Annotated in this window: 400 protein-coding genes and 5 tRNA genes (2 of these 405 running past the window's edge); 177 read left to right on the plus strand and 228 right to left on the minus strand. The window is 38.5% G+C overall.

The features are described from left to right. The 3 genes in view from RGQ13_RS16745 to RGQ13_RS16755 are tightly spaced (at most 56 nt apart) and all read left to right on the plus strand, a layout consistent with a single transcriptional unit that may run on beyond the window. Positions 1 to 147: the end of a pirin family protein gene (locus RGQ13_RS16745; protein ID WP_348390880.1), read on the plus strand. The gene continues 543 nt to the left of window position 1, outside the view; only the last 147 of its 690 coding nucleotides appear in the window; its start codon lies off the left edge, out of view; it ends in the stop codon at positions 145 to 147. A gap of 28 nt (positions 148 to 175) precedes the next feature. Further along, a complete protein-coding gene (locus RGQ13_RS16750; protein ID WP_348390881.1) occupies positions 176 to 802 on the plus strand; it encodes an isochorismatase family protein in 627 nt (208 codons plus the stop codon). Between the two features lie 56 nt (positions 803 to 858). Next, the gene (locus tag RGQ13_RS16755; RefSeq protein ID WP_348390882.1) at positions 859 to 1,068 is read left to right on the plus strand and encodes a hypothetical protein; all 210 of its coding nucleotides are present in this window, start codon (positions 859 to 861) and stop codon (positions 1,066 to 1,068) included. A 95-nt stretch (positions 1,069 to 1,163) separates the two neighbouring features. Here the strand turns inward: RGQ13_RS16755 and RGQ13_RS16760 are convergent, their stop codons facing one another. After that, positions 1,164 to 2,663 carry an MFS transporter gene (locus RGQ13_RS16760; protein WP_348390883.1) on the minus strand — a complete coding sequence of 500 codons (1,500 nt, stop codon included), beginning with the start codon at positions 2,661 to 2,663 and terminating at the stop codon, positions 1,164 to 1,166. A gap of 402 nt (positions 2,664 to 3,065) precedes the next feature. Between RGQ13_RS16760 and bglX the strand changes: the two genes are divergently transcribed. Genes bglX through RGQ13_RS16775 form a run of 3 tightly spaced genes read left to right on the plus strand, consistent with a single transcriptional unit; the run spans position 3,066 to position 8,809 of the window. Continuing rightward, on the plus strand, positions 3,066 to 5,300 hold the full coding sequence (gene bglX / locus RGQ13_RS16765) for a beta-glucosidase BglX (protein WP_348390884.1): 2,235 nt from the start codon (positions 3,066 to 3,068) through the stop codon (positions 5,298 to 5,300). Continuing rightward, complete coding sequence (locus RGQ13_RS16770; RefSeq protein WP_348390885.1) at positions 5,293 to 7,119, plus strand: glycoside hydrolase family 3 protein; 1,827 nt, start codon at positions 5,293 to 5,295, stop codon at positions 7,117 to 7,119. The genes bglX and RGQ13_RS16770 overlap by 8 nt, the downstream gene beginning before the upstream one ends. Before the next feature lie 19 nt (positions 7,120 to 7,138). Next, positions 7,139 to 8,809 (plus strand): glycoside hydrolase family 16 protein, encoded by a 1,671-nt coding sequence (locus RGQ13_RS16775; RefSeq protein ID WP_348390886.1) that lies wholly within the window; start codon positions 7,139 to 7,141, stop codon positions 8,807 to 8,809. A gap of 27 nt (positions 8,810 to 8,836) precedes the next feature. Here RGQ13_RS16775 and RGQ13_RS16780 read toward each other — a convergent pair whose 3' ends face one another. Continuing rightward, the gene (locus RGQ13_RS16780; RefSeq protein ID WP_348390887.1) at positions 8,837 to 10,006 is read right to left on the minus strand and encodes a pyroglutamyl-peptidase I family protein; all 1,170 of its coding nucleotides are present in this window, start codon (positions 10,004 to 10,006) and stop codon (positions 8,837 to 8,839) included. 181 nt (positions 10,007 to 10,187) lie between these two features. Here RGQ13_RS16780 and RGQ13_RS16785 point away from each other — a divergent pair, with 181 nt between their 5' ends. The 5 genes from RGQ13_RS16785 (at position 10,188) to RGQ13_RS16805 (ending at position 16,651) form a co-directional block, all read left to right on the plus strand. Beyond that, positions 10,188 to 10,424 carry an RNA recognition motif domain-containing protein gene (locus tag RGQ13_RS16785; protein WP_348390888.1) on the plus strand — a complete coding sequence of 79 codons (237 nt, stop codon included), beginning with the start codon at positions 10,188 to 10,190 and terminating at the stop codon, positions 10,422 to 10,424. A gap of 374 nt (positions 10,425 to 10,798) precedes the next feature. Then, complete coding sequence (locus RGQ13_RS16790; protein ID WP_348390889.1) at positions 10,799 to 12,175, plus strand: LTA synthase family protein; 1,377 nt, start codon at positions 10,799 to 10,801, stop codon at positions 12,173 to 12,175. Between the two features lie 220 nt (positions 12,176 to 12,395). Beyond that, the gene (gene hutC, locus RGQ13_RS16795; protein ID WP_348390890.1) at positions 12,396 to 13,097 is read left to right on the plus strand and encodes a histidine utilization repressor; all 702 of its coding nucleotides are present in this window, start codon (positions 12,396 to 12,398) and stop codon (positions 13,095 to 13,097) included. Between the two features lie 21 nt (positions 13,098 to 13,118). Then, positions 13,119 to 14,621, plus strand: a complete 1,503-nt coding sequence (hutH, locus tag RGQ13_RS16800; RefSeq protein ID WP_348390891.1) for a histidine ammonia-lyase — start codon at positions 13,119 to 13,121, stop codon at positions 14,619 to 14,621. 17 nt (positions 14,622 to 14,638) lie between these two features. Beyond that, on the plus strand, positions 14,639 to 16,651 hold the full coding sequence (locus RGQ13_RS16805) for a urocanate hydratase (protein ID WP_348390892.1): 2,013 nt from the start codon (positions 14,639 to 14,641) through the stop codon (positions 16,649 to 16,651). 415 nt (positions 16,652 to 17,066) lie between these two features. Here the strand turns inward: RGQ13_RS16805 and RGQ13_RS16810 are convergent, their stop codons facing one another. From RGQ13_RS16810 to RGQ13_RS16820, 3 genes are all read right to left on the minus strand, one after another. After that, entirely contained in the window at positions 17,067 to 18,020 is a 954-nt protein-coding gene (locus RGQ13_RS16810) for a hypothetical protein (RefSeq protein ID WP_348390893.1), read from the minus strand. Next, entirely contained in the window at positions 18,010 to 19,680 is a 1,671-nt protein-coding gene (locus tag RGQ13_RS16815; RefSeq protein WP_348393428.1) for a non-ribosomal peptide synthetase, read from the minus strand. The genes RGQ13_RS16810 and RGQ13_RS16815 overlap by 11 nt, the downstream gene beginning before the upstream one ends. A 107-nt stretch (positions 19,681 to 19,787) precedes the next feature. Beyond that, entirely contained in the window at positions 19,788 to 20,504 is a 717-nt protein-coding gene (locus tag RGQ13_RS16820; RefSeq protein WP_348390894.1) for a CPBP family intramembrane glutamic endopeptidase, read from the minus strand. Positions 20,505 to 20,741: 237 nt separating this feature from the next. Here RGQ13_RS16820 and RGQ13_RS16825 point away from each other — a divergent pair, with 237 nt between their 5' ends. The 4 genes from RGQ13_RS16825 to RGQ13_RS16840 all read left to right on the plus strand — a co-directional run bounded on the left by RGQ13_RS16825 (position 20,742) and on the right by RGQ13_RS16840 (position 23,612). After that, positions 20,742 to 21,194: an NfeD family protein gene (locus RGQ13_RS16825; RefSeq protein ID WP_348390895.1), complete on the plus strand. Its 453-nt coding sequence runs from the start codon at positions 20,742 to 20,744 to the stop codon at positions 21,192 to 21,194. A gap of 89 nt (positions 21,195 to 21,283) precedes the next feature. After that, positions 21,284 to 22,201: an SPFH domain-containing protein gene (locus RGQ13_RS16830; protein WP_348390896.1), complete on the plus strand. Its 918-nt coding sequence runs from the start codon at positions 21,284 to 21,286 to the stop codon at positions 22,199 to 22,201. Further along, entirely contained in the window at positions 22,201 to 23,154 is a 954-nt protein-coding gene (locus tag RGQ13_RS16835) for an SPFH domain-containing protein (protein WP_348390897.1), read from the plus strand. The genes RGQ13_RS16830 and RGQ13_RS16835 overlap by 1 nt, the downstream gene beginning before the upstream one ends. 173 nt (positions 23,155 to 23,327) lie before the next feature. Continuing rightward, a complete protein-coding gene (locus RGQ13_RS16840; RefSeq protein WP_348390898.1) occupies positions 23,328 to 23,612 on the plus strand; it encodes a hypothetical protein in 285 nt (94 codons plus the stop codon). Between the two features lie 40 nt (positions 23,613 to 23,652). Here the strand turns inward: RGQ13_RS16840 and RGQ13_RS16845 are convergent, their stop codons facing one another. The 6 genes from RGQ13_RS16845 to RGQ13_RS16870 form a co-directional block, all read right to left on the minus strand. Next, positions 23,653 to 24,135: a YcxB family protein gene (locus RGQ13_RS16845; protein WP_348390899.1), complete on the minus strand. Its 483-nt coding sequence runs from the start codon at positions 24,133 to 24,135 to the stop codon at positions 23,653 to 23,655. Positions 24,136 to 24,398: 263 nt separating this feature from the next. Beyond that, positions 24,399 to 25,256: a Rossmann-fold NAD(P)-binding domain-containing protein gene (locus tag RGQ13_RS16850; protein ID WP_348390900.1), complete on the minus strand. Its 858-nt coding sequence runs from the start codon at positions 25,254 to 25,256 to the stop codon at positions 24,399 to 24,401. Then, positions 25,257 to 26,189 (minus strand): bifunctional GNAT family N-acetyltransferase/hotdog fold thioesterase, encoded by a 933-nt coding sequence (locus RGQ13_RS16855; RefSeq protein ID WP_348390901.1) that lies wholly within the window; start codon positions 26,187 to 26,189, stop codon positions 25,257 to 25,259. An 18-nt stretch (positions 26,190 to 26,207) separates the two neighbouring features. Beyond that, entirely contained in the window at positions 26,208 to 26,645 is a 438-nt protein-coding gene (dtd, locus tag RGQ13_RS16860) for a D-aminoacyl-tRNA deacylase (protein WP_348390902.1), read from the minus strand. A 59-nt stretch (positions 26,646 to 26,704) separates the two neighbouring features. Beyond that, positions 26,705 to 27,661 (minus strand): prolyl aminopeptidase, encoded by a 957-nt coding sequence (gene pip / locus RGQ13_RS16865; RefSeq protein WP_348390903.1) that lies wholly within the window; start codon positions 27,659 to 27,661, stop codon positions 26,705 to 26,707. Between the two features lie 27 nt (positions 27,662 to 27,688). Then, positions 27,689 to 28,555, minus strand: a complete 867-nt coding sequence (locus RGQ13_RS16870; RefSeq protein ID WP_348390904.1) for a virulence factor BrkB family protein — start codon at positions 28,553 to 28,555, stop codon at positions 27,689 to 27,691. A gap of 91 nt (positions 28,556 to 28,646) precedes the next feature. Between RGQ13_RS16870 and RGQ13_RS16875 the strand changes: the two genes are divergently transcribed. Continuing rightward, positions 28,647 to 28,874 (plus strand): hypothetical protein, encoded by a 228-nt coding sequence (locus RGQ13_RS16875; protein ID WP_348390905.1) that lies wholly within the window; start codon positions 28,647 to 28,649, stop codon positions 28,872 to 28,874. Between the two features lie 32 nt (positions 28,875 to 28,906). Here RGQ13_RS16875 and RGQ13_RS16880 read toward each other — a convergent pair whose 3' ends face one another. The 9 genes from RGQ13_RS16880 to RGQ13_RS16920 all read right to left on the minus strand — a co-directional run bounded on the left by RGQ13_RS16880 (position 28,907) and on the right by RGQ13_RS16920 (position 40,615). After that, on the minus strand, positions 28,907 to 29,722 hold the full coding sequence (locus RGQ13_RS16880) for a hypothetical protein (RefSeq protein WP_348390906.1): 816 nt from the start codon (positions 29,720 to 29,722) through the stop codon (positions 28,907 to 28,909). 96 nt (positions 29,723 to 29,818) lie between these two features. Continuing rightward, positions 29,819 to 30,451 carry a urate hydroxylase PuuD gene (locus RGQ13_RS16885; protein ID WP_348390907.1) on the minus strand — a complete coding sequence of 211 codons (633 nt, stop codon included), beginning with the start codon at positions 30,449 to 30,451 and terminating at the stop codon, positions 29,819 to 29,821. Between the two features lie 560 nt (positions 30,452 to 31,011). Next, positions 31,012 to 32,832 carry a translational GTPase TypA gene (gene typA, locus RGQ13_RS16890; protein ID WP_348393429.1) on the minus strand — a complete coding sequence of 607 codons (1,821 nt, stop codon included), beginning with the start codon at positions 32,830 to 32,832 and terminating at the stop codon, positions 31,012 to 31,014. Positions 32,833 to 33,071: 239 nt separating this feature from the next. Then, on the minus strand, positions 33,072 to 34,526 hold the full coding sequence (locus tag RGQ13_RS16895) for a tetratricopeptide repeat protein (protein ID WP_348390908.1): 1,455 nt from the start codon (positions 34,524 to 34,526) through the stop codon (positions 33,072 to 33,074). Between the two features lie 164 nt (positions 34,527 to 34,690). Next, a complete protein-coding gene (locus tag RGQ13_RS16900; RefSeq protein ID WP_348390909.1) occupies positions 34,691 to 35,671 on the minus strand; it encodes an aldose epimerase family protein in 981 nt (326 codons plus the stop codon). Position 35,672: 1 nt separating this feature from the next. Beyond that, positions 35,673 to 36,695 (minus strand): UDP-glucose 4-epimerase GalE, encoded by a 1,023-nt coding sequence (gene galE / locus RGQ13_RS16905; protein WP_348390910.1) that lies wholly within the window; start codon positions 36,693 to 36,695, stop codon positions 35,673 to 35,675. A 103-nt stretch (positions 36,696 to 36,798) separates the two neighbouring features. Continuing rightward, positions 36,799 to 38,373, minus strand: coding sequence for a sodium/sugar symporter (locus RGQ13_RS16910; protein WP_348390911.1), 1,575 nt, complete (start codon positions 38,371 to 38,373; stop codon positions 36,799 to 36,801). Between the two features lie 56 nt (positions 38,374 to 38,429). After that, positions 38,430 to 39,572, minus strand: coding sequence for a galactokinase (gene galK / locus RGQ13_RS16915; RefSeq protein WP_348390912.1), 1,143 nt, complete (start codon positions 39,570 to 39,572; stop codon positions 38,430 to 38,432). Continuing rightward, positions 39,572 to 40,615, minus strand: coding sequence for a UDP-glucose--hexose-1-phosphate uridylyltransferase (locus RGQ13_RS16920; protein WP_348390913.1), 1,044 nt, complete (start codon positions 40,613 to 40,615; stop codon positions 39,572 to 39,574). Before RGQ13_RS16920 ends, galK begins: the two co-directional genes overlap by 1 nt. Positions 40,616 to 40,776: 161 nt before the next feature. Between RGQ13_RS16920 and RGQ13_RS16925 the strand changes: the two genes are divergently transcribed. From RGQ13_RS16925 to glnG, 5 genes are all read left to right on the plus strand, one after another. Next, positions 40,777 to 41,784, plus strand: coding sequence for a LacI family DNA-binding transcriptional regulator (locus tag RGQ13_RS16925; protein ID WP_348390914.1), 1,008 nt, complete (start codon positions 40,777 to 40,779; stop codon positions 41,782 to 41,784). 244 nt (positions 41,785 to 42,028) lie between these two features. Next, positions 42,029 to 43,435, plus strand: a complete 1,407-nt coding sequence (gene glnA, locus RGQ13_RS16930) for a glutamate--ammonia ligase (RefSeq protein WP_348390915.1) — start codon at positions 42,029 to 42,031, stop codon at positions 43,433 to 43,435. 226 nt (positions 43,436 to 43,661) lie between these two features. After that, positions 43,662 to 44,180 carry a DUF4124 domain-containing protein gene (locus tag RGQ13_RS16935; protein WP_348390916.1) on the plus strand — a complete coding sequence of 173 codons (519 nt, stop codon included), beginning with the start codon at positions 43,662 to 43,664 and terminating at the stop codon, positions 44,178 to 44,180. A gap of 89 nt (positions 44,181 to 44,269) precedes the next feature. Continuing rightward, positions 44,270 to 45,349: a nitrogen regulation protein NR(II) gene (glnL, locus tag RGQ13_RS16940; RefSeq protein WP_348390917.1), complete on the plus strand. Its 1,080-nt coding sequence runs from the start codon at positions 44,270 to 44,272 to the stop codon at positions 45,347 to 45,349. Positions 45,350 to 45,351: 2 nt separating this feature from the next. Next, positions 45,352 to 46,758: a nitrogen regulation protein NR(I) gene (gene glnG, locus RGQ13_RS16945; RefSeq protein WP_348390918.1), complete on the plus strand. Its 1,407-nt coding sequence runs from the start codon at positions 45,352 to 45,354 to the stop codon at positions 46,756 to 46,758. 74 nt (positions 46,759 to 46,832) lie between these two features. On the opposite strand, the gene RGQ13_RS16950 is transcribed toward glnG, so the two are convergent. The 3 genes from RGQ13_RS16950 to efp form a co-directional block, all read right to left on the minus strand. After that, the gene (locus tag RGQ13_RS16950) at positions 46,833 to 47,222 is read right to left on the minus strand and encodes a MerC domain-containing protein (RefSeq protein WP_348390919.1); all 390 of its coding nucleotides are present in this window, start codon (positions 47,220 to 47,222) and stop codon (positions 46,833 to 46,835) included. 76 nt (positions 47,223 to 47,298) lie between these two features. Beyond that, positions 47,299 to 48,273, minus strand: a complete 975-nt coding sequence (gene epmA, locus RGQ13_RS16955) for an elongation factor P--(R)-beta-lysine ligase (protein ID WP_348390920.1) — start codon at positions 48,271 to 48,273, stop codon at positions 47,299 to 47,301. Between the two features lie 223 nt (positions 48,274 to 48,496). Continuing rightward, positions 48,497 to 49,066: an elongation factor P gene (efp, locus tag RGQ13_RS16960; RefSeq protein WP_348390921.1), complete on the minus strand. Its 570-nt coding sequence runs from the start codon at positions 49,064 to 49,066 to the stop codon at positions 48,497 to 48,499. Between the two features lie 90 nt (positions 49,067 to 49,156). On the opposite strand from efp, the gene epmB reads away from it, so the two are divergent. The 3 genes from epmB to RGQ13_RS16975 are packed head-to-tail and all read left to right on the plus strand — an operon-like array spanning position 49,157 to position 51,456. After that, positions 49,157 to 50,173 carry an EF-P beta-lysylation protein EpmB gene (gene epmB / locus RGQ13_RS16965; protein WP_348390922.1) on the plus strand — a complete coding sequence of 339 codons (1,017 nt, stop codon included), beginning with the start codon at positions 49,157 to 49,159 and terminating at the stop codon, positions 50,171 to 50,173. A gap of 52 nt (positions 50,174 to 50,225) precedes the next feature. Continuing rightward, on the plus strand, positions 50,226 to 50,531 hold the full coding sequence (locus tag RGQ13_RS16970) for a hypothetical protein (protein WP_348390923.1): 306 nt from the start codon (positions 50,226 to 50,228) through the stop codon (positions 50,529 to 50,531). A gap of 22 nt (positions 50,532 to 50,553) precedes the next feature. Next, positions 50,554 to 51,456: a transporter gene (locus RGQ13_RS16975; RefSeq protein ID WP_348390924.1), complete on the plus strand. Its 903-nt coding sequence runs from the start codon at positions 50,554 to 50,556 to the stop codon at positions 51,454 to 51,456. 76 nt (positions 51,457 to 51,532) lie between these two features. Here RGQ13_RS16975 and RGQ13_RS16980 read toward each other — a convergent pair whose 3' ends face one another. Continuing rightward, positions 51,533 to 52,042: a DUF3016 domain-containing protein gene (locus RGQ13_RS16980; RefSeq protein ID WP_348390925.1), complete on the minus strand. Its 510-nt coding sequence runs from the start codon at positions 52,040 to 52,042 to the stop codon at positions 51,533 to 51,535. A gap of 458 nt (positions 52,043 to 52,500) precedes the next feature. On the opposite strand from RGQ13_RS16980, the gene RGQ13_RS16985 reads away from it, so the two are divergent. The 3 genes from RGQ13_RS16985 to RGQ13_RS16995 all read left to right on the plus strand — a co-directional run bounded on the left by RGQ13_RS16985 (position 52,501) and on the right by RGQ13_RS16995 (position 54,164). Continuing rightward, positions 52,501 to 52,917, plus strand: a complete 417-nt coding sequence (locus RGQ13_RS16985) for a hypothetical protein (protein WP_348390926.1) — start codon at positions 52,501 to 52,503, stop codon at positions 52,915 to 52,917. 50 nt (positions 52,918 to 52,967) lie between these two features. Then, a complete protein-coding gene (locus RGQ13_RS16990) occupies positions 52,968 to 53,420 on the plus strand; it encodes a hypothetical protein (RefSeq protein ID WP_348390927.1) in 453 nt (150 codons plus the stop codon). A 117-nt stretch (positions 53,421 to 53,537) separates the two neighbouring features. Then, positions 53,538 to 54,164, plus strand: coding sequence for a hypothetical protein (locus tag RGQ13_RS16995; protein ID WP_348390928.1), 627 nt, complete (start codon positions 53,538 to 53,540; stop codon positions 54,162 to 54,164). A 53-nt stretch (positions 54,165 to 54,217) separates the two neighbouring features. On the opposite strand, the gene RGQ13_RS17000 is transcribed toward RGQ13_RS16995, so the two are convergent. Continuing rightward, positions 54,218 to 55,150, minus strand: coding sequence for a LysR substrate-binding domain-containing protein (locus RGQ13_RS17000; RefSeq protein ID WP_348390929.1), 933 nt, complete (start codon positions 55,148 to 55,150; stop codon positions 54,218 to 54,220). A gap of 340 nt (positions 55,151 to 55,490) precedes the next feature. Beyond that, on the minus strand, positions 55,491 to 56,021 hold the full coding sequence (locus RGQ13_RS17005; RefSeq protein WP_348390930.1) for a DUF4136 domain-containing protein: 531 nt from the start codon (positions 56,019 to 56,021) through the stop codon (positions 55,491 to 55,493). 293 nt (positions 56,022 to 56,314) lie between these two features. Between RGQ13_RS17005 and nosR the strand changes: the two genes are divergently transcribed. The 6 genes from nosR to RGQ13_RS17035 all read left to right on the plus strand — a co-directional run bounded on the left by nosR (position 56,315) and on the right by RGQ13_RS17035 (position 64,089). Further along, positions 56,315 to 58,441 (plus strand): transcriptional regulator NosR, encoded by a 2,127-nt coding sequence (gene nosR / locus RGQ13_RS17010; protein ID WP_348390931.1) that lies wholly within the window; start codon positions 56,315 to 56,317, stop codon positions 58,439 to 58,441. Between the two features lie 91 nt (positions 58,442 to 58,532). Then, positions 58,533 to 60,425: a TAT-dependent nitrous-oxide reductase gene (gene nosZ, locus RGQ13_RS17015; RefSeq protein WP_348390932.1), complete on the plus strand. Its 1,893-nt coding sequence runs from the start codon at positions 58,533 to 58,535 to the stop codon at positions 60,423 to 60,425. 82 nt (positions 60,426 to 60,507) lie between these two features. Continuing rightward, positions 60,508 to 61,839: a nitrous oxide reductase family maturation protein NosD gene (locus RGQ13_RS17020; protein WP_348390933.1), complete on the plus strand. Its 1,332-nt coding sequence runs from the start codon at positions 60,508 to 60,510 to the stop codon at positions 61,837 to 61,839. A gap of 14 nt (positions 61,840 to 61,853) precedes the next feature. Beyond that, a complete protein-coding gene (locus RGQ13_RS17025) occupies positions 61,854 to 62,777 on the plus strand; it encodes an ABC transporter ATP-binding protein (protein WP_348390934.1) in 924 nt (307 codons plus the stop codon). Further along, positions 62,777 to 63,595 (plus strand): ABC transporter permease, encoded by an 819-nt coding sequence (locus RGQ13_RS17030; RefSeq protein ID WP_348390935.1) that lies wholly within the window; start codon positions 62,777 to 62,779, stop codon positions 63,593 to 63,595. The genes RGQ13_RS17025 and RGQ13_RS17030 overlap by 1 nt, the downstream gene beginning before the upstream one ends. Continuing rightward, positions 63,595 to 64,089, plus strand: coding sequence for a nitrous oxide reductase accessory protein NosL (locus tag RGQ13_RS17035; RefSeq protein ID WP_348390936.1), 495 nt, complete (start codon positions 63,595 to 63,597; stop codon positions 64,087 to 64,089). Before RGQ13_RS17030 ends, RGQ13_RS17035 begins: the two co-directional genes overlap by 1 nt. A gap of 45 nt (positions 64,090 to 64,134) precedes the next feature. Here the strand turns inward: RGQ13_RS17035 and RGQ13_RS17040 are convergent, their stop codons facing one another. The 4 genes from RGQ13_RS17040 to RGQ13_RS17055 form a co-directional block, all read right to left on the minus strand. Continuing rightward, positions 64,135 to 64,719, minus strand: a complete 585-nt coding sequence (locus RGQ13_RS17040; protein WP_348390937.1) for a DUF4202 domain-containing protein — start codon at positions 64,717 to 64,719, stop codon at positions 64,135 to 64,137. 576 nt (positions 64,720 to 65,295) lie between these two features. Continuing rightward, the gene (gene groL / locus RGQ13_RS17045; protein WP_348390938.1) at positions 65,296 to 66,945 is read right to left on the minus strand and encodes a chaperonin GroEL; all 1,650 of its coding nucleotides are present in this window, start codon (positions 66,943 to 66,945) and stop codon (positions 65,296 to 65,298) included. A 42-nt stretch (positions 66,946 to 66,987) separates the two neighbouring features. Next, the gene (locus RGQ13_RS17050) at positions 66,988 to 67,278 is read right to left on the minus strand and encodes a co-chaperone GroES (RefSeq protein ID WP_348390939.1); all 291 of its coding nucleotides are present in this window, start codon (positions 67,276 to 67,278) and stop codon (positions 66,988 to 66,990) included. 166 nt (positions 67,279 to 67,444) lie between these two features. Further along, positions 67,445 to 67,966 carry an FxsA family protein gene (locus RGQ13_RS17055; RefSeq protein ID WP_348390940.1) on the minus strand — a complete coding sequence of 174 codons (522 nt, stop codon included), beginning with the start codon at positions 67,964 to 67,966 and terminating at the stop codon, positions 67,445 to 67,447. Between the two features lie 138 nt (positions 67,967 to 68,104). Here RGQ13_RS17055 and cutA (RGQ13_RS17060) point away from each other — a divergent pair, with 138 nt between their 5' ends. The 10 genes from cutA (RGQ13_RS17060) to RGQ13_RS17105 all read left to right on the plus strand — a co-directional run bounded on the left by cutA (RGQ13_RS17060) (position 68,105) and on the right by RGQ13_RS17105 (position 75,063). Next, positions 68,105 to 68,239: a divalent cation tolerance protein CutA gene (cutA, locus tag RGQ13_RS17060; RefSeq protein ID WP_348390941.1), complete on the plus strand. Its 135-nt coding sequence runs from the start codon at positions 68,105 to 68,107 to the stop codon at positions 68,237 to 68,239. A 17-nt stretch (positions 68,240 to 68,256) separates the two neighbouring features. Further along, positions 68,257 to 68,415 carry a divalent cation tolerance protein CutA gene (cutA, locus tag RGQ13_RS17065; protein WP_348390942.1) on the plus strand — a complete coding sequence of 53 codons (159 nt, stop codon included), beginning with the start codon at positions 68,257 to 68,259 and terminating at the stop codon, positions 68,413 to 68,415. Positions 68,416 to 68,418: 3 nt separating this feature from the next. After that, positions 68,419 to 70,251 (plus strand): protein-disulfide reductase DsbD, encoded by a 1,833-nt coding sequence (locus RGQ13_RS17070; RefSeq protein WP_348390943.1) that lies wholly within the window; start codon positions 68,419 to 68,421, stop codon positions 70,249 to 70,251. 260 nt (positions 70,252 to 70,511) lie between these two features. Then, positions 70,512 to 70,958, plus strand: coding sequence for a type II 3-dehydroquinate dehydratase (aroQ, locus tag RGQ13_RS17075; protein ID WP_348390944.1), 447 nt, complete (start codon positions 70,512 to 70,514; stop codon positions 70,956 to 70,958). A 29-nt stretch (positions 70,959 to 70,987) separates the two neighbouring features. Further along, positions 70,988 to 71,440, plus strand: a complete 453-nt coding sequence (gene accB / locus RGQ13_RS17080) for an acetyl-CoA carboxylase biotin carboxyl carrier protein (RefSeq protein ID WP_348390945.1) — start codon at positions 70,988 to 70,990, stop codon at positions 71,438 to 71,440. Between the two features lie 23 nt (positions 71,441 to 71,463). Further along, positions 71,464 to 72,810 carry an acetyl-CoA carboxylase biotin carboxylase subunit gene (gene accC / locus RGQ13_RS17085; protein ID WP_348390946.1) on the plus strand — a complete coding sequence of 449 codons (1,347 nt, stop codon included), beginning with the start codon at positions 71,464 to 71,466 and terminating at the stop codon, positions 72,808 to 72,810. A gap of 194 nt (positions 72,811 to 73,004) precedes the next feature. Continuing rightward, positions 73,005 to 73,157: an oxidoreductase-like domain-containing protein gene (locus tag RGQ13_RS17090; protein WP_348390947.1), complete on the plus strand. Its 153-nt coding sequence runs from the start codon at positions 73,005 to 73,007 to the stop codon at positions 73,155 to 73,157. Between the two features lie 4 nt (positions 73,158 to 73,161). Further along, complete coding sequence (locus RGQ13_RS17095; protein ID WP_348390948.1) at positions 73,162 to 73,326, plus strand: oxidoreductase-like domain-containing protein; 165 nt, start codon at positions 73,162 to 73,164, stop codon at positions 73,324 to 73,326. Between the two features lie 311 nt (positions 73,327 to 73,637). After that, positions 73,638 to 74,252 carry a PEP-CTERM sorting domain-containing protein gene (locus tag RGQ13_RS17100; RefSeq protein WP_348390949.1) on the plus strand — a complete coding sequence of 205 codons (615 nt, stop codon included), beginning with the start codon at positions 73,638 to 73,640 and terminating at the stop codon, positions 74,250 to 74,252. A 172-nt stretch (positions 74,253 to 74,424) separates the two neighbouring features. Then, complete coding sequence (locus tag RGQ13_RS17105) at positions 74,425 to 75,063, plus strand: PEP-CTERM sorting domain-containing protein (protein ID WP_348390950.1); 639 nt, start codon at positions 74,425 to 74,427, stop codon at positions 75,061 to 75,063. A 63-nt stretch (positions 75,064 to 75,126) separates the two neighbouring features. Here the strand turns inward: RGQ13_RS17105 and RGQ13_RS17110 are convergent, their stop codons facing one another. From RGQ13_RS17110 to RGQ13_RS17120, 3 genes are all read right to left on the minus strand, one after another. Continuing rightward, on the minus strand, positions 75,127 to 76,977 hold the full coding sequence (locus tag RGQ13_RS17110) for a S8 family serine peptidase (RefSeq protein WP_348390951.1): 1,851 nt from the start codon (positions 76,975 to 76,977) through the stop codon (positions 75,127 to 75,129). Then, entirely contained in the window at positions 76,947 to 79,361 is a 2,415-nt protein-coding gene (locus RGQ13_RS17115) for a S8 family serine peptidase (protein ID WP_348390952.1), read from the minus strand. The genes RGQ13_RS17110 and RGQ13_RS17115 overlap by 31 nt, the downstream gene beginning before the upstream one ends. Positions 79,362 to 79,903: 542 nt before the next feature. Then, complete coding sequence (locus RGQ13_RS17120) at positions 79,904 to 81,097, minus strand: Bcr/CflA family efflux MFS transporter (RefSeq protein ID WP_348390953.1); 1,194 nt, start codon at positions 81,095 to 81,097, stop codon at positions 79,904 to 79,906. Positions 81,098 to 81,225: 128 nt separating this feature from the next. On the opposite strand from RGQ13_RS17120, the gene RGQ13_RS17125 reads away from it, so the two are divergent. From RGQ13_RS17125 to RGQ13_RS17155, 7 genes are all read left to right on the plus strand, one after another. Next, positions 81,226 to 82,059 carry an MOSC domain-containing protein gene (locus RGQ13_RS17125; protein WP_348390954.1) on the plus strand — a complete coding sequence of 278 codons (834 nt, stop codon included), beginning with the start codon at positions 81,226 to 81,228 and terminating at the stop codon, positions 82,057 to 82,059. Positions 82,060 to 82,106: 47 nt separating this feature from the next. Beyond that, complete coding sequence (locus RGQ13_RS17130; RefSeq protein WP_348390955.1) at positions 82,107 to 82,694, plus strand: anthranilate synthase component II; 588 nt, start codon at positions 82,107 to 82,109, stop codon at positions 82,692 to 82,694. A gap of 66 nt (positions 82,695 to 82,760) precedes the next feature. Continuing rightward, positions 82,761 to 83,099 carry a PilZ domain-containing protein gene (locus RGQ13_RS17135; protein WP_348390956.1) on the plus strand — a complete coding sequence of 113 codons (339 nt, stop codon included), beginning with the start codon at positions 82,761 to 82,763 and terminating at the stop codon, positions 83,097 to 83,099. 272 nt (positions 83,100 to 83,371) lie between these two features. Next, a complete protein-coding gene (locus tag RGQ13_RS17140; RefSeq protein WP_348390957.1) occupies positions 83,372 to 84,589 on the plus strand; it encodes an aspartate aminotransferase family protein in 1,218 nt (405 codons plus the stop codon). A 44-nt stretch (positions 84,590 to 84,633) separates the two neighbouring features. Further along, positions 84,634 to 85,650: an arginine N-succinyltransferase gene (gene astA, locus RGQ13_RS17145; RefSeq protein ID WP_348390958.1), complete on the plus strand. Its 1,017-nt coding sequence runs from the start codon at positions 84,634 to 84,636 to the stop codon at positions 85,648 to 85,650. Between the two features lie 28 nt (positions 85,651 to 85,678). Next, positions 85,679 to 87,148, plus strand: a complete 1,470-nt coding sequence (astD, locus tag RGQ13_RS17150) for a succinylglutamate-semialdehyde dehydrogenase (protein WP_348390959.1) — start codon at positions 85,679 to 85,681, stop codon at positions 87,146 to 87,148. A gap of 217 nt (positions 87,149 to 87,365) precedes the next feature. Next, positions 87,366 to 88,172: a DUF1338 domain-containing protein gene (locus RGQ13_RS17155; protein WP_348390960.1), complete on the plus strand. Its 807-nt coding sequence runs from the start codon at positions 87,366 to 87,368 to the stop codon at positions 88,170 to 88,172. A gap of 78 nt (positions 88,173 to 88,250) precedes the next feature. Here RGQ13_RS17155 and RGQ13_RS17160 read toward each other — a convergent pair whose 3' ends face one another. Next, positions 88,251 to 89,681, minus strand: a complete 1,431-nt coding sequence (locus RGQ13_RS17160) for a carbon starvation CstA family protein (RefSeq protein WP_348390961.1) — start codon at positions 89,679 to 89,681, stop codon at positions 88,251 to 88,253. 222 nt (positions 89,682 to 89,903) lie between these two features. Between RGQ13_RS17160 and RGQ13_RS17165 the strand changes: the two genes are divergently transcribed. Then, positions 89,904 to 90,308 (plus strand): OsmC family protein, encoded by a 405-nt coding sequence (locus RGQ13_RS17165; RefSeq protein WP_348390962.1) that lies wholly within the window; start codon positions 89,904 to 89,906, stop codon positions 90,306 to 90,308. Positions 90,309 to 90,406: 98 nt separating this feature from the next. Here the strand turns inward: RGQ13_RS17165 and RGQ13_RS17170 are convergent, their stop codons facing one another. The 30 genes from RGQ13_RS17170 to rpsJ form a co-directional block, all read right to left on the minus strand. Next, complete coding sequence (locus tag RGQ13_RS17170; protein WP_348390963.1) at positions 90,407 to 91,309, minus strand: phosphoribulokinase; 903 nt, start codon at positions 91,307 to 91,309, stop codon at positions 90,407 to 90,409. Positions 91,310 to 91,635: 326 nt separating this feature from the next. Then, complete coding sequence (gene rplQ / locus RGQ13_RS17175; RefSeq protein WP_348390964.1) at positions 91,636 to 92,043, minus strand: 50S ribosomal protein L17; 408 nt, start codon at positions 92,041 to 92,043, stop codon at positions 91,636 to 91,638. Between the two features lie 39 nt (positions 92,044 to 92,082). Beyond that, positions 92,083 to 93,072, minus strand: a complete 990-nt coding sequence (locus tag RGQ13_RS17180; protein ID WP_348390965.1) for a DNA-directed RNA polymerase subunit alpha — start codon at positions 93,070 to 93,072, stop codon at positions 92,083 to 92,085. Between the two features lie 25 nt (positions 93,073 to 93,097). Continuing rightward, positions 93,098 to 93,718 (minus strand): 30S ribosomal protein S4, encoded by a 621-nt coding sequence (gene rpsD, locus RGQ13_RS17185; RefSeq protein ID WP_348390966.1) that lies wholly within the window; start codon positions 93,716 to 93,718, stop codon positions 93,098 to 93,100. Between the two features lie 21 nt (positions 93,719 to 93,739). Further along, complete coding sequence (gene rpsK / locus RGQ13_RS17190) at positions 93,740 to 94,129, minus strand: 30S ribosomal protein S11 (RefSeq protein ID WP_068544990.1); 390 nt, start codon at positions 94,127 to 94,129, stop codon at positions 93,740 to 93,742. Between the two features lie 15 nt (positions 94,130 to 94,144). Beyond that, positions 94,145 to 94,501 carry a 30S ribosomal protein S13 gene (gene rpsM, locus RGQ13_RS17195; protein WP_348390967.1) on the minus strand — a complete coding sequence of 119 codons (357 nt, stop codon included), beginning with the start codon at positions 94,499 to 94,501 and terminating at the stop codon, positions 94,145 to 94,147. Positions 94,502 to 94,637: 136 nt separating this feature from the next. After that, positions 94,638 to 94,751 carry a 50S ribosomal protein L36 gene (gene rpmJ, locus RGQ13_RS17200; protein WP_348390968.1) on the minus strand — a complete coding sequence of 38 codons (114 nt, stop codon included), beginning with the start codon at positions 94,749 to 94,751 and terminating at the stop codon, positions 94,638 to 94,640. A gap of 16 nt (positions 94,752 to 94,767) precedes the next feature. Continuing rightward, complete coding sequence (secY, locus tag RGQ13_RS17205; RefSeq protein ID WP_348390969.1) at positions 94,768 to 96,093, minus strand: preprotein translocase subunit SecY; 1,326 nt, start codon at positions 96,091 to 96,093, stop codon at positions 94,768 to 94,770. 6 nt (positions 96,094 to 96,099) lie between these two features. Continuing rightward, complete coding sequence (gene rplO, locus RGQ13_RS17210; RefSeq protein ID WP_348388197.1) at positions 96,100 to 96,534, minus strand: 50S ribosomal protein L15; 435 nt, start codon at positions 96,532 to 96,534, stop codon at positions 96,100 to 96,102. A gap of 3 nt (positions 96,535 to 96,537) precedes the next feature. After that, complete coding sequence (gene rpmD, locus RGQ13_RS17215) at positions 96,538 to 96,717, minus strand: 50S ribosomal protein L30 (RefSeq protein ID WP_348388196.1); 180 nt, start codon at positions 96,715 to 96,717, stop codon at positions 96,538 to 96,540. A gap of 6 nt (positions 96,718 to 96,723) precedes the next feature. Beyond that, positions 96,724 to 97,227 carry a 30S ribosomal protein S5 gene (gene rpsE / locus RGQ13_RS17220; RefSeq protein WP_348390970.1) on the minus strand — a complete coding sequence of 168 codons (504 nt, stop codon included), beginning with the start codon at positions 97,225 to 97,227 and terminating at the stop codon, positions 96,724 to 96,726. A 10-nt stretch (positions 97,228 to 97,237) separates the two neighbouring features. Beyond that, the gene (rplR, locus tag RGQ13_RS17225) at positions 97,238 to 97,591 is read right to left on the minus strand and encodes a 50S ribosomal protein L18 (protein ID WP_348388195.1); all 354 of its coding nucleotides are present in this window, start codon (positions 97,589 to 97,591) and stop codon (positions 97,238 to 97,240) included. 9 nt (positions 97,592 to 97,600) lie between these two features. After that, a complete protein-coding gene (gene rplF, locus RGQ13_RS17230) occupies positions 97,601 to 98,134 on the minus strand; it encodes a 50S ribosomal protein L6 (RefSeq protein ID WP_348390971.1) in 534 nt (177 codons plus the stop codon). Between the two features lie 11 nt (positions 98,135 to 98,145). Continuing rightward, positions 98,146 to 98,538: a 30S ribosomal protein S8 gene (rpsH, locus tag RGQ13_RS17235; RefSeq protein ID WP_348393430.1), complete on the minus strand. Its 393-nt coding sequence runs from the start codon at positions 98,536 to 98,538 to the stop codon at positions 98,146 to 98,148. Between the two features lie 11 nt (positions 98,539 to 98,549). After that, positions 98,550 to 98,855, minus strand: coding sequence for a 30S ribosomal protein S14 (rpsN, locus tag RGQ13_RS17240; RefSeq protein WP_348390972.1), 306 nt, complete (start codon positions 98,853 to 98,855; stop codon positions 98,550 to 98,552). 10 nt (positions 98,856 to 98,865) lie between these two features. After that, on the minus strand, positions 98,866 to 99,405 hold the full coding sequence (gene rplE, locus RGQ13_RS17245; RefSeq protein ID WP_348390973.1) for a 50S ribosomal protein L5: 540 nt from the start codon (positions 99,403 to 99,405) through the stop codon (positions 98,866 to 98,868). 17 nt (positions 99,406 to 99,422) lie between these two features. Beyond that, positions 99,423 to 99,737 carry a 50S ribosomal protein L24 gene (gene rplX, locus RGQ13_RS17250; protein WP_348390974.1) on the minus strand — a complete coding sequence of 105 codons (315 nt, stop codon included), beginning with the start codon at positions 99,735 to 99,737 and terminating at the stop codon, positions 99,423 to 99,425. A gap of 12 nt (positions 99,738 to 99,749) precedes the next feature. After that, a complete protein-coding gene (rplN, locus tag RGQ13_RS17255; protein ID WP_033079354.1) occupies positions 99,750 to 100,118 on the minus strand; it encodes a 50S ribosomal protein L14 in 369 nt (122 codons plus the stop codon). Positions 100,119 to 100,527: 409 nt separating this feature from the next. Then, a complete protein-coding gene (locus tag RGQ13_RS17260) occupies positions 100,528 to 102,423 on the minus strand; it encodes a putative bifunctional diguanylate cyclase/phosphodiesterase (protein ID WP_348390975.1) in 1,896 nt (631 codons plus the stop codon). A 259-nt stretch (positions 102,424 to 102,682) separates the two neighbouring features. Beyond that, positions 102,683 to 102,931, minus strand: coding sequence for a 30S ribosomal protein S17 (gene rpsQ / locus RGQ13_RS17265; RefSeq protein WP_348390976.1), 249 nt, complete (start codon positions 102,929 to 102,931; stop codon positions 102,683 to 102,685). After that, positions 102,931 to 103,122, minus strand: a complete 192-nt coding sequence (rpmC, locus tag RGQ13_RS17270; RefSeq protein ID WP_033078134.1) for a 50S ribosomal protein L29 — start codon at positions 103,120 to 103,122, stop codon at positions 102,931 to 102,933. Before rpmC ends, rpsQ begins: the two co-directional genes overlap by 1 nt. After that, complete coding sequence (gene rplP / locus RGQ13_RS17275; protein WP_348390977.1) at positions 103,122 to 103,535, minus strand: 50S ribosomal protein L16; 414 nt, start codon at positions 103,533 to 103,535, stop codon at positions 103,122 to 103,124. The genes rpmC and rplP overlap by 1 nt, the downstream gene beginning before the upstream one ends. Positions 103,536 to 103,546: 11 nt before the next feature. Further along, the gene (gene rpsC, locus RGQ13_RS17280; protein WP_348390978.1) at positions 103,547 to 104,245 is read right to left on the minus strand and encodes a 30S ribosomal protein S3; all 699 of its coding nucleotides are present in this window, start codon (positions 104,243 to 104,245) and stop codon (positions 103,547 to 103,549) included. Between the two features lie 11 nt (positions 104,246 to 104,256). Continuing rightward, entirely contained in the window at positions 104,257 to 104,589 is a 333-nt protein-coding gene (rplV, locus tag RGQ13_RS17285) for a 50S ribosomal protein L22 (protein ID WP_348388185.1), read from the minus strand. An 11-nt stretch (positions 104,590 to 104,600) separates the two neighbouring features. Continuing rightward, entirely contained in the window at positions 104,601 to 104,879 is a 279-nt protein-coding gene (gene rpsS / locus RGQ13_RS17290; RefSeq protein ID WP_033078130.1) for a 30S ribosomal protein S19, read from the minus strand. 30 nt (positions 104,880 to 104,909) lie between these two features. Beyond that, on the minus strand, positions 104,910 to 105,734 hold the full coding sequence (gene rplB, locus RGQ13_RS17295; RefSeq protein WP_348390979.1) for a 50S ribosomal protein L2: 825 nt from the start codon (positions 105,732 to 105,734) through the stop codon (positions 104,910 to 104,912). A gap of 9 nt (positions 105,735 to 105,743) precedes the next feature. Then, positions 105,744 to 106,046 (minus strand): 50S ribosomal protein L23, encoded by a 303-nt coding sequence (gene rplW, locus RGQ13_RS17300; protein WP_348390980.1) that lies wholly within the window; start codon positions 106,044 to 106,046, stop codon positions 105,744 to 105,746. Beyond that, entirely contained in the window at positions 106,043 to 106,648 is a 606-nt protein-coding gene (gene rplD, locus RGQ13_RS17305) for a 50S ribosomal protein L4 (protein ID WP_348390981.1), read from the minus strand. Before rplD ends, rplW begins: the two co-directional genes overlap by 4 nt. Positions 106,649 to 106,665: 17 nt before the next feature. Next, entirely contained in the window at positions 106,666 to 107,304 is a 639-nt protein-coding gene (rplC, locus tag RGQ13_RS17310) for a 50S ribosomal protein L3 (RefSeq protein ID WP_348390982.1), read from the minus strand. Between the two features lie 15 nt (positions 107,305 to 107,319). After that, complete coding sequence (gene rpsJ / locus RGQ13_RS17315; RefSeq protein WP_033078125.1) at positions 107,320 to 107,631, minus strand: 30S ribosomal protein S10; 312 nt, start codon at positions 107,629 to 107,631, stop codon at positions 107,320 to 107,322. Between the two features lie 584 nt (positions 107,632 to 108,215). Here rpsJ and uvrA point away from each other — a divergent pair. Then, positions 108,216 to 111,041 (plus strand): excinuclease ABC subunit UvrA, encoded by a 2,826-nt coding sequence (gene uvrA, locus RGQ13_RS17320; RefSeq protein ID WP_348390983.1) that lies wholly within the window; start codon positions 108,216 to 108,218, stop codon positions 111,039 to 111,041. 196 nt (positions 111,042 to 111,237) lie between these two features. Here the strand turns inward: uvrA and RGQ13_RS17325 are convergent, their stop codons facing one another. The 4 genes from RGQ13_RS17325 to RGQ13_RS17340 all read right to left on the minus strand — a co-directional run bounded on the left by RGQ13_RS17325 (position 111,238) and on the right by RGQ13_RS17340 (position 119,301). Further along, positions 111,238 to 114,387: an efflux RND transporter permease subunit gene (locus RGQ13_RS17325; RefSeq protein ID WP_348390984.1), complete on the minus strand. Its 3,150-nt coding sequence runs from the start codon at positions 114,385 to 114,387 to the stop codon at positions 111,238 to 111,240. 11 nt (positions 114,388 to 114,398) lie between these two features. After that, positions 114,399 to 115,499, minus strand: coding sequence for an efflux RND transporter periplasmic adaptor subunit (locus RGQ13_RS17330; RefSeq protein WP_348390985.1), 1,101 nt, complete (start codon positions 115,497 to 115,499; stop codon positions 114,399 to 114,401). 303 nt (positions 115,500 to 115,802) lie between these two features. Beyond that, complete coding sequence (locus RGQ13_RS17335) at positions 115,803 to 117,848, minus strand: NADPH-dependent 2,4-dienoyl-CoA reductase (protein ID WP_348390986.1); 2,046 nt, start codon at positions 117,846 to 117,848, stop codon at positions 115,803 to 115,805. Positions 117,849 to 117,948: 100 nt separating this feature from the next. Then, positions 117,949 to 119,301: a YjiH family protein gene (locus RGQ13_RS17340; protein WP_348390987.1), complete on the minus strand. Its 1,353-nt coding sequence runs from the start codon at positions 119,299 to 119,301 to the stop codon at positions 117,949 to 117,951. Positions 119,302 to 119,483: 182 nt separating this feature from the next. On the opposite strand from RGQ13_RS17340, the gene trmA reads away from it, so the two are divergent. Further along, positions 119,484 to 120,578 carry a tRNA (uridine(54)-C5)-methyltransferase TrmA gene (gene trmA / locus RGQ13_RS17345; RefSeq protein ID WP_348390988.1) on the plus strand — a complete coding sequence of 365 codons (1,095 nt, stop codon included), beginning with the start codon at positions 119,484 to 119,486 and terminating at the stop codon, positions 120,576 to 120,578. A gap of 21 nt (positions 120,579 to 120,599) precedes the next feature. Here trmA and fabR read toward each other — a convergent pair whose 3' ends face one another. Beyond that, a complete protein-coding gene (gene fabR / locus RGQ13_RS17350; protein WP_348390989.1) occupies positions 120,600 to 121,223 on the minus strand; it encodes an HTH-type transcriptional repressor FabR in 624 nt (207 codons plus the stop codon). A gap of 141 nt (positions 121,224 to 121,364) precedes the next feature. On the opposite strand from fabR, the gene RGQ13_RS17355 reads away from it, so the two are divergent. Next, positions 121,365 to 122,483 (plus strand): fatty acid desaturase, encoded by a 1,119-nt coding sequence (locus tag RGQ13_RS17355; RefSeq protein ID WP_348390990.1) that lies wholly within the window; start codon positions 121,365 to 121,367, stop codon positions 122,481 to 122,483. Further along, positions 122,476 to 123,006: a phosphoglycerate mutase family protein gene (locus RGQ13_RS17360; RefSeq protein WP_348390991.1), complete on the plus strand. Its 531-nt coding sequence runs from the start codon at positions 122,476 to 122,478 to the stop codon at positions 123,004 to 123,006. The genes RGQ13_RS17355 and RGQ13_RS17360 overlap by 8 nt, the downstream gene beginning before the upstream one ends. 233 nt (positions 123,007 to 123,239) lie before the next feature. Here the strand turns inward: RGQ13_RS17360 and RGQ13_RS17365 are convergent, their stop codons facing one another. The 3 genes from RGQ13_RS17365 to tuf (RGQ13_RS17375) form a co-directional block, all read right to left on the minus strand. Beyond that, positions 123,240 to 123,662, minus strand: a complete 423-nt coding sequence (locus RGQ13_RS17365) for a hypothetical protein (protein ID WP_348390992.1) — start codon at positions 123,660 to 123,662, stop codon at positions 123,240 to 123,242. Positions 123,663 to 123,811: 149 nt separating this feature from the next. Then, on the minus strand, positions 123,812 to 124,627 hold the full coding sequence (locus RGQ13_RS17370; RefSeq protein WP_348390993.1) for a mechanosensitive ion channel family protein: 816 nt from the start codon (positions 124,625 to 124,627) through the stop codon (positions 123,812 to 123,814). Between the two features lie 641 nt (positions 124,628 to 125,268). Continuing rightward, positions 125,269 to 126,453, minus strand: coding sequence for an elongation factor Tu (gene tuf / locus RGQ13_RS17375; RefSeq protein ID WP_348390994.1), 1,185 nt, complete (start codon positions 126,451 to 126,453; stop codon positions 125,269 to 125,271). A gap of 375 nt (positions 126,454 to 126,828) precedes the next feature. Here tuf (RGQ13_RS17375) and fusA (RGQ13_RS17380) point away from each other — a divergent pair, with 375 nt between their 5' ends. Next, entirely contained in the window at positions 126,829 to 128,925 is a 2,097-nt protein-coding gene (fusA, locus tag RGQ13_RS17380; RefSeq protein ID WP_348390995.1) for an elongation factor G, read from the plus strand. A gap of 258 nt (positions 128,926 to 129,183) precedes the next feature. Here the strand turns inward: fusA (RGQ13_RS17380) and RGQ13_RS17385 are convergent, their stop codons facing one another. The 7 genes from RGQ13_RS17385 to RGQ13_RS17415 are packed head-to-tail and all read right to left on the minus strand — an operon-like array spanning position 129,184 to position 143,188. Next, a complete protein-coding gene (locus RGQ13_RS17385; RefSeq protein WP_348390996.1) occupies positions 129,184 to 131,427 on the minus strand; it encodes an OmcA/MtrC family decaheme c-type cytochrome in 2,244 nt (747 codons plus the stop codon). 14 nt (positions 131,428 to 131,441) lie between these two features. Beyond that, on the minus strand, positions 131,442 to 133,793 hold the full coding sequence (locus RGQ13_RS17390; RefSeq protein ID WP_348390997.1) for an OmcA/MtrC family decaheme c-type cytochrome: 2,352 nt from the start codon (positions 133,791 to 133,793) through the stop codon (positions 131,442 to 131,444). Positions 133,794 to 133,810: 17 nt separating this feature from the next. After that, a complete protein-coding gene (locus RGQ13_RS17395; protein WP_348390998.1) occupies positions 133,811 to 136,309 on the minus strand; it encodes an MtrB/PioB family decaheme-associated outer membrane protein in 2,499 nt (832 codons plus the stop codon). Between the two features lie 6 nt (positions 136,310 to 136,315). Further along, on the minus strand, positions 136,316 to 137,254 hold the full coding sequence (locus RGQ13_RS17400) for a DmsE family decaheme c-type cytochrome (protein WP_348390999.1): 939 nt from the start codon (positions 137,252 to 137,254) through the stop codon (positions 136,316 to 136,318). Between the two features lie 24 nt (positions 137,255 to 137,278). Further along, positions 137,279 to 138,847, minus strand: a complete 1,569-nt coding sequence (locus RGQ13_RS17405) for a cytochrome c3 family protein (RefSeq protein ID WP_348391000.1) — start codon at positions 138,845 to 138,847, stop codon at positions 137,279 to 137,281. A gap of 23 nt (positions 138,848 to 138,870) precedes the next feature. Then, a complete protein-coding gene (locus RGQ13_RS17410) occupies positions 138,871 to 139,542 on the minus strand; it encodes a NapC/NirT family cytochrome c (protein ID WP_348391001.1) in 672 nt (223 codons plus the stop codon). Positions 139,543 to 139,573: 31 nt separating this feature from the next. Next, positions 139,574 to 143,188 carry a PKD domain-containing protein gene (locus RGQ13_RS17415; protein ID WP_348391002.1) on the minus strand — a complete coding sequence of 1,205 codons (3,615 nt, stop codon included), beginning with the start codon at positions 143,186 to 143,188 and terminating at the stop codon, positions 139,574 to 139,576. 416 nt (positions 143,189 to 143,604) lie between these two features. Between RGQ13_RS17415 and RGQ13_RS17420 the strand changes: the two genes are divergently transcribed. From RGQ13_RS17420 to feoB, 5 genes are all read left to right on the plus strand, one after another. Continuing rightward, complete coding sequence (locus RGQ13_RS17420; protein WP_348393431.1) at positions 143,605 to 144,786, plus strand: porin; 1,182 nt, start codon at positions 143,605 to 143,607, stop codon at positions 144,784 to 144,786. Positions 144,787 to 144,980: 194 nt separating this feature from the next. Next, positions 144,981 to 145,499 carry an FMN-binding protein gene (locus RGQ13_RS17425; RefSeq protein ID WP_348391003.1) on the plus strand — a complete coding sequence of 173 codons (519 nt, stop codon included), beginning with the start codon at positions 144,981 to 144,983 and terminating at the stop codon, positions 145,497 to 145,499. A gap of 5 nt (positions 145,500 to 145,504) precedes the next feature. Further along, complete coding sequence (locus tag RGQ13_RS17430) at positions 145,505 to 146,278, plus strand: PepSY domain-containing protein (protein ID WP_348391004.1); 774 nt, start codon at positions 145,505 to 145,507, stop codon at positions 146,276 to 146,278. 128 nt (positions 146,279 to 146,406) lie between these two features. Next, complete coding sequence (locus tag RGQ13_RS17435; protein ID WP_348391005.1) at positions 146,407 to 146,631, plus strand: FeoA family protein; 225 nt, start codon at positions 146,407 to 146,409, stop codon at positions 146,629 to 146,631. Further along, the gene (gene feoB / locus RGQ13_RS17440) at positions 146,631 to 148,817 is read left to right on the plus strand and encodes a ferrous iron transport protein B (protein ID WP_348391006.1); all 2,187 of its coding nucleotides are present in this window, start codon (positions 146,631 to 146,633) and stop codon (positions 148,815 to 148,817) included. The genes RGQ13_RS17435 and feoB overlap by 1 nt, the downstream gene beginning before the upstream one ends. A 771-nt stretch (positions 148,818 to 149,588) precedes the next feature. On the opposite strand, the gene tuf (RGQ13_RS17445) is transcribed toward feoB, so the two are convergent. The 23 genes from tuf (RGQ13_RS17445) to hemE form a co-directional block, all read right to left on the minus strand. Beyond that, positions 149,589 to 150,773, minus strand: a complete 1,185-nt coding sequence (gene tuf, locus RGQ13_RS17445) for an elongation factor Tu (RefSeq protein ID WP_348391007.1) — start codon at positions 150,771 to 150,773, stop codon at positions 149,589 to 149,591. A 106-nt stretch (positions 150,774 to 150,879) separates the two neighbouring features. Further along, entirely contained in the window at positions 150,880 to 152,985 is a 2,106-nt protein-coding gene (fusA, locus tag RGQ13_RS17450) for an elongation factor G (protein ID WP_348391008.1), read from the minus strand. Positions 152,986 to 153,062: 77 nt separating this feature from the next. Continuing rightward, positions 153,063 to 153,536, minus strand: a complete 474-nt coding sequence (gene rpsG, locus RGQ13_RS17455; protein ID WP_348391009.1) for a 30S ribosomal protein S7 — start codon at positions 153,534 to 153,536, stop codon at positions 153,063 to 153,065. A gap of 83 nt (positions 153,537 to 153,619) precedes the next feature. Further along, positions 153,620 to 153,994 (minus strand): 30S ribosomal protein S12, encoded by a 375-nt coding sequence (gene rpsL / locus RGQ13_RS17460; protein ID WP_011045492.1) that lies wholly within the window; start codon positions 153,992 to 153,994, stop codon positions 153,620 to 153,622. Between the two features lie 225 nt (positions 153,995 to 154,219). Then, positions 154,220 to 158,434 (minus strand): DNA-directed RNA polymerase subunit beta', encoded by a 4,215-nt coding sequence (gene rpoC, locus RGQ13_RS17465; protein ID WP_348391010.1) that lies wholly within the window; start codon positions 158,432 to 158,434, stop codon positions 154,220 to 154,222. An 86-nt stretch (positions 158,435 to 158,520) separates the two neighbouring features. After that, on the minus strand, positions 158,521 to 162,549 hold the full coding sequence (rpoB, locus tag RGQ13_RS17470) for a DNA-directed RNA polymerase subunit beta (RefSeq protein ID WP_348391011.1): 4,029 nt from the start codon (positions 162,547 to 162,549) through the stop codon (positions 158,521 to 158,523). Between the two features lie 243 nt (positions 162,550 to 162,792). Further along, on the minus strand, positions 162,793 to 163,158 hold the full coding sequence (gene rplL, locus RGQ13_RS17475; protein WP_348391012.1) for a 50S ribosomal protein L7/L12: 366 nt from the start codon (positions 163,156 to 163,158) through the stop codon (positions 162,793 to 162,795). Positions 163,159 to 163,230: 72 nt separating this feature from the next. Next, positions 163,231 to 163,725 carry a 50S ribosomal protein L10 gene (rplJ, locus tag RGQ13_RS17480; RefSeq protein ID WP_348391013.1) on the minus strand — a complete coding sequence of 165 codons (495 nt, stop codon included), beginning with the start codon at positions 163,723 to 163,725 and terminating at the stop codon, positions 163,231 to 163,233. Between the two features lie 285 nt (positions 163,726 to 164,010). Further along, a complete protein-coding gene (rplA, locus tag RGQ13_RS17485; RefSeq protein ID WP_348391014.1) occupies positions 164,011 to 164,709 on the minus strand; it encodes a 50S ribosomal protein L1 in 699 nt (232 codons plus the stop codon). Positions 164,710 to 164,712: 3 nt separating this feature from the next. After that, positions 164,713 to 165,141 carry a 50S ribosomal protein L11 gene (gene rplK / locus RGQ13_RS17490; protein WP_033078701.1) on the minus strand — a complete coding sequence of 143 codons (429 nt, stop codon included), beginning with the start codon at positions 165,139 to 165,141 and terminating at the stop codon, positions 164,713 to 164,715. A 212-nt stretch (positions 165,142 to 165,353) separates the two neighbouring features. Next, a complete protein-coding gene (locus tag RGQ13_RS17495; protein WP_348391015.1) occupies positions 165,354 to 166,256 on the minus strand; it encodes a sulfite exporter TauE/SafE family protein in 903 nt (300 codons plus the stop codon). Positions 166,257 to 166,734: 478 nt separating this feature from the next. Further along, on the minus strand, positions 166,735 to 167,283 hold the full coding sequence (nusG, locus tag RGQ13_RS17500) for a transcription termination/antitermination protein NusG (RefSeq protein WP_348391016.1): 549 nt from the start codon (positions 167,281 to 167,283) through the stop codon (positions 166,735 to 166,737). 3 nt (positions 167,284 to 167,286) lie between these two features. Next, positions 167,287 to 167,667 carry a preprotein translocase subunit SecE gene (gene secE / locus RGQ13_RS17505; protein ID WP_348391017.1) on the minus strand — a complete coding sequence of 127 codons (381 nt, stop codon included), beginning with the start codon at positions 167,665 to 167,667 and terminating at the stop codon, positions 167,287 to 167,289. A gap of 65 nt (positions 167,668 to 167,732) precedes the next feature. Then, positions 167,733 to 167,808 (minus strand) — tRNA-Trp (locus RGQ13_RS17510). 775 nt (positions 167,809 to 168,583) lie between these two features. Continuing rightward, the gene (tuf, locus tag RGQ13_RS17515; RefSeq protein WP_348390994.1) at positions 168,584 to 169,768 is read right to left on the minus strand and encodes an elongation factor Tu; all 1,185 of its coding nucleotides are present in this window, start codon (positions 169,766 to 169,768) and stop codon (positions 168,584 to 168,586) included. Between the two features lie 98 nt (positions 169,769 to 169,866). Continuing rightward, positions 169,867 to 169,942: transfer RNA gene (locus RGQ13_RS17520), tRNA-Thr, on the minus strand. A gap of 13 nt (positions 169,943 to 169,955) precedes the next feature. Next, positions 169,956 to 170,029 (minus strand) — tRNA-Gly (locus RGQ13_RS17525). Between the two features lie 31 nt (positions 170,030 to 170,060). Then, positions 170,061 to 170,145, minus strand: a tRNA-Tyr gene (locus RGQ13_RS17530). 32 nt (positions 170,146 to 170,177) lie between these two features. Further along, a tRNA-Thr gene (locus tag RGQ13_RS17535) sits at positions 170,178 to 170,253 on the minus strand. A gap of 163 nt (positions 170,254 to 170,416) precedes the next feature. Then, on the minus strand, positions 170,417 to 171,133 hold the full coding sequence (locus RGQ13_RS17540; protein ID WP_348391018.1) for a type III pantothenate kinase: 717 nt from the start codon (positions 171,131 to 171,133) through the stop codon (positions 170,417 to 170,419). Next, complete coding sequence (gene birA, locus RGQ13_RS17545) at positions 171,133 to 172,107, minus strand: bifunctional biotin--[acetyl-CoA-carboxylase] ligase/biotin operon repressor BirA (RefSeq protein WP_348391019.1); 975 nt, start codon at positions 172,105 to 172,107, stop codon at positions 171,133 to 171,135. Before birA ends, RGQ13_RS17540 begins: the two co-directional genes overlap by 1 nt. Beyond that, entirely contained in the window at positions 172,107 to 173,129 is a 1,023-nt protein-coding gene (gene murB, locus RGQ13_RS17550) for a UDP-N-acetylmuramate dehydrogenase (protein ID WP_348391020.1), read from the minus strand. The genes birA and murB overlap by 1 nt, the downstream gene beginning before the upstream one ends. Positions 173,130 to 173,310: 181 nt before the next feature. Then, positions 173,311 to 174,378, minus strand: coding sequence for a uroporphyrinogen decarboxylase (gene hemE, locus RGQ13_RS17555; RefSeq protein WP_348391021.1), 1,068 nt, complete (start codon positions 174,376 to 174,378; stop codon positions 173,311 to 173,313). A 355-nt stretch (positions 174,379 to 174,733) separates the two neighbouring features. Here hemE and RGQ13_RS17560 point away from each other — a divergent pair, with 355 nt between their 5' ends. Continuing rightward, positions 174,734 to 175,603, plus strand: a complete 870-nt coding sequence (locus tag RGQ13_RS17560; protein ID WP_348391022.1) for a S1/P1 nuclease — start codon at positions 174,734 to 174,736, stop codon at positions 175,601 to 175,603. Positions 175,604 to 175,765: 162 nt separating this feature from the next. Then, positions 175,766 to 176,233 (plus strand): sigma D regulator, encoded by a 468-nt coding sequence (gene rsd / locus RGQ13_RS17565; protein WP_348391023.1) that lies wholly within the window; start codon positions 175,766 to 175,768, stop codon positions 176,231 to 176,233. A gap of 170 nt (positions 176,234 to 176,403) precedes the next feature. On the opposite strand, the gene fkpA is transcribed toward rsd, so the two are convergent. Beyond that, positions 176,404 to 177,162, minus strand: coding sequence for an FKBP-type peptidyl-prolyl cis-trans isomerase (gene fkpA, locus RGQ13_RS17570; protein ID WP_348391024.1), 759 nt, complete (start codon positions 177,160 to 177,162; stop codon positions 176,404 to 176,406). 267 nt (positions 177,163 to 177,429) lie between these two features. On the opposite strand from fkpA, the gene RGQ13_RS17575 reads away from it, so the two are divergent. Continuing rightward, entirely contained in the window at positions 177,430 to 177,663 is a 234-nt protein-coding gene (locus tag RGQ13_RS17575; protein WP_348391025.1) for a SlyX family protein, read from the plus strand. Between the two features lie 11 nt (positions 177,664 to 177,674). Here RGQ13_RS17575 and RGQ13_RS17580 read toward each other — a convergent pair whose 3' ends face one another. Next, the gene (locus RGQ13_RS17580) at positions 177,675 to 177,866 is read right to left on the minus strand and encodes a YheV family putative zinc ribbon protein (RefSeq protein WP_348391026.1); all 192 of its coding nucleotides are present in this window, start codon (positions 177,864 to 177,866) and stop codon (positions 177,675 to 177,677) included. A 75-nt stretch (positions 177,867 to 177,941) separates the two neighbouring features. Here RGQ13_RS17580 and RGQ13_RS17585 point away from each other — a divergent pair, with 75 nt between their 5' ends. Continuing rightward, complete coding sequence (locus RGQ13_RS17585; protein WP_348391027.1) at positions 177,942 to 179,843, plus strand: ATP-binding cassette domain-containing protein; 1,902 nt, start codon at positions 177,942 to 177,944, stop codon at positions 179,841 to 179,843. A 57-nt stretch (positions 179,844 to 179,900) separates the two neighbouring features. Here RGQ13_RS17585 and RGQ13_RS17590 read toward each other — a convergent pair whose 3' ends face one another. The 3 genes from RGQ13_RS17590 to RGQ13_RS17600 form a co-directional block, all read right to left on the minus strand. Next, on the minus strand, positions 179,901 to 180,284 hold the full coding sequence (locus RGQ13_RS17590) for a hypothetical protein (RefSeq protein ID WP_348391028.1): 384 nt from the start codon (positions 180,282 to 180,284) through the stop codon (positions 179,901 to 179,903). Between the two features lie 59 nt (positions 180,285 to 180,343). Continuing rightward, on the minus strand, positions 180,344 to 195,097 hold the full coding sequence (locus RGQ13_RS17595) for a thrombospondin type 3 repeat-containing protein (RefSeq protein ID WP_348391029.1): 14,754 nt from the start codon (positions 195,095 to 195,097) through the stop codon (positions 180,344 to 180,346). A gap of 367 nt (positions 195,098 to 195,464) precedes the next feature. Further along, positions 195,465 to 196,040 (minus strand): PhnA domain-containing protein, encoded by a 576-nt coding sequence (locus tag RGQ13_RS17600; RefSeq protein ID WP_348391030.1) that lies wholly within the window; start codon positions 196,038 to 196,040, stop codon positions 195,465 to 195,467. Between the two features lie 195 nt (positions 196,041 to 196,235). On the opposite strand from RGQ13_RS17600, the gene RGQ13_RS17605 reads away from it, so the two are divergent. From RGQ13_RS17605 to RGQ13_RS17615, 3 genes are all read left to right on the plus strand, one after another. Further along, complete coding sequence (locus RGQ13_RS17605) at positions 196,236 to 196,679, plus strand: META domain-containing protein (RefSeq protein WP_348391031.1); 444 nt, start codon at positions 196,236 to 196,238, stop codon at positions 196,677 to 196,679. Positions 196,680 to 196,745: 66 nt separating this feature from the next. Further along, positions 196,746 to 197,720, plus strand: a complete 975-nt coding sequence (locus RGQ13_RS17610; protein ID WP_348391032.1) for a hydrolase — start codon at positions 196,746 to 196,748, stop codon at positions 197,718 to 197,720. After that, positions 197,717 to 197,941, plus strand: coding sequence for a YheU family protein (locus RGQ13_RS17615; RefSeq protein ID WP_348391033.1), 225 nt, complete (start codon positions 197,717 to 197,719; stop codon positions 197,939 to 197,941). The genes RGQ13_RS17610 and RGQ13_RS17615 overlap by 4 nt, the downstream gene beginning before the upstream one ends. Here RGQ13_RS17615 and RGQ13_RS17620 read toward each other — a convergent pair. Genes RGQ13_RS17620 through nudE form a run of 3 tightly spaced genes read right to left on the minus strand, consistent with a single transcriptional unit; the run spans position 197,925 to position 199,914 of the window. Beyond that, positions 197,925 to 198,509: a YceI family protein gene (locus RGQ13_RS17620; RefSeq protein WP_348391034.1), complete on the minus strand. Its 585-nt coding sequence runs from the start codon at positions 198,507 to 198,509 to the stop codon at positions 197,925 to 197,927. The two genes, RGQ13_RS17615 and RGQ13_RS17620, sit on opposite strands and share 17 nt — an antisense overlap. 17 nt (positions 198,510 to 198,526) lie before the next feature. Further along, a complete protein-coding gene (cysQ, locus tag RGQ13_RS17625) occupies positions 198,527 to 199,354 on the minus strand; it encodes a 3'(2'),5'-bisphosphate nucleotidase CysQ (RefSeq protein ID WP_348391035.1) in 828 nt (275 codons plus the stop codon). Continuing rightward, entirely contained in the window at positions 199,351 to 199,914 is a 564-nt protein-coding gene (gene nudE, locus RGQ13_RS17630; protein WP_348391036.1) for an ADP compounds hydrolase NudE, read from the minus strand. The genes cysQ and nudE overlap by 4 nt, the downstream gene beginning before the upstream one ends. A 179-nt stretch (positions 199,915 to 200,093) precedes the next feature. On the opposite strand from nudE, the gene yrfG reads away from it, so the two are divergent. Both yrfG and RGQ13_RS17640 read left to right on the plus strand, forming a co-directional pair. Next, the gene (gene yrfG, locus RGQ13_RS17635) at positions 200,094 to 200,768 is read left to right on the plus strand and encodes a GMP/IMP nucleotidase (protein ID WP_348391037.1); all 675 of its coding nucleotides are present in this window, start codon (positions 200,094 to 200,096) and stop codon (positions 200,766 to 200,768) included. Positions 200,769 to 200,774: 6 nt separating this feature from the next. Then, positions 200,775 to 201,668 (plus strand): patatin-like phospholipase family protein, encoded by an 894-nt coding sequence (locus RGQ13_RS17640; protein WP_348391038.1) that lies wholly within the window; start codon positions 200,775 to 200,777, stop codon positions 201,666 to 201,668. A 28-nt stretch (positions 201,669 to 201,696) separates the two neighbouring features. Here RGQ13_RS17640 and RGQ13_RS17645 read toward each other — a convergent pair whose 3' ends face one another. The 5 genes from RGQ13_RS17645 to coaBC form a co-directional block, all read right to left on the minus strand. Then, positions 201,697 to 202,482: a hypothetical protein gene (locus RGQ13_RS17645; RefSeq protein ID WP_348391039.1), complete on the minus strand. Its 786-nt coding sequence runs from the start codon at positions 202,480 to 202,482 to the stop codon at positions 201,697 to 201,699. A 176-nt stretch (positions 202,483 to 202,658) separates the two neighbouring features. After that, on the minus strand, positions 202,659 to 204,119 hold the full coding sequence (locus tag RGQ13_RS17650) for an aminoacyl-histidine dipeptidase (protein ID WP_348391040.1): 1,461 nt from the start codon (positions 204,117 to 204,119) through the stop codon (positions 202,659 to 202,661). Between the two features lie 287 nt (positions 204,120 to 204,406). Next, the gene (gene slmA / locus RGQ13_RS17655; RefSeq protein ID WP_348391041.1) at positions 204,407 to 204,991 is read right to left on the minus strand and encodes a nucleoid occlusion factor SlmA; all 585 of its coding nucleotides are present in this window, start codon (positions 204,989 to 204,991) and stop codon (positions 204,407 to 204,409) included. A 35-nt stretch (positions 204,992 to 205,026) separates the two neighbouring features. Continuing rightward, positions 205,027 to 205,500, minus strand: coding sequence for a dUTP diphosphatase (gene dut, locus RGQ13_RS17660; protein WP_348391042.1), 474 nt, complete (start codon positions 205,498 to 205,500; stop codon positions 205,027 to 205,029). Beyond that, on the minus strand, positions 205,493 to 206,698 hold the full coding sequence (gene coaBC / locus RGQ13_RS17665; RefSeq protein WP_348391043.1) for a bifunctional phosphopantothenoylcysteine decarboxylase/phosphopantothenate--cysteine ligase CoaBC: 1,206 nt from the start codon (positions 206,696 to 206,698) through the stop codon (positions 205,493 to 205,495). Before coaBC ends, dut begins: the two co-directional genes overlap by 8 nt. Positions 206,699 to 206,892: 194 nt before the next feature. On the opposite strand from coaBC, the gene radC reads away from it, so the two are divergent. The 3 genes from radC (at position 206,893) to rpmG (ending at position 208,234) form a co-directional block, all read left to right on the plus strand. Continuing rightward, a complete protein-coding gene (gene radC, locus RGQ13_RS17670; RefSeq protein ID WP_348391044.1) occupies positions 206,893 to 207,564 on the plus strand; it encodes a RadC family protein in 672 nt (223 codons plus the stop codon). A 266-nt stretch (positions 207,565 to 207,830) separates the two neighbouring features. Beyond that, a complete protein-coding gene (rpmB, locus tag RGQ13_RS17675; protein ID WP_348388116.1) occupies positions 207,831 to 208,067 on the plus strand; it encodes a 50S ribosomal protein L28 in 237 nt (78 codons plus the stop codon). 11 nt (positions 208,068 to 208,078) lie between these two features. Continuing rightward, a complete protein-coding gene (rpmG, locus tag RGQ13_RS17680; RefSeq protein ID WP_348391045.1) occupies positions 208,079 to 208,234 on the plus strand; it encodes a 50S ribosomal protein L33 in 156 nt (51 codons plus the stop codon). Between the two features lie 79 nt (positions 208,235 to 208,313). On the opposite strand, the gene RGQ13_RS17685 is transcribed toward rpmG, so the two are convergent. After that, a complete protein-coding gene (locus RGQ13_RS17685) occupies positions 208,314 to 208,907 on the minus strand; it encodes a LysE family translocator (RefSeq protein WP_348391046.1) in 594 nt (197 codons plus the stop codon). A 142-nt stretch (positions 208,908 to 209,049) separates the two neighbouring features. Between RGQ13_RS17685 and RGQ13_RS17690 the strand changes: the two genes are divergently transcribed. After that, positions 209,050 to 209,502 carry an Lrp/AsnC family transcriptional regulator gene (locus RGQ13_RS17690; protein ID WP_348393432.1) on the plus strand — a complete coding sequence of 151 codons (453 nt, stop codon included), beginning with the start codon at positions 209,050 to 209,052 and terminating at the stop codon, positions 209,500 to 209,502. Between the two features lie 126 nt (positions 209,503 to 209,628). On the opposite strand, the gene RGQ13_RS17695 is transcribed toward RGQ13_RS17690, so the two are convergent. Further along, positions 209,629 to 210,045 carry an ester cyclase gene (locus tag RGQ13_RS17695; protein WP_348391047.1) on the minus strand — a complete coding sequence of 139 codons (417 nt, stop codon included), beginning with the start codon at positions 210,043 to 210,045 and terminating at the stop codon, positions 209,629 to 209,631. A gap of 170 nt (positions 210,046 to 210,215) precedes the next feature. Then, complete coding sequence (locus tag RGQ13_RS17700) at positions 210,216 to 210,737, minus strand: GNAT family N-acetyltransferase (protein ID WP_348391048.1); 522 nt, start codon at positions 210,735 to 210,737, stop codon at positions 210,216 to 210,218. 144 nt (positions 210,738 to 210,881) lie between these two features. Here RGQ13_RS17700 and mutM point away from each other — a divergent pair, with 144 nt between their 5' ends. Continuing rightward, positions 210,882 to 211,697 (plus strand): bifunctional DNA-formamidopyrimidine glycosylase/DNA-(apurinic or apyrimidinic site) lyase, encoded by an 816-nt coding sequence (mutM, locus tag RGQ13_RS17705; RefSeq protein WP_348391049.1) that lies wholly within the window; start codon positions 210,882 to 210,884, stop codon positions 211,695 to 211,697. A gap of 9 nt (positions 211,698 to 211,706) precedes the next feature. On the opposite strand, the gene RGQ13_RS17710 is transcribed toward mutM, so the two are convergent. Both RGQ13_RS17710 and coaD read right to left on the minus strand, forming a co-directional pair. Continuing rightward, on the minus strand, positions 211,707 to 212,123 hold the full coding sequence (locus RGQ13_RS17710; RefSeq protein ID WP_348391050.1) for a MaoC family dehydratase: 417 nt from the start codon (positions 212,121 to 212,123) through the stop codon (positions 211,707 to 211,709). A 79-nt stretch (positions 212,124 to 212,202) separates the two neighbouring features. Continuing rightward, a complete protein-coding gene (gene coaD / locus RGQ13_RS17715; protein WP_348391051.1) occupies positions 212,203 to 212,676 on the minus strand; it encodes a pantetheine-phosphate adenylyltransferase in 474 nt (157 codons plus the stop codon). A 240-nt stretch (positions 212,677 to 212,916) separates the two neighbouring features. Between coaD and RGQ13_RS17720 the strand changes: the two genes are divergently transcribed. Then, positions 212,917 to 213,582, plus strand: coding sequence for a TetR/AcrR family transcriptional regulator (locus RGQ13_RS17720; protein WP_348391052.1), 666 nt, complete (start codon positions 212,917 to 212,919; stop codon positions 213,580 to 213,582). Positions 213,583 to 213,602: 20 nt separating this feature from the next. Here the strand turns inward: RGQ13_RS17720 and RGQ13_RS17725 are convergent, their stop codons facing one another. After that, positions 213,603 to 214,343 (minus strand): 3-deoxy-D-manno-octulosonic acid kinase, encoded by a 741-nt coding sequence (locus RGQ13_RS17725; protein ID WP_348391053.1) that lies wholly within the window; start codon positions 214,341 to 214,343, stop codon positions 213,603 to 213,605. Positions 214,344 to 214,399: 56 nt separating this feature from the next. On the opposite strand from RGQ13_RS17725, the gene RGQ13_RS17730 reads away from it, so the two are divergent. From RGQ13_RS17730 to RGQ13_RS17740, 3 genes are all read left to right on the plus strand, one after another. Next, positions 214,400 to 215,437: a glycosyltransferase family 9 protein gene (locus RGQ13_RS17730; protein WP_348391054.1), complete on the plus strand. Its 1,038-nt coding sequence runs from the start codon at positions 214,400 to 214,402 to the stop codon at positions 215,435 to 215,437. 112 nt (positions 215,438 to 215,549) lie between these two features. Then, positions 215,550 to 216,110, plus strand: coding sequence for a hypothetical protein (locus RGQ13_RS17735; RefSeq protein ID WP_348391055.1), 561 nt, complete (start codon positions 215,550 to 215,552; stop codon positions 216,108 to 216,110). Then, the gene (locus tag RGQ13_RS17740; protein ID WP_348391056.1) at positions 216,110 to 218,254 is read left to right on the plus strand and encodes a prolyl oligopeptidase family serine peptidase; all 2,145 of its coding nucleotides are present in this window, start codon (positions 216,110 to 216,112) and stop codon (positions 218,252 to 218,254) included. The genes RGQ13_RS17735 and RGQ13_RS17740 overlap by 1 nt, the downstream gene beginning before the upstream one ends. Positions 218,255 to 218,314: 60 nt before the next feature. On the opposite strand, the gene waaA is transcribed toward RGQ13_RS17740, so the two are convergent. Further along, a complete protein-coding gene (gene waaA / locus RGQ13_RS17745) occupies positions 218,315 to 219,595 on the minus strand; it encodes a lipid IV(A) 3-deoxy-D-manno-octulosonic acid transferase (RefSeq protein ID WP_348391057.1) in 1,281 nt (426 codons plus the stop codon). 102 nt (positions 219,596 to 219,697) lie between these two features. Then, entirely contained in the window at positions 219,698 to 220,126 is a 429-nt protein-coding gene (locus RGQ13_RS17750; protein ID WP_348391058.1) for an Lrp/AsnC family transcriptional regulator, read from the minus strand. A gap of 207 nt (positions 220,127 to 220,333) precedes the next feature. Between RGQ13_RS17750 and RGQ13_RS17755 the strand changes: the two genes are divergently transcribed. The 9 genes from RGQ13_RS17755 to RGQ13_RS17795 all read left to right on the plus strand — a co-directional run bounded on the left by RGQ13_RS17755 (position 220,334) and on the right by RGQ13_RS17795 (position 227,941). After that, the gene (locus RGQ13_RS17755) at positions 220,334 to 221,527 is read left to right on the plus strand and encodes a glycine C-acetyltransferase (RefSeq protein WP_348391059.1); all 1,194 of its coding nucleotides are present in this window, start codon (positions 220,334 to 220,336) and stop codon (positions 221,525 to 221,527) included. 24 nt (positions 221,528 to 221,551) lie between these two features. Further along, a complete protein-coding gene (gene tdh, locus RGQ13_RS17760) occupies positions 221,552 to 222,577 on the plus strand; it encodes an L-threonine 3-dehydrogenase (protein WP_348391060.1) in 1,026 nt (341 codons plus the stop codon). Between the two features lie 120 nt (positions 222,578 to 222,697). After that, the gene (gene glpE, locus RGQ13_RS17765; protein ID WP_348391061.1) at positions 222,698 to 223,033 is read left to right on the plus strand and encodes a thiosulfate sulfurtransferase GlpE; all 336 of its coding nucleotides are present in this window, start codon (positions 222,698 to 222,700) and stop codon (positions 223,031 to 223,033) included. Positions 223,034 to 223,050: 17 nt separating this feature from the next. Then, positions 223,051 to 223,920, plus strand: a complete 870-nt coding sequence (gene glpG / locus RGQ13_RS17770; protein ID WP_348391062.1) for a rhomboid family intramembrane serine protease GlpG — start codon at positions 223,051 to 223,053, stop codon at positions 223,918 to 223,920. Positions 223,921 to 223,922: 2 nt separating this feature from the next. Next, positions 223,923 to 224,483 carry a chorismate--pyruvate lyase family protein gene (locus RGQ13_RS17775; RefSeq protein WP_348391063.1) on the plus strand — a complete coding sequence of 187 codons (561 nt, stop codon included), beginning with the start codon at positions 223,923 to 223,925 and terminating at the stop codon, positions 224,481 to 224,483. A gap of 178 nt (positions 224,484 to 224,661) precedes the next feature. After that, positions 224,662 to 225,084 carry a hypothetical protein gene (locus RGQ13_RS17780; protein ID WP_348391064.1) on the plus strand — a complete coding sequence of 141 codons (423 nt, stop codon included), beginning with the start codon at positions 224,662 to 224,664 and terminating at the stop codon, positions 225,082 to 225,084. A gap of 501 nt (positions 225,085 to 225,585) precedes the next feature. After that, entirely contained in the window at positions 225,586 to 225,990 is a 405-nt protein-coding gene (locus RGQ13_RS17785) for a hypothetical protein (protein WP_348391065.1), read from the plus strand. Between the two features lie 223 nt (positions 225,991 to 226,213). Next, on the plus strand, positions 226,214 to 227,071 hold the full coding sequence (ubiA, locus tag RGQ13_RS17790; RefSeq protein WP_348391066.1) for a 4-hydroxybenzoate octaprenyltransferase: 858 nt from the start codon (positions 226,214 to 226,216) through the stop codon (positions 227,069 to 227,071). 33 nt (positions 227,072 to 227,104) lie between these two features. Continuing rightward, the gene (locus RGQ13_RS17795) at positions 227,105 to 227,941 is read left to right on the plus strand and encodes a 23S rRNA (adenine(2030)-N(6))-methyltransferase RlmJ (RefSeq protein WP_348391067.1); all 837 of its coding nucleotides are present in this window, start codon (positions 227,105 to 227,107) and stop codon (positions 227,939 to 227,941) included. 32 nt (positions 227,942 to 227,973) lie between these two features. Here RGQ13_RS17795 and recQ read toward each other — a convergent pair whose 3' ends face one another. Then, a complete protein-coding gene (gene recQ / locus RGQ13_RS17800) occupies positions 227,974 to 229,785 on the minus strand; it encodes a DNA helicase RecQ (RefSeq protein ID WP_348391068.1) in 1,812 nt (603 codons plus the stop codon). Between the two features lie 119 nt (positions 229,786 to 229,904). Here recQ and RGQ13_RS17805 point away from each other — a divergent pair, with 119 nt between their 5' ends. Together RGQ13_RS17805 and rarD are read left to right on the plus strand one after the other, a co-directional pair. Further along, on the plus strand, positions 229,905 to 230,357 hold the full coding sequence (locus tag RGQ13_RS17805) for a thioesterase family protein (RefSeq protein WP_348391069.1): 453 nt from the start codon (positions 229,905 to 229,907) through the stop codon (positions 230,355 to 230,357). A gap of 108 nt (positions 230,358 to 230,465) precedes the next feature. Continuing rightward, positions 230,466 to 231,368, plus strand: a complete 903-nt coding sequence (gene rarD, locus RGQ13_RS17810) for an EamA family transporter RarD (RefSeq protein WP_348391070.1) — start codon at positions 230,466 to 230,468, stop codon at positions 231,366 to 231,368. A gap of 57 nt (positions 231,369 to 231,425) precedes the next feature. Here rarD and uvrD read toward each other — a convergent pair whose 3' ends face one another. Continuing rightward, positions 231,426 to 233,597: a DNA helicase II gene (gene uvrD / locus RGQ13_RS17815; protein ID WP_348391071.1), complete on the minus strand. Its 2,172-nt coding sequence runs from the start codon at positions 233,595 to 233,597 to the stop codon at positions 231,426 to 231,428. Positions 233,598 to 233,849: 252 nt separating this feature from the next. Between uvrD and RGQ13_RS17820 the strand changes: the two genes are divergently transcribed. After that, complete coding sequence (locus tag RGQ13_RS17820; RefSeq protein WP_348391072.1) at positions 233,850 to 234,296, plus strand: CBS domain-containing protein; 447 nt, start codon at positions 233,850 to 233,852, stop codon at positions 234,294 to 234,296. A gap of 222 nt (positions 234,297 to 234,518) precedes the next feature. On the opposite strand, the gene RGQ13_RS17825 is transcribed toward RGQ13_RS17820, so the two are convergent. The 6 genes from RGQ13_RS17825 to lptM all read right to left on the minus strand — a co-directional run bounded on the left by RGQ13_RS17825 (position 234,519) and on the right by lptM (position 240,082). Next, a complete protein-coding gene (locus tag RGQ13_RS17825) occupies positions 234,519 to 236,033 on the minus strand; it encodes a S10 family peptidase (protein ID WP_348391073.1) in 1,515 nt (504 codons plus the stop codon). Between the two features lie 276 nt (positions 236,034 to 236,309). Next, a complete protein-coding gene (locus RGQ13_RS17830; RefSeq protein ID WP_348391074.1) occupies positions 236,310 to 237,023 on the minus strand; it encodes an HAD-IA family hydrolase in 714 nt (237 codons plus the stop codon). Between the two features lies 1 nt (position 237,024). Continuing rightward, positions 237,025 to 237,753 (minus strand): DUF484 family protein, encoded by a 729-nt coding sequence (locus RGQ13_RS17835; RefSeq protein WP_348391075.1) that lies wholly within the window; start codon positions 237,751 to 237,753, stop codon positions 237,025 to 237,027. Beyond that, positions 237,750 to 238,580, minus strand: a complete 831-nt coding sequence (gene dapF / locus RGQ13_RS17840; RefSeq protein WP_348391076.1) for a diaminopimelate epimerase — start codon at positions 238,578 to 238,580, stop codon at positions 237,750 to 237,752. Before dapF ends, RGQ13_RS17835 begins: the two co-directional genes overlap by 4 nt. Positions 238,581 to 238,614: 34 nt before the next feature. Continuing rightward, positions 238,615 to 239,862, minus strand: a complete 1,248-nt coding sequence (lysA, locus tag RGQ13_RS17845) for a diaminopimelate decarboxylase (protein WP_348391077.1) — start codon at positions 239,860 to 239,862, stop codon at positions 238,615 to 238,617. A gap of 58 nt (positions 239,863 to 239,920) precedes the next feature. Next, positions 239,921 to 240,082, minus strand: a complete 162-nt coding sequence (gene lptM, locus RGQ13_RS20180) for an LPS translocon maturation chaperone LptM (RefSeq protein WP_405054142.1) — start codon at positions 240,080 to 240,082, stop codon at positions 239,921 to 239,923. A 139-nt stretch (positions 240,083 to 240,221) separates the two neighbouring features. On the opposite strand from lptM, the gene cyaY reads away from it, so the two are divergent. From cyaY to RGQ13_RS17875, 6 genes are all read left to right on the plus strand, one after another. Next, positions 240,222 to 240,542: an iron donor protein CyaY gene (gene cyaY, locus RGQ13_RS17850; RefSeq protein WP_348391078.1), complete on the plus strand. Its 321-nt coding sequence runs from the start codon at positions 240,222 to 240,224 to the stop codon at positions 240,540 to 240,542. 32 nt (positions 240,543 to 240,574) lie between these two features. Continuing rightward, positions 240,575 to 241,507, plus strand: coding sequence for a hydroxymethylbilane synthase (hemC, locus tag RGQ13_RS17855; RefSeq protein WP_348391079.1), 933 nt, complete (start codon positions 240,575 to 240,577; stop codon positions 241,505 to 241,507). Next, a complete protein-coding gene (locus RGQ13_RS17860; protein ID WP_348391080.1) occupies positions 241,494 to 242,237 on the plus strand; it encodes a uroporphyrinogen-III synthase in 744 nt (247 codons plus the stop codon). Before hemC ends, RGQ13_RS17860 begins: the two co-directional genes overlap by 14 nt. Positions 242,238 to 242,271: 34 nt before the next feature. Further along, positions 242,272 to 243,609 (plus strand): uroporphyrinogen-III C-methyltransferase, encoded by a 1,338-nt coding sequence (locus tag RGQ13_RS17865; RefSeq protein ID WP_348391081.1) that lies wholly within the window; start codon positions 242,272 to 242,274, stop codon positions 243,607 to 243,609. Next, positions 243,606 to 244,790 carry a heme biosynthesis HemY N-terminal domain-containing protein gene (locus tag RGQ13_RS17870; protein WP_348391082.1) on the plus strand — a complete coding sequence of 395 codons (1,185 nt, stop codon included), beginning with the start codon at positions 243,606 to 243,608 and terminating at the stop codon, positions 244,788 to 244,790. The genes RGQ13_RS17865 and RGQ13_RS17870 overlap by 4 nt, the downstream gene beginning before the upstream one ends. Before the next feature lie 61 nt (positions 244,791 to 244,851). Next, positions 244,852 to 245,982 (plus strand): MltA domain-containing protein, encoded by a 1,131-nt coding sequence (locus tag RGQ13_RS17875; protein WP_348391083.1) that lies wholly within the window; start codon positions 244,852 to 244,854, stop codon positions 245,980 to 245,982. A 276-nt stretch (positions 245,983 to 246,258) separates the two neighbouring features. Here RGQ13_RS17875 and RGQ13_RS17880 read toward each other — a convergent pair whose 3' ends face one another. The 4 genes from RGQ13_RS17880 to plsB form a co-directional block, all read right to left on the minus strand. Next, positions 246,259 to 248,217, minus strand: coding sequence for an alpha/beta hydrolase domain-containing protein (locus RGQ13_RS17880; protein WP_348391084.1), 1,959 nt, complete (start codon positions 248,215 to 248,217; stop codon positions 246,259 to 246,261). A gap of 270 nt (positions 248,218 to 248,487) precedes the next feature. Next, complete coding sequence (locus RGQ13_RS17885; protein ID WP_348391085.1) at positions 248,488 to 248,616, minus strand: hypothetical protein; 129 nt, start codon at positions 248,614 to 248,616, stop codon at positions 248,488 to 248,490. A gap of 119 nt (positions 248,617 to 248,735) precedes the next feature. Next, positions 248,736 to 249,794: a Kelch repeat-containing protein gene (locus tag RGQ13_RS17890; RefSeq protein ID WP_348391086.1), complete on the minus strand. Its 1,059-nt coding sequence runs from the start codon at positions 249,792 to 249,794 to the stop codon at positions 248,736 to 248,738. A 47-nt stretch (positions 249,795 to 249,841) separates the two neighbouring features. Further along, positions 249,842 to 252,268, minus strand: coding sequence for a glycerol-3-phosphate 1-O-acyltransferase PlsB (gene plsB, locus RGQ13_RS17895; RefSeq protein WP_348391087.1), 2,427 nt, complete (start codon positions 252,266 to 252,268; stop codon positions 249,842 to 249,844). A gap of 339 nt (positions 252,269 to 252,607) precedes the next feature. On the opposite strand from plsB, the gene RGQ13_RS17900 reads away from it, so the two are divergent. Beyond that, a complete protein-coding gene (locus RGQ13_RS17900; protein ID WP_348391088.1) occupies positions 252,608 to 260,344 on the plus strand; it encodes an outer membrane protein assembly factor BamB family protein in 7,737 nt (2,578 codons plus the stop codon). Positions 260,345 to 260,415: 71 nt separating this feature from the next. Here RGQ13_RS17900 and RGQ13_RS17905 read toward each other — a convergent pair whose 3' ends face one another. Next, positions 260,416 to 261,771, minus strand: a complete 1,356-nt coding sequence (locus RGQ13_RS17905; RefSeq protein WP_348391089.1) for a serine hydrolase domain-containing protein — start codon at positions 261,769 to 261,771, stop codon at positions 260,416 to 260,418. A gap of 499 nt (positions 261,772 to 262,270) precedes the next feature. Between RGQ13_RS17905 and RGQ13_RS17910 the strand changes: the two genes are divergently transcribed. Both RGQ13_RS17910 and RGQ13_RS17915 read left to right on the plus strand, forming a co-directional pair. Then, complete coding sequence (locus RGQ13_RS17910) at positions 262,271 to 262,840, plus strand: RNA polymerase sigma factor (RefSeq protein ID WP_348391090.1); 570 nt, start codon at positions 262,271 to 262,273, stop codon at positions 262,838 to 262,840. After that, positions 262,840 to 263,490, plus strand: a complete 651-nt coding sequence (locus RGQ13_RS17915; protein ID WP_348391091.1) for an NrsF family protein — start codon at positions 262,840 to 262,842, stop codon at positions 263,488 to 263,490. Before RGQ13_RS17910 ends, RGQ13_RS17915 begins: the two co-directional genes overlap by 1 nt. Before the next feature lie 104 nt (positions 263,491 to 263,594). On the opposite strand, the gene RGQ13_RS17920 is transcribed toward RGQ13_RS17915, so the two are convergent. The 6 genes from RGQ13_RS17920 to RGQ13_RS17945 all read right to left on the minus strand — a co-directional run bounded on the left by RGQ13_RS17920 (position 263,595) and on the right by RGQ13_RS17945 (position 270,469). Then, a complete protein-coding gene (locus RGQ13_RS17920) occupies positions 263,595 to 263,960 on the minus strand; it encodes a hypothetical protein (RefSeq protein WP_348391092.1) in 366 nt (121 codons plus the stop codon). A 465-nt stretch (positions 263,961 to 264,425) separates the two neighbouring features. Next, positions 264,426 to 266,486, minus strand: coding sequence for an oxidoreductase (locus tag RGQ13_RS17925; protein ID WP_348391093.1), 2,061 nt, complete (start codon positions 266,484 to 266,486; stop codon positions 264,426 to 264,428). 171 nt (positions 266,487 to 266,657) lie between these two features. After that, positions 266,658 to 266,966 (minus strand): 2Fe-2S iron-sulfur cluster-binding protein, encoded by a 309-nt coding sequence (locus RGQ13_RS17930; RefSeq protein WP_348391094.1) that lies wholly within the window; start codon positions 266,964 to 266,966, stop codon positions 266,658 to 266,660. Positions 266,967 to 266,973: 7 nt separating this feature from the next. Next, entirely contained in the window at positions 266,974 to 267,507 is a 534-nt protein-coding gene (locus tag RGQ13_RS17935) for a cupin domain-containing protein (protein ID WP_348391095.1), read from the minus strand. Positions 267,508 to 267,549: 42 nt separating this feature from the next. Continuing rightward, the gene (locus RGQ13_RS17940) at positions 267,550 to 267,954 is read right to left on the minus strand and encodes a GFA family protein (protein WP_348391096.1); all 405 of its coding nucleotides are present in this window, start codon (positions 267,952 to 267,954) and stop codon (positions 267,550 to 267,552) included. Between the two features lie 49 nt (positions 267,955 to 268,003). Further along, positions 268,004 to 270,469 carry a GcvT family protein gene (locus RGQ13_RS17945; RefSeq protein ID WP_348391097.1) on the minus strand — a complete coding sequence of 822 codons (2,466 nt, stop codon included), beginning with the start codon at positions 270,467 to 270,469 and terminating at the stop codon, positions 268,004 to 268,006. Between the two features lie 143 nt (positions 270,470 to 270,612). Here RGQ13_RS17945 and RGQ13_RS17950 point away from each other — a divergent pair, with 143 nt between their 5' ends. After that, entirely contained in the window at positions 270,613 to 271,068 is a 456-nt protein-coding gene (locus RGQ13_RS17950) for a GNAT family N-acetyltransferase (RefSeq protein WP_348391098.1), read from the plus strand. Here RGQ13_RS17950 and RGQ13_RS17955 read toward each other — a convergent pair. Next, positions 271,063 to 271,770: a type 1 glutamine amidotransferase gene (locus tag RGQ13_RS17955; protein WP_348391099.1), complete on the minus strand. Its 708-nt coding sequence runs from the start codon at positions 271,768 to 271,770 to the stop codon at positions 271,063 to 271,065. The two genes, RGQ13_RS17950 and RGQ13_RS17955, sit on opposite strands and share 6 nt — an antisense overlap. Before the next feature lie 27 nt (positions 271,771 to 271,797). Beyond that, on the minus strand, positions 271,798 to 272,997 hold the full coding sequence (locus tag RGQ13_RS17960; protein ID WP_348391100.1) for an MFS transporter: 1,200 nt from the start codon (positions 272,995 to 272,997) through the stop codon (positions 271,798 to 271,800). Between the two features lie 217 nt (positions 272,998 to 273,214). Between RGQ13_RS17960 and RGQ13_RS17965 the strand changes: the two genes are divergently transcribed. The 11 genes from RGQ13_RS17965 to RGQ13_RS18015 all read left to right on the plus strand — a co-directional run bounded on the left by RGQ13_RS17965 (position 273,215) and on the right by RGQ13_RS18015 (position 288,894). Beyond that, a complete protein-coding gene (locus RGQ13_RS17965; protein ID WP_348391101.1) occupies positions 273,215 to 273,991 on the plus strand; it encodes a helix-turn-helix domain-containing protein in 777 nt (258 codons plus the stop codon). 153 nt (positions 273,992 to 274,144) lie between these two features. Further along, positions 274,145 to 275,770, plus strand: coding sequence for a phytoene desaturase family protein (locus RGQ13_RS17970; RefSeq protein ID WP_348391102.1), 1,626 nt, complete (start codon positions 274,145 to 274,147; stop codon positions 275,768 to 275,770). A gap of 41 nt (positions 275,771 to 275,811) precedes the next feature. Next, entirely contained in the window at positions 275,812 to 277,008 is a 1,197-nt protein-coding gene (locus RGQ13_RS17975; RefSeq protein WP_348391103.1) for an aminomethyltransferase family protein, read from the plus strand. Positions 277,009 to 277,142: 134 nt separating this feature from the next. Then, positions 277,143 to 278,921, plus strand: a complete 1,779-nt coding sequence (locus RGQ13_RS17980; RefSeq protein WP_348391104.1) for a sodium:solute symporter family protein — start codon at positions 277,143 to 277,145, stop codon at positions 278,919 to 278,921. Between the two features lie 114 nt (positions 278,922 to 279,035). Beyond that, the gene (locus RGQ13_RS17985; protein WP_348391105.1) at positions 279,036 to 280,628 is read left to right on the plus strand and encodes a phytoene desaturase family protein; all 1,593 of its coding nucleotides are present in this window, start codon (positions 279,036 to 279,038) and stop codon (positions 280,626 to 280,628) included. A gap of 59 nt (positions 280,629 to 280,687) precedes the next feature. Next, the gene (locus RGQ13_RS17990; protein WP_348391106.1) at positions 280,688 to 281,047 is read left to right on the plus strand and encodes a cupin domain-containing protein; all 360 of its coding nucleotides are present in this window, start codon (positions 280,688 to 280,690) and stop codon (positions 281,045 to 281,047) included. Positions 281,048 to 281,090: 43 nt separating this feature from the next. Further along, positions 281,091 to 283,076 carry an NAD(P)-binding protein gene (locus RGQ13_RS17995; protein ID WP_348391107.1) on the plus strand — a complete coding sequence of 662 codons (1,986 nt, stop codon included), beginning with the start codon at positions 281,091 to 281,093 and terminating at the stop codon, positions 283,074 to 283,076. A gap of 14 nt (positions 283,077 to 283,090) precedes the next feature. After that, positions 283,091 to 283,957, plus strand: a complete 867-nt coding sequence (gene purU, locus RGQ13_RS18000; protein ID WP_348391108.1) for a formyltetrahydrofolate deformylase — start codon at positions 283,091 to 283,093, stop codon at positions 283,955 to 283,957. Positions 283,958 to 283,996: 39 nt separating this feature from the next. Further along, entirely contained in the window at positions 283,997 to 284,341 is a 345-nt protein-coding gene (locus RGQ13_RS18005) for a cupin domain-containing protein (RefSeq protein ID WP_348391109.1), read from the plus strand. A 227-nt stretch (positions 284,342 to 284,568) separates the two neighbouring features. Then, a complete protein-coding gene (locus tag RGQ13_RS18010) occupies positions 284,569 to 286,167 on the plus strand; it encodes a tetratricopeptide repeat-containing sulfotransferase family protein (protein WP_348391110.1) in 1,599 nt (532 codons plus the stop codon). Between the two features lie 177 nt (positions 286,168 to 286,344). Further along, positions 286,345 to 288,894: a TonB-dependent receptor gene (locus tag RGQ13_RS18015; RefSeq protein WP_348391111.1), complete on the plus strand. Its 2,550-nt coding sequence runs from the start codon at positions 286,345 to 286,347 to the stop codon at positions 288,892 to 288,894. Positions 288,895 to 289,205: 311 nt separating this feature from the next. On the opposite strand, the gene RGQ13_RS18020 is transcribed toward RGQ13_RS18015, so the two are convergent. The 7 genes from RGQ13_RS18020 to RGQ13_RS18050 form a co-directional block, all read right to left on the minus strand. Then, complete coding sequence (locus tag RGQ13_RS18020; RefSeq protein WP_348391112.1) at positions 289,206 to 291,071, minus strand: hypothetical protein; 1,866 nt, start codon at positions 291,069 to 291,071, stop codon at positions 289,206 to 289,208. A gap of 261 nt (positions 291,072 to 291,332) precedes the next feature. Continuing rightward, on the minus strand, positions 291,333 to 291,929 hold the full coding sequence (locus RGQ13_RS18025; RefSeq protein WP_348391113.1) for an MOSC domain-containing protein: 597 nt from the start codon (positions 291,927 to 291,929) through the stop codon (positions 291,333 to 291,335). A 38-nt stretch (positions 291,930 to 291,967) separates the two neighbouring features. Further along, positions 291,968 to 293,185 (minus strand): aminomethyltransferase family protein, encoded by a 1,218-nt coding sequence (locus RGQ13_RS18030; protein ID WP_348391114.1) that lies wholly within the window; start codon positions 293,183 to 293,185, stop codon positions 291,968 to 291,970. An 18-nt stretch (positions 293,186 to 293,203) separates the two neighbouring features. After that, on the minus strand, positions 293,204 to 294,826 hold the full coding sequence (locus RGQ13_RS18035) for a phytoene desaturase family protein (protein ID WP_348391115.1): 1,623 nt from the start codon (positions 294,824 to 294,826) through the stop codon (positions 293,204 to 293,206). A gap of 1 nt (position 294,827) precedes the next feature. Beyond that, positions 294,828 to 296,384 (minus strand): phytoene desaturase family protein, encoded by a 1,557-nt coding sequence (locus RGQ13_RS18040; protein ID WP_348391116.1) that lies wholly within the window; start codon positions 296,382 to 296,384, stop codon positions 294,828 to 294,830. Positions 296,385 to 296,449: 65 nt separating this feature from the next. Further along, positions 296,450 to 297,325 (minus strand): hypothetical protein, encoded by an 876-nt coding sequence (locus RGQ13_RS18045; RefSeq protein ID WP_348391117.1) that lies wholly within the window; start codon positions 297,323 to 297,325, stop codon positions 296,450 to 296,452. 365 nt (positions 297,326 to 297,690) lie between these two features. After that, positions 297,691 to 298,554: a helix-turn-helix transcriptional regulator gene (locus tag RGQ13_RS18050; protein ID WP_348391118.1), complete on the minus strand. Its 864-nt coding sequence runs from the start codon at positions 298,552 to 298,554 to the stop codon at positions 297,691 to 297,693. Between the two features lie 187 nt (positions 298,555 to 298,741). Between RGQ13_RS18050 and RGQ13_RS18055 the strand changes: the two genes are divergently transcribed. Next, positions 298,742 to 300,163, plus strand: a complete 1,422-nt coding sequence (locus RGQ13_RS18055) for an aldehyde dehydrogenase family protein (RefSeq protein WP_348391119.1) — start codon at positions 298,742 to 298,744, stop codon at positions 300,161 to 300,163. 26 nt (positions 300,164 to 300,189) lie between these two features. Next, positions 300,190 to 301,539, plus strand: a complete 1,350-nt coding sequence (locus RGQ13_RS18060) for an MATE family efflux transporter (RefSeq protein WP_348391120.1) — start codon at positions 300,190 to 300,192, stop codon at positions 301,537 to 301,539. A 222-nt stretch (positions 301,540 to 301,761) separates the two neighbouring features. Here the strand turns inward: RGQ13_RS18060 and RGQ13_RS18065 are convergent, their stop codons facing one another. Further along, on the minus strand, positions 301,762 to 302,310 hold the full coding sequence (locus RGQ13_RS18065; protein ID WP_348391121.1) for a nuclear transport factor 2 family protein: 549 nt from the start codon (positions 302,308 to 302,310) through the stop codon (positions 301,762 to 301,764). 610 nt (positions 302,311 to 302,920) lie between these two features. On the opposite strand from RGQ13_RS18065, the gene RGQ13_RS18070 reads away from it, so the two are divergent. The 3 genes from RGQ13_RS18070 to RGQ13_RS18080 all read left to right on the plus strand — a co-directional run bounded on the left by RGQ13_RS18070 (position 302,921) and on the right by RGQ13_RS18080 (position 307,981). Then, positions 302,921 to 304,300 (plus strand): aspartate aminotransferase family protein, encoded by a 1,380-nt coding sequence (locus RGQ13_RS18070; RefSeq protein WP_348391122.1) that lies wholly within the window; start codon positions 302,921 to 302,923, stop codon positions 304,298 to 304,300. 170 nt (positions 304,301 to 304,470) lie between these two features. Further along, complete coding sequence (locus RGQ13_RS18075; protein ID WP_348391123.1) at positions 304,471 to 305,889, plus strand: aldehyde dehydrogenase family protein; 1,419 nt, start codon at positions 304,471 to 304,473, stop codon at positions 305,887 to 305,889. A 178-nt stretch (positions 305,890 to 306,067) separates the two neighbouring features. Next, positions 306,068 to 307,981, plus strand: coding sequence for an FAD-dependent oxidoreductase (locus RGQ13_RS18080; protein ID WP_348391124.1), 1,914 nt, complete (start codon positions 306,068 to 306,070; stop codon positions 307,979 to 307,981). Positions 307,982 to 308,581: 600 nt separating this feature from the next. On the opposite strand, the gene RGQ13_RS18085 is transcribed toward RGQ13_RS18080, so the two are convergent. The 5 genes from RGQ13_RS18085 to RGQ13_RS18105 form a co-directional block, all read right to left on the minus strand. Continuing rightward, positions 308,582 to 311,029, minus strand: coding sequence for a GcvT family protein (locus RGQ13_RS18085; RefSeq protein WP_348391125.1), 2,448 nt, complete (start codon positions 311,027 to 311,029; stop codon positions 308,582 to 308,584). A 97-nt stretch (positions 311,030 to 311,126) separates the two neighbouring features. Beyond that, a complete protein-coding gene (locus RGQ13_RS18090) occupies positions 311,127 to 312,536 on the minus strand; it encodes an NAD(P)/FAD-dependent oxidoreductase (protein WP_348391126.1) in 1,410 nt (469 codons plus the stop codon). A 68-nt stretch (positions 312,537 to 312,604) separates the two neighbouring features. Continuing rightward, positions 312,605 to 313,300 (minus strand): cupin domain-containing protein, encoded by a 696-nt coding sequence (locus RGQ13_RS18095; RefSeq protein WP_348391127.1) that lies wholly within the window; start codon positions 313,298 to 313,300, stop codon positions 312,605 to 312,607. A 9-nt stretch (positions 313,301 to 313,309) separates the two neighbouring features. Next, positions 313,310 to 314,800 (minus strand): CoA-acylating methylmalonate-semialdehyde dehydrogenase, encoded by a 1,491-nt coding sequence (locus tag RGQ13_RS18100; RefSeq protein WP_348391128.1) that lies wholly within the window; start codon positions 314,798 to 314,800, stop codon positions 313,310 to 313,312. Between the two features lie 76 nt (positions 314,801 to 314,876). Continuing rightward, complete coding sequence (locus RGQ13_RS18105; protein WP_348391129.1) at positions 314,877 to 316,223, minus strand: aspartate aminotransferase family protein; 1,347 nt, start codon at positions 316,221 to 316,223, stop codon at positions 314,877 to 314,879. 106 nt (positions 316,224 to 316,329) lie between these two features. Between RGQ13_RS18105 and RGQ13_RS18110 the strand changes: the two genes are divergently transcribed. Both RGQ13_RS18110 and RGQ13_RS18115 read left to right on the plus strand, forming a co-directional pair. Continuing rightward, positions 316,330 to 317,247 (plus strand): LysR family transcriptional regulator, encoded by a 918-nt coding sequence (locus RGQ13_RS18110; protein WP_348391130.1) that lies wholly within the window; start codon positions 316,330 to 316,332, stop codon positions 317,245 to 317,247. Between the two features lie 146 nt (positions 317,248 to 317,393). Continuing rightward, positions 317,394 to 317,807, plus strand: a complete 414-nt coding sequence (locus tag RGQ13_RS18115) for an acyl-CoA thioesterase (protein WP_348391131.1) — start codon at positions 317,394 to 317,396, stop codon at positions 317,805 to 317,807. 26 nt (positions 317,808 to 317,833) lie between these two features. On the opposite strand, the gene RGQ13_RS18120 is transcribed toward RGQ13_RS18115, so the two are convergent. From RGQ13_RS18120 to RGQ13_RS18155, 8 genes are all read right to left on the minus strand, one after another. Further along, positions 317,834 to 318,622 (minus strand): phytanoyl-CoA dioxygenase family protein, encoded by a 789-nt coding sequence (locus RGQ13_RS18120; RefSeq protein ID WP_348391132.1) that lies wholly within the window; start codon positions 318,620 to 318,622, stop codon positions 317,834 to 317,836. A gap of 387 nt (positions 318,623 to 319,009) precedes the next feature. Continuing rightward, entirely contained in the window at positions 319,010 to 319,633 is a 624-nt protein-coding gene (locus RGQ13_RS18125) for a TetR/AcrR family transcriptional regulator (RefSeq protein WP_348391133.1), read from the minus strand. Between the two features lie 184 nt (positions 319,634 to 319,817). Continuing rightward, positions 319,818 to 321,611 (minus strand): acyl-CoA dehydrogenase C-terminal domain-containing protein, encoded by a 1,794-nt coding sequence (locus RGQ13_RS18130; protein WP_348391134.1) that lies wholly within the window; start codon positions 321,609 to 321,611, stop codon positions 319,818 to 319,820. Positions 321,612 to 321,650: 39 nt separating this feature from the next. Further along, positions 321,651 to 323,675: an NADPH-dependent 2,4-dienoyl-CoA reductase gene (locus RGQ13_RS18135; RefSeq protein WP_348391135.1), complete on the minus strand. Its 2,025-nt coding sequence runs from the start codon at positions 323,673 to 323,675 to the stop codon at positions 321,651 to 321,653. A 561-nt stretch (positions 323,676 to 324,236) separates the two neighbouring features. Beyond that, positions 324,237 to 326,024 carry a hypothetical protein gene (locus tag RGQ13_RS18140; protein WP_348391136.1) on the minus strand — a complete coding sequence of 596 codons (1,788 nt, stop codon included), beginning with the start codon at positions 326,022 to 326,024 and terminating at the stop codon, positions 324,237 to 324,239. Then, positions 326,017 to 326,976 (minus strand): TniB family NTP-binding protein, encoded by a 960-nt coding sequence (locus RGQ13_RS18145; RefSeq protein WP_348391137.1) that lies wholly within the window; start codon positions 326,974 to 326,976, stop codon positions 326,017 to 326,019. Before RGQ13_RS18145 ends, RGQ13_RS18140 begins: the two co-directional genes overlap by 8 nt. 14 nt (positions 326,977 to 326,990) lie before the next feature. Next, positions 326,991 to 328,970 carry a hypothetical protein gene (locus tag RGQ13_RS18150; protein ID WP_348391138.1) on the minus strand — a complete coding sequence of 660 codons (1,980 nt, stop codon included), beginning with the start codon at positions 328,968 to 328,970 and terminating at the stop codon, positions 326,991 to 326,993. Between the two features lies 1 nt (position 328,971). Beyond that, the gene (locus tag RGQ13_RS18155; protein ID WP_348391139.1) at positions 328,972 to 329,607 is read right to left on the minus strand and encodes a TnsA endonuclease N-terminal domain-containing protein; all 636 of its coding nucleotides are present in this window, start codon (positions 329,605 to 329,607) and stop codon (positions 328,972 to 328,974) included. Positions 329,608 to 329,964: 357 nt separating this feature from the next. Between RGQ13_RS18155 and RGQ13_RS18160 the strand changes: the two genes are divergently transcribed. From RGQ13_RS18160 to RGQ13_RS18175, 4 genes are all read left to right on the plus strand, one after another. Next, positions 329,965 to 330,345 carry a transposase gene (locus tag RGQ13_RS18160; RefSeq protein WP_348391140.1) on the plus strand — a complete coding sequence of 127 codons (381 nt, stop codon included), beginning with the start codon at positions 329,965 to 329,967 and terminating at the stop codon, positions 330,343 to 330,345. 491 nt (positions 330,346 to 330,836) lie between these two features. Further along, positions 330,837 to 332,342 carry a reverse transcriptase domain-containing protein gene (locus tag RGQ13_RS18165; protein ID WP_348391141.1) on the plus strand — a complete coding sequence of 502 codons (1,506 nt, stop codon included), beginning with the start codon at positions 330,837 to 330,839 and terminating at the stop codon, positions 332,340 to 332,342. Between the two features lie 151 nt (positions 332,343 to 332,493). Then, positions 332,494 to 334,701 (plus strand): hypothetical protein, encoded by a 2,208-nt coding sequence (locus RGQ13_RS18170; RefSeq protein ID WP_348391142.1) that lies wholly within the window; start codon positions 332,494 to 332,496, stop codon positions 334,699 to 334,701. A gap of 102 nt (positions 334,702 to 334,803) precedes the next feature. Continuing rightward, positions 334,804 to 335,448 (plus strand): hypothetical protein, encoded by a 645-nt coding sequence (locus RGQ13_RS18175; RefSeq protein ID WP_348391143.1) that lies wholly within the window; start codon positions 334,804 to 334,806, stop codon positions 335,446 to 335,448. An 816-nt stretch (positions 335,449 to 336,264) separates the two neighbouring features. Here RGQ13_RS18175 and RGQ13_RS18180 read toward each other — a convergent pair. Continuing rightward, positions 336,265 to 337,173, minus strand: a complete 909-nt coding sequence (locus RGQ13_RS18180) for a hypothetical protein (RefSeq protein ID WP_348391144.1) — start codon at positions 337,171 to 337,173, stop codon at positions 336,265 to 336,267. A gap of 740 nt (positions 337,174 to 337,913) precedes the next feature. On the opposite strand from RGQ13_RS18180, the gene RGQ13_RS18185 reads away from it, so the two are divergent. The 9 genes from RGQ13_RS18185 to RGQ13_RS18225 all read left to right on the plus strand — a co-directional run bounded on the left by RGQ13_RS18185 (position 337,914) and on the right by RGQ13_RS18225 (position 348,277). Beyond that, entirely contained in the window at positions 337,914 to 338,369 is a 456-nt protein-coding gene (locus tag RGQ13_RS18185; RefSeq protein ID WP_348391145.1) for a nuclear transport factor 2 family protein, read from the plus strand. Between the two features lie 42 nt (positions 338,370 to 338,411). Then, positions 338,412 to 338,792, plus strand: a complete 381-nt coding sequence (locus RGQ13_RS18190) for a hypothetical protein (RefSeq protein WP_348391146.1) — start codon at positions 338,412 to 338,414, stop codon at positions 338,790 to 338,792. Positions 338,793 to 338,983: 191 nt separating this feature from the next. Further along, a complete protein-coding gene (locus RGQ13_RS18195) occupies positions 338,984 to 339,487 on the plus strand; it encodes a hypothetical protein (protein ID WP_348391147.1) in 504 nt (167 codons plus the stop codon). 324 nt (positions 339,488 to 339,811) lie between these two features. Next, positions 339,812 to 341,335 (plus strand): serine hydrolase domain-containing protein, encoded by a 1,524-nt coding sequence (locus RGQ13_RS18200; protein WP_348391148.1) that lies wholly within the window; start codon positions 339,812 to 339,814, stop codon positions 341,333 to 341,335. A 1,326-nt stretch (positions 341,336 to 342,661) separates the two neighbouring features. Beyond that, entirely contained in the window at positions 342,662 to 343,276 is a 615-nt protein-coding gene (gene lexA / locus RGQ13_RS18205; RefSeq protein WP_348391149.1) for a transcriptional repressor LexA, read from the plus strand. A 382-nt stretch (positions 343,277 to 343,658) separates the two neighbouring features. Continuing rightward, positions 343,659 to 345,191, plus strand: coding sequence for a cytochrome c oxidase subunit II (gene coxB / locus RGQ13_RS18210; protein ID WP_405054143.1), 1,533 nt, complete (start codon positions 343,659 to 343,661; stop codon positions 345,189 to 345,191). A gap of 33 nt (positions 345,192 to 345,224) precedes the next feature. Further along, positions 345,225 to 346,796 (plus strand): cytochrome c oxidase subunit I, encoded by a 1,572-nt coding sequence (ctaD, locus tag RGQ13_RS18215; protein ID WP_348393434.1) that lies wholly within the window; start codon positions 345,225 to 345,227, stop codon positions 346,794 to 346,796. Positions 346,797 to 346,808: 12 nt separating this feature from the next. Continuing rightward, complete coding sequence (locus RGQ13_RS18220; protein ID WP_348391150.1) at positions 346,809 to 347,396, plus strand: cytochrome c oxidase assembly protein; 588 nt, start codon at positions 346,809 to 346,811, stop codon at positions 347,394 to 347,396. Then, the gene (locus RGQ13_RS18225; RefSeq protein ID WP_348391151.1) at positions 347,396 to 348,277 is read left to right on the plus strand and encodes a cytochrome c oxidase subunit 3; all 882 of its coding nucleotides are present in this window, start codon (positions 347,396 to 347,398) and stop codon (positions 348,275 to 348,277) included. The genes RGQ13_RS18220 and RGQ13_RS18225 overlap by 1 nt, the downstream gene beginning before the upstream one ends. A gap of 120 nt (positions 348,278 to 348,397) precedes the next feature. On the opposite strand, the gene RGQ13_RS18230 is transcribed toward RGQ13_RS18225, so the two are convergent. Continuing rightward, positions 348,398 to 348,607, minus strand: a complete 210-nt coding sequence (locus RGQ13_RS18230) for a DUF2909 domain-containing protein (protein WP_348391152.1) — start codon at positions 348,605 to 348,607, stop codon at positions 348,398 to 348,400. Positions 348,608 to 348,648: 41 nt separating this feature from the next. Between RGQ13_RS18230 and RGQ13_RS18235 the strand changes: the two genes are divergently transcribed. The 7 genes from RGQ13_RS18235 to RGQ13_RS18265 all read left to right on the plus strand — a co-directional run bounded on the left by RGQ13_RS18235 (position 348,649) and on the right by RGQ13_RS18265 (position 354,998). Beyond that, positions 348,649 to 349,413 carry an SURF1 family protein gene (locus RGQ13_RS18235; RefSeq protein ID WP_348391153.1) on the plus strand — a complete coding sequence of 255 codons (765 nt, stop codon included), beginning with the start codon at positions 348,649 to 348,651 and terminating at the stop codon, positions 349,411 to 349,413. 61 nt (positions 349,414 to 349,474) lie between these two features. Then, positions 349,475 to 350,038 carry a hypothetical protein gene (locus RGQ13_RS18240; RefSeq protein ID WP_348391154.1) on the plus strand — a complete coding sequence of 188 codons (564 nt, stop codon included), beginning with the start codon at positions 349,475 to 349,477 and terminating at the stop codon, positions 350,036 to 350,038. Further along, a complete protein-coding gene (locus RGQ13_RS18245) occupies positions 350,038 to 351,060 on the plus strand; it encodes a COX15/CtaA family protein (RefSeq protein ID WP_348391155.1) in 1,023 nt (340 codons plus the stop codon). The genes RGQ13_RS18240 and RGQ13_RS18245 overlap by 1 nt, the downstream gene beginning before the upstream one ends. Before the next feature lie 8 nt (positions 351,061 to 351,068). Beyond that, entirely contained in the window at positions 351,069 to 351,995 is a 927-nt protein-coding gene (gene cyoE, locus RGQ13_RS18250; RefSeq protein ID WP_348391156.1) for a heme o synthase, read from the plus strand. Between the two features lie 5 nt (positions 351,996 to 352,000). Next, positions 352,001 to 352,639, plus strand: coding sequence for an SCO family protein (locus RGQ13_RS18255; protein WP_348391157.1), 639 nt, complete (start codon positions 352,001 to 352,003; stop codon positions 352,637 to 352,639). A gap of 28 nt (positions 352,640 to 352,667) precedes the next feature. Beyond that, on the plus strand, positions 352,668 to 354,077 hold the full coding sequence (locus RGQ13_RS18260; RefSeq protein ID WP_348391158.1) for a M20/M25/M40 family metallo-hydrolase: 1,410 nt from the start codon (positions 352,668 to 352,670) through the stop codon (positions 354,075 to 354,077). Between the two features lie 195 nt (positions 354,078 to 354,272). Further along, positions 354,273 to 354,998, plus strand: coding sequence for a YebC/PmpR family DNA-binding transcriptional regulator (locus tag RGQ13_RS18265; RefSeq protein WP_348391159.1), 726 nt, complete (start codon positions 354,273 to 354,275; stop codon positions 354,996 to 354,998). A gap of 104 nt (positions 354,999 to 355,102) precedes the next feature. Here RGQ13_RS18265 and RGQ13_RS18270 read toward each other — a convergent pair whose 3' ends face one another. From RGQ13_RS18270 to RGQ13_RS18290, 5 genes are all read right to left on the minus strand, one after another. Beyond that, complete coding sequence (locus tag RGQ13_RS18270) at positions 355,103 to 355,771, minus strand: glutathione S-transferase family protein (protein WP_348391160.1); 669 nt, start codon at positions 355,769 to 355,771, stop codon at positions 355,103 to 355,105. Positions 355,772 to 355,792: 21 nt separating this feature from the next. Next, positions 355,793 to 356,842 carry a polysaccharide deacetylase family protein gene (locus RGQ13_RS18275; RefSeq protein WP_348391161.1) on the minus strand — a complete coding sequence of 350 codons (1,050 nt, stop codon included), beginning with the start codon at positions 356,840 to 356,842 and terminating at the stop codon, positions 355,793 to 355,795. A gap of 98 nt (positions 356,843 to 356,940) precedes the next feature. Beyond that, the gene (locus RGQ13_RS18280; protein ID WP_348391162.1) at positions 356,941 to 358,224 is read right to left on the minus strand and encodes a hypothetical protein; all 1,284 of its coding nucleotides are present in this window, start codon (positions 358,222 to 358,224) and stop codon (positions 356,941 to 356,943) included. Continuing rightward, on the minus strand, positions 358,221 to 358,505 hold the full coding sequence (locus tag RGQ13_RS18285; RefSeq protein WP_348391163.1) for a DUF2249 domain-containing protein: 285 nt from the start codon (positions 358,503 to 358,505) through the stop codon (positions 358,221 to 358,223). Before RGQ13_RS18285 ends, RGQ13_RS18280 begins: the two co-directional genes overlap by 4 nt. A gap of 19 nt (positions 358,506 to 358,524) precedes the next feature. After that, positions 358,525 to 358,962 (minus strand): hemerythrin domain-containing protein, encoded by a 438-nt coding sequence (locus RGQ13_RS18290; RefSeq protein WP_348391164.1) that lies wholly within the window; start codon positions 358,960 to 358,962, stop codon positions 358,525 to 358,527. A gap of 237 nt (positions 358,963 to 359,199) precedes the next feature. On the opposite strand from RGQ13_RS18290, the gene RGQ13_RS18295 reads away from it, so the two are divergent. Both RGQ13_RS18295 and RGQ13_RS18300 read left to right on the plus strand, forming a co-directional pair. Then, positions 359,200 to 360,543, plus strand: coding sequence for an MATE family efflux transporter (locus RGQ13_RS18295; RefSeq protein WP_348391165.1), 1,344 nt, complete (start codon positions 359,200 to 359,202; stop codon positions 360,541 to 360,543). Between the two features lie 17 nt (positions 360,544 to 360,560). Then, positions 360,561 to 361,808: an MFS transporter gene (locus tag RGQ13_RS18300; protein WP_348391166.1), complete on the plus strand. Its 1,248-nt coding sequence runs from the start codon at positions 360,561 to 360,563 to the stop codon at positions 361,806 to 361,808. Positions 361,809 to 361,822: 14 nt separating this feature from the next. Here RGQ13_RS18300 and RGQ13_RS18305 read toward each other — a convergent pair whose 3' ends face one another. After that, a complete protein-coding gene (locus tag RGQ13_RS18305; RefSeq protein WP_348391167.1) occupies positions 361,823 to 362,638 on the minus strand; it encodes a hypothetical protein in 816 nt (271 codons plus the stop codon). Between the two features lie 555 nt (positions 362,639 to 363,193). Continuing rightward, positions 363,194 to 363,772, minus strand: coding sequence for a Fe-S biogenesis protein NfuA (nfuA, locus tag RGQ13_RS18310; protein WP_348391168.1), 579 nt, complete (start codon positions 363,770 to 363,772; stop codon positions 363,194 to 363,196). A 266-nt stretch (positions 363,773 to 364,038) separates the two neighbouring features. On the opposite strand from nfuA, the gene RGQ13_RS18315 reads away from it, so the two are divergent. After that, positions 364,039 to 366,594, plus strand: a complete 2,556-nt coding sequence (locus tag RGQ13_RS18315; RefSeq protein WP_348391169.1) for a M14 family zinc carboxypeptidase — start codon at positions 364,039 to 364,041, stop codon at positions 366,592 to 366,594. A 16-nt stretch (positions 366,595 to 366,610) separates the two neighbouring features. On the opposite strand, the gene RGQ13_RS18320 is transcribed toward RGQ13_RS18315, so the two are convergent. Further along, positions 366,611 to 367,357 (minus strand): ComF family protein, encoded by a 747-nt coding sequence (locus tag RGQ13_RS18320; RefSeq protein ID WP_348391170.1) that lies wholly within the window; start codon positions 367,355 to 367,357, stop codon positions 366,611 to 366,613. A 92-nt stretch (positions 367,358 to 367,449) separates the two neighbouring features. On the opposite strand from RGQ13_RS18320, the gene bioH reads away from it, so the two are divergent. The 5 genes from bioH to RGQ13_RS18345 all read left to right on the plus strand — a co-directional run bounded on the left by bioH (position 367,450) and on the right by RGQ13_RS18345 (position 371,537). Further along, positions 367,450 to 368,226, plus strand: coding sequence for a pimeloyl-ACP methyl ester esterase BioH (gene bioH, locus RGQ13_RS18325; protein ID WP_348391171.1), 777 nt, complete (start codon positions 367,450 to 367,452; stop codon positions 368,224 to 368,226). Positions 368,227 to 368,247: 21 nt separating this feature from the next. Beyond that, the gene (locus tag RGQ13_RS18330; RefSeq protein WP_348391172.1) at positions 368,248 to 369,528 is read left to right on the plus strand and encodes an NADH:flavin oxidoreductase/NADH oxidase family protein; all 1,281 of its coding nucleotides are present in this window, start codon (positions 368,248 to 368,250) and stop codon (positions 369,526 to 369,528) included. A 29-nt stretch (positions 369,529 to 369,557) separates the two neighbouring features. Further along, positions 369,558 to 370,700 carry a mechanosensitive ion channel family protein gene (locus tag RGQ13_RS18335; protein WP_348391173.1) on the plus strand — a complete coding sequence of 381 codons (1,143 nt, stop codon included), beginning with the start codon at positions 369,558 to 369,560 and terminating at the stop codon, positions 370,698 to 370,700. A 2-nt stretch (positions 370,701 to 370,702) separates the two neighbouring features. After that, the gene (locus RGQ13_RS18340) at positions 370,703 to 371,032 is read left to right on the plus strand and encodes a DUF4144 family protein (protein ID WP_348391174.1); all 330 of its coding nucleotides are present in this window, start codon (positions 370,703 to 370,705) and stop codon (positions 371,030 to 371,032) included. 109 nt (positions 371,033 to 371,141) lie between these two features. Further along, on the plus strand, positions 371,142 to 371,537 hold the full coding sequence (locus RGQ13_RS18345; RefSeq protein WP_348391175.1) for a VanZ family protein: 396 nt from the start codon (positions 371,142 to 371,144) through the stop codon (positions 371,535 to 371,537). A gap of 94 nt (positions 371,538 to 371,631) precedes the next feature. Here RGQ13_RS18345 and trpS read toward each other — a convergent pair whose 3' ends face one another. After that, the gene (gene trpS, locus RGQ13_RS18350) at positions 371,632 to 372,636 is read right to left on the minus strand and encodes a tryptophan--tRNA ligase (protein ID WP_348391176.1); all 1,005 of its coding nucleotides are present in this window, start codon (positions 372,634 to 372,636) and stop codon (positions 371,632 to 371,634) included. Positions 372,637 to 372,659: 23 nt separating this feature from the next. Then, complete coding sequence (gene rpe / locus RGQ13_RS18355; RefSeq protein WP_348391177.1) at positions 372,660 to 373,331, minus strand: ribulose-phosphate 3-epimerase; 672 nt, start codon at positions 373,329 to 373,331, stop codon at positions 372,660 to 372,662. A gap of 352 nt (positions 373,332 to 373,683) precedes the next feature. Here rpe and RGQ13_RS18360 point away from each other — a divergent pair, with 352 nt between their 5' ends. Further along, positions 373,684 to 374,343, plus strand: coding sequence for a TorF family putative porin (locus tag RGQ13_RS18360; RefSeq protein ID WP_348391178.1), 660 nt, complete (start codon positions 373,684 to 373,686; stop codon positions 374,341 to 374,343). A gap of 81 nt (positions 374,344 to 374,424) precedes the next feature. Here RGQ13_RS18360 and gabT read toward each other — a convergent pair whose 3' ends face one another. Together gabT and RGQ13_RS18370 are read right to left on the minus strand one after the other, a co-directional pair. Beyond that, entirely contained in the window at positions 374,425 to 375,705 is a 1,281-nt protein-coding gene (gabT, locus tag RGQ13_RS18365) for a 4-aminobutyrate--2-oxoglutarate transaminase (protein WP_348391179.1), read from the minus strand. Positions 375,706 to 375,795: 90 nt separating this feature from the next. Further along, on the minus strand, positions 375,796 to 377,253 hold the full coding sequence (locus RGQ13_RS18370; RefSeq protein WP_348391180.1) for an NAD-dependent succinate-semialdehyde dehydrogenase: 1,458 nt from the start codon (positions 377,251 to 377,253) through the stop codon (positions 375,796 to 375,798). A 98-nt stretch (positions 377,254 to 377,351) separates the two neighbouring features. Here RGQ13_RS18370 and RGQ13_RS18375 point away from each other — a divergent pair, with 98 nt between their 5' ends. Then, on the plus strand, positions 377,352 to 378,272 hold the full coding sequence (locus RGQ13_RS18375; protein ID WP_348391181.1) for a LysR family transcriptional regulator: 921 nt from the start codon (positions 377,352 to 377,354) through the stop codon (positions 378,270 to 378,272). Here RGQ13_RS18375 and RGQ13_RS18380 read toward each other — a convergent pair. Continuing rightward, positions 378,269 to 378,409, minus strand: a complete 141-nt coding sequence (locus RGQ13_RS18380) for a hypothetical protein (protein WP_348391182.1) — start codon at positions 378,407 to 378,409, stop codon at positions 378,269 to 378,271. The genes RGQ13_RS18375 and RGQ13_RS18380 overlap by 4 nt on opposite strands. 503 nt (positions 378,410 to 378,912) lie before the next feature. On the opposite strand from RGQ13_RS18380, the gene RGQ13_RS18385 reads away from it, so the two are divergent. Then, the gene (locus tag RGQ13_RS18385; protein ID WP_348391183.1) at positions 378,913 to 379,803 is read left to right on the plus strand and encodes a hypothetical protein; all 891 of its coding nucleotides are present in this window, start codon (positions 378,913 to 378,915) and stop codon (positions 379,801 to 379,803) included. 24 nt (positions 379,804 to 379,827) lie between these two features. On the opposite strand, the gene RGQ13_RS18390 is transcribed toward RGQ13_RS18385, so the two are convergent. After that, positions 379,828 to 380,661 (minus strand): LytTR family DNA-binding domain-containing protein, encoded by an 834-nt coding sequence (locus RGQ13_RS18390; RefSeq protein WP_348391184.1) that lies wholly within the window; start codon positions 380,659 to 380,661, stop codon positions 379,828 to 379,830. Between the two features lie 176 nt (positions 380,662 to 380,837). Between RGQ13_RS18390 and RGQ13_RS18395 the strand changes: the two genes are divergently transcribed. The 3 genes from RGQ13_RS18395 to RGQ13_RS18405 all read left to right on the plus strand — a co-directional run bounded on the left by RGQ13_RS18395 (position 380,838) and on the right by RGQ13_RS18405 (position 384,441). After that, positions 380,838 to 381,278 carry a DUF2141 domain-containing protein gene (locus RGQ13_RS18395; RefSeq protein ID WP_348391185.1) on the plus strand — a complete coding sequence of 147 codons (441 nt, stop codon included), beginning with the start codon at positions 380,838 to 380,840 and terminating at the stop codon, positions 381,276 to 381,278. 31 nt (positions 381,279 to 381,309) lie between these two features. Then, entirely contained in the window at positions 381,310 to 382,869 is a 1,560-nt protein-coding gene (locus RGQ13_RS18400) for a carotenoid oxygenase family protein (RefSeq protein ID WP_348391186.1), read from the plus strand. 153 nt (positions 382,870 to 383,022) lie between these two features. Then, the gene (locus RGQ13_RS18405; RefSeq protein ID WP_348391187.1) at positions 383,023 to 384,441 is read left to right on the plus strand and encodes a sulfatase-like hydrolase/transferase; all 1,419 of its coding nucleotides are present in this window, start codon (positions 383,023 to 383,025) and stop codon (positions 384,439 to 384,441) included. Between the two features lie 6 nt (positions 384,442 to 384,447). Here RGQ13_RS18405 and RGQ13_RS18410 read toward each other — a convergent pair whose 3' ends face one another. The 4 genes from RGQ13_RS18410 to RGQ13_RS18425 all read right to left on the minus strand — a co-directional run bounded on the left by RGQ13_RS18410 (position 384,448) and on the right by RGQ13_RS18425 (position 389,750). Further along, entirely contained in the window at positions 384,448 to 385,677 is a 1,230-nt protein-coding gene (locus RGQ13_RS18410; protein WP_348391188.1) for a serine hydrolase domain-containing protein, read from the minus strand. Next, complete coding sequence (locus tag RGQ13_RS18415) at positions 385,674 to 386,516, minus strand: hypothetical protein (RefSeq protein WP_348391189.1); 843 nt, start codon at positions 386,514 to 386,516, stop codon at positions 385,674 to 385,676. Before RGQ13_RS18415 ends, RGQ13_RS18410 begins: the two co-directional genes overlap by 4 nt. Positions 386,517 to 386,706: 190 nt before the next feature. Then, positions 386,707 to 387,765 (minus strand): cysteine synthase A, encoded by a 1,059-nt coding sequence (locus RGQ13_RS18420; RefSeq protein ID WP_348391190.1) that lies wholly within the window; start codon positions 387,763 to 387,765, stop codon positions 386,707 to 386,709. 164 nt (positions 387,766 to 387,929) lie between these two features. Continuing rightward, a complete protein-coding gene (locus RGQ13_RS18425) occupies positions 387,930 to 389,750 on the minus strand; it encodes an acyl-CoA dehydrogenase C-terminal domain-containing protein (RefSeq protein WP_348391191.1) in 1,821 nt (606 codons plus the stop codon). A gap of 150 nt (positions 389,751 to 389,900) precedes the next feature. Between RGQ13_RS18425 and RGQ13_RS18430 the strand changes: the two genes are divergently transcribed. Then, positions 389,901 to 390,140, plus strand: coding sequence for a DUF2970 domain-containing protein (locus tag RGQ13_RS18430; protein ID WP_348391192.1), 240 nt, complete (start codon positions 389,901 to 389,903; stop codon positions 390,138 to 390,140). An 82-nt stretch (positions 390,141 to 390,222) separates the two neighbouring features. On the opposite strand, the gene speB (RGQ13_RS18435) is transcribed toward RGQ13_RS18430, so the two are convergent. The 5 genes from speB (RGQ13_RS18435) to RGQ13_RS18455 all read right to left on the minus strand — a co-directional run bounded on the left by speB (RGQ13_RS18435) (position 390,223) and on the right by RGQ13_RS18455 (position 397,482). Then, on the minus strand, positions 390,223 to 391,176 hold the full coding sequence (gene speB / locus RGQ13_RS18435) for an agmatinase (RefSeq protein WP_348391193.1): 954 nt from the start codon (positions 391,174 to 391,176) through the stop codon (positions 390,223 to 390,225). Positions 391,177 to 391,209: 33 nt separating this feature from the next. Beyond that, complete coding sequence (gene speB / locus RGQ13_RS18440; RefSeq protein WP_348391194.1) at positions 391,210 to 392,166, minus strand: agmatinase; 957 nt, start codon at positions 392,164 to 392,166, stop codon at positions 391,210 to 391,212. Positions 392,167 to 392,176: 10 nt separating this feature from the next. Next, the gene (locus RGQ13_RS18445; RefSeq protein ID WP_348391195.1) at positions 392,177 to 393,595 is read right to left on the minus strand and encodes an aldehyde dehydrogenase family protein; all 1,419 of its coding nucleotides are present in this window, start codon (positions 393,593 to 393,595) and stop codon (positions 392,177 to 392,179) included. Positions 393,596 to 393,643: 48 nt separating this feature from the next. Then, positions 393,644 to 395,032, minus strand: a complete 1,389-nt coding sequence (locus tag RGQ13_RS18450; protein ID WP_348391196.1) for an aminotransferase — start codon at positions 395,030 to 395,032, stop codon at positions 393,644 to 393,646. 155 nt (positions 395,033 to 395,187) lie between these two features. Then, positions 395,188 to 397,482, minus strand: coding sequence for a TonB-dependent receptor (locus RGQ13_RS18455; protein ID WP_348391197.1), 2,295 nt, complete (start codon positions 397,480 to 397,482; stop codon positions 395,188 to 395,190). Positions 397,483 to 397,682: 200 nt separating this feature from the next. Here RGQ13_RS18455 and RGQ13_RS18460 point away from each other — a divergent pair, with 200 nt between their 5' ends. Both RGQ13_RS18460 and RGQ13_RS18465 read left to right on the plus strand, forming a co-directional pair. After that, a complete protein-coding gene (locus RGQ13_RS18460) occupies positions 397,683 to 398,510 on the plus strand; it encodes a helix-turn-helix transcriptional regulator (protein WP_348391198.1) in 828 nt (275 codons plus the stop codon). 138 nt (positions 398,511 to 398,648) lie between these two features. Beyond that, the gene (locus tag RGQ13_RS18465; protein WP_348391199.1) at positions 398,649 to 399,872 is read left to right on the plus strand and encodes an MFS transporter; all 1,224 of its coding nucleotides are present in this window, start codon (positions 398,649 to 398,651) and stop codon (positions 399,870 to 399,872) included. 497 nt (positions 399,873 to 400,369) lie between these two features. On the opposite strand, the gene RGQ13_RS18470 is transcribed toward RGQ13_RS18465, so the two are convergent. Beyond that, on the minus strand, positions 400,370 to 400,903 hold the full coding sequence (locus RGQ13_RS18470; protein WP_348391200.1) for a hypothetical protein: 534 nt from the start codon (positions 400,901 to 400,903) through the stop codon (positions 400,370 to 400,372). 237 nt (positions 400,904 to 401,140) lie between these two features. On the opposite strand from RGQ13_RS18470, the gene RGQ13_RS18475 reads away from it, so the two are divergent. Further along, complete coding sequence (locus RGQ13_RS18475) at positions 401,141 to 401,416, plus strand: hypothetical protein (protein ID WP_348391201.1); 276 nt, start codon at positions 401,141 to 401,143, stop codon at positions 401,414 to 401,416. A gap of 346 nt (positions 401,417 to 401,762) precedes the next feature. Further along, the gene (locus tag RGQ13_RS18480) at positions 401,763 to 402,977 is read left to right on the plus strand and encodes a DEAD/DEAH box helicase (RefSeq protein ID WP_348391202.1); all 1,215 of its coding nucleotides are present in this window, start codon (positions 401,763 to 401,765) and stop codon (positions 402,975 to 402,977) included. Between the two features lie 196 nt (positions 402,978 to 403,173). On the opposite strand, the gene RGQ13_RS18485 is transcribed toward RGQ13_RS18480, so the two are convergent. After that, positions 403,174 to 404,673 (minus strand): NAD(P)/FAD-dependent oxidoreductase, encoded by a 1,500-nt coding sequence (locus tag RGQ13_RS18485; RefSeq protein ID WP_348391203.1) that lies wholly within the window; start codon positions 404,671 to 404,673, stop codon positions 403,174 to 403,176. A 191-nt stretch (positions 404,674 to 404,864) separates the two neighbouring features. On the opposite strand from RGQ13_RS18485, the gene RGQ13_RS18490 reads away from it, so the two are divergent. Beyond that, entirely contained in the window at positions 404,865 to 405,014 is a 150-nt protein-coding gene (locus tag RGQ13_RS18490; RefSeq protein ID WP_348391204.1) for a hypothetical protein, read from the plus strand. Between the two features lie 44 nt (positions 405,015 to 405,058). After that, positions 405,059 to 405,481 (plus strand): PACE efflux transporter, encoded by a 423-nt coding sequence (locus RGQ13_RS18495; RefSeq protein ID WP_348391205.1) that lies wholly within the window; start codon positions 405,059 to 405,061, stop codon positions 405,479 to 405,481. Between the two features lie 47 nt (positions 405,482 to 405,528). Here RGQ13_RS18495 and RGQ13_RS18500 read toward each other — a convergent pair whose 3' ends face one another. The 8 genes from RGQ13_RS18500 to RGQ13_RS18535 all read right to left on the minus strand — a co-directional run bounded on the left by RGQ13_RS18500 (position 405,529) and on the right by RGQ13_RS18535 (position 413,076). Continuing rightward, complete coding sequence (locus RGQ13_RS18500; RefSeq protein ID WP_348391206.1) at positions 405,529 to 406,356, minus strand: Dam family site-specific DNA-(adenine-N6)-methyltransferase; 828 nt, start codon at positions 406,354 to 406,356, stop codon at positions 405,529 to 405,531. A 70-nt stretch (positions 406,357 to 406,426) separates the two neighbouring features. Then, positions 406,427 to 407,491 carry a 3-dehydroquinate synthase gene (gene aroB, locus RGQ13_RS18505; protein ID WP_348391207.1) on the minus strand — a complete coding sequence of 355 codons (1,065 nt, stop codon included), beginning with the start codon at positions 407,489 to 407,491 and terminating at the stop codon, positions 406,427 to 406,429. Between the two features lie 6 nt (positions 407,492 to 407,497). After that, positions 407,498 to 408,016, minus strand: coding sequence for a shikimate kinase AroK (gene aroK, locus RGQ13_RS18510; RefSeq protein ID WP_348391208.1), 519 nt, complete (start codon positions 408,014 to 408,016; stop codon positions 407,498 to 407,500). A gap of 219 nt (positions 408,017 to 408,235) precedes the next feature. Further along, positions 408,236 to 410,305, minus strand: coding sequence for a type IV pilus secretin PilQ (locus tag RGQ13_RS18515; RefSeq protein WP_405054144.1), 2,070 nt, complete (start codon positions 410,303 to 410,305; stop codon positions 408,236 to 408,238). Positions 410,306 to 410,313: 8 nt separating this feature from the next. Beyond that, positions 410,314 to 410,838: a pilus assembly protein PilP gene (locus RGQ13_RS18520; protein WP_348391209.1), complete on the minus strand. Its 525-nt coding sequence runs from the start codon at positions 410,836 to 410,838 to the stop codon at positions 410,314 to 410,316. Continuing rightward, positions 410,838 to 411,431, minus strand: coding sequence for a type IV pilus inner membrane component PilO (pilO, locus tag RGQ13_RS18525; protein WP_348391210.1), 594 nt, complete (start codon positions 411,429 to 411,431; stop codon positions 410,838 to 410,840). The genes RGQ13_RS18520 and pilO overlap by 1 nt, the downstream gene beginning before the upstream one ends. Continuing rightward, positions 411,431 to 412,009 carry a PilN domain-containing protein gene (locus RGQ13_RS18530; protein ID WP_348391211.1) on the minus strand — a complete coding sequence of 193 codons (579 nt, stop codon included), beginning with the start codon at positions 412,007 to 412,009 and terminating at the stop codon, positions 411,431 to 411,433. Before RGQ13_RS18530 ends, pilO begins: the two co-directional genes overlap by 1 nt. Continuing rightward, entirely contained in the window at positions 411,997 to 413,076 is a 1,080-nt protein-coding gene (locus RGQ13_RS18535; protein ID WP_348391212.1) for a pilus assembly protein PilM, read from the minus strand. The genes RGQ13_RS18530 and RGQ13_RS18535 overlap by 13 nt, the downstream gene beginning before the upstream one ends. Before the next feature lie 131 nt (positions 413,077 to 413,207). Here RGQ13_RS18535 and RGQ13_RS18540 point away from each other — a divergent pair, with 131 nt between their 5' ends. Next, complete coding sequence (locus RGQ13_RS18540; RefSeq protein ID WP_348391213.1) at positions 413,208 to 415,805, plus strand: penicillin-binding protein 1A; 2,598 nt, start codon at positions 413,208 to 413,210, stop codon at positions 415,803 to 415,805. Positions 415,806 to 415,849: 44 nt separating this feature from the next. Continuing rightward, positions 415,850 to 416,566: a DUF481 domain-containing protein gene (locus RGQ13_RS18545; protein ID WP_348391214.1), complete on the plus strand. Its 717-nt coding sequence runs from the start codon at positions 415,850 to 415,852 to the stop codon at positions 416,564 to 416,566. A 192-nt stretch (positions 416,567 to 416,758) separates the two neighbouring features. On the opposite strand, the gene argH is transcribed toward RGQ13_RS18545, so the two are convergent. The 5 genes from argH to argC form a co-directional block, all read right to left on the minus strand. Continuing rightward, on the minus strand, positions 416,759 to 418,645 hold the full coding sequence (gene argH, locus RGQ13_RS18550; protein WP_348391215.1) for an argininosuccinate lyase: 1,887 nt from the start codon (positions 418,643 to 418,645) through the stop codon (positions 416,759 to 416,761). Position 418,646: 1 nt separating this feature from the next. Next, positions 418,647 to 419,861 carry an argininosuccinate synthase gene (locus RGQ13_RS18555; RefSeq protein ID WP_348391216.1) on the minus strand — a complete coding sequence of 405 codons (1,215 nt, stop codon included), beginning with the start codon at positions 419,859 to 419,861 and terminating at the stop codon, positions 418,647 to 418,649. Positions 419,862 to 419,926: 65 nt separating this feature from the next. Then, complete coding sequence (locus RGQ13_RS18560; protein ID WP_348391217.1) at positions 419,927 to 420,838, minus strand: ornithine carbamoyltransferase; 912 nt, start codon at positions 420,836 to 420,838, stop codon at positions 419,927 to 419,929. A gap of 46 nt (positions 420,839 to 420,884) precedes the next feature. After that, positions 420,885 to 421,664 (minus strand): acetylglutamate kinase, encoded by a 780-nt coding sequence (argB, locus tag RGQ13_RS18565; protein WP_348391218.1) that lies wholly within the window; start codon positions 421,662 to 421,664, stop codon positions 420,885 to 420,887. Further along, a complete protein-coding gene (gene argC, locus RGQ13_RS18570) occupies positions 421,665 to 422,699 on the minus strand; it encodes an N-acetyl-gamma-glutamyl-phosphate reductase (protein WP_348391219.1) in 1,035 nt (344 codons plus the stop codon). It abuts the gene before it with no gap. 239 nt (positions 422,700 to 422,938) lie between these two features. Here argC and argE point away from each other — a divergent pair, with 239 nt between their 5' ends. Further along, positions 422,939 to 424,084, plus strand: coding sequence for an acetylornithine deacetylase (gene argE, locus RGQ13_RS18575; RefSeq protein WP_348391220.1), 1,146 nt, complete (start codon positions 422,939 to 422,941; stop codon positions 424,082 to 424,084). A 56-nt stretch (positions 424,085 to 424,140) separates the two neighbouring features. Here argE and RGQ13_RS18580 read toward each other — a convergent pair whose 3' ends face one another. The 6 genes from RGQ13_RS18580 to RGQ13_RS18605 all read right to left on the minus strand — a co-directional run bounded on the left by RGQ13_RS18580 (position 424,141) and on the right by RGQ13_RS18605 (position 426,796). Continuing rightward, on the minus strand, positions 424,141 to 424,620 hold the full coding sequence (locus RGQ13_RS18580) for an AAA family ATPase (protein WP_348391221.1): 480 nt from the start codon (positions 424,618 to 424,620) through the stop codon (positions 424,141 to 424,143). A gap of 164 nt (positions 424,621 to 424,784) precedes the next feature. Further along, entirely contained in the window at positions 424,785 to 425,081 is a 297-nt protein-coding gene (locus RGQ13_RS18585; RefSeq protein ID WP_348391222.1) for a YkgJ family cysteine cluster protein, read from the minus strand. A gap of 110 nt (positions 425,082 to 425,191) precedes the next feature. Continuing rightward, positions 425,192 to 425,473, minus strand: coding sequence for a hypothetical protein (locus tag RGQ13_RS18590; protein WP_348391223.1), 282 nt, complete (start codon positions 425,471 to 425,473; stop codon positions 425,192 to 425,194). A gap of 59 nt (positions 425,474 to 425,532) precedes the next feature. Further along, on the minus strand, positions 425,533 to 425,856 hold the full coding sequence (locus RGQ13_RS18595; RefSeq protein WP_348391224.1) for a hypothetical protein: 324 nt from the start codon (positions 425,854 to 425,856) through the stop codon (positions 425,533 to 425,535). 48 nt (positions 425,857 to 425,904) lie between these two features. Continuing rightward, positions 425,905 to 426,354, minus strand: coding sequence for an SMI1/KNR4 family protein (locus RGQ13_RS18600; RefSeq protein ID WP_348391225.1), 450 nt, complete (start codon positions 426,352 to 426,354; stop codon positions 425,905 to 425,907). A gap of 109 nt (positions 426,355 to 426,463) precedes the next feature. After that, positions 426,464 to 426,796, minus strand: a complete 333-nt coding sequence (locus tag RGQ13_RS18605) for a hypothetical protein (protein WP_348391226.1) — start codon at positions 426,794 to 426,796, stop codon at positions 426,464 to 426,466. A gap of 195 nt (positions 426,797 to 426,991) precedes the next feature. Between RGQ13_RS18605 and RGQ13_RS18610 the strand changes: the two genes are divergently transcribed. Continuing rightward, positions 426,992 to 427,381 carry a YkgJ family cysteine cluster protein gene (locus RGQ13_RS18610; RefSeq protein WP_348391227.1) on the plus strand — a complete coding sequence of 130 codons (390 nt, stop codon included), beginning with the start codon at positions 426,992 to 426,994 and terminating at the stop codon, positions 427,379 to 427,381. 29 nt (positions 427,382 to 427,410) lie between these two features. On the opposite strand, the gene RGQ13_RS18615 is transcribed toward RGQ13_RS18610, so the two are convergent. From RGQ13_RS18615 to RGQ13_RS18625, 3 genes are all read right to left on the minus strand, one after another. Continuing rightward, positions 427,411 to 427,953 (minus strand): TrmH family RNA methyltransferase, encoded by a 543-nt coding sequence (locus RGQ13_RS18615; protein ID WP_348391228.1) that lies wholly within the window; start codon positions 427,951 to 427,953, stop codon positions 427,411 to 427,413. Positions 427,954 to 428,127: 174 nt separating this feature from the next. Continuing rightward, on the minus strand, positions 428,128 to 428,460 hold the full coding sequence (locus RGQ13_RS18620; protein ID WP_348391229.1) for a PBPRA1643 family SWIM/SEC-C metal-binding motif protein: 333 nt from the start codon (positions 428,458 to 428,460) through the stop codon (positions 428,128 to 428,130). A 102-nt stretch (positions 428,461 to 428,562) separates the two neighbouring features. Beyond that, complete coding sequence (locus RGQ13_RS18625) at positions 428,563 to 429,864, minus strand: DEAD/DEAH box helicase (protein WP_348391230.1); 1,302 nt, start codon at positions 429,862 to 429,864, stop codon at positions 428,563 to 428,565. A gap of 261 nt (positions 429,865 to 430,125) precedes the next feature. Between RGQ13_RS18625 and RGQ13_RS18630 the strand changes: the two genes are divergently transcribed. Further along, positions 430,126 to 432,345: a DUF5011 domain-containing protein gene (locus RGQ13_RS18630; protein ID WP_348391231.1), complete on the plus strand. Its 2,220-nt coding sequence runs from the start codon at positions 430,126 to 430,128 to the stop codon at positions 432,343 to 432,345. 199 nt (positions 432,346 to 432,544) lie between these two features. Here RGQ13_RS18630 and metF read toward each other — a convergent pair whose 3' ends face one another. From metF to metB, 3 genes are read right to left on the minus strand one after another with little or no spacing between them, the layout of a single operon-like run. Continuing rightward, the gene (gene metF, locus RGQ13_RS18635) at positions 432,545 to 433,426 is read right to left on the minus strand and encodes a methylenetetrahydrofolate reductase (protein ID WP_348391232.1); all 882 of its coding nucleotides are present in this window, start codon (positions 433,424 to 433,426) and stop codon (positions 432,545 to 432,547) included. Continuing rightward, positions 433,426 to 435,876, minus strand: a complete 2,451-nt coding sequence (gene metL, locus RGQ13_RS18640) for a bifunctional aspartate kinase/homoserine dehydrogenase II (protein WP_348391233.1) — start codon at positions 435,874 to 435,876, stop codon at positions 433,426 to 433,428. Before metL ends, metF begins: the two co-directional genes overlap by 1 nt. Continuing rightward, entirely contained in the window at positions 435,876 to 437,042 is a 1,167-nt protein-coding gene (metB, locus tag RGQ13_RS18645) for a cystathionine gamma-synthase (protein WP_348391234.1), read from the minus strand. Before metB ends, metL begins: the two co-directional genes overlap by 1 nt. A 240-nt stretch (positions 437,043 to 437,282) precedes the next feature. On the opposite strand from metB, the gene metJ reads away from it, so the two are divergent. Continuing rightward, positions 437,283 to 437,609 carry a met regulon transcriptional regulator MetJ gene (metJ, locus tag RGQ13_RS18650; RefSeq protein WP_348391235.1) on the plus strand — a complete coding sequence of 109 codons (327 nt, stop codon included), beginning with the start codon at positions 437,283 to 437,285 and terminating at the stop codon, positions 437,607 to 437,609. Between the two features lie 101 nt (positions 437,610 to 437,710). Here the strand turns inward: metJ and RGQ13_RS18655 are convergent, their stop codons facing one another. Then, the gene (locus RGQ13_RS18655; RefSeq protein ID WP_348391236.1) at positions 437,711 to 438,751 is read right to left on the minus strand and encodes a zinc-binding dehydrogenase; all 1,041 of its coding nucleotides are present in this window, start codon (positions 438,749 to 438,751) and stop codon (positions 437,711 to 437,713) included. Between the two features lie 229 nt (positions 438,752 to 438,980). Then, a complete protein-coding gene (locus RGQ13_RS18660; RefSeq protein WP_348391237.1) occupies positions 438,981 to 439,970 on the minus strand; it encodes an HpcH/HpaI aldolase/citrate lyase family protein in 990 nt (329 codons plus the stop codon). 391 nt (positions 439,971 to 440,361) lie between these two features. Here RGQ13_RS18660 and RGQ13_RS18665 point away from each other — a divergent pair, with 391 nt between their 5' ends. Genes RGQ13_RS18665 through RGQ13_RS18680 form a run of 4 tightly spaced genes read left to right on the plus strand, consistent with a single transcriptional unit; the run spans position 440,362 to position 445,185 of the window. Further along, positions 440,362 to 441,483 carry an HpcH/HpaI aldolase/citrate lyase family protein gene (locus tag RGQ13_RS18665; RefSeq protein WP_348391238.1) on the plus strand — a complete coding sequence of 374 codons (1,122 nt, stop codon included), beginning with the start codon at positions 440,362 to 440,364 and terminating at the stop codon, positions 441,481 to 441,483. A gap of 23 nt (positions 441,484 to 441,506) precedes the next feature. Further along, complete coding sequence (locus RGQ13_RS18670; protein ID WP_348391239.1) at positions 441,507 to 443,168, plus strand: acyl-CoA synthetase; 1,662 nt, start codon at positions 441,507 to 441,509, stop codon at positions 443,166 to 443,168. 2 nt (positions 443,169 to 443,170) lie between these two features. Further along, positions 443,171 to 444,073: an HpcH/HpaI aldolase/citrate lyase family protein gene (locus RGQ13_RS18675; protein WP_348391240.1), complete on the plus strand. Its 903-nt coding sequence runs from the start codon at positions 443,171 to 443,173 to the stop codon at positions 444,071 to 444,073. A 32-nt stretch (positions 444,074 to 444,105) separates the two neighbouring features. Beyond that, complete coding sequence (locus RGQ13_RS18680; protein ID WP_348391241.1) at positions 444,106 to 445,185, plus strand: MaoC family dehydratase; 1,080 nt, start codon at positions 444,106 to 444,108, stop codon at positions 445,183 to 445,185. Between the two features lie 139 nt (positions 445,186 to 445,324). Here RGQ13_RS18680 and RGQ13_RS18685 read toward each other — a convergent pair whose 3' ends face one another. Then, a complete protein-coding gene (locus RGQ13_RS18685) occupies positions 445,325 to 445,681 on the minus strand; it encodes a DUF3718 domain-containing protein (RefSeq protein ID WP_348391242.1) in 357 nt (118 codons plus the stop codon). A 507-nt stretch (positions 445,682 to 446,188) separates the two neighbouring features. Between RGQ13_RS18685 and RGQ13_RS18690 the strand changes: the two genes are divergently transcribed. Both RGQ13_RS18690 and RGQ13_RS18695 read left to right on the plus strand, forming a co-directional pair. Next, positions 446,189 to 446,896, plus strand: a complete 708-nt coding sequence (locus RGQ13_RS18690) for a Crp/Fnr family transcriptional regulator (RefSeq protein WP_348391243.1) — start codon at positions 446,189 to 446,191, stop codon at positions 446,894 to 446,896. 148 nt (positions 446,897 to 447,044) lie between these two features. Further along, entirely contained in the window at positions 447,045 to 447,332 is a 288-nt protein-coding gene (locus RGQ13_RS18695; RefSeq protein WP_348391244.1) for a GIY-YIG nuclease family protein, read from the plus strand. 109 nt (positions 447,333 to 447,441) lie between these two features. On the opposite strand, the gene RGQ13_RS18700 is transcribed toward RGQ13_RS18695, so the two are convergent. Genes RGQ13_RS18700 through RGQ13_RS18735 form a run of 8 tightly spaced genes read right to left on the minus strand, consistent with a single transcriptional unit; the run spans position 447,442 to position 454,488 of the window. After that, positions 447,442 to 448,602, minus strand: coding sequence for a CaiB/BaiF CoA transferase family protein (locus tag RGQ13_RS18700; protein ID WP_348391245.1), 1,161 nt, complete (start codon positions 448,600 to 448,602; stop codon positions 447,442 to 447,444). A gap of 34 nt (positions 448,603 to 448,636) precedes the next feature. Further along, positions 448,637 to 449,827 (minus strand): CaiB/BaiF CoA transferase family protein, encoded by a 1,191-nt coding sequence (locus RGQ13_RS18705; protein WP_348391246.1) that lies wholly within the window; start codon positions 449,825 to 449,827, stop codon positions 448,637 to 448,639. A 15-nt stretch (positions 449,828 to 449,842) separates the two neighbouring features. Beyond that, positions 449,843 to 451,018, minus strand: a complete 1,176-nt coding sequence (locus RGQ13_RS18710; protein WP_348391247.1) for an acyl-CoA dehydrogenase family protein — start codon at positions 451,016 to 451,018, stop codon at positions 449,843 to 449,845. An 11-nt stretch (positions 451,019 to 451,029) separates the two neighbouring features. After that, positions 451,030 to 451,548, minus strand: coding sequence for a MaoC family dehydratase (locus RGQ13_RS18715; protein ID WP_348391248.1), 519 nt, complete (start codon positions 451,546 to 451,548; stop codon positions 451,030 to 451,032). A gap of 20 nt (positions 451,549 to 451,568) precedes the next feature. Further along, positions 451,569 to 452,399 (minus strand): HpcH/HpaI aldolase/citrate lyase family protein, encoded by an 831-nt coding sequence (locus RGQ13_RS18720; protein ID WP_348391249.1) that lies wholly within the window; start codon positions 452,397 to 452,399, stop codon positions 451,569 to 451,571. Positions 452,400 to 452,401: 2 nt separating this feature from the next. Continuing rightward, positions 452,402 to 453,274, minus strand: coding sequence for a polysaccharide deacetylase family protein (locus RGQ13_RS18725; protein WP_348391250.1), 873 nt, complete (start codon positions 453,272 to 453,274; stop codon positions 452,402 to 452,404). A 34-nt stretch (positions 453,275 to 453,308) separates the two neighbouring features. Next, positions 453,309 to 454,151, minus strand: coding sequence for an SDR family NAD(P)-dependent oxidoreductase (locus tag RGQ13_RS18730; RefSeq protein WP_348391251.1), 843 nt, complete (start codon positions 454,149 to 454,151; stop codon positions 453,309 to 453,311). A gap of 28 nt (positions 454,152 to 454,179) precedes the next feature. Next, the gene (locus tag RGQ13_RS18735; protein ID WP_348391252.1) at positions 454,180 to 454,488 is read right to left on the minus strand and encodes an REDY-like protein HapK; all 309 of its coding nucleotides are present in this window, start codon (positions 454,486 to 454,488) and stop codon (positions 454,180 to 454,182) included. Between the two features lie 305 nt (positions 454,489 to 454,793). Here RGQ13_RS18735 and RGQ13_RS18740 point away from each other — a divergent pair, with 305 nt between their 5' ends. The 5 genes in view from RGQ13_RS18740 to RGQ13_RS18760 are tightly spaced (at most 2 nt apart) and all read left to right on the plus strand, a layout consistent with a single transcriptional unit that may run on beyond the window. Beyond that, complete coding sequence (locus tag RGQ13_RS18740) at positions 454,794 to 456,158, plus strand: MmgE/PrpD family protein (protein WP_348391253.1); 1,365 nt, start codon at positions 454,794 to 454,796, stop codon at positions 456,156 to 456,158. Next, complete coding sequence (locus RGQ13_RS18745; RefSeq protein WP_348391254.1) at positions 456,151 to 457,572, plus strand: MmgE/PrpD family protein; 1,422 nt, start codon at positions 456,151 to 456,153, stop codon at positions 457,570 to 457,572. The genes RGQ13_RS18740 and RGQ13_RS18745 overlap by 8 nt, the downstream gene beginning before the upstream one ends. After that, positions 457,569 to 458,960 (plus strand): phenylacetate--CoA ligase family protein, encoded by a 1,392-nt coding sequence (locus RGQ13_RS18750; protein WP_348391255.1) that lies wholly within the window; start codon positions 457,569 to 457,571, stop codon positions 458,958 to 458,960. The genes RGQ13_RS18745 and RGQ13_RS18750 overlap by 4 nt, the downstream gene beginning before the upstream one ends. A gap of 2 nt (positions 458,961 to 458,962) precedes the next feature. After that, positions 458,963 to 460,324 (plus strand): amidase, encoded by a 1,362-nt coding sequence (locus RGQ13_RS18755; protein WP_348391256.1) that lies wholly within the window; start codon positions 458,963 to 458,965, stop codon positions 460,322 to 460,324. Then, on the plus strand, positions 460,324 to 461,373 hold the 5' portion of the coding sequence (locus RGQ13_RS18760; RefSeq protein WP_348391257.1) for a CaiB/BaiF CoA transferase family protein. The gene runs 171 nt beyond the window's last position; 1,050 of the gene's 1,221 nt are visible here — the first part of the coding sequence; the start codon lies at positions 460,324 to 460,326; its stop codon lies off the right edge, out of view. Before RGQ13_RS18755 ends, RGQ13_RS18760 begins: the two co-directional genes overlap by 1 nt.

The raw sequence follows: 461,373 nt of genomic DNA on the forward strand, positions 1-461,373 counted from the left end.
CTTGCATATGTAAGCCATGGTAAAGCTGAATTTTCAGATGAAAACAGTACCTTTAGTGCAGAAGATGGTGACTTAATACGCAGCTATAAAACTGACATCTCTACAGAAAGTGGTGTTGAAATTGTTGTTATAAGTAAACAATCATAAATTAACAAAGTATACGAGGATATATAACATGAATAAATTCACCGAAACATTAACAACGGACAATGCAATATTAGCAATGATTGATCATCAAACAGGACTATTAGTAAGTTGCCGTGATCAAGACCCACATTTAATGACAGAAAATATCAAAGGCTTATGCTCAATGGCAAAAACTGTTGGTATGCCAACAATAACTACCGCTAGTATGCCTGATGGCCCTAATGGACCAATCATGCCTGAAATCACTGATATCTTAGGTGATGAAGTTATTGAACGAGCTGGTGAAATAAATGCGTGGAAAAGCCCTGAATTTAAAAAAGCAGTTGAAGCCACTGGTCGTAAAAAAATAATTATGGCAGGTATAGTAACGGATGTTTGTTTGATGTTCCCTGCAATTTCAGCAGTGGCCGAAGGGTATGATGTTTATGCTGTTGTCGATGCTTCAGGTACTTGGAATAAGGCCGTTGCTGAAGCTTCTATTCATCGAATGACACAGGCAGGTGTAAAAGTAGCTACTTGGGCATCGGTATTGGCAGAAGTAATGGACGACTGGCGTAGTGAAAAAGGCATGGAATTGGGGGGAGTTTTAGGACAGCATACCTCTTATCGCTGGGTATATGATAGTTTTTTGCAAGCCAACCAGGCACATAAATAGATGATATTTACCATGTAAAGCATTAGCTTTGCGTGGTACTTTGTAAGGAGCAATGAATGAAACCACCGAACAGGCACCTACTAGCGCTTATCAATTATTTAGCGTTAGTACCGTTAGTATATTTTATTCCAGCATGGCTTCAGCCATACTTACCGACTAACAAATTTCTAGAAGTATGCATCGTAGTGGCTATTATCGTGCCTATTATTTCCTATATTGTCATGCCATTAACAATGAGGCTGCTTAATAAAAAAATAGAGTCTTAGTAATCTTTCAACAAATTTTGTTATTAACCAGCCTTAAATAAAGCTCAACAGCTAACGCTATTAGAGCAATTTTTTGGGATAGAGATATTACTATTCTAGATAGTTGATAAATTCACCTCAGCATCAACAAAATCGTCATCCTCGGCTACAGACTTACCTCGTCTTAATTCCAGTTTTTCACGAACCTCTTGTGCTAAGGTTTCAGTGATTGGATATTTTGCTATCAACCAAATCGCAATGATTGAACAAAGCACGGGCACAAGTACATCAGCTAAACGCATGTAGAATAGTGTATCCGCTGATTGAGCACCGCCTAGTGCTACATCAAAACCAGTTGCATTAAGTAAGAAACCGCCCGCTGCCATCGCCGCTGCTAAACCTAATTTAACTACCCACCAAAAGATCGAGCCAAACATACCTTCACGGCGTTCACCGGTCTCTAACTCATCCATGTCACATACATCAGCAACCATAGAACCCATCAGCGTAAATAATCCGCCCAAACCAAAAGCAAAAAATATCGGAGGAATTAGCACTAATTGTGGATTATCTGGAGTAAAACAAACCCATTTCAACGCATAACCAAAGATAGAAATAGCGATGGTAATGAAAAAAGCACTTCGTTTACCGAACAAGGTAGACAACTTAGCGACAATAAATATAGAACAGGACGTGGCAATAAATGACACCGTACCGGCCCAACCGACATACTCTGCACCTAACACTTGATCACCACCAAAAACATAATAAATAATGACATAACTTTGGAACGCAGAAACCATCATAAAACCGTTAAATACAAGAAAAGTTGCACCACATAATTTAAGGAATGGTTTAAATTTAACGGTAATAGCGAAACCTTTAAAGAAATCAGCAATAGAGGCCATCACACTTTTAGGCTGTGTTTCGCTATCAGGAACTTTTTGCGACGTTGGTATTGGAGTAAAGCGTTCAGCAAGGAATATCGCCGGTAATATACCAATGCAAACCGTAAAGATGCCGATAATAACAGCTAACCAACCAGCGCCTTCTATCATATCGCTAAACAATGTTTCATTTTGCATAAATAATAAGAACCATGGAGCAAGTAACCAGGCAAATTGCCCCATAAAATTCTGCACTGCCATAATGCGCGTACGCTCATGGTAATCTGGAGTCAACTCGTAACCTAATGCAACCCAAGGCGTTGCAAAAATAGTATAAGCAAGATAAAAAATTATAGAGCCTATCAAAAAGAACCAAAAGTAAAAGTTTTCACTTTGGTCTCGGGGTAATTGCCATAATAAAACAAAAACAATACCTGCAAGGATCGCACCTATGAATATATAAGGCCTACGTCTGCCCCACCTTGATTTAGTATGATCTGAAATATAGCCCATTAGGGGGTCAGTAAACGCATCGATAAAACGAGGCAAAGCACCTAATAATCCTACTAGTGCAGGATTCATCCCTAACCCCAAGTTGAGCACGATTGCCATGGTGGCCATTGCCGCACCAAGCAAGTTATTAACAAATGCCCCTAGTCCGTAGATAACTTTTTTTGCCATCGAAACTTTATCAGCATCGACCGTTTGAGTGTGGCTAGGTGTACTCATTTCACTTTTCCTTGGCGGGTTTTATGCGATGAATTTTTCTAAATGTGACTTAATCAATTTGGTATTTTTAGAAAACATCAATTTATTGGATACTCTGACCTTATATATAACTGCCTGTAAAACAATACTAAAACGATGAGTTGGGGATGTAGTAACGGTGAAGTGGATTTTAGTTATATTTAAAGCGTAAATGTCTCTTTTTTGATACCAACCCCCTGTGAATGGCCACGTTATCTCAGCCCAAGTCCGCTTTATCTTATTTAGATTGTTTCTGGCGAACGACCTTATATTCTTCAAATATACGAATTTTCTAATTAATAACATAAGACAATGAAATTTTATTAGGTCTTTATCATTTTCCAAATGACCTTTTTCTCATTCAGAGTCTTTTGAAGGTTTTTGATGTCTGCTAATAGTTGTTTAAAAATAATGAGTGAACTTAATCCAAATTTTGATTTACCGGTATCGCAACTATTATCACGCATGAATATTAGCGAAAAAATCGGCCAAATGAGTCAACTTGCCGGCGCCGAAGGCTGGATCCCTGAACATATAGCTGCTGCTCTTCGTCAAGGAAAGTTAGGTTCAGTGATAAATGAAGTTGACTTAAATACTGTAAACGAACTGCAGCGCATTGCCGTTGAAGAAAGTCGATTAGGCATTCCCCTATTAATTGGCCGAGATGTGATCCATGGTTTTAAAACTATATTTCCTATCCCATTAGGACAAGCAGCAAGTTGGTCAACAGAGATTGTAGAACAGGGCGCTCGTATCAGTGCTTTAGAGTCATCTACCTGCGGGGTAAACTGGACTTTTGCACCAATGATAGATATTAGCCGCGATCCTCGCTGGGGCAGAATTGCCGAAAGTTTAGGTGAAGACCCCTATTTATGCTCAGCCCTTGGTGTTGCAATGGTAAAAGGCTTCCAAGGAAAAAATTTAAATGATCCGGGAGCAATTGCAGCATGTGCTAAACATTTTGCCGGTTACGGAGCCTCAGAAAGCGGTAGAGATTACAACACCGCTAATATTCCAGAGAATGAACTAAGAAACGTTTATTTGCCTCCTTTTAAAGCTGCGGCTGATGCCGGTGTAGCTACTTTTATGGCTTCATTTAGCGATCTAAACGGTGTTCCTGCTTCTGGTAATGAATGGTTAATGAAACAAGTACTACGTGAGGAATGGGACTTTTCCGGTTTCGTCGTTAGTGATTGGGACTCTATCAGGCAGTTAACCGTGCACGGTTTTACTGATAACGACAAAGATGCAGCGTTTGAAGCAGCTAATGCCGGTATTGATATGGAAATGGTCAGCCGTACTTATCATGATCATTTAGAAGCATTAGTCACTGAAGGTAAAATAGATATAGAGCAAATAGACCTGATGGTTGGCCGTATATTAACCTTAAAATATGACCTTGGTTTATTCGATAATCCATATACAGAGCTTACGTCTTTACCAAAAGTACTGACTGAAGAAAACTTAGCAGCAGCCAAACAAGCTGCTCTTAAAAGCTGTGTATTATTAAAAAATTCAAACAACCTGTTACCTATTTCTAGCCAAGAAACAAATTCAATAGCTGTTATTGGCCCAATGGCCGATGACGGTTATGAACAACTTGGCACCTGGGTTTTTGATGGTGAAACACAGCATAGCCATACCTGCTTACAAGCGATAAAAAACTTAGTTGGTGAATCAGTAGAGGTTAAATATGCGAAAGCGATAGAAAATACTCGTAGTTATAATCAAGAAGATTTTGCCCAAGCTGTCAATATTGCCACAGCAGCAGATGTTGCCGTACTGTTTTTGGGAGAAGAGTCTATCTTATCTGGCGAGGCGCATTGTCGTTCGAGTATCGACTTACCCGGGTGCCAAGAACAATTAATTGACGCCATTAAAGCAACAGGTACACCTATAGCATTAGTAATAATGGCAGGTAGACCATTAACCCTAAGCAATATTATTGATAAGGTTGATAGCATCCTTTATGCATGGCATCCCGGCACCATGGGTGGCCCAGCTATTGCTGATTTGATTTTTGGTGTGCAATCACCATCAGGAAAGTTACCAGTAACATTTCCACGCAACGTTGGTCAAATACCACTTTATTACGCGCAAAAGCATACTGGAAAACCGGCAACCAATGAATCTTTCGTGCATATGAATGATATCCCAGAACGAGCTGCACAAACCTCACTAGGTATGGCGGCTACTCATCTAGATACTCATTTTTCAGCACTATTTCACTTTGGTTTTGGTCTTTCCTATAGCCAATTTGAATACAGCAACGTTGAGCTTAGCCAAGAAAATCTTGCAATTGGTGACAGCTTACAAATATCCGCGCAGCTTAGTAACACCGGTAGCGTTGATGGCGAAGAAGTTGCCCAACTTTATATAAGAGACCTAGTTGGCAGTGTTACTCGCCCGGTAAAAGAGCTAAAAGGGTTTCAGCGTGTATTTTTAAGAGCCGGTGAAACAAAAATAATTAATTTTGAGCTTTCTACTGATGCGTTAGCATTTTATGACAGAAAAATGCAATTAAACGCCGAAGCCGGCCGGTTTCAGTTATGGATAGGAGGATGCTCAGAAGCTCCTTTACAAACGGAATTCAACATTGTCGAAAAACACCATGAATAAACTTAAATACGACAAAGTCATTAAAGATAAAGTAGAAAAGCTTATTTCTTCGATGACCATAGAACAAAAAATTGGCCAAATGGTACAAGTGGAACGACTTACCTGCTCGCCTGCTGATGTAAAAAAATATCATTTAGGTTCAATATTAAGTGGCGCTGGATCTTCCCCTGATAATAACTCTCCGCAAGACTGGGTAAACATGGTTGATGCATATTGGAATGCATCAATGGAAGCCGATGAAGACCATTTAGCAATTCCAATCATATACGGCGCTGACGCGGTACATGGTAATAATAACGTTAAAGGGGCAACAATATTTCCTCATAATATTGGCTTAGGTGCTGCCAACGATGCTGATTTGATTGAACGTGTCGCTCACATAACGGCAAAAGAGGTTCTTGCCAGTGGTTTAGATTGGGTATTTGCGCCAAACCTAGCCGTTGCCCGTAATAATAATTGGGGTAGAACTTACGAAAGCTTCGCCGAAATTCCTGATATTAACGTTGAATACGCACCAAGAATAATAAAAGGCATGCAGGACAACATTAATGATGACGGCATTATTTGCTGTTTAAAACACTGGGTTGGCGATGGTGCTACATCTCACGGTGTTGATCAAGGTGATTCGGTTTTAAGTTGGGCCGAATTAGAAAAAACTCATATACCACCATTTAAATCAGCATTAGCCGCTGGTGCTCGTACAGTAATGGCATCGTTTAGTAGCTGGAATGGCGACAAGTGTCACGGCCATAAATATCTTCTTACTGACGTTCTGAAAAAAAACATGGAATTTCAAGGGTTTATCCTCTCCGATATGGATGCTATTGATTACTTATCCAGTGATTTCTATCAATCAATCGGTCTAGGGGTGAATGCCGGCATCGATATGTTTATGTTGCCACGCAACTGGCAGGAGTTTATCGAACATCTGCTTAGCCATGTTGAGTTAGGTACTGTACCTATGGGAAGAATTAATGACGCTGTACGCAGAATCCTTTCGGTAAAATTTGCGAGCGGGCTTTTCGAGGCTCCGCAACCTAAAGACAGAGAATGGGCAAATCATAAAAGCTTTGGCAGCTTAGCTCACCGAGAAGTTGCCAGAGAAGCGGTTAGAAAATCGTTAGTATTATTAAAAAATCAAGCAGGATTGCTACCTTTAGACAAAGAGAAACGTTATTTGGTTACTGGTAAAAACGCGCATAATTTAGGTCATCAATGTGGCGGTTTTACCATAGATTGGCAGGGCGTTACGGGTAACAACTTGATTGAAGGCGGCACATCAATTTGGCAAGGCATAAAAAGCATAGCTCCTAACGCCCTATTAAATTGTGAGGTCAATTCTGATACTAGCGGATTAGCTGATTTTGACGCTGCCATTGTTGTTATTGGTGAACATTCTTATGCCGAAGGCATGGGAGATATTCGTCATGGTGACAATATTATTGTTGAAACTGGCTCACTAATTAACGGCGAAATGAACCTTATAAAACCTTATGGAAAGTCTTTAGAACTCAACAAATTACACCCTGAAGATTACGACCTAATTAGCACGCTTAGCGCTAAAAACATCCCTGTTGTTTGTGTGTTAGTTTCTGGCAGACCACTTGTTATTAATAAAGAATTAGCAGCATCTAGTGCTTTTGTCGCTGCTTGGTTACCTGGCTCGGAAGGCCAGGGAATTAGCGATGTTCTTTTTGGTGATTATAATTTTCATGGACAGTTATCTTTCAGCTGGCCAAAAGAATCCCTCTCTAGAGTGAACATTGACAATACTCCTCAAAAGCCATTATTTAACTATGGCTTTGGCTTAACGTATTAACTATTTTTTGGAACATTTTATGAATAACTTTTTATCTATTGAGCAAGCATTGAGAACATTCAAGTTCATTACCGCTAGCTTATTTATTTTTATGTTAAGTACAACCGTGCAGGCCGGCTGGCAAGTTGAATGGATTGACAAGTTCGATGGTGACGGTGTTAACTGGGATAACTGGACTGCGCAAACAAATGCGAATTATAACAACGAAGTACAATGTTATACCGATGATGAAAGCTCAGCGAATCAAAACTACCAGGTATCTGATGGCACTCTTCAAATCATCGCCAGAAAGCAAGCAATAAGCTGCCCAGGATTAGGTGGAGCACAAAAAAGTTGGACTTCAGGCAGACTAAACAGCAAAGACAAGGCCGAGTTTTTATACGGCCGAATTGAAGCTAGAATAAAATTTCACAATTTAGAAGGTGGTACTTGGCCGGCATTTTGGATGTTGGAAAACCGTATCAACCAGCAGCCAATTAAAAATGATGATGACTTTAGTTTTTGGCCAAATCCTGGCGCTGGAGAAATAGACGTATGGGAATGGTTTTCCAATCAGCCAAACACCTTTATTACCAATTTTTTCAACACTAACGGTTGCGCTAATGAAGTGAGATATAGTTACCCAAACGGTGGTAACGACGTTTTACAATGGCATAAATATGCAATGGAATGGGATGAAAACAACATCAGCTTCTTCATTGATGACACACTCGTTACTTCCCATAATATAAGCGCTTGTGCTCAATATAAGGAGCCAATGTTTATTTTACTCAATGTTGCTATGGGTGGAAGTTTAGGTGGCAGTATCGACTCAAGCCTAAATAAAGCAACCATGGAAGTAGATTATGTAGCGCATTGTACTCCAGATCCATCTAACTCATCTGCATATTGTGACGAAGCTACACCTAATAATACGGTGATACTCGATGATGATCAGGATGGTGTTAATAATGACCTCGATTTATGCCCAAACACTCCATTAAACAGTGTTGTAGATAGTGACGGCTGTATTGTCACTGTGCCACCAGTAGTCGGTGATGATGATCAAGATGGTGTAAATAATGACCTCGACTTATGCCCTGACACACCTTTAAATAGTGCTGTTGATAGTGACGGCTGTATTGTCACTGTGCCACCAGTAGTTGCTGATGATGACCAAGATGGCGTAAACAATGATCTCGACTTATGCCCTAATACACCATTAAATAGTGATGTTGATAACGACGGCTGTATTGTCATTGAAGAACCTGAACAACCAGAGCAACCTGTTCAACCAAATCAGGCTCCGGTAGCGCTAGCTATTGGCCCAACAGAACAAATATTTGCTGGTGATTATGTGCAATTATCAGCAGCAAGTTCTACTGATGCTGACAATGATACGCTTCAGTATCTATGGAGCCAAACGGCTGGACCACAAATTGAGCTATTAAACATCACCAGTAGTTCGGCAACGTTTAAAGCACCGACAGTTACAGAGCAAACAAGCTTTTCTTTTAAGGTTGAAGTGACCGATGGTAAGTTAACAGATACCGCTGTTGTAACACAGGATATTTACCCTGAAGCTGAAGTTGCTACCGAAACACAAACTAATAACGAAGCAGTAGATGACGACAATAGCAGCGGCGGAAGTATAGGAACTCTAACTATCCTGATGCTGCTTTTATTGAGAAGAAATTCGTTTACTAATTAAACTAAGTTATTCTTAGTAGCGGTATGGTTATATCGCTACTAATGCTTGAATAAACATTTGCTCAATTTGGTCAACAATACCTTGCACTTCTACTTTTTGCCAATCTTTAATTCGTGGCGTATGAATATGCCCTACCGGCAATTTTGGATTAAATTGATTACGAATTAAAATACTACGATAAGAAATTTCATTAGATAAGTATCCACCACCAGATCCCTGTACAGCAGTTTGATTGGCTAAATCAGCTAAACTACTTGCTGTAAACTTTCCCTTCTGCAAAGTTTCAATAGCGGCGTTATCAATAACTTGGTATTTGCCCTTAGCTTTTTGCATTGCCGCAATAGGTAAACTAAATTCAACAAATTCAGGGCCATCTAAAGGCTTTCCTTGGTAAAAAGGGATTAGTGGATTTTTACTGTTTGCACCGGTGTAAACACCTAAATTGCCTGGCGCGACAGAACTACGACGCAGTCCAGGGAAACGCTCTAAATCAAACTCTTTGCGACCCATGCTTATTGTTGTCACCATATCAACATCACCAGATTTAATATGAGGCGTTAGCATAGTTTCAATCATGCCTTGGTCAAAATCAGCAAAGCGCACTGGCACGATTAATGTTTGAATTTCAGCTGTTACGCCATCTTGTTCAATTACCACACCATCTAAATTGATTGCCGCGATACCTGAAGGATTACTTTGCGCAATATTTCGATGTAAATAGAATGGGTCAAAACCGGTAACTAATATTTTTTTATCAGTATTTTTTGTAAATTTAACATCATTAAGACCACGACTGGCTAACTCAAAATCACTCATTAGCTTAGACTGGCTAACCAAAGGTAGTTGATAAAATACGCTTGAAACTCTTAAATGTTTAGCCATTTGTAAACGGCCCCAATAAAGCGCCCTGTCATCAAAGGTTTTATGGGTTTGCATATAACTGGTTGCTTCTAGCCATAAGCTATTGGCAAATTGAGTTGCTAGTGTGTGCAAGCTTTTTTCGCCATCAACCTTAACTAATTCTGCGCTGAATTTATTAATTAATATATCAAACTGACTTGCAACTTTTGGTAGTTCTGCTTTTGCTTTACCTATTTTTACTTCTTCAACAGTGATGTATGTATTTACGTTTGCCAGCAAATTACTGCTAAACATAAATGTATAAATTAACGCTAAGCCATAAGTGATTTTAAGCATGAGGTACAAAATTCCTAAACGATTATTTTTTCGCGATAAAGATATTACATCAATTTTATTAAATAATATTATTTTTTATAAGGGTTAATAAAACTAAATCTGTCCAATTTAAACTATAACTTGGTAAATTCAGATTTAATTGCGATAATTCAGGTTATATTTATTTATCACATGGATCATTATGAAACTTTTAGTTCGTAACCTCTCACGCGAAACCACAGAACAAGAAATTCGTCAGCTATTTACTGCTCACGGTTATGTAACTGAATGCACTTTGGTTCTTGACCAAGCTACAGGAAAATCAAAAGGTTTTGCTTTTGTTGAAATGCCAGATGAAAAAGAAGCCGCGATTGCATTAAAAAGTTTGCATGAAAAAAGAATTGCTAAGAATAAAATCCGAGTTAAAATCGCTCAATAAAATGAGAATTGGCTATGGTTTTACAAGTCGTAGCCAATTATCCCCTCCATTTTTGCATCAACTTTATAACCTTGTTTTTTAATTCCTGTTTATGCTTATAGGTCGCAATTTTGATACACAAAAATAGCAATGTTAGAGTTTTTAGCTCACTAGCCATATTTTTAGTTTTAGCCTACTCTACAGTCGTTTTTTACATGGACTATTCTTACCTGTGGGCGAATCTAGGTAGCTCGGGACGTTTTTTCACTGAGCAATTTTATTGGATAGAAGTACCTTTTATTCTAATGTGTTCGTTGACATTGTTTTTTCCAAAAATTAAGAACTACTTTGTCCGCTACTTCTTTCCTTTAGTGCCGTTCTTAGTTTTGTATTTAATGTTTGATCTTTTTTACAACTATTTAATTCGAATGCCTTTGCCTTCTGATTTTCAGAACATTGCTTCGATATTTGAATTTGAAATAGCAATGGCATTAGGCACAACATTGATGTTTTTACTGATCCCTATTTCCATACTGGTATTATTTTACCTAGCATCAAAAGATTTAAATAAAAAGACGCGTAACATCTCGATTATTGTGCGTTTATTAGTAATAACGTCAGCCTTCTTCATATTAACTTCTAACTCTTTTATTAATTATCATAAGCAAATATTTAATTACTCTACATGGTCGCAAGAAGATACCATCAGAGAGAATGGCAAATTTTCCAGTTTTATCTATTACGCCAATAACGAAAGCAGTAATAATAAACGACTTAATCAATTTAACGAGAGCGACAGCCAAATTGATATTCATAAGACTCTATTTCCAAATAAAATTAAACAAAATAAAAACGTTCATATAATTGCGCTTGAAAGTTTTTTTGATCCTCGTCTAATACAAGATATTGCATTTAGCCAACCAATATTGGCCAAGGAGCTTACTCAATACCTCAATAATCAAATGAATTTCTCCCTGGTAACCTCACCAATTTATGGCGGAGGCACAGCACAAGCGGAGTTTGAGCTGCTAACAGGAATTAAAGCATTATCAAAAGTAAATCAAATAGAATTTAATGTTATGCAGGGCAATACAACCAGCAGCTTTGTTAACCACCTTAATCAGAATAACTACCATACGTTCGCAACGATTGCTGCCAGTGCATCATTTTTCAACTCAAAACAAGCTTACAAAAGCCTAGATTTTAACAATATAATTTATCTTGAAGAGCAATCCGGTTTTGAGCGAAAAAGTGGAGAAGACCCGGTTTTTGATGGTGACCTGCTTGATTATAATTTGCAAAATATCAGAACGATACTAAGCAAGACCGACAAACCTATTTTCAATTATGTATTAGGCATGTATGGCCATATGCCATTTTCACGAGACTTAGAGAAAAGACCTGACATTGCAGTAGTTGAGCACTCAAACGAAAAAATTAAAAGGATCTCAAATCAGTTTTATTATAGAACTAAAGCAATCGCTCAATATATTTCTGCACTGATAGAACTTGACCCTAATTCGATTATTTTTATTACTGGCGATCATTTACCTTCAATACTTGGAAAAGATATTGAATATTCATTGAACAATAAAACCAACATTTCATTATTTATTGAAAATGGCAACACAATCGATGTATCCGGCAAACATTTTTATGAGATGCCTTGGTATATTTGGGATAGGTTGAGTGGGGTTAAATCTGATAGAACAATATCCACTAACAAAATGGAAGCTTTATACTTCAACTTATTGTCTCAGAGTCAATTATAAGCCCTTCAACTTTCGAAACTTTTATTCAAAGCAGACCTTAGCTTGGACTATCTAAAGCCCTCATCCGTAAATAAAACACCAAACTAGAACCTACAATTATTTAAATTTATTCACCATATAAAATCCACACACAACTTGTATATACAGATTTTTTATGCGATATTACCCGTCGCTTTTAATTGTATATACAAGTTAAGCCTATTTAAATTCAAGGAATGTGATGACAACGCCAAAATTTACACAAATTAAACAGTTTATTTTTGAACAGATTGAGTCTGGTAAGTGGGCTGAGCATCAACGTGTTCCATCTGAAAATGAGTTAGCTGAACAGTTTGATGTATCTCGAATGACAGCACGCAGAGCATTGCAAGAGTTAACCGATGAAGGGGTTCTAAACCGCTCAAAAGGCTCAGGCACTTTTGTTTCTAGCTTTAAGTCACAGTCATCATTATTAGAGATTCGCAATATTGCCGATGAAGTGACAGCTGCTGGCCATACATACTCAGCTAAACTAGTAAGCATTGAAAAGTTAGCGGCTGATGCTGCAACAGCTATCGAATTAGATATAGCCATTGGCAATAGCGTTTATTTTTCAAAAATATTACATATGCAAGATGAGCAACCGATTCAGTTAGAGCAGCGCTTTGTTAATGCAGCTTTAGTGCCTGAATATATTAATCAAGACTTCTCAGCAATTACTCCACATGAGTATTTAAGTAAAGAAGCACCGCTTACCGAAGCCACTCATCAAATTGAAGCAGTGCTAAGCGAAGCAAAAATTTCTGCGTTGTTGACCATAGATAGTCAACAACCATGTTTACAAGTAAAACGCCGCACCTGGTCATCTCATGGTGTGGTCAGTTTGGCTATTTTGACCTCACCGGGTAATAAGTATCGCCTTGGTGGGCATTTAAAATTTTAAAAGAATATTTAGGAGAATAATGTGACGTTTAATTATGGTGTTGACCATTTAGATCTCGATATTGTCTGTGGCATTGCCGACGGTAGTATCAAAGCAGAACTTTGCCAAGAAGCATTAGATCAAATCAATAAAAGTCGACAAAATGTCGAAATAATGGCGAGTTCAGACGAACCTATATATGGCATAAATACTGGCTTTGGTCCTCTATGTGATACACAAATTTCACCTGAGCAAACCCATTTATTACAAAAAAACCTACTCATTACCCACGCCGTAGGTGTTGGTGAGCCGATTGATAAAGCGATTTCAAAGCTAATGTTGATCACCAAAGTTCATGCGTTAAGTCGTGGTTTTTCTGGTATCCGTCTTGACGTTGTTGAGCGTATGTTAGCCTTTATCGATCTAGACTTAATCCCTGTTGTTCCAGAGCAAGGCTCTGTTGGTGCTTCAGGTGATTTAGCGCCACTTTCTCATTTATTCTTACCATTAATTGGCGAAGGTGAATTTTGGCAAAACGGAAATATTGTTCCTGCAAGAGAAATTCTAAAACAACACGGTCTAGAAATAATGGATTTGCACGCCAAAGAAGGCTTGGCTCTTATCAATGGTACCCAGTTTATTTTATCCCATGCCATTACTGCATTATCTAAAATGCGTTATTTATTAGACTTAGCTGACTTAACAGGTGCCATGAGTATTGAAGGCATGCAAGGCAGTGAATCGCCATTTAGAGACGAGCTTCATCAAACTCGTGCGTTTACCGGTAACTTGCAAGTTGCAGCGCGTATGAGAGCCTTTTTTAAGGATTCACAAAATATGGCTGACCATGAAGAGTGCGATCGCGTACAAGACCCATATTCATTAAGATGTATTCCACAAGTACATGGCGCATCACGAAATGCTTATATCCATTTAAAAGAAATGGCTGAAATTGAGATGAACTCGGTTACTGATAACCCAATTGTTATCAGTAGTGAAGAAGCCATTTCAGGTGGTAGCTTCCACGGTCAACCACTTGCTATGGTGTTAGATTATGCATCAATAGCAGCATCAGAGCTGGGTAACATTGCCGACAGACGTTGTTATTTACTATTGGAAGGTTTACACGGTTTACCACGACTATTAACCAAAGCAGGTGGTTTAAACTCAGGCATGATGATCCCACAATATGCAACGGCTGCCTTAGTAACGGAAAACAAATCTTTGTGTTTCCCACCATCGGCTGACAGTGTACCAACGTCTATGGGACAAGAAGATCACGTATCTATGGGTAGTATTTCAGGCAGACAGCTTAATCAAATATTAGGCAATGTTGATAAAATCTTTGCCATTGAATTAATGTATGCAGCACAAGCAATTGAGTTTAGACGACCAAACAAATGCTCTGACATCATAGAGAAAAACTTTGCACTAATCAGAAGCAAAGTCGACAAACTTGAAGAAGATCGATTATTAAAACCTGATATCGATGCCATGATAAAGCTGGTTAAATCGCGTGCGTTTGACGTAAGCGTTGAACATTAATTATAGGGCCATTGATAATGACAAATTTAATCGATTTTCAACAACAAATTAAGCAAGGTATTCCAACAGAATTACCTGCAACTAAACCTTATCCGCAGGACGCTAACCGTGCACCTAAACGTAAAGATATTTTAAATGCTGACGAAAAACAGTTAGCACTTAGAAATGCCCTGCGTTACTTCCCAAAAGAGTGGCACCAGGAATTAGCACAAGAGTTTGCTCAGGAATTAAAAGACTTCGGCCGCATCTATATGTACCGTTTCAAGCCGAGCTATGAATTAAAAGCACGTTCAGTTGCTGATTACCCGGCAAAATGTGAGCAAGCGGCGGCTATTATGCTGATGGTCGAAAACAATTTAGATCCAGCCGTGGCTCAGCACCCAGAAGAACTTATTACTTATGGCGGCAATGGCGCAGTTTTCCAAAACTGGGCGCAATACCTGTTAGCGATGAAGTATTTGAGTGAAATGGAAAGTGATCAAACGTTACATCTATACTCAGGCCACCCAATGGGACTGTTTCCGTCATCTAAAGACGCGCCCCGTGTAGTTGTTACCAATGGCATGATGATCCCGAACTACTCACAACCAGACGACTGGGAAAAGTTTAACGCCTTAGGTGTTACCCAGTACGGACAGATGACTGCGGGTTCATTTATGTATATTGGTCCGCAAGGTATTGTTCACGGCACCACAATTACCGTGATGAATGCGTTCCGTAAGGTCCTAAATAAAGATGAAACATCTCTAGGTAAAGTTTTTCTTACCGCAGGTTTAGGTGGCATGAGTGGTGCTCAACCAAAAGCTGGCAACATCGCTAAGTGCGTTACTGTATGTGCTGAGGTAAATCCGAAAGCGGCTATTAAGCGTCATCAGCAAGGATGGGTTGATGAACTTATCGATAACATTGATGAGTTGATTAAACGAGTTAAAGAAGCCCAAGCGAATGAAGAAGTCGTATCGATTGCTTACATAGGCAATATTGTCGATGTATGGGAAGCTTTTGATGAGCAAGACGTATTTATTCACTTAGGCTCAGATCAAACGTCACTGCATAACCCTTGGTCGGGCGGTTATTACCCGGTAGACATCAGTTATGAAGAATCGAATCGTTTAATTCGTGAAGAGCCAGAAGTGTTCAAAGTTAAAGTTCAACAAACTTTGAAGCGTCATGCTGACGCGGTTAATAAACATACCGCTAAAGGCACTTATTTCTTTGACTACGGCAACGCCTTTTTGCTGGAAGCATCCCGCGCTGGTGGCGATGTAATGGCTGAAAATGGCATAGACTTTAAGTACCCTTCATACGTTCAGGATATTCTTGGACCTATGTGTTTCGACTATGGATTTGGACCATTTCGCTGGGTATGTGCTTCTGGTAAGTCTGAAGATTTGGATAAAACCGATGCGATTGCAGCACAAGTGTTAACCAAAATCATGGCAGAGTCGCCTGCTGAAATTCAGCAACAAATGCAAGACAATATCACTTGGATTAAAGACGCCAAGCAAAACAAATTAGTGGTTGGCTCGCAAGCACGAATTCTTTATGCCGATGCACAAGGTCGAATTGAAATTGCCAAAGCATTCAACGATGCCATAAATAGCGGCGAGATTGGCCCTGTAGTTTTAGGTCGTGATCATCATGACGTAAGTGGTACAGATTCACCGTATCGCGAAACTTCTAATATTTATGATGGCAGTCGCTTTACTGCAGATATGGCTATCCACAATGTAATTGGTGACAGTTTCCGTGGTGCTACATGGGTTTCTATCCATAATGGTGGCGGTGTCGGTTGGGGTGAAGTGACAAATGGTGGTTTTGGCATGCTACTTGATGGTACTGAAGATGCAGAGCGCAAACTCAAGTCTATGCTGTTATTTGATGTGAACAACGGTATTGCTAGACGCAGTTGGGCACGAAATGAAGAAGCTAACTTTGCCATTAAACGAGAAATGGCAAGAACACCTAAACTAAAAGTTACCTTGGCTAACTTAGTTGATGACGATATTTTAAATAACTTATCGCTGTAAGCTAAAAGTAGGGATTATAAAACCGCAGATGTGAATAGCAACTGCGGTTTTTTGTTCATGGAAGAACTTATATAGAATGGCCATGGACCATTCCTTCACATCCTGTGACCATGGAATATACAACTTCCATGTTGAAAACGGCGTACATTCTTATTTGTTCATGGAAGAGCTTATATAGAATGGCCATGGACCATTCCTTCACATCCTGTGACCATGGCATATACAACTTCCATGTTGAAAACGGCGTACATTCTTATTTGATCATGGAAGAGCTTATATAGAATGGCCATGGACCATTCCTTCACATCCTGTGACCATGGCATATACAACTTCCATGTTGAAAACGGCGTACATTCTTATTTGATCATGGGAGAGCTTATATAGTATGGCCACGAATGGTTCAAATCATTAAAACTCAGTTCGATTTTCTTGCTTGCTGCACGCTATAAAAACCTTTTCGTCCCGCGCTCACGGTTGCCCAAAGCAGAACACTGATCACCACCGCAAAAATGCATTTTAATGGTAAATCAAGATTAAAAGTTGCATTATCAAGCTCTGTTAAGTAATAAAACAGCTCAAACAATATCATATGAAATAGAAATATATAAAATGTCGCGCTTGAAATTAAATACACCAAAATTGCCAACATGTAGGGTAATTTTATCACTTGAAACCAAATAAAAAATAACGAAATACTAATAAAGATAATAAACCTGAGTATAGGGTCATAACTTCCATTCGTATTCAGCAAAAGAACCAAGTAGGCGGTGATTAATACAATTGCAGTTGCTGCCAGGCAATTTTTGAAATTTTTTACCTTCAACACCGCCCATAATGCCCACCCTAAAGTAAAATTCCATAAATACAGGTGTGCTTCCCTACCCCATGGATATTGTTTTTCACTGAGAATATTAATAGTTAAAGAAACAATTAAACAAAGTAAGCATACCAAAACAGGATATTTAGCCACATGTTTGGAAAAGTTAAAAATCAATATAAGCGGAGTGATTATTAACGCCATTTGCATTAACACTTGTGGATACCAGATAGGAAAGTTAGATACTGCTTTTACCTTGAATGCGTAACTCACCATAAAAAATTCTTGCCACTGGAATGTGTTAAAGTAGATAAAATTTAATACTACTAACCCCATACAAGGTATAACTATTTTAGCAACGGTAATAAAAAACGACTTGACGATCTGAACACTGCTTTTATCGAAAAGAAAGTACGCAAGATTATATCCTGACAGTAGCAACAAAAAATTCATTCCTCCGGCAAGCTTCAATCCACTTGCATGATTTGCTACAACAAAACATATCGCTGTTGCTCTTACAAAGGCATTTATATTTACTTGTTTAAATACCATGATATGCCTTAATACTTTCTAGTTCAGAAATACTTAATAACGACCAGTTATTTGGTAAAGAAGCTAAATATTGCTCAACCTCGGTCGATATTGTTATGTATTGTAGGGAGTCACCACCTAATGAAATAAAGCTAGAAGATAAACTCACATCTTGATTGGGAAAGAAGTGCACAAAAATTTCTAAAATGCCCGACCAATTTTCATGACTTAGCTTTAATGATCTTAAAAATTCTTGTTTGAAGACTTGCCAAAATGATGTGTCATCAGCTAATTTTTTACAGATAAGGGAACTTTGTGTATTTAACATTTGATAATTGATTTTGCCATTACCAAGGCGAGGTATCTCTATAATGAAATTAATTATGAAAGTTGCTTTAGGTAAATGAAACTCCGCAGCAAGATGGTTATTTAAAAAGGTTCTTTGATCAGCGGCCGCTCTATCTTCAACAATAAATACTAGAATATTTTCGGATAAACAGGTAACGGTCGAAATCACCCCTTCAGCTTTGAGGTATGCTTCAATGTCATCTAGGTTAACTCTAAGACCATAAGGTTTTGCAAAACGAGATTTTCTGCCGACTATCTTATATAAGCCTTGCTCATTGAAAAAGGCAATGTCTCCAGTTTTTAATCTTGTTATCTGCTCATCATCTGCCAATTCGTCAGGTGTAGAAGCATAGCCCAACATTATATTGTCCCCCTGATATACCAGCTCACCTTCAACCAAGGGTTGGTTTATAACATGTTCATTATCGTCATACAGCAACAGTTCTCCGCCTGGTATAGCAATTCCAATAAAGTCAGGGAATGTAAGCGTTTTATCAGGCGGTAAATAACTGATCCTTGGTGAAGCTTCTGTTTGACCATACATGATAAAAAACTTGAAGTTACCCTGCTTCGCCTGTTTGGCAAATTGTAAAACCAAATTATTTGATAGCTTACCACCCGCCTGGGTTACAAATCTAAGTGATGGAAAATTTGCAAAGTTCAGATTCTGCTTACTTAACAATTCAAAGTTATATGGGACACCAGAAAAGTTGCTAATGCTGAATTTATCAAATAATGAGAAAAAACTATGATCTGTAATATTCATATTGGTCAATAATAAACTGGCGCCAATAAAAAGATGAGTGTTTATTACCGACATACCATAAGAGTAATTACCTTTTAGTGAGGTAATGGCTCGATCTTTATCAGTCAATTGTAAATACTCACATATTGATTGAGTATTGGAAGTGATATTTTTTTTAGATAATTTAACTAATTTAGGAGAACCTGTTGAACCAGAAGTGGTGAGTAAAATTGCCAACTCTGAGTGGAGTTTAATCAATTTTTTATTTTTGACAGTGATCTCAGGTGACCCGCTTTGAGTATGAATAATAATATTAGGCTGATAACTATCAATTATCTTTTGATTTTGCTGCTTATTATCGGCATCAAGTAATAAGACGGGATGATCTTTAAGTAAGCATGCTAAATAACACACAATTGTTGTGACGTTATTTGCCATTTCAAGAACCACAAAATTACGTTCATTGTCATTTTCTAATTTCCTAGAAAACTCTAATGCATCTCTATATAACTGTTTGTATGTAACTTTTGTTGAGTCATCCGTGATTAATGCAATGGATTCATCATACTTCCTGATATGATTAAAGATATTACTAACCTTAAGTTAATAAATAGATAAGAGAAAGTATATGAAAAATCCATCATTTTGCGAGTTTCAACATGTTCCTGCTGCAATATTATCTATGGCCAATGGTACTATCCAAAGAGAAATAATGCCGACACCATATTGTTTAACATGTGTATGGCAATACAATATTTTAGGTTATTAGTTTTCAAACGAACAAAGGATAGTAATAGGGACAGTACAAATAAATCAGCTAATATGATGTTTTCATACTGGGTGTGGATCATAGTAAATATTACGGCTGTAACAACAACGGCTCCTGATTTTCTCAAACGAGTTCGCTCTATTTTACTAAAAATAAAACCACGAAATACCAACTCTTCAAAAATAGGAGCGATAATGCAAACTGACAATAAACTTAACCAACCATAGTCTATGGTATCGCGCATTTCTAGCATCCACTCAGGCATGCGTACATCAAGTAAAATATTAATCAAATAACTCAACACTATGTATACAAGTGTAAGCATTAGCCAAGGTTTAAATTCATTAAAACTAAATCGTTTTTGCAAAGCAAAAAACTTAAATCGTTGCTTTCCTGATAAATTGCTAGTGCCATAAGCCAATAACGGCAGAGTAAAAAATGCCATTAAAATTGAAAACACCGTTGTCACATCACCATCTGTTAACCATTTAGCGGTATCAATGATTTGCGGGTTGGACTCAGCGTACATCACCATGATAATGCTTAAGAATATGGTTGGAACATACAAAGCCATGATCCATAACACCGCATGCGAAAGTGGCTCATAAGAATTTGGTGATGAAAGCTCTTGTGAATTAGACAAACGACATCCCTTTTAACAATACGATAAAATTTTAGTTTAATTATATAGTTAATCTAGCATGACTTTGATTGATGTTACGACATACTTTTTTACAGTTGAAACATCACCACATGACATAATATGTCGCAATTAAATAAAAATATTGCTATATTGTTTAACGACTTATTAACAAACTAATTGCGTTTATGCTTAGATTCAAGCTTAATTAAAGTAATTAACAATATTAAGAGGTACCTAATGAATTTTAGTAATGATGTATTTGCCTGGGGCTGTGTTGGTATTGTTTTAATGCTAGCTGAATTGGTTATTCCAGGTGGTATTGTGGTGTTTCTTGGCACTTCAGCCTTAGCTGTTGCACTAACTCTGCAATTTGGCATTATTACTAGTTGGATACACGCTTTTACCCTGTGGTTCATCCTTTCAATGGTACTACTTATTATATTTAGAAACGTTGGCCAAAAGATGGTTGGCGGTGATAGTCGAGTTGAAAATACCGATGAGAATCTAGATGTGTTTGGCCAAAGAGTCGATGTTATCGAAACAATCGGTCCTGGTAATAAAAAAGGAAGAATAGAGTTTCAAGGCACAAATTGGAGTGCTCTTGGCGATGGCAGTGAAATTCAGTCTGGTGAAAAAGTAAAAATTGTTTGCCGGGAAAACATCTCATATGTGGTTGAGAAAATTAACTAATTAAAATAATTCAACCAAAATTTAATGTAAGAAGCTAAATAAACGTAGAAGTTGATGTTAAATATCAACTTCTAACTAAGGAGAGTCATGTGTTTGCAGTATTAACTTTTGCCTTATTAGGCATACTATTTATTTTATTCAAACTGATACTCATTGTTGAAATGCGCGAAGTTTGTGTAATTGAACGATTAGGGAAATTCAGAGCGGTAATGCACCCAGGTATACACTTTTTAATTCCGTTTTTTGACCGAGTAGCCTACAGGCACGAAACCCGGGAGCAAGTATTAGATATACCAGCGCAAAGCTGTATTTCTAAGGACAACATTCAAATTGATGTTGATGGTTTGGTTTACATAAAAGTAATGGATGGCGCTAAAGCCAGTTACGGTATTGAAGATTACCGCCGAGCAAGTGTTAACTTAGCTCAAACAACAATGCGGAGTGAGATTGGTAAATTAAATTTGAGCCAAACGTTTTCAGAACGTGACACCTTAAATGAAACCATCGTTAGAGAAATTGATAAAGCCTCTGATCCTTGGGGTATAAAGGTACTGCGCTATGAAGTGCGCAATATCACCCCGTCAATAAATGTAATTCACACGCTTGAAAAGCAAATGGAAGCTGAACGTAATAAACGCGCTGAAATAACGCTTGCCAATGCTGCTCGTGATTCAATGATTAACTTATCAGAAGGTGATCGCCAAGAAGCAATTAACTTGTCTGAAGGTGATAAACAAAAACAAATCAATGAAGCCGAAGGCCGCGCTAAAGAAATTGAAATTATTGCTGATGCAACAGCGCAAGGTATTAGTTTAATTGCCGATGCTGCTAATCAGCCTTGTGGCGATGATGCGATTAAAATGCGCTTGATGGAAGAGTATATCCAACAAGTTGGTAATGTTTTAAATACTGCCGATGTTTCTATTTTACCAAGTGAGATTGCTAAACTTGAAGGATTCTTCGAAGGCATGGATAAAGTAACAGCAACAGCACAAGGAGCTAAATAATGGAATTTTTAAATAGTTATGCACCAGCCGATTTAATTGTATTAATCGTTTGGGGCGCGATATTTTTAACCTTTATTGTGAAGTTATTTCAATCAATTTGCTTAGTCCCTACTAAGTCCGCTTACGTAGTGGAGCGCTTGGGTAAATACCACAAAACCCTCGATGCAGGTTTTCATGCTTTGTTGCCATTTATTGACCGTGTTGCATACATCCAAGATTTAAAAGAAGAAACCATAGATGTGCCACCGCAAGAGTGTTTCTCAAAAGATGAGGTTAATGTTGAAGTTGACGGGGTTATCTATATTTCGGTTACTGAGCCAATTAAATCAAGCTACGGTATAGTTGATTATCGTTTTGCGGCGATGCAACTAGCACAAACAACAACTCGCTCTGTTATTGGTACGTTAGATTTAGACCGAACGTTTGAAGAGCGCGATGTGATCAGTGCAAAGGTAGTTGATGTATTAGACAAAGCCGGTGAAGCTTGGGGTATTAGAGTACATCGTTATGAAATAAAAAATATAACGCCGCCACAAACCGTACGATTAGCAATGGAAATGCAGGTAAATGCTGAACGAGAGCGCCGGGCAATAATGGCAAAAAGTGAAGGTGATAAACAAAGTGTTATTAATCGCTCTGAAGGTATAAAACGTGAAACAATAAATATTTCAGAAGGTGAAAAACAGCGCCGTATTAATGCTGCTGAGGGTAAAGCTTCGGAGATTTTATCTTTGGCGAAAGCAACGGCTGAATCGATAAAAAAAGTAGCCAATGTTATTAACCAAGAAGGTGGTCAAAAAGCCTTAGAAATGCAACTAAGTGAACAATACTTAAAACAGATGAAAGGACTAAGCAAAGAAAGCCGTAAAGTGATATTGCCTGCTAATTTGCTCGACTACCAACAATGGATGAATACAATGGGTCTTGCAAAGGTTAATAAAAACAAGGTATAAAGGTTATACAAGGCGAGCACAAATTGTAATTATTAATTACATTTCGGTTACAACTTTATAGTTAAGTAGTTGTTAACATAGCGTTATTAACTGATTAGTTAAGTCTCGCCCTGAGATTCTAAGCACCTAAGTTTAGGTGCTTTTTTTTATAGACAGTTAATTAAAGGTGCTTCATGGATAGAATAAAAGACACTCAAAAGCTAATCACTGAGTTATACGACGAGTACGTAGCCTCATTGAAAATAACGCCTAAGCCTATAGACTTTAATGATATAAAATCTATAGAAAAGGTATTTGAGTCTATTTATATTGGAAATTCAAAGGCGACTTTAAACCGCACACCTTACCCGCAAAAACTATCATCTAAATTAAGGGAAGCATTTGCTGACTTATTATTGCTGATGGATGGTGTAGATTTAAACATTCCTAAAGAAACTCCTGAAGACGCAGCTACTTAATATCTATTAAGGAAAGTCAGCCTACTCTGAATGTTTGCTATTACTTAGCAGAGAGTTTTTCTAACAAAAATAGCCAAGCATCATCACTAAAACAGCTTTTTGAGATATAGCTGTTACCACCTTGCGCCGCAGTTAAAACAATGCCTTTTTCGGTTTCTTGATAAGCTTGAATTTGTGACCAAGTTAATAATTGTTTGGCAAAGTCTGATTCAATATTAATACCTTCGTCGTTTAGAGTTATTGTTACATCATTTCCCGCAGCTTTACTGAACATTTGCCGAGTAACCCACCAACCTTTAGCAAATTTTACGCTTAGGACATCAACAAAAGCCAAAATAAAAAAGAACATACCAAGATGGGCGCTTAAACCCTCAATTTGACTCCAGTAAAAAAACAATCCTAAAGCAAACAAAGCCAATGCTTTGAAGTAACGCTTATTAGTTTTTGGTTGTAATGAACTTGATTGTTCAAAACATTCACTAAAGTGGCGCTTACTTAGGGTAAATTTACTTTCAAAATTCATAGTGTCTCTGTTTATTTAATGCTTATTTAGCTAGTTTATTGTTAACAATATTTAATACCCATAGCAAAATGCAACTGCACAATACCAGGCTTATGTGTACCGCAACAGTGGTAATTTTAAAATTTTCTTGCCAGAGAAAAACTGGTCCATTCCTCGACACAATAAAAAGGTCTAATAGAGTTATATGAATAAATAAAATAATGAAAAACTTCATCAGTTTGTTAAATGTTAATTTGTTATTTTTTGACAAAATGTTCAACCACTTAACTACTACTCTCTAGACAAGCCATTATATCAGCGTATTTAAATTGATACTGTAAATAACCAATAAATTTACTGTTAACCAATTTACCATCACTTTCTTCTTGATCACTAAAACTTGCCATAGGCATTCCTAAACTGCTCAGTGCCTTTTGATAAAAGTTACGCCGAGTTGGATGATGAGGAGCAACGCAATTAAATATATTTGTTGGGTTTTTCAATGAGACATTATTTTGAAAGCTGACCAATAACTGACAAATAATGCCGATAACATCATCACGATGAATAAAATTAATTACGGATTCTGGATTAGGAATAACCTTGCCATTATTAAAAAAACGACCGGGTTGGCGATCATAGCCCATTAAACCGCCTAATCTTAAAACTGCTTTATTGGTGCACTTACTGGTTAATATGGCTTGTTCAGCCTGATGCATTATATCAACCTTTGCACCTTGTAAATTTAACACAGAATCTTCTGTTACCTCGCCAAACAATCCATTATAAACCGCGGTAGAGCTTAATAGGGTAATACTTTGTACAGCGCATTGTTCTAGTTCAACTTGATCTACAATAGCTGAAATTTTTGCCACATAATCACTTTTCCCATATCGGATCCCTGGAGGAATACAAATAACTAAGTGCTGGCATTGTAGTAAAGAGCAAGTATTGTCTATATCAGGCAAGTTTAAACGGCAAGTGTTAAGCCCTCTTTGCTTGAGCTTGTCTTCACTATCTAAGTTTGTAGCGCTTGCGACTACCTTCACTCCTTTTTCTTGCAAAGTTAATGAAAGCGGAAGACCAAGCCAACCGGCACCTATGATGCCAACACTACCTATATAATCAAGATGATCTGACAACTAAATTTCCTCATTCTGTTGTTCTGCTTTAATCATCGGTAACACTACATATTTTCCATTAAATGTTGCAACAACTCTATCACCATCATAAACATCAACCTGTACCTTTATTCGAGCTCTGCGTCCTTTACTTAACACTTCAATATTACCCGAAGTAAGACTTTGCTGAATTTTGGCAAGTGGCTGACCATGTAGAGGATGTTTATAGCGTATGTCAGCATCGGCTAACACGATATCGCCCTGCAGCTGCTGTTGCTTTACTAGTAAGTGCACCCATCCCCAACCAGTTAACGTTGCCAAGGTATAAATGCTCCCGGCAAACATAGTGTTATGCAGATTAATATTGGCTTCTCGGTTAGCGCAAACAGTAAATTGCTGTTCAACTAAAGAAGCCGGATGAATAATCATATGTTTAGAAACGGGGATAGTGCGATGCCAAACGGCTTCAAGCTCTTCTAACCATGGAGTGTAGCTATTCTTTATTGGTTTAACGGCTTTGCTCATAGCAAAGTGTTTTACTTCACCATATAAAGTATGCGTTTCATTGTGCAACTGATAATCACAAGCTTGATAAAAATTTATTGCCACCTCTCTGGCATTAAGCTCTATGGTTGTAACACCTTGAATTGCCGCTTCACGCTCAAGCGCATTGAGTATAGTTTTACCTAGCCCTTGCCCTTGATACTTATCGCTTACTGCCATAAATCGAATTTGTGCGACAAAGCAGGTAGTTTTATGAAAGCGCCCTACAGCAACAACATTGTCAAATTGATCTACCACCATACGATGTACAGATTGATTTTCAAGTTCATCAACCTCAGAGCCCTTAGGCTGTGCCCAAGGCTGTCTTAATTGTTCAAATCGAAGTTGATGATAGTCTTGAAAGTCATCTTTACTGATAGGTTGTTTAACCGTAAATATTGGTTTTGGCATGATTATACTTCTGCTGATTTAACTGGTTAGGGTGAATGTAACAGGACCATCGTTAGTTAAGGTCACTTGCATATCAGCGCCAAAAATTCCGGTTGGTACTTTAAAACCGCTCTCTCTTAATTGCAGACAAAAGTAATCATACAACTCTTCGCCTAAACCTGGCTCTGCTGAGCCTGAAAAGCTTGGTCTTTTTCCGCGTTTTGTATCTGCGGCCAGGGTAAATTGTGAAATGACCAATAAATCGCCTCCCACTTGACCAACGTCGAGGTTCATCTTTCCTTGCTCATCCTCAAACATTCGGTATGTTGCAACTTTTTGCGCAAGGCGCTTTGCTTTTGCTTGATCATCGCCTTTCTCAACACCTAATAAAACCATTAAGCCTTTATCTATTTGCCCATTGATATTGCCATCAATAGACACATGAGCATGGCTTACTCTTTGTACTAACGCGATCATATATTTTTCTTATATTTGTAATAGGGTCTGTTGACCTTTGCTGTGCATTTTTGCAATGTTTATTGGGATTCAATAAAGGCGGCCATTTTATCAGATGCTTGGCAAATGGCATCAATTATTGCTACTTCGAAGCCACTATGACCAGATTTTGGAATAATTTGCAGTTGTGCATTGGACCAGTGCTGAGCAAGAATGTGGGCTTGTTTAAGTTGGCAAACCATATCGTAACGACCATGAATGATAAAGCCTGGGAGGTGTTCAATTTTAGCTATATTTTTAATAATAAAATCGGGTTCAAAAAAGCATTGATTTATAAAGTAATGATTTTCTAAACAAGCCATTGCGATAGCACCATGAGTTTCTTCTGGGCTGGTTAAATCGCTCTTATCAATTTGTAATGCCGAAATTCGAGTTTCCCATAATGTCCATGCTTTGGCGGCTGCAATCCTGGCAATTTCATTGTCAGAGGTTAATAGTTTATGAAAGGTTTTTACCGGCTCACTAAAGTGCTGATGCTTGATTGGAGCAATAAAGTCTAGGTAGTGGTCGGGATAAATTGCGCCTGCACCATCTTTACCATATAACCATGCGGTTTCTTCATCGGTACCTAAAAATATACCACGTAAAATAAATCCGGTTACTCTGTCGCTGTGTTTAATACCATAAGCAAGACCTAACGTTGTACCCCATGAACCACCAGCAACCAGCCATTTGGTAATTGAAAAATACTCCCGAATCTCTTCAATATCGTCAATTAAGTCCCAAGTAGTATTATTGCTAGTGCTTGCGTGTGGAGTGGATTTACCACAACCACGCTGATCGAAAATTATAATTCTATATTTTTCAGGATTAAAATAACGACGATGGTCACTACTACTGCCTCCTCCAGGTCCACCATGAAGGTAGATCACAGGAATGCCGTCTGGATTTCCACTTTCCTCAACATAAATTTTATGTTCACCAATACTTAAGTATTCAGTTTGATTAGGTTTAATTTTTGGATATAGGCTATGCAAAGAGATAATCCCAATAATAATTTTACGCTAATTAATTTTAGCTGATTTATGCTTGCCAGCACTAATTTCTTGCAAACAAACGGTGACTTCGGCGCCAATAAATACAATTAACCACGATAAGTACACCCAAATAAACAAAATAGGAATAATAGCTAACGCACCATATATAGCTTCATAAGTGGGTAGTTTAGTAACAAATATAGCAAAACCTTTTTTGGCTAGTTCAAATAATATTGTAGCTAACACCGCGCCACTTAATGCATGCTTAAATTTAACAGCAGTGTTTGGCACCAACATATACAGAACTAAAAATCCGGCTAGCGATGCCACAAACGGCAATGCCCGGAGTAATAGATTATTTAAACTTGTGGCATCTACCCCACTACCAGAAACAAGTGAAATGATATAAGACGTAGCGATAATGCTGATACCGATAAGTACCGGACCAAGTGTTAGTATCATCCAGTAAACCGCGAATGATGTTATACGTTTACGGCGTGTATGGATTCGCCAAATTCTATTTAAAGACTTATCAACTGTCGATATAAGCAACATAGCAAGGATAAATAGGAAGAATATTTCAGTACCCGGCATTTGTGATGCATTGGAAACAAAACCATCTATTTGAGCTTGTATTTGCTCAGAGGCGGTAGGCACAAAATGACTAAAGATAAATCGTTCAATGTCATTATGTATTTCACCAAAAATAGGGAATGCGGTGACAATTGAAAACATCACTAATATTAATGGCACCAATGACATCAGCGTAACATAAGATAAATAGCCTGCGGATACCTGAATTTGATCATGCTTGCAGCGCTTAACATAATGCTGTCCAAACCGTAAAATCGGGATCATTTTCGGATAACGTGCAATAATTTGTGACAATTTCATTAATTAATCTATGGTTTTCTTAGTGTTATATTAACTATACTAGATATATAAGTTTTAAATCCAATTTGATTAAATTAATTAGGAGTACAGAATGGCACGACCGGGATCAGGTGGTAATGTTTTAGCGGCAATTTGTTGTATTTTTCTTCCAGGTTTAGGGCAATTAGTGCAAGGCCGAATTTTCGCAGCATTATTGTTTTTTGTTGTCAGTGGCGTTTTATATTTTAGTTTTATTCTGTGGATTGCAGGTGCCTTTGTACACCTTTGGTCAATTATAGATGCGGCAAGATATAGAAGTTTGTCAGGATTATTAGAGTAAGCGGTTGACCGCTTACTCATTATTAAAGTCGATCAAAATAGACGTTTATAGCCTATGGTTAAAACGAAGTCATCGTTATCTGGTCCGCTGATATTAAATTTAGACCCAACGGAGTAAACGTCTTTGTTAGCCATAACTTTACCAAAACTTAAAAAGCCATTCATAACTTCATCCTCAGACTCATATCGATAACTAAAAGGTAAACCTAAAGAAACATAGCTTAGGTATTTGCCCATGGGTTGATAAGCAATAAGAGGTACTAAGCTGAACGAGTTTAAATCTTTAGCGTGATCTTCATGAAATTTTATTGATGTGATATTGGCGATCATCCAAGTACCATGGCGCCAAGCAGTAAACACTCCTGCACTTACGTTATGACTGCCATCACCGAGCTGATCATCACTGGCAGTATCCAAAGTAATACCACCACCCGCCATAACTGAAAAAGATGGACTAACATAAACAGATCGGCGAATGTTGAAACCAACATCACCAATACCATTTTGACTGCTACCATCGGATAATTTTGCTGATGACAATGGGACTTCCATGCCGGCGATAGTTTTGCTATCTAAATCGGTGTCTAACTTTAAAACCCCACTATGTCGTTCTGTGCCATTTTTTTGCTCTAAATATGTATAGTTAAATTCAATTCGACCAATAACTTCTGTTGGATCTAAACCGGTGCCCTTAGCGGCGAGCTGTTGAGCTTCAAGTTTTTCTTTATGTTGTTGTTCAGCAAGCTTTTGCCCTGCTTGCGAACCAACATCAACAGTTTTGTCAGTTGCTTGGCAATTAAAACTAGCTACAACAAAAATTGTGAATAGAGCATTTAAAACTGATTTCATAGAATGATTTATAAATATAATTTTCAATTAGTATAACGCACAAATGAAAAAGCCGAGTATAAAACTCGGCTTTTCTAAGATTTAATCAGTTGAAAATTAAACTAATTTTAATACCGCAACTAATACTGCAGTTAATACTAAGCTAGAAGTAATAACACCTTTAACAGTAGTCATAGTTCCTTGCTTACCAACAATAGCATTTACTTGAAGAGCAGCAATGATAGCTAAGGCAACCCACATCGCTGTAGAACCCCAACCTAAACCGTAACCACCAAAGTGTGGACCAGCCATCATGAAGAATGCCATAGGGCCTGAGAATAATGTATTAGTACGAGAAGCTAAAAGTGCTTTACCGCCAGCAGCAGGACCGTCACCTTCAACCATACCTAAGGCAATTTTTTGGTTTGGCCAGATAATTAACCAAACGTTTAAAAACATCAATGTACCCATAGTAGCGCCAACAACGATGTAATCATTTAATACATTCATTTTGGTAACGCCCATTAGTAACACTAAACCGGTTAGGAAAGTGAACATTGCGCCCCAACGGAACCACCAAAGAGCAGAAGGTGCTAAGTGTTTTTTAGCGTCTGCTAATGCTTCAGGAGTAGCTGTTTTAAAGTAGCCACCTTGAATAAAGTTAAAGTAATATAAAAGTCCTATCCAAGTCATACCGAATAGTAAGTGGCTCCAACGAGCCAAGAAATTAATAATTTCCATGATGTCCATAATTCACCCTTAATAATGATTTAATGAATAAGTTCGCTTTCACATTATTAAGTTGAAATGCGTCTTATTCTTATTCTTTTTTACCATCGTCAAAAATACTCTTAATACAGTAAATAAGCAACTTTTTACCGTTAAATTCGGTTTGATTGCATTAATATTCAGCAATTAATCCTTAAACTTTACAAGGGTATAGCTATTATTAGTATTACAGTACAAACCTATTGCAGCTTTCTACATGAAAGTTGTACATGCCTTGGATACATTACGACATGGATGTCGTGTATTAGGGTAACGCAGGAGCAGTTACCGAGGATATATGGAAAGGCGTTGCATTCATTCTTCCTTGAAGTAACAGAATTCAAACCATTTTCAACATGGATGTTGTATATGCCATGATCACAGGATGTGAAGGAATGGTCCCTGGCAATTCTAAGTTATTTCATCCCTGAAGTACAAATCTACTGCCATCCCTGGCGATTTGCATTCCTTCTTCCTTGAAGTAAAAAAAATGCCAGCATAAGCTGGCATTTTAAAACATCTAAACGGTGTGTTAAGTATAATTACTTAGCAGAACGGCCTTCACGTTTACGTTCATTTTCTTTTAAGAACTTTTTACGAATACGGATGCTATCAGGTGTTACTTCAACTAACTCGTCGTTATCGATGAACTCAAGAGCTTGCTCTAAAGACATGATAATTGGCGGCGTTAATGTTTGTGCTTCATCAGTACCTGATGAACGAACGTTAGTTAACTGCTTACCTTTAAGAGCATTTACGGTTAAATCGTTATCACGTGAGTGAATACCAATTATTTGACCTTCGTAAATATCTAAACCATGACCAATTAACATGCGGCCACGAGATTGTAAGTTAAAGATTGCGTTAGTAAGAGCCTTACCAGTTGCGTTCGCGATCATAACACCGTTTAAGCGTTGACCAATATCGCCACCTTTATGAGGTCCGTATTCTAAGAATGTATGGTAAATCAAACCTGAGCCTGAAGTAAGCGTCATGAATTCAGTTTGGAAACCAATTAAACCACGGCTTGGCATAATAAAGTCCATACGAATACGACCTTTACCATCTGGTGCCATATCAGTAAGTTCTGCTTTACGAATACCCATTTTTTCCATGATCGGACCTTGATGCTGTTCTTCAACATCAATTGTCACTGATTCATATGGTTCTTCTTTTTGGCCATTAACTTCACGCATGATAACTTCTGGACGAGAAACAGCTAACTCGTAACCTTCACGACGCATGTTTTCAATTAATATACCTAAGTGAAGTTCACCACGACCAGATACTTTGAATTTATCAGGATCGTCTAGTTGCTCAACGCGTAGTGCAACGTTGTGAACTAGCTCTTTATCTAAACGCTCTTTGATGTTACGAGAAGTAACATATTTACCTTCTTGTCCTGAGAACGGAGAAGTATTTACTTGGAACGTCATATTGATTGTTGGTTCATCAACCGATAATGGCGGTAATGCATCAACTTCATTTGGACAACAGATAGTATCTGAAATCTTAAGTTCGCCTAAACCAGTAATTGCGATGATGTCACCAGCATGGGCAATGTCAGTTTCGTTACGGTCAAGACCTAAGTAACCAAATACTTTACCTACTTTACCGTTGTGTAATTTACCGTTTGAGCCTTCAACAGTTACTTGTTGATTAGGCTTAACTGAACCACGGGTAATACGTCCAACACCAATTACGCCTAAGTAAGAGCTGTAATCAAGTTGAGAGATTTGCATTTGGAATGAACCATCTTGATCAGCATCTGGAGCTGGAACTTGATCTATGATAGTTTGGAATAGAGGTGTCATATCTTCACCTTCCACGCCTTCTTCCAGTGATGCCCAACCGTTGATCGCTGAAGCGTAAACAACTTTAAAGTCTAACTGTTCATCAGTAGCACCTAAGTTGTCGAATAAATCGAAAACTTGATCCATAACCCAATCAGGACGAGAGCCTGGCTTATCAATTTTGTTGATAACAACAATTGGTTTTAAACCTTGAGCAAACGCTTTCTTAGTAACAAAGCGTGTTTGTGGCATAGGACCTTCTTGTGCGTCAACAATAAGAAGTACAGAGTCAACCATTGACATAACACGCTCAACTTCACCGCCAAAATCGGCGTGACCAGGAGTATCTACGATGTTTACACGGTACTCGTTCCAGTTAATTGCAGTGTTTTTTGCAAGGATTGTGATACCACGTTCTTTCTCGATATCGTTTGAATCCATTACTCGTTCGTCATGACCTGTACGAGCATCTAATGTGCCTGATTGGTCGAGTAATTTATCAACCAAGGTTGTTTTACCATGGTCAACGTGCGCAATGATTGCGATGTTACGTAAGTTTTCTAACACTATCTTTAGCCTTTAGGTTTAGTAGATCTACTGTGCACATGCATTTATGCACAGCACCACTTTGGGCGCGTATTGTACAGGAGTAATACCAATAAAGAAAATAAATAGTGTAGTTATCGTGTTTTTAAATAGTAACCGATAAAGAAATCGTTAAAACAGTTATGGATTAACGATTTTTGCCGGTTATTTATGGGAAGTCGCCTGGGCTCAAAAATTTTTAACCTAAACATTCTGTGTATATATCAATCGTCAGTTGCCATTTCAACAATTGTTACAGAGCCACCAGAAGTCCATCCTTTTAAAGTATTTTCCCAAAGGGATATATCCCAGCCTCGATCATCACCAAGCTCGATTGCCTCTCTTATATAGGTAACTGCCACGGACAACTTTCGTGGTCGCATATTGTTATGTGCTAATGCCTGTAGGTAAAGGTATTCAGGGTTTTCTGCTTCTTCTTCAGTTAATTTATCTAACAATTCAATTGCGCCTGATACATCAAGTAATTGTTTATTTTTTGATAAAAGCTTAACTTCACTGGCTTTTAAAGCAGCACCTACGTGAGCTTCTTCGGCAGCTAACTCTAACCAAAACAAAGCCCTTTTCTCATCGTTCATAATCCATGGGCTATCCAATATAAGTCTTCCCAAACGATATTGGGCTTGGGTAAAGCCTTGTTGAGCAGCTTTTGAAATTAACTCAACTGCTAATTTTATATCTTTTTGCTCTCGATAAAGCAGCAAGCCGTATTCAAATTGTGCTGGAATATAGCCACCATTAGATGAGCTTTTTAGTAATGCTTCAACTTGCCCTTCTTCTCGTTTCAACCAAGTAAAGTACATTAATGCCGCAGCATGCTGATACTGTTCCTCTGGAATTTCACTATCAGCTAGTTTGCGAACATACCGTGTTACCCGTGAATATAAAAAACTGAGCTCTCGACGAATTTCAGATGAGCCATAATTAGCTACACCTAAATATGAACGATGCACAAAGTTCACACTTTTGCCTTTAAATGTCGGCTTTAAAGAGTTGCTATAAGAAAGATCTAAAATACCTTTATTCGGGTTACCAATGACTTGTACCGGGTTAAAGTTTCTCCGAGAGCCATCAGGGGCTATGTCGTAGTCAACAACCAACATATAAGGTCTGTTTTTAAAGTTTTCTAATACCGATGACTTTTTAAATGTCTCTGTTTCAGAAAACCCTTCTGAATCGTATATTTCATCATCAAACGCAACTTCACTGTCATCATCTTCAATAAAGCCTTCATCAGTTGTTATATAGAAAGCGTCTAACTGTTTGCCATTAGAATAGACAATTTTTTCGGAAAGGTTTGCTTCATTAATTTGCGGAAAATATTTATCTTGGATACCTTGTTTACCGTAAGCCTTTTTAAATTGAGCAATTATAGCTAGGAGTTTTTCTTTATCTGTTGCTGGTACTCCAGAAAGTAAGTCATTTACGATTTCGACCGAGTTTTCAAAGTCATGTTCTGCAGCTAAAGCAAACCACACTAATGCTTTTGTTTCACTTTGGTCTACACCAAAGCCATTATAATAAATTGCGCCAAGTTGATAAAAAGCTCGAGCATTACCACCATCGGCCAGAGTTATATATTCGCCTAAAGCTAGTTTATATTGCTGCTGCTGAAAATAAATATCAGCTTGTTCAATATTGCCTGCAAAAGATTTTTGCATACCAAAACAGCATAGTATTGTTAGAAGGGCTGTATACTTTTTTAACGTTTTCAATTATGTACCAATATGCGGCTAAGTTTAATTTTAGCCATATATTAAACTTTAAAGTGAATAATTAAACCATACTTACTTTTCTTTACGTTTAATTAACATCCATATAAGTTTTATACGTTGCTGAATTTAAATCGTATTTCGCGTTTATATAGCTCGTTGGGTGGCAGTATACTGCTTGGGAAATGATTAAAGTTTACGGCGTCAGGATAATTCTGCGCCTCTAAACAAAGCCCTTGATAACGCTTAAATTCACCGCTTAAATAAGAACCTGTATATAGCTGCATGGCAGGTTGGTCAGTATACATCGTCATTTTAACGTTATTTTGCAATGATAAAATTACCGCCTTTTCAGATGCTATTGCTGAATCATCTAATACAAAACAATGATCATAACCTTGCATCAAGGCTAACTCTTGATCGTTTGTATTGGCCTGCCTAACTCCTATACTTACTTGCTGACGAAAATCATAATCGTTGTTAGTAACTGAAATTATATTGCCTGTAGGTGTATTAAGCTGGTTTCGCTCCAAATAATGTGAAGCATTAATTTGTACCATCAGTGCTTCACAAGTAGCTTCACCTAAATTGAAGTAAGTATGGTTTGTTAAATTAATTGGCGTCGCGGCATCACTTTTAGCCAAATAATTAACGATTAGTTCGTTTTCTTCAGTTAACTGATATTGTACCGATATCTGCAAAGTACCAGGGAAACCTTGGTCACCATCAATAGATGTTAACGATAAAGTTACTTGCTTTGTAGATACAGGATCCGAATCAATAGACCAATATTTTCTAGCAAAATTTTCGACACCACCATGCAAACAATTTTCTGCATCGTTTTTTGTTAACTGGTATGTTTTTCCATTTAAATCAAACTGAGCATTGCTAATACGGTTACACACTCTCCCACAGGTCGCACCTAAATAGAAACTATCATCAAGATAATCTTCAGCATTTTGATAAGCAACGGTCATCTCAGTAGCTTCGCCATTAATTGGAAATTTGATCGATGTTATTCGCGCGCCAAAATTGCAAACTTCAACCGACATACCACTATTGTTCCGCAATAAAATTGTTTTAACATTATTCATGTTACTCATACCCATTTGGATTGTTTGATTGCCAGCGCCAAGTATCAATCATCATATGTTCTAAGCTGCGTGTTGCCTGCCAGTTTAGTTGGCTATTTGCTTTATCAGCATCGGCCCAAAATGCGGGTAAATCTCCAGCCCTTCTCGGTGCAACATCAAATGCGATAGGCTTTTGGGTTGCTTGTTCAAATGCTTTAACGATGGCAAAAACCGAAACACCGTTACCTGTACCTAAATTGAAGGCTTCAACACCTTTAAATTGATCATTCGCATTTAACCAATTCAATGCTGCGACATGGCCTTCAGCCAAATCCATAACATGTAAATAATCTCGTTCACAACTACCGTCAGTTGTCGGGTAGTCATCACCAAAGATATTAAGCTTTTCACGCTTACCAACCGCGACTTGAGCAACATAAGGCAGTAAGTTATTTGGAATACCCTTTGGATCTTCGCCAATTTCACCGCTTTCATGAGCGCCAATAGGGTTAAAATAGCGCAGTGATATACCTCTAAAACTCGAGCTAGAAATAGCAAAGTCGGCCATTACTCGTTCTACCATGACTTTACTTGCGCCATAAGGGCTTGATGGAGTACCCAATTTCATCGTTTCAACATACGGAACATCATTCTCTTCGCCATAAACGGTAGCGGACGAGCTAAAAATAAAATTTTGCACATTATGTTTTTGCATTACCTCAAGTAAGCAAACTGTTCCATGAACGTTATTATGATAATAACGCAACGGGATTTCAGTGGATTCACCCACAGCTTTCAAAGCGGCAAAGTGAATTACAGCTTTAATTTCAAACTGTTCAAAAACAGTATTTAATTGAGTGGCATTACAAATGTCACCTTTAACAAACTCAATTGTTTTACCGGTTAGTTTATTAACTCTTTTTAAAGATTCTTCACTTGAATTACAAAGGTTGTCAAAAACAACAACGTCATATCCGCTGTTCAGTAAAGTTAAAACTGTATGCGAGCCAATATAGCCAGCACCACCGGTTACGAGTACTTTCATGTTTTATCCTTGAATTTTTAGTCGTTCATGTGAGATTTTGAATTGTTAAAAAACCCACTCGAAAGGTTCGAGTGGGTGACTAGTATTTACTTAGTGCCGTGTATTACCACCACGTTGCATATAAAGCGATCAGTATCAGTACAACACCTACAGCGGCAATATTAAATGATTTTTCAGTAACAAAACTTACTTCATCTAAGCTAACGCTGCTGTCTTGCTCTGGTGCTTTGCCCATCATAGAAACTACATAACATAACCCTAAACATAGTAAGAACACTAAGCCAACGCGATCCATAAACGGTAGTTCTGGCCAGAACTGCATGAACAAGAATGATAATGCTGCTGAGCCAAGTGCTGCCGCTAATGCGCCATTTGATGTTGCACGTTTCCAGAACATACCCATCATGAAAATTACCACAATACCTGGAGTAAAGAAGCCAGTGAATTCTTGGATGTACTGGAATGCTTGGTCAAACTTACCTAATAAAGGCTCCGAGACTACCAATGCAATACATAGTGATGCTAATGCTGCTATACGACCCACGACCACATAATGATGCTGAGATTTATTCGGCTTCATTTTGCTATAAATGTCCATAGTAAAGATGGTTGAGATACTATTGGTCATTGATGCTAAAGATGAAACAATCGCAGCAACTAAAGCGGCAAATACTAGGCCTTTAATACCAACAGGCATAAGTGCCATCATTGATGGATAAGCTAGATCTGGAGTTGCTAATCTTGGATAAAGAACTACGGCTGCAATACCCGGTAATACAACGATTAATGGCATTAAAAGTTTTAAATAAGCTGCAAAGGCAATACCTTTTTGTGCTTCTTTAAGATCTTTAGCAGCTAAAGCGCGCTGAATAATATATTGGTTGAAACCCCAGTAACTTAGGTTCATAACCCACATACCACCAATTAATACAGAAATACCTGGTAGGCTCATATAGTGTTCGTTTTCAGGGCTTAGTACCATATCAAAATGGCTAGACATATCAGTAGTTAATACACCAAAGCCAGCAAGGAAACCTTCGCCGCCTGACACAGCATCTAGTGCTAGGTAGCTTAAGAATAAGCCGCCAAAAACCAGTAATACCACTTGGATTATATCGGTATAAGCAACTGCTTTTAGGCCACCATATAAAGAATAAGCAACAGAGAATATTGCTAAGAAGATCATGCCGTACATCCAATCAACACCGGCAACGCTTTCAATTGCTAAGCCACCTAACCAAAGTACCGCCGTTAAATTAACAAAGATGTAAACCGCTAACCAAAACAAAGCAAGGGTCGTTTTAACTTTATTGTCAAAGCGTTGCTCAAGATACTGTGGCATGGTGAAAATTTCATTTTTCAAGAAGATAGGCAACATGTATTTACCTACTAATATCAAGGTGATCGCCGCCATCCATTCATAAGAAGCAATAGCTAAGCCTATGGCATAACCAGAGCCTGACATACCGATGATCTGCTCAGCGGATATGTTGGAAGCAATAAGCGAAGCACCAATAGCCCACCAAGGCAATGACTTACTTGCTAAGAAATAATCTTCTGTATTTGCACCTTCTTTCTTTTCGCTGCGAGAAATCCACAAAGCAACGAACAAAAGACAAATTACATAAGTAATAAAAATGCCGGTATCTAAAGTACCGAGCTTGTTTGTAAAATCCATAGGTTTTCTACCCTTTCGTTATTTATATTTTTTATAATTATTAATGGTGATTGTTATTATCTAAATGCGCCTTGGCTGGCAACACAAATATATATACTTGGCTGTAAACTAAATTTTTTCGAATAGTTATTATTAACAGTTTCAGTTAACTTTTCCAACATTGATGTTGGTGTTAAGGCAACGATACAGCCACCAAAACCTCCGCCAGTCATACGCACACCGCCCTTTGCGCCTAGCTCAGCTGCAACCATTTCGACCAAACCATCCATTTCTTTGGTAGTCACCTCAAAATCATCACGTAGTGAATTGTGAGAAGCTAGCATTAGCTTACTCATTAATGCCATATCTTGGTTTTTTAATGCGATTAATGCGTCAGTTGTGCGAGCATTTTCACTGACAACATGGTGAGCACGTTTATACAATACGGGGGCAATTTCAGATTTTTTAGCCTTTAATTCAGCAATCGAAACATCTCTCAATGCTGGTTTATTAAAAAATGCTGCCACTTGTTCACATTGCTCTCGACGTAAGTTGTACTCACTATCGACTAAGCCACGTTTAACGTTAGAGTTCACTATAAATAATGACAGACCGTTTGGAATAGGTGCATCTTCAAAAGACAAATCACGACAATCTAGCAACATCGCATGGTCTTTTTTACCCATAGCCGAAATTAGTTGATCCATAATGCCACAATTACAGCCGACAAATTCGTTTTCAGCTTGTTGCCCCATTTGTGCAGCTTTTATGCCATCTAAATCTAGTTGATAAAGGCTTGCAAAGGTTTTTAAGATAACAATTTCAAAACTAGCAGAGGAGCTTAAGCCAGCACCCTGCGGTACATTGCCCGCAACAACGATGTCTGCACCAAGAATATGTGGATATGTTTTTAATAAAACCTGTAATGTGCCGCGAACGTAGTTACTCCACATTTTATCTTGATCAAAACTAATATCATCTAAACGAAACTCGCTCATTTCTTGATTACAATCATAAGCAAATACTCTAACAACATTATCTGTACGTTTAGATGCAGCAATTGTAGTACCAAAATTAATCGCGGCAGGCAGCACAAAACCATCATTATAATCGGTATGGTCGCCGATAATATTTACTCGCCCTGGTGCATGACAAATTAATTGTGGGGCTTGTTTAAACTTTTGCTGAAACAAGTCTTTTACCATTTCATTTTGACTCATTATTGATTGTCCTTGTAATGCACATTAGGTAAGTCTCGTAGCCTTTGTGCCGCTTGTTCGGCAGTAAGGTCACGTTGCGCTTCTGCCATCATTTCATAACCAACCATAAATTTGCGAACAGTAGCTGAGCGCAGTAAAGGTGGAAAAAAGCTAGCGTGTAACGTCCACTGAGGATGGCCTTCACCATCAAAAGGAGCGCCGTGCCATCCCATTGAATATGGGAATGAGCTATTAAATAAATTGTCGTATTTAATCGTAATTTTTTTAATGATATCAGCCAGAGATGCCTTTTGAGATTCGCTCAGATCTGTCATTCGAGTTACAGAAAAACGAGGTAATAACAATGTTTCAAATGGCCATGCCGCCCAATAAGGTACAACAACTACCCAGTCGGCATTTTGTACAACTACTCTTTCTTGCTTAGCGACTTCTTTTATCGCGTAATCTTGCAATAAATTAGTGCCGTATTTGTTGTAGTAATCTTTTTGAGCCTGATGCTTTTTATTTACCAAAGTAGGTAATTGTTGCTGTGCCCATATTTGACCATGAGGGTGAGGGTTTGAACAGCCCATCATGCTGCCCTTATTTTCAAAAACTTGCACCCAATTGTATGTTTTGCCTAGCTCTTCACATTGAGTTTGCCAAGTATTTACAATATTAATTATTGCTTGCTGAGAAAGTTGTGGCAGAGTTTTACTGTGATCTGGAGAAAAACATATCACTCGGCTTTCACCTTGCTCAGTTGCCATTTTAAATAATGGGTCATCACTTGAGGCTAGCGGTGTATCTTGCTTTAATGCGGCGAAGTCATTAGTGAAAACATAAGTGTCACTATAATTTTCATTAATCTCTCCATTTATACGAGTGTTACCTGCACATAAAAAACAGCTTTCATCATGACTTGGCCTAACATCTTCATCTAATGTTTCAACTTGTCCTTGCCAAGGGCGTTTGGCTCGATGCGGTGAAACTAACACCCATTCATTAATTAATGGATTATACCGACGATGTGGGTGTTCAGTAGGATCAAATTTAGTATCCATATACACAATTCTCTAATTTTCATTTACACTGGATTAACCATAAGGTAAACGTTTACACTTTATCTGGCAAGTGCATTTTACATAAATATCAAAAGTTCCCTTTTATTCCTTTATTAAATAGGGTTATTATTAAGCCATGTTAATTATAAAAACGTTTACCTATGTCTACTATTAAAGATGTTGCTCGAGTAGCAGGCGTTTCAATAGCGACCGTTTCTAGGGTTGCTAATAACGGCCCGAAAGTTGGTGATAAGACTCGAACGAGGGTTTTAAAGGTTATGGCTGATATAGGCTATACACCTAATGCGAATGCACGGGCATTGGTAACACAGAAAAGCTCCACTATAGGTGTTGTTATACCTGATCTTACTGATCCATTTTTCGCATCTTTAGCTAATGGTGTTGATCAAATTGCCCGCCAACATAATATGCAATTATTACTTAGTACGGGTTTAATCTCTGCCGAGTCGGAATTACAAGCGATTAATGTACTCATTGAAAGGCGATGTGACGTGATTGTTTTACACAGTAAAAAAATTGCTAATGACGACTTATTAAAGTTAGCTGATAAAGTACCCGGATTAGTGTTAATTGATCGTTATATTGAGCAAATTTCTCATCGCTGCATCTGGTTAGATAATGAAGAAGGTGGCCGTATAGCTGCACGGCATTTGATGTCTTTAGAACATCGTGATGTTGCATGTATTAGTAGTAAATATCAGATTGATGATCCCCTAATGCGTTTACAAGGTTTTTCTGATGAACTAAATTCTGCCAACTTAACTATAGATGATGAGCTTATTGAGTACGGCGAGCCTAATTTGCAAGGTGGAGAAATTGCCACCCAAAAAATTCTTGCTAAAGGTAAACCATTTTCAGCGATTTTTGTTTACAACGATGCTATGGCTATTGGTGCAATTTCTACATTAGAAGATAATGGCTTTAAAGTACCGTCAGATATTTCTGTGATTGGTTTTGATGATGTATTGTTATCTCGATACTCAAGACCTAAATTAACTACCCTGCATTATCCTATTGAGAAAATGGCAAAGAAAGCAGCTTTTCTAGCATTGCAGTTATCTAATAAAAATGTAGATATTGATTCTAGTAGCGAATATAAATATATTCCTCAGTTAGTAAAGCGTGAATCAACAGTCTTTAAAAGTTAAATCAAAAGACCGAAAGTGATTTATCACAAAGAATGCCTGATTTATATTCGTTATAGTTATAAATCAATAAATAAAGAAGGCACGCACCATAAAGATCACTTTTTGCACCACCGCGGTGCAAAGCGATTAATATGCATTAGAAAAAACCTTATAATTCAGCGTATGTAAAGTTGGCACAATTCTGGCTTATAGATTACCAAGTAAAATTTTAATATTAACCTGCAGAATAATTACGGAGACGTTCATGTCACAAGCAGTATTAGATCTAATCAAAGATAACGACGTAAAGTTCGTTGATTTACGTTTTACCGATTCAAAAGGTAAAGAACAACATGTTTCAATTCCTCATCACCAAGTTGATGAAGATTTTTTTGAAGACGGAAAAATGTTCGATGGCTCTTCAATCCAGGGTTGGAAAGGCATTAACGAATCAGACATGGTAATGATGCCTGATGCATCAACAGCTGTTATGGACCCTTTCACTGAAGAAGCAACACTGAACCTACGTTGTGACATCGTTGAGCCTGCAACTATGCAAGGTTACAGCCGTGATCCTCGTTCAGTTGCTAACCGCGCTGAAGAGTACATGCGTTCAACGGGTATTGCTGACACTGTATTAATTGGTCCAGAGCCAGAGTTCTTCGTTTTTGATGACGTTAGATTCCACACTGATATGTCAGGTTCTTTCTACAAGATTGATGATAAAGAAGCTTCTTGGAATTCAGGTACTGAATATGAAGAAGGTAACATGGGACATCGTCCTGGTGTTAAAGGCGGTTACTTCCCAACGTCTCCTGTTGATTCATCACAAGATTTACGTTCAGCAATGTGTTTAGTAATGGAAGAAATGGGCTTAGTTGTTGAAGCACATCACCATGAAGTAGCAACTGCTGGTCAAAACGAAATCGCTTGTCGTTTTAACACTATGGTTAAAAAGGCCGATGAAGTTCAAATTTATAAGTACGTTGTTCATAACGTTGCGCACGCATACGGTAAAACAGCGACATTTATGCCTAAGCCACTAGTTGGTGATAATGGTACTGGTATGCACGTTCACCAATCACTTGCGAAAGATGGTGTTAACTTGTTCTCTGGTGATCAATACGGCGGTTTATCGCAAGATGCTATTTACTACATTGGTGGTATCATCAAGCATGCTAAAGCTCTTAATGCTTTCACTAACGCATCAACTAACTCATACAAACGTCTTGTTCCTGGTTTTGAAGCACCTGTAATGCTTGCATACTCTGCACGTAACCGTTCAGCGTCTATTCGTATTCCAATTGTGCCAAGCCCGAAAGCAATGCGTATCGAAGTTCGTTTCCCTGATCCTACAATGAACCCTTACTTAGGCTTCACTGCTATGTTAATGGCTGGCCTTGACGGTATCAAAAACAAAATCCATCCTGGCGATGCTATGGATAAAGATTTATACGACCTTCCAGCGGAAGAAGCAGCAGCAATTCCACAAGTATGTTCTTCTTTTGAAGAAGCACTTGATTCACTAGAAGCTGATAATGACTTCTTAACTGCTGGTGGTGTAATGGATATCGATATGATCAATGCTTACATTGGTCTTAAACGTGAAGAAGTGGAATTATTAAACTCTACAACTCACCCAGTAGAATTTGATATGTACTACAGCGTTTAATCGCAACTTAAAACATAAATAAGAAAGAAGCCCGCTAATGCGGGCTTCTTTGTTTTAGGTGACGTTCTGTAATTATTGCAAAGAGCACAGAATAACAAAACTGCTATAATAAAGTTTTATAGCAATTTACTAGCACTATGGTAAATATTTAGTTAAATTAGATACTAATAACTAACTGATGAATCTATCATTTAGTGTGACGATTTAAAAAGGAACATTTTAATCGATGGCAAAGTATACAGTTTTTGTAATACTGTTTTTAACACTACTGGCACCTGCAACTGCTTCAAAGATATATGTATGGCGCAATGCAAGTGGTGACTTGGTGTATTCTGATAGCCCTAAACCGGGTGCTGAAGAGATTGCCGAAGAAATTGAAATAAAGAATAAACAAACGGTTATTTCTTCTGTTAATACTACTGTGCTCGATATTAGTCCAAGAGTCGTACAGGAAGAATACCAAGTCCAAATATCTCAACCTGAAGATCATGCCACCATACGCGATAATTCAGGTTCCATTTACATCTCAGGTAGAGTTGCCCCTGTTTTCAAGCGTGGATACAAAGTGCGTTTGTTAATGAATGGCAAAGTACATGGAGAGCCTCAAACCCGTTCAGTATTTATCTTACGAGATGTTGATCGCGGCGAACATAAAATAAAATTAGAGCTTCTTAACAATCAAGGCAAGGTTATTGCATCTTCTAAAGAAAGAACTGTTTACTTGCATCGAGCTAGGGTTAATTAATCTAATTTTCTCTATTTAGGTGCAAAACACCTGACTATTTATTAAACTGCTATAAATGGTCGCACCAACTTGGTGCATTGGAGATTACCTTGTACACCAACGCTAGTTTAAAAGAGATCCGAGCTACTTATGCTCAACATCTAGTACCACAGCTTGTTACTGCTGTTGTAATAATTGATGACAACTTAAATATTCAATATTTAAACTCTTCCGCTGAAGCATTATTTTCAAAAAGCTTGAATCGTTTATATCTGAAAGGATTTCTCGATGTTTTCACTCACTGTTCAATAACATCCCAGCGCTTAGAACAAGTTCTGGTTACCGGCCAAGACTTTACCGATTCAGACGTTGTATTAGAGTTTATTGAAAACTATCACATTACCATTGAAGTAACAGCTTCGGCAGCTCTGTTTGATGGTAAAGAGCATATCCTTTTAGAATGCAAACAAATCGATAAACAAAAACAGATCAGTGCAGAAGTTTTTCAAGAACAACAATGGGAAGCTGCAAGAGATTTGATCAGAGGATTAGCTCACGAAATTAAAAATCCGCTTGGTGGTTTACGTGGTGCAGCTCAATTGCTCGACAAAGAACTTAACCCTGACCAACAAGAGTTTACTTCAATGATAATTGAGCAAGCCGACCGGTTAACCAATTTAGTCGATCGTCTGTTAGGGCCTAACCAATTACCTAAACTTGAAGTGCACAATATTCATGAAATTCTAGAAAAGGTCCGTCAGTTAGTCAGTTTAGATAATGCCAAACATATTGAAATAGAACGAGATTATGACCCTTCAATTCCCGATATAGAAATTGACACTGAGAAACTACAACAAAGCTTGCTCAACATTATTAGAAATGCGACGCAGATCCTTGATGAGAGCGGTATTATTAAGCTAAAAACTAGGATTGCCACCAACCAAACCATTAATGGAAAAAAAGTTAAGTTAGCCATTAAAATATCAATTATTGATAACGGGCCAGGTATTCCTGCTGACATACAAGATACCATTTTTTACCCTATGGTTTCTGGCAGAGCTGATGGCACGGGATTGGGACTATCAATTGCGCAAACATTAGTACACCAACATAAAGGGAAATTATCCTGTCATAGTTACCCTGGTCGCACTGAATTTACCATTTTATTGCCTTTACCGAAGAGAGTATAACCATGAACTCAGAACAAGTTTGGATTGTTGACGATGATAGCTCAATACGTTGGGTATTAGAGCGCGCTATGAAAGGAGAAAACATTAGCTGTGCCTCGTTTAGTAATGCCGATGATTTATTAGCTGCAATTGACTATAACCAGCCAGAAGTGATTATTTCTGATATCCGCATGCCGAAAATGGATGGCATGACTTTACTCGGTATTATTAACGATAAATTTCCAGATTTACCGGTAATTATCATGACTGCCCATTCCGATTTAGACAGTGCCGTAAATGCTTATCAAGGCGGTGCATTTGAATATTTACCTAAACCTTTTGATATTGATGATGCTTTAAATTTAACTAAGCGAGCGTTAATCCACGCGCAAGAGCAAAACGCCAAAAAAGCCATTGTTACCAAAACAGAAAATGGAGTTGGAATCATTGGCGAAGCGCCAGCAATGCAAGAAGTGTTTCGGGCTATTGGCCGTCTTTCACGTTCAAGTATTAGCGTGTTAATTAATGGTGAGTCTGGTACAGGTAAAGAATTGGTCGCACATGCTTTACATCTCCATAGCCCAAGAAAGAAAAATCCATTTATTCCATTGAACATGGCAGCCATTCCTAAAGACTTAATTGAGTCAGAACTATTTGGCCATGAAAAAGGAGCATTTACTGGTGCAAACTCAATTCGTCAAGGTCGCTTTGAACAAGCTCATGGCGGTACATTGTTTTTGGATGAAATAGGCGATATGCCAATTGATGTGCAAACACGTTTATTGCGAGTTCTTGCCGATGGTCAATTTTATCGCGTCGGTGGACACAATCCAATCAAGGTTGATGTAAGGATCATAGCTGCAACGCATCAAAACCTTGAAGACAGAGTAAATAAAGGAGAGTTTCGTGAAGATCTCTTTCACCGATTAAATGTGATCCGTATACATATTCCAAGCTTAAAAGAACGAAAAGAAGATATCGAACAATTGGCTAAACACTTTTTAAACCTAGCGGCTAATGAACTAGGAGTTGAGTGTAAATCTATTTCACGCGATGCAATTAAATTTATGCAACGTTGTGATTGGCCTGGCAATGTCCGCCAGCTGGAAAACACCTGTCGCTATTTAACTGTAATGGCTAGTGGCCAAGAAATATTAGAAGATGATTTACCAGAAGAGCTATCAAAGAACCCTGTTACTGCTATTTCGGAACAAACAAGTGGTGGATGGCAAGAACAATTATCATCTTGGGTAGATGAAAAGCTAAACCAAGGTTCCACTGATATATTGTCAACCGCTATTCCTGAGTTTGAAAAAATATGTCTAGATAGAGCACTAAACTTTACTCATGGTCATAAACAAGAAGCAGCTAAAAAACTTGGCTGGGGACGCAATACCCTAACTAGGAAGTTAAAAGAGTTACAAGATTAACGTTTCTAACTCATATAAATGAAAGGGGGAGCTATTTAGCTCCCCCTTTCATTTATTAATACAAAACATTAAGTTTATTCTAACTCGCCACCACACTCGTGATCGCTACAAGTTCTACAGTTATTACAAAGCTTTAAATTTACAACGTGGGCCGCAATTAAAAAACATGCACCAACGATAATCATAACTGGCTGCAAACTTTCATCAACACTGTGCTTATGCCAATAGATAAAGCCGCCTAAAAATAATAGGTAGAACGGATAGATTTTACGATGGTAGCGTTTAAAACCAGAGAAAAGTGCTATTGAACCAAGAATTAAGGTTACAAATAAAAAGATATGCTCTGATTCATGATCTCCCAGAAACTCTAAGCCAAACAAAGATAATATCGGTACTAAAACAGGCAGCAAAATACAATGCAATGCGCATATTGATGTTGCTGTAATACCAAGTCTATCTAGCATGAGTGAGTCACTGTCCTATAAAATATTTAGAACAGTGATAATATCACATATGATATATTATAACATTTATTTTTTGTTACGACCTGTTAACAGGAAAGGCTATCACTTCGTCAATACTTTTTGCTGCACATGCTAGCATTAACAACCTATCAATCCCTAAGGCCACACCTGCACAACCTGGCAAAGAATTCTGTAAAGCTGACAATAGGTTTTCATCAACAGGTTTAGGGGCTAAATTATACTCAACTCTAAGGTCGTTATCAGCTTCAAAGCGTCTACGTTGCTCATTTACATCAGTGAGTTCATGAAAACCATTCGCAAGTTCCATTCCCTTAAAATAAAGCTCAAAGCGTTCAGCAACTCGACTATCGGTATTACTTACTTTAGCAAGTGATGCCTGACTAGCAGGAAAGTTATAAACTAAACATGGAATTGTTTTACCAATATTTGGTTCAACTAATTCAACAAATAGATATTGTAATAATGTATCTAAATTATTTTCTTTTAGAACCCAATCGGCATTTAATTTATGATCTATAACGGCTTGTTTCAAATCATCTAAACTACACTGTAATGGATCAATGCCAACGAAGTTAATAAACACTTGTTGATAAGTCACTTGCTCGGCGGGTTTACACTTTAGGACTAATTCTGCTAACTCGGATACTTCAGCCATTAAATCAAAATGATCAAAGCCAATTCGATACCATTCCAGCATAGTAAATTCAGGGTTATGATTGCGCCCGGATTCTTCGTTACGAAAGGCTTTACAAATCTGATATATACAACCACTTCCTGAAGCTAATAACCGTTTCATCGCGAACTCTGGCGATGTTTGTAAATAAAGCGTTTTACCTGACTCTGCATTTGCACCAGTATCAATAAATTGAGTTTCAAAACTAACTAAATGTAAATCTGTTACTGTCGCATGTGAAAGTGCTTGAGTATCTACTTCTAAGACTTGCCTATGAGTAAAAAATTGACGAATTAATGCCAAGATCTCAGCACGTTTTTTAAGGTTAACTAATGAAGCCGTAGGTTGCCAGTTCATTGGAATATTCCCAGAATTTGATAACGTACAGAGTCATACGCCAAATCAGAAAAAGAGCGCCGTCATCCCATCATGCTTTTGGATGGGACCTCATCCAGTTATAGCGTGCTTATAAAAAGTTTGATATATTTTTTTATATCCACAGCATACGTCAGGAGGTCCCGTGTCTCGCTTTGGCTCGCACAGGATGACGGTGTATTTTTTCGACGAAAGTGTAGTTCCTCTATTTACCCGCGCGTGATACGTATTCGCCAGTTCGGGTGTCTACTTTAACTATTTCGCCAATTTGAATAAATAGTGGTACTCGTACAACGGCACCAGTGTTTAATGTAGCTGGTTTGCCGCCAGTACCAGCAGTGTCACCTTTAAGACCTGGGTCAGTTTCAGTAACTTCTAACTCAACAAAATTTGGAGGTGACACAGTAATTGGACTGCCATTCCAAAGAGTAATAGTACAAAGATCGCCTTCTTTTAACCATTTAACATTTTCACCAACAGCTTTTTCGTCCGCAGGAATTTGTTCAAATGTGTCGTTATTCATGAAATGCCAAAACTCACCATCTGCGTAAAGATAAGCTAAGTCAGTCTCCATAACATCAGCACCTTCAACAGACTCACCAGATTTGTAGGTTTTCTCAATTACTTTACCTGAGATAAGTTTACGTATTTTGATACGGTTAAATGCTTGGCCTTTACCCGGCTTTACAGTTTCATTATCTAGAATGTTACATGGTTCGCCATCGATCATTAATTTAAGACCGTTTTTGAATTCGTTGGTACTAAAGTTAGCCATAGAGTTCTCTTACTATATTTGCACTCACTAATAGATTAATATTCGTATATTAATATTCGCATTTAACGAAAAGTAAGCAGAGATTAATTAATGCTGCAAATAATACCGCAGATTGATGGCAATTTGCACTGTTCTTGGCAAAAAGAATTAGCAAATGTTGTTACCGACCCAAAAGAGCTGTTATCGCTATTAGAAATAGACGATAAAAACTACTGTGCTCATTTTTCTGCCCGTGAACTTTTCCCTGTTCGGGTACCAAGACCATTTATTGATAAAATGGAAAAAGGCAATTTTAGCGATCCTTTACTGCAGCAGGTTATGCCCCATTCAGCTGAACATAAACATGTTGATGGCTATGTTACTGACCCTTTAGAAGAGCACGACACAGTAGCCGAAGGATTATTGCATAAGTACAAGCACCGCGTATTAATGATTGTTAAATCAGGTTGTGCGGTTAATTGTCGGTATTGCTTTCGTCGACACTTTCCTTATGAAGATAACAGTCCCAATAAGCAACGCTGGCAGCAAGCATTAGAGTATATAAAAACTCATGATGAAATTAATGAAGTAATTTTTAGTGGTGGCGATCCCTTAATGGCAAAGGATAACCACTTAGCATGGTTAATTGAGCAATTAGATCAAATTAAGCACTTAAAGCGATTACGAATTCATACCCGATTACCTGTTGTGATCCCACAAAGAATCACAACTGAATTCGTGACAATGTTGACGAAGAGTCGATTAAAACCGGTGATGGTATTTCATATAAATCATAGCAATGAAATAGATGAAACTTTCAATCGTGCTATAGAGCCTCTACGAAAAAAACGTATAACACTGTTAAATCAAAGTGTTTTATTAAAAAATATTAATGATGACAGCAACACACTTTGTGAGCTATCTGAACAATTATTTTCTGTAGGTATACTGCCCTACTACTTGCATTTGCTCGATCCGGTAGCCGGCGCAGCTCACTTTGATGTACCTACTGAAAAAGCTATACAGATAGCAAAGCAGATGATGGCGACTCTTCCAGGCTTTTTAATGCCTAAATTAGTGCAAGAAATTGCTGGCGAAGCTAACAAGACTGCAATTAATTTGTCATAATAATGACAATTAAATTCAATATTTATATATATAAACAAGAAAACTACTCATTATGATGCTTAAAATTGAACAACAACTGATTGATAATATTTCACAACTGCTGAAACGTTCTATTATTGCCGATAGTGCTCTGGCACAACTTAAAGAAGACAAGCAAGGTAATTTCAGCGCCATTTTTCCAAAAGGATCAGTATTTAAATGTGCCGCAATGACTTTTCAGCCATATATTGAAGAAGTCGCCGATGAACTAATGCAATGGCAGCAAAATAAAGACCAGCAATTGCTAGTTTCATTGGTTAAGAAAATTGAGCAGTTATTTAAAGTAATGAGCGAGTTTGAAACGCTATATCAAAAATAAAAATTGTCTGTAAGGGAATACCTTGAGTAATAACATAAAAAGAATAATAGTTGCTTGTTTACTATTGCAATGCACATCCTCCTTTTCCCAAGAACTTGATCCTCGTTCTTATATTGATTTGCCTATTGGTCAGAATTTTTTTGGGGCCTTATACATTTATACTGAGGGAGATGTGTATACATCTCCAGATGTTCCTGTTGAAGATCTCACTTTAGAAATTGATGGGCCGGCAATCGCCTATGCTCGTACGTTTGAGTTATTTGGTAATGCATCAAAATTTGATATTAATGTCGGGCAAGCGTGTTCACATGGTGAAGCAATTTACTTAGGAGAAGACGCTACAAGGGATTATTGCGGTATTACAGATACTCGAGTACGGCTTAACTACAATTTTTATGGTGCAAAAGCAAAAACCATGAAGGAATTTGTTAAGCAGCCAAAAGGAATAGTAATTGGCGGAAGTTTGCAAGTGAGTGCACCTACTGGTCAGTATGATGACAAATACATATTGAATATTGGTGCCAACCGATGGTTTTTCAAACCAGAAATAGGTACATCAATACCTTTTGGCTCGTGGGAATTAGACTTATCTGTTTCAGCAAAAATATCCACTGATAACAATGACTTACAAGGAAGTAAAAAATTTGAACAGGATCCTATCTATAATGTTCAATCGCACCTAATTTACGATATAGGACCAGGGCAATGGATATCGTTGAATGGTAATTATTTTTGGGGTGGTGACACATTTGTAGATGGTAGGCAAACAGCGAATAAAGCTGAGAATTATCGAGCAGGTATAACCTACAGTAAAGCGTTAAACAGTCAACATAGTATCAAATTTCTTGCTAATAAAGGCGTGACAACAAACCGAGGTAACGATTCTGTTGTGTATGCTGTTGCTTGGGCCTATCGCTGGGATTAATACCAAGTCAATTAGTTATCTATAAGCAAAGAAGCCCGTAATAACCGGGCTTTTTTTATTGATAAAATCTAACTATCTACTTTTCTTTCGTTTCCGGGAAGGTTTTATAAAACCAATCATCGATCATATTCTTCTCATAATAAAACGCTTCAGAGCTCATTGAGCGACGTACGCCGGTATTAAACGACATATCCTTTATATCGGCTTTTGCCGTACTGATTATCGACTTGTCACTACTGACTAGTTGATAATCAAATTTCATTTTTGGGAAATATAAATCTTCAACAACTCTGATTGTTGAGTTATTTGGGCCAACCATATAACGAATATCGCCGGCAAGATCTAAGTTTGTAACAGAAATTTTTAATGTTTGCTCTGCAGGCAATTTTTCTGCTAATTCAGAAAAATGCTGCTCTAACTCTTTAAATACCCGTTTTTGCATATTACTGCGTGATTCATTTCCAGGTCTAATATCAGTAAACTTATCTGGTTCTACCCAATCGATCTCAGCTTGTCCTGCAAAAGCAGGCACAGTAAACATCGAAAGTGACATTATAGCCGCAATGACTTTTATCATTTTATTCATACCTACTACCTCATAAATTTATAATTATTCAATTATATAGACCGACACTTATCGAAGAAAGTTTCAATTAGAGTGTAGCATTTTAGTGTCAACTTGTTGTTGTTTGTTAACAAACTGGTGCAACATTGAATTTCCCAATTTCTGTACCTTTAAATGGCGCTCTTCATCTGAAATACCTTCTTCATGTTCAAGATTGTAACAACTAACAGTGGTAACGCATCTGTTGTTTACGCTATCGCTTGGGCCTATCGTTGGGAATAGCCTTAGTAATATCCTTGGAGAAACAATAAAGATGAGTCTAAGACTCACTTTTTTATTTATCAAAAAACTGAAATCCACCCAAGTAATCATCAATACAATTGATGATTAGGCTCTATTTAATTGATTTTTATTCGTTAACTTATTTCCATAAACTCCCGGCAAGTTTATTAATTAAAGAATTATTTAAAGGAAATAGAATGAAAACATATCTTTTGCCACTACTAGCGGTTTGCATATTCTCTGGGAATATATCTGCAAAAACCAACAACAACTTCGCTACAACGGAGGTTATTGAAGAAACAACTAGCCAACAGTCATCAAATGACCAATTAAGCGATGAAGAATTAGCTAATATTCAAAAGAAGTTGAATAACCCGCTAGCTGATCTTTGGCTATTATTTTTACAAAATGACTATACATCTTTTCAAGATGCTAATGACAATAACTACCAAATCAATAGCTTGAAATTTCAACCTGTAATGTCGTTTGATATATCTAAAGACTATAACTTGATCATTCGGCCGACTATTCAACATATGTCTATTGAAGCACCTGGCTTAGAGCGAGAAAGTGGCTTAGGTGATACTGGGCTACTGGGCTACTGGCAGCATTAGGACCTAAGTCAACGGTTAATGGCTGGGTTATCGGTGGCGGATTTACGTCAATGTTTCCAACAGCAGAGGAGGATTCACTGACTACCTTAGGAGCTGATCAAACAGCTGTAGGACCAGCTATTGTTGCTTTGAAAATTGGCGAACAAAATACTTATGGTGCAGTTGTTCAGCATTTTCAGGGGGTAGGCAGCTCAAATCTTAGAGATGCTAATGGTAAAGAAGAAGATATTTCTTTAACCGATATTCAGTATGTTTTTCGTCATAAAATATCGCCAAGTGTTCAAGTTGGCTTTGCTCCGAACATCCAAGTTGATTGGAATAAAGAAGGCGGTGATCGCTTTTCGATTCCGATTGGCCTAGGTATCGATAAAACAACTACAATAGGAAAAATGCCGATTAGACTAGGCATAGAAACTTACTATTACGTCAAGAAAAACGATATGTTCGGACCTGACTATGGACTTCGCTTCTTCGCTATCCCTGTTATGCCAAAACTCTTCTAGATTAATACTTTTATTAATCCTCATTTACCAACTTTAAATTAGCCGTTTTATTAACGCCCAGAGACTGGGCGCTAACTTAAAAACATGGCATATAAACATTATTATTAAAGGCTCCCCATGAAAAATTTTACTAAAAGTGCATTATACCTAGCGATGTTAAGTGTACCGTTTATCTCACTTTCAAGCACTGCAGAAACCGTTGACGGACATGACTTTTCTTACCAATATATTGAAGCGGCCAGTATTAACTCCAAAGCTGACAAACTTGACGACGAATCCTTAACAGGATTTGGTTTGCAAGCATCCTTTGAAATGACCAATAACGTCTATTTAAAGGTTCTTTATGCGAAATCTGATGCTGATATTTCTGCTCAACAAAACTTCAATGTTGACTCTAAAAGCTATTACCTAGGAGTGGGATATTTTGAGTCATTAAATACTGATACAGACTGGTATACAGAACTTGCTGTAGACAAATTAAAAGCAACTTTTATTGGTGATGAAGGAAATGACTTTGACGATACTATCTATAGCTATAGTGCAACTATTGGCCTAAGGCATCAGTTATTTACTGATGCTGAAATAGAAGGTTCGCTTAAGCATTTATATAACCAGAATGGCTCTGAATTCAGCGCTAGAGTAGGTGCATATTATAGCGTATTCGATTATGTTGATGTAGGTGTTAACTACGAGTTTGGTGCTGAAATTGACACACTAGCGGCAAGTATTCGGGTGGAGTTTTAGTGTCTATTACTTAAAAACCTATAGGTTATAGCTCTATGGGTTTTAGCTCCTTTTTACTCGCGATAATCTTGAGTGCTTTCAATCAAAAACTGTTTGAACCATTGATGGCTAGGCTCATATTGAATGCCAACATACCAACTCATATAGGTAATAAATGGTTTACACTGAAATGGCGGGCTAAACTGTAAAATTTCGCTATATTGATTAATCGCTTTTATCAAATGCTTAGGGATTAAAGTGATCATGTCAGACTTAGTTACCATTGATAAAACACCTAAGGTTGACGAGCCATGGTAACCAACTTTTCGGCTGGATTTTATATCATCAAAATTTACTATTGAATTTTCAGGCAAAAGCTCAGTGCCATCGGAACTTAATACGATGGCATGTTTTTCATGTAAATATTCTGCCATTGAAATGGCTTTATTGTCTTTTAACCTCGGATGGTCAACCCTAGCAATTATAACCAATTCATCACGGCTTATTTCTTGTGAATTGAAGTCTGAATGGATAATCGGGCTGTAATCAATGTGAATGTCAGTTTGACGATCTCGAAGCAATTTTTTGGGATCAACCATGTATTCTGATGAAATAAATAAAGAAGACCTTGGTGATACAAGTTGAAGTTTTTCAACTATCTCGGCAGCAAATAATTGTTCTGCATAATTAAAAATGTTCATTCTAAAATGAGCATTTGCAGTAGTAGGATCGAAACTATTGTTAGTTGGTAGAGTCTGTTTCATTAAGGCAAGAGCTTTATCAATATCAGGAGATATTTCTAATGCTCGTGCTGTAGGCTTCATTTTTTTGCCTTCACGGATAAACAATGAATCACCGTATAAAGAACGTAAACGTTGTAATGCCATAGATACAGCTGGTTGCGTCATATTTAATCGTTTAGCTGTATTAGTAAGGTGAGGATCCTTGATCAGCTCTGAAAATATATTGAGCAAATTTAAATCTACTTTTCTTAAACTAACGCTCATTTATCATTACTCACTAAAAGATAAGGGTATTAAATCAATTAATATTGTCCATGAAAGCCCGAGTTAATGAGCATATTTTATGCCGCTGTTAAAGTGGCAGTATTATATCAACAAGCTCAAATCTCTTGTCCTAACTATTATTGTCTACTTTTTAGAGAACGCTTCATTAAACCAGTCAGTGAACATCGTTTTCTCATACTAAAAAGAATCGCGATTCATAGTTTTTATAGATGAAGAGTTGAATAGTTTGGTCCCACCATCTGACGAAAGTCGCCCGCTAAATATAAATTAGTTACAGACACTTTTAAAGAAAGTGTAGTATTTTAGCGTTGACTTGTTGTTATTTGTTAACAAACTGGTGCAACATTGAATTTACTAGTTGCTGAACCTTTAAGTGACGTTCTTCCGGAGATATATCTTCGATTATAAACCCCTGAGCTGCCGCGCGCCACGCGAATTGTTTTGACTCGCCATCAAGTGCAAACATTAACATAGTGCCCTTATCTAGATTAGGTAAATCAGGTAAGCCTGGGTTTAAACCAAACGTTTCTGATAACTGTTCATCTGATAAATCTTCTTCACGTTCGAGAATATAGCCAATATAAAATGTTGGATTTTGCTCTGGAGTGACTTGCTTAAAACCTTTAACGGCCAAATACTTTTCAATTTCAGCAGTAACTAAAGGAAAGGTCGCCCCTTGCTCACCTTCTTGTAAAGGTGTGAATGCATAGGTCGAGTTTTCGTCAAGAGCAATATCATGATCATGAATACTTGAGATTGCGAGTTGTGAACTAGCGTTTTCTACTTCAGTATTAACCTGTACACAGGCTGATAAAGTTAACGCGAATAAAGCTATTATTAACTTATGCATTTATATTTTCTCCAACATTATTTTTATTAATAATAACAATAACTTTACAATTTGAATAATAATAAACTGTTATTAAATGTAGCCTAAGAAACACCCCCTCAAACAATATACTAACCTACGTTAAAATAGACACAAATAAAATCACGATCACGGCAATACATTTGATTAACATTTACTTGATCTAGATCAGCCAGGCAAAAATACTTAAGCGTAGACTTATTTAAAAATGGTTACAGTGGAAATATATAGGATCTGTTGTAAGCTCATATTTAAGGTTTCACAACGATATGCTGATGAACATACTAAAAAAAATAAAATCAATCCAATTTTTGGTCTGTATAGCATTTCTATTTATTTTTATCTCTCCAACTCAAGCTTTATTTGTTAGTCCGCCTAAAGACCCAATACCATTAATAAAGCAAATATTTCCGACCGCAACTCACATAGGTGAAAAATCGGGAAATGTACCGATTTGGTCAATTGAAAAAAATGAACAAATTATCGGTTATGCTTTTGAAACTAATGACTTAGCTAAAATTCCAGCCTATTCAGGCGAACCAGTAAATATGTTAGTAGCTATTAGCCCTGAAGGAGTTTACCTTGGCGCAAAAGTGCTTGAACATCATGAACCTATTATTCTTGCCGGGATCCCTGAAAGTAAACTTTATGCATTTGCAGATCAATATGACGGTTTAAACGTTAGTGACCGTTTAAAAGTTGGCGGTAACAACAAAGAAGGCGTGATTCATATTGATGGGCTTTCAGGGGCAACCGTTACTGTTATGGTGATGAATGTTGCCATTACTAAAGCAGCAACCCAAGTTGCGCGCTCTTTAGGTATAATTAAAGCTAGCCAAGAAATTATCCAACCTATGTCTACCATTCATCCTGGTGTTTATCAAAAAGCAGACTGGCAAACGCTGGTGGGTGATGGTTCAATTCGCAAATTAACGTTAAACAGAAACACTGTCGATGAGGCTTTTGTTGGTACTGAAGTAGAACATATTGATGAAGCAACACCAGAGCAGAAACAAGATATGTTTGCTGAAATATACTTTGCCCAAGCTGATATTCCATCGGTAGGCCGCAATTTATTAGGGGAAAGTGAATATCGATGGTTAATGAGTACCCTTAAAGAGGGTGAGCACGCCATTGCTCTGCTAGGGAATGGTTATTCATATAAAGGCTCGGGTTATGTACGCGGTGGGATTTTCGATCGCATTCAAATTTTGCAGAATGGTGAAGCATTCGCTTTTCGAGATTTAGATCATAATCGCGTTTCAGACATTCTTATTAATGGCGCTCCTCGATTTCAAGAAATGTCTCTATTTATTGTGCGTGCACAACATGAATTTAACCCCGGTGTTGATTGGCAATTAGAATTACTTGTACGTCGTCAATTAGGTGCTGTTGATAGTTTATTTACTTCTTTTAAGGGTGATTATCATACCTTAGATAAATACGTTGAACGTCCACCTTTGATTTACCCTGAACCAGAATTAACACTGACTCAAGAAGTTTGGCAAGAAAAAAATACTGAAGTAATTATTTTAGCTGTCCTGCTGTTAACTCTTTTGGCCACTCTATTTTTCCAGGATGTTTTAGTTCGCCACCCTACTTTCTTACATAATTTCCGCCATAGTTTTCTAGTTGTCACTGTCGTATTTATTGGCTGGTCTTGGGGTGGGCAATTATCAATAGTAAATGTTTTCACCTTTTTACAAGCGTTCATGTCAGATTTTTCCTGGGATTTGTTTTTGCTAGATCCGGTAATTTTCATTCTGTGGGGTGCAGCTGCAGCAACTATTTTACTCTGGGGACGAGCAGTATATTGTGGTTGGTTATGCCCATTTGGTGCATTACAAGAATTAATTAATGTTGTAGCTAGACACGTTAAAATTCCTCAGGTTGAACTTCCTTGGGCCGTGCATGAACGTTTGTGGGCAATTAAATACCTTATTTTGCTCGCGTTATTCGGTTTATCTTTAGATTCACTGGCACTGGCAGAGCAATTTGCTGAAATAGAACCCTTTAAAACCACATTTTTATTAAAATTTGATCGCGAATGGCCGTTCATCATTTATGCATTACTGTTGCTACTTATCAACGTATTCTCGCGTAAGTTTTTCTGTCGCTATTTGTGCCCGTTAGGCGCGGCATTATCTACCGGCAACAGCATTAGATTATTTGACTGGCTAAAGCGTCGCCCTGAATGTGGCCAGCCCTGTAAAACCTGTGCAAAAGAATGTGAGATTCAAGCCATACACCCCGATGGCACAATCAACATGCGTGAATGTCATTACTGTTTAGATTGCCAAATCACTTACTTTAATGATGAAAAATGCCCTCCTTTGAAAAAAATGGCACGTAAAAAACAAAAATTTAAAGAACAACAAATTCAAACAGTTGAAGTTACTTAGGTAGCTCAGTATTAAAGCCATAGTAAAATTTTTTAAACAACCCAAGTAATTAAAATTAATAAATTACAATTAAGCAAGATGGAGAATGAGAATGAGTAACGATGATAAACGCTCTAATGAATTGGAGCTGGAAAATAAAGAAAGACGTAAGTTTTTTGGTAAAACCGCCCTATTAGGTGCTGGCGCAATTGCTGCACCAATGACGGCGGCTATGTTTGCAAGCACGGCAAGAGCTAATGCTGCAGAATATGCGAAAAACGAAGCTTTTGTTCACCCTGGTGATCTTGATGAATACTACGGCTTTTGGTCAGGCGGCCATTCAGGTGAAGTACGTATTATGGGCTTACCATCAATGCGTGAATTAATGCGTATTCCTGTTTTTAACACTGACAGTGCTACGGGTTGGGGTTTAACCGATGAAAGTAAACGCATAAAAGGCGACAGTGCTCATTTAATGGCAGGTGATTCACATCATCCGCACATGAGTATGCAAGATGGTCATTACGATGGTAAATACGTTTTTATTAACGATAAAGCAAACTCTCGTGTTGCTCGTATTCGTTGTGACGTGATGAAGTGTGACAAAATGCTTACCGTTCCTAACGTACAAGCTGTGCATGGTTTACGAGTACAAAAGGTACCACATACAAAATACGTTGTGTGTAACGGCGAATTTGAAATCCCAATGAATAACGACGGTAAAGACGGCATGGAAGATGTCAGTACATACCGTTCACTTTATAATGTTATTAATGCTGAAACCATGGAAATGGCTTTCCAAGTTATGGTTGACGGTAATTTAGATAATACCGATGCCGATTATGATGGTAAATACTTCGCATCAACTTGTTATAACTCAGAAATGGGGATGAACTTAGGCGAAATGATCACCGCAGAACGCGATCATGTTGTTATTTTCAGTTTAGCAGCTTGTGAAGCTGCGTTAAAAGCCGGTAAGTTTAAAACTTATAATGGTAATGATGTACCCGTATTAGACGGTCGTAAAGGCTCTGAGTTAACTCGTTACATTCCAGTGCCTAAATCACCACACGGTTTAAACACTTCTCCAAACGGTGAGTACTTTGTTGCTAACGGTAAGTTGTCTCCAACAGTTTCAATCATCTCAATCAAGAAACTAGATGCATTATTTGCAAATAAAATCAAACCTCGTGAAACTATTGTAGCCGAGCCTGAACTAGGCTTAGGTCCATTGCACACAGCGTTTGATAACAAAGGGAATGCTTATACAACTTTATTCCTTGATAGCCAAATTGCTAAATGGAATGTTGAAGATGCAATCAAAGCGCACAATGGTGAAAAAGTTAATTATATCCGTCAAAAATTAGACGTTCATTATCAACCGGGTCATAACCATACTTCACAAGGTGAAACACGTGATGCTGATGGCAAATGGTTAATATCTTTATGTAAGTTCTCTAAAGATAGGTTCTTACCAGTAGGCCCTCTACGTCCAGAAAATGATCAATTAATTGATATTTCTGGTGATGAGATGAAACTTATACATGATGGTCCTACATTTGCTGAACCGCATGATTGTATGATTGTTCATCGCAGTAAAATGAAACCTAATAAACTGTGGACTCGTGATGATCCTATCTTTGCTCCTACTGTAGCGATGGCGAAAAAAGATGGTGTTACTTTAGAAACTGATAACAAAGTTATTCGCGATGGTAAAAAAGTTCGTGTTTACATGACTTCTGTTGCGCCTACATTTGGTATGAGTGATTTTAAAGTGAAACTAGGTGATGAAGTTACCGTTGTTGTAACTAACTTAGACCAAGTTGAAGATGTAACTCATGGTTTCTGTATGACAAACCATGGTGTACAAATGGAAATTGGTCCACAAGCAACATCATCAATAACATTCACCGCTAACCAACCTGGTGTACAATGGTACTACTGTAACTGGTTCTGCCATGCTCTACATATGGAAATGCGCGGTCGCATGTTTGTAGAGACCTAACGGTTGCGTTTAACATAAAGCCAAAGCGTGATCCTAATTGGATCACGCTTTATCTCTTAATTTTTAAACAATGTTAATCTTAATGATCAAAAAATTACTACTTTTTTTATTCTTAACAATGGTTGTCAGCAGTACAGCCATAGCAAAAGAGTGGCAAGTTTCACCGCAAGATAATTTACAACAAATACTTGATAGCACTCTTAGTGGTGACGTAGTCATTTTGAGCAATGGTACCTATTTCGGCAATTTTTCCATAAACCAAGCAATTACTGTACGTGGTAAACAGGGAGCAACAATTGATTCCCAAGGGCTTGGTAATGGTCTGCATTTACACAACTCTAATATAACCATTGAAGATTTAACTATTATCAACTGGGGTGATGATTTAACGGAACAAAACTCAGCTATTTATTCCGATAAAAAAGCTAGCAACATACTCATTCAAAATAATCAATTACAAGGCAGTGGCTTCGGTATTTGGTTACAAAAAGCCGAGCATATTAAGGTGTTAAATAACACCATTATTGGTAACTCGAATTTACGATCTGCCGATAGAGGTAATGGCATACAATTGTCTATAGTTAAGCATGTTTTGGTGCGTGGTAACAACGTATCAAACACCAGAGATGGTCTTTATATTATCTCTAGCCAAGAAAATGTACTGCAAAATAATACCATGCATGATTTGCGCTATGGTATTCACTACATGTATTCACATAACAATAAAGTGTTGAATAACCTCGCATATAACACTCGTGCCGGTTACGCATTAATGAGCTCAAAGCATTTAACTGTGTCAGGAAACACTAGCAAAAACAGCGAAGACTACGGTTTTCTGATGAACTTTATCACCTCCTCAACAATTACCGACAATGTCATTAAAAATGTGTGGACTAAGCCTGAAAACAAAGTGCTAGGTCGTGATGGCAAAGGGCTTTTTGTTTATAACTCAGCCTATAACACCATTAGTAATAATTTAATTAATACCGCTGAAATTGGTATTCATTTAACCGCAGGGTCTGAAAACACCAAAGTGTTTGGTAATAGCTTTATCAACAATCCGACACAAGTGAAATACGTTTCCAATAAAAAACAAGAATGGAGTCAGGACGGTAAAGGCAATTATTGGAGTAATTATCTCGGTTGGGATATGAACAATGACAATGTTGGTGACGTGATTTTTGAGCCAAATGATGGCATTGATAAGTTAGTGTGGCAGTATCCAGAAATGAAGATGTTAATGGATAGCCCGGCAATAGTAATTTTACGTTGGGTACAAAAGCAATTTCCGATATTAAAACCACCGGGGGTAAAAGACAGCTTTCCATTAATGCAGTCACCGCACCAGTCATCTAAGCAAAACAACACTACATCTGTAGCAGCCTATAATAAGCTGTCAGATACTAAACATTAAAGGTCGAATTTAAGATGAATGTCCCACTTATATCTTTACAAAATGTTGGTAAGAAATATCAACAATTAGCGGCCCTAGAATCGGTTAGCATGAACCTTAATCAAGGAGAAGTACTTGGTTTATTTGGTCATAATGGCGCCGGCAAAACAACAATGATGAAACTAATTTTGGGAGTTGTTTCCCCAACGTCTGGCAGTGTTGAGGTTATGGGCATGGCTCCCGACTCTAAAGAAGCATGGCATAGCCGAGCGAAAATAGGCTATCTACCAGAGAATGTTAGTTTTTATGAACAACTCACTGGTTTGGAAGTATTGACTTATTTTGCAAAACTCAAAGGCTACAATAAGAAAGCCGCCATTGACTTACTTGAGCAAGTAGGAATTTCTCACGCAATGAAACGCCAGGTTAAGACCTACTCAAAAGGGATGAGACAACGCCTAGGCTTAGCACAAGCATTTATTGGTGAGCCAAAATTATTATTATTAGACGAACCTACCGTAGGTTTAGATCCAATAGCAACAGCTGATTTTTATAGAACCGTAGATCAATTAAAAACCAATGGCTCTAGTATAATATTATGCTCACACGTACTACCAGGCGTTGAGCAACATATCGACCGAGCGATGATTTTATCTGCAGGTCGGGTTTTAGCCGCAGGAACTCTATCTGAACTACGAAAAAACGCTGATTTACCGGTTAGGATAAAACCCAAAGGGCTAAATGGAGCAGTAAGTAGTGACCCTAAATTAAATCAGTTTTTAACCTCTGAGCTAGAGCAACAAACGTTATTTGTTCCAGAACAAGACAAGTTAACCATTTTAAAGCAGCTACTGTCTTATGACGCAATGGATGATATTCAAATAGAGCCGGCTAATTTAGAACAACTTTATCAGCATTACCTCACTCAACAAACCAGCGAGTTTAGAGGAGAACAATAATGAAACAAATTTTTAATGTCGCTGCAAAAGAATTTCAAGACGGTTTAAGAAATCGCTGGCTAGTTTCTATCACGGTTATTTTTACTATTTTGTCTTTGGGTTTAACCTATTTTGGCGGAGCAGCATCAGGCACTATCGGTATTGCATCGCTATCTACTACCATTGCCAGCTTGGCAAGCTTAGCGGTTTTTCTTATCCCGTTAATTGCCTTATTAATAAGTTACGACAGCTTCGTTGGTGAACAAGAAAGTGGCACACTATTATTGTTATTGACCTACCCTTTGAGTAAAACACAATTATTACTCGGTAAGTTTTTTGGCCAAGGAGCTATTATTGCCTTAGCCATATTACTGGGTTTTGGCACTTCGGCTGCTTTATTGTATTTTCAATTAGACGATAGCCAAGTTCTTAGTAGTTTCGCTTTGTTCATTTGCAGTGCCATTCTACTTGGTTTGAGTTTTACTGCTATTGCCTATTTGATCAGTTTGTCGGTAAGTGAAAAGTCAAAGGCAGCAGGCTTTGCTTTAATAACCTGGTTTCTATTTGCCCTTGTATTTGATTTAGCACTATTGGCGTTATTAGTAGGTATTGATAACGGCTTAAGCCAACAAGGGTTAACGCAAGTAATGTTATTAAACCCAGCAGACATATTCCGTTTGGTGAACCTTGCAGGGTTAGACAGCAGCGATGTAAATGGCGCGGTAGCTATTGCCATAAACTCTAGCTTGTCACAAAACACATTAATAAGTTCCATGTTTGCCTGGGTTGTGATGCCATTAAGCCTAGCAATTTTTATCCTTAAGAAGAAAACTCTGTAATGAAATATTTATTAAAAAGCATTTTAATTGCTAGCTCACTGTCTTTTTTAATTGCCTGTGGAGAGCAAGATCAACAACAAATAATCTACCAAGCACAAGCAATTGAAAGCGCAGATGAGTGTCATTTATGTGGCATGTTAATCACAAACTTTTCCGGTCCTAAAGGCGAATTATATCGTGAAGATAGAGGCGATAAAGTTCATAAATTTTGCTCAACCAGAGATATGTTTAGCTTTTATTTAGATCCAGAAAACAAGCGTAACGTTACTACAATTTATGTTCATGATATGAGTAAAATGCCTTGGGATGAGCCAGATGATGGCTATTTTATCGATGCGAAAACAGCTTGGTTTGTTGTCGGCTCTGAAAAAACCGGTGCTATGGGCAAAACCTTAGCCAGTTTTAGTCAACAAAGTGATGCCTTAGCTTTTGCGCAAGAATTTGGTGGTGAGGTCCTCGATTTTAATCAAGTAGATCAAGCGAGTTTAATGTAAATCAGCGTGCTACATAATGCCCTGACCTTTCAGGGCATTTACTTATTAAGACAACGCTTTAACAATCAATTCTTTATCATTTTCAGGCAATGACAGTGTTAGTGCTTTCTGGTGGCCTTGCTCTGACATTTTCGCCCAAGTTTTTTGCAATACAGAAATAATTTTCTCTTCGCTATGAGCTGCGGCAAAATCAGTAAAATAATATTGTAAGAATACCAAGCACACTACATCTTCCAATGCTTGCGTTTGTAGATCTTTTTTCAATTGTTTTTTCAACAATAAAAACTGTACTTTTTCGATAGTCTCAGCATCAAAATCAATTGATGCTAATATTTCGCCTGTCTTTTTTGCATGAAATTTATTCTGCTCTTTGCGCCACAATAAATAACCGGAACGATTCATTTCATAATCTTTGCGAGGATGTTCCCAGCGACAGATATGCTGGCTACGCGCGGCTAACTTTAATGCAGTTGATGGTGAAGGCATAAAATTAGTTAGCATGTCGCTCATCCGCAGCGAGTACAGAACTTCTTTCGGGTATTCCTTACCTTGCCAAGTTTCAATATTTGGATCTTCACTATTGGCTTGATCAATTAATTGGATAGCGCGATTAAATTTTTCAGTGTTCATATGGGGAAATAAATACCTTATGGTGAGTATTAGAAAACTGTAGCGAATGACAGCATGACTTTCAAGGCAGTATTAGGAATACATTTCTCTAAGGTATAAATAAATGGATATAGAGCAGACTCAACAGTTGCTACGCAATAACGCACGAATGAATTCACGCCAACCAAACGTCTAGGTCTGGTTGGTCCGAATTTATTCGGACGTTATAAAAAAACCACTCATTCTCATGAATGACTTATTATAAAAACGAAAAAAGCCCGAAAACCTAGGCTTTCGAGCTTTTTAAATGGATATCTGAGCAGTTTTTTTTTGCGCAGGATAAATTGTTTAGTATAAGGCGTTTTATAGCGACGTTTAGTATTTCTTAAACGAGCAATAAAGCAACGCTGCTATATTTGGGTTTACTATTACCGAGCTAATAAAAAACCTGCCGAAGCAGGTCTTTTTAGCAAAACAGATTAAACGTTTTTGCGCAGGGTAAATCATGTTAGAGCAAGGCACTTTACAACGAAGTTTAGTTTTTTCTTAAACGAGTTGTAAAGTAACGCTGCTATCACTGATTTAGACAAGCAAAAATTACATCATGCCGCCCATTCCGCCCATACCACCCATGCCACCCATATCAGGCATTGCAGGAGCTGCAGCTTCTTGAGGAGCATCGGTGATCATAGCTTCGGTAGTAAGCATTAAACCAGCAACTGATGCTGCAAATTGTAACGCACTACGAGTTACTTTAGTTGGATCTAAAATACCCATAGCTAACATATCACCATAAACGCTAGTACCAGCATTGTAACCATAGTTACCTTCACCGTTGCGCACTTCATTTAATACAACTGAAGATTCATCGCCACAATTAGAAACGATTTGACGAAGTGGAGCTTCCATTGCACGAAGTGCTACGTTGATACCGTGAGTTTGGTCTTCGTTAGCGCCTTCTAAATCTTTGATTTTGTCAGCAACACGAACAAGAGCTGTACCACCGCCGGCTACAACACCTTCCTCAACAGCTGCGCGAGTTGCATGTAATGCATCTTCTACACGAGCTTTCTTCTCTTTCATTTCAACTTCTGTCGCTGCACCAATTTTGATAACTGCAACACCGCCAGCTAATTTAGCTAATCGTTCTTGTAACTTTTCTTTATCGTAATCTGAAGATGAATCTTCAATTTGGCCACGAATTTGAGCAACGCGAGCTTTAATTTCAGCTTCTTCGCCAATACCATCGATAATTGTTGTATTGTCTTTAGAGATAACAACGCGCTTAGCTTGACCCAGGTCTTCTAACGTTGCTTTCTCAAGTTCCATACCGATTTCTTCAGAAATAACAGTACCAGCTGTTAATGTCGCGATGTCTTGTAACATTGCTTTGCGACGGTCACCAAAACCAGGTGCTTTAACAGCCGCAACTTTAACGATGCCGCGCATGTTGTTAACAACTAATGTTGCTAAGGCTTCGCCTTCAACATCTTCAGCAATAATAAGTAGTGGCTTGCTTGCTTTAGCAACACCTTCAAGTGTTGTTAGTAATTCACGAATGTTAGATACTTTTTTATCAACTAATAAGATGAAAGGGTTTTCTAATTCAACACTGCCGCTTTCTTGATTATTGATAAAGTAAGGAGATAAGTAACCACGATCGAACTGCATACCTTCAACAACGTCTAGCTCGTTTGTTAGAGCTTGACCTTCTTCAACAGTAATTACGCCTTCAGTACCAACACGATCCATTGCTGTAGCAATAATTTCGCCAACAGTAGTATCAGAGTTAGCTGAAATAGTACCAACTTGTTCTATTGCTTTAGTATCTGTACAGTCTTGAGAAAGCTCTTTAAGCTCAGCAACCGCTGCGATAACCGCTTGGTCAATACCACGTTTAAGATCCATTGGATTCATGCCCGCAGCGATTGACTTTAAACCTTCATTTACAATAGCTTGTGCTAAAACTGTAGCAGTAGTTGTTCCGTCACCAGCTTCATCGTTGGCTTTAGAAGCAACTTCTTTAACCATTTGTGCGCCCATGTTTTCAAACTTATCGCTAAGTTCAATTTCTTTAGCAACACTTACACCATCTTTAGTGATAGTTGGACCACCGAAGCTTTTGTCTAAAACAACATTACGTCCTTTTGGACCTAATGTTACTTTTACAGCGTCAGCTAATACATTTACACCACGTAGCATTTTAGCTCGTGCGTCATTACCGAATAATATGTCTTTTGCAGCCATTATCTTTTCCTATAAATTCTTTTGTTATGAGATTTGTTGAAATTATTCAACAATCGCTAAAATGTCAGCTTCGCTAAGAATTAAAACTTCTTCGCCATCAATTTTTTCAACTTTCGCGCCGTAACCTTCACTAAAGATAACTTGGTCGCCAACTTTAACGTCTAATGCACGAACTTCACCGTTTTCCATAATACGGCCATTGCCTACAGCAACAACTTCACCACGAGTTGATTTTTCGGCAGCACTGCCAGTTAAAACGATACCACCAGCTGATTTTGATTCTACAGCTTTGCGTTTAATAATTACGCGGTCATGTAAAGGACGAATGCTCATTACTGTCTCCAATTTAGGTAAATTAAATAATTAAAATTTTTTATTAATAAACAGATGGGGATGTTTTTTTTACTCTTCAAGGGGACTGCTGAAAATTAGCTAAAAAAATAGCGCTTATTTACGATAAAAGCGCTAATTAGTAATAATTAAAGGTTTTCTTCAATGATCAATCTTTTCGCTCAAATTCACCATCAATCGTTTGGTTACTTTTATTATCATTTATATGATGAGTGGATGAGTTTTCATCTATATCACGAAACGGAGATTGCTGTTGATCTGATTGCTGAAAGTTACTGTAAAAGAAAGTACTGCCATTATTAGGGTTGGCTTTACTTTTTGCCATTTGCGTTTGCACTGCTTTTACTATCACTGCTCGAGATACTGGCCATAACAGTAGTAAGCCAAAACCATCAGTTATAAAACCAGGGGTTAATAATAATACACCAGCAACCAGTAATAACATTGCCGCAATAATTTCATCTGAAGGAATTTGCCCTTGAGCAAGTTTATTTTGCACTGATTGATAAGTTGCCATACCCTGTTGACGAACCATAGCAGCACCAATCCAGGCGGTAAGAATAACGATACCAATAGTGGGTAAAGCGCCAATTAAACTACCCACATTCATCAACACCATAATTTCAACAATTGGCATAACAATAAATAATAAAAATAAAACTTTAAACATTAATGGTCCAAATATTTATAATGATGAAACTAATATGGGGGTTATCAGGTCTATTTCAACCGTTAGCAATTGATTATACTTTACTCTATCAATATCATTAATGTTTATTGTATTAATGGTTAAGGTATAAAATTTATCATGTATCTCGTTGTTGCATGTAATTACCCGGATAATGACATAGTTAAAACAATTGCTAACCACTTAGTATCTGAAAAACTAGCGGCTTGTGTTAATATGCTTCATAAAAATCGCTATATTAGTGGCAAGGCTTAATTCATTGCGATGAAAAAGTGGCGCTCTTGATAAAAACGAAAACTGCGGCATTTAGCGAAGTTGAAAATAATATAATAAAACTACACTCATCAGATGTAGTTAAAATTATTACCTTGAATATCCAGCAAGGTAATGAGCTGTATTTAAACTGGATAAATAATACTGTGAAAAATTAATTTATGCGCTCAATAATAAATGCATTGCTAATAACAATTACCTTGTTAGGTAATATTGCCTATGCTCAAGATTCAATTTTCGATACCTCGATGGATTCTCTGTTTAGTAACGACAAAGAGTTCTTACCCGTTGACCAAGCATTCCAGTTTGATTTTAGCCAACAAGGCAATCAACTAGAAGTGTATTTTTCCATTGCTGATGGCTACTATTTATATAAAGATAAGTTAAAGTTTCAAGCAGAACGTACTGAATTCTCTTTACCTAATTTACCACAAGGCGAAGATCATGAAGATGAGTATTTTGGTATACAACAGGTATATTACAATCAAGTAAAATTTACTATACCCATTGCACAGTCTGGACCAGATGGTGAGTTAACGCTTACTTTTCAAGGTTGTGCTGAAAAAGGATTATGTTACCCGCCAACGAAGCATGTTATTCCGCTAAATGATTACAGTGCTGACAATGCAAAAGAAAGTACTGCTAGTTCAGTACTTGGCGCCATTAATAATGAGTCGGCTTCAGCTGCAAAAATAGATGATAATGAAATTACATCCGTTAGCCAACAAGATGAACTTGCTTCAATGCTTGGCGGCAGTAGTTTATTTTGGACATTATTAACATTCTTTGGTTTAGGTGTACTACTATCTTTTACTCCTTGTGTCTTTCCTATGTATCCTATTTTAACGGGCATTATTGTTGGCCAAGGCGAAAGTCTTACAACCAGAAAGGCATTTACTTTATCTATGGCATACGTTCAAGGTATGGCCATTACCTATACTGCTTTAGGCATTGTAGTTGCATTAGCTGGCGCGCAATTTCAAGCCGCATTTCAACACCCTGCGATTCTAATTGGCTTAAGTATTTTATTTGTATTTTTAGCTCTATCGATGTTTGGCGTATTCAACTTAGCTTTACCGGCAAGTTTACAAAACAAACTTAACAATTTAAGTAATAGCCAAAAAGGTGGTTCTATTACATCTGTTTTTGTAATGGGTGCTATTTCAGGTTTAGTGGCTTCACCTTGTACTACAGCGCCCCTTACTGGTGCATTAATTTATATCGCGCAAACGGGGGACCTATTTTTAGGAGCTTCGGCATTATATGTGTTGAGTTTAGGAATGGGCTTACCGTTACTAGCATTAGGTAGCTCAGGTGGTAAATTACTCCCGAAAGCGGGTAATTGGATGACCGTAATTAAAAACATCTTCGGCTTTTTATTACTCGCTGTTCCAGTGTTTTTACTTGAACGTTTCTTATCAGAAACAATTGCGAACCTATTGTGGGCAGCATTATTATTAGTCACCGCAACTTACTTCTATATGGTCAATAACGATAATCGTAAATCGCCAGCAGGCATTTGGTATGGGTTACGTTCATTGTTAATTTTTCTTATGATGTTTTTAGGTGCTAATTTAGCTTATAACACGGTATTCGATAAGCCCGGATTGCAGCAGCAAGTTCATCAAGAATTTATCAAAGTAACAACTTTAGAGCAGTTAACTAGCGAAGTTGCAGTGGCTAACGCTAATGGAAAAACAGTGATGGTAGATCTATATGCCGACTGGTGTATTGCCTGTAAAGAATTTGAAAAATACACTTTTCCAAAACCAGAAGTAAAACAAGCATTGCAAAATACGGTACTAATTCAAATTGACTTAACCGAGACTGCTTCAGAGCAAAATATTGAAATAATGTCGCACTTTGAAGTGTTTGGGTTGCCTTCGATTTTGTTTTTTGATTTAAATGGTAAAGAATTAAGTCAACAACGAGTTACCGGTTTTATGGGAGCAAACGACTTTGCCAGCCATATAAACACTTTGTTTAACCAGTAAACATCAGGGCTTTGCCCTGTTAGTTAAAATTATTTACTAAAGGGGCCTGTGCCCCTTTTTTGACTTTAAGTGTAAAGAAAATGTTAATTAATACCAAGTTCAGTGATTAGACCAGTATTTTGCTGCTAATTTCTGCGAAAATGACTATAATGTGCAGATATTTGGGAAACATCATATTTTCTGCACAAAATTTAAACAATGAATGTGTTTATAGCAGATAGTATTTTCAATAATAATAATTACCATGGATTTAGCTGCAAATGACGACAAAGTTTAATGTTTTAGTGATGAATGGTCCTAATTTAAATATGTTAGGCAAACGAGAACCTGAAATTTATGGCTCGCAATCGCTAGCTGACATTATTACAAAGTTAGAAGTTAAAGCTGAATCTTTAAACATAAATTTACAGCATCTGCAAAGTAATGCAGAGCATGAATTAATAGATGCCCTTCATCAGGCACATAATAAAGTGGATTTTATTATCATCAATCCAGCGGCATTTACTCATACCAGTGTGGCACTTCGTGATGCACTATTGACAGTAAATATTCCGTTTATTGAGGTTCACTTGTCTAATGTGCACAAGCGTGAAGAGTTTCGCCAACATTCTTACCTTTCAGATATAGCTGAAGGGGTAATATGTGGTTTGGGTGCTAAGGGTTATGAATATGCCCTAGATTCAGCAAACCAAATCCTAAACAAATAAATTACAAAAAACATTTAAAAGGTGTACTAATGGATATTCGTAAAATTAAAAAACTAATCGAACTTGTTGAAGAGTCTGGGATCAATGAATTAGAGATCTCTGAAGGTGAAGAATCAGTTCGAATCAGTCGTGGCGCTCCTATGGTAGCTGCAGCTCCTGTAGCAATGGCTGCTCCTGCTCCTGTAGCAGCTCCAGTTGCTGCTCCTGCAGCAGCACCTGCTGAAGCACCTGCTGGCGCTGTTTTATCAGGTCATGTTGTTCGCTCTCCAATGGTTGGTACGTTCTACGCATCGGCTTCTCCAGAAGCTCCTGCATTTGCAGAAGTTGGTCAACACGTAAATGCTGGCGATACTTTATGTATTGTTGAAGCGATGAAAATGATGAACCAAATTGAAGCTGACAAATCTGGTGTTATTAAACAAATTCTTGCTGAAAATGAAGACACAATTGAATTTGACCAACCACTATTCGTAATTGAATAAGCCCGATAAGGAAGGTTAATTCCATGTTAAAGAAAGTAGTTATTGCCAACCGAGGCGAAATTGCATTACGTATATTACGTGCATGTAAAGAGCTAGGTATTAAAACCGTAGCTGTTCATTCTACTGCTGACAAAAATCTTAAACACGTTTTATTAGCAGACGAAACTATTTGTATTGGTAAAGCATCTGCCTTAGACAGTTACTTAAACATTCCTCGTTTAATTACTGCAGCAGAAGTAACTAACGCCGATGCAATTCATCCGGGTTACGGCTTTTTAGCTGAAAACGCCGACTTTGCTGAGCAAGTTGAAGATTCTGGTTTTGCATTTATTGGACCATTAGCTGATAGCATCCGTTTAATGGGTGATAAAGTTTCTGCTATTGCCGCGATGAAATCTGCCGGCGTACCTTGTGTACCAGGTTCAGATGGTCCGCTTACAGACGATGAAGCAGCAAGCATTGCCCATGGTCGCCGTATAGGTTACCCAGTAATCATCAAAGCCTCTGGTGGCGGTGGTGGTCGTGGTATGCGAGTTGTACGCAGCGAAGCCGACTTATTAGAGTCAATCCAGTTAACTAAAACTGAAGCTAGAAACACCTTCAACAATGATATGGTTTACATGGAAAAATTCCTTGAAAACCCTCGTCACGTTGAAATTCAAATTCTTGCCGATGGCCAAGGTAGTGCAATTCATTTAGCCGAGCGTGACTGTTCAATGCAACGTCGTCACCAAAAAGTTGTTGAAGAAGCGCCAGCACCAGGTATTTCTGAAGAACTTCGTGCTGAAATTGGTGCTCGTTGTTGTAACGCTTGTAATGAGATTAATTACCGCGGTGCTGGTACGTTTGAATTCTTATTTGAAAATGGTGAGTTCTACTTCATTGAAATGAACACTCGTATTCAAGTTGAGCATCCAGTAACTGAAATGATCACTGGTGTTGATTTGATCAAAGAGCAACTTCGTGTTGCTGCCGGTCAAAAATTAACAATCAAACAAGAAGATATTAAAGTTAACGGTCATGCAATTGAATGCCGTATTAATGCTGAAGATCCACGCACATTTATCCCTTCACCGGGTAAAATCACTCGTTTCCACCCTGCAGGTGGCATGGGCGTACGTTGGGATTCTCACATTTATACTGATTATTCAGTACCACCACATTATGATTCTATGATTGGTAAACTAATCACTTACGGTGAAACTCGTGAAGTGGCAATTGCTCGCATGAAAAACGCCTTGGATGAATTAGTTATCGACGGTATTAAAACTAATATCGCCTTACAAGAAGACATCATGAATGATGCCGGTTTTGCTCGCGGTGGTGCTAACATTCACTACCTAGAGAAAAAACTAGCTGAGATAGAGTAATAAAGACTAGAAACTAGAAACTAGAAACTAGAAACTAGAAACTAGAAACTAGAAACTATCAAAGTTTACTTTTAAAACCCTGCAATGCAGGGTTTTTTATTATCTAAATTTCAATATCTTCCCACTTCTCTTTTACCTCAATAAACATTCAGGTAAAATAGCGTACATAAAACACTCTGTAACATTAAAAAAATATGACTAAATTATTAGAAAAACCTTATCCTCCTGCTGATGATGACTGTTGTGGTGGTGGCTCTTGTTGCCCTTGTGTGTGGGATAATTACTATGCAGAATTGCAAAAATGGCGCATTCAGCAAGCAGATATAAAACAACAGGCTGAATCATAAGCCGATGTCTGATTTACTTGAAAAACCTACCCCTCCTAACAGTAACGAATGTTGTGAAAGTGGCGCATGTGATCCCTGCATTTGGGACCGTTACTACGTTGAATTACAAAAGTGGCGTATTCAACAAAGCGAAATAAAAGAAAAAGAAAAAAAAGAGAATAATCAATAGTTTAATTTTTATGTCAGTTTTTTTTACAATCTATATATTTCCTCAAACAATCTCCTAAGCAACTGAAAGTATGGAACAAAATTCTATAATCCACTAATTTTCGTACGAAATGAGTCGTACGAAGAGTGTTACAGTTAACTTTATCGTCAAAATATTAAACATCCCTGTTCTTAATGAGTGAAGAACATGTGTAAATAAACGAGTAACTATATGTATTTATTACCCTTAATTTTACTGGAATGAATAATGCATTAACTGAATAACAATTTTACGATTTTGCATTACGTACCACTAAAGTTGAGGTATTAAATATGAAACAGATCTCCAATTTAAGAAAAATATTCTCTTTGTCTGTACTACTTATATTGGCTAGTTTGAGCTTTAATTCACAAGCTGATCACATAACATGTGCGGAGGTAGCGCATGATGATATTACAAATTATGTTACGAACACGACAGGTTGTGAACTTGGTGAGGACGATCAAGATTTTCTTAATCCATTAATGGTTAATACTGATGATGGTATGTTTGGTCATACTGACTGGGAATTTGTCACGAAGTACGAAGGTGGACAGGCTGGAATATTTACTTTAGATGAAGTGGTGCCAGTTGATATTCTTATTATGTTAGTGTTCAAAGGTCCTAATGCAAATTCAGGGACAGCTCCGGATGAGTTTGTAGGTTATACATTAGCAGAAGGTGAAGATACTTTCGAATGGCAAACTATGTTTGCTAAATACAATGACAAAAAAGACAGTTGGAATTATCAAGGCGTGTCACATATCTCTGTTTATTGGGTACCTGATGATGGTGGAGTAGACCCTCAATGTCATACTTGTACAGAAATCCCTGAGCCACAGTCTTTATTAATATTATCAGCCGGATTGTTAGGAATATTTATTAATAGGAGAAAGCTATTTAAATAGAATCAGTCCAATAGAATAGAACTGTAGCAAAAATTTACAACTAGCTTTTTGGCACTCGAATTTATATTTGAGTGCCTTGAGCTAAGCTTTTGTTTTTATTTTAAAATAAAAACTTGGAATAGAATATGCATTTAGCTTCGGCTACATGCATATTTTTTATTTCGAGATACTTATGACTAAATTAATAAAAATATTTAAGTACACATCATCACTAGTGATGGCTTCTTTATTCATGATGAGCTTTAACGCTAATTCTTCTCATATAAAGTGTGTTGATGATTATGCTTATTTGACCGAAGCATTTATTAACGAGGCTGATTGTGAGTTAGGATTAACAGGCAATGACACTGGTCATGGAAACAGTGTAAATAATGGGGATGGAATGTTTGATATTACAAACTGGGTTCTCCTTGAAGAGCATGTTGATATTGACTCCGGAATTTCTCCTAATAACTTCACCATTGATCCAACTTACTTTGATACATACAACACATTTATGCTCACCTTTAAATCCGCTACAGGAGCTGATCCTGATAAGTATATAGGGTATTTATTAAATTTAGATTTTTTAAGTTTTAACTGGTTTGATGTAATGTTTAAAAAAACGGTTGGTAATGAAAATGATGACGATGAAAGTGGAGATTTCCACGAAATTTCTCACATAAACCTTTACGGTTTTTTTGATGATGAGGTTGTCATAGCTTCATGTACAACTAGCGAACCTTGTACTGACATCCCTGAGCCTAATGTTATATTTATCTTTGGGTTAGGCTTAGTTGGATTATTTATTAGAAAGCGAATATTTAAATAACACATTTAATGCTTGAAATAAAAAGCCCTGAATAATATCAGGGCTTTTGGGTATTTAAAAAGACTACTTTTTCTTACGACCTTTTGAGCCTTTGGTAGATTCTGCTTTATTAACCGTTACTGTTTGTTGGTCTTGATTTCCTGAAACATCATATGCAATTGCAGTAATAATGTGACTTCCGCTAGAGATTTTGCGAGTATTCCAACCATAACTTAACGAAGCACCGCTTACACTTTGTTTTAATACGTTATCAATATACAAGTCAATATAATCTACGGCGTCGTTATCTTGAGCCGTTACTTGAATTGTCTCTGTACCACTTACAGCGTCATTGGTGATAGGGTTATTTATTGATACTGTCGGTTCAGTTGTATCCTCTGGCTCTGGCTCTGGCTCTGGCTCTGGCTCTGGCTCTGGCTCTGGCTCTGGCTCTGCAGCATTTAGTAACGATATTAATACTTCGCTACTATTAGCAATATTATTTGATGAATCATATGCCATTGCGTTTAAGTAAATATCACCATCACTAAATGCTGTAGTATCTACATTGAATTCATACGGCAATGAAACATCTGTTGCTACTAAATTACCAGCTATATATAGTTCAACTTTATTAACTTCTACATCATCTTGAGCATTAACAGTTACAACTATTTGACCGCTATTAGTTGAGTTATCACTTGGAGATGTGATCACAACTGTCGGAGGAGTCTGATCTACAACCGGTTCAGGAGCATTTGCAGATAAAGCTGCGTATGCATCAACACGGCCATGACCATAATATTTATTGAAACTTCCACCATTTTTGCTTTTATCTGCAGAAGACTCTAATAGATTTTCAAGCTCAATATTTGAAAAATGTGGATATTTAGATTTCATCAAAGCCAATACAGCAGCTGTAGCAGGCGCTGAAAAAGAAGTACCACTCGCAGTAGAGTAACCGCCACTAGATGAAGTGGTATATATTCCTGCCCCCGGCGCTGCAACGTCGATACAATTACCATAGTCAGACCAACTAGTCCTGTTATCACTAGTGTCAGTTGCCGATACATGGATAATTTTACTATTATCACTACAATTTAAATCAGTACCATCATTGCCTGCAGAATTAACTACTAACCCACCATTATTATAAAAATACTGGGATGCGGTACTAAAGGTGGTACTGTTAGGGATTTTGTAACTTACATTAGCAATATCTGCACCATGATCTGATGCCCAGAGTAAACCTTGAGCTATATCACTTATTGTAGCTGAACCTGATGTTTGATTTGTCACTCGAATAGGTAATATTTTACTATCCCAAGCTATAGATGTTACCCCTGTGCCATTATCACTCAATGCCGCAATGACACCAGCAACTAGCGTACCATGTTTGTTTATTGGCGTAGTGTCGGTATTATCACTTGCGGTATTGTAACCTGATAAAATTTGCCCATTTAAATCAACATGATCACTTTTCACGCCAGAATCTAGAACTGCAACAACTACACTGCTCCCTTTTGACTCTTCCCAAGCTAACGGTAATTTCATCTTCGCCAAATGCCATGCGTTAGAATAATACTGATCATTAGCTGTGATCTCAGTCAATTCTACAATATGGTTTAATTCAACAAAATCTATTAAAGGGTTATGTTTTAAAGCGGTAATTATGCCTTTTTCATTTTTTTCAGGTACCGATACTAATTTAACGTTACCGTGCTTCATCTTTAATGTTTTTTTAAATTTTCCCTGATACTTTGAAAGCAACTTCTCTAATTTAGCTTCACTTACACCTGGTTTTGCTGATATAAGTATTTCTCCAGGAGCCCACTTATTTTCCGCACTTACGGTTAAAGACATTGATGCTGTAATTACACCTAGCGTTAATACGGATTTGTTTATTATTGTTTTAATTGATTTTTTAAAGAACACTTTCTAGTTCCTCCTAATAATATAAATAAAATTAAAAAATATAGAGAACCACCGCTACTTTCAGATGAATCTGATATTTCATCATTAGTAGGTGAGGTATTATTGTTATTAGAATTTGTTTCATCCTGATTATCATCAGAGCCGCTTGCTGTACCCTCGTCAGCGCCATTAGTTGAATCTTCTTGATTTTGATCTGGTAACTCGCTTCCAGAGTTATCTTTCCCCTCTTCTTCAGGCTCTGGTTGAGTTGGAGTTTCAGGCTCTGGTTGAACCGGAGGCTCTGGCTCAGGTTCTGGTTCAGTTGGAGTTTCTGGTTCAGGCTCTGGTTGAACCGGCGGCTCTGGTTCAGGATCCGGTTCAGTCGGAGTTTCTGGTTCAGTGCCTAATACTGTTTTAGTGGGATCATTTGGGTAGGCGTCGGCGTTATCACCTACACCATCATTATCTGAATCTTTTGTTTCACTAGCATCATTTGGAAATGCGTCGGCGTTATCACCTACACTGTCGTTATCTGAATCTTGCGTTTCAGTTGCATCGTTTGGGAAGACGTCGGCGTTATCACCTACGCCATCATTATCTGAATCTTTAGTTTCAGTTGCATCGTTTGGAAAGGCGTCGGCGTTATCACCTACACTGTCGTTATCTGAATCTTTCGTTTCAGTTGCATCGTTAGGAAAGGCGTCGGCGTTATCACCTACGCCATCATTATCTGAATCTTTAGTTTCAGTTGCATCGTTAGGAAAGGCGTCGGCGTTATCACCTACGCCATCATTATCTGAATCTTTAGTTTCAGTTGCATCATTTGGAAAGGCGTCTTCACTATCAATAACCCCATCATCATCTGAATCTAAAGGCACAATAGCTACGTCGACATTGATAGAATCTGAACTCGCTAAATTACCGGCTAGATCAGCAGCTACAGCATGAATACTTATATTAGATCCGGAGTAAGATTGCTGTTCAATAAAAAATTCATAAGGAAGTTGATTATCTGTACCTAAAGAGATGCCATCGACAAATAATTCGACGTTATCTAGACCTACATCATCTTGGGCAGTTACTTTTACAATAAAGTCGTTACTTAACAAATCCGCTTGTGTTGGAGAAGTGATAGTAACAGTAGGGGCAATTTGATCGACCGTATTTGAACCGCTAATTTCATTTAAAGATGCAAGAGCATCGACCCGACCATGACCAAATTTTGCTGAATAGTCGCCTTGATGAACACTATCATCTGCTCCTTCTGTTAGTGCGCTCTCTAAATCAGTTATCGAAATATTTGGTTTGTACGCCTTAAGAACAGCAAGAACCCCAGCGGTTACGGGAGCTGCAAACGAGGTGCCACTAGCTTCCTTATAACCGCCACTCTTTGAGGTAGTGTAAATACGTTCCCCTGGCGCAGAAACATCGACACAATTTCCGTAATTTGACCAACTCGCTAATGAATCAGATTTAGTAGTAGCCGAAACAACGATAATAGCTTCTTTTTGAGAACAATTAAGTTGAGTGCCACTGTTTCCGGCAGAAATAACAACTAAGCCACCTTTAGAGCGAAAATAATTGGCAGCGCTGTCGATTGAATAACTGTCGTATGCGTCAAAACTAATATTAACAATATCGGCACCATTATCTGCTGCCCAAGTAATACCTTTAGCAATAACACTAAGACTTGCACTTCCTGCCGGATCATTAGTTACTCGCACAGGTAAGATTTTTGCTTCCCAAGCGACAGAAGTTACGCCTATATTATTATTACTCGAAGCAGCAACCGTTCCGGCGACCATAGTTCCATGGCCATTAATATCACTTGTGTCATTGTTATCAGAGGCAGAGTTATATCCAGACAACACTCTACCTTGTAAATCGCTATGTGCGCTATTTACACCAGAATCTAACACGGCAACAACAATACTGTTTCCCTTAGTTGATTCCCAAACTGTTGGCATATTAATTTTGGCTAAGTGCCAAGCATTACTGTAATAAGCATCATTGGCTGAAATTTCACTAATATTTACTCGCTGGTCAACTTCAGCATAATCAACAAGTGGGTGTTGATTTAAACTTTCTACCCACTGATGTTCTTCACCCGTCTGAACAGCTACCAGTTCAGAGTTTATTTTTTTGAATTTTTTTATTGATTTTAAATTTAGCTCTTTCAATAGTTTACTAAATTTTTTAGTCGAAACACCGGGTTTAGGTTTTACAATTATTTGGCCTTGAACTAAATCTTTTTTTGCAAAAACTTTAGGCGAGAATACTGAAGTTATCAGTATTAAGAAGAGACTGAAGATAACAAGTAGTGACTTGATGTTGATTTCAACACCAAACTTGAAAATACTCATACTAAAATATGAGTTTAAATAACTCTTTGACTGGTAAAACATTAAGACTCCACAAAAGTGAAATCTACAACACACCCTAACGCATTAAATTGTCTATTATTATTTTTATGTTATTTTTATTTATCAACACGCAAATTTCAAATGACAGCTCTGCAAACTAGGAAAGTTATCGTAGACCACTGATTAAAAACAAATTAACTGCTTAAACAATTTATTTAAAAACCGAATACGCTTTCTCTAACTAATTACAAAACCCTTATAAAATAACACTTGCAGAAGAAACACTCTTAAGCCGGTTATTTTAATAAGCCGTATTTTATTATTGTTTTCAAGTGTGAAATGTATGATAAAAATTGTACTGAGGTCAACTGAATTGTACAAATAACAACCAGACGTTAACTGTAAAAAACAACTTACAAGCAGTTGATGTTAATAGGTGGTTAATTTAAAACGGTTTATTTTTAACCAATTGAGAAAAAAAAGTTTGTTATTTTTTGTTATCAAAATGTAACCAAAGGCAAGTTTTTAGGCAGTAAACATAAAAACATCATCTTTAAGCAAAAATCGGTTGGTAAGCTTTAAAACTATAACTTACGTTTTAACGGTGAATATTGGCATAAACCAACGAGGATAATTGAAGTTAGCATCAATACAGTAAAAGGTAGTGCGGAATCTGTATGGAAAAAGGCTAATATAGGTCCTGCTAATGCTCCTATACCAAATCTAAGGGTGCCAATTACCGCTGTCGCAGTACCAGTTTGATTCGCAAAAGTGAGTAATATTAACGAGTCAGCATTAACTGCTATCAGTGAAATACTGCCCATTAAAGGCATTATCGTAATGACAGTCCAAAATAAAGACAGCTCAAGAATATTTACAACCACTAAAGTTACTGCTGAAATAAGGGCGACTAAAAGGCCAGACAAAAGCATTTTTTCTGAACCATATTTACCCACACAACGAGTATTAATTAGCTGCGCCATCATAAGCGCAACTACATTAATACCAAATAAGAAGCTAAAAACAAACTCGCTGGTTTTATACACTTCAAGATAAACGAATGGTATTGCTGTTAAGTAAGCAAAAAAAGCAAGAGACACCAGCATTGAACTGAGGATGTATTTACGTGCAGCTTTATTAGAAAGCACAACTTTATAGTTACCAAAAAATGAAACTTTTTCAATGCCAGGACCATCATTTCTGACCATCTCAGGTAATTTTGTAACACTAGCGATTAAAATAATTAACGAATATACACCAAGGAAATAAAACATTGCCTGCCAGTTTGCAATCACTAAAATGGCACTACCTATAGTGGGTGCAAGCATAGGAGCAAACATCATGATCATACTCACATATGACATTCCTTTTGCAGTATTGGCTCCATAAAATTGTCTGATAATACCAGGTACGACTACAGTAGCTGCACTACCACAAAACGCTTGGGCAAATCTTAACCAAATAAATTGATCAATTGTTTGCGATAACGGAATTGCAAAAGATATTATCGAGAAAAAACTTAATCCAAAGATAGCAAGTTTTCGTCTACCAATAATATCAGCCAGAGGGCCAAACAGGATCAGACCACACGCATAACCAGCTAAATATACACTCAACGAATTTTGTACCGCAGCAATTGAGCTATTAAAATATTGAGCGATAATTGGCATTGCAGGAAGGTATAAATCGACAGCAAGCGGGGTAATAGCAACAATTGACGCTAACAACGGCAATAATAAACTTATTGAGATATTATTATTTTTACCTTGCTTTGCCATTAATTTCGGTTACTTATTCTAATTTAAAAATATGTAAGCATTATAACTTAAGTATCGGTTAATTTATTAATATTTATAACTAAATTAGGATAAACTTCTAAACAAATTATTATTGGTAATAAAAAACTATGTCATCTGCAATTTTAACTAATATAAATACTTACCCAATCAAATCAATCAAGGGCGTATCTCTTAACAGAGCATTAGTAAAAGATACAGGTTTAGAGCTCGATCGAAATTTTGTCATCACGGATTTAAACGGCAAGTTTATTACTGGCAGAACAAAATCTTCTCTAGTCTTAGTTGAGAGTAAGATTACTTCAGCAGGACTAATCTTAAACGCACCAGGGATGCCAGAGTTAGCCATTTTTTATGCGAACTTCTCTAAAACATATCAAAATGTACAAGTTTGGAATGATCAAATATCTGCTCAACATTGTGATGACAAGATCGACCATTGGTTTTCAATGTATTTAAATTTTTCATGCAAAGTATATTATCTTGGTGAGCACTCACATCGAAGCGTATTAGGCTATGAACATAAATTAAGTTTTGCCGATGGTTATCCTTTATTGCTAATTAGTGAAGCATCACTAAATGCATTAAATAACAGATTAAAGCAACCTGTGACGATGGCACAATTTAGACCAAATTTAGTTGTATCACAGTGTTTAGACTTTGCCGAGGATGGCTGGCATAAAATTAGAATTGGAGATGTTAATTTTGAAATTGTTAAGCCTTGCAGTCGCTGCATATTCACTACTGTAAATGAAGTTAATGGACAACGTAATAAACAAAAAGAACCACTATCTACATTAAAGAAGTTTAGACAAGCACAAGACAAGGAAATTTATTTTGGCCAAAATCTTATCGCATTAAATGAAGGCTCTATCAAAATTGGTGATAAGGTTGAAATAATAAGTAAACAAACTGCTCCTCAATATTCTAACTTGAAGTTATAATAAGCCCGCTTAATAAAAATTCCTCTTAGCAAGCTTTAGGACCTTACATGCTTTTAATGATCGATAATTACGATTCTTTCACCTTTAATTTAGTGCATTATTTTCAGCACTTAGGTGAAGAAGTAAATGTGGTTAGAAATGATGAAATAACTATCGACCAAATACGCTCAATGGCTCCCGATCACATAGTTATTTCCCCTGGTCCAGGTGATCCAACGAGTGCAGGCATTTCATTAGATATCATTGCTCAATTTTCAGGATTAATCCCTATTTTAGGCGTATGCTTGGGGCACCAATGTATTGCTCAGCACTTTGGTGGAGTTGTTGAAAGAGCTAAAAAAGTTATGCATGGTAAAACATCATTAATAAAACACAACAACGAAAGCTTATTCAAGGGGCTCAATAATCCTTTGCAAGTAACTCGTTATCATTCGCTTGTGGTAAACAAACAGTTATTACCTGATGATTTAATCATCACCGCGTGGACTGAAACAAAGCAAGGCGACGTTGATGAGATAATGGGGATTGCTCATAAAAATCTGCCTATAATGAGCGTACAGTTTCACCCTGAATCAATCCTTACAGAACAGGGTCACCAACTGCTTAATAACTTTTTAAACTTAAGTACAAATTAAAGTAGTTACATTGTCATTAGATTTGTTAAAGTATAACTATAATAAAAACAACAACTGAGTAGCACTATGTCGATTGAAAGAAGATTTCATCCTAGAAAAGATGTAAGTTTTTCTGTATCTATCGTCTTAACAACTAGTGAGCTCAATATAGAAAGTACGGCTGTCAATTTATCCCGTTCAGGCATCCAACTAAGTGTAGATAAAACTTCTGTTGATCTCATTTTAGAGCAAGGCACTCACCCAACACAATTTAAAATACAGCTAACCGATAATAATGTTGACCTATTTACAGTACGCTTAGTTGTAAACCGTCGCATATCTCAAAATCAATTTCTGTTAGGTTTAAAATTTATCGATATTTCAGTCGAGCAACTAGCTACAATTGATACTTTACTAAATCACTAAACCTCCCCCTGCTAACCGACTATAATTGTTAATTAGCAATTAATATCTAAAGTGTTAGTAAACATTCCTTTAACAAGTATAGTTATGCATAAATATTGAATAAAACCTTGCAACCCCTTATTTTAACTGGCTTGCAAGAGATTTCATTCAAGACAAATGTAATTTTTTCTGGCATAATATTCACTCAATTTTAGTTGAGCCTATACGTTAATAGAGAAATTAACATAAACAACGTATTCAACATTTAGCATTTTAAAACGAGGATCTAGAGTATGACAGAACAAAATTCAGCAAATCGTGATTTATTTGATCAAGTAATGGTGCCTAACTATTCACCTTCTGCAGTAATTCCTGTACGCGGTAAAGGTTCAAGGGTTTGGGACCAAGATAACAATGAATATATCGACTTTGCTGGTGGTATCGCTGTTAACTGTTTAGGCCATTGTCACCCGGCATTAGTTGAAGCATTAAAAACCCAAGGCGAAAAACTTTGGCATTTATCTAATGTAATGACTAACGAACCAGCTCTTCGTCTTGCTAAAAAACTTGTTGATAGTACTTTTGCCGAAAAAGTATATTTTGCTAACTCGGGTGCAGAATCAAATGAAGCAGCATTAAAACTTGCTCGTCGTTGGGCATTAGATGTTCATGGAGCAGACAAGACTGAAATTATCGCTTTTAAACAAGGTTTCCATGGCAGAACATTTTTCACTGTAACTGTTGGCGGGCAAGCAGCATACTCTGATGGTTTCGGTCCAAAACCAGGCGATGTATTTCATGCTGAATATAATAATTTAGACTCTGTAAAAGAGCTTATTTCTGATAAAACCTGTGCAGTTGTAATGGAACCATTACAAGGTGAAGGCGGAATTATTTCTCCTACTAATGAATTTATTCAAGGTGTACGTGATCTATGTGATCAACATAACGCTTTATTAGTCTTTGATGAAGTACAAACAGGTGTTGGCCGAACTGGCGACCTATATGCTTATATGGGGTTAAATGTAACTCCCGATATCCTAACTACGGCAAAAGCGTTAGGTGGTGGTTTCCCTATTGGCGCAATGTTAACAACAACAGAAATCGCCAAGCATTTAAAAATTGGTACTCATGGTAGTACTTATGGCGGTAACCCGCTTGCATGTGCTGTTGCTGAAGCCGCTTTTGATACTGTAAACGATCCTGCAGTTTTAGCTGGTGTATTAACAAAAGCCACTATTTTTAAAGATGGTTTAAACAATATCAATGAAAAATATAATGTCTTTAAGGAAATTCGTGGTAAAGGTTTATTAATTGGTGCAGTACTAACTGATGACTACCAAGGTAGAGCTAAAGAATTCCTTAATGCAGCAATGTCTGAAGGCCTAATGTCTTTAGTTGCTGGTGCAAGTATAGTTCGCTTTGCTCCTTCTCTAGTAATTCCTGATGCTGATATTGCTGAAGGCTTACTTCGCTTTGAAAAAGCGGTTGCAAGTATTGTAAAAGGTTAAGGATTTCCTTAACCCATTTCAACGAACTTTAAAGAGAATACTCTATGATCATCATCCGTCCTATTCGAAATAGTGATTACGATGTTTTACACCAAATTGCGGTGGAGTCAGGACATGGTTTTACTTCGCTTCCAGTTAATGAAGAGCTTTTACTTAGTCGTATAAATCGTGCGACTAAATCATTTCATACTGCGATAGAAAACTGTGGCGATGAAGGCTACCTTTTTGTAATGGAAGACACTGCAACCGGTGAAGTCGTCGGTACTACAGCCATCGAAACTGCGGTTGGCTTACACGATGCTTTTTATCATTACCATGTAGGTAAAGTTGTTCATTCTTCTCGTGAGCTGAATATTCATAACACTGTTGAAACCTTGACGTTAAATAATGATTACACCGGCACTTCTGAACTTTGTACTCTTTATTTGCGAGATAATTACCGAGTAAATAACAATGGCCGATTTTTGTCTAAATGCCGCATGTTATTTATGGCTGAACATACCAAGCGTTTCAACAATACGATAATCGCTGAGATGCGTGGTGTATCTGATGAAAATGGTAATTCGCCATTTTGGCAATGGTTAGAAGAGCACTTCTTTTCACTAGACTTCCCTACTGCTGATTATTTAACAGGCATTGGTAAAAAAGAGTTTATTGCAGAACTAATGCCTAAATACCCTATTTATGTAAGTTTATTAAGTAAAGAAGCGCAAAAAGTTATCGGTCAAGTGCATCAATATACGGTACCTGCACTACGTTTACTTGAAAATGAAGGTTTCGTTAATCGAGGTTATGTTGATATTTTTGACGCCGGTCCGACTGTAGAAGCAGAGCTTAAAACTATTAAAACTGTACGTAACTCAATGCGCTTAAAAGTGCAGGTAGGTGAGGTGCAAGGTACAACTAAAGCAATGATATGCAACACTAAAGTGAAAAATTTCAGGGCGGTTCAAATGCCAATTGAAATTAATCAAGATGACAACACTGCAATCATTGATCAAAAAACTGCGGAAGCTTTACAAATTACTGATGGTGATTTTGTAAGAGTTGCAAAAAGTTAATTGCTGTTTAATCAGCGAGAGGTAAAAAATGACAAATTCTGTACAATTTATTAACGGACAATGGCAACCAGGCCAAGGTCACAAAATGAATTCATTAAACCCTGCATTGAATGAAGTAATTTGGCAAGGTGAATCGGCTTCGCTAGAGCAAGTTGATGTTGCTATTAATAGTGCTCGCAATGCTTTTGAAGAGTGGGGGTTTGCTAGTGTAGATGAGCGCCTTGTAGTAATTAAGCGTTATATGGATATTCTGACTGAACACAAAGAAGAAATGGCCTTAGCCATAGCACAAGAAACGGGCAAACCTATCTGGGAAACTCGTACTGAAGCAGGTGCAATGATTGGTAAAGTTAACTTATCTATTAAAGCCTATAACGATAGAACTGGTACTGTTGAAAACCCTATTCCTGGTGCGAAAGCTTTTATTCGTCATAAACCTCATGGTGTTGTAGCCGTATTTGGTCCATACAATTTCCCTGGTCATTTACCCAATGGTCATATCGTGCCAGCACTAATTGCCGGTAATACTGTGGTATTTAAACCTTCAGAATTAACGCCAATGGTTGCTGAGTTAATGCTTAAGCTTTGGGAAAAAGCTGAATTACCAGCGGGCGTAATTAACCTTGTACAGGGTGAAATAGAAACTGGAAAAGCATTGGCAAGTCATAATGGCATTGATGGTTTATTCTTTACCGGTAGTTCAACTACAGGCAAGTTATTGCATCAACAATTTGCCGACAAACCAGGTAAAATTTTAGCGTTAGAAATGGGCGGTAATAATCCTCTAATCGTTAAAGATGTATCTGATGTTGATGCCGTTGTACACGATATTATTCAATCTGCCTTTATAACTACAGGGCAACGTTGTACTTGTGCAAGAAGATTGTTTATCGAAAACAATGCCACTGGCGATGCTATTTTAGCAAAACTTATCAGTGCGACTAAAGCTATAAAAATCGGTTACTTTAACGATGAAGAACAGCCGTTTATTGGTTCAATGATTTCTGAACGCGCAGCATTAGGTTTAGTTGCGGCTCACAATCAACTTGTGGAAATTGGTGGCACCTCTTTAGTAGAGCTAACCCATATAAAACCAGGTACTGGCTTTGTTTCTCCTGGCATTGTCGATGTTACAGCAATTGAAAATATGCCTGATGAAGAACACTTTGGTCCTTTATTAAAAGTTTATCGTTATGATGATTTTGATAGTGCCATTAAAGAAGCGAATAACACTAGCTTTGGTTTATCTGCCGGGTTGTTAAGTGACAGTGAAGAACTTTACAATCACTTCTTTAAACGTATTCGTGCAGGCATAGTTAATTGGAACAAACCAATTACCGGAGCAAGTGGTGCAGCTCCATTTGGCGGTATTGGCGACAGTGGTAATCACAGAGCGAGCGCTTATTATGCCGCTGACTATTGTGCTTTCCCAGTTGCTTCTGTAGAAGCAGATAAAGTACAATTGCCAGCACAATTAAGCCCTGGCTTATCAATCTAACTGGTTTAACGTTTTAATGCTTAACTTATCGTACATATTACAAATTGCAGGGCTACGCCCTTGCTTTTTCAAAGCTATCGATAACATTTAATAACCTGGCGAAGGATACACCTTCGCAGGGTAATTAACCTCGTGTTTTCCCCGCAGTCGTAAACCTTTCGCCCTCTATTACCAAATTATTTTAATTAATTCAATCTAACGATTTGAAGGGTCCACCATGAAAAAACAAGTTACAGAACTTTTTGAAAACATCTGGCAACAATACTTAGCAGTTACTCCATCTGCGGATAAAGTACATCAATTACTAGGTGCAGGTAATGATTTAATAAACGATCATGTTGCATACCGCACATTCAATATTGAAAAAGTTAATATAGATAAACTGTCAGCTCACCTTTTAAATCTAGGCTATACAGAATGTGGTCAATATGAATTTAAAGCAAAAAAACTTAATGCTAAACATTTCGAGCATCCTGATGACACTTTGCCGAAGGTATTTATTAGTGAGTTAATCGTTGAAGAGTTTTCAACTGAAGTGCAAGCTATTATTAATCGTATCGTTGCTAAAATGGATAGTAGTGTTACTACAGATAGCAACTTTCTATTCTCTGGTACGCACTGGGAAATTAGCTACGACGAATACAAAACACTATTAAATGAAAGCGAATACGCTGCATGGTTAGCTGCTTGGGGTTATAGAGCAAACCACTTTACCGTTAGCATTAATCATTTAAATGACTTTGAGTGTATTGATAGAGTAAATACCGTTGTTAAAGATGGTGGTTTTAAACTTAATAGCTCTGGTGGTGAAGTAAAAGGAAATGCACAAGTATTTCTAGAACAATCATCCACAATGGCTGACAGTATAAAAGTTAAATTTTCTGACAAAGAAGTTGAGATCCCTAGCTGTTTTTATGAATTTGCTAAACGCTACCCAATGGCTTGTGGAAACTTATATACAGGATTTGTTGCTGCATCTGCAGACAAGATATTCGAGAGCACCAATACTTCTTTGCTCAATTAATTATTTGCATTGCTTCACTTAATCAAAAAAAATGCCGCAATATTTTATTGCGGCATTTTAGTTTAAATATTTACTAAATTAATTTGTCGTTACTAACTTGTCAGCCCTAAGCATTCTATTCAATAGGAAGAATGCCGCAAGCAAAGTAATTATTGCCGCCGACACAGTGGAAATACCTATTGGTAAGCCAAAGCCAAGAGTTGCTGAACTAAAGATAAATGCAATGACAACAACCGTCATAAACATCGCTGGTACTGTACAAATCCAGTGATTTTTTTGCTGTTGCATCAAATAAGCTGCTGCAGTCCACAACATCAATGCTGCAGTGGTTTGGTTAGCAACACCAAAATATCGCCATATAATTCCAAAATCAACCTGGGTTAGAACTGCACCAATAGCAAATAAAGGCAATGCTAATATTAATCGTTTTGATAATTTCTTTTGTGAAACGTTAAAGAACTCAGACAAAATCAAACGAGCAGAACGAAACGCAGTATCTCCTGAAGTAATTGGTAAAATAATCACACCAAGAATCGCCAAAAATCCACCTACAGTACCAAGAAGTCCATTAGAAATATCATAAACTACATTAGCAGGATTACCGTTCATTGCTGTATTCAAGGCTTCAACACCTCCAAAAAATGATAACGCAAGCGCACACCATATTAGAGCAATGATCCCTTCTCCAATCATTGCACCATAAAATACAAAACGTCCATTTTCTTCATTTTCAATACAACGTGCCATTAATGGTGATTGCGTTGCATGAAAGCCAGAAACTGCGCCACAAGCAATAGTGATGAATAATGCAGGCCATAATGGCATGTCATTAGGATTTAAGTTAGTTATAAAATCGCTAACTTCTACCCCAGGTAGTAAAGTATGCTCAGACGAGAATATTATCGCTAATGTTAAGCCCACAGACATAAATACTAGCAGTGCGCCAAAGAATGGATAAAAACGACCAATTAGTTTATCTACCGGTAGTAGAGTTGCAATTAAGTAATAAGCGAAGATGATCCCTAAGAATATAGCAGCATCTAAACCTGTTAACTTCGCGAGTAATCCAGCTGGTGCTGATATAAATACGACACCGACCAGTAACAATAAAATAATCGCAAACACATTCATGAAATGTTTTGCGCCATTCCCTAAATATTTACCGGCCAAATTTGGTACAGACTGACCATTATTTCGAACGGAAATCATGCCAGAAAAATAATCATGAACTGCACCACCGAAGATACAACCTATAACAATCCAAATCATTGCAGCCGGACCGTACAACGCCCCTAGGATAGGGCCAAAAATTGGACCAACACCGGCAATATTTAGCAGCTGTATTAAGTAAACTTTACCTTTTGACATTGGCACATAATCAACACCATCAGGTTGTGTTAATGCCGGTGTCCTACGATTTCGATCGAGCCCAAAAACCTTTTCAACAAAAGTTCCATATATGAAATAGCCAGCAATCAATAGACCAACACACAGTAAAAAATAAAGCATAATAATAATCTCTAAAATCAAGTAACAAAATTCTAACGATTATTGGCTATTAATTCTGTGTTAGTTTGTAATTTTTAACGGTTAAGTTGCTCAAAAATGATACGACAAAGTTAGAGCTTTAGTTCTAATAATATTTTAACCGTGGATATTTTATATTCGTTATTAAGGCGGGATGATGTAAAATAACTTAATTCAAAAATTATAGTTAAATAGGAATAAAGCATGCAAGCAAAAGTACAATGGGTTGGCGAAGAGATGTTTATGGGCACATCTGAAAGTGGTCATAGTATTTTAATGGATGCCAATGGCGGCAATAACGCAGTAAGCCCTTTAGAAAATGTATTACTTTCTTTAGGCTGTTGTTCTTCTGTAGATGTGGTTAGCATATTAGAAAAAGCACGCCAAGATATCAGGGGTTGTGTCGTTGAGATTGATGGTACTAGAGTGGAAACCGTTCCAAAATTGTTTTCAGATATTCACCTACACTTTGTTATTACCGGTACGGGCGTAAGTGAAAAGCATGTAGCCAGAGCTGTTTCCCTATCTGCAGACAAATACTGTTCTGTTGCTCTTATGCTAAACGCTTCAGTGAACATTACTCATGACTTTGAAATCGTAGAAGCATAAATACTTAAGTTATTGGTATATCAATTTGATTAAGTAATTTGATCAAGTTGGTACGAAATAAAAAATGAGCCAGAGAGCTCATTTTTTGTTTCTCGTTTCTAATCGTACGTCTGCATCCAATCCATTTGCTGGCTCGCCGCTTTTTTCTTTTCCATAATATCAACAATTAACGGTTTTAGGATTAACTCCATTGCAAAGCCCATTTTACCGCCGGGAACAACAAGAGTATTCACCCTAGACATAAATGAACCATCGATCATGCGAAGGTAAAAGGGAAAATCTACGTTTTTCATCTCGCGAAATCGAATTACTACAAAACTTTCATCTTGAGTAGGAATAGCCTTAGCACTAAATGGGTTAGATGTGTCTACAGTCGGAACTCTTTGGAAATTTATGTGTGTTCTAGAAAATTGCGGGGTGATAAAAGAAAAGTAATCATCCATACTTCTGACAATGCTTTCAGTTACAGCTTCTCTAGAATGTCCCCTAGAATTTGTGTCACGTATAATTTTTTGGATCCATTCCAAATTTACAATTGGTACCATTCCGATGAGCAGGTCCACATGACGTGCTACATCATTCTTTTCAGTAACTACCCCTCCATGCAAACCTTCATAAAATAAAAGGTCTGAATCAGATCCTAGAGGCTCCCATGGCGTAAAGGTGCCAGGCATCTGGTTATAAGGTACTGCTTCGTCAAAAGTATGTAGATACCGGCGCATAGTACCAACACCTTTTTCGCCAAAGTCAGTAAACAGACTTTCTAGGGCATCAAAGTCATTAGCTACATCGCCAAAGTAACTTACTTTCGAGCCTTCGGCTTTAGCTTTTCTTTTTTCAAGATCCATTTCTGGACGGGTAAAGCGATGGAAACTATCACCTTCAACCATAGCAGCATTAATGCCAAGAGAACGAAAAATATGTTCAAAAGCGTCCAGCGTGGTAGAAGTACCAGCACCTGATGAACCAGTTACTGCGATTATTGGATTTCGTTCAGACATTGTATTCACTTTAATGAAAATTGACTTACCACAGTACGGTGTATGGGGTTTAAGGTCAAGGACAGGGGTAAAAACTGCGATATTAAGCAAGGGTTCACTGTCAATTATGGAGGTCCCTGATGTCGCTAAAGCTCCTCAGGAATGACGTGGTGCGGGTTAACAATTAACGCATAGCATCAGCTAAATTTGAAAAAGTACAACGTCATCCTGTGTGAGCCTAAGCGAGGCACGTGACCTCCTTAATTCAAAACGTGCATTTGTTAAATGACAAATTTAAGACAAAAAAAAGAGCCCCGAAGGACTCTTTTTATCGAATGTAAATTCGATTATGCTTCTTCTGAAACTTCTTCAACGTCTTCAATAACTTCTTCAGTTACTGGACGGTCAACAAGTTCAATATAAGCCATAGGTGCTTTATCACCAGTACGGAAACCACATTTTAAAATGCGAGTGTAACCACCTGGACGTTCTTGGTAACGAGGACCAAGATCTGTAAATAATAAACCAACTACTTCTTGATCGCGTGTACGAGCAAATGCCAAACGACGATTTGCAACGCTATCTGTTTTAGCCATTGTAATTAATGGCTCAACAACGCGACGTAGTTCTTTAGCTTTAGCAACAGTAGTTTTAATAACACCGTGCTTAACTAGAGAACTTGCCATATTGCGGAACATCGCCTGGCGATGACTGCTATTACGGTTTAACTGGCGGCCGCTTTTACGATGGCGCATAAGTTAATCCTTCTCTCTTAACTATTAAATGTGATCGACTTAGTCGTTATCAGCAATGCTTTCAGGTGGCCAGTTTTCTAGGCGCATGCCCAGAGATAGACCACGAGACGCTAACACGTCTTTGATTTCAGTTAGAGACTTCTTACCTAAATTAGGTGTTTTAAGAAGTTCTACTTCTGCACGCTGTACTAAGTCACCAATGTACTGAATCGCTTCTGCTTTTAGACAGTTGGCTGAACGAACTGTTAGTTCTAGGTCATCAACTGGGCGAAGTAAAATTGGATCGAAAGCAGGTTTAACTTCTTCCGGTTCAACTTCTTTAACATCGCGTAAGTCAACAAACGCATCTAACTGTTCAGCTAGAATTGTTGATGCACGACGAATCGCTTCTTCTGGATCTAACGTACCGTTAGTTTCCATGTCGATAACTAGTTTATCTAAGTCAGTACGTTGCTCAACACGAGCTGAATCAACGTCATAAGCAATTCTTTCAACAGGACTGAAAGATGCGTCAACTAGTAAACGACCAATTGCACGCTCTTCTTCCTCGGCATTGCGACGAATAGATGCTGGCACGTAACCACGTCCCATTTCTATCTTGATGCGCATGCTGATAGAACCGTCACCTGTTAAATTACAGATTACGTGAGCAGGATTAGCGATTGTTACATCACCATCATGCTGTATATCAGCGGCCGTTACAGGGCCTTCACCCGACTTAGTTAAAGTTAAAACTGCTTCAGTTTTGCCTTCTAAACCTACAGCCAAATCTTTAAGATTTAACAGAATTTCGATGATGTCCTCTTGAACACCTTCTTTACTACTGTATTCATGCAATACACCATCAATTTCTACTTCAGTCACTGCACAACCTGGCATTGAAGAAAGTAGGATACGACGTAGTGCGTTACCTAAAGTATGACCAAAACCACGTTCTAGTGGCTCTAAAGTTACCTTTGCGCGAGTATCAGATAGGTTTTCAATACCTACCAACTTCGGCTTAAGGAATTCGGTTACAGAACCCTGCATTATTGTCCTCTCTTAAAGTTCAGCTTTATTTCGAGTAAAGCTCGACAATCAACTGTTCGTTAATCTCTGCTGATAAGTCAGAACGATCAGGAATGCGTTTAAACGTTCCTTCCATTTTCTTATTATCAACTTCAACCCAGATTGGTTTCTCACGTTGTTCAGCTAATTCTAAAGCAGCAACTATGCGCGCTTGAGTTTTAGACTTTTCACGAATTGAGATCACATCATCTGCATTAACAGCGAAAGATGGAATATTAACAACTTGACCGTTAACTACGATAGCTTTATGGCTAACTAGTTGACGAGCTTCTGCACGTGTAGATGCATAACCCATACGGTAAACAACGTTGTCTAAACGCTTTTCTAAAAGTTGTAACAAGTTTTCACCTGTGTTGCCTTTTAGACGAGCAGCTTCTTTGTAGTAATTACGGAACTGTTTCTCAAGTACACCGTATATACGACGAACTTTTTGCTTCTCACGAAGCATCACACCATAGTCAGATAAACGACCGCGACGAGCGCCGTGCTGACCTGGAATAGTTTCGATCTTACATTTCGTATCAATTGCCCTAACACCACTTTTTAGGAACAAATCTGTTCCTTCGCGGCGGCTAAGTTTTAGCTTAGGACCTAAATATCTTGCCATGTTATTTCTCCAACAGACCTATTAAACGCGACGTTTCTTAGGTGGACGACAACCATTATGAGGAATCGGAGTAACGTCAGTAATGTTGGTGATTTTAAAACCAGCAGCATTTAAGGCACGGATAGCAGATTCACGACCTGGACCTGGACCTTTAACGAATACTTCAATATTCTTCAAACCAAACTCTTGTGCTACTTTACCAGCACGATCAGCAGCAACCTGTGCAGCGAATGGAGTAGATTTACGTGAACCACGGAAACCTGAACCACCTGCAGTTGCCCAAGATAAAGCATTACCTTGACGATCTGTAAGAGTTACGATTGTGTTGTTGAACGAAGCATGGATATGAGCCATGCCATCAGCAACTTGTTTTTTTACGCGCTTTTTCGTGCGCGTTGGTGTTTTAGCCATGTCTATTTCCTCGATCTACTTTTTAATCGGCTTACGAGGACCTTTACGGGTTCGCGCATTAGTCTTAGTGCGTTGACCACGTAGAGGGAGACTGCGACGATGGCGTAAACCACGATAACAGCCAAGGTCCATCAGACGCTTGATGTTCATTGAAACTTCACGACGTAAATCACCTTCAACGGTAAATTTCGCCACTTCTGTACGAAGCAAATCTATTTGAGCTTCGTCTAATTCACTGATCTTTATATCTTCAGCGATACCTGCGCTTGCACAAATTGACTTTGCACGTGTTGCACCGATACCGTAGATAGCAGTAATGGCAATTACTGCGTGTTTACGATCAGGGATGTTAATGCCAGCGATACGGGCCACTAACACATCTCCTATTTATTAAGGTTAAAAGATAACCGGTTGAAAAGCCCGTAAGGATACTCAACCAGCAACAATTTTGCAATATAAAGTGTCACAGATTGCAAAATAATACAACAAGTGACACTTTAGTAAAAGATTAGCCTTGCCTTTGCTTATGCTTTGGCTCACTGCAAATAATACGTACAACGCCTGAACGTTTTACAACTTTGCAGTTACGACACATCTTTTTCACGGATGCACGAACTTTCATTTAATACTCCGTTGGCCTAACGGCCATAGCCTTTAAGGTTGGCTTTCTTCAGTACATTGTCATATTGATGAGACATCAAATGAGTCTGTACTTGCGCCATGAAATCCATAATAACAACTACTATAATTAGTAGGGATGTTCCACCGAAGTAGAATTGTACATCCATAAATATCATCATGAACTCAGGTACCAAACATATAAAAGTAATGTATAAAGCACCCGCTAAAGTTAAGCGAGTCATTACTTTATCGATATATCTAGATGTTTGCTCACCCGGGCGAATGCCTGGAATGAACGCACCAGATTTCTTCAAATTATCTGCTGTTTCACGCGGATTGAAAACCAATGCCGTGTAGAAAAAACAGAAAAAGATTATTGCTGCAGCATATAGCATTACATACAAAGGTTGTCCTGGCGATAGTGCAAGAGAAACTTCTTGCAGTACGTCAGCAACTGTACCTGTACCTTGTCCAAACCAACTTGCGATGGTACCTGGAAACAAGATAATACTTGAAGCAAAGATAGGTGGAATAACACCAGCCATGTTTACTTTAAGCGGTAAATGAGTACTTTGAGCAGCAAATACCTTGCGACCTTGTTGGCGCTTGGCGTAGTTTACCACAATGCGGCGTTGACCGCGCTCTACAAATACTACAAACCATGTAACGGCGAAGACAACAACGCCAATTACTAATAATGCTAATAGGTGCAATTCACCTTGACGCGCCATTTCTGCTGTTTGACCAACAGCTGATGGCATGCCAGCAACAATACCTGCGAAAATCAACACAGAGATACCATTACCAATACCACGTTCAGTAATCTGTTCACCTAACCACATTAAAAACATGGTACCGGTTACTAAAGATACTACCGCAGTAAAGTAGAAACCAAAGCCAGCATTAACTACTAGGCCAGGCATCATACCAGGTAAACTCTTTGATATTGCTATCGCTTGCACTGTTGCCAGAAGCAGTGTGCCGTAGCGTGTGTACTGACTGATTTTACGACGTCCAGCTTCACCTTCTTTTTTCAATTCTTGCATACTCGGCACAATGTGTGTGCTGATTTGCATGATAATCGAAGCTGAAATGTACGGCATAATACCAAGAGCCAATACAGAGGCTCGCTCAAGTGCACCACCAGAGAACATGTTAAACATCTCTACAATGGTACCCTTTTGTTGATCAAACAACTGAGCTAGTACAGCGGCGTCAATACCAGGGATTGGTACAAATGAACCTAAACGAAACACAATAAGCGCTCCGAGTACGAACAACAATCTTTGTTTAAGCTCAGACAAACCGCCTTGAGCTTTGTTTTCCATTCCTGGTGTAGCCATTGTGTACTATTCCTCTATTGTACCACCGGCAGCTTCAATAGCTGCACGTGCACCTTTGGTTACTGCTAGGCCACGAACCGTAATTTTACGGCTGATTTCACCAGATAACATGATCTTTGCAGATACGATGTTACGAGTGATTAGACCTGCGTCTTTAAGCGCGTGAATATCAACAACATCACCGTTGATTTGGTTTAATTCGTGTAAACGAACTTCAGCGCGAACTAAAGATTTACGCGATGTAAAACCGAATTTAGGTAAACGTTGTTTAAGTGGCATCTGACCACCTTCAAAACCAGGACGAATGCCGCCGCCTGAGCGAGACTTTTGACCTTTGTGACCACGGCCACCAGTTTTTCCGATTCCAGAACCAATACCACGACCACAGCGCTTTTTATCTTTCTTAGCACCAGGTGCAGGGGATAATGTATTTAAATGCATAATTTAATCCTCCACCTTAATCATGTAATGAACTAAGTTGATCATACCACGTACTGATGGAGTATCTTCTAACTCTACAGTATGACGGATACGACGTAAACCTAATCCTTTCAATGTAGCTCTATGTGACGGTAAACGTCCGATAGAACTTTTTAATTGTGTTACTTTAACAGTCTTAGCCATGTCTAGTTACCCCAGAATTTCAGTAACGTTTAAGCCACGCTTAGCTGCAACAGACTCAGGCGATTTCATATCCGCAAGAGCACCGATTGTAGCGCGTACAACGTTAATTGGGTTAGTAGAACCGTATACTTTTGACAGTACGTTCTGTACGCCAGCAACTTCTAGTACTGCACGCATCGCGCCACCGGCGATGATACCTGTACCTTCAGAAGCAGGTTGCATGTAAACTTTAGAACCAGAGTGCTTACCTTTAACAGCATGCTGTAAAGTAGTACCTTTAAGATCTATGTTTACGATATTACGACGAGCCTTTTCCATTGCTTTTTGGATTGCAGCTGGCACTTCACGTGCTTTACCGTAACCAAAACCAACACGACCGTTGCCGTCACCAACTACTGTTAGTGCAGTGAAACTGAAAATACGACCACCTTTAACCACTTTTGATACGCGGTTAACAGCGATTAACTTTTCAGCAAATTCACTTTGTTGTGTGTTTTCTACATTAGCCATTATCTAACTCCTAGAATTTAAGGCCAGCTTCACGAGCTGCTTCTGCTAACACTTGTACACGACCGTGGTATAAAAAACCTGAACGATCGAATGCAACATTAGTAATACCTTTGGCGGCAGCGCGTTCAGCGATTGCTTTACCAACTGCTGCTGCTGCTTCTTTGTTACCAGTAGCTTTAACTGATTCACGAACTTCTTTATCTAAAGTAGATGCAGATGCAATTACTTCAGAACCAGTTGCAGCGATTAGTTGCGCGTAAATGTGACGAGGAGTACGGAAAACGACTAAACGATTCGCACCCAACTCGCTGATCTTTGCACGTGTACGTTTTGCACGGCGAAGACGAGATGTTTTCTTATCCATAGTATTATCCTACTTCTTCTTAGCTTCTTTACGACGAACAACTTCATCGCTATAACGAATCCCTTTACCTTTATAAGGCTCAGGTTTACGGTATGCGCGAATGTTCGCAGCTACTTGACCAATCTCCTGCTTATCAGTACCGGTAAGTATGATTTCAGTTTGACTAGGAGTTACAACTTTAACACCGGCTGGAATTACGTGGTCAACTGGATGAGAAAAACCTAAAGATAAATTTAAGTTTTGACCAGCAGCTTTCGCACGGTAACCAACACCGTTTAAAATTAAGCGTTTTTCAAAACCAGTATTTACGCCATTAACCATGTTATTGATTAATGCACGAGTAGTACCGGCTTGAGCCCAAGCGCCTTTAACATCTGCAACGATATTAGTGATGATGCTGTTTTCTTCTTGAGAAACAGCTACGTCACTATGAATCGTACGAGTTAATTCGCCCTTAGGACCTTTTACTGTAATGTCTTGTCCAGATAACGTAACTGTAACGCCAGCAGGGATAGACACAGGTGCTTTTGCAACACGAGACATATTCTTACTCCTTACGCTACGATACCAAGAATCTCACCGCCAAGACCCGCATTGCGAGCGGCACGGTCAGACATAAGGCCTTTTGAAGTAGAAACAATACAAATACCTAATCCAGCTAATACTTGAGGAAGATCATTACTTCCTTTGTATACGCGAAGACCAGGACGTGAAACACGTTTGATTTGTTCGATTACTTCTTTACCTTCGAAATATTTTAAAGTAACTGCTAATGAAGGTTTAACGCCTTCAGTTACTTCAAAACCATTAATATAACCTTCTTCTTTAAGCAAGTTAGCAATTGCTACTTTTAGCTTGGAAGATGGCATAGATACTGCAACTTTAGCTGCAGATTGACCGTTACGGATGCGTGTAAACATATCCGCGATAGGATCAGTCATCATAATTAATTACTCCCTTACCAACTTGCTTTCTTAAGACCAGGAACTTCACCGCGCATAGTTGCTTCACGTAATTTGATACGGCTTAAGCCGAATTTACGTAAGAAACCATGTGGACGACCAGTGATCACACAACGGTTACGTTGGCGACTGCTGCTCGAATCACGAGGTAAAGCCTGTAATTTTAGTACTGCATCCCAACGTTCTTCTTCCGAAGTATCTACGCTAGAGATGATATCTTTTAGTGCTGCACGCTTTTCAGCATATTGAGCTACTAATTTTGCACGTTTTGCTTCACGTGCTTTCATTGATGATTTAGCCATAACTCTAACCTTATTTCTTGAACGGGAAGTTAAAGGCAGTCAGCAAAGCATGACCTTCCGCATCTGATTTCGCAGTAGTAGTGATAGTAATATCCATACCGCGAATCTTATCGATTTTATCGTAATCGATTTCAGGGAAAATAATTTGCTCACGCACGCCCATGCTGTAATTACCACGGCCATCGAACGATTTAGGGTTCAAGCCACGGAAATCACGGATACGAGGAACCGAGATCGCGATTAAGCGCTCTAAAAAGTCCCACATGCGGTCACCGCGTAGAGTTACTTTTGCACCAATTGGATAGCCTTCACGGATCTTAAAACCAGCAACAGATTTGCGGGCTTTAGTAACCATAGGCTTTTGTCCAGAGATTGCTGTTAGATCATTAACGGCGTGGTCTAGTACTTTTTTATCAGCAATAGCTTCACCAACACCCATATTAAGTGTGATCTTTTCAATCCGAGGGACTTGCATGACACTTTTGTATCCGAACTCTTTGGCAAGTCCAGCAACAACGGTATCTTTGTAAAAATCATGCAGTTTCGCCATCGTTTTTACTCCAAAAATTAAACTAATTCGTTATTAGACTTGAAGAAACGAACTTTTTTGCCGTCTTCAATTCTAAAACCTACACGATCAGCCTTGCTAGTAGCAGGGTTTTTGATCGCAACGTTTGATACGTTAATTGCAGCTTCTTTCTCAACAATGCCACCAGGTTGCTGTAACTGAGGTACAGGCTTTTGATGTTTCTTGATTAAGTTGATACCTTCAACGAATACTTTTCCTTCAGCTGTAAGAACTTTAGTGACTTTGCCACTTTTGCCCTTATCTTTACCAGCTAGGATTACTACTTCGTCATTTAGACGAATTTTAGAGGCCATTTTCGTGACTCCTTAAAGTACTTCAGGGGCTAGTGAAACGATCTTCATGAACTTTTCAGTTCTTAATTCACGAGTTACTGGTCCGAAAATACGTGTACCAATTGGCTGTAAGTTAGCATTTAACATTACTGCCGCGTTTCCATCAAATCGAATGGCTGAACCATCTGAACGACGAACGCCTTTTCTAGTGCGCACCACTACCGCATTAAGAACATCACCTTTCTTCACTTTACCGCGAGGAATAGCTTCTTTAACAGAAACCTTAATGATGTCACCAATACCTGCATAGCGACGGTGCGAGCCACCTAGAACCTTTATACATTGCACGCGTCGAGCGCCGCTGTTGTCAGCAACGTCTAGCTGTGATTGCATTTGGATCATATTATATGTGCTCCGCTGTTATAAATTTAAGGCCAAAAATTTGACCCGTCACTGCCTTTTTCCACCAACCTATAGTCAGTGGGCGCGAGATTATAACACCACTAACAAAAAAGTGGTACTTTATTTAGACAAAATATAAGGTGAATATGAGAGGGTTAATTGATTGTTAATTGATTAACATGCTATCTACTTGTTTTTACTACAATAAACACTATAAATTGGAATTACATATTGTTACGAATTTGAGCTAAAAAAGCCCCTTCAAAAAGGGGCTTAAAATGCGATATTTTTAGCAAGTTTGGCATAAGCACAACTAAGGTTATCTATTTTGATAAATTAAGACGTGAAATCAAATATCACTACAGCCATGAAATAACAGCTAATTTCATTCTGAAGTTGCTTATTTACATCATTTTCTTTCATCCAAGAATGCACTAAATGCCGACGATTCCAAGGCATGCGACCATAAGAAACCTTGCGCGGAATTACAGCCAAGTTCTTTCAATAAACTTGATATATCTTCGGATTCAACGCCTTCCGCTACACTTTTAATTCCTAAGCGCTTAGCAATATCTATAATAGCGGTAACAATTGCTAAGTCATCATCATTTGAAGTCATGCCTTTTACGAATTCAAAATCTATTTTGATTGAATCTATATTTAATTTTTTAATATAAGCTAAATTTGAATAGCCTTTACCAAAGTCATCAATAGCCAGTTTTATACCCGCAGCGGCTAACATATTAATATTAGATTTTTGCACATCATTCTGTTCGATGAGCACATTCTCAGTGATTTCTAATTCTAAATATGACTCTGCCAGACCGTGGCGACCAAGAAGCTGCAACACCGATTTAGTAAAGTCCGGTGAATTAAATTGAATTGGTGATAGGTTTACCGCTATAACTAAATCTTTGTAGCCACGCTTATGCCAATAAACACACTCTTTAATTGATTGCTCGAGTACCCAAAAACCCAATTCTTTAATTAAGCCAGATTTCTCTGCTAAAGGAATAAATTGGTTTGGCGTTATTTGCCCTAGAGTCGGATGCCACCAACGTAACAGAGCTTCTGCACCAATAACCTCTTTTGTTACAAGATCCAGTTTCGGTTGAAAGTGCACTTTAAATGCTTCATCACGCAGAGCTTTACGCAGTTCCTCTAACAAGGTGAATTCTGTTTCAGTTTTCTCAATCATTTTATCTGTTATTAAACAAATCTGATTACGACCGGCACTTTTTGCTTCGTATAAAGCTATATCGGCATACTTTAACGCTGTATCAAAATCATCAGCATCTTCTGGTGCAATAGTTACCCCAATAGAGCAACACGCAGATAAATGACAATCATTAATGGTTAATGGCTCACTAACAGTACGAGAGATAGTTTCTGATATTTTTTTAACTTCTGCCGATGTAGAAGCCGAATTAAGCAAAATAATAAATTCGTCGCCACCCAGTCGATATAAGGAACCGATACCGGCAAGTTTACCTGCCATCCTTGTGGAGATTATTTTTAGAAATTTATCACCAACATGGTGACCTAATGTATCGTTTATATTTTTAAAATCATCTAAGTCGACAAACAACAACGCCAGTGATGTATTTTTATCTTTTGCAGCAACGATTAGTTCTTTGAACTTACTTTCAGCAACTACTCGGTTAGGCAAACCTGTTAACGCATCCTGATGGACTAGTTTTTGAATTTCTCGTTTCGACTTTTCTACCTTTTCATTTTCTTTAACCAATTTGTTGATTAATTCTTTTATATTTTGTGCGGCGAAATAACTGCAAATAAATATCACTAATAAAATTAAATTAATGATCGCAGCTGATTGAAGATCAATTTGTGGTGCGTTGTTTGTATAAAGTCCAAATTGGTTAGCATAGCCATTGGCAAAAATTACTAAGCTGATTATCGAAAATATAATCGTTACAAGTTTAGTAGAGCCGAGTAATGTCGCAAAAATTAATACCATTGGATATACAAATAAAACCTCATCACGCAAGCCACCGTATGACCACATCAAAACTGTAGCTAAACAAGTATGGCCAAATAATAAAGTACCGGTGGCCGTTTTAGGATGCTTTTTATAAAGAGAAAGAAAGCTAACAGCAATTACGACAAATACCAGAAACAACGCCCCTGCCAAGCCATAAGCAGCATTACTTAGTTGAATAATGAATGCGATTAACAATGCAATCTGGGAGACAATAAACACTTGGAAAGACTTTTCACGATAAAAGCCAGTTGCAATTAGAGTATTGGATAAGTCGCCAAATAGTTTTAGGGATATAGATGTCATGAGAAGCTTATAATTCTTATTATTTTGCTTACTAAATTAGCACAAAACTCAGTCATTAAAGTAGATAATTATTCAACATTTTAAAAAATCTTTTAATATCAATAATTAGCCGATTTATCTATTACCTCTATCGTAAGGTATAGAGTTGAGTTTAAGGTGTTGCCACATTCTACGAATGTGAATTTCATACATCTTAAATCTCGTGCATAAAAAAAGGCTCCCTAAGGAGCCTTTTTCAATTTAGTACAATCAGCTTAAATTAAGCTTTTGTGATTACATCAACTAAAGTCCAGTTTTTAGACTTTGAAATTGGTGCACATTCACGAATTGTTACTAAGTCACCTTCATTACATACGTTAGATTCATCATGCGCTTTCAACTTAGTTGAACGGATCATGTATTTACCGTAGATAGGGTGCTTAACACGACGCTCAATCATAACAGTGATAGACTTTTCCATCTTGTTACTGATAACGCGACCTTGTAGAGTACGAATAGATTCGCTCATTATGATGCTGCCTTTTCAGTTAGAATTGTCTTTACACGTGCTATATCGCGACGTACGTTTCGTAGCAAATGAGTTTGAGCTAACTGACCAGTGCTTGCTTGCATGCGATAGTTAAACTGTTCGCGCAATAAGCCTAGTAATTCAGCATTAAGCTCTTCAATGCTTTTGTCTTTTAGTTCAGTAGCTTTCATTACATTACCGTCCTAGTTACGAAAGTAGTCTTGAAAGGGATCTTTGACGCTGCAAGCTCAAAAGCTTCGCGTGCGATCTCTTCCGGAACACCTTCCATTTCATAAAGAACACGTCCTGGTTGAATTTGGCAAACCCAATATTCAACACTACCTTTACCTTTACCCATACGAACCTCAAGAGGTTTTTTGGTAATTGGTTTGTCAGGGAAAACTCGAATCCAAATTTTACCTTGACGTTTTACGTGACGTGTCATTGCACGACGAGCTGCTTCGATTTGACGAGCAGTCATACGTCCACGTGCTACAGCTTTTAAGCCATAAGTACCGAAGCTAACTGAGCTACCAGTGTGCGCTAGGCCACGGTTGCGTAGTTTAAATTGCTTACGGAATTTAGTACGTTTTGGTTGTAACATTACTTATTTCCTTACTTACTGCTCTTGCGCTTGCCTTTACCTTTTGGTTTAGCTGCTGGTACTTCTGCCTGTAGAGGCATTTTACCAATAACTTCACCTTTAAAGATCCAAACTTTAACACCGATAACACCATATGTTGTGTTACCACGAGCTGTTGCGTAATCAATGTCAGCACGTAATGTATGTAAAGGTACACGACCTTCACGATACCATTCTGCACGTGCGATGTCAGCGCCGCCTAAACGACCACTTACTTGAACTTTGATACCCTTAGCACCTAAACGCATAGCGTTTTGTACTGCACGTTTCATTGCACGACGGAACATAACACGACGCTCTAACTGACTAGCAATGCCGTCAGCTACAAGTTGCGCATCCATTTCTGGCTTACGAACTTCAGCGATGTTGATTTGTGCCGGCACACCTGCGATTTGAGAAACTTTTTTACGTAGTTTCTCAACGTCTTCGCCTTTCTTACCAATTACAACACCTGGACGGGCTGTATGGATAGTAACGCGGATTGACTTCGCTGGACGCTCAATAACAATCTTCGATAATGATGCACGCTTTAATTCTTCAGTAAGGAAGGCACGAACTTCGTGATCGCCCTTAATGTTAGCTGCATATTCTTTGCTGCTTGCATACCAAGTAGACGCAAAAGGTTTAGTGATACCTAGGCGAATACCGGTAGGATGTACTTTCTGACCCATACTAATATCTCCTAGTGATCAGCTACAATCACGGTAATGTGACTGGTGCGCTTAAGGATACGATCCGCGCGACCTTTCGCACGAGGTTTAATACGTTTCATTGTTGGACCATCGTCAACCATAATGGTTTTAACGAATAATTCATCAATGTCTGCACCTTCATTGTGCTCAGCATTTGCAATAGCTGAATCAAGAACTTTCTTTACTAAATCTGCAGCAGACTTGTTGCTGTAGTTTAATATTTCAAGTGCTTTTTCAACTTGCAGTCCGCGAATTTGGTCTACAACCAAACGTGCTTTTTGTGCTGAACCACGGGCAAATTTATGTTTAGCGATTGCTTCCATCTTATTTTCCCTTATCTTTTCTTCGCTTTCTTATCAGCGACATGACCGCGATAAGTACGAGTAGGTGCAAATTCACCCAGTTTGTGTCCGATCATTTCATCGGTAACAAATACTGGAACGTGTTGACGGCCATTATGGACAGCGATGGTCAATCCGATCATGTTAGGTATGATCATTGAACGACGGGACCAAGTCTTAATTGGTTTTTTATTCCCGCTTTCCAAAGCTTTCTCTACCTTCGTCAACAAGTGCAGGTCAATAAAAGGACCTTTCTTGAGAGAACGTGGCATGGTAATTCCTCTTTAATTACTTAATTAGTACTACTTAGTACGACGACGTACGATAAATTTATCAGTACGTTTGTTTGAACGAGTCTTGTAACCCTTAGTTGGTACACCCCAAGGTGATACCGGGTGACGACCGCCTGAAGTTTTACCTTCACCACCACCGTGTGGGTGATCAACTGGGTTCATGGCAACACCACGAACAGTTGGTCTAACACCACGCCAGCGTGTAGCACCTGCTTTACCCAAAGAGCGAAGCATGTGTTCAGCGTTGCCGATTTCACCTAAAGTTGCACGACAATCAGACAAGAATTTACGCATTTCGCCAGAGCGAAGACGTAAAGTCACGTATTGGCCGTCTTTTGCAACTAATTGTGCATAAGTACCAGCTGAACGTGCGATCTGTGCACCTTTACCAGGTTTAAGTTCGATTGCATGGATTACACTACCAAGAGGTACATTACGAAGTGGTAATGTGTTACCTGCTTTAATAGGTGCGTCTACACCAGACTGGATCGTATCACCAGCGCTCACACCTTTAGGTGCAAGAATGTATTTACGCTCACCATCTGCATAAAGTACAAGTGCGATGTTTGCACTACGGTTTGGATCATATTCCAAACGCTCAACTTTTGCAGGGATGCCATCTTTGTTTCGTAAGAAGTCAACTACGCGGTAATGTTGCTTATGACCACCACCAACGTGACGAACTGTAATACGACCAGTATTGTTACGACCACCAGATTTAGAGTTTTTCTCTAAAAGAGGCGCGTAAGGCTTACCTTTGTGCAACTCCGTGTTTACCACTTTAACAACGTGGCGACGACCCGGAGAAGTAGGTTTACATTTTACTATAGCCATGATTTTCTCCTATTGCTCTGCGCCAACGAAATCGATGTCGCTGCCTTCACTAAGAGTAACGTAAGCTTTTTTCCAGTCGCTTCTGCGACCAAAACGTGCGCCAGTACGTTTAACTTTACCCTTAACATTTAAAGTGCGAACACCAGTAACTTCAACTTCGAAAAGTTTTTCAACTGCTGCTTTGATTTCTGCTTTATTTGCATCTGTAGCTACTTTGAAAACAACAGTGTTGTTTGACTCAGCTGCCATAGTTGCTTTTTCAGAAATGTTAGGTGCCATGATCACCTTCAACAAACGTTCTTCGTTTATCATGCTAACATCTCCTCAATTTGCTTAATCGCATCAGCTGTAACTAATACTTTCTCGAAACCTACAAGGCTAACAGGATCAATACCAGCTACGTCACGAACGTCAACTTTATATAAGTTGCGAGCTGATAAGAACAAGTTCTCGTCAACTTCTTTCGTTACGATTAAAACGTCTTTTAATTCAAGACCTTTTAACTTGGCAACTAATTCTTTAGTCTTAGGTGTTTCTACCGCAAAGTTCTCAACAACAACTAGACGTTCTTGACGTACTAATTCTGAAAGAATGCTTTGAATCGCACCGCGATACATTTTACGGTTAACTTTTTGGCTGTGATCCTGAGGTTTGGCAGCAAATGTTACACCACCTGAACGCCAGATTGGACCACGACTTGTACCAGCACGTGCACGGCCAGTACCTTTTTGACGCCATGGTTTTGCACCACCGCCGCTAACTTCTGAACGAGTCTTTTGCTTCACAGTACCTTGACGAGCACCTGCTGCATATGCAACAACTACTTGGTGTACTAGTGCTTCATTGAACTCACGTCCAAAGGTAGCTTCAGAAACTTCAAGAGCGCCTGAAGCGTCTTTAATTGCTAATTCCATCACTAATCTCCTGGACGTTAGGCTTTAACAGCTGGTTTAACGATTACGTTGCCGTTTATTGCACCTGGAACCGCACCTTTAATAAGGAGCAAGTTACGTGCAGCGTCAACGCGAACCAATTCAAGGTTTTGAGTAGTAACTTTCTCAGCACCCATGTGACCAGACATCTTTTTGCCTTTAAATACACGACCAGGTGTTTGACACTGGCCGATCGAGCCGTTAGAACGGTGAGATATAGAGTTACCATGAGTAGCATCTTGCATTGTAAAGTTCCAACGCTTAATACCACCTTGGAAACCTTTACCTTTTGAAGTACCGGTAACGTCTACTAATTTGGTCTCATTGAATAACTCAACAGTGATATCACTGCCAGCTTCAATACCTTCACCTTCGCCATCTTGTAAGCGGAATTCCCAGCAGCCACGGCCAGCTGTAACACCTGCTTTAGCAAAATGACCTGCTAAAGGTTTTGTAACACGACTAGCTTTACGAGAGCCAGTTGTTACTTGTAAACCACGATAACCATCGTTTTCAAGAGTTTTCACTTGAGCAACGCGGTTAGCTTCAACTTCTACGACTGTAACTGGAATTGAAACGCCATCTTCAGTGAAGACACGAGTCATACCAACTTTACGTCCGACTAAACCAATAGTCATAGTTAAATCCCCTTATTAACCCAAGCTGATCTGAACGTCAACACCAGCTGCTAAATCTAAACGCATTAATGCGTCTACAGTTTTCTCAGTTGGTTCAACAATATCAATCATACGCTTGTGAGTACGAATCTCGTATTGATCACGAGCATCTTTGTTTACGTGTGGAGAAACCAAGATTGTAAAACGCTCTTTACGTGTAGGAAGTGGAATAGGACCACGAACCTGAGCACCAGTGCGCTTTGCAGTATCTACGATTTCAGCTGTTGATTGATCAATCAGACGATGATCGAACGCTTTCAAACGAATGCGAATTCTTTGACTTGACATGTAATCAAATCCCCAATATAAAAAGAACGAACAAAGTACGACTCATCACCTACGTTTTGGTGTAGGGGAGCGTACTGCTATATACATTCAACTCCAAATCGGAGTTGCTGTTGGTTAGATTATAAACGGCCTGTAGCCAAATAAACCTAACAATATGACTTACCCATATAGGACAAGTCGGCGTATTATACAGAATTGGGTGTTTGATGCAAGTATAAATTATGAGCTATGGTTAAAAAGTGTAAGCCATACTGAGTTGGTTTATATATTAAGTTACAAAAGCTCACTGTCGAGCGTGGAGGTTCCGTTCACGAGCATAACGGAATGACGGTGCGCTTATTTAAGGATAGATGTAACTTCAATGCTCATTTATTTATATCACGTCATCCTTTAGGAGCATAAGCGACATCAAGGACCTCCCTGCTTGACAGTGTGCTTAATTGTTAGCAGTTTTATTCCCTACCAGATAAAAACCCCACTGTTAGCTGATTTTTAACTCAGTTCTATGGCATAATGCTCGATTCTCAAAATTTCAGGCTGGCCCTAACCAATAATATGGTTCAAAGGTAGCAACAGGATGTAAGATGAAGCAAATTGAAGTTCGTGGTGCTCGTACTCATAACTTAAAAAATATCGACTTAGATATCCCTCGCGATAAACTAATTGTTATTACCGGTCTATCTGGTTCTGGTAAATCATCTTTAGCATTCGATACCTTATATGCTGAAGGCCAACGTCGTTATGTTGAATCTCTTTCTTCTTATGCTCGTCAATTTTTATCTCTAATGGAGAAACCTGATGTTGATCATATTGAGGGCTTATCGCCGGCAATTTCAATTGAGCAAAAATCAACATCTCACAATCCACGCTCCACTGTAGGTACCATTACTGAAATTTATGACTACTTACGCTTAATGTTTGCACGAGTGGGTGAGCCCCGCTGTCCAACACATCATGAACCACTTGCTGCGCAAACAATTAGCCAAATGGTTGATAATGTTTTAGCTTTAGAAGAAGGCACTAAGGTGATGCTATTGGCACCTGTAGTCCTAGATAGAAAAGGCGAACATATAAAGTTATTAGATAATCTAGCTGCACAAGGCTACATCCGCGCCCGTATTGATGGTGATGTTTGTGACTTATCTGATCCTCCAACACTAGACTTGCACAAAAAGCATACCATTGAAGTAATTGTCGATCGCTTAAAGGTTCGTGAAGATATTCAAACCCGTTTGGCTGAATCTTTTGAAACCGCGCTATCACTTACTGATGGTATTGCTGCTATTGCATTTATGGATGAGCCTGAAAGAGAAGAACTATTATTTTCTGCCAACTTTGCCTGTCCACAATGTGGCTACAGTATGCAAAAGCCTGAACCAAAACTGTTTTCATTCAACAACCCTGCTGGTGCATGTCAAACCTGTGATGGTCTTGGCCATAAACAATTTTTCGATCAACATCGTGTTATTGCTAATGACGAACTTAGCTTAGCTGGTGGGGCTATTCGCGGCTGGGATAAGCGCAACTTTTATTATTTTCAAATGCTCACCTCATTAGCCGACCACTATAAATTCGACTTAAACCTACCATTTAAAGATTTAGAGCTTGGGATCCAACAGATAATACTATTAGGTAGTGGGCGTCAAGATATTGAATTCAAGTATATGAATGACCGTGGTGACATAGTTAAACGCAAGCACCCTTTTGAAGGGATCCTAGTGAATATGGATAGACGTTACCGTGAAACAGAATCGAACGCGGTAAGAGAAGAATTGGCTAAGTATCTGAATAACCAAACTTGTCCGAGTTGTGACGGCAGTCGCTTACGTTTGGAAGCGCGTAATGTTTTTGTTGATAATAAAACTATTGATGAGATCGTTGAATATTCGATCGCGCATGCCGCTGAATTCTTTCAACAGTTAGATCTAGTAGGCCAACGTGGTCAAATTGCCGAGAAAATATTAAAAGAAGTTAATGACCGTTTAGGTTTCTTAGTAAATGTAGGGTTGAATTACTTAACCCTATCAAGAAGTGCCGATACTTTATCGGGTGGTGAAGCACAGCGTATTCGCTTAGCTTCTCAAATCGGAGCAGGTTTAGTCGGTGTAATGTATGTACTTGATGAACCTTCGATAGGTTTACATCAACGCGACAATGAGCGTTTATTGAAAACGTTGATACACCTGCGCGATTTAGGCAATACCGTGATTGTGGTAGAACATGATGAAGACGCGATTAAAGAAGCCGATCATGTTATTGATATCGGCCCTGGTGCAGGAGTTCATGGTGGACAAATCATTGCGGAAGGAACTATCGATGATATTTTAGCTAGTGAAGACTCCTTAACAGGGAAGTATTTATCTGGTGCCCTAAAAATTGAAATTCCTGACAAACGCACCCCGTTTAATCAAGATAATGTTATTGAACTCACCGGAGCTACGGGTAACAATCTTCAAAATATCGATTTAACTATTCCTTTAGGTTTGATGACTTGTGTTACCGGGGTTTCAGGCTCTGGTAAATCAACATTAATTAACGACACTTTATATAAGATTTCACATATCGAATTGAACCGTGCAACCTTAGATGAACCAGCACCTTATAAAACCATAACTGGTTTAGAAAAGCTTGATAAAGTTATCGACATTGATCAAAGCCCAATAGGTCGAACTCCTCGTTCAAACCCAGCTACTTACACCGGTATATTTACCGCAATACGTGACATATTCTCAGCTACACAAGAATCTCGCTCTCGTGGTTATAAACCTGGAAGATTCAGCTTTAATGTTAAAGGCGGACGTTGTGAAGCTTGCCAAGGTGATGGTGTAATTAAAGTTGAGATGCATTTTTTACCAGATGTTTATGTACCTTGTGATATTTGTAAAGGAAAACGTTACAACCGTGAGACTTTAGAAATTCGCTATAAAGGCAAAAACATCCATGAAGTTTTGGATATGACCATCGAAGATGGCTTTGAATTTTTCAGCGCAATTCCTGCGGTTAAACGAAAACTTCAAACTTTGGTCGATGTTGGGCTTTCTTATATCAAACTTGGCCAGTCAGCCACTACTCTTTCTGGTGGTGAAGCACAACGTGTTAAGCTTTCTAAAGAATTATCAAAACGTGATACAGGGCAAACGCTATATATTTTAGATGAGCCAACTACAGGTTTGCATTTTCATGATATTAAGCAATTAATGCATGTATTACATCGCCTACGTGATCATGGTAATACCGTGGTGATTATTGAGCATAACCTTGATGTAATAAAAACAGCCGACTGGGTTGTCGATTTAGGTCCTGAAGGTGGCTCTGGTGGAGGGCAAATTCTTGTTACAGGTACACCGGAAGTCGTTGCCGAGAATAAAGAGTCTCATACCGCTAGGTTCTTAAAGCCCTTGTTGTCTTAATTCTTTACTTACATTGAGTCAATTTTATGTCATCCATGGCAAATTGACATTCCTTCATCCCTGAAGTAAAAATTAAAGGTCGCTGATGCGGCCTTTTTAATAACAAAATTTCAACGACTCCTAGACGTTGAAAATCAAGCAAGAAAAAAGCGGGCTAATTAGCCCGCTCTTTATAATGATTAATTATAATCTAATGTTATTCTTTACCATCTCGTGCTGCATCAGCAATTGATGCTATCTGAGTTTTTGAGCCAAAGTGTTCTCGCAATCTTTGGAACATAATAAAGAAGATAGGAACGAAGATACAACCGATGATAGTTGCTGACAACATACCGCCAAATACCGTCTGTCCCATTACGTTACGAGACGCGGCACCTGCACCTGATGCGATCATCAGTGGCACAACGCCTAAAATAAAGGCAAATGCTGTCATCGCAACCGCTCGCATACGTAATTTAGCTGCTTGAATACCTGATTCTAAAATAGTTAAGCCTTTATCTTCACGTAATACCTTAGCAAATTCAACAATCAATATCGCGTTACGAGCAGCCATACCTATCATCAAGACTAAACCAATTTGAGTATAAATATTTAAGGTTCCACCCATCATACTTACCAAGAATAACGCACCGAATAATGCTGTTGGAACACATAGAATGATAGCAAATGGTGTCATCCAAGATTCATACTGTGCAACTAAGAACAAGTATGTAAATAAAATAGCCAGTGCGAATAGGAAAATGATACCGCCACCAGTTTCAACTTCTTGATACGTTTGCCCAGTCCAGTCAGTCGTATATCCATCAGGTAATGTTTTCGCTACTTCTTGTACAGCTTTGATCGCGTCACCAGATGAATAGCCAGGCGCTGCTGCTGCCATAAGTTGCGTTGAATTATATAAGTTATAACGGGCTGAAACATCTGCACCAATAGCAGGTTTAAATTCAGCAAACGACGAGAATTTAATCAACTCGCCAGTGCCACTCGCAACATATAAAGTATTTAGATCCGACTCATCATCTCTAAATTGGCCATCAGACATAATATTAACCTGATAGTTTTTACCAAATTTGGTGAAGTCGTTAACGTATTTTTTACCAAACATAGTCGACAAAGTTGAGTTAATTGCTGTTGGCTGAACCCCCAGTTTCATTGCTAATTCATAATCAATATCTAAGTACAGCTGTGGAACATTAGCTGTATAGGTAGAAAATGCAAAAGCAATTTCAGGGCGAGCCATCAAGTCCATCGAGAACTTTTGCAATACCGGCGCAAGTGACTCTGTTGAACGTCCCATGGTATCTTGTAAAACAATGCTCAAACCAGATGATGTACCCATACCTGGAATTGCAGGAGTGGTAATTGCTAAGCCTTTAATTTCTTTATTTGCTGCAAGTAAACCACGAGTTTGGCCAAGCACAGATACTAGCGATAGTTCGGGTGTTTTACGTAAAGACCAATCATCTAAAGAAACAATAAGCATTGCGGAATTCGTTGCCAAGGCACCTTTAAGCATACTAAAGCCTGATGCCGAAACAACACGGGCAACACCCGGGATAGCTTCTATTTCACGAGTCATTTGATTAACTTGTTCGATAGTACGTTCTAATGTTGCCGCTTCAGGCAAAGACACATCAACGATAAAGTTACCTTTATCTTCTTCAGGAATAAAACCGGTCGGCATGGTTTTACCTAAATAGCCAATATAAGCAAGTAGCGCGACAAAAATAACCATAGTCAGCATTAAACGACGACCAAGGAAATCTACTAGCCAACCATATTTTTCACGCGTAACATCAACAAAACGGTTGAACCAACCTAATGGGCCTTTAGTGGCAAGCGGTTTTACCTGCATTAAAGTAGCACACAGTGCTGGTGTTAATGTTAGTGCAACAACTGTTGATAGAACCGTTGAGGCTACAATTGCCACACCAAATTGTGCATAAAGGATACCAACCATACCCGGTGCTAGTGATACAGGTACAAATACCGCCATTAATACCAATGCTGATGCGATTAGCGGTGCGGTAACTTCTTTCATCGCCTTAGATGTAGCTTCTTTTGCCGGTAAATGCTCTTCATGCATTAATCGCTCAACGTTTTCTATCACCACGATAGCGGCATCAACTACAATACCAATAGCCAAAATCAACCCGAACATCGAAATGGTATTAATGTCAATATTCATCATTTTAAATACTAAGAATGTAGCGACAAGAGATACTGGTATAGCGATTAATGGAATAATCGTAGCACGCCAGTTTTGCAAGAACATAAAAGTAATGATTGCTACAAGTATTAGCGCTTCAAATAACGTTTTGTAAACCTCATTCATCGAAGCTGATATAAAAGTAGTTGAGTCAAAGGCAATATCGTATTCAATATCTTCAGGGAATGCTTTTGAAATTTCTTGCATTTTTGCTTTTACTTCATTGGCCACAACAATGGCATTAGCACCAGGTGCTTGATAAGCAATTAACAGAGGAGAAGGTTTATCACTCCAACTTGCTTGCGCATTATAGGCCTTTGAACCTAACTCAATACGAGCAATATCTTTTAAGCGAATATCACTGCCATCAGGCAAAACACGGACAACTATATCCTCAAACTCTTCAATGTTTTTCAAACGACCTTTAGTCTTGATAGTATATTGAAATGTTGTCCCTTCTGGGTTTGGTGATTCACCAATTTTACCAGCAGAAATTGTCGCGTTTTGTGCAGCAACGGCATTGCTTACTTCAGTATCGGTAATACCAAAACCTGCCATTTTTTCATTATCAATCCAAATACGTAACGAGTAATCTTTTTGACCAAGCATTTTCAGCTCACCAACACCGTTTACTCGTAACAATTGATCCAGAATGTTTAATGTCATGTAATTTGATAAAAATACGTCATCGTAAGTATTATTCGGTGAATATAAACTTACAGAAACTAGCATTGATGGAGATGATTTTTGCACCGTCACACCAAGTTGCTTTACGATACCAGGTAATTTAGGCAAAGCCTTATTCACTCGGTTTTGTACTAGCGATTGTGCACGGTCAGGATCTGTACCAATAGCGAATGTAACGCGTCCAATATAGGTACCATCATTAGCTGATTTAGTATCCATATAAATCATGTTCTCAACACCGTTGATATCTTGCTCTAATACAGAGGCAACGGTATCACGAATAGTGTTATGATCGGCACCAGGGAAGGTAGCTGTGATCATAATAGTAGGCGGTGTTACTGTTGGGTATAACGACACAGGCATTTTCAGCATGGTCAATATACCGGTCAACGTCATTACGATAGATAATACTATTGCAAATTTGGGACGATTTATGAAAAATTCAATCATGAGCTAACCCCTTATTCTTCTACTGGAGTTACGGCTTGACCAACTTTTGCTTTTAAGATGCCAGAAACAATAACTTTCTCACCATCTTGCAAACCATCTTCAACAATCCAGTTAACACCGTAGCGCTTACCTAATTTAATAATTCGTTTTTCTACGATATTATCTTTACCTACTACGTAGATAAATCTGCCTAATTGATCTTCCATAACCGCCATTTGTGGAATGTAATGGAAATTTTTCGCTTTGCCAGCTGTCGCAACTAGAGTTACATTTTGACCACCAAGTAATAGGCCGTCTGGATTAGAGAATAAAACACGATACGTTACAGTTCCTGCGCTAACTTCACTTCCGATAAAGTTAATGGTGCCGGTATGGTTGTACATTGAACCATCAGCCAGCTCTAATTCTATAGTATCAGGAATAATTTGCTGATTTTTCAGTTTTTTAGCTACAGATTTAAAATGTTCATTTTCACCAATTTGGGTATACACTTCAATTTGGCCATTAGCTACTATATCAACAATTGCTCCATGCGCAGTGCCAACCAAATCACCAATGCCAAATTTAGTAATACCAACTACACCATCAATTGGCGCTGGTACTTTACTTTTATGAAGAGATAATTGTGCTTGTACTAGTGATGCTTTTGCTGCAGCAAGTGCGGCCTCAGCTACATCACGATTTACTTTGATTTGTTCTGCATCTAACTTGCTCATCGCATTACTGCCAGCTAAGCTTTTCGACATTTCATACTTAACTTCAGCCAATGCCAGACCAGCTTCAGCTTGCTTTAAGTTTGATTGTTGACGAAGAACTTCTGCTTCAAATGGTTGTGAATCGATTTCAAACATGATTTGGCCACGTTTAATTTCTTGACCTTCTTTGATGTGAACTTTAGTGATAACACCAGAAACTTGCGGAACAACTGACACTTTTGACAGTGCAGCTGTTTTACCAGCATAGCGTTCTGAAATTGTTAAACTTTCTGGTTTAATTACTTGTACGCCAACCTGTGGGGCTGGTGCTGCAGCTGGAGCAGCTTTTTGTTGCTCACCGCAACCTGTAATCATTAACATCATTAGTGCTGAAGCACCTAAAACTTTGAAGCGCATTATTATCTCCTGCGAACTCTAAATTATTTTTTAACTCGATTAATATATCAGTAACAAAGCAAAGCAAATGTTCGAAAGGGCAATCAGATGTTATCAATAAAGCCACTCACATATAACTATAAGTTATAACTTATTGCATTTAAGTATATAAATTAAGTAAATTCACTAATTTTATAGTAGTTCAAATTTTCGAAATTAAAATTTTATTAACAAATAAAACTGTAGTTTTTTGTTATTAGAAAGAGATTTTTTCTGTTTAATTGCAAGGAGTTAGGAAAACTCCTTGCAATTAACATGGGGATATTAGATACGAGCAGCTAATTCGGCACCTTGTCGTATCGCTCGTTTTGCATCAAGTTCGGCAGCAACATCTGCACCACCAATTAAATGTGTGCTTTGATTTCGATCAATTAATTGTTCATAAAGTGTTCGGTTAGGAGTTTGGCCTGCACAGACAATAATGTTATCAAGCTCAATTTTTTGCTCCTTGCCATTAACAATAAAAAACAATTTATTACCATCGATTTTAGAATATTCAACCCCAGGGATCATATTAACCCCCTGGTTTTTCAATGTACTTCTATGTATCCAACCGGTAGTTTTTCCTAAACCGGCTCCAACTTTGCTGGTTTTACGTTGCATTAAATGAATTTCACGCTCTGTTTTAGTGTGAGTATGGTCGGCTATTAACGCCCCGCCCTGTTGGTATGATTTATCTATACCCCATTCTTTCAGCCATTCTTGCGGCTTATTGGTTAATGAATCTTCTTCGGCCAAAAATTCTGCAACATCAAAACCAATACCACCCGCGCCAATAATTGCTACACGCTTACCTACAGGTTTTCGGTCGCGTAATACATCAAGGTAACTAAGCACCATAGGGTTATCAATACCTTCAATAGGCGGTGTACGCGGTGATATACCTGTTGCTACAACAATATCGTCAAAACCTTTTTCAGTTAATGATTCAGCACTTTGGTGGCTATTAAGAGTGACCTTGACCTTTAATAGTTCAAGTTGTTTTGTAAAATAACGTAACGTCTCAAAGAATTCTTCTTTACCAGGGATTTGTTTAGCAAAGTTAAATTGACCGCCAATTTCACTTGCGGCATCAAATAACTCAACTTTATGACCACGCTCAGCAGCATAACAACTAAATGCTAATCCTGCGGGTCCAGCGCCAATAACAGCGATAGACTTTGACTGCTTGGTTTTATCAAACGTTAATTCAGTTTCATAACATGCTTGTGGGTTTACTAAACACGATGCACGCTGCTGTTTAAATACATGATCCAAACAAGCTTGATTACAACCAATACAGGTATTTATCTCGTCTGCTTTATTTTCTGCCGCTTTGTTAACAAAATCGGCATCCGCTAAAAATGGTCTGGCCATAGAAACCATATCAGATTGACCAGAAGCAAGTACTTGTTCAGCAACTTCTGGGGTATTAATACGGTTAGTTGACACTAAAGGAATTTTAACCTCACCCATCATGCGCTCTGTTATCCAAGTAAATGCACCTCTTGGAACACTGGTTGCAATTGTTGGCACTCGAGCTTCATGCCAACCAATACCTGTATTAATAATAGTTGCGCCAGCGGCTTCAATCGCCTTCGCCATAGTAATAACTTCTTCCCAAGTATTACCACCTTCAACTAAATCGAGCATCGACAAACGGAAAATAATAATAAACTTCTCACCAACCCGCTCACGAGTTGCCTTCACTGCTTCAACACCTAAACGCATACGATTTTCAATATTTCCGCCCCAAGCATCGGTGCGATGATTGGTACGCTTACAACTAAATTGATTAATTAAATAACCCTCAGAACCCATAATTTCAACACCGTCATAGCCGGCATCTTGGGCAAGTTTTGATGATTTAGCGAAGTCCTTGATGGTTTTCCAGATTTGTCTTTCCGACAATTGTTTAGGTTTAAATGGATTAATTGGCGCTTTTATATTGCTTGCCGATACTGAAAATGGATGAAAACCATAGCGGCCAGTATGAAGAAGTTGCAGACAAATCTTTGTTGGATATTTATGAACGGCTTGAGTGACGGCTTTATGCTTTTTAACATGCCACCACTTACTCAGTTCTCCGCCAAAAGGAGAAACTCTGCCACGAAAGTTAGGACTGATACCACCGGTGACAATTAAGCCCACTCCACCTTTGGCTCTCGCTTCGTAAAATGCTGCAAGTTTGGCAAAACCATTTTTTTCTTCTTCCAAGCCTGTATGCATTGAGCCCATTAGTACTCGGTTGCTTAATTGAGTAAACCCCAAATCTAGAGGTGAGAGTAAATGAGGATAAGGATTTTTAGCGTTTATTGTAGTTGTTGTCATGCGAAACCTGAGGTCTTACCAGTATTAATAATATCCTATTAACACAAATTATTAATCCAATGTAAACACTTGTTTGAAAATAACTGAATCAAGCTACTCGCTAAGGATAAACAAAATGTGCAACAGCAACGATTACCGGAAGAGTCACTATGGTTCTTAAAATAAAAATAACAAATAAATCCAAGATGTTAACTGGGATTTTAGTACCCAATAACATAGCGCCTACTTCTGAAAGGTAAATTAATTGCGTTATAGATAAAGCGGCAACAACAAAACGAGTAAACTCCGACTCTACTCCAGCAATTAAAATAGCGGGTAAGAACATATCAGCGAAACCAATGACTACAGACTTTGCTGCTATGGCAGCTTCAGGAACTTGCAATAATTCCAAATATGGAACGAACGGCATACCTAAATAATCAAATACCGGCGTGTACTCTGCGCAAACTAAAGCAATGGTACCTATTCCCATTACGACTGGGATCACCACAAATAACATTTCTAACGCATTTTGAATGCCATGAACTAATACATTGGATAAACTTTTTATCTCTGCCGAACGTTGTAAAGCTAGCTTAAAACCATGACTAAATATGTTTTCATCATCAGGAATTTTATGAGCATCAGGATCAGGTTGTGTACCATCAATGTATAACTGTTTTTTCAAACTTAGTGGTGGCAAGCGCGGCACAATAAGCGCGGCAACAAATCCGGCAAGGCAAACAGCAGCATAAAATGGCACAAACATATGCACTAAGCCAACCTCGGCGATAACAATTAAACTGAATGTGATCGACACGGCAGAAAAGGTTGTACCAACAACAGCAGCTTCTCGTTGCGTATATATTTTTTGTTCATATTGTTTACTGGTAAGTAACACCCCTACCGTGCCATCGCCTAACCAAGAGGTCGTACAATCAATTGCTGAACGGCCAGGTAAATTAAATAAAGGTCGCATTACTTTGCTAAATAGTGTGCCAATAAACTCTAGTAAACCAAAATTTAACAGTAATGGTAATAATAAGCCGGCAAAAATAAATACTGAGAATAAAATCGGCATTAAATCATGTAATAACAAGCCGCCTGTATTTTTGCTCCAAATCATTTCAGAGCCTAATTGTAAATAAACAAGCGCGGCAAAGGCAGCCCCTAAGCAGCGAATAATTAGCCATACGGGGGTTACGTAAAATAAACTGCCAAAAAATGATGATGGGTGGATACTTGCAGGACGAAAAACACTACAAACGATGCTGAGCAATGTACTGATAAATATGATCCCACAAACCATTTCTATAATAAAACTTGCTGCAAATTTCTGTAAAATCTTTGCAACGACGGCTACAGGTATACTTGTTTCTCCTAAATACTCTATCGGAAACATAAAAAACATCACACCAATAAAGGAAGGTATTGAGAACATTGCAATGTTACGAACAGAGATTAAATCTTTCATTTTTTTTATTTTATTAACCATTAAATTAACAAAAACTATGGCACATATTGACAAATATGCACGATTCTTAATGATTTTTAGCTGACAAGCTTAAAATTAACTATGATTTACTAGACAAAAGAATAACTATCGCTAAACTCTGCGCTCTAATATTTAAATACGATTGAAAGGCACTTTTTAACATGTTCAGTCACATACACCCAGACAACTATCAAGATCAACTTGATCAGAAAAAAACAGCGATGTCGGCTATGTTTGCTCCGTTTTCGGTACCAGAGGCAGAAATATTTACTTCTGAGCCTTTAAATTACCGATTACGCGCCGAATTTAGGGTGTGGCATGAAGGTGAAGATCTTTATTACATCATGTTTAATAAAGAAACTCGCGAAAAATACCGTGTTGATAATTTTCCTGTTGCTAGTCAAATTATCAATGATGCAATGAAGGCCCTTTTAGACAACATTAGAAATAATGAGGTATTACGTCGTAAGTTATTCCAAGTTGATTTTCTCTCAACGCTAAGTGGAGAACTATTAATTAGCCTGCTGTATCACAAACAGTTAGATGAAGAATGGCACGAGCAAGCACAAATATTAAAAACAACCCTTTCAACAACAGCACCAATTAACCTTATTGGCCGAGCTCGCAAGTTAAAAATAGTATTAGGTAAAGAGTATGTTACCGAAGTACTAACGGTAAAGGGTAAAAAATTACAGTACCAACAAGTAGAGAACAGTTTCACCCAACCTAACGGTGGTGTGAACGAAAAAATGCTTACCTGGGCTAGCGATGCAACTGAAAACTCAAAGGGTGATTTGGTTGAACTTTATTGTGGTAACGGTAATTTTAGTATCGCCTTAGCGCCAAATTTTGAAAAGGTCTTGGCCACAGAGATCTCAAAAAGCTCAGTGTATTCAGCCCAACTTAATATTACTGCTAATAATATCGAAAACTTAGACATTATTAGAATGTCGAGTGAAGAATTTAGTCAGGCGATGAATGGTGAACGAGAATTTCGCCGGTTACAAGGTTTTGACTTAAGTAAATATAGTTACGATACCGTATTGGTTGATCCACCTAGGGCTGGAATGGATGATGCTTCTTGCGAACTGGTATCACGGTTTGAAAAAATTATTTATATTTCATGTAACCCGCAAACACTACATGACAATTTAGAAATTCTTTGTAAAACTCATAAAGTTGATCAATTTGCTTTGTTCGACCAATTCCCTTACACCGACCATATTGAGTGTGGTGTGATCTTGAGCCGCAAGTAAATTAAGAGTACTAGCCAAGCCCTAGCTTTTGGGGCTTGTCGCTCTTGAGCTTAAATCTATTGCACCGCGAGCAATAATTCTTAATTGTTTGATCATTCGTTCAGCCAAATCAGCTTTTTCTTCATCGCTGGCATCTAACGCTTCAGCTCCAGTGCTGAATACAATAGTAACTGCAGCATTAGCTTGCAGATAACTAGTTTCGGCATCTAATTTATTCGCCTTTTGCAAATAATCACAGAGTTCCATAGTGAAGTATCTTATCTCTCGACTTACAGCAGCCCGAAACTCTGGAGATGTACCAGAGCGTTCACGCAGTAATAATCTAAACTCATTGCCATTTGATTCAATAAATTCCATAAAGGTTTTTACTGAAATTTGTATCACCGAACCGCCCTTTTCAATTCGCTGTCTGGCTTGACGCATTAATTGTCTTAAGGTTAAACCTGACTCATCAACTAAGGTTAAACCCAATTCATCCATATCATTGAAATGGCGATAAAAAGATGTTGCTGCAAGACCTGCCTCTTTAGCGACCTCCCGTAAGCTTAAATTTGAGAAACTGCGATCAGCGCTTAATTGATTTAACGCGGCATCGATTAATAACCGACGAGTTTTCTCTTTTTGTTGCGCTCTAATTCCAGACATAGTTTGCTGATTTCTAATGAGATTAAAATTTATTATGGTAAATGATACCACAACTTTTAAAACTGGTACTTGACTCATTCAAAACAAAAGTTAAAATGGTGTACACTTGTACGCTCAAATTATTATATAGAAGAGATTTTAATGACCAAGCCTCGTTTGCTATGGATAAACATCCTAGTTTTCTTAGCCACTTTCCTTATTGCCGCCGTCGCCGTTCCTTATAGAGCTATTACCCACGGATTTGATAGTTTCGAAATAATAGCAGCAATAACTTGTTTTTGTTTTTGTGGTCTTTCTATAACTGCCGGCTATCATCGTTTATGGTCACATCGTACATATAAAGCCCATGCATCGGTAAGGTTTATCTATGCAATTGGCGGCGCATTTGCACTACAAAATAGTATTTTGCATTGGAGCTCTGATCACCGAGTGCATCATAAGCACGTAGACAATAATGACATTGACCCATATTCGGCAAAGAAAGGCTTCTGGTTTTCACATATTGGCTGGATGTTAAGAGACTACCATCGCGAAACGTATAATAATTACGATAATGTTAGGGACTTACAAAAAGAGAAAATTGTAATGTGGCAGCACAAGAACTATTTATTGCTCACCATCATTACTAATTTTGGCATACCTATTGGTCTGGGTTTTTTACATGGTGATATTTGGTCGAGTGTGTTACTTATTGGTGTTATGCGATTAGTACTTAGCCATCACACTACATTCTTTATTAACTCTCTTGCCCATATATGGGGAAAACAAACCTATACCAAAAAAAATACTGCTCGCGATAACGGCATATTAGCATTTTTCACATTTGGCGAGGGTTACCATAATTTTCATCACATCTTCGAAAATGATTACCGCAATGGCATACGCTGGTTTCATTTTGATCCGACGAAATGGATTATCAAGGGGTGTAATTATTTGAATTTAGCGCATAGCTTAAGAAAAACACCTGAAGATAAAATCGCTAAAGCAAAAGCTCATATGCAATTAGTTAACAGTCAAAATAAATTGCAGCATTCTATTCATGCTGAAGAGTTAATTACTAAATTACAACATGAATACGACTTGCTGATAGAGCAAATGACCTTGTATTACGAAACAAAGAAAAAGCTTATTGCCCAAAAAAGTAATAAACTTTCGGAAGATGTTGAACGTTCTAGCTTAGTTCAGCACTACAAAGAGCTGAAACAGAACCTAAACCAGTGTTATAAAAACTGGGATTTATTGAGAGCACAATATGCTTAAAAACATGCTTAGATTTACGTTAATTTTATTTTCTATAAGTTTGAATTCTGTTTTTGCATATTCTGCAGAAACAAAACAAATAGGTGAAGGCTTTACTATTTATTTAGTTAGGCATGCAGAGAAACAACTAAACGTAAAAGATCCTGAGTTAACATCATGCGGACATAATAGAGCTGAATCTATTGCAAAACAATTAGAGCTTATTAATTTAGATAAGCTCTATAGCACTAACTTCAAGCGAACTATGCAAACGGCTAAGCCAATTGCAACATTGAAAAGTTTGGAGGTTGAGTCATATAATCCGAAAGATCTACAACAAGTCGCAACTCAATTAATACATAAGCAAGAAAATGCAGTAGTGGTTGGTCATAGTAACACTACTGCTGTTTTAGCTGGTTTATTAGCAAACCAGCCATTAGGTAGTTTTGATGAGTCTGTTTACGACAGAATTTATCAAGTCGTGCTATTTAAAGGTTCTGTGCAATTAAATGTTTTGCAGCAAAGCTTTGTTTGTAGCGAATAGCATTTAGTATACTAATACCAAGTCCATTAATTATCTGCTCATTTTTACTGGTTAAAATGAATAACTACTGCGTTATAAAATCTTCAAGTACAAAAGCATGGATGCTGTAGGTAGAGCGACGCAGGATGCCAAAGCCGAGAATAACTACTTATAAAATTTTATGCCTTGTATTTATCCCTTTTACCTCACTAAAAAGTAGATCACATAATTAATGGAATTGGTATATGTTGGTGTTAAATATCTTCAGGGTTTGTCGTAGATTTTTTACCCGCTTTAATAACTTCAACTTGTTCGACTCTAAATGGCTGTCCCCATTGTTGAATGGTCATTATATCGTTATCGACTTTACCAAAAATTTTTATTATGGCGCCGTTTTGCTGATACTTTTTATCTAAATTGAGTGGTAAAAAACGCTCACCATTGTCACCAATAAAGCCAAAAAATCCACCTTCAAGGTTGTAAAACTTTAATGTGCCTACATACCATTGCCCTTGCATTGGTGCTTTGCTTAATTCACTAGGCGGTGGAGGAGTATGATGTTTCATTGGTAATGCTTCTTTTTTTGTTGTCGGTTTTTCTTGAGGCTGATCATTTGCACAAGCAACAAGACTTAAACTTACTAACATCGCTGTGCATAGATAATTTCTTTTTCGCATAATGATTCCTTAAGCTGCAATTATGTAATTCGATTCTTTAAGAACAACAAAGTTCAAATAGTACTGATAGCATTAATGAAGATTTTCTCACCGAGCTTCCCTAAAAAAGTTTAAAGTGAGTGTTTAGAATGATAGCCAACCTAAAGTCTCTAATCAATTTTATGCATATGCACATCCATTTGCGGATAAGGTATATTAATACCTTCTTTATTAAAGGTTTTATAGGTATTTTCATTCATATCAAAAAATACATCCCAATAATCTTCAGCATTTACCCAAGCACGAACAGCAAAATTAACTGAACTATCAGCTAAAGCAGAAACGGCTATAAAAACTTCAGGGTCTTTTAAAATACGTACATCGTTATCGCACATACTTTTAATTATCGCTTTAGCTTTATCCACATCATCACCATACCCCATGCCAATTGTCCAATCGACACGACGTTGACTTTCAGTTGAATAATTAATCATCGAGCCTGTAGCTAAACCACCATTGGGGATAATAATTGTCTTATTATCCGGTGTTTTTAATATAGTATTAAAAATTTGAATTTCAGAGACCTTACCTACGTAGCCCTGACCATCAATTACGTCGCCAATTTTGAAAGGTTTGAAAACTAAGATCATCACGCCACCAGCAAAATTTTGCAATGTCCCCGATAATGCCATACCTACAGCCAAACCTGCGGCACCTAATATTGCGATAAAAGAAGTCATTTCAATGCCAATCATGCCTAGCACTGTTATAGCTAGCAACACTTTTAAAAGTGTTGAGCATAAGCCTTTAACAAAAGGTTTTAGAGATTGATCAACGTTGCCTTTCTCTAATACTTTGCCTAAGCCCAAAATAAGAGCTTTTATGATCCATGCACCAATGATCCAAACGAAAATAGCGGCAACTATTTTGGGGCCGAACTCCATGACAAGAGCAGTGAGTTGTTCTATTAGTTTTTGATGGTCCATTTTGAATCCTAAAAAATTTTATAATAAAGGTAAGTATAGGATTAATAAATTGAAAAAATAAAATGAGTATATAAATATGCTTAAAACTAAGAACCTGAACTAAATTTAGGAAAATGGGGATATTCTAACAAGTGTCGGTTACATGGATTTTTTGTAAGCTCGCTGTCAAATATGGAGGTTCCACCCAAAAGCACGGTGGAATGACGGCGTAAGTTAATTAGTAACGCGATACTCAACTATATTTAGAAAAAGTATGACGTCATGTTTTTGTAAGCTCGCTGTCAAATATGGGGGTTCCACCCAAAAGCACGGTGGAATGACGGCGTAAGTTAATTAGTAACGCGGTTACTCAACTATATTTAGAAAAAGTATGACGTCATGTTTTTGTAAGCTCGCTGTCAAGCATGGGGGTTCCACCCAAAAGCACGGTGGAATGACGGCGTAAGTTAATTAGTAACGCGAATACTCAAATATACTGAGAAAGAGTATGACGTCATTCTGGAGGAGCTCAAGCGACATCCAGGACCTCCTAAATTCACAGTGTGCCAAGAAACAATAACTTTTCGTTTCTCGTTTCTATATTTGACCCAATAAAAAAGGCCGCGTTAGCGACCTTTTTTAGTGTGTTTTAAAATTATCGACTAGTCGATGATTTTAGAAACAACACCAGCACCAACTGTACGGCCACCTTCACGGATAGCGAAGCGTAAACCTTCTTCCATCGCGATTGGGTTGATTAGCTCAACAACAAACTTAAGGTTGTCGCCAGGCATTACCATTTCAACACCAGCAGGAAGCTCTACAGCACCTGTGATATCTGTTGTACGGAAGTAAAACTGTGGACGGTATCCTTTGAAGAATGGAGTATGACGACCACCTTCATCTTTACTTAACACGTATACTTCTGATTCGAATTTAGTGTGTGGGTTAACTGAACCAGGCTTACATAATACTTGGCCACGTTGTACGTCTTCACGCTTAGTACCACGTAATAATACACCACAGTTCTCGCCAGCACGACCTTCGTCAAGAAGCTTACGGAACATTTCAACACCAGTACAAGTAGTAAGAGTAGTGTCTTTGATACCTACGATAGCAACTTCGTCACCAACTTTTACGATACCACGTTCAACACGACCTGTTACAACTGTACCACGGCCTTGGATTGAGAAAACATCTTCGATTGGAAGAATGAAATCACCATCGATAGCACGCTCTGGCTCTGGAATGTAAGAATCAAGTGCGTCAGCTAGTTCAACAACTTTCTCTTCCCATTTAGCTTCACCTTGAAGTGCGCCTAATGCAGAACCTTGGATTACTGGTAAGTCATCACCTGGGAAATCGTATTCTGAAAGAAGTTCACGAACTTCCATTTCTACTAATTCTAATAACTCTTCGTCATCTACCATGTCACATTTGTTCATGAAAACAATAATGAATGGAACACCAACTTGGCGAGATAATAAGATGTGCTCACGTGTTTGTGGCATAGGACCATCTGTAGCAGCAACTACTAAGATAGCGCCATCCATTTGGGCAGCACCTGTGATCATGTTTTTAACATAATCGGCGTGACCAGGACAATCTACGTGTGCATAGTGACGTGATTCTGTATCGTACTCAATGTGAGAAGTATTGATTGTAATACCACGCTCACGTTCTTCTGGAGCGTTATCGATTTGTGCGAAATCTTTAACTTCACCACCGTGTACTTTAGTAAGTACAGCTGAGATTGCAGCAGTTAATGTTGTTTTACCGTGATCGACGTGACCGATTGTACCAACGTTAACGTGCGGTTTATTACGTTCAAATTTTTCTTTAGCCATTGTTCTAATACCTTAAAGTTATATACAACTGGGCGGCAACCCAATCTTTTTTGTTTACTACTATATATATGTATTCGATTCTCAATAAATTCTAGTTGAACAATCAAAAATTGACCAACAATTATACAGAGAGTCTTTTTCAGTGGCACAATTTAGCAAACTCTCTCTATATTGTCTAAACTTTATGCTTTTATAGAGCAAAAATAACTAAAATAATTGCAAAAACACTGATTTTAGGCGCCTAAAGGTATTAATTTACAAAAATATACAACTAAGTTGATTAATTTTTATCAAATTATGATGTTAGTTTTGCTTAGTTGATGTATAATCCGCGCAAAATTTTTTAACATAATTTCAATTAAACAGAGTAATACAATGGCAGATTTATCAAAATACAGAAACATTGGTATTTTCGCTCACGTTGATGCTGGTAAAACCACAACAACTGAACGTATATTAAAACTAACAGGTATGATCCATAAAATTGGTGAAGTACATGATGGTGAGTCAACAACTGACTTTATGGAACAAGAAGCTGAGCGCGGTATTACTATCCAATCTGCTGCTGTTACATGTGAGTGGAAAAAACATCGCTTTAACGTAATCGACACCCCTGGTCACGTTGACTTTACAGTAGAAGTTTACCGTTCATTAAAAGTACTAGATGGCGGCATCGGTGTTTTCTGTGGTTCAGGTGGTGTTGAACCACAATCAGAAACAAACTGGCGTTACGCAAACGACTCTAAAGTAGCTCGTTTGATCTTCGTAAACAAATTAGACCGTTTAGGTGCTGATTTTTACCGTGTAACTGATCAAGTTAAAAACGTATTAGGTGCTAACCCACTTATTATGACTTTGCCAATTGGTGAAGAAGACGATTTCGTTGGTGTTGTAGACGTATTAACTCAAAAAGCATACTACTGGGATGATTCAGGTCAGCCAGAAAACTACGAAGTAAAAGACATCCCTGCCAATATGGTTGACGATGCTGCTGTATACCGTGAGCAACTAATTGAAACAGCTTTAGAAGCTGATGAAGATATGTTGATGGATTACTTAGAAGGTGAAATGACACCTACTGAAGAGCAAATCAAAGCATGTATTCGTAAAGGTACTCGCGAAATTATGTTCTTCCCGACATACTGTGGTTCTGCTTTCAAGAACAAAGGTATGCAATTATTGCTTGATGCCGTTGTTGATTATTTGCCGTCTCCTACAGATGTTAATCCACAACCACTTACTGATGAAGAAGGTGAGGCTACTGGTGAATACGCAATCGTTTCTCCAGATGAAACATTCAAAGCGTTAGCATTCAAAATCACTGATGACCGTTTTGGTACATTAACTTTCGTACGTGTTTATTCTGGTGTTCTTAAGAAAGGCGATACAATTCTTAATGCTGCAACAGGAAAAACTGAGCGTGTTGGCCGTATGTGTGAAATGCAAGCAGATGACCGTAACGAACTTACTTCAGCACAAGCTGGTGATATCATCGCGATTGTTGGTATGAAAAGTAACGTTCAGACAGGTCACACATTATGTGATCCTAAAGACCCAATCATCCTAGAAGCTATGGTATTCCCTAAGCCTGTAATTTCAATCTCAGTAGCACCAAAAGATAAAGGTTCAACTGAGAAAATGGGTATTGCTATCGGTAAAATGGTAGCTGAAGATCCTACGTTTAAAGTTGAAACTGACGAAGATTCAGGTGAAACAATCTTATCTGGTATGGGTGAACTTCACTTAGATATCAAAGTAGATATCCTTAAGCGTACCTACGGTGTTGAATTAGCTGTTGGTAAACCTCAAGTTGCTTACCGTGAAACTATCACTCAAGAAATTGAAGATTCTTACACGCATAAGAAGCAATCTGGTGGTTCTGGTCAGTTTGGTAAGATTGATTACCGCATCAAGCCAGGCGAGCCTAACTCAGGTTTCACATTTACATCTACTGTTGTTGGCGGTAACGTTCCTAAGGAATTCTTCCCAGCTGTTGAGAAAGGTTTCAAGTCAATGATGGATACTGGTGTTCTAGCTGGTTTCCCTGTATTAGACGTTGAAGTTGAATTATTCGATGGTGGCTTCCATGCTGTCGATTCATCTGCTGTTGCATTTGAAATCGCTGCTAAAGGCGCTTTCCGTCAATCAATACCTAAAGCTGGCGCACAGTTAATCGAACCTATCATGAAAGTTGATGTGTTTACGCCTGATGACCACGTTGGTGATGTTATTGGTGATTTAAACCGTCGTCGTGGCATGATCTCTGGTCAAGACGCTGGCGTTTCTGGTGTTCGTATTAAAGCTGAAGTTCCTCTTTCTGAAATGTTCGGTTACATCGGTTCTCTACGTACAATGACATCAGGTCGTGGTCAATTCTCTATGGAATTTAGCCATTACAATGCATGTCCAAATAACGTAGCTGAAACAGTAATCGCTGAAGTTAAAGAGCGTGAAGCTGCTAAGAAAAAATAATTAGTTATATAATTATTTAATTCTTATAAAAGGTCGCATTAGCGGCCTTTTTTGTACATGGAAGTATTTATCCTCCTGTGCCATGGATGGCGATAAAGGAGGGTTTGTTGCCTGAAATTTGACAGAGAATAAATAGAGAAATATTGCGTAACATATGCCGAATTAGAAAGTATACACCGTTTTCCCGTCATGTTTTTGGACGGGATCTCCTCCGGCGTATTGTGCATAGATATTTACTATCTTGATAAAGGGTATTAGTTATTGGCTAATAGGATGCATTTCTGAAATATCCTGTGGCGCACCTGGACCATGACAAAATTGGCATTGCTCTAACACGATTCCTTCATCAATATCACTTTGTGTGGTTGAGAAACTGCCACCATTTGATTCAATATGCCCTTTTACTAAATCACTATCATGGCATGAACTACATACTGCGGCAGTTGGTGAAGTAACTGTATCATCATTTGGATTTGCTATATCGGCGCCAGTATTAGACGTTGTACCTAAAACACCTTCAGTAAGTGGTAAGGTGTAAGTACCTTCGCTATGACACAAGGTACAATCACCAACCTCGGCAGGGAAGACACCATCATAAACGTGAGTAGTAAAACCTTGGTAGCCAACAATTTGTAATGGTTTTTCGCGTTTATTCGAACCATGAATACCATGGATCATAGTTTTAAAATCTATCGATTCTTCAGCTTTGCCATCAGTAGGAGGATTCGCGGCGACTGATCTTACCCGTTTATCGGTATTTCGTGGGTTATGACACATAACACAAGCTTCTAAATTATCGTTACGGTTACCACCATGCATAGAAAGTTCACTATGACAGCCAAAACAATTTGTTATATCTACAACCTTTCTACGAGGAATTGGTGTTGAATCATCTATCGCAAAATAGCTCACCACGTTAGTTAGTGGTACTTGCTGAAAATCAGGATTGTTAGCGTCGCCAAAATTAACAGCTGGATGACCTTCAATATTTACTCCACCGCTTCCTGTAGTGGCAATAGAAGGTGCTAAGCTACCATCTGGCATCGCAATACTAGACAGTACGCTAAAACTACCATCTCCTACAGCTACGGCCTCTGTTAACGCATTTACTTGTACAGCACTGGCATTATCACCTTGATTACCGGTATTAGTATAATCGGTTGTCGACCAGGCGATATCAATCGTTAATGAGCTATTAGCATTGGTAAACTCTTCGTCATTTAAAATATCATATAAAGCATCATTATCTTCTGGGTTGCTTATGTTGAACTGTATTAGAGGAAACTCACCCGGAGCGGTTTGAGTAATACTTAAGATAGTTGCAACAAATTGAGATTTAGCTTCCGTAACCAAATTTTTGTGTTTATCTTCAATAGAGCCCGCAATAGCAGAATTTTGATGACAACTTCTACAATTAGTATTATCGACTTGTCCACCCATGTGCTCATCAAACTTGAGTTCATCATGACATGAGCCACAAGCTTGCATAGTAACTACTTCTCGCCAGTTATCTCCACTAGATGTTACAGTCACTCCGGCTATTGCCGTAGCGCCGCCAGCATGGCATTGACCACACTCAAGAATATCGTTTGGAAAACTAACCCCACTATAATCATGCAATGAATCTTGATAGCCATAAATTTGGTAACTACCGCCTGCTTGTACTGAAGGTAGGTCTTTACCACGATGAATTTTATGGATCATGTTTTTAAAGTTCACCGTATTACCGCTATTAGCATCTGTGCTGCCTGGGTTATGGCAAGTTACGCAATAATCAACTTCTACACGTCCGCCACCATGCATGGCCAATTGCCCGTGACAAGCATTACAGTTTTCTGTTGCAACAATGTGTTGGCTGAAAATACCATCGTATTGAGTTTTTCCTGAGCTAGGCTCCCAATCAAAGGTGACATTTACTGGTTCGTCTAAATTGGCTATTTGTAATCCGACTCTATGGGTAAAACTTTCTTGGTAACTTAAATTTAATCCTTGAATTTCAGCTTGCTGGAGAATGGTTTGGTTACTTGTTTCGAGCGGCTGACTAAATGTGTATTGATAGACGCCATTATTAAAGTTAACAAAACTACCAACACTGGCCTTTTCTGTGGTTGCCTGTAATTTTGGCTCGGTGCCTGTGCCTACTCCAGGTTGTTCTATTTTATTAATATAAGATTGCCAGTTGCCAGTTAGGTTTCCTTCAGCGCCAATCGTCAGTTTGGCTACTGTAAATTGCACATCGTCGGCGATAACCGTGGTAATTGGTGTACTGTCAGCGTTAAAAAGTTGAAATTGTACTGTTAACTTGCCTGAATCAACTGCTGCAGAGGTGATAAAGTTACCAGGGGTAATTTCTTCTAACTCAGCTGTCTGAGTTAAGTCTTGGCTAGCGCTATCTATTTCAGAACTGTCACCACTGTCTCCGCCACAGGCGACAGCCATGCAGGCTGACAGCAATACAAAAACAAACTGTAGTGATAATTTTTTATATCTAGCCATTTGCATAGTTAACTACCATCCTACCGTTTATGGACCATTTCAACATCGGCCGCTTCACCCGGGCCATGACATAATGCACAACTCTCTGTAGTGCTTTGAACCAAATCATAACCTTCGTTGAATTTTGCACCACCGGTTGAAATCATATGCGTTTGCACTTCTGCTGAGTCATGACACGAACTACAGGTTGCAGCTGTAGGTGTTGTATATTGTTCTGTAATACCAGTAAATATTGGCGTATTAAAAGCTAATGGCAATTGTGTGGTACCTTCTATATGACAGCTATCACAATTAGCTATATCACCAGGAAAATGAATATCTTCAGAAAATTCTCCTCGATATGGTTCTTCTCTTATATCTGTAGCGTGCACGCCGTGAATTAGATACCTGAAATCTGCATATTCATCAAAACCAAGGCTGGCACCATGACATGATGCGCAAACTAAAGGTTCCCCACTAGGTACTGCATGGAAGTTAACATGACCTTTTTCAACCATTGAAAATCTATTATGACAACTATTACACTTATCGATAGACACCACACTTCTTCTTGGCGTTACCGCGGCTTCACTACTTGCAAAAAATTCTATAGGACTCTTGATCGGACTTACATCTTCAAATTCAGTTAAGGTCGTATTGGGACCATTTGCATGACCAAGCATTAATACCGCAATACTATCCTGTCCTTCAGGGATCGTTTCAGGTATTAGCCCCATATCTAAAACAAAGCTGTTATCTGAGCCTGCTTTTAAAATACTTTCAGCAATGGCATCAATTTCAATATTTAAAGCATCAAATCCCACCAACCCTTCATTATCAAAATCACTGGCAGCATCCCATGCAACTCCCACTCTAATTTTACCATCAAAAATTGCGGTATCTTTGATATCTATCGGTGTACCATTTTCAGTAACATTGAACGTAACCACCGGGCTTTCACCTGGACCTGTATTAATGACACTTTCTATATTCATTGCATAAGTTAATGCTTTTTCAGTATAACTATCACGGTGGATTTGATTAGCCTGTATGTCATTTGGATTTTCAGCACCATCATCAACATGGCATCCAGTACAGTTAGTTTCATCAGAGAAACCAGGATGGTTAGGCCCTGGTAAGGGATCCCCATCTAATGTTGAGTTATCGACAAACAATTTTTCATGGCATGAGCTACAAGCTTGCTTAGTGGGGTTAGAGACCCAACTATGACCATCTTCAGTTATTTTTGCGGATGGCTCTGGGATCATTTGGGTTTGGGTAAACAGAATATCTTCGTTACCAGCATGGCAGCTACCACAATTTTTTATATTTTGTGGAAAACCGGTAGTTGAATAATCGTGCTCGCTATTTTGATAGCCCCAAATAGTAAATGGTTTGCCTTCAACAACATTTGGTAAATTTCGACCAAAATGAATTTTATGAACAAGCTGTTTAAAGTCGACTGAATTGCCACTGTTACTGTCGTTGGTATCTGGGTTATGACAGGTAACACAATAATCTGTTCGGGTTCTTCCGCCACCATGGGTTGCCAATTGGCCATGGCATGAATTACAGGTTTCTTCAGTAACAATTTGGCGAGCATTATGTGTCTCATAAAAGGTGTCAGACAGAGATGTACCGCTAATACCATCAGTTGCGGAAGCGACCTCAGCAGGTACAAAGTCAACACAGATGTTTTCAACATCAGCATTAAAACTAAACTGGATACAGCTTCTGTGGACCTCTGTCAGAGTTGCTACGTCTGCAAACTGAAACGGAAATGTATAATTCCACGTGCCATCGCCATTATTTTCAAATTGACCATTACTATCTGAAGTTGCCTGAGTTAAAACTGATTTACCGGTAGCAAATTCACTTTGCACTTTTTTAGCTGTGTCATCAATTAGCTCTGGATCAGATTCTTCAGTAAAGGAAGTACAAGCATTATTGGTATCATCCATATCAGCCTGCGAACGACAAATAGGATCTTCAGATTTAATAAAATAGCTTGTCCAGCTTTGGCCTTGAGAATCACCTGGGTTTGGTACTAATTTGGCTAAGGTGAATCCTGCATTACTCGAACCCAAGTCAACAATTTGAGTAGTACCATTTACCATTAAATTAAATGTTAGTGTTAAGTTTTGCTCAATAACAACACCGGTAATCCCTGTAGAAATAGTATCATCTTCTGTAATATCACCTGATTCAATTAACCCGTTACTTGGCGGTGGTAATGGTGTTGGCGGTGGCGTAGTTGGTGGTGTGCCACTTGCTGGCGGTGGAGTTGATTCTACTCCCTGAGCTCTGTCGCCACCGGTGTCACCATCACAACCAGAAAGAGTTAAACTTCCTAGCAAAGAGAGCATGACTAAAAATGTAGTTTTCCTAAACATTGTTCACCTCAAAAGCCCTATTCAATTTGATACTTAAAAGAAAGTTGAAACACATGTAATTGGTCATTAGCCGGGCGTTGACCTGTACCTAAAACTTTCGCAATTGAATTTGGATTTACCTGATCATATGCCCAATTTTTGCCACTAAAACGGTAATACTGGTAGCTAAAAGAGAAGCTCATATTGGGTTTATAATGATATAAGGTATTAAATTCAAAATGATGTTCTTTATTGCTCGCATCAGGCAATCCTATATTGGTTAAATCGCCAGCTCCACCTGATGAAAAATTGTCGTTCTTGCTGGTTGAGTCACTTAATCTATAATCAAAGTCCATCTCAATAGTCTTAGGTAAATAATCCCAATGTGCCGATAAACCTAGAGAAATGGTGCTGTCTTCTGGTTTTATCTGCCAATTTCTTGCACTGTCACTGGCTTGTGGTAATGGTGCATATTGCTCGAAAGCACTTTTTTCATAACCACCAGTAAACTCCCTACCAGTTTGATCAAACTCATAACTGTCATAACTTAAATAACTCGAAAAGTTTATTGTGTTGGAGTAAATCCAAACGCCATTTAAGGAGCTTAAAAATGATTTGTCATTAATTAGGCCTAAAGTCGATTTATCGTATTCATTTTCTTTATAGCTAATATCAAAGTTAGCGTGAATATGATCTTCTATTGGATAGCTGAAATTAGCTTTGCCACTCATTTGTTCACGATTTGACAAATAGTGTTGGCTCAATAATGGATGATTAGTATATCGTTGGCTTTCTGGTGTTTGGTTAATCAGCTGAGCGTCAAACAATGAATAATAAGAACGATCCCAATGGTATAAAGATGCAGATCTATCTTTAAAGCCTATTTCAAACCTACTCGCCAGATTGTTTTCAGAATACGCTCTTAATTTTAGTTTTATGGTATTTTCAATCGTGCTGTTAACCGCATAGTTATAACGATCAATTTCTTCATAAGCATAAATTAAAGAAGCTTTACTACGACTTGGCAGCCTATAGTTAGTTGTTAATTCAAAATAGTTGGAATTTTTACTATGCGCAGCATTATAGTGCCTGAATTTTTCATCAATTGGAGCCCAAGTGTCTGCAAAAACAACTTGATACGCATCTCTTGGGCTTTGATTGTCGCGTTCGCTATATCGGTAAAGCCCCTTAAAGTTGAGAGTGTTTGAATAACGATACAGTGCAGATGTTTTGGCGGTGATAGTAACTACTTCACCGTCTAAACTTGTGCGCGGTAATTCTCCTACAACAAGCTGGCTATTTATCGTATACGGTAAATAGTTATCATCTTGGCTTGCTAACGAATAAGAAGTATCAGCAAAAAAACGTAATTTTGGAGAGTGAATATAATGACCTAATACCCGAAGTTGATGAAAGTCATTGTCTGGAGCAACGCCTATTTGACCAGTTCCATCTGGGTAAGCAACATTAGGGCCTATTAACGATGAATATGGATTTTGCCAAGTAAGCGATGACTTTTCATTTTCAAACTGAGAAAATAGATAATCAGCTTTTACTGAATAACTTGATTGGTTATAGGCTATTGAAAGTTCCATTTTATTTGTTGTTTGATCAATAGCTTGCGGTAAAATTGTCGAGTGACCATTTTGCACATTTGCATAAAGTGCCGCACCTGTCGTTTTTATGCCAGTTTTCTCTTCAGTACTGAAATCAGAGGTTAGAAACCAATTTTTGCCAAAGTACTGCGAGTATTCTAAGTTAAGCTGCTCACGTTCTAAGGTTTGTTCAAATGAGCTTGCCGTAACATTAAATGCTGACATGCCATCAGTGGTTTGCGCTGCTACCCAACTATTCGGTAAGGTAAATAAGCCTCTTGGTAAAACTAGTCCATCACGGTTAGTTGAGTAAGGTGTTAATCCAGTAAAATTGTTTACTTGCTGAATTTGATTAAAATTAAACTCAACCTTATAAGCTCGTACCTGCCCTATTTTAAAGCTTAATTCACGGTTATCTAACCCTAGATTTTGTGCATCTACCTGCCAATAATCAATAAATGAATTAGCGGTATTAAAATCTCTATAGTAGCCAGATAAATTTACATGCGTGCCCTCTTCACTTAAACCGTTATATCGACCAAAACTAAAAGTGTCATCAGTTACATGAAGTACATCCACTTGCACAAAGCCTGGTGAATTCACTTCTTGCACTACTATTTTAGGCTGATATTTTTCTTCAGCTAAAAAGGCAAAGGGATCTTCCTCTGCATCACTCGCTTTAGCTTCAACTTGTTTACTTTCTTTAGGTAGGGCTTTAGGTTGATATTTTTCTTCCGCTAGAAACGCGAATGGATCTTCATCCTTTTCATTTGCTTTAGCGTTATCTTGTTTATTTTCTTCGGGTAGAGCTTTAGGTTGATATTTTTCTTCAGCTAAAAACGCGAATGGGTTTTCTTCTTCACTTTCCTGCTGCGCATAACTATTAATGCTGACCAAGCTTAATGCGAGCAAGTAAGTAGAACACCATTCAGTTTTGTTCATATCATACTACCTTGTTAACCTTGAGCCGGAAGGATGATTTGAACCATGAATTTGAGAGTGACAGTTTAAGCAATTTTTTCCTAATAAAAATTCAGAGCCTTGGCCTGTATTTGCTAAACCACTTCCATCATGCTGTACGCTAGGGTGAAATGCTGCTGAATGGCATTGTTGACATAAAAATGGCCCGCGGGCTTTCAATAAACTGGCATTAACCGAACCATGTGGTTTATGACAAATAGTACATTCTTCGGCAACAGGTGCATGCTCAAATAAAAATGGTCCTCGTTTTTCAGCATGGCATGAAAAACAGGTATCATTTACCGTAGGTTCATTTAACGAATGTTCACTAATATTACCATGTGGGTTATGGCAATCTACACAAGTTGTTTTACCTTCTAAAATTGGATGGCTAGACGGCATATGGGCAGAAGCTTGTACTGATTTATGACAAGTAAAACAAGTTTCTGATTGTTCTAATCTAACTAGAACATCGTCTATTCTGTCGTGGATGTTATGACATGACAAGCATGATAATTCTTCATCATTGTGTACCCCACTTAACCACATCAATTGGTTTCCTTTTTCATGACAGTCTAAGCACACAGCAGATTGCTCGTTAAATTTACTTGGCCATTTAGGACCAAAACTTAAACTTGGAGAATTATCTCTTGGTACTTTGCCATGCTCTAAACTAGGCCCATGGCAAGCAACACAAGTTTGATTACTTTTACCAAATACCTTTCCATGCGGTGTTTGCCAAATAGCATGAATAGGCGTTTCCTGTGTTTCTTGATGACACCCCAAACAATTAACTTCGGTCTCCACTTCATCAACAGTTGTTTCTTCTGCCAACACACTATTTGTTGTAAATACCAAAAGCACGGTTAACAACATACTAGGTAAGTATGTATTCAAAGCTTTAGCAATTTTTATTTTTTTAATCACGCTTTAACTTTCCTTGCGAATTTATTACTGCAAAATAAAATCTGTATCAATACCATCAGATGACATGGTCAATGGTAAAGAAACTTTATGCTCTGCGCCTGATTTACCATCTAAATGGATGGCAATACCGAAGGTAATATCATTACCCTCAATAAGCGGTTTCACTTCATCAGCTATTGCTTTGTTAATGATCACAGTCCACATACCATTAGCAAATGTTGCGCTAGCAGTTAATTGTCCAGGGTCAGTTTCTTTACGCTCATCTAAAACCATGAACCTTTGTAAACTAGCAAACTTTCCTTCGCTTAAATTCACTCGCCACAATTCAACAAATTCACCATTAGCTGTCATTTCATCGAGTGTTTTTTTATCATGTTCAACACTAGCAAAACCTACACTGTGCAGTTGTTTTAGCGATGTTAATAAATATTTAGTTTTATCAAGTCCTCTATCTCGGCCCATACCTGGTAAATCGCCATGACATGATGCCCAGCAACCACCTTTTGCAAAGGCATCGACTTGGCCATTATCAAACATTAAAGCAAGGCTAGAATCATTTTTACTGCCTTGCCACGTGATTGTGAATTGCACTGCCGATGCCATTTTTTTAACCGCCACATCAGCTTCAACACTTGCAATAACACCTTCAGGAGCAAGTACTTTGCCTAATTCTTTTGCATCTCCTAAATGACATTGACGACAATTTCTGCCCTGACGTAATGCTTGCGCACCGGGATGCTCTTCCAATAACCAGTCGCCATCTGATTGGCCTGGATGAAATACATCGACAAGCATTGACGATAATCCGCCTTCACGTAACTTAGCAAAATTATCTGTATCTACATGGGCAACACCAAGATGACAATCAACACAGGTTCGGTCTTTATGCTGCATCACTAAATGGTAATTTTTGGCTTTAAGGCTTACCTCACTACTTAGCTGCATCTCTTTAAAATCATGACAATTTCGACAACCTAACGATCTATTTTCCAACATCATTAATTGTGGTTTAGGGTTTGCATGTGGGTTATGACAGTTTGAACATGGTGGGTTTTTATCAATTAAATCAGTAAAATGATGCATGCCATTTTTTTGCACTTTATGACAAACCGTACACACTTCGGCCTGAGTGTCTGCAACTCTTACCGGATCAACATCTACATGAACATCATGACAAGTAACACACGTTACCTCTTCATTAGCATGTTTACCCGCCCGCCATTCTTTGTGGGTAGTGGTTTTTTCATGACAGTTTAAACATGTATTATTTTGTTCATCGATAGAGCTTGTCCATCTAGGACCATAACTCGTTCTAGGCTTAATTTTAGTCGGAGTTGCAGCATGTGTTTGACTATCACCATGACAAGCAACACAGCCTTCATTATTCACTGGCGATTCTTTTATCATTTCATCCCAATGCTTGCTGTTGTGCATAGCTTTAATCTTAGGGATCACCTCTGGATCATGGCAACTGGTACATTCAATTTTTGCCGATATTTGTTGTGCATTAACGTTACTCGTTATAAATAAACTAAGTAATACCGATAACACAACAACTGCTGAAGGCAATTTAAACACAGTAATTTGTTGCATATTTCCTTTCTCCAAACCAAAAATCAATGTGTGTCTGCTTCAACAATGGCAGCAACGTCTTCAGACAAATGAGTTAGCCCTTGATGGCAATCAATACAGGTTTTACCCTCACTTTTCATAACCGCATGAAACTCCTGCGCTTTCGCAGTTTGCAATTCAAATACCATTTGCGATACTTCATGACAATTTCGACACTCTTGGGAATCATTCGCTTTTAACCGAGCAATTTCTTTATCTCGCATGTGTACTACTTTTGATAAATATTGCTCAGTTGTATCTAGCTCACCAGAAAAATATGACCATAATTCGCGCGATGCGATAATTTTACGCCACATTTTATTGCCAAATTCAACAGGTACATGACAACTAGAGCACACAGGTCGTACTCCGGTTTTATTCTTGAAGTGAGTAGATTTATGATACGTTTCAGCCGTTGCGCCTGGTTGTAAATGACATCCTGTACAGAACTCCTCGGTATTTGTTAGCCCCATACCTACTTCAAAGCCAATAACACTACCTACCCCAACAAAGATGCCAACTGTTATCAAAAAGAAGCTGGTATATACAGCCCCCTTATTGAAAAACCGCGAAACAATAAACGCAATTATCAGTAGAACAACCACAATGGCAAATATTACTATCACTAAACCAAAAGGTTCGAGTAATTCAAAAATCCATTCCATAAAATCTAGCATTGATTATTACCTTTATTATTGTTCATATTAGTTATGGTGTTGATAAAAGTGCATCGGCGATTGCTTTAAGTTGAGCGTCAGTACGATCTCCAACCATATCTACAGGGCCAGCTTTTAATTGTTCAAATGTAAAATCAGTTAAAGGATAACCATTACCTGGATGTGGCTGCCCCATACCATTACCAGAATGACATATGCCACAATCCCCTTCAAAGATAGCTTCACCATCTGTTATCAAGGCTGTTATTTCTAAAATTTGATAATCGGATAAGTAAGTGAAGTCTGGCATACTTACAGCTTCTGTAATGGCAGTTTTAAGTTGTTCAAAGGTACGGTCGGTAATATCCCAACCAGGTGTTCCGTAGCCATTACCGATATGACACATTCCACAATTTGGCGTAGCGAAGAATGATTCTGCATCAAATAACGCATCTGATAACGCAGATATTTCTACATCTCTTAGGAAGTTTAGGTCGCTCATCATTCCTATACCATTTGGTATATCACCTCCTCCAAATATTGCATTAGTTATCTGCTCTACAGTCGAGTTGGTGCGGTCTGAGTAGGATCCCCCATCATCCATGCCATTGCCTACGTGACAATGGTCACAGTGTTCTTCGTATAAAGCTACACCGTCAGGGCTCTTCATTAAGTTTGCTATTTCTGCTATTTGGAAATCAGATAAGTGAGCAAAATCTCCCATAGTCGGACGTGCAATAATCGCAGCTTTAAGCTCATCGAATGATTTATCTGTTAGATCTGTTGGCGTAGTCGCATTTCCGTAGCCATTACCGGCATGACAAAAACCACAGCCTGTATCACTTTCAAAGAATGATTCTGAGTTGAATACAAAATTTGATATTTCTTGGATTTGACGTTGATCGAGTATATCGATTTCATCATCACCTAACATTGGTGGGGTGAATCTAATAACATTAGTTATTTCTTCAGCAGTTTTACCAGCTAGATCTTCTTTTGTGTGACAAGCAGCACCACATCTAGTGTCAAATAAATCAGCGGGACTAGAAATTGCTATTGCTATTTCTTCTATTTGGCGAGGGGTTAAAGCTGTAAGGGTCGGATCATCCTTCATACTTCCATTGTTAGCTATCGCACCAGTTATTTGTTCAAAGTTTTTATTTGTTTTGTCAAAACCAATAGTACCAGTGCCGAATCCATTCGCTATATGACATCCTCCACACTTAGCTACAAACAGTGTTTCTCCGTTAATAAGTTCATCTGCGATTACTTGAATTTGGCGAGGGTTTAAATTCTCTGTGAAGTTAGGAGCTCCATTTCCCATACTAAAACCAATTTGAGTTGTTATTTCCTCGACTGTAGCATTCTCTTTCATAACGTCTACGGGGTCGTGACAAGAACTACCACTACACGAATCTTGCAGTAATTTCTGAGGATCTGTAATTGCTACTTCCACTGAAGTTACTTGACGTTCATTTAAAGCAAAGCCTGGTCCAATCTCCATTCCTTCATCTAGAATTTGCTGTACATTCTTATTGGTCTTATCGCTATAAATAGGTTCATCTGGGCCTAAACCATTTGCAGTATGACAACTAGCTCCACAAGTACTTGTGAAGATTTGCTCGCCATCTAATGCTAAGTAATCAGATATCACTTGAATTTGGCGATCATTAACGACTACTACGCCCATCTCATCACCAGCGTTATTCGCAATTGCAGTTTTTATTTGTTCAAAGGTTGCATCACCCTTTTCTTCCTTGCTATGACAACTACTACATTTCTCTATAAATAACTCAGGGATATTAGTTATAGCTAGTTCGATGGCGTGTAACTCTGCATCATTAACAGTTACAGTCATTTTACCATCATCGATAGCACCACGAATTTGCTGCGCATTTTTATTTGTTTTGTCACCAAAAACACCAATCTCATTTACTGTATGACAATGCCCACACTTAGTATCAAATAATGCAGTTCCATCTAAAGGTACAAGGTAATCTGAAATTTCTAGTAATTGACGCTCATTCAACACTTCGTAATCAGGAATCATCATTGGATCAAATTTGCCAATAGCCCAGGAAATCTGCTCAGGGGTTTTATCGGCAAGTTCATCAAAGCCGTGGCAAGTTGAGCACTCTGCAGCAAAGAATTGTGGCGTATTGCTTATTGCCAATTCTATGGCTAATAGCTCTTCAGCGGTTAATTCAATTGCCCCCATACCTCCAAAGTCACTCGCTATTGCCCCCTCAATTTGAGCAACATTTTTATGGGTCTTATCACTAATGGTACCCACTCCATGTCCATTAGCAGTATGACAACCACTTGTACCACATGTTGTTTCAAATAAAGCTACACCATCTATTATTTCAGGCACTAACGCATCTGCAATAGCCTGCAATTCAGGATCTGTTAAATGCCCTATCATACTGTCTGGTGCTTTGCTAAGTTGCTCGAAAGTATAACCAGTTAAGTCACGCCCAATCGTTCCAGAACCCAAGCCATTACCAATATGACAATCACCACATTCACTTTCAAATAATGCTTCGCCATCTATTATCTCAGGCACTAAAGCATCAGCAATAGCCTGCAATTCAGGATCTGTTAAATGCCCTATCATACTGTCTGGTGCATTGCTAAGTTGCTCGAAAGTATAACCGGTTAAGTCACGCCCAATCGTTCCAGAACCCAAGCCATTACCAATATGACAATCACCACATTCACTTTCAAATAATGCTTCGCCATCTATTATCTCAGGCACTAAAGCATCAGCAATAGCCTGCAATTCAGGATCTGTTAAATGCCCTATCATACTGTCTGGTGCATTGCTAAGTTGCTCGAAAGTATAACCGGTTAAGTCACGCCCAATCGTTCCAGAACCCAAGCCATTACCAATATGACAATCACCACATTCACTTTCAAATAAAGCTTCACCATCGATTGGCGGCTCTACAACTTCACCTTCAATAGAAACAGTAACAATATCAGTTGCACTTAAGCCATCATTATCAGTTACCGTAAGTTCAAATACTAAATCACTAGCTTCAATATTTGGAACAGTGAACTTTGTAGTTGGGAAAGTAGGGTTAATTAAAGTAACGGTTTCACCTGAAGTTTGCTGCCACTGATAACTTACAATACTGCCATCAGAGTCAGTGCCGATGCCGAATAAATTAACAACATCGCCATACATTGCAGCTTTATCAGATCCTGCTTCTGCTGTTGGTGGAATTGTGCCACCGCCTCCATCAACTTGTACGGTAATATCAACAGTATCTGTGGCAAAATTACTTTCTGAGCCGGTAACTGTTAATTCGAACGTTAAAACATTATCTACTGGATTGCTTGGGCTGGTGAAACTTGCGGTGGCATTGTCTGAATTTAACAGTGATACGATATCACCAGAGGTTTGTGTCCAGGCATAACTGCTAATGGTTCCGTTATCTGTTGAACCCGAGCCGGGTAAAGTAACTATTGCTTGGGGAGTTACTTGTTGGTCAACACCTGCATTGGCGGTAATGTTGGTATCGGGATTTTCATCGTTATCATCATCGTCGTCATGATCACAGCCTGCCAGTGACAACATACTGATGACGAACAAGAGCCGATAAAAAATTTTGAAATGAAATAATGTTGCTGAAAGTAACCCCGAACTATTACCTAAACGCATGCTTCAACCTAATTTCTATTGATAAATTTGAACTGTCAGAAAGTTCTATAACAGTATAAAAAAAATACATACTAAAAAGATTAGTAGACTTTTTCGTTTTGAGGTAATTTTTCGTTAAAAATATGTTAAAAAAACAAGGTGTTATTTTCTTCATATTGTATATAAAGGTTAGATTTTATAAATATTTTCCAATTGCAGTTATTGAACAGTGTACTGTGCGATTTATAACCTATATGTAACCTTGAAAACGTACAAATATTGTCGTTAAATAACATTTTTTATCATTTCAGTAAAAAACTTGATCTAAATCAACAAATACAAATGAGAATTGTTTGCATTTAGATTTAGCTTTCGCTATAGTCTCGCCATAAAATAATTATCCATTAAAAAACATCTTTACCAGGGAAACCCAAATGATGAAAAAATCAATTATCGCTACTGCGCTTATTTCTTTATTTGCAACCAATGCGATGGCAGCTGAGGAAACTCAAGAATTACGTGACGTTATTGCCGAGCAACAAAAAGTTTTAAAGTCTTTAGAAGCCCGTTTAAACGAAACTGAAAGCCGTCTTGAAGCAACAGCTAGCCAAGTTGATGAAAATGCATCTGCCAGCCCGTTTGCTAATACAACGATTGGCGGTTACGGTGAACTTCACTACAACAACTACGAAGATGAAGATGCTGAGGTTGATTTCCATCGCTTTGTTTTATTCTTTGGCCATGAGTTTGATTCAAAAACACGTTTCTTCTCTGAATTTGAACTAGAGCATTCACTAGCCGGTGACGGTGAAGACAAGCCAGGTGAGGTTGAGTTAGAACAAGCTTACGTTGAATATGATTACAGCAAAAACATTACAACTAAAGCTGGTTTATTTTTAGTACCTGTAGGTATTATCAATGAAACTCATGAGCCACCAACATTCTACGGTGTTGAGCGTAACGGTGTTGAGAAGAATATTATTCCTGCGACTTGGTGGGAAGCAGGTCTTGCAGGTAACTTTAAAGTTGCTCCTGGCTTAAGCATTGACGCAGCAATTACGAGTGGGTTGAATGTAGTTAATGATGTAAGTGATAAAAACGCTTATTTAGTTCGTAAAGGTCGTCAAAAAGTGGCTGAAGCAAGTGCTGAAAACCTAGCTTATACCGCCCGTGTAAAATACACAGCAATTTCAGGCTTAGAATTAGCCGCTACAGTTCAATATCAAACTGATATCACTCAAAGTGCAGCGGGTGTAGATGAAGCCGCAGCGACATTGATTGAAGCACACGCAATTTATCAAGTTAATGACTTTACAGTTCGTGCATTATACGCCACTTGGGATATTGATGGCGATGAAGCAGCTTCACTTGGTCGTGATGAGCAAACAGGCTGGTATGTGGAGCCTTCTTACAAAATTAACGAAGAGTTTGGCGTATTTGCACGTTACTCTGAATATAATAACCAAGCAGGCGATAGTTCTTCTGACGCAGTAGAGTCAACAAGTGCAGGTATCAACTATTGGTTACATGAAAATGTGGTATTTAAAGCAGATGTTGAAGAATTAAGTGGTGCTAAAGATTCTAAAGGCTTTAACTTAGGTTTCGGTTACCAGTTTTAATTACAGATAATTGGTTTGTATAAAAAACAATTAACATTAAAGTGAGTAAGGTAACCCTTATTCACTTTATTCATTTAAGAAATAAATGGATAATACGATTTATTTCTTAAATGAATAGAAACACAGGTGCTATATTTACGGATTAATTTTTCTTTAAAATAGCAACCACAATTGCATTAGCTAAAAGGCACTGCGTGAACAAAATAATCTTCATTCTATTAATATTAACTGGCAGTGCATTTTCAGTAGTTGCTGACGGTGTTTATCAGTCTAATGAGCAATTTTTAGAGCAAGCATTTAATGCAGAAATACCAAAAGCAGAAGCGTTATGGTTAACTGTTGATGATAAAACAGTAATCAGTGCCATAATGAGTCGCAAGTTCAACCAACTACGAGTACGATTCTGGCAACAGGATGGTGCAACAGTGTGGATACTTGATGAAATTGGCAAAGAAAAGCCAATCACCATTGGTGTTCATATCAAAAACGAAAAAATAGTTAACCTTAAGGTGCTGGCATTTCGTGAAAGCCGTGGTGATGAAGTTCGTCATCAGTTTTTTACCAAGCAATTTATTAATGCTGAGTTAAATGAAGAGAATCAGTTAACTCAGCATATCGATGGCATTACCGGTGCAACGCTGTCGGTTAGAGCATTAAACAAAGTCGCTCGTCTTGCACTTTGGCTAGATAACAAAACCCAAGTGACACAATAAATAATATGGTTAAAGCATCTAAAAAATCTCTTCACACAAAAATCATACGTCACTTACGTGAGTGGCATCGCAAATCTGGAATTTTTGCTGCATTCCTACTGATTTTTTTATCTATTTCGGGTATTGCACTTAATCATACCGAAGCTTTTAAGCTTGGCCATACTGCCATTACCAACCAATGGTTGCTGCAACATTATGGGATCAAAGACCCTAGCAATTCAAAGTACTTCTTTAATAAACAATTTAGTGTAAGCGATGGCTATATATTTAAGAATGACATTTTGCTGCAAGAAGGCTCAGAGAATGTAATAGCTATCGGCCAATATTTAGAATTTGATCTGGTGTTAACGCAAAGCAAGCTATCACTTTTTGATGATAGTGGTGAATTGGTTGATCAAATCACCCATAGTGATGGCCTGCCTTCTGGTATTAAAGCAATGGCCATTAATACTAACGCGAATAACAACACCATCATATTAAACACCCTAAATGGTTATTATCAAAGTGGACAACACTTGCTTGAATGGCAAAAAGTAGATTTCATTGTTGAACCTTCGTGGATTAAAGCTGATCAAGTTACAAGCGACAACATAAATGATGCCAAGTTACGTTATAAATCACAATTTCTTACGTTAGAACGAGTAGTGCTAGATGCACATTCAGGTCGGATATTTGGCGATTATATGGTGTTGTTTATGGATATTATTGCTCTTGCCATAATTATTCTTTCGCTCAGTGGCTTATATATTTGGATCCGTTACGCACGTTCCAAACGATAATCATTGCTATTCACCGCAAATTTATTGCTTTACATCAATTATTAACTGATTAAATCAATTTTTAATTGCTGAAATGGCTATGATTTTATAAACTGTAATGAGAATCATTATTATTTAAGGTAGTTTTCATGACCCTAGTTGAATTGCAAAAAAGCCAACGAGCTAAAATTAGTTATCTTCCAGATAACTTCGATTTGACCGCGCAATTAATGGAACAAGGTTTTGCCTTAAAGTCTGAAGTTTGTATGGCGCAAAAAGCACCATTTAACGGCCCTATTGCGTTTCACCTGCACGGCACTAAAATTTGCCTTGCTACTGATGTTGCCAAACAAATTGGTATAGAACTAGTCTAATGTCACAACTCTCCCATATTGCCCTTGTCGGCTTTGCTAATGCCGGAAAAAGTACTTTTTTTAATAATCTTACCGGCTCAAAACAACAAACAGGAAACTGGACTGGAGTTACCGTTGCCAGTACACAAAAGCAATGTAGCTTACTTGGTCAAACAAGAGTACTGTCAGATTTACCCGGTATCAGCTCGTTAACAGCGAAAGCACATCAAAGTAAAGATCTATCAATAACCAAAGATTTTCTTAAAAACGAAAGCGTCGATTATCTGATCAACATTGTTGATGCTACGCAATTAAAAAGACAACTGTATTTAACTACACAATTATTAGAGCTTGGCTTACCAATGTGTGTGGTATTAAATAAATCTGATCGTAAAGAAGTTGATGAAATAGACTTTGATATTCTTTCCGAGCAATTAGGCTGCCCGGTAATTGCAGTGAACAGTTTTGATAAAAATACAACTACTCAAGTTGAAGCTGTTATGGCGGCGTCCACAAAAAATAGTGCTCGTCCTAAAAACCTAGTTTTACCTGAAAATATTTTAACTCAAATGACAGATAACAACTGTAATTTACTTGAGTTAGAACAAGGCGGTTGTCAGAACGATCAATGTCATAATGCAGATACTATTGCTATTATGCAGTCACGTTACAACTTTATTAATGACTTATTAGCAAAAGCGACTATCGCTGCCAACGAATCTCATTCATTTAGTGATAAATTAGACAAATTCATCTTGCATCCTTTCCTTGGATTGCCAGTATTTTTACTGATGATGTATTTGTTATTTATGTTCGCTATCAATGTTGGTAGTGCATTTATCGATTTTTTCGATATTTTCGCCGGTGCCATTTTTGTCGATTACCCACAGTACCACCTTGCCCAATTAGATTTACCAGTTTGGCTATTAACAATTATCGAAGGAGCAGGCTTAGGCATTCAAACTGTTGCGACGTTTATTCCTGTAATCGCCTGTCTATTTATTGGTTTATCGCTATTAGAAAGCAGCGGTTATTTGGCTAGAGCAGCATTTGTTGTTGATAGCTTAATGCAAAAAATAGGTTTACCCGGTAAAGCGTTTGTGCCGTTAATTGTTGGATTTGGTTGTACTGTACCTGCGGTGATGTCAGCTCGCATTTTAGATAGCGAACGAGAACGCATTACCACAATTATGATGGCACCGTTTATGTCTTGTGGTGCTAGGCTACCTGTTTATGCGTTATTCGCTACGGCATTTTTCCCTGATTCAGGGCAAAATATAGTATTTTTATTATATTTGCTTGGTATCGCTGCGGCGTTATTTACCGGATTATTACTTAAACATACGATATTAATGGGTACTAATTCTGTCAATATCTTAGAATTGCCATTATATGAACTTCCAAAGCTTTCATATTTAGCTAAACGCGTTTGGCAACGAACTCGTTCGTTTATTCTTGGTGCAGGTAAAACCATTGTAATTGTTGTTTGTATTTTAAACTTTTTTAATTCTTTAGGTACCGATGGCGAATTCGGTCATCAAGATACTCAAGAATCATTATTAAGCCAAACAGCACAAGTGGTAACCCCGTTATTGCAGCCAATGGGTATCAAAGAAGACAATTGGCAAGCCAGTGTTGGTATCATCACCGGTATATTTGCCAAAGAGGCATTAGTTGCAACGTTCAATAGTTTATATTCAGCTCCTGAAACAGAAGCGAGTGAATTAAGCTCGATAACAGAACTATGGGATGAAGCTTATGCAACAGTATTAGAGAATTTACTAGGTATTAAGGCTGACGACCCACTTGGTACCGATATTGGTGATGTATCTGATATTCATATTGCCGCACAACAGCAAGGTGTTGAAGAGAGCACCATTACCATCATGCAAACAGCATTTGCTGGCACCATTGGTGCATTCAGTTATTTGTTGTTTATATTGCTTTACACGCCGTGTGCTGCTGCTATGGGTGCCATTAAGAATGAAGTTGGTACTCGTTGGGCTACATTTGCCGGAGTATGGAGTTTCGCCCTTGCATATCTAGCCGCAACTTTTGTTTTCCAGGTTGCTAATTTAGCAGCACAACCAGTATACGCAAGCATTTGTATCGTTTCGGTAATTGCAACATTTGTATTAATTTATGCTTGGCTGAAACGATTTGGCAAACAGATCCTAACTATTCCAGTGCAAGTATCTTTTCGCTAATATAGTTTAAAATATGAATTAGAAATAAAGAGGATTGAGCCTATGGCTTAATCCTCTTTTTGTTTTATGGGATTTGAGATTGTAAGCTGAGATCCTGAAATAAAATCAGGAAAATGGTTTGGAGATTTTATCAGATGTGGATTACATGGAAGTGGGGTCAGAGCAAAATTTACTGAGAAAGTAAATTTTGGTCTGACCCCGTTGGGTTGTGACGTCAACTTTTTTGTAAGCTCACTGTCAAATATGGAGGTTCCATCCAAAAGCACGATGGAATGACGTGGTTTAAGTTGATTAATAACACGATGGCTCAACTATTTTCGAAAAAATATAACGTCATTCCGGAGGAGCTCAAGCGACATCCGGGACCTCCCAATTTGACAGCGCGCCAAGTAACAATAGCTCTTCGTTTCTCGTTTCTCGTTTCTCGTTTCTCGTTTCTCGTTTCTAAATCCTAAAAACAAAAAAAGCGCCGAAGCGCTTTTTTTAAGGTTTGGTATTTACCAAAACATTAGTCGATGATTTTAGAAACAACACCAGCACCGATTACGCCATGGATGGCGTGTATGCCGAAAATGCAGGAGCAATTTTTCGGTCAGTACGGCTCAAGTAAATCATAAATGATTTATCTGCAAGCCAGAGGCTTACAGCGATAACTAAAAATAGTGCCTATTTCCTTATCGTTATCGTCATCACGGAACACCGTGAAGCTGGCCGTACAAACAAAAAAAGCGCCGAAGCGCTTTTTTTTAAGGTTTGGTGTTTACCAAATCATTAGTCAATGATTTTAGAAACAACACCAGCACCAACTGTACGGCCACCTTCACGGATAGCGAAGCGTAAACCTTCTTCCATCGCGATTGGGTTGATTAGCTCAACAACAAACTTAAGGTTGTCGCCAGGCATTACCATTTCAACACCTGCAGGAAGCTCTACAGCACCTGTGATATCTGTTGTACGGAAGTAAAACTGTGGACGGTATCCTTTGAAGAATGGAGTATGACGACCACCTTCATCTTTACTTAACACGTATACTTCTGATTCGAATTTAGTGTGTGGGTTAACTGAACCAGGCTTACATAATACTTGGCCACGTTGTACGTCTTCACGCTTAGTACCACGTAATAATACACCACAGTTCTCGCCAGCACGACCTTCGTCAAGAAGCTTACGGAACATTTCAACACCAGTACAAGTAGTAAGCGTAGTGTCTTTGATACCTACGATAGCAACTTCGTCACCAACTTTTACGATACCACGTTCAACACGACCAGTTACAACAGTACCACGGCCTTGAATTGAGAAAACATCTTCGATTGGAAGAATGAAATCACCATCGATAGCACGCTCTGGCTCTGGAATGTAAGAATCAAGTGCATCTGCAAGCTCAATTACTTTTTCTTCCCATTTAGCTTCACCTTGAAGTGCGCCTAATGCTGAACCTTGGATTACTGGTAAGTCATCACCTGGGAAATCGTATTCTGAAAGAAGTTCACGAACTTCCATCTCTACTAATTCTAGTAATTCTTCGTCATCTACCATGTCACATTTGTTCATGAAAACAATAATGAATGGAACACCAACTTGGCGAGATAATAAGATGTGCTCACGTGTTTGTGGCATAGGACCATCTGTAGCAGCAACTACTAAGATAGCGCCATCCATTTGAGCAGCACCAGTGATCATGTTTTTAACATAATCGGCGTGACCAGGACAATCTACGTGTGCATAGTGACGTGCATCAGTATCATACTCAATGTGAGAAGTATTGATTGTAATACCACGTTCACGCTCTTCAGGAGCGTTATCGATTTGTGCGAAATCTTTAACTTCACCACCGTGTACTTTTGTAAGTACAGCTGAGATTGCAGCAGTTAATGTTGTTTTACCGTGATCGACGTGACCGATAGTACCAACGTTAACGTGCGGTTTATTACGTTCGAATTTTTCTTTAGCCATTGTTCTAATACCTTAAAAGTTTATAGTAAGCATACTCCAATATGAGCAAGCTTGAATTTAAATTACTAAGTAAGATTAATTATCTTAATTAGTTTGCCAATTGGAATTAATATCCGCTTGGCTGACAAATTGATTCTGTTACATTTTTTGGAGCTGCATTGTATTGCTTAAACTCCATTGAGTAAGATGCACGGCCTTGAGTTGCACTACGTAAATCGGTAGCATAACCAAACATTTCTGACAGTGGCACTAATGCCGTTACTATCTTAGAGCCTGCAGGACCTTCATCCATCCCCTCAATCATGCCGCGACGTCTGTTTAAATCACCAACTACGTCACCCATGTTTTCTTCTGGTGTTGTTACTTCAACTTTCATCATAGGCTCAAGTAATGCAGGGTTTGCTTCTAACACACCTTGCCTAAAGCCTATTGAAGCAGCTACTTTAAAAGCCATTTCGTTTGAGTCAACATCATGGAATGAACCGTCATATAAAGTTGCTTTGATATCTAACAATGGAAAACCAGCTAAAACGCCGTTTTGCATTTGTTCTTCACAACCCTTTTCAACAGCACCCCAGTATTCTTTTGGTACAGCACCACCAACAATCTCACTCTCAAATTGGAACCCTTCGCCTTCAGCTAAAGGTTCAATTCTAAGCCAAACATGTCCAAATTGACCACGTCCACCAGATTGTCGTACAAACTTACCTTCAACTTCCACGCTTTTGCGAATAGTCTCACGATAAGATACTTGTGGTTTACCAACATTACAATCTACTTTAAACTCACGTTTCATTCGATCAACAAGGACATCTAAGTGAAGTTCACCCATGCCAGAGATAATCGTTTGACCAGTTTCATCATCAGTTTCAACACGAAATGATGGATCTTCTGCTGCAAGTTTACCTAAAGCTACACCCATTTTATCTTGGTCAGCTTGAGTTCTAGGCTCTACTGCGATAGAAATTACCGGTTCTGGAAATTCCATACGCTCTAATGTGATCACCTTTTGAGGGTCACATAACGTATCACCCGTTGTTACGTCTTTCATACCAATTAAGGCCGCGATGTCACCAGCACGAACTTCTTTGATTTCTGAACGATCATTAGCGTGCATTTGTACAATACGGCCAATTCGTTCTTTTTTCGCTTTAACTGCATTGTATACCGCATCGCCAGAGTTAACCACACCCGAATATACCCGGATAAAAGTAAGTGTCCCTACGAATGGGTCAGTTGCAATTTTAAACGCCAGAGCTGCAAATGGAGCGCTGTCATCGGCTTCGCGAGTACCTTCGGTTTCGTTTTTATCGTTGTTAATACCTGTTATTGCCTTAACTTCTGTAGGCGATGGTAAATATTCTACGACTGCATCAAGAACCGCTTGTACACCTTTGTTCTTGAAAGCTGAGCCACAAGTTACTAGGATGATTTCATTATCTAAGCTACGAGTTCGTAACCCGGCTTTGATATCAGCTTCAGATAATTCACCTTCTTCTAGGTATTTATCCATCAACTCTTCAGAAGCCTCTGCAGCAGATTCAACTAAGTGTTCGCGCCACTCTTCGGCTAAATCCTGCATATCACTTGGGATGTCTTCATAACTGAAGGTCATACCGTGATCTTCTTCATTCCAGTTTATTGCCTTCATCTTAATAAGATCGACAACACCGGTAAATTCTTCTTCACTACCAATGGCTAGTTGCATTGGTACAGGATTCGCACCAAGGCGGTCCTTCATTTGTTCAACAACACTCAGGAAATTGGCACCAGTACGGTCCATTTTATTTACGAACACTAAACGTGGTACTTCGTATTTTTCCATTTGACGCCATACGGTTTCAGTTTGAGGCTGAACACCAGATGAAGCGCAAAGTACTAATACAGCACCGTCGAGTACACGCAAAGAGCGTTCTACTTCAATAGTAAAATCTACATGGCCGGGAGTGTCGATGATATTGATACGGTGGTCTTTAAATTGACCTTCCATGCCTTTCCAGAAACAGGTAGTAGCAGCGGATGTGATAGTGATACCACGTTCCTGCTCTTGTTCCATCCAGTCCATGGTAGCAGCGCCGTCATGTACTTCACCAATTCTATGAGATAAACCAGTATAAAATAGTACACGTTCAGTTGTTGTCGTTTTGCCAGCATCTACGTGAGCACAGATACCGATATTACGGTATAGCTCAATAGGAGTCTTACGAGCCACTTTACTTAATCCTTGTTCTAAGGTTGCCCTTAGATAACAGAAAAAGGCCGGCCAATTGCTTGGCCAGCCATATTATCTTACCAACGGTAATGAGCGAATGCTTTGTTAGCTTCAGCCATTCTGTGAACGTCTTCACGTTTTTTCACAGCTGAACCTTTGTTATCAGAAGCATCTAACATTTCGTTAGCTAGGCGTTGAGCCATTGATTTTTCACCACGTTTACGAGCAGCGTCAACTAACCAGCGCATTGCTAGCGCGTTACGACGTACTGGACGAACTTCAACTGGAACCTGATAAGTTGAACCACCTACGCGACGAGATTTAACTTCCACTGAAGGGCGGATGTTTTCTAAAGCGATCTCGAACAACTCTAAGTGTTCTTTTTCAGTATTTTTCTCAGTTAAGATGTCTAGTGCACCATAAACGATTTTTTCTGCTGTCGATTTTTTACCATCAACCATAAGGATGTTGATGAATTTTGCTAAAAGTTCATTTTTGAACTTCGGATCTGGCAAGATTTTTCTTTGTCCTACGACACGTCTTCTTGGCATTTTATGTACTCCGATTGTAATTTCAGGAATTTCCCAAAACAAAAGTTAAATTAGGTTGTTTGGCCTTACTTGACGGAGTTCCGTTAAGATTTAGGGCGCTTAGCACCGTACTTAGAACGGCCTTGTCTTCTATCGCTTACACCAGAACAATCTAGTGCGCCACGAACAGTGTGATAACGCACACCTGGTAAATCTTTTACACGACCACCGCGAATTAAAATTACGCTATGCTCTTGTAAGTTGTGACCTTCACCACCGATGTAAGAAGTAACTTCGAAGCCGTTAGTTAAACGAACACGAGCTACTTTACGTAGTGCTGAGTTAGGTTTTTTTGGTGTAGTAGTATACACACGAGTACATACGCCACGACGTTGTGGACAAGCTTGTAACGCAGGAACGTTACTTTTAGTTACTTGTCTTACACGTGGTTTACGTACTAATTGGTTAATAGTTGCCATTAATGGGCTCCAAATTAGTTATACATGTGCTTAGTTACAGTTTATTTCTGTAATTTCAGCACGCTCTTAAACGTGAAAATCCGCGACCCTACTTATAGGGTCGCGGAATTTTATAGGTCAAGCACCTAACTGTCAAGTTATACAAGGAAGATCCTTGATCTTTTTTGTACAGTTTATGATCACCGGCAAAAGATCTTAACAGACCTTTTGCCTAATGATTATGCTTTATTCGTCACCACTTGGAGCAAAACCGCCTAACAGGTCTGCATTTAATGCATCTGTTAGTGCTTGTTCAGCGTCTTCAGCGGAAACTGTTGTTTCTTCTTCAACAGCAGCATTGGCTTTATTCATGCGATTTTGATGATACGCATAACCAGTACCTGCAGGAATTAGACGACCAACTATTACGTTTTCTTTCAGTCCACGTAAGTCATCTTTCTTACCTGCAACAGCAGCTTCAGTAAGTACACGAGTTGTTTCTTGGAACGATGCAGCAGAAATAAATGACTCTGTTGCAAGTGACGCTTTAGTAATACCTAGCATAAGAGTTTGGAACTCAGCTGGTTCTTTACCTTGCGCTTCCAATTCACGGTTAGCAATTTTAACGCGTGCTACTTCAACTTGCTCACCAGGTAAGAAGTTACTGTCACCAGCTGTCATGATCTCACACTTGCGGATCATCTGACGAACAATTACTTCGATGTGCTTATCGTTGATTTTTACACCTTGTAAACGGTATACATCTTGTACTTCGTTAACAATGTAGTTAGCAACATGGTCAATACCACGTAAACGTAAGATATCGTGAGGAGACTCAGGACCATCGGCGATAACTTCACCTTTAAGTACAGATTCACCTTCGAACACGTTAAGTTGACGCCATTTTGGGATCATCTCTTCGTATACTTCACCACTTGGTTGAGTGATTAATAAACGACGCTTACCTTTAGTTTCTTTACCGAAACCAATGATACCTGTTTTCTCAGCAAGAATTGCAGGCTCTTTTGGCTTACGAGCTTCAAATAAATCAGCAACACGTGGAAGACCACCGGTAATATCACGAGTTTTTGATGACTCTTGTGGGATACGTGCTAACGCATCACCGATATTTACTTCCGCACCATCTTCAAGGTTAACAATTGCGTTACCAGGTAAGAAGTATTGTGCAGGAATTTGTGTTCCAGCGATCATTACATCATTACCTTTCTTATCTACAAGCTTAACCATTGGGCGCATTTCTTTACCAGCTGAACCACGTTGTGCAGGGTCAGTGATAACGATACTTGATAAACCTGTTAGTTCATCAGTTTCACGCTCCATAGTTACCTTATCAATAAGGTCTACGAATTGAATTTTACCACCTACTTCAGTGATAATTGGATGCGTATGCGGGTCCCAGTTAGCGATAGTTTCGCCAGCTGCGATTGCTTTGCCGTCTGCTTTATTCAAGATTGAACCGTAAGGAACTTTATAACGTTCTTTTTCACGACCTAATTCATCAATAACAGTAATTTCTGATGAACGTGATGTGATTACTAGTTTCTTCTCAGAGTTAGTAACAAACTTCGCATTTTGAAGTTTTAATGTACCAGTGTTTTTAACTTGTACGCTGTTTTCAGCAGATGCACGAGATGCTGCACCACCGATATGGAACGTACGCATCGTTAACTGTGTACCCGGCTCACCGATTGATTGTGCTGCCACAACACCGATTGCTTCACCTTGGTTGATAAGGTGACCACGAGCCAAATCACGACCGTAACATAATGCACAAACACCAAAATCTGTATCACAAGTAATGATTGAGCGTACCCAAACTTGATCCACTGAGTGTTCTTCTAACGTGTCACAATCTGCTTCGTCAAGTAAACTGTTACGTGCGAAAAGTACATCTTCAGTACCTGGTGTAAACACATCTTGTGCTACAACACGACCAAGAACACGTTCACGTAGAGGTTCTACAACATCACCGCCTTCAATAAGCGGAGTCATTAATAGACCTTCTTCAATACCACAATCGCTTTCAGTTACAACTAAATCTTGTGCAACATCAACTAGACGACGAGTTAAGTAACCCGAGTTAGCTGTTTTAAGTGCCGTATCGGCCAAACCTTTACGAGCACCATGAGTAGAGATGAAGTATTGTAATACGTTCAAACCTTCACGGAAGTTCGCTGTGATTGGCGTTTCGATGATTGAACCATCTGGCTTAGCCATTAGACCACGCATACCGGCTAATTGACGAATCTGAGCGGCACTACCACGAGCACCAGAGTCAGCCATCATGAAGATAGAGTTGAATGAGTCTTGCTCTTCCATCTCACCGTCGCGGTTTAAGATTGATTCTTTTGATAAGTTGTCCATCATCGCTTTCGAAACTTTTTCGTTAGCAGATGACCAGATATCAATTACTTTATTGTATTTCTCACCAGCAGTTACAAGACCAGATTCAAATTGCTCCTGGATCTCTTTAACTTCTTCTTCACAGGCTTCAATGATAGTGTATTTCGCATCTGGAATTACCATATCGTCGATACCAACTGAAGCACCCGCGATCATCGCGTAGTGGAAACCGGTATACATAATTTGGTCAGCAAACATTACTGTCTCTTTTAGACCCAGATTACGATACGAATGGTTAATCAGTGTAGAGATCTGCTTCTTACCTAATGGCTTATTAATAAGCTCATACGGTAAACCTTTAGGACATACTTGCCAGAAAAGTGCGCGACCAATAGTTGTATCAATCATAGATACAACATCTTCACCATTTACAAATTCAGTGATACGAATTTTCACGCGAGCGTGTAATTCTGCAACTTCTGTACGGTAGGCTTTTTCTGCTTCTTTCACAGATTTAAAGACCATACCTTCACCTTTACCATTAACACAATCACGTGATAAATAATAAAGACCTAATACAACATCCTGTGAAGGAACGATGATTGGGTCGCCGTTAGCTGGTGATAATACGTTATTGGTAGACATCATTAACGCACGAGCTTCTAATTGAGCTTCGATTGTTAAAGGAACGTGTACCGCCATTTGGTCACCATCGAAATCGGCATTGTATGCCGCACAAACTAGTGGGTGTAAATGGATTGCTTTACCTTCGATTAGTACTGGTTCGAACGCTTGGATACCAAGTCTATGAAGAGTTGGTGCACGGTTAAGCATAACCGGATGTTCACGGATTACTTCATCAAGTACATCCCAAACTTCACCACCTTCACGTTCAACTAGTTTTTTAGCAGCTTTAATTGTAGTCGCAAGACCACGAGCTTCTAATTTACCGTAGATGAAAGGTTTAAATAACTCTAATGCCATCTTCTTAGGAAGACCACATTGATGTAAACGTAGTGTTGGACCAACCGTGATTACAGAACGACCAGAGTAATCAACACGCTTACCAAGTAAATTCTGACGGAAACGACCTTGCTTACCCTTGATCATATCAGCAAGAGATTTAAGAGGACGTTTGTTAGAACCAGTAATTGCACGACCACGACGACCGTTATCTAATAACGCATCAACAGACTCTTGTAACATACGTTTTTCGTTACGTACGATAATGTCTGGTGCTACTAAATCTAGTAGACGTTTAAGACGGTTGTTACGGTTAATAACACGACGATATAAATCGTTCAGATCAGACGTAGCAAAACGACCGCCATCTAGTGGAACTAGTGGACGTAGATCTGGTGGAAGGATCGGAAGAACCGACATAATCATCCATTCTGGTTTGTTACCAGATTGAGCGAATGCTTCCATTAATTTTAAACGTTTAGTGATTTTTTTACGCTTAGTTTCACTACCAATTTCAGGTAGCTCTTCACGCATTTGATCAATTTCAGCGTTTAAGTCAATTTCTTTCAAAAGGGCTAAAACTGCTTCAGCGCCCATTTTTGCGTCAAATTCATCACCGTGTTCTTCAAGAGAGTCTAAGTACTCTTCTTCGGTTAAAATTTGGCTGCGCTCTAATGTAGTCATACCAGGTTCGGTAACAACATAAGATTCGAAATATAATACACGTTCAATATCACGCAATGTCATATCAAGTAATAAACCGATACGAGATGGCAATGATTTTAAGAACCAGATGTGAGCAACTGGGCTAGCTAATTCGATGTGTCCCATACGGTCACGACGAACTTTAGTTAGCGTTACTTCAACACCACATTTTTCACAAATAACACCACGATGCTTAAGGCGCTTGTACTTGCCACATAAACATTCGTAATCTTTTACTGGTCCGAAAATTCGGGCACAGAAAAGTCCGTCACGCTCTGGTTTGAACGTACGGTAGTTGATGGTTTCTGGCTTTTTAACTTCACCAAATGACCATGAACGGATCATGTCTGGTGAGGCTAGACCAATTCGAATACCATCGAATTCTTCAGTTTGATTCTGTTGCTTAAGAAACTTAAGTAAATCTTTCACACTTCATCTCCTGTCGGAGTTAACATCTGGGGAGAGCTTTACGCCCTCCCCGTATACTGTCTAATAAATTAGTTCAGCTATTCAGGTTATTCCTTGTCCAGTTCGATATTGATACCTAACGAACGGATTTCTTTCAACAATACGTTGAATGACTCAGGCATTCCTGGTTCCATACGGTGATCACCGTCAACAAGGTTTTTGTACATTTTAGTACGACCGTTAACGTCATCAGATTTAACCGTAAGCATTTCTTGTAGAGTGTAAGCAGCACCGTATGCTTCAAGTGCCCATACTTCCATCTCACCGAAACGTTGACCACCAAATTGCGCTTTACCACCAAGTGGTTGTTGCGTAACTAGTGAGTAAGAACCAGTAGAACGTGCATGCATCTTGTCATCAACTAAGTGATTCAGTTTCAGCATGTACATATAACCTACGGTAACAGGACGCTCAAATGCACGACCAGTACGGCCGTCAAATAAAGTGAACTGACCGCTTTCTGGCATATCTGCCAAACGGAATAGTTCTTTAATTTCTTTTTCTGCAGCACCATCAAACGCTGGTGTTGCAATTGGTAAACCGGCACGAAGGTTATCAGCTAAACGCTTAACTTCATCATCAGAGAAGCTATCAATGTCTACTACTTGGCGAGATTCGCCAACTGCGTAAACATCTTTCAAGAATATACGAAGTTTCGCTAATTCTTGCTGCTCTTTGATCATACGGTCAATTTTTTCACCGATACCGCGACACGCCATACCTAAGTGAGTTTCTAAAACCTGACCGATGTTCATACGTGAAGGTACACCAAGAGGGTTAAGCACGATATCTACCGGCTCACCATTCTTGTCATGTGGCATATCTTCCACAGGAACAACGTTAGAGATAACACCTTTGTTACCATGACGACCAGCCATCTTGTCACCTGGTTGTAAGCGACGCTTAACAGCAAGGTAAACTTTAACGATTTTAAGTACGCCTGGTTGTAAGTCATCACCTTGAGTGATCTTACGACGTTTAACTTCATATTTCTTATCAAAGTCAGCTTTAATGGCATCATACTGCTCGGCAATTTGCTCAAGTTCAGTTTGTTGACCTTCATCGCTTAGGCTTTGACTTAACCATTGGTCACGAGACATACCATTAAGGTCAGACTCATTTAAACCAGATGATAATAGAAGTTTCTTAGCACGGGCATAAATACCATCTTCTAAAATGCTGAATTCATCGCCAAGATCTTTCTTAACTTCTTTCAATTGCATTTCTTCAATTTCCATCGCACGGGCGTCTTTTTCAACACCGTCGCGAGTGAATACTTGAACATCGATGATAGTACCTGAAACTGAGTTTGGTACACGTAAAGAGCTGTCTTTAACGTCAGCTGCTTTCTCACCGAAGATAGCACGTAATAATTTTTCTTCTGGTGTTAACTGAGTTTCACCCTTAGGAGTAACTTTACCCACTAAGATGTCGCCGCCGTTAACTTCTGCACCGATGTATACAACACCTGATTCATCTAATTTAGATAATGCAGACTCACCAACGTTAGGGATATCAGAAGTAATCTCTTCTGAGCCTAATTTGGTGTCACGAGCGATACATGATAATTCCTGAATATGAATAGTAGTGAAACGATCTTCTTTCGTTACACGTTCAGAAATCAACATTGAATCCTCGAAGTTATAACCATTCCAAGGCATGAATGCGATACGCATGTTTTGACCAAGAGCCAACTCACCTAAATCGGTAGAAGGACCATCGGCTAACACGTCACCACGTTGCACTGGTTCGCCAACATTACAAGTTGGACGTTGGTTAATACAAGTATTCTGGTTAGAACGAGTGTATTTAGTTAAGTTGTAGATATCGATACCAGCTTCACCGGCATGCATTTCGTTTTCGTTAACACGAACAACGATACGACTCGCATCTACATAGTCAACAACACCGCCACGTTTGGCAACGGCCGTTACACCTGAATCTACAGCAATAGTTTTTTCCATACCGGTACCAACTAAAGGCTTATCAACTTTTAGTGTAGGTACTGCTTGACGTTGCATGTTCGCGCCCATCAAGGCACGGTTAGCATCATCATGCTCTAGGAATGGAATAAGTGATGCCGCCACAGAGATAATTTGCTGTGGTGATACATCCATATATTGAACTTGTTCTGCAGACAAAAGAGTAAATTCATTCTTATGACGACAGTTAACTAAGCCTTCTACTAAACGTTTGTCAGCGTCAACTGCAGCATTCGCCTGAGCGATTACAAAGTTGCCTTCTTCGATAGCAGATAAATAATCAATATCATCAGTGATAAGACCGTCTACTACTTTACGGTATGGAGTTTCTAAGAAACCATAGTCGTTAGTACGGGCATAACATGATAATGAGTTAATCAAACCGATGTTTGGACCTTCCGGCGTTTCGATTGGACATACACGACCGTAATGGGTTGGATGTACATCACGTACTTCAAAACCTGCGCGCTCACGTGTTAAACCACCAGGGCCTAACGCTGAGATACGACGTTTATGAGTAACTTCCGATAACGGGTTGTTCTGATCCATAAACTGTGACAACTGTGAAGAACCAAAGAATTCTTTAACAGCTGCAGAAATAGGCTTAGCGTTGATTAAATCTTGTGGCATTACTGCATCAAGATCACCAAGACTTAAACGCTCACGTACAGCACGTTCAACACGAACTAGACCAACGCGGAATTGGTTTTCAGCCATTTCACCAACAGAACGGATACGACGGTTACCTAAGTGATCGATATCGTCCACTTCGCCTTTACCGTCACGGATTGAAATTAACGTTTTCATTACCGAGATGATGTCATCATGCGATAAGATACCAGAGCCAGTGCTTTCTGAGCGACCAACACGGCGGTTAAATTTCATGCGACCAACAGTTGATAAGTCATAACGTTCTTCGGCGAAGAATAAGTTCTGAAATAATGCTTCAGCAGCATCTTTTGTTGGTGGCTCACCTGGACGCATCATACGATAAATTTCAACTAACGCTTCTAAGCGGTTAGTAGAGTTATCAACACGTAAGGTGTCTGACATGTATGAACCACAATCGAATTCATTCATGTATAAAGTGTCAAAAGTCTTAAAGCCAGCTTCAGTTAATTCAGCTAATAGCTCTAGTGTTAATTCAGCATTCGCTTCAGCGATTACTTCACCAGTACTTTTGTTCACATGCTCTTTAGCAAGTACGCGACCAACAATATAGTCAGCAGGTACATCTAAGGTAGTGACATCGGCTTTACCTAAAGCACGGATGTGACGAGCAGTGATACGACGACCTTGTTCTACAAGTACATCGCCGTTTGGTAATTTGAGATCAAACGTTGCGGTTTCACCACGTAAACGTTCTGGCACAAGTTCCATAACTAACTTGTTTTTCTTGATATCAAAACGTGTTGTTTCAAAGAACATTTCCAGAATTTCTTCTGTTGTATATTCTAAGGCACGTAACATAATTGATGCAGGTAACTTACGACGTCTATCTATACGTACAAATAAGTTATCTTTAGGATCGAATTCAAAGTCTAACCATGAACCACGGTAAGGAATAACGCGGGCGTTATATAACACTTTACCTGATGAGTGGGTTTTACCTTTATCGTGATCGAAGAAAACACCCGGAGAACGATGTAATTGCGAAACAATAACACGCTCAGTACCATTAATTACAAAGGTACCATTATCCGTCATCAATGGGATTTCGCCCATGTAGACTTCTTGTTCTTTAATATCTTTAACTGTACCGGCTGCGGCTTCTTTATCGTAAATTACCATGCGTAATTTAACACGTAGAGCGGCAGAGTAAGTTACACCGCGAATTTGACATTCTTTAACATCAAATAACGGCTCACCTAAACGGTAGCTAACATACTGTAATTCTGAATTACCAGAATAACTTTTTATTGGAAATACGCTACGGAAAGCGGCTTCTAAGCCTACTGCACCCGTTGCATCGATATCAATAAACTTGCGGAAAGATTCGAGTTGGATAGACAACAGGAATGGATAATCCATTACCTGAACACTTTTACCAAAGTCCTTTCGAATACGCTTCTTCTCAGAATAAGAGTAAACCATGGGTTCCTCATCTAGCTGGTTATGGCCAAGTCTGACTTATTTTAAGTCAGGAATAAAACTGATTGTTAACCAAAAAATAACACTGTTAAATTTCGATTAACAATCAATAATGCACTGTTTTGATTCAAAAAAGAACCAAAATATTGAGTTGATTAAAAATCAATCTCTTTTAGCGCAAAAAGGCCGGTGATATAAATCACCAGCCATTGCCTAATTTAGGCAACTAATCTGTATAAAAACAGATTATTTGATCTCAACAGAAGCACCAGCTTCTTCAAGAGTTTTCTTAAGCTCTTCAGCTTCAGCTTTTTCAACGCCTTCTTTGATCGCTTTAGGAGCTGACTCAACTAAGTCTTTAGCTTCTTTAAGGCCTAGACCTGTAGCGCCACGAACAGCTTTGATTACTGCAACTTTCTTCTCACCGAATGAAGTCATTACAACGTCAAATTCAGTTTGCTCTTCAGCAGCACCACCAGCGTCAGCTGCAACAGCAACGCCAACAGCAGCAGTTACGCCGAATTTTTCTTCCATTGCTTCAACTAAAGCAACAACATCCATTACAGACATGTCTGCAATTGCGTTTAAAATATCTTCTTGAGAGATAGACATAATGTTTTTCCTATTTCTTTAAAACAGCTAATACGCTGTTATATAACTATATAAATATAAGCTAACAGCGAATTATGCTGCTGCTTCTTCTTTCTGATCACGAACTGCAGCAATAGTGCGAGCAAGTTTGCCTGCAGATGCTTCTTTCATAACGCTCATTACACGTGCAATAGCTTCGTCGTAAGTAGGTAATTTCGCTAATACCGAAATATCTACAACGTTGCCTTCAAATGCTGCGGCTTTTAATTCAAAGTTTTCGTTAGATTTAGCGAAATCTGAGAACAAACGTGCTGCAGCACCTGGGTGCTCGTTTGAAAATGCAATTAATGAAGGACCAACTAATGTATCAGAGATACATGAGAATTCAGTTCCTTCCAATGCGCGACGTGCTAATGTGTTACGAACAACCTTCATCCATACACCATTTTCACGAGCTTCTTTACGCAAAGTAGTAATTGCATCAACTGTTACACCGCGAGAATCCACGATTACAGCTGATTGAGCGCCAGTAGCAGCTTCTTGAACTTCAGCAACAATTGCTTTTTTATCATCAAGATTGATAGCCATTGGCTTTAACTCCTGGTTTCACCGGACGAATCCGATATTTAAAACTCCTAAGATAATCTTTTACCTTAGGCCATTACGGCGAGAGCCAGAAATTTAGGAAAATATCTGGGTAATCACCATCTACGTAGGACATTAAGTAGTTATCACCATACTCATAAAGTACTTAAGGCTTTAACAACACCTACGGTCTTGGACGGGAGCTGAGTATCTAAAAAGACACCAGCACCTACCAAATTTTTAGGGGCGAAATTATAGTCTAATTTCAACCCCTTGTAAAACGCTAAATTAAGCGATTGTCAACGAGTTTTGAGCGATGTTAATACCAGCACCCATAGTTGTTGATAAACTGATTTTAGCAAGGTATGCACCTTTTGCTTGAGCTGGCTTAGCTTTGCTAAGAGCAGCAAGTAAAGCTACTAAATTTTCTTCTAATTGAGCGTTTTCAAAGTCAGCCTTACCGATTGTAGAATGGATGATACCATTCTTATCGTTACGGTAACGAACCTGACCAGCTTTAGCATTTTTAACTGCTGTAGCTACGTCTGGAGTTACAGTACCAACTTTAGGGTTAGGCATTAAGCCGCGAGGACCTAATACTTGACCAAGTTGACCTACAACACGCATTGCATCTGGAGTAGCAATAACTACGTCAAAATCCATTACGCCAGCTTTAACTTGTTCAGCTAAATCTTCCATACCGATAATGTCAGCACCAGCTTCTTGAGCCTTCTCAACATTAGCGCCTTGAGTAAATACTGCGACACGTACGTTACGACCAGTACCGTTTGGCAATACTGTAGCGCCACGAACGTTTTGATCAGATTTACGTGCGTCAATGCCTAGCTTAACAGCTACATCAACACTTTCTCTGAAGTTAGCAGTAGCTAACTCTTTAAGAAGTGCTAAAGCTTCATTGATTTCATATTCTTTTGTTACGTCTACTTTTTCACGGATAAGACGAGCGCGTTTTGATAATTTAGCCATTGATTAGTCCTCTACCACTAAACCCATTGAACGAGCAGAGCCCGCAATGGTACGCACTGCAGCTTCTAGTGAGCCCGCAGTTAAATCAGGTTCTTTAGTCTTAACGATTTCTTCAAGTTGTGCAGTAGTTACTGTACCAACTTTTTCAGTGTTAGGACGGCCTGAACCACTCTTGATACCAGCAGCTTTCTTAAGTAAGTAAGAAGCAGGTGGAGTTTTTGTTTCAAAAGTGAAAGAACGATCGTTGTATACAGTAATAACTACTGGTACAGGAGCGCCTTTTTCTAAAGAATCTGTTTTTGCGTTGAACGCTTTACAGAATTCCATAATATTTACACCGTGTTGACCTAGTGCAGGACCAACTGGTGGTGACGGGTTAGCTGCACCAGCAGCAACCTGTAGCTTGATTAGAGCTTGGACTTTTTTAGCCATGGTTTTTATACCTTTAGTATGGGTGCAAACGCTATTAGTTAAAACAGCTCCCCGTTAACAAAAAACGATTTTATTCGAAGTTCAAATAAAATCGGCAGCGGATTATATATTAACCAGAGGCATAAGTGCAAGGATGAATTGTGAATTTGTTTAAAAAAGAGGCGAAAGAAAAGAACGAGGGGCTAGAAACGGAGAAACAAAGAGCGAAACCACTATATAAAATCGATTAAACCTATTACACCTACAAATAAGATCCAACTGCCTAGAAACAGCTTTAATTTTTGTGGACCTAAAGCCTGCGCGATGAACCTGGCAACTAATGCCCCAATAATCGCGCCAGGGGCAGCAAATAATAAAACCTCTAAATTAATAAGTTGCTCATTAATAAAATATGGAATGCCACTTAATACCGATAAAGAAGAAACTATTACTCCTGCTGCAACTGAAAACATCACTGAAAATCCGCGTAACAGTAAAATAACGGCAAGGATCTCACCAACACCAACTGAGATCCAAGCAGTGATAATTCCACCAATAAAACTGGAGATAGCAATTAGCAACAGCTCGAGTTTAGTTAGTTGTTTAACACCGCGGTGTGTTGACCGTTTCCCTAGATATACACAATGGTATAAAACGACGATACCAAATACTAATGAAAACACACTAAAAATCGTGTTTATTGACGTCACAGGCAGTAAGGATAAATATTGCACACAATAGATACCAGCAATCGACATTGGAATACTACAAGCTAAAGCTTGATATAAAAGGTTAACTCTTTCTATTTTTTGACTACTGTCACGGTTAAAAAATATTAACCAAGAAATACTACCTACAGTCATACCAAAACATTGAATAGCAAAGCTTGTAGCAACAACCTCATCTATCGCCATACCTAGCGCATTAAATGAAGGAACAAAAACAACGCCCCCTCCAGCTCCGGTAGAGTTTGCTGTTATAGCGCCACCAATACCTAAGAAGAAAAACGCGCCAAATTCTTGCAGTTTAGCTAATGAATTCTCAAGCTGAATAAAAAGAGCAGACCAAAGTACAATAAATAATAAGGCTATAACAAATAGATATTTTTGCTGTTTAGATAATGAGGACGGCAACATTAATAAAGAAGTTTTCTAGGGAAATTGTAGTTATCATATACCAATTCTATTAATTATGTGATCAACTTTTTAGTGAGATAAAATGGATAAATACAAGGCATAAAATTTTATAAGTAGTCATTCTCGGCTTTGGCATCCTGCGTCGCTCTACCTGCAGCATCCATGCCTTCGTACTTAAGATTTTATAACGCAGTATTTGTTCTTTTTAGCCAGTAAAAATGAGCAGATAATTATTGGACTTGGTATCAATGCAGCTTTGTAATAGATAAAACCCTTTCTCTTTAATATTTTATCGTATAGATGCTCATTGTAAGTTGTGGAGATCCCGTTCAACAACATAACGGGATGACGGTTAACTGTTTCTAAACGACGTTAAGGCATTACAAGTGCTAACTGTCCATGGCAATTTGCATACGCTCACCCCTTAACGTAAAAAGCCAGAGCAATGCTCTGGCTTTTAAATTGATTTGAAAAAAGTTTAACCTTTTTCTACCTGAGCAAACTCAAGTTCAACTGGCGTAGAACGACCGAAGATAGATACCGATACTTTAATGCGGCTCTTCTCGTAGTCAAGCTCTTCAACAACACCGTTAAAGTCTGCAAATGGTCCGTCAATAACACGAACAACTTCGCCTGGCTCAAACAATGTTTTAGGTCTTGGTTGATCAACAGATTCTTCAAGACGTTGCAAAATACGATCAGCTTCTTTTTGTGAAATAGGTCTAGGACGATCAGTAGTACCGCCGATGAAACCTAATACACGAGGTACACTTTTTACTAAATGCCATGCTTCCAGATCATCAGGAACCATTTCAATCAAAACGTAACCTGGGAAGAACTTGCGTGCACTTTTACGCTTTTGACCAGCGCGCATTTCAACAACTTCTTCTGTTGGTACAAGTATTTGACCAAATTTATCTTCTAAGCCTTGAATTTCAATGTGCTCTAAAAGAGTTTTTTGTACACGAGCTTCATAACCAGAAAACGCTTGTACAACATACCATCTTAATTTTCTATCTTCAGACATAAATTACACCTGTAATGAAGTGATAAAGTTTACGATAGCAAATAATGCGCTATCTAAGCCCCATAAAATTAGAGACATAATCGCTGTTGCTACAAGAACAATAGCAGTCGTTTGAATTGCTTCTTGTCTAGTAGGCCAAACAACTTTACGTACTTCTGTACGAGATTCTTTAGCAAAAGATACTGCGTTACGACCTTTTTCAGTCTGCATAGCAATTAAGCCAGCAACAACAACCGCCGCAACTACGCCAAGGGCACGGTATAATGGAGACATGTCACCGTAGTAATAATTACCGAAAACGGCACCACCTAAAAGTAGGAAAACTAATACCCACTTCACTGAATCTAGAGAACCACTAGTTTGGTTTTCTGCACTTGCATTCATAACTTACAACCTGTTCCTGTCATTAGGACAAAACTACCCCGTCTAATGACGAGGTTTGGATAATATGGCAGGGGTGGAGAGATTCGAACTCCCAACATTCGGATTTGGAATCCGACGTTCTGCCGTTGGAACTACACCCCTAAATTTTTTGATACCTTAAAAAGGTACACATACACTTATCATGCGGTTCTTAGATTTTGTTTGGAAAATTAAGATTACATCAGAAGTGAGGGGCCATTATACGTTGTAAAATCTATTACTCAAGCGAAAATTGGAAAAAGAAACGAGGAACGAGAACATTCATCCAATGACCCTCTAATTTCTTTCATTTTAGAAACGAATAGCAGTACTTTTTAGAAGTAGGGGCATATTGTTTTGTAAGCTCGCTGTCAAATACGGAGGTCCCTGATGTCGCTTGAGCTCCTCCGGAATGACGGAATACTTTTTCAAATATATTTGAGTATCCAAGGAGCTAGTTAACTTAAACTACGTCATCCTGTGCGAGTATAAACGAGACACGGGACCTCCTAACTTCACAACGTGCTTAGAACAATAGCTTTTCGTTTCTCGTTTCTCGTTTCTCGTTTCTAATTTTCAGACATAAAAAAGGCCGCGTTAGCGACCTTTTTTTAAGGTTTGGTATTTACCAAAACATTAGTCGATGATTTTAGAAACAACACCAGCACCGATTACGCCATGGATGGCGTGTATGCCGAAAATGCAGGAGCAATTTTTCGGTCAGTACGGCTCAAGTAAATCATAAATGATTTATCTGCAAGCCAGAGGCTTACAGCGATAACTAAAAATAGTGCCTATTTCCTTATCGTTATCGTCATCACGGAACACCGTGAAGCTGGCCGTACAAACAAAAAAAGCGCCGAAGCGCTTTTTTTAAGGTTTGGTATTTACCAAATCATTAGTCAATGATTTTAGATACAACACCAGCACCAACAGTACGGCCACCTTCACGGATAGCGAAGCGTAAACCTTCTTCCATCGCGATTGGGTTGATTAGCTCAACAACAAACTTCAAGTTGTCGCCTGGCATTACCATTTCAACACCAGCAGGAAGCTCTACAGCACCTGTGATATCTGTTGTACGGAAGTAAAACTGTGGACGGTATCCTTTGAAGAATGGAGTATGACGACCACCTTCATCTTTACTTAACACGTATACTTCTGATTCGAATTTAGTGTGTGGGTTAACTGAACCAGGCTTACATAATACTTGGCCACGTTGTACGTCTTCACGCTTAGTACCACGTAATAATACACCACAGTTCTCGCCAGCACGACCTTCGTCAAGAAGCTTACGGAACATTTCAACACCAGTACAAGTAGTAAGCGTAGTGTCTTTGATACCTACGATAGCAACTTCGTCACCAACTTTTACGATACCACGTTCAACACGACCTGTTACAACTGTACCACGGCCTTGGATTGAGAAAACATCTTCGATTGGAAGAATGAAGTCACCATCGATAGCACGCTCTGGCTCTGGAATGTAAGAATCAAGTGCGTCAGCTAGTTCAACAACTTTCTCTTCCCATTTAGCTTCACCTTGAAGTGCGCCTAATGCAGAACCTTGGATTACTGGTAAGTCATCACCTGGGAAATCGTATTCTGAAAGAAGTTCACGAACTTCCATTTCTACTAATTCTAATAACTCTTCGTCATCTACCATGTCACATTTGTTCATGAAAACAATAATGAATGGAACACCAACTTGGCGAGATAATAAGATGTGCTCACGTGTTTGTGGCATAGGACCATCTGTAGCAGCAACTACTAAGATAGCACCATCCATTTGGGCAGCACCAGTGATCATGTTTTTAACATAATCGGCGTGACCAGGACAATCTACGTGTGCATAGTGACGTGATTCTGTATCGTACTCAATGTGAGAAGTATTGATTGTAATACCACGCTCACGTTCTTCTGGAGCGTTATCGATTTGTGCGAAATCTTTAACTTCACCACCGTGTACTTTAGTAAGTACAGCTGAGATTGCAGCAGTTAATGTTGTTTTACCGTGATCGACGTGACCGATTGTACCAACGTTAACGTGCGGTTTATTACGTTCGAATTTTTCTTTAGCCATTGTTAAATACCTTTAAAATAATTATAAAATTGATTCTATTTTTTAAGGTAAAGACGAAAGATATATATTGAATAAGTAATTTCAGAGGGGGCAGAGAATGGTGCTAATAGACAGATTCGAACTGTCGACCTCACCCTTACCAAGGGTGCGCTCTACCAACTGAGCTATATCAGCGCTTATAAAAATATGGAGCGGACGGCGAGAATCGAACTCGCAGCTTTAGCTTGGAAGGCTAAGGTATTACCACTATACGACGTCCGCATATCTATTAGACTATCTTTACAATAAAAAATGGTGGAGGGAGGTGGATTCGAACCACCGAAGGCTGAGCCGTCAGATTTACAATCTGATCCCTTTGGCCACTCGGGAACCCCTCCAATATTTTTTAACACTTTGGAAAGTGTATTAATGGTGCCGTCTGCCGGAGTCGAACTGGCGACCTACTGATTACAAGTCAGTTGCTCTACCAACTGAGCTAAGACGGCACTGCATTAAGTGGAGCGAATTCTAGATGAATGTTTTGCACCATGCAATAGCTAAATTAAAAAAAATGCTGTTTTTTTTCTAGTTGCTGTTTTTTCAGCCAAATTTGTAATAAAAATATTAATATTTTTATTAAATCATAACAACTTTAGTCCGATAAAAGTTTTATAGAAATCGCTTCATACCGATAAAGACTAAATTATCAATATAAGTAGCTTTAAATTGCCCTAATCGATTTAGCTCTGAGCCATTACCTCCTGTAAAAATAACTCTTTCAACACTATGTTCCGTGTTTTTCGTCATCTCTACAGCGCCGTGTACTGCAGCAGAGGCTGTAGACCAACAACCTAAATTTACATTATCACTGGTAGTTTTTCCAAACTTTAAAACATCAATTTCACTTTGTTCAGCAAATACTTTTTCAGTATTTTTAAACAATGCTTGCATCATCATATCAACCCCAGGAACAATCCATCCACCCTGATGCTGCTTATACTTATCTAATACATCAAAAGTTATCGCTGTTCCTGCATCCACTATTAAAAGGTTTTCCTTTGGATAAAGGTATTGCGCTCCAAGTACCGCTAACCAGCGATCAACGCCCATAGTGGAATAGTTTTCATAACTATTTTTAACACCAAAGGATTCAGCTTCTGTAGACAAAGGTTTTATTTGAATATCTAGTGATTCTGCCCATGCATGTATTTCTTGTGAAAAAATAGGGTTAGAAACAGAAGCAATTACAATTGATGATATATGGTCAAAACTGCTTAATAACTTTAAAAAGTCAAAAGTTGAGCAGTGATTAATTTTAGATAATTGCTTATTTTCAAGTAGAGCATATTTTACTAGGGTATTACCTACATCAATCAATAATTCCATTAAACACCTCGTAAGCTAACTTCGCCGCCATAAATTGGGAGCTGTTTACCATCGACTTCTAATAACAAAGCCCCACTACTATTTATACCTTTGCAAATTCCTCTGGTTTCTTTATCACCCGTTAATAATTTCACTTGTTTATTATAGAAGAAGTCTTGTCGTTGCCAGTCATCTAACATTGGTGCCAAACCGAACTGGTGATGTTGTTCTAAGCGTTCGCTGATCTTAGCGATCAATTGCGCAGAAAGGATATTCCTGTCAACGTCTCGGTTTAATTCATTGCCCAAATCGGTCCATGGCTGATCAATTTTATCTGCGCTTTGTTTCGGCATATTAATATTTAAACCTAAACCAATTACACAATTTCCTGGACCAATGCTTTGTCCTTCTAACTCGACAAGGATCCCAGCAAGCTTTTTACCATTTATGTAAATATCATTCGGCCATTTCAATTGCACATCAAGGCCGTACTGTTGTTGCAAAACATCGCTAACAGCGATACCTACGACTAAAGAAATTCCCATTGCAGCAGACATGCCCTGCTCTAAATACCAATACATAGATAAATATAAGTGCGACCCAAATGGTGAAACCCACTCTTTACCTCTGCGACCTCTTCCAGCAGATTGAAACTCTGATACACAAGTTTGACCATGAGTGACATTATTTGGTAAACGGCGCATTAAATATGAGTTAGTCGAATCGATAATGCTATGCACTTCTACAAGGTTTTTGCGTTTAAGATTTGCAAGTTGAGTAGTAATTGTTTGCGCGTCTAATAGAGTAATGCTTTGCGCTAATTTATAGCCTTTACCTTGCACAGAAAATATATCTAGGCCCATTTCAGTTAATACTTTAACGTGTTTTGAAATAGCTGTTCTACTTACACTTAACTGCTGGGCCAAGTGTTGGCCTGAAATAAATTGGCCATCCGCTAATTGACGAATTAGCTCTTCTCGTACTACTTTTGCCATTAGTTAATATCTTCTATACGTTGTTCGCCTTGCGCCGAAATTAACCTAACTTCAGGTTCAAGAGCTACATTAAATATTTTCTTTACTGTGTTTTGTACGTGACGAGCAAGTTCTATCACATTTTTACCCGTTGCATTATTACTATTGATTAATACTAATGCTTGTAACTTATGCACTGCTGCGCCGCCAATACTAACACCTTTTAATTGACTCTCTTGTATTAACCAACCAGCAGCAAGCTTCATATCAGAGCCTTTAGCTGGGTAGGCAGGAAAATCTGGGTATTGGGCTTTGATAGCAGCAAATGTCTGATGATCAACAATTGGATTTTTAAAAAAACTACCGGCATTCGGAATAACTTTAGGATCGGGTAATTTACTTTCCCTAATGGCAATGACAGTATCAAAAACTTGTTGCGGGCTAGGAGTATCACCAAGTTCATTTAACCCTTGATACTTTAAAGTAGGCTGCCAAAATTTATTCAGTTTCAAGCCTATAGCAATGACAACGCCTTTATTTTTTAATGCGTTTTTAAATATACTATCTCGATAAGAGAACTGGCAATGCTCTGCTGGCAATCTAACAACTTTCAAACTTTGAAAATCAAACCAATCAACATAATCACATACATTGGCAAACTCCACCCCGTATGCGCCAATATTTTGTATTGGCGCGGCACCACAGTTACCTGGTATTAACGCCAAATTCTCAAGGCCTGCCATATTGTTAGATAAACAATATTGCACCAATTCATGCCAGTTTTCGCCACTTGCTACATGTATATGAAAATTATTATCTTCATCATTAACATTGATACCGCGAAGATCAGGGCAAAATATTGTGCCTTGGTAATTTTCCACGAACAAAGAATTACTGCCACCGCCTAAAATATAAAATTGTTCAGGTAAGTTTTGCGCAAATTCTTTAACTTGCTCGACTGTTTTAGCAAACACTATATCTTTTGCAGAAACATCTAATGCAAAACTGTTTAAATTTTTAAGTGGATAATTTTTGTGATGCATGAAAAACATTATTATTAGGTTTGATTCGATTGTAACGGATAAGGGGAATAGATTCTAGGAACTAAGGACTAAGGAACTATGAATAAGAGCTTGGAGCTTGGAGCTTGGAGCTTGGAGCTTGGAGCCATTTTAAAATACAAAAGGAGCCGAAGCTCCTCTTATTTATATTTCATCTCATCTTTTACTTATGAAATGGTTTACTAAATTTGTGGACTGCATCAATAAAATAACCTGCATGTTCTGGGTTCACATCAGGGTGAATACCATGACCTAAGTTAAATACATGGCCTGTACCAGTATCACCAAAACCGTTTAATATAGTTTGCACTTCTTGCTCAATACGCTCTTTAGGTGCGTATAACATTGAAGGGTCCATATTACCTTGTAATGCAACTTTATCACCTACTCGAGCTTTAGCGTCTTCAATGTTAATAGTCCAATCAAGGCCTACAGCATCACAACCTGTAGCAGCAATAGATTCTAACCACATGCCACCATTTTTAGTGAATAACGTCACTGGCACTTTGCGACCTTCATTTTCACGGGTTAAACCGTCAACGATTTTTGCCATATACTGTAATGAGAATTCTTTATACATCGCTGGTGAAAGTACGCCACCCCAAGTATCAAATACCATCACAGATTGTGCACCAGCAGCAATTTGTGCATTTAAGTATGAAATAACTGAGTCAGCTAATTTATCAAGTAATAAATGCAATGTTTGTGGATCGCTAAACATCATTTTTTTAATTTTTGTGAATGCTTTCGAACTGCCGCCTTCGATCATATAAGTAGCAAGTGTCCACGGACTACCTGAGAAACCAATTAAAGGTACTTCACCTTTAAGTTCCTTACGAATAGAGCGCACTGCATTCATAACATATTGTAATTCGCCTTCAGGATCTGGATGGCCAATTTTTTTAACATCGGCAGCGCAAGTGATTGGACGTTCAAACTTAGGACCTTCACCGGTTTCAAAGTACAGCCCTAATCCCATAGCATCAGGAATTGTTAATATATCACTAAATAAAATGGCTGCATCTAACGGGAAACGACGTAATGGCTGAATTGTCACTTCTGTAGCAAGTTCAGTATTACGGCACAGAGCCATAAAGTCGCCTGCATCTTTACGAACTTCTTTATACTCAGGTAAATATCTACCTGCTTGACGCATCATCCAAACAGGAGTGTAATCAACAGGTTGGCGTAAAAGGGCTCTTAAATAAGTGTCATTCTTTAATGTTGTCATTTTTAATACTTGAAATGCTGTTAAATAATTATGGCCGCCATTCTACCCAAAGTTACTCACAGTTACTATGATCTAGGGCAAACTTTATCTCAAATTTAAAAACAATGTTGGCTAAAGGTTAAGCGAAAGTTAAAAGTCTTTTTTGGATTAAATTGTAAAAAAGTGTTGCACAATAGAAAATGCTTTGTTATAAACTTTACAAGCTTTAAAGAATAACTAATAAGAAGCTAGTTCAACTAGACCATACAGCGAGCATTTCAGGCCTTATCTTTGATAAGGCCTTTTTATTTCCCTAATAAAATAAATACTTACATAAACTATACTAGAACCTAGTCTGAATAAGGGATGCAAATAGATGCGGCTGATCTTTATACTTTTTATATTGTGTTTTAGCGCTAATATTTATGCCCTTGGTAGTAAAGGCCATTGGCTAGTTTGCCAGCTTGCTTTCGAAAACCTTTCTTCAATTCAACAAAATGCATTAACAAAATTAACTAATCATTTTCCAGTTGAACAAAAACATCAATTAAATGCCTATTTAAATCGATCATCTAACACAGAAGTTACTTTCGCTGATGCTTGCAGTTGGGCTGATGCAATACGAAATGATGAGCAATTTTTATCATTCAATAGTTGGCATTATTTAAATGTCGGCAGAGAACAGTCAAAAGTTGAAGTTGATGACTGTCGAGGGAATTGCATAATTTCTGCGATTGAATACCATCAGCAACAATTTAAAGAACAAACCTACCCTGCATATAAACTAACAGCTCTGCTTTTTCTCGCTCATTGGATAGGAGATATTCATCAACCTCTGCATGTAAGTTTTAAATCTGATCTTGGTGGTAATAAAACTAAAGTAATCGATAAAATAAATTCGAACAAGCATCAGTGCAGAAACTTACATCAAGTTTGGGATAGATGTCTGTTAAATAAATCATCCAAAAAAGATTTGTTAAGTAACTTAGATATTTCTTTATCTAACGATGAAATAGATTTACTCAATCAGAAAAACATTATGAACTGGGCAAATCAATCCCTAAAAATTACCCGAAGTAAATCAATAGGCTATTGCAGTGAAAATAATAGCAATGCAATGTGCCAACCTCTTTCTCAGGCAATAATGTTTGATCAATCATATTACAGTCGAAATCAACCAATATTGAAAACTCAAATTAAACTTGCTGCAATTAGACTAAATTTATTTTTATCCGAGCATTTATAATTTATTTAATAAAAATATACGCTTATAAAAAAATGTTCCCTTTCAATTGTTACTTTTGAGTTTGAGCTCTAATTTAATTGTAAAATAAATGTTGCAATTCCCATTAAAATTCAGTGTTATATAGTTAATCTCATAGTCTTCGCAACGAATTCCGGAGGGACAATGCTAAGTCGTTTAGAACAAGCACAACAACAATGGGGCGGTTCATTATCTGCCATCGACAACTGGTTAACTGAGCGTCAAGATGTTCTAGTTGGTTATTGCCAATTAGCTGGGTTACCTCCTTTTGAACAAACCGATAAAGCCTTACCCAATCGAAATGATATTAAGTCCTTTTGCCAACTTTTGATGGACTATATGTCAGCGGGCCATTTTGAAGTTTTTGATCAAGTAGTTGCTCAATGTAAAAAAAATGGGCCAAACTCGCTAGCATTAGCACAGCGGATTTATCCAAACATTGCAAAAACTACAGATTTCGGTCTCACTTTTAACGATAAATACGCAGAGATTAACTCTGATGAAATTTTAGATAGCTTTGATCAAAGCTTATCATCGTTGGGGCAATTTTTAGAAGATAGATTTGAACTTGAAGATCAGTTAATTGAAGCGCTTTATACTAAGCATAGCTAGGAACTAGGAACTAGGAACTAGGAACTAGGAACTAGGAACTAGGAACTATTAAGTATCGACAAGTTTATATAAAAAAACGAGGCTAATGCCTCGTTTTTTCTGCAATACATGCTAGATACTGAAACGAGAATCATCCATGATAGTTCAGCATAAATACATCCTGTATTTAATTAGTGAGCAGCAGCTTCTTCAGTAGCTGGCGCTGCAGGAGTAACGATATCTATTAATTCAACTTCAAATACTAGTGTCGCGTTGCCTGGGATTGGGCCAGTACCGTTAGGTCCATATGCAAGCTCTGAAGGGATAACAAACTTGTACTTAGAACCAACGTTCATTAATTGAACACCTTCAGTCCAACCTTTAATTACACGGTTTAATGGGAACTCAATCGGCTCGCCACGATCAACTGAACTATCAAATGTAGTACCGTCAATTAATTTACCTGTGTAATGAACTTTTACAGTATCAGTTGCAGCTGGTTTTGCACCTTCAGCAGCAGTGATCACTTGGTATTGTAAACCAGACTCTGTAGTTTGAACGCCTTCAACTTTAGCATTTTCAGCTAAAAAGTTTTTGCCCGCGTCTAAACTTTTTTCGTTATCAATTGTTGCTTGGGCTTGTTTTTTCTCATTCACTTTTTGGTCTAAAGCCATTAGAAGCTGTTGAATTTCTTCTTGCTCTAATTGTGCACTACCATTTAAGCTTTCAGTAAAACCAGCCATTAATAATTCTTTATCTAAAACAACACCAAACTTTTCTTGTTCAGTTAAGTTGTTATTCATGTAACTACCAATCGAAGCACCTAAAGCATAAGATTGTTTTTGATCTTCAGTTTCAAGTACAGCAGCTTTTTTCTCTGCTTCTTGGTTACAGCCCATTAATGCGATTACAGCAACTGCTACCAAAGTTGGTTTAACGATAAATTTCATTTTTTTCTCCAAAAAATAAGTACCACATAAAAGGAGAAAACCCCTATTACATTAAATTTTAATAATTAAAAAGACACCATATATTAGCGGCAAATAAGATAAAAACCTAGCCCCTAAAATGTACAATAGTCTCAAAAAATAGACTTAATTAATGATATGGAGGTATTTTTTACCATTTAAAGGGGATAATTTGATCTATTTGGTAATTAAACTTTAACGCAATGGATTATTTAGCGATAATGCCGACAGATATATTAAGGCATTATTATGACTATAGAGCTACAACAAATAGCAACATTATTAGAGCGTGTTGACAACTTAGAAGCAAAAATTGCATTTCAAGACGACTTGATTGAGCAACTTAACAATGAAATTACCGTTCATCATGAACTACTTACTGGTGTAAATGAGCAACTAAGGCTTATCGGTCAACGAGTTAAAGATATGAATACTCCTGAGGTAGGCCGGGTAGAAGATGAAACTCCTCCACCCCATTATTAAGGAGGTTATGCTTACGGCTTGAAAACGCCTATCACCTGTTCTTCGCTGCGAACCTCAGGTTCAACTTGTTCTTCAGGTTGGGTCATTTCCATATTACAGCTAACGCAGGTAACTTTTTCAACACCGTGTTCTTTGGTTAACGCTAAGGTATCCATAGCATTACATTTTGGGCAGGTTGCACCAGCAATAAATCGTTTTTTCATAAAATTAATTAACAGCTAAACTAAAGTAGCCATTTTACCTTTAAAATAACTTTAAATATAGCGAAGGATACTAACTTGATTCTGGCATCAGAACTTGGTTTCGACCGAGGTTTAAAAACTTTAATAAAATCATCAAGCTTTACCATTCATCCGGGTCATAAAGTTGGCCTTGTTGGTGCTAATGGCTGTGGTAAATCTTCGCTATTTGCAGCATTTCTAGGCCAGTTATCAATAGATAGTGGTATTTTAGATATGCCAAAATCCTGGAAAATCGCCACAGTTAAACAAGAAACGCCTTCATTAAACTGTAGTGCTTTAGATTATGTAATGGATGGTGATATTGAATATCGTCAACTTGAAGTTCAATTGGAACAAGCCAGAAGTGATGATGACGGTAGCCAAGAAGCATACCTATTAAACAAAATTGATGTGATAAACGGCTATAGTTTACCGGCAAGAGCCAGTGAATTGCTACACGGCTTAGGTTTTATGCAAGAACAGCTTAATAATAGTGTTAGCAGTTTTTCTGGTGGTTGGCGTATGCGCTTAAACTTAGCGCAAGCACTAATAAGTAGAGCAGATTTACTATTACTTGATGAACCAACTAACCATTTAGATTTAGATGCTGTTTTATGGCTGCAACGTTGGTTAAAACGCTTTGATGGTACCCTTGTGCTCATTTCTCATGATCGAGACTTTTTAGATGATGTTATTGGCCAGATCCTACATATCGAACATCAAAAAGCAAAATTATACTCAGGTAATTACAGTAGCTTTGAACGTCAAAGAGCCGAGCAACTTGCGCAACAAGACGCGATGTATCAGAAGCAACAAAGAGAAGTAAAACATTTAACTTCATTTGTTGACCGCTTCAGGGCAAAAGCGACTAAAGCCAAACAAGCACAATCGAGATTAAAGCGTTTAGAGAAATTACCTGACTTAATGCCTGCGCACGTAGACAGCCAATTTAGCTTCAGTTTTGATAATCCGGGTTATATGCCATATCCGCTATTATCGTTAGAACAAACAGACTGTGGTTACTCTGAAGACGCAATTATACTTAAAGATGTGACTTTAAATTTAGTTCCTGGTAGCCGCATTGGATTATTAGGCCGAAACGGTGCAGGTAAATCAACGCTAATTAAGTCGTTAGCAGGTGAGTTAAAATTACAAAATGGTACTCGTTTTTGTGCGCAAGAGTTAACGATTGGTTATTTCTCTCAACATCAACTTGAACAATTGCGCATGGATGAAACCGCAATCAATCAAATCATGCTGGCGAAAACTGACTTTACAGAGCTTCAAGCTAGAAATTACTTAGGTCGTTTTGGTTTCAGTGGCGAGCAAGCTCTTAATGTAATTAACACCATGTCTGGTGGCGAAAAAGCTCGCTTGGTATTGGCGCTGATCGTATTAGAAAAGCCACAGCTATTACTTCTTGATGAACCAACCAACCATTTAGATTTAGAAATGCGCCAAGCTATCGTACTAGCACTACAAGAGTTTGCTGGAGCCATCATATTAATTGCTCATGATCGCTACTTATTAGAATCATGTGTTGATGAATTCTACATTGTTGGTAACGGTAAAGTGGACAGCTTTGATGGTGATATTGATGACTACCAAAAGTGGCTTGATGATGATAAAAAATCTGCATTAGCACAAACAAAATCAACCAATGTAAACGTTGACAAAGTAGACAAAAAAGAGCAACGTCGCCAACAAGCAGAACTTAGAAAGCAAGCAGCTCCGTTAAGAAAGCAAGCGGATAAACTTGAGAAACAAGTTGAAAAATGGCAACAAGAACTCGAACTAATTGAGCAAGAGTTGGCATTACCTGAAACTTACGAAGCAGAAAACAAAGCAAAATTAAATGAGTTAATGCTCAAGCAAGGAAAAATCAAACCACAACTTGAAGAAGCAGAAGAACAGTGGATGGAACTTGAAGAGCAAATAGAAGAAATCGTTAACGGCTAAAAAAGTAGGGTCAGAGTCAGGTTATTAAAAATAACCTGACTCTGACCCTAGTATTTCCTACAACACCGTACCATTGTCTAGAGTTTTAACTTGGTTTTTGGCTTGTTCAGTAATATTTTTTTGCGCAGTAAGCTGCTGAGTTCGCATACGTTCCATCGCTTGCTTTCGTTGTGCAAGCATCTGCTCTTTAGTTCTTGAAGATTTATTCAAACCACCACTTGATAAAGTTTTAGGTTTAGTACGTTGTGCTATCCGAGAAGCATGTTTTGGTTGTTTCGGCTGCTTTTGTGCCGCTAACAACTGTTCCGATAACTTTGCAACTTGCTGTTGTGCCTTAACATTTTCAGCTTCCAAGTTTGTAATCTCAGAATTTTCCATTGCAGTTGATACGCCATAGCCAATAACCAAACCTGCAGCTAATGATATTATTATTTTTTTCATTATTCTTATTCCTATAAAAAAGGGATATTGCTATCCCTTTTTATTAACTCAATACTATCTTATTGAGGAGTTCCGTCAACTTGTACACCTAACCCTTCTAAGGTGATTTTTTGGCCAGCATCAGTTAATGGTAAAGCATCAATATTCACATAATTCAAACGAGGTTGCCCTTCATCATTGGCAAATAAAACATCCTGAGCGTTACGTAAATCAATTAATGGTTGAATATCACTAACTAAAGTTGAATTAATACCAATATTGTCTAGATTCGTTAAGGTATCAATACCAGTTAAATCCGCAAGCTGTGTGTTATCAATGCCTAAACCATAAATATTAGGTTGATGAGTAATGATAAGTTGCAAAAAGCTATTATCAAACTGACTGTTCCACGCTTGCCCAAATGAATTCAAAGACAAACTAGTCATTAATGTTTCAAAATCGGCATAAGGCATCTCACCGTTTAAATATAAATCACGTAATGTTGGCATTTGTGTGAATACATTAAGCTCATTACCCAGTTGCGCATAATCCATTCCGATCATGCGTAACGCTGCCACATTAGCTAATGGAGATATATCATAAACATTACTTCCCCATAGGTGAACAGCTTGTAGTTGCGTCATACCACCAAGAGGAGATAAATCAGTTAGGCTATCATTGTTCGAAATATCCAAGTCTTCTAAACGTGGAATATTAGCAATATTATCCATTTGCCCATCCTCCAACGTCATACCACTTAAGCCGACACTGGTTAAAGCAGGTAATTGAGTTAATGGAGCCAAATCAACTAAGCCATCATTGCCATTTAACGTTAACCCATTAAGATTAGTTAACTGATTGATATCAGAAATATCTGCAATAGCTAGGTTACTACAATCAAGCCAAGTTAAATCAACAACATTGGTTGCGCCAGAATCAGTAACACATTGACCTAATTGACCATCATTAAATACCAAAGTATCTATAGCAACTGTTTGTTGAACAGCTCCATCAACAAAAATATTACCTGGTAAATTATTCACCTGTTCAGGATCTGTTAAAGGCAGATTGCTCACACCGACATAAGTCAGTTCTGGGTTATTCACCAATGAGCTAATATCAGCAACTAAGGTATTGTGAATCTGTAACTCTTGCAGACGTTGCATACTATCGATCTCACCACCAAGGTCCATAATTGGATTATTATTCAAGATCAAGGTTCGTAAATTATCAAATACCCATAAGCCCCAAATTTCATGAATGTTTCGACCATCACAATCTAAATGTTGAAGCTGACCTGACACTTGCATACCTTGAGTATGTTCAATTAAGCACTGCTTAAGTTGCGTATCGTTAATGTTATTTAACGCATCAGCAATTAACCAGCCATACGCAAGTTCACCATCAACTTGAACACCAATATTCCATAACTCTTGTACTTGCCATTCAATGTTAGAACCATCTAAAACCGCTAAGTTATCAATATTTACGTAATTTAAGCGCGGTTGCCCTTCATCATTGGCAAATAAAACATCCTGAGCGTTACGTAAATCAATTAATGGTTGAATATCACTAACTAAAGTTGAATTAATACCAATATTGTCTAGATTCGTTAAGGTATCAATACCAGTTAAATCCGCAAGCTGTGTGTTATCAATGCCTAAACCATAAATATTAGGTTGATGAGTAATGATAAGCTGCAAAAAGCTATTATCAAACTGACTGTTCCACGCTTGCCCAAATGAATTCAAAGACAAACTAGTCATTAATGTTTCAAAATCGGCATAAGGCATCTCACCGTTTAAATATAAATCACGTAATGTTGGCATTTGTGTGAATACATCAAGCCCATTGCTCAACTGCGAGTAGTCCATTGCAACCATATGTAACGAAGGCAGTCCGGTTAACGGTGATAAATCATAAATATTGCCTCCCCATAGGTGAACAGCTTTTAATTGAGAGACACCACTTAAAGGAGCCAAGTTAGTTAGGTTATCATTGTTCGAAAGGTTTAAATCTTCCAAACGTGGGATATTGGCGATGTTATCCATTTGCCCATCGTTTAGAGCCATGCCATCTAAGTTTACTTCAGATAAAGCCGGTAACTGGGTTAATGGCGCTAAATCAACAATATCGCTATTTCCACTTAAACCTAACCAATTCAGGTTTGTTAACTGGTTAATATCACTAATATCAGCAATTCCACGGTAACCACAGTCAAGCCAAGTTAAATCAACAATATTGGTTGCGCCAGAATCATTAACACACTGCTGTAACTGAGCATCATTAAATTCCAAAGTATTTAATGCGACAGTTTGCTGAACTGTACCATCGACAAAGATATTATCTGACAAGTTGTTTACTTGCTCAGGGTCGTTTAATGGTAGGTCATTAACCCCTACATAAGTTAATTCAGGGTTATTCCACAATGTATTGATATCGGCAACTAAGGTATTGTGAATATGCAACTCTTGTAGGCGTACCATGCTATTTAATTCGCCACCTAGATTCATAATTGGATTATTGTTAAGTACAAGAGTACGTAAATTATCAAATACCCATAAGCCCGAAATTTCATGGATATTACGACCATCACAATCTAAATATTGAAGTTGTCCAGAAACTTGCATGCCTTGGGTATGATCAGTTATACATTGTCTTAGTTGTGGGTCGTTAATGTTATTTAAAGCATCGGCAATTAACCATCCATAAGCCAATTCACCATCAACCTGAACATCAAAACTCCATAATTCTTGAACTTGCCAATCGAGATCAAAACCATCAACTACCGCTAAGTTATCAATATTAATGTTATTTAGTGGAGTGGCTAAGCCTTCCCAAGTATTACCATTAATGAATAAACCCGCTAAATCGGTCACTTGAGTATGTTCAATACCTAAAACCTCTAGCATTGGATTATTTATTACTAGTTGCCCTAATAGTTCATTAGTTAAATAAGAGTTCCAACCAACTGATAAATGCTTAAGATTATTAAATCCTAATAAAATATCTATACCAGCTTGTTCTAGTTCATTATTCAACCAAAGGTATTCAAGATTTAATTGGCTTAACACATTAATGTCTTGAACTTGATCAGCCGACAATGCTAATTCATTGAAGTTAGTTAAACCAACTAACACACTTAAATCATATGATTGTCCTGTCCATAAGTGCATACCTCGTAAGTTTGGCATGCTAGCCGCATCAGCAATTGACGTTAGTAAATTACTATCAATACCAAAGCGCTCAATAGTGCCATGCCCACCGAATGCTGAAAAATCACTATCTGCAAAGTTGGTATCCCATGCATCAACATTTTTGATGCTAGAAATGAGAGCCAAAGCACTGAAGTTTGTGATATCACGATTACCATTCAAGCTTATTTGTTCTAGATTAGACAATTGATCGATATCAGAAATATCAGTTAAACCACGGTAACTACAATCAAGATTTGTCAGATACTCAACTGCATTTACTCCAGTATCATTAATACAATTTAGTAACTCTTGATCAATAAATGAGAGTGAAGAAATTGGTGTGATTGCTGTACCCAGTACAACAATTCCCATACCCTCTAAAGTCTCAATGTGACTAGGGTCTGCTAATGGCGTGCCATTGATGTTCACTTCAACTAAATTAGCCATATTAAATAATGGCGACAAGTCACTTACTTGTGTGTTTTCAAGATTGATGGTTTCTAGATTAGATAACTGCTCAATGCCTGATAAATCAGAGATAGGGTAATCAGCTAAATCTAAATCAGTGATAGCAGACAAATCAAGTGGCGTATCAAGGTTCACACCTAGTTCATTACGCATAGCTAAGTTAACCATACGATCTGCAAAGCCATTATTAATATCGCGTAATTGGTACACATTAACACGTGGTGGAATTCTTAAGTTCCAGAATTCTTCTTCAACAGTTGGGTTATCCCAAACGTTATCTAACCACTCTTCTTTTTCCATCACCCAAACACGACTACCATCATTCGCAATAGGTGTCCACGTACGGCGACGTGATTCACGACAACCTTCTACACCTAAGTCACATGTCGCCCAGTTACCGTTTTGGAAGCGAACACTAATAACAAATTCGTCACCAACTTGCTCCCAATAACGAGGTAAGTTATATGTATTGATATCGCCACCAGTATGCGCGCTACCTTCAAATGAGAAGTTATCAACACTATTATCAACATTTAAGTTGAAGCCCCAAATGGCTAAGTTATGTTCACCGTTTTCCTGATAATCATTTATATGGTTTACATCTGAGTCTAAGTACTGACCAACGTAAGCACTTAAATCATTATTACCATCATCAAATACCGCATAGCTGTATGCAACAACTGGCATACCATCAACTTCGGCATTAACAAAAACTTCATATCCTTCAGTAAATTGCTCAAACGCACTTAACCATACTTGTGCAGCACGACCATCACCAATATCAGCGTAGCTCATTAAGATACTGCCATCTATTTCTTCAGACCAAGTAAAGGAAATATTAGCAATCGTTGCTAAACCACTGCCATCAACATTGAAATCGAAGATGTCAGCAACCAATTGGTCACCCGGTAATGCAACAATAGATACCGATTGGCCATCAAGTTCAGTATGACCGAAGGCAAGCTTGGTCGCTACTTCCATATCGAGTAGATACACCGTTTCATCTGCTTGTTGAACTTCTATTGAGTCTGGTCCAATAATGTTATTTTGCAGCTCTTCATTGACCATTCTATAGCGGTATACTTTAGCTTGGTTGAATGTATCTTCTTCTACGCCATCAACTATCAATACGAAGTCTTGGTATGATGATTCAACGGCCACCTCTTCCCAATCTGGTAAATCACCATGCCAAGAGACATAATCGTCCGCTTGTTGCTGGTTAATTATGCCTAAGTTAACTAAGTCATAAACAGTATTAACCCACTGATTAGCATCAGGAATAGCACCTGTATCAATTGAGAAACCTTCATAAGTAAATTCATAAGACATACTGGTCGGATTATTAAGAAAATTCCCTAAAAGTTCACCAGAGCCTTCACCATCAAATTTATAGTTACTCGTCCACGCTGCATGGAAAGGTCCATCAAGATTAGACTTACCACGTTCAACATAGGTAACAGATGCTGTAATTGTTGGGTTTAGAGGAGCAAAATCATCTTCATTTAGTACTCCGTCGTTATCACGATCAGGATCTTGGTTGCCCGGAATACCATCGCCATCGACATCTGACCATTCATTTGGATCATTTGGGTATTCATCTTCATCATTATCAACGCCATCATTATCCAAATCCCAATCAGAATTATTACCAATGCCATCCATATCACCATCAGCCCATTCACTCGGGTCAAATACAAAGGCATCCACATCGTTGGTATAACCATCGTTATCTTGATCATCATCAAGGCTGTCGATAATACCATCTGAATCTGAATCTAAACCAATATCTGTCGCTTCATAAAATTGGATGCGCGGCTGAATTGCCATGAACCAGATTGGCTCTGCACCATAGTTCCATGCTTCAGAGTTACGCTCTTCGTATTCAATTACATAAACACGGTTGCCAACTTGCTGAATTGGTACCCAGGTACGTTTACGAGACTCACTACAATCCCAGTCATCCGGATTACAATCGGCCTGCCAACTACCATTACCATCCATGTATGAATTCATTATTGCAGAGCCAAAATCGCCCCAGTCAAACTGCCAAGTATCCCAACCAGACCAATAATTATTGAAGTCAGGATTTGCACTCCAAACTCGAGTCGCAACACCATTGTCTTGTAAACGGTAACCGAATACATGATTAACATCGAAGTTGCCTTCACCATCAAACGCATCAGGGTTTGTTAGGCTGAAACCGTTTTGTGCATATTGGTTCATTAACGGATCAAGTGTTGCGCCCCCCCAAGGAGCGATAACTTCGTAAGAACTCGACTTAATACCATTGTGGTTTGTTACCACCAATACTTCATCAATTTGCGCAAAGTCTTGGTAACGAGTCAATGTCACTGTACCGCCATTCGGGTAAACCAGTTCTAATGAACCATCAACAATTGACCAGTTAAAACCAGTTTGACTAATAAAGTTACTCGCACTGTAATCACCATTAAATGTCGAAACATCGGCGGCTAGACGCGAATAAGCATCGTCGTTAAACTCATCAAGGTTTGAAGGAATTGCCCAACTCTTATCGGCAATTTCAACTTCAGTAAATGCAACGTTAACCATTGAAGACATATCAATAAGCGTTAAGCTGTCTGATTCTTCAACTGTCACGACTGAGTTTTCTAAACCAACTAACTGCTCTTGCTCCCATTGTTGTGAGAAACGATAATCCTTAGTTTCACTAACCCAGAATGTTTGTGAATTACCTGAGTCTGCAACAAGCTGCCATTTTCTCGAAGTGACCGTGTAGAACATCTCAAGTTGATATTCAGTATTGCTGCCAACAAAGTCATCTGCTGCCTGTTGTGTAACAACACCAATGTCGGCCAATTGATAAGGCGTGTAATAAGTTACCGCCTCAATCGGGTTATCAAGCATCATGACTAACTCGTCATTAGCAAGTGTATAACTGTGTGTCACCGTACCTGCACCACTAACATTTTCACCAACACCATCAGAGAAACTGTATTGGCTACCAGCTCCAATACCTAAACGTACTGTAGGCTCTGTGCCATAGCTTTCTGGTATATGAACGTAATTAGCTTTCAGATCTGTTGCAGTAAAGGTTTGAACTGCCGATATATCTGCATTATCAGGCGCTACATCAACATCATTATCAACACCATCACCATCTCTGTCAGTATCGGCATTATCACCGATACCATCACCGTCTAAGTCTGACCATTCACTAGCATCTAACGGGAAGGCATCATTGTCGTTATCAACGCCATCGTTATCCAAATCCCAATCAGAATTATCACCAATAAAGTCGCCATCTGAATCTAACCATTCCTGCTCATTGAATGGGAAGGCATCTTCCCAGTTCAAGACGCCATCATTGTCGTTATCATCATCTGCAGTATCGATAGTTCCATCAAAATCAGAGTCTAAGCCTAACTCAAAAGTTTCGTAGAACTGAATGCGTGGAGCTATGGCCATATACCAATCTGGCTCCGCCTCGTAGTTCCAAGGTTCGCTATTGCGTTCTTCATATTCAAGAACGTAAACTCTATTTCCTACCTCTTTTAAAGGTACCCAAACCCTTTTACGAACTGGACTACAATCATAATCATCCGGATCGCAATTTGCGTGCCAATCACCGGTGTTATCCATGTAAGCTGTCATTTCAACAGAGCCAAGTTCACCCCACTGCCACTGCCATGTATCCCAACCTGATTTGTAGTTAGATAAATCTACATTACCATCCCAAATACGAGTAGCAGTTCCACCTAACTCAATTCGATAACCAAATACGCTACCAGAATAAACATTATCTAGTTCATCAAAATCATCAGGATCCGTTAAAGTAAAACTATTCATTGCAAACTGGTTGAGTAATGGATCAATAGTAGACTCACTATAATCAGTGATTAAATGATAACGGCTTGTCTTGAAACCATTTGCTTGAGTTACTACTAGTACCTCATCAATGTTAGTTAAATCCTGCACCCGAGTCATGGTCACCGTACCACCTTCTGGATACGTCATCACTAGATCACCATTAATAATGGCCCAAGTAAATGTAGCACCGTTAAAATGAGAACTACCTGTATAGTCATCATTAAATGTAGCGATATCTGAACCTAAACGATTGAAACCATCATCAGAAAATTCATCCAATGACGATGGCAATGCCCACATTAAATTTGTAAATTCTACGTCGGTGAAAGCTGAAGCTATAAATGTAGAATGATCAGTAAGGGGATTTTCGTAGCTATCTTCTATAGTTACATTTACTACACCTTCACCGAGTAATGCGTCGTTATCAGTTTGTTGAGCAAAGTGATATTCCTTCACTTCTGTTTCCCAGAACGTTTGTGTCGTTTCATTACTTACAGCTAAAATCCAGCGTATTGAAGTGTAAGATTCGATCAATTCTAGCTGATAACTACCGTTTGCATTAACAAAGTCATCAGCAGCTTGTTGAGTCACAATTCCTAGTTCAACTAATTGCCACGGTTCAAGCCAAAGGGTGTAATCGAGAGGGGTATCATAGGTCATTACCATTTCATTATTAGCAATAACGTAGCTAATATTTGCTTGGCGCTCATTTGATGAAATAATTTCACCTGTACCACCTTCAAACAAATATTGCGATGTACCATAGCTGCCGGTATCAAAGGTCGGTTCTGATAAACGTCCATTAAATATATTTACGTAATGGGCCCTCAACTCAGCTTCCGTGAAGGTTTGTGCAACAGTGATATCAGCATCATCTGGTGCTATATCAACATCATTATCAACACCATCGCCATCACGGTCGGAATCAGTATTATCACCAATGCCATCACCATCTAAATCTGACCATTCGGTATCATCTAATGGGAAGGCGTCATCATCATTAGCAACCCCATCATTATCTTGATCAGGGTCTACCGAATCTGGAATGAAATCTGTATCTGTATCAACATAGTTGAAAGAAGCTTCAATTTCAGCTTTTGCAGTTGCATCAAATAGTACAAAAGTTTCTAATGCCGAGCCTACTGGTAAATAATTACCACGTCGAACAATTGTTTGACCATCTTCGGTCTCACTATCTTCCATTAGGAACATATGAGTTTCTTCCGGGTCTCTATCGTATTGTTCATTGAAAGCATCAGGTACAGTGAACCGATAAACCGTATTAGTGCCAACTTGCGCAGTTATTACCGCCACTTGAGCAACTATTTCAGAATATCCATCATACGAACGTTCTACGAATACTGCGCTCAAGTTAGCACCGTTAATGGTGCCGTCATCAGAAGCAAAGTATGCTTGCGTAGAACCATATCCATCTCCACCAATCCAACTGCCGGCATAAAAATCGTCAGCTGAGGAATCAGATGATAGAACAACATCATTCATTGACTCGGCAGGGGTAAACTCAGGTTCCCAACTAATTGGTATAGCATTATCACAAACTAAATTATCAACAAACCATTGGTCCCAATTATCACCACACCAGAACTGGTATGTATCATTCGCTGAAGTAAGACTAGTGAAATAACCTTTTGCATCAGCAGAGAAAGTATCCGCTTCAGTCATTACCGTCGAAAATTCTTCACCAAGAATACCGACCATTGAATAACCATCAAGATTGAGTTCTTCAAAGTCTAAATGTAGGGTTTTATTATTATCAGATAAAACTAATGTTTCACCATCTGCAATATAACCTGAAGCGGTTAATAGATCAGCGTCTGATACAACGCCTTGGTCAGTGACTAACATATCTTCACTAGATTCATCATCAACAACCCAAGCTGCGCTTTCAGAGTCATAGTAATAAATAACTTCAACTTGGCTGTCGATTAAGTCGCCTTTATCAAAGAAAACTTCAGTAATTTCACCATTGTCATCTTCAATATCACCTTCGAACCAACTAACGCCACCAGCCATAGCTGTTTGTTCATTTACTTCGCTAATACGAGTAGCGTAAATATTACCAACTTCGGTACAGTTTTCTTCGTCATCAAATTCAGTAAATGAGAATGTTAAAGAATCAGCATTCGCATCATAAACGCCATCATTTGATACAAATGTGCCATCGTTGAATGAGAATGTAGCATCAGACTTAATGATGCCACTTATACCTTCACCTTCTTCGCTAGCATCTTCATGGCTCACTAAGTGAAGTTGTGATCCGTTCATTGTTGCGATCACAATATCTGCTTCAACTGGTTCAGGCTGACATTGACCATCAGTTCCAGTTTGTGTGTATTGCTGCTCAATTAACCAGCGACCATTTAAGTCAAATGTATAGTTATCACAAATGTCACCAATCCCGTTTAAATCAGTATCAGTTTGATCTACATTGGCAATATATGGACAGTTATCGACACCATCGCGTAATGTATCTGAATCACTATCTACATAGGCTAATGACCAGTTTTCAACAATTATTCCTAACTCGGTAGACCTATCTACACCGTTACCAATAGCTACATTTGCTGTGCCTTCTGGTGCATACTCGATACTATGAGTTAATAAGAATCCACCTTCATTAAGGAAACTACAATCACCACCTTCTAGATAAGTTCCGGTAAATCCAGATGGACAAACCCAAAAATCTAGTACATCGCCGCTAAAGCTCATCGACGCAACATCTGCAATATTTGTCGCTCTTACTTCATCCATACTAATTGACGGATAATCTTCATCGTTTAATGTTGCTGAAATGAACGACTCAACAATGACTGTATCGTTATCTTCTTGGATATATCCTTTAATGACACCAGAGAAAACATCACCAGAATTAAAGTTATATGTATATTCAAGTACTTCAAGAACTTGATCACAAGCGTCACCAATTCCATCGGTATCGGTATCTAGCTGGTTTTCGTTAGCGATAACAGGACAGTTATCGGCATTATCACCAACATTATCTGAGTCCGTATCAGTAGTTTCAGCTGGATCGTTCGGGAATGCATCAGCGTTATCACCGGTACCATCAGAATCTGAATCCATTGTCTCGCTAGGGTCATTAGGGAATGCGTCAGCATTATCGCCTGTGCCATCACTGTCTGAATCTAGTGTTTCAGCTGGGTCATTAGGGAATGCATCAGCATTATCACCAGTGCCATCACTGTCTGAATCCATTGTCTCGCTTGGGTCATTCGGAAATGCATCAGCGTTATCACCAGTACCATCACTGTCTGAATCCATTGTCTCGCTTGGGTCGTTCGGTAATGCATCAGCATTATCACCAGTACCATCACTGTCTGAATCTAGTGTTTCAGTTGGGTCATTAGGGAAAGCATCCGCATTATCACCAGTACCATCACTGTCTGAATCTAGTGTTTCAGTTGGGTCATTCGGGAATGCGTCGGCATTATCACCTGTACCATCACTGTCTGAATCTAGTGTTTCAGTTGGGTCATTAGGGAAAGCATCCGCATTATCACCTGTACCATCACTGTCTGAATCTAGTGTTTCAGTTGGGTCATTAGGGAATGCGTCGGCATTATCACCTGTACCATCACTGTCTGAATCGGCAGACTCTAGGGCATTATCAGGGAAAGCATCAATTTCGTTATCAACGCCATCACCATCACGGTCAGCATCTAAACTGTCAGGAATGAAATCATTGTCTGAATCATTTGGAACGCTTGAATCTAATAACGGATCTGTGCCTACAGTTATTTCATCAGCATCTGAATAACCATCATTATCATCATCAAGATCGGCGTTGTTACCAGTACCATCAGAGTCTGAATCTATAGTCTCACTAGCATCATCAGGGAAAGCATCGGTTAAGTTATCTTCACCATCACCGTCTCTATCAGCATCAATAGAGTCAGGAATGAAATCACCATCCATGTCACCTGGCACGCTGCTATCTAATAGAGGGTCTGAGCCTGTTGCAATTTCATCTGCGTCAGAATAACCATCACCATCATCGTCAAGATCGGCATTATTACCAGTGCCATCAGCATCGGTATCGGTAGTTTCAGCAGCATTGTCAGGGAATGCATCAGTAACGTTTTGTTCACCATCACCATCACGGTCCGTATCGATTGAATCTGGAATGAAGTCATTATCCATATCAGCTGGGATACTGGTATCTAATAATGGATCGGTACCAACTGTTAATTCATCTTCATCAGAGAAACCATCGCCATCATCGTCTGTATCTGCATTGTTACCAGTGCCATCAGAGTCAGTATCAATACTTTCAGCAGGATCAGTTGGGAAAGCATCATCGTCATTTAAGACCGTATCACCATCAATATCAGTGTCGGTTGCATCAGATATAAAGTCGCCATCTAAATCAGCAGGAACACTTGAACTTACTAGCGGGTTTGTACCCGCTGCTGTTTCGTCAGCATCAGTATAGTTATCACCATCATCGTCAGTATCAGCATTATTACCAATACCATCTAAGTCAGTATCGACAGACTCTGTTGCATCTGTCGGGAATGCATCACTTGCATTATTAACACCGTCATTATCTATATCTGTATCAGCGTTATCACCTTTACCATCATTATCTGTATCAACAGATTCGCTAGCATCTAATGGGAAACTGTCCTCGCCATTAACAACGCCATCACCATCGATATCAGGGTCTGTATTGTTACCTGTGCCATCACCGTCTGTATCAACAGTTTCACTAGCATCAAAATCAAATGCATCATCCGCGTTTAATACACTATCACCGTCAATATCATTATCACTAACATCAGGAATGCCATCGCTGTCAAAATCGGCAGGTTTACTTGTAGCATTTAATGGATCTGAACTAACCGCTATTTCATCTGCATCAGAAAAACCATCATTATCATCATCAAGATCGGCATTGTTACCTGTACCATCAGAATCAGTATCTAACCATTCACTTACATCTAATGGGAATGCATCAGCACCGTCTTCAACACCATCGTTATCGTCATCTGTATCAGGTGTTAAACCACCACTATCTGCTAAGCCATCATTATCTGTATCAACAAATTCTTCACTAGGTACTGCTGCATTATTGTCATCAGAATCTTGCTCTGTAGGCCAACCATCGTTATCAGCATCTACAGCATTAAATTTAGTAGCATCTAATGGGAAATCATCCTCAATATCTAAAACACCATCATTATCATCATCAAGGTCACAAGCATCGCCAAAAGCATCGCTATCAGTGTTTAACTGGAATGTATTAGCAATTAATGGACAATTATCAGAATTATTACCAACGGTATCTTTATCCGTATCGAAACGTTCAGTTGGATCTAAAGGCAGTGCATCGACATTATCAAAAACGCCATCGTCATCACTGTCACTCTTAAGTGAGTCGGTCCCCATTAACGATTCAACATCATCGCTTAAGCTGTCACCATCATCATCTTCATCGTAATAATTAGCGATGCCATCTCTATCAGTATCGATTGACGCAAGGCTGTCGTATGGGAATAAATCGACATCATTAGTAACATTGTCGCCATCTATGTCGGTATCGGTATTATCACCAATACCATCATTATCTAAGTCATTAGATTCAGTGGCATCTAGAGGGAATACATCATCAAGATCAGCTACACCATCATTATCATCATCTAAATCTGGCGTTAAACCACCAGAGTCAGCTTGGCCATCACCATCAGTATCTACAAATATTTCGTTTGGAGATGCTGCATTATTATCATCATCGTCCTGCCCAACAGGCCATCCGTCGTTATCTTGATCTACAGCATTTGAACGTGTGCTATCTAATGGGAAGTCATCTTCACCATCTAAAACGCCATCATTATCATCATCTGTATCAGTATTATTACCTGTGCCATCTGCATCTGTATCAGTAGTCTCAGTTGCATCAAAAGGGAATGCATCGTTTTCATCAACAACACCATCGTTATCATCATCGCTATCTGAACGTTCGTTGTCGATTTCGCTAGTACGTATATCATCTACAACGACATAAACAACATCAGGCATGCCATCATTGTCAAAATCACTGTCTGCAGATGGATCTTCTGGATAAGCATCTTCGGAGTTTAATACGCCATCACCATCAATATCTGGAGATGTTTCAGCCGGTGCAAGAACGATAACTTCTTCACTTGCTTCAAATGCAGTCGTGTCTGTTGCTTCATTACCAGTAGATGCGGTCTCTTCAACAATCATCTCTTTAACATCAGCAACCGTTAGACCACCTGAATTAGGAATAGGTAACGTAGCTGGATCTTGTTCAAGAACTTCTAATGCTTGTTCAGGGTAACTTTCAGTGACAACGCCATCTACAGCACCATCAATTTCACCATCCGATAAATCAGCAGCTAAATCATCAACAATGCTGTCAGTAGTAATTTCACTATCACCACTTAATTGTTTAATTTCGTATACCACAGCAGTTAATGCTTCAACGGCACTTCGATAAGCAGCAGTAGATGCTTGTTCGTCAGCAGAGTCAGTTGTTTCATTAATTAATGGCGGCGTGCTGAATAAATCAACATCATCTTCTAAACCAAAACCAAGAGTCGATTTCACTTGCTCTTGCGCAATTGGCATTGCCGTTAATATTTCAGCATCAGTTGTTTGGCCATCAGCATTACCTGTGTACGGTGCAACATTGGAATCAGCATTTTTAAAGATCAGAGATACGGTCATATCAGTTAACGGAGTGGCAAATATTTGCTGGCCGCCAGATAACATTTCATCTGTTAATAAAGTTTTCATCACTTCAATAACAGGATACTGATTAGTCGTTATGTCAATTGTGCCTTCAACAGCACTAATTTCTAAAATATAAGGTGGAGATAAAGGGAATGGTAGAGATAAATTTTCTATTTGAGAAGCAGCATCAGTATTACCACTGCCTACTTCAGCACCTACAAAACTTTCATTACTTGGATCTATTGCATAAACCTTAACGTCAGCAAATGCCAAAGGCCCCTTAACCGCACTACCTTTTATTACTGTAAATTCTGGCTCAGGTTCTGGCTCAGGGTTCGGTTCAGGCTCAGGTTCTGGCTCAGGATTCGGCTCAGGGTTCGGCTCAGGCTCAGGGTTCGGTTCAGGCTCAGGATCCGGTGTTGGATCAGGAGTAAATAAAGGTTTAGGGTCTGGAGTAAACAACGGAACAGGTTCTTTGTCAGGCTTTGAATCTGAATCAGATCCACAACTAGCAAGAAGAATTGTTACGGTTAAAATGAGAATATTTCTTAAAAATTTTGATACAGGTATGCTGAAAAAGCGCATATAAATCCCTTTATTTGTTGTTATTATTTTAAATGCAAGTACATCCGGATCTTTGCATTTTCTACATTAAAGCAAAATGATAGCGCTTTACCGATTAAAAAACCAACAATTTATGTAGAAAATAGCTCCAATAAACAATGAAAGTAATTATTACTCTTATTCTGAATTATGATCACTGATAAACAATAATCTGACTATGGGTTATTTTAGCTATATAAAGAGACTGTAAATAATTTTGTGTAATTGTCTTTCACAATTATTCTGAAATGAGTTAATAAAAGCTAATTATAAGGTCAAGGGGAGAGTCTAAGGTCGAGATCAGAATCAGGTTTTTTTATTTTAATAACCTGACTCTGTCATGTATTTTTTACATCTTTTTCACGTAATCACTAATGATTACTATACGAGTTCCGTTTACACGGCCTTCAATGTGAAGTGGGTTTGATGTGAGTGATATATTTCTAACTGCAGTACCGCGTTTAGCAGTAAAATTAGCACCTTTTACCACTAAATCTTTAATCAATACAACATTGTCACCAGCCGCTAATGCCGCTTTGTTATTATCTAGTGTTGGCTCATCAGCTTCTAATGCATCACCGGCAGCTGAGTCGGCCCATTCTCGAACGTCATCTTCAAGATAAATCATGTCTAAAGCATCTTGCGCCCAACTTTCACTATTCATACGCTTAAGCATACGATAAGCCATTACTTGTACAGCAGGAACTTGTGACCACATACTGTCATTTAAACAGCGCCAATGGTTCGTGTCATAAACACCGTCTGTGCTAGTTATTTGGCTATCACATGTAGAACAAACTAAAACGCTTTTATCAGAATTAGGCTCTGCAACAGGTGGTACTTCATAAACGGAAAGGTTATCTTGTGCGCCACAAAGCTCGCATTTATCGTCACTGCGATCTCTTAAGGTTTGTTCAATAGACATTGTGTCATCCTAATTCTATAAAATTTATCTGTTAAGCCAATTCGTTTTAGCCTGTTAAAGTCGGCGCGTATTATGCCACAAAAACCGACAAAATATTATTTCTATGTTTATTTACACTTTATAACTTAAATCACGTTTCCTATTTTTACAGTTACCACTATGATTATCTTAAGCATTTCTAATATTTGGAAAATTATGAGTTCACTACTAAAAAAATTAAGTCTAGGTATTGTCGCGTCAGTATTATGTGTTGCTTGTCAAAGTAATGACATTGAAAAAGAACAAGAAATGGTCGCTCTTATGTTAACTGGACAAATATGGAATTTAACGACATTGGCAGGCGCACCTGCAATAGTTGGTGAGAGCAATAAAGCCGTTAGTATCGAATTTTTAATTGAAAGTAATACATACAGGGGTTATGCCGGGTGTAACAATTATTCTGGTCGTTTTGAAACTGCTGATAATAATTTAGAAATTGGTCCAGCAAGGGCAACCCGTAAGTTCTGTCAAAACACATCAGAACAAGAAAATAAATTATTTAACGCCTTAAGTTCTGTTGATAATTATAAAATTATAGATAAAACCCTTACGGTTTCGGACGACCTAAATCAGGTTTTAGCCGTATTCACTATTAAATAAGCTCGATTACCTATTCTCTCTAGTCTTTTTTGGTTATAATTTTTTCTATAAAAGATAGAGAGTCTAATGTTAAAAACCAGTTCATTCAAACCTGCTTGGTGGCTAAGTAATCGTCACCTACAAACCATGGCAGCCAAAATTTTACGTCGTAATCAAACTGTTGCTGTAATTAACGAAACCGTTGAATTACCTGATGGTGACTTTGTCGATCTTGCTTGGACTGAAGATCCAAATCTACACCCATTAAAACCGATTGTATATGTGTTGCATGGTTTAGAAGGCTCTATCAATAGCCATTATGCTAAGGGCATGATGGGAGCAATTAAAGCGAAAGGCTGGATAGGCTTGTTGATGCACTTTCGAGGTTGCAGTGGACGCCCTAACCGACAAGGCCCGTCATATCATAGTGGCGATACTTGGGACATCCACTATTGTACTGAGCACCTTAAAGAACGTTTTGTTAATAGACCTGTAGCCATATTAGGGTTTTCTCTTGGTGGTAACGTATTGGCTAATTATTTAGCCGAAGATCCTAATAACCCATTTCGTTGTGCAGCAGTTATCTGTGCGCCTTTGCATCTTGCCAGTTGTAGCACCCAAATTGATCAAGGCTTTTCCAAGGTCTATCAAAAATATTTGGTAGATATGCTTAAAGACAGTACCACTGAAAAAATAAAGCTCAAGCTCATCTCCCATATTGAGCTTGCTGAATTAGAGCAAATTAAGACCCTTTTCGAATTTGACCAAAAAGTGACTGCGCCAATTAATGGTTTTGAAAGTGCTGAAGATTATTATGAAAAAGCCAGTGGCTTGTATCAACTTGATAAAATAACTAAACCTACGTTAATCATTCATGCCATGGATGACCCTTTTCTTTGTCATAAATACCTGAACAAAATCCCCGAAAACAGCTCTATCAATCTCGAAGTCAGTAAGCATGGTGGCCATGTAGGTTTTATTAGTGGCCGTAACCCATTTAAGCCTCAGTATTGGCTTGAGAATAGAGTATTAAATTTTATTGAAGAGCAATTTAGCAAATGATTATTGAAATTGATCAAATTAGCAGTGAAGCATTAAACGCAATTATTGAAAATTATATACTCAGAGAAGGTACTGATTACGGAGAATCTGAATGCTCAATGGCAGACAAAAAACAACAGATAACCGCTCAGTTAAAAAGTAAAAAAATAGTCTTAGTTTATTCTGAGCTTCACGAAACGGTAAATATTTTACCGTTTGAGCAATTTACTTCTCACGAATAAAGGTTAGTACAAAACTTACCGGCACAGCATTACTGATACTTGGCAGCGAAGCAATTTCTTTTAATTGCTGTACACCTTCTTCTAAACCAAAATCTTTAGCATTAATTATCACTGGTTTGATACTAGTTACCATTAACTTTGTTTCACTAACTTTGGTTACCCAAGTTGGAATTTGTACACTTTTCTTCTTATCATTAAGCTCTAAACGACCTTGAAGCATTATTTCAGAACTTGCACTTAATGCTAGTTCGTCGATAAATTTATTACTGATGTTGGCAGTAATAATTGCGCTTGGAAATACATCGGTTTTAAACAGCATTTCTTTTAAACGTGTATTTCTGATTTCAATACCACTGTTAACACTAGCTAAAGCTATTTTTACTTTAGCTGTTCCGTTAGTTTGAATCATGCCTTCAAGCAAGTCGAAGTGATGAGATTCAGCGACATCAGCTTTTTTAACGCTAACAAAGCTTACAATTGATTGCTCATTATCTAGCTGCCAGGTTGCCAATGTAGGTAAACTGAGAAACAAAGATAAAAATGAAATGAAGCTAATAAGTGTTTTCATTATAGTCTCTTATAAAATTAATAATCACGCTCACAACGGTGAGGTTTGATAACATCTTGCCAATTGATTTGTTGGTTGCCAATACCAATAAAATCGGGGTTCATTAAACTTTCTCGTTTATTATAAGAAAGAGAGTTTAATTCGCTATCTAAGATAGTGCCACCAGCTTCTTCCAAAATACATTGGCTAGCTCCTGTGTCCCACTCGCCAGTTGGACCTATTCGTAAATAACAGTCTGTAGTGCCTTCTGCTATCTGGCAACTTTTTAATGAACAGCTCCCTAATGGTAAGTGATTATATGAATATTCATCACTTAAATATTGGGCCATTACCGCAAGTTTTTGTCTGCGGCTCACGCCAACATTTAACGCCCTTTTGCCATCATAACCAGCAACGTTAATTTGCTTTGTAATAAAATTATCTTGCTTGAATGCACCTTTACCAGTTTCAGCAAAATAAGTAACTTCATGTGCAGGAGCATGAATAACCCCTATTTTAGGCCAACCATTTTCGATCAAGGCTATATTTACTGCAAAGTCGCCACTACCAGCAATAAATTCACCGGTACCATCTATTGGATCTAATAGCCAATAACGAGGCCAATGTTCGCGTTCAGCTAACGGTAAATATGGGCTTTCCTCAGAAATAATAGGGATATCAGGTGTTAACCGAGCTAATTCATCTTCTAATATTTTATTTGCGGCTAAGTCGGCACTTGTTACTGGTGATTCATCGTCTTTAGTAAATTTTTCAAAGTCGCCTTGATGATAAAACCGCATCACTTCAACACCAGCTTTTTTGGCACTAGCAATAGCAATATCTAATAAGCTTTGGCTTATTGTCATTTGTGTCCCTTAAGTATGTCTTTCACAAGCATTAACGCTGAAATACTGCGAGCTTCAGTAAAATCAGGTTGCGCGAGTAAATTTTTATAATCACTGAGTTTCCAGTGCACTATTTGTAATGGTTCAGGTTCATCACCTTCAAGAGCACTTTCATATAAACCACTTGCCATAAATATTTCCATAGTGGCATTGAAAAAAGCCGGAGCCAAACTAACTTTATGCACATAAGTTAACTTGGTTGCTGCCATTTTTATTTCTTCTTGAAGCTCTCTGTTAGCTGCTACAATAGGCTCTTCACCAGCATCAATTAACCCTTTAGGAAAGCCTAATTGATAAGAATGAGTACCGGCACAGTACTCTCTAATTAATATGAGAGTGTCATCATCTAACATAGGAACAATTAAAACCGCGCCCCTACCTGCGCCCTTAATTTTCTCATAGCTGCGCAGCTCATCATTACTAAACTTTAATTCAATTTGCTCAACGGTGACCAAGCGACTTTTTGCAACTTCTTTAGAGGCAAGTATTTCTGGTAATTTAAGTTTAGCTGATTTATCCATTTATTTTAGCCTACAACGCTTTTGGGAGATTTTTGATAACTGATATAATGCTTTCATTACAGGTAATTAATGCCTACCATACTCACTAATTATATATAAATTATAAGCACTATTTTTACTGCATTATTATATTGTCATTAATATACGCAATTAATCCGTTGTTTTACAGGAATAAATCCATGTTTGATTGGTCAAAAATTCATACCGTGTTGCTTGATATGGATGGCACACTTCTCGATCTTCATTTTGATAATCATTTTTGGATGGAGCATCTACCAAAAAGATACGCTCAACATGCTCAAATTAGCTTAGAACAAGCTCATCATTATCTAAAGTCTAGATACCAACAAGTAGAAGGTACGATCTCATGGTATTGTCTAGATTATTGGGCTGAGCAAATTAATATGCCAATCACTGAACTGAAAAGAGAAGTTCAACATTTAATTAAACTCAGAGATGATGCTCATGATTTTTTAGTGGCATTAAAGCAATCTGGCCGTAAAGTAATATTGGTAACTAATGCACACCCTGACAGCTTATCCCTTAAAATTGAACGTACGCAATTGAATGAATATTTTGATGAGCTTATTTCATGCCATCAGTTTGGGGTTACTAAGGAATCTCAATTATTGTGGCAACGACTACAGCAACATGTGGGCTTTGATAATGAAAATACCTTGTTTGTCGATGACAGCATTAACATTCTCGATTCAGCTAAAAATTTCGGCATAAAGCACTTGCTAGCCATTGCTAACCCCGACAGTAAACAAGCGATTAGAGAAATTACCGAATATCCGGCAATCACCGATTACAGTGTTTTGTTAAACGAGATAAAAATTCCATTGCAGAGCTGAATTTTAATGAATAAAAAGAACAAACAAAAAACAGTATCACTAGTTCTTGGTAGTGGTGGCGCAAAAGGATTAGCGCATATTGGTGTAATTCGTTGGCTTGAAGAACATAATTATAAAATTGAATCTATTTCTGGTAGTTCAATTGGTGCTTTAGTCGGTGGCATATATGCTGCAGGCCAGTTGGATGTTTATGAAAAATGGGTAAGAGCCATTTCAAAGTTTGATCTTATGGTGCTTATGGATATTTCCTGGGATAAAGGTGGTTTTATCAAAGGTGATAAAATTATTAACTCATTAGAAAAGCTTGTTGGCCAGCAAAACATTGAAGATTTACCAATCAGCTTTACCGCGATCACCACAGACATTGATAAAGAAAAAGAAATTTGGATTAACAAGGGCGACTTGTTTACTGCCATCAGAGCTTCAATATCTATTCCGATGATTTTCACTCCTTATACCTTTAAGGGTAAACGAGTAATTGATGGTGGAGTATTAAACCCGGTACCTATTGCCCCAACATTTGTCGATCATACCGATTTAACCATAGCAGTTAATTTAGGTGGCGCTGCCGAGTATAACAAGGGCAAACGTAGCAATTTAAAAATGATGCGTGAAATAAGTGCTTCACCATTTAAAAAGAAAATTCATCGATTTGTTAATAGCCTCACTAAAAACAAACCTAAAGAGCAGCATAATTGGGATGCATACGATGTGGCTAACCACGCGATAGATGCGATGCAAAGCCAAATAGCAAGACATCGTTTAGCGGCATCACCACCGAACGTGTTAATTGAAATTCCCCGGAACGCTTGTGGTACATTGGAGTTTAGTAAGGCAAATGAAATGATAGCGCTAGGCTATGAAAGAACTGCTAGTGCAATGTCTAAACCGGTAAAATAAATCCCCTGAACTAACAGGGGATAATAATCTAAAACTGGTAGTTCACTTCTACGCGATGGTTACCATCGCTAATATCAACATTTTCGGTCCAGTTAGCAAAATAACGAATATTCATTCGTGGCGTCATTTGATAAGAAGCAGCAAACTCATGAGTTAACACCGCATCATCGCCTTCCATACCAAAATCTTTGTAATTGTCTGAGCCAGATAATGTTTTTGAATAAAACGGATTATAATTTAGCCATATTTTGTCTGTTAAAGTGATTTTAGAATACATACCAACAGTCGCATAAGTCCCCATTACTGAGTAACCACTATCTGTTGTACCATCATCCTCTAGTACATTATTGCCAAACGCGACGCCAGCACCAGCAAGAGGGAAGAACTGAAACATCCCCATTTTAGGTAATGCCTGCATCAAGTTATAACCTGCAGAACCCGTTTCAGAATCGACATTGTAAGTCATATCAATTTGTGTACCGCGGCCATTTACAGTATTTAGTTCAAAATTACGAAAACGAAATGAATCAATTGAATTATCTTTTGCGTGGTTGCTATCCCAGCCCAGTGTTTCACCGGCAACACCCATGATCTCAAGTACATTCATACCCATTTTAGTTGGGCTACCTGTATCGTAAGATTCACCGTATTTAAAGTTTAAACCTTTGTTTGTAACGCCAACACCACCTTGAGTATATACAGCTGTTGGATCAGACATGTCCTGAACATCTTCGTCAGTTTCAGTTTCTGAAAAACTTGCGGTACTGACCAGGAGCAATGATGTAGCGATAGAAAATCGAAATATATTAGCCATCAAAAAACCTTAGTAACATTATAAATAAGGTTAAATTTTACAATCTAAATATTGCTATAGATAATTACATAGACCGATTACCAATATACGTTTAAAGCATAATTTAGCGACTGTATATAAATAAGCGTAAAGTAGGAGATTCGAACTAGGGGATTTCCCTAGTTCGATAAATTATTTTAGTTCCGAGCAGGAATATTCGCTAACACTGCAGTTAATAATTTCCAATATTGTGCAACGGTTGCAATTTCAACTTTCTCATCTGGAGAGTGCGGAAATTTAATTGTTGGGCCAATTGATACCATGTCCAAATGTGGGTACTCAGTTTTAAATAAACCACACTCTAAACCCGCATGAATTACCATAACCTCAGGTACTTTATTAAAGTTTTCTTGGTAAGTGTCACGCACAACATTCATAATTTCAGAGTTGGTACTTGGCTTCCAACCTGGGTATGCACCGGAAAACTCAACTTTAGCGCCAGCTAAAGTAAATACTGACTCAACCATTTCTTCAGTTTCCATACGGCCATCGTCATGTAGGCTTCGAATCAAGCATAACGCGATAAATTTAGGTCCTTTACAACGTAGTACGCCTAAGTTTAATGAAGTTTCCACAACCCCCTCAATATCATCGCTCATTCGAACTACGCCATTAACGCAGCCATTCAGTGCCAATAAAATTTTATTCTGGCAAGCTTGTGTCCACATTTGTTCAAACGTTTCAGGTTGAATAAGTAACATTGAAATGTCAGGTTCAACAACATGTAAGTTTGCTCTAATCGTTGTTAAGTAATGACCAAATGCTGTCTTTAATGCCTCGACGTTTTCACTAGCAACTACAAAGCTAGCATTAGCTTCACGTGGAATTGCATTGCGTAAACTACCGCCATTAAGCTCAGTTAACTGAATGCCAAATTCTCTGCTAGCTTGTAATAAAAAGCGCACCAACAGCTTATTAGCGTTTGCGCGGCCGGTATGAATATCAACACCAGAGTGACCGCCTTTTAAACCTGAAATAGACAAGTTAAATGATTCAAACCCAATTGGTACTGCTTCGCTCTCAAGTTTAAAAGTTGCACTGGCATCTACACCACCAGCACACCCCATGTATACTTCACCTTCTTGTTCAGAGTCAGTATTAATTAAAATCTCACCGTCTAACCAACCTGCTTCTAAACCAAAGGCACCGCTCATGCCTGCTTCTTCATCAATAGTAACAAGAACTTCTAAAGGACCATGTTCTACATCACTGCTAGCAAGCACCGCCATTGCAGAAGATAAACCAATGCCATTATCTGCACCCAAGGTTGTGCCTTGAGCTGTAACCCAGTCACCATCAATATAAGGACGAATAGGGTCGGTTAAAAAGTCATGCTTAGTATCGCTATTTTTTTGCGGTACCATATCCATATGCGCCTGCAATATAACGCCCTTACGATTTTCCATGCCTTGAGTTGCTGGCTTTTTAATAAATAAATTGCCAACAGTGTCTTCTTTAACACTTAAACCTTGTTCTTTAGCCCATTGTTGGATCCAAAGAGATATTTTTTGCTCATGCTTCGACGGATGTGGAATGCTACAAATATTGGCAAAGATTTGCCATAAACTGCTTGGGGATAGTTGACTTAAATCTGACATGTTTTTCTCTTAAAATAAAAGTGACTGACTATGTATTCATAGTCAGTCATTAGTGTTTGGTCTTAGTATAGTTGAGTGTAGGTTTTTAATACCAGTTCGCGTAATGATGTGATCAAATGAGAATGATATATAAAGTTTTAGAACAACTGAAATTTTAAATAGATAGTTATTCATATCTTTTTGAAATTTCAGGAAGTTATCAAGCTTTATCTACATTCCCGAAGGGTAACTCATACGTTGTTTATTTGAGTTACTCAATGAGCGGATCATTATACGGATTGGTATAACTAGCAACCTGACATTAAAAATTGCCACTGTTCGGCAAAGCTTTCACTTGGTTTTTTCTCAAAGCCAGAGCGGACATATTGGCTAATTTTACCTTCACAAAAGGCAAGAATAATATTAGCTAAGGCTAATTCATTAATTGGTAAACCTTTACCCTCACGTAACTTACGCTCACGTAAAATTTGCTTCAATTGAGTTTCAAGCTTTTCAAATAGCTGATGTACGCGTACACGTAAACGCTCATTCTCACCCACTAATGCATCACCCGCTAATATGCGACTCATACCTGGATTACGCTCTGCAAATACTAAGATAACGTGGGTAATATGATGACAACGCACCATAGTTTCTTTTTGATCCGCTAAAATTAAATTGATACGAGAAAATAATGACTCTTCAATATATTCTATCAGGCCTTCAAACATGCGCGCTTTAGAAGGGAAGTGACGATATAAAGCCGCTTCTGAAAAGCCAACTTCACCGGCTAACTTCGCCGTAGTAATTCGCTGTCCAGGGCTTGTCTCTAACATATGAGCAAGACATTCTAAAATTTGCTGTTTACGATTTGGTTTTTTATTATCTGACATATTTTTATTTTTCTTTTTCTTTACTTATAAATTTTTTATTTATTGCCGGTATGGCCAAAGCCGCCATGCCCACGTCTTGTAGATTCAAAACTATTTACTATTTCAAATTCAGCTTGGACAACCGGTAAAAACACTAACTGGGCAATTCTATCGCCAGGAGTAATAGTGTAGCTTTTCTTGCCTCTATTCCAGCAAGAAACCATTAACGGCCCTTGGTAATCTGAATCAATTAAACCAACCAAATTACCTAATACAATACCGTGTTTATGACCTAAGCCAGAACGCGGTAATATAGTTGCACACAATTGTGGATCTTCTATAAACACCGAGATACCGGTTGGAATTAATTGAGTTTCACCGGGCTCTATTACTAACTCAGTTGCCATACACGCGCACAAATCTATGCCTGCGGATCCTAGCGTAGCGTAATTTGGCAGTGGAAATTCAGTGCCAATCCTATGGTCTAAAATTTTTAGCTTTATTGGCTTTTTATCAAGATCGTTAATCATCTTGCATCCTGTCATTGATTAATACTACTAACTGTTCTGCGAGTTGTCTTTTACCCGTTAGTGGTAAATCTATACTGCCATTATGCCAAAATACTTTTAAAGCATTGTCATCACTGTTAAAGCCTTGCCCTTGTTTAGCAACATCATTAGCAGCAATCATATCTAAATTTTTACGGGCTAGTTTACCCTTAGCGTAATGTTCAACATCTTGTGTTTCTGCGGCAAAACCAACAGTAAAAGGTTTATTTTTTAAAGCGGCAACACTAGCAACAATGTCTGGATTTTTAACAAGCTCAATGCTCATTTCATCATTAGTGCTAGTTTTCTTTATTTTATGTTCGCTAATTTTTGCCACTTTATAATCGGCAACTGCTGCACAAGCAATAAACACATCGGCACTTATTGTTTGTTCTAAAGCAACTTCATGCATGTTCTCTGCACTTTGCACGTCAATGCGGTTGCAGTTGGATGGTGTAGCTAAATTTACTGGACCGGCAATTAGTGTAACTGTTGCACCAAAGCTTTGCGCAGCATCGGCTATCGAAAAGCCCATTTTTCCAGAAGAGTGATTTGAAATATAACGCACAGGGTCAATTGCTTCACGTGTAGGTCCAGCGGTTATTACCCAATGTTGACCAGCTAAAGATTGATTAGCATTAAAATGTTTTATGCAATGTTCAACAATATCATCAGGCTCTATCATTCGACCATAGCCCACATCACCACAAGCTTGTTCACCTGCGCCTGGCCCCCAAACATGAATGCCACGTCGAGTGATCACCGTCATATTTTCTTGGGTAGCTTTGGCATGCCACATTTGCTGATTCATTGCTGGAGCTACCGCAATAGGTGCAGCTGTAGCTAAACAAATAGTAGCAAGAAGATCATCAGCCATACCGGCACTTAATCTAGCAATGGTATTAGCTGTTGCCGGAGCAATTAAAATTAAATCAGCCCACTTAGCGAGTTCAATATGACCCATCGCTGCTTCAGCAGCAGGATCAAGTAAACTGTCAGCAACAGGGTTACCTGACACAGCTTGAAGTGTTAATGGCGTTATAAAGGCTTTACCACCATTTGTAATCACCACTCTTACGTTGGCACCTTGATCTTTTAAGCGTCGCACTAACTCAGCACTTTTATATGCGGCTATTCCGCCAGTAACGCCTAAAACGATATTTTTATTCTGTAAAAACATCTACACCTGCTAATATTATTAATTACTTATATAACTATATAAGTAATGCTATTTATTAATTGCGTTAAGATAACACGTAATGGATAGTAGATTAAATACTATTAGTGAGTATTTACATACATTTATAGATAGTAAATAAAGTTTTGTTTATACCTACACAGTTATAACAGCGCAAATTGCAAGGAAGCAGTTTTATGTTAAAAGATTGGCCCATTCAAGAACGTCCCCGTGAAAAACTACTATCTTTAGGTGCCCACAGCTTAAGTGATGCTGAGTTATTAGCTATATTCCTACGCACTGGTGTAAAAGGCTATGATGTGGTTGAAATGTCTCGCCACTTATTAAAGCACTTTGGCAGTTTACATAATGTATTTGCTAGCGACTGCGATAGTTTTTGCCAGCAATATGGTTTAGGCAAGGCTAAATATGTGCAATTACAAGCTTGCTTAGAAATGTCGAGAAGGTATTTAGCTTCTAAACTAACTCAAGGAAAAAGTTTAACCTCATCAAGCCAAACAAAAGATTATTTAATATCCGAGTTAAAACACGAACCCCATGAAGTGTTTGCAATATTGTTTTTAGACAATCAACATAACATTATTTGTTTTAAAAAATTATTCTTTGGCACTATCGATGCGGCAACAGTTTATCCAAGAGTAGTGGTAGAAAGTGCCTTAAAGTTTAAATCTGCCGCTATTATTTTATCGCATAACCACCCTTCTGGAATTGCAGAACCGAGCTTAGCCGACAAACAAATAACCCAAAGATTGATAAAAGCATTAGCATTAGTCGATATTAGAGTACTTGATCACATAATTATTGCCGGTCACCTCACATGTTCATTAGCCGAACGCGGGGACATGTAGAGACATTTTTGGCTAAAAATTGTCAAAATGAATGTTTTTTCACCTATTAACTAAAATTAATTGTATAAAAACGTAATTTCGTTTGGGATCTCAGCTAAAAATCAGTATAATCGCGCCCATTACAAACAACAGCTTAATTTGTAGCCGATAAAGCTTGATCATTTGAAAAGACGCCTATATAATTTGCGACCTTTTTCAGGATCCCGCGGCGACGGCCTTGGGATTTAAACAAGCTCGAGCTGAAATAATTTTTGGAGTGACTCACAATGTCTAAGATTTGCCAAGTAACAGGCAAGAAACCGATGGTAGGTAACAACCGTTCTCACGCGTTGAACTCTACTCGTCGTCGTTTTTTACCAAACCTACAAACACACCGTTTTTGGGTAGAAAGTGAAAACCGTTTTGTAAAATTACGTTTAACACCGAAAGGTATGCGTATTATCGATAAGAATGGTATTGATTCTGTATTAGCAGATATCCGTGCCCGTGGCGAAAAGATCTAAGGAACTGAATCATGCGCGATAAAATCCGTTTAGTTTCATCTGCAGGTACTGGTCATTTTTATACTACTGATAAAAATAAAAAGACTATGCCAGAAAAGATGGAAATCAAAAAGTTTGATCCACGAGTTCGCAAGCACGTGATCTACAAAGAAGCTAAAATCAAGTAATTGATAATCTTCTAATAAAAAACCTAGCTTATAGCTAGGTTTTTTTTTACTTTAAATTTACTGAAACTAATAAAATTATCTAAATCAGTACTGGATAAAGTGATAACACCAATAACGACGCCATAGTTATATTAAATACTTTTAAACGATTATGGTTCGTCAGTATTTTTTGCATTTGTTTACCCAGCATTACCCAACTGCTTACCGTCGGTAAATTAATTAAACCAAAAATTGCAGCCACTAACAGCACCGCTTGTAGGTTTTGAGTTGGCGCATAAATACTGATAGCGGTTAAAGCCATAGTCCACGCTTTGGGGTTCACCCATTGAAATAATGCAGCTTGTATAAATGTCATAGGTTTAGAGTTGGCTTTTTCATCACCTACCGGCGAACTTGATCCCGCAATTTTATAAGCCAAATATAATAAATAGCCAATACTGCCTACTTTTAAGATGTCGTAGCTTAACGGAAATTGGTCAAAAAGCTGCATTATGCCAATTCCCACTAAAAACACCATTAAAGTAAAGCCAATACCCACACCTAAAGCATGCGGTATAGTACGTTTAAAACCAAAGTTTGCGCCCGATGCCATAAGCATTAAATTATTAGGCCCAGGAGTAACTGATGTTACAAAGGCAAACATTACCAATGCGGGGATAGTATCGTAGCTCATATCTTTAATTTCCTTTTTCGAAATATTAATACCAATCGAAATGAATATTAATTTCGTTTAAATTTCATTAAAACAATAATACTCCTTTCAAAATGAAATTAGTGTGCTATTTTCATTACATAAGCAGCCATACCAACAATTTATAATGAAAAAAGATCGATATAACGAACAGATATTGCAAGAACTAAAAATTGATGGCCGAATTTCGAATTTGGAATTAGCTGACAAAGTTGGCTTATCACCATCGGCTTGTTTAAGGCGAGTACAAGAATTAGAGCGCTCAGGTGTTATTAAGGGCTATCGTGCGGTGTTTGATAATGAATTACTTGGTAATGGCTTTATTGCCTATGTCACAGTTGGCTTAGGTGAACACACTAAAGACTCACAAGAAGCCTTTGAACAAGCCATCACCTTAGCCGGTGAAGTAAGAGAGTGCCATAATGTGACAGGAACATTCGAATATATCCTTAGAGTAGAAACAGCAAATCTAAAAACTTATAAAACGTTTCACACTGATGTACTTGGCACCTTACCTCAAGTAAGTACTATTTCTACTCACGTAGTTATGGACTCACCCAAGGATGAAAGGGCTTAAATTGCTATCAACGGCCAACATTCAACCATCAAAAGTGTTATCAGTACAAACGTAGACCGTCATTCCAAACTTAATTTGGAACCTCTGCGAATGTACCATTCATAGTAATTTAACCTAACAAGTAACTTACGCCCAGCCTAATTGCTGAAGACTGATGGTGTCGTTCCAGATTTTTGTCATGTGTCGAATAAGACTCCCTTCGAACTGTATTGCGTAAACGTAGTCCGCTTCGATAGCTTTACCAGTTGGTTCTCCTGGGCCACCTGGTCCAGTTTGCGTACCATGAAACACTGCGAAAGCAGCTACACATTCACGTTCTTTATCCTCAGAGAAGAACTTCAATTCATAATGTCCATCTGGGATAGGTGTGAGTAAGCCCTTCATCCATTCGGTATAACCTTCAAGGTTTTCTATATCAGCAAGGGCAGCAGCTTGCGCTGAAAACGTAGCACCTTCGTGGCAGTATGCTTTACAAACTTCCCATCCTTTTCCTGTTTCACATGCATCAAAAAATAACTTAGCTTGTTCTAGATTATGACTCATTTTTCGGTTCTCTATTTAATAGGTGGTCGAATATGAATTTTAGTATATAAATTGCTATTTTGGATTATTGGACTTTATTAAGTGAATAAATTCACCACTGCTACGGCTGGTAATCGTGTCTTATGATAAATTAAGGTTTTAAACCATTAAAATTACAAAGCATTTTACCATTAACCATCAACCGGGTGTTCGGGGGTATGCAGTATTAATTGATAAAAACCTAAATCGAGCCAGCGGCCAAATTTAAAACCAGCTTCTTTAATTGTGCCGGAATGTACAAATCCGAGCTTTTCATGCAACGCAATACTGCCAGTATTGGTAATATCGATGCCACCAATAATAGTATGGTATTGCTGCTGTTTAGCGGCTTCGATAATTTTAGTAAGTAATACTTTACCAAGCCCTTTGCCTTGATGTTCTTGATGAATGTAAATTGAATGTTCAACTGAGTATTTAAAGGCTGGCCAAGCTCGAAATGTACCATAGGTAGCAAATCCCATAATTTTATCATTGGCATCTAAAACAGCAATTACCGGAAAATCATTTACACTCTTTTCATTAAACCAATTTGCCATAGTATCTATAGTTCTAGGTTTATAATCATATAACGCTGTAGATGAAATAATTGCTTGATTTAATATTTCAAGAATTTCAGCTGCATGTGTTTCATAACAACAATTAATGAACTTCATTTCATACCTAATAAATAGCCGCAAAACACTAGTCTAGTTGATATCAGTTTTGTATTGGGTAACAATATGTAGTCTAACCTCAAGCTTTCATAGAAATTTAAAGCCGAATTTTCACTATTTAAAGTTAACTAATCGATTACTCACATGCCTGAATTACCAGAAGTAGAAGTTTGCCGACAAGGCATTAGCCCTCATGTTTTAAACCAAACTGTTAGCGATGTTATTGTGCGTAATGCCAAAATGCGTTGGCCAATAACGCCAACCATAGTAGAAATGAGTGGTGAAAAAATCATTAGTGTCACTCGCCGGGCAAAATATCTATTATTAAAAACAGTTAAGGGTACCTTGGTTCTGCATTTAGGGATGTCGGGTACTATTCGAGTTATTCCAAAAGATACTGCAGTGGCTAAGCATGACCACTTTGATTTAGTGCTAACCTCAGGCGTTGCCTTACGCCTTAATGATCCTAGGCGATTTGGCGCAGTGCTTTGGTTAACAGAAGATGTTAACGAGCATGCGTTACTAGCAAAACTGGGGCCAGAGCCTCTGCTAGATGACTTTGATAAAGGCTATTTATTTAAAAAGTCACGTAAGAAAACAGTGCCTATTAAAACCTTTATTATGAATAACCATGTAGTTGTTGGCGTAGGTAACATTTATGCCAATGAAGCATTGTTTCAGGCTGGTATTTTACCGACAGCTCCTGCAGGTAAGGTAAGTCAAAAACGCTATGACAATCTTACCGAGATAATCAAGCAAGTTTTAACGAAAGCTATTAGTCAGGGCGGCACTACTTTAAAAGACTTTACCCAAGCAGATGGCCGGCCAGGATACTTTGCTCAATCATTACAGGTCTATGGTCGTGGTGGTGAAAAGTGTATTGCGTGTGAAACCCCGTTAGAAGAAATACGCCAGTCGGGTCGAGCCAGCGTATTTTGTCCTAAATGTCAGAAAAACTAGGCTTAATTATCAGCCTATTAAGTGCTTAGGCGCCATAACGGTTGCTTCACCACTTATTACCACAACACCTTCTGGGTTTGTTGCTGTAAGGGTAAATTTAACGATTGGTCTTTTAGGGTGAATACTGGCTACTTCAACAACAGCTTCTATTTCTTCATTTAAAAATACTGGTGCGGAAAACTTAACCGTTTGACCTAAAAAGATAGTGCCTTCGCCTGGTAATTCACAACCGAGCAAACCAGAAAACAAACTACTTACTAATGCGCCGTGTACAACACGCTGTTTAAAAATTGATGCTTTGCCAGCTTCTTCATCCAAATGAATTGGGTTGAAGTCTAAAGATACTTCAGCAAACTTTTCTACATCTGCTGAGCTGAATGATTTCTTTAATGATGCTTTCGCACCAATAGTCAAAGGTTGTGACATAGATTTCCCTGTATCCCTTAAAAAGGAAGTTTATAACTAATTTGAATGTTATTTTATAGCGATTGACAGCTAACTTTAATTAACCGTTTTCTAGTGCAGATTTTACCACAGGATGAACAAATTCACTCACATTTCCGCCATGTAAAGACACTTCTTTTACCAGTGTAGAAGAGATAAATGAGTTCTCTTCTGCTGGGGTTAAAAATACACTTTCAAGTTCAGGATATAAACGTCGATTCATGTTTGCTAACTGAAATTCATATTCAAAATCCGATACTGCCCGCAAACCTCGAATCAACACTTGCGCATTCGCTTGTTTAGCAAAATCAACTAATAACCCGCTAAATCCCTGTACTGTTACATTTTCTAAATGAGATGTTATTTCGGTAATCATTGCCACTCGTTTTTCTAAATTAAACCTAGGCTTTTTGCTCGGGCTTGCAGCAACACCAACAATCACTTGGTCAAATAATAAAGAAGCACGCTCGATTAAGTCAGAATGACCATTGGTCACAGGATCAAATGTGCCTGGGTATATTGCGGTATTTTTCATAATGTCACTTATCTAAAATTAGTCAGTAAATATATATGCTAGTAATTTCATCATTTTAGCTGTGCTTTAGGACAAAGCAAAGTGTTCTGTAAAACTTATTATTTAATTCATAAAAATGACAGAAAATATTCACCATAAAATAAAATAAAGTAATTACTCAAAAAAGTTCCATTTTTGTTTATTTTGATAGTATGATGTTGGTAACAAGTTAATATCAGAATTAAAAGAGTTTCATTAAAAATGAAAACCAGAGATAAAATAATCGTCGCTAGTATTGAGCTATTTAACGAAAATGGCGAACGTAATATTACAACTAACCATATTGCTGCACATTTAGGTATTAGCCCGGGTAATCTTTATTATCACTTTCGTAATAAAGAAGACATTATAAACGCTATATACAGCGAATATGCTGATGATTTAATTTCTCAGTTTAAAACTTTATCCGATGCTATAAACCCATTAGATAGCATTCTTTTATATATGGATATTGTCTTCCAACTTATCTCTAAGTTTAGATTTTTTTATAGTAACTTACCTGTTCTGTTAAGCAAGAACCCAGCTCTTAAAAAGCGCTATAGTGAAATACAAAAAGAGATAATTCAGAAAGTTTCTAGCATGCTGCAGTCTTTAAACGAAGCTGAAATCTTAAGCATTAAAGAAGATGAATTAGATGACTTAACATGTTTAGTGCGGATCACTACTACGTTTTGGTTAAGTTACTTACAAACACAATTAGACGAGAACCCTAAAATTGATGATGCTAGTTTGTATGAAGGTCTATTAAAGATATTTGCTTTATTAAGTCCATACGTTACTGATCAGGCGCGTCAAGATTTTGAAAATGCACGTAGCCAATACAAAATATTAAAACAAGAAGCGCTGGACCAGCAAATAGCTGTTTAACTCCCCTCTTCAAGATTAAGTTACTCTGTATAACCTTGCATTAATAATTGCCACTGAGTTTCATTAAAATGAAACTCAGGTAATTTACCTAACTCCTTATTGAAAGAACGTAATAAGCGCTGTAAGTTTTCTTGTTGCCACTTACCCGCCTTAGGCATTACTCGGCCTTGGTCAAAATCGATTAACCAAACCTTATTATCACTATCTAGCATAATATTATGCGCATTTAAGTCATGGTGATAAACATTCTTTTGATGGAATTTCTTAATACAACGACCAATACTTTGCCAAATACTATCAGGTAACTCTGCTTGAGAAAGCAAGCCGACGAGATCTGTAGCACCGGGAATTAGCTCAATAAGTATGTCTGCTTGATAAGTAAAACCATTACGCTTTACTTGAAATGCTACTGGCTTGGGTACCGGTAATTGCCAATGCTGCATTTCTTTGAGTAACACAAACTCTTTTGCTGCCCTACTATTCATTACTCCAGTAAAGAAGTAACTATCATTAATTAACTTTCCAATTAATCCCCCCCGATAATAATGGCGAAGCACCATATTAGTGGTTGGGTGGCCAAGAAACCAAGCTGTACCGCGGCCAACAGCTTTACCTAAAACAGCATCTTTATGTTGCCAATACTGGGCACTAAACATTTCTAAACAAAAATCTGGCAATAATTCACTATCATAAAGACAGGTATAATTACCCTCTTTAAAAAAATTTACAGATGATTGTTTTACAAATCTCGACAGGTTCAAGATAATAGGCCTTAATTAATTATATTTTGCTTAATAGCTATTTTGGTAAATCGTTTATGCTAGGTCAAATACCTACCCCAAAATCTCTTTGTATTTTAAGGCTTTCCGCCATTGGTGATGTTTGCCATGCAGTTGCTATGGTACAACAAATTCAAAAGCAATATCCAGAAATTGAGATCACTTGGATATTAGGCAAAGTAGAGCACATGCTATTGAAAGACTTACCTGGTATTGATTTTATTATTTTTGACAAATCAAAAGGGTTTGCGGCTTTTAAAGAACTAAAAGTGGCAATGAACGGACGAAAATTTGATGTGCTGTTTCATATGCAAGCAGCTCTTAGAGCAAGTATTGCCAGTTTATGTATTTCGGCAAAAATAAAAATCGGCTTTGATCGCGCAAGAGCTAGAGAAGGTCAATGGCTATTTACTAATAGAAAGGTAGCGCCACAAAAGAACCCACATGTGCTTGAAGGCTTTATGGCCTTTGCCAATGCTATTGGCGTGAAAACTGAAGCGCCACATTGGCTTATGCCTTTTGGTGAAAATGAAAGAGCTTATGCCAAAAATAATATTCCCCAAGACAAATTTTATACCGTTATTTCTGCGGCGGCCAGTAAAGCTGAACGAAATTGGTCCCCAAAAAAGTATGCACAAGCAGCAGATTATTTAAGTAACAAAGGCTATCACGTTGTACTTTGTGGTGGTCCTGCAGATCTTGAAGTCAAACTTGCCGAAGATATAACAAAACATGCCAATGTTGAACTAATAAACTTAGTAGGGAAAACTAACTTAAAACAATTAATGGCTGTGTTAGAGTCGGCTAAGCTTGTTATTGCTCCAGACACTGGCCCTACGCATATGGCCACTACGGTGGAAACCCCAGTCATCGGATTGTACGCTCATTCAAACCCGCGACGCACAGGCCCTTATACATGCCAAAAATATGTTGCAAGTGTTTATGAAGAATGTGTTTTAGAGCAGCATGGAAAACCCTCTGAGCAATTACCTTGGAATACACGAGCTAAAGGTGAATTGATGAATCGCATCACTGTCGACATGGTCACCAATAAGATAGATCAAATATTGCTTTAGACCGTTAACAATTATTAAACATCTGTACAATATAAACGTTATTAAGTAGACTTTTCAAAGCAAGAAATTGATGGTTTTTCTGTCAAGCAATGTCGAAACTAGGTTTACAATAATGATAAAAATAAAGTTAATTAGTGTGCTTTTGTGCATGCTAGTGTTAAGCAGTTGCGCAACAAAAGTTGAGAGCATAAATGAACAGAGTCAATATGCTCTGCAAGAAAAGCACGGATATTTGCTGCTTGCCGTCGATACTAACCGTTCCCTCAAGGAAATTTTATTAACAGGCACCAAGCGTATTGCATTGTCAGAAAAAGATTTAAAATCTGGCAGTAACTACATATTAATTTCTCTTCCTGCTGGGCAGTACGAGATTAGCAAGGTCAGATTTAATAATTACGCTTACCTTAAAAATTTCGAAGACGATATTTGGGAATTTTCTGTAGAAGAAAATAAAATCAACTACGCTGGCCATTTGAAAATGAATAGCTATATAGTTTGGTACTACGTAGCCTCAAGAATGTCATTAAACAATAACTCATCTATTGCACTTGAATTTATGGAAGATAAATTCTCTAACATTTTACAAAATCATTCAATGACCTATTCAGGTCCTGGAAACGAAAACTTTTTTGAATTAATTACCCCTGCATCACCCCACAAGGATAGTGAATAATGAGCCGCTTAAATTCAGTTGTATTGCGAGTCACTTTTACTATAGTAGCTTTGCTTAGCTATCACACTTTTGCAAAGCCATTCAAATTAATACCTGTTGAAGATATTATGCAATCATCGCAAGTCTATTCGATGATATTAAGCCCTGATGGCAAATATATTTTTTCTTATGAACACATGCCTAATTACAATATTGTAAGACTCATTGATCCGCAGAAAAAAATCAGTGTGCCTATGTTCCGTATGGATAGAAATCGAAGTTCCCGTGTTGAAGATTATCAATGGGTAGACAAAGATACTGTTTACCTGCAAATGAAGAAGAAAAAAGGCTTTATTAACATCAAGTCTGATGGTGAGCAACCAGAGGGAATTTGGCAGCCGCTAGGTGTTAAGGGCTTTATGGTTTCAACATTGCCTAATGAAGAAAACACGGTGCTATTCGCACGAGACGTTACTAAAAAACGTAAATATCCAAGGTTTAAGCTGTATAAAATAACCACTGACCAGTTGGCTGTGAGTAATTATGAGCAAGCCATAGAGCTTGAAAACACTCTAAGCGATGCCTTTCATTATATTTACGATGATGTGAATAAAGCACTGCTGGCAGCGGTTAAAAATGACGATGTATTAGAATACTGGTACCAACTGACACCTAAACATAAATGGAAAAAATTCTTCGAAATAGATGCTGAAAATCAGTTTATTCCAATTGGTTTTTTGAGTGAAGATACACTTGCCGTATTAACCAATAAAAACCTAGACAGAACCTCACTAGTTGAATTTGATATTAAAACAAATACACTTGGAAAAGTTATTTATCAACATCCAAATTATGATTTGATTGACGCTAAATTAAATAAAATGAATGAAGGAATAAATTTTGTCACCTATCTTGAACAAGGAATTCCAAACAACCATTATTTTGCCAAAGACAAGGCAGATTTAGCCGAAAATTTAAGAACAACATTCAAAAATCAACAAGTTTCAGTTATCCAATCAAGCCTTGATGATAACTATAAGTTAATTAATATATTTAGCTCTACAAACCCAGGGAAATTTTATTTTTATCAGGCCGACACTAACAAAGCGACATTTGTAACAGATAAACGTGCTAGCTTGACGCCTTACAAACTTAATCCTACCAAAGTATTTAACGTTGAAGTAGAACCCGGCGTCTTTGTCGAAGCATTGTTAACTAAACCAGAGGGATACACAAATGGGGTGTTATTAGTAAACCCTCATGGTGGTCCAATTGGGATTAGAGATTTAGCAATATATGATGCGCACACTCAATTCTTTACCAATCGCGGCTATTCAGTATTAAAAGTTAATTTTCGCGGTTCATCCGGCTATGGTAAGCAATTTCAGGACGAAGGCCGTGGCGAATTTGGTAAGTTGATCGAACATGATATTTCCGCGGCGGTAAAACAAGTTAGAAGCGAGCATAAATTTGAGCAAATGTGTTCCATAGGCAGTAGTTATGGTGGTTATTCTGCAATGATGCTGGCAATTAAACACCCCGAAGATTATCAGTGTATTGTGGCAATGTACGGCATCTACGATTTATCACATTTATACAATGCGAATAACCGAATTTATAGTGATGAACATCGGCAAGCTCTAGATAAAGTGATCGGTGGTTACAAAGAGTCATTGAAAGACGTATCGCCGTTATATTTGGCTGAAGACATCAAAGCACCGATACTTTTAATAGCAGGTAAAAAAGATAACATCGCTTATTTCGAACAATCAAATAGAATGAAATATCGATTGCAGCAATTAGGCAAAGACATAGAAACTGTATTTTACAACAGTGTTGGCCATGGTTACCACGATAACTGGAATGGCGATCAGCATGAAATTGTTTATATTGAAGACTTTATTCGCAGACAACTGAATTTACCTTTCCCATCCGCAATGAACGACATGCAAATAAAAGCACAAGAGCGCAGAAGATTACTTGATGCCTACGATGTTGATAAAAAAGAAAATACCCAGAAAATAAAGTCTGTAATCGCTAAAGCAGAAGAGCAAAAAATTGAAGCCGAACTGCAAGCTTTAATTCAGGAGCAACTTGCGGAAGAAAAGAAAGAGCAAGCTGAACGCGAGGCACAACAAAAAGCTGATGAAGAGTTTTCTTATTAGATTATCAAATAGAAGTTCAATAGCCTAAACATAGTAGTTCAGGCTATTGAACTGCCTTATTTATTTCAGTAACCTTTGTAAGGTTTCAATACTTTTACTAGTAGCACCTTGATTGGCAAGCACTACATCAAGAGCATTTTTGCCAACCGATTTAGCTAAATTTTGATCCGCAAGTAAGCAATGTAATTTAGCAGCGAGCTCGCTGTTATGATCTAATTGCACGATGCCATTGGCCGTTTTCAACTTCTGGGTGATTTCTTTAAAGTTCGCCATGTTCTCCCCAACTATAACCGGTTTAGCAAATAGTGCTGGTTCAAGTGGATTATGGCCGCCAACATCCGAAAAGCTACCAGCAACAATACAAATTTCAGCCAACGCATATATCGGTAGTAACTCACCTAAGGTATCAATCACCCAAATATCATTATCATCTGTTATCGCTTGTTTAGAACTGCGAGTTATGTGATTGAAACCTTGCTCGACGCACAGTTGTGTTACCGCGGAAAATCTTTCTGGATGACGTGGCACCAATACTAATAGTAACTCTGGATTGTCAGCTTTTAACTGTTTATATGCATTAAGAGCTGGGATTTCTTCGCCTTGGTGTGTGCTACCTACTACCAGTAATCGCCTATGCTCTGATACGTAATGCTGCAGATCAGAAATTTTATTTTGCAGCTCATCTGTAACACTAATATCGTATTTTAAATTGCCAAAATTTTTGACTAAATCAGCATCAGCGCCCATCTCAATAAAGTGATCTACGTTGTCTGCACTTTGGCACAATATTGCGGAGAATTTATTTAATGCAGGAGTAATCAGCCAGCTAAGTTTTTTATAACTTTTTAACGATTTTGCCGATAATCGGCCATTAATGAGTAGCAACTCAATGTTAGATTTATGACAACGTTGAATAAGGGTAGGCCAAAGTTCAGTTTCCATTAGTACCACTGCTTTGGGCTTTAACAATCGGAAAAACAAATGCACACAAAAAGAAATATCTAATGGCAGGTAGCAGTGTTGTACTTTATCAATGTAGAATTTTTTTACTTGCGCTGAGCCTGTCGGTGTAAACGTAGTTACTGTTATTGGCAAATCTGGATATGTAATTAACAACTGATCAATAAAGGGCTTGGCAGCTATCACTTCACCTACGCTTGCCGCATGTACAAGGATACCACCAGTTTTTACATTTGAAGACAGCCAACCAAAACGCTCACTTAAACGTTGACGGTATTCCCGTTGTGAAAATGAGCGAATGATGAGAACCAATAACAACACAGGTACAAGTATTAAAATAAGTAACTGATACAGGCGTAACGACAATTTTTCTTTGTTCAATTTGTTTTCTTATAAATAAATGAGTCGTTGTCATCATACTAACAACCGACTGAAATAACCTAATATATTTTAACCATGTTTGACAAAATAATTAGACATAGTTTACCTTTCAAAAATAGCATCAAGAATAATTGAAGAGTTAGTTCGCTCTACCCCTTCTAAATGGCAAATATTATCTAATATAGCAGTAAGGTGTTTGAGCGATTGGATCTGTAGTACAACAAGTAGATCAAATTCGCCACTAATTGAATAGACATGACTTATCTGGTGTATTTTTCTCAAAATAATGCAAATTTTCTCACGTAAGTTTGGGTTTACTTTTAACGATACATTTATGGTAATTAAATCTTTTGTATAGTTACTACCCAATTCAACGCTGTAGGACTTTATTACACCGTTACTTTCAAGTTTATTAATTCTATTTTGTATTGCTGTTCTGGAAACATTTAAGGCTCTGGCGATGTCGGAAACGCTAGCTCTAGCATTGCACCTAAGAATTGAAAGCAGTTCTTCGTCTTTTTCACTAATCATCTATCAATTACCTTTTTATAAAACTGCCAACACCATTGCAAAATGACATTAAACAGTGTCATTTTGCAATGATTATAAGTCATTTTGAACATCTGTAAACTTTTTTTTATATTGAGTTAGATGAATAATATGTGTCATTAAAAAATGCGGCAAAATACTCGCAAGAAACTACAATTACTAATCATAAATGATCTAACTGAGGCTAATATGTCATCTAATTTTATTAACCATCTTCAACAACAAATCGATCAAGTTAAAGAAGAAGGCCTGTACAAAGCAGAAAGAATTATAACTACCGCACAACAAGCAGATATTGCAGTTAGCAGTGGTGAAGAAGTTATTAACTTTTGTGCCAATAACTATTTAGGTTTAGCCAATCATCCAGAGCTAATTAACGCTGCTAAAGGTGGTTTAGACGACCATGGTTTTGGTATGGCATCAGTACGTTTTATTTGTGGTACACAAGATATTCATAAAACCTTAGAAGGTAAACTATCTAACTTCTTGGGTATGGAAGATACCATTCTTTATTCTTCATGTTTTGATGCTAATGCGGGTTTATTTGAAACAATATTAACTGCTGAAGATGCGATTATTTCAGATGCACTAAACCATGCATCAATTATTGACGGTGTGCGTTTATGTAAAGCTAAACGTTTTCGTTATGCGAATAACGACATGGCCGCATTAGAAGAACAACTTATTGCTGCCAATGAAGCTGGTGCACGCTTTAAGCTAATTGCTACTGACGGCGTATTCTCAATGGATGGTGTAATTGCCAACCTGAAAGGTGTATGTGATTTAGCCGACAAATATGATGCAATGGTGATGGTTGATGATTCTCATGCTGTAGGGTTTGTTGGTGAAGAAGGTCGTGGTTCACACGAGTACTGTGAAGTAATGGGCCGAGTAGATATCGTTACCGGTACTTTAGGTAAAGCCATGGGTGGCGCTTCAGGTGGTTTCACCTCAGCGAGTAAAGAAGTAGTCGAATGGTTACGTCAACGTTCTCGTCCTTACCTTTTCTCAAACTCATTAGCTCCTGCAATTGTAACAGCTTCTATCAAGGTAATTGATATGCTCGCTCAAGGCGGCGAACTTCGTAAAACCTTAAAAGATAACGCAGCATATTTTCGTAATAACATGGAAGCCGCAGGCTTTACCTGTGCCGGTGCAGATCATGCGATTATTCCAGTTATGCTTGGAGATGCTAAAGTTGCAGCTGATATGTCAAACCGTTTACTTAGCGAAGGTATTTACGTTATTGGTTTCTCATTTCCAGTTGTACCAAAAGGCCAAGCGCGCATTCGTACCCAAATTTCTGCCGCTCATACTCGAGCGCAATTAGATAAAGCTATTGAAGCCTTTACCCGAATTGGTAAAGAAATGGGCGTCATTTAACAAGCTTAAATTAGAGATAATAGAATGAAATCATTAGCAAAATTAAAAGCTGAAGCTGGCATTTGGATGACTGACTCGCCAAAGCCAGAAGTTGGTCATAACGATTTATTAATCAAAATTAAGAAAACTGCAATTTGTGGTACCGACATTCACATTTATAACTGGGATGAATGGTCACAGAAAACTATTCCTGTACCTATGGTTGTCGGTCATGAATACGCGGGTGTTGTAGTTGACATGGGTCAAGAAGTAAAAGGTTTTACTAAAGGAGACAGGGTATCTGGTGAAGGTCACATTACTTGCGGTCATTGTCGAAATTGTCGTGGTGGCCGAACGCACTTATGTCGCAATACCGTTGGTGTTGGTGTAGACCGTACCGGGAGTTTTGCTGAATACTTAGTGATTCCTGCCTACAATGCGTTTAAATTACCCGATGAGATCTCTGACGATTTAGCGGCAGTATTTGACCCATTTGGTAACGCTGTACATACCGCCCTTTCATTTGATCTAGTTGGTGAAGATGTTTTGATCACTGGTGCTGGCCCTATCGGCATTATGGCAGCGGCTGTTGCTAAACATGTTGGTGCCCGCCATGTTGTTATTACTGACATTAATGAATATCGTTTAGATTTAGCTCGTAAAATGGGCGCTACTCGTGCAGTTAACGTTGCCAACGAAAACTTAAAAGATGTAATGAACGAGCTTGGTATGACAGAAGGGTTTGACGTAGGCATGGAAATGTCTGGCGTACCTATGGCCTTTACAGACATGCTAGAGAATATGAACAATGGCGGTAAAATTGCCATGTTAGGTATTCCTGGGCAAGACATGGCGATTGATTGGAGCAAAGTCATTTTTAAAGGCTTAACCATCAAAGGTATTTATGGCCGTGAAATGTTCGAAACCTGGTATAAAATGGCAAGCTTAATTCAATCTGGTTTAGACTTGAGCCCTATTATTACTCATCACTTCCCTATTGATGAATTTCAACAAGGCTTTGACGCCATGTTATCCGGTAATTCAGGTAAAGTTATTCTTAGCTGGGATTAACCCTATAAATCTAGAATAAAGTATTTTTTATTAAAGCCTGTTGAGTTTTTACTAGCTCAGCAGGCTTTTTTTGTTAAAATCACTTTAACGAACTTATTAAAACTAAATAAAGAGAATACTGTGTTATCAAACGACAGCACCTTCAAACACATTAATGTGGCCGATGTAGCAAATGGTTTAGCTACTAAAGAACATATCGTTGTAGATATACGCGATGCTAATTCATATGCTATCAGCCATATATCTGGGGCAATCCACTTAAGCAATGAAGGTTTAAGTGATTTTTTACGTGAAGCTGATTTCGATGCTCCTACAGTGGTATGTTGTTATCATGGTATTTCTAGTCAACAAGCCGCGCAATTTTTAATTAGCCAAGATTTCACCGATGTTTACTCGCTAGATGGTGGGTTTGAGTTATGGTCTAATAGTTATCCGCAACATATTGAAAAAGCATAAATAGAGTGCAACCTTAAATGCAAATATTGGTTAACGTAGAACAAAAATCCATTGCCTTGATCTTTGCTGATTACCTAAAAAGTATCAACATTAACTGTGAAATCAAACCAGCCTTAAACGATCAGCAAGTCATTGATGGTTGGGCTATCCTTTGTGCCACACAAGAAATTGATAGAGCTAAATATGAATTTGAACAGTTCATTAGTCAGCCCAATCACCCAAAGTATCAGCAATCTGCTTGGCAAAGTGGCCAATCGGTAAAGCTCAATGGTAGTTCTGGGTTGAGTAAGCAAATTAAAGCAAATTTCCTCGCTCAAGCAGGCCCTTTCACTATTTGTATTTTTGCACTTTGTTGGCTTGTATTTGCCGCCACATTTTTATTGTTCGGTAATAGCCTTTATCAATTAGTTATTTTCAATCAAGCTGGTGATCTTAATCAAACATTTGCCCAGCCTTGGCGCCTATTAACGCCCGCTTTGTTCCATTATTCTTTATTGCATATTGCCTTTAATACGATGTGGTGGTGGCAACTCGGTGGTCAAATTGAAAAGAACTTAGGGCTAAATAAAATCATAATTTTATTTATTACCTCTGCCCTACTTTCTAATATTGCACAATTCTATATTTCCGGGCCCAATTTTGGTGGTCTTTCTGGAGTTGTTTATGCCACGGTAGGTTTTGTATGGTGGTATGGCTATTTAAACCCGAATAAAGGTATAGGTTTATCCAACTCTATTATTGGCTTTATGCTGTTTTGGCTAGTATTAGGCTATACCGATTTTATGCCGATTAATGTAGCAAACACTGCGCATTTAGTGGGTTTAATTTCGGGGGTATTCTATGCGCTACTGGTTACTCAGTTAACTAAAATGAAGAAAATTAATTAACTATGCTTGAATTAAAACATCAGTTTCCCATTGGTTTAGATGTGAACTGGATAAGTGCTAAAAACGCTCCACAAACACCGCGTTTGAATGATTGGTTGTTAGATCCTACATCATTAACGGCCCGCCTAAAAAGTCACTGTAAAGACTTTAAGATACAAGTATTAGGGCAGCGAGTTGAAGCTTGCCAAGCTAATGAAGCAAATGCAGATATTATATTAGGTGAACAAGTTTTGGTGCGAGAAGTTATATTATTTTGTGATGATGTACCGCATGTATTTGCTCGCAGTTTATTACCTTTAAAAAGTTTAACCGGTGAACAACAAGCCCTAGCAAGTTTAGGCGAGCAATCGCTAGGGCAAGTACTTTTTAATAATCCGAAATTGCATCGTGAGGTGGTAGAAGTTGCCGAAATTGAGCCTAGTCTGAGAGTATGCGAATTAGCTGCTATGCTAAATCTTCAGGTTAAGCACAATTTATGGGGCCGACGTTCATTATTTTTCATTGAAGATAAGCCGCTGATGGTCGCTGAAGTATTTTTACCTAGCGCGAGAGCCTACCTATAAAGATATCGAATATAAAATTGTCCTGAAAACATGTTTATTAATTTCAACTTTACATTTAAATCTATATGTCACAATAACTTACAGTAATCACAAAATAATCATCGAAAGATTTTGCTTCTATCATAATATATTCAATATACGGCCTATCATTTAATCACCTTTTCAAAGGAGATTAATTATGAAGGTATTAACTACAGTAACCTTATTTATTATCGTGTTCACTTTATTCAGCAGCAAAGTAAATGCAGCCAATATAACTTTCAAGGCGGGAGATGATTCTTTAGCGACTAAGCTTTGCCTTGCTGCTGTCAGCAATGATTTACAAAAAACAAAACGATATATTAGCCGCCTTGCTTTGATGACTGGAATTAACACCGGTATGTATGGTCGAACTAACTTTGCAAGCGATGACATACGATGCAACGACACTGATTTAGTAAAATTTACAGCTCAATATAATGCCAAAGACACGTTTGAGTTTATCAATAAAAGAGCGATGAAAAAATATCGCTTAAATACTGACGAAGTTAAAGTAATTGATTTAGCGAGACAAAATAGCATGAACAATACGCCACAAGTTATTGTTATCACTAGTCGTTAATAATTCAAAAAAAGTATAGTTAAATGGTTAAGTTTTCGCTTAACCATTTTTTTATTCATGGATAAATTAACTTAGAGTTATCATGGACCATTCTTTCACATCCATGTGATCATGGCATACACAACATCCTTATTGAAAAAGGCTTAGATTCTGTTAATTCATGGATGGCTTAAATTCTATTACTTCATGGACAAAGGTATGCAAATCATCAGCTAGGGGGTTAAGTTGCTAAATTCAATGCTGCGTCAAACGGTTAATATCAAGGTACATGTAAATATACTTTAACGAAAACCTCACTTAACTCGCACATTTCGAAAATGGAATGCTTATGAAAGCAATATTATTTCCTTAGGTTTTGCTTATAAGCCAGAAAAAAGTTAGTTATTTTAGATAGTTAGTAGTCATAGAAATAATCACATAACACTTAGCTTTTCATCTTAAGTTATTTCAGTAATCTGCCTACAATTTTCTAGTAAGAATACACACAAGGAGTGATTAATCATGAAAGCAACCCGAACATTTTTTTTATTTATAATAGCCTTCGTCTTATTAAGTTTTAAGGCCTATGCCAATAATGTTACCTTTGAAGCCGGTGACAACTCTACTGCCACTAAACTATGTATAGCAGCAGGAAGCAATAATTTGCATGCCACCCAAAAATACATCAAGAGTTTAAGCTGGCAACAAACTGGCATGTACCAAAAAACTAACTCAGTGTTAGCTGAAGTGTCTTGTAACAAAATCAATTTAATTGAATTCACGGCACAATATGACGCAGACAAAACGTATAATTTTCTCAATGATAAAGCGATGAACAAATATAAGTTAACTGATGATCAAATGAAAATTATTGATATTGCAAAAGTGAATGATTTACCACAAGTTATAGTAGTTACTAGTAGGTAAGGCTGCAAAAATTATTAACGTATTTAATGGTTAAGTGTTTACTTAACCATTTTTTAATTCCGGGATAAATTAACTTAGAGTTGTTCGTATTCTTATTCGTATTGGTATAATATAAGCAAAAAATAATCCAGTGCCTAACTTTAATCACTAGGATAAAAATTATTAAAAAGTTATGCCAACTTCGTTAATTAATGAACTTGGTTTTAGTCTTCAGGATCAATTAATGTCAGCATTCCTCCCTTCTTGGCAAGCCACTAAATTAATTACTCGTATGGACAAGCCAATAGGTACCTATTTATTGCTTTGGCCGACGTTTTGGGCGCTATACGTTGCCGCAGAAGGTTTTCCAGGTTGGCATTTAACTTTAGTTTTTGCCCTAGGTGTATTTATTATGCGCAGTGCTGGTTGCGTAATTAATGATTTTGCCGATAGAAAAGTAGATGGAAAAGTTAAACGAACTGAACAACGACCACTTGTTAGCGGACTGATAACAAGCAAAGAAGCTATAACCTTATTTGTTGTTCTATTGGCTGTTGCTTTAGGACTTGTTTTAACACTTTCATGGTACAGCATTAGTTTATCAATTATTGCCTTAATACTTGCTGCTAGTTACCCATTCATGAAAAGGTTTACTCATTACCCACAAGTGGTTTTAGGGGCAGCCTTTAGTTGGGGCATGATCATGGCCTTTGCTGAAATTCAACAGGCTATTCCCACTACAGCCTGGTTATTATTTTTCGCTAATGTGCTGTGGACAGTTGCCTATGACACTATGTATGCCATGGTAGACAGAGATGATGATTTACTTATTGGAGTAAAATCAACAGCAATTATTTTCGGCCGATTAGACAAAGTAATTATCGCTTTATTGCAAATATTCGTACTGACATTACTGGTTAAGGTTGGTCAAATTCAGCAGTTCAATATGTTCTATTATTTGGGTTTAATTCTCGTGGCTGCGACATTTATTTATCAACAAAATTTAATCAAGAAACGAGAGAGAGATAATTGCTTTCAAGCGTTTTTAAACAATCATTACGGGTTATTGATTGTATTACTCGCTATAATAATTCAATACTAACTTTACCTTTATTGCATTCACCTAGGATCAAACATGCTCAGCTATCGTCACTCTTTTCATGCAGGCAACTTTGCCGATGTACTCAAGCATATTGTGCAAGTAGAAATTTTAGATTACCTAGGGCAAAAAGATAAGGTTTTTGACTACATAGATACTCACTCGGGTGCCGGTTTATTCAATTTAAAATCAGAACATGCCACTAAGTTGGGTGAATACTTAAATGGTATCGCCAAATTAAATGAAAATGACTTTCCTGAATTAAGAGAATATTTTCGTGCGATTAAAGTCCATAACGATTCTGAGCAACTAGAGTTTTATCCTGGCTCTCCGTTAATCGCTCAACACTTTTTACGTAACGAAGATAAAGCTTGGTTATACGAGCTACACCCTACTGATTTTGAACTACTCAGTGAGAATATAAGACAAACTCGTCGTGTAAGAGTAAAACAAGGCGATGGATTTGAAGGGTTACTTTCGGTTGTACCACCAATCTCACGTCGTGCTTTTGTTCTTATTGACCCACCTTATGAAATTAAAACAGATTACGATAAGGTATTTAAAGTTGTGGCGAAAGCACATAAAAAATTTCCAACCGGTACCTACGCTATTTGGTATCCAGTAGTTGATAGACATCGCATCGAAAAACTGGAAAAAAGTTTTGCCAATAGCGGTATAAAAGATATTGTACGTTTCGAATTAGGGTTATCTGCTGATACTGCGGAGCGCGGTATGACATCGTCAGGCATGATAGTAATAAACCCACCATGGACGTTAAAAGCAAAAATGGAAAAACTGTTACCTAAATTAGTAAAAGCCGTTGATGAAAACGGTACGGCTTTTTCTAAGTGCGACACTTGGGTAGCAGAATAAACTAGGGTCAGAGTCAGTATTTAGACAGACTATTAAGATTGCTCTTTAATCAAGTCAATAAACGCATTGCCATAACGAGCAAGCTTGGTATCACCAACACCGGTTATAGCTAAGAACTCTGTTGAGTTTCTTGGCTTCAAGCGGGCCATTTCAATTAATGATGCATCGTTAAATACAATAAATGGTGCAATGTCTTCACTATCGGCAATTACTTTACGCAAAGTACGAAGCTGTTTAAACAAAACCTTGTCGTAAGCAGAGGTGGCTTTATTTTGCTGCCAATATCCTTGGCTTTGTAGTCTCGGCCTTGCCATCATTAATGGCTCAGAACCTTTGAGAGCGGATTTTGATGCATTGGTTAAACACAGTGCTGATTGCTGTTCGATATCTTGCTGTAAAAAGCCTAAGTGAATTAATTGTCTAATAACTGAAAACCAATAACCGCGAGTTTTATCTTTACCAATACCAAAAGTACTTACTTTATTATGTTCTTTCTGGGTTATTTTCTCGAGTTCACGCCCTCTAAGCACATCAATAACATAATGGATATCACCACTTTGATTGATTCTAAATACACACGACAGCACTTTTTGGGCATCAACTGTAGCGTCGTATCGACTTGGTGGATCTAAACAGATATCACAGTTACCACAACCATTATTGGTGTATTCAGCGAAGTAATTGAGTAACACTTGTCTTCTGCAGGTTTGTGCTTCAGCAAAGCCTGACATGGCAGCAAAACGTTGTAATTCAACATTAATACGCTGCTCATTTTCATTTTGTGATATGCGCTTTTTTATGCGTTCAATGTCTTGGCTGTCATATAAAAATAGCGCTTCAGCTTTTAATCCATCGCGGCCTGCACGGCCTGTTTCTTGATAATAAGACTCCAGCGTTCTTGGCATATCATAATGCACCACAAAACGAACATTGGGTTTATTTATACCTAAGCCAAACGCCACCGTAGCGACAACAATTTTGATATTGTCTTTGGTAAAGCCATCTTGAATAACACCGCGAATTTCAGTTTCCATGCCGGCATGATAACCGGCACAGTTATAACCTTTTGAAGCTAAAAAACCGCTTAATTTATCAACTTGCCAGCGACTGTTACAATAAATAATTCCGCTTTCATCACCCATTTCTTTCAAGTATTCAATGAGCTGTGTCTCACCATTATATTTGTCCGCTAGGGTATAACGAATATTTGGTCGATCGAAACTGTCGAGCAACACATAAGGATTATTTAGTTGAAGCTGATTTAATATATCTTTACGGGTAGTCACATCGGCCGTAGCTGTTAACGCAATAACCGGCGTATAAGGAAAGTACTCTTTTAGCTTACCTAATTGCGTGTATGAAGGTCTAAAGTCATGACCCCATGAAGAAATGCAATGCGCTTCATCAATGGCAAAAAAGTTTATTTGCACTTGCTGTATGCTTTGCAAAAAATAATGGTTTAACAATCGCTCCGGCGCTACATACAATATTTTTATTTCACCACTGCCAACCTTTTTCATGGTTTGGTTGATGGTTTGCCCATCTAAACTTGAATTAATATAGGCCGCTGAGATCCCTTGACGACTTAAACCGTCAACTTGATCTTTCATTAAAGCAATTAATGGCGATACGACAATTGTTAAGCCCGGCATTAGAGTAGCTGGTAATTGATAACATAATGATTTACCACCACCTGTTGGCATTAATACCAAACAATCTCGACCTTGCAGTAACTGCTCGATAACTTGTTGTTGACCAGAGCGGAAACTTTGATAACCAAAATGATGGTTCAAAGAATGGTGTAAGTCTGGCAATTTTTGTTCGGTACTAGCGTCAGATTTCAAGAGATTATCGTTATTATTAGGTGATTATTATCATTTTAACCTAGCTCATCAGTTGATCGATAGACTTTTCTTGTAACTAAGTTACTCTACACCTAGAAACGCTTACTTTTGAGGATGTTATGGAAAAACAATTTATTTTCGAGCAAATAACTGAGATGTGGAACAACCACATTCCTTTTAATTCATTACTAGGTTTCACCATCACTCAGATGACTGAAGAATATGCTGAAATCCAGTTTGATTGGCAAGACAAGTTGATGGGGAATCCAATCCAAAAAATTCTCCATGGCGGCGTTACTGCATCTGTCTTAGATATGGTTGGTGGCGTCGTTATTTCAGCTAATTTGATCGGTAGAATAAATAAACCTGACAAGAAAAAAATAGCCGATAAGTTAAGTAAATTTTGTACCATCGATTTGCGTACCGATTATCTTCGCCCTGGCAAAGGTAAGTCATTTGTTGCAACAGCACGTATCATTCGTCATGGCAGTAAAGTAGCGGTTGCACGCATGGAACTGCACAATGAAAAAGGCGAACACATCGCCTTTGGTACAGGAACCTATATGGTTTAATTGTTTATGCCAGTTTCATTAAGTAATTAAATTGGTATTACTATCAAATAGCCACTTATATGTTAGAATCGGCGCAAATATGCTTCCTCAATAAATGGCTGTAAAATTATGACGCAAGTAAATGAAAATAAGAGTGGTGTATTAAACGCACTTGCTGCTTACGGCATGTGGGGATTGGCTCCATTATATTTCAAACTACTTGAGCATGTTTCGGCTCCAGAAATATTAGTACACCGCATTATTTGGTCGTTTGCCCTTCTGGTTATCATTGTATTAGCTATGGGGAATTGGCGCAAAGTACAGCGCATACTGGTTAACCCTAAGATGCTCGCCTGGTTGTTGTTAACTTCGGTAATTCTGGGGGCTAATTGGCTAATATTCATCTGGGCAATTAATAATAATTACTTGCTCGAAGCTAGTCTTGGCTATTTTATTAACCCGCTGTTTTCAGTTGCATTAGGCATGCTATTTCTAGGTGAACGATTACGAAAGTGGCAGAAAATTGCGGTGATTTTCGCCTTGTGTGGCGTGATTATTCAATTGATTAGTATTGGCAGCATACCGGTAATAGCTCTTGGCCTTGCAGGAACGTTTGGTATCTATGGGCTATTTCGTAAAAAATTAATGGTCGAATCAGTGCCAGGGTTATTAATAGAATCAGCATTAATGCTACCTTTAGGAATTGCTTATTGGCTTTTTTACATGGATACACCAACAAGCAATATGATGCTTAATGACAGCCAGTTAAACATCACTCTAATTGCCGCAGGTTTAGTCACCACTGCACCATTAATTTGCTTTACTGCTGCCGCTAAAAGGCTATCGTTAGCTACTTTAGGATTCTTTCAATACCTTGGCCCAACACTAATGTTTATATTGGCGATTGTATTGTATAAAGAACAGCTTATTTTTGAAAAGTTACTAACCTTCGTATTTATTTGGATTGCGATTGCAATTTACAGTTGGGATTCTATCCGTAAACTAAAAGCGGCAAAGCGGGCAAAAGTTTAAGTGCTTTCTGAGGAAATTTATTCCATGAACATATTTCCTCAGTTATACACTATTGTACTAAATCGCCTCTAATCTAGCGTAAGCAACAACCAACCACTTAGTCCCATGCGCCTCAAAATTAACTTGAACACGTGACTGTGCACCAGTGCCTTCAAAGTTTAATACTACACCTTCACCAAATTTTTGATGCATTACCCTCTGCCCTAATTTAAAGCCAGTATTTTCAAAGGTTTCCATAGTAATAGTATTGCTAAACCGGCCAGTCGTTTTCGGTTTAGCCACTTGGTTTTTCATCCGTATTTCGTCAATGAACTTATCTGGAATTTCTTTTAAGAAACGACTTTGACGATGATACTTCTCTTGCCCGTATAAACGACGTGATTCAGCATGGGTTAAATACAGTTTTTTCATTGCCCGTGTCATGCCAACATAACAAAGACGGCGTTCTTCTTCTAAGCGAACAATGTCTTCAGCAGATTGCTGTGACGGGAACATCCCCTCTTCCATACCCACAATGAACACAAGTGGAAATTCTAAGCCTTTAGCTGAATGCAGTGTCATTAATTGGACTGCAGACTCATATTCGTCAGCTTGTGACTCTCCGGCTTCAAGCGAAGCATGAGTTAAAAATGCAGTAAGTGGCGTTAGCTCTTCTTCAACTTCCGGGTCAACTTCATAGGTAGAACAAGCAGTGACTAATTCATTTAAGTTTTCTATTCTTGCTGCCGCACGCTCACCCTTTTCAGCTTGATACATAGCTTTTAAACCACTGTGCTGAATTACGTGATTAGCTTGTTGGTCTAAATTTAAATTAGTTGAATCATCTTCAAGTTGTAAAATTAATTCAACAAACGCTTTAATTGACTTAGCACTTCGACCCGCTAACTCGTTTTGCTCAATCATATATATACAAGCATCCCAGAGTGTAGAGCCTTGGCTTCTTGCACAATCTCGAATTAGTGTTAACGCTTTATTACCAATACCACGAGTTGGCGTATTGATAATACGTTCAAATGAAGCATCGTCATTACGATTATTAATTAAGCGTAAGTACGCTAATGCGTCTTTAATCTCTTGTCGTTCAAAGAAGCGTAAACCACCATAAATTCGATACGGTAAGCGTGCTTGTAATAACGCTTCTTCTAGTAAGCGCGATTGCGCATTCGAGCGATACAGTAAAGCAACATCATCTAATGAATTGCCATCTTCAAGCCATTGCTTAATGCGACCTGAAATAAACCTTGCTTCATCAATTTCATTAAATGCGGTATACAACGAAATAGTTTCACCGGCATCATCTTCAGTCCATAAATCCTTGCCTAATCGGTTATTGTTATTGGTAATTAACGCATTAGCAGCATTTAGGATATTAGCGGTTGAACGATAATTTTGTTCTAAGCGAATTGTTTCAGCATCAAAGTCTTTCACAAAGCGTTGAATGTTTTCAATTTTTGCACCGCGCCAGCCGTAAATAGACTGATCATCATCACCAACAATCATCACGTTACCGTGCTTTTTACCGAGCATATTTAGCCAAGCATATTGGATAGCATTAGTATCTTGAAATTCGTCTACGAGTATACGAGTGAAACGTTGTTGGTAATGCTCTAATAATATTGGATTATTTAACCAAAGTTCGTGCGCGCGTAATAACAGCTCAGCGAAATCGACCAAGCCAGCACGATCACAAGTCTCTTGGTAGGTTTGATAAATTTTTACAAAAGTTTGCTCGGTTGGATCAAACTGACAATCAATATGTTGCGGCCTTAAGCCTTCATCTTTTTTACCATTGATATAATACATAGCTTGTTTAGCAGGCCATTTTTTCTCATCAAGTTGCAGCGATCGAACTACACGTTTGATCATGCGTAATTGATCATCAGAATCTAACACTTGAAATGTTTGCGGCAGTTTTGCTTCTTGAAAATGCATTCTTAATAAACGGTGTGCCAACCCATGGAAAGTACCAACCCACATGCCATGAATATTGCCGCCAATAGATTGTTCAACACGACCACGCATTTCTGCTGCAGCTTTATTGGTGAAAGTTACAGAAAGAATACTATGTGGAGAAATTTGCTCAACTTGCACAAGCCAGGCAATGCGATGTACCAACACTCGAGTTTTACCTGAGCCGGCACCTGCAAGTACCAACATATTTTTAGAAGGTGCAGCAACAGCATCACGTTGTTTATCATTTAAAGAGTCGAGTAATTCTGAAACATCCATAATTATTTTTATTCGCGTAAATTGAGAAAAAGAAAATTGTAATATCTGCTAGTATAACTAGCAAAACTATCACTGTATGTAACAACAGTAAACTAATATTGAATACTACTGATTTTATCTGTATTTATACAGTAATTAAATATCTTCATTATCTTTGATATATCGCAAATAAATCACTAACAAATATCGGGTAATTTTCTAAAATTAACGCATACTTAAGAGCATGAGAGTAGTTTTAAGAAGTGAAATGCAATGACTAGTATTACTAAAATAATGACAACAGAAGTATTAACATTAACTCCTCAACATAGTTTGTCAGATGCTCGATTAATGATGATGGAAAATCGAATCAGACATATACCCATTGTTAATGAAAACAAAGAGCTTATGGGCCTAATCAGTCAACGAGATGTACTCGCTGCTGAAGAATCAAGTTTGTATGGCATTAAAAAAGATTTACGTCTTGAACGTGAGCAAAGTATCAAAATAGCGGATTTTTATCACAACAATCTAGTTACCATTCCGCCGCAAGCATCTGTTCACCAAGCTGCTCTATATTTACAAAAACATAAAATAGGCTGCTTACCAGTTGTAGAAGACAACAAGTTAAAAGGCCTAGTAACAGATAGTGACTTTGTAAATGTTGCGATTAATTTGTTGGAAGTAATGAATGAGCCAGAGGAAAACCAATATTCATAAAGTTTGTGCCCTTTTCAACTATACAATATTAGAAAAAGTACAACGTCATCCCCCACGAGCGGAGCGAGATGAGGGACCTACTGCAGCGTATTGTAAATTAATAAAATAATTATCTTTTTTTATTACCACATTATGCGTCAGGAGGTCCCTGATGTCGCTTAAGCTCCTCAGGGATGACGGCGTATTTTTTATAATTTGATGACGATTATTGCCCCTCTACTTTTAGTATTTCGCCGCTTTATCTTTAGCTGGAATACTTGCCTTAATAAATGCACGTAAATCGTTATTTGATTTCTTTAGGTCTTCAGCACGTAAATACATCATATGACCACTTCGGTAACCTTGAAAACTTAAGCGCTGTTTCATTTTACTACTTGGGTCTAACTGCCACATTGTATATTTAGCATCAAAGTAGTTAGTCGCACCATCAAAGTATCCGGCTTGTACCATTACGTTTAAATAAGGGTTTTGCGCCATAGCTAAACGTAAGTTTTCACCAGTTTTATTGTTTGTTCTATCCCACGGATGAACATTACCAAACATATTATATTTTATGTCGGTTTTGTAATTTAGCTCTTCACTCATGTAATAGTTAATTGCCGGGGTAAACGAATGCAACCATGAAGTAAGTTCAGAATTATAGTCTGGGCTGTCACCGACATCTTGTTTATCAATCCCCAAATAGCGAGAGTCTAAACGACCGATAGTTTGGCCACGCTCCCGTAATAATTCCTTCCAAAAAAAGCGAGTCGAAATATCTAAATTTGATTTCAATACTACATCGATACTTAAGCCTGAATACTTCGCAACTTGCTCAGCAATTTTTTGCTTTTGCTCTGGTGCAATAAAACCGCCCATCGCTAATGCCGGTAAATACTCATTGATAGTAAAGGTTTCAACTTCAGGTAATACCTCAGCTAAGTCTTTGCTTTGTAAGTCAGTTCCTAGCGCTTTATGGTACCAGGCTGCTGCGGCAAAATAAGGTAAACGGTTTGCAGCTTTAACCGGGCCATTGCGCTCAATACCAATATCAGTTGGTGACACTAAAACCACCCCATTTAAATACATCCATTGGCGACTTTGTAACTCAAGCGCTAAACCTGAAACTCTGGTAGTTCCGTAGCTTTCGCCAATTAAATATTTAGGTGAGCGCCAGCGGTTGTTGCGTGTAACAAAAGTGTTCAACCATTCCGCTAAGTATTTAACATCAGCATTAACACCAAAAAATAGTTTCTTCTGTTCTTCTTTTGAAGGCAGTTTACCTTCTTTATTTTTCAAAATTCGAGAGTAGCCAGTATTGACAGGGTTAACAAATACGATATCTGCTGTATCTAAAACTGAATACGAATTAGTTTTAACACCATAAGGTTGCAGTGGGTAACCTTCAGGATCAACATTTAATACACGAGGTCCAGTGTATGCAACATGCATCCAAACTGAGGCAGAGCCAGGACCACCATTAAATGAAATAAGTAACGGGCGAGATGATCTGTCTTTTACATCATCACGCTGATAATAGGTGTAATGCAACGCTGCGATCGCGTCTCCATTTTCATTCCAAACCGGTTGAGTACCAGCCGTTGCCGTGTAAGAAAATTTATTTCCATTAACTTTAGTTTTATGTTTTGTAACTACTTTATGGTCAATTTCAAGGTTACGACTATTATCAGGTTCAGCAGAAAATGCCAGACTAGAAACAAAGTAAAGCATTGACGCTATTATTGTTAGGTTTTTCATTTAGTTCTCATGATGATTAAGAATGTAATTAAGTTTATACCAATTCCAATAATTATGTGATCTACTTTTTAGTTAGGAAAAAGGGATAAATACAAGACATAAAATATTATAAGTAGTTATTCTACTTAAAGATTTTATAACGCAGTAGTTATTCATTTTAACCAGTAAAAATGAGCAGATAATTAATGGACTTGGTATTAGTAGAATGTGACAGATAAGAAAATACAATACCATTGAGACAAAAGTGCTGAAACTTAGGCTAAATGGCAGAAATGATTAAAGAAAAATGCTCAATTGTTCAACATGATCAAATTCAGCATAAGGCAAAACCTTTAGCGGTTTCTTTTTAATGCCAAATTCATCGTTATTTATCCAAATGGTTTGGCAACCGGCTTGCAATGCACCATAAATATCGGCGTGGGTGCAGTCACCAATATGTAAGAGTTCATTGGTTTGAATATTAAGTTTATTACAAGCTTGTTCAAACATGTCGCTTTCAGGTTTTTGCAAGTTTCCATCACCCGCAAAAAAACTATGACTGAAATATTCACTAATGCCGATATCTTCAATACTGACGTTACCATTTGAAATAGCGACCAAAGGAAATTTACTTTTTAATTTCATCAATAAATTTCTAACTGATTCAGGCACTTGTAAATTATTACGATGAGATAAAAAGTATTCGAACGCTTGTGATGATTTTTGCTTAGCATCTATCTTAGAAAAGCCTAACTCTTCAAATCCAGATTGCATACAAGCAAGGCGTAAGGCGGTTACGTCATGACAAAGTTCTGGCTGATTAGTAAGGCAGACATTTCGATGCTGCCACCAAAAATCAGGACTTAATGTTGCACACACAGGTGCCACATCTTTAAGGTGTTGCTGTAATTCTTTCTCAGCTTTAGAAATAACCGGATAGTTGTCATATAAGGTGTCATCTAAATCAAAGCTTATTGCTTTAAATGATGACAACCTTCGATAAAAACGCACATTAAAGCCCAATTTTCCGTAACTGTTGTACTAACAGTTTAGCAACAAGTGTGCGAAATTGGTTTAATAATAATGTATCCATAGATGGGTTGAAGTGTTCTGCATCATTTGAGCTAATGGCAATGAAGCCTAGGCACTCATCACCTTCGGTTAACTGCACTAGTACTACTGAACCTACTTCTTGCTCACCAAATACCAACTCTTTTTCTTGTTGCTGCAGACGGCCAAAGTAATAGTCTTTGCTATCAAAGCGCTTATTGATAACGGAACTACAATCACTTTTAATAATAGAGTCATGGCCTATTTCAAAATCTTTATTGGTTAAATAAAGTTTAAAAGAAGCAAGATTCAATAGTTGAGTGGTAGTTTGAGTTAAGCAATCTAAGAAGTGAGATAAGTCGGAGCTTTCAATCAAACTTAAGTACAAATCATTATAAACGGTAAATAATCGCTCGTTGTGATTAGCTACGGTTAATAATTGAGTAATTTCTTCTTCAAGTAAATGAATTTTTTGACGTTGAATTTGTTGCTGTCTTTCAACTAATGAAACCACGCCACGCTTACTATCATTAAATCGTAACGATGCAAGCAACTGTGGGTTTCTGCCGAAAAAACCTGGGTTATCTTGTAAGTAAGTAGTTACCAGCTCATCGTTAAGCACATCCATTTCTGCATCCGCTGTCATCGGGTCTAGTACATTATTTTTATTTGCTACTTTGCTGTCACTCATAGGTAAAGTTGTCCATCAAATACGTGATCTGCAGGGCCAGTCATTTTTACAGGATGCCCTGGACCTTTCCAATATATTTTAAGTTTGCCGCCCGGTAATTCAACCGTAACGTTATTCGCTAATTTGTTTTGTGTAATACCAACTACAACTGCACCACATGCACCACTACCACATGCCAAGGTTTCAGCAGCGCCGCGTTCATAAACTCGAAGTTTTACATATTTAGGAGACACAACTTCCATAAAGCTAACATTAGCGCCTTCTGGGAAGCGTTCATGCTCAGCTAAAGCTTTGCCTAAGATTGCAACTGGAGCATCAGCTACTGAATCTACAGTTAATACACAATGCGGGTTACCCATAGATACCGCACCACAAAGTACAGTTTCTTCATCAGCACGTAATATATAAGTGCCTTCTACTTTTTGTGCGGTAAAAGGTATTTTTTTAGGTTCAAAATCAGGTACTGGCATGGTCACAGTGACTTGCCCATCACGTTCAATGTGAAGAGTCATTTTACCTGAAGTGGTGGTAACTTTAATTTTGTTTTTGTTAGTTAGGCCTTTCATTTTAACGAAACGGGCAAAACAACGGGCACCGTTACCGCATTGGCTTACTTCACTGCCATCAGCATTGTAAATACGATAGTGAAAATCTAATTCAGGATCATAAGGCGGTTCAACCACAAGTAATTGGTCAAAGCCAACACCAAAGTTGCGATCGGCCAACTTGCGAATTTGTTCATTCGACAAGTAAATATTTTGCGTAACGTTATCCAACATTAAAAAGTCGTTACCTAGGCCGTGCATTTTGGAAAAATTCATTAACATTGTTATACCAACTTAGCTTTAACTACTGATAAGGTTACGGTAAAACCGCTTCACCTTGCCATAAAGACTCAATAGACTCACGTTGACGGATTAAATGAGATTGCTCACCATCAACCATAATTTCTGCCACTCTTGGGCGAGAATTGTAGTTTGAACTCATGGTAAAACCATAAGCACCAGCGCTACGGACTGCAAGTAAATCACCAGCTGTAATAGCTAAATCTCTATTCTTTCCTAAAAAATCACCAGTTTCACAAACAGGACCAACTACATCATAGTTTTGAGTAGTTGCACTGTGATTAAGTTCAACAGGTACAATTTCTTGCCATGCTTGATAAAGCGCAGGACGAATTAGGTCATTCATCGCAGCATCAACAATGGCAAAATGTTTATCTTGGTTAGTTTTTAAGAATTCAACTTCGGTTACTAAAATACCCGCATTTGCCATAATAGCGCGGCCAGGTTCATAAATTAGTTCTAAATCGTAACCTTGCATTTTATCGGCTATCGCTTTCGCGTATTCGCTTGGATGCGGAGGCGTTTCACCTTGATAAGGCACACCTAAACCACCGCCAACATCAATATGACTTAACTTAATACCAACTGTTGCTAATTTATCGACTAATACCAGTACACGGTCTAAGGCATCTAAAAATGGCTGAACCTCAGTAAGCTGCGAACCAATATGACAATCGACACCTTTAACCACAAGATGTGACATTGCTGCTGCTTTTTGATAAATCTCAACAGCATGATCAATAGGAATGCCAAACTTGTTGTCTTTTAAACCGGTAGAAATATATGGGTGAGTACCCGCATCTACGTCTGGATTTACCCGCATTGAAATTGATGCTGGCATGTTCATACTTGCTGCTACCTCATTAATGCGAGATAACTCAGCTTCAGATTCAACATTAAAACAATGAATGCCTTTTTCTAACGCGTATGCAATTTCTTCGGCTTTTTTGCCGACACCAGAAAATACTACCTTAGCAGGATCGCCACCAGCTTTAAGCACTCGAGCCAGCTCACCTTTTGAAACAATGTCAAAACCTGAACCTAAACGTGCGAGTACATTCAAAATAGCTATATTTGAACTTGCTTTCACTGCATAACAAATCAAGTGTTTCATATCTTTGGCCGCTTGATCAAATGCGTGCCAATGACGTTCAATGGTTGCACGTGAATAAACGTAAAGCGGAGTGCCATAAGTACTGGCCAATTCTGTAACTGAACAATCTTCAGCATATAATGAATTATTTTGACGGTTAAAAAAGTCCACTGGTATCAGTCCTGAAATTTCTTATTGGTAATAAAGAGTTTAAAATGATTATTGCTATTTACTGGTTGCTCTTATTGACTGAGCTAACTGTTTCGCTAGACTTTTCAGTCTTTTGTTCTTCAACCGGATCACTCTCATATAAAGGTCCTTTTAGACCACATGAGGAAACTGTACATAGAAGTAATGATAATACAACAACAAGTAGTTTTTTATTAAGCATTTTATTGATCACATCGATTGATTAATAGATTTATACGCGTATATAATCGCATGCGATACAATAAATACCAAGTTGTTGCGCAGATTAATTAGGTATAATCAATTATTCTGGGCAAAATGATAATAAACAAGGGTAAATAATGAACGATAGCCAATATAACCTCATGACTGATGAGTTACTTTTAGCCATAGAAGAAGCAATAGAAGAATGTGGTGTAGATATTGATTATGAAAGCGTAAGCGGTTTATTAACCTTAGCCTTTGTCAATGGCACTAAAATTATTATCAACAAACAAGCTCCTTTACATGAAGTATGGGTAGCAACCAAATTTAATGGTCATCACTTTGCTTATCAAAATGAACAATGGATTGATAAACGCGGTGGTGATGAATTTTGGCAGTTTTTATCTAAAGCGGTAAGTGTTCAAGCAGAAGCTGAAATAACACTACAAGCAGAATAACTGACAAATCTAACACAATAACGGATATCGACATGACGCAACAAACGCTTAAAATAGCGACTCGAAAAAGCGCTCTGGCCCTTTGGCAGGCTGAATTTGTAAAAGCACGTTTAGAACATTTCCATTCTGACCTTACAGTTGAATTAGTGCCTATGGTAACTAAAGGCGATATTATTCTCGATTCGCCATTATCAAAAGTTGGCGGCAAAGGTTTATTTGTTAAAGAACTTGAAGTGGCTATGCTTGAAGGCCGTGCTGATATTGCTGTGCATTCAATGAAAGATGTGCCAGTAGAATTCCCTGAAGGGCTAGGTTTAGAAATTGTATGTGAACGTGAAGACCCACGTGATGCGTTTGTTTCAAATACAATTAACAGCCTGGCCGATTTACCACAAGGCGCTATTGTAGGTACATCAAGTTTACGTCGTCAGTGTCAAATTAAAGCATTACGCCCAGACTTGGATATTCGCGATTTACGCGGTAATGTAAATACTCGTTTAGCAAAATTGGACGATGGTCAATACGACGCTATTATTTTAGCTGCAGCTGGCTTAATTCGTTTAGAAATGCCAGAGCGTATTCAAGAATTTATTGAACCTGAAGTAATGCTGCCAGCAAATGGCCAAGGTGCTGTTGGTATAGAGTGTCGCACTGATGACGAACGAGTTAAGGCTTTACTTGCGCCACTTGAGCACAAAGAAACTCGCATTCGAGTGTTAGCTGAACGTTCAATGAACAGATCATTAGAAGGTGGTTGTCAGGTGCCAATTGGTAGTTACGCTATTATTGAAAATGAGCAGCTATATTTGCGCGGTTTAGTCGGAGCTATAGACGGCAGCACTATCTTGCACAGCGAGATTCGCGGTAAATTAACCAATGGTGATGCCATGGGTACTATGCTTGCCGAGAAGTTATTGAAAGACGGCGCCGATGTTATTTTAAAGCAGGTATATGAGCAAAAATAAACTCAACGTTTTATTAACCAGACCTCTACAAAAATCTCAGCAGCTGGCAAAGGAAATTGCACCTATTGCCAGCAACATTGAGATCACACCTTTGTTCGCCTATAAACCAGGTGAACAGCAAGTTTCATTAAAACAACAACTTAACAATTTAAACCCCGAATTCATAATAATTATCAGCCCTGCGGCGGCTAACTTTGCACTGCAAGTTACCAATTTTTCTAACCATATAAAAAGCACAACATTCATCGCCGTTGGACAGGCCAGTGCTAACGTACTGATTGCTCATGGCATAGAAAATGTAATAGTTCCGAGCATTGAAACAAGTGAAGGATTATTGGCGCTAAGCGAACTACAAAATATTGCTAATAAACAGGTGTTAATTATTCGCGGTAATGGTGGTAGAGAGTTTTTAAAACAACAGCTTGAACTTAAACAAGCTAAAGTTGCCTATAATGAAGTGTATAAACGTCAGTGGTTAACTTTTTCAGCAGAGCAAACCATTGATAAATGGCGAAAAGATGAAATTAACTGTATTGTTATTACATCAAGTGAATTATTAAACAAAACCTTAGATTTAATAGCAGATAAAAACTGGGCAAATAGCTGTTATTGGATAGTTGCTAGTACGCGGATTGCCGAACAAGCCAAAGCACATGGTTTAAAACACGTTATTAATGCTAATGGTGCAAATCACCAGCAAATTTTTCAAGCAATGATGGCACTTATTTAAAAGCTACTTTATATGCGGCCAATGGAAGTTGATTATGACCGAGAAAGAAAACAACAAAGCGCAAACGAATACCAATAAACCTGATCAGCCATCAGCAAAAATAAGTGCAAGTGATGCAGCTAGAATTGCCGCGAAAGCAAAACAGCAAGCTCAAGGCTCAAGTAAGAGCAAAACTGTATCACCGCCAACAAAACAAACAGTAAAAACAGCACCTAAAGCGCCAACAAAATCCTCTCCTATAAAACAAAAATTATCTAAAACCGCATTACTAGCTTTATTAATAGCAGTTAGCGCCGGTGGCGGTGTTGGTGCTAATTACTGGTGGCAACAACAGCAAAACAATGAATTGGAACAACGCTTAGCACAAAACACTAAAACAAGCGTGATAGAACTTGATCAACATTTACAGCAGCAAATTAGCGCTTTACAAAAACAATCTCAGCAACAAATTAACAAGTTGATTAGTGACGTTGAAAAACGTAGCGGTAGCCGTATTTCAGCATTAGAACAAGAAATTGAGCAGCTCATCGACAGTCAACCAAATAACTGGCAAATTACTGAGGCTGAATATTTAACTCGAATGGCTGGCCGTGTACTTTGGTTAGAAAAAGATGCAAGTACCGCTATTACGTTAATGAATGATGCTGACGCGCGAATTAAAGATTTAAAAGATCCTCGCATGATGAAGGTTCGAGAGCTATTACATGAAGACATCGAAAAGCTTAAAACACTACCAAAACTACAACGTGACGATATTATTTTAACGTTAATGGGTCTTAGTAAACAGGTAGATGATCTAACGTTAGCGACAGTGCAATTACCGGAAGAAACTGAACTTAAAGAAAGTACAGCTTTGACTGAAGATGTTAGTGACTGGCAAGAAAACTTAGCAAAAAGTTGGGCTAAATTTAAAGATGAGTTTATTACCGTTCGTCGTCGTTCTGGTAATGTTGAACCCTTGATGGAACCAAAATTCGAACAAAATTTATATCATAATTTAGAGCTGAAATTTCAACAAGCTCAATGGGCGGTTAGCCAAGGTAAGAAAGAATTATTCCTTACAACAGTGACCGATATTCAACGCTGGTTAAGTCTTCATTTTGATATGACCCAAGTTAAAACTCAGCAATTTAATGCTCGTTTAGCTGAAATAAAAGCAATGCCAGTAACGGTTGAATACCCGCAAACATTAGCGTCTCAACAAGCACTGCGAGCAATGCTTGATAACAAACCAAGCAAAAGACTGGGCGGCGTAAAACCACAACCACTTAAAACTAAAAAAGTGGTTACCAAAGAGACAGAGGTAATAGAACCTAAGGCTGAACCGGAACAAAAGCCAACCCCCCTTAATCAAGAGGAAGGTGCTGCATGATCCGTTCAATAATTAAGTTAGTTTTATTGCTAGCACTTATCGCTATTGCGCCATTTTTGATTGATGAAAAAGGCTACATATTAGTCGCTATGGGCGATTTAACTTATGAACTCACCGTAGTAAGTGCCATTTTATTAATGGTTTTAGCTAGCTTTATTTTTGCTTTTTTATTTTGGGGTTCTCGGATTGGTTTTAAGTTTACTTCTAGCGCTTGGCGCAAATTAGCCTTTAGTAACAAAGCCAAAGCTAAACGTGAGTTTCAAAAAGGTATTGGTGCTTATCTGCTAGGTGACTATAAGCAGGCTGAGGAGTTAATGGCTAAATGTGCAGAGCATTCAGATATGACCAATAGTGCCTGGTTAGTTGCGGCGTCTGCAGCGAATAAATTAGGCGAGTCAGCGAAAACAGCAAATTATCTAAAATTTATAGCACAGCACCCACAGGCACAAGAGAACTTCAGTTTTGAAACATTACTGGTTGCAGGTCGTTTAAATTTAGACGATAAGCAATTCTCCAAAGCACGAGCACTGCTAGACGAAAACCATAAATTGATCGGGCATGATGGTCGCTTATTAGGCTTAGATATAGAAATCAATATTCATGAAAGTAAGTTCGAGCAAGCAACCGAGTTGATAAAAACCGCGCGCAAAGATAAACACTTAGACAGAGACAAAATTACTGATTGGGAAGTTCGTGCCTTCAGTGGATATTTTATCGAATTAATTCAAACAAGCAGCGTTGAAGCAGTCGCCAAATACTATAAAGCACTGTCAAGAAAAGAGCGCCAAAGTGAAGGTATTGTATTAGCTTATGCCAATTGTTTAATTGCCAATGGCTTGGTCACTAATTTAGAAAACTTAGTGTTACCGTTAATTAAAAAAGATGCGTCAATTAGTTTCATTAATGCAGTTAAACAACTACCAATACAAAATAGTGAACATATTATTTTTGCAGTACAAAAATTATTGCAGAAACAGCCCGAAAATACCTTGTGGCTAAGTGCCCTTGCTCATCTTTGTGTTGCCAATAAAGAATATGACAAGGCTCATAAAGCATTTACTTCGTTATTAAAAATTGAGCAAAATAGTGATGACTTACAAGGCTATGCAAAATTGTTAGAGCTAATGGGCGAACACCAACAGGCAAACCGAGTTTATCAAGAGCTTATTGCGCAGGGTTAAAGCTGAAAGGCCGTATGTTGTAGGCTATCACACCTTAAAGCATTTGAATTATAAGAACACAATGAAACTTATCATATCTATATTTTTAGCCAGTATCAGCGTTAATGCTATTGCTGACAATGCCCGTTTTGTCTTAGAGCCAAATCCCAGCATTGGCAGTATGCAGCTATTTAAAACCAGCGATTTATGTACCGTTGCAACAAACACTAATACGTATATTAACAATCATAAAGCAGGTGACGAAACTGATCCGCTTGCCGTTCATCCTGGTAAAGTATTTTCAGCACAGATATCACTTGATAGAGTACAGAATACTCTGAGTTTTATTTGTGAAACCTACATTACCGATGTACGAACGAAACAAAAAAGTCGCTTACAAAACACTGAATTTTTGAAACATAATTTTGATTTTTATCGTTGGTATCCAGACACTACTACTGCGCTTAATATCAGTCAAAAAAGTACTAACGCAGCAAAAAATAGACTATTAACCAACATCCCTGAAGAACAGCTATTTATTACTAAGTATTACACTAAGTTATTAAACGCGAGCCCAGTTAAAACAGCTGAATTTAACCAAGCTCTTTATGCATTACCGTTTGATGAACAAGGCTTAACACCTGAACAAGCTGAACTAAAAAAAGACTCTTTAACGCGATTTAAATTTACTCGCCAAGAGGTAATTCAAGGCAAGGTAGCCGAAAATAATTTGGCGAAGCCTTTAGTTTGGATCAGTGAAGATGGTTTACATGATGTGTTATTACAAGGTACTGGAGTTTTAGAAGTAAATGGCGAAACCAGATACTTTAACGTGCATCGTAATAATGGCATTAACTACGATTATAGTATTGGTAAAACTGAACAAGCTCGTTACTGGTATTTTGCTGAAGTACCTTCAGTAATGGGTTATGGAAAAACCTTAGAAAGTAAAATCGCCGTTAAACCACAGGTAACTTTTGCCGGCAATATGGCCGATTTAGGCTTAGGTAAACTAATCATGGTTAACTACCCGTTAAATGGCAATTCAGTAAGCCAAATGGGAATTTTAGCTGATACCGGCGGTGCTTTTGACAACAACCGTTTTCAATTGGACTTTTTGGTAGATAGCTATTACGGTTGGAGTGATTACCACTTAGCTAATAAACACCTTCCTGACTACGCCAATACCTGGATAATGCTATTGAAACAGTAGGTTTTGAATATAAAATTAGCTCTAAATTTTCACATCGCGACGATCAAAGGTAACATTTATAGCTACACATTATTAGAAAAAGTACGCCGTCATCCCACACGAGCGGAGCGAGATGAGGGACCTCCTGAAGCGTGCTGTAGATAGAAATTATCTACTTATTGAACTGGTTTCAGAACCTACTAGAATGTGTCAACTGTGCCCTAAGCGGTAACACATAAAACAAGAAAAACTGCACCGTCATGCCGGTGTGTGTTTTCTTATACCGTGTAGGTGTCTTTAACGCTCTTCTAATGAATTATCGTCTACTGCAGCATAAATTGGATCGGGTTGATCCATACTCCAATCCCATAACCAATTGCCTTGCTGCTTAACTCGCGATACATCGCGAGCTAAAATCCAGCCATCTGCCAAACTTTTTAAAGTCATTTTATTAAGGTGATTTAAATACGATCTTTTATCTGCATAGCGCGAGAATATACGCTTTTTAGTCCACTTTTTAACACTACCACGAAAATCTTCAATCTCATTACTTGAGAATTTATTGTATCTAAGCACCCAAGGTAAAAAAGTAGCAATAGGCGCTTTAATAAGCGGGTGATTAATGCCCCCTAATTCGTGACCATTATTATCTACTTTCGGTACTGGTGGCATAATTTCAGCCAAGATTACCGGAGGTTGATTCGTAATAATCCCTTGCTCCCAACCTTTACCATATTCAACTTCATAGGCAGTATGCGGTTTAAACGGTTTTTCTAAATTCAACCATTCTGGCAATTGGTAATGAGAAAAAGTAGTTAGTGTTTGATTAGCAAAGCGTGGATAGGCACTTTTAGGAGGTTCATTATCATCAACAACCCAACTGGTTAAATGCGATAATAAAGCGCGTAAATGTAATTTAAAATCTAATGGGTTACCACGATACATACCTGATTTTTCATCAAGTAATACTAAGTTATTTTTATTTTCTACAAAGTGTTGAGCCGATGCAAAATGATAAATACGCTCATTTTTTAATGGTGCTATATCAAATACATTATGTGTATGTATTAAACCCGCAGCTCGTCCCCAATACTCATAACCAGTATTGGTGTAAAATATCTTTGGATAAAAATCTTCATGATGGCGCTTTAATAAACCAACTTTTTTGTTAGTAATATCGGAACGTACTCTAGCACTAGTAAATGGAAAAATATCTGTTGGGTATAAAAATGCCGACATGCGATGCGCATCACGCGAAGGTTGAGCGAATCTATGATTGAAACTGCCGCGACCGGCCCCTGCAGTATGAATTAACATACCATCAAATGCCATAGTCCCCATTTCAGTTTCATTAAAGCCTTGATGCAAAAAATGCCTTAAAAAACGGCCTGTCTGCGATACTCCAAACGCTATGGTTTTTGGTACTGAAAAAGTATTATCAATTTGTTTAATATAGGCTGATGTATCTCGTAAAATAGCTAAACCTACTCCTGTCACCATAGGGTCACGGCTTGGGTAAACTAATTCATAAATACCTGGAGAAAAATCTCCGGCTATTTTTTTACCATCAGAGCTAAATTGCCACATAGAGCGAGGTACAACTGAACGTAAGTTATCTCTCCCCATTCTTTTAGTAAGCCAAGCATCTTGTTGTTTAGCAAAATCGACTGGGTAAATTGTTGCTATACCCTCTTTATGGGCAAGTGTTAATAATGATTTTGCCGAATCTACAGTCCAATCACTACGAGCCCAGCCATTAAGCCCTACAATTTTTGGTAATGAAGCATGCATGGTGTTAGCACTAATAGTTAGATCTCCCTGCCAGCCAACCCAAACCAATGACAAACCAAGTTCTTGAATAAGGCCATCACCTAATGCGGATGATTTATTTGGTGTGTCTGAACGTGCAGCATGGTTAAAGTATCTGAGTGCTGCTTTTGAGCCTCGGTTACTCACCTCTACTAAGGCTCCTTTACGTTGTTTAGGATCTTTGTTTTGAATAATAAAAAAGTTAGCTTTAGCCTCTACTAAACCATCACTATTGGTCGGCGCTTTATCAATATCAACAATTTGTTGATTACTGGGGTTTTTAGGATCGATAAGAAAGGTAAATTCGCCACTTATGGCTTCCATCTTCATATTTTTTAAATTAAACGATTTCTCACTTTTGATGGTTTGACTTACCAGTGCGGCATTAGCCACTCCACACAATAGTAATGCAAGGCTGAAAACTAGAAAAAATTTGATTTTACCCATGGAAAATTCCCTGCCTGAATATTGGCTTTATTATTTTTATTAGTTGGCAACCGAATAGATTATTCAACTAGATATATCAACAGCTTAACCTTGTTGCTAACAAATGCAAGTTTGTAGGGGTAAAGATACCAATTTGATCCAGTTTCACTAAAAAACAAGCAAAAAAAAGCAATGCTATTAACTACACAGAGATAAAGTTTAGCATTGCAAAAGGGTGTGAAGAGCGTTTTAAAACGCCAGTCTATTTAAACTGGCATTTTTAATAAATTCCTATTCGTTGTTGTTCATTTTCTTTAAAAAGAAAAACACGTAAAACGTGCAAATAGCCAATAAAGTTACTAAGCCACCGGCAGAAAATAATACGATAGGGTCTGCTAATAAAAATGATAAATTGTTCATGCTAATCTCCTGTTGCGAGCTTGTTCAAACTTATGAACAGATCATAAAAGAGCATGGAGTTGAGGGTTCTGATCTAGATCAACAAACCATTAACTGACGTAACTATTTGTAATTTATTGCTAGGGGATTGTATTACCCAAAGAAATGCTTTTGACAGAATTGACCACCTGTTGATTATCATCCATACCACCGACAATAATGAGCTGGCTTTTATAAATAAGTAAGCCTCTATGATCCATTGATTTATCGTGACTACCTAGCTGCATTATCCACTTATTAGTGTTGGGGTCGAAGAGCCAAATTTCTGAGGTAGCTGGCGCTGCAATACCGTTATAACCCATGCCATTGAAGTTGTATGGATTAGTTGAACCGCCAATAAATAATATAGAACCATTAACACCAGCAGAAGCCATCCTATACCTCCCCTGTCCAGTTGGATGTTCAACCAATTGCCAATCTATTTTAAGAGGATTGCTCTCGTCAATAGTACCCTTTAAGCACTGAGCAATATCTTGATAAGTTCTACGTTTTAATAATTGAGGCTGCACAATAACGCCATCGCAAACTAGTAGAGTATTACCGACAATTGCCCCAGCTTGGCCAAACACCGGCTTACCAAGAAATGGTGATGCTTGTTGCCAACTGTTATTTTTAATGTCATAGACCTGCACCAAGTTTACATTGCCAGCGTTATGCCAACCACTAACTAGATAAATGTACCGTTGTTGATAAACTAGCGCCACACTATCGTCGACAGGTACAGGCATTGAAGGGAGAACTTTATAGGTATCTTTTACTACATCATAGCGGTACACGTCAGGGCTCGATATTTCTTGATGATCACTAGCCACCGTATAACCACCAAACACATAAGCATATGGACCCACACCAACCGCTACCGATGCTAATCGCCCTGGTAAAGGCAAACTCGCAGGAACAGGATTTTTACTTTGCCATTGTTTATTCCCTAACTTTAGCGCCCAAACTCTATTGTGTACGTCTTTATATGTTTTATTTCCCCCTAAGCCCATAAAACTGATGAGGTAGTCGCCCTGAGAAGTTGTTACTTGCGCAACAGCATTATTGGTAACAGGTTCGGGTAAATTGGGTAAAACTAAAGGATTAGCAATAGCAATGAATGAAAAAACGCTAAACAACATAGGGAGAGTGAAACGCATTAAATTTCTCATTGATAACAGGGCTTGCGCCCTGTTTTAGTAACTATTTATGAATGAAGGATACTTTGTAGTACATCAGGTTCAATTAAGTGTACTAAGGTTTCATTCAATTCGGTTAAACGAGCAGTAGCAACAAAACAACCACTATCATCTGATTCAATATATCCATACTCACGTAATGCATTTACTACTGCTGCCTGCGCTTTTCTATCGATAAACTCAGGGGCATTAATATTATGCAGTTTAGACATACGCTTGGCTAATGTTGTTGCATCAGACTCAAGCGATGAACGGCTGATTGGCGCAGCTTGTTTAATAATATTTAAGACAATGGTGTAGCGTTGTACGGTTTCGCTAATACATGCTGACATTAAATTAAGCATATAGGCGGTGTCACATTCTTCATTAATAGACCAGTAACCCGCCTTACTTAATTTAATTAGCCCTTGAGTTTGCAAGGCCGCTAAAATAGATTCTGTTTGCTCAACAATATCGTCATGGCTTTGCCATAAATAAAGCTCAGCTTTAATCAACTGGGCAAGTTGCTCTACTTTATTGTCAATTTCGTCTGTGCTTAATTTGTCGTAAGTTCGTAATAATCGACAAACAACAGACGGCAACATATAGGCATGAATAATATTATTACGGTAATAGCTCATTTCTAAACATGCTTGTTCTGACAGTGAAATAATTTGCCCTAGTTCATCATCAGTAACATCGACTTTATTCAATCGAATGACTGAATCAACCAACTCTTTACCCGATTCTTCAGGGATATAAATATCACTACTAAATGGTGCTGAACGTTGCAATTGAATGAAGAAATCTAACTGTTCTTCTAATTCTTTGCGAGTTAATGCATTATTTTCTGCGGATAATAAAATAAGTGCCGTTAAGGTAACAGAGTTAAGCGCAACCGCTTTGTTAATTTCAGTCATTACCTGATTTGCCATTACGTTAACTACAGGGGTTAACCATTTAGGCTTAGGCGGATCGATAGGGTCAATACTTTCTCGCCATTCGGGTACTTCTTCATTTAAAAATTCATTAATATTCATTGGCTGGCCAAAGGTGACAAAACCTTTACCGTAATTACGTAATTTACGAATTGCTTTAATTATGCCAAATATCGATTCTTTTTGTTTTGAGCTGCCTTTTAATTCTTTGTGGTAACTTGCCACTTCCATAACGTGCTCATAGCCAATATAAACTGGCACTAACGTTAACGGTCTATCGATACCTTTAAGCATGCTTTGTACTGTCATAGACAACATACCGGTTTTTGGCTGCAATAAACGACCAGTACGGCTACGCCCACCTTCAGTATAATATTTCACCGAGTAACCACGATTGAATAATAAGCCTAAGTATTCACGGAAGATAGTTGAATATAAACGATTTCCTCCAAAGCTACGGCGAATGAAAAATGCACCGGCTTTACGAAAAATTGGACCTGCAGGCCAAAAATTTAGATTAATACCTGCAGCAATTCTTGGCGTCACTAACCCTTGATGGTAAATAACATAGGTAAGCAATAAATAATCCATGTGTGAGCGATGACAAGGCACATAAATTATCTCATGCCCCTCTTGCGATAGCGTACGTAAGCGATCTGCATTTTGCACTTTTATGCCATCGTATAAACGATTCCACAGCCAACCTAAAATGCGTTCACCTAAGCGGATCACCGTTTGACGGTAATCAGCAGAAATTTCTTTCATCATGCCAAGAGCTTTTTTCTTCACTTCAGCTTCGCTAACATTTTTAGATTTAGCTTCGTCTGTTATCAGTCGTTTAATCGCAGGATTCGCAAATAATGCGGTGAACATTTGCTGGCGATCCATCAAACGTGGCCCTGTAGCCGCTATAGTTTGACGGTGAAAATGAATACGAGCCATACGGATCAATTTACGAGCAGCAACCTTGTCACTACCTTGAGTTTCTACCATTTCTCTAAAAGATACAGCGGCACTAAAGCGAGCTAAGGTATCTCTACCTAAAAAAATCACCATCCAAAACTTACGAAACATACTTGGTGACGTTTCATCGGCTAGAACATCCCCCATATTAGCTTTTTGTTTGACCGGCGCTCGGCCCCACAATAAATTTACTGGAATTAATTTCGCATTTTTTGTGACGTTACTTTCATGCTCTTTTAATAACGCTAAGCCTTGAGAAAGAGCTTTAGTTTGGCTTCTTGTGATCCAGGGAATAATTGAACTAGGTTTTTCAAGACAAATGCAACGGTTCATTGATTGACCGTTTACCTGAACAGTTTCAAGAGGGTCAGGCATATTAAGTTTCTTACAGGCCATTTGCAGAGCAATTAAATCACTAGCCGATTGATATCTTACGATATAAAAAACATCTTTATTATCGCCTAGTTCAAGTGCCTCAACGTTATCAGGGATAATTTTGCAACGCACTAATAAACGTACAGGCCAAGATAGTAAAAAGTAAAACAATGCTCTCATGGGTATAAAACTCAAGATAAATAGTAAAAGTTTAGAATTATCGTAATTCTAGCATTAATGACGCAAGTTGTTCTATAGAGAGCACTTTTTAAGCAAAAAAAGATAACAAAGATAATGAGAAAAATTAAGCGAGTTTTATAACCAGACTTAACAAGCGAACAGCTTAAAACTACTTGTAGCGCAATAACTTAACCAACATAAAATCAACATAGTGATAACACTTTATTTATAATTACAATTCTTATACTATTGTACAAAAATAAAATCACATGGATGTTGTAGCCTTTAGTAAAGCCTCAAGCAATTCCTAATAAAAAAATAAAAACATTGGAAAAACACATGAAAAAATTACTGTTGGTAATGTGCTTGATAAGCATAGTAACCGCTTGTGGCGGCGGTGGTTCTTCAGAACCTAAACCAGTCCCTACTCCACCTGCCACTACTCCACCTGTAACTTACCAAATAAAAGGTTCTGCAGTTAAAGGAGCGATTGCACATGCTAAAGTTGTTGTTTATCGAGTAGATGTTAATAAAGATCAATTTAAAGGTTCCAAAGTAAGTGAGGGTATAACTGACAATTTAGGATTACTCTCTGAAGTTTTAATTACAGAGCCTTTAGACAGTGTTTACATCTTAGAATTAATCGTAGGTCATGCGACTATTGATTTAAACACCGGTAGAAAACCTTATTTATCAAAATTATCAACCATTGTCAGTAAGGAAGATATAGAAGTTGGTCGCTTCATTTCGTTGACGCCATTTACTACAATGGCACTGAATTCAGTTAACGTTGGCGACGTTGATACCGCAACCGAACTTCTTAATAACACTCAGGAAAAATCAAGCGCTATAATTCAACATTTTGGATTTGGTATTGAGGCTGACTTCAATGTATTTTATACGCCTGCGGCTGTATATGAACAACATTTGGAGAATATCAGTTCAATTGCCGCTTACCGTAAGTCTATTGAGGCATTCGCTGCCTTTATTTATTATATTGAACAAAGTTCTAATTTGAACTCAGATGAAATTTTACGTGCGCTAGCAGCCGACTTTAATGACAGTGCCCTCGATGGGATTATTGCCGAAAAAGCAACTAATGTCTGGTTGCAGAATGCACCTATAAATCACTTACCTGTTCCTAATCTGACTATCGATTCTTCACCTGTAACCGTTGCAAACTTCTTAGAAACCTTTATTGATGAAATTAAAATTACTCATCCAAATTTTGATTTTGACAAATTAAATATCGATGATGCCCTGTTCATCACTAAAGCACTAGGTGGAGATTTTGATGCCGACGGTTGGCCAGATACAATTGATAGCGATGACGATAACGACAATGTATCCGATGAGCTCGATGCATTCCCATTGGATGCAAGTGACTCTATAGATACCGATTTAGACGGAATTGGTAACAACGCCGACACAGATGATGATAATGATGGTGTGTTAGACACAGACGATATATTCCCATTAGATGCTACTGAGTCTGTAGATAACGATCTTGACGGTATTGGCGATAACGCAGATCTCGATGACGACAACGATAATGTATCCGATGAGATCGATGTCTTTCCATTGGATGCAAGTGATTCTATAGATACCGATTTAGACGGAATTGGTAACAACGCCGATACAGATGATGATAATGATGGCGTGTTAGACACAGACGATATATTCCCATTAGATGCGACTGAGTCTGTAGATACCGATATTGACGGTATTGGAGATAACGCAGATCTCGATGATGATAACGATAATGTGCCTGACGAAGAAGATGTATTTCCAACCGATAAAAACGAATATATTGATACTGATAACGATTCTATCGGCAACAACGCCGACACAGACGATGACAATGATGGTGTATTAGATACTGACGATATTTTCCCATTGGATGCTAATGAGTCTGCTGATACAGATTTTGACGGTGTTGGTGACAATGCAGACAACTACCCAACCGATGCTGCATGTTCAGTTTTAAGTGACGGTAATGGCGCTGTTTGTTACTTAACTCTTTTAGCTTCGAATAATCAAGATATTAGTAAGAAAACGGCAAGTGGTGATGTATTTTTTTATTTAGAGTCATTACATAAAATTGTCGAATTTAGTTTACATAGTGGCCATGTAATTAACTTATACAACGTTAGTGATGATGCAAATGTAATAGATATTGCAATCGATGAATCATCAGGCACAATTTATATCGCTTATGATTCAAACACAATCACTTACTTAGATGCAGAACAAAACGAACAACCACTCATCACCTTAGATGCACAACTTTACAAGATTGCAGCAGCTGGTAATTACCTAATTGCTAACCGTTATCGTGGTTTTGACAGTATCGATTTACAGGGCAACATTATCGACGATGAGTACCATTCTAGTCCGTCTTTAAAAATGCTTTGGGATGAGGGAATTGGTTTACTTTACTACCTCGACCAAAGCAACTCTAATCGCAGAATTCGAGTACTAGGAGTTGACCAAGAAACTGGACGTATCGTCAGAGACTCAAGTAGCAGCTATTTCAACCAAGATAGTTCGTTTAAAACAATTGCATTAAAACAAGATGACAACCAATTAATAGTTAGCTCTGGACGAAGTTTTCAAGGTTCTACATTTTTATCTACGGCCAAAATTGAGGCTAACTTTGCCGATGCCATTTGGCCAAGTAATGATCTTTTAGTCACTATTTCTGAAGATAATGAACAAAGCCTAGTGCAACGCTACAACTTTGACGGGAATAAGCTTCTTGAGCAAGTATCAATAGCTGGATCGCCCGTATACGTTGGTTATTCAAACAACAATTACCAAGCGTTAACGAAAACATCTACGGGTTACCAATGGCATGAAATAGTACCTAGCGACGATAGTGATAACGATGGAGTCCTTAACGTTGAAGATGCTTTTGCTATTGATAATTCAGCTTCTATAGATAATGATAAAGATGGTTATCCAGATAGCTGGAACGAAGGCTCTTCACAGCACTTATCAACCACAGGTTTAGTTTTAGATTATTTTCCTGCCGATCAAACATGTTGGTCTATAGAGCATCAAGATGCAGAAGGTTTGTGTAACTATTCAGCAACTATGGGATATTTCCAACCAAGTAAAATATTTAAAGATAACGAAAACATATATTTTTACCACCCGTCGGTTAATTACATCTATCGTTGGTCAATGACGTTAAATAAATATCTTAAACCATTGAAAATATCTGGGTTTGGCGCTTCTACCATTTTACCAACTAATGTTTGGCACGCACCACAAAGTGACCGAATTTACTTAAGTTATAGAAATCACAACAATCTATACAGTGTTGCCTACATCGATACCAATCTTGAAGATAATGCCGAGTTAATTACTTTTGTAAATGATTTAGAATCACTACAACGTGTTACTGAAGCTGGTCGTGTAGTTCTTTTTCATAAATCGTCATACAATACTGACAGTTATGATACCAATGGCAATTATTTAACCACAAGTAATGTTTATTTAAATTATGACCAGCTATATTGGGACCCTATTCAAGAACAAGTCGTTATTACTGACTACAGCACGTTAGGAAAAATTTCGGTTGAACAGTTTAGCGGTGAAATCGCAGTAAATACTCAATATAATTATAGTTCAGGATCGATAAGTCATGTATCTGCCGACTATAACAACATTCTATTAGCTGATAAAAATATCGTAAATAGCGCATCATTCATCAATTTGGGGCAATTAGGAAATTTAGATAGTTTATATCAAAATTATGGTTATAGAGACGCAGCATGGACCAACGAATTTATTGTTACTCTGGATTCAAACCATAGAGATCTTTCAATTTGGCGTAATGATAACTTTGCTTTTGAAGCGCAGATAGAGCTAGATGAGCGATATGTAAAAGCAATTTATTCTCACAATGGACAGGTCTTTGTTATTAGAACTGACTACGGCGAAATCTCAATAGAAAAGCTTACTATTGATGATTTTGATGACGATGGAATGCCAAGTTATTGGGAAGATCAATATGGTCTAAATCCATATTTAGCTTTAGATGCATCAACTGACAATGACTTAGATGGATTAACAAATCTTCAAGAATATCAATATGGTACTAACCCAAACTTAGCCGATACTGATGGGGACAGGCTAAGTGATAATATTGAAATTAACACCCATGGTACTGATCCAAATTTAGCAGACTCCGATCTTGATGGCCTTAGTGACGGTGAAGAGATTTTAGATCACAACACTAATGCCAATTCCATAGACTCTGACAATGACGGTCTTTCTGATTTTGAAGAAATTACTACCCACAACACAAATCCATTATTAGCTGATAGCGATAACGACGGCTTAGATGATTTATGGGAAATAACTTATTCTACTAATCCATTGGTTAATGACGTTAACTCGGATGGTGACCTTGATAACTTAACATTATTAGAAGAATTAGCCGCTGGTACAAATCCAAATATTGCAGATTCTGATGGTGATGGCATTAACGATGGCGACGAAGTTAAAGTTTACTTTAGCTCGCCAATAAACTTCGATACTGATGGTGACAAATTACCTGACGGTTGGGAGCTGAGTTATTCATTTGATTTCATTAGTATCGATAATGCCAACATTGACAGCGACGACGATAGCTTCAGTAATTATGAAGAGTATATATTTGCATCTGATCCATTAGAGATTAATTCTATACCTGTCGTTGATACATGGTATACGTTTCAAGGCAATGCAAAACACAATGGACTTGTACCTGTTACAACCGACATCAATAACTTTACATTGCGTTGGTCAAAACAAATTGATAGCCCTCTTAATGAGCTACAACAAATAGCTTCTGGCGATGGTAAAGTATTTGTCACAAACTATGCTTATCATTCTGAACATGCATTATTGGCTATAAACAGTCTTAACGGTGTAGAGCTTTGGCGAGAGGAGTATTATCGCTTACCGGCACTTAATCCTCCGGCATATCATAATGGGCAAGTATATATTCGCTCAAATGGTCATGATGATTCTTATTTACGTTCATTTAATAGCGATAGTGGTGAATTAAGTTTTGAAGTTTCGTACTCTGATCAATGGTCAAGACATTACGCGCCAACTCCAAATGACGGAAAAATATATATGCCAAGCGGATATTACGGTGGCGTAGTAGAAGCTGATGCACATACCGGCATACAACAATGGCATATTAATGATTCTTGGGAAAGTAACTGGACTCCAGCTGTTGATGAAGAGTATGTCTATTACTTTGACAATGGTTTAAAACTAGCCAATAAAAACACCGGTGCGAGCGTCACTCATATTAACGATTACGATATTGATGGCACAACACCGGTAATTGGCTTAGATAAAGATGCGTATACTATTTATCGAGGTGATTTTTACGCATTTGATTTGCGCACCAAGTCAGTTAAATGGATGTTAGAGTCTCAATTTAGCTATACACCTGCGGTAGGTATTGATGCAGTGTATGGTATTAACAATCGACAATTACAGGCCTTAAATAAAAGTAATGGCCAACTATTATGGTCTTCAAACTTAAATAAATATCTTACAAATAACATCGTTATTAGCCGTGAATTAGCGTTTGTTGCCAGCGACACGGAAACGTTTGCATTGTCACTTACAAACGGCCAACAAGTTTGGTCATATCCTGTAGGTGGCCAATTATCTATCAGTGAAGGGGCATTATTTATCGCGTCAGAAGATGGTCAATTGGTTGCGATAAACATTGACGGCGATAGCGATAATGATGGTATTAACGATTGGTGGGAAGACCGTTTTGGCTTGGATAAAAACAACGTTGATGATGCCATATTAGACCTAGATAGCGATGGTCTTACTAATATTGAAGAATACACGCTGGCAACTGATCCAAATGTTGAAGATACCGACTCTGACGGTTTAAGTGACTTCGAAGAATATACAACGTATCGATCAAACCCTTTATCTAACGACACCGATGCTGATGGTATGGATGATTTATGGGAAGTTAATAATGGCCTAAATCTTCTTGATGCTACCGACAAAGATTTAGATGCAGATGTTGATTCATTAACCAATATTGAAGAGTACATTGAAGCAACTGATCCAAATGATCCATTGTCACTGCCTAGCATTATTGGCGATCTAGATGTGTCTTTTGAAGATCAACTGCTGCCAAGCGATTGGTCCGTTGTCAGCAATGATGGCATATGGAGTATTAACAATGCCATTGCATCAGACGGTGACTATAGCTTGCAACTTGGTAATACCACACAATTAAATATTAGTGGATTCTTCCACGGCAATAATATTTCTATTGATGCCACAGCACTATGCCGATATTCATCTAACGTTTCCATTTCTATTGACGGCGATGAAGTTATGGATATTGCATTAGCGGAAGAGTGGCAATCATTTGACTTTAAAGTGCAGCGCGGCACTCACACAGTAACTATCGATGTTGATGCAGAGTGTGGGATCAGCTTGGACAACATTGTGATTAGCGAGTTACAAAATATCTTGTTAACCGATACCCACTTTGTTACTTCGTATAACCAGAAGTTGAATTTTTTCAATTACGATAATGAACTTGTTGATACCGTTGCTATTCCACAAATTCAATACGACGCAAGAGATTTAAAAGTGTTAGGTGACGGCAGGATTGTTGTTTATAACGGCGTATTTGCACCTGGAATGTCAATTTACAATCCACAACACCATAGTTGGACAACCTTTCATCACCTTGGTTGGGGAACAGTAAATAATGGCACTTACGGTGGCATAGATGGTTTTAATAATTATGTATATGTTACCGATATGCAAATTTCTGGCAGTACCTCTCAAGGTGTTGTTAGATTTAATCTTAGTACCGGATTATCAGAGCACTTTAGCGGTCAAAATAATATCGATTTAACCATTGGTAAAGACAACTTGCTTTATACCTATGATGGTTACAATGTACGCAGTTATAATCCTGAATCGATGGCTGAAATTAAAACAATCACAACCCTTAATGGTCGCTCAATTTCAGTTAAAGCTAATGGTGATATTTATGTTGCAACATGGAATGGGGACATCTATCGATATGATACTGATGGCAACCAACTAGATACGCTAACCTTATCAGACAATAATATTAACGGTAGTTTTTACGATATTAATATTGATAGTAATGGCACATTCTTGCTTTCTAATCGCAATGGCCAAGTGATTCGTATTGATGATCTACTTACTAGCTTTGAAATAGTTAAAGATAACTACAATGCTGACTTTATTAGCATAGTACCTTTAGTCGATGAAGATGCTGATGGTATGCCTTTATGGTGGGAAAATCGCCATGGTTTCTCTGATCAAGATGCAAACGATGCTGTATTGGATCTAGATAACGATCTAGTTGTTAATTTGGATGAATACTTAAATGAAAGCGATCCAAGTTTAACGGACAGTGATATTGATGGTTTGTCAGATCACCTAGAAATTGTGACCTATTTAACCAATCCTGTTGTGGCAGACACTGACGAAGATGGCCTGCTAGATGGTGCTGAAGTTAATGAACATTTCACCAACCCTTTGCTTATAGATAGTGATAGTGATGGATTTAGTGATACTAGTGAAGTTCTACAATATGAAACCGATCCAAATGATATAAACTCATTTCCAGAGGCAATAACATCTTTGACCGAGTCATTTGAAGATCTAAGCTATATTGGCCTTTGGCAAGAAGGACAAGAAAGCAATGCAAGCTGGGCACAAAGCAGCATGAGATCTTCTGCTGGAAGCTATAGCTTGAAATCTGGCGATATAGACGACAGCCAAAAAAGTAGTGTGGTGTATTCAAGTTTGATGAGTGCCGGCACATTCTCATTTCAAGCGATGGTTAGTTCAGAGTCCTGTTGTGACAAACTGTACTTTTATTTAGATGGTGTACAACAGCAAATTTTCACTAATAACACATCATGGCAATCTTATAGTATTGCCATTAGTAGTGGTGAACATATATTTGAATGGCGTTATAAAAAGGATGGTAGTGTCAGCAGAGATGATGATGCCGCATATATTGACGATATATCATTCGTTCAATAACAAGTTAATTTAGGCCTGCAATTGCAGGCCTTTTTATTGTTATCTATCCTCAACGTATGCAAGTTGTGATATTAATTTTTTATCGCTACATCAGCAGTAGTAGAAAGGTTGCTGTAAAAGTTCATCACTTGTTGGTCTTTATCATTTTTATCAATGTAAAAATATGAAAGGCTGCCTTCATAGTAAAAGCTATTATCCGACATTGGCTTAATCAACCATTTATGACCATCGTCTCTTTGCGAATACACACTGCCACTTTCAAATGATAAAGTGCGCTGTGATTCACTATTAACAGAGTAGGTTCCCATCATTGCTTTAATTTTTTCTTCCGAAAGATCAATCGCTTTAAATTCAGGTATATCAATATTTAAAGCTTTCGCGGCAAGTAATAAAGCTAGGTTTTGCGGATTACCAGAGTCATTATTATTAAGGACGGCAATATATAAATCTTCTTCAGGTATATATAGAGCATTAGTAACAAAGCCATGAATACCGCCACCGTGACCAATAGCGTCAAATTTGTTTACTTTAAATAAGCCTAAACCATAACCATAATCTGACATAGATTTATCGTTTAACTCAAACTCTGAAACCATTTGTTGGTAGCTATCTTTAGAAATTAATGTGCCATTTCTAAGTGCATAAAACCAAATATTTAAATCATCAACTGTTGATAATAATGAGCCTGCAGCATGTGGCCACATCATGTTTATCGGATCAGCATTTACATAACCATGTTCTGAACGAGAGTAACCATTAGCCCGATTAGTAATAAGCTGTGTACCGCCATATTGGCTATTTTTCATGCCTAATTTAGCGAAAATATGCTGTTCAACAAAATCAGCATAACTTTCACCACTGGCAACTTCTATAATTTTTCCTAACAACACATAACCAGTATTAGAGTAGCGCATAGCTTCACCCGTTTTTAACGGCATAGGATGCTTAGCGAACTCTTTTAGCATATCGTCGAGTGTTGTAGCTGTTGGTATCAGGTTATTCCATATATTTTCATCCTCTGTGTAATTGGCAATGCCTGAAGTATGAGTTAATAAATGCTCTATGGTGACAACTTGTCCTTCTGTTGGGAATTCAGGTACATATTTGTGAATATTATCGCTAACTGACAACTTATTTTGTTCTTGTAAGATCATTATTGCCGCGGCAGTAAATTGTTTAGTAATTGAACCTAGGCGAAATACACTGTCAGTTGTTAACGCAATATTATGCTCTATATTGGCAAGGCCACGGGCACCTTTATATAAAACTTTACCGTTTTGGCTAATAATAACTGCAACCCCAGGGCCTTTTGATTCAACATTATTGATTAGAATATTTTCATAGTTTTTCTTACTGTCGTTTTCTGCAGCTATGGTCATATTCAAGCCAAAACTTAACAGCAATACAGCACATATTGTTCTTTTCATTTTTCTTTCTAACCTTTTGTAAAATAGTTGTTAATTAATATACCTTACTCATGGTATTTAAATAACCAAAGCGGTTAAATTGCTAAGCATTAAATTGTTAGAATTTATGTTTATCGGCTCATACCCACTATCGTATTCGCGATTTAAAAGTTAACCCTATAAACTCGTCAATCAAACATTTAGGGGTGCTTCATTTAAATCTATTTTTTCTAACTGTAACCATTTACTCATATTATTCGTATTTAAATAGTATATCGCTTGTTTATGTAGTGCGATGGTTGGCCTTTCCACTGTGGCGATATCTCTGTTTTTTTTCTTAACTACTAAGAGTTAGCTAATGCTGCAGACGGGAAAAATTAAAGACATAAATAACAGCTCTCATAGCAAACAAGGGAGGGTTATTTTCAATAAATTTGCTTCCGTGCTAGGATATTTAAATAACAGAATTGTAATATTTTCGTGTTTCATAGTTTCAAATGAAGAGGCCTTTGGTGCAAGGGTGAATAAAAAAAACATCTCACAGCAGCAGTCTGATAGTTATCGTTGGTCTACTCTAATGGTAAGTGCTCAAGCGGGTAATGAATCTGATTACCAACAGTTACTATCTGAATTGGCTAATGTTATTCATGCATATCTGCGTAAACGGTTAGGTAATCAAAATTTTATTGAGGATTGTGTGCAGGAATCCTTGTTAGCGATACACAAAGCACGTCATACATATGATCCTAAACGACCATTCCGTCCTTGGTTTTTTACCATTGTTCGTCACAAGATGATCGATTACCTAAGACATAAAAAAACCTTCCGAAAAATTATTGAACATCATCAACAAGAAGAAGAAATTCGTAATCAGGGAGTTCAACCAAACATGTTGGAACACAGCATCGACAATGGCAGTTTATTGAACGCGTTGCCAACACAGTACAAAGAAGTATTAACCTTAACTAAACTGTTAGGCTTCACTGGTGCTGAGACAGCAAAACAGCTGGGAATTTCCGAAAGTGCAGTTAAAGTTCGGGTGCACAGAGCCATAAATAAACTTAGGCAAATAATAGAGGCTGAAGACTAATGAAAAACCGAGAAACATTCATTGCTGAACTCAGCAAAAACCTGGCACCGGTTAAGCGAATGCCAAGCGTTAATCTGTTTGCCGTTTCATGGTTTATCGTTAGTGCTGTTTATGTAGTCATAGTAATGCATTTATTTGGCCCCATTCGGCCAGGTGCTTTATCTCAGCTTATTTCATCACCGCGTTTTTTGTTAGAAACTCTGTTAGGTGTTGCGGCCATCTTTTGGGTCAGTTTGCTCGCTTTTCGTGATGCAGTACCCGGGGCACTTAGCCGGCGCTTTATGATCGGCGGTTTTATTATGATGACACTATGGCTCTCGCAGTATGTGATCGGTATTGTGTCACCCGCTCTTGAGCCTTCCACCTTAGGGAAGCGAGATTTATGCGGATACGAAACGATGCTTTATTCATTGCCTCCCATTTATTTGGCCTGGTTTCTGGTTCGTCGCTTCTACCCTTTACACCCAATGCGTACGGCAATGTCGATCAGCCTTGCTTCCGGTATGATACCCGCACTGTATATGCAGATCGCATGTATGTATGACCCTAGTCATATTCTAAAATTTCATATAACCCCAGGTCTTTTGATGGTACTTATTGGTGTAGCGATCGCTTGGTATTGGCAACCAATTAACAAACAACGAGTTTAATTGGGTAATAAACTGAGCAGGTCTAATTTTCATTGTTGATGAAGAAAAGCCTTTGAATATATATTCAAAGGCTTATTTAAGTTTTTACTAAATGTGGTAGGGATTTAAGGCTCGGTTCTTCCTGGTCCAAGCAAAGGACATAGAAAGTAGAAATCATCCTCATCCATCATGCCATTTGGATTAGCATCTACCCACCAACGGCCACCATAATAGCCGACATCTGTAGGGCCAAATTCCGTTTGCACACCGGTGGGTCCAGCCATTTGCAATTGTTGAAAATTGTCAGTCCCATTGTATGGTAACTCTTTCAGTAGAAGCGTATCGTAATATAAATTTTGAGACGTGACGTAAATCACTGGTATTTCAGGTGCTCCTCTACCTTTGGTCCGCTCTTTGGCATTTACACTGGTAGTTGTCAGAGCAATAATTCCCGCCAGGGTAATTGCTGTTACAGATTTTAATGTGTTCATAATAGTGTTTTCCTTTTCGGTCATTAACATGCTTTCAATAAGGTACATATGTGAACTACTCTCAGCAGATGCTGATTCACCAACCTTTGATAGGGTCAACAACTAATACGTAAGAAAAGATAAAATAGTTACAGGAGGGAAAATATAGCTCTATTAATGTTAATTATTGAGCTTCATTTTGCGTCGGCGAATGCCACTTTGCTCTCGGTTTCAGAAATAAAAAAGAGCGCCGTCATCCTGCGCGAGCCAAAGCGAGACGCGGGACCTCCCGACGTATACTGTGGATATAAAAGACAATAAAATAAGAATGTTATAAGCACACTGTAACTGAAGGAGGTCCCCGATGTCGCTTGAGCTCCTCGAGGATGACGTTGTATTTTTTCTGATATTTTAAACCGTCAGCAAAGTGGCATTAACTGACACCAACATCAACTAACGCTAATAGAGCCGAAAATATATTTTTATTTAATCTTGAAAGTTAACATCTCGGCGTAATGAATAGTTAATCCCTGAATCATCATCTAACTCTTCTGCATAGAGTCTTCCTGAATAAACCGCTGAAGCAATTGGTCCCGGCGCTTCACAATCACCTATTCTACAAATTGATTTTGTTGCTCCTGCCTTGCCATCTTCCATTAACTGCTGTAATTCGTAATATAAATTATCCGTAGGCAAACGTGCGGTTACCATTACAATGGCATCAGCTTTAAGAGATGATTCTTGTTCAGTATACATACACTCTAAGGTAATATTTTCACCATCAAATGCGTCGATGTTTTGTGAGAACACCAACTTAACCCCTGCTTCCATTAAAGACTTTTGCGCCGTTGGCTGTTCCGTTGTATAAACGCCAAAAGAACAGGCCATATCGGCTGTTGAAACAAAAGTAACATCGCAACCGGCGCGTTGTAGCATTTCTGCAATTACCGGTCCCATGTAGTAATAATCATCATCAAAAACCACTACTCGCCCTTCTGGCAACCTACCCGCCATAATGTCATCAGGAGTAAATATTTGTTTCGAATGGTTCAAGTTTTCAATAGGCATGGTATTGGTTCGGCCAAAACCGTCGCTTCGCCACTTGGCTCCGGTAGCAATAACAATGTGATCAGCTTCGGCCATTAGCGCTTCTTCAGCGGTTAATTTACTATCGAGGAATACATCAACATTGGGAAGTTTCAAAAATTGCTGTTCTCGATAATCTTTTACCCGAACCCACTCACTTAACGATGGTAAACGTGACTCTTGAGCAACGCGACCACCAATCTCTTTACGCGCCTCTGATAACATTACATTGTAACCCCGTTTGCCAAGAGCATGAGTTGCTTCAAGGCCAGCAGGCCCTGCACCTATGACTAAAACAGAACTTTCTGAGCCTTTTTCACGAATATTTTCAGGATGCCAGCCACGTCGCCACTCCTCTCCCATAGTCGGGTTTTGGGTACAACGAATTGGTATGCCTAATTGGTCACCGGTGTAACACATATTACAACCAATACACTCGCGAATATCCTCAAAACGACCTTCTTCAACTTTCTTCGGTAAAAATGGGTCGGCAATAGACGGCCTTGCCGCACCAATCATATCAACCACACCGCGCTTTATTTGATTTACCATAGTATCTGGAGAAGTGAAACGACCCACCGCAACAACAGGCTTGCTGGTCATCTCTTTTACGTAACTCATGTATGGCTCGTTACCACCTTCATTAACAAATCGTGAAGTACCCAGCTCAATATCCCAACTAGCAGCGGTTACATCCCAAAGATCGGGCAGTTCGGCAACCTGCATAAAAAACTCGCGAGTCTCTTCAGTTACCGGCTGGTTATTCTTCATTCGCTCATCATCGGGTGAAAACCGTACTGCAACGGCCATAGTGTCACCAACAGTATCTTTTAATACTTCGATGGTTTCGCGCAACAAGCGCGATCTATTTTGCACGCTGCCACCGTATTCGTCGGTGCGATCGTTTGTACCTACACGTTGAAAGTTGTGCAACAGATCATTGTGGTTTGCATAGGCGTAAACAATATCAAAGCCTGCTTCTTTCGCTCTTAATGCCGCATCTTTATACCATTGACGAAGATCACGAAAATCCTGCTTATCCATTTTTCTCGACTGAAACGGAAAGCCTTTCCAACTGGGTTTCGAATTAACATCAAATGGCACATTGCGGGTATAAAGGTTAGAGGCTGTTGCCCCACCATACCAAAGCTCAACACCGGCTAACGCACCATGCTCATGCATTTTTTCGGTCATCATTAGATGTGCTCTAATATCAGATTTATCCCAAAGAGAGGCGTATGGACAAAGTAAATCATCAGAGCTTGGATGAATAGAGCAATATTCGGTGTTGATCACTCCCCAACCACCTTCAGCTTTCATACCTCGCATTGCAGCCAACATGTTTGGGCGCTGCCAGCCCATGCCCGTACAATGAGGTACTTGATAGAAGCGATTTTTGGCCGTCACCGGGCCAATTTTTAATGGTTCAAATAAAATGTCAAAACGGGGTTCACGAGTCATTACTAAATTCCAGTAAGGCTAAAAAAAGCGAATGCAATGTTATTGGTATTAGGAAAAAGTATACCGTAGAAACTGCCTACATGGGCTACCACTAAAGGGGTGGAATAGATGTAACTAAGGTATTGATTAGTCTATTTTTTGTTATATCAGTAAAGTCATTTATGACGTTGGTTAATCTATATCATAATCTATTACAACAATATCGGTAATTGGGTGGGATTGACAGGTTAATATCATTCCATCAGCAACTTCTTCATCAGTAAGGTAATGATTTTCATCCATTTTCACCTTACCTTTAATAAGTCTGGCTTTACAAGTTCCACATACTCCAACCTTGCAGGAAAACGGCAAATCGACCCCTCGATCTATTGCCGCATCGAGAACATTGTCACCATTGGCGGCTAAATCAAGCGTAGTTTTAATGCCATTAACCTGCACTGATACACAGGAAATTGCTAATGTGAGAAAGTCCTTGTCCATATAATTGTTATTCGCCTTTTTTACCGCCCATATAGGCAACCCATATTTTACGTACACCACCCTCTGGAACGGCTAATGTTCCAGACCAGCCTTTTGGTAAAACCATGCCCTCGCCCTGAGTAAAGGTTTCTACGTTTCCTTGTTGATCGGTCATAACCATAGAGCCATCAAGCACGAACATCAATTCATCGTACTCTAAATCTTTATAGGTCATTTTTCCTGGTTTACTTTCCCATACGCCAAGACCAAAATTTTCATCCTTACTGTAGAAGTACTCATAGCCACGAGCGACTAAATCTCCACTTTCAGGTTCATAGGGTGCATATTCACCTAGGTTTTTTCCTTCGAGGCGAGCGCGATCCAAACGGATTAATTGCTTGGAACTGGTTGGCAAAGTTGCTGCATGTACAACTGGGAGAAAAACTTGCTCGTTATTAGTGAAGTTTCCACTGCTAAAATTACCCAGTATAAACATCAACAGGCTCCAAATAATAAGCCCTGCTACGGTTGTTTTTGTCGGGGATTTTTTAAATGTTTTCATAGGTTATCCTCTTGCTTTAAGTTAAATGAATTCCGGGTACTATTAGTATTCTTCCGGAAAAGTATCATGTTGTGGTAAATCATCATTAATGTTGTGCCAGGGAGCTTTAGATGCGACAAATATATGGTAACCAGGTGGACATTTTGGATCGCCATCGATGGCACTCATCGATAGATAAAAATCATCCGGCTCATCACTAAGGGCAACCATAATATTTGAGCCACAAGTTTTACAAAAGATCCGTTGATGAGAAGCTGATGATGCATACGTTGTCAGCTGTTCTTGTCCAGAAGTATATGAAAAATCGCAACGCCTAACACCGGCAAAAGTAGCATATGCAGCGCCATGAAGTCGTCGACACTGACTGCAATGACAATGACTGAAATCGTTAATTTCACCATCGACTTGAAACGTTATTTTGTTGCATTCACAGTGACCCGTTATCATTTTTGCTCTCCTAGATATATTTCTACTTTTTCGTTTAAAGACAAACTACTTAGCATTTTATTCGCTCCATTTTTGGATCAAATAACGGTCGCAATGAAGCTTGTGCCGGATATTTGTTGCCGGCTATCTCTATTTCCCAGCTATCATTTTGCACTTCATCGGAGCTGATCAATGGTTGTGACTCAACAAAGCCTAAGCCTACCGACGCTCCTAAAGTAAATCCATAAGCACCAGCACGCATATAGCCACAAAACTCGCCATTTCGGTAAATCAATTCTGCATGATGTAACAATGGCTTAGAGTCGTTTAGTTTGAACTGTAATAATCGCCCGCCTAATGTACCTTCAGCTTTTTGTTTGGCTAATGCTTTTTGACCAATAAAACCATCGGCTTTATCAAGCTTAACCGCAAAACCCAGACCTGCTTCAAGAGGGGTATCCATATTATCAATATCATGGCCATAATCCCGATAACCTTTTTCTAAACGCAAACTGTTTAGTGCCTGCAAGCCCGCATGTTTCAGATCATAAACTTTACCTGCGGCCACAATACGGTCATAAACCTGTAAAGCATGCTCGGTTGGAATATAAAGCTCCCAGCCTAGCTCACCAACATAAGTAACTCTGATAGCAATTACGCGAGCATAATCGATATCGATTTCTTTCGCTGATAAATACGGAAAGGATTCATTACTGACATCTGCATGGGTTAAATCCTCCATTAAACTTCTAGCTTTCGGACCATGTAAGTTTATTTGGCTGTAACTTGAGGTGACATCGGTAACAAATGCGTGCGCATTTTTGGCAATGTTTCTGTCCATCCACATTTTCACATGACCATGGGTGGTATCAGAGCAAATCACCATAAAGGTATCTTTTGTTAAACGGGTGACGGTTAAATCAGCTTCAAGGCCGCCATTTTCATTAACCCATTGAGTATAAACAATGCGCCCAGGCTCTACTGCGATATCATTACAACAAATATTGTTCAGCACCTTTTCGGCATCATTACCTTGTACTAAAAACTTTGCCATAAATGACATGTCCATCAAGGTCACGTCATTACGACAGGCGTGATGTTCAGCCTCCTGGTATTTAAACCAGTTTTGTCGTCCCCAGCTGTAACGTTCAACTTCGGCTTTTTCACCTTCAGGGGCAAACCAGTCAGCAAGTTCCCAACCGGCACTTTCAACGAAAAAGGCACCTGCGGCTACAAGCCTTTCATGCAATACCGATTGTTTAACATTACGGGCTGAGCTCATACCTAAGTTGGGGTAATGAGACTCGTACATTTTACCAAGTACTTCAACCAGGCGATCATCAAGATATTTAGGATTGCGTTGGCAAGGGTGAAAACGATTAACATTGAGTGCTGTAACGTCCAGATCAGGGCGGCCATCGACAATCCATTTGGCCAATAATCTACCAATACCACCTGCGGATAATATTCCAAGTGAATTAAGGCCACAGGCAACAAAGAAGTTCTGCAGTTCTGAAGTTTCACCGACCAATGGTGACAAATCAGGGGTGAAACTTTCAGGACCACAGAAAAACTTACGGATGCCTAATTCGCGAGCAGCAGGTACCCGTTCATAAGCAGCTTCAAGAAACGGTGCCATTCGCTCCCAATCTGGTTCTAGTTCACCAAAGATAAAATTTTCTGGGATATGCTGCAAATTCCAAGCTTTGGCTACGGGTTCAAACAGGCCTATCATCAAACTACCAACTTCTTCACGGTAGTAAGCGTAACTGTCTGGATCTTCTAATACAGGTAAATCTCGGTGCATTCCGTCCATATCATCAGTAATTAAATAATAATGCTCTGCGGCTTGCAGAGGCAAACTAACGCCGGCTAATTCACCAAATTGACGAGCCCACATGCCGGCACAATTGACAACATAAGTGGCATCAATATCGCCTAACTCTGTTGTTACCCCGGTAACTTTTCCTGCGCATTGTTTAACGCCGGTAACACTTACACCTTCAATAATTTTTGCGCCGCCCATTTTTGCCCCGCGAGCGAGCGACATGGTTAAATCAACAGGGTTTGCTCGCCCATCTTCAGGGGTATAAAACGCAGCAATAACATCATCAAATTTGGCTTTAGGCCAAAGCTCTTTAGCTTTTTCAACAGAGACTTCCTGACAATCAATATTACGAGTACGCATAAATGCCGCGCTGCGACGCATTTCTTCCAAACGTTCTTCATTGCAGGCCACTTGCAAATAACCCACTGATTTAAAGCCCGTTGCTAAACCGGTTTCCTGTTCGAGCCTTGAATATAAATCTCGACCATAGGTAAAAATATCGGCGCTGGTTTCATCGCTTAATAACCCTGAAACAATTAGACCTGCCGCATGCCAGGTTGTACCTGAAGTTAGTTGCGCCCGTTCAAGTACAACAACATCGGTATAACCTAACTTGGTAAGGTGATAGGCAACACTGCAACCTATGATGCCACCACCAACGATGACAACTTGGGCTTTTTCAGGGAGTGATATATTTTTTGTATTCATCAACGTTCACATATTTTACGGAATTGGGCATTATCAGTTTGTTTTACTTTTGTAATAAAGCATATACCGCTAAAGTGGTATTGTTTAAAAAACCGACAATAATAAGAATGTATTCATTGGTATTAAAAATAGAGATGCGTGTAATGGATGAGAGATTAAATATTGTTAAAGCAGGGTTGGAAGAGTTAGAGCAAGTAGCAACTCTTTTTGATTTGTATCGCCAGTTTTATCATCAAGATGCCAACATTGAACTTGCTACAAATTACATTGAACAAAGAATGAAAACCGATTCATCGGTAATTTATCTGGCGCTGGATAAAAACAAGCAAGCACTAGGCTTTACTCAGCTTTACCCAAGCTTTTGCAGTGTTGATGCAACCCCGATCTGGATTTTATATGATTTGTTTGTTGATAAAAATGCTAGGCAAAAAGGCGTAGGTAAAGCCCTTATGGCGCAGGCATTACAATTGGCAACCGAAACTGGAGCTTCTCGTATAGATTTAGAAACTGCAATAGACAACAAGCAAGCGCAAGCCCTGTATGAAGGACTAGGTTATGAACGTGATGATGAATATTATAAATATTGCTTAGAGTTATAAACTTACAGTTTTAAGCCAGCGAATATAAAGCTGTTCGGCAATTTGGTTTAACGCTCTCACATTTTCAACTACCGGTTTTAACATTTGCTCACCGTTTTGCTCAGAGCTGCTGGTTTTATTTAGATGGTGCTGATGCCTCTCTACCCAGTCTCGAAGTAATGGTTCAGTGATCTCTACATGGCATTGCATTGCCAGTACGTTATCACCATAGCTATATGCCTGATTTTTGCAGAACTCTGAAGAAAATAATGGTTTACCCTCCGGCGGAATGGTAAATGTTTCATTATGCCAATGAAACATCATAAATGTATCGGGGATATTCGTTAACCAGTCACTGCTATTCTCATCAATTCGAAAACATGGATGCCAACCTAGTTCATCTACTGAATTTTTAACCACTTTTTGGCCTAATGCTTTGCTGATCAATTGCCCACCTAAACAGTGGCCAAGAATTGGTATGCCAGAACTTAAAGCTTGTTTGATCAAATTTATTTCGGTGCTGACCCAGTCAATATCATCATTAACGCTCATGCTACCGCCCATAAATACCAGGCCAGCAATCGAGTCATCGAGCTGTGGAATTATTTCATCTTTATAACTGTGTATAAGACGATATGGGATACTTCTATGTTGTAAAAACTTTTCAAAGTAACCTGGTGCATCCTCTTCAGTATGCATAAAAATTAATACTTCTTTGCTCATTATTTTTCCTACAACTAAAGCAACTACTTAATTGGGCACTGGCACCAACGATTTTCTACGATGCATATAAAGGAATATACCAACATATAAACCCATTGCGATAATCGCCATACTGCCTGACACGACAAACATTGTACTGTAACCAAAGCCAGCACCTAAAATAGACGCTGAAATATTGGGACCAACAAATTGCCCAAAACCCTGTACGCTTGGCATCAAGGCAATTAAAGAGCCTTTTCTATCCATATGAGCCATCATAGCTGATTGATAAACATCAACAAAGGTCCATAAGGTCATAAAACCAAAAAGACTGACCATTACGTTCATGTCGGTTATACCAACACTGAGCATGGCGACTATGGCAAACATCGCTAAAAGTGAGATAAATAACGGTTTAAACAAGCCAAACCTTGAACAGATCAAAGCAAGAAAACAACCAACAATAGCAAAAATTGAAGACCAAGTTAACACTGGACCAATCCAATCTTCAGCCACACCATCGGCATGGGCAGCTAGTTCTATATAGGTGTAATAACCACCAATATTGACATAGGTAAACCCTACTGCAACCAAGCATAAAATCGGTAATATGCGCGGTACACGCCAATCTTCAACATCATTTTCTTCAGATTGTTGAATGGCCAGTTCTTCAGTATTTAATCCTCTATTTGGTAACCAGGGGATCATTGCCACACACATAATATTTAGAGCTATAAAGAACAGGTAAATCCCCTCTATAGACAGTTGCGGTAACGTATGTAATTCCAGAGCGGTGGAAAAAGCAAAGGCGAACAATAAGTAATTAAAGGCTTTAACCGGTTTTGTTGTGCCGCCTAAAGTAACGATAGCGATAGAAGTAAACATACCGCTGCCAAACCCTGCAGCAAGGCGAAGCCATAACACTTGTTCGTATTCAACCAAAGGGATACATAAACCATTAGCAGCCATTGAGATAGCCAAGCCGATAAATACCAGCACCCGGCGTTGCATTCTGGCGACAAAAAATGATGCCACTATGGCGCCAATTGAAAAACCACCAAGGTCGGCGCCAGCAACTCGACCAACCTGTTCTTCGGTAAATCCCAACATGCCCACCCAAGCAGTACTAAGAACAGGGACACTAACCATTACAGAATACCCCACTAAGGCTAATACTAGGGCAGTTGATATAGATCGCCATCCATCGAAGATGTTATTCCACTGGGTTGAAGCTGTGCTAGTCGTCATAGTTAACCTTAATTTTGATGTTTATTTTAATTATTATTTATCAATTACTTAAATGGAAACTGTTGGTTCATAATGTGTTATTTCTATGCTGCATATTTCAGTGTAATAAAAAACCTACTCTGAGTATCTACCCCTATGGGGTATTACTACTCAGAGTTATAGACAAAAATAAACTATCAGTTTATTCTAGAATTTCGCTAACCAATAATCCCAAGTTATGCAAAACAAACAACTTTTACAATCAGTAAATAATTACTTTCAGGCGTGGAATAACGCTGATGCAAAAGCTGTTGCCGCCTTTTTTAGTGAAGATGCGGTGTATATAGACACGGCACAAAACAAAGAATATCGAGGCAAAGAGATTGAGCAATATATCGCCAGAACTGTTGCCGGTACTGCACAAAAGATAGAATTTTCAATTGTCCAGCAGCCGGTGATCAATGGCGATGTTGTTTTTTTACAATCATCATTAAAAATTAAATCAGCGCAAGAAAGTCAACACCTAGAAAGTGCGGAATTGATCAAATTTAGTCATGGTAAAATCAGCATGCTGCAGACTTATTATAATTTAGATCAAGACATTACAGCACCAGCGCTTGAAAAAGATAAATACGCAAAGTCTGGGTTAGATCAAGCCCAAACTAAAGTTATCAAAACCAAGCTTGAAGCCATCATGGCACAACAAGAGCCGTTTCGAGATTCATCATTAAAACTGCAAGACTTAACCGAAATGCTAGATATCCGTCGTAATCATTTATCACAGATATTAAATAATGAGTATCAGATGAAATTTTTTGATTTCATCAATCATTATCGCTTACAGGCATTTTTAAAATCATTACACAACTGCGATTCAAGTGAGGTCAACATCACTGAACTTGCCTATGAAGCCGGTTTTAGTTCATCATCCGTTTTTTATAAAATATTTAAACGCTATCAAGAAATATCCCCAAGCCAATACCTTAAAAATATTCAACAAAGTGAAATAAAATAAGCTAAAAATTTTCTTGCTGCGGATACGCAGGGAAGTTTTCTGCATGCTCTAGGCATACACTAATACCCAGTTGATTAATTAATTTTCCACTTAGTGAAAATAAATTTAATTAAGTTGGTATAAGTTTATTCCCATTGATTTTTTGAGGCATACATGGCAACAAATAATACAGAATACGATGTCGTTATTATTGGCGCCGGCCATAACGGTTTAACTACGGCAGGATATCTCTGTCGAGCAGGTTATAAAGTAAAAGTTGTTGAGCAACGTGATGTGGTTGGCGGCGCTGCCGTAACCGAAGAATTCCACCCAGGCTTTCGCAATTCAGTATGTTCATACGTTGTAGGTTTGTTAAACCCTAAAATAGTCAAAGATCTGGAGCTGTATAAATACGGTCTGGAAATCATGATGGCTGAACAAGACAGTGTCTTTATTCCAAAAAATGACGGTGGTTATTTCTTAGTGACCAGCGATGATGAAGAAATGGACCGACAAATTGATGCCATATCGCCACAAGATAAAGAAAACTGGCACAAACTACATGATATTTTGGAACAATGCGCCGATGTTGTTCGAGATGTGGTGTTGGAAACACCAGCCAACATCGGTGGTGGCTTAGGCGATATAATGCGCCTTGGTAAAGTTGCTAATCGAGTGCGAAAACTCGATGCTGATATGCAGCACTATTTTGCCAAAATGATGGTGATGTCAGTGCAGGAATTTCTTGACGAATGGTTAGAGAGTGATTTGTTAAAAGCATCACTCAGCTCAACCTCGTTCATTGGTACTATGGCAAGCCCGTACTCACCAGGCACAGCATACGTACTTTTACATCATTACTTCGGCGAAATAGATGGAGAAAAAGGCGCTTGGGGTCATGCCAAAGGTGGAATGGGCTCAATTACCCAGGCGATGGCAAAATCTGCACAGGCGTTCGGCGCCGATATTGAAGTAAGCGCACCAGTGCAACAAGTTATCATTGAAAATGGCATTGCTCGTGGCGTTGAACTAAATGATGGAAGAAAAATTTATGCCAAGGTAATTGCCGCAAATACCAACCCCAAGTTACTGTTTAATAAACTCGTTGCCAGTGAACATTTAGAACCAGAATTCTTGCGTAGAATGAACAATTATCGTTGTATCAGTGGCACATTTAGAATGAATGTGGCGATCAGCGAGATGCCGAAATTTACCTGTATTGAACACTTGCCTGAGCAAGAGCAGGATCAAATTTTAAAAGGCATGGTAAGTTTAAGCCCTAGTATGGAACATTATGAAATAGCCTTTAATGATGCGATTCGTACCGGTTGGTCGAAAGAGCCTTCTTTAGAAGTTTATATTCCAAGCACTCTAGATGATACGCTAGCCCCTGAAGGCCAACATGTGATGAGCTTATTTTGCCAGCACTTCAACCCCAATTTACCCGATGGCCAGAGTTGGGACGATATTCGAGAGCAGGTTGCTGACCATATTATTGATCATCTGAACAAATTTGCGCCGAACTTTAAAGCCTCAATTGTTGGCAAACAAATTAAGTCACCACTGGATTTAGAGCGAGAGTTTGGTTTAGTTGGTGGCGATATCTTTCACGGCGTTTTAGCGTTTGATCAAATGTATAGCATGCGGCCAACCTCAGGTTATGCTGATTACAGAATGCCGGTGAAAAATTTATATTTGTGTGGCTCTGGTGCTCACCCAGGTGGTGGCGTATCGGGTTGTCCTGGACATAATGCCGCACGAGAAATAATGAAAGACTTTAAATGGCGACGTTTAGCTTAATAGTTAAGATTAATCATCATCCAAAAGAATAGAGAATAATTATGACAAATCCAGTTAAAAAAAGCGTGTTATGTGACCTTGTCAGTCGTCACAGCAATTTCGATTTCAATGAACACATCGCAAACACAGCGCCTGAAGATTACGATATTTGGAATGATTTTTGTTTACCCATGCATTATAGCGACGCCGCATTAGAGTATAAGACTTTGCGCTCAAGTTGTGCGATGTTCGACGCCTCACCGATGAAAAAGTATCGTATGAGAGGCACAGATTCTGGTCACTTTTTAGATAGAATTTTAACTGCTCCGGTAAGCCAACTCTCTGTTTTAAAAGCGGCTTATGGCCTTATTTGCAATGAACAAGGCTATTTAATTGATGACGGAATAGTAATAAAACTTGGCGCTGATGATTACCTGTTGCTTATTTCAGAGCTAGATCTTGATGACCATTTCGCAAAATATAACGACTTTGAAGATCTAGCGATTACCGATGAAACAGCACTATCAGCGGGTATAGCAATACAAGGGCCTATGTCTGGTAAAGTGATGCAACAAGTAGGTTTTACAGGTATCGAACAACTAGCCCCATTTGAGTTGAAATATTTCGACTTGAATGGTCATCAAATTCTTGTTGGCCGTCTTGGTTTTACCGGTGACTTAGGATATGAGATATGGTTCAGTCCGAAAGCCATTGAGACAATAACTAACGCTATCGAAAAAGCCGAACAAACTCTTGATATAAAGATTCCTGGCTATGGCTTAACAGCACTTAATATTTGTCGAATTGAGGCAGGTATGATTGTACCTGGTTGGGATACTGCCGGCACGTTTGAAGATTTGGCTGGTGAACGTACTCCATATGAATTAACGCTAGGTTGGAACGTAAAATTAAAGGGCAATGATGATTTTGTTGGTAAAGTTTCGTTAAGCAAAGAGAAAGTTTGCGGTAGCAGATTTAAAATGAAAGGCATTAAAATAAAGAAAAATTGCTTGCTCGAAGATGGCCATCAGCTTTATGGCGCTGTTGACGGAGTAAAGATAGAGATAGGCAGTCTGCCTTCAATTGTATGGCATGAAAATGCAGGATACTGGATAGGATTTGCCTCAATCGTCACCGATTGTGCAGATATAGAAAACATCTATGTTATTTGTAATAAAACCGGCAATGAAGTTGCAGGCGAAATATGTCAAATACCATTTGTTGATTTGCCACAACGCAATCAAGTACCAGCAAAATAGTGATGTAAATATATTAAACTTCCCCGTTTGGGGTATACCCAGCTGATATTGAATTAATTAGTCTAATTTTTAATGGTTAAAAAAATAACCTGATGTGAATGTTAAATAGTCAACCTGGGTGAGACCTCGAACATATGGATATATACACAACCAGCATACTGATCAGTATTGTCGTCTATCTATTCGTCGGCAATTATGCCGGCCGAAAAGTAAAACATTTAGAAGACTACTTTGTTGTTGGTCGTAATGCTCCTACCTTACTTATTGTTGGTACATTGGTTGCGAGTGTATTGAGCACCAATGCCTTTCTTGGAGAAACTGGATTTTCTTATGCTTCTCAAGGCGGTGCATATATTCTATGGCCGGCAATTTGGGTCGCGGGCTATATCTATGGCGCGTTATATTTTGGCCGATACCTTAGACGCAGTAAAGCATTAACCTTAGCTGAGTTTTTTGGCCATCGTTTTAACAGTAAATCGGTGCAAGCAGCTGCTGGAGTCACAATAGTGCTTGGTCTTGGTGGTTATTTATTAGCTGTAACCCAAGGAACTGCAGTTATTCTGTCGCAATTAACACCATTATCTTATACCCAAGGATTAATCACCTCTTGGCTCTGTTATACCCTATTTACTCTTTACTCTGGTTCTCGTGGTGTGGTTATAACTGACACCTTAATGTTCCTTCTTTTCACGATAATGAGTTTTGTTGCGCTTTATTACATTGTCGACACGCATGGTGGTTGGTTGTCATCATTAACCGATCTTATTAACTTAGACAGCAAACCTGATTTGATGACCTGGCACGGCATAGTTGGCAATGATACCGAATGGCAAACACCCAGGGATTATTTTATCTGGTCACTTATCACGGGAATAGCGTGGAGCTTTGTTGCTGCCGTAAGCCCGTGGCAGTCGAGTCGGTATTTAATGGCAAAATCTGAACATGTGGTTATACGTTCAGCTTGTATTGCTGCCATTGTTATTGCGGTAAGTAATCTGGCCCTTTTTGCAGCAGCTACCGTGGTAAACCTGAGCAAAGATGATATTTTCCCCCATGACCAAACAATGATTTGGGCGGCGATGAACATGATGCCATCAATAATGGGCGCACTGCTACTCGCAGGAGTGATGGCTGCGGCTCTATCTTCTGCCACTACGTTTCTCTCTTTAGTCGGCTTTAGTGTTAGTAATGATATATTTCCGCAAAAGAACAAAGATGATAAGTCATTGTTACGCTTCAGTCGTTTGGTCATGTTAATTGTCGGAATCATTGCTTTAATTATTAGTTTTTTCTTTCCCCCCAACCTTTTCTGGTTAGCTTATTACGTCGGAACCGTCTTTGCTTCATCTTGGGGACCGGTAGCCTTTATGAGTATTTGGAGCGATACAATTACCCCTCGCGGTGCATTTTGGGGCATCATCAGTGGGTTTGCTGGTAATGTCATTCTTCGTTTTTGTGACTCGTTTGGTTGGATTGATTTACCATCATATTTAAACCCAATTCTTGTTGGTGGTTTACTCAGCTATTTCGTTATTGTCATAATTTCACGTCGCGATAAAGTCAGTGAAATAGAGCGCTCTCGTCGACTTGCACTGCACCGTACGCCACAACATGAATGCAATAAAAAGCAAGCTAAAAAAACCCAGTTGGTGGCAATAGCGGTTATAATTTTTGGGCTTATTCTGACAACATTGCAACTCATTTATTATGTTTATCCATACCAACTAGCCACTGGAACATTGAATCCAGAAAATCGACTAGATTGGTTTACCATGGAGGCTATTTTAGCTCTGTGTTGGGCCGCAATTTTTGTGCCTTGGGGAGTAGTCACCTACAGAGCTATCGAACAATCTTATTGCCCAAAACCAACGTTAAATCAAGCAGTAAATCAGGGCGGTAAGTCAACGCAGTAAAGCATAATTTCTCTGCGGATACGCGCGATAGCATAAGAGTTTTAGAGGTTATAAGGTAGTAACTTAAATCTAAAAGAATAATAATTATTGAAACTTTAAACTTGGACAGCTTTTATGGAAAACAATACATTTGATGCCATCATTGTTGGTGCCGGTCATAACGGTCTAACAACTGCTAACTATCTAGCGATGGAAGGACTCAAGGTTTGTGTACTAGAGCAGCGTCACATTGTTGGCGGCGCAGCGGTGAGTGAAGAATTCCATCCGGGATATCGCAATTCAATCGCTTCTTATGTAGTTAGCCTGTTACGTCCAGAAGTTATTGCAGATTTAGAGCTTAAAAAATTCGGTTATCAAACCATCCCACTCGATAATGCGTTATATCTCGATTTAAGCGATGAGTATTTATTATTAACGGCTGACGAGGAAGAAAATCGCCGCCAATTTGCTAAGTTTTCTGAAACTGATTACGACTCATACCAAGAACTACACGACATTATTGATAAAGTCGGCGCTGTTGTAGCGAAACAATGGCTAAAATCACCGCCTAAATTGCATGGCGGCGGCCCTGCGGATTTACTCAGTGCAATAAAACTAGGCTTAGATTTTTACCAGCTAGATAGCGACACACGTTACCGCTTTATGCAGCTGTTTGTCAGTACACCAGATACCTTAATTGAACGCTGGTTTGAAAGTGATAAAATTAAGGCAATGATGGCACAACATTGTTTACCAGCAAATTACACATCATTGCATCATCCGGGCTCTTCGATGGCAATGTTACATCATGCCGTGGGCGGTATTGATGGACAAAAAGGCGCTTGGGGTTTTGTCAAAGGAGGTATGGGGGGGATCACCCAAGCCATGGCAAAGTCAGCCGAGGTCAAAGGTGTAGTCATTAAAACCAACGCAGGTGTTGAAAAAATCATTATTGAAAACGGCGCAGTTCAAGGCGTTGAATTAAAAGATGGTCAAAAAATATTTGCTGACATTGTTGCCGCTAATACTGATCCGAAACGAACATTTTTAAAACTTGTTGGTGCAGATCACCTGCCAAAAAGTTTTGCCAAAGATATTGAGGTTATTCGTCAAGAATCAGCGTCATTGAGGATGAATCTAGCGTTGAAAGGATTACCACAGTTTGCCTGTTTGCCGAGTGATATTGTAGGTCCTCAGCACTTAGGGTCTATTTCAATTATTGAAGATAAAGATCATGTAGAGCGCGCCTATCGTTCGGCACGTTCTGGCATACCCGCTGATCCGCCGCTAATTGAAGCGTTTATTCCAAGTACAGTTGATGATTCGCTAACAGATGAATCAGGGCATCATGTAATGAGTTTATTGTGTAAATACATGCCTTATGATCTTGCCGATGGTAAAAGTTGGGATGATGAAAAAGAAAAAGTGGTCAAAAATATCCTCGACTATTTAACAAAATATATTCCCAACTTGCCAGATATATTAGTCTCAACTCAGTGTTTGACACCATTAGATCTTGAACGAATGTTTGGTATGACCCGCGGCGATATTTGTCATGGTCGCTTAGAGCCCGATCAACTATTTAGCATGCGGCCCCATCCAGATGCGGCCCAGTACGCAACGCCAATTAAAGGTCTTTATTTATGTGGTTCAGGTTCTCACCCTGGAGGTGGCGTAACCGGTGCTCCGGGACATAACGCGGCAAAGCGCATACTTAAAGACAGATAAGCATAAATATATAAAAAATTTAATAAACATAAAAATAAACACGTACGAGGACAAAAGCTATGGCGATTAAACAAACCAAAGATGTGGCAAATATTCCATCAGATCAACTAGATGATTGGGGGCCAGTACCCGAGCCACTATCTGATGATGTCTCGCATCTTCGCGGCATCATTATTAATGAAAACCCAGATGGCTCTGAAGCGGGTATTTGGGAATGTACTCCTGGCATTTGGACTCGTTGGATCATGGATGCAGAAATCAGTTCGTTTGTTAAAGGCCATGCCCTATTTCACCCTGAAGAAGGTGAAACCATCGATATAAAAGCGGGTGATACCGTGTATTTTGACAATAACAGTAAAGGCACTTGGGAAGTACTGGAAACTGTGCGAAAAGCGTATTTAACTTTTAAGCGCGACTGATTTTTAGATCATGAACTTTTAAAAAGTGTAGCTAGGGTAACCGATGAATAAAACCGTAAAAAAATACAGCGATAATGAACTTGGTATGAATTGCAAAATATCACGCCGAGATATTTTGCATGGTATTGGCGCTCTATCAGCGGGAGCTTTAACCGCAGGTCCGTTATCGTTATTTTCAGGTTCAGCTTCTGCCGATGAAAAGGCTCTTCCGTTGGCCCAACAAAGCGCTTTATCAAATAAACCATATTACCCCCCTGCCTCAACCGGTTTGCGAGGTAACCACGCAGGCTCTTTTGAAGTTGCCCATCAACTTGGACGCGAGAATAAACGTGACTGGGGTAAAGTGGTTGATGCTGATGAAACACTTTATGACTTGGTTATTGTTGGTGCGGGTATTAGTGGCTTAAGTGCTGCGCATTTTTATCAAAAAAAACACCCTGATGCGAAAATATTATTACTAGATAATCATGACGACTTTGGCGGCCATGCCAAGCGCAACGAATTTAAAGTCGGCGAGCATACCTTGATTGGTTATGGCGGCGCGCAAACATTACAGGAGCCTTCGAGCTACAGTAATGTGGTCAAAGGCTTGCTTGATGATTTAGGTGTTGAAATAAAGCGATTTGATAAAGCCTATGATAAGAGCTTTTATCATCGCAACAAGCTTACTGCTGGAATTCACTTTAGCAAAGAAAGATGGGGCGTTGATCGAGTTGTCCCTATAGAATTAGGAGTGTTTAGTAGCTATCTACCTTTAGCTCAATCAGCATTATCAAAAAGTGAAGCTGTAGAGAAAATGCCAATTTCAGCTTCGGCAAAAATTGAATTTGTACGTTTATTAACTGAAGAAAATGATCAAATTTCACAAATTAAGCTTGAAGATAAAAAACGCTATTTAAAATCCATTAGCTACCGGCAATTTCTGCAACAACATATGCATATTACAGAAGTAGAGGTGTTTGAAATATTGCAAGATTTAGTCATAGATTATGGTGCTGGTATTGATGCCATAAATGCCTATTCAGCCTTATCTTATGGTGGTTTACCGGGATGGGGTGGCACTGGATTAGTCGTAGAAAAATCAGGTATGGAAGAGTACATTCATCATTTTCCTGATGGTAATGCATCCATAGCCCGATTATTGATCCGCAAGATGATACCTTCAGTAGCTACTGGTAATACCATGGAAGATATCGTTACCGCCAAATTTGATTATTCAAAGCTTGATCAACAAAGCTCGCCTGTACGAATGCGATTAAATAGTACGGTGGTAAATGTTGAACACCAGGGGGAAGTTAATTCAGCCGAAAATGTTAAGGTAAGTTATATTCAAGCAGGTACAGCATACCGTGTACAAGCAAAAAACTGCGTACTTGCTTGCAATAACTCAATCATTCCATACCTTTGCCCGCAACTGCCAGAAACGCAACGACAAGCTTTGGACTTTCAGGAAAAAACCCCAATTTTATACACCACGGTCGCGTTGAAAAATTGGCAAGCTTGGAAAAAACTCAATATTGGTGCCGTGGTTTCACCGGGAGCATATTTCATCAATGCCCTTATCGATTTTCCGGTGAGTATAGGTGATTATAAATATGCTCAATCTGCTGATGAGCCGATGATTGTTCATATGGAGCGCTTCCCCCATGTCAATAATCAAGGCATGAATGTTCGTGAGCAACATCGCCATGGCCGACATGAATTAATGACAACAACATTTGCAACTATAGAGCGTAATGTGCGAACCCAGTTAATGAGTTTACTAGGTGAATATGGTTTTGATCCGGCTCGTGATATTGCTGATATTACAGTAAATCGTTGGGCTCATGGCTATGCGTATGGTTACCGACCATTATTTGACCCAATATATGAAGATAAAAACGATAAACGCTACCCACACATAATTGCCAGACAACCATTTGGCAAGATAACTATTGCTAATGCCGACTCCGGCGCTAAAGCCATGATGGAGTGCGCAGTAGAACAGGCTTATAGGGCAGTAAACGAATTGAATACTAAAAATAGTTAATAGGAAATATGAAAATGAATGAAGTAAAAGAACCGCGTGAGTTTTGTTTGGTAGTTTCCTGCCCAGATGCTGTCGGTATTGTCGCTGCGGTAAGTCAGTTTGTTGCACAACAGGGAGGTTCATTAACCGAGTCTAATCATCACACCGATGTTGCCGAAGGCTGGTTCTATATGCGTAATGTTATTGATGCCAACACGTTATCAATTGATATAGATGAATTTAGAGAAAAGTTTGCCTCTTTAGCCGAAAAGTTTGAAATGAACTGGCATGTTAGAGATGGGCATAAAAAACAAAAGGTGGTGCTATTAGCAAGCCATGCGTCTCATTGTCTGGCTGATTTATTATATCGCTGGCACAGTGGTGAATTACATTGTGACATCCCTTGTGTGATCTCAAATCATGAAAATTTAAGAAGTATGGTCGAATGGCATGGTATACCGTTTCATTACGTACCGGTTGATAAAAATAATAAACAGCCGGCATTTGATAAAATGAATGAAATTATCGAGCGCCACAATGCCGATACGATTGTTTTGGCCAGATATATGCAAATAATACCGCCAAACCTTTGTGCTCAGTATGCGGGTCGATTAATCAACATCCATCATAGCTTCTTACCATCTTTTATTGGCGCTAATCCTTATAAAAAAGCATTTGATCGAGGCGTTAAATTAATTGGTGCAACCAGCCACTACGTCACCGAAGACTTAGATGAAGGCCCTATTATCGAGCAAGATGTAATTCGAGTAAGCCATAAATGCAATAAGGATGACATGGTGCGTTTAGGTCGTGACGTGGAGAAATCAGTGTTATCAAGAGGGGTGCGCTTACACCTTGAAGATAGAGTAATTGTTAGAGGAAATAAAACTGTAGTGTTTTAACACCTAATTTCAATTAATAGCAATAAATAAGGAACAAAAATGCCTTCTATAACCGTGCAAAAAGCAGCAAAAGATTTAGACGACCTCATACCATGTGCTTCCTTCGGAGAACCGCTGGGTGAGTTACCCGCCCAGCGTGATAGCTGTTTTTATAACCACGATGGGGTGTTAATGGGCACATGGGAATGCGAACCCGGTAAGTTACAACTGAATTTACCCATCACAGAGTTTTGCCATATATTAAAGGGCCACTGGATCCTAACGGATAATGATGGTGTGATTGTCGAACTCAAAGCAGGTGACAGTTTCTCTTTTCCAAAAGGATGGCAAGGCACTAGCGAAGTAGTAGAAACTGTCAGAAAAGTGTATACCGTTATTGAATAATCCCGTAGTTGTACAAGACATAGATCTTGCACAACACAAGTGATGTTAATGATTATTCTCATTGGAGTTAACAGGTCATAAAACTATTGTTGCTAGCAATAACTCATCTTTGTATATATGGCCTTGTAACTTTGTTTACTAACTGACAATATGGAAGTTGATTGAATTTCGAAGAGATCCTTCTCAAATACTTATCCGTAATAAAATAATAACAATGGATCAACTTAATGATAGATACACCGTCTTATGAAAACCGAGAACAACTGGAAGATTTATTAAAAAAAGGCTCGCATGCCTATACCCAAAGAAAGTTTGATATTGCAGGACAGTGTTGTCAGGAAGCTTTACAGCTAGAGCCCGAATTAGTGCCTGCACATTTTCTTGTCGGACTTATTGCTTTGGGAACAAAAAATAAGAAACTAGCTTTCCGTGCTTTCCAAACGGTGGTCAAACTAGACAATGATCATGTTGCCGCATGGGCACAACTGGCCTACCGCTATATGACACGAGGCATGGTAAATCTCGCCGATAAAGCCTTGCAAGAAGTGCGTAGAATCCGCACAGATGACCCCACAGTACTAACCCTAATCGGCACTACTTTATCACTAATGGGGGAAAATGATCTCGCCAAGTCAGCTTTTGGCAGGGCTTATACACTTGCCCCAGAAAATATCGAATATACTCATAACCTTGCAAGTAACTTAGTACATCAAGGTGATACTGATACAGCCGAAATTTTACTTAAAAGCATTATTGAAAAGCGAGCCGACTCACCTCAGGCTCACTGGTCACTTTCTCTGTTTGTAAAAGCTAAAGATAATTCCCACATAGAGAAAATGAATAAACTCTGTCAGGAAAATAAAAATAAGCCAACCGCACAAGCATTTTATCAATATGCCATTGGCAAAGAATATGAAGATCAACAAAACTGGGATAAAGCTTTCGAGGCATTTTCGAAAGGTGCTGCAGCGACAAGATCAAAAGGTGACTTTGACGAAGCCGGAGAAATCGAAACTTTTGACTATTTAACTGAAAATTTTACCGAAGAATGGCTAGAAAATAGTGGCCCTGGTATTGCCGATGCTTCACCCATTTTTGTTTTGGGACAACCTCGCACAGGCACAACCCTGATTGAAAGAATTATTACCAGTCACTCTGATGTTCATTCAGCTGGTGAATTACAACAGTTCCCGCTTGCTATGCGCAGACTGGGTAACACTAAAAATCCCCAACGTTTTTCAGCTGAGTTATTTGATTTAGTAAAAGAAGTAGACGGCCGATTATTAGCGACAAAGTATTTGCAAACCTCAGGAAGAATGCTGGGCAGTAAAGCAAGATATGTTGATAAGTTACCCGCAAACTACCTAAATATTCCACTTATCCTGAAAGCTTTACCTAATGCCAAAATTGTTCATTTGATCAGAGATCCTATGGATGCTTGTTTCTCAAGTTACAAACAGTTATTTGCTAACGCTTACTTACATTCATATAACCAAGAAGAGATGGCTCGACACCATGTAAGGTATTTAAAGCTAATGCAAGTATGGCGAGAGCGTTTTCCAGGTAGATTTTTTGATATCAGCTATGAAGAAACCGCGCGCAATTTAGAACCTAATGCACGAGCATTAATAGATTATCTAGAGCTTCCTTGGCAGGATGAATGTCTTAACTTTCACCAACAAAAAACAGCGGTAACGACTGCAAGTACCGTACAAGTAAGGGAACCTGCTCATACCCGTTCAATAGGGCGCTGGCGTAAATACGAGCAGCAATTACAACCTATGCTAACTGAGCTGCAAGCACACGGTATAAAAATAGAGGAATGAAAATAATTGAGTAAAAACAATTAAGTAAAAATATCGTTTAAAAAACACCTACCCCATGGGGGTATACAATTTGTTCAGTTCATTGGCTAATGTTAAATGAAAAGCTAAAAAAATTGTGTCAGCATTGTGCAGTTATTTAGCCGAAATAATAATACTAATAAAAACTCGAGGTAAATAATGTCTAACAAATATGCCCGTAGTCGCACACCGTCGACACAAACATTCCATAAAAGCTCTGTGGCGAAAGCCATTTCAGCAGCCATTATCACATCAATGATTTCACTCCCTCTTTTTGCAGAAGAAGTAGAAGAAGAAGAAATTGAAACTATCATGGTTACTGCAACCAAAAAAAGTGAAACCCTTCAAGAAGTACCTTTGGCAATGACCGCCTTAACCGGTGACTTTATACAGGGTGTGCACCTTACCGATGCCATGGATTTGGTTGCTTATTCTCCCGGCGTTAGTGGTGCCACTCAAAATAGTTTCCTTGACGCATTAAACGTTCGAGGTATACGAAGTCAAGACTATGGTTCAGGTGGAGACCCTTCTCTTGGTTTTTTTAAAAATGATCAATATGAAGGGCGTGCAGGCTCGGCGATAAGTACATTATTTGACATGAACCGCGCCGAAATCATCAATGGTCCGCAGGGATTTTTATTTGGTCGTAATGCCATTGGCGGTGCAATTAGCGTTCACACCAATGAGGCTCAAATAGATGGAGAGGAAGCTAGTTTTGACGTTGACTTAGGTGATTACAGCCTTATGAAACTTAATGGCGCAATAAATGTACCTATTAATGATAATTTGGCGATGAGGTTTGCTGGTGTTTATCACACTCAAGAATCTCATATCGAAAATGAGAACAAAGATGATAAGGTACAAGATACCGATGTTCTTGCTGCTCGTTGGTCAACAACATTTGAAAAAGATGATCTTAGAATAACAACCATGGTTGAGTATGAAGACCGAGTATACCCAGCGGGTTTATATCGTTTCATAGAAAAAGGTGAACTGTGGGAAGAATATGATAAAGTTTGGGAAGGTAACCGAGGTGGAGATCGCGACCTTGATACAAATTCTCACTGGGGATTAAAAGATGAAGCACAAGTACTTAACCTACAGGTAAAACTTGTACAAGAATTTGACTTTGCTGATTTAACCGTTAATGCCGGTTATAAAGATCACGATTATTTGTATACTGAGCAATGGACCCCCAGCCCTCTTGAATCTGGTTCATGGAAAGTTGATCAAACCGGTGATTATACGCAAGCTGAATTACGCTTAAGTTCCAACGGAACTGGACCACTTTCATGGTATGTTGGTACTTCACTCTATGAAGAAAATCTTGACGTTGATACCCTAAACCAAATGAGTGATGAATTTATATGTGATTATTATAGCGCTTATTATAATGATTACGATGAAAGCACTAATTACTTTCCAAGCTTAGAAGGTTCACAATCAGGTCATTGTGAAAACTTATATAACAACTCACTTGCCTATCACGGTCCAGGATATTATGGATTCGATCCTACCGATGGATACTATGGGGTTAATTATTACTTCCCTCATCTAAGTAGCCCTTATGGCCGAGCAGACGATAAGGTCTTTGAAAATAGTTATGTTAATGCTAAAAACGATGGTTGGGCAGCGTATGCTAATTTAGATTATCAAATTACTGACACTATAAATATAGAAATAGGTATTCGTCATACCGTTGACAATAAAGAATTTAACAACGCCCAAGAAGTCATTGACAGCAACGGTAATCAAACAGTCTACTCAGGTACACCAGGCTATAATGCTGCAAGCGTCTGGAATATTGGTGGCACAACTGCACTAGACGCAAATGGCAACCCTATAGAAATTAAGACTAAGAAAGACTGGGATAATACGTCAATGAAATACTTGATAAGATGGCAACCCACAGACGAAATGATGTTCTATGCCAGCTTCACCGAAGGTTACAAATCAGGTGGTTTTAATTCGCATAATTTTGAAGGTAGAGATGGATCAGCGCTATCTCAACAACCAAATTTAACCAACGAGCTAGCCCAAAGTGTAGCCTTTGGTGAAGAAAGTATCGACTCTTATGAGCTTGGTTATAAAGACACTTGGTTTGATTTCACCGACATTCGTCTGACTGTATACAGCTATGAATACGATGGACTTCAAGTATCAACTCGAGTGGAAGGTGAAGGTGGCCAAACAATTATTTCTAATCTCGGTTTGACTGAAGCTAATGGCTTCGAACTCGCTACCAATACCCCTTTAGGTGAATACTTCAATCTTATGTTCAACTATAGCTACCTCGATTCTGATATCAACGAAGTTCCCGAAGATGACTGTTCTGGTGAGATAGGAGAATGTAATGGCAACAAAATACCTTGGGCCCCAGAAACGAGTGGTTCCATGGTACTTAATGGTTTTTTCCCACTTGACAGCGGCGCGACAATTACCACCAGTATAGAAAGCTATTGGGAAGATGAACACGGTGGCGGTTATATGTTCGACGAAGTTAGAATAATAGAGGCATCACAAACCTGGAATGCACGTATAGGGTATGAATCATCAGCAAACTGGTATGTACAAGCTTATGTTGATAATTTATTAGATGAAACTAACTTTGATAGTAGTTACGGTGGAGGGGCAAACTACCCATCGACTCATTGGGCCGCATGGAAACCTCGCAGTTATGGTCTACGTTTTGGCATGAGCTGGAATTAAGATCCCGGTTTAGCTAAATAACCAACAAAGCAAAAACCAGTAGCAGTGCTACTGGTTTTTTTTGCCTTACAGGATGTGAGGTATGTTGAAGGAGGATCGTTTGTTTCTATGCACGTTTAAACTGCAGGAGGTTCCATCCAAAAGCATGATGGAATGACGTGGTTAATTGTTTCTTATTCTTTGAAACACCATTGATTTTGCTAAAGAGCCCCGTCATCGAGGAGCTCAAGCGACATCGGGGACCTCATTGAACGAGCTGTGGTTTGAAAAGATAAGCTACTTGTTCATTTAAACAACTAACAACATCTAAATTAATGACACTGCCACTTGCCTTGCGATTTTTTACAATAATCCGGTGCGCCACGTTGCTCCCATAGTTCAATCAATCCGCGCTTCTTCGCCAACTTTATAAAATATGGGTGAGCGGTAAAACCAGTATTACGATAAATTAAGCCTTCGAAAATCCGACTATCGGCATCACTTACATCCTGCCCGGCGGCATAGCGCTCGAATATTAACTGGTAATATCTATCTAAATGCCCGTATTGCAAATACCAAAACAATAACACTTGACGCATTTCATAGGCTCGTTCTTTCGGAACTGAATTTATAATTTTTGGGATTTCGCGATCTAAGTTTGCTTCCCCTGTTTCAGGATCACTGGCAGCGAGTGACAACGGCCTTACCCATTGCCATGGTAAACCTAGTTGTTGCATATTTTTTTCGAAGTATTGCAAGCTTTGCTCTTGCTGGTTTTCTAAACGGCTCAAATATGCAAGATTAAAGTGAGCTAAAGTTCCTGAGAGTTGCGCGGAAAGTTTTAATGCATCAATCGCTTCATCTCTTCGGCCCAGCGCCATCATATTAGTAAAAACATACCACTGCGCGTTGCTCGATAATGGGTCAACGTCAACCAGTTGCTGCGATAATTTAAGTGCTTCATTGAAATATCCAGCTATTAATAGATCCCAAATGAGCATTTCCAGAGCCATGACATTATTAGGTTGTCGCTTTAACAATCGATAAAGATTAATAATTCCTTCATATTGCTGCCAGCTGCCCGAGCTAAGTTTGGAAAAGATACTGGCCATTATAAGAGATGGGTCGTGTTGTAGCGCATTATTGGCAGCATTAGCCATATGTTCCATCGCACTTAGTGAGTCAAGGGTATTGCCCCAGCGCTCATAATAGCTATAAGCAAGCAATTCATAAGCTTCAGCAAAAGTTGGATCAAGCTTTACCGCTATTTTTAAATTGCTTTCCGCGCTTTTGGTATCCCAACTGCTCATCGCATCTTTGGCTTTTAAATAATAACCATAGGCTTCAATATTTTCTGTTGGCCTACCACGTGTTGGTACAAGTACATGAACCTGTAATGCCTCTAAAATAGCCTTAGCGACACTATCTTGTACGGCAAAGATATCGGTTAAGGTATGATCATAACTTTGCGACCATAAATGCGTACCAGTTTCTACATCAATCAATTGTGCAGTAATGCGCACTCTCTCACCCGATTTTCGCACCGAGCCTTCAAGCACAGTTTTGGTATTAAGTGCTTTACCAATCACTCTTAAGTCTTCATTTTTACCTTTAAAGGCAAAAGATGATGTGCGGCCGATAACTTTTAAACTCGGCACTTGTGCCAACAGGTTTAGGATTTCTTCCGATAGTCCGTCGGAAAAATACTCCTGTTCAGGGTCCGATGACATGTTTACAAAAGGCAATACGGCTATCGATTTTTCGCTTTCTTCGATAGCTCTATCTTGGATAGACGACTTACCAACCGAGGCGATAGCTGTAGCTGGCTGATTACTTGCCTGCAAATTTTGACGAATGCGACTTTCATAGAAAAAGTAAAATGCGACGATTACCAATAAGCCAATAATAACAAAATCAATTTTACGCCCAGTTTGATCGGCAATAGAATGCTCGCGTTCCACACGAGACTCACGTTTTATGCCTTCGGGGGTAAGTTCAAATGCCCAGGCAAAAATCAGCACGAACGGAAACGCAATTAAGCCCAAGAAAAACACCAGTGAATGCACCCAGTCGGGCAGCTGTAAAATTGGTAGAAGCAACGCCGAAACCTGCAAAACTATCCAGGCAACAACTAGATATGCAATTGCTACCTTAAAAACATTTCGACGTTTAAGTTCTTTAAAAAGAGAATTAGCCAAGCAACCTATCCCGTTATGTTTCCCTGTTATGCAACTAATAACGTTTTAATTAGTGTGCGCTAATGAGTAATACCAATTCTATTAATTTTAAGTTCTATTTTTGAATGAGGAAAAACGGATTAATACAAGGCATAAAATTTCATAAGTAGTTATTCTACTTAAGAATTTTATAACGCCGTAGTTATTCGTTTTAACCAATCAAAATGATCAGATAATTGATGGACTTGGTATATCTATAAAGTATAGACCTAGCTTTATGATTTATCTGCTTTGGTTTAATTGATTGGTCACCCACAATGGTGGCTGATAAACTTCTACAATAACTTCGTCATTAACACAAATTTTACCTGCGACTTCAATAACACCAACTAGACCTCGAGTAAATATGGCCGCTTGTGAAAATGTATTTTTTGCTAATGGCTCTCCTGAATTACAGGTGAAAGCCGCGGCAATTTTCTCACTCATTTCCGAGCATGGAGGGTTGTACTCTTCAACCATGAGCTGCGCCCCTGATGAGAATTTTAAGATTGTTCCCTTTGGTAATAACGATAACTTAGGGATTCCCTTAAAGCACAGGTTAACACTTAGGTCAGCCGCCGTAAGTTGCCTGGTTAAGTCCATGCGCTCACTGATACTTTCCAGTTCTTCCACAGACATGGCTGACCATTGTCTTTCGTTACGCCTCTCGGTTCCTTGTGCTTGTTTATCACCCGCCCAAGTTTCTCTTGATATTGAACGGTGCCTGTCGCCAACAAAACCATCTAATTCAGCCTGCACCGAATCACAGCTATGCTTGGATAACTCTTCATCTTTAGTGCCAATATTCACTTCGACGACGTGACCTATAAGCTTATTCATGCTGATTCCTTTCGTTGATTTGTTAATACGTTGCTTTGTTAATACTTTAATGGCGGAGTGATTTTTGCCCGCTCAGGAGTCCAAAATGGCTTTTTCACTACAGTACATTTCATCACTATGTGGTGATGGCGTAATTCTTTGGTGTAGTATATTTCAGCCCAGATATCGCCCTTTAAATACTTAGTTTCTATCATAGCCAGAGCGATATTGGCTTTTACAATTGGCGACCACATGGTTGAGGTAATATAGCCGATATGAGTGTCGCACTTTTTATTGTTATAAAGGTAGGCTTCCTCCGCAGATTTGTTGCCTTCAATATCAAGTTTAATCAAAGTGTATTCTGGGCCCTGCTGCTTTTCTTTGAGCAAGGCTTTACGACCATTAAAATGTGGCTTTTTGAAATCGACCAACCAGCCTAAACTTAACTGAAATGGTGTGTGGTCGTATTGAAAGTGTACGGTTTTTAATGCTTCGTTAAACTCAAGTCCAGGCATAATAAAGCCAGCTTCAAGACGCGCCATATTAGTGGCAACTTCACCATAAGGATGAATATTATAATCTTCTCCGGCGCTATAGAGAGTATCCCAAAGATCAAGGGCTAACTCTGGCGCTATCCAAAGCTCATAACCTAAATCGCCAGTAAAACCGGTGCGAGAGACCATTAAGGTTTTACTATCATCACCATTAAAAGGAAAGTGCATAATTCCAAATGGTTTTAGAGTTTCTATGCCATCAAGCCCCATTTTTTTCAATACTTCACAACTGGTAGGCCCTTGAAAAGATAAGGCGGCAATATTGTCAGACATATCTGTTATGGTTACATCACTAAAGCCAAAAGCACTTTTTTTAAACCAGGCAACACAAGGACTGCCACAGGTTAACATGAAAGAATCAGGCCCCAGTCTAAAGATAGCACCATCGTCTATCATTCGACCTTCATCAGTACACCAACAACAGTAGGTTACCCTGTCTACGTTTAATTTTGCCACATCACGAGTGACCATGCGGTTCAGCATCGCCTCAGCATCTTTACCAGAAATGTAGTATTTTTGCATTGGGCAAATATCGTAGGTTGCACAACTGTTGCGTATACAAAAATATTCATATTCGGCATCATAATAACTATTGGCAAACTTGAAACCATTCCATACAGTCCAATCGTCACGTACATTAAGCGCTTGTTGGCGAGGGTGAAACGGAGTCTGTCTTAATTGTTCATCGAGTTGTGTAACACTCATTTCATTGTGAGATTTCATAGTAGTATTCATCTGCAATTACTCATCATAAAAAGAATCTTCAGGAACCGTATTTGGTTTCTTCAAATCCATCAATATTTCACGTGCCGCATTTGCGCCACAAGCTGCAGACACCCCACCGCCAGGATGAGTTGATGCACCGCACATATACATATTCTTGATTGGCATTCGGTATTGGCCGTACCCGGGAAACGGTCGATTGAAAAACAGTTGATCGATAGTTAGTTCGCCTTGGAAAATATTGCCTTCGGTTAATCCAACCTCTCCTTCTATTTCTACCGGGGTTCTGATCTCTTTATGAACAATTAAGTCTTTAAAACCAGGACTGTAACGTTCTATTTTATCAATAACCGTTTGCCCAAACGCTTCTTTTTGCTGGGCATTCCAACCACCTCCGGCCAGTGTAGGAGGACAATATTGGACGAAACACGACATCCAATGTTTGCCCGGAGGAGCAACCGTAGGATCCCAAGCTGAAGGAATGATTGTTTCAACAAAAGGGTCATCTGAAAATCGATTATGCTTCCAACAATCATAGGCACGCTCCATCGTCTCCAGTGAACCAACAAAACCTTGTCCACCCCGATTGATAAAGCGATTATCAGGCAGGTTAATAAATTTAGGTAAACCAGATAAAGCAATGTTTACCTTACCTGACGAGCCACGGATTTTAAAATTCTCGGCTTTTTTATAAATTCCTTCAGGTAAATCTTTTTTATCCAGACATTTGGTAAAGGTACGTTTGGCATCTAAGTTTGAAACTACAATATCGGCGTAAAGATCATCACCGTTTTCCAGTACTACACCGATGGCTTTGCCATTTTCGACCAATATTTTATCAACACCAGCACCAGTTCTAATTTCACCGCCAAATGATTTAAACGCACTGGCGATAGCATTAGAAATTGCTCCCATGCCGCCTCGGGCTAAACCCCAAGCGCCAATGTTACCATCCATATCACCCATAACATGATGCAATAGAATATAGGCAGACCCTGGTGAGTAAACCCCCAGTGCTGTACCTATAATGCCCGGGCTGGCCATAGTTGCCTTGATCAGATCGTTTTCAAAATAATCATCTAAAAATTCTTCCGCACTGGTGGTGAAAAAACGCATGTATTCATAAAGCTCTTTCTCACCTAACGACCAGAACTGTTTTGCCAACCACAGCAACTCTTGAATATCGCGAGGTTTAAATGAGGTTGGATCTGGCGGCGTACGCATCAAAGTTTTGCGAATAAGTTGCGCATAGCGGCTTAAATCCGCCTGAAAACGAAACATTGAATCGGCATCGTGGGCAGAATGTTTACGCAAGTGGTTGTAAGCTACATCACCATTGCCGTAATGAATTAATGGCTGACCTTTGTCATCATAGTTAACAGTACCAATGTATGGAACAAGTACTAGTCCATGCTTGGTCAGGTTAAGATCTCGATGCACAGTTTGGCGAAGCATACTCGACATATAAGAGCAGCTTGAATATAGCCAGCCATCGTGCATTTCACGAGAAACTGCGGCGCCGCCGATATAGTCATTTTTTTCCAGTACCAAAACATTAAGGCCGGCTTTAGCTAAGTAGGCGCCATTGGTTAAACCGTTATGCCCTGCACCAATAATAATAGCGTCGTATTTCTTATTCATATTATTTACTCGCCTTAATTATTTCATTTGCTGCGTTGTGGCCAGGACCACCAATTAGGCCACCACCAGGATGACTACCTGCTCCACAAAGGTAGAGTCCAGGAATAGGGGTACTGTATTGTGCTGCTTCGTAAGTTGGTCGCATCATCAACATTTGTGATATTGATAATTCAGTGTGATGCCAATGGCCACCGGTAACATTAAATTGCTGTTCTAAATCTAATGGTGTGAGTATTTCGCCATCGATAATTTTTTCTCGAATATCGGGTGCATATTCAGCGATAGTATCGATAACACGTTCATATAGATCAGCCTTAGCTTGCTCAGTCCAACCATTCTTATGTTTATACGGTACATACATAACATGGGCAGAAAGTACGTGTTGGCCGCTTGGTGCAAGCTCTGGATTATGCAAACTTGGGATGACTATTTCCATTACTGGTTTTTGTGAAGGCTCGCCATATTTTGCATCGTCAAAAGCGAATTCAATGCTGTCTAGTTCATCGGCAATAATCATTCGACCATCAGGTTTCGTTAAACCGGTAAAGTTGGGTAAATCAGACAAGGCCAGGTGCAATTTAGCGACATAGCCATCACAGCGTAAACGATTAATTCTGCTAGTAAAATCAATTTCAAGGTGTTGCGGACCAACGAGATCTAAAAATGTTCGTTTAGGGTCAACAGCCGAAACAACTCTATCAGCGCTAATTATTTCGCCAGATTGTAATTCTACGCCATTAGCTTTTAGACCCGTTTCATCGGCTTGAATTAATATTTGTTTTACTTTTGAGTTGGTTTGTACTTCAACGCCAGCTTTAGTTGCTGCTTTGTGCAGTGAGTTTATTAGGCTTGCGATACCGCCACTAGGCAGTGAATGAGCACCATCATGTAGGCCGCTCATGCGATATAGTAACGCTAAAATAGTAGCATTGGGCGAGCGAGGTGCCATTTTTGAACCAATTAATCCGTCCCAACTTAGCAATGCCTTAAGCTGATCAGAGTCAAAATTTTCATCCATCAGGTCACGCGCAGGTAATGTTGCCACCCGCATAAATTCGGCCATATCCTGTTTGCCAAGCATACGCATTTTTATACCAAGGTGAGCAAAGGTTAAATTATCCTTGATACTTGGGCTGCCTATACGTGGCATAGTTTTAAGCCAGAACGGTTTCAACAAATTAGCAAATCGTTTTAACAATTGCTGATATTGTTGATAGTTTTGTTGATCTTCTGACCCTACTCCGGTTATTTCACCCGATGAGGTTAACGTGACATGATTACCTTCTTTATTTAGCGAAATGTTCGTCATAGGCGCTGCGGCTACGTCAAAACCGTGTGCAGATAAATTAAGCTCTTTCGCCACCTTAGTTGAAAAATGGCTGATGGTTTGAGCAACAGAGGCGTTAAACCCAGGGGAAAACTCACGAGTTGCAGCCAAGCCGCCAAGCTGCTCTGCGGCTTCAAGTATTAACACCTTTTGCCCGTTCTTACCCAGGTAAGAACCACAGACTAAGCCATTGTGGCCTGCACCTATTATTATCGTATCGAAGTGATTCAAATCATACTCACATAGTTATTGTTAACGGTAAATTTTTTATTATTAAACTAAAGTCTCAGCAAAAATTAGCCAGAAACAGTGTTTTGCTTTTCATTATTTTCAGCCTCAATGATTTCATCACGCCATTGAGACATATTCATTTCTATTACAAAAAATCCGGAGATCCAAACAAACTCATCCCAGGCAAACATCCAGTGCTCAAGGTCTAACCAAAAAACGATAATGGCCCATAAAATCAAGTAAAACATAAGCTTGATAATTTTAAGTACTTTGAGTTTTGTACCGGTTGCTATTCCTCTGTCTTGAATACGTACAGTTAATTCCATGGTTAACAATATAATTAACCAAGCAACAACCTCGATAACATCAGCCCAAGCCAAATTTATTTCGATATTTAGACCGGCACTGTCAGAGACAATAATATTCTCTGGAGCGTCGAGATAATAAAATTGGCTGGCAGTTGAAAGTATTTGGCAGTTAGTAGTATTTAGCTCGGTATAGACAAGGTTATAAGCATAGGAAACATCAGCAGCAACTAACTGACAAAGGTTGGTTGCATTGCTAATAACATCAACGTTACTTAAATCAATAAGGTAGTCGGTATATGCATAAAGAGTATGAGCTAGAGAAACATAACAAATGATCCTAACAGCATGCATTAATAACGCTTTAGCGCGAGGAAGTGGTTCATCTGATAATATGTAGGTTTCAAGTTCGAATAAAATTAATAGGCAAATCCAGGCACTTTCATCAATGGTAGTAGCGAAGGCTCCAGTCCAATCCAAAAATGAACCACCATTGCGCATGGTATGTGATGCTATAACCCAGTCATTCTTAAAATATATAGCAAAATTAATGAGCAGCAGGCCATAGACTATGACTTTAATCCATAATCGTACGTCTACTTTTGAAGAATTTGGTATAAAAGTTGATAAATTCATTAATCAAACAGGTATAAAAACCGCTCATGTTGAGATACCAATTTCATTAAATTATTGCTCACTTGTGCTGGTTAAAATACCTCAAAGCGTCGTTGCTCTCAATCCCAATAGCCAGCTATTGGTCAATCGATCGCCTTGCCTTGATTTATTTTTTCCTGCGCACAACAAGATCACAAACTTAATGCAACTGGTATAAATCTGTATCTTATGATTAAAACCAATAATCAGCAGATAAGACATACCCCTTTGAGGTAGTTTCAACCCAGTAAAAAAGCTCCAATCAAAAGTAACCTATTGATAAATTGGTGTATTTTGAATTAATGAGAATTTTCGAGGTAATAAAAGAAGGCAATTTACCTATCGATTTATTGGCTGGCTCGATGATGACAAGCTGGCGTATGATAGGCAATAAGCGGGTCACCACTGGTATAGTTTTCAATATTCATTAAAGAATTAATAAATAAATTAAACAACTCTCCCTGAGTACCAAGATCGAGTTTGGCGTAGGCATTTTTACGATGAAGTTTTATTGTTTCTACCGAAATATTCAAGCGTTCAGCAATAGCCTTGCTTGAATAACCCTGCAGGATCATTTTAATCGTTTGGTTTTCTCGTTCGGTTAGAACACTGGTACCAAATGCGTCGAGTGCAGTTTCTAACTGTTCACGAATATCAAGATGATGCTCATGGCTATGCTCAATAGTTTGCCAATGATGCTTTATTAGCGCTTCGATTAATGGCGTTATTTCTTTCAGTTGTTGTAAGGCTTCATTGCTAAAACAGCTGCCATCTTCAACTTTGCCAAGACCAACCATTACAAATTTATCACCCTCATCTGCCACTTTAATTAAATAAACACATTCATCGGTGAGACAAGAGTAATTATAATAACTTTTAAAATATTCACTTTCCTCAAATCCATCTGGAGCAACATCTTTAAGATGTAAAAACTGACTTTCCTTATCCTGCTTTGATGCTAAGTAGAATGGGTCAAGTAAAAAGGCACCTTTGAGATATTGATCGGCAACCGATTCTAGGCTTCCGCTTGGAACATCATTATATTCTATAATGGGCAATTTTTTACTGGGAAACAAAATTATCATGATGTTTTCAGCGGCTATGAGGCGCTTAAACATGTCGGCAAGCTTAACAGTAAATTCTTCGGTTCCGGCATAGGGAAATAAATCTGCAAGTTGTTGAGAAAACTCGGAAAGAAATGACGTACTCATGATTTAACTACTTAATGAAAACACTAATAAAAATATACCACCATTAACTCGCATTTAACAAGAGATAAAAGCACTCCCCTATTGGGTTATTTGAATTTATCTGATCAATGAGTAATATTATTAACAACAAATTTCTTTTCTTATCAACTATATAAGTTATATAGCTATAAATTATCGAGGCTTGAAGATGAAACAGTGTGATCAATTTTATATAAATGGCGAGTGGGTTAACCCTTTAGAGCCGCAAATGATGGATATTATTAATCCTGCCAATGAAACGGTAGTTGGACAGGTGGCATTAGGTAATCAAAATGATGTTGACCTTGCTGTTAAATCTGCCAATCACGCCTTTGAAACTTGGTCACAAACCAGTCGGGAACAAAGGTTAGAATATCTTGATCGCATCATTGCTTTATACAAAGAAAGAATTAATGAAATGGCCGAAGCAATTACTACTGAAATGGGGGCGCCTAAAGGTATGGCTCTAGAAGAGCAATCTGCCATAGGTATTGTTCATTTTGAAACGACCAGAAAATCATTAGAAAGCTTTCAATTTGAAGAAACTAAAGGCATCACTCATGTTGCCAAAGAAGCTATTGGCGTTTGTGGTTTGATAACTCCGTGGAATTGGCCGATGAATCAAATCGCCTGTAAGGTTGCTCCAGCCATTGCTTGTGGTTGTACGGTAGTTTTAAAACCCAGTGAATTTGCACCATTGTCAGCGCAGATATTTGCTCAGATTGTGCATGACGCAGGGTTGCCAGCGGGTGTTTTCAATATGGTCTATGGCGATGGCCCTGTGGTAGGCACAGCTTTGTCATCTCACCCTGATATAGAAATGGTTTCTCTTACAGGGTCAACTCGTGCCGGAAAGTCCGTGTCTGAAATGGGCGCACAAACTATTAAAAGAGTGACATTAGAATTAGGTGGTAAATCGCCAAATATTATTCTTGAAGATGCCGATATTGAGAGTTGCGTAACCAGTGGCGCAGAGGCTTGTTTTGACAACACCGGACAATCTTGTGACGCGCCAACTAGAATGTTGGTACCGGCCAAATACCATCAACGTGCAGTAGAGGTCGCTAAATCAGTCGCCGAAGCTACAGTGGTTGGCGATCCTAACTTGGACACTACAACCATAGGGCCACTTTCAAATAAGGCTCAGTTTGAAAAGGTGCAAAATTTAGTTGCCCAAGCAATTGAGCAAGGCAGCGAGCTAGTGATTGGCGGACCAGGTAGACCTGAAGGTTTAACTGCTGGTTATTATGTTAAACCAACAGTATTTGCCAATGTAACCAACGATATGCTTATTGCTCAACAAGAGGTGTTTGGACCTGTTTTATCTATCATTCCATATAATAATGAAGATGAAGCGGTAGCGATAGCAAATGACACGCCATACGGATTGGCAGGTTACATTCAGGGTAACGATCTTGATAAAGTACGTAGTATTGCAAGACGAATTCGCGCCGGAACTATTTATCTTAACAATCCTGATTTTGATGCCTATGCACCTTTTGGTGGTTATAAGCAATCTGGTAATGGTCGAGAATGGGCGCATTTTGCTTTTGATGACTTCCTTGAAATTAAAGGCATTGTCGGGTTTTAGCAAATAGAGCTCTGCCAAGGTAAAAAATGCGTGACAAAGTTTGGTATGTTGATTTTAAAAAAATCTTAAGCTTAGCCATACCGCTGATTATTTCTAATGTTGCTATGATAGGTATGGAAGTTATCGATACCATCATGGCAGGGCAAGCTAGTGCTGAAGATTTGGCGGGCTTGGCCATTGGCGGCAATATATGGTTGGTGATTGAAATGGCTATGTATGGCATTATTTTAGCCGTTACGCCTCGCATCGCCAGGTTTTATGGGGCTGGCGCACACCATGAAATTACCACTGAAACTCAGCAAGCATTATTGCTGGCAGGTTTTATAGGCCTGGTTGCATTGTTAATAATGTTAGCCGCTATTCCGTTTATCCCCTACTTGGGTGCCAGTGCTGACGTTACTCATATTGCTCAGGGCTATGGTGAAATTATCGCGTACTCTTTACCTATTAGCGGTATTTGCTGGGTTATTTTTGGTTTGCTTGAAGGTCACGGCCTAATGCGCTTTATTGTGATTTCAAGTTTAATTGCTGCCCTGCTGAATCTAATTTTTGATTATATTTTTGTGTTTGGAAAATTTGGTTTCCCAGCCCTTGGTGGTGTTGGCTGTGCGTGGACAACCACCATAATTTATTGGTTATGGGGGCTTTCTGGCATTATCTATACTGCCAGACACAAAATTATCCGAACCTATAAAATATATTCAACTTGGCCACGAATAATATTTTCACGCTGGCGTGCTATTTTGGCCCTTGGCTTGCCTATTTGCTTTGCAATATTAGCTGAAGAAGGCTTTTTCAGTTTTTCAGCATTGTTAATTGCACCACTTGGTACCACGCCTTTGGGCGCTCACCAAATTACCATTCAAATTGTATCTTTAGTGCTTATGTTTGGCCTAGGAATTGGACAAGCTACAGCAATTTATATTGCCAAAGGTATTGGCCGTTCAGACACTAAGTCGGTATTAAAATACATTAAAGCAGGTGTGCAATTAGTTGCGTCGTTTGGCATTGTTGTTGGCGGGTTGGTTTTTGTATTTCGTGATCATTTGCCGTATCTATTTACCCAAGACATCAGTATTGCCACTATATCAACCGCGATAATGTTGTTTGCACCAATTTATCTACTGATTGACGTTCTGCAAATATGGGCAGCACAGTCATTAAGAGGCTTCGAAGATACAAAAATTCCAATGGTTATCCAAGTTACCTCGTATTGGCTCATCGGTTTCCCGCTAGGTTACAGTTTAGGAGCAACTCAATTGTGGGGCACTAATTTCGGAGTTTATGGTTTTTGGGTGGGCATTTTCAGCGGTATTTCTATTGGTGGCTGTTTGTTATGCACTCGCCTATATAAAAGAACATCGGTGATTGGTTGAGCACATTTGAGGATGAAAAGTTGGGCTCTAATAGAGTTAATTGTAGATCTTTATTTTATGTCATCTACCGTTAAAGTGTTCAGTTGTGAGCATAATAAGAGTGGAGATATTCATCAGATAAAATATCTGCAATCATATCTCCCACCTAATTCCTATTGTGTGGTGTATAGATTTATCTGTACCGGTGCTTTTCAAACGAGTTGTCGCGTTCATCTATCCTGACTAAAGGGATGGTACATATACTGGAGAATGATGTTCGTGAACCATTTTCCATTTACCTTTTGTTTTAACAAATAATAAAGTAATTAGGTTATTGACCGTAATTTCGCCATATTCTTTATGGTCCAATATAAAATCTGAGGTAAAAGTTAAATTAGCTACATTTCCATAGTAAACGGCAACTTTCAAAGTCCCCTCTATAGCGGCAAATTGTATAACTTCATTTATATCTTCACCAAATAACTGACGTTCATTAGCTTCATTACCCGCACTATCGAAAGACTGTCCTCCATTGAATTCAACAAACTTGTCTCCATAGGCATGAAATGAGATAAGTTGATCCATATATTCACCGTCATACCCACCTCCTGCTCCGTACCTTATACTTTCTGCAATGGCCCCAAAAACTTCTAAGACCTCTGCTTGAGCTTGTGGATAAGTTTGGTCAATTACAGAATTAGCTGCAACTAGGTTTGTAGATGAAAGACCGGCTAGCAAAAAGAGTATCTTAATTCCTACATATCCTTTTGACCAAAACTTTAAATGTGACATTGCAATTCTCCTGATAATAAATTGAAATATATATCCTATAAGGTCTAACTACCTAGTTGCCGGATATTTTGTGCGATGAGCACGTTTTACACTTAGGCAAGTAATTTATTTAGATGAATAGCAAATTTCATACCATTTAAAAAAGTCTAGTTTTTTCATGTTGATATAATAAAGCCGTGATCCTGCAGGCAAGAAAGTGTAAAATAACCAGACATAAATTGTGGTTATTGGTGACTGGATTTATTGAATGGTTTTAATTAGCACAAAATACTCGTTCAAGTCACCTCAAAACTGGAGAATAGCCTCAAAAGCACGATGGGATGACATTGTATTTTTTCTAATATCGTATAGCTGCAAGTGGCACTTTTTAGAAGGTCAGGATTCACTATAAATGGCACAAACCAGACCCTTTGAGGTCTGGTTTTTCATTTCTGATACAGTCTCCAATGAGAAATTAGTTAACTAACAATCCTTAACACTAATAGAGCCAAAAATTGCCATAAAACCAACATTCAATAAATTCTAAGTACACACTATAGGGGTATATGGGGATCGAAAGTTATTTGTAATACTGCGTGCAGTGATAACAATAATGTTGATGGATAGTTATATGAATAACGAAAAACTGCAAGAACTTGCGCGTAAGCATCTTTGGATGCATTTTAGTAGTATGGGTTATTATCAAGAGCACGACGTGCCAATTATGAGCCATGGCGAAGGAGCTTACGTTTATGATATTCAGGGTAATAAATATCTAGATGGTTTAGCTGGCCTGTTTGTTTCACAAGTAGGTCATGGCCGAAAAACAATTGCTGACGCGATGGCAAAACAAAGTGAAAAACTTGCTTACTTTCCTATTTGGAATAATGCTCACCAACCTGCAATAGAATTAGCAGCCCGTCTTGCAGAACTCGCCCCAGGTGATTTGAATCGCGTATTCTTTACTTCTGGCGGCTCAGAAGCGGTGGAGTCGGCATGGAAGCTAGTTAGACAGTACTATACTGAGATTGGCGAACATCGCCGTTTTAAAGTAATTTCTCGCAACCTTGCCTACCATGGAACTACCATGGGAGCATTGTCTATCAATGGCTTAACCGATATAAAAAATGTTTTCGAACCCTTAGTACCCGGAACCTATAAGGTAGAGAATACCGATGCTTATCACAGTCATTTAATGACCGATGGTATGAGTAGTGAAGAATTCGGTAAAAGATGTGCTCATGAAATTGAACGAGCAATCATAATTGAAGGTCCTGATACGGTTGCTGCGGTCTTTTTAGAGCCGGTGCAAAATTCAGGTGGTTGTATTGTTCCGCCTGATGGTTACTTTCAAGAAGTGCGGAAAATCTGTGATAAATACGGCATTATGCTGGTTTCAGATGAAGTCATCTGCGCATTTGGCCGTTTAGGGCATATGTTTGGCTGTGAAAAATTTGATTATTTACCCGACATTATTACCTGTGCTAAAGGGATCACTTCTGGCTATTCCCCTATGGGGGCAATGATTTGCCGAGATTACTTAATGGAACCTTTCCTTAAACCTGATAAGTATTTCATGCATGGTATTACCTTTGCTGGTCATCCAGGCGCGTGTGCTGCTGCCATGGCTAACTTAGATATCTTTGAAAAAGAAGATGTTCTTGGTAATGTTCAGCGCAATGAAGGCTTATTTCGAGAGCTTTTAGAGAGTTTATATGATATCCCAATTATTGGTGATGTCCGTGGGGCCGGCTATTTTTGGGGAATTGAAATTGTTAAAAACAAAGCAACAAAAGAAGCACTAAATGAAGATGAAGCAAAAGATATCTTATTTAACTTCTTATCTCCAAAATTATATGAAAACGGTCTTATTTGTCGTACCGATGATCGTGGTGAGCCAGTTATACAATTATCTCCACCTTTGATTTGTGGCCCTGATGAATTGCGAGAAATAGCACGAATTTTGCGCAAAGTACTCACCGAAGCAGCAGAGCTAGTTGCAAAACTATAACGACACATAAAATTAATTATTAAACAGCAGTTTATGAAAATAAACATTATAAAGCAGACCAGTGGCGACCATCTGGATCAAATGAAACGATTGATAATATTAATCTATCAACAGAACAGTTTTCGCCTCTGTAATTGCTTGTAATAGCAGAATATACAAAAGGATATATAATGCGAATATACGATAAATTCTACATCAATGGCCAATGGGTTGCACCGATAGGGAATGGCACAGACGAGGTAATTAACCCTGCTAATGGTGAAGTATCAGCCAAAGTACCTTATGGCAATACTGAAGATGTTAATGCTGCAGTCAGTGCGGCTAAAAATGCATTTTCTTCCTGGTCACAAACGTCTGCAGCTGAAAGAGCTGAATTTTTGAGAAAAATAGCTGCCGAAGGTGAAAGACGAAATGCTGATTTAACTCAAACAGTGGTAGATGAGCTGGGTATGCCAATTCAACATGCTGCTGCATACCAAGTTGATCCATTGGCGATTATTTGTGAATCCTATGCTGATAAAGCAAAACATATGGAAGAAAGCAAAGAAATTGGTAATTCAGTAATTGTTCAGGAACCCATTGGTGTTTGCGCGATGATTAATCCATGGAATTACCCAATCTGGCAAATGATTGGCAAAGTTGCTCCTGCAATTGCTGCTGGTTGTACCATGGTGGTAAAAGCTGCCAGCCAGACTCCAAGCCATCTGTTTATGTTTGCAGAAATATGTGATGCCGTCGGATTGCCCGCTGGCGTATTTAATATTGTTCACGGCAGTGGGCGTGAAATAGGTACGGCGCTAAGTTCTCATCCTGATGTTGATATGGTGACCTTCACCGGCTCAACAGCCGCAGGTGTACAAGTTACTAACGCAGCTGCTCCAGCGGTAAAGAGAGTTTGTCTTGAACTAGGCGGTAAATCTCCGTTTATCATTACTGAAGAAGCCGACTTGGACGCTGCCGTTGATTTTGGCATCAATGATGTAATGGTTAATACCGGCCAGACCTGTAATGCGATGACCAGAATGATCGTGCATGAGTCTGTTTATGATAAGGCGGTGGAATTAGCCAAGTTTAAAACTGAAGCTCTATTAGTAGGTGATCCCAATAACCCCGAAGTATTTGTTGGCCCCATGTCATCTGCAGGTCAAAAACAGACCGTCCTCGATTATATTGACCAGGCTGTTGCACAAGGTGCTAATTTGGTTACTGGTGGAACAGAAATGCCAGAAGGAATGACAACCGGTCACTATGTGTTACCAACCGTTTTTTCTAATGTCACTAATGATATGGTCATTGCTCAAGAAGAAGTTTTTGGACCTGTTTTAGTAATGATCAAATATTCATCTGTTGATCAGGCGGTAGAAATTGCCAATGATACCCCTTATGGCTTGGCGGCGTCAGTATGGGCTGGCGATAAGAACAAAGCCACAGCAATCGCGAGAAGAATTCGTGCTGGTCAGTGTGCTATTAATGGTGGTGATGCCAATCATGAAGCACCATTTGGTGGCTATAAAGAATCTGGAAATGGCAGAGAGTTTGGTATGGAAGGATTGCACGAATACTGTGAGTTAAAAGCAATGCAGTATTAAATTTACTCTGCACTACAATAATTTGAATCCCCCCATAAATAAAAAAGAGGGGGGATTTTACCTATCTATCAATTTTGCTCTCTTCAGTATATGATTTTTAAAATCATCAAGAGCAATTCCTTTTCCAACAAGGCAATCTCCATAGCTAAAAGTAGCTTCAATAAGTAAGGATTATGAAATGAGTAAAATAACAAGAAGAAACTTTATTAATGGCTCTTTAGTGTTGGCTGGATCATCACTTTTGCCTTTTGGATGCTCTAACGATGCCATTATAGATAGCGCTGAAACTGCCAACTATCCTCCCGCACTGACAGGATTAAGAGGAAGCCATAAAGGGTCAAACACTCATGCTCATGCAAAAGCTTGGCAGAATAAAAGTGATTGGGGAGAAACCAATGCATTACAAGAAGAATATGACCTTGTTGTTGTCGGTGGCGGAATTAGCGGTTTATCGGCAGCATACTTCTACCAGCAAAAGCATGGCGTTGATAAAAAAATATTAATACTTGAAAATCATGACGATTTTGGTGGCCACGCGAGAAGAAATGAACATACTGTTGATGGTGATACTCGCTTAACTTTTGGAGGCTCACAAACGATTCAAAACCCAGAAAGTTATAGCGATGTATCTATAAAATTATTAGATGATTTGGGCATTGATTTAGAACGTTTTAAAAGCGCCTACGACTTCAATTTTTATAAAAAGCATAACCTAAAAGCGCTAACTTATTTTAACAAGAAAACATTTTCTGAGGATAAAGTAGTAATGCATCCTTATAGTAATTACCCTTATTTTATCGAGGGCATTGATCTATCAGAATTGTCAGTTGAAGAAGCAGCAGAACAAGCGCCGCTAAGTCAAAAAGGCAAGGCACAACTGCTTAGAATATTAAAGGGAGGTTTGCATGCCATTGACGTTCCTAAAAATGACCTCGCTGAATATATCGCTACACATTCATACTTCGATTATCTGAAAAACACCTTGGGGGTGGATGATCCTGCAGTACTTGAAATGGCGAGAAATTCATGTGCCGATAATCATGGCGCTGGCACGGATGTACTTTCTATTGAGGAAGCAATGGACTCAGGAGTCATTGGCTTCTCCCCTTCAGCGATGCAAGATTTTATGGCGGCAGACAACTTAGATGCAGACCAAGAAAAACATAGCAATTTGTACGGGGAAGAACAGTATATTCATCACTTTCCTGATGGCAATTCTACCATTGCCCGCATGTTAGTCAAAAAAATGATCCCTAAAGTTGGTAAAGGTGAAAATGCCGAAGAAATACTGCTGTCTAAGTTCAACTATGAGCAATTAGATAAAGACAGCAACATAGTTAGGCTACGACTCAACAGTACCGTAATAAATGTTGAACATGATGGCGATCCCTTAGATTCCAACTCTGTATCCGTTAGCTATATCAATGACGATAAAGCCTACCGAGTAAAATCAAAAGCGGTTGTTATGGCCTGTTACAATATGATGATCCCCCATCTAGTGCCAGACTTACCGGAAGAACAGGCGGCAGCAATGAAGCGGCTGGTGAAGATACCATTAATGTATACTTCTGTAGGATTAAAGAACTGGAAAGCGATTAAAGACATTGGAATGGGTATCGCTATGTGTCCCGGCAATATGCACCAAGTAGTTTATATGGATTTCCCAGTGAACATGGGAGGCTATCAATATACTAAATCACCAGAAGCTCCCTGCGTTATTCAAATGGTGAGTTGTCCATTTGGCGGTACCGTTGGCGATCCACCCGTTGAGCAATTCAAACAAGGAAGGTACAAAATGCTCAACCTAAAATTTGAAGATTATGAGCAAGAGATCAGAGAACATTTAACCGGTATGCTGCCAACTGACTCGTTTGATTTTGACAGAGACGTGGAAAGTATTACCGTTAATCGCTGGGCACACGGTTATGCTCATGGAGGTGTAGCACTGTTTGACCCGGAGCTCTCCGATTTAGCAATTATAGGGCGTAAACCTTTTGGTCGAATAACCATTGCTAATATCGATTCAGCGACTAGCTCATATGCAAATATTGCCATAGATCAAGCATGGCGAGCCGTCAATGAGCTGAAATAGCTTGATTTGGCAGGAAGAAAGGTTTTCCTTGTGGTTTTTGTTAAAAATAATGAAGCAGAATAGCTATAGCTAATAATTCACGTTTCGGTAAAGTAAAAAGCACTATACTTCTAATATATAGTGCTTTTTATAGCTGAAGCTATTTATCATAATATGCTGTTTTCTAATCCTCTTGACCTTAAGTTATTGAAAAGGTTAATGTCTGAGAAGAATGAAAAGCGGTCCTATCCAATTTAAGAAAAAACACACCGTCATTGCGGCGCAGGCCGCAACCTCCCTACGTATGGTGAGGTTCTAAAAAAATAACTTAGAACTATTGAAACCCTAAACAAGCTTTTAAAATAAGTTCAGAAAATTATTCTTTTAAATGCACGCTATATCCGAAAGGGGGTTGCGGCCTTCGCCGCAATGACGTGGTTAATTGTTTCTGATTATTGACCTGATATCTGCAAATTAATCGTCTCTGAATGGCACAAAACTACCGTTCATAGCCACTTTTAAACTGGAGGAGATCCCACCTAAAAGCACGGTGGGAATACGGTTATTTTTCTATTTTTACATGTGTTACGCGTTTTAACTATCGATGACTTTGTAGAAACTTTAACACTTAATCTTTGCCATCGTTGGGTCATACATTGGTCTTAGTGATGCTTTAGCTTTGTAACGAACACCTGCTACTTCAATTTCAAACTTAGCATTGTCAATATACTCTTTATCAACCCCAGCAGGATCTTCAATATAACCAAGTGCTACCGCACCACCAAGGGTGTGTCCGTACATGCCAGAACGCACGTAGCCTTTGATTTCGCCATTACAATAAATAGGTTCGTTGTGATAAAGCATCGGTTCAGGGTCTTCTAGTAGAAACTGAACCAGCTTTTTGGTGCAAGTGCTTTGCTTCTGCTTTAACAACGCATCTCGTCCGATAAAGCCACCGGGTTTGTCATATTTAACCGCAAACCCTAAGCCAGCTTCAATTGGCGTGTCTTCATCCATTATATCGTGGCCCCAATGGCGGTAGCCTTTCTCGATACGTAGAGAATTAAGCGCGTGGTAACCAGCATGAACAAGTCCAAACGGTTCGCCTGCCTTAATTATTTCATCGTAGACATTTTGCGCAAATTCGGTTGGAATATACAGCTCCCAACCAAGCTCGCCAACAAAGGTAATACGCGATGCGCGAACAAACGCATAGCCCAGTTCAACTTCTTGGCTTGTAGCAAAAGGAAATGCTTCATTGGATAGATCATTTGGCGTCATCGATTGTAATAAGTTACGAGCGTTGGGCCCCATGATAGAAATAACAGCCATGCCTGATGTGACATTGGTTAAGTAACAATTGGCATCTTCAGGCAAATGGTTTTTCAACCAATAAAAATCTTTAGTTTCGGTTTCGCCTGAGGTTACCACTAAGTAATCATCGTTTGCGATTCGAGTAACGGTTAAATCGGCTTCGATACCACCATCTTCATTTAACCATTGGGTATAAACTAGGCGGCCAGGTTTAACTGAAACGTTGTTGGCACAAATGCGATTTAAAAAGCTTTCGGCATCGATTCCTTGCACCCTAAACTTAGCAAAAGACATTTGATCAAACAGCGCAACATTTTCACGTACGGCTTTATGCTCGGCGGCGGAATGTTCAAACCAATTTTGTCTGCCATAACTGTATTCATATTCGGCCTTTACACCTTCGGGTGCATACCAGTTAGGCCTTTCCCAACCAAACGCCGAACCATGACAGGCGCCTTTGGCTACAAGCCGGTCATAAATTGGAGATTTGCGCACACCACGGGCAGTTTCAAACTGTCTAAATGGCCAGTGCGTTGCATACAATAAACCTAAGCTCTCACTTACTCTGTCATGCAAATATTTTCGGTTACGCTGAAATGGCAAGTTGCGCTTAATATCTACTTCCCATAAATCCGCCGGTGGTTTAGAATTTTTCATCCATTCTGCAACCACTTTTCCAATACCTCCTGCTGATTGCAGGCCAATAGAATTAAGACCTGCGGCAACAAAACAGTTACTTACATTAGGCGCCTGACCAATGTGATAACGAACATCTGGAGTAAAGCTTTCTGGACCACAGAAAAAGGTTTGAATGCCGGCATTTTCCAGCGCAGGAATACGGTGCATCGCAGATAGCATTAATGGTTCAAAATGTTCGAAATTACCAGGGAGTTCATCAAAACAAAAATCCTCGCGAATGCCATTCATGCCCCAAGGTTTTGCTTTAGGCTCAAATGCGCCCATTAATAATTTACCGGCATCTTCTTTGAAGTAAGTACAGCTATCGTAATCGCGAAGTACAGGCACCTCTCGTGATAAACCAGTGACATTATCAAATACTACATAGTAGTGCTCACAGGCATGTAACGGCACATTAACGCCAATGGTTGCTGCAATTTCTCTAGTCCACATGCCAGCACACATCACGACAAAATCGGCATCAATTTTACCATGGTCGGTTTCTACACCTGTGAGTCGGTCACCATCACGAATCACTTTTTCTACTTTAACGTTTTGAAATATTTGCGCGCCGCCATTACGGGCACCTTTTGCCAACGCTTGCGTGGTGTCGGTGGCATTAGCTGTACCATCGGTTGGAATATATATACCGCCTAATACATCTTCGGTATTAACCAATGGATACATACGTTCAATTTCAGCCCTAGTGACGGTATCTACCTGCATATCGAACACTTTTGCCATTGAGGCGTTTCTTTTTAATTCTTCAAAGCGCTCGCTATTGGTAGCAATTGAAATTGAACCGGTTTGTTTATAGCCAGTTGATTGTCCTGTTTCAATTTCTAGTTCGCGGTAAAGCTCAGAGGTATACTTGGCCAGTTTGGTCATATTTAATGAGTTACGAAGCTGGCCAACCAAACCCGCGGCATGCCATGTTGTGCCACAGGTTAATTGTTTGCGCTCCAGTAGCACAACATCTTGCCAACCAATTTTTGTTAAATGGTAGGCGATAGAACAACCGATAACACCGCCGCCAACAATGACAACACGAGCTTTTTTGGGAAGTTGCTTATTCATATGTATTTCAACTCAAACTAACTGATATATCGATACATTACACGTCGAAAAAAACTCTGCCTACTACTCTATTGGGGTATATTGAAAGCTCAATGACTTAGCAGGTAAAACCTAAATTTAATTTATCTAGAAGTTTTAGCCACCAGCCCCTTTTTCCGTTGTTTTTATCGGCCTTTATTAATGCTTGTTGAGTAAGTCGTACGCCAAGCCAACGAAATGGCTCAGGCGCCCAAGGCATTGGTTTTTTCTTCACAAATTGCATATCGAGGATATCAGTAGGCTGGTACCCTAACAGCTCAATACCGATACGAGCGCCGAAACGAGATGCACCAACACCTAAGCCTGTATAGCCTACCGACCAAGCCACGCGGCCATTATAAGCAGAGCCTGGTACCATACAAAAACGGGTTGATGTGGCAATAATACCGCCCCAACGATGAGAAAATTTCACCCCTGCAAGTTGTGGGAAGGTTTCAAAAAATTCTTTCGAAAGCTGCTCATATCGCTCTGGAATATCGGCATGGTTTTGGCCAGTACCTTTATTGAAATAATAGCTAACCGCACCACCACCACCCCAGGTAATTCGATTATCTTTGGTCATTCGATAGTAATGAAACATATTGGCATGATTACCTAGGGCAAACCGAGACTCACCCCAGCCAATTGATGCAAGTTGTTCATCGGTTAAAGGCTCTGTTGCTATTTGATAATCCCAAACAGGAATGGTTGGTTTGTTTACTTTGTCGATAGGATTTTTATAAGCATTAGTTGCCATTAAAACCTTGGCACTTTTTATGGTGTGCCCGTTGGCACTAGCTTGCATCTTATTTGAGCCTAAAGTAGCGATGTCCTGCAAAGGTGTATTTTCATAAATGCGAACACCGAGCTTTAACAGTACTTTTTTCAAGCCCCAACAAACTCTTCCTGGGTCGACAACACCATCTAAACCGTCACGGCGCCATAATCCAGCTAAATATGTAGGTGAATTTACCTGTTGCTGCATACCTTGTTGATCAAACCAAATTACATCGTCGCCAGCGGCTTTTTCTTGCTCATATTGGTCGTGTAAATCAGCTACGCCAGCTTCATTTGTTGCCACTTCAGTTGAGCCTACTTTTTCATAACGGGCATCAATGTTGTAACGTTCAAATGTGGCGATTAACTCGGCCATATTTTGTTGGCCTAGTTCATACAAACGCTCTGCTTCACCCGGGAAATGGTGATCTGTATTAGTTTCACCATGGGCTAAACTTGAATCTAAGAAACCACCACAACGGCCAGACGCGCCATCACCAACAAAGGTTTTTTCAATTAATATAATATCAGTTTCAGGCTCTCGTTCTTTTACTTGCAGCGCCGCCCAAAGGCCTGTAAATCCACCACCAACGACTAATAATTCGCATTCTTCATCAGCAGAAATAGCCGGCAATGTTTCAGGCATCACGGCCGGATCATGCCATAATGGGCAATATTTTGAATCTTTCAGCGCTTTTAAATGTGCTTGCATAAATAGTTCTCAATTTTAGCGTTATTTTGTTTTAAATTTATGATCATTAAATGGCAAGGTGATCTAGATTATGACTTTACTTCAACATATTGTTGAACAGTAGTCTCAGTTGCCAGCCATTTACAAACGACACCTTTTGGAATAAAGAAAGCATCGCCCGCTTTAAAGTGATAACAAGCCCCTTCCTGGTCTTCAAGTTTAAGCTCACCGCACTGTAAATAGATAAAACTATGGTTAGGCACAGCTGCAAAATCTTGTTCTATGCTTTTATAATGCTTTGTGCCAGCAATGAACCTATTTTTACTATCTTGATAATGAATAACATTTTCAGCATCGGTTGAAGGCTCAAACTTAACTATCGAATCTACTACAGCCTGCTCTGGGATAACTTCACTTGGGTGTTCTGAGATCACATAAAACTTGCGCAAATAATCTTGTTGATGCCATTGGCAGTCATAACCTTTTGGTATAACAAATGACTCTCCTGCCGTTACGGTTTCAACAGCGCCAGTTTTGCAATTTTTTATATCAACCTTACCTTCAAGAATAACCATAAACTCATCGCAGGCATAAGGGCCAGCAGCTTCTATCATTGCAGTGGTATCCCAAAGCCCGACGTACAGCCCCAAGTCGTCATTATCATAATAACTAAAGGTGTGCTGGACAGGAAGTTCTGACTCAAACATTGCTTGTTCAAGCTCGTCCTCATTTGCTCTAAACCCTTGCGGGTTAGAGCTTAACAATATTATTTTGTTATCGGTCATGGGTTAATCTTAACTTGGAAAAGAGAAACTTACACCTTCGCGTACGCCACTTGACGGCCAACGTTGGGTGATAGTTTTACGTTTAGTATAAAAACGAACGCCATCAGGTCCGTAGGCATGTAAATCACCAAACAAAGAACGCTTCCATCCCCCGAAACTATGGTAGGCAACAGGTACTGGTAGTGGCACATTAATACCTACCATACCAACTTGAATATGATCTGAGAAGTAACGCGCCGCTTCGCCATCGCGAGTAAAGATACAGGTGCCATTGCCGTATTCGTGATCATTAATTAACTTCATTGCTTCGTCCATAGTTTTCACTCGTACAACTTGCAATACCGGGCCAAAGATTTCAGCTTTGTAGCTCTCCATTTCAGGGGTAACACTGTCGATGAGAGTAGCACCAACAAAAAATCCGTTATCATAACCCTCTACATTAGGCTCTCGACCATCAACAACAATGTTTGCCCCTTGTTGCTCAGCGCTGTTAATGTAACCCACTACTTTATCTTTATGTTGGCAAGTAATTACCGGACCAAAGTCATTGCTTGGTGTGTCATAAGCGCCAACGCTTAAACCTTGCATCGCGGTACTCATTTTTTCAACCAGAGTGTCTGCGGCTTTATCGCCAACAGCAACAGCAACAGAAAGTGCCATACATCGTTCACCAGATGAACCAAAAGCGGCACCAAGTAGTTGGTTTACTGCATTATCCATATCGGCATCAGGCATAACAATGGCGTGGTTTTTTGCACCGCCTAACGCCTGACAGCGTTTGCCATTGGCATTTGCTGTTGCATAGATATATTCAGCGATAGGTGTTGAGCCAACAAAACTTACCGCTTTAATACGCTGATCAGATAACAACACATCAACGGCTTCTTTGTCACCATTAACCACATTCATTACGCCGTCTGGCAAACCCGCTTCTTTAAGCAATTGCGCAATAAATAAGGTAGAGCTAGGATCACGCTCAGACGGTTTTAATACAAAACAGTTACCACAAACAATCGCTAGCGGGAACATCCACATAGGGACCATTGCCGGAAAGTTAAATGGGGTGATACCAGCAACAACACCTAACGGTTGAAACTCGCTCCAAGAATCAATATTTGGCCCAACGTTGCGACTATGCTCACCTTTTAGTAATTCAGGTGCACCACAGGCAAATTCTACATTTTCAATACCACGTTGTATTTCACCGGCGGCATCATGGCTTATTTTGCCATGCTCTTGACCAATAAGTTTGGCGATTTGATCAACATTTTGCTCTAGCAACTCCTTGAATTTAAACATTACTCGAGCACGTTTAATCACCGGAGTGTCTCGCCACTCTGGAAATGCAGCTTGTGCTGCGGCAATTGCTTGTTCAACTGTTTGTTTTGAGGCTAGGGCAACCTGCTTTTCGGCAACACCTGTTGCCGGGTTAAATACATCTTGAGTTCGGTTATTATCCGCGACTAGTTCGCCGTTAATTAAGTGGCCTACAATGCTCATGTTTATTCCTTAGTTGGTAAATTATTTTAAAATCGCTCCTGCAAGAAGCGCTAGAATTATTCTTTATAATCGAGCTTTACTCGGTTTCGTTTAATGAATCGCCAAGGGCATTTATTAAACTGTCAATTTCAAAACTTTCGGTGGTAAATGGCAGACCCAATTGTATAGTATCGCCGCCGTACCTTACGTAAAAACCCTTCTGCCACATCGTCATTGCTATTTCATAAGGACGCTTGGCCGGTTGACCATCAATGGCAGCAATAGTTAAGCCGCCAGCAAACCCGTAATTACGGATATCAGTCACATGTTTTGTGTCTGCTAGACTGTGCAATGCTTGTTCAAACTCACCCGCCATCGATTTTACTCTGCCGGGTAGATCATCTTTTGCCAAAATGTCTAATGAAGCCAGACCTGCTGCACAAGCAACAGGATGAGCCGAGTAGGTATAGCCGTGTGGTAGTTCAAGCATATAATCGGGCCCTCCTGTTTCCATGAAAGTGTCATATATTTCTTGCTTGGCAATAACAGCCCCCATAGGAACTACACCATTAGTAAGCTGTTTGGCTACGGTCATCAGATCTGGTACAACACCAAATTCTTCTGCGCCAGTATTGGCACCCATACGGCCAAATGCGGTAATTACTTCATCAAAAATTAACAAAATATTATGTTTGTCACATATTTCTCTCAAGCGTTTTAGGTAACCTTTTGGAGGCGGAATAACGCCTGCTGATCCGGCAAGAGGTTCAACAATTACCGCAGCAATATTAGATGCGTCATATAGCGCAATTTGCTCGATAAGTTCATCAGCTAAATGCGCACCATGGCTGGGCATTCCTTTAGTAAACTTGTTATCAGCCAACATAGTATGGCCTATATGCCCAGCTTCAATCCCCTGACCGTAAATTGCTCTATTAGGGCCAATTCCACCAACACTAATCCCACCAAAGTTTACGCCGTGATAGCCTTTACTACGACCAATAAAACGAGTTTTACTCGCCATGCCTTTTTTACGCCAATATCCTCTCGCCATTTTGAGAGCAGTTTCAACCGATTCAGAGCCCGAGCCGGTAAAAAATACCCGGTTAAGGCCTGCAGGGGTAAGTTCAGTTATTCGATGGGCAAGCTCAAAAGATTTTGGGTGACCAAATTGAAACGCAGGTGAATAATCCAATTGTTTTACTTGCTTACTGACCGCTTCGACGATTTCAGCTCGTGCATGACCTGCACCACAGGTCCATAAACCTGAAAGGCCATCAAAAATTTTTCTGCCAAAAGCGTCAGTGTAGTAATTACCCTCGGCGCCAACAATTATCCTTGGGTCTTGCTTGAACTGGCGATTACCAGTAAACGGCATCCAGTGTGCATCTAGCTGATCTTGGCTCAAGCCAGCATATGCTAAGTCGTTAGTTTTATTATCCATAAGTCGCCTCAACGAATTTCATCATCTATTGACTTTATTATCCTCATATTGATAGTTTATTAAATTCAACATTTTTAATGCTAGGTTAAGTAAATGGTTAACTATAATGAGCAAAACTAAAAACTTATTGCCACGCCAGCTAGGAGATCCGCACATTAGATTGTTGCGGATATTTAAAGTTGTGATCGAAAGTGGTGGCTTTGCTGCCGCCGAAGTAGAACTTAATATCAGTAGACCCGCGATTAGCTTAGCGATTTCTGAATTGGAATCATTGTTAAATATGAAACTATGTAATCGTGGTCGCTCGGGATTTTCAATCACCGAACAAGGCAGCCATGTATATCAGTCAACTCTGCAACTACTAGGAAGTTTAGAAACCTTCAAGTCACAAATAAATGCCATTAATACCGATTTGGTCGGTGATTTTAATATTGGTATTACTGATAACCTGGTAACCATTGAGCAAATGCGTATTACTCAGGCGTTAAGTGCATTAAAGCACCGCGCACCAGAAGTAATTATAAATATTCGAATGATCCCGCCGCATGACATTGAATCTGCAATCCTTGATGGTCAGTTGCACCTTGGTGTTGTGCCAGACTTACGCACATTACCAGGCTTAAGTTATCAGCCTCTTTATAAAGAAAAGTCATTGCTTTATTGCAGTGACAAGCACCCTTTGTTTAATCAGGATCTACATCTTATTAGTGATGAAGCATTAAACAAATATGATGCGGTTGTACCTAATTACCCACAGCAGGCTGAAATAAAACAACAACAAACCATGCTGAAGGCTGCTGCAACGTCGAGTGACCGAGAAGGGATTGCTTTTTTAATATTAACCGGACGTTTTCTTGGCTTTCTGCCTACTCATTTTGCTCAACGCTGGGTCAATCAGGACAAACTACGAGCAATAGATTCACAACAAAGAGGTTTTGATACGAATTTTTCAGTGATAACGCGTAAAGGTGCTCGCAGTAATTTGATCCTTGAGGCATATATTGAAGAGCTAAATAAGCTATAAATGTTTTCCACTAAAATTTAGTAGCTTGATTACCGAAGAGTGTTATTGAAGATTAAATTCAATAGGTGTACTGTAAAGCTATATTTATCGCAAATCTTTCCGTCATTATTTGCACAATAATAAGCTAGAATTTCAAAGGGAATAACATGTTTTACGAAATCATAAAGCCACGTGTGGGTGAAACTGATGCACTTGGCCATATCAACAATACGGTTCTCCCTCAATGGTTTGAAGCTGCAAGAAACCCAATTTTTAAACTATTTAATCCTGATCAATCACTGAATTTACAGCAGTGGAATTTGATTTTGGCAAATATGACTCTCGATTTTCACATCCCGTTAAAATTTGGTAAAGATGTTGAAATTAAAACCTATGTTAAGCGTATTGGAAACACTTCGTTAGATGTTTATCAAGAAGCTTGGCAAGACAACGTTAAATACGTTTCGGGTACAGCGGTGATGGTTCATTATGATTATTTAAAGAAAAAACCGCAGCCAATAACCAGTATTTTTAAACAGAAACTTCACGTCCATTTTATTCAGTCGTTTGAACACAACTAAATAAAAATTATGCAATAGTTGCCAACTTAAGACTCGAACCAATTCCCATCAGGATCATCCGGGTAAACACCAAGATAGTCACCGTGGCTTTGGTAGCCCATTAAGCGCCGTATTTTCTCGGGGTAACTGTTGACTGTTTCGCGAGGAATCGTTAAATATTGATTTTCTTCCTGTCGCAGCCAGCCAAGACTATAAGTAGTGATTAACCCAGAGCGAGGCGCTCGGGTTTTATTGGCGCCACCACCATGTAAGGTAGAGCCTAGATAAAGAAACACGGAGCCTTTTGCCATCACCGCCTGAGTAATATCAGAGGCTTTTACATTGCTACTATCACGAAGGTCCTGGCTACCCGGCACTACACGAGTGGCACCATTGTACAAGGTAAAATCATCCAATGCCCACATTGCGGCAATCTGGAACTCAACATCAGGAATACGAATGGGGTAAAAATCATCATCGCGGTGAAGCACCTGTTCGGCTTCACCTGGTTGAATTTTAATCGCGGTAGAGCTGCCTATCCGATAACACTCGCAGTGGCGTTTTAGTATGTTATCTGCAACGTCTATAACTAGCGGGTGAGCAATAAGTTCCGAAGCAGTTCGCGATAAAGCCAGTACACCACTGAGCCGGAGGGTTTTATAGCCATTAAAATCGTTCTCAAATAAATGGCCTTCTCGTTCAAAGGCTGAGCTCAATTCGGTTTTGACATTCTCAACAATTTCATCAGATGCCTGGTCTTTAACGATAACACCGCCGTCCTTAAGTAGAGCCTGGACAATTTCGCTCTTTTTCTCTGATGTGTTGAATGTCTGCATTATCAGGTGCCTTTATTGTTATACACATCACTTGAGAATATCCTAAATTGATTTAGGTGCCTAATTTACTTAACAAATACCTACATTTAAAGTATCAGAATGTAATCTAAAGCAACTGACACAATTAATGTCGCATATCAGCATTGATAATTACGGCGTTTACCTTTTATAAGCACAAGAAATACCGCAACAGTAATTAGTAGCGGCATTGGTAGGTGCAAGTTTGATGTTATTGGCCGATTGGCTCGGATAAAACATAATGTTCACACCCAAATTGCCGCGGGCACTTTGGTGGTGATGCTAGGCCGTTGCTATTTTATGTGTATTTTAATAAAACAGCTTCGCTAGTATAAAAGAATAGGACTAACAACAAAGTACACTCATTAATTAATTGGAATCAGCTAAAAAAATGTCTACTGCCTTATCGCATATTTCTTCAATGTGGCTGATGTCGGTATAAATACCATCAATTAATAATTTAGCGATGCCATGAATTGTTCCCCAGAGTACTTGAGACATACGTAAGGCATCGTGTTTATCATTATTGCTACTGTTTAGTAATTTTATTTTTTGCCATTCATTGATCATTTCAAGCTGAAACTGAAAGCAAGGATAAGCGACATCTTTTAATTCTTGAGTACTGTTTTTTTGCATCCAAATGGTACGGCCAAACATTAACTCATATAACTCAGGGTTATTTTTAGCAAAACTAACGTACTGATGCACATAGAGAGAAAACTTTTCCTTCATAGAAGTATCAGTGTTGTTAAAGTTAGTTTTAGTAATTTTATACAGTTGTTTATAGCCAACTTCAGCGATACCGCAAAGCAAAGAATTTTTATCTTTAAAATGATGATAGGGTGCAGCTCTGGAAACTCCAACACGAGCAGCAATTTTACGTAAAGTAATTTCTTCTATACCATTTTCTTTAAGCATTTCACTTGCGGTTACCAGTAACGTACTGCGTAAATCGCCATGATGATATTTTAATTTTTCAGGATTATCTTTCATAGGTGTGAATTTAACAATGAATGATCTAATTGTCTATTTGCGAAACCACATATCTTGACAATGTCATGAAATAAGTGTTTTTTACAAGCATAATTGCACCCAATATAGACAAGAAATATGTCTTTACTGGGTGCAATTTTATGCTGAGTGGTTTGTAAATGTCACCTTAATATTATGGCTTCAACTAAAAAACAAACTCTTCTTCGTTAAGCGCCATCATACTTTTACCACCTGTATTAATACATGCGGCATGTCCTTTTGCTCGCGGTAGCATGCGATCAAAATAAAAATGTGCGGTTTTCAGCTTAGCTTGATAGAAGCTGTCATCTGAACCGGCCGCGATATTGGTTAGTGCAACTTTCGCCATTTTTGCCCAAAAGTAAGCCAACACGATATAGCCTGAATACATTAAATAATCGACTGATGCGGCACCAATTTCATCTGGATTTTTGATTGCTTTCTTACCAACACTTTGTGTAAGTAACTGCCATTCTTCAGAGTATTCCATGATAGGCGTAATAAAGGGTTTCATAGCTTCTAGCGAAGAGTTTTGTTGGCAGAATGTCACCATTTCACTTATGAATGGTTTCATGATTTCGCCTTGACTGCCTAAAATTTTACGGGCTAGTAAATCAAGAGCTTGTATACCTGTCGTCCCCTCATAAAGCATGCTGATGCGAGCATCACGCATTAATTGCTCCATACCCCATTCTTGTATAAAACCATGCCCGCCAAATATTTGTACGCCATGACTTGTTGCTTCAAAACCAAGTTCAGTAAGAAAAGCTTTTCCAATAGGAGTTAGCAAGGCAAGTTTATTTTCTGCCTGCACTTTTAGTTCAGGGTCGGTTTCTGCATAACTGCTGTCTACCAATTGCGCTAAGTAACCAACTAGTGCGCGGCCGCCCTCTGCGATTGATTTTTGTGTCAACAACATACGACGTACATCAGGATGAACGATGATTGCATCAGCAGGTCCATCAGGGTTTTTGACGCCTGAAATAGCGCGCATTTGCAAACGGTCTTTTGCGTAAGTTAATGCACCTTGAAAGGAAGCGTCAGCTGAGGCTACACCTTCATTAGATACAGCTAAACGCGCAGCATTCATAAAGGTAAACATACAATTTAGCCCCTTATTTACCTTACCAATTAAATAGCCCTTTGCACCATCAAAATTCATCACACAGGTTGAATTTGCGTGTATGCCCATTTTATGTTCGATAGAACCACAAATTAAGCTATTGCGATCAGCTATTTCACCTGATTCGGTCACATTAAATTTAGGTACGGCAAATAAAGAGATGCCTCGGGTGCCTTCAGGTGAGCCAGGAATACGGGCGATAACTATATGTATAATGTTTTCAGATAAATCATGCTCACCACCTGAAATAAATATTTTTGTGCCGGTAATAGCATAACTGCCATTTTCATTTAATTCGGCTTTTGTTCTAAGCAGACCTAAATCGGTACCACAATGAGGCTCGGTTAAGCACATAGTCCCAGTCCACGTACCTTCAACTAATTTAGGCATAAACATGGTTTTCTGTACTGCAGTTCCGTGCGCTTCAATGGTTGCTGATGCCCCATGGCTCAACCCTGCGTATATAGAAAAACTATTATTTGCCGCTGAAAGCATTTCGCCTATATGCGTATTCAATGAGTGCGGTAAACCTTGTCCGCCAAATTCAACGTTATGGGAAAGCGTTGGCCACCCTGCATCAACATATTGTTGGTATGCACCTTTAAAGCCTGAAGGTGTCGTCACTTCGCCGTCTTTCCAGGTACAGCCTTCTTGATCACCCGACTTATTGATGGGTGCGATAACTTGCTCAGAAAATTTTGCCGCTTCCGCCAAGATAGCGTCGAGCATATCAGGCGTGGCATCTTGGTAACCTAAACGTTGATAGTGTTCTTCACAATTCAACAACTCTTGCATCACAAATTTTATGTCACGCAAGGGTGTTTTATAATCTGGCATAATTTTGATTCCTTATGATTATATTTGAGGAGTAAATATTTATAGTTGTGTGGCAAGGACAAGGCCTTGCTTTATCGCGCGCTTGGCATCAAGTTCAGCTGCAACATCTGCACCACCAATTAAATGATAAGGTTTAATCAACCCGGTTATTAATTCTCTTTGTGGCTCTTGGCCTGCACAAATAATGACATTATCAACATCTAATAGATGCGGTTCGCCATTAATAGATAAATGAAGTCCAGCATCATCAATTTTGTGATACTCACAAGAGGAAAGCATTTTAACTTGTTTGTTTTTAAGCCCTGTGCGGTGGATCCAACCAGTTGACTTACCAAGATCTGAACCAACCTTAGCGCTTTTTCTTTGTAATAAATAAACATCTCGTGCAGGAAGTGGCACTTCTGCTTTCACACCTTCAACTCCAGCACGTGCTTGCAGGGTCATATCAACCCCCCACTCTTTCATAAAAGCGGCTATATTCTGACTAGAGCCTTCACCTGAATGCACTAAATATTCAGAAACATCAAAACCTATCCCGCCGGCACCAATAACCGCGACTTTACTACCGACAAACTTTTTGTGTTTTAACACGTCTAAGTAATTTAATACTTTTGGATGTTCGATGCCCAGAATGCTTGGAGTACGTGGGCTTATACCTGTTGCAACAACCACTTCATCAAAGTCGCTGTTATTAAGATCTGTAGTCGAAACTCTGGTGTTTAATTTAATCTGCACCCCAGCCAATTCAAGTTGACGACTGTAATAACGAAGTGTTTCATTAAATTCTTCTTTACCCGGGACTTGCTTAGCAATATTGAATTGACCGCCAATTTCACTCGCGCCATCAAATAATGTCACTGTATGACCTGACTCAGCTAAAGCCGTAGCCGCTGATAACCCAGCAGGACCTGCTCCAATAATGGCAATGTTTTTAATTTTCTTTGTTGGTATTATATTAATTTCAGTTTCAAAACAGGCGCGAGGATTTACCAGACAACTGGACATTTTTCCCGAAAAAACATGATCGAGACAAGCTTGATTACAACCAATACAGGTATTGATTTCATCACTGCGTCCTTCAGCAGATTTTTTTATAAATTCGGCGTCAGCTAAAAATGGACGAGCCATTGACACCATATCGGCATCACCATTTTGTAACACTTCTTCCGCTTTTTCCGGTGTGTTAATTCGATTAGAAGTAATAACTGGAATGCTAAAATGTGCTTTGTATTTCGCGGTTACCCAAGTAAAAGCAGCACGAGGTACCTTGGTTTGAATTGTTGGTATACGTGCTTCATGCCAACCAATACCAGTATTAATGATGGTTGCTCCAGCTTTTTCGACCGCTTGCCCAAATTGCACGACCTCATCAAAACTACTACCACCTTCCACTAAGTCCATCATTGATAAACGGAAGATAATGATGAATTTTTTTCCCACCGCAGCGCGAATACGGCGAACAATTTCAACACCTAACTTAATACGGTTTTCATAATTTCCGCCCCAGTCATCGTCACGTTCATTAGTTCTTAACGCCGTAAACTGATTAATGAAATAGCCTTCAGACGCCATTACTTCCACGCCGTCATAATTTGCTGCTTGTGCTTTTAGTGCCAAATTAACGAAACCGGTGATTTCTTCTTCTATCATTTCTTCAGTGGCAGCTTCTGGCTTACAAGGATTAATAGGCGCCTGAATAGCGGAAGGTGCAATTGGGCTTTTATTATATGCGTAACGACCGGTATGCAATATTTGCATGCAAATTTTACTGTCATATTTATGTACTTCATCAGTAATCACTCTGTGCTTAGCGATATCTTCTGCCGATTCAATCATTTTGGTATGTGGATGGGTGGCGCCACGTTTAGTTGGACCAAAACCACCGGTAACAATTAAGCCACAGCCGCCTTTGGCACGCTCACCAAAAAATGCCGCCATGCGTCTAGTACCATCAGGGTGCTCTTCTAGGCCGGTATGCATAGACCCCATTAACACACGGTTTTTTAACGTGGTAAAACCTAAATCAAGTGGCGTTAATAATTTTGAAAAGTGCTGTTTCGACATAGCTGTTTCTCTTTATAATGATCATGAATGTTAACTTGAACCGCAAAGTTGACACTGTCAAGTTAGCCGGCAAACAAAATAACGCCAAAACATGACACTGTCAAGATAGTTAATAAGTAATTCGCTTTAAAATTGATCTAAATTATAAAAATACATAGGTTTAAACAGTCTAACGGCGCATACCAATGGCATTATAATCGCTTTGCATTTAGCACAATGTTTCTTTGCTTAGCAGATAAATGTGGGGTCCAAATTAAGGTGAAATTCACCTCTATTTAAAATCAATAACTTAGGGGGATAATCCAGATAGCCTTTTAGATCTGATCCAGATAATGGTGAGATTAGCCGCACAAAATCCAGCTAATTCTAAAACCGAAAACACATAATAATTATAAGTAAATCAATATTATATATGCGATTCCATGGGGAACTTTTACAGCATATCAAAAATTAGATGAATAGCAAGAAGTGTGTTAACGAGGCAGATACGAGAATAGCTGTACTCTGTGAGTACAGCTATTTTAAAAGGTTAGATTGTTTAGCAATAACAGACGTTTGATTTTATAACGTGAGGGGAAACTGTCGGCTGAGCATCTCATGATTTATTCTATGAACACTTGACGCTTGTTTGTAAAAATTTGGTTGGATTTTATTGAAGCCATAAGGCAGATGTCGCGGAGCTTTACTTTTTAGCCAGTCTTTTTCAAAACTATCAATGACTTGAAAAAGCTTTGCCGACTTTTCGAATACATGCAAAACCCATCGCTCATCAATCGTATTAGCAACGGGTCGTACATTGTGATCATTTAAATATTGGTACAAACTAGATTTTGGATAAACCCTTTCCTCGCACCATTTATCTAATACAATGTGACTTTCAAAAAAGCTCTTAATATCTTGTGGCTTGTACGCAGATTTTACTCTATTCACTGCAACGGATTCCCACTCGAATACTTTAGCAAGTAATGAAATTTTATGCTCTCGTATGCAGAAGAACTTTGATAACACAGACTTAGATAATAGAGTGTTAAACTGACGATTAGTGTTTTCTTGGAGCAGACTTTGTAATTGAAGCCTATTTACGTAAATACCCGTTAGTTTATTGTTTTTCTCAATATCAAATAACGGTAACTTCTCTCTCAATAATAAGGAAAAAGTTTCAGCAAAGCTACACAGGTATTTTTCTCCTAATTTATCAATTTCATTGATGCAGATGGATAGGCCTTTATTAATATTGACTGACGGTGATGCCGTTTTGATGATATTAGTTAGCCAATTATCAACTTGATTTAAAGAGTAAACATGCTGAGAGCTATTGATAATGGACTCAATACCTTTATTTCGAGCAAGTTCATTAAGCTGACTTGGGGTTAACCCGATTAATTTTGCTGCCTGTTCATCTGATAGTAGTGAAAGTACAGGTGCCACAAGCTTATTGGATAAATTTTTTCTGATTATTTTCGGTAAAAAATCCACTTGAGCAGGTAAAGGTTCAATACTGTCGTCATCATTGTATGGCAACTGAAGAGCGGATAAGTTACAAGCTGGGTAGTTTAATGCTGCAAGATCACAAGTTTTGATACTTGTTAAATGGCTCGCTAAATGATGGTTGAGTTCACATTTAGTTCGCTGCCTAAATGCTGGTGCACTTAATAACGCGTATGCTTTGTCGAAATATTTATGAGCGCATCCTCCAAGCTCTGGGAATCGATTTAACGATACTGTTAAATAATCAGATGGCCTTGAGGCGTGAATTAATGCTTTGTATAGCCCCCGTAAATAATTTTCTCGCGGCATTCCAGTAAGCCTGTTTAGCATTGCTTGGTATAATGGAATATCCCCACCATTAAGCATTGATACATCAACCCAGCGTAATCCACACTTCGCACAGCCATCAAATAAGTATGTATTCCAAGTAAAGCTAGTCTTGCAACATGGGCAAGCGCTTTGTAATTGGGAACAGTGTACCTCGCAATGAGTATGATGGGCTAATTGCCAGTCTTGTTTTAAGTATGCATCTCCCGCCTGGAAGCAACTAATGCAAATATGTGGTGCTTGTAAGTTTATTTTTTTAATGCCGCGGTGTTCATCAAAGTATAAGCACTGAGTTTCAGAAAATTGCTTAAATAACGCATCAGGTTTTAGTAAAAGAAAAGGCGCAAGTTTATTGATAAGCTTTTGAAACATATTGCTGCTAATTTCCAAGGTAGTGATTAAAAACGGTAAGTCAATAACACCAAAAATATGGGATAGCTTTTTGTAACCATTGACCTTAGCGACTCTTAAAACAAAACCAATAAAGCTTTCATCCGAATAAGGTATTGGTCGAACAGTGAATCGTTTATGCATATAGCCCCCTCTTTTTTAGTTCATCTTTTACTTTCTTGATTGAAGCTGTAAAAGGATCTATTTCAACATTTGCGTCATTTTTAAAGCGAGAATTAAATGCGCTACTCAGGACTGACCTTGTGACTGCTTTGTTCTCTGCTGTTTGTTCTACACATTCCATTAATAGGTTGGCAATGCCACGAGCTTTACCATTTGTGGCCAAACAAAAGCGAAGTAGATTGTCATAATTTACTGAATCGATATAACAAATTTCACCCTCAACAAGTGACTCGTTAAGGCATGTAAAATACGGGAGTTTTCGTGGAAAACTTTCTAAAATATCAAATAGATACTCTATGAAGTCGAGAGCATCCTCGTTACTGCAACAGCCAAATGCGGGGATGGTAACTAGACGGTTAAATCGGTCTTTTAACTGGGTGTCTACCTCAATTAATTCCGCAGCTTCAGGAGTCCCCATAAGAACCCAAGCTGCTGAGGTTTTATTTATAAGTTCCTTTAGGATTTTCACCACTTTTGATGTTGGTAATAAGCCAGAACTTGGTAAGATGACTTGGATTTCGTCCAAAAAAACCACCTTTACATCTAATTCACCAATAAGTGTAATTATTCGCGACTTTTGGGAGTCCAAATCGCCAAAACTTGGCTTTGGATCGCCAAGAGCTGTAAGGATTGCAGTGAGAAAACCACTCATTGATGTGCCTGGTGCTTCAACATAAATACCAAATTTATGGTCTTTATGAGCGCAATATGGATACTCGTTTGATTCTCGTACATACTCAGTCATTCTAGATTTACCGCTTCCAGATAATGCAACGATCATCAGACCGCTAGTTTCTAGTTCTCGATATTTAATTGTATTTTCGATTAAGGAAATCGGTGTTTGATATCTTTCCACCATGCTATAGCGTTTTTTAAAAGCAATGGTTTCTGGTTTAAGTTCAAAGTTTGACATGACTGATAAATCTCTTATGTATTTAGACGCTTGATCGATTTTAATCGAGTACGTTTTATGGCTGATGGGAATGATGAAGTGCTACTAGGACTTTCAACGGACAAATGGGATGTATCTTCTTGTGAGGAAGTTGGTTTGCCTTGACCTACGATTTCATCAAGTTCTTCTGGTGGAATAAAGCGAGCAATTTCAGGTTCTTCATGAGACTTTTTGTTTCTTGCTTTTTCAGCCTCTTTTTCATCATATCGCTGTTGAATATCACCAATAATCGTTGTTGATGTTTCGATGGTTTTACGGGAGGTAGCCGAGAGCCTTTTCTTACTTGCTCCTTTTAAAGCCTTATATTCAGCAAGACTGATTGGCTCTTTAATACTTGTACAATCCACCGTGAATTGCTCTCCCGTGAATGGGTCAAGTACACTAATTTTAGATATGTCTAATTCATTATAATACGCTGTGATTTTGACTGTTTTCTTAGTCGAAGGGTCAATTTTATTGCGAAGTTTGGCTAATTTAGCGTTGATATAAAAAACGCTGTTTTTTTGAATACCTTTAACAGCTTGGATTGATGGTGTAAATTCCCGTCCAATAAAACTGTTAAGTTTACTTAAGTATTCGATACTCGGAATTTCGACAAGAGCCTTATATTTATTAGCCATTTGTGCAGGGGACATACCATCTATCCCTGCATGAGGGTTTTGATGGTAAACATCTAGAATAAATTTCTCGGTAATTAAAACGAATTCGTCTACCTTACAAACAGCAAGAGCTTTTACGGTTGAAGTATCTTTATATTCAGCGGTGCGCTTACCTACATAACCTATTATTTTTTTACAGCATTGCTCTCTAAAAGTACGGTTGAAGCGTTCAACCATGGCATTCCTCCAAGGTTTGCTTACTTCTGATGTCATGTCATGAATTTGCATATGAGCAAGGTAGTCTTCACATAACTTCCCTGAAAAAACACCGCTATCATGCCTCAAACTCTCTGGCTTTCCATAGAGAGGATAGCCATTTACACAATGCTCAGGCTTTTTTTTTGGCCGTATAATACGCTTAATCAATTCTACAGCTGCAATCCCCTCTTCTGTTCTAACTTCTGCATAGGAAATAACATAGCCCAGTATGGTCCGTGTAAATACATCGATGGCGAAGTAAACCACAGGCATACCAACGTAATTGCCATCACCATCGGTTAACCCTAAATTAATGTGAACTGCATCAATTTGCACGTGTTCAAGTGGTCGGGTAGCAACAATGTGCTCCTTAGAGTAGCGATATTTAGTTTCTGCGGCGGCCCACCCCTCTCTTTCCCTAACCACTTCTACTGGATCAAGCTTGCTGATGTAGTCAAAAAATGTAGAACGCTTGATTACCTTTTCTTTTTTACGATGTTTTTTAGGTATTACACGCAGATATTTCGCGGCCTGGTTTCTAAACTTTAGGTAAGTCTCTGTAGCACTTGATCCGTTGAGATGTAGATACTCTTTATCGATTACCTCAAAAAATAAATCCATCATTGCTTCGTAAAACTGTGAGGCACGAGGAGTCGCCGTAGACTTAACCATTTTTATGACATTTCGACCAATATCATCACTAGTATATTTTCTATACCACCCTTTTAAAGTACCCAGTTTCGGCACATTTTTACCTGTATCTCCACGCTTCTGAGCTACTTCAAAAATGATACGTCGAACAGCTTCAGTAGCGTATGGCTCGGCCTCGGTTTCGAGTGGCCGTATATAATCACAGTATTTTTCTGCTAATTCCCGTTCTTCGTAAGTGAGTCGTGTAACGCATTGAGCCACTACCATTTCTGATGGTGGTCGTGTTATTAAACCCTGTTCAATTTTTTCATAATATTCAGCAGGGGTTAATGTCTCTAATGCCGCATTTACTGAAATGACAATACATTGCTGCTCTGCTGCAACTATTGATGCTGACTTTTGGTGATAAAGGATGTCACTGCCTTTTTTAATAGCGAAATTTTGCATATTACACACTCTCAAATTTTAGAATGGTTGACTCATTTAATGGCTTTGCAAAGTCAAAAGATAGGAGGCCATGTGCAATAAGCATTTTTATTGCGGAAGCCGATGAATTTAATGATTTAAAGATCTGGTGGAGCTCACTCAAGTGGTATTCTTGGCCAACAGTTAAAATACTGCTTGCCTGATCAAGGGTTTCTTGGGGTATATTTATTAAACGAAAACGATAGAGCTCTCTGAGGTTGGCAACGGTACACCCTTTTTTTATGGTGTCACAGGTGACTAGACGAAGCGGATGGCCGATGTCTTCGTTGAACACTTGGGTAAGTCGATCATATTTTTTTTGAAATTTAGGTTTTAACGCTTCAAATTGAGACTTCACTTCCCACGATTCAAAGTGTCCATCTACATATTTTACGAGAACATCAGGGGTATAACGCCTTATCTTGCCATCGACTTTATACGAAAAACTGAACGGCTGAGGTTTGTAGGTGTGTACGGCCTTATCGAACTCAAGCAAATGATAAAAACACATTTCGAGATGGCTATCACAGTGAACACTGATGTTAGGTTTAATCGCAGCAAACCGCATTGGCGGCATTACTCGACTTTTTCTCGGTATGGGTCGAGTTAGATTCATCATTGCACTTCTCCTAACGATTTATTGCGTATTGCTATCGTTTGAGGAATACATCCGCATGTTGTTATTTTTTTATCTGAACTGTTTTTTTCCTCATCAAAAAATTTAAAATATTCCGCCTGTTTTCTTGAAGTATAGTTAATATCTGCAATAATTAAAGGTTGGGGCTTTGAAAAAGGCATGCTTGTTTAACTCAAATGGTCTGGTTGTTCATTGAGTTAAATTAAATCGCAAACTAAAGCAGATTAAAACACCACAAATTGCGCCTAGTGCAAATTAATAGCTAACCCATTGATAAATAATGGTGAGACTTACGATTTTTACTAATCACCAATATGTAATTAAAGGGATCTTCAAAACATGGTTAAACCTACATTCACGCATCAAGTGATTTTTAGGCTCTTAAGCTCATTTGAAAAAAAAGAAGGAACCGCTAAGGACTTCTTTAAAGAAAATAATATTAATAATCCTACATTTTACTACTTAAGAAAAAAGTACGGAAAAATGTCAGAGGATCAGATTGAAAAGATGTGCCGATTAGAGAAAGAAAACCGCAGGCTAAGAGATGACAACGTAAAGTTGCTTCAAATAAGCAATGCTGCCACCGACTTTATTAAAAGTGAGTTTCCTAGCTCTAAGGTGAGAAGAGAACTTGCAAAAAGGTTTTATAACTTAAAGCAATGTGGACAAACTTGTATCTGTGAGTTATTTTCAATTAAGTGGAATAGTTTTCATCGCTAGGGAACTGCATATAGATATTCAGCCTTTGGTATTCACCGATTAGACTTAGCATAATTTATTGATATGCTCCCATGCGAATATATTACTTTTATGCACTGCTAATGTTAATCCAACACTGACGGGGCAACTACTTTGTGTTTTTAAGCACGTTCATTATATTTAAGAGTTCTTTATCACTCGACAAATATGGGCTTTCGAAGCACTCAATTTTTAGCCAACTGAATTTTGCCCTTTAACAGGGCGTTAGCTGAATCAAATCAGCATTAGCTATTGATTCTAAAGTATTTGATTGATAAAGTTATTTGAATTCCTTATGGGAATAACGGTTTCACCTTCTACTTGTTCAGAAATGGCAAGTCTTCAGTTGTAAATCTTTACACTGGCGGGGGCGGAGCGTCGAAACTTCGCCAACCAAATGGTAACTTACTTTTACTTGGGTTGACACCGTGATTTAGCCTGAGTTTACTCAGGCTTTTTTGTATGGAAATATTATGGATTTAGAGCAGCAAATAGCAAAAATTATCAAAGACGAAGCTGATAAATTAATTGCTCGGTACCATGAATATCATAACCGAATGCACTTAGAGCAAATTAGAAATGAAAAGCGCCTTGGCAACTCAGCAAGTAAGAAGGTCATTCATGTTCCTGACTACTGGTGCCATGACAAAAAATTTAATCCTTTTTATGTAAGAAAACGACATAAAAGCATTGCCAATTCTATTGCAAAAAACATTGAAAATAGAACTTATCAACCTAACCCTCCGTATTTAAAAACTGTTGCTAAATCTGATGGTGGAGAAAGAGTTGTTTCTATATTTCAAATTCCAGATGCAGCTATATCTAAATTATTCTTTAATCGGTTATTGGCTAAAAATCGACATAGGTTTAGTTCTTTTTCATATGCTTATCGAAATGATCGTAACGTCCACTTTGCAATACAAGATATTGCTGTTGATCTAGCGCTAGATGAAAGAACCTTTCTCGCTGAATTTGATTTTTCGGACTTTTTTGGTTCGATCTCTCATGAATATCTTTTTCAGCAATTTGATAAGAACGGATTTTTTATAAGTCCAGAAGAAAAATATGTTATAAAATCCTTTTTAAGTGACCGTAAGGTTGGCATACCCCAGGGAACTTCAATAAGTTTGTTTTTGGCAAACCTTACATGCTGGAAGTTTGATCACAGCTTAGAAAAAGAAGGTGTTAAATTTTCAAGATATGCAGATGATACTGTTGTCTGGACTCCTGATTACTCAAAAATATGTAACTCTTTTGGTTTAATAAATGAATTTTCGAATGACGCAGGTGTTAAAATTAACGCTTCTAAATCTGAAGGAATTTCACTATTAACAAAAGAAGATTTCCCGTCTGAAATAAGTGCTAAGAGCAGCGTTGATTTTCTAGGGTATACCTTGTCAGTTGAGAATGTTTCAATTAAGGAAAAGTCCCTCCAAAAAATTAAAAAGCAACTTTCATATATTTTATATAGAAACTTAATACAGCCATTAAAACAGTCCACTTTAGCAGGGCAAAAAATACCATCTAATAATAGAGATATTTCTTTATTATCTGCAATGATGCAATGTAGACGTTATATATACGGTGGGTTAAGTAAAAAACAAATGAAGGACTACCTTTCAGGTAGAACCAAGAGAATCTATTTCAAAGGTGTCATGAGTTTCTATCCTTTGGTTAATGATGTTGAGCAATTAACTAAGTTAGATGGTTGGTTACTATCAATATTACATAGGACCATTCAACTAAGAGCTGAGTTGCTTTTACAGTGGGGATTTAACCAGTACCATAGTTTTCCATTTAATCAATCAAGGGAGCAACTGTTAAAATCTTGCGCTAAAGAGCGAATTAATGGGAAAGCATTATTAGAAGTTCCAAGCTTTTTGTTGATTCACAAAGCATTACAAAAAGGGTTATTAGAAGCAGGCATTGAAAAAGTTATGAACCCTGAGTCATTAAATTACGACTACTCTACAGTGTAAACTCAGCTAACAAGCTGTTTAACAAGGACAAAGTACAGTTGGCTTTTGTTCCTTCGCCGCTAATTTTAGCCAACTATATTTTGCCCATTAACAGGGCGTTATAGGGCTAGGTGATTAATCTACCCTAGGTAAATATTTAAAGAGATGAGTTATGGATAACCTTAAAGTACGTCTTGAAAATTGTTACGGTATTTCTTCATTTAATGAAATTTTTGATTTATCGAATAACCGAGGAAAAGCTAAAGCTTACTCAATTTATGCCCCAAACGGACTGATGAAAACATCGTTTTCTAGAACTTTTGATGCATTATCAAAAGGTGATCAACCTAAAGAAGAACGTTTTAATCGACAACCAACTTGTGTTATTGAAGCTGATAATGTCGAAATTCAGAAAGAACAAATATACGTTCTTAAATCTGAAATAGAAATCAGTTCTGACAATGATGCTGTAACGAACATTCTTATTAATCAGGAAAGTAAATCTAGATATGATTCATTGATCTCTAATATTAATAAGTTGAAATCAAAGCTTCAAACTACACTTCAGAAAAAGTCCAAATTTAAAAAAGATGATGTCGAAAATAAACTTATAAATGACTTTCAAACAAATGATTTTGTAAGGGCAATAGAGTTAGCAAAAGAAGTTGTTGTTGGTGATGATTTAGGTAGCTTTATTTATAATGAAATATTCGATCCTAAAGCTATTTCTATTTTAGAAAGCCCTGAATTCTTATCAAAATCCAATGAATTTAATCAACGATATCAAGATCTTTTTAATCAAACAGGTACTATATACAGCCGCGGAATTTTTAACCCTACAAAAGCAGACACTTCTTTTAGTACCTTAAACAAGCAAGGATACTTTGCTGGTGGACATAAAGTTCATTTACAAGGTGATGATTCTTCGATTAATTACGAAGAACTACAAGAAAAAATGAGAGTTGTGCACGAATCAATTGACAGCGACGCTGAGCTTAAAAAGTTAAGGGGAAACTTAGCTAAAAATGCACAAACTCAAGCATTGATTTCACTCTTGGAGAATATTTCTGCCACAGAAGTTGATTTACTTTTACATAATGTTAAACCTGAAAACCAAGCAGAATTCAAGCGGAGTTTATGGGCTTTTTATATTCAAAATAGTCCAGATACTGACGTATTTATAGAAGCTTTCTCAGCCAATCAGGCTGAATTACGACAAATTGAATTAGCAGCTGCAACAGAAGCTCCGAACTGGTCTACAGCTATAGAACTTTTTAATAATCGTTTTATCGATATGCCATTCACTTTGTCATTATTTAATCAGGTTGATGCCGCATTAGGAAAAGATAAAGCAAAATTAAAGTTTACGTTTAAAGATGGTAATGATCATATAGATTGTACTAGAAGTGAAATTAAGTCTCTAAGTCAAGGTGAAAGACGCGCACTCTATCTTCTTAATTTTATCTTTGAAGTCGAAGATAGAAAAAGCAAATCAGCGGAAACCCTTTTTATTATTGACGACGTTGCGGACTCTTTCGACTACAAGAATAAGCATGCAATTGTTCAATATCTTGAGGATATATCAAAAGTAGAGCATTTTTCACAATTAATTTTGACTCACAATTTTGATTTCTTTAGGACTTTATCTAATAGTTTTGTACGCTATGAAAGATGTCTAATGGCTAGTAGAACAGCTGATGGCATAAAACTGTCAAAAGCAGAAGGCATAAAAAATTACTTTATTGGTAAGTGGAAAGAGCATATAACAAGCAGTGACTTCATTTTGTGTGCAACTGTACCTTTTACAAGAAACCTACTTGAGTACATAAAAGGTGAAGATGATCCAGACTACTTGAAGCTCACTAGTCTGCTGCACTGGAAAGAAGATACAGCCCAAATTACAATTGGGGACTATTACGAAATTTATAATCGCTTATTTGGTACCAACTACCCGACTACCAATACAAACTCATTTAAAGAATTACTATTTGTTAAAGCTAACGAGATCAAGAATAGAGCTAATCATGAAGGACTAAACTTAGAGGATAAAGTCCTTTTATCAATTGCCATTAGAATGAGATCTGAAATTTTCCTTATCGAAGAAATGCGTAAAATAAAAGAAAACGATACTTATTGGTGTCAATCAATGAATCAATTTGGCGCATTAATAAAATTATACGTAAAAGAATTGCCAGATAGCAATGCTATCAAAACCCTTGAGAAAGTTAGCATTACCGTTAGCTCTAATATTCACCTTAACTCTTTTATGTATGAACCAATATTAGATTTAACTATTGAACATCTGATCACTTTGTATTCAGAAATTTTAGAGTTAGAGTCTACTGTGCCTGCTCCTCAAGAAAGTGAGCCTGCACTATAACAAGTCATTTCAGCAGGACAAATAACAGTTGGCTTTGCTCCTGCGTCGCTTATTTTAACCAACTATTATTTGCCTCTTAGTGAGGCGTTATAAAGGGATTTTATGTCGATCACTGCTAGCGAAAATAATCTATTTGACGAGTGGAAAGGAAATAGAGAAGGTTTCGTTTCGGACGGTTTAGTTTCTGAACTAGATTATTTAAACTCAAAAATAAAAATATGCGTTGTATTGAAGGAAGTTAACGACCCTGACGGTGGTGGCTGGGATCTAAGAGAATTTCTATCTAATGGGGCACGCGCTCAAACTTGGAATAATGTTGTCCGCTGGATAAACAGCATAAGAAATATAGATCGAAATATTCCTTGGGAAGACATTGATAACATCGATGAACAAGATAGAAAATCCCAACTTAAATCTATATGCGCTATGAATTTAAAAAAATCACCAGGCACACATACAGCTGATATTGCTTCTCTTAAATCTGTTGCCAATGAAGATAGTGAGTTTATTAAAAAACAGTTTTCTTTATATGATCCAGACATCACTATTTGTGGTGGTACTGGAGACTTGTTCAAAAGTGTTGCAGGATTAGATGAATATAAATGGAATAGAACTATACGGGGTATTTGGTGGTATGAAAGAGCACCTTGTAAATATGTTGTAGCATACTGTCATCCAGAAGCTAGAGTAGACAATCCATTAATTGTATACGGTTTGATTGATGCAATTCGTGAAATTTACTCATAACAAGTGACTATGGTGTTATCAATACAAAAACTAATCCGAAATTACTTTTTCTAGCTAAATCCTAATGTCTCTTGTGTGGCAGCAGGAGAAATGAGAAGTATATATACCAATCAATAACAGCTTTAAGGATGGTTCTACGCAGCCTAGGTTATATATTGCCGAGTAGTTCACTTATAAATATCAATGCGCCAGATGTCTCTTCACCTACCTCTAGTTTTAACCCGCAACCTTGTTTTTGGATATGTTTTACCTAAAACGGCGGAAAGTCTCACCGCTGCGATACGGGAGCTGTCAAATGATACATAAGTCAACAAAAAGGGGATTATAGAGCTAAGTTATCTATTGAGCGTTTAAAATATCACAAAAAGGGCATTATAGGGCTAAGTTATCTATAGAGTGTATAAAACATCACAAAAAGGGGATTACTTTTCAGTAAAAACATTGGTTCTCATTCGTCTCTTAAATGCCATAAGCGGAAGTTGGGTTGTCACCTATTAATATCAACTAAAGCCACAATATAGTCTTTATAAGACTGCTTTTTCATATCAAGATAAAGTCTTCTTCACACCGCATTCCTGACCTAAATCACACTAAATTAAGCAATACTTATTGCTAATATTTATTTCAAAGTTTGCGAAAGAGGGTAAAAGCACTTTTTCAAATTAATAGTTAGATAGTACCTATTTGGTATCCCAATATAGATATTTGTTTGAATATATTATCCGTACACCTATATTTTAAATATTGTTATCGGTAGGCTAACAATAAAAAAGTGGGTAAATAATAGTACCCACTTGGACTAAATACTAAAGTGAATTATTTATAAAAGACTCGATAAAGCTCTTTTTTTGATTTACGAGTTGTTAACACTACCTCTTTAATATCACCTGTCACCCTATTTCCACTACACCCCTTAAACTCAAAAACATAAGATATATTTATATAAGGCGTACTAAGATCGGGATACTCTCCAAAAGAATCTAAGAAATTAAATTTGGTCGTATCTAAATAAAACGTCCCTTCTTTTTGAACAATTGGTGAATCATCCCTTTCGTACCACTTCTTTGTATGAAGGGTAACTCCAAACATGGGCATTTTACGATTTGGCACGGGATCCGAGAACAGTCCTGTACGCATTTTATAATTTGGCAGAACGACATTGTTAATTACATATGTTCCATGAACATTCTGATTAGCATTACCATAGTTTTTGAAAAGAGCTGTAACTCTTGAACCCACTCCAGGACCAAATTTATAAGCTCCTCTTGGGAGAGGAAAATCATACGCTCTAGTTAAGTAATCACGATTATTAAATAACACCTTCTCAGGCACCGCTGAGGCGTAAGTTGAATATTTGCCCTTTGAAAGACCTTTGCCATAAAACTTTAAATATTGTGTACTTTCATCAAATGTAAAAAATGCTGCGGGGTGAGAAATAAAAAACCGTTTACCTATTAATTCAGACTTCAATTCTTTACGCTTTTGCTGCCAAGCATTCCATGATTTTTCTTTTTCCTCTTTACGAATAGCAGGAGATTTTTTCGGATCGTTCCCTGTGTAATAGGTTGCATTTTCATAAGTGAAAACCTCACAATAGGCAACTTTAGCGTTATATATATCAATGTCACTTGGCTCAGAAACACTCACCCCACCAGATGTCATTGTACTCGCGCAACCGTAAAGCATCGACACTAAACAAGCCGACACTATAGACTGATACTTCATGTAAATATCCTTAATTTTAAATTAACAAAAACAAGAACAAATATCTGCCAAAAATGTGAATTATACATTCTCAAAATCAACCGACACTATTAAATTACTAATAAAAATCACACTGAACAAATTGAATCAACCATTTGAAACAACGTGTCAAATTTATATCTGTAGTTTATATAGCCTGCCTGACGTTCAAACATTTTTTGCTCGATTAAGTCCATCTAACAGGTTTGTTAGCGGACAATATACACTCTGACAAACCAATATCAATTCTCAAAGCAAGGCGTGTTAAATAATTGATAAATAATTAATAATTAATAATTAATTATTGATAAATAATTAATTATTGATAAATAAATAAATAATTATTGATGCGACTGGATTGAAATTACGAATGTTCTATATAGTGACGTATACATTTATTGAATAACACTTGTTTATTACATATCAGCGAACCTTTCAATTTAGGGAATTTTCAAATACTCTATTTTTAAATAACTGACTAACAAAATGTGTAAAAGTAGAGGTTAAAGGTATTTTGAATATCTTTTGGTTTTATATAAATCAAATCAACAAAGGTCGCCTATTCGCTCATCGGAGCCGTTCGTTTTCAATAACTTACGCTAAATGCCGCAACCGTGCAAATTGTGCCTTTTCCTTCCTCTCATACCCTCTACTTTAATAACAGAACATTTGTACTATAATTTCCAAAGACACAAAGCGTCCTCTAGTTTAAGGCTTTAATTATGAATTTAGAAACAAAAATTAAAACGATTATTGTAGCGATAATATATCTTTCTATTGTACCTATGGCTTTTGCGCAATCTTCTGAAGAAAAACATAATCTGAAGGTTTATAAACAATGGACTGATTTGTGGAACGAGGGACATTACGATTTAATGCCCCAAATTGTAGCTGCAACTTATATAAGGCATGAACCTAAAGGCAATAGAACAGTTACAAGGGGAGAATATTTACAAGAAATTAAAAATTACCGTGAAAAACTTAATATGAGATTTGTTAATCTTAAAATATCTGCCGATAAAGACCTGATTTGGGCTTTATGGACTGTTTCGACTACTGACCCAAAAACAGGTGAGAAAAATCAGGGCCGAGGCGTACAGCTTTATCGTCTCAAAGAAGGGAAGCTGGTAGAAACATGGTGGATGGGCACAATAGACCAAGGCGCGTGGCCTCTATAGAGTTAGCTTTTACTGTTATCGAAATATATTGGAAGGTGATTCATGACCAATGCTGAAACGCTCGAACTCATTGCGTTATACGCTAATAACGCATTAACAAGCTTTACCATTTATATCTCATTTACATTCGGTTTCTTAATTACCGCATTCATTGTTGGAGCTAAACTTACACACTATCAAGTATTTGTGGTCTGCGCCTTGTATGTAATTTCTGTGGGAAGTATGGCAATCTCTTTAATTGTAAATATGCAAGTTTGGGTGGCTATCAAAGAAAGCCACGCTACGATTATAGACGAACTCCCGCTCGCCAATGGGACTTTTTGGATTACCTATATGTGTATTGTTTTGATGGGGGGTATTTTAGTAAGCCTGTATTTCTTGTGGGACATAAGGCAAGGCCACAAGCTTAACTCTTTTAAGTAAGTACAACACCTGAGATGAGTTAAAGTAATTTAATTTGCATTCACCGATTGAAATCACAGCTCAAAGCAGTCGGTAGCGACAACTAAAAACTTGTGTTTTTACAATAACATCATGTATTGTATTTGTACAAATAAACAATAATTGCGACGGTCGCATAAGAGCGAATAGCGGAAGTAAAATTAAAGATTAATATGGATATAATAAGAACAATCTCCAAACTCCCAATGTTTAAACAAGCATTTCAAATTAAAGTATCTCCTCACGAATTAACGGGTGAAAATTTAATCACTCGAAAAGTGTTATCAATTAGACGCAGTTCTAGCCACCCGAGAAGCTTAACTGGTGATTTCTTTGAGCTTGAGCGGGATATTAAAAAGGTAATGCAACAATTAACGGTAAGGAGATGGGTAAAAGCAAACGTATTAATTTGCCTCGAAGGCCTAGACGAGGGGGGTTATACTAACGTTGAAAAGAGAGCGTTTAAGGAAGCCGTTATGGGGGCTGGAGCTATGGATGTTTATTTAGCTGAGAAGGCAATCGACTTCACTACTGCTTATGATGTCCTTGTCAAAGGAAAGACTATTGAGGAAAAAAAAGATAAAGAGCCCTTTAGAATAACTCGCATTGAACTGCTAATCATAATTTCAATTTTAGGGATAGTATTAAGTTACCTAAAAGGATTTGGCGTCATTTAAAGCCTATATTAGAACTTTCTAATAGACCGCTATTGGCACACTTGAGACCGATGGCTGTTTAACGTAATGCGAACAACAGCCGCACAAGCTCTTCTGATTGTAATCATTTCATTCTCTATAGCTGACGTACGAGCTTCTTCCAATAATGGTAACTACTCCGACTTTGAACATAAATAGTAAAGCAACAGCTTTCATTTTAGCTTGAAGTTAAAACTCTTTTTAATTGAGGTATCTACCATAAATTATAATTCCTTTACAAGTGTAAATATTAAGCTAACATTTTATTAGCTACAAAACAGGTTTTTATATAAGGAAGCTGGAAACATGGCATTTGATTATAAGAGCTTTAAAAAACAGATAAAATACATACGGGCTTGTGTTTTACTTTTTGGGTTACTAATTCATAACCCACCTTTTGTCCAAGCATCCGATATTGTTGAAAAAGATATGGTTGATAAAATTGTGTCTTATATTGAATTGGAGATGGGCCGCTCAGAAATACCTGGTTTAGCGTTAGCTATTGTTAAGGGTGATACAACTATCCACGTACAAGGATTTGGGAAAGCTGACGAGAATGGGCGAAGGGTAACAGGGGATACCTCTTTTATATTGGGGTCGACATCAAAATCCTTCACAGCGATGGCAATTTTGCAATTGTTTGATAAAGGGTTAATTGAACTGGACAAGCCTGTGCAAAATTACATTCCTTGGTTCAGGGTTGGTGATAAGGATAAGTCCTCAGAAATAACATTAAGACATTTACTAAATCAAACCAGCGGTTTTTCCACAGAAACAGGCAGAAAGAAATTTACAGATGGGGATACATCGCCTGAAGCTTTGGAAAAAGGAATTAGGGAACTTAAGGATGTAAATCTTGTAACTCCTGTTGGGAGCAGTTTTAATTATAGCAATACAAATTATGACTTGCTTGGTCTTGTCGTTCAGACGGTCTCTGGTATGAGTTATGAAAAATATATTCAAAAGAATATATTTGATCCCCTTGATATGACACATAGTTATACAGATAAGGAATCAGCGCGAAATAATGGACTTGCGACGGGATACAATTATTTTATAGGGAAAGCTTTTCCAACCCCTGATATTCCTTACCCCAGACGAAAAAAACCTGCTGGTTATCTGATATCCAGTGCAAAAGATATCAGCCACTATATGATTGCCCAACTAAATAGTGGGCGTTACCTTGATAACAAACTGCTCTCTGATGCTTCGATGCAACTATACCATACTCCCGAGAAGCAACATTATGCGATGGGATGGCTAAGTCGACAGCTTAATGGAAAAAAGCTTGTAATGCATAAGGGTTTAGTTGCGAACTATCGTTCGGAAATTATTATGATTCCTGAAGAAGGCTTGGGAGTGGTGGTGCTCATTAACGGGCAAGATTCCGTATTTGATGGTACGGTCAGAATGCTGCCAGAGAATGTTTATTTGCTTTTGACAGGCGGAAAAATAAGAGAAAGCAGGGCTGGCACTTTTGATAAAGTTTTTTATGCAATTACATTAATTTTAGTTTTGCAGCTGATTGGGATACCGCGAACTTTCCTGTTAATTAAACGTTGGAAATCTGGATTGCCTACTCTAAATCGGTGGAGCTATTTCAGATTTTTAGTCGCCCCACTTGTGATGAGCGTTTTACTTTCGATCGCATTTTTAGTGGTGCTTCCAAAGGCAAATCAAATGACAGTGTCTGATGTATTATTATTTGCTCCAGACATCTCTTGGGCAGCAATAATATCTGGCACATTGGCCCTAGCTTGGGGAATAATTAGGACCGTATTAGTGGGCAATGTTTTGTTTAAGAAATCAACAGAGGAAGCCGAGCAATGAAGTGGGTTAATAAATGGAGATGGGTAACCTGATTCAGGAAGGGACAAAACCACGGGCAAGCTTTTAATCCTACAGCTTACACCTGCTACGCATTCCAATACAAATTTCTCTGCCTCTTAAGGTAAAAAGGCACCGAAAATAATCCGCAAGTCGAATGACCGCAGTTGGCACAAACCAGACCCTTTGAGGTCTGGTTTTTCATTTCTGAAACCGTCCGCAATGTGGCAACAAAAGAATTTGCGATCTCAAGTTTAAGGTCTTCTTTGTGACACTTGAGGTCGAATATTCGACGAATTATTGCCAAGTATAATTTTTTCGCTACTTCGTAGTAAACCGTCCGTTTCTGTGGCATTACAACGCAAAGAAGCCTGTTGAATCACTCGACCCAGACTAATGACACCAACTGCCACGAGCGGTCGCTTTTCACCTATCTTTCACCTGTTTTTAGTGAAGTCACAAAAATTAGGTGAATCATGGCTGATTTTGCCACTAAGCGGAAGGTTTTGGGCTTTCCGACGCCTAAAATGTCGTATAAATCAATAATTGTCCGATAAAGCTCCTTATACGACAACTAATGCCACTAAGCCGATCCACAACATGCTTCAGGAGATCCTTCTTCTCACTCTAGCTTAGCTCCTAAATGATAATTTATTTAGGAGCTTCTTCTTTTATATGACGGCGATTTTTTCTTTTCCTGATTTTGGCACGAAACAGCCCTTCATTTTTTAGTGTTTTCTCGTTTGAATCCTCAATTGTCCAACAACTTGTTGGACAATTGAGTGGTTGGTTCCATTTTGGAACATATGGTCATTTGCATATTAGTTAGTTCAGCTTTTTACACGGTTGGGAACGCACGGGATACGAGTTATTGCAAAAAACGCAACTACTTATGATTTTTTGACACTTAGATAAACATCAACATGTAGTTTTGAACATAAATTAAGCTACGTTCATAGAGGCCGCCCCCTATTATAAAGGTGAGTTTAATTGATTTTCGATCGGCATAAAGGTTAGCGCCATGCCCCTACGCACCATTACCGTGCTTGAAAACTTACCTTACACATAATAGACTTTTACTGTCAGGCCATATTTCTCATGGACTGTTCATATAAATTTATATATTACAATATGTTATAAAGACTACTACTTTGCATAATTAGGAATTGACTTAAATATACAGTTTCACCCCTCTGGACAAAATTTTATTTGGAACTGGAAACCACATAAATTTAATCATTTTAAGGATTTACAGTTGCGTTTACTTTATAGCTGTATATACTGACAGTACAATGTACTGTACAGAAAAACAGGTTACTCAAAAATAATATGCGCCCACTTACTAACAGACAGCAACAAATATTTGATCTTATTAAAGAAAAAATTGCCGATACAGGAATGCCGCCTACGCGAGCTGAAATTGCTGATTTCTTCGGTTTCAAGTCGGCCAATGCAGCAGAAGAGCATTTAAAAGCGCTCGCTAAGAAAGGTTTTATAGAAATGCTGCCGGGTACGTCTCGTGGTATTCGCCTTGCAGAAGAACATATCGAAGAAGAAGGCTTACCACTAATTGGCCGAGTTGCTGCTGGTGAGCCCATTTTGGCGCAAGAGCATGTTGAAGAGCATTACAAAATTGATGGTAGTTTATTTCATCCCGCTGCCGATTACTTATTACGAGTAAATGGCGAAAGCATGAAAGACATTGGTATTTTAGATGGTGATTTATTAGCGGTTCATCAAACAACTGATATTCAAAATGGCCAAGTCGTGGTTGCTAGAGTTGAAGACGACGTAACGGTAAAACGTTATAAGCGTGACGGTAATGTAGTGCATTTACATGCAGAAAATGAAGACTTCTCTCCAATTATTGTCGACTTAGCTAACCAACATTTTAATATTGAAGGCATTGCTGTTGGTGTTATCCGCAACGCTGATTGGATGTAGTCTGCCGCCACTTTAACAGTATAAAAAACAAACAACACATAAAGGCTAAATTATTCACTTAATTTAGCCTTTTTCTTTTCTCTGTGTCCCTTTAACTGCGCCTAACCTATTCAATTTTAGTAGTATTTACTCTACTAACATTTAAGTAATTAATTTAACTTTTTTATAACAAAGCACTAGACCTTGCCTAAAAATTAAGTAATTCTAGAGCGGATAATATACAAATATTACGCTGTAGACTCCCTACCCCATTCATCGATGTAGGTTTTTTACGTAACACAATAATAAAAATAAATTACGGAAATTAGAGACATCGAATAAAGATGTATCTTGTCACTTATTTCTGTATTTTCTAGGCTAATAAAAGCAGAGGAGATGTCGAGTGAAGAGACGTAACCTGGGTTGGCTGTTGTTGGGAAGTTTAATTTCCAGTTCAGCTTGGGCAGATATGCAATTAAATCTAACTAAAGGTGTGACCGAAGTCAGCCATGAAGTCTATGATTTGCATATGTTGGTAATGTGGATTTGTACGGTAATTGGTGTCGTTGTTTTTGGCGCTATGTTCTGGTCAATGATCTTTCACCGTAAGTCCAAAGGGGCAAAACCTGCCTCATTTCATGAAAGCACTAAAGTAGAAATTCTTTGGACCGCTATCCCTATTTTAATTCTTATCGGTATGGCATGGCCTGCAACAACCACGTTGATTGACATGGAAGATAACAGTAATTCTGATATCACCGTGCAAGTTACTGGTTCGCAGTGGAAATGGCATTATAAGTATTTTGATCAAGGCATTGAGTTTTACAGTGTTTTATCTACACCGACAGCTCAGTATCAAAATCAAAACGGTCCTGGTGAAGCAAAAGGTGAAAATTACTTACTTGAAGTAGACAAACCGTTAGTAATTCCAGTAAATCGTAAAGTTCGTTTCTTAATTACTTCAGATGATGTTATTCACGCTTGGTGGGTTCCAGCATTTGCAGTTAAACAAGATGCGAACCCTGGTTTTATCAATGAAGCTTGGACCTTTGTTAATGAGCCAGGAATTTACCGCGGTCAATGTGCTGAACTTTGTGGTAAAGATCATGGGTTCATGCCTATTGTGGTTGATGTTCGCTCTGAAGTTGATTACGAACTTTGGGTAAATGAGCAAAAGATTGCAATGACTAAAGCAGCTGAAGCTGAAGCGCAATCACTTACAGCTAAACTTCCTATGGAAGAGTTAATGGCGTTAGGTGAGCAAACTTATGCTGCTCATTGTGCAGCATGTCACCAACCAACAGGTATGGGTTTACCACCAGCATTCCCTGCACTTAAAGGCAGTGAAATAGCTACTGCACCAAGTAAACTTGGCGAACACATTGCCGTGGTTTTCAATGGCCGTTCTGGTACAGGCATGCAAGGTTACGGTAAGCAGTTATCACTTAAAGAGATTGCCGCGGTTATAACGTACGAGCGTAATGCTTGGGATAATAATACCGGTCAAGCTGTACAACCTGCTGATGTTAAATTTATTGTCGAAGGAACTGATGGCGCAACAATTGCTGAACCGTCGACTCCTGCTGCCGTAGAAGAAGTTGCTGTTGAAAGCACTGAAGTAAATTTAGCCGACTTGTCTATGGATGAGTTAATGAGCAAAGGAGAAGAAGTTTACAACACCCGTTGTGCTGCTTGTCACCAAGCCTCAGGCGCTGGTATGCCACCAGCATTCCCAGCCTTAAAAGGTAGTCCAATTGCCACTGGCGATGTTAATGCACACATTAGCATGGTTGTAGATGGTAAAGCGGGCACTGCCATGATGGGCTTTGCTGCACAGTTATCTCCACAAGAGATGGCTGCAGTAATAACTTATGAACGTAATGCTTGGGGCAATAGCACCGGCGATATGGTTCAAGCTAACGACGTAGCCAAATAAGGGGGAATGATTATGACAACAGCAACTGACACTATGGATCATCATGACGACGATCATCATGATCATAAAATGACCGGCATTAAGCGCTGGTTATACACAACTAACCATAAAGATATTGGTACCCTTTATCTTTGGTTCTCTTTCATTATGCTGCTTACTGGTGGTGCAATGGCTATGGTAATACGTGCCGAGCTATTTCAACCTGGTTTGCAAATTATAGAACCTGACTTTTTTAACCAAATGACAACAGTACACGGTTTGATCATGGTATTTGGTGCCATCATGCCAGCCTTTACCGGCTTGGCTAACTGGATGCTACCTATGATGATTGGTGCTCCAGATATGGCGCTACCACGTTTAAACAACTGGTCATTCTGGATATTACCATTTGCCTTTGGCATTTTATTGTCATCGTTGTTCATGGAAGGCGGCGGTCCTAACTTTGGTTGGACATTCTACGCACCTCTATCAACAACGTATTCAAATGGTAGTACTGCATTTTTCGTATTTGCTGTTCATATTATGGGGATTTCGTCAATTATGGGGGCAATTAACATTGTTGTTACCATAATGAACTTACGTGCTCCAGGTATGACTTACATGAAAATGCCATTATTTGTTTGGACATTCTTCATCACTGCTTACTTATTAATAGCAGTTATGCCGGTCCTCGCAGGTACAGTAACTATGGTATTAACCGATACTTACTTTGGCACTGACTTTTTTAATGCTGCTGGGGGCGGTGATCCGGTAATGTTCCAGCATATTTTCTGGTTCTTTGGTCATCCTGAAGTTTACATTATGATATTGCCTGCCTTTGGTATCGTTTCAACCATTATTCCTGCGTTTGCACGTAAGAAGCTATTTGGTTACAGCTCAATGGTTTATGCAACATCATCGATAGCGTTCCTGTCCTTTATTGTCTGGGCGCATCACATGTTTACTACAGGTATGCCGCTTGCAGGTGAGTTGTTCTTTATGTACTGCACCATGTTAATTGCGGTACCTACTGGGGTTAAAGTATTTAACTGGGTAGCAACCATGTGGAAAGGCTCGATGACTTTTGAAACACCTATGTTGTTCTCAATTGCCTTCGTAATTTTGTTCACTATTGGTGGTTTCTCTGGATTAATGCTAGCGATGACGCCAGTGGATTTCCAATATCATGATACCTATTTTGTTGTCGCGCATTTCCATTACGTACTAGTGACCGGCTCATTGTTCTCAATTTATGCTGGTGCATATTACTGGTTACCAAAATGGACTGGCAACATGTACAACGAGAAGTTAGGCAAGTTCCACTTTTGGTGTTCATTAATTTCTGTAAATCTATTGTTCTTCCCTATGCATTTCTTAGGTCTAGCTGGTATGCCACGTCGTATTCCAGATTACGCCCTACAATTTGCTGACTTTAACAAGTGGGTGAGCATAGGTGGTTTTGCCTTTGGTTTATCACAACTAATATTCTTAGTGTTGGTGATCAAATGTATTCGTGGCGGTGAAAAAGCGCCGGCGAAACCTTGGGATGGTGCTGAAGGTTTAGAGTGGGAAGTTCCATCTCCTGCGCCTTATCACACATTCTCAACACCACCAGAAATTAAGTAATAGGGAAAGCACATGACTAAAGACCAAGCACAGCCATTGGACAAAAAAGTGAAAAAAGGAGTAACGAAACTTGTTGTAACTGTATTCGCTATGTTCGCTTTCGGCTTTGCTTTGGTACCTTTATACGATGTGTTTTGTGATATCACTGGGTTAAATGGCAAAACAGCAACTACTGCTGCTGCTGTTAATGAAGATGGCATTGATACTTCAAGATTGATTCGAGTTCAGTTTATTAGCCGCACCGCAAAAGGTGCGCCTTGGCAATTTAAGCCAGAAATGAACTCTATTGATGTCCACCCAGGGGAAATGAAATTTGTAAAATATTACGCGAAAAATGAATCAGGTCGAGATGGTGTTGCGCAAGCAGTACCATCTGTTTCGCCCGGTCAGGCAGCTAATTATTTTCAGAAAATTGAATGTTTTTGCTTTAATCAGCAACCATTACAAGCGAATGAAGAAGCCTGGTTACCACTGCAATTTTATGTGGATCCAGAACTGCCAGAACATATCACTGAACTAACTTTGTCATATACCTTATATGACATTACAGCCAGTGAAGAAACCGCCGAAGTTTCAAAAAGTCGTGTAGGAGAAGAATAATGACAACAACAAAAGAATATGAAAGTTATTACGTTCCTGATCAAAGTAAATGGCCAATTATAGGTGCCTTTGCATTATTTTTAATCGCCATAGGTGCGGGTAATTATGTCGCTAATATAGACACTGGCGAAGGCATAGGTGGTTGGATCCTGTTAGGCGGCATCGCGCTGTTAATTTATATGGTATTTGGCTGGTTCAATAATGTTATTAGCGAATCGATGGCAGGTAAATACAGTGGTCAAATGGATAATTCATTTCGCCAAGGTATGAGCTGGTTTATCTTTTCAGAAGTAATGTTTTTTGCTGCATTTTTTGGTGCGCTTTTTTACGCCAGAATGCTAAGTGTTCCATGGCTTGGTGGAGCTGATAACAACTTGGAAACGTTCCAAGTATTATGGCCTGAATTTCATGCGGCATGGCCTTTAACAACTACACCTGATGGTACTACTACCGAAGCTATGGGTTGGAACGGCTTACCTCTGTATAACACTATATTATTAATGACCTCATCTATCACCGCTCATTTTGCCCACGTTGCTTTAGAGCAAAACAAACGTGGCGTGTTAAAGGTTTGGTTGGGTATAACGGTTTTATTAGGTTTAGCGTTTTTAGTACTGCAAGTTGAAGAATACATTCATGCATATTCTGCTATGGGGTTAACCCTAGCGAGTGGTATTTATGGTAATACCTTCTTTATGCTAACCGGTTTCCATGGCATGCACGTTACCTTAGGAACCATCATGTTAATTGTGATGCTGTGTCGTGTATTTAAGGGACACTTTACCCCTGAAAATCACTTTGCCTTTCAAGCTGCTAGTTGGTACTGGCATTTTGTAGATGTGGTATGGGTGTTGCTGTTTTTGTTTGTTTATATATTGTAGTAACGTTATAAAAACTGCGCTTAACTTTAGGCGCAGTTTATTCGTTCTAGGAACTAGGAACTAGGAACTAGGAACTAGGAACTAACAAAAGTTTAAATCAGTATAGCTGGTAGTCGAATATTAATATGGTCTTGGGTTTGGGGTTATTAAACCTGTGGCTATACCAATCAGTAATATTAAAACAATAATCGCCGAGAATATTACCCTACGGCCTATATATTTAGACATAGGTGGTTGCTCTGATGAGTTTTTATTCATTATCACCATCGCTCGAAACAAGTTGTAAATCATAAACGCTAAAAAAACAGCGATGAAAATTTTATAAACCAATGTTTTGCCCTTATTTTTATTAATGTTGTAGTGGCTAATTCATGAATACTAAATCTGTTAAAACTTCAGTACTGATATCTTATTTATCTTCATGGCGATTGCCTTGGGTGATCTTTACCTTGCTTGTATTTTCTGGATTAATCAAGCTTAGTCTGTGGCAGTTTGAACGCAGTGATGAAAAACAACAGCGTTTGACCAATATAGAGATACTAAATAAACAACAAGCTCTTGATTTAAATTTTGTACTTGCCGATGTTAATAGCAAAGTAGAAACGCTTAATGACATACCAGTAGCTCTTGAAGGTGAGTTTAATAATCAATATAAGTTCTTAGTTGATAACCAAACTCATCAAGGTAGATTAGGCTATCGGGTCCTACAAGTATTTATAGATGATAGCTCTGGAAAATCCGTTTTAGTTAACTTAGGTTGGATAGAAGGCTCAATCGATAGAAGTTTTATTCCTAACCTAAATGACATTAAAAATCGTCAGAATATCAAAGGAAACATCCGAATTATCGAACAAGGCATTGTTTTAACTGAAGAACAATTAACTAATGATTCATGGCCACAACGCATCCAACAAATAGACATCGAAAAAATATCACAACTAATTAACATTAAGCTCTTGCCCTTTGTCGTTTTCTTAGATAAAAAAGAACATATAGGTTATACAAAAAACTGGCAACCGGTAGTAATGCCACCTGAAAAACATACAGGTTATGCAGTGCAGTGGTTTACACTAGCAATTGCATGGTTGAGCTTAATGATTTGGGCAAGTTATAAAACTTACAGAACCGAAGATTAAACCCAGAACAAAAAAATAACTAAATAAGTACCTAATAATAAAAATCAAAAAAAGGCTCCTAATGACCTCTCCCACAAACAGTCAGCAAAAATCACGACGTACTTTAGTACTCGTATTGGCTGCATTTATTCTTCCTATAGTAATCGCCAAATTAGCATTAGATAATCAATGGTTTAATTATGGCGTAACAAATCAAGGGCAATTGTTAGAGCAGCCCCTCACTTTAGAGGAAATAGGCCTTGAAAAAGCAGACATTAAGCAATGGTTTGTCATTTATTCTTTGCCTGAAAATTGCGACGAACATTGTCAACAGACCTTAATGGGTATCGAACACGCTTATTTAGCACTAGGTAGAGAAACACCACGTGTAACTCCTATTGCGCTAAGTAATTCTCCGTTTAACGCAGAGCAGCTGCAACACATAAACGATAAGCATTGGCGTGTTATTGATACTCCAATTTCAGCACAAAATGCGCTGTCATCAACCCAAATTTATGTGGCAGACCCATTAGGTAATATTGTTTTAACTTACAGCCAGCCTGCTAGTGTTGAGGATATTCCAGCCTTTGGTAAAGCCATGTTAAGTGACTTGAAGAAGTTATTAAAATACTCGAGGATTGGTTAATGCACAATTCTATGCAAACTCGCCAGCAAAGTGCGAGTACCCGTAAATTAGTCTTTGTTGCAATTTTATTAGCATTAGTGGTTATTACACTTGGCGCATACACCCGTTTAACCCACGCCGGTTTAGGTTGTCCAGACTGGCCAGGCTGTTACGGTTTTATTGATGTACCTGAAACTGCCGACAAAATTGCCATGGCAGAATCAGCGTTTCCTGAACGCCCGGTAGAACCTGCAAAGGCATGGAATGAAATGATCCATCGCTACTTCGCCGGCGCTTTAGGATTATTTATTGCCGCAATATTTATCTTTTCATTTAAACATCGCGATAAAGGTTTGCCGTTATTTTTGCCGTTAATGTTGGTGTGTACGGTAATATTCCAAGCAGCACTTGGTATGTGGACAGTCACCATGAAGCTTATGCCAATTGTAGTGATGGGACACTTGCTAGGAGGGTTTGTCACCTTATGCTTGCTGTATTTGCTCTACCTTCGTCTTTCATCCTCGCGTGTACCGGGTGGAGACTATAACTTACGCAAGTATCAAACTTTTGCTTTTATTGGTGTGGTAATTCTTACTTTACAAATTGCCCTTGGTGGTTGGACATCAAGTAATTATGCCGCTCTGGTATGTACACAACTGCCAATTTGTCAGGACGGTTGGATGCAGCAGCTTACCTTTGCAAATTCATTCGATTTAATTCCGCCAGAGCGTGATACCTATGAATTTGGTTTTTTAAGTCATGCCGAGCGCATTACGATTCATGCCATGCATAGAATTGGTGCAATTGTAACCACGCTTTATATCGCCTGGTTAGCAATTAGTGTGTTTCGCAATGCACAATCAAGTTTCTTCAAAACTAACGCCATATTCATTGGCTTTATTTTAACCTGCCAAGTCGCCCTTGGCGTAAGCAATATTGTTTTTACTTTACCGCTTCCAGTCGCCGTAAGTCACAACGTGGTGGCAGCACTGTTAATGTTAAGCATGATCCATTTAAGCTATAGCTTAAAACGAAAAATTTAGGAGCTAAAATGAGTAAAGCAAGCGTAGATACCCTTGAAACGATAGCAATAGATACTAGCCCGGTTTCTTGGCGAGAATATTACGAAATAACCAAGCCGAAAGTTGTGGCTTTATTGGTGCTAACGGCATTAGTAGGTATGAGCTTATCTGTGCCTGGTGCAATTCCATGGCAAATCCTTTTCCCGGCAATGTTAGGGATAGGTTTATTATCCTCTGCTTCTGCTGCGATAAACCATATTGTTGATCAAAAAATTGATGCCATTATGGCGCGTACACATAATCGTCCACTACCTAACGGTCGAATCAGTAACAAAAATGCGATTACTTTTGCCGTCGCGTTATCGGTGATCGGTTTTATCATGCTTTATGCATTAGTTAACCCATTAACCGCTTGGTTAACGTTTTCAGGTTTAGTCGGCTACTCGGTAATTTATACGTTGTATCTGAAACGAGCCACGCCGCAAAACATCACAATTGGTGGTTTAGCCGGTGCGATACCACCATTGCTAGGTTGGACAGCAATGACCAATGAAGTGCATCCTCATGCATTGCTTTTAGTGTTATTAGTGTTTGTTTGGACACCACCTCACTTTTGGGCACTAGCAATTCATCGCCGTGATGATTACGCGAAAGTAAACATTCCAATGTTACCGGTTACCCACGGTATTACCTTCACTAAAACGCAAATATTGTTGTATACCATTTTATTATTTATTGTTGGTTTAATGCCGTATTTAGTGGGTATGAGTGGTTGGATTTATCTTGTTGGTGCTTGCGCCTTAAATCTGGCATTTTTTGCTTATGCATGGAAATTAAAGTTTAATGCGGAAAAAGATACAGCAATGAAAACATTCAGGTTTTCAATTATACATTTGATGGTGTTGTTTGTTGTTCTTTTGGCTGACCATTACATTTTACCAAAGGCAGTATTCTAATAGATATGAATAAACTATTAATTATCATTTTGGCTGTAGCATCTGCAGCCATTGGTGCATTTGTTTACCAAACGCATTTTATTAATCAACAGCCTGAGCATGCATTGCTGTATCAACAACCGCGCACCATCGCCAATTTTGAATTAACCGATCATAACGGTAATACCTTCGGCAATGAACAGCTTAAAGGCAAATGGACGTTATTCTTTTTTGGCTATACTTCGTGTCCAGATGTATGCCCTGTAACGTTACAAGAACTGAATTATATTTACCCGCAATTAAAAGAATTAACCGACAATAAAATGCAAGTCGCTTTAGTAACTGCTGATCCTAAACGCGATACGCAAAAAAAATTGAATAGCTACATTCGTTATTTTAATGAAGAATTTTTTGCACTACGCGCTGGCCATGAGGTGTTATTCCCCTTTGCTCGCAGCTTAGGCTTAATGTATGGCATTGTTGAAGATACTAGCGATGAGTACTATCTAGTAAACCATAGCGCATCAATTATTTTGACCAATCCTAATGGTAAAATTCAGGCAATATTCAAACCAGTGCAAACCGACCCAATGGCGATACCAAGTATTGACTCAGAGCTAATGCTGAAGGATTTTGAGATAATATATAATCACTCGAACCTTTAATATTACCAGCCCTACTACAAAAGGATTTATGATGAAAAAAACATTCTTTGCACTACTGCCTTTGTTACTTGTTTTGCACGTTTCTGCAAAGAGTGATTCTGACAGTGAACATGCAAAAAAAACCTTAGAAATTTATACTAAAGTAATCTCTATCCCTACAGTTGCCGGCAGAGGTAAAGTCCCAGAGATGGCTGCTTATTTAGCCGATGAATTTTTAGCGGCAGGATTTAGCGACGAAGATATTAACATTATCCCTAAGGGTGAAACAGCTGCTCTAACTGTTCGATATCGTGGTGATAACAGCTCGGGTAAACAACCTATTTTATTAATTGGTCATATGGATGTCGTTGAAGCTTTGGAAAAAGATTGGCAACGTTCACCATTTCAACTGACTAAAGATGACAACTACTTTTATGGTCGTGGCACGGTAGATAACAAGCTTGGTATTACCATGATGACTGCCGCTTTTATTCGCTTGAAAAAAGCCGGTTTTGTGCCAAACCGAGATTTAATCATTGCCTTTTCAGGTGATGAAGAAACGAGTATGGAAACAACAAAGATGTTAGCCCATAACACGCCAGAACTTGCTTCTGCAGAGTATGCTTTAAACTCTGACTCAGGAGGCGGCGATCTAGATGTAAATGGCAAAGCCATTGCCTATTTAGTACAGGCTGCAGAAAAGACTTACGCAACCTTTGAACTTACCGTTAAGAATGAAGGTGGTCACAGTTCACGTCCACGCAAAGACAATGCCATATACGAATTAATGTCAGCACTGAATAATATCCAAAGTTTTCAATTTCCGGTGATGTCTTCGGCAATGACACTTAAATTCTTTGAAAAATCCGGTCAACAACTCGGCGGTGAACTCGGCCAAGCGATGATAGATTTTGCTAAAAACCCCAGTGATAAAAAAGCATCGGATTTACTAGCCAATGAACCTTCATATGTGGGTACCACACGCACTACATGTATTGCAACTATGCTAAGTGCAGGACATGCGGAAAATGCTTTACCGCAATCTGCTACCGCCACAGTCAACTGTCGCATATTCCCGGGCGTTAAGGTCAGTGACGTTAAAAACACCCTACAACAGGTAGTGGCTAATAGCGGGGTAATAATTGCAACACTCGATTCACCGATTGAAAGCCCCATATCAGAACTGCGACCTGATGTAATGGCTGCTGTCGCTAAAGCTGTGCATATTCGTTACCCGAAAGTAGAAATTATGGGTGTTATGGAATCTGGCGGCACCGACGGTATGCATTTTCGTTCAGCCGGAATTCCAACTTGGGCGATGTCTAGTGTGTTTATGAACCCTGATGAAATGTTTGCCCACGGTTTGGACGAGCGATTACCAATAAAAGCTTTTTATGATGGTTTAGATCATTGGACAATTATTATAAAAACCCTGACCAGCCCTCAAGTTAAGGATTAGCATTAATAGTTACAATGGATTGAGTACTTAACCTTGAAAACCGTCAGCTTTGCCCTTATCTTTTAGGTAATAAAATATCATCCTTGATATTGTATCGATAATATTTGAGCTAGCACAAATGGTACTAGCATAAGTTGCACTATTATTGATAAAATCAGTAGCAATATAGTTTAAGAAATAAAGAGCAGAATTAAGATGGGCAGAGCTTACCAAAACCGTAAAGCCGATATGGCGAAAACAGCGGGTCAAAAAACTAAAGTTTATTCAAAATACGGCAAAGAAATTTACGTAGTAGCAAAAAATGGTGGTTCAGATCCAGATAACAACCTAGCATTACGTCGCTTAATTGAAAAAGCCAAAAAAGATCAAGTGCCAACACATGTAATTAACAATGCTATAGATAAAGCTAATGGTGCTGGTGGTGAAAACTATGAGCCAGCTCGTTATGAAGGTTTTGGTCCAGGTGGCTGTATGGTAATAGTCGATTGCCTTACCGATAACACCAACCGTACAATCAAAGATGTACGCCAAGCATTTACCAAAACGAATTCAAAAATTGGTGGAGTAGGCTCAGCATCGTTCATGTTTGATCATCAAGCATTATTCGTGTTTAAAGGCGATGATGAAGATGCAATTTTAGAAGTACTAATGATGGCAGATGTAGATGTTACTGACGTTGAGCATGAAGATGGGCTAATTAGCGTCTACGCACCGCACACAGAATTCTTTAAAGTGAAAACAACATTATCTGAAGAAATGCCCGACGTTACTTTTGAAATGGAAGAGATCACTTGGATCCCGCAAGATTACAAAACAATTTCTGGTGAAGATGACATTGCCGCATTTGAAAAATTCATGGGCATGTTAAACGACAGCGATGATGTACAAAACATTTATCACAATGCTGAAATAGAACAATAATAATTAGGGTCAAATCTAAATCATCTCAAAAGGGGTCAGTACCCTTTACTATTATAAATAGTAAAGGGTACTGACCCCTTTTAATTTGTGCGCTGTTTTATTAGTTATATATCTAAACCGTAACTTCTAAGAATTTCTGTTTCTTCATCAATGATTTTTGTAAATATTGGTAATGCGTGCACTCTATCAATATAAGCGGCAACTTTGGGCCACTTATTAGCATCACATTTAACCTTGCAATGCTTCAGTAAAACTAACATACCGCCTACAACTAAGTCCGCTAAAGTAAATTGCTCGGCAACTAAATAATTACTATTTAGTTGCGTTTCTAAATAAGTAAAGATCTCGGGGATCTCTTCGTTAAGCGCCAAATCGATATCAGACTGTAATGGTTCACGGTTGAAAAAGGCTCTGGCTAAATACATCTCAGCAAATAAATGTCCACCTAGTGCAGCTACCATTTTACTACTCGCATATTCTGCAAACCACATTGCTCTGGCAGCAGCAATATTATCTTTCGGAAGTAAGGCTGGCTCGGGATACTCGCGCTCTAAAAAATTCAAAATAACAGATGAGTCAGTTATATAGTCATCACCAAAAGCCAGTAACGGTATTTGCCCCGTAGGGCTGTTATCAATAAAAGCCTGCGGTTTTTCAGGGTTGAATGGAAACACTTGAATGAGCTCATAATCCAACTGCTTGAACGCTAATGCTAACCGTACTTTTCTAACAAATGGTGAAGGCTCTGCACCATATAAAATTAATGAGGTCATAATTATTCCTTAAATAAATTGTTAATCTGTATACCAACTACCATCGGCTTTGGGCACAAACCAAGGTTTTGAATACCAGTAAAATCTACCTGATTTTGAAATACTTGGGGCGGTGCAATTACTACGGTTTCTGCCTGGCTTAAAATTAGCATCAAAACTCATGGTAAAACTCTCCTTACCTTGCCAAGTAATTTCCGCTTTACCACCTCCAGCAATAAAACAAGCAAGCATATTCGGATAAAAGTCATTAAGGCTTACTTCAACAGTTTTTTCTGGTTGTTCGCCGAAAGGTACTATCGTTTGTGCTCGTTGGCTTTTTGCTGATACATTAAAAGCCAATGAATTTAGTTTATCTTTTAGCGGTCCAAGTTGGTCATAAGGCATCGATGCCGGAAAACGAGGTATGGCAGTAATATCGGTAGTGTCGCCTACCGGACCCGATTGCTGGGTAAATACAGCATAGCCCATTGATGCTAATTCTTGCTGAGCTTGCGGGGTATACTCGCCATATGGCAGAGCAAAATATTTCCAATTTTGATCTAATTTGTCCTTAATTATCTGTTCAGATTGTTCCAGCTCATCGAGCTTTTGTGTCAACCATGTTTGTGCTTCAACTCCTTTAGGGGTTTTAATTAAAGAGTCGTGTACTAAACCATGATTTGCAATAAGTACCCCGTCATCTGCCATTTGTTTTATTTGCGGCCAATCTAAATAAATGCCACTGTTATTTGGCACCGTATTCGGATTAATAAACATAGTGTATGGGTAGCCAAATTTTTGTAATAACGGGTGACCGTTATATAAAATATCGCTGTAACCATCATCAAAGGTGATCACCACAGTTTTATCTTCTAATGGCTGTTTAGCTTTTAACTTATCAACCATTTCATTTAATGCTATTACTTTAAAGCCGTTATCTTTTAAGTAGTTAAGATGTAGCTCAAACTGCTTTGGGCTTATTGAAGTGCTTTTCGGCGTTGTTTCACTTACATGGTGATAAACTAAAATAACCGTTGCTTGGGCAAAATTTGGTACTAAAGTCATTAATAGAGCAATTAATATTTTTTTCATAGGTGCTTGTAGGAAGACTAGGGTTTATGTCTTATCAGAATAGAGTCATTCAATTGATTTTGCTAATAAAAAGCTGATTATTTTTACTTCAGCTAAGTTTAATTATTAATATTTTTTATCGTTACATTGTATAGCCTTTTACATCGCATTAATAAAACCAACAACCAGCAAAACTCCACAAGTAGAGTGAATGCCAATAACAAATAAAGTTGATTAAAAATTAAAGTAAGCACTAGCACTGAGGCTGTACACAAATGCAGATAAAAGAGTTTTTTACCGTGTTTCGGGGGTAAAAACTGATGCATGTTAGGTAGCAATTGCATCAAAGAAAAGTCGAGAAGACAACGCTGTTGTAGGTGAGTATAAGACAAAAAAGGCATAATTTTTAACATCATGCCAAGAATGATAGAAATCACATATAAGAAGATCACCATGGCTGCTAACGTTAATGTTGGTTGCTCTACCCCTAAGGCCATTAGTAATTTCTCTGGCAGTAAATAAAGTATAAATACAGTGATAAGCGAAACTGCCGATAAACGCCAAAAATTTACTGTTGTATCAGGGATCTTGCGTTTGCGTAAACTCAATAAATAACATAAATAACCGATGAATAAGCTATTCACTAATAGCAGTAAAAATACTAATTCTTGCACATGCCCCTCGCTGAACATTACCAACAATAGCAATACGCTTATGAGCTTAGGCAAATAATTACGTATCCTTTCATTAAATTCTGGTGCGACATGAAACATTGGAATAATTTGAAAACTAACAGCAATTATCAACAACGAAAACCAACCCGCGATCCCCCATATGGCGTGCATATCAGTGATATATTTATCGAAAGAAATGATCTGCCAGCCTAAGTTTCGCGCCACCATCAATAAACCTAAAATTAAAGTAAATAAAAGTGCGCATAGTGCAAAGCGGATGGTGATTATGCTGCTACCTTGGCTTAATTTTTTTACCAATACCGAAATCAAAGCCACAAGATATATGCCATAGCCAATAAAGAGGAGAATAATTGCTGCTATTGTTAATGTAGAAATTGGCCAAATAAAACTCGTGATTAAACTAAATGTTCCAATTACGTGGAATATTAAAAACGTATTAGCAACCTGTTTTACTTTCGGTATACCAATGCCACCAATCACCGGTAAAATTTGTAACAACGCCCCCATCATTACTGTTGTAATAAAGCCTAGGGTATAGCAATGGGTGATCGCCAGCATATTCGGATGCCAACGACTTTGCCACACTTCAGCACCGGAAATAAGTATTAAAAAGGCACCACCAAGCGCAAATAATACGGCACAAACAAAGAACCGAAATATGATATTAATTTCGGGTAAAGCGGAAAAGTTAAGGCCACTTAGATTCATTGCAGATCAGATGTTGGTTGATCTGTTTTATTAAGTAACTGCTGGCTAAATTTACTTTGATCTGTTGCACGATAAATAAAAATTTGAAATTGCTGATCAGTTAATTTTTTACACTGAAAGGCCCAACCAGCTGCGGCAAGCTTTTCGTATAAAGGAAACGGTTCGCGGCGGTGAAATACCAGCAAGTATTCGTTTACTTTCAACCTAGCCAATGCGGTTATAATTTCAGTCATTGGTTCAGGCGGTTCTAGCTCACTTACATCTAAATAAACTTGCTGCATTTACATTACCTACTGCACATCAATCGCAGTGTTGCTTCAATTGTGCTGTCATTTGTTCAGTATCACTGATATTTTGCTGACACATAGGATAAAGCATCATTTCCTCTTTCATATTATGCTGTTGCATTAATACCATTAATGTTTCTGAAAAGCCGAGGAAGTCTTCACTATTTTTCTCAACTAATGATTTATTTAACGATGTCAGCAAGCCACGCATTTGTTCATGCTCCATGCGCATAACTTGGGTAGGACCAGAAGTCATGCCTGTTGCCTGTTCAAATTCAGGAAAAAGTATCTGCTCTTCTGCCTGTAAGTGCAGCTCAAGTTCTCTGGTAAAAGTTTGCCACTTTTGCTCAGCCAAAATCCAGTTTTCTTTTGCAACTTCAGCTTCTGCTTCAGCAAAAATATCATCGCAATGGCGGTGTTTATCAGTCATATAATCGGGGATAGCATTCATCTTCAATTCCTGAGAGTTCAATTTAAGTAACAGCTTGATTGCACTTTACCTTCATTACCGTTTACAACTTTGACCTATATTAAGGAATGTTAAATTTCAGTTACTATTTTTAAAATTTCAAATAAAATGGAATCATTATTCATAGCTATTTGTTCATCAGATCCCGTATTATACCAAGTCCATTAATTCTAATAATAAAAAATAATTATTTTCAAATTTTAAAACTAAGGTGAGTTTTTGACAGCAAGTAAGCAACAACAGGAACGAAAAGCGTTATTCGCCCTCGCCATTCCAATGATTTTATCCAATATCACGGTGCCATTATTAGGTCTAGTTGATACTGGCGTAATTGGCCATTTACCTGAAGCGTACTTTCTAGGAGCCACCGCCGTTGGCGCAATGATTATCACCTTTATTACTTGGTTTTGTGGTTTTCTTCGCATGTCTACCTCGGGCCTTGCTGCGCAAGCTTATGGTAGTGAAGACAGGCAACAGATTCTCCTAGTATTAAGCAGAGGCCTAGTTGTTGCTTTCATAATCGGTCTGCTAATGATTGTTCTACAAACCCCTTATATAAATGCCTCTTTATGGTTGTCTGGTGGTAGTGAACAGGTGCAGTTTTATGCTCGTCAGTACACTGAAATAAGAATATGGGGTTTCCCTGCTGCTTTAGCTAATTTAGTAATTTTAGGTTGGTTATTAGGTTTGCATAAAGCCAAGTTCGCTATGTGGCTGTTAATCGTTACTAATGTTGTTAATTTAAGCCTAGACCTACTGTTTGTTTTAGGTTTTAACTGGCAAATAATGGGCATAGCAGTAGCCACTTTAATTGCCGAATATTCAAGTTTGATATTAGGTTTATACTTTGTTGCTAAAACTCTAAATGTTCACCATAAAGATTTAATTAAAACCTTAGCAAAAACGAAAAATACATTGTTCAACAAAGTATCATTTAGCCCTTACTTAAAACTTAATCGCGATATTGTTATTCGCACACTGTGTTTAGAGATCTGCTTTGTATTTATAACCTTTCAAGGTGCAAGACTTGGCGATACGGTAGTTGCTGCCAATGCTATTTTACTTAATTTCTTATTACTCATTTCCTTTGGTTTAGACGGAATTGCTTACGGCGCTGAAGCAAGAGTTGGGCGAGCAAAAGGCGCCAAAGACTCATCAGCTTTATCGCTTGCTGTAAATACGGCATTAAAATACAACTTTATGTTTGCGATTATTTATAGTCTTTTCTTTTACTTATTCGGTTTAGAGTTTATTAAACTTTTATCTGACATACCTGAGGTAGTAGCCTATGCTAGTGAGTTTCTTCCCTGGATTGTTGCATTGCCGGTATTAGCTTGTTGGTGTTATTTATATGACGGAGTGTACATCGGTTTAACCGAAGCTGCTGTGATGCGAAACTCAATGCTAGTCTCAACATTCGCTTTTTTCTTCCCATGTTGGTTTATTTTACAAGGATACGGAAACCACGGTATTTGGGCTGCTTTTTGTTTATTCATGATGGCGAGAGGAATTACCCTTTTCTACCATTTTCACAACAACAAAGACCGGTTAGGCAAAAATTAAATAAGGCGTTCAGCTAAATGTTTATCACACTAACATTGGTAATAGTGGCAATGATTATTGCCTTACTAATATTAACAAAAGTGCTGCACCTGCCACGAAACGTTGCAGTGCTGTTTTTTTCCATGCCATTGCTAATGTGTATTGCTCCTACCATTACATTCATCGGCGGAATACTCGCCAGTAAAATGGCTCCGGATCCAAGTTTAGCAACACTGCCACTGACCATAATGATATTAGGAGTGGCGGTTAGTACTTTTTTAGTCTCCAACTTGTCTAGTAAATTGGGGCGAAAGACAGCAACTAACATTGGTTTTATCATTGCTATTATTGGCACGTTAATCGCTTCATACAGCGCTATAGTAGCCAGTTTTTATTTGTTTATATTTGCCACGTTTTTAATGGGTTCAAGTCTGGCCTTTGCACAGCAAATGCGCTTTGCCGCCTTAGAAAGTGTTAGCCCAGATAATGCAGCGAAAGTGATTTCTGCGTTAATGCTCTCAGGTATCTTTGCTGCCATGATAGGCCCTGAAATAGCATTAATGGCGAAAGACTGGATAGCAGCCCCACACGGTTATGCAGGATCATTTGTAGGGTTATTAATTTTATTGGTGATTTCTCTACTTGTTTTTCAATTGTTTACTGATCCTAAAGTTGAAAAAAGTGACATCCAAGATGAACCTGAAAGGCCGCTTAAGATAATAATCAAACAACCTATTTTTATTATAGCCCTACTATCGGCAGCAATTGGCTATGGCTTGATGAGTTTCGTTATGACAGCAACGCCTCTAAGCATGCATGCTATGGATGGTCATTCGTTAATGGATACTAAATGGGTTATTCAAAGCCATATTGCTGCGATGTTTTTACCTTCTTTATTTACAGGTGCGTTAATTAAACGATTCCATTCTGCTAATGTTTTATTTGTTGGAACGATAATGTTTGCAGTGGTGACAATTGTTGCTTTAAATGGCCAACAAGTAATGCATTATTGGTGGTCGATGGTTTTACTTGGCATTGGTTGGAATTTTTTATTCATTACTGGCACAGTATTATTACCTGAAAGTTACCATGGAAGTGAGCGGTTTAAGGTACAAGCACTAAATGATTTTATTATTTTTACCGTTCAAGGTTTAGCATCTTTATTAGCTGGTTGGCTTCTATTCACACAAAACTGGACAATACTAATCTATAGCACATTGCCATTTATAATTATTATGTTGTTAGTGAGTTTTTGGCATTATAAAAACCGAGAAAATATTAAATAAGAGATATTTCACAGTTAAAATTTATAGGCTGCAAAAGCACCTAATAGCCCTGCATTGCCAACAAATACGGCATCACCTTTTAGGTAAACATATTCTATACCCAGATCAAAATTTTGGTTAACTTTATACGAGAGTTTATTGCATAACCGTATTGACTCTTTACTTAAATTATCTTCCGCAATAAGCCGCAAAGGGTGACCTTCAGGTAAAGGAAGTGTGGTAAGTTTACGATTCCATGTATATTCCAAAGCACTATCCCATGAAATTTGATCGGTTAGCTTAAAACTGGTTTTTAATGCTAAGGCATAACCATTATCGCCTTCAAAGTCTTCTAAGCCCGGCGACTTCAATGTGCCATATATTTTGGTTAAATAACCGGTAACTAGCTGGCCTTTTATTGGTAACCCGAATCCTACACCGTAACGATACTTGGTCTCTGTAGCTCCATGCTTATAAGAAAGTTCATCATAACCCACAAAGAGCTTTATCGGCTTAACACCAGTATTTAACATCATGTTGGCTACGATCTGCTGACCATCTTTGTTGGTGGCATTTTTTAAACCATGATGCGCAATTAAATGAGTTGCCCCCCAAGTAAATTGGCTTTTGGCTTCAACAGAAGTAATAGCACTGTCATCAACACCATTAAAACTAGGATCAAGTTTTTTATAGTCACTATCTTTTGCGCCATTTTGAACAGTATAAAAACCAGACTTTAAGGAGAATTGACTTTGTTGATAGCCAAAGGCGTTTGGTGATTGCTCATTTGATTGCGCAACAGCAAGGGGTAAGCTAAGTAACACAATAACTATCGTAAATTTGGTCTTCATTAAGCTGGTCTTTATACTAATTTCAAGTCTGTTTTCTCGATACTAAACAAGCAAAAAAAAATTAATAGAATAAAGTGCCAAATTACAAACAAATAACAGCAAAGAAAAATTAAGCAAACAAAGAATACAAAAGTCTTACAAAAAGGCGCTAAAACGGGGCGTATTGTGATTTTCAAGGGTATATGAATGCAGTATTCATAAGGGTTAAATAAGTGGTCCCTGCGATTTGTATTCCTTCTTCCATGAAGTTACAAATCTACTGCCGTTTTCAACATGGAAGTTGTATATGCCGTGATCGCATTTTCAACATGGACGTTGTATATTAGAGCAATGCAAGGAGCAATTGCCGAGGATGCGTAAGAACGGTCTCTGGCGATTTGCATTCCTTCTTCCATGAAGTTACAAATCTACTGCCGTTTTCAACATGGATGTTGTATATGCCGTGATCGCATGGATGCGTAAGAACGGTCCATGGCGATTTGCATTCCTTCTTCCATGAAGTAAAAAACCAGAACTAGGTTCTGGTTTTTATTGTTTATTGAACAATGTGATTAATTAATAATACGAGTGTTCACCGCGCTCGTGTTCAGTTACATCACGAACACCTTTAATTTCGCCAGCCATCACTTCAATGAGTTGTTTTTCAACACCGTCTTTAACGGTTAAATCGATTTGGCTACAGCCGTTACAACCACCGCCAAATTGTAAAATTGCATAGCCATCTTCAGTCACTTCCATTAACTGACAATCACCACCATGGCCCGCCAATTGTGGATTAACTTCTGATTGAATAAAGTAATTAACACGCTCAAATAATGGTGCGTCATTATCTACTTTACGTAATTTTGCATTTGGTGCTTTCAAGGTTAACTGTGAACCCATTTGGTCAGTAACAAAGTCTACTTCAGCATCAACTAAGAATTTTTCGCTGTCTTTATCAACTAAGGCTGCAAAGCCTTTATATTCAATACGAATATCATCTGGTTCAACAGCTTCAACAGGGCAGTAAGAAACGCCACATTCAGCTTGCGCAGTACCAGGGTTTACTACAAATACTCTTATACAAGTGCCTTCAGCTTGTTGTGATAATAACTTAGCGAAATGCTCTTGTGCTGTATCTGAAATATTAATCATTTTTGTATCCATTAAATTGTTCTACTTTGTTTAGCGATAGACAATTCCATTTTAATAATGGCAATACCCGACTAAACAACTCAAGTATGTCGCTATAATACTATTCTATGCGCCTAAGAGCTAGTTTTGTCACAATGTTTAATAGCTTTTTATCACTTATTTTTGATAATAAATAGATATTTAATATTCTTTATTTTGTTAAGCTATTAAAAAGACTATAATTTTAAGTCATCAATTAAATTTTCTTCTAATATTCTTGGAGCCTTGTGTTGTTCAAATTAATTAAAGCTTTAATACTTTGCTGCACTTCTATAGCTGCGTTTGTACACGCAGAGCCTTTAGATTACTACTTTGGCAAGCAAAGCCAATATCGCCTAGACATCCCTACCCCAGAGTCTATTTTAAAGTTTAACGTTGGTGACAGACATGTACGTCACGATCAGTTAATGCAATATTTTGATGCTTTAGCGAACGCGAGCGATAATGTTACTCTTACCGACATAGGTTATACCAATGAACATCGCCGCCAAGTGGTTGCAACGGTTAGTAGTAAAGCTAACATTGCTAATTTAGATAAAATTTTAGCCAATCGTAGAGCTACAGGAAAACAAGACCCGAATGCTCCTGTTGTTGTTTGGTTAGGCTACAGTATTCATGGTAATGAAATATCTGGTGCCAATGCCTCAATGCTTGTTGCTTATAAACTAGCTGCAGCCATATCTAGCGACATTGATGCCATTCTTGAAAATGTTATTGTGGTTATTGAGCCAAGTTTGAATCCTGATGGCATGGATTTATTTACCACTTGGGTAAATTCAAACCGCAATCAATCTTTTAATACTGATCCAAACCATCGTACCCATATTCGTCAATGGCCATCTGGGAGAACAAATCATTTTATGTTTGATCTAAACCGTGATTGGTTACCGCTTTCGCAAGTTGAAAGTCAAAATCGAGTAAAGAATTTTCATTATTACAAGCCTAATGTATTAGCCGATTTTCATGAGATGGGCAGAGATGGTAATTACTTTTTTCAACCAGGCGTACCATCACGAAATAACCCAATAACACCTGCCAAAACAATAGAGTTAACTCAATTGTTTGCGACTTATCATGCCAAGTCGCTCGATGAAGATAATCGTTTATACTACAGCGAAGAGGGCTTTGATGATTTTTATTATGGTAAAGGCTCTACCTACCCAGACATTAATGCTGCTGTTGGTATTTTATTTGAACAAGCAAGTTCTCGAGGCTTTGCAACCGACAGCGCTAACGGTGAGCTGACCTTTGGTTTCGGCATTAAAAATCATGTGTTAACGTCTTTTTCAACCTTAACCGCTGCAAAAGAAAATAAAGATAAATTACATCAGCATAGAAATGAATTTTATCAAAGCATAGATAAATTGGCCGGCGATGAAGACTTTGATGGTTATTTAATTAATGAACAACATGATTCTTATCGATTAGACGCATTTCTTGCATTACTGAATCAGCACCAAATTCAAGCTTATCCACTGACGAAAACCTATCAGGGTGACGAAGAAGATTATGATCAAGGAACGAGTTACTATATTCCATTGAAACAAAACCAATATCGTTTAATTAAAACTATATTCGAACGGGTAACGTCTTTTAGAGACAATACCTTTTATGATGTTTCCGGCTGGACTTTACCATTAGCTTATAATATTAACTCCGTGCAAATAGAGAGCAGTAGAAGTTTAAAGTTCACTTCTACGCCTTGGCAACCCATTGAAGAAAAAGTAATTTCACCAACTACCCCGGCATACGCTTATGCGTTTAAATGGGATAATTATTTAGCACCAAAAATGCTAAATAAATTATTGAACAGTGGTGTAAAAGCAAAAGTGGCAACCAAGCAATTTAGCGCCAAAATAGGCAATAAAACTGAAAACTTCTCTGCAGGAACTATTGTAATACCACAAGGATTGCAGCAAGACGATAAATGGTTCAACATCTTAACGTCCATTCAGAAACAAGTGCCAATTGAGTTAACCACTATAGCTTCTGGTTTAACGGTGCAAGGTATCGATTTAGGTAGCCCTTCATTAAAGTCGTTAACCCCTATAAAAGTGCTAATGATGGGTGGCCAAGGTGTAACACCAAATGAAGCAGGACATATGCTTTATTACCTGGATAACACCTTAAATATTCCGGTAAGTATTATTGAAACCAGTCGTTTGGCGAAAATTGATTTGTCTGCCTATAGTCACATTATTATGGTAGATGGTGAGTACAAAACCATGCCTGAAGGTACCAGTAAAAGACTAAAAGCTTGGCTTGAGCAAGGTGGCAGTATTTACGCGCAAAAACGAGCATTAAAATATTTAGCAGCTAAAAATTTATTGGATGCAAGTTTTGCCAGTAAAAGTGAAATCAACCGCTTATTTAGTACTCATGATTTAAGCTACGAAGATAAAAGTGCTTTAGCCGCTCAAAAGCTTATCGCTGGTACAATATTTTCAACCAAACTCGATTTAAGCCATCCTTTAGCTTACGGCTATAACGAAGAAACATTGCCGATATTTAAAAATAGTACGGTGATTATTGAACAACCTTCAAAGCCATTTGTGACCGTTGCTAGATTTTCAAATTCACCATTATTGAGCGGTTATGCGGCACCAGAAATGATTGATAAGGTAAGTGGAAATGCGGCTATTATTGCCCATAATGTTGGCAGAGGTCGTATTATCGCAAGTTCCAGTAATTTGGTGTTTAGAGGTTATTGGCAAGGCACTGCTAAAATAGTTGCCAACGCTCTGTTCTTCTCCAAAGCTTTCAGCGTTACGGGTAAAGAGTAAAATATGTCTTTGTAATTTAGCTTGGCATAGTTAGGCAAATACTCAACACGGTAATTTTTTTTACACCGTGTTGGGTTAATAGTTTGCTCATTTCACTAACCGTTGCTCCAGTAGTTACTACATCATCAACAATACCTACATGCGCAGGCAGTTTTACCGCTTTACCTAATGTAAATGCTCCCTTTAGATTTCGCCTTCGGTTAGCTCCGCTTTGTCCTACTTGTGCGTTCGTTTTAATATGGCGAATAAGTAAGGTTTCGTTATACTCACAACCTAATTCTTTAGCGATAATTTTTGCTATCAACGCAGCTTGATTAAACTGCCTTACTTTCAAACGGTTATGGTGAATAGGAACTGAAATTAATAGCTTAGGTAGTTCTGCTGTTAAATTATATTGCTTAATACCTGCCGCCAGCATTTTTGCTAACAAGGGTGCTAATTCAAATCGTTGTTGATATTTCAACTCTCCTATCCAACGAGTAAAAGGCCAACAATAAGGTGCCAATGCAATTAATTGCTGAAAGTGAATACTGGGTAAATTCTTACTAATTTGGGGGTGATTTAATAAATTTCCATTAACTGTGGCTAAATTGAAACGGCTAATATCTTCATAGCAGGTACTGCATAACAGTGAATACTTTTCACTAGGCTGTTTACATAAATCACAACAATAAAAGTGCGCGGCTACTTTTTTAAATATAAGTGCAAGCTTGGTGAAGCTATTTTGCAGAAAAACAGATCTTTTTGCTTTGTTCATTTCCATTCAAGCCATCCTTTGCTTAAAATTAACTACTAAGTCTAATACCAATTCCATTAAACCTTTAAACACGGTAACAATTAAGCATGGCAGAACATTTGAAATTTAACATCCTAGGTAGCGGCTTTCCTCTAGTTTTTATTCATGGCTGGGGGCTTAACAGTGCTATTTTTTCACCTATGGTGGAAAAGCTAAGCGCTAATTATCAAGTAACGACTATCGACTTGCCTGGGTTTGGTCAAAATACCGAAGTACTTGTAGATGATTATTCACTAGAAAACATAACCGCTATGGTTGCAGCTTGTATTACTCAGCCTTCTATTATCATTGGCTGGTCTCTAGGTGGGCTGATTGCCACAAATATTGCCCTGCACCATCCAGAAAAAGCTCATGCTTTGGTCAGTGTTACCAGCTCTCCTTATTTCGTTGAACAACCTAATTGGCCAGGGATTAAAGCCGAGTTATTGCAAGCATTTCATCAACAACTAAGTGTCGATGCACATAAAACTATTGAAGGATTTCTTAAAATACAAGCCATGGGGTCAGAGCACGTACGTAATGATGTTAAGCAAATAAAAGCGCTAATAAATCAATATCCTGAACCAAATACACCCACTTTGGATGCTTCACTGTCACTTTTAGAAACTGTTGATTTACGCGCTAAGATACAAGCACTGAATTTACCAATACTACGCATGTATGGGCGACTAGATTCATTAGTACCAAAAGCAATGATTGAACAAATGAATAAACTATTGCCAGACAGTGACAGTTATACTTTCCACCGGGCATCACATGCGCCATTTATCTCGCACAGCGATGAGTTTTATACGGTGTTAACTGATTGGATTACTGGTAATATAAAACCAAGCTAGATAATTATAATAAGAAAATCGATGTCATCACCACTTTCCCAACTCTTAACTTTACCATGCGGCGCAATCATTAATAATCGAATTGGTAAAAGCGCAATGACCGAAGGTTTAGCCGACACTTTTGATCGGCCAACCAAGCCACTTAACCAACTATATAAAACTTGGTCACAAGGTGGCACGGGGATTCATTTAACTGGTAATGTAATGGTTGATCATCGTTATTTAGAGCGTGTTGGCAACGTGGTTTTAGAAGATGACTCTGCTCTGGATAAATTTAAAGATTGGGCCTCGGCCGGTACCATAGCGGGTAATCATTTGTGGATGCAAATCAGCCATCCAGGACGTCAATGCCCTAGTTTGGTTAACAGCCAACCGTTATCGCCATCTGATGTACAGTTAAAGATGCTTGGCTCATTTTCAAAGCCTAGAGCTTTAACCCAGTTAGAAATTGAAGACATTATTCAACGTTTCGCCAATACCGCAAGCTTGGCTAAAGAAGCAGGTTTTACCGGTGTGCAGATACATTGTGCCCATGGTTATTTGATCAGTCAGTTTTTATCACCTAAAACCAACCAAAGAACCGATCAGTGGGGTGGTAGCCTCGAAAACAGAGCCCGCTTTGCTCGTTCAATAGTACAAGCTGTACGTAAAGCCGTTGGCGATGACTTCCCTGTCGCTGTAAAATTAAATTCAGCCGATTTTCAAAAAGGTGGCTTTAGCTTAGAAGACTGCATGCAAGTTGCAGCTTGGTTAAGTGAAGACAGTATCGATCTGCTTGAAATATCTGGCGGAACATACGAGCAGCTAAGTTTAATGGGCGTTGAAGCAACAGAAGTTAGAGAGAGTACTCGTCGTCGCGAAGCCTATTTTCTTGAATATGCACAAGCGATTAAAGCCTCCGCTAATGTACCGTTAATGATCACCGGAGGATTTCGTTCTCGGGCAGTAATGGAGCAAGCAGTAGCAAGTGGTGAAATTGATATGGTTGGTTTGGCTCGTCCTTTATGCACACAACCAAACGTGTCACAATTATTGTTAGAACAAAGTATCGATAGCATCGATGATTTCGAAACCACATTAAAGATAGGTGATGGGTTTTGGGGTAATAACAGCCCTGTTGCTTTAATTAAGTCAATGAATACCGTCGGCCAAGTCAGTTTTTATTACCAACAAATAATACGTTTAGCCAATAACAAACCTGTCGATACATCGTTAAAAGTGTTCCCACTATTTTGGCAACATTTATTAAATGATACTTGTTTAAACATACGCCGTAATAAAGCACGCCGCAACAATAGTTAATACAATAAACATCTAAAAAGGAGTTAATAATGGAAGCAACTTGGAAACAAGAACTGATGAAGTACCTAAGTTATATAGGTGACGACCCGACCCTACAAGCTTCTGTGATTATTCTTATTTCTTTAGTCTTTGCCTGGGTATTAGATAAAGTAATTATCGCTTGGGTAAAAAGCTACACCGCGAAAACTAATGCCGAACTAGATGACCAACTGGTTGATTTACTACACAAACCACTCTTTTATTCTATATTAGTGATAGGTTTGTCTGTAGCCACCAGTATTGTAAAGCTGCCTGAAGCGATTACCTCCGTAATGTTTCCGATTTTGTACACCATTTTACTGGTTTTATGGACCATGTTTCTGCTTAGGATCACTAAGGTAATTCTGAGAAATATGGCAGCCAATGAAAAACACTTTCAAGTTTTGCATAACCAAACACTACCGTTATTTGAAAATTTAGCCTTAATTTTAATAGTCATACTGTCAGTATTTTATATCTTCTCTTCTTGGGATATCGATATGTCAGCTTGGCTAGCATCCGCAGGTATAGTCGGTATCGCAGTTGGTTTCGCCGCTAAAGACACTCTCGCCAATCTGTTTTCTGGCGTATTTATTATGGCCGATGCTCCATATAAAATTGGCGACTATATTGTTTTAGAAACAGGCGAACGTGGTGAAGTTACTAATATTGGTTTACGCAGTACCCGTATTTTAACTCGTGATAATATTGAAGTTACCGTGCCTAACTCGGTTATGGGCAATACCAAGGTAATAAACGAGTCTGGCGGTCCTAGTACTAAATATCGAATTAGAGCTAAGGTCGGCGCAGCCTATGGCAGTGACATCGATTTAATAGATAAGATACTCATGGAAGTTGCTAAAGAAGATACAGATATCTGCTCTTTCCCACTTCCAGTTGTACGATTTAGAATGTTTGGCGGTTCGAGTTTAGATTTTGAATTAATGGGTTGGATAAGTGAACCCGCACTTAGAGGTCGTATAATTCATCAACTTAACAGTGCTATTTACAAAAAATTTGCCGAGCACAATATTGAAATCCCTTATGCCAAGCAGGACCTTTATATTAAAGAATTCCCGGGAAGAGCTGCGGAACCAGCAGTTACAGCTGAACAGCCTGAGAGTGAACACAATACAAAGTCTAATAAACTGTAATTATGATCACTTGGCCTGCTCTTATTAAACATGACGGTGAAGACGAGCTTATTTATATAAGCTCTCTTATTGAGTGGCAAAATGATGAAGAAATGCTGCTCTATATTTTTACTGACCGTGACGTGTTGATTGACTCGGCCGGCAAAGTATTCTCCTTGTCGGTATTACAAGCAGACATTAACAGTAACGATTACCTTGCCGTTGCCAGTGTTGATAATATGGTCGAGCTTGTGCGTGACCATGCTGCGATCGCAAGACAATGCTGCATTGAAAAAATCAACTGCCAAACAACAAGACAAGCAGTTGAACTTGTTAAAGATTTAACTGACTAACAAAAATAACCCATTAACAAATTGCTTACAATTTACCAACAAATGAATACAGTAGTTCTCATACATATCCCTACAATACAATTACTCTTTCTATCAGGCATTTAATTAAATGAAATTTATCGCTGCGCTATTTTTTACATTTTTGTGTGTTGTGTTGTTCATGGCCAATACTGGTCAGCAAAGTTTCGTTATGGATATTAAAAATGCCCTGCCTTATGGTGATAAAATTGGCCACATTTGTATGTATGGCAGCCTAACTTTATTTGCCAACTATGCATTTAAGTTTCGTTATTTCGGCAATAATAAGATGAATCAATATGGCGCTGTCTTAGTACTTTTATTTAGTACGACTGAAGAGTTCAGCCAAATATTTATCGCTACACGCACATTTAGTTTATATGATATGGCAGCAAACTTTACCGGTATTACGGTATTCACCTTATTATCAATATATATCGGCAAACATAGCCAACGTTATAATCAGCGCCTAATTGCTACCTCGTGATAGCCGCCAAGTGGTAGATGAAAGATCAAAAAGGGGTCAGTACCCTTTAGCTCATAGTGGCTAAAGGATACTGACCCCTTTTTCGTTTTACTATTTATGGGCGAGGAATAAAACCTACCGCATCATAAACCGAGGTAATTACCTTACTTGCTTTCTCTGAAGCTTTTTCTGCACCTTCACGCATCACTTGGTTAAGGAATGCTTGGTCTTCACGGTATTGGTGATATTTAACTTGAATTGGCTCAAGCATAGCAACAACCGCATCAGCTACATCAACTTTTAAGTGGCCATACATCTTATCTTCATATTGAGGCACTAAGCTCTCAATAGAATTGCCCGTTGTACAAGACAATAAAGATAAAAGATTGGATACGCCAGGTTTGTTAGCAACATCAAAATAGATGTTTGCTTCTTCATCACCGTCTGTTTTAGCACTTTTGATTTTTTTACTGATTTTTTTCGGGTCTTCTAATAAGCCAATAAAGTTTTTAGGATTATCGTCTGATTTAGACATTTTTTTGGTCGGTTCTTGCAAACTCATTACCCTTGCACCAAATTTAGGGATAAATGGCTCCGGCACTTTAAAAATATCACCATGAATATTATTAAAACGAGTAGCTATATCACGAGCAAGTTCAAGATGTTGCTTTTGATCATCACCAACAGGTACACGATCTGCTTGATATAATAAAATATCCGCAGCCATTAATACCGGATAGGTAAACAAACCACTATTCATATTTGCTTCTGACTTTTGTGATTTATCCTTGTATTGGGTCATGCGGTTAAGCTCACCCATTTGTGTATAGCTATTTAATACCCAGCTTAATTGCGAATGTTCAGGAACATGCGATTGAATAAAAATCGTGCTTTTGCTTGGGTCGATACCGCAAGCTAAATATAACGCCAAGCCGTCTAACGTTGCTTTACGCAATGCAGCTGGATCAGGTCGAACAGTTATCGCATGCTGATCTACCAACATATAATAACAATCATGATCCTCTTGCATGTTTACCCACTGCTTTAGAGCACCTAAATAGTTACCAATAGTTAAATCACCTGATGGCTGACAACCACTTAATACAACTGGCTTAGACATGTATATCCTTAAAACTTAAACTGTTAATCTACTTGCGCAAGGTTACTACGCATTTGGTCGATTACCGCTTTGTAATCATTGTTTGAGAAAATAGCAGAGCCGGCAACAAACATATCGGCGCCCGCTGCAGCTATTTCTGCAATATTATCTACTTTTACGCCACCGTCAACTTGCAAACGTATATCTCGTCCACTGGCGTTAATTCTTTCTTTTACCAGCTTCAATTTATCGAGTGTTGATGGGATAAATGATTGACCACCAAAACCTGGATTAACTGACATCAATAAAATGACGTCTAATTTATCCATTACAAAATCTAGTACTTGCAGAGGTGTTGCCGGGTTTAATACTAAACCGGCTTTACAACCATGATCTTTGATGAGTTGCAATGTACGGTCAACATGATCACTACCTTCCGGGTGAAAAGTAATAATGTCTGCACCGGCTTTAGCAAAGCTAGGTATCAAACTATCAACAGGCTTTACCATTAAATGTACATCGATAGGTGCCGTAATACCGTAGTCTCTCAATGCTTTACAGATCATTGGACCAAAGGTTAAATTAGGCACGAAGTGGTTATCCATTACATCAAAATGAACAACATCAGCACCAGCGGCTAATACTTTCGCAACATCATCTCCAAGACGAGCAAAATCGGCTGATAAAATGGATGGTGCAATTAAATAAGAAGACATGGCTATTACCTTATATTTCGAATAGGCGTACTTTACCTAATGATCCGTTGAAGTTGAAGTAACATTGGGTAAATATTCAATAATAATTGTGCATGCCCTCCTTTTCTTCCTCTCTAGTATAGGAGGATAAGTACTTCCATGTGCAAAATAGGTGCATGGTGCGCACTACATTCGAGCAAAAGCTATTACTGATTAAAAACCAACCTTTATTAACAAGTTATCAACATCAGGAAAATAGCACCCTATAGCTCTATTCTTATCGTTTTTTTCATTCAGGCACTGTCCTTGCAATCTTAATAACCAGTTACTTTAAAACTATTAAAAATAAAATTATTAAAATTAGGGATTTATCATGACCAAGACATTAACTACTTCATTACTATTAACAGCATTAACAATGGGTTCTGCAGTTTCAACTTCTGTATCAGCAATTGAAATTGAAGGCGTAACTGGTAATGCGGGCGTTGTATCTCAATACTTCTTCCGTGGTATTGCACAAACAAGTACAGCTTCAGCAAGTGCTGGTTTAGATTATGAAAACGGTAATTTCTCTGTTGGTACTTGGGCTGCTGATGTACAAGACGGTTTAGAAATTGATTTCTATGGTGCATACGGTTTTGAGCTTGATGGTGGTTTAGGTTTAAGTGCTGGCTTTACTTCTTACCAATACACTGGTGATTTTGATTCGGCGTATAACGAAGTAAATCTTGGTGTAAGCTACGGCTTCTTATCTGCTTCATATAATGTTGGTGTTCATGAAGAAGATGATGCCTTAGGTATCGAAGAGTCTGATTATGACTTTATTTCAGTAACAGCTGAATATGAGAACTTTTACGCCACTGTTGCTACTTGGGGTCAAGATTTCGAAGGTGATTACGTTGAGTTAGGTTACGGCACTGAAGTTTCTGGTTTCGATATTGGCGTTGCTGTTATCGTTAACTCTGAAGAGTTAGACCTTGAAACTGGTGAAGGCGAAGAGTCATTAGTATTTAGCATTGGTAAATCTTTCTAAATAGTTTTAACTTCACTTATACTGTGAAGTAAATAAAGGCTGTAAGATTAAAATTTTACAGCCTTTTTGATACTTATAGAGTTACTTAGCTACTGAAGCAAATAATTCAGTAAACTTGTCTAAACCTTCATTCGCTAATTCATCACTAATAGTTAATGCGGGTAGAAAACGTACCACGTTACTATAAAAACCACAGGCAAGAAGTACTAAACCATATTCAGCTGCTTTAGCAATTACAGCTTGTGTTAGTTCTGGATTTGGTTGTTCAAAATCACCTTCTTTAACTAATTCAATTGCAATCATTGAACCTTGATTTCTAACATCACCAATTAGCTTTGGAAATTGAGATTGTAATTCAGTTAAACGTTGATTAAATAGTTCGCCAACTTGTACTGAACGATTCACCAGGTTTTCTTCTTTAATCACATCCAATACCGCCAACGCTGCAGCGCAAGCAACGGGTGAACCACCATAAGTACCACCTAAACCACCAGGCAATGGCGCATCCATGATTTCACTCTTACCAACAACCGCAGCAATAGGGAAACCACCAGCAATACCTTTGGCCATAGTCATTAAATCGGCTTCAACACCAGCATGTTCAAAACTGAACATTTTTCCGGTGCGGCCAAAGCCAGTTTGAATTTCATCAGCAATTAATACAATGCCATGTTGATCACAAATTTTACGTAATGCTTGCAAAAACTCTGGTGGTGCAGCATAAAATCCGCCTTCACCTTGCACTGGCTCAACAATAATTGCAGCAACATCAGTAGCAGCAATATCTACTTTAAATAAGTTTTCTATCGCTTTTAAAGATGATTTAACTGAAACATCATGGCAATCCATTGGGAATGGTGCATGGAAGATATCACCAGGAAATGGACCAAATAAATTTTTATAAGGTAATATTTTACCCGTTAAAGCCATGGTTAAATTAGTGCGCCCGTGAAAGCCACCATTAAACGCAATAACACCACGACGACCAGTATGAGCACGAGCAATTTTAACGCAATTTTCTACAGCTTCAGCACCAGTAGATACAAATATTGCTTTTTTATCTGAGTCACCTGGCGCGATAGCAGTTAGTTTTTCAGCAAGTTCAACAGCAACTTCATATGGATTTACCATCACACAGGTATGACTAAATTTATCAACTTGCGTCTTAACTGCAGCCACAACTTTAGGATGACTATGACCAGTATTACAAACAGCAATACCGGTGCCAAAGTCAATGTAACGTTTACCTTCAACATCCCATAGTTCAGAGTTTACGGCACGTTCAACATACACTGGATACATGTTGCCCTGACCACGAGCTATTACTTTAGTTTTTCTGTCTTGTAATTGTTGATTATTCATTATCTTTACCTATTCTAAATCTATTTAAAGCTAGTGTTTAACACTAGCTATTTTCTACTCCGTCATAAATTGACGGTTATTAGCAGCGAGCTATTTATCAATTCCACCCATGCACAAGTACTTTATTTCCATATAGTCATCTAAACCATATTTAGAGCCTTCACGGCCACTACCTGACTGTTTTACACCGCCAAAAGGCGCTGCTGCATTTGAAATAATGCCTTCATTAATGCCTACCATGCCAAATTCTAAACCTTCGGCGACACGCCAAACACGACCAATATCGCGAGTGTAAAAGTAAGCAGCTAGGCCGTATTCGCTATCATTAGCCATCGCGAGTGCATCGCTTTCATCATTAAAAGCAATAATTGGTGATACCGGGCCAAAAATTTCGTTACAAGCAATTGGCATATCATTTGTTACGTTAGTTAAAATTGTTGGTTGGTAATAATTCTCACCAAGATGATGACCTTCACCGCCCGCAACCAAAGTTGCGCCTGCAGCAATCGATGCAGTAACCAACTTATCAACATCAGCAACGGCTGAAGATGAAATCATTGGGCCAATAGTTATCCCTTGTTCTAATCCGTTGCCTATTTCTAATGCGGCTACAGCTTGGCTGAATTTTTCAGTGAATTCAGCCAAAACGCCTTGCTGAACAAAAATTCTATTAGTGCAGACACAAGTTTGACCGGCATTACGATATTTAGAGACCATCGCTCCTTGTACTGCCGCATCTATATCAGCATCATCAAACACGATAAATGGCGCGTTACCACCAAGTTCCATCGATACTTTTTTAACCGTTGTTGCGCATTGCTCAATTAGCATTTTTCCAACCGGCGTAGAGCCAGTAAAAGTGAACTTGGCAATATCAGGATGTTGAGTAAGTACTTTCCCAATACCACGCGCATCCATACCGACCACGACATTAAATACACCAGCAGGGATACCAGCTCTTTCCGCAAGTTCAGCCATGGCTAATGCTGACAGTGGCGTTTGCGTTGCCGGACGAACGACAAATGTACATCCTGCTGCCAATGCTGCAGCAGCCTTACGAGCTATCATTGCATTTGGAAAGTTCCATGGCGTTATTGAAGCAACAACACCTACAGGTTGTTTGATCACCACAATGCGTTTATCACCTGCTGGACCTGGAATTGTATCCCCGTAAACACGCTTACCTTCTTCAGCAAACCATTCAATAAAGGCTGCGCCATAGGCGATTTCACCTTTAGCTTCTGCTAATGGCTTACCTTGCTCTAAAGTTAAAATTCGACCTAAATCATCTTGATGCTGCATCATTAAATTGAACCAATTACGCAATAACGTCGCTCTTTCATTGGCAGATTTCGCTGACCACGACTTTAATGCGCCTTTTGCAGCTTTAACTGCAAGCTCTGTTTCAGCAATACCCGCATCACTAACCTTAGCAACTTCTTCACCGGTGGCAGGGTTAGTAACTGGAAACGACGATTCGCTGCTGTGCCAACTGCCATTAATGTATGAAAAAGGTTTTAGTAAATGCTGATCTTGTAACTGCTGCATGTTTGTCTCCAACGATTCTTTATTTTATCTATTGAATAACAAATCGAACTAATGTTAAATACTAAACATTAAACCTTTAGTTTGAAGTAGGTAAAACTTTGAGTAATACGTCAATTATTCCAAAACCGATAGCAGAATACGATTTACGTTTATTACGTATTTTTGTTTCTGTGGTTGAGCATGGCGGCTTTGCTGCTGCAGAAGTTGCATTAGGTATCACTCGCTCAACCATCAGCGTGCACATGTCAAATCTTGAAACGCGAATGAAACTGAAGCTTTGTTTGCGTGGTAGAGGTGGTTTTTCTCTTACTGAAGAAGGACAAGAGGTTTATCATGCGGTTATCAACTTATTTGAGTCATTAAATGACTTTTCGTTGTATGTTGGCACTCTGGGAAAAGAGCTCAGTGGTGAAATTGTTATCCTCTGTGCCGATCAACTCGACACCAAACGACAACAAAAACTAGCCAAGGTCATTCGTCACATTCATGACAACGCACCAAATTTACATATTGTTTTAGATGGAGATTCAATTTCAAATATTGAGAAATCATTATTAAAGGATAAAGCGCACATTGGCCTTTTTCCAGGTTATCAACAAATTGAAGGTCTTAACTACACGCCAATCTATAGTGAGCCCATTTATTTATGTTGCGGAAAAGAACACCCATTTTTTGATAAAGTTGACAGCCAGATAACTGACGCAGATTTGGCAGAAGTTGCCGCAATTCATCCAGGTATTGATATTGATGATTCAGGTCGTAAGCAACTGCAAAAGCTAAATCTTGATGCTAAGGCTTATCAGTTTGATACTCGTAAAGCGATGATTTTATCCGGTCACTATATTGGCTTTATGTCACAGAGTTACATTCAAGATGAATTAAACCAAGGTCAAATCAGGTTGATCCAACCCAGTACACGAACCTATCAATTCAAATTATCTATGGTACACAAAAAAGTGCCCAGAGAAGTGAATAAAGTTAAGCTTTTAAAACAAGCCTTTACTCAAGTGTTTAGCTAGTTATAACCTCGGACATAACTGGCTGTTACCTCGCTATCATTAGAGTCGTCATCATCTATAATTTCAGAGGTATAAATTAACGAATTTTTGTTTTCAGGTTCTAATAAGTTTTCAGTTTCATTATCTAATGTATTCATAATAATCAACTTAATTCATTCTTACTTAATGATGAGAGTCTTAACATTTAACAATCATTTTTATTCACCTTAAATACAAACATATCAATCTGATGTTTGAAGTCAATAAAACTTTCTGATGTTATCATTTATAAAACTATCGTTTTTGATTGAACCTAGAGAAAAGTATAAATGAAACCAATAAACCAACGATTAGAACTAATATAGTTATTTTATCTCGATGTAAGGTTTCTGGAATCCAGATTTGATGCTTTTCTAGTAAAAAAAGTAAATACATAGAAAGCACACAAGGGGCAAGTGCGATTGCATTTTTAAAGATAAACATCATTCTGGATTTCAAGTCGTTTAACATAAGAAAGTGCTAATATTTAACGTAATAAATGAATTTTAGAATTAATTTACATGTACTACTATACCCAAATAGGAGTATATAAATTGTACAAAGCGTGAGGGTACAATAACTGATAATAAACTAGATCTTTCCTTTATTTGAATAATAAAATATGAGCATAGATATAAAGCAACTACTCAAAAATAAAGTTATTAATGAATGGCACCTGTTTTTCCTTCTATCTGTGCCACTTTCCATCATTATTCTTTTCGCTATGATGGCGTCTGACTTATCAACAGGGGCTGGAGTCTCTCATATGATAGGGTATTCGGTTAAGTGGGCAATCCCATTCATCTATATACTTGTCGCAGCGTCTTCTGTTCATACCCTATTTCCAAGTCCATTTTCAATGTGGCTGATGCGTAATCAAAAATATATCGGTTTGTGTTTTGCAGTAATGATGGCCTGGCAAGCGCTATTTATTTTTATCGTCTCGACCTTTTTACGTGATTACTATTTTGAAGAAATTTATTTATTTCGAGATGAACTTGAAGGTACTATCGGCTACATTCTTTTAACCGCTATGGTGGTAACTTCATTTCAATTGGGTCGAAAATTCGTTGATACAATGCAGTGGAAACTTGTGCACAAAGTCGGGGTGTATTTTCTCTGGGCTTATCCATTTAGCGTGTACTGGTGGAATCTTACTTATGCAGAGCCAAGGGCTATTGATTATATCTTCTATTGGGCTGGCTTTATTGCCTTTGTATTTAGAATTGCCGCTTGGGGTAAAAATCGTCAGCAATGGTCACAAACAAATATGCCCGAGAGTGTCACTCCAATTGTATTCAAACTTCTGGGAAGTGCCCTTATCATCTGTGGATGTGTTGCCTCGGCAACAGGTTTTTATTGGCAAAATTCTGTGACCACCTTTTTAACCGCTCCACCATGGTCAGCCGAATTCGAACTTTGGCTGCCTTTTTGGCCATTAGAGCCATTTCTTTCTATATTTTCCATTGCTTTGGGCACATTGTTCTTAACAAAGATCAATGACAGCAAATAATGTAATTGGTATTGTCTATGGCGTTCAGTGAATATTAGCTGCTTTTACCGCGTCCATATAGGTTCTAGAAACTGGCACCTGCAATTCATTATTTACTAACAAAAACACTTTGCGGCCATCTTTTTCTAATTTTGTTACCGCACTTAGACTAACCCACCAAGAGCGATGAGTTTGCAATCCTTGAAAATCAGCTAGCATTTCCAGAGCATCTTTGAAGCGCATTAATAATAAGTGATGACCTTTATCGGTGTAAACCTTTAGGTAGTGATCAGACATTTCTAAACAGAATAATTCTCCACGTTTTTCAACGGGTAGCAGCGCCATAAACGTTTCAAACTTTTGATCAATTTTAGCGCTGGCCTGTGTTTTTTGCTCATCAATAAGTTTTTCTGATTGTACTAATTTGTCATTTTGGTACTTTATATAATCTTTAACCATACCGATGAACGTTAGCAGGCCACCGATAACAATTACTTTTGGTAAGACTTTAAAAAAGTCTTCGCCATAGCTTATTGGGACATTAAAAAATAAATTTACCAATAAAAGGACGACAAAACTCATCAACACACTGGCAATCGATGTTGAAATAGCCACTCGTAGCCAATGCATGGAAAGCCATTTAGATAACAACAATTCACCTAAATGACCGCATGGCATATAAATAAAATAGCCCGACAAACAAGTCACTAACCAATAGGCGATAGACCATTGCAAGGGTATTTCTGCCATTCCAAACGGCGATAAAAAGCCTAAGATAAGCCCAACAACCGAGACAGTAACTATGTCATTTATAAGGCTTGATTTTCTTACTCTACGGTTTATCTGTTGATTTTTCTGGTTTATTTCACGATTCGTCAATGACACCCAATCCTTAAACGCGCATTTTGCGAATTCTTTTACCTACTTTACGAAACATCGCTGTTTATTTTAATACAGTCATTCTATCGTCTTTTCAGTGTTAAGCAATTGTTAATAACACAAGCAAACAGCTAAGCAATTGCATTTTTAACTCAACAAAAAACGAGGAATTAATTATGAAAAATATTTCAACACTTATTGCCACAGTCGCCATTAGTTCATTAAGCACCCAAGCGGTAGCTAATGAGATTGAATTTAATATCTCTGGTATTGACCTAGAAAACAGTGCATCGAATAAAATATATGTGCAGCTGTTTAAAGGTGAAGAAAACTATACCAAGGGTAAAGCCGAAGTTGCCTTAATAACAAAATCAAGTAATGGCAGTGCCACTATCACCTTTAATGACATCGATCAGGGCGACTATGCTCTGCGCTTTTTTCACGACCAAAACGATAATGGCAAACTGGAAACCAATTTGTTTGGCATGCCAGTTGAAGGCTTTGGTTTTTCCAACAATGCCAAGCCAAATTTTGGCCCGGTGAGTTATCAACAAATTAAGTTCACCGTTAACGAAGAACAAGGCAAAGTGATTAATGCCAGTACAGTAATTTACTAAGCAACGAACATAACTAAATTGGAGACAGATTATGCAACGCAGAGAATTACTTAAAGGTATTGGTGCTGTTGGTGCCACCATTGGAGTCGGCGGGTTGCTAGTTAACGGTACACTAACTGCTTCGGCAACAGAAACTAGCGCAAGCAAACTTCCGGTAAATTATAAGCAATTATTTAATCAAGCCTTGGCAAATGATCCTGACCTGATTGGTTTTGCCAATGTAGAGAATAATTTTTCCAAACAAGCGCTTACCGTTGAAGGTGTTATTCCAAAAGATATCAATGGCACCTTTTTACGCAATGGTCCCGGCAAACACGAACGCGGCGAATTACGCTATAAACATTTGTTCGAAGGCGATGGCATGCTGCAAAGCTTTACTATTGCCGATGGAAAAATTAGCCACTACGGTAAATTTATTAATACTCCTAAATTTTCACAAGAACAAAGCGCACAGAAATTTTTGTATTCTGGCCCCGACACTCACATAAATAACGCTCTGCCGGTTTCAAGCGCGGACATGATAAATACCGCTAATACTAATGTTATTAGTGTTGGTGATGACCTATGGGCGTTATGGGAAGCAGGAAGCCCTACTCGCGTAAACGCGGAAACATTAGAGTACCAACAGCAAATCAATTTGGGTGAAAATAGTAAATATGCCAGTAGCTTAAATGGTTTGCCATTTTCTGCCCACCCTAAGATTGAAGCAAATGGCGATATATGGAATTTTGGTTTAAACCCATCAGGTCATATCGTGCTTTATCATTTATCCGCCAATGGACAGATGAAAAACGTTGGTATTGTCGATGCAAAATACAAAGGTGGTATGTTGCATGATTTTTTAATGACCGAGAAACATCTGTTATTAATATTACCATCATTAACCACATCCGCTAGCACCAGCAAAGAACAGCAAGGTTATTTCTCTCGCATTGGTTTTAACAAAAATCAAGCTATGCGGGTATTGGTGGTTAACAAAGATGATTTAACCATAAGTAAACAATTTGAATTGCCTGCCGGCTTTGCGTTTCATTATGGCAATGCCTGGGAAGAATCCAATGGCACTATTCATTTTGATGCCAGTTTATACCCAAATATCGACGTATTGCATAATTTATCAAAGGTGATGATGGGTGAAATAAACAATGCCAATGTAGATGCTAAAATGGCGCTATTTACTCTTTATCCAAATGGCAAAGCAACTCAGGCAGTGCTTGAGCAAAATAGCGAATTCCCGCGAGTTTGCGATCACCTGGTTGGACAGAAATATCAGCAGCTTTACCATCTGTCATCAAATCATAACAGTTTATGGAGTGATTCGGTTTGTCGCTTCGAGGTAAGCTCAGGGATCGAGGATAAGTTTGATTTTGGCAAAGACTTTTTAGTCGAAGAGCACATTACTGTTTGCCCAAAAAACAAAGAAGGCAGCGGGTATTTAATTGGTACTGCGTTACATGTGCCAAGTAAACGCACTTGCCTGAACATTTTTCAAGCCAATAACCTCGCGCAAGGACCAATATGCAGAGCTTGGCTACCTTATCATTTGCCTTTAGGGTTTCATGGCAGTTTTAAAGCCAATCATATTGGGTAATAACCAACTAAACTTGGTGACATTATGAAAGGCTGACACATGTGATATTAAAAGTTCCTACCCTAACAGGGTATACATTTGGTGGTTATATTCTTTTAACCTATTGAGATTAAAAGTTAAAATTTGTCCATGTGACCATCAAAGGAAACGACTATGTCTAGGTACATTCGAAGCGTTATATGCACTGTATTTCTATTAGCCAGTCTTGTGTCTGCTCCTTTTTCGTTAGCTTCGTCCAAGATTGAAAACAAACCAAATATTGTCCTAGTTTTGATGGATAATTTTGGTTATGGGGAAGTTGGGGTTTACGGTGGTGGTGTTTTACGCGGAGCTGCAACGCCGAATATTGATAGCATTGCAGCTCAAGGGTTTCAATTAACTAATTTTAATGTTGAAGCAGAATGTACACCATCACGAGCAGCTTTGATGACCGGTCGTTATGGTATTCGTACGCGACAAAAACCAAGCGGCCCGCCTAGAGGTGTATGGTACGGAATAACCAAGTGGGAGATCACCTTGGCCGAGATGCTGTCTGATTCTGGTTACGCGACAGGCATTTTTGGTAAATGGCACTTGGGCGACACTAAAGGGCGTTACCCTACGGATCAGGGTTTTGATGAATGGTACGGTATTCCGAGATCATCTGACCGAGCATTCTGGCCAGATAGCACTAGCTTTGCGCCTGGTAGTCACCCAAAGGCGGTATTCACTTATGTTATGTCGGCAAAGCGCGGCGAACAACCCAAACCACTCGATGTGTACAACCGCGCCAAGCGTACAACTATCGATGGCGAAATCACAGATATGGCCATCGACTTCATCAAGCGTAAAGCTAAAGCCAAGCAGCCTTTTTTTGCCTATATCCCATATACACAAACCCATGAACCTGTAGACCCTCACCCAGACTTTAAAGGTAAGACTGGCAATGGAAAATTTGCTGACGTTCTGGCGCAAACAGATGCCTATGTTGGCAAACTGCTAGCAACAGTTGATGAGCTAAAGTTAAAAAATACCATCTTTATCTTTACGTCTGACAATGGCCGCGAAGGTGTGCCGAGGTCGTTTGGTTTTACTGGCCCTTGGCGCGGTAGTATGTTTTCTCCTTATGAAGGCTCTTTACGTGTGCCATTTTTAGTCCGCTGGCCTGAAAAAATCCCCACCAAACAAGTCTCCAACGACATTGTCCACCAAATAGATTTGTTTCCTACATTGGCCAATTGGGTAGGCGCCGAACTTCCTAAAGATCGAGTCATTGATGGTGTAAACCAGTCTAATTTCTTTATGGGAAAATCGGAAAAATCGGCACGCGAGTCTATGGTTATTTATATTGGCAACGAGCTTTTTGGAGTAAAATGGCGTAATTGGAAATTGCTTTTAAAAGAGATTGATGAACACAGTTATGCAATCAAAAAGATGGCTTATCCGACAATCTACAATTTACTGATAGATCCAAAAGAAGAGGTACCAGAGCTCAATTATCTTTCAGATACTTGGGTAGATTTTCCGTTATACCAAGTGTTAGATGATCACATTGAGTCGATAGAAAATGATGCTGGTGCGCCAAATCCCTAAGCGTAATTAAGACCTTGGTGTAGGTACTTCAGTCGCGATTTTTTGCCAAAGTGTATTTAAACACTTCATCATTAAGTCGCCATCTTGCACGGGATATGATCCCATACCAACAACCATTAAGTTTCGAGGTAAATCAAACCAAGCAAACTGCCCGTGAATACCTAGCATGGTAAATTGTTGTTGCTGTGGGTCTAATACCCAAAACTGATTTTTGTATTGCCCTTGTTTAAATAAGCTATCGTGATTACTTGCTTGATAGGCTTGCTGATACTCTTTATTTGGCACCACAAACTGCTTAATAAAATCAACAGGAACGATTTGTTTACCAGCTAAATTTTTACCTTTATTGAGAATAATAAATGCAACACGAGCGAAGTCACGCAAGCGAAGGTTAAACTGTCCTTCGGTGATTGGAAAACCCTGTGGATCGGTATTAAAGTAACCTGAAGCCTCTGCGCCAGTATGTTGGTATAATAAGCTTTCAAATATTTGGGCTAAATTTTGCTGATATACTTTTTCTAACACCATACCAAGTACGTTTGCCAAACAAGAATTATAAACAAAACTAGTACCTGGTGTTTGGTCACGTTTGTTTAAGTTTTGTAGCGCCCAAGCTTTCGCTCCAATTGCTTGTTCACCAGGTTCTGGAGGATAATACCCTGCAGCTCGCGCATAACTCCAATAATGAGCATTAGGATTAGTATAGTCTTCGTTGTATTCAATACCGGCTTGCATATCAAGCACATGTTGCAATGTCACCCCATGCCAGGCTTGATGTTGAGCGAATTCAGGTAAATAAGACGTTAGTTGTGCCGATGGATCTAATAAGCCCTGGCTAATTGCAATGGCAACTTGCATTGCACATAACGATTTTGTGCACGAGTGAATTACGTGGCGATCAGTATCAACCATACCGTTACGATAAGATTCATGCACTACTTCACCTTCGTGCATCACTAATAAACCATCATTAAAAATACGGCGATTTAACAGCTGTTCGCCTGTTATCATGCGACCTTGCATTAAGGGATCATTAAATTGCATTTGCTCAACATTCAAACGTTGTTCACTGCGTGGTAACTCAATTGTCGTTGGGCATTCTATCGCCACGGTTTTAAACAGCTTATCCATAGACAGCTGCCCAATAGCTAAATTGTCTGGCCGATCCCAGTTATGTTGGCCTATATTTAAAGACTCGTCGATAACATAACTTGGCTTGCTGGTTATGGTTTTCATTCAATGCTCTCTTTATCTTCAGCATTCCATTGAAAAATGTTTAATTCTATAAACACAAACGCAACTAACCATAAAAATGCATCCCAAAAGTCAATAAAACCACCTTTTACTCCCCAATAAGCTGCAGCAACAAATAAGGTTGAATACAGCACTGCCTTTATTACTTTATGGGTAAACATACGTCGATTAGACAATTTACCTTTGAGCTGTAAGTACACTTCAATTTCAAGAATGACCACGACTAATAACCAAGTCGCTGAATTAATCACTTCAACGGTGGATAAACGATGCGCTTCGGTTAAGTGATACTGATCGGCAATAATTTCAGTGCCATTAATTTGGTACAAAGACAGGTTGGCAAAACTTGCGCAGACTTCATTAGTTAAAGGCACATAATCATCAATGTCTCTAACGTAAGTAAAAGTGCTGCCAACTAAACTACAAACATCGTCAATAAAAAATGGACTAATGCTATGGAGCATATTGAATTTAACAATATAGCCATAAAAAGAAGATACGATAATTAAATAACATAACGCTTGAACAGCGTTAATGCTGTACTTTACCCAACCAGTAATTTTTTCATCATCAAGCACATAAGTTTCAAGCTCGAATAACAGTAATAATACTACCCAGGCCGCAGTGTCTATAGTTGCGGTAAATGCTTCAATAACTTGTAAGCCTGATACTCCTTGGGCAAAAGTTTGAGAGCTAGCGCTATAATCTTCAACAAAGAAAAAGTAAATATTCATCGACAGTAAAATATAAACCGAATATTTAAACAGTTGAAAAAAGCTGAGATTACTAAAAATAGTATTTTTGTTTACTGTAATTGTCATAGTACCGATCTTTTATTTATTATTGTTTGGTTCAAAGAATTATTTAATCACCTGAGAATAACCTAAGCAACAAATAGGCTCTACTACCCTATGGTATAGGTACTGATTTTTAAATACATATTTACTAATAAAAATACTTTTCGGTCATCTTTTTTGACTTTGTGATCGTATTCAGGTTAAACCTTGAAAGTCACGATTCTGCCACTAGCACAACATTATCTATTGATTCAGTTTGATAACGAGTAAATTTTTCGGTTAGAGTTTCACTGGTTTCGAGCAGGTGTTTTCCTTGCAAAAAATTGCAATTATAAAGTTTTGAATAAGATCGCTCGGCCAGATCGCAACAAAAAGTCACTATGGTATTACCCGGCCCCATTTTTGCGGCAGCAAACATAGCTCCGGCAACATTAAGGGCTGAACTGCTTCCCAATAAGATTCCATCACTATTAAGAATATGGCGTGAAATATCGATTAAGTCCTGATCAGGCAACGTAATGGCGTAGTCTATTTTGGCTTGACGAAAATTTTCGACACAGCGCATTATCCCTATTCCCTCGGTAAATGAACTGCCGTGACTTACAAATTTTCCATCTTTTAAGTAGCTATAAAGGCCTGAGCCATCGGGATCGACAAGCCAGGTTTTTAAATTTGGATTTTGTTCTGATAAATATCGAGAATTACCAGCTATAGTGCCCGCGGTGCCAACAACAGATACTAAGGCATCTATGTTACCTTTGGTTTGTTGCCAAATTTCGGGACCGGTATTTTCATAATGGGCCTTAGTATTGCTGATGTTTTCAAACTGATCTGCCCACCAATAATCATCATTTTCTTCACCTAGGCGTTTTGCAGTGTGGTAGAAATGATTGGGATCAGCAAAAGGACAAGCTGGCACTAATTTTAGTGTTGCCCCATAAAGCGCAATCATTTGCTCTTTTTCTTTTGCTTGGCCAGTGGGCATTACCACTAGCATTTTATATCCCAAAGCTTTTGCTACAAGCGCTAATCCAATACCAGTATTGCCCGCAGTTCCTTCTACTATGGTCATTCCAGGCTTGAGTTTACCGCTAGCAATAGCGTCTTGCACAAGTTGCAGCGCCGCCCGATCTTTTATAGAACCACCAGGGTTTTGCTGCTCGCACTTTAATAGGACTTCACAACCGGTTAAATTAGAAATGCTATTAATTCGTAATAAATCAGTATTACCTATTAATTGTGCTACGTCTGCGCGTATGGGGGGAGTTATCATAAACAAATGCTCTAGAGATATTATTATAATAAATACTAGATTGTGCATGTGACAAGTCAAGATGAGAATTTTGTTGTTACAAATTATCCAGAGGTAGAAATAACCACTAAATATTAGCCACTGGTTATTTTATCAAATTCCAGTGGCTGTTGATTTACTGTTCTTTAAACAAAACTTAATAAGTCTTCATCAAGTTGCATTAAGGTTTTAGGATCTGCCATCATAGTTTCTGCTAGTGACTTAGTTCTTGGTAGCATGCGTTCAAAATAGAATTCAGCAGTTTTAATTTTAGCACGGTAAAAATCTCTATTTTCAACATCGGTTGCCAATTTTTCATAAGCAGTTTGTGCCATTTGTGCCCAAAAATAGGCCATAGTGACATAGCCAGAGTACATCAAATAATCGACAGAAGCCGAGCCGATGATATCTCGGTCTTTCTTCGCTTTTAACGCTAAACGCAAAGTGTACTGTTGCCAATTTGCTGTTGCTTTACTTAGCGGCCAAATAAACCGGTTCATTGCGGCTTTATGCGGATTGCTTGATACCATAGATTTGTCTTTACAGAAGCCTAATATTTCAAAGGCAAATTGTTTAAACGATTTGCCACGGTTCAGCAATATTTTACGTGCCAATAAATCTAAAGATTGAATACCGGTTGTACCTTCATATAAGGTTGCAATGCGAGCATCACGAACTATTTGTTCCATGCCCCATTCTTTAATATAACCATGGCCACCAAATATTTGCATACCATGATTGGCACTTTCAGAGCCTAACTCAGTTAAAAATGCTTTCAAAATTGGCGTAATAAAGCCTAAACGGTAATCTGCTTTCTTACGTTCTTTTTCCGTTTTCGCCATTTCGATATCATCGACTAATTTTGCGGTGTAATAGATCATTGCTCTACCACCTTCACTGATGGCTTTTTGCGTCATCAACATTTTACGAACATCAGGGTGAACAATAATAGGATCGGCCACTTTTTCAGGGTGTTTTTTACCCGTTAATGAGCGCATTGATAAACGCTCTTTCGCATAAATAAGTGAATTTTGGTAAGCAAGCTCAGAAGCACAAACACCTTGTAATGCCGTACCTACTCGTGCGGTATTCATAAAGGTGAACATACATTCTAAACCTTTATTTTCTGGGCCAATTAATACCCCTCTTGCGTTATCAAAATTTAATACTGCTGTAGCAGACGCTTTAATACCCATCTTTTCTTCAAGGGATCCACAAGTGACATTATTGCTAGCAAGGATATTACCTTGTTGATCAACTTGCATTTTCGGTACGATAAATAACGAAATACCTCGAGTACCTGCAGGTGCACCTGGTAAACGCGCTAAAACTATATGAATAATATTGTCGGTTAAATCATGTTCGCCTGCCGAGATAAATATTTTAGTACCAGTAATGTTAAAAGTACCGTCACCATTATCTTCAGCTTTCGTTTTTACCTGGCCCAAATCTGTGCCACATTGAGGTTCAGTTAAGCACATAGTACCGGTCCATGTACCTTCAGTTAAACGAGTTAGATACAGCTCTTTTTGCTCAGCGCTACCATGCACCTGTATGGTATCCATTGCGCCATGGCTTAAGCCAGGGTACATAGACCAAGACCAGTTAGCGCTGCCCATCATTTCAGATTTCACCATACCTAAAGATGGCGGTAAACCTTGACCACCATGCTCAATTGGGTGTGACAAACTTTGCCAACCACCGTCAACATACTGCTTATAAGCTTGTTTAAAACCTTTCGGCGTGGTCACAACACCATCATTAAATGTGCAACCTTCTTTATCACCGCTTTGGTTTAACGGTAGGAGTTCATTTTCACAAAATTTAGCGCATTCGCCAAGAATGGCATCGACCAGATCAGGTGTTGCTTCAGCAAATTCCTCATGTTTTTGGTAGTGTTCGTAATATTTGAACACATCTTCAAGTAGAAACTTTATGTCTGTAATCGGTGCTTTATAGCTTAACATTGTGTAAATCCTAACCCTGTTTTTTATCTAATACTTACTAATTAAGCATCGAGTATAACAGAAAACAGAACTGGTCCAACCACTTTATTTGTTTAAATTTTACGCCACACTTGTTAATCTGCCTATTCACCGCGTAACAAAGGGTTAACAATGAAGAGTAATAACGTTGAACAGAAAAAAAATCCTTGCCCTAAAAATGAAGGTGATACATCTCTAAAAGATGTTGCAGGAAGTGTCGCGGCGGCATTTATTGGTGTGCAAAGTGAAAAAAATCGCCAGCGAGATTTTAGCAAGGGTAAATTTAGTCACTTTGTAATAGTTGGATTGATTGGCGTGGTGTTATTTGTAGGCGCGCTGGTGGCAATTGTCAGTTTGGTTTTACCGGATTAAAAATAGGTATTGCTACCTTTATTACCCTAACAACTTAATAAAAAGAGGGTAACTCAAGTAGCAATGCCTAATTATTTTTACTTTATTTCTTTGCATCTTGCTTGCGAGCAAATAAACACAACATATCTAAAGCTAAAGATGCGCCGGCTAAAGCAGTTATTGCTCCATGATCATAGGCGGGTGCAACTTCGACCACATCCATACCAATAACATTTACCCCCTCAATGCCACGTAGAATTCGTTGCACTTGATAAGTAGATAAACCGCCGATAACAGGTGTACCTGTACCTGGTGCAAAACTTGGATCTAAACAGTCGATATCAAAAGTTAAATAACAAAGGTTGTCACCAACCAGCTGCTTAATTTTAGCGGCTACTTGCTCTGCACCATTGTTATGTACCCACTGATTATCTAATACGTTAAAACCGAGAGTATCTTCAATCGATGTACGTTGACCTATTTGTACAGATTTAGTCGGGTCAATAATACCGTCTTTTACCGCATGATAAAACATGGTGCCGTGCTCAATTTTTCCAGCTCGATCATTCCAGGTATCGTAATGTGCATCAAAATGAATAAGTGATAAACCTTTACCATATTTTTTCGCATAAGCTTTTAAAATTGGATAAGTGACAAAGTGATCACCACCTAAGGTTAATGTTGCACAGTCGTTAGCTATTATATTGCTGATGTGAGTTTCAATTTCAGCAGGAATTCCTTCAGGTATACTGCTATCAATGCCACAGTCGCCATAATCAACCACGGCAAGTTCTTCAAATGGATCAAATCCCCAATGCGGTACTGTGCCCCAATTAATGGCCGATGACTGTTCACGAATAGCTCGCGGGCCAAAGCGTGCACCTGGGCGGTTAGTACAGGCTAAATCATAAGGAATACCCGTTACCGCAACATCAGCATGGGTTAAATCTCGGCTATATTTTCGTCTAACAAAACTTAATACACCCGAGTAGCTTGGTTCTATGTCGGTACCTAATAACTCTTCCCTAGTTATGGCAAAATCAGTAGCTCTAGTCATGTTTAACCTTATTTAAAATACTCAGGGATGTGTTTAACGACGAATACAGCCAGGAAAGCTACATAACATTTCAAAAATTAAGTTTGCAGCTAATAATGAAGTATTACCAGACGTATCGTATGGTGGAGAAACCTCTACCAGATCGGCACCAATAAGGTTAGTACCATACATGCCTCGTATAATTTCTAACGCTTGTGGCGAGGTTAATCCTGCAGGTTCTGGTGTGCCCGTTCCAGGGGCAAAAGCAGGGTCAATACCATCAATATCAAAGGTTAAATAGGTTGGCATTTCGCTGCCAATTAATTCTCGTACTTCGTTCATTAATGGCGTTAAAGATTTTAACCAGCACTCTTCAGCCTGCACAACTCGCACACCTTGATCAATTGCCCACTGAAAATCTTCAGAGCTATAGCCGGTGGCACGTTGTCCTATCTGCACCATTTTTTTAGGGTCAATCAGACCTTCTTCAATAGCACGTCTAAAAATAGTACCGTGACATTCTTTTTCGCCAAACATACTGTCATTGATATCGGCATGAGCATCTATGTGCACTAAGGCCATAGTGCCATGCTTTTTAAATAATGCCCTCAATATAGGCAAGCTAATAGTATGGTCACCACCAACAGTTACTGGCTTAATGTTATGTGCCATTATGTTGTCATAATGGGCTTCAATAATTTTAATTGAATCGGCTAAATTAAAGGTGTTGATGGCAGCATCACCAATATCAGCGATTTGAAAACTGTCAAATGGCGCGGCTTTGGTATACATACCATAAGGGCGTACTAATACAGACTCATTGCGTACAGAGCGTGGGCCAAAACGAGTGCCACTGCGATTACTAGCACCAATATCTAATGGCACTCCAACAATACCAATGTCGATTTCGTCAGTTGCTTCACTACTTGGCAGTCGAAACATTGTGCCTGGGCCAGCAAAACGTGGCATTTCATTACCACCAAGAGGTTGATTAAATGTATGTTCTGTCATGTTCTTTACCTTATGTACACGTAATTATGGCTTTGGTTTCTAAAAATTCTTCGACGCCCGTTGCGGTGAATTCTCGACCATTGCCAGATTGTTTATAACCACCAAATGGGGCATGGTAATTGAATTCGCCACCATTGATCATACATTGACCACTGCGAATTTTTCGGGCGATAGCAATAGCTGTGGCATCATCTTGGGCAAATACTGCTGAAGATAAACCAAATGGCGAGTCGTTGGCAATTTCAATTGCCGAGTCTAAAGTGCGGTATGGGATCATGCAAAGCACGGGACCAAAAATTTCTTCTTGGGCAATACGCATGTCATTCGATACATCAGCGAATACCGTTGGTTTGACATAATAGCCAGTAGTAAGGCTATCGGGATTATCGACACCACCACAAACTAAGCGTGCACCTTCATCTAAACCAATTTGAATATATTGTAGCACTTTTTGTTGATGTGGCTTTGAGCTCAAAGGTCCTAAAAATGCGTCTTCCCCCATACCGACAACTAAATTATCAGCAGTTTCTTTAGCAAACTTTATTGCTTGCTGGTAAAGAGATTCAGGCACTAGCATGCGCGATAAAGTGTTACAGCTTTGACCACTGTTTAGCATTACATCTTCAACACCATAACTTACGGCAGCATGTAAATCAGCACCTTCGGTAATAATGAGTGCTGACTTGCCGCCGAGCTCCTGAGTAACCCGCTTAACCGTTGGCGCCGCCGCTTGTGCAACTTTAATACCTGCAGCTGTTGAACCTGTAAAAGATACCATATCAACATTTGGGTGGGTACAAAGCTCAGCCCCAACAACAGGCCCTGTACCCGGAACTAAATTAAAGACGCCTTTGGGCACGCCACACTTATCTAATATTTCGGCCATAATAAAATCGACCCAGGGTGTTTGTTCAGAAGGCTTAACTATCATAGTGCAGCCAGCCGCTAATGCAGCGCCTACTTTGCCAACAAATTGATGCAAAGGGAAATTCCAAGGATTGATAAATCCACAAACACCAATAGCTTCTTTTACAATAATGCATTTATCCGATTTTTCGACTTGCTCGGTAATACCAGTATGTTCGGCAAACAGTTCCATCGCATAAATGGCACCTTCAACTTGCAACCAGCTAGCAATATGTTCAGGACAGCCCATAGTTTGCGATATCGCTGTTATTAATTCAGCTTTACGCTCTTCCATACAAGCAGCAATGTTGCTGATTATTTTACTTCGCTGTGCAGCGGGTGTTAACGACCAGTTATTAAAAGCGTTTTTAGCTGCAGCAACTGCTAAGTTAACGTCGTCTACACTCGCACAGACGACTGTTGCTATAATGCTTTCATTGCTTGGATTGATCACATCCAGAGTTGCTTTTGATTGGGATTCAACCCAATGCCCGTTAATATATAATTTAGTTAAATCTTTCATCATGTGCTCTGTGTAAGTTGATTTAAAGTGACCTTGGTTAATATACTTTTACAAATAATGGTAACCTTGCTCTTCAAGGTCGATTAAGGTTGCCTCAATACTTACCCTTAATGTATTTACAATAAAATCGATTTCTGTTTTGTTTAAGGTCAACGGTGGCGACATCACATTTAAATGAACCACGGGGCGAACAATTAAACCTTTTGCGTCAGCATGATTAGAAATTTGTTTGCCTATATCCATCTCTTCTGGGAATAGTTCACAAGTTTCTTTGTTGGCAACAAATTCAACACACCACATAAATCCATGGCCGCGAATATCACCTACAATAGGTAAATCAGATAACGTTTCTAGCTTTGCTTTGAAATACGGAGCAAGTGTTGTTACGTTCTCTAGTAACTGCTCGCGTTCCATTATTTCTATATTTTTTAATGCGGCTGCGCAGGCTACAGGATGACCTGAATAAGTAAAGCCATGGGCGAAACAACGACCGTGGCCGTCTTCACTAATTTCATCCCAAATTTGATCAGAAAAAATGGTTGCACCCAAAGGAAGATAGCCAGAGGTTAACCCTTTGGCGCTGATAATAATATCAGGCTGAATGTCAAAAACATCTTCGGATGCAAACCAGTGGCCAAGGCGGCCAAAACCTGTAACAACTTCGTCTGAAACGTAAAGAACATCATGTTTTTTACAAATTTCCCAAGTTTTTTTATGATAGCCAACTGGAGGAATTATCACGCCTCCGGCCCCCATAATGGGCTCGGCAAAAAAAGCCGCAACATTATCAGCACCAAGCGTTAATATTTTTTGTTCAAGCTCGTTCAGTAAAAAATTTAAAAATTCAGCTTCTGATTTATCTTCATGCTGACCATATTGCTTAGGTGCAGTGATATGATGAATGGTGTCATCAATGAAATCGAATTCGGCGGGATGATCACCTTTTTTACCGCCAATAGACATAGCGGCGTAAGTCGAGCCATGATAAGACATATCACGTGAAATAATATGTTTTTTAGCATGTTTGCCACGGCAATTTTGATAATATTGAATTAAACGATAAGCGGTATCTACCGCCGTAGAGCCACCACAACTATAAAATACATGGTTAAGCGAGCCAGGTGCCAACTCAGCAATTTTAGCAGCCAGCAACGTAGCTGGAACATTGGTCATATCTACAAATGGATTGGCATAAGACATTTTAATCACTTGCTCAGCGATTGCATCGGCCATTTCTTTGCGGCCAGTACCAATATTATTACACCACAAACCACCAACAGCATCTAAATAACGATTGCCATCCGTATCTTCAAGATAATTGCCTTGTGCTGTTTCAATAGGTAACGCACCATCGGTTTTATAAACATCAAAGATTGTCCATGGATGCATAAAATGATCTTTATCTTTTTGCATTATTTCTTTAGTGAAGCTGTTCATGTAAACCTCTGAATATTGGTGCTATTAGCTAATAGTATATAGATGGGGAAAAAAGGATAAATCCCCTGAAAAGGGGAGTATTTATATGAATTAGGGCGCTTAAAAAACCCAAGCTAGCTGATTTATCGGCTAACTTGGGCTTATTAAGCTAGTAATTAATAATATTCATACTTAACCGTTAAACCAAACGTGGCGGGTTGTTGACGATAAACGGTACGACCAGAGAAACCGGTGAATGAGTATGTTTCAGCGTCATTATCCAGCAAGTTTCTTGCCCATAATGTTACTGCCCAACCATCACTATCTGAACTCAATGAAATTAAACCATTTAATGAGCTGTTACTGCCATATAATGCATTACTATCAGCCAGTTGTGCGTATTGCTCATCAGACCAACTATAGCTGGTTTGAAATCTTAAGTACTTGTCATTTTCTAATGGCATGTCATAAGCAACTAAGGCGTTATAACTCCACTCTGGTGCTTGTGCTAACACGGTGCCATTGTCTAAAGGTGCCGCCAGTGCATCAACAAAACCAAAGCCATTTTCATTGGCTAAATCATTTACCGACGGATCCGCGTTAATACCACGCAAATCACTAGTATCAGGTGCTTTTGTTACTTCTGACTTTAAGTAAGATACGCCAGCTTGTAGGGTTAAATCATCGATTGGTAACCAATGAATATCTAATTCAAAACCTGACGTTTCTGACTCAGGAATATTTGCCAAGGTAGTATCGGCAACAGCAAAACCACTAAAATCACTAAATTCATCTGAAACAAAGGTTAGTAATGATTGTCGGTTTTCATATTCTAATGCAAATGCGGCACCATTAAGCTGCATACTGCCTTCTAATAACGTCCACTTAAAACCAAGTTCAACAGACGTTACATCTTCAGGCTCTACATAGCTCCAGGCACTACTGTCTAGCACTGCGCCACCGTAATAAACGCCACCTTTGTAACTGGTAGAAACATTACCAAACACTAATAGGTCACGATTCACCTTCCAATCAAGCCCTATCTTACCGGTAATGGCATCTTCATCGTTGGTTTCACTTAACATAGTTACTGGGTATACATCACCAAAGCTTTCATTGGTGGCAGTACCATTAAACGAACGCTCGTCGAAAGAATAACGTACGCCAGCAATAAATTTCCAACTATCGTTTAACTGAGTTTCGGTATGTAAGTACACCCCGTATGAGTCAGTTTCTTGTACGTAAGCGGCGACAAACCGGTCGTCACCGAATGCGTTTAGATCTTCTGGGTAAAATACGCCATCAAAACCTGAGTCTGATACGAAAAATGAATCATCAAATAAATCAACAGCATCTACTTCTTCATTTGAAATATTTGCCCCTAAAACCCAAGAAAAATCATCATTACCAGTACTAATAAAGCGGATTTCTTGCGACCATTGCTCTAATTCATCATCTTGAATTAGTTCCATAGTTGATGCGGCTGAACCGTCATAGTTATCAATCATAAATTTCTCGTACTGATCGAACGAGGTGATTGATACAAAGTCAAAATTGTCAAAACTGTAATCTAACGTTAAAGCTACACCAGAACCGCTTTCATCACGTTGCACATCAAGTTCACCAACGCTAACTTTGTCAGGTGCGGCAGGCGAATTTAAAGCTGCAAAAGCAGGGTCATCCCAAGTAATTTCATTACCTTCACTGTCAGGAGATAAAGGTTTACCCTTATCTTGGCTTGCATATACTCGTAATAAACCAGTGCCACTGTCACCCAATTCAAAACCAAGTTGACCTCTTATCGCAAAGCTATCTTGCAGGCCAAACTCTTCACCAGTATTAACGTCTTCTTGCCAACCTTCGTTTGATTTTGCGTAGTTTACTGATAAACGAGCATTCATCGTATCGGTTAAAGCACCACCAACTGCAGAGGTAAGCTCTACAGTGTCATAGCTGCTGTAATCAGCTTCAACAAACGCTTCAAAATCATCGGTAGGTTTTTTAGTGATAAAATTGATTGCACCACCCGTAGTATTTTTACCATACAGTGTGCCTTGTGGGCCTTTTAAGACTTCAACACGTTCAATATCAAACAACTGACCGCCAAGATAAACTGGACTACTCGCAAACACTTCATCGGTATATACACCTACGCCACTACTGTTGTTAGGACTAAAATCATCTAAGCCAATACCACGTATGGCAAAAATTGGTGTACCACCTGACGTGGCATTAACGGCAACCAACCCTGGAGTATGAGCACCAAGGTCAACGGCGTTTTCTACACCTAAATCTTCAAGCGCATCGCCATTAAAAGCGGTAGTTGTTACACCAACCTCTGTAATAGATTGCGTGCGTTTTTGGGCAGTAACAGATATTTTTTCAATCTCTTCACTGTGTACAGTTGATGTCATTGTTGCCAAAACAGCTAATGCAATTGCTGATTTTGAAAATATAAGATTAGTTTTCACAATCTTCTCTCCACGGGTTATAGTTATTTACGTTGCCAATTTACTTGGTCTAATTAGTTCATTAAGATGTTTGCTTTAACGCATAATTTTCTTTGAATTAACGTTTTAATAACTATCGCAAAATGCGAGACATTTGTTTATCACCTCATCAGGGGATAATTTATGATTCGCAAATTTAACTAGAGAATATAAGTCTACTAATGGCCACAATAAAAGATTTAACCTATTGGCATCAGGTGCTTGCAACTGTAATCAGTAAAGATTTCAATTCTGAATCTGTCTCTGATTTGTTAAGAGGGTTAGAGCATTTGCTTAATGCAAGTAGTGCAATGCTTACTATTTTTCCTGAGGGAAAGCAGCCACAAACAACCCATTATCGCCTGTTAGCCAATGAAACCCCACAACACCAAATTGATGCCTATGATAGTGGCGCTTATTTATTAGACCCGTTTTATCGAATGGCTATAGACGAAAAAATTGAAGGTCCATATGCCATGAAGGATGTAGCCCCGCAAGGCTTTGAACAGTCAGAATATTTTGATCTGTTTTACAAGAAGCAAGGGTATTTAGATGAAATTTGTATAATATTTCAATTGAATGAGCATGACATAGCGAGCTTATCTCTAGTAAGACACATCAACGAAGAGCCATTTAAAGCCCAGCATATTAAGCAACTAAACATCGTCTTCCCGTTATTAAAAAGCATTATTGTTAAGTGCCAACAAAGCATTGATCAACCTGAACAACTCGATCTAGAGCGCCATTTAGATAACGCATTGGTAAAATTTGGCAGTTCAATATTAACGCCAAGAGAATGTAAAATATTGCACTATATTCTGCACGGTTATGCGATAAAGTTTATCGCTGAAAAGCTTGAAAATAGTCTGGAAACGATAAAGCATCACCGTAAAAGTATTTATATAAAACTGGATGTAAGCTCGCAATCAGAGTTGTTTTATTTATTTATTGCATCCCTTAAAGCCATGCCAACAGATGCCAACCAAGACCCACTTAGTTACTTAACCTGAACTCGGGTTACTTAGAGTGATTTAACACTTACTTTTCAAATGTTCCTAGCCCATCACCCTATAAGGGGATGTTCTGTTTCATGGTTTTTTGAAATAGTCTGTTAACAAATTATTATTATAAAATTAAGTGGTCGTTATATGCTCGAGTCGCGAACTAAAGAATCCATTTTCGATAAACCTATGGTCATCGCCGCCGCTGTTATTATCAGTATTGTTGGCAATGCGGTGTTTATTGGCATGCCGATGTTGGTGGGTTCGTTAGCTGATACCCTTGGTTTTAATGAACAACAGTTAGGCTGGTTAGCCTCAGCAGATTTGATGGGTATTTTTGTTGCCTCGATTGCGGTTTCATTACTCATTAATAAAGTTAACCGACAAACCTTAACTTATATCGGTATAACTGTTGCGATTATCGCAAACTTTTGTTCAACCTTGTTTCATCAATTTGACACCTTATTCATAATTCGAATCATTTCAGGTATCGGTGGCGGGATCTGTTACTCGGTTGGCGTTGCCAGTCTGGCAGGCACGCATAAAACTGCCCGAAACTTTAGTATTTTATTGTTTGTTCTGGTGGCAGTTAATGCCATTGAACTTTATACATTCCCTGATATTTCAGCCAAGTGGGGAGTAGATGGAATATTCCTATTTTTCTGTGCAGCTTTTGTTGGCACCTACTATTTTGTCCGTTATTTACCAAAAACAAACGAGCTCAATAAAATCGAAATCAGTGCTGTAGCCAGTGATGCACAACTTCAAGGTGTGAATCAACAATCAGCAACTGAAATTCCATCATGGATCCCTTGGTTATGTTTGGCCGCAGTTGCTTGTGTTTATATTAACGTTGGTGCATTTTGGGCCTTCATTGAGCGTTTAGGCGTAGATGCAAATTTAAGTAATGATTTTATTAGTAATACCTTAGCTATAGGCACTTTATTTACCCTAACCGGTTGTGCAATGGCCACCTGGATGAGTAATCGCTTTGGTCAATCAAAACCATTGCTAGCAGCATTTATTTTGATGACTGCAATTTTGTTTTTGCTGGCCTTTAAAGTTGATGCCACTAGCTATGTAGTAGCAGCAACAGTATTTAACTTTTGTTGGTTATTCATTGATGTATTTCAATTAGGCACCATAGGCAATATTGACCATACTGGCAGATACGCAGCGCTTGTACCTGGCGCACAAGGGTTAACACAGTCAGTTTCTCCTGCCGTTGCCGGTTATATTTTAAGTGAAGGCTATGGCTACTCAGGCGTGATGATGTTGTGTGCAGTAGGTACTATAAGCGCAATGATTATTTATACTGTTGTCTATGCAAAACTTAAAAGTATTGCTCCCGATATTGCAGATTCAAATTAATAGCAACAGGTACAGATATTTTCCGATATAACTGACGGCTTATTGATGCAAAAAAGCTGCCCTAATTAGACTGTTTTGTGCTATTCAGAGACGTTTAAATTCGAAGTGATAAGCGATAGTTAGGAACAATTAACCACGTGATCCCCCACGAGTGGAACGAGATGAGGGACCTCCTTCAGTGATGCTGTGGGTCCGCAAAGTGCCATTAGCTGCTATACAATATTAGAAAAAACACTCCGTCATCCCACTGTGCTTTTGAGTGGGATCTCCTTCAGTTTTAAGGTGACTTAATTAGGCAGCTTTGTGCCACAAGCGGAAGTAGAGAAAGTACAACGTCATCCCCGAGGAGCTCAAGCGACATCGGGGACCTCCTGAAGTGTATTGTGGATAGAAAAATCGTCTTCCTGAACTTGTTTCAGGATCTGTTTTGGTATTGCAGTGACCGGCTGAAAAGTGCCATAACCCGCCAGTCACTAACGCTGTGTTAACTATATTTTTTAACCAAGCTCTTCATGCACAGAAACATTCTTAATAGACAAATATTTTTCTACTTCTTGCTCTATATACAGAGCTTGCTTACTTGAGTCTAATAGTCTTAATAATTTGGTATCTTCTCCACTATGCGTAATAACATGAACTTCATATTTTAGTCGATTGTTTTTAATGCGTCTTTCTTTGGCGTAAAGCTGCTTTATCTCTGACGCGTCTATAATTTTATTGCCTACCCAAGGAATAGGTCTATGACGTATCTCTACATTCTTTTTGGTAACCATAATATAAGTTTTATTCAAAAGACCTGCTAATGAGAAATATGTCATTAAAATAATAAATACGAGTAAATACAGTAGATTTGGAATATCAACATTCTCAGTCCCTGTATATTTAGTAACGCAGTGATAAATCAAATAAACTGCTCCCAACGCCATGGTAAATGGCTGGAAACGAGGCCATTGTCTAGTAATTTCAATTGAATCATAATTATTTTTTATAGATATTTGTTCTGGTAATCCAATATTGAGATGCTCACTCATATATATTCCCTAAATAGAGTGGTAAAAATTTAATACACAATGGTGCGTACTATCCTTTTTAAAGTAAGAAACTGCAATTAAACCTTATTCTCTAACGACTGTTTTTCGCTCTAAGCGGTCGGTCACGATCGCTAAAAACTTGTGTTTAAACAATAACATCATGTATTGTGAGTTTACAAATATTTAAAGTTTGCCACTGGCAGCTTTGAGCGGTAGCGGAAGCGGAAGGAATTTAATATGTATTTGGCACCAGACGATAAAAAGCGAATGTATCGAATATTGAAAGGTACATCTTTCTCGGTTTCAGAATGGATTCTAGGTATTTGCAACATACTTATGTTATTGATGCATGCATTTTATGAACCTCAAATTCAGTATGCTGGTGTTGGATTAGTTGTAGGATTTTTTCTGCAAGTAATGGTTCACGTAAACAGCCGATTCAAAGCATTGCTAGTTCTCATCAAACATGACGATTTACCAGTTAATGAGATTAAAGTACAAGCTGAAACATAGCCTAACTAGGCTGAAAAAAGCGAATAGCGAACGGTTTTTCTTGTTAAAAATCACCTTATCTAACTGTTCCTTAGATACGAAAGCTGACCTAAGGCTGAAGGTAAATCCAATCTACATGCTTTGCTTTATAAGGTTTACTGTCAATACATCCATTCTTTAATTATCTAATCCCTTAAACAACCACCCGTGAAAGAAAAATCAAGGGTCAGAACACTTGATTATTGAACTATTTTTTTGTGAGATATTTTCTGGGTTTCGTCAGAAGCTGCCACCTTGAATACGTCTTAAATATGTTAAAGCATTCTGTTAGAATAGTAGGCTATTGATTAAAGAATACCGAGACAGCATGTCAGAATTTAAAGCATTTTCACTTTTAGAGTCAATTATTGACCGTGTTAATCTTAAAGGCTATAAACAGCCCACACCGATCCAAAAAGAATGTATCCCAGCTCTTATTAATGGCAATGATCTTCTTGGTATAGCGCAAACCGGAACAGGAAAAACTGCGGCCTTTTCATTGCCTATTATCAATAATTTCGGACGAAATAAAATAGCTATCAAAGCTAAGAGCACGCGATCGCTCATACTAACGCCCACGAGAGAACTTGCCTCGCAAATAATGCAAAACATTGATTACTACTCTGATGGTTTAGGGCTTAAAACTAAGGTTGTTTATGGTGGTGTAGGAAGACAAAATCAAGTTGACTCAATCGCACTTGGACTTGATATTTTAGTGGCTACCCCTGGAAGGTTATTGGATTTAATTGAAACGGGCGATATAAATTTTAAGGCGTTAGAAGTATTTGTGTTAGATGAAGCAGATACAATGCTTGATATGGGGTTCTTTAAGGATGTTCAAAACATCATATCTAAACTGCCAAAGAAGCGACAAACACTATTGTTTTCAGCAACTATGCCCGCTGAAATAGAGATACTTGCAGAAGCCATATTAACGGATCCAACCAAAATTCAAATTGCTGCACAAACGGTTACTATCGACTTGGTTAATCAAAGTGTATACCACCTTGATAAATCGAATAAAGTACCTTTGTTGTTTAATATTTTGGAAAAACCTGAGTATGGAAAAGTCCTCATCTTTTGCAAAACGAAGTATGGCGCTGACATCATTGTTAAAGCACTAGAAAAAGCATCAATAACTGCCGCTAGCCTTCACAGTGGTAAAACACAAGCAGTTAGGGAAGAAGCGTTACAAAACTTTAAAGATTCTAATTTAAGAGTATTAGTTGCAACTGATGTTGCTGCTCGTGGAATTGATGTTGATAATATTACTTTAGTCATTAACTATAACCTTCCTGAAGATCCAAGAAACTACATACACCGTATAGGACGAACTGCTCGTGCCGGGAAAAGTGGAATGGCCATTTCATTTGTTGTAGAAAATGATATAAGGCAATTAAATAATATTGAAAATAGCATAGGACAAGTCATTCCTGTTATTACAGAACAGCCTTTCCATAAAGAGTTTTCAAAAGCGCCTAAACAAGTCAAAAAAAAGAAAAAGGTAAAAAAAACTAATAGAACAAGAACAAAAAACAAATAAGGGCAAGCATAAATTAGCCCTTAAGTAAGAAATTATTTAGGGGCATCTTCTGTTATATGACTGTGCAATTTTTCTATTTATGCGTGCGAACTCTTGTAGTATATCTATTTCTTCTAATAGGACAGTATAGTCTCTCTATCCTGAGCTAGACCATACTCATGTCGGCATTTTTCAATAATTGTTATATTAACTATCGTTATTGTTCATTTTGAGTCACTGGGAAACCCATTTTTTCAACCATTCGAACCCAAGGTTTTCGCCATCCGCCCTTCTCATCAAGAGTATCTAAAGCATACATGGTGATTTTAGCGCCGATCCAACGAAATGGCTCTGGTGGGATATAACCTGGCAACGTAGTTGCAAACTTCATTTTAGTTTCTGCTGCGTCGGTTTGAAATAACACTTCTAAGCCAACTCTTGCTCCAAATCGTGTGGCGGTTACACCAAAACCAGAATAGCCGCCTGCATAAATCATATCGCCATTGTAATAATGTTGATAATGAACTGCCATACGGGTTGTTAGAGCAATGGGACCACTCCAGGCGTGCGAAAATTTAATACCTGTTAATGTTGGAAAAGTTTTATAAAAATTGTCGACTAAGCGTAAATAGTTATCAGCCACTTTATCTTGTTTTGGATCGGTGTGATTATTAAAAAAGTAACCTAAACGGCCACCAAAAAGAATGCGGTTATCGGCAGTTAAGCGCATATAGTTTAATTGTGTACGAGTGTCGTATATCCCTTGACGACTCTTCCAGCCAATGACGTCCATTTGCTCATCGGTTAACGGCTCGGTAACCACAATACGGTCACGAATAGCTGATACCCGTTGGGTAATTTTATCACTGCCCGCGGCAAACGCGTTGGTTGCTAACAGTACTTTATTGGCTTGCACTGAGCCTGTTGGCGTTGTTACCAAAACACCCGGCTTTAAATGAGTTGAGCTAACTAAAGGGCTATATTCAAAAACACGAACCCCAAGTTGCATTGCGACTCTTTTTAGACCCCAAGCTAACTTGGCCGGATGAACCGTACCGCTGCGTTGTTTCGACCATAAACCACCATGAAATAATGGTGAATTAATTTCACTTCTAATTTCATCTTTGTCTAGTAGATGGGCATCATGTCCATATTTTTTATACAGTTCATATTCACTTTCTATATCAGCAATACCTTCATCGCCGATTGATACCGTGAGTTCGCCACCCCATTCAATATCGCAATCAATATTATGACGTTCAATGGTATCTCTAAAGCCATCCATATTGTCTTTACCTAAGCGTTCTAACTCGTCCATTTCATCAGGAAATAACTTAGCTGCATTGGCTAGCCCGTGCATTACAGATGACGATAAAATTGCCGCAGGTCGACCTGATGCACCAATGGCAATGCATTGAGCTTCAATAATTACCACATCACGTTCAGGATTGGCTTCTTTGGCTTGGACCGCAGCCCAAAGACCGGTAAAACCGGCACCGACTATTAGCAAATCACAATTAATATTATTTGTAAGGGCAGGCTCAGCAGAAGGCGCAGCTTTATTATCTAACCAGTAAGGAAAAAATTTAGTTTTTAATAATGCTTTTTCTGCATTTGATTGTATCGCCATAATAATACTATCCATTATATGAGAGAGGCCAAAAAATTTATCAGCTTGATGAGCTTGTGTAGCTAGATTGCCAATTGCACAAAACATTAACAATCCCACTATTAGGGGATAACAGTTTTTTGAAGTTTTATTAACAGAATATTAGGCTATGTATTGGGTGAGTTAGTTATAAAACGATATCACCTTATTATGGTATTACATTTCAAGTTCATAGTTGAAATAATATAGTCAGCTACCAATCATCCTTAATGATTTAATCAACAATCGACAGGTATACTATGAATAACGACGAACAAAACTGCAGTAACCATTTATCTTCAACAGATGTTGTTAGTACATTTAAGCAGGATGAAAATACATATTTTCAATTCGATGCATTGCGAACTGATGATGAATTAAGTGAGTGTTATGTTCTTGGATATAACTAATACCAAGTCCAATAATTATTCGGCGTTTTTAATAGGTTAAAAATATGAGAAGTAAACAAGATCGTATTCGTCACGCGATAGCTTTTGAAATAATAGGTTTGGCAATTCTTATTGGCGTGATGGGTCAATTGGGATATGACATGGCTCATATAGGATTAATAGGGGTGTTCTTCTCGATTATCGCCACGTTTTGGAATTATGCCTTTAATATTGGCTTTGATCGCTTGATGTTAAAAACATTGCACACATTAAAGAAAACTTTCTGGATCCGCATACTACACAGCTTGAGTTTTGAAGCAGGCCTGCTGGTAATTACTATACCGGTTATCGCCTGGACATTAGATATAAGTTTTTGGCATGCATTTATAATGGATATTGGTATGGTTATTTTCTATGTCATTTATGCCTATCTGTTTAATCTGGCATACGACAACGTGTACCCAATAGATGAAGGACAATTATTCTGATCGACTATGGTTTATTAATTTGCGCTAGCTCTTTAATTTTAAAATAATTATTTTTGCGGCTTATAAAGCGCTAAAAGCTCACCTACTTTTTTACGATTGGCACCTTTTTGGCTAATCGTTCTTGCCACTTTAACCGCTTTAATTTTAGTCGCATGCTCGTAAATTTTACGCGTCCAAATAGTGTCATGGTTAGAGATTAATACCGTAACATTTTTTTCAGCCGTAACTTCTTCAGCGGCATTGGCTAAGTCGGCCTGTTCATCTAAGCCAAACCCATTACCCGCATAACTGGTAAAACTTGCTGTTTTACTTAATGGTACGTAAGGAGGATCGCAGTAAATCACATCGCCATCTTTGGCTCTGGCAAAGGTGTCTCGATAGTTTTCACACACAAACTCTGCTTTTTTTGCTTTATCGGCAAAGTTAACTAATTCATTTAATGGAAAGTAAGGGCGCTTGTACTTACCAAATGGCACGTTATAGCCTCCCTTAGAGTTATATCGGCATAAACCGTTATAACCATGCCTATTCATATATAAAAACATTAAAGAACGCTGATAAGGGTCGCTCGTCGCGTTAAACTGCTTTCTTATCTCATAGTACTCATCACTGACATTATATTCTGGCGTAAACAACTTAGCAGCATCATTAATAAACTGTTCTGGCTTAGTTTGTAGGGTTTTATAAAGATTGATTAAATCTTTATTAATGTCATTGAGTACGTAATTTGAATAATCAGTATTAAGAAAAATTGACCCGGCACCAGCAAAAGGCTCGATCAGACGGCTGCCTTTGGGTAGCATTTTTCTGATCACATCACTGAGGGTATATTTACCACCCGCCCATTTTAAGAAAGCCCTTTGCTTGTTGATCATATTATAATTCTTATACTGCTTAATTAGCTTAGTGGGCTGGTGTTATTTTCGAAATATTAAGAAAGGGAAATCAAATAACTTTGCGTAATTGTTCGTGGCTTATGTTATCAAAAATCTCAGATTTGCCAATAGCTGTAGGAATAATTAAACGAAGTTTACCGCCTAAATTTTTCTTATCACGAGCCATGTGTTTGATGAAGTCATCAAAGCTCATTGATGTAGGGGCTTTAATTGGTAAATCAAAATATGCAATCAAGTCGATTATCTGCTGAGTTTCAGCACTATTAATTAAATTTAAATGCTCAGCTAGTTGCGTAGCTTGAACCATACCGGTAGCTACAGCTTCACCGTGAAGCCATACACCATAGCCCTGCTCAGCTTCTATTGCATGACCAAAAGTATGACCTAAATTCAATAACGCTCTTACGCCCGATTCTTTTTCATCTTGGCTCACAATATCGGCTTTGTTTTGACAACAGCGTTGGATCATTTCAGCTAAAATAGTTCTATCTTTTGCTTTAATCGAAGTTTTATTGTTATTTAACCAATCGAAAAATTCTTTATCACCCAAAATACCGTATTTAATCACTTCAGCCATGCCAGCGTTAAACTCACGCACAGGTAAGGTAAACAAACTATCAATATCAATAAGCACAGCTTTAGGTTGGTAAAAAGCGCCAATCATATTCTTACCAAGAGGGTGATTAACTGCAGTTTTACCACCTACAGAAGAATCAACTTGCGAAAGTAATGTTGTTGGAATTTGAATAAAATCAATGCCACGTTGATAACTAGCAGCTGCAAAACCGGTAATATCACCGATCACACCACCACCTAAGGCAATTAATGTTGAATCACGACCATGAGTATTGGCAAGCATATGTGCCATAATTTTTTCAAAATTAGCGAGGTTTTTCTCGGCTTCGCCATCAGGTAAAATTATTTCATCAACAATAAAGTCAGATAGTTGTTGTTTTAATGCATCTAAATAAATTGGCGCAACAACGGTATTGGTAACTATACAAACCCGTTTACTGTTGATGTGTGTCGCTAAAGGGCTATTGTTCGATAATAGCCCTGATTCGATATAGATAGGATAGCTACGTTCAGCTAATGCAACGTTTAGGCTGGCCATTTAGTTTTAAAAGTCCAGACGTTCTACGATTTTATTTGCTACGATTTTTGCGCTTTGGTCGTCAGTTTGAACGATCACATCAGCGATTTCTTCGTATAAAGGATTGCGTTCAACTGCAAGGTTTTCTAGCACAGTGCGTGGCTCTTCGCTTGTTTGCAATAGCGGACGGCGACGATCGCGTTGCGTACGGGCAACTTGCTTATCGATAGTTGTTTCTAAATAAACAACTACACCGCGCGCAGATAAGTGATTACGAATTTGATCACTAATTACTGAGCCACCACCTGTGGCCAAAACAATACCTTGCATCAATGATAAATCTGCAATTACTGTTTCTTCACGCTTTCTAAAGCCTTCTTCACCTTCAAGGTCAAATACCCATGCGATGTCTGCACCAGTACGACGTTCTATTTCTTGGTCTGAGTCAAAAAATTCTAGGTGTAGCCTATCAGCTAATTCTCTACCAATTGTGCTTTTACCTGCGCCCATTGGACCAATTAGGAAAATGTTACGTTTTTCTGCCATGAGATTCTTTAATACTCGTAAATTGTGATACCAAAGCGGAGGATATTTTGTCAACTTGGTATCTGTTAACGAAACTGAGGACACTCCTCGAAAAAATTAAGGGCGCAATTATCGCAATTCTTATAGACAAATTGCAAGCATGCGCCTTAAAAAAATACAATCTAGTTAAAATTACTTATAAATTAAGTTCGTCCACTAGATTGATATTTGTTATTTTTCTTAAAATTTTTCAGTTACTATTCTTGGTGTCACGAAGATAAGTAGTTCTTTTTTCTCGTTAAATTCTGTTGTTGTTCTAAATAACCAACCAACATAAGGGATATCACCTAACACTGGAACTTTAGAAATAGAATTGATCACTTGTTGTTGATAAATACCACCTAAAACGATAGTTTCACCATTATTTACTAAAACTTGCGTGCCAATTTCTTGTGTATCAATGGCCGTTGCTAAACCAGTACCCGTTGCAATAGTGTCACCGCGAGTATCTTGGGTAATAACCAAGTCTAAAATAATACGATTATCAGGTGTAATTTGCGGAGTCACTCGTAAGCCTAAAACGGCTTTTTTAAAGGTAACCGAAGTTGCACCACTAGAAGCGGCTTGTACGAATGGAATTTCTGTGCCTTGCTCTATGTATGCTTCTTTTTGATTTGACGTAGTGATGCGTGGGCTAGCAATGATTTCACCTTTGTTCTCTTGTTCCATCGCAGATAATTCAAGATCCAGTATTGTGCCATCAGCTAAACGTGCTACTTGGAAGGCAATCGCACCAGCAGGATCTACAACCGGTAAGTTAACATTTAAGCGATCATTAATTGATGGGATTACGCCACCATTAGCTAAATCTGCACCTTCTAGACTACCCGAAGTAGAGGTATCGCCACCATTGTGGGTAACTCCCCAACGAATTCCTAATTCTTCACTGATATTATCTTTAACGGTTACCATGCGTGATTCAATCACAACCTGGCGAATTGGAATATCAAGCACATTAATCATACGTTTAATGTCTTCAATGCTCGCAGCAGTATCACGAATTAGTAAAGTATTGGTACGTTCGTCAACGGTAACACTACCGCGTTCAGATAACAGGCTAGTTCCTTCATTTTTCAATAAGTTAGAAAAATCAGCCGCTTTAGCATAATTAATTTGTACATATTCAGCATATAGCGGTGCAAGTTCAGACACTTGTTGCTGGGCTTGTAATTCTTTTGCTTCTCGGGCAACAAGCTCATCATTAGGAGCAATCATTAAGATGTTACCATCCATACGCTTACCTAAGCCTTTTACTCTTAAAATGATATCAAGCGCTTGATCCCACGGCACGCCATCTAAACGAAGGGTAATATTACCATTTACCGTATCTGAAGTTACTAAGTTAAAACCGTTATAGTCGGCAATAATCTGCAATACAGTACGAATTGGAATGTCTTGGAAATTTAATGAAATTGCTTTGCCATTAAAGTCTTCACCATCTTCTAGATATGATTTTTTCTCTTCTTCTTCTTTTACCGTTAAAGAGAAAATATTATCAATTTGATTATGTTCAATGGTAAATGGTTTATTAGTGCCAATTTCTAAACGGGAATTATTGCCTTCTTTAAAGGTCTCAATGCTAGTTACTATGGTACCGAAGTCAGTAACATCAAGTTTATAAAGTAATTCTTCCATAATGTCAGTGTTATGGAATTCAATATTGATTTTGCCTAATTTGTCTTTAACATCAACCGCAGACATACTGTCATCTAAAAAGACTAATACTTGACCAGCGTTATCTTCACCTTTTCTAAAGTCAATCGCTTGAATATTATTAATAAATTCACTAGCAACATCGGCTTGCGGATCAGTTTTATCAAACGTAGAAAGGCTGTTAAGTAACAGTACTAATTTACCTTCAATAATCTCTGCTTGATACAGCTTTAACTCTTTAAGGTAAATAGTAGCTTTAATTTTTCCTGCAATTTGCTGTACATCGATATTTTTGATGCCAGCATGGTTTACTTGAGTATCAGCTAGAGGGGTAGCAAACTCAGTAGCATTGAACATAATTTCAATACGGGCAGGTTCAGTAAATGTTTTTACCACAGGCTCTACGGTTAGCTCTTGCTCAAAACCAAAGGTAAATTCGATTTCATCAGCAAGAAGCGTATTGTAATATATATCATTAAGTTTACCTTCGGCATAACTGCCAAAAGAAACCATTAATAATACTGCGGACAATACAAAACCAAGCCTTCCTTGTCTTGATTTGTTTGGTGATTTTATTTTTATTTTACGACTAAACATTAATTCCCTTACCCCTCTTGATCCGGTTCAACCATAGAAACAGTTGTTTCTCGTTCAACCCAACAGCCTGCGCCATCTGGAATCAATTCTACTATTATTATTTCTTCTTGGCCGACATTGGTGATACGACCATTATATAAGCCTAAATAACTGCCAATTGATACTCTGTGTAGAGTTTGATCAGCAGCTTCTACTAATGCCCAAATAATTCCTTCTTCACCTAAGGTACCACGCATATTTAAACTTTCTAAAGCAAATTTTTCTAAAGGCTGCTTTCTCCGACGTGGATCAGGGTGCAAACAATCTGACATTTGTTGCATTTTTTCTTGAATGGCTTCAGGTTTTGGCGCAACAAAAGGACTGCGTAAAGCAAATGCCGAGTAATCAAAATGATTAAACTCGGTTAGCGGCGGCATTGGCTGAATTTTGTTTGGCGTTGACGCTTTCACTTTATCGATATGAGCGTGCAAGTCGGTTAAATCATCAAAACAAGCTGATAATAAAAACACTGAAAGTAAAACTAAATAACGCATTATTTACCCTCCTTGTATTTATATGTTTTCGCTTGCATCGTTAACGTTAATGAATTTTCAAGACCGCTTGCATCTCCTACGATAGTGAAGTCATGTAAGGTTACAATGCGCGGTAAACCAGATATTTTACTTACGAATTCACCAAAGTCATGATAAGCACCAGTAACTTGCACTTCTATTGGTAACTCAGTGTAAAAATCAAGCTGAATTTCTGGCTGCCAATTCAACTTAACAAAATCTAAACGACTTGTTGTGCCAACAAAAGTAATATCATCAAGTAAACCCGGTGTTTCGTGACTTTCAGGCAAACGTTTAATTTGTTTAGAAAATAACTCTTCCGCTTCAAGCATTTGTTCTCTGAATAATTCTAAATTAGCAGCAACAAAGTATTTGGCTTGGTAATCAGTTTTTAATTTAATTTCTTGAGCTACTTCACGCTCTAGCTCAACAATTTTGTCGCTTACTAATAAGTAATAAACAAAATATGAGACGAAAGCGACCATAACAATGGCAAGTATAATTTTTGCTGCCTTCGGCCATTGACCAATATTATTTAGGTCAAGGTTATCAAATTGGGAAAGATCTAAATCCATTATCGACCTCCTGCATTGCTAATTTGATCGCTATCAAGTAAACCTTGAATACGTAAATTCATTTTAAAATCACTTAACAGTTTGCTTGATTTACTTGAATTTGTAATAGATTGAAGTTCAGCATCAGCTAATAAGTTAGAACTTTGAATTTCTCGGATCATATTGGCAAGATGGTTATTTGATTCACTTTTACCCTGAATTAATAACTCATTACCTTGCTTTTGAAGCTTCACGATGTAAACCCCAGAAGGAACAATTTTAGCTATTTCATCAAGTACTTGCGTACCAACGTTACGACTTCTTTGTAATTGCTCAATTAACGTCATTCGTTGAATTAAATCTTTTTTCTTCTCTTCCAGAGTTTTTATTTCAGCAATACGAGCATCAAGAACTTTAATTTCATTGGTTAAAAATTGATTGCGAGCGCGCTGACCATCAATTTTCGCTTGGTAAAATTGACTAATTAAAAATACTACTAAAAAGCTTATTAACGCTAAGAAAGTTAGTATTGAAAAATATTGTTGCTGCCTTAAACGCTGAGCTTCTTCACGCCAAGGCAGGAGATTTATATGTGGCATGGTGAAAAACTCCTTAATGCAAGCCCGGTAGCAACCATCAGCTGAGGTGCAATCTGGGCTAAGACGTTTTCATCTATTTGATCACTTATAACCATATCATTAAACGGGTTAGCAATAATGGTATGAATGCCAAGCTCTGCCGACAGCAGTTCTTGAATACTTTCAAGTGCTGCAGTACCACCAGAAATGACTAGATAATCAAGCTTTTCTTTACCACTAAATGTTAAGTACATTTGAATAGCACGGCGAATTTGTTGAATTAATGTTGTTTGAAAAGGCGCTAACACTTCAAAGGTATAGGTAGGTGGTAATTCCCCACTTAATTTTTCTTTTTCAGCATCTTCAAAGGTTTTATTATAATAAGAAACTATTGAACGAGTGTACTGTTCGCTACCAAATAACTGATCGCGGGTATAAATGGTATCGTTACCTTCATTGACGGTAAACAAGGTCATGGTTGCACCAATATCAATGAAAGCAACTACTTTTTCAGGAGCATCTTCTGGCAGCAGAGGTATACATAATGCAGAAGAGCGACTTAACGCATAAGATTCAACATCAACAACCTTAGTATGAAATCCGCCAGCATCAAGAGAAGCAACTCGTGCTTCAATAGTTTCGGTTCTCACCGCACTTAATAAGACATTTACTTTACTAGGATCAGCTTCGTTAACATCGAGTTTTTCAAAATCTAGGCTAACTTCATCGAGAGGGTATGGAATTAAGCTATCAGCTTCAATTTCAATTTGGCTGGCTAATTCGTCATCATTTAATGACACATCCATGTAGATTATTTTGGTTATAACAGTCGATCCAGAAACTGCAACTGCTGCATTCTGTACCGATGAAAGTACTTTTTTACGTACTTTTCGTATTACTGCACCGACCGCTTCAATATCTTGAACTTTTCGATCAACTACAGCGCCCTTTGGCATAGGCTCGACTGAAAATGCTTCGAGTTGATGACCGTTTTTATCTTCACTAATAAGAACAGCTTTGACCGAATAAGAACCAATGTCTATTCCGACCATTTTAGACGCATTTTTATTCCATAATCTACTTAGCATAACTTCCTGTGATTATTCTTATTATTTTTCTTATTTAAACATAATATAGCTAAAAATACATTTATTACACTAAATATCTCTATATACTAGTAAATAATATTAATGTTTTTTTTACTACTGGTTGATTTTTAGTGCTATTTTTCAAACGTTTAATGCAATTATTTGTTTTCGGCTTCCTTCTAGTAAGCTTGGTTATTAGTGGCTTCTACCTAACCATGCGCAGCGATCTTCCTAGTGTAGAAGTTCTAAAAGATGTTCAATTACAAATACCTATGCAAATCTATAGTAACGAAGGCGAACTGATTTCGCAATTCGGTACAAAAAGACGGATCCCGGTTGAATTAAAAGACATGCCGCAACAACTTATTAACGCGGTTTTAGCAACAGAAGACAATCGTTTTTATGAACACTTCGGTGTAGACCCAATTGGCATGACTCGTGCCATTATCGGCCAAATTACCGGTAATGATGCCGGTGGCGCCAGTACCATAACGATGCAAACTGCTCGAAATTTCTTTCTAACCCGAGAGCAAACCTACATTAGAAAAATAAGAGAAATTTTCATCTCTTTGCATATGGAAAAGCTGTTAACTAAAGACGAGATTTTAGAATTATATTTAAATAAAATTGAGCTAAGCCATCGCGCTTTTGGCGTAGGCGCTGCTGCTCAAGTTTATTATGGTAAAGAATTAAAAGACCTTACCCTGGCTGAAATTGCAGTTATCGCTGGCTTACCTAAAGCGCCAAGTACCTATAATCCAATTAGTAACCCAGATAAAGCTAAGTTTCGCCGCACTACGGTACTGCAACGCATGCTAGTAAGTGGTTACATTACAGAAGCAGAATATCAACAGGCGAATAACGAAGAAATCCATACCAAACGACATGGCGTAGATATTGTATTAAGCGCACCCTACGTTGCAGAAATGGCCAATAAAAAAGCGCTAGAAATGTATGGTACTGAAGTCGCTTATGGTAAAGGTTTAAAAATTTACACCACTGTCCAATCTGATCTGCAAAATGCAGCTAAACGCGCTGTTATTGGTAATATTTATGCTTATGATGAACGTCACGGTTACCGTGGGCCGATCAAACGACTTTGGTTAAACGATGATGATAAAGTTTACTTATTAGAAAGTGCGAAGAAACGTTTAAGTGAAAATTATTTTAAATCCTATCAAAAAGGCTTAAAGAAAATAAGCACTGAACAACCTGAAGCTGAAGATATACTAGAAAAATTACAAAAGGTCCCTGTTTATAATGACTTGGTTGCCGCTTTAGTCACCAATGTAGAAGAGCAGCAAGCACAAATTCAACTTAGCAATGGCGATATTGCACTAATAGATTGGGCTGGTATGTCTTGGGCAAGAGCCTATCTTGACGATAAAACTCAAGGAAAGGCACCAAAATTAGCCAAACAAATTCTCACCAGCGGCGACGTTGTTTATGTTAAAGATGCTGTTGATGGTATTTTCCGATTAAGCCAATTACCTGACGTTTCGGCTGGTATTGTCGCTATTTCACCAGATACTGGCGCTATTTTAGCAAGTGTTGGTGGTTACAGTTTTAGTCAGAGCCAATTCAACAGGATAACCCAGGCTAATCGTCAAGTAGGCTCTAACATCAAGCCATTTGTATATTCAGCAGCGTTAGAGAATGGTTATACCTTAGCTACAATTGTAAATGATGCCCCTATAAACCAGTGGGATAAGCGCTCTGGCTTTGCATGGCGCCCAAAAAACTCTCCCGCCGTTTATGAAGGACCATTGCGAGTGCGAATCGGCTTAGCTAAATCGAAAAACGTGATGTCGGTCCGTTTATTACGAGGAATGAAATTAAGCACCTTAATTAAACATTTGGGCAAATTTGGCTTTGACAAATCTGCTTTACCGAAGAATGAATCAATCGCACTAGGCTCAGCTTCTATGACACCGATGCAGGTGGTCACTGGGTTTTCAGCTTTTGCTAACCAAGGCTATTTAGTAGAGCCTTATATTATTGAACGAATTGAAGATGCAGATGGTGAAGTTATTTATCAAGCAGAGCCAAAAGTAGCCTGTTATGAATGTGAAATAGCCCAAGCAGAGTATGCCAATAGCTTTGATGCCAGCGATGATATTGACATTGAAATGATCACTACGCCTTTAGCACCTAGAATTATTAGCCGGGAAAACGCTTTCTTAGTTACTGAAGCGATGAATGGTGTAATTTGGGGCGGTGGCGGTGATTGGTCTAAGGGTACCGGCTGGAGTGGTACTGGTTGGCGTGCAAAAACCTTAAAACGCCGAGATTTAGCGGGCAAAACAGGAACCACCAATGAGTCGAAAGATGCCTGGTTTAGTGGTTTCAGTCGTAAAGTTGCTGCAAGCTCTTGGATTGGTTTTGATGATCCGAGCCGTAATTTAGGCCGTACTAATGTTAATAGCAACTTAGGTAGAAACCAAACTGCCGGTGGTGAAGCTGGAGCAAATGCTGCCCAGCCTTCATGGATTAAATTTATGGAAACTGCCTTAACAAAGTATGAGTTTGAAGCATTTTTACAACCAGATAATATTGTCTCTATCCGCATCGATAAGTTGACCGGAAAACGAACAAATAAAACCGATAGAAGTTCAAGATTTGAGTATTTTATTAAAGGCACAGAGCCAACCGAGTGGGTCGATAAAGATAATATTGAACAAATAATAGAAAGCCAAGAAGAATCGACCGAAGAAGAAGAACTGTTTTAAAATATACGATATTTATAATACTTAGTTGAATCAGGGAAACATCAATGAAATATAATCTATTGGTAATATCTATTGCCCTTGCTAGTAGTGCTGTAATGGCTGAAGAAGAAGTTAAACTTTGGTCTGGTGATATCGATTTTGGTTATACCAATCTTACTGGTAACACAGAAGAAACAACTACCAGCGGTAAAGTTCATGTATTACGTGAAAATGCTCCATGGAAATGGGTCGGACATATTGAATCTTTATACTCTGAAAGCAACGATGAAAAAAGTGCTGAGCGCTGGGGTGGATTTACCCGTTTAGAATATAATTTTACTGACCACAACTACATTTTTGGTCGTGTATCATACGATGAAGATAAGTTCAGCGGTTATGATTCACAAAGTACCGCAACCGCAGGTTTTGGTTGGAATTTAATAAAGTCTGAAGAAATGGACTGGGATTTCGAGGCCGGTGCCGGTTATCGTTCAGCGAAAGTTGAAGATCCTTTAATTGCAGAAGATGAAGAGGAAGTTATTTATCGACTTTCAACTCTATTTCAATGGCAATTCTCGCCAACGTCCTCTTTTGTGCAACTATTAAGTACTGAGGTTGGTGACGAAAATACTATCAGTCTTTCTGAATCGGCAATCAAAGTGCAAGTGATTGGCCAAGTATCTTTAAAAGTAAGCTATATAGTAAAACATACAGATGAAGTACCCGTTGGTATAGAAGATACTGATACCGAAACGGTAGTGAGTGTAACCTACTCTTTCTAAAGTTAAAACAGTACAAATCTTAGAAAATATACTCCGTCACCCCACCGTGCTTTTGGGTGGGACCTCCATAATTCAAAGTGAGCATTTAATAAAGCCACCTTTTAACTGGAGGAGGTTCCGCACAACAACATTGCGGAATAACGGTGTAATTTTTCTATTAATGTTTGTGCGTTTTTTTAACAGTTAAATTGATTACGCTTCAACGATTTCAATACTACCCAGTATTTGCGGCAGATTATGTTCACTTAAGTTGAACATTAACGCTTCTTCATCACAGTTATCTTGCTTAGGACATAAATCACAATCTTTCATTACTTTCTCTGGTAAAGAGTCTTTATCACCAGGGATAAAGTCTAACTTTTCAAAGAAAGTAGGCTTACGCGTTAACACAAATACTTTTAATAACGCCATCTCTTTGGCTCTGCCTAATAAGTATTTACATAACTGCTGACCATAGCCTTTACCTTGATGGTTAATGCTTACACCTAGTGAGCGAATTTCAGCTAAACCAGTACTGTAGATATACAGCGCAGCACAAGCACAAACTTGGCCATTAACTTCAATTACAGCAAAGTCACGAATGCTTTTAATTAGGTCGTCTTCTTTACGTGGTAAGTTCTCTTCGCGCGAAGACCAGTAATTAACCAACTTAACTATTGAGCGTAAATCGGTAAGTTTGGCATCACGTACCACATAATTAGCGGTGCCAAATTGAAGACGATTATCATCAATAACTTTTTGTACTGGTTCAATACCGGTACCACCAAGAATATTACGTTTATCAACTAAGTACTCAAGCTCAAGTACCGGGTAAACATCAGCCTCAATTAGTGGTGAGAATTGTTTAAATTCATCTAAACGTAAGCTTTCTAATGGTTCGCCTTGATTAATAGCATAAAGTACCGCTGAACCAGTAATATCGTGTGCGGTTCTAAACGGCACACCTTTACCAACTAGGTAATCGGCAAGTTCTGTTGCATTAGCATAACCGCCACGAGCAGCCCTTTGACACTCTGCACTGTTCAACTCAATTGAGTTAACAACTTCAATAGCCATAACTAAACAAGATAACCATTGCTCTAAGGCATCAAATAAGCCTTGTTTGTCTTCTTGCATATCTTTGTTATAGGCAAGTGGTAAACCTTTAAGTGTTACCAGTAATGCCTGTAATGAACCATATACTCGACCACATTTGCCACGAATAAGCTCTAACGCATCAGGGTTTTTCTTCTGTGGCATTAAAGAGCTGCCAGAAGTAACCTGATCGCCCAAAGTAATGAAGTTAGCTTCACCCGAATTAAAGAAAATTAAATCTTCTGAAAAACGCGATAAATGCATCATGCCAGTACTTGCAGCAAATAATAGCTCTAATACGTAATCTCTATCAGATACCGCATCGAGTGAATTCATACATGGACCATCAAAGCCTAATGAATGAGCTAATTCAACACGATCAATTGGGTAAGTAGTTCCCGCTAACGCACCACAACCTAAAGGAGATTGGTTCATACGTTTACGAGCATCTTCAAGACGTGAAATATCACGTTTAAGCATTTCTACATAAGCCATACACCAATGGGCAAAACGTACTGGCTGTGCCCGTTGTAAGTGGGTATATCCTGGTAATATGTGCTGCTTGTTATTATCAGCTAAATTTATTAACTGCTGTACGCAGCTTCTTAGCATATTTAAAACAACATCCGTTTGTTCACGTGCCCATAAACGTAAATCAGTAGAAACTTGGTCATTACGGCTACGGCCAGTATGGAGTTTTCGTGCTGTGTCACCAATAACTTCTATTAGCTCTGATTCTACCCAGCTATGAATATCTTCAGCAGTTGCTTCATTAAAATCAACCTCGCCTGCTTCCACTTTCGCGGCTAAATCCAGTAACGCTTGTTCCATTTTTTGTTGTTCATCAATGGTCAATACGCCAGCTTTTTGAATCGCTTTCGACCAACCAATAGAACCTTTAATATCTTGTTGAGCCAAGACATAATCAAACGGTAGCGAATCGTTAAATGCTTTAAAGATATCACTACTGCCCGACTTAAAACGGCCACCCCATAATGCTGCCATGTTACTTCTCCTGCTGTTTTAACGCGTTTATACGACTTGATAAGCTGAATAAACGGATAAAGCCTTCTGCATGTTTTTGGTCGTAAACATCGTCTGCGCCAAAGGTCGCAAATTCTTCAGAGTATAAGCTGTTAGGTGAACGACGCTGTGTAACATTCGCCTGACCCTTATAAAGTTTCACTACTACATCACCAGTTACTTGCTCAGCAAATGAATTAGTTGCTGCCATTTGCGCTTTCGCAAGAGGAGTAAACCAACGACCATCATAAATAACATGTGAATACTCTAACGCTACAGATTCACGGAATTTTAATGATTCTTTATCAAGAATTAATGACTCTAAGCCTTTATAAGCAGCCATTAATACTGTGCCGCCAGGAGTTTCATAACAACCACGAGACTTCATTCCAACTAAACGGTTTTCAACAATATCGATACGGCCAACACCATGGGCGCCAGCTTTTTCATTAAGATAAACTAAAGACTCATAAGCTGACATTGCTTTACCATCTACAGAAACCAACTCACCTTTATCAAAACTAAGCATTACTGAACCTGGCTCATTTGGTGCATCTAGCGGGTCCGTAGTCATAGTCCAAACTTCTTTAGTCGGCTCACACCATGGGTCTTCTAACTCACCACCTTCATGGGAAATGTGCCAAGCATTGGCATCACGACTGTAAATTTTAGTTAATGACGCAGCACATGGAATATCACGCTCTGCTAAGTAATCTAATAGGTCTTCACGAGAAACCATGTCCCACTCACGCCAAGGTGCAATAACGGTAAGTTGTGGAGCAAGAGCGGCAAAACAAGACTCAAAACGAACCTGATCATTACCTTTACCAGTACAACCATGACATACAGCATCAGCACCTACTTTCAAGGCTACTTCAACATGTGCTTTGGCAATAACAGGACGCGCCATTGACGTACCGAGTAAATATTGACCTTCGTAAACAGCACCTGTTTTTACAATAGGAAAAATATAGTCTTTTACAAATTCTTCTTTTAAGTCAACTACGTGACATTCAGAAGCGCCTGAAGCAATGGCTTTTTCTTGGATGCCAACAAGCTCTTCTTCACCTTGACCAACATCGGCACAAAAGGCTACTACTTCACAACCTTCATAGTTTTCTTTTAACCATGGAATGATCGCCGATGTATCTAAACCACCAGAATATGCCAATACTACTTTTTTAATTTTCTTGCTCATGTTATTACTCTCAATTCTTTAATTTTTAAATTTGGTTACTGTTAATAAGTTCTGTATCAATTGGGTTATTTGAATAAACTTACTAAAACTGAATTTTGTGCCCACATACGGTTTTCAGCTTGTTGAAAAGCAATTGATTGCTCAGAATCAAATACGCTTGTGGTAATTTCTTGCTCTAAATGTGCCGGTTGGCAATGCATAACTGCACTAGCACCAGCTTTCGCCATTAACTGCTCGTTAATTTGATACGGCATAAATTTCTCTAATATGGCATCAACTTTAGTACCGTCACCCATAGAAATCCAAGTATCGGTATAAATAACTTGCTGATTTTTGGCATCATCAATGTCTGTCGACACGGTTAATGTTGCACCACTTTGCTCGGCAAGTTTTTGAGCCTCGGCCACTAATGCGCTATCAGGTTCATAACCTTGTGGGGTTATTACTGTAACATTAGCGCCTAAAATACTGCCCATTAGCATTAACGAGTTTGATACATTATTACCGTCACCTATGTATGCAATGTTTAAACCTTCAACACTGCCAAAGTTTTCAGTAAGAGCCATATAGTCTGCTAATGCTTGGCAAGGATGGTATAAATCACTCAAGGCATTGATTACAGGAATTCCGGCATATTCAGCCATTTCATCTAACACTTGCTGTTTAAATACTCGTGCGACAATGGCATCAGCCCAACAGGCAAGGTTTTTCGCTACATCTTTAACGCGTTCACGCTCACCTAATTGGCCGTTTTGTTGACCAATATAAAGACTGTGACCACCAAGTTTTTGAATACCAATATCAAAACTGATGTGAGTACGCAGTGACGGCTTCTCAAACAGCATCACTACCGACTTACCGGCTAATGCTTGTGAATATTTACCTGGGTTGTTTTTAATATCAATCGCTTGCTCGATTAATGCTAAAAGTTGTTGCTTATCTTGCAGTTGGTCTGCTAAAAAATGTTGTAGTGACATAAGTATCCTGTTACGAAATTTGTTTTAAATGTGTTCAGTTATAGAACTAACAGTTTGGTTCAATGCGGGTGCCAAAAACGTTCCCTTGCTGCAGCGTAATTAACTGCTCAGGCGTCTTCCAACTGGCAACCGCGATACTTCGTCGTAATTGTGTAGCGGCGGTAAAAGCGGCGTTTACTTTGGCGATCATGCCACCATCGATAACACCTTGTTTAATAAGCTGCTTGGCATCATTATAGTTAAGGCTGTCTAAATACTCCCCTGAAGCGCCTTTAACACCTGCAACATCGGTTAGTAAGATTAAGTTTCCATTCACTAATTGGCTAATTGCCACTGCAGCATCATCGGCATTAACGTTAACCAATTGGCCGTTATCTAAACTGCCAATAGATGAAATAATAGCGATGCTATTACCATTAACTAAAGCGTTAATAAACGTGTCATCATTTGCGCTAGGAACACCCACACAACCTAAAAACTCTTCGGCTGGTGTACATTTGATCATTTGACCATCATGTAAAGCCAAACCTACCGCAGATAAACCAACCGTATTAGCACTGGCAACTAAAGCTTTATTTACCGTGCCAGCTAATGCGCCGGTGATAATTGCCATATGCTCTGGCTCACTTACCCGTAAACCATTTACTTTTTTACTGATGTAACCGGCTTTCGCTAAAAGTTCATCAGCAACACAACCACCACCGTGCACAACAATAATGGATTGCTTATTGTCTTGTAGCGTTTTTACTACTTTAAATAATTTAATAAGTGCTTGTGGCGATTCCATAATCGCGCCACCAATTTTGATAACTAAAGGCGTGCTCATTTAAGCTTCTCCCTTGGTCATAGAATTAGGCAGTAGGCCATAATGTGAATCTAAACCTAGGGTTAGGTTAAAACATTGAATCGCTTGTGAAGCCGCGCCTTTTAATAAGTTATCAATAGCACAGCTTGCTACCAATACATGTTTTTCTTGATCAAATTGCCACTTTACATTGGCAAACGGTGTACTGCTGACATCATCAATTTTTGGCCAATCGTTACTTATTCTTACTAACGGCGTATTACTGTAGGCATTTTTAAACGCTTGCTCTACCTGTTTTGTAGTTACTTCAGGTTTTAGGTTTAACGTAACGGTAGATAACAGCCCACGCTTATAAGGGGCAATATGGGGGTTAAAGATCACTTGCTGACCACATTCTTGGCTAATTTCAGGCTGATGACGATGTTGCAAAATGTTGTAGGCTTTTAAACTTAGTTCATTAAAACTAGTAGCAAGTGAAGCTTTTCTGCCCGCACCACTAACGCCACTAATACCATTAACAACAATTAGACCATTGTCTAGCTGCAAATTGTTTTCAGTAATTGGTTTTAACGCTAATAAGCTGGCTGTTGGGTAACAACCAGGGACTGCAACAAGATTTGCGTTTTTAATCACTTCAGCATTAAATTCAGCTAAACCATAAATCGCTTCATTTAATAAATCTTGATGCTTGTGCTCAAAACCATAATATTTCGGATAATCGCTGCCCTCGGTTAAACGAAACGCACCGGAAAGATCGAACACTTTAATGCCAGCTTTTACAAACTCAAATGCCCACTCTTGAGAATACTCATGTGGGGTTGCAAAGAATACAGCATCTAAGTCTAAATTCTGTTCAAGCCAATTCTTAGAGAACGGTTGCAAAGGTTTATCGCACACAGATTGCATTCGCGGGTACAGATCAGAAAATAGTAAACCACTTGATGCACTACCTTCAGATACTAACACCTGAAAATCACTAATTTTGTTATGTTGAGTTAATATTTCAACTAATTCAGCACCGGCATAACCACTAGCACCTACAACTGCTACTTTCACAACTTTACCTTTTTGCAATTCTATTCATTAAATTATAATCAACATTTGTTTATCTAGCGACCACATTCATCGTTATATAACAATTCAAAACCTAGTAATTACTTAAAGTTACAGCTTAAATAATTATTTACTAGCCAGAAAACTTCTGCTTGATTACACTGATAGTGTGAAAGTAACAAGAATTGATTATTTATGCAACTTTTTAGCATAAGTATTTTAACTATTAATGCGGGATAACTATGCCTTTACCAAATTTCCAACAAGCCTTAACACAATTGATTGCATGCCCATCTATTAGCGCTACCTCGACCACTTGGGATCAAAGCAATCAAGCAGTAATTGAACTTCTAGCAAGTTGGTTTGCTGATTTAGGCTTCAACATAAATATCCAACAAGTTCCCGACAGTAGAGGAAAGTATAACTTACTTGCCAAACTTGGCGAGGGTGAAGGCGGTTTATTGTTATCTGGACATAGTGATACCGTGCCTTTTGATGAAAAAGGCTGGGATAGTGACCCGTTTACCATAACCGATAAAGCTGACAAGTTTTATGGGTTAGGTACTTGTGACATGAAAGGATTTTTTGCCTTCATCCTGCAAGCTTGTAAAAACTTGCCAGTTAAAGATATGCGCAAACCTTTATACGTGTTAGCAACCGCCGATGAAGAAACCACTATGGCCGGCGCCCGTTTTTTCATTGAGCAACAATTAGCAAAACCAGATGTGGCAATAATTGGTGAGCCAACAAATTTACAACCGGTGATCATGCATAAGGGACATATGTCTCATCGTATTTCGGTAAAAGGTAAATCAGGCCACTCAAGTATGCCGCAAAAAGGCGTTAATGCCATTGAAGTGATGTATTTTGTTATTGAAAAATTGATGGTCTTAAAAAATGACCTCAAAGAAAAATACGTTAATGAAGCATTTACTGTAACTGAACCAACGTTAAATTTTGGAGCCATTAAAGGTGGTGATAGTGCCAACCGAATTTGTGGTGACTGTTATTTAGACATTGATTTACGCGCCCTACCAGGTATAAAAGATGACGAACTTGTTCATTGGTTGTCGGAAGCATTAAAAGCAGTTGCCGAGAATTATCCAGGCCGAGTTTCTATGGAAGAACTGCACGCTAGCTCACCAGCATTTGCTGAAGATGAAAATAGTGAGTTTGTAAAACTTGCTGAAAAATTCTCTGGCCATTGCTGCCAAGCAGTTAATTACGCCACCGAAGCTCCATTTATTCAACAATTAGGCTGCCAAACAATTGTATTGGGCCCAGGTTCAATTGACCAAGCGCATCAGGTTAATGAATATTTGGCTTTTGACCAAATTAAACCAACTGAAAAGATACTGTTAGAGTTTATTCAGCAGTATTGTTTTTAAGTAAATACACAAACCGTGACATAATTATTTGTCGGTTTGAATGCTTTAAAGTGTTTTTACATATTGATGGTATGCATTTCTTTTTTGCCACTAAATGTATTAAATAATTTAACGTGTGCTTGCTGAGAAAAATGGTCTTCTCTCTCTGGGTATTGTGAAATCCAATTAATAAGCATTTCTAAATTTGAATCTTGAGCTTCTTGAGATTCATATTTATGTGGTTCCCAAGAACGATTTTTAGCATTTATAATACAGTCGTCTACGGATAAATTTAAGAAAATAACTTCATCCGCTTTATACATTACCAATTTTAGTAAATCTGAATAACAGCCTTCAACAACCCAATTTTCATTGATATCGATAAAGTTGTTTATTTGAATTTCCGCTGCAGAAATAGGTGTTCTCAGAGGCGGTGATGTTGGTTGCCACGCAATTGTATCAAGATCTAAATGAGCTACATTATTTTTAGCACTAATCTTTTTAGCCAATGTCGACTTTCCAGAGCCTGAATTTCCAAATATTAAAACTTTACTCAAATTTTGACTCCTAATGAAATACACAATGCCGCAATAAGCGTCTAAATATTGAATGGAGTGAAAACAGCCAACTGTTATGTGTCCGTTTGAACGACTTGTAATGGCTAGAATTTACTACCTTTTCTATAATATAGAACTAACTTTATAACCCAAGTTAATTAGTATTAATCTACCCCTTGAGCAGATCTCTCATTGATACATTCATATGAACCCATTTCAAATTCTCGACAAATCCAGGGACGATTTTCATATATTGAACACATGAAAGTCTCTCGGTCTAAAGCTGAGCACCAACCATCTTCCAAACGGAGCATCGTTTCACTTCCCCATTCATCAGTAGCTATATGCTCGCTGGGAACACCTGTGTCGGTAATAATCATAACTTCCAAACGACAGCAGCAAGCCTGGCAATTTGAACAGGTCACTTCGGTTTTAGATATATTTTTAATATTAATTTTCATGCATATCATCAGTTATATTAATGGTGAAAGTACCCTAAGTAGCCATAAATATAATTCATTTGGGCCGCGTTGACACCTGAACATAATAACCATAACGTCCAGTTAAAAACTTATAGATTCGACACTCCTGCAACTTCAATTACCGAGTTAGCGTTAGCTCGCTGGATAATTTTAATCAAAGCAGATTGAATAACTTCATTTTCTCTAACATCTGATTCACTGGAAAATCGCTCTTCCTGTACGTCAGAACCTTCTTCTAAAGTAAACTGTATAGCCACTTCTGTCGCACAGTCAGCACTTTCCCCAAAGTACTCCAAAGATATTTGAGGATAACCTTTAAAACCTTTCTTAACCTGTTTAGCTATTAATTTTTTAGCTTTATCCACATTCATAATAAATCCTTATTATCGCCAAATCTGAGAGAAATATAACACCAAAACACTCTATTCATTCATGAAGTGAAGTTCTCTTCCATTATTTCCACAATAACAGCTTCTGATATTTCGGCTAGCACGTACTCTGAAGATGAAAAAATATCACCTTCCTTATTACCCAGCGCTATGCTTACAACATCAGGCTTATCATCATGAATAAGGATAACTATCTTTTTATCTAAAGCAATACAATCTATTGTGATTGCATCAGCTTTCATACCTTGATTACGCAAGGTTTTATCCATTATTCCCATTAATGTATCAACATTATCAAATTTGCTATAGAACAAATCATTCGCCTTAGCGACAACCTCTGATAAATTTTTTAGTGTATTTTTCATTGTTAACTCTTACCGATTAGAGATATTAAATTATATAGCTGGGCTGGCTTAAAGTTCATTGAACTCTTCCAGCCATTCGATGAAAGAATTAGATACCTTTTTAACGGTACAAAGATCATGGTCAAAAAACCATACTGGTGCATCTACTTTCTTACTTGCACAATCGGTATGTTTGAAACAAAACATGTTTCCCTTACAGTCAGAGGCAAACAAAGCATGTCCCTTTGGCATACCACTCATTTCATATAACTTTGATAATGAAAATACATCTTCAAGGCTTAAAAAGTCTTGTACTTCAGAAATGTCGGAATCTAAATCACAAATTTTAGTTAACACATTTGGAGTGTGCACCAAACCATATGTAGATATTAAATATTTATACGAGTCAGGTAAAAAAACATTTAATTTTGATTCGAGCTCTGCAATATCATGACTATTTATTGGAAGCATGGAGCTTTTACTGCCCCAATTTTTGACAAACAGATCAATGCTATTCATTTATGAATTCTCCAAGAAAGCTATGCCTTATTAATGAGCAAAAAATTGTCGAGGAATGAAAACAGTAAACTGTTTTATGTCCTTATTAGTTAGCTTGTTATAAAGCATACTACACAACAGAGAAAGAAAAAGTTAACTTACAATCAATGTATTTAAGCATGCGATTTACAATTACTGGTATAGAGATGATAGTTGTATCTGAAGCAGAATTTACTGAAACAAAAATATCACATTCGTCAATCTCAATCCTTTGTCGTACGTAATAATCATTTATATCGTCTAAGTTTTGCTTTGTTAAAGGTACATAGCCAACAAAGCAGTTATTTTTTAACTGTTCTTTATACGTAGAACCTAAAATTTCTCGCTGTAATGTATAAGCTTGAAATTTATCTAAACTAAGAAATCGGAAACTTATTTCAGCTTCAGTATTTGAATTTTCCACTAGACTCTCTATGTGTATAACGTTTTTATAAACGACGTTGCTATATAACCGGCTAAAATGTGACGCGAAGTGAAACCAAGTTAACCGTTAAAAGTGCTACTTGAATTACTTTTTAGATGGCAACTATAACAGACCATGCTCTAAATATAATATCAATGATACAATGCGACTCTGTACCTTACTAATTAGTGAACTATGAAAGATTGTAATCAATGCGGTAAATGCTGTATAAAATACGGAGGCGGTGATCTTTCTGCGACAAAAGAAGAAATTTATCTTTGGGAAATATTTAACCCTGAAATCTTCAAATTCGTTAAGAACAACGATATATGGTACGACCCTAAATCAGGTTCAAAACTCAAAAGGTGCCCATTCCTTGAAATTGCTCCCAAAATAGACTCTCTCGCCCCAAATTTATATACATGCAGTATTTACTTAGATCGGCCTGAAGACTGCCGTCATTACCCTAGCCTAATTACTGAAATGATTCGAGATGAATGTGAGATGATTGAAGTAACAGACTTAGAAAATCAGAAACAAGCTCAAATAAAACTAGATATATTGATGAAAGATAGCCGCTCTTAAAACTCTTCATTGGCAAGTTCAGCTATGGGTTATGGTTGTTTTCTAATTTGATTAGCACAATGTGCTAAAACAATCGCGCCAGCGGTTGAAACATTTAGGGAGTTACCCATGCCATACATAGGAATGTGTATTTGTTGATGACTTAATTGCAATGCAGATTCACTCACGCCTTTACGTTCATTTCCTAATACCAATACACACGGGGATGGATATGTAACTTCGCTATAATCAACGGATTGATGGCACAGTTCAACACTATAAACAGCATATCCCTTTTCCAATAAGGTTTGTAAGCTTGCCGTGGTACTATCACTATATTCAATACAAACCCATTTAGCTTCATTTCTACAAGCTTTTTGAAATTTCTTATCTGAAATAGTTAGCTCGCCACAGATAATAATTTTTTCAATAGCAAAAGCATCAGCCAAGCGAATAAAAGCACCAATATTGTAGCTATTAGTTACATGGTCTAATACTAGTATCAGGGGGGTTTTTGGCTTATTTAAGTATTCATCTCGTGCTGGTTTGGTTTTTCTAATGTCTTCTTTGCTAAGTTGAATTTTTGAATCCATGTTACGCCCTACTATTGATTTCTTGATTTTTACGCATCTTTTTACTGCGCTTATAGCACGTTGCAGATCTGCTGAGAATTGTGCAATTTTGTCGCCACCGTTAGTCGATATGATGAAATAACTGGATCTATTGACAATAATGCATGGAGATACGGACAAATGGACTTGGTATTATTAGCCGCAACACTTTTTATACTTATTCCCGCTGCCACATGAACAAGGATCATTACGATTCGGGGTTTTATCGAACGTTGTTGTAGTTGGCTTGTTTAGTATGGCGTTAAGTTCAGTGATATCTTCATCAATGCTGCTATCAACGGTAATATCAGCATAAAGTCCATTAGCGGCAACTTGTGTCTCTACTTCTAACTTTCTTTCATCGTTACAAACCACTAGCGTTAATGGTTTTTTCTCTGTGCCAAGCTTAACCGTACGCTTCGTATTATACCCAGTTTTTATGTGATTAACTCTGGTGTGGATACGCCCTTTATAATACAGATCGTGCATGATGTTCTCCGCTAATTAAATACTTGGTTTAAGCGCGGCAGTATAACGTAAAGTGGCAAATAGTCGACTGTTGAATTAATTGTCTGCCTTTTATTTTGCCTTTTACTCAGAATCAGAATATCCCGCCCAAATATCTGCATTCACTGGCGCTTTATTTTTGCGTTTTTTCTTACCGCTACCTTCAGGTTTTGCCATCGGTTTATCTACGCTTGAAAGGTTAACTTCATCGGCTTCAAAACCCTCTACTTGCTCACGTTCAAGACGAATCTTGTTCTTCTTTTCGATGACTTTAAAATGGTGATAATCTTCATGATCGATAAGCGATAACGCTAAACCCACTTCACCGGCACGGCCACTTCGACCAATACGGTGCATGTAGTCTGATGGACTTCTTGGTAAGTCAAAATTGATCACCACCGGCAGCTTTTCGATGTCTAGGCCGCGAGCAGCAATGTCAGTTGCAATTAACACTTCAATCTCACCCGCTTTAAAAGAGTCAAGTACACGACTACGTGCGCCTTGGCCCTTATCGCCATGAAACACTTCGGCAGCAATACCACGTTTAGAGAGTTTTTCAGCTAAGTGATTACAGCTGTTTTTGGCATTGACGAAAATAAGTGCTTGTCGCCATTGCTGTTGTATGATCAAATGCGCTAATACAGCTGTTTTTTCGCCTTTGTTAACGGTGAAAACGCGCTGCACCAGGGTACTGGCGTCGCTACTCTGCACTTGTATTTCAACTGGGTTGTTGAGCAATTCTTGAGTTAACGCCTGTACTTGCTCAGGAAAGGTCGCGGAAAATAATAAGGTTTGTTTGCTCGACGGCGTTAATGCTAATAGCTCAGATAACTCGGCAGTAAAACCTAAACTTAACATCCGATCGGCTTCATCAAGCACTAAGGTTTTAACCCTATCTAGCTTAATGGCATTACTTGAAATTAAATCGAGTAATCGACCAGGCGTAGCAACCAAAATATCAGTGCCGCCTCGTAATGCGAGCATCTGAGTATTCGCTGAGACACCACCAAAAACAGCAACCGTTTTAATCACGCCGTTAAAATGCACCGCATAAGATTTAATGCTGTCAGCAACTTGCTTAGCTAGTTCACGGGTAGGCACCAAAATCAATCCGGCAACATAGTTACCTTTACTGCTTTTGCTACTCAGTGGTTTTTCAGCCTGCTGTTGTACAAAGATCTGCTGCAAAATAGGTAGCGCAAAGGTAGCTGTTTTACCCGAGCCAGTATTTGCCCCTGCAATTAAATCACGGCCTGCTAATACACTTGGAATAGCTTGTGCTTGAATGGGCGTTGGCTGCTGATATCCCAACTCAGCTAATCGAGCTAACAAAGGTGAAATAAGGCCAAGTTCAGTAAAGTTTGCTGGCGTTGTGACAGTAGTCATTAATATAAAGGCTCAAAGCTAAGATTATAACCCATTATTTTAGCGTATTTATGCTCTGCAAGTTAGCGAAATTGAACAAACTTTCGCTTTTTAGATCTTCGCTTGGCAAGAACTGATCAGATAATGTTGCAAAATTTAATTACTCAAGAGGATGACGTGTAGCTTTTCTTCTTTCATCTCAGTCGATATAATGAATTCGATCGAAACAAAAAATTAACAAAAGTTAATCATAAAAATAATAATAATTTTGAGGTATTTGGGATGATCTTTAAACCTGCACAGCACTCCACCGCTATTCGTACTGCGTTATCATTATTACTACTGACATTAACCGCCTGTGGCGGTAGCAGTAGTGGCAGTAAAGATACCCAAGCCCCCACTATCAGCCTAGTTGGAGATAATCCGATGACGGTGGCCCATGGCGTGACTTTTACTGACCCGGGCAGCAGCATAAGCGACAATGTCGACACTGGTTTAAGCGCAAGCGTTAGCGGTAGTGTTGATACCAACGCGCTAGGCAGTTACAGCTTGAATTACAGCGTAACTGACAAAGCGGGTAATAGTGCCACTGTTGAACGTATCGTGAATGTTACTGATCAAACTGTGCCATTACTTACCTTAATTGGCGAACAAACTATCATGGTGGAGCAAAATAGCAGCTTTACTGATCCTGGTAGCAATACCAGTGATAATATAGACAGCGAGCTTGTTGTAACGGTAACCGGGGAGGTAGATCTGACAAAGGTAGGCAGTTACACCCTCAGCTATAATGTAACCGATAGTGCTGGTAATACTGCAGTTACGGTGACAAGAACCGTCGAAGTCACCGCAATAACTGGTCAGTTAGTTGGTAGCATTATTTCAGGTTTGCCTTATCAAACAGAAACACAATCTGGGCTTACCAACGCTGAGGGGCAATATAAATACCTAACAAATGAAAGCATTAGCTTTGCCTTAGGCGATACCCCTATTGGAGATACTGTTGGTGTTCAAAAAGAGTTATCCCTTACCGATATAATCTCAGATGCAGTGTTGTACACCACTTATGGACAGTTGCATAACCTCGATAAATTACCTGATTACCACAGTGATAAAGAAGCATTTTTTCGTTTCAATAATACCCTTAGCTTGCTGGAAAGTATTGATGATGACTCCAATCCAGATAATGGTATTAATATTCCAGCTGGCGTGGTGACTCTGTTTAATGGCAAAACAATAAACCTTAAACAACATATGTTTTATTTAGCCGGAAAAGGAAGACGATATGGCGATGGAGATAAAACGTTAAAGCATGTTTTACAACCTGCTGCTGCCCAAGGATTTATTGATAGTGGTAATATTGTTGATTATGGCATTGCCCTAGATAATTACTACCGACTTAATGGCATTGCTCACCAGTTTGAAGTTATGGTAAAAAGCAGTACTGATAACGGTGAAGATGGCAGCATCGATGCCACCGAAGTTTTTACCTATGACAGCCTTGGTAATGTTACCTCCTATGTTGAAGATGATAATAATGATGGCAATCCGAGCTACATTAGATTAGTTACATTTAACGAGAATGGGCGCGAACTTAGTTACACTTATGATGAGGATGGTGACGGAATAGCCAATCAAATCAGCTATCGCCATTACGATCTTAATGGTAACCAAATAAAGTATGAAAGAGATCAAGGTGCGGATGGTAATTTTGACGGAATATCTTACGATGAGTTTGATAACTATGGCAATGAAATCAGTTATAGCTACGATAATAACGGTGACGGCACCATTAATGAATCTGGCAGTTCAACTTTTGATGCGAACGGTAACAGGTTAACGAATAGCTACGATGTAGATAACGATGGGCTAGCAGAACAGAACTCTGAATATACTTATGATGAGCGAGGTAATAGGCTCAGCAGCATTAGCTATAATAGTGACAAAAGTGTACGCACAGGACTAAGCCAATACAGCTATGATGAGCGAGATAATAGAATATCAGCGAACTATGACTGGGATGGCGATGGTAACTTTGAACAAACAGAAACAACTAGCTACGATATTAACAACAATAGATTAATTGAACAGCGCGATGATGACAACGACGGCAATATAGACTGGATTTCCATCTATAGTTACGACGACTTAGGTAACCAAGTTTTTTCCAGCTATGACGAAGTTGGGGTAAACAAAGACAGTTATTACTATACCTTTGACAGTTTTGGCAACAGGCTAACCTATCAGGGAGATGATAATAGCGACGGCACTATAAATGACATCTTTACCCACATCTATGACAGTGATGGGTATATGTTGTCACAAGAGTATGACTGGGGTAATGACGGAAGTTTAACCTATGCTTATTATTACACTCACAACAGTGCCGGAAATATGTTGTCTCGCAGAGAAGATACTGATGGCGACGGTAACATCGACAAACTAGTCACATACACTTTAGCACCTGCAACCTTCAGAGCTGTGTTCTACAACATTTTCTAGAAAATAAAGCCCCTCTTCAATGAAGAGGGGTACCTTTAAACTGGAGGAGATTCCATCCAAAAACATGATGGAATGACGCTGTTCTATTCTAGTTTTGAGTTTTCTCAAGTTGGTGCTTTGATTTTGCCAAAAAAAACCTCATTAGGTTTTCCAAAATGACGTTTTTCAATTTTCGTTTCTAGTTTCTAGTTTCTCAAAACTATGGTCTAACACCTAACGTATGGCAAATTGCATAGGTTAGCTCAGAGCGATTCAATGTATAGAAATGGAAGTCGTTAACGCCTTCACTTCTTAAAATTTTAACTTGCTCCATGGCAATGTTGGCACCAACCATATTGCGGGTAGTCGGATCATCATCAAGACCTTCATACATTTTCCCCATCCAGTCAGGTACATGAACGTTAGTCATATCAGCAAAGCGTTTAAGCATTCCGAAATTTGATACCGGCAAGATACCAGGAACGATTTCAACATCAATACCAACCGCAACACAACGATCGCGAAAACGTAGGTAAGAGTCCATATCAAAGAAAAACTGGCTAATAGCACGATTAGCGCCAGCATCAACTTTACGTTTTAAGTTTACCAAATCGAATTGGGCATTTGGCGCTTCAGGGTGAGTCTCAGGGTAAGCAGCAACTGAAATATCAAAGTCGGCAACCCCTTTTAGCAATTCAACTAAATCGTTTGCATACATATCTGGTTTTTTGCTGTTATCTGGTAAATCACCACGTAGCGCAACAATATGACGAACACCACTTTCCCAGTAATCTTTAGCAATATCGATTAACTCTTCACGGCCAGCATCAATACAAGTTAAATGCGGCGCAGCAATTAATCCGGTATCATTTTGAATGCGTTTGATCACGCCATGTGTTCGGTCACGAGTACCACTACCAGCACCATAAGTTACTGACACAAAACTTGGTTTTAATGGCGCTAAACGCTCAATAGAACCCCACAATGTTTTTTCCATTTCAGGTGTATTTGGTGGAAAAAATTCAAACGAAACGTTTAAGTCGCTACCTATGTCTCTTACTGTTCTGTTTAGTAAATCTAATTGTCTAGCTCTGGCATTCATTAGTTAATCCCCTTAATTTCTACTTCTTTTGTTTTTACAGCAAGTTCACGACATAGGTTAACTAAATCTGAGTGTAATCCGCCGGCAGTTACGTCACGACCAGCGCCAGGACCTTGAATAATCAAAGGATTATCTTGATACCAGTTGGTTGTTAATAAAAATATATTGTCACATGGTGTTAAGTTAGCAAAAGCATGATCATTCGCTAAAATTTCTAATCCTACTCTGGCATTGTAGCCAGATTCGGTTTTACTAAAACGAGCAACGTAGCGTAAACAGCCATTTTGTTGCTGCGCTTCTTGCAGCTTATTAGCAAAGTATTGATCAAGTAAATTCACCTGCCCTAAAAACTCATCTACAGATAAACCTATTAAAGAATTGGGTACTAAATTTTGGCAATCTATATCTTCAAGCTCTAATTCAAAACCGGCAAGGCGCGCTAAAATAAGCAACTTACGCTGTACATCTAAGCCCGATAGGTCATCTCGCGGATCAGGCTCTGTAAAGCCTTGCTCGAGTGCATTTAGTAGTAACTGAGAAAACGCTAAGCTACCATCAAAATTTGAGAACAGCCAAGATAATGTACCTGAAAAAATACCTGCAACTTCATTTATTGTGTCGCCGCTATTAAGTAAATCATTTATCGCATAGTTCACTGGTAAACCTGCACCAACGGTGGTGTTTACTAACCATTGGCTGCCAGTATTATACTGTGTGCTTAATAATTTTTTATAGGTCGCAGTACTACTGGCACCTGCACATTTGTTAGCACTAATCACATGGATACCTTGCTCAAAAAATGCTTGGTATAAATTACTGAACTGTTCACTTGGAGTAATATCTACGAGCACCAGTTCATCATATGGATGCTGTGACAACCAATCTAATAATAGTTGGTTATCATAAGCTAAACTGTCTTGTTGAAACAATTCTAAGGCTTTGCTAACTTCAATACCATCGGTATTAATCAAGGCCTGTTTAGATGAAGCAAGCCCAACTAAATGTACGTTTTCAAGTGCAGGAACACGACTAAGCTGTTGTGGTAACATTTCAAGAAAGCGCTTACCAATATTACCAAGGCCCGCTATCACTAAACCAATATTTCGAGAGTCTTTGGTTACTTGTGAATGTACTTTATTGATTAACTCAACAGAGCTTTCATGTTCAAAAAATGCCAATAAGCTATGGCCATTACTAGATCCAACAAATTGGGCAATATCGGTATGCTTAAGAGCGCGTTTAAAGCGAGCCTTAATTTCACCTCGATTGGCAATTTGATAACCAACAACGGCGATCAATGACACATTTTTAGTTGTAAGATTTATGTTTTGTTCTTGCAAATATTGCAATGCTAAATCGGCAAACTGCTGTGAAATAACAATGCAGGTTTTATTTTGGCATTGGTAAATTGGTTGAAACCGAGTATTAATTTGCTCTAAAATTTTTGCAGTAAATTCATTAGAATCAATTTTGATAAGTTCATTATTATGAGTAACAGAGATTTCACTTTTGGCAATTTCACCAAATGCGCCAATTTCTGTACCACTGTCTTGCGGTGCAAAGCTACTCGCCACATTCAAATGAATATTATGTGTAGTTAACGGGTTAAGAGTATTGGCATGTAATATCGGGTTTCCTAGGCGCCCCAACTCTTTGGCAACTGAGTTTTCTAAACGAAATAATTTACGTGCCGTATTAACAATACGAGGATCGGCACTGTACACACCATTCACGTCAGTCCACAAGGTAACATTTTTAGCATTTAATAAATGCGCGGCTATGGTAGCTGAATAATCACTACCATTACGACCAAGCGTATGTGAGTTGCCCTGCTCATCGCTAGCAATAAAACCAGTTAAGATATTTAACTGATTGGCTGATTTTTCAAGGACAATATTTTGCTTACTTAGCTGTTCATTCAACTGAAAATTGTTGGTAGAATCGAGAATCAAAACTTTTCTAGCATCAATGGCGTTGGCTTTACAAACATTTTGATTTAATACCGTAGCTAATAATCTAGCGGACCAAAGCTCACCAAAAGCTAGAACGTCATTTCGACTGTTTTTAAACGAATTTGTAAATTGACTATCTATAAAGGCAACATCTTCATCTATCTGTTGAAGCAATTTTGAGGCTTGAGAGCTATCGAGCAATTCATGAATCAATGCTGTTTGAGTATTTTTTAACCGCGCCAATTGAACAGTAAATTGTTCTTTATTATCAGTACTTTCAAACAATGCGAATAGTTGGTCTGTTGTTTTACCATTTGCCGAAACAACAATAAAATCATTCAAAGTAGCATTGTCTTTGATGATTTCAACCACGCGCATAATACATTGTGCATTTGCTAAACTACTGCCGCCAAATTTATGCACATTAGTTGTTACTTCAATCTGTTTTAAAGGGTTTAATGAAGAATTAAATTCAATATTTTGTACTTGCTGTTGCATTAGTTACCCACCGCTTGCGATGCTGTTAGTGCATGGCTTAAATCTTCAATAATATCGCTAATATCTTCAAGGCCAACCGAAACACGAATAAGTGTTTGGCTGATACCTGCAGTTTTTTGTGCTGCTAAATCCATGCCCGCATGGGTCATAGTAGATGGATGAGAAATTAGGCTTTCAACACCACCTAAAGATTGTGCCAAAGTAAATAACTTAACATTGGCAAATAAAGTTTTAACCTGCTCTACACCACCATTAAGTTCAAATGAAAACATGCTACCAAATCCGGCTTGTTGTGCTTTGGCTATTTCGTGCCCTGGATGATCAACTAAACCTGGATAATGGATAGTGCTTATAGCCGGGTGGCTTTGTAAAAAATGCACTAGTTGCTTGGTATTTTCATCATGTTGTTTTAAGCGAATAGGTAAGGTTTTAATACCGCGTAAGGTTAAATAGCTATCAAATGGGGAACCGGTAATACCAATACAGTTCGCCCACCAAGTTAACGTTTCACCAAGTTCAGCATCTTTAGTAACTATCGCGCCACCAACAACATCGGAGTGACCATTAATAAATTTGGTGGTTGAATGAATAACAATATCTGCGCCTAAATCTAATGGTCGCTGTAATAATGGCGATAAAAAAGTATTGTCTACGGCAACTAAAGCACCAACTTGTTTAGCTTGCTGACAAATTTTAGCGATATCAACAAGGCGTAATAATGGGTTACTAGGGGTTTCTAATAAAACTAATTTAGGCTTTTGCGCTAGTGCATCACTAAGTTGCTGCTCATTAGTTTGATCAACAACCTGTAATTTGAATACGCCGCGAGCAGCCAAGTGAGTGAATAAACGGTAGCTACCACCATAACAATCATGTGGGATAAGTAGGGTATCTTCGCTAGTAAGTAACTGGCAAACCAAATGAATAGCTGACATACCTGTACTAGTAATTACACCTGTACTGCCACCTTCTAAGTCAGCAATAACCTCTGCTAAGGTAGTTCGCGTTGGATTACCACTACGTGAGTAATCATACTGACGCTTTTCATTAAAGCCTTTTAAGCTATAAGTACTCGATAAATGCATAGCAGGTACTACAGCGCCATGATGTTCATCACTATTTATGCCTGCTTGTACAGCTATTGTATTCAATTTATCGTGTTTCATAATGAGCTCTTTGTCAGTTATTTTGGTTTAAATTTAAAACTAGATGTTTAGACGTCTATAAATCTAAACGTATTCGTCTTCGAGGTCAAGAAGTTTTAGCCATCTAAACATCTTTGCTTTTAGATGTTGACTAGATTTATATAACCAGTACAATTTAGTTATTAGTTATACTCGTAATCATTCAATGTACGGGTACATAAAAACAAAGAACTAGAAAACTTATTTAAATGGGGAATATCGATGGCTGAATGGAATGGGGAATACATCAATCCTTATGCACAACACGGTAAAAAAAGTGAGCAAGTTAAAAAGATCACTGTATCTATACCGTTGCGAGTTTTAAAAGTTCTTACCGACGAAAGAACACGCAGACAGGTGCAAAACTTACGTCATGCAACTAATAGTGAATTACTTTGCGAGGCATTTTTACATGCGTTTACTGGCCAACCATTACCAGACGATGCTGATTTAGCTAAAGGTAATGAACAAGTTTTACCGGAAAGTGTACGTAAAATTTTAGAAGAGCAAGGCGTTACCGACTTTTCTGAGTATGAAGAACAAGAATAAATAAATTCGTTTCTCACCTTCCTTTGCCATATCTATGGTCCTAGAGGGTATACACAAAAAAACAGCACCTATTATGGTGCTGTTTTTATTTAAATATATTGTTATGCATTTGGCGTTAAAATCACCTTTCCATCGCTCTTATGTACGGCATAATGTTCAAGTGCGGTGGCAAAACCATCAAAATCAAACTGACCATAAATATCCGTTTGAAAAATACCTTCGGCAAATAGTTTTTGTACTTTTTTGCTTAAGCCAAGTACTTGCCATGGTTTAGCATTACCAATGTAAGTTGCTAACCAAAAGCCTTCAATTTTTTGATTTTTAAATATCACATCAGCAACAGCAAATTGGCCACCAATGGGATCTTGAGTTTCAGTTAATCGACCATAAACAATACCTGTAGAGCCAATAGGCATACAGCTCATTGTTTTTGGTGTATCAACATCGGCTACAGCATCTAATAGCACAGTTGCCTTTAACTCTTTACTCGCCAGCTTTAACTCATCTCGAAACGATTCAGTATCAGTTAAAATTACTCTATCCGCACCTAACTGCTCTAATACTGCAACATTGGACTTTGAACGCACAATAGCAATAGTTTTTATGCCTTGCATTTTGGCATAGCGAATCACCCCTTTGCCTACTTGGCTTGCTGCTGCATTAATGACTACAGCTTTTGCGCCTAGCTCTTTAGCTCGCTCTATTAAGCACACCGAAGTACAAGGATTAACGATAATTGTTGAAGCCTGATCGTCACTTATTTCTTTGCGTACAGGTAAACAGTAACTTGCCTTGGTGATTGCATATTGTGCCCAAACGCCATCTTTACCCGGCGTTGCCGAAACAGCTACGCGTTTGCCATTTAGCCACTTACCATATAAACCGGCATTAGCTGCAATGATCTCACCGCAACCTTCAAACCCGGCATAAGCTCCATCTACTGGAGGTAAGCCATATTTTCCCATTAAGTAAACTAAATCGGATGGATTAATAGGCGCAGCAGACATTTTTACTAATACTTCTCCGCGCTTTAGTTTTGGCAAAGGCTTTTCAATAAGGGTTATACGATCACTTAATGGTGCGTCTAAATTGTCAATAAAATTTAAGGCAAAGCCTTTATTGGTGGTTGGGTATGTGCTCAATGTTTGTCTCTAAAGTAAAAAACGGTCAATATTAGAATAATATTGACCGTTGATAATTGATAGCTTTTTAATTCAAGGATGAATTAACTTAGAATTGCCATGGATGGCTTAAATTCTGTAATTTTTAAAGTTCAGTAACTGGCTATCGCCATAACGCGCGAATAAATTCACGCCAACCAGGTTGGTCCGAATTCATTCGGACGTTATCCTCGAAAAGCACACGGTACTATTAAAAAAATGCCGCTTTAGCTGCTTCGCTTATTTCAATGTCACTCATTTGCGCACGCTGTAATAACTCCCAAAAGTAACGATACGTTGCTCTATCGTGTAATTCACCTTTATGTTGAATTGGTCCCCAGCTATTTGCTTGAGCCGCAAGTAAAATAGCTTCAGCATCTTCTACTTCTTCAAAATTAGGCTTCATAGCATCAACAATTGCGGTAATTTGAGTTGGATAAATACTCCACATACGCATAAAACCAAACTCGTTGCGCGCACGACTAGCATCGTCAGTAGTTTGTTGAGTATTTTTTAAATCCAATGTCACGTTATGTGCCGGTACTACACCATTTGCAAGTGCGGCCGCGACTAATTCAGTTTTTGCACGTTTTAATAATGCATGGTCAAATTGACCAGGACTACGCATACAAGATGCAGGGATCGCACCATAGTGACCAGATACAAAATCCATCATGCCAAAATCTAACAACTGTACCCATGGAGTTGCTGCTATTTGCCAAACGTCACGTAATGCGCCATGTGTTTCAATCAGAACATGTACAGGGATTTCTCGGTCGATTGAGTGGAATTTAGCAAGACCTTGAATGTAAGTCACCATTTCCAGAATTTGTGCACCTTCAGTACATTTTGGCAGAGTTATGTATGCAAGTTTGTGCCCACAACCTGGGATTAAAATGTCTAAATCTTTTTTCCAATGCGGATGCGATGGATCATGGATACGTACACCCATCATATTAAATTCATTGTCATCACTACCTATGATACGTGCGACCATTTCAGCATGTTCTTTTTCAGAACCTGCCGCAGCGCCATCTTCACAATCACAGGTAATATCAAATACTTGACCTATATCTTTTTGCATTTGCATTGCTTTGAGGATCAGCTTTTCTGAACCGGCAAAATGTTCACAGCTTGGGATCACTGGAAATGGTTTCTCCGCATCAAAAAGTGCGTCATTTGGATGTACAGTTGCAGACATTTAAAATTCCTCAAGTTTATTTCAGTGGTGTAAATTAATTACAGATGCTCTGTAATAAGTCAATGCTTGGTCAACAAAATTAGACTAAATGATTAGGGTAGTTAAACTTAATTATGCAAACTACCACTAATGGATTAGATACATTAACACTAAAATTGTTTATACATTAATAATATAAAATTAATAAAAAGCATGTTGTTGCCTAGGTGCCACATCGACTCCTAGTTAATTGTTATAACTTACACTACAACATAAGATTCAAAATTCAAACACTTTTTTAAAACAATTGTTTGAAATGTTTACTCTAATTGTGTAAGTATAGATAAAAGTTTTCATGGAAATGACAATGTTTTTCAAAAATTGGCTATTAAACAACCTAGGGGAGAAGTAAATGAACTACCATAATGAGTTCTTAGAGCAGGTAGACGAAGAAGACGTACTCGGAGGCACATGGCCAGGTATTCAGTTGTACTATCCGCCAGTCAAATACTCTCCAAAAGATGAAGAATATGAAAATATGGAGCAAGCCGCTGAGCGTATGCGTAAACATGCCCATAATTGCCAAGCCCATACTTTACTATTCGATTTAGAAGATGGTTGTCGCCAAAAAGAAATGAGTCGCGAGCTGTTACTAAATGAACTTCCTAAATTTCCAGAACGCGATTTTCAAATAGCCCTTCGTATAAACCCATTTCGTACCGATGAGTATGAAAAAGATTTAGAAATGATCATGAAAGTGGCTGAACATATTGATGTAATTGTGCTAGCTAAAGCTGGTGAAATGTATGGTGCTGCCGAAATTCGAGATCTTTCGGCTTGGTTGTTAGGGGTTAATCCTAAAATTGAAATTCAACCAATTATTGAGCATCCTCGAAGCTTAAAAATTGCAGCTGAATTAATGGCATTTCCAGCGGTTAAGCACGTTGTATTTGGTATTCACGATTTCTCGAAAGCAATGGCGATTCACTTAACACCAGAAGGCTGGATCGAAGAATTGCTTACCTACCTAAGAATGCTATTACTTGAGGCAAGAATTGCCGGTAAAGGTGTTATCGGTGGAGTTGAAGTATTAATTAATGATACGCCAATGCCAGAAAAATTTATCGAGCCTGACGATGTTCGTCGTTGGTTAGATTTACACGGCGATCACGAATCGCATGTAGTACATGGTCATGCTGTAGTTGAAACGCAAATGGGTTTAACCGGTAAACAGCTTATTCACCCGTACCATATTCATTTATGTAAGGTAGCATTTACGCCATCGCCAAAAGTTATAAAGCGTAATGTGCAAATATTACAAATGGCCATAGATGCCGACGCCCTGTTAGGCGGAGCTATTAAATATGAAGGAGAAATGCTTGATCCACCAATGTTTGGTAAAGCGTTGCAAACACTATTAAGAGCCTATGCATTGAAGTCTTTAGATGAAAAAGATAAACAATTTGCCATAGATGTATTGAAGAAACTGCCTATCACGGTTATTCGTGAAAACTGGCCATACGGCCGCATTTAACCGGCGTTTATGAGGATAGAATTATGATTAAGTTTGATGATTTATTAACACAGAACGCTAATGGTTGGCAGTGGCACATACCTGAACATTTCAATATTGCCTATGCCTGTGTGCGACAGCATGTTGAACAAAACAATGGCAACAAAACTGCACTAGTTATTGAAGATGACAAGTTAGGTACATGCGAGCTGAGCTATGCTGAACTAGATAGCTTAAGTGGTCGTTTTGTTTATACCTTGAAGGAATTAGGATTAAATGCTGACGATAGAGTATTGATTCGTTTACCAAACTCTAGCGATTACCCAGTAAGCTTTTTTGGTTGTTTAAAACAAGGCGCTATTGCCGTGCCTACATCAACATTGTTGTCAGCACCAGAAGTTGCTTACTTAGCCAAAGACTCTGGCGCGAAAGTATTAGTTACCGCTAAATCTATGTGGCCAGAGCTAAAGTCTATATTAGAAGAAGATACCCAGCTTAGTGCCGTATTATTAGCTGGCCCGGGTGAAATGCCTAGTGATTGCACAGGTTTAAATGTGCAAGTTTTAGATTTAGAAGAGTTGCTAAATACGAGCCCAGTTGATGATACAATTGTAGCAAGTACGCCAGATGATCCTGCGTATTTAGTCTATACCTCAGGTACTACCGGATATCCAAAAGGCGTGTTGCATGCACACCGCTCTTTAATTGGTCGTTTACCAGCCAGTCGCTTTTGGTTCGATTTTAAAGAAGGCGATCGAATCATGCACTCGGGTAAATTTAACTGGACCTACGTTTTAGGCTCAGCATTAATGGATCCTTTATTTCATGGTCATACGGTAATTGTGCATGAAGGAGCAAATGATGCTTCTACTTGGCCAAAACTTATTGCTAAGCATAACTGTACAATATTTATCGGTGTACCAACGATTTATCGTCAAATTATTCAAAAAACTGAATTTAAAGGCGAAAATGTACCTTCTCTTCGCCATTGTATGAGTGCCGGTGAACATTTAAGTGATGAAATGCTGTTAGCTTGGCGCGAACGTTTTGGTATGGATGTTTATGAAGCGATTGGTATGTCAGAATTTTCTTATTATATTTCACAAAATAAACAACAACCTATTCGCCCAGGTGCGGCTGGTTTTACTCAGCCAGGTCATGATGTTGTGTTACTAAATGAAGAAAATAAACCTGCTCAAGCTGGTGAAGAAGGCATGATCGCCATACCTGAAAGCGATCCAGGCTTGTTTTTAAATTATTGGCAACTCCCTGAAGAAACCGAAAAAGCCAGGCACAGCGGTTATTTCTTCACTGGCGATTATGCAAGGGTCGATGAAGATGGCTATATTTGGTTTGTAGGGCGCAAAGACGACATCATTAATACTTTTGGTTACCGCGTATCGCCACACGAAATTGAGCGAGTAATAAAAACTCATCCAGACGTTGCCGATTGTGTGGCTCTTGGTGAAGAGCTGGGTAAAGATAAAATATTAGTCAGTGCCTGTATTATTTTAGCGCCTGGTGCTACAACCACTAAAGAAGATATTTTAAACTTTGGTAATAGTCATTTAGCTAAATATAAAGCACCCAAAATTGTCCATTTTTATGATGACTTTCCACGCACTAAAAATGGCAAAGTATTACGTAAACAGATGCTAGCTGAGCTTGCTGAACAAAACAAACAACCGGCCACCCAAGGAGCCTAAGTATGAACTGCAAAACACAAGAAAATTTTCGACCAAGACGCAGTGCATTATATGTTCCAGCACACCGTGAGCAATACATAACTAAAGCACGTGGATTATCTGCTGATGTAATCATTTTTGATTTACAAGAATCGGTACCGCCTTCTCGTAAAGAAGAAGCAAGAGCATTATTAGTTGAGCAATTACAAAATAGTGACTTTGGTTATTCAGAAAGAATCGTACGCGTTAACAAGCTTGACTCTCCTTGGGGGAAGGCCGATATAGCCGCTATAGCTGAACTTGATATTGACGGCGTATTATTTCCTGATATTGAAAGTGGCGAGGAACTAAACCTAGCCGTTGCCGCGTTAGATAATGCCAATGGTGAAAATAAATTGGTTATGGCAAATATTGAATCTCCTCTAGGTGTATTACGCGCCGAAGAGATTTGTGCTGCCAGTCCAAGGCTAACAACTGTTGTTATGGGTACCACCGATCTCGCTAACTCATTACGGGTAAATGTAACACTTGATAGACAAGGATTATTAACCTATTTGTCGATGTGTATATTAGCCGCCAGAGCACACAACAAAAGCATTATAGATGGCCCACATTTTAATTTAAAAGATGTGGTTGCTTGTGAGTATAGTTGTCGACAGGCTCGCGATCTAGGCTTTGATGGTAAAGCAGTTATTCACCCAGTACAGTTAACTTATACCAACGACGCGTTAACACCTAAAGGTGAAGATATTCGTAAAGCTAAAGGCATTATTTCAGCGATGGAACAAGCTAAAGCTGATGGCCAAAGTGTTGCGGTAATCGATGATAGATTAATTGAGCCGTGTTTAGAGCAATGGGCTAATCGTGTTATTTGTTTATACACCAAGGTGAATGAAATTGGCCAAGGTGAATTAACACTTGGTTAATTACAGCTGAATAATCGAAAGAGTAACGTTACATGACAATAACAACAAATTATCTGCCAACGCCAGAAGGTCTTTATTTTGAAGATTTTTTTGTCGGTCAACCTTTGGTTCATGGTGTACCTCGCACCATAACCGAAGCTGATTGCACCCTTTATACGGCGCTAACCGGTTCTCGTTTTGCCTTGCATTGTGCAAAAACGGTGGCTAACGCAGTTGGTTTTGCCGAAATGCCAGTAGACAATTTCCTATTGTTTCATATCGCCTTTGGTAAAACTGTAAACGATGTATCATTAAATGCTGTGGCTAACCTTGGTTACGCCGAAGTTACTTTTAAACGCCCTGCTTTTGCTGGCGACACCATCAAAGTGGTTAGCGAAGTAATTGGCTTGAAAGAAAACTCAAATGGTAAAACCGGGGTGGTTTACGTTCATTCCACTGCGGTGAACCAAGATGATCATATAGTTTTAAGTTTTAAACGTTGGGTTATGGTCCATAAAAAAGATATGCAAACTAAGTGCGCTGCGCCGCAATTACCAGAGTTAGCAAGCGAAGTTAGTTCAACACAGCAAGTAATTCCTGCTCAAATGAATTTAGCTGACTGGCCAGATTATGCTAGTGACTCACAACTAAAAGCATCAGAGTTTACTGTTGGCGATACTTATTTTCATCGAGATGGCATTACCATAAATGATTCGGATCACTCATTAGCAACACGGCTTTATCAAAATAACGCTCGCGTGCATTTTGATCAGCACATGATGAATGACTCAAAGCATGGCATGCGTTTGGTCTACGGCGGACATATCATTTCACTTTGTCGAGCGCTAAGCTATAACGGTTTAGGTAACGGTATATGGTTAAGTGCAATTCATAGTGGTAGTCATTGTAACCCGTCTTTTGCCGGTGACACCATTTATGCACAAAGTACGATTTTAGAAATAACAAACGTTGCAGATAGAGATGATCTCGCCTTGGTGAAAATAAACATGCTCGGTATTAAAAACAATAGCCCAGAACAAATGGAGTTTTTAACTCGAACAGTTGATGGTAGAAAGAAATACCACAACGACGTTGTTCTCGATCTAGAGTTAACCGTAATCATGGTTAAGTAACATTCTTTTGCAGTGCTAAACAACTTACAAGGTGGCGTATAACCCCCAACCGTTATGCGCCACCGCCTTTTAAGGCTTACTATAATATCCCTATTTCATCATTGAGCATGTTCAAATTTACGCCTCAACTTAAACAAGATTATTCGGCAGTTTCTGTTATTGAGTTTTGCTGAGAATTTGCTAGCGCGACCACATCTACTTTACGGTTTTTATGTAAAAATTTATTTAAGTAAGCAATGCTGTCATAGGCATGATATTTAGTCGCGAACTCAGTAATTGTAAGTTCGTTACAATGTAAGTTTTCAACTACATTTTTTTCGCCATATTGCTCTAATCCCATTAAACTTTTCAATTTATCTAGGTCATTAGTCGCAGCAGCAATGCAAGTGTGCGTATTTCTATCGGCATTAGATGTATCAAATTGAATCGAATCAGCTTGAGTATTGAATGCGATAGTTGAAGTTAAGATGGTTACTAAAAGTGTTACTGTTTTCATGTTATTTCCTTAATTACCTACAACGAGTAGTAATTATGTTGATTAATTTTAAATGTTTGGTGATTCAATTTTGAAAATTTTGTATTTGCATACAGATAAATTTGATGGCTTGATCACTTTATTATTATTCGACAGGAAATCTTTAGGCTGCTAAACGCTTTTGTTGCTTGAGATACTTCTTTATTTTCTTGGTTAACTCAGCAAATTTATCGGCGATGATTATAGGTCTATAATATTTATTTACTAGTTCATTCTAGAACTAAAATGACATTTGTCATTTGTTAATTAGAACCTGTAAAGTCAATGTTAACAAGGCCTGACGAGGGCGTTAACAAACTAAACTTACATCATTATTTGACTTGCAGAGTGCCATCAGATTTACCATTTAAAAGTACTCTAAAGCGCATAATTGATAAAAAGCTTTCTTTTTTGCTTTTTTGAGTTGTAATTGTTGTTAGTTAATCGTCTTAATAGTACATTGATACAAACAATAAAAGAGTTATTCTCATGTCTTTAGATATTAATAAAATTTCCGTAAAAAACTCGCTGACAAGTTGTTTTGGTACTGCTTTAGAGAGTATTAATGGCGGTGATGAATTTCTTGCATTATTAGCAAATAATGCCGATGAGGTTCACATTGACAGTCACGATTACCTGTTAAATGAAGGAGAGTCCGCCGACTACGTGTTTATTCCAATTTCTGGCTCGGTGATGCTTGAACGAACAGCATCAAACGGAGCTAGACAAGTTTATGCTTTCTTATTTACCGGTAATATTTTAGGTCTATCAACATCAAGTATTGCCAAATATAACTACAGTGCCAAGGCATTATCAGATCTGACTGCGATCAGAATTAATCGTCAGGTACTTGAAGAGTTCTTCAAACGTGCGCTCGATATTGGCAAAAAGTATCATACTCGTACCGAAGTAGTACTTTCAGCAATGCTTGATCATTTATTTGTGATGGGCCAACGTACTGCTCATCAACGATTAGCACATTTTCTACTTGATATGGAAAACCGTTTATTTTGCCATAAAGGCCAATACAATTTACCAATGAGTCGCCAAGACATTGCCGATTACTTAGGCATGACTGTTTCTACGGCCTGTCGCGGCTTTACCGCGTTAAAGAAAAAAGGCTGGATCAGTATCAGCAGTAATTCATTAATTATCATTAATGACCGTGATGCAATGACGCATTATATTACTGATTAAAAGCGCATACTCAGAAACAATTAACCACGTCATTGCGGCGAAGGCCGCAACCTCCTTTCGGATATAGCGTGCCAATAAACAATCGCTTCCTCAAACTACTTTCAACTAAGCTACACTTAAGTTTCATTTATTGAAAAGGAATTCAATCATGAAACAACCCGCAACCTATATTATTTCTAATGATCACAATACCGTTTTGTACATTGGCGTAACAAGTAATTTAATTCAGAGAATATACCAACATAAAGAAAAAATTATTGGTGGCTTTAGTGCTAAATACAACTTAACAAAACTTGTTTATTTTGAATTATTCAACGACATGGAAAACGCAATTGTAAGAGAAAAGAGATTAAAGCAGTGGCATCGAAAGTGGAAAAATAGATTAATAGGAGAGGTTAATCCAAACTGGCGAGATTTATACCCTGATATTATTTGAGCTTATTTTTGCTAGCCACAGCATGCGTCTGGAGGTTGCGGCCTGCGCCGCAATGACGGTGTACTTTCTATAAACTCGTGGAGGTCTCTTGTTCGCTCTTAGCAACCGATTAAAACACTGCTTTATCTATTTTGAAGCGTTCTATATCGCTTGCACTATACCCCAACGATCGCAAAATCTGTGCTGTATCCGCACTAAACTCTGGTGTTTTAAGGTTTGGTTGAGCGGGTTCTTCACTGAATTTAATTGGAACCCCCAACGACTTATTACCATGCTCATCGGTTAAAATCATGTCGCGCTGCTGTAAATGCGGCTCTTGCATGGCACTATGTAAATCACGTACTGGTGCCCAACACACGTCAATTTCAGCAAGATATTCTTCCCACTCAGCTAACGTCTTACTGGCAAATTGCTCGCGCAAAAATACTCTCATAGGTTGTTGATGATCACCCGGACCTTGTTTGGCCAACTCGGTCATTTCGGGCTTTCCTAAGGCGCTTAATAAGTTATGAACAAACTTAATTTCACTGCCACCTAAAGTTAAGTATTTGCCATCTTGAGTTTGGTAAATATTATAAAAACCATTACCACCCCATGAACGTTCTTGTTTCGTCTCTGCGGCCTTATTCTCAGCAAAAATTGGTCCCATTACATTTGGTGTCCAAGCAATTAATGAATCTTGCATAGATACATCAAGGTAATCACCAAGGCCTGTAGTTTGCTTGCGTAACAGCGCCATCAATATGCCAGAAAAAGCCATTAAACTACCGGCCATATCTGCCGTAGGCATAGCGGGCATAGCCGGCACACCATCAGCACCTAAATTCACGCTAACCAAACCAGAATCTGCCTGAATACTTAAATCATGAGCTGGGCTTAAACGCTTATCACCGGTTTGTCCGTAAGCAGAAACAGAACAATAAACGATACCCGGATTAATCGCTTTTATCGAGTCATAATCAATACCTAAACGACTAACCACGCCAGGACGAAACGCCTCAACAATCACATCAACCTCAGCGGCAAGCTTCATGAATGCAGTTTTACCTTCTGGGTGTTTTAAATTCAAACTAATGCTTTTCTTGCCGCGGTGAGTATTTCGAAACCAAACACTTTCATCACCTTGTTTCAAGCCAACTTCACGTACAGGCTCGCCTGTTGGTGGTTCAAGTTTAATAACCTCAGCACCATGATCTGCCATCATCATGGTAAAATGCGGCCCTGGTAAAAACAGCGATAAATCCAGTACTTTAATGCCTTCTAATTTCATATTCTTTCCTAGCACTTAACTGACAACAGTTAGCCTAAACCACGCCTTGAATTTTCAGTTGTTTAATATCGTCATCAGCAAAGCCAAGCTCGGCTAATAACTCTTGTGTATTCTCACCTAACTTGGCACACGCTTTACCCGTTAAGCGCTGACCATTAAGCTGGATAGGGTTGGCTAATAGTTCCATTTCGTCGTTACTATCATGTGGCACTTTTTGTAATGCACCCGTTTCTTTTAGATATGGATTATTCAATGCTTGCGCCATGTTATTTACCGGCGCTATCGGCATTCTACCTTGTAATCGGTTTAACCAATTATCAGTAGTATCTGTTTGCAAACATTGCTCAATCAATTGATTAAGTTCATCTCTAACTTCACGGCGCTTAGCGACGGTTGAAAACTTATCAGCGCGTAAATTGTCACTGTTAATTTCATTAATCAATACTTGCCAAAATTTTTCTGTCATTGCCATAATAAATACCCAGCCATCGCTGGTTTTATATAATTGACAAGGTACGGTTGATGGATGAGCTGAACGGGCATAACGCTCTGTAACGTGCCCTTCATTTAAGTACCAACTCGCCGGGTATGTTAACTGATGTAAAGCAACATCAAACAAGTTAACGTCTACATCGCGACCAGTTCCTGTTTTATAGGCACTAAATAGCGCAGCGGTTAATCCTAAGCTTGTCGTAACCCCAGTCATAAAATCAACCATAGACAAACCAAATCTTGCCGGCGGCGCATCGGGCTCACCAGTTAAATGCATATAACCGGCTTCGGCCTGCATTAAATAGTCATATCCAGGCCAATTGCTGCGTTCATTGTCACGGCCATAGGCAGATAAATGCGCACAACAAATTTTTGGATTAATATGCTTTAACACATCATAGGTTAAGCCTAATTTATCAGGAAGATCGCCGCGTAAGTTGTTCATTACAGCATCAGCACTGGCTACCAATTTGGCAAAAATAACTTTGCCCTCGGTTGATTTTAAATCCAAGGTTAGGCTTTTTTTGTTCAAATTAAACGTTTGAAAAAAGTAGCTGTCATTTTCACCTAAAAAGTAAGGACCAGTATGGCGTGAAATATCACCACCAATTTTAGGATTTTCAATTTTTATAACTTCGGCACCCATATCAGCAAGATACATAGATGCAAAGGGGCCTGCGCCGTATTGCTCAACAGCAATAATACGCACGCCTTTTAACGGTAAGTCTTGCATGTAATTAAACCTTACTTAAATCTTATTGCGTTCAATTAATTGCTTAGCAATAATAATTCGTTGCATTTCATTAGTACCTTCACCAATACACATCAACATGGCATCTCGATAAAAACGCTCAATATCATATTCAACACTGTAGCTGTAACCGCCAAAAATTCGCATACCTTCTTGCGCACAATAAACACCGGTTTCAGAAGCAAAATACTTCGCCATACCCGCTTCCATATCGCAACGTTCTTCGGCATCATATTTTTGGGCTGCTTGCTCAATCAATAAGCGTGAAGCTTCTACTTTCGCCGCCATTTCACCAAGCTTTAATTGAATTGCCTGATGATTGGAAATTGATTTGCCAAAAGCTTCACGCTCTTGTGCATAGCGAACCGATAAATCTAATGCACCTTGTGCAATACCCGCGCCGCGAGCCGCTACATTAATACGTCCTAGCTCTAAACCACCAATAGCTTGTAAGAAACCACTGCCTTCTTTGCCACCAATTAAATTTTCAGCAGAAACTCTAAAGTTGTTGAAAACCACTTCACAGGTATCAATGGCTTTGTAACCCATTTTTTTCATCTTAGTGATTTCAATACCTAGCAATACATTGCCTTCGCTATCTTTAGTTTCAACAAAAAATAAGCTGGTGCCTTTATGGCGCGGTTGCATTTCAGTGTCGGTTTTTACCAATACGGCTAATGAGTTACCGTTCATGGAGTTGGTGATCCAAGTTTTGGCTCCATTTAAAATGTAGTCATCACCATCGCGTTTTGCTGTAGTTAAAATTGCTTGTAAGTCAGAACCGGCATTAGGCTCAGTTAAGGCAATACCGCCACGTAATTCACCGGTAGCCATGCGAGGAAGAATGCGCTGCTTTTGCTCTTCTGTACCACAACGCTCTATCGCAGAAGCCTGAATAAGATGTGAATTAAAGATACCACCCGGCGCCATCCACGCTGATGCAACTTTAATTACGATTTTGGCGTATATAGACGCGGGTAAGCCCATGCCACCGTAATCTGCACCAATAGTTGCACCGAATAAACCTAACTCTTTCATTTGCGTAACTAAATCATGTGGGTATTTATCAGCTTGGTCATATTCTTTGGCAATTGGCGCAACTTCGTTGTCTACCCATTTACCAATCATATCTAAAATGGCTAACTCATCTTCTTTAGAATAAATCTCTGACATTACAATACTTCCTAGTAATTCACTTTGTCTTCAACGCTGTAGCCTTCTTTGGCGATCAACATAGTTCGGGTAAAAGTACAAACTTGTTTGCCATCTTGGTTAAATCCGGTCGTTCGTATTGTTACAATTCCTGCCCCTGGGCGAGATGATGACTCTCGTTTTTCAATAACTTCAGACTCTGCAGTCAAAGTATCATCTTCAAACAAAGGGTAAGTCATCTTAATGCCGTCCCAACCAAGATTTGCAATAGCTTTTTGGCTACAGTCGGTCACGCTCATACCAACCATAATGGCAACAGTTAGCGGTGAACAGACAATACATTTGCCAAACTCACTAGCCTTAGCGTATTCATCATCAAAATGCATTGGATGAGTGTTCATCGTTAATAGAGTAAACCAAGTATTATCAGTTTTAGTAATAGTACGACCTGGACGGTGCTCGTAAATATGACCGACAGTAAATTCTTCGTATGAGCGACCAAATGTTTCGCGAAAACGATTTTCTGAGATTTGTTTTACTTTCTGAACCATGGGGACTTCCTTAAATGTTCTTATAAATTTTTGCTTGCAGCTTGCGCTAAAGCTATTGTTCTTTTTGCTGCCAATATAATCGGTCTGTCGATCATTCGGCCGTTAATAACTAACACCCCAGCATCTTCATTATCAATCTGAGACACAATTTCTTCAGCATTGTGTACTTCAAGTTCGCTCGGGGTAAACTCTTGATGAATAGCGTCAAGTTGGCAAGGGTGTATTGCTGCTTTTGCAGTAAAACCAAGCGCTTTAACTTTTGCTGTTTCGTGCTGTAAATCGTCCAGTTGTTTAATATCAATATGAGGTACATCAATTAACTGAATTGCTTTAACGGCTTTTGCTTGCACCAATTGGCTACGTGCCAACAATAACGGTTCGTAACTAAATTCAGCGCCTATTTCAGCACTATAATCTGCACCACCAAACATTAAAGCAGAAACCTGATCGCAGGCGGCAATTAATTGGGAGTTGTTAACGCCTGCGACCGATTCCAATAACGCAATAATTTCAATGTTTTTAGTGCCAATAATGGCAACGGCTTGGTCTATTTCTGTCGGGCAACTGGTTTTTGGCAACATAATTGCCATTGGCGAATTTTCCGCATTTATCAGTGCGGTCAAATCATCGATGCCCGTTGCTGTCAAAATATGATTTATGCGCACAACAACATTGTTATTTGTGGCTAAATACTTAACCACACTTGCACGAGCTTGCGCTTTATCTGCAGGCATTACTGCATCTTCTAAATCGATGCAAATAATATCACTGCCAGCATTTGCCGCTTTTTCAAAGCGATCAGGGCGTGACCCTGGCACAAAGAGCAATGAACGCAGCATCGGTAATGGCATGATTATTCCTCTTGTGCAGCAATAAATTGCTCGGCTATTTCTTCACGGCTAGCAAACCAAACACCCGGTTTAGAGCTTACATAACGTAAAAATTCTTCTAATGCCCAAACACGGCCTGGTCGCCCAATAATGCGCAAGTGCAAACCAAGTGACATCATTCGTGTTTGTTCACCACCTTCTTCGTACAAGGTATCAAACGTGTCTTTGGCATATTTCAACCACATATCAGGGGTAAAACTAGCCGATACCCACATTTTCATATCGTTTGAATCCATGGCGTACGGTAAAATACACATTGGTTTGTCTGAGCCATCAACGTCGGCATAAAATGGCTGGTCGCCACTGTAATCATCCATGTGATACAAGTAGCCTTCTTCTTGCAATATACGTCGAGTATTGTCAGTAAGTAAGTAACGTGACAACCAGCCTTTCGGTCTTTGACCTGTTGTTTGTTCAATACTATCTGCGGCATCACGAATGAATTGTCGCTCTTGCGTTTCGTCCATTTTAAATTGATGGATCCAACGATAGCCATGTGAGCAAGCTTCATCGCCACGGTCTTTAATTGTTTGTGCGATATGTGGATATTTTTCCAGACTTTTAGCACAAACAGTCCATGTTGCTTTAACATTAAATTTATCGAGCAATCGAATAATTCTCGGTGCACCTTCTTTAATGCCATACAAATAATTTGATTCATTACCGTAATTACGCATCGGTTTTTTTAGCGTTACTTGTAACTCATCCACTGGCTCAGGGCCTTTATCACCATCGGCGATATTGTATTCACTGCCTTCTTCAACGTTTACTACCATTGATAATGCAATACGGGCATCGTTAGGCCATGGATAAGATTTTGTGCTTTGCTCTGTCATAATGAATTCTTCTTATTTATTAACCGCTTGAACTTTAATGGTATTCTTCGCCACCAGATACATTCATGCATTCACCGGTAATGTAAGATGCTTGTTCTGAGCATAAAAAGGCGCAAGCCTTGGCTATATCGTCTTGCAAACCAGGTCGCCCTAAAGGAATACGATCGCGCATGTCTTGCATGTATTTATCATGTCCTTTGCCAGTCACTTCTGAAAAATGCGAATTCTGCCAAGCACCTAAACCAGTCGTTACATGATTAGGACAAATTTGATTTACGTTAATCTTATGTTCACCAAGTTCTTGAGCAGCTACTCGTGTGATGCCGTTCATGCCATGCTTTGATGTGGTATATGCCGAAGCATGAGCAAAAGCTGATTTAGAAGCCTGCGAGCCAATATTAATAATTTTTCCGCCATTGCCTTGCTTTACCATTTGCTCAGCTGCAAATTTAATGCCCAAGAAAGTGCCGCGAAGGTTCACGTTTAATACCGTATCCCATTCACTTACGTCCATATCTAAGATTGGTTTCATTAAATAACCAACACCTGCGTTATTCACCCAAATATCAAGGCTACCATAGGTGTCTACGGCAAACTGTGCTGCAGCTTTCACTTCATCTGCATTTAATACATTGCAGGCAAATGACGTTGCTTCGCCACCATCGGCTTTAATTTCAGCGACGATTTGTTGCATTTCATCACTGCTGCCAATAGCCGACTCGGGCATATGTTCTCCAGCGGCATGACCAATATCGGTGATCACTACCTTACAGCCTTCACTTGCCAAGCGCTTTGCCATGGCTTCGCCTAAACCTTTGTGGCGACCAGCTCCGGTAATAACTGCAACTTTACCTTTTAGTTCAGTGTAATTTGCCATCTAAAAAATCCTTTCAATCGACTTTGGTTTAAATGTTTTCAGTTAAGATGAACATTGGATTATCGGCAAATGCTTGAAATTGAGCAGCTACTTTCTGCATCTCGTCACTGCTTACATCATTACCCAGTTGGTCAAGGTCATTGATGCTTAAAATTTCGATATATTGATAAGGAGGAGTGGCGTCACTACCGAATAAGCTTAAGCTTTTTACTACTTCAAAATTGTCTATAGAAGGCAAGCCACCAGCTGTTGGGATATCGACAGTTTTTGCCCAGTTTTCATACTCTTGCATATCAGTTTCGGCTTTTAAATTGAATAGTACCACTAGCTTTTTCATCGGGTTCTTACCTTTAATTATTATATTGTTATATATATATAACATTTAAAACTTGTTCCGACAAATTAAGCCCTGTGGAAAAAATTGTCAACCATGACAATATACTTAACTGCTAAAAGGCAATTCCCATTGCTTTAGGCTACTGCCCTTATTAGTAATGAATTTTATATCGCCAAAGAAATTGACTTATATCAGTTAGAGCTGGACAAAACGGCGACTATTATTGAGCTTATTGTTTAATTGTTATATGTTTATAACAATTGTATAAAAAAACCTTAATAATCAAATGACAAAATAGCTGATTTATGACTCAACAAAGTGCCTCTCATCAATTATTAAAAATGTTACAACGACCGGTAACATCTATAGACAGAGCTCGAGCAAAATTACACTTGTTCGATTGGTTTGGCTGTGCCATTTATGCTACTAAAACGGCAGCTGGTGCTGTATTTAATGAGTACCTAAAGCTTAACGCTACAGGCAATGTTACTTGTTTAAATGGTCAATCCCGCGATCTGGCTACTGCAGCTTTTTATAATGGTGCGCTGGGCAATATTATGGAGATGGACGATGTACATCGCACCTCAATATTGCACCCTGGGCCTGTAGTTATTCCAGCAGCATTAGCCGTTGCTGAAAGTGTTAACGCCACTATGGACGATTTGCTCGACGCTATAATTAATGGCTACGAGGCGGTTATTCGTCTTGGTCAAAGTGTAGGGCTAAGTCATTATCAGTATTATCACAATACCTCGACCTGTGGAGTGTTAGGCGCGGCAGTTGCCAGTTGCCATTTATTAAAATTAAATCAACAACAAACACTGTCAGCAATAGGTAATGCGTTATCTACAACCGGCGGATTATGGCAAATGCGCCATGAAGAAGTATTTACCAAGCAATGGCATAACGCTCAAGCTTGCCGCTCAGGAGTAATGGCCGCGCAATTAGCGAGTTGTGGATTAACCGGACCGGTTTCAATTATTGATGGTGAGCAAGGATTACTCAATGCTACCTCATTTGATGCCAACCCAGCAGCCATTAGTGCCCCTCATAAAACGTGGTTAATTCATGATTGTAGTTTTAAGCCATGGCCAGCTTGTCGTCATGCACATCCGGCAATGGACGCATTAAAAGAATTACTCAAACAACACCCAGTTGACTTTACACAGATTGAAAAAATTCAGGTGTTTACCTATAGCGATGCAATTAAATTTTGTGACCGCCCAACTCCTGCCACAGATTTACAAGCAAAATTTAGCATTCAACATGCACTCGCAGCATGGTTAGTTTTGGGAGAGCCAAAGTTAGAGCATTATCAAAAACACAATTATGCTGAAAACGAGGGTGCTAACCATGATCTTATTTGCTTAAGAAATAATATCCAAGTACAAGAAAATCCCCAGATAAGTAAAAGTTACCCTGATGAATTTGGTGCAAAAATTACCATTACCTTATCTACCGGTCAGCAATTATCCACACAAATAAAAGACACCTTAGGCGATCCCAATAAACCCATGTCTGATTTACAAATCAGTAATAAAGCTAACTATTTAATGCAACAAGCGGGTATTCAACCCAGTCGACAACAGCAACTTAATAAGTTGTTAACCGAGCCAAACATGACGCTAACAGCATTTATCACGGCCATTAATGAGGCTTTTCATGACTAAGCAAAGTACATCTAACAAAAAATCGTCAGCAACCGAACAATTAGTCAAGCAAGCACTCATTACTCGTTTCAATGACCTACCTAGTGAAGTTATCGAGCGAGCAAAAGTATTTATTAGCGATAGTGTTAGCGTTGGAATTAGCGGCTCACGTATGCCATTAGTAGCGGCGGTTAAAAACCTAGCTATGAGCCATGGTCAAGTTGCTAGCCCCAATAGTGGCGCAACAATTTGGCATTCTGGTGAATTAATGGCTCCAGCTTGCGCCGCTATGGTAAACGGTTTTCAAATACACAATCAGGAATGGGATTGTGTACATGAAAAAGCCGTAGTTCATCCAATGGCGGTAATATTATCAGCGCTTGTAGCGGTTGCTGAACATAACAATTTATCCGGTAAACAACTCATTCAAGGAGTGGTAGCTGCGGTCGAAGTGGCGACTCGTATTGGTGCCTGTGCTACATCGCCAATTAAGTTTTTCCGTCCTGCAATATGTGGTGCTATTGGCGCTACTGCTGGTATTGCTAACATGCTGGGGTTAAGTTTCACTCAAACTTTAGATGCTATGGGTATTGCCTACAGCCATAGTAGCGGCACTATGCAAGCTCACGTTGAAGGTTCTCCAATGCTGCCTATGCAAGTGGCGTTTAATGCCCGTAATGCAATTAATGCTATCGAACTTGCTCAATCGGGCTTTAGCGGACCGCACAATTTTCTTGAAGGTCCGTTTGGTTATTTTCAATTGATGGAAGATTCGGTTGATATCAGCAGACTTACCCAAGGTTTAGGAACAGACTGGCAAATTTGCCAAGTTGCTCATAAGCCATTTCCTACGGGTCGTGCAGCACATGGTACTGTTGACGCATTGAGTGAACTCACGGCCAAACATAAATTTAGAGCTGACGTTATTTCATCTATTAACGTTTCTGCTCCTGAGCTTATTTGCCGCTTAGTTGCTCGCCGACCTACAACAACTATGGATGCCAATTACGCCAAATTATGTAATGCCTACATCGCTGCAACATACTTATTAACAGGTAAAGTGTCGGTAGAAGACTTTGAAACTAAGGCCCTGCGTGATCCTGAGCGTTTAGCTTTGGCTGAAAAAGTCACCACCTCACAAAGCAACTGTACCGATCCAAATGCCTTAGCACCGCAAACCATTACGGTAAAATTAATCAATGGAGATGAACATACCCTGCACCTAGAAAATATCCTTGGGCACCCTTTAAGACCACTATCAATAGAACAACAACTGCAAAAGTTTACGCTCTGCTGTAAATCAGCAAGCACACCTTTTAGTGACCAACAAATTACCACACTTCATCGCGCACTTTCTCAATTAGAAAACTTAAACAGCGTACAAAATTTAATACCTCTCATGGTTCAAAATACAAAAATAAAGGAAGTTTCATGAGTTACCCAACTTATTTTCAGTCATTCGACGTTGACGCAATGCTTAACGATTACCCTATTGGTGACGCATTCATCGAGCAATACACTTGCGATTCTCGTGAGCAATTAGAATCATTTCAAAACCAACAATTTATGAAGTGTGTTAAACGGGCATGGGAAATTCCATTTTATCAGCGCTTATGGGGTAATGCAGGTGTTAAACCTATTGATATTCAAAGCATTAAAGACATTGAAAAGCTGCCGGTTTATTCAAAAACAGAAATTATGGAAAGCGTTGCCCAGTTTCCGCCATTTGGCGATATGCACGGCATGGATTTCTCTAAAGGTGACACTAACCATACTATGGTATTGCACACTACCAGTGGTACCACTGGGCGACCACAGCCGCTATTTTTCTCGCCAAAATCCCGTGAAGTGCAAGGCTTATTATTAGGCAGAATTTACCGAATGCAGGGTTTAAAACCTCATGAAATAGTTCATTCTGTTTATGGCCATGGCTTAATTAACGGTGGTCATTATGTGCGTGAAGGTGTTACCCATTACACCAACGCAATTTTCATGTCTGCTGGTACTGGTGTGGAAACCCGCTCAAAACAGCAAGTAAATTTAATGAAAGATTTCGGCACTAATGTAATTGTTGGTTTTGCCGATTACATTAAAAAACTGGCCGACACTGCCGCCGAAGAAGGCATTGTACCGGGTAAAGATATTCCGGTAAGAATGATCTCTGGCCATATGGGTCGAGAGTCGCGCGAGGCTATTTCAAAAGCTTGGGGTGGCGCAGAAATATTTGACTGGTATGGCGTTGGTGACACTGGTGCTATCGCCGGTGAAGGACCAGACCATGACGGTTTATACGTAATGGAAGATGCTCATTATGTGGAAGTGTGTGACCCAGATACCAACATACCATTAGCAAAAGGTGATATTGGTAATTTAGTGGTAACTTGCTTGTACAAAGATGATATTTTCCCAGTGATCCGATTTAACACGTGCGATGTAACCCGCATAAAAACATCTCCTTCTAAGCTTGGTCTTAACCTTAATCGTATTGAAGGTTTCTTAGGTCGTAGTGACAATATGGTAAAACTGCGTGGCATTAATATTTACCCACAAGGCTTTGCTCCGGTATTAGAGAAACGTGCTGACTTTGCTGGTGACTATATTTGTATTGCCAGTCGCGATGCCTCTGGTCGTGATGAACTGCTGGTTCATGTAGAAGTTAAAGATGTTGAAAATACTGATCAAAATGCCTTTGAAACATTACTAAAACAAAGTTTTGGTGTTGAAATGCCGGTAGTAATTAAAGCTCAAGGAGAGTTAGCTAATTTAACTCAAACTGAAGTTAGACAAAAACCGATCAGACTGATTGATAACAGGTTTAAATAAACATGACCGTCTTAGACATTTTAAGTTTAGATTTTACAGGGCAACTACAACTCATTGAACGTGGTGAATTATTGCCTGATGAGCTAATTCAAATGCAGCTCAAATATAATCAACAACTTAATCCGGTTATCAATGCTTTTATCGCTATTGACGAGCAACCACCGCTTATTAAAGATGCTTTACCCTTATCAGGAGTCAGTATTGCGGTAAAAGACAATATTGATGTGTTGGGGTTTAATACAACTGCCGGTATGTTAACTCGTAAAAATAGCCAAGCGAAAGATGATGCTTTTGTCATTAAAAAGCTAAAAGCGGCGGGTGCTAATATTAATGGCAAACTTAATATGCACGAAGGCGCGCTTGGCGCGACTAACGATAATCCTCATTATGGTAAATGTTTAAATCCACATCTGCTGTCTCATACCCCTGGGGGGTCTTCTGGTGGAAGTGGAGCTAGTGTTGCTGCTGCAATGACACCAATGGCGCTTGGTTCAGATACCATGGGATCGGTACGAATTCCCGCGGCCTATTGTGGCGTATTTGGTTTAAAAGCCAGTACTGGTGCCATTAGCATAGGTGGGAGTGTGGTGTGTTCACATCAGCTTGATCATATTGGTCCTATTACTCGTTCGGCTCGTGATTTACGCTTAGCGCTTGATTATATGAACGGTTATGATGCCGATTGTAAACAATCAAAGATCATTAAATTTAAAGCTGAGCAAGCAGTCTATAATATAGCCGCACCCAGTAATTTAGCTGAACTTGGTGTAGATACCGATATTATTACCACGTTTGAACAACAACTTACCTTACTTGTCCAAGCCGGTCATCAAATTACTCGCTTTATTCTAGAGTTTGATTTTGCCGCGGCAAGACGCGCTGGTTTACTCATTTGTGAAGCAGACATGTTGGTTGAACATAAAAACGATTTTAACCATCGCCCTGAGCTATTTTCTAAACAATTGTATGCTATGTTGACGTTTGTAAAAGGAAAAGACCAAGCGGCCATAGATAAAGCAAAAGCTGTTATTAGCCGAGCAGGGGTATTAGCTAATCAACTATTTGAACAAGCCGATATATTAGTGATGCCAACAGCACCACAAACTGCGTTCAACTTTACAGATAAGGTACCGGCAAACCAAGCCGATTTAACCAGCTTTGCCAATTTGGCCGAGCTTGCCGCATTAACTGCACCAATGCCTACTAAGGGTTTACCCATTGGTATTCAGTTTGTTGGCGAGGAAGGTAGCGACTATCAGTTAATTGGTTTAGCTGAGCAATATCAAATATTATCAAACTGGCAATTTTCTCTGCCACAGCCGATAGTAGATTTACTCTCGATTAACGCAAAGGAAGCATCTTAATGACGCCATTAAACGGCATTAAAGTATTAGATTTAAGTCGTATTTTAGCAGGGCCTTGGGCAACACAAACCTTGGCTGATTACGGCGCCGATGTTTGGAAAATTGAACGTCCAAATGCTGGTGATGACACCCGAAAATGGGGGCCTCCATTTCTGCAAGATGAACAGGGCAATGATACCGAAGAGGCGGCTTATTACTTAGCCGCTAATCGCGGTAAACATTCGATCACTGTCGACATTACTAAAACAGAAGGTCAGCAACTGCTGTACAAACTCGCCGAAAAAGCAGATATTGTCGTCGAAAATTACAAAGTTGGCGGCTTACAAAAATATGGTCTTGATTATAAAAGCCTAAACAAAATAAACCCAAAATTGATTTATTGCTCAATCACTGGTTTTGGTCAAACTGGACCAGATTCTCATCGCGCCGGTTATGATGCAATGATCCAAGCCATGGGCGGATTGATGAGTTTAACCGGAGTACCTGAAAGTGAACCCGGTGCAGGACCACAAAAAGTGGGGGTTGCTGTCGTAGACATTATGACAGGTATGTATGCGGTTAGCGGTATTTTAGCCGCCCTGCACCATCGAAATAATACCGGTGAAGGTCAACATATCGACTTAGCATTACTAGACACGCAAGTATCTTGGCTAGCAAACCAAGGGATGAATTACCTAGTTGGTGGGCAAGTACCACAGGCACAAGGCACAGCTCACCCAAATATTGTTCCGTATCAAGCGTTTGCTACTAAAGATGGCCATATTATGCTTGCCGTTGGTAACGACAGCCAATTTCAGCGCTGTGCGCAATTACTAAACTTAGCTGAGCTTGCAAAAGACCCACGCTTCGCCACTAATCAAAGCCGAGTACAAAACCGTGAGTTGTTAATACCATTAGTTAGCCAGGCATTGTTAAGTGAAAATTTAGATTATTGGCTTAACACGTTTAATCAAGCAGGCGTTCCTTGTGGACCAATTAATACCCTTGACCGAGTGTATAACGAACCACAGGTGAAGCATCGCAATATGGTGTTTGAACTTCAGCACAGC

Origin of the sequence: Thalassotalea psychrophila, assembly GCF_031583595.1 — a bacterium.
GTDB lineage: Bacteria > Pseudomonadota > Gammaproteobacteria > Enterobacterales > Alteromonadaceae > Thalassotalea_A > Thalassotalea_A psychrophila.

What these genes read in the sequence shown, in the direction of transcription:
- RGQ13_RS16750 (WP_348390881.1), top strand. Translation starts at nt 176, where the DNA reads ATGAATAAATTCACCGAAACATTAACAACGGACAATGCAATATTAGCA.
- RGQ13_RS16755 (WP_348390882.1), top strand. Translation starts at nt 859, where the DNA reads ATGAAACCACCGAACAGGCACCTACTAGCGCTTATCAATTATTTAGCG.
- RGQ13_RS16760 (WP_348390883.1), bottom strand. Translation starts at nt 2,663, where the DNA reads ATGAGTACACCTAGCCACACTCAAACGGTCGATGCTGATAAAGTTTCG.
- bglX (WP_348390884.1), top strand. Translation starts at nt 3,066, where the DNA reads ATGTCTGCTAATAGTTGTTTAAAAATAATGAGTGAACTTAATCCAAAT.
- RGQ13_RS16770 (WP_348390885.1), top strand. Translation starts at nt 5,293, where the DNA reads ATGAATAAACTTAAATACGACAAAGTCATTAAAGATAAAGTAGAAAAG.
- RGQ13_RS16775 (WP_348390886.1), top strand. Translation starts at nt 7,139, where the DNA reads ATGAATAACTTTTTATCTATTGAGCAAGCATTGAGAACATTCAAGTTC.
- RGQ13_RS16780 (WP_348390887.1), bottom strand. Translation starts at nt 10,006, where the DNA reads ATGCTTAAAATCACTTATGGCTTAGCGTTAATTTATACATTTATGTTT.
- RGQ13_RS16785 (WP_348390888.1), top strand. Translation starts at nt 10,188, where the DNA reads ATGAAACTTTTAGTTCGTAACCTCTCACGCGAAACCACAGAACAAGAA.
- RGQ13_RS16790 (WP_348390889.1), top strand. Translation starts at nt 10,799, where the DNA reads ATGTTTGATCTTTTTTACAACTATTTAATTCGAATGCCTTTGCCTTCT.
- hutC (WP_348390890.1), top strand. Translation starts at nt 12,396, where the DNA reads ATGACAACGCCAAAATTTACACAAATTAAACAGTTTATTTTTGAACAG.
- RGQ13_RS16805 (WP_348390892.1), top strand. Translation starts at nt 14,639, where the DNA reads ATGACAAATTTAATCGATTTTCAACAACAAATTAAGCAAGGTATTCCA.
- RGQ13_RS16810 (WP_348390893.1), bottom strand. Translation starts at nt 18,020, where the DNA reads ATGGTATTTAAACAAGTAAATATAAATGCCTTTGTAAGAGCAACAGCG.
- RGQ13_RS16825 (WP_348390895.1), top strand. Translation starts at nt 20,742, where the DNA reads ATGAATTTTAGTAATGATGTATTTGCCTGGGGCTGTGTTGGTATTGTT.
- RGQ13_RS16835 (WP_348390897.1), top strand. Translation starts at nt 22,201, where the DNA reads ATGGAATTTTTAAATAGTTATGCACCAGCCGATTTAATTGTATTAATC.
- RGQ13_RS16840 (WP_348390898.1), top strand. Translation starts at nt 23,328, where the DNA reads ATGGATAGAATAAAAGACACTCAAAAGCTAATCACTGAGTTATACGAC.
- RGQ13_RS16845 (WP_348390899.1), bottom strand. Translation starts at nt 24,135, where the DNA reads ATGAATTTTGAAAGTAAATTTACCCTAAGTAAGCGCCACTTTAGTGAA.
- RGQ13_RS16855 (WP_348390901.1), bottom strand. Translation starts at nt 26,189, where the DNA reads ATGCCAAAACCAATATTTACGGTTAAACAACCTATCAGTAAAGATGAC.
- dtd (WP_348390902.1), bottom strand. Translation starts at nt 26,645, where the DNA reads ATGATCGCGTTAGTACAAAGAGTAAGCCATGCTCATGTGTCTATTGAT.
- RGQ13_RS16870 (WP_348390904.1), bottom strand. Translation starts at nt 28,555, where the DNA reads ATGAAATTGTCACAAATTATTGCACGTTATCCGAAAATGATCCCGATT.
- RGQ13_RS16875 (WP_348390905.1), top strand. Translation starts at nt 28,647, where the DNA reads ATGGCACGACCGGGATCAGGTGGTAATGTTTTAGCGGCAATTTGTTGT.
- RGQ13_RS16880 (WP_348390906.1), bottom strand. Translation starts at nt 29,722, where the DNA reads ATGAAATCAGTTTTAAATGCTCTATTCACAATTTTTGTTGTAGCTAGT.
- RGQ13_RS16885 (WP_348390907.1), bottom strand. Translation starts at nt 30,451, where the DNA reads ATGGACATCATGGAAATTATTAATTTCTTGGCTCGTTGGAGCCACTTA.
- RGQ13_RS16895 (WP_348390908.1), bottom strand. Translation starts at nt 34,526, where the DNA reads ATGCAAAAATCTTTTGCAGGCAATATTGAACAAGCTGATATTTATTTT.
- RGQ13_RS16900 (WP_348390909.1), bottom strand. Translation starts at nt 35,671, where the DNA reads ATGAATAATGTTAAAACAATTTTATTGCGGAACAATAGTGGTATGTCG.
- galE (WP_348390910.1), bottom strand. Translation starts at nt 36,695, where the DNA reads ATGAAAGTACTCGTAACCGGTGGTGCTGGCTATATTGGCTCGCATACA.
- RGQ13_RS16910 (WP_348390911.1), bottom strand. Translation starts at nt 38,373, where the DNA reads ATGGATTTTACAAACAAGCTCGGTACTTTAGATACCGGCATTTTTATT.
- galK (WP_348390912.1), bottom strand. Translation starts at nt 39,572, where the DNA reads ATGAGTCAAAATGAAATGGTAAAAGACTTGTTTCAGCAAAAGTTTAAA.
- RGQ13_RS16920 (WP_348390913.1), bottom strand. Translation starts at nt 40,615, where the DNA reads ATGGATACTAAATTTGATCCTACTGAACACCCACATCGTCGGTATAAT.
- RGQ13_RS16925 (WP_348390914.1), top strand. Translation starts at nt 40,777, where the DNA reads ATGTCTACTATTAAAGATGTTGCTCGAGTAGCAGGCGTTTCAATAGCG.
- glnA (WP_348390915.1), top strand. Translation starts at nt 42,029, where the DNA reads ATGTCACAAGCAGTATTAGATCTAATCAAAGATAACGACGTAAAGTTC.
- RGQ13_RS16935 (WP_348390916.1), top strand. Translation starts at nt 43,662, where the DNA reads ATGGCAAAGTATACAGTTTTTGTAATACTGTTTTTAACACTACTGGCA.
- glnG (WP_348390918.1), top strand. Translation starts at nt 45,352, where the DNA reads ATGAACTCAGAACAAGTTTGGATTGTTGACGATGATAGCTCAATACGT.
- RGQ13_RS16950 (WP_348390919.1), bottom strand. Translation starts at nt 47,222, where the DNA reads ATGCTAGATAGACTTGGTATTACAGCAACATCAATATGCGCATTGCAT.
- epmA (WP_348390920.1), bottom strand. Translation starts at nt 48,273, where the DNA reads ATGAACTGGCAACCTACGGCTTCATTAGTTAACCTTAAAAAACGTGCT.
- efp (WP_348390921.1), bottom strand. Translation starts at nt 49,066, where the DNA reads ATGGCTAACTTTAGTACCAACGAATTCAAAAACGGTCTTAAATTAATG.
- epmB (WP_348390922.1), top strand. Translation starts at nt 49,157, where the DNA reads ATGCTGCAAATAATACCGCAGATTGATGGCAATTTGCACTGTTCTTGG.
- RGQ13_RS16970 (WP_348390923.1), top strand. Translation starts at nt 50,226, where the DNA reads ATGATGCTTAAAATTGAACAACAACTGATTGATAATATTTCACAACTG.
- RGQ13_RS16980 (WP_348390925.1), bottom strand. Translation starts at nt 52,042, where the DNA reads ATGAATAAAATGATAAAAGTCATTGCGGCTATAATGTCACTTTCGATG.
- RGQ13_RS16985 (WP_348390926.1), top strand. Translation starts at nt 52,501, where the DNA reads ATGAAAACATATCTTTTGCCACTACTAGCGGTTTGCATATTCTCTGGG.
- RGQ13_RS16990 (WP_348390927.1), top strand. Translation starts at nt 52,968, where the DNA reads ATGTTTCCAACAGCAGAGGAGGATTCACTGACTACCTTAGGAGCTGAT.
- RGQ13_RS16995 (WP_348390928.1), top strand. Translation starts at nt 53,538, where the DNA reads ATGAAAAATTTTACTAAAAGTGCATTATACCTAGCGATGTTAAGTGTA.
- RGQ13_RS17000 (WP_348390929.1), bottom strand. Translation starts at nt 55,150, where the DNA reads ATGAGCGTTAGTTTAAGAAAAGTAGATTTAAATTTGCTCAATATATTT.
- RGQ13_RS17005 (WP_348390930.1), bottom strand. Translation starts at nt 56,021, where the DNA reads ATGCATAAGTTAATAATAGCTTTATTCGCGTTAACTTTATCAGCCTGT.
- nosR (WP_348390931.1), top strand. Translation starts at nt 56,315, where the DNA reads ATGAACATACTAAAAAAAATAAAATCAATCCAATTTTTGGTCTGTATA.
- nosZ (WP_348390932.1), top strand. Translation starts at nt 58,533, where the DNA reads ATGAGTAACGATGATAAACGCTCTAATGAATTGGAGCTGGAAAATAAA.
- RGQ13_RS17020 (WP_348390933.1), top strand. Translation starts at nt 60,508, where the DNA reads ATGATCAAAAAATTACTACTTTTTTTATTCTTAACAATGGTTGTCAGC.
- RGQ13_RS17025 (WP_348390934.1), top strand. Translation starts at nt 61,854, where the DNA reads ATGAATGTCCCACTTATATCTTTACAAAATGTTGGTAAGAAATATCAA.
- RGQ13_RS17030 (WP_348390935.1), top strand. Translation starts at nt 62,777, where the DNA reads ATGAAACAAATTTTTAATGTCGCTGCAAAAGAATTTCAAGACGGTTTA.
- RGQ13_RS17035 (WP_348390936.1), top strand. Translation starts at nt 63,595, where the DNA reads ATGAAATATTTATTAAAAAGCATTTTAATTGCTAGCTCACTGTCTTTT.
- RGQ13_RS17040 (WP_348390937.1), bottom strand. Translation starts at nt 64,719, where the DNA reads ATGAACACTGAAAAATTTAATCGCGCTATCCAATTAATTGATCAAGCC.
- groL (WP_348390938.1), bottom strand. Translation starts at nt 66,945, where the DNA reads ATGGCTGCAAAAGACATATTATTCGGTAATGACGCACGAGCTAAAATG.
- RGQ13_RS17050 (WP_348390939.1), bottom strand. Translation starts at nt 67,278, where the DNA reads ATGAGCATTCGTCCTTTACATGACCGCGTAATTATTAAACGCAAAGCT.
- RGQ13_RS17055 (WP_348390940.1), bottom strand. Translation starts at nt 67,966, where the DNA reads ATGTTTAAAGTTTTATTTTTATTATTTATTGTTATGCCAATTGTTGAA.
- cutA (WP_348390941.1), top strand. Translation starts at nt 68,105, where the DNA reads ATGTATCTCGTTGTTGCATGTAATTACCCGGATAATGACATAGTTAAA.
- RGQ13_RS17070 (WP_348390943.1), top strand. Translation starts at nt 68,419, where the DNA reads ATGCGCTCAATAATAAATGCATTGCTAATAACAATTACCTTGTTAGGT.
- aroQ (WP_348390944.1), top strand. Translation starts at nt 70,512, where the DNA reads ATGACGACAAAGTTTAATGTTTTAGTGATGAATGGTCCTAATTTAAAT.
- accB (WP_348390945.1), top strand. Translation starts at nt 70,988, where the DNA reads ATGGATATTCGTAAAATTAAAAAACTAATCGAACTTGTTGAAGAGTCT.
- accC (WP_348390946.1), top strand. Translation starts at nt 71,464, where the DNA reads ATGTTAAAGAAAGTAGTTATTGCCAACCGAGGCGAAATTGCATTACGT.
- RGQ13_RS17090 (WP_348390947.1), top strand. Translation starts at nt 73,005, where the DNA reads ATGACTAAATTATTAGAAAAACCTTATCCTCCTGCTGATGATGACTGT.
- RGQ13_RS17095 (WP_348390948.1), top strand. Translation starts at nt 73,162, where the DNA reads ATGTCTGATTTACTTGAAAAACCTACCCCTCCTAACAGTAACGAATGT.
- RGQ13_RS17100 (WP_348390949.1), top strand. Translation starts at nt 73,638, where the DNA reads ATGAAACAGATCTCCAATTTAAGAAAAATATTCTCTTTGTCTGTACTA.
- RGQ13_RS17105 (WP_348390950.1), top strand. Translation starts at nt 74,425, where the DNA reads ATGACTAAATTAATAAAAATATTTAAGTACACATCATCACTAGTGATG.
- RGQ13_RS17115 (WP_348390952.1), bottom strand. Translation starts at nt 79,361, where the DNA reads ATGTTTTACCAGTCAAAGAGTTATTTAAACTCATATTTTAGTATGAGT.
- RGQ13_RS17120 (WP_348390953.1), bottom strand. Translation starts at nt 81,097, where the DNA reads ATGGCAAAGCAAGGTAAAAATAATAATATCTCAATAAGTTTATTATTG.
- RGQ13_RS17125 (WP_348390954.1), top strand. Translation starts at nt 81,226, where the DNA reads ATGTCATCTGCAATTTTAACTAATATAAATACTTACCCAATCAAATCA.
- RGQ13_RS17130 (WP_348390955.1), top strand. Translation starts at nt 82,107, where the DNA reads ATGCTTTTAATGATCGATAATTACGATTCTTTCACCTTTAATTTAGTG.
- RGQ13_RS17135 (WP_348390956.1), top strand. Translation starts at nt 82,761, where the DNA reads ATGTCGATTGAAAGAAGATTTCATCCTAGAAAAGATGTAAGTTTTTCT.
- RGQ13_RS17140 (WP_348390957.1), top strand. Translation starts at nt 83,372, where the DNA reads ATGACAGAACAAAATTCAGCAAATCGTGATTTATTTGATCAAGTAATG.
- astA (WP_348390958.1), top strand. Translation starts at nt 84,634, where the DNA reads ATGATCATCATCCGTCCTATTCGAAATAGTGATTACGATGTTTTACAC.
- astD (WP_348390959.1), top strand. Translation starts at nt 85,679, where the DNA reads ATGACAAATTCTGTACAATTTATTAACGGACAATGGCAACCAGGCCAA.
- RGQ13_RS17155 (WP_348390960.1), top strand. Translation starts at nt 87,366, where the DNA reads ATGAAAAAACAAGTTACAGAACTTTTTGAAAACATCTGGCAACAATAC.
- RGQ13_RS17160 (WP_348390961.1), bottom strand. Translation starts at nt 89,681, where the DNA reads ATGCTTTATTTTTTACTGTGTGTTGGTCTATTGATTGCTGGCTATTTC.
- RGQ13_RS17165 (WP_348390962.1), top strand. Translation starts at nt 89,904, where the DNA reads ATGCAAGCAAAAGTACAATGGGTTGGCGAAGAGATGTTTATGGGCACA.
- RGQ13_RS17170 (WP_348390963.1), bottom strand. Translation starts at nt 91,309, where the DNA reads ATGTCTGAACGAAATCCAATAATCGCAGTAACTGGTTCATCAGGTGCT.
- rplQ (WP_348390964.1), bottom strand. Translation starts at nt 92,043, where the DNA reads ATGCGCCATCGTAAAAGCGGCCGCCAGTTAAACCGTAATAGCAGTCAT.
- RGQ13_RS17180 (WP_348390965.1), bottom strand. Translation starts at nt 93,072, where the DNA reads ATGCAGGGTTCTGTAACCGAATTCCTTAAGCCGAAGTTGGTAGGTATT.
- rpsD (WP_348390966.1), bottom strand. Translation starts at nt 93,718, where the DNA reads ATGGCAAGATATTTAGGTCCTAAGCTAAAACTTAGCCGCCGCGAAGGA.
- rpsK (WP_068544990.1), bottom strand. Translation starts at nt 94,129, where the DNA reads ATGGCTAAAACACCAACGCGCACGAAAAAGCGCGTAAAAAAACAAGTT.
- rpmJ (WP_348390968.1), bottom strand. Translation starts at nt 94,751, where the DNA reads ATGAAAGTTCGTGCATCCGTGAAAAAGATGTGTCGTAACTGCAAAGTT.
- secY (WP_348390969.1), bottom strand. Translation starts at nt 96,093, where the DNA reads ATGGCTACACCAGGAATGGAAAACAAAGCTCAAGGCGGTTTGTCTGAG.
- rplO (WP_348388197.1), bottom strand. Translation starts at nt 96,534, where the DNA reads ATGCATTTAAATACATTATCCCCTGCACCTGGTGCTAAGAAAGATAAA.
- rpmD (WP_348388196.1), bottom strand. Translation starts at nt 96,717, where the DNA reads ATGGCTAAGACTGTTAAAGTAACACAATTAAAAAGTTCTATCGGACGT.
- rpsE (WP_348390970.1), bottom strand. Translation starts at nt 97,227, where the DNA reads ATGGCTAATGTAGAAAACACACAACAAAGTGAATTTGCTGAAAAGTTA.
- rplR (WP_348388195.1), bottom strand. Translation starts at nt 97,591, where the DNA reads ATGGATAAGAAAACATCTCGTCTTCGCCGTGCAAAACGTACACGTGCA.
- rplF (WP_348390971.1), bottom strand. Translation starts at nt 98,134, where the DNA reads ATGTCTCGTGTTGCAAAAGCACCTGTGTCTATCCCTGCTGGCGTTACA.
- rpsN (WP_348390972.1), bottom strand. Translation starts at nt 98,855, where the DNA reads ATGGCTAAATCATCAATGAAAGCACGTGAAGCAAAACGTGCAAAATTA.
- rplE (WP_348390973.1), bottom strand. Translation starts at nt 99,405, where the DNA reads ATGGCGAAACTGCATGATTTTTACAAAGATACCGTTGTTGCTGGACTT.
- rplX (WP_348390974.1), bottom strand. Translation starts at nt 99,737, where the DNA reads ATGGCCTCTAAAATTCGTCTAAATGACGAAGTAGTAATCCTAGCTGGT.
- rplN (WP_033079354.1), bottom strand. Translation starts at nt 100,118, where the DNA reads ATGATCCAAATGCAATCACAGCTAGACGTTGCTGACAACAGCGGCGCT.
- RGQ13_RS17260 (WP_348390975.1), bottom strand. Translation starts at nt 102,423, where the DNA reads ATGACATCTATATCCCTAAAACTATTTGGCGACTTATCCAATACTCTA.
- rpsQ (WP_348390976.1), bottom strand. Translation starts at nt 102,931, where the DNA reads ATGAGCGAATCTATTCGTACTCTACAAGGTCGCGTTATCAGTAACAAG.
- rpmC (WP_033078134.1), bottom strand. Translation starts at nt 103,122, where the DNA reads ATGAAAGCTACTGAACTAAAAGACAAAAGCATTGAAGAGCTTAATGCT.
- rplP (WP_348390977.1), bottom strand. Translation starts at nt 103,535, where the DNA reads ATGTTACAACCAAAACGTACTAAATTCCGTAAGCAATTTAAACTACGC.
- rpsC (WP_348390978.1), bottom strand. Translation starts at nt 104,245, where the DNA reads ATGGGTCAGAAAGTACATCCTACCGGTATTCGCCTAGGTATCACTAAA.
- rplV (WP_348388185.1), bottom strand. Translation starts at nt 104,589, where the DNA reads ATGGAAGCAATCGCTAAACATAAATTTGCCCGTGGTTCAGCACAAAAA.
- rpsS (WP_033078130.1), bottom strand. Translation starts at nt 104,879, where the DNA reads ATGCCACGTTCTCTCAAGAAAGGTCCTTTTATTGACCTGCACTTGTTG.
- rplB (WP_348390979.1), bottom strand. Translation starts at nt 105,734, where the DNA reads ATGGCTATAGTAAAATGTAAACCTACTTCTCCGGGTCGTCGCCACGTT.
- rplW (WP_348390980.1), bottom strand. Translation starts at nt 106,046, where the DNA reads ATGATAAACGAAGAACGTTTGTTGAAGGTGATCATGGCACCTAACATT.
- rplD (WP_348390981.1), bottom strand. Translation starts at nt 106,648, where the DNA reads ATGGAATTAGCAATTAAAGACGCTTCAGGCGCTCTTGAAGTTTCTGAA.
- rplC (WP_348390982.1), bottom strand. Translation starts at nt 107,304, where the DNA reads ATGACTATTGGTTTAGTCGGACGTAAAGTTGGTATGACTCGTGTCTTC.
- rpsJ (WP_033078125.1), bottom strand. Translation starts at nt 107,631, where the DNA reads ATGTCAAGTCAAAGAATTCGCATTCGTTTGAAAGCGTTCGATCATCGT.
- uvrA (WP_348390983.1), top strand. Translation starts at nt 108,216, where the DNA reads ATGAAGCAAATTGAAGTTCGTGGTGCTCGTACTCATAACTTAAAAAAT.
- RGQ13_RS17325 (WP_348390984.1), bottom strand. Translation starts at nt 114,387, where the DNA reads ATGATTGAATTTTTCATAAATCGTCCCAAATTTGCAATAGTATTATCT.
- RGQ13_RS17330 (WP_348390985.1), bottom strand. Translation starts at nt 115,499, where the DNA reads ATGCGCTTCAAAGTTTTAGGTGCTTCAGCACTAATGATGTTAATGATT.
- RGQ13_RS17335 (WP_348390986.1), bottom strand. Translation starts at nt 117,848, where the DNA reads ATGACAACAACTACAATAAACGCTAAAAATCCTTATCCTCATTTACTC.
- RGQ13_RS17340 (WP_348390987.1), bottom strand. Translation starts at nt 119,301, where the DNA reads ATGAAAGATTTAATCTCTGTTCGTAACATTGCAATGTTCTCAATACCT.
- trmA (WP_348390988.1), top strand. Translation starts at nt 119,484, where the DNA reads ATGTTCAGTCACATACACCCAGACAACTATCAAGATCAACTTGATCAG.
- fabR (WP_348390989.1), bottom strand. Translation starts at nt 121,223, where the DNA reads ATGTCTGGAATTAGAGCGCAACAAAAAGAGAAAACTCGTCGGTTATTA.
- RGQ13_RS17355 (WP_348390990.1), top strand. Translation starts at nt 121,365, where the DNA reads ATGACCAAGCCTCGTTTGCTATGGATAAACATCCTAGTTTTCTTAGCC.
- RGQ13_RS17360 (WP_348390991.1), top strand. Translation starts at nt 122,476, where the DNA reads ATGCTTAAAAACATGCTTAGATTTACGTTAATTTTATTTTCTATAAGT.
- RGQ13_RS17365 (WP_348390992.1), bottom strand. Translation starts at nt 123,662, where the DNA reads ATGCGAAAAAGAAATTATCTATGCACAGCGATGTTAGTAAGTTTAAGT.
- RGQ13_RS17370 (WP_348390993.1), bottom strand. Translation starts at nt 124,627, where the DNA reads ATGGACCATCAAAAACTAATAGAACAACTCACTGCTCTTGTCATGGAG.
- tuf (WP_348390994.1), bottom strand. Translation starts at nt 126,453, where the DNA reads ATGGCTAAAGAAAAATTTGAACGTAATAAACCGCACGTTAACGTTGGT.
- fusA (WP_348390995.1), top strand. Translation starts at nt 126,829, where the DNA reads ATGGCAGATTTATCAAAATACAGAAACATTGGTATTTTCGCTCACGTT.
- RGQ13_RS17385 (WP_348390996.1), bottom strand. Translation starts at nt 131,427, where the DNA reads ATGCAAATGGCTAGATATAAAAAATTATCACTACAGTTTGTTTTTGTA.
- RGQ13_RS17390 (WP_348390997.1), bottom strand. Translation starts at nt 133,793, where the DNA reads ATGTTTAGGAAAACTACATTTTTAGTCATGCTCTCTTTGCTAGGAAGT.
- RGQ13_RS17395 (WP_348390998.1), bottom strand. Translation starts at nt 136,309, where the DNA reads ATGAACAAAACTGAATGGTGTTCTACTTACTTGCTCGCATTAAGCTTG.
- RGQ13_RS17405 (WP_348391000.1), bottom strand. Translation starts at nt 138,847, where the DNA reads ATGCAACAAATTACTGTGTTTAAATTGCCTTCAGCAGTTGTTGTGTTA.
- RGQ13_RS17410 (WP_348391001.1), bottom strand. Translation starts at nt 139,542, where the DNA reads ATGCTAGATTTTATGGAATGGATTTTTGAATTACTCGAACCTTTTGGT.
- RGQ13_RS17415 (WP_348391002.1), bottom strand. Translation starts at nt 143,188, where the DNA reads ATGCGTTTAGGTAATAGTTCGGGGTTACTTTCAGCAACATTATTTCAT.
- RGQ13_RS17420 (WP_348393431.1), top strand. Translation starts at nt 143,605, where the DNA reads ATGAAAAAATCAATTATCGCTACTGCGCTTATTTCTTTATTTGCAACC.
- RGQ13_RS17430 (WP_348391004.1), top strand. Translation starts at nt 145,505, where the DNA reads ATGGTTAAAGCATCTAAAAAATCTCTTCACACAAAAATCATACGTCAC.
- RGQ13_RS17435 (WP_348391005.1), top strand. Translation starts at nt 146,407, where the DNA reads ATGACCCTAGTTGAATTGCAAAAAAGCCAACGAGCTAAAATTAGTTAT.
- feoB (WP_348391006.1), top strand. Translation starts at nt 146,631, where the DNA reads ATGTCACAACTCTCCCATATTGCCCTTGTCGGCTTTGCTAATGCCGGA.
- tuf (WP_348391007.1), bottom strand. Translation starts at nt 150,773, where the DNA reads ATGGCTAAAGAAAAATTCGAACGTAATAAACCGCACGTTAACGTTGGT.
- rpsG (WP_348391009.1), bottom strand. Translation starts at nt 153,536, where the DNA reads ATGCCAAGAAGACGTGTCGTAGGACAAAGAAAAATCTTGCCAGATCCG.
- rpsL (WP_011045492.1), bottom strand. Translation starts at nt 153,994, where the DNA reads ATGGCAACTATTAACCAATTAGTACGTAAACCACGTGTAAGACAAGTA.
- rpoB (WP_348391011.1), bottom strand. Translation starts at nt 162,549, where the DNA reads ATGGTTTACTCTTATTCTGAGAAGAAGCGTATTCGAAAGGACTTTGGT.
- rplL (WP_348391012.1), bottom strand. Translation starts at nt 163,158, where the DNA reads ATGTCTATCTCTCAAGAAGATATTTTAAACGCAATTGCAGACATGTCT.
- rplJ (WP_348391013.1), bottom strand. Translation starts at nt 163,725, where the DNA reads ATGGCTATCAATCTTGATGATAAAAAAGCAATTGTTGCTGAAGTTCAA.
- rplA (WP_348391014.1), bottom strand. Translation starts at nt 164,709, where the DNA reads ATGGCTAAATTATCAAAACGCGCTCGTCTTATCCGTGAAAAAGTAGAC.
- rplK (WP_033078701.1), bottom strand. Translation starts at nt 165,141, where the DNA reads ATGGCTAAAAAAGTCCAAGCTCTAATCAAGCTACAGGTTGCTGCTGGT.
- RGQ13_RS17495 (WP_348391015.1), bottom strand. Translation starts at nt 166,256, where the DNA reads ATGTTGCCGTCCTCATTATCTAAACAGCAAAAATATCTATTTGTTATA.
- nusG (WP_348391016.1), bottom strand. Translation starts at nt 167,283, where the DNA reads ATGTCTGAAGATAGAAAATTAAGATGGTATGTTGTACAAGCGTTTTCT.
- secE (WP_348391017.1), bottom strand. Translation starts at nt 167,667, where the DNA reads ATGAATGCAAGTGCAGAAAACCAAACTAGTGGTTCTCTAGATTCAGTG.
- tuf (WP_348390994.1), bottom strand. Translation starts at nt 169,768, where the DNA reads ATGGCTAAAGAAAAATTCGAACGTAATAAACCGCACGTTAACGTTGGT.
- RGQ13_RS17540 (WP_348391018.1), bottom strand. Translation starts at nt 171,133, where the DNA reads ATGGAATTATTGATTGATGTAGGTAATACCCTAGTAAAATATGCTCTA.
- birA (WP_348391019.1), bottom strand. Translation starts at nt 172,107, where the DNA reads ATGGCAAAAGTAGTACGAGAAGAGCTAATTCGTCAATTAGCGGATGGC.
- murB (WP_348391020.1), bottom strand. Translation starts at nt 173,129, where the DNA reads ATGCATCACAAAAATTATCCACTTAAAAATTTAAACAGTTTTGCATTA.
- hemE (WP_348391021.1), bottom strand. Translation starts at nt 174,378, where the DNA reads ATGACAACATTAAAGAATGACACTTATTTAAGAGCCCTTTTACGCCAA.
- RGQ13_RS17560 (WP_348391022.1), top strand. Translation starts at nt 174,734, where the DNA reads ATGCGGCTGATCTTTATACTTTTTATATTGTGTTTTAGCGCTAATATT.
- rsd (WP_348391023.1), top strand. Translation starts at nt 175,766, where the DNA reads ATGCTAAGTCGTTTAGAACAAGCACAACAACAATGGGGCGGTTCATTA.
- fkpA (WP_348391024.1), bottom strand. Translation starts at nt 177,162, where the DNA reads ATGAAATTTATCGTTAAACCAACTTTGGTAGCAGTTGCTGTAATCGCA.
- RGQ13_RS17575 (WP_348391025.1), top strand. Translation starts at nt 177,430, where the DNA reads ATGACTATAGAGCTACAACAAATAGCAACATTATTAGAGCGTGTTGAC.
- RGQ13_RS17580 (WP_348391026.1), bottom strand. Translation starts at nt 177,866, where the DNA reads ATGAAAAAACGATTTATTGCTGGTGCAACCTGCCCAAAATGTAATGCT.
- RGQ13_RS17590 (WP_348391028.1), bottom strand. Translation starts at nt 180,284, where the DNA reads ATGAAAAAAATAATAATATCATTAGCTGCAGGTTTGGTTATTGGCTAT.
- RGQ13_RS17595 (WP_348391029.1), bottom strand. Translation starts at nt 195,097, where the DNA reads ATGCGCTTTTTCAGCATACCTGTATCAAAATTTTTAAGAAATATTCTC.
- RGQ13_RS17600 (WP_348391030.1), bottom strand. Translation starts at nt 196,040, where the DNA reads ATGTCTATTGAACAAACCTTAAGAGATCGCAGTGACGATAAATGCGAG.
- RGQ13_RS17605 (WP_348391031.1), top strand. Translation starts at nt 196,236, where the DNA reads ATGAGTTCACTACTAAAAAAATTAAGTCTAGGTATTGTCGCGTCAGTA.
- RGQ13_RS17610 (WP_348391032.1), top strand. Translation starts at nt 196,746, where the DNA reads ATGTTAAAAACCAGTTCATTCAAACCTGCTTGGTGGCTAAGTAATCGT.
- RGQ13_RS17615 (WP_348391033.1), top strand. Translation starts at nt 197,717, where the DNA reads ATGATTATTGAAATTGATCAAATTAGCAGTGAAGCATTAAACGCAATT.
- RGQ13_RS17620 (WP_348391034.1), bottom strand. Translation starts at nt 198,509, where the DNA reads ATGAAAACACTTATTAGCTTCATTTCATTTTTATCTTTGTTTCTCAGT.
- cysQ (WP_348391035.1), bottom strand. Translation starts at nt 199,354, where the DNA reads ATGACAATAAGCCAAAGCTTATTAGATATTGCTATTGCTAGTGCCAAA.
- nudE (WP_348391036.1), bottom strand. Translation starts at nt 199,914, where the DNA reads ATGGATAAATCAGCTAAACTTAAATTACCAGAAATACTTGCCTCTAAA.
- yrfG (WP_348391037.1), top strand. Translation starts at nt 200,094, where the DNA reads ATGTTTGATTGGTCAAAAATTCATACCGTGTTGCTTGATATGGATGGC.
- RGQ13_RS17640 (WP_348391038.1), top strand. Translation starts at nt 200,775, where the DNA reads ATGAATAAAAAGAACAAACAAAAAACAGTATCACTAGTTCTTGGTAGT.
- RGQ13_RS17645 (WP_348391039.1), bottom strand. Translation starts at nt 202,482, where the DNA reads ATGGCTAATATATTTCGATTTTCTATCGCTACATCATTGCTCCTGGTC.
- RGQ13_RS17650 (WP_348391040.1), bottom strand. Translation starts at nt 204,119, where the DNA reads ATGTCAGATTTAAGTCAACTATCCCCAAGCAGTTTATGGCAAATCTTT.
- slmA (WP_348391041.1), bottom strand. Translation starts at nt 204,991, where the DNA reads ATGTCAGATAATAAAAAACCAAATCGTAAACAGCAAATTTTAGAATGT.
- dut (WP_348391042.1), bottom strand. Translation starts at nt 205,500, where the DNA reads ATGATTAACGATCTTGATAAAAAGCCAATAAAGCTAAAAATTTTAGAC.
- coaBC (WP_348391043.1), bottom strand. Translation starts at nt 206,698, where the DNA reads ATGTTTTTACAGAATAAAAATATCGTTTTAGGCGTTACTGGCGGAATA.
- radC (WP_348391044.1), top strand. Translation starts at nt 206,893, where the DNA reads ATGTTAAAAGATTGGCCCATTCAAGAACGTCCCCGTGAAAAACTACTA.
- rpmB (WP_348388116.1), top strand. Translation starts at nt 207,831, where the DNA reads ATGTCTAAGATTTGCCAAGTAACAGGCAAGAAACCGATGGTAGGTAAC.
- rpmG (WP_348391045.1), top strand. Translation starts at nt 208,079, where the DNA reads ATGCGCGATAAAATCCGTTTAGTTTCATCTGCAGGTACTGGTCATTTT.
- RGQ13_RS17685 (WP_348391046.1), bottom strand. Translation starts at nt 208,907, where the DNA reads ATGAGCTACGATACTATCCCCGCATTGGTAATGTTTGCCTTTGTAACA.
- RGQ13_RS17695 (WP_348391047.1), bottom strand. Translation starts at nt 210,045, where the DNA reads ATGAGTCATAATCTAGAACAAGCTAAGTTATTTTTTGATGCATGTGAA.
- RGQ13_RS17700 (WP_348391048.1), bottom strand. Translation starts at nt 210,737, where the DNA reads ATGAAGTTCATTAATTGTTGTTATGAAACACATGCAGCTGAAATTCTT.
- mutM (WP_348391049.1), top strand. Translation starts at nt 210,882, where the DNA reads ATGCCTGAATTACCAGAAGTAGAAGTTTGCCGACAAGGCATTAGCCCT.
- RGQ13_RS17710 (WP_348391050.1), bottom strand. Translation starts at nt 212,123, where the DNA reads ATGTCACAACCTTTGACTATTGGTGCGAAAGCATCATTAAAGAAATCA.
- coaD (WP_348391051.1), bottom strand. Translation starts at nt 212,676, where the DNA reads ATGAAAAATACCGCAATATACCCAGGCACATTTGATCCTGTGACCAAT.
- RGQ13_RS17720 (WP_348391052.1), top strand. Translation starts at nt 212,917, where the DNA reads ATGAAAACCAGAGATAAAATAATCGTCGCTAGTATTGAGCTATTTAAC.
- RGQ13_RS17730 (WP_348391054.1), top strand. Translation starts at nt 214,400, where the DNA reads ATGCTAGGTCAAATACCTACCCCAAAATCTCTTTGTATTTTAAGGCTT.
- RGQ13_RS17735 (WP_348391055.1), top strand. Translation starts at nt 215,550, where the DNA reads ATGATAAAAATAAAGTTAATTAGTGTGCTTTTGTGCATGCTAGTGTTA.
- RGQ13_RS17740 (WP_348391056.1), top strand. Translation starts at nt 216,110, where the DNA reads ATGAGCCGCTTAAATTCAGTTGTATTGCGAGTCACTTTTACTATAGTA.
- RGQ13_RS17750 (WP_348391058.1), bottom strand. Translation starts at nt 220,126, where the DNA reads ATGATTAGTGAAAAAGACGAAGAACTGCTTTCAATTCTTAGGTGCAAT.
- RGQ13_RS17755 (WP_348391059.1), top strand. Translation starts at nt 220,334, where the DNA reads ATGTCATCTAATTTTATTAACCATCTTCAACAACAAATCGATCAAGTT.
- tdh (WP_348391060.1), top strand. Translation starts at nt 221,552, where the DNA reads ATGAAATCATTAGCAAAATTAAAAGCTGAAGCTGGCATTTGGATGACT.
- glpG (WP_348391062.1), top strand. Translation starts at nt 223,051, where the DNA reads ATGCAAATATTGGTTAACGTAGAACAAAAATCCATTGCCTTGATCTTT.
- RGQ13_RS17775 (WP_348391063.1), top strand. Translation starts at nt 223,923, where the DNA reads ATGCTTGAATTAAAACATCAGTTTCCCATTGGTTTAGATGTGAACTGG.
- RGQ13_RS17780 (WP_348391064.1), top strand. Translation starts at nt 224,662, where the DNA reads ATGAAGGTATTAACTACAGTAACCTTATTTATTATCGTGTTCACTTTA.
- RGQ13_RS17785 (WP_348391065.1), top strand. Translation starts at nt 225,586, where the DNA reads ATGAAAGCAACCCGAACATTTTTTTTATTTATAATAGCCTTCGTCTTA.
- ubiA (WP_348391066.1), top strand. Translation starts at nt 226,214, where the DNA reads ATGTCAGCATTCCTCCCTTCTTGGCAAGCCACTAAATTAATTACTCGT.
- RGQ13_RS17795 (WP_348391067.1), top strand. Translation starts at nt 227,105, where the DNA reads ATGCTCAGCTATCGTCACTCTTTTCATGCAGGCAACTTTGCCGATGTA.
- RGQ13_RS17805 (WP_348391069.1), top strand. Translation starts at nt 229,905, where the DNA reads ATGGAAAAACAATTTATTTTCGAGCAAATAACTGAGATGTGGAACAAC.
- rarD (WP_348391070.1), top strand. Translation starts at nt 230,466, where the DNA reads ATGACGCAAGTAAATGAAAATAAGAGTGGTGTATTAAACGCACTTGCT.
- uvrD (WP_348391071.1), bottom strand. Translation starts at nt 233,597, where the DNA reads ATGGATGTTTCAGAATTACTCGACTCTTTAAATGATAAACAACGTGAT.
- RGQ13_RS17820 (WP_348391072.1), top strand. Translation starts at nt 233,850, where the DNA reads ATGACTAGTATTACTAAAATAATGACAACAGAAGTATTAACATTAACT.
- RGQ13_RS17825 (WP_348391073.1), bottom strand. Translation starts at nt 236,033, where the DNA reads ATGAAAAACCTAACAATAATAGCGTCAATGCTTTACTTTGTTTCTAGT.
- RGQ13_RS17835 (WP_348391075.1), bottom strand. Translation starts at nt 237,753, where the DNA reads ATGAGTGACAGCAAAGTAGCAAATAAAAATAATGTACTAGACCCGATG.
- dapF (WP_348391076.1), bottom strand. Translation starts at nt 238,580, where the DNA reads ATGTTAATGAATTTTTCCAAAATGCACGGCCTAGGTAACGACTTTTTA.
- lptM (WP_405054142.1), bottom strand. Translation starts at nt 240,082, where the DNA reads ATGCTTAATAAAAAACTACTTGTTGTTGTATTATCATTACTTCTATGT.
- cyaY (WP_348391078.1), top strand. Translation starts at nt 240,222, where the DNA reads ATGAACGATAGCCAATATAACCTCATGACTGATGAGTTACTTTTAGCC.
- hemC (WP_348391079.1), top strand. Translation starts at nt 240,575, where the DNA reads ATGACGCAACAAACGCTTAAAATAGCGACTCGAAAAAGCGCTCTGGCC.
- RGQ13_RS17860 (WP_348391080.1), top strand. Translation starts at nt 241,494, where the DNA reads ATGAGCAAAAATAAACTCAACGTTTTATTAACCAGACCTCTACAAAAA.
- RGQ13_RS17865 (WP_348391081.1), top strand. Translation starts at nt 242,272, where the DNA reads ATGACCGAGAAAGAAAACAACAAAGCGCAAACGAATACCAATAAACCT.
- RGQ13_RS17870 (WP_348391082.1), top strand. Translation starts at nt 243,606, where the DNA reads ATGATCCGTTCAATAATTAAGTTAGTTTTATTGCTAGCACTTATCGCT.
- RGQ13_RS17875 (WP_348391083.1), top strand. Translation starts at nt 244,852, where the DNA reads ATGAAACTTATCATATCTATATTTTTAGCCAGTATCAGCGTTAATGCT.
- RGQ13_RS17880 (WP_348391084.1), bottom strand. Translation starts at nt 248,217, where the DNA reads ATGGGTAAAATCAAATTTTTTCTAGTTTTCAGCCTTGCATTACTATTG.
- RGQ13_RS17885 (WP_348391085.1), bottom strand. Translation starts at nt 248,616, where the DNA reads ATGAACAATTTATCATTTTTATTAGCAGACCCTATCGTATTATTTTCT.
- RGQ13_RS17890 (WP_348391086.1), bottom strand. Translation starts at nt 249,794, where the DNA reads ATGCGTTTCACTCTCCCTATGTTGTTTAGCGTTTTTTCATTCATTGCT.
- plsB (WP_348391087.1), bottom strand. Translation starts at nt 252,268, where the DNA reads ATGAGAGCATTGTTTTACTTTTTACTATCTTGGCCTGTACGTTTATTA.
- RGQ13_RS17900 (WP_348391088.1), top strand. Translation starts at nt 252,608, where the DNA reads ATGAAAAAATTACTGTTGGTAATGTGCTTGATAAGCATAGTAACCGCT.
- RGQ13_RS17905 (WP_348391089.1), bottom strand. Translation starts at nt 261,771, where the DNA reads ATGAAAAGAACAATATGTGCTGTATTGCTGTTAAGTTTTGGCTTGAAT.
- RGQ13_RS17915 (WP_348391091.1), top strand. Translation starts at nt 262,840, where the DNA reads ATGAAAAACCGAGAAACATTCATTGCTGAACTCAGCAAAAACCTGGCA.
- RGQ13_RS17920 (WP_348391092.1), bottom strand. Translation starts at nt 263,960, where the DNA reads ATGAACACATTAAAATCTGTAACAGCAATTACCCTGGCGGGAATTATT.
- RGQ13_RS17925 (WP_348391093.1), bottom strand. Translation starts at nt 266,486, where the DNA reads ATGACTCGTGAACCCCGTTTTGACATTTTATTTGAACCATTAAAAATT.
- RGQ13_RS17930 (WP_348391094.1), bottom strand. Translation starts at nt 266,966, where the DNA reads ATGGACAAGGACTTTCTCACATTAGCAATTTCCTGTGTATCAGTGCAG.
- RGQ13_RS17935 (WP_348391095.1), bottom strand. Translation starts at nt 267,507, where the DNA reads ATGAAAACATTTAAAAAATCCCCGACAAAAACAACCGTAGCAGGGCTT.
- RGQ13_RS17940 (WP_348391096.1), bottom strand. Translation starts at nt 267,954, where the DNA reads ATGATAACGGGTCACTGTGAATGCAACAAAATAACGTTTCAAGTCGAT.
- RGQ13_RS17945 (WP_348391097.1), bottom strand. Translation starts at nt 270,469, where the DNA reads ATGAATACAAAAAATATATCACTCCCTGAAAAAGCCCAAGTTGTCATC.
- RGQ13_RS17950 (WP_348391098.1), top strand. Translation starts at nt 270,613, where the DNA reads ATGGATGAGAGATTAAATATTGTTAAAGCAGGGTTGGAAGAGTTAGAG.
- RGQ13_RS17955 (WP_348391099.1), bottom strand. Translation starts at nt 271,770, where the DNA reads ATGAGCAAAGAAGTATTAATTTTTATGCATACTGAAGAGGATGCACCA.
- RGQ13_RS17960 (WP_348391100.1), bottom strand. Translation starts at nt 272,997, where the DNA reads ATGACGACTAGCACAGCTTCAACCCAGTGGAATAACATCTTCGATGGA.
- RGQ13_RS17965 (WP_348391101.1), top strand. Translation starts at nt 273,215, where the DNA reads ATGCAAAACAAACAACTTTTACAATCAGTAAATAATTACTTTCAGGCG.
- RGQ13_RS17970 (WP_348391102.1), top strand. Translation starts at nt 274,145, where the DNA reads ATGGCAACAAATAATACAGAATACGATGTCGTTATTATTGGCGCCGGC.
- RGQ13_RS17975 (WP_348391103.1), top strand. Translation starts at nt 275,812, where the DNA reads ATGACAAATCCAGTTAAAAAAAGCGTGTTATGTGACCTTGTCAGTCGT.
- RGQ13_RS17980 (WP_348391104.1), top strand. Translation starts at nt 277,143, where the DNA reads ATGGATATATACACAACCAGCATACTGATCAGTATTGTCGTCTATCTA.
- RGQ13_RS17985 (WP_348391105.1), top strand. Translation starts at nt 279,036, where the DNA reads ATGGAAAACAATACATTTGATGCCATCATTGTTGGTGCCGGTCATAAC.
- RGQ13_RS17990 (WP_348391106.1), top strand. Translation starts at nt 280,688, where the DNA reads ATGGCGATTAAACAAACCAAAGATGTGGCAAATATTCCATCAGATCAA.
- RGQ13_RS17995 (WP_348391107.1), top strand. Translation starts at nt 281,091, where the DNA reads ATGAATAAAACCGTAAAAAAATACAGCGATAATGAACTTGGTATGAAT.
- purU (WP_348391108.1), top strand. Translation starts at nt 283,091, where the DNA reads ATGAATGAAGTAAAAGAACCGCGTGAGTTTTGTTTGGTAGTTTCCTGC.
- RGQ13_RS18005 (WP_348391109.1), top strand. Translation starts at nt 283,997, where the DNA reads ATGCCTTCTATAACCGTGCAAAAAGCAGCAAAAGATTTAGACGACCTC.
- RGQ13_RS18010 (WP_348391110.1), top strand. Translation starts at nt 284,569, where the DNA reads ATGATAGATACACCGTCTTATGAAAACCGAGAACAACTGGAAGATTTA.
- RGQ13_RS18015 (WP_348391111.1), top strand. Translation starts at nt 286,345, where the DNA reads ATGTCTAACAAATATGCCCGTAGTCGCACACCGTCGACACAAACATTC.
- RGQ13_RS18025 (WP_348391113.1), bottom strand. Translation starts at nt 291,929, where the DNA reads ATGAATAAGCTTATAGGTCACGTCGTCGAAGTGAATATTGGCACTAAA.
- RGQ13_RS18030 (WP_348391114.1), bottom strand. Translation starts at nt 293,185, where the DNA reads ATGAAATCTCACAATGAAATGAGTGTTACACAACTCGATGAACAATTA.
- RGQ13_RS18035 (WP_348391115.1), bottom strand. Translation starts at nt 294,826, where the DNA reads ATGAATAAGAAATACGACGCTATTATTATTGGTGCAGGGCATAACGGT.
- RGQ13_RS18045 (WP_348391117.1), bottom strand. Translation starts at nt 297,325, where the DNA reads ATGAATTTATCAACTTTTATACCAAATTCTTCAAAAGTAGACGTACGA.
- RGQ13_RS18050 (WP_348391118.1), bottom strand. Translation starts at nt 298,554, where the DNA reads ATGAGTACGTCATTTCTTTCCGAGTTTTCTCAACAACTTGCAGATTTA.
- RGQ13_RS18055 (WP_348391119.1), top strand. Translation starts at nt 298,742, where the DNA reads ATGAAACAGTGTGATCAATTTTATATAAATGGCGAGTGGGTTAACCCT.
- RGQ13_RS18060 (WP_348391120.1), top strand. Translation starts at nt 300,190, where the DNA reads ATGCGTGACAAAGTTTGGTATGTTGATTTTAAAAAAATCTTAAGCTTA.
- RGQ13_RS18065 (WP_348391121.1), bottom strand. Translation starts at nt 302,310, where the DNA reads ATGTCACATTTAAAGTTTTGGTCAAAAGGATATGTAGGAATTAAGATA.
- RGQ13_RS18070 (WP_348391122.1), top strand. Translation starts at nt 302,921, where the DNA reads ATGAATAACGAAAAACTGCAAGAACTTGCGCGTAAGCATCTTTGGATG.
- RGQ13_RS18075 (WP_348391123.1), top strand. Translation starts at nt 304,471, where the DNA reads ATGCGAATATACGATAAATTCTACATCAATGGCCAATGGGTTGCACCG.
- RGQ13_RS18080 (WP_348391124.1), top strand. Translation starts at nt 306,068, where the DNA reads ATGAGTAAAATAACAAGAAGAAACTTTATTAATGGCTCTTTAGTGTTG.
- RGQ13_RS18085 (WP_348391125.1), bottom strand. Translation starts at nt 311,029, where the DNA reads ATGAATAAGCAACTTCCCAAAAAAGCTCGTGTTGTCATTGTTGGCGGC.
- RGQ13_RS18090 (WP_348391126.1), bottom strand. Translation starts at nt 312,536, where the DNA reads ATGCAAGCACATTTAAAAGCGCTGAAAGATTCAAAATATTGCCCATTA.
- RGQ13_RS18095 (WP_348391127.1), bottom strand. Translation starts at nt 313,300, where the DNA reads ATGACCGATAACAAAATAATATTGTTAAGCTCTAACCCGCAAGGGTTT.
- RGQ13_RS18100 (WP_348391128.1), bottom strand. Translation starts at nt 314,800, where the DNA reads ATGAGCATTGTAGGCCACTTAATTAACGGCGAACTAGTCGCGGATAAT.
- RGQ13_RS18105 (WP_348391129.1), bottom strand. Translation starts at nt 316,223, where the DNA reads ATGGATAATAAAACTAACGACTTAGCATATGCTGGCTTGAGCCAAGAT.
- RGQ13_RS18110 (WP_348391130.1), top strand. Translation starts at nt 316,330, where the DNA reads ATGAGCAAAACTAAAAACTTATTGCCACGCCAGCTAGGAGATCCGCAC.
- RGQ13_RS18115 (WP_348391131.1), top strand. Translation starts at nt 317,394, where the DNA reads ATGTTTTACGAAATCATAAAGCCACGTGTGGGTGAAACTGATGCACTT.
- RGQ13_RS18120 (WP_348391132.1), bottom strand. Translation starts at nt 318,622, where the DNA reads ATGCAGACATTCAACACATCAGAGAAAAAGAGCGAAATTGTCCAGGCT.
- RGQ13_RS18125 (WP_348391133.1), bottom strand. Translation starts at nt 319,633, where the DNA reads ATGAAAGATAATCCTGAAAAATTAAAATATCATCATGGCGATTTACGC.
- RGQ13_RS18130 (WP_348391134.1), bottom strand. Translation starts at nt 321,611, where the DNA reads ATGCCAGATTATAAAACACCCTTGCGTGACATAAAATTTGTGATGCAA.
- RGQ13_RS18135 (WP_348391135.1), bottom strand. Translation starts at nt 323,675, where the DNA reads ATGTCGAAACAGCACTTTTCAAAATTATTAACGCCACTTGATTTAGGT.
- RGQ13_RS18140 (WP_348391136.1), bottom strand. Translation starts at nt 326,024, where the DNA reads ATGCATAAACGATTCACTGTTCGACCAATACCTTATTCGGATGAAAGC.
- RGQ13_RS18145 (WP_348391137.1), bottom strand. Translation starts at nt 326,976, where the DNA reads ATGTCAAACTTTGAACTTAAACCAGAAACCATTGCTTTTAAAAAACGC.
- RGQ13_RS18150 (WP_348391138.1), bottom strand. Translation starts at nt 328,970, where the DNA reads ATGCAAAATTTCGCTATTAAAAAAGGCAGTGACATCCTTTATCACCAA.
- RGQ13_RS18155 (WP_348391139.1), bottom strand. Translation starts at nt 329,607, where the DNA reads ATGATGAATCTAACTCGACCCATACCGAGAAAAAGTCGAGTAATGCCG.
- RGQ13_RS18160 (WP_348391140.1), top strand. Translation starts at nt 329,965, where the DNA reads ATGGTTAAACCTACATTCACGCATCAAGTGATTTTTAGGCTCTTAAGC.
- RGQ13_RS18165 (WP_348391141.1), top strand. Translation starts at nt 330,837, where the DNA reads ATGGATTTAGAGCAGCAAATAGCAAAAATTATCAAAGACGAAGCTGAT.
- RGQ13_RS18170 (WP_348391142.1), top strand. Translation starts at nt 332,494, where the DNA reads ATGGATAACCTTAAAGTACGTCTTGAAAATTGTTACGGTATTTCTTCA.
- RGQ13_RS18175 (WP_348391143.1), top strand. Translation starts at nt 334,804, where the DNA reads ATGTCGATCACTGCTAGCGAAAATAATCTATTTGACGAGTGGAAAGGA.
- RGQ13_RS18180 (WP_348391144.1), bottom strand. Translation starts at nt 337,173, where the DNA reads ATGAAGTATCAGTCTATAGTGTCGGCTTGTTTAGTGTCGATGCTTTAC.
- RGQ13_RS18185 (WP_348391145.1), top strand. Translation starts at nt 337,914, where the DNA reads ATGAATTTAGAAACAAAAATTAAAACGATTATTGTAGCGATAATATAT.
- RGQ13_RS18190 (WP_348391146.1), top strand. Translation starts at nt 338,412, where the DNA reads ATGACCAATGCTGAAACGCTCGAACTCATTGCGTTATACGCTAATAAC.
- RGQ13_RS18195 (WP_348391147.1), top strand. Translation starts at nt 338,984, where the DNA reads ATGGATATAATAAGAACAATCTCCAAACTCCCAATGTTTAAACAAGCA.
- RGQ13_RS18200 (WP_348391148.1), top strand. Translation starts at nt 339,812, where the DNA reads ATGGCATTTGATTATAAGAGCTTTAAAAAACAGATAAAATACATACGG.
- lexA (WP_348391149.1), top strand. Translation starts at nt 342,662, where the DNA reads ATGCGCCCACTTACTAACAGACAGCAACAAATATTTGATCTTATTAAA.
- ctaD (WP_348393434.1), top strand. Translation starts at nt 345,225, where the DNA reads ATGGATCATCATGACGACGATCATCATGATCATAAAATGACCGGCATT.
- RGQ13_RS18220 (WP_348391150.1), top strand. Translation starts at nt 346,809, where the DNA reads ATGACTAAAGACCAAGCACAGCCATTGGACAAAAAAGTGAAAAAAGGA.
- RGQ13_RS18225 (WP_348391151.1), top strand. Translation starts at nt 347,396, where the DNA reads ATGACAACAACAAAAGAATATGAAAGTTATTACGTTCCTGATCAAAGT.
- RGQ13_RS18235 (WP_348391153.1), top strand. Translation starts at nt 348,649, where the DNA reads ATGAATACTAAATCTGTTAAAACTTCAGTACTGATATCTTATTTATCT.
- RGQ13_RS18240 (WP_348391154.1), top strand. Translation starts at nt 349,475, where the DNA reads ATGACCTCTCCCACAAACAGTCAGCAAAAATCACGACGTACTTTAGTA.
- RGQ13_RS18245 (WP_348391155.1), top strand. Translation starts at nt 350,038, where the DNA reads ATGCACAATTCTATGCAAACTCGCCAGCAAAGTGCGAGTACCCGTAAA.
- cyoE (WP_348391156.1), top strand. Translation starts at nt 351,069, where the DNA reads ATGAGTAAAGCAAGCGTAGATACCCTTGAAACGATAGCAATAGATACT.
- RGQ13_RS18255 (WP_348391157.1), top strand. Translation starts at nt 352,001, where the DNA reads ATGAATAAACTATTAATTATCATTTTGGCTGTAGCATCTGCAGCCATT.
- RGQ13_RS18260 (WP_348391158.1), top strand. Translation starts at nt 352,668, where the DNA reads ATGATGAAAAAAACATTCTTTGCACTACTGCCTTTGTTACTTGTTTTG.
- RGQ13_RS18265 (WP_348391159.1), top strand. Translation starts at nt 354,273, where the DNA reads ATGGGCAGAGCTTACCAAAACCGTAAAGCCGATATGGCGAAAACAGCG.
- RGQ13_RS18270 (WP_348391160.1), bottom strand. Translation starts at nt 355,771, where the DNA reads ATGACCTCATTAATTTTATATGGTGCAGAGCCTTCACCATTTGTTAGA.
- RGQ13_RS18275 (WP_348391161.1), bottom strand. Translation starts at nt 356,842, where the DNA reads ATGAAAAAAATATTAATTGCTCTATTAATGACTTTAGTACCAAATTTT.
- RGQ13_RS18280 (WP_348391162.1), bottom strand. Translation starts at nt 358,224, where the DNA reads ATGAATCTAAGTGGCCTTAACTTTTCCGCTTTACCCGAAATTAATATC.
- RGQ13_RS18285 (WP_348391163.1), bottom strand. Translation starts at nt 358,505, where the DNA reads ATGCAGCAAGTTTATTTAGATGTAAGTGAGCTAGAACCGCCTGAACCA.
- RGQ13_RS18290 (WP_348391164.1), bottom strand. Translation starts at nt 358,962, where the DNA reads ATGAATGCTATCCCCGATTATATGACTGATAAACACCGCCATTGCGAT.
- RGQ13_RS18300 (WP_348391166.1), top strand. Translation starts at nt 360,561, where the DNA reads ATGTTTATCACACTAACATTGGTAATAGTGGCAATGATTATTGCCTTA.
- RGQ13_RS18305 (WP_348391167.1), bottom strand. Translation starts at nt 362,638, where the DNA reads ATGAAGACCAAATTTACGATAGTTATTGTGTTACTTAGCTTACCCCTT.
- nfuA (WP_348391168.1), bottom strand. Translation starts at nt 363,772, where the DNA reads ATGATTAATATTTCAGATACAGCACAAGAGCATTTCGCTAAGTTATTA.
- RGQ13_RS18320 (WP_348391170.1), bottom strand. Translation starts at nt 367,357, where the DNA reads ATGGAAATGAACAAAGCAAAAAGATCTGTTTTTCTGCAAAATAGCTTC.
- RGQ13_RS18330 (WP_348391172.1), top strand. Translation starts at nt 368,248, where the DNA reads ATGTCATCACCACTTTCCCAACTCTTAACTTTACCATGCGGCGCAATC.
- RGQ13_RS18335 (WP_348391173.1), top strand. Translation starts at nt 369,558, where the DNA reads ATGGAAGCAACTTGGAAACAAGAACTGATGAAGTACCTAAGTTATATA.
- RGQ13_RS18340 (WP_348391174.1), top strand. Translation starts at nt 370,703, where the DNA reads ATGATCACTTGGCCTGCTCTTATTAAACATGACGGTGAAGACGAGCTT.
- RGQ13_RS18345 (WP_348391175.1), top strand. Translation starts at nt 371,142, where the DNA reads ATGAAATTTATCGCTGCGCTATTTTTTACATTTTTGTGTGTTGTGTTG.
- trpS (WP_348391176.1), bottom strand. Translation starts at nt 372,636, where the DNA reads ATGTCTAAGCCAGTTGTATTAAGTGGTTGTCAGCCATCAGGTGATTTA.
- rpe (WP_348391177.1), bottom strand. Translation starts at nt 373,331, where the DNA reads ATGTCTTCTTATTTAATTGCACCATCCATTTTATCAGCCGATTTTGCT.
- RGQ13_RS18360 (WP_348391178.1), top strand. Translation starts at nt 373,684, where the DNA reads ATGACCAAGACATTAACTACTTCATTACTATTAACAGCATTAACAATG.
- gabT (WP_348391179.1), bottom strand. Translation starts at nt 375,705, where the DNA reads ATGAATAATCAACAATTACAAGACAGAAAAACTAAAGTAATAGCTCGT.
- RGQ13_RS18370 (WP_348391180.1), bottom strand. Translation starts at nt 377,253, where the DNA reads ATGCAGCAGTTACAAGATCAGCATTTACTAAAACCTTTTTCATACATT.
- RGQ13_RS18380 (WP_348391182.1), bottom strand. Translation starts at nt 378,409, where the DNA reads ATGAATACATTAGATAATGAAACTGAAAACTTATTAGAACCTGAAAAC.
- RGQ13_RS18385 (WP_348391183.1), top strand. Translation starts at nt 378,913, where the DNA reads ATGAGCATAGATATAAAGCAACTACTCAAAAATAAAGTTATTAATGAA.
- RGQ13_RS18395 (WP_348391185.1), top strand. Translation starts at nt 380,838, where the DNA reads ATGAAAAATATTTCAACACTTATTGCCACAGTCGCCATTAGTTCATTA.
- RGQ13_RS18400 (WP_348391186.1), top strand. Translation starts at nt 381,310, where the DNA reads ATGCAACGCAGAGAATTACTTAAAGGTATTGGTGCTGTTGGTGCCACC.
- RGQ13_RS18405 (WP_348391187.1), top strand. Translation starts at nt 383,023, where the DNA reads ATGTCTAGGTACATTCGAAGCGTTATATGCACTGTATTTCTATTAGCC.
- RGQ13_RS18410 (WP_348391188.1), bottom strand. Translation starts at nt 385,677, where the DNA reads ATGAAAACCATAACCAGCAAGCCAAGTTATGTTATCGACGAGTCTTTA.
- RGQ13_RS18415 (WP_348391189.1), bottom strand. Translation starts at nt 386,516, where the DNA reads ATGACAATTACAGTAAACAAAAATACTATTTTTAGTAATCTCAGCTTT.
- RGQ13_RS18420 (WP_348391190.1), bottom strand. Translation starts at nt 387,765, where the DNA reads ATGATAACTCCCCCCATACGCGCAGACGTAGCACAATTAATAGGTAAT.
- RGQ13_RS18425 (WP_348391191.1), bottom strand. Translation starts at nt 389,750, where the DNA reads ATGTTAAGCTATAAAGCACCGATTACAGACATAAAGTTTCTACTTGAA.
- RGQ13_RS18430 (WP_348391192.1), top strand. Translation starts at nt 389,901, where the DNA reads ATGAAGAGTAATAACGTTGAACAGAAAAAAAATCCTTGCCCTAAAAAT.
- speB (WP_348391193.1), bottom strand. Translation starts at nt 391,176, where the DNA reads ATGACTAGAGCTACTGATTTTGCCATAACTAGGGAAGAGTTATTAGGT.
- speB (WP_348391194.1), bottom strand. Translation starts at nt 392,166, where the DNA reads ATGACAGAACATACATTTAATCAACCTCTTGGTGGTAATGAAATGCCA.
- RGQ13_RS18445 (WP_348391195.1), bottom strand. Translation starts at nt 393,595, where the DNA reads ATGAAAGATTTAACTAAATTATATATTAACGGGCATTGGGTTGAATCC.
- RGQ13_RS18450 (WP_348391196.1), bottom strand. Translation starts at nt 395,032, where the DNA reads ATGAACAGCTTCACTAAAGAAATAATGCAAAAAGATAAAGATCATTTT.
- RGQ13_RS18460 (WP_348391198.1), top strand. Translation starts at nt 397,683, where the DNA reads ATGGCCACAATAAAAGATTTAACCTATTGGCATCAGGTGCTTGCAACT.
- RGQ13_RS18465 (WP_348391199.1), top strand. Translation starts at nt 398,649, where the DNA reads ATGCTCGAGTCGCGAACTAAAGAATCCATTTTCGATAAACCTATGGTC.
- RGQ13_RS18470 (WP_348391200.1), bottom strand. Translation starts at nt 400,903, where the DNA reads ATGAGTGAGCATCTCAATATTGGATTACCAGAACAAATATCTATAAAA.
- RGQ13_RS18475 (WP_348391201.1), top strand. Translation starts at nt 401,141, where the DNA reads ATGTATTTGGCACCAGACGATAAAAAGCGAATGTATCGAATATTGAAA.
- RGQ13_RS18480 (WP_348391202.1), top strand. Translation starts at nt 401,763, where the DNA reads ATGTCAGAATTTAAAGCATTTTCACTTTTAGAGTCAATTATTGACCGT.
- RGQ13_RS18485 (WP_348391203.1), bottom strand. Translation starts at nt 404,673, where the DNA reads ATGTTTTGTGCAATTGGCAATCTAGCTACACAAGCTCATCAAGCTGAT.
- RGQ13_RS18490 (WP_348391204.1), top strand. Translation starts at nt 404,865, where the DNA reads ATGAATAACGACGAACAAAACTGCAGTAACCATTTATCTTCAACAGAT.
- RGQ13_RS18495 (WP_348391205.1), top strand. Translation starts at nt 405,059, where the DNA reads ATGAGAAGTAAACAAGATCGTATTCGTCACGCGATAGCTTTTGAAATA.
- RGQ13_RS18500 (WP_348391206.1), bottom strand. Translation starts at nt 406,356, where the DNA reads ATGATCAACAAGCAAAGGGCTTTCTTAAAATGGGCGGGTGGTAAATAT.
- aroB (WP_348391207.1), bottom strand. Translation starts at nt 407,491, where the DNA reads ATGGCCAGCCTAAACGTTGCATTAGCTGAACGTAGCTATCCTATCTAT.
- aroK (WP_348391208.1), bottom strand. Translation starts at nt 408,016, where the DNA reads ATGGCAGAAAAACGTAACATTTTCCTAATTGGTCCAATGGGCGCAGGT.
- RGQ13_RS18515 (WP_405054144.1), bottom strand. Translation starts at nt 410,305, where the DNA reads ATGTTTAGTCGTAAAATAAAAATAAAATCACCAAACAAATCAAGACAA.
- RGQ13_RS18520 (WP_348391209.1), bottom strand. Translation starts at nt 410,838, where the DNA reads ATGCGTTATTTAGTTTTACTTTCAGTGTTTTTATTATCAGCTTGTTTT.
- pilO (WP_348391210.1), bottom strand. Translation starts at nt 411,431, where the DNA reads ATGGATTTAGATCTTTCCCAATTTGATAACCTTGACCTAAATAATATT.
- RGQ13_RS18530 (WP_348391211.1), bottom strand. Translation starts at nt 412,009, where the DNA reads ATGCCACATATAAATCTCCTGCCTTGGCGTGAAGAAGCTCAGCGTTTA.
- RGQ13_RS18535 (WP_348391212.1), bottom strand. Translation starts at nt 413,076, where the DNA reads ATGCTAAGTAGATTATGGAATAAAAATGCGTCTAAAATGGTCGGAATA.
- RGQ13_RS18545 (WP_348391214.1), top strand. Translation starts at nt 415,850, where the DNA reads ATGAAATATAATCTATTGGTAATATCTATTGCCCTTGCTAGTAGTGCT.
- argH (WP_348391215.1), bottom strand. Translation starts at nt 418,645, where the DNA reads ATGGCAGCATTATGGGGTGGCCGTTTTAAGTCGGGCAGTAGTGATATC.
- RGQ13_RS18555 (WP_348391216.1), bottom strand. Translation starts at nt 419,861, where the DNA reads ATGAGCAAGAAAATTAAAAAAGTAGTATTGGCATATTCTGGTGGTTTA.
- RGQ13_RS18560 (WP_348391217.1), bottom strand. Translation starts at nt 420,838, where the DNA reads ATGTCACTACAACATTTTTTAGCAGACCAACTGCAAGATAAGCAACAA.
- argB (WP_348391218.1), bottom strand. Translation starts at nt 421,664, where the DNA reads ATGAGCACGCCTTTAGTTATCAAAATTGGTGGCGCGATTATGGAATCG.
- argE (WP_348391220.1), top strand. Translation starts at nt 422,939, where the DNA reads ATGCCTTTACCAAATTTCCAACAAGCCTTAACACAATTGATTGCATGC.
- RGQ13_RS18585 (WP_348391222.1), bottom strand. Translation starts at nt 425,081, where the DNA reads ATGAAAATTAATATTAAAAATATATCTAAAACCGAAGTGACCTGTTCA.
- RGQ13_RS18590 (WP_348391223.1), bottom strand. Translation starts at nt 425,473, where the DNA reads ATGAATGTGGATAAAGCTAAAAAATTAATAGCTAAACAGGTTAAGAAA.
- RGQ13_RS18595 (WP_348391224.1), bottom strand. Translation starts at nt 425,856, where the DNA reads ATGAAAAATACACTAAAAAATTTATCAGAGGTTGTCGCTAAGGCGAAT.
- RGQ13_RS18600 (WP_348391225.1), bottom strand. Translation starts at nt 426,354, where the DNA reads ATGAATAGCATTGATCTGTTTGTCAAAAATTGGGGCAGTAAAAGCTCC.
- RGQ13_RS18610 (WP_348391227.1), top strand. Translation starts at nt 426,992, where the DNA reads ATGAAAGATTGTAATCAATGCGGTAAATGCTGTATAAAATACGGAGGC.
- RGQ13_RS18615 (WP_348391228.1), bottom strand. Translation starts at nt 427,953, where the DNA reads ATGGATTCAAAAATTCAACTTAGCAAAGAAGACATTAGAAAAACCAAA.
- RGQ13_RS18620 (WP_348391229.1), bottom strand. Translation starts at nt 428,460, where the DNA reads ATGCACGATCTGTATTATAAAGGGCGTATCCACACCAGAGTTAATCAC.
- RGQ13_RS18625 (WP_348391230.1), bottom strand. Translation starts at nt 429,864, where the DNA reads ATGACTACTGTCACAACGCCAGCAAACTTTACTGAACTTGGCCTTATT.
- RGQ13_RS18630 (WP_348391231.1), top strand. Translation starts at nt 430,126, where the DNA reads ATGATCTTTAAACCTGCACAGCACTCCACCGCTATTCGTACTGCGTTA.
- metF (WP_348391232.1), bottom strand. Translation starts at nt 433,426, where the DNA reads ATGAATGCCAGAGCTAGACAATTAGATTTACTAAACAGAACAGTAAGA.
- metL (WP_348391233.1), bottom strand. Translation starts at nt 435,876, where the DNA reads ATGCAACAGCAAGTACAAAATATTGAATTTAATTCTTCATTAAACCCT.
- metB (WP_348391234.1), bottom strand. Translation starts at nt 437,042, where the DNA reads ATGAAACACGATAAATTGAATACAATAGCTGTACAAGCAGGCATAAAT.
- metJ (WP_348391235.1), top strand. Translation starts at nt 437,283, where the DNA reads ATGGCTGAATGGAATGGGGAATACATCAATCCTTATGCACAACACGGT.
- RGQ13_RS18660 (WP_348391237.1), bottom strand. Translation starts at nt 439,970, where the DNA reads ATGTCTGCAACTGTACATCCAAATGACGCACTTTTTGATGCGGAGAAA.
- RGQ13_RS18665 (WP_348391238.1), top strand. Translation starts at nt 440,362, where the DNA reads ATGAACTACCATAATGAGTTCTTAGAGCAGGTAGACGAAGAAGACGTA.
- RGQ13_RS18670 (WP_348391239.1), top strand. Translation starts at nt 441,507, where the DNA reads ATGATTAAGTTTGATGATTTATTAACACAGAACGCTAATGGTTGGCAG.
- RGQ13_RS18675 (WP_348391240.1), top strand. Translation starts at nt 443,171, where the DNA reads ATGAACTGCAAAACACAAGAAAATTTTCGACCAAGACGCAGTGCATTA.
- RGQ13_RS18680 (WP_348391241.1), top strand. Translation starts at nt 444,106, where the DNA reads ATGACAATAACAACAAATTATCTGCCAACGCCAGAAGGTCTTTATTTT.
- RGQ13_RS18685 (WP_348391242.1), bottom strand. Translation starts at nt 445,681, where the DNA reads ATGAAAACAGTAACACTTTTAGTAACCATCTTAACTTCAACTATCGCA.
- RGQ13_RS18690 (WP_348391243.1), top strand. Translation starts at nt 446,189, where the DNA reads ATGTCTTTAGATATTAATAAAATTTCCGTAAAAAACTCGCTGACAAGT.
- RGQ13_RS18695 (WP_348391244.1), top strand. Translation starts at nt 447,045, where the DNA reads ATGAAACAACCCGCAACCTATATTATTTCTAATGATCACAATACCGTT.
- RGQ13_RS18700 (WP_348391245.1), bottom strand. Translation starts at nt 448,602, where the DNA reads ATGAAATTAGAAGGCATTAAAGTACTGGATTTATCGCTGTTTTTACCA.
- RGQ13_RS18705 (WP_348391246.1), bottom strand. Translation starts at nt 449,827, where the DNA reads ATGCAAGACTTACCGTTAAAAGGCGTGCGTATTATTGCTGTTGAGCAA.
- RGQ13_RS18710 (WP_348391247.1), bottom strand. Translation starts at nt 451,018, where the DNA reads ATGTCAGAGATTTATTCTAAAGAAGATGAGTTAGCCATTTTAGATATG.
- RGQ13_RS18715 (WP_348391248.1), bottom strand. Translation starts at nt 451,548, where the DNA reads ATGGTTCAGAAAGTAAAACAAATCTCAGAAAATCGTTTTCGCGAAACA.
- RGQ13_RS18720 (WP_348391249.1), bottom strand. Translation starts at nt 452,399, where the DNA reads ATGCCATTACCGATGCTGCGTTCATTGCTCTTTGTGCCAGGGTCACGC.
- RGQ13_RS18725 (WP_348391250.1), bottom strand. Translation starts at nt 453,274, where the DNA reads ATGACAGAGCAAAGCACAAAATCTTATCCATGGCCTAACGATGCCCGT.
- RGQ13_RS18730 (WP_348391251.1), bottom strand. Translation starts at nt 454,151, where the DNA reads ATGGCAAATTACACTGAACTAAAAGGTAAAGTTGCAGTTATTACCGGA.
- RGQ13_RS18735 (WP_348391252.1), bottom strand. Translation starts at nt 454,488, where the DNA reads ATGAAAAAGCTAGTGGTACTATTCAATTTAAAAGCCGAAACTGATATG.
- RGQ13_RS18740 (WP_348391253.1), top strand. Translation starts at nt 454,794, where the DNA reads ATGACTCAACAAAGTGCCTCTCATCAATTATTAAAAATGTTACAACGA.
- RGQ13_RS18745 (WP_348391254.1), top strand. Translation starts at nt 456,151, where the DNA reads ATGACTAAGCAAAGTACATCTAACAAAAAATCGTCAGCAACCGAACAA.
- RGQ13_RS18750 (WP_348391255.1), top strand. Translation starts at nt 457,569, where the DNA reads ATGAGTTACCCAACTTATTTTCAGTCATTCGACGTTGACGCAATGCTT.
- RGQ13_RS18755 (WP_348391256.1), top strand. Translation starts at nt 458,963, where the DNA reads ATGACCGTCTTAGACATTTTAAGTTTAGATTTTACAGGGCAACTACAA.